Source organism: Streptomyces sp. DS1-CR2, assembly GCF_055760475.1.
In genome coordinates, this window is the sequence record NZ_CM147085.1 from 2,867,030 (window position 1) to 3,310,530 (window position 443,501).

The 443,501-nt window shown below is 70.4% G+C and carries 441 protein-coding genes, 7 tRNA genes, 3 rRNA genes, 1 other RNA gene and 5 pseudogenes (2 of these 457 running past the window's edge); 186 read left to right on the top strand and 271 right to left on the bottom strand.

Going from position 1 to position 443,501, the window contains the following annotated elements; translation table 11 throughout:
* On the bottom strand, nt 1-434 hold the 5' portion of the coding sequence (locus ACY0PA_RS14015; protein WP_473084931.1) for an AfsR/SARP family transcriptional regulator. It extends 2,962 nt beyond the left edge of the window; only the first 434 of its 3,396 coding nucleotides appear in the window; the start codon lies at nt 432-434; the stop codon falls past the left edge of the window.
* Nucleotides 435-683: 249 nt separating this feature from the next.
* On the opposite strand from ACY0PA_RS14015, the gene ACY0PA_RS14020 reads away from it, so the two are divergent.
* Nucleotides 684-1,484: a site-2 protease family protein gene (locus ACY0PA_RS14020; protein ID WP_473084932.1), complete on the top strand. Its 801-nt coding sequence runs from the start codon at nt 684-686 to the stop codon at nt 1,482-1,484.
* Here the strand turns inward: ACY0PA_RS14020 and ACY0PA_RS14025 are convergent.
* The 3 genes from ACY0PA_RS14025 to ACY0PA_RS14035 all read right to left on the bottom strand — a co-directional run bounded on the left by ACY0PA_RS14025 (nt 1,474) and on the right by ACY0PA_RS14035 (nt 3,550).
* Nucleotides 1,474-1,665 (bottom strand): hypothetical protein, encoded by a 192-nt coding sequence (locus ACY0PA_RS14025; protein WP_454404119.1) that lies wholly within the window; start codon nt 1,663-1,665, stop codon nt 1,474-1,476. The genes ACY0PA_RS14020 and ACY0PA_RS14025 overlap by 11 nt on opposite strands.
* Before the next feature lie 88 nt (nt 1,666-1,753).
* Entirely contained in the window at nt 1,754-2,458 is a 705-nt protein-coding gene (npdG, locus tag ACY0PA_RS14030) for an NADPH-dependent F420 reductase (protein ID WP_473084933.1), read from the bottom strand.
* Between the two features lie 9 nt (nt 2,459-2,467).
* A complete protein-coding gene (locus ACY0PA_RS14035; protein ID WP_473086314.1) occupies nt 2,468-3,550 on the bottom strand; it encodes a sialidase family protein in 1,083 nt (360 codons plus the stop codon).
* Between the two features lie 82 nt (nt 3,551-3,632).
* On the opposite strand from ACY0PA_RS14035, the gene ACY0PA_RS14040 reads away from it, so the two are divergent.
* Complete coding sequence (locus ACY0PA_RS14040; RefSeq protein ID WP_473084934.1) at nt 3,633-4,235, top strand: hypothetical protein; 603 nt, start codon at nt 3,633-3,635, stop codon at nt 4,233-4,235.
* 384 nt (nt 4,236-4,619) lie between these two features.
* Here ACY0PA_RS14040 and ACY0PA_RS14045 read toward each other — a convergent pair whose 3' ends face one another.
* Entirely contained in the window at nt 4,620-4,853 is a 234-nt protein-coding gene (locus ACY0PA_RS14045; protein WP_473084935.1) for a hypothetical protein, read from the bottom strand.
* A 58-nt stretch (nt 4,854-4,911) separates the two neighbouring features.
* Here ACY0PA_RS14045 and map point away from each other — a divergent pair, with 58 nt between their 5' ends.
* On the top strand, nt 4,912-5,769 hold the full coding sequence (map, locus tag ACY0PA_RS14050) for a type I methionyl aminopeptidase (protein ID WP_454404122.1): 858 nt from the start codon (nt 4,912-4,914) through the stop codon (nt 5,767-5,769).
* Nucleotides 5,770-5,917: 148 nt separating this feature from the next.
* Nucleotides 5,918-6,568, top strand: coding sequence for a biliverdin-producing heme oxygenase (locus ACY0PA_RS14055; protein WP_473084936.1), 651 nt, complete (start codon nt 5,918-5,920; stop codon nt 6,566-6,568).
* On the opposite strand, the gene ACY0PA_RS14060 is transcribed toward ACY0PA_RS14055, so the two are convergent.
* A complete protein-coding gene (locus ACY0PA_RS14060) occupies nt 6,569-7,210 on the bottom strand; it encodes a PhzF family phenazine biosynthesis protein (protein ID WP_473084937.1) in 642 nt (213 codons plus the stop codon).
* 206 nt (nt 7,211-7,416) lie between these two features.
* On the opposite strand from ACY0PA_RS14060, the gene efeO reads away from it, so the two are divergent.
* The 4 genes from efeO (at nt 7,417) to ACY0PA_RS14080 (ending at nt 11,807) form a co-directional block, all read left to right on the top strand.
* Nucleotides 7,417-8,571, top strand: a complete 1,155-nt coding sequence (gene efeO, locus ACY0PA_RS14065) for an iron uptake system protein EfeO (protein WP_473084938.1) — start codon at nt 7,417-7,419, stop codon at nt 8,569-8,571.
* A gap of 31 nt (nt 8,572-8,602) precedes the next feature.
* Nucleotides 8,603-9,886: an iron uptake transporter deferrochelatase/peroxidase subunit gene (efeB, locus tag ACY0PA_RS14070; RefSeq protein WP_473084939.1), complete on the top strand. Its 1,284-nt coding sequence runs from the start codon at nt 8,603-8,605 to the stop codon at nt 9,884-9,886.
* Nucleotides 9,887-9,893: 7 nt separating this feature from the next.
* Nucleotides 9,894-10,751: an iron uptake transporter permease EfeU gene (efeU, locus tag ACY0PA_RS14075; RefSeq protein WP_473084940.1), complete on the top strand. Its 858-nt coding sequence runs from the start codon at nt 9,894-9,896 to the stop codon at nt 10,749-10,751.
* 69 nt (nt 10,752-10,820) lie between these two features.
* Entirely contained in the window at nt 10,821-11,807 is a 987-nt protein-coding gene (locus tag ACY0PA_RS14080; protein WP_473084941.1) for an SCO2278 family lipoprotein, read from the top strand.
* 30 nt (nt 11,808-11,837) lie between these two features.
* Here ACY0PA_RS14080 and ACY0PA_RS14085 read toward each other — a convergent pair whose 3' ends face one another.
* On the bottom strand, nt 11,838-12,563 hold the full coding sequence (locus tag ACY0PA_RS14085) for a bifunctional DNA primase/polymerase (protein ID WP_473086315.1): 726 nt from the start codon (nt 12,561-12,563) through the stop codon (nt 11,838-11,840).
* A 180-nt stretch (nt 12,564-12,743) separates the two neighbouring features.
* On the opposite strand from ACY0PA_RS14085, the gene ACY0PA_RS14090 reads away from it, so the two are divergent.
* The gene (locus ACY0PA_RS14090; RefSeq protein WP_473084942.1) at nt 12,744-13,589 is read left to right on the top strand and encodes a glycerophosphodiester phosphodiesterase; all 846 of its coding nucleotides are present in this window, start codon (nt 12,744-12,746) and stop codon (nt 13,587-13,589) included.
* Here ACY0PA_RS14090 and ACY0PA_RS14095 read toward each other — a convergent pair.
* The 4 genes from ACY0PA_RS14095 to ACY0PA_RS14110 form a co-directional block, all read right to left on the bottom strand.
* Entirely contained in the window at nt 13,576-14,202 is a 627-nt protein-coding gene (locus tag ACY0PA_RS14095; protein ID WP_473084943.1) for a TetR/AcrR family transcriptional regulator, read from the bottom strand. The genes ACY0PA_RS14090 and ACY0PA_RS14095 overlap by 14 nt on opposite strands.
* 153 nt (nt 14,203-14,355) lie before the next feature.
* Nucleotides 14,356-15,372, bottom strand: coding sequence for a small ribosomal subunit Rsm22 family protein (locus ACY0PA_RS14100; RefSeq protein ID WP_473084944.1), 1,017 nt, complete (start codon nt 15,370-15,372; stop codon nt 14,356-14,358).
* Nucleotides 15,373-15,403: 31 nt separating this feature from the next.
* On the bottom strand, nt 15,404-16,594 hold the full coding sequence (locus ACY0PA_RS14105; RefSeq protein ID WP_473084945.1) for a serine hydrolase domain-containing protein: 1,191 nt from the start codon (nt 16,592-16,594) through the stop codon (nt 15,404-15,406).
* Nucleotides 16,528-17,841, bottom strand: coding sequence for a multidrug effflux MFS transporter (locus ACY0PA_RS14110; protein ID WP_473084946.1), 1,314 nt, complete (start codon nt 17,839-17,841; stop codon nt 16,528-16,530). Before ACY0PA_RS14110 ends, ACY0PA_RS14105 begins: the two co-directional genes overlap by 67 nt.
* A 124-nt stretch (nt 17,842-17,965) precedes the next feature.
* Here ACY0PA_RS14110 and ACY0PA_RS14115 point away from each other — a divergent pair, with 124 nt between their 5' ends.
* On the top strand, nt 17,966-18,964 hold the full coding sequence (locus ACY0PA_RS14115) for a Gfo/Idh/MocA family protein (RefSeq protein WP_473084947.1): 999 nt from the start codon (nt 17,966-17,968) through the stop codon (nt 18,962-18,964).
* Nucleotides 18,965-19,173: 209 nt separating this feature from the next.
* Here ACY0PA_RS14115 and ACY0PA_RS14120 read toward each other — a convergent pair whose 3' ends face one another.
* Nucleotides 19,174-20,823, bottom strand: coding sequence for an alkaline phosphatase D family protein (locus tag ACY0PA_RS14120; protein WP_473084948.1), 1,650 nt, complete (start codon nt 20,821-20,823; stop codon nt 19,174-19,176).
* A gap of 133 nt (nt 20,824-20,956) precedes the next feature.
* Between ACY0PA_RS14120 and ACY0PA_RS14125 the strand changes: the two genes are divergently transcribed.
* A complete protein-coding gene (locus tag ACY0PA_RS14125) occupies nt 20,957-21,748 on the top strand; it encodes an SDR family oxidoreductase (RefSeq protein ID WP_473084949.1) in 792 nt (263 codons plus the stop codon).
* A gap of 338 nt (nt 21,749-22,086) precedes the next feature.
* Nucleotides 22,087-22,983: a PhzF family phenazine biosynthesis protein gene (locus ACY0PA_RS14130; protein ID WP_473084950.1), complete on the top strand. Its 897-nt coding sequence runs from the start codon at nt 22,087-22,089 to the stop codon at nt 22,981-22,983.
* A gap of 96 nt (nt 22,984-23,079) precedes the next feature.
* On the opposite strand, the gene ACY0PA_RS14135 is transcribed toward ACY0PA_RS14130, so the two are convergent.
* A complete protein-coding gene (locus tag ACY0PA_RS14135; protein ID WP_399980334.1) occupies nt 23,080-23,403 on the bottom strand; it encodes a nuclear transport factor 2 family protein in 324 nt (107 codons plus the stop codon).
* A 180-nt stretch (nt 23,404-23,583) separates the two neighbouring features.
* On the opposite strand from ACY0PA_RS14135, the gene ACY0PA_RS14140 reads away from it, so the two are divergent.
* Both ACY0PA_RS14140 and ACY0PA_RS14145 read left to right on the top strand, forming a co-directional pair.
* Entirely contained in the window at nt 23,584-24,156 is a 573-nt protein-coding gene (locus ACY0PA_RS14140) for a DoxX family protein (RefSeq protein WP_473084951.1), read from the top strand.
* Nucleotides 24,157-24,179: 23 nt separating this feature from the next.
* Nucleotides 24,180-24,545, top strand: a complete 366-nt coding sequence (locus tag ACY0PA_RS14145) for a MazG-like family protein (protein ID WP_473084952.1) — start codon at nt 24,180-24,182, stop codon at nt 24,543-24,545.
* A 60-nt stretch (nt 24,546-24,605) separates the two neighbouring features.
* On the opposite strand, the gene ACY0PA_RS14150 is transcribed toward ACY0PA_RS14145, so the two are convergent.
* Complete coding sequence (locus ACY0PA_RS14150) at nt 24,606-25,001, bottom strand: NUDIX hydrolase (RefSeq protein WP_473084953.1); 396 nt, start codon at nt 24,999-25,001, stop codon at nt 24,606-24,608.
* Between the two features lie 146 nt (nt 25,002-25,147).
* Here ACY0PA_RS14150 and ACY0PA_RS14155 point away from each other — a divergent pair, with 146 nt between their 5' ends.
* The 18 genes and pseudogenes from ACY0PA_RS14155 to ACY0PA_RS14240 all read left to right on the top strand — a co-directional run bounded on the left by ACY0PA_RS14155 (nt 25,148) and on the right by ACY0PA_RS14240 (nt 45,620).
* Nucleotides 25,148-25,705 carry an MOSC domain-containing protein gene (locus ACY0PA_RS14155; RefSeq protein ID WP_473084954.1) on the top strand — a complete coding sequence of 186 codons (558 nt, stop codon included), beginning with the start codon at nt 25,148-25,150 and terminating at the stop codon, nt 25,703-25,705.
* The gene (locus ACY0PA_RS14160) at nt 25,705-26,295 is read left to right on the top strand and encodes a GrpB family protein (protein ID WP_473084955.1); all 591 of its coding nucleotides are present in this window, start codon (nt 25,705-25,707) and stop codon (nt 26,293-26,295) included. Before ACY0PA_RS14155 ends, ACY0PA_RS14160 begins: the two co-directional genes overlap by 1 nt.
* Nucleotides 26,296-26,381: 86 nt before the next feature.
* On the top strand, nt 26,382-26,657 hold the full coding sequence (locus tag ACY0PA_RS14165; RefSeq protein WP_473084956.1) for a DUF1876 domain-containing protein: 276 nt from the start codon (nt 26,382-26,384) through the stop codon (nt 26,655-26,657).
* Between the two features lie 222 nt (nt 26,658-26,879).
* Nucleotides 26,880-27,905 (top strand): RNA polymerase sigma factor, encoded by a 1,026-nt coding sequence (locus ACY0PA_RS14170; RefSeq protein ID WP_473084957.1) that lies wholly within the window; start codon nt 26,880-26,882, stop codon nt 27,903-27,905.
* Nucleotides 27,906-28,015: 110 nt separating this feature from the next.
* Nucleotides 28,016-28,960 (top strand): ABC transporter ATP-binding protein, encoded by a 945-nt coding sequence (locus ACY0PA_RS14175; RefSeq protein ID WP_266564849.1) that lies wholly within the window; start codon nt 28,016-28,018, stop codon nt 28,958-28,960.
* Nucleotides 28,957-29,727 carry an MlaE family ABC transporter permease gene (locus ACY0PA_RS14180; RefSeq protein ID WP_473084958.1) on the top strand — a complete coding sequence of 257 codons (771 nt, stop codon included), beginning with the start codon at nt 28,957-28,959 and terminating at the stop codon, nt 29,725-29,727. The genes ACY0PA_RS14175 and ACY0PA_RS14180 overlap by 4 nt, the downstream gene beginning before the upstream one ends.
* A gap of 3 nt (nt 29,728-29,730) precedes the next feature.
* On the top strand, nt 29,731-30,534 hold the full coding sequence (locus ACY0PA_RS14185) for an MlaE family ABC transporter permease (protein ID WP_355685501.1): 804 nt from the start codon (nt 29,731-29,733) through the stop codon (nt 30,532-30,534).
* A 5-nt stretch (nt 30,535-30,539) separates the two neighbouring features.
* Nucleotides 30,540-31,775 (top strand): MCE family protein, encoded by a 1,236-nt coding sequence (locus ACY0PA_RS14190; RefSeq protein WP_473084959.1) that lies wholly within the window; start codon nt 30,540-30,542, stop codon nt 31,773-31,775.
* Nucleotides 31,772-32,809 carry an MCE family protein gene (locus ACY0PA_RS14195; RefSeq protein WP_473084960.1) on the top strand — a complete coding sequence of 346 codons (1,038 nt, stop codon included), beginning with the start codon at nt 31,772-31,774 and terminating at the stop codon, nt 32,807-32,809. The genes ACY0PA_RS14190 and ACY0PA_RS14195 overlap by 4 nt, the downstream gene beginning before the upstream one ends.
* A gap of 257 nt (nt 32,810-33,066) precedes the next feature.
* Complete coding sequence (locus ACY0PA_RS14200; protein WP_473086316.1) at nt 33,067-34,047, top strand: MCE family protein; 981 nt, start codon at nt 33,067-33,069, stop codon at nt 34,045-34,047.
* Nucleotides 34,048-34,070: 23 nt separating this feature from the next.
* Entirely contained in the window at nt 34,071-35,168 is a 1,098-nt protein-coding gene (locus tag ACY0PA_RS14205; RefSeq protein ID WP_473086317.1) for an MCE family protein, read from the top strand.
* The gene (locus tag ACY0PA_RS14210; protein WP_473084961.1) at nt 35,165-36,445 is read left to right on the top strand and encodes an MCE family protein; all 1,281 of its coding nucleotides are present in this window, start codon (nt 35,165-35,167) and stop codon (nt 36,443-36,445) included. The genes ACY0PA_RS14205 and ACY0PA_RS14210 overlap by 4 nt, the downstream gene beginning before the upstream one ends.
* On the top strand, nt 36,442-37,719 hold the full coding sequence (locus tag ACY0PA_RS14215) for an MCE family protein (protein ID WP_473084962.1): 1,278 nt from the start codon (nt 36,442-36,444) through the stop codon (nt 37,717-37,719). The genes ACY0PA_RS14210 and ACY0PA_RS14215 overlap by 4 nt, the downstream gene beginning before the upstream one ends.
* Nucleotides 37,716-38,219 (top strand): hypothetical protein, encoded by a 504-nt coding sequence (locus tag ACY0PA_RS14220; RefSeq protein ID WP_473084963.1) that lies wholly within the window; start codon nt 37,716-37,718, stop codon nt 38,217-38,219. The genes ACY0PA_RS14215 and ACY0PA_RS14220 overlap by 4 nt, the downstream gene beginning before the upstream one ends.
* A 144-nt stretch (nt 38,220-38,363) precedes the next feature.
* Nucleotides 38,364-39,152: a hypothetical protein gene (locus ACY0PA_RS14225; protein ID WP_473084964.1), complete on the top strand. Its 789-nt coding sequence runs from the start codon at nt 38,364-38,366 to the stop codon at nt 39,150-39,152.
* A gap of 184 nt (nt 39,153-39,336) precedes the next feature.
* Nucleotides 39,337-40,311: pseudogene (locus ACY0PA_RS14230) on the top strand (DNA/RNA helicase domain-containing protein); the annotation flags it as partial.
* 777 nt (nt 40,312-41,088) lie between these two features.
* Entirely contained in the window at nt 41,089-42,441 is a 1,353-nt protein-coding gene (locus ACY0PA_RS14235) for a nucleotidyl transferase AbiEii/AbiGii toxin family protein (RefSeq protein WP_473084965.1), read from the top strand.
* A 371-nt stretch (nt 42,442-42,812) separates the two neighbouring features.
* Nucleotides 42,813-45,620: an N-6 DNA methylase gene (locus ACY0PA_RS14240; RefSeq protein WP_473084966.1), complete on the top strand. Its 2,808-nt coding sequence runs from the start codon at nt 42,813-42,815 to the stop codon at nt 45,618-45,620.
* A 93-nt stretch (nt 45,621-45,713) separates the two neighbouring features.
* Here ACY0PA_RS14240 and ACY0PA_RS14245 read toward each other — a convergent pair.
* The 3 genes and pseudogenes from ACY0PA_RS14245 to ACY0PA_RS14255 form a co-directional block, all read right to left on the bottom strand.
* Nucleotides 45,714-46,115: pseudogene (locus ACY0PA_RS14245) on the bottom strand (hypothetical protein); the annotation flags it as partial.
* Nucleotides 46,116-46,531: 416 nt separating this feature from the next.
* Complete coding sequence (locus ACY0PA_RS14250) at nt 46,532-46,726, bottom strand: DUF397 domain-containing protein (RefSeq protein ID WP_454404155.1); 195 nt, start codon at nt 46,724-46,726, stop codon at nt 46,532-46,534.
* Nucleotides 46,723-47,580, bottom strand: coding sequence for a helix-turn-helix domain-containing protein (locus ACY0PA_RS14255; RefSeq protein ID WP_473084967.1), 858 nt, complete (start codon nt 47,578-47,580; stop codon nt 46,723-46,725). The genes ACY0PA_RS14250 and ACY0PA_RS14255 overlap by 4 nt, the downstream gene beginning before the upstream one ends.
* A gap of 141 nt (nt 47,581-47,721) precedes the next feature.
* Between ACY0PA_RS14255 and ACY0PA_RS14260 the strand changes: the two genes are divergently transcribed.
* Entirely contained in the window at nt 47,722-48,216 is a 495-nt protein-coding gene (locus tag ACY0PA_RS14260; RefSeq protein WP_473084968.1) for an ATP-binding protein, read from the top strand.
* Nucleotides 48,217-48,665: 449 nt separating this feature from the next.
* Here ACY0PA_RS14260 and ACY0PA_RS14265 read toward each other — a convergent pair whose 3' ends face one another.
* Nucleotides 48,666-48,899, bottom strand: coding sequence for a hypothetical protein (locus ACY0PA_RS14265; RefSeq protein WP_473084969.1), 234 nt, complete (start codon nt 48,897-48,899; stop codon nt 48,666-48,668).
* A gap of 324 nt (nt 48,900-49,223) precedes the next feature.
* Here ACY0PA_RS14265 and ACY0PA_RS14270 point away from each other — a divergent pair, with 324 nt between their 5' ends.
* Nucleotides 49,224-49,460 carry a helix-turn-helix domain-containing protein gene (locus ACY0PA_RS14270; protein ID WP_473084970.1) on the top strand — a complete coding sequence of 79 codons (237 nt, stop codon included), beginning with the start codon at nt 49,224-49,226 and terminating at the stop codon, nt 49,458-49,460.
* Nucleotides 49,461-49,607: 147 nt separating this feature from the next.
* Here the strand turns inward: ACY0PA_RS14270 and ACY0PA_RS14275 are convergent, their stop codons facing one another.
* Genes ACY0PA_RS14275 through ACY0PA_RS14285 form a run of 3 tightly spaced genes read right to left on the bottom strand, consistent with a single transcriptional unit; the run spans nt 49,608 to nt 50,091 of the window.
* Nucleotides 49,608-49,739 (bottom strand): hypothetical protein, encoded by a 132-nt coding sequence (locus tag ACY0PA_RS14275; RefSeq protein ID WP_473084971.1) that lies wholly within the window; start codon nt 49,737-49,739, stop codon nt 49,608-49,610.
* Nucleotides 49,736-49,906 carry a hypothetical protein gene (locus ACY0PA_RS14280; protein ID WP_473084972.1) on the bottom strand — a complete coding sequence of 57 codons (171 nt, stop codon included), beginning with the start codon at nt 49,904-49,906 and terminating at the stop codon, nt 49,736-49,738. Before ACY0PA_RS14280 ends, ACY0PA_RS14275 begins: the two co-directional genes overlap by 4 nt.
* The gene (locus ACY0PA_RS14285) at nt 49,903-50,091 is read right to left on the bottom strand and encodes a hypothetical protein (protein ID WP_473084973.1); all 189 of its coding nucleotides are present in this window, start codon (nt 50,089-50,091) and stop codon (nt 49,903-49,905) included. The genes ACY0PA_RS14280 and ACY0PA_RS14285 overlap by 4 nt, the downstream gene beginning before the upstream one ends.
* A gap of 140 nt (nt 50,092-50,231) precedes the next feature.
* Here ACY0PA_RS14285 and ACY0PA_RS14290 point away from each other — a divergent pair, with 140 nt between their 5' ends.
* From ACY0PA_RS14290 to ACY0PA_RS14300, 3 genes are all read left to right on the top strand, one after another.
* On the top strand, nt 50,232-50,474 hold the full coding sequence (locus ACY0PA_RS14290; RefSeq protein ID WP_473084974.1) for a GntR family transcriptional regulator: 243 nt from the start codon (nt 50,232-50,234) through the stop codon (nt 50,472-50,474).
* A 62-nt stretch (nt 50,475-50,536) separates the two neighbouring features.
* Entirely contained in the window at nt 50,537-50,716 is a 180-nt protein-coding gene (locus tag ACY0PA_RS14295; protein WP_473084975.1) for a hypothetical protein, read from the top strand.
* Between the two features lie 11 nt (nt 50,717-50,727).
* The gene (locus ACY0PA_RS14300; RefSeq protein WP_473084976.1) at nt 50,728-50,937 is read left to right on the top strand and encodes a hypothetical protein; all 210 of its coding nucleotides are present in this window, start codon (nt 50,728-50,730) and stop codon (nt 50,935-50,937) included.
* A 41-nt stretch (nt 50,938-50,978) separates the two neighbouring features.
* On the opposite strand, the gene ACY0PA_RS14305 is transcribed toward ACY0PA_RS14300, so the two are convergent.
* Together ACY0PA_RS14305 and ACY0PA_RS14310 are read right to left on the bottom strand one after the other, a co-directional pair.
* The gene (locus ACY0PA_RS14305) at nt 50,979-51,362 is read right to left on the bottom strand and encodes a DUF6221 family protein (RefSeq protein WP_473084977.1); all 384 of its coding nucleotides are present in this window, start codon (nt 51,360-51,362) and stop codon (nt 50,979-50,981) included.
* Between the two features lie 119 nt (nt 51,363-51,481).
* Nucleotides 51,482-51,691, bottom strand: coding sequence for a hypothetical protein (locus ACY0PA_RS14310; RefSeq protein WP_473084978.1), 210 nt, complete (start codon nt 51,689-51,691; stop codon nt 51,482-51,484).
* Nucleotides 51,692-51,752: 61 nt separating this feature from the next.
* Here ACY0PA_RS14310 and ACY0PA_RS14315 point away from each other — a divergent pair, with 61 nt between their 5' ends.
* Entirely contained in the window at nt 51,753-52,097 is a 345-nt protein-coding gene (locus ACY0PA_RS14315) for a DUF6233 domain-containing protein (protein WP_473084979.1), read from the top strand.
* Between the two features lie 12 nt (nt 52,098-52,109).
* Here ACY0PA_RS14315 and ACY0PA_RS14320 read toward each other — a convergent pair whose 3' ends face one another.
* Both ACY0PA_RS14320 and ACY0PA_RS14325 read right to left on the bottom strand, forming a co-directional pair.
* Nucleotides 52,110-52,436 (bottom strand): hypothetical protein, encoded by a 327-nt coding sequence (locus ACY0PA_RS14320; protein WP_473084980.1) that lies wholly within the window; start codon nt 52,434-52,436, stop codon nt 52,110-52,112.
* The gene (locus ACY0PA_RS14325; protein ID WP_473084981.1) at nt 52,433-53,116 is read right to left on the bottom strand and encodes a recombinase family protein; all 684 of its coding nucleotides are present in this window, start codon (nt 53,114-53,116) and stop codon (nt 52,433-52,435) included. The genes ACY0PA_RS14320 and ACY0PA_RS14325 overlap by 4 nt, the downstream gene beginning before the upstream one ends.
* A 192-nt stretch (nt 53,117-53,308) precedes the next feature.
* Here ACY0PA_RS14325 and ACY0PA_RS14330 point away from each other — a divergent pair, with 192 nt between their 5' ends.
* A complete protein-coding gene (locus ACY0PA_RS14330; RefSeq protein ID WP_473084982.1) occupies nt 53,309-53,893 on the top strand; it encodes a hypothetical protein in 585 nt (194 codons plus the stop codon).
* Nucleotides 53,894-53,954: 61 nt separating this feature from the next.
* On the opposite strand, the gene ACY0PA_RS14335 is transcribed toward ACY0PA_RS14330, so the two are convergent.
* The 46 genes from ACY0PA_RS14335 to ACY0PA_RS14560 all read right to left on the bottom strand — a co-directional run bounded on the left by ACY0PA_RS14335 (nt 53,955) and on the right by ACY0PA_RS14560 (nt 82,718).
* Complete coding sequence (locus tag ACY0PA_RS14335; protein ID WP_473084983.1) at nt 53,955-54,119, bottom strand: hypothetical protein; 165 nt, start codon at nt 54,117-54,119, stop codon at nt 53,955-53,957.
* Nucleotides 54,120-54,127: 8 nt separating this feature from the next.
* Nucleotides 54,128-54,667: a collagen-like protein gene (locus tag ACY0PA_RS14340; protein ID WP_473084984.1), complete on the bottom strand. Its 540-nt coding sequence runs from the start codon at nt 54,665-54,667 to the stop codon at nt 54,128-54,130.
* Between the two features lie 110 nt (nt 54,668-54,777).
* Entirely contained in the window at nt 54,778-55,125 is a 348-nt protein-coding gene (locus ACY0PA_RS14345) for a hypothetical protein (RefSeq protein WP_375991617.1), read from the bottom strand.
* Nucleotides 55,126-55,140: 15 nt separating this feature from the next.
* On the bottom strand, nt 55,141-55,323 hold the full coding sequence (locus ACY0PA_RS14350) for a hypothetical protein (RefSeq protein WP_473084985.1): 183 nt from the start codon (nt 55,321-55,323) through the stop codon (nt 55,141-55,143).
* Between the two features lie 14 nt (nt 55,324-55,337).
* Nucleotides 55,338-56,138: a peptidoglycan-binding protein gene (locus ACY0PA_RS14355; RefSeq protein ID WP_473084986.1), complete on the bottom strand. Its 801-nt coding sequence runs from the start codon at nt 56,136-56,138 to the stop codon at nt 55,338-55,340.
* A 65-nt stretch (nt 56,139-56,203) separates the two neighbouring features.
* Nucleotides 56,204-56,635: a hypothetical protein gene (locus tag ACY0PA_RS14360; protein WP_473084987.1), complete on the bottom strand. Its 432-nt coding sequence runs from the start codon at nt 56,633-56,635 to the stop codon at nt 56,204-56,206.
* A gap of 68 nt (nt 56,636-56,703) precedes the next feature.
* Nucleotides 56,704-57,219, bottom strand: a complete 516-nt coding sequence (locus tag ACY0PA_RS14365) for a hypothetical protein (RefSeq protein WP_473084988.1) — start codon at nt 57,217-57,219, stop codon at nt 56,704-56,706.
* On the bottom strand, nt 57,216-57,683 hold the full coding sequence (locus tag ACY0PA_RS14370; RefSeq protein ID WP_473084989.1) for a hypothetical protein: 468 nt from the start codon (nt 57,681-57,683) through the stop codon (nt 57,216-57,218). The genes ACY0PA_RS14365 and ACY0PA_RS14370 overlap by 4 nt, the downstream gene beginning before the upstream one ends.
* A gap of 41 nt (nt 57,684-57,724) precedes the next feature.
* Nucleotides 57,725-60,175, bottom strand: a complete 2,451-nt coding sequence (locus tag ACY0PA_RS14375; protein WP_473084990.1) for a LamG domain-containing protein — start codon at nt 60,173-60,175, stop codon at nt 57,725-57,727.
* An 11-nt stretch (nt 60,176-60,186) separates the two neighbouring features.
* Nucleotides 60,187-63,405, bottom strand: a complete 3,219-nt coding sequence (locus ACY0PA_RS14380; protein ID WP_473084991.1) for a zinc ribbon domain-containing protein — start codon at nt 63,403-63,405, stop codon at nt 60,187-60,189.
* Between the two features lie 132 nt (nt 63,406-63,537).
* Nucleotides 63,538-63,975 carry a hypothetical protein gene (locus tag ACY0PA_RS14385; RefSeq protein WP_473084992.1) on the bottom strand — a complete coding sequence of 146 codons (438 nt, stop codon included), beginning with the start codon at nt 63,973-63,975 and terminating at the stop codon, nt 63,538-63,540.
* Nucleotides 63,976-63,988: 13 nt separating this feature from the next.
* Nucleotides 63,989-64,495, bottom strand: coding sequence for a hypothetical protein (locus tag ACY0PA_RS14390; RefSeq protein ID WP_473084993.1), 507 nt, complete (start codon nt 64,493-64,495; stop codon nt 63,989-63,991).
* Between the two features lie 9 nt (nt 64,496-64,504).
* Nucleotides 64,505-65,491 carry a phage tail tube protein gene (locus ACY0PA_RS14395; protein ID WP_473084994.1) on the bottom strand — a complete coding sequence of 329 codons (987 nt, stop codon included), beginning with the start codon at nt 65,489-65,491 and terminating at the stop codon, nt 64,505-64,507.
* A 3-nt stretch (nt 65,492-65,494) separates the two neighbouring features.
* On the bottom strand, nt 65,495-65,704 hold the full coding sequence (locus ACY0PA_RS14400; RefSeq protein WP_473084995.1) for a hypothetical protein: 210 nt from the start codon (nt 65,702-65,704) through the stop codon (nt 65,495-65,497).
* Between the two features lie 26 nt (nt 65,705-65,730).
* Nucleotides 65,731-66,195 (bottom strand): hypothetical protein, encoded by a 465-nt coding sequence (locus ACY0PA_RS14405; protein WP_473084996.1) that lies wholly within the window; start codon nt 66,193-66,195, stop codon nt 65,731-65,733.
* Entirely contained in the window at nt 66,195-66,743 is a 549-nt protein-coding gene (locus tag ACY0PA_RS14410) for a head-tail connector protein (protein WP_473084997.1), read from the bottom strand. Before ACY0PA_RS14410 ends, ACY0PA_RS14405 begins: the two co-directional genes overlap by 1 nt.
* Before the next feature lie 14 nt (nt 66,744-66,757).
* On the bottom strand, nt 66,758-67,012 hold the full coding sequence (locus ACY0PA_RS14415) for a hypothetical protein (RefSeq protein WP_473084998.1): 255 nt from the start codon (nt 67,010-67,012) through the stop codon (nt 66,758-66,760).
* Nucleotides 67,013-67,070: 58 nt separating this feature from the next.
* Nucleotides 67,071-68,450: a phage major capsid protein gene (locus ACY0PA_RS14420; RefSeq protein WP_473084999.1), complete on the bottom strand. Its 1,380-nt coding sequence runs from the start codon at nt 68,448-68,450 to the stop codon at nt 67,071-67,073.
* 148 nt (nt 68,451-68,598) lie between these two features.
* Entirely contained in the window at nt 68,599-69,285 is a 687-nt protein-coding gene (locus ACY0PA_RS14425; RefSeq protein ID WP_473085000.1) for an HK97 family phage prohead protease, read from the bottom strand.
* Nucleotides 69,282-70,442, bottom strand: coding sequence for a phage portal protein (locus tag ACY0PA_RS14430; RefSeq protein WP_473085001.1), 1,161 nt, complete (start codon nt 70,440-70,442; stop codon nt 69,282-69,284). The genes ACY0PA_RS14425 and ACY0PA_RS14430 overlap by 4 nt, the downstream gene beginning before the upstream one ends.
* On the bottom strand, nt 70,439-70,663 hold the full coding sequence (locus ACY0PA_RS14435) for a hypothetical protein (RefSeq protein ID WP_473085002.1): 225 nt from the start codon (nt 70,661-70,663) through the stop codon (nt 70,439-70,441). Before ACY0PA_RS14435 ends, ACY0PA_RS14430 begins: the two co-directional genes overlap by 4 nt.
* Nucleotides 70,664-70,672: 9 nt before the next feature.
* Complete coding sequence (locus ACY0PA_RS14440; RefSeq protein WP_473085003.1) at nt 70,673-72,124, bottom strand: terminase; 1,452 nt, start codon at nt 72,122-72,124, stop codon at nt 70,673-70,675.
* Between the two features lie 10 nt (nt 72,125-72,134).
* On the bottom strand, nt 72,135-72,389 hold the full coding sequence (locus ACY0PA_RS14445; protein WP_473085004.1) for a hypothetical protein: 255 nt from the start codon (nt 72,387-72,389) through the stop codon (nt 72,135-72,137).
* Nucleotides 72,390-72,414: 25 nt separating this feature from the next.
* Complete coding sequence (locus tag ACY0PA_RS14450; RefSeq protein WP_473085005.1) at nt 72,415-72,978, bottom strand: HNH endonuclease; 564 nt, start codon at nt 72,976-72,978, stop codon at nt 72,415-72,417.
* Between the two features lie 276 nt (nt 72,979-73,254).
* Nucleotides 73,255-73,692 (bottom strand): AAA family ATPase, encoded by a 438-nt coding sequence (locus tag ACY0PA_RS14455; protein WP_473085006.1) that lies wholly within the window; start codon nt 73,690-73,692, stop codon nt 73,255-73,257.
* A gap of 6 nt (nt 73,693-73,698) precedes the next feature.
* Nucleotides 73,699-73,887, bottom strand: coding sequence for a hypothetical protein (locus ACY0PA_RS14460; RefSeq protein WP_473085007.1), 189 nt, complete (start codon nt 73,885-73,887; stop codon nt 73,699-73,701).
* Nucleotides 73,888-73,889: 2 nt separating this feature from the next.
* Nucleotides 73,890-74,177: an HNH endonuclease gene (locus tag ACY0PA_RS14465; protein ID WP_473085008.1), complete on the bottom strand. Its 288-nt coding sequence runs from the start codon at nt 74,175-74,177 to the stop codon at nt 73,890-73,892.
* A 14-nt stretch (nt 74,178-74,191) separates the two neighbouring features.
* A complete protein-coding gene (locus ACY0PA_RS14470) occupies nt 74,192-74,512 on the bottom strand; it encodes a hypothetical protein (RefSeq protein WP_473085009.1) in 321 nt (106 codons plus the stop codon).
* A gap of 113 nt (nt 74,513-74,625) precedes the next feature.
* Nucleotides 74,626-74,868, bottom strand: a complete 243-nt coding sequence (locus tag ACY0PA_RS14475; protein WP_473085010.1) for a hypothetical protein — start codon at nt 74,866-74,868, stop codon at nt 74,626-74,628.
* A 182-nt stretch (nt 74,869-75,050) separates the two neighbouring features.
* The gene (locus ACY0PA_RS14480; RefSeq protein WP_473085011.1) at nt 75,051-75,281 is read right to left on the bottom strand and encodes a hypothetical protein; all 231 of its coding nucleotides are present in this window, start codon (nt 75,279-75,281) and stop codon (nt 75,051-75,053) included.
* 11 nt (nt 75,282-75,292) lie between these two features.
* Nucleotides 75,293-75,463 (bottom strand): hypothetical protein, encoded by a 171-nt coding sequence (locus tag ACY0PA_RS14485; RefSeq protein WP_473085012.1) that lies wholly within the window; start codon nt 75,461-75,463, stop codon nt 75,293-75,295.
* Complete coding sequence (locus ACY0PA_RS14490; protein ID WP_473085013.1) at nt 75,460-75,621, bottom strand: hypothetical protein; 162 nt, start codon at nt 75,619-75,621, stop codon at nt 75,460-75,462. The genes ACY0PA_RS14485 and ACY0PA_RS14490 overlap by 4 nt, the downstream gene beginning before the upstream one ends.
* A 10-nt stretch (nt 75,622-75,631) precedes the next feature.
* A complete protein-coding gene (locus ACY0PA_RS14495; RefSeq protein ID WP_473085014.1) occupies nt 75,632-75,820 on the bottom strand; it encodes a hypothetical protein in 189 nt (62 codons plus the stop codon).
* Nucleotides 75,821-75,830: 10 nt separating this feature from the next.
* Nucleotides 75,831-76,301 (bottom strand): hypothetical protein, encoded by a 471-nt coding sequence (locus ACY0PA_RS14500; RefSeq protein WP_473085015.1) that lies wholly within the window; start codon nt 76,299-76,301, stop codon nt 75,831-75,833.
* Between the two features lie 52 nt (nt 76,302-76,353).
* Entirely contained in the window at nt 76,354-76,674 is a 321-nt protein-coding gene (locus ACY0PA_RS14505) for a hypothetical protein (protein ID WP_473085016.1), read from the bottom strand.
* 2 nt (nt 76,675-76,676) lie between these two features.
* A complete protein-coding gene (locus ACY0PA_RS14510; protein WP_473085017.1) occupies nt 76,677-76,850 on the bottom strand; it encodes a hypothetical protein in 174 nt (57 codons plus the stop codon).
* Between the two features lie 215 nt (nt 76,851-77,065).
* Nucleotides 77,066-79,174 (bottom strand): FtsK/SpoIIIE domain-containing protein, encoded by a 2,109-nt coding sequence (locus ACY0PA_RS14515; RefSeq protein ID WP_473085018.1) that lies wholly within the window; start codon nt 79,172-79,174, stop codon nt 77,066-77,068.
* Nucleotides 79,171-80,256, bottom strand: coding sequence for a hypothetical protein (locus ACY0PA_RS14520; protein WP_473085019.1), 1,086 nt, complete (start codon nt 80,254-80,256; stop codon nt 79,171-79,173). Before ACY0PA_RS14520 ends, ACY0PA_RS14515 begins: the two co-directional genes overlap by 4 nt.
* Entirely contained in the window at nt 80,253-80,432 is a 180-nt protein-coding gene (locus tag ACY0PA_RS14525; RefSeq protein WP_473085020.1) for a hypothetical protein, read from the bottom strand. The genes ACY0PA_RS14520 and ACY0PA_RS14525 overlap by 4 nt, the downstream gene beginning before the upstream one ends.
* 17 nt (nt 80,433-80,449) lie before the next feature.
* The gene (locus ACY0PA_RS14530; protein WP_473085021.1) at nt 80,450-80,635 is read right to left on the bottom strand and encodes a hypothetical protein; all 186 of its coding nucleotides are present in this window, start codon (nt 80,633-80,635) and stop codon (nt 80,450-80,452) included.
* 47 nt (nt 80,636-80,682) lie between these two features.
* Nucleotides 80,683-80,949 (bottom strand): hypothetical protein, encoded by a 267-nt coding sequence (locus ACY0PA_RS14535; protein ID WP_473085022.1) that lies wholly within the window; start codon nt 80,947-80,949, stop codon nt 80,683-80,685.
* A gap of 57 nt (nt 80,950-81,006) precedes the next feature.
* Nucleotides 81,007-81,186 (bottom strand): hypothetical protein, encoded by a 180-nt coding sequence (locus tag ACY0PA_RS14540; protein WP_473085023.1) that lies wholly within the window; start codon nt 81,184-81,186, stop codon nt 81,007-81,009.
* 95 nt (nt 81,187-81,281) lie between these two features.
* A complete protein-coding gene (locus ACY0PA_RS14545) occupies nt 81,282-81,512 on the bottom strand; it encodes a hypothetical protein (protein WP_473085024.1) in 231 nt (76 codons plus the stop codon).
* Nucleotides 81,513-81,685: 173 nt separating this feature from the next.
* Nucleotides 81,686-82,072, bottom strand: a complete 387-nt coding sequence (locus ACY0PA_RS14550) for a hypothetical protein (RefSeq protein WP_473085025.1) — start codon at nt 82,070-82,072, stop codon at nt 81,686-81,688.
* Entirely contained in the window at nt 82,069-82,302 is a 234-nt protein-coding gene (locus ACY0PA_RS14555; RefSeq protein WP_473086648.1) for a hypothetical protein, read from the bottom strand. The genes ACY0PA_RS14550 and ACY0PA_RS14555 overlap by 4 nt, the downstream gene beginning before the upstream one ends.
* Entirely contained in the window at nt 82,299-82,718 is a 420-nt protein-coding gene (locus ACY0PA_RS14560; RefSeq protein ID WP_473085026.1) for a DUF6907 domain-containing protein, read from the bottom strand. The genes ACY0PA_RS14555 and ACY0PA_RS14560 overlap by 4 nt, the downstream gene beginning before the upstream one ends.
* Nucleotides 82,719-82,926: 208 nt before the next feature.
* Here ACY0PA_RS14560 and ACY0PA_RS14565 point away from each other — a divergent pair, with 208 nt between their 5' ends.
* Together ACY0PA_RS14565 and ACY0PA_RS14570 are read left to right on the top strand one after the other, a co-directional pair.
* Nucleotides 82,927-83,145 (top strand): hypothetical protein, encoded by a 219-nt coding sequence (locus ACY0PA_RS14565; RefSeq protein WP_473085027.1) that lies wholly within the window; start codon nt 82,927-82,929, stop codon nt 83,143-83,145.
* A 136-nt stretch (nt 83,146-83,281) separates the two neighbouring features.
* Nucleotides 83,282-84,031 carry a helix-turn-helix domain-containing protein gene (locus ACY0PA_RS14570; protein ID WP_473085028.1) on the top strand — a complete coding sequence of 250 codons (750 nt, stop codon included), beginning with the start codon at nt 83,282-83,284 and terminating at the stop codon, nt 84,029-84,031.
* Between the two features lie 64 nt (nt 84,032-84,095).
* On the opposite strand, the gene ACY0PA_RS14575 is transcribed toward ACY0PA_RS14570, so the two are convergent.
* The 34 genes from ACY0PA_RS14575 to ACY0PA_RS14740 all read right to left on the bottom strand — a co-directional run bounded on the left by ACY0PA_RS14575 (nt 84,096) and on the right by ACY0PA_RS14740 (nt 99,802).
* Nucleotides 84,096-84,299 carry a hypothetical protein gene (locus ACY0PA_RS14575; protein WP_473085029.1) on the bottom strand — a complete coding sequence of 68 codons (204 nt, stop codon included), beginning with the start codon at nt 84,297-84,299 and terminating at the stop codon, nt 84,096-84,098.
* Complete coding sequence (locus tag ACY0PA_RS14580) at nt 84,296-84,931, bottom strand: hypothetical protein (protein ID WP_473085030.1); 636 nt, start codon at nt 84,929-84,931, stop codon at nt 84,296-84,298. Before ACY0PA_RS14580 ends, ACY0PA_RS14575 begins: the two co-directional genes overlap by 4 nt.
* 141 nt (nt 84,932-85,072) lie before the next feature.
* Entirely contained in the window at nt 85,073-85,537 is a 465-nt protein-coding gene (locus tag ACY0PA_RS14585; RefSeq protein ID WP_473085031.1) for a response regulator transcription factor, read from the bottom strand.
* The gene (locus ACY0PA_RS14590; protein WP_473085032.1) at nt 85,534-85,734 is read right to left on the bottom strand and encodes a hypothetical protein; all 201 of its coding nucleotides are present in this window, start codon (nt 85,732-85,734) and stop codon (nt 85,534-85,536) included. Before ACY0PA_RS14590 ends, ACY0PA_RS14585 begins: the two co-directional genes overlap by 4 nt.
* Nucleotides 85,731-86,195 carry a hypothetical protein gene (locus ACY0PA_RS14595; RefSeq protein ID WP_473085033.1) on the bottom strand — a complete coding sequence of 155 codons (465 nt, stop codon included), beginning with the start codon at nt 86,193-86,195 and terminating at the stop codon, nt 85,731-85,733. Before ACY0PA_RS14595 ends, ACY0PA_RS14590 begins: the two co-directional genes overlap by 4 nt.
* A gap of 57 nt (nt 86,196-86,252) precedes the next feature.
* Complete coding sequence (locus ACY0PA_RS14600; protein ID WP_473085034.1) at nt 86,253-86,531, bottom strand: hypothetical protein; 279 nt, start codon at nt 86,529-86,531, stop codon at nt 86,253-86,255.
* Nucleotides 86,531-86,842, bottom strand: coding sequence for a hypothetical protein (locus ACY0PA_RS14605; RefSeq protein ID WP_473085035.1), 312 nt, complete (start codon nt 86,840-86,842; stop codon nt 86,531-86,533). Before ACY0PA_RS14605 ends, ACY0PA_RS14600 begins: the two co-directional genes overlap by 1 nt.
* Nucleotides 86,839-87,288, bottom strand: a complete 450-nt coding sequence (locus tag ACY0PA_RS14610) for a hypothetical protein (RefSeq protein WP_473085036.1) — start codon at nt 87,286-87,288, stop codon at nt 86,839-86,841. The genes ACY0PA_RS14605 and ACY0PA_RS14610 overlap by 4 nt, the downstream gene beginning before the upstream one ends.
* A gap of 74 nt (nt 87,289-87,362) precedes the next feature.
* Complete coding sequence (locus ACY0PA_RS14615; RefSeq protein WP_473085037.1) at nt 87,363-87,656, bottom strand: hypothetical protein; 294 nt, start codon at nt 87,654-87,656, stop codon at nt 87,363-87,365.
* Between the two features lie 28 nt (nt 87,657-87,684).
* Complete coding sequence (locus tag ACY0PA_RS14620; protein WP_473085038.1) at nt 87,685-88,059, bottom strand: DUF4326 domain-containing protein; 375 nt, start codon at nt 88,057-88,059, stop codon at nt 87,685-87,687.
* Entirely contained in the window at nt 88,059-88,382 is a 324-nt protein-coding gene (locus ACY0PA_RS14625; protein ID WP_473085039.1) for a DUF6011 domain-containing protein, read from the bottom strand. Before ACY0PA_RS14625 ends, ACY0PA_RS14620 begins: the two co-directional genes overlap by 1 nt.
* A complete protein-coding gene (locus ACY0PA_RS14630; protein WP_473085040.1) occupies nt 88,382-88,615 on the bottom strand; it encodes a helix-turn-helix domain-containing protein in 234 nt (77 codons plus the stop codon). The genes ACY0PA_RS14625 and ACY0PA_RS14630 overlap by 1 nt, the downstream gene beginning before the upstream one ends.
* The gene (locus tag ACY0PA_RS14635) at nt 88,612-88,917 is read right to left on the bottom strand and encodes a zinc finger domain-containing protein (RefSeq protein ID WP_473085041.1); all 306 of its coding nucleotides are present in this window, start codon (nt 88,915-88,917) and stop codon (nt 88,612-88,614) included. Before ACY0PA_RS14635 ends, ACY0PA_RS14630 begins: the two co-directional genes overlap by 4 nt.
* Nucleotides 88,914-89,183, bottom strand: coding sequence for a hypothetical protein (locus ACY0PA_RS14640; protein ID WP_473085042.1), 270 nt, complete (start codon nt 89,181-89,183; stop codon nt 88,914-88,916). The genes ACY0PA_RS14635 and ACY0PA_RS14640 overlap by 4 nt, the downstream gene beginning before the upstream one ends.
* Nucleotides 89,180-89,497, bottom strand: coding sequence for a hypothetical protein (locus tag ACY0PA_RS14645; protein WP_473085043.1), 318 nt, complete (start codon nt 89,495-89,497; stop codon nt 89,180-89,182). Before ACY0PA_RS14645 ends, ACY0PA_RS14640 begins: the two co-directional genes overlap by 4 nt.
* On the bottom strand, nt 89,494-90,111 hold the full coding sequence (locus ACY0PA_RS14650; RefSeq protein ID WP_473085044.1) for a zinc finger domain-containing protein: 618 nt from the start codon (nt 90,109-90,111) through the stop codon (nt 89,494-89,496). Before ACY0PA_RS14650 ends, ACY0PA_RS14645 begins: the two co-directional genes overlap by 4 nt.
* Nucleotides 90,111-91,064 (bottom strand): hypothetical protein, encoded by a 954-nt coding sequence (locus ACY0PA_RS14655; protein ID WP_473085045.1) that lies wholly within the window; start codon nt 91,062-91,064, stop codon nt 90,111-90,113. Before ACY0PA_RS14655 ends, ACY0PA_RS14650 begins: the two co-directional genes overlap by 1 nt.
* Nucleotides 91,065-91,129: 65 nt before the next feature.
* On the bottom strand, nt 91,130-91,564 hold the full coding sequence (locus ACY0PA_RS14660; RefSeq protein WP_473085046.1) for a hypothetical protein: 435 nt from the start codon (nt 91,562-91,564) through the stop codon (nt 91,130-91,132).
* Complete coding sequence (locus tag ACY0PA_RS14665; protein WP_473085047.1) at nt 91,561-92,370, bottom strand: hypothetical protein; 810 nt, start codon at nt 92,368-92,370, stop codon at nt 91,561-91,563. The genes ACY0PA_RS14660 and ACY0PA_RS14665 overlap by 4 nt, the downstream gene beginning before the upstream one ends.
* Nucleotides 92,367-92,618, bottom strand: coding sequence for a hypothetical protein (locus tag ACY0PA_RS14670; protein ID WP_473085048.1), 252 nt, complete (start codon nt 92,616-92,618; stop codon nt 92,367-92,369). Before ACY0PA_RS14670 ends, ACY0PA_RS14665 begins: the two co-directional genes overlap by 4 nt.
* A complete protein-coding gene (locus tag ACY0PA_RS14675; RefSeq protein ID WP_473085049.1) occupies nt 92,615-92,962 on the bottom strand; it encodes a hypothetical protein in 348 nt (115 codons plus the stop codon). The genes ACY0PA_RS14670 and ACY0PA_RS14675 overlap by 4 nt, the downstream gene beginning before the upstream one ends.
* A gap of 200 nt (nt 92,963-93,162) precedes the next feature.
* Nucleotides 93,163-93,945, bottom strand: coding sequence for a recombinase RecT (locus ACY0PA_RS14680; protein WP_473085050.1), 783 nt, complete (start codon nt 93,943-93,945; stop codon nt 93,163-93,165).
* Nucleotides 93,942-94,886, bottom strand: coding sequence for a YqaJ viral recombinase family nuclease (locus tag ACY0PA_RS14685; protein ID WP_473085051.1), 945 nt, complete (start codon nt 94,884-94,886; stop codon nt 93,942-93,944). The genes ACY0PA_RS14680 and ACY0PA_RS14685 overlap by 4 nt, the downstream gene beginning before the upstream one ends.
* A gap of 122 nt (nt 94,887-95,008) precedes the next feature.
* Nucleotides 95,009-96,160: a DNA polymerase III subunit beta family protein gene (locus ACY0PA_RS14690; RefSeq protein WP_473085052.1), complete on the bottom strand. Its 1,152-nt coding sequence runs from the start codon at nt 96,158-96,160 to the stop codon at nt 95,009-95,011.
* A gap of 105 nt (nt 96,161-96,265) precedes the next feature.
* Nucleotides 96,266-96,673, bottom strand: coding sequence for a hypothetical protein (locus tag ACY0PA_RS14695; protein WP_473085053.1), 408 nt, complete (start codon nt 96,671-96,673; stop codon nt 96,266-96,268).
* Nucleotides 96,670-97,104 (bottom strand): hypothetical protein, encoded by a 435-nt coding sequence (locus ACY0PA_RS14700; RefSeq protein WP_473085054.1) that lies wholly within the window; start codon nt 97,102-97,104, stop codon nt 96,670-96,672. The genes ACY0PA_RS14695 and ACY0PA_RS14700 overlap by 4 nt, the downstream gene beginning before the upstream one ends.
* The gene (locus tag ACY0PA_RS14705; protein ID WP_473085055.1) at nt 97,101-97,337 is read right to left on the bottom strand and encodes a hypothetical protein; all 237 of its coding nucleotides are present in this window, start codon (nt 97,335-97,337) and stop codon (nt 97,101-97,103) included. The genes ACY0PA_RS14700 and ACY0PA_RS14705 overlap by 4 nt, the downstream gene beginning before the upstream one ends.
* Nucleotides 97,337-97,759 carry a hypothetical protein gene (locus ACY0PA_RS14710; protein WP_473085056.1) on the bottom strand — a complete coding sequence of 141 codons (423 nt, stop codon included), beginning with the start codon at nt 97,757-97,759 and terminating at the stop codon, nt 97,337-97,339. The genes ACY0PA_RS14705 and ACY0PA_RS14710 overlap by 1 nt, the downstream gene beginning before the upstream one ends.
* Entirely contained in the window at nt 97,759-98,076 is a 318-nt protein-coding gene (locus tag ACY0PA_RS14715) for a hypothetical protein (RefSeq protein ID WP_473085057.1), read from the bottom strand. Before ACY0PA_RS14715 ends, ACY0PA_RS14710 begins: the two co-directional genes overlap by 1 nt.
* Complete coding sequence (locus ACY0PA_RS14720; RefSeq protein ID WP_473085058.1) at nt 98,073-98,300, bottom strand: hypothetical protein; 228 nt, start codon at nt 98,298-98,300, stop codon at nt 98,073-98,075. Before ACY0PA_RS14720 ends, ACY0PA_RS14715 begins: the two co-directional genes overlap by 4 nt.
* Nucleotides 98,297-98,728: a hypothetical protein gene (locus ACY0PA_RS14725; protein WP_473085059.1), complete on the bottom strand. Its 432-nt coding sequence runs from the start codon at nt 98,726-98,728 to the stop codon at nt 98,297-98,299. Before ACY0PA_RS14725 ends, ACY0PA_RS14720 begins: the two co-directional genes overlap by 4 nt.
* Nucleotides 98,725-98,973 (bottom strand): hypothetical protein, encoded by a 249-nt coding sequence (locus ACY0PA_RS14730; RefSeq protein ID WP_473085060.1) that lies wholly within the window; start codon nt 98,971-98,973, stop codon nt 98,725-98,727. The genes ACY0PA_RS14725 and ACY0PA_RS14730 overlap by 4 nt, the downstream gene beginning before the upstream one ends.
* Complete coding sequence (locus ACY0PA_RS14735; RefSeq protein WP_473085061.1) at nt 98,970-99,422, bottom strand: hypothetical protein; 453 nt, start codon at nt 99,420-99,422, stop codon at nt 98,970-98,972. The genes ACY0PA_RS14730 and ACY0PA_RS14735 overlap by 4 nt, the downstream gene beginning before the upstream one ends.
* 98 nt (nt 99,423-99,520) lie before the next feature.
* Nucleotides 99,521-99,802: a hypothetical protein gene (locus ACY0PA_RS14740; protein ID WP_473085062.1), complete on the bottom strand. Its 282-nt coding sequence runs from the start codon at nt 99,800-99,802 to the stop codon at nt 99,521-99,523.
* A 532-nt stretch (nt 99,803-100,334) separates the two neighbouring features.
* Between ACY0PA_RS14740 and ACY0PA_RS14745 the strand changes: the two genes are divergently transcribed.
* From ACY0PA_RS14745 to ACY0PA_RS14755, 3 genes are all read left to right on the top strand, one after another.
* Nucleotides 100,335-100,751, top strand: coding sequence for a hypothetical protein (locus ACY0PA_RS14745; protein WP_473085063.1), 417 nt, complete (start codon nt 100,335-100,337; stop codon nt 100,749-100,751).
* Between the two features lie 156 nt (nt 100,752-100,907).
* Nucleotides 100,908-101,336: a hypothetical protein gene (locus ACY0PA_RS14750; RefSeq protein WP_473085064.1), complete on the top strand. Its 429-nt coding sequence runs from the start codon at nt 100,908-100,910 to the stop codon at nt 101,334-101,336.
* 47 nt (nt 101,337-101,383) lie between these two features.
* Nucleotides 101,384-102,772: a tyrosine-type recombinase/integrase gene (locus ACY0PA_RS14755; RefSeq protein WP_473085065.1), complete on the top strand. Its 1,389-nt coding sequence runs from the start codon at nt 101,384-101,386 to the stop codon at nt 102,770-102,772.
* Nucleotides 102,773-102,802: 30 nt separating this feature from the next.
* Here the strand turns inward: ACY0PA_RS14755 and rnpB are convergent.
* The 3 genes from rnpB to ACY0PA_RS14770 form a co-directional block, all read right to left on the bottom strand.
* An RNA gene (gene rnpB / locus ACY0PA_RS14760) (RNase P RNA component class A) lies at nt 102,803-103,208 on the bottom strand.
* A 32-nt stretch (nt 103,209-103,240) separates the two neighbouring features.
* Nucleotides 103,241-103,819: a Uma2 family endonuclease gene (locus ACY0PA_RS14765; RefSeq protein ID WP_473085066.1), complete on the bottom strand. Its 579-nt coding sequence runs from the start codon at nt 103,817-103,819 to the stop codon at nt 103,241-103,243.
* A 111-nt stretch (nt 103,820-103,930) separates the two neighbouring features.
* Nucleotides 103,931-105,382 (bottom strand): RNB domain-containing ribonuclease, encoded by a 1,452-nt coding sequence (locus tag ACY0PA_RS14770; protein WP_473085067.1) that lies wholly within the window; start codon nt 105,380-105,382, stop codon nt 103,931-103,933.
* Between the two features lie 204 nt (nt 105,383-105,586).
* Here ACY0PA_RS14770 and yaaA point away from each other — a divergent pair, with 204 nt between their 5' ends.
* Nucleotides 105,587-106,393: a peroxide stress protein YaaA gene (gene yaaA, locus ACY0PA_RS14775; protein ID WP_473085068.1), complete on the top strand. Its 807-nt coding sequence runs from the start codon at nt 105,587-105,589 to the stop codon at nt 106,391-106,393.
* 75 nt (nt 106,394-106,468) lie between these two features.
* A complete protein-coding gene (eda, locus tag ACY0PA_RS14780) occupies nt 106,469-107,089 on the top strand; it encodes a bifunctional 4-hydroxy-2-oxoglutarate aldolase/2-dehydro-3-deoxy-phosphogluconate aldolase (RefSeq protein WP_473085069.1) in 621 nt (206 codons plus the stop codon).
* Between the two features lie 56 nt (nt 107,090-107,145).
* Here eda and ACY0PA_RS14785 read toward each other — a convergent pair whose 3' ends face one another.
* The 4 genes from ACY0PA_RS14785 to ACY0PA_RS14800 form a co-directional block, all read right to left on the bottom strand.
* Entirely contained in the window at nt 107,146-108,372 is a 1,227-nt protein-coding gene (locus tag ACY0PA_RS14785; protein ID WP_473086318.1) for a bifunctional RNase H/acid phosphatase, read from the bottom strand.
* Between the two features lie 11 nt (nt 108,373-108,383).
* Nucleotides 108,384-109,127, bottom strand: coding sequence for a zinc ribbon domain-containing protein (locus tag ACY0PA_RS14790; RefSeq protein WP_473086319.1), 744 nt, complete (start codon nt 109,125-109,127; stop codon nt 108,384-108,386).
* Nucleotides 109,124-109,981 carry a Nif3-like dinuclear metal center hexameric protein gene (locus ACY0PA_RS14795; RefSeq protein WP_473085070.1) on the bottom strand — a complete coding sequence of 286 codons (858 nt, stop codon included), beginning with the start codon at nt 109,979-109,981 and terminating at the stop codon, nt 109,124-109,126. Before ACY0PA_RS14795 ends, ACY0PA_RS14790 begins: the two co-directional genes overlap by 4 nt.
* A gap of 129 nt (nt 109,982-110,110) precedes the next feature.
* Entirely contained in the window at nt 110,111-111,160 is a 1,050-nt protein-coding gene (locus ACY0PA_RS14800) for an ABC transporter substrate-binding protein (protein WP_473085071.1), read from the bottom strand.
* A gap of 639 nt (nt 111,161-111,799) precedes the next feature.
* Between ACY0PA_RS14800 and ACY0PA_RS14805 the strand changes: the two genes are divergently transcribed.
* Both ACY0PA_RS14805 and ACY0PA_RS14810 read left to right on the top strand, forming a co-directional pair.
* On the top strand, nt 111,800-113,050 hold the full coding sequence (locus ACY0PA_RS14805) for a hypothetical protein (RefSeq protein WP_473086320.1): 1,251 nt from the start codon (nt 111,800-111,802) through the stop codon (nt 113,048-113,050).
* Between the two features lie 45 nt (nt 113,051-113,095).
* On the top strand, nt 113,096-113,254 hold the full coding sequence (locus ACY0PA_RS14810; protein ID WP_406107075.1) for a hypothetical protein: 159 nt from the start codon (nt 113,096-113,098) through the stop codon (nt 113,252-113,254).
* Nucleotides 113,255-113,319: 65 nt separating this feature from the next.
* Here the strand turns inward: ACY0PA_RS14810 and ACY0PA_RS14815 are convergent, their stop codons facing one another.
* The 3 genes from ACY0PA_RS14815 to ACY0PA_RS14825 are packed head-to-tail and all read right to left on the bottom strand — an operon-like array spanning nt 113,320 to nt 116,277.
* A complete protein-coding gene (locus ACY0PA_RS14815; protein WP_473085072.1) occupies nt 113,320-114,270 on the bottom strand; it encodes a 3-oxoacyl-ACP reductase in 951 nt (316 codons plus the stop codon).
* A 19-nt stretch (nt 114,271-114,289) separates the two neighbouring features.
* On the bottom strand, nt 114,290-115,366 hold the full coding sequence (locus ACY0PA_RS14820; RefSeq protein ID WP_473085073.1) for a Zn-dependent alcohol dehydrogenase: 1,077 nt from the start codon (nt 115,364-115,366) through the stop codon (nt 114,290-114,292).
* Nucleotides 115,367-115,422: 56 nt separating this feature from the next.
* Nucleotides 115,423-116,277 carry a MaoC/PaaZ C-terminal domain-containing protein gene (locus ACY0PA_RS14825; protein ID WP_473085074.1) on the bottom strand — a complete coding sequence of 285 codons (855 nt, stop codon included), beginning with the start codon at nt 116,275-116,277 and terminating at the stop codon, nt 115,423-115,425.
* A gap of 311 nt (nt 116,278-116,588) precedes the next feature.
* Here ACY0PA_RS14825 and ACY0PA_RS14830 point away from each other — a divergent pair, with 311 nt between their 5' ends.
* From ACY0PA_RS14830 to ACY0PA_RS14845, 4 genes are read left to right on the top strand one after another with little or no spacing between them, the layout of a single operon-like run.
* Nucleotides 116,589-117,608, top strand: a complete 1,020-nt coding sequence (locus tag ACY0PA_RS14830) for an ABC transporter ATP-binding protein (protein WP_473085075.1) — start codon at nt 116,589-116,591, stop codon at nt 117,606-117,608.
* On the top strand, nt 117,605-118,321 hold the full coding sequence (locus tag ACY0PA_RS14835; protein ID WP_473085076.1) for an ABC transporter permease: 717 nt from the start codon (nt 117,605-117,607) through the stop codon (nt 118,319-118,321). Before ACY0PA_RS14830 ends, ACY0PA_RS14835 begins: the two co-directional genes overlap by 4 nt.
* Before the next feature lie 18 nt (nt 118,322-118,339).
* Nucleotides 118,340-119,620 carry a sensor histidine kinase gene (locus tag ACY0PA_RS14840; RefSeq protein WP_473085077.1) on the top strand — a complete coding sequence of 427 codons (1,281 nt, stop codon included), beginning with the start codon at nt 118,340-118,342 and terminating at the stop codon, nt 119,618-119,620.
* 38 nt (nt 119,621-119,658) lie between these two features.
* Entirely contained in the window at nt 119,659-120,291 is a 633-nt protein-coding gene (locus ACY0PA_RS14845) for a response regulator (RefSeq protein WP_473086321.1), read from the top strand.
* 15 nt (nt 120,292-120,306) lie between these two features.
* Here the strand turns inward: ACY0PA_RS14845 and ACY0PA_RS14850 are convergent, their stop codons facing one another.
* From ACY0PA_RS14850 to ACY0PA_RS14885, 8 genes are all read right to left on the bottom strand, one after another.
* A complete protein-coding gene (locus tag ACY0PA_RS14850; protein ID WP_473085078.1) occupies nt 120,307-121,737 on the bottom strand; it encodes a DHA2 family efflux MFS transporter permease subunit in 1,431 nt (476 codons plus the stop codon).
* 73 nt (nt 121,738-121,810) lie between these two features.
* Nucleotides 121,811-123,004 (bottom strand): lipid-transfer protein, encoded by a 1,194-nt coding sequence (locus ACY0PA_RS14855; RefSeq protein WP_473085079.1) that lies wholly within the window; start codon nt 123,002-123,004, stop codon nt 121,811-121,813.
* A 98-nt stretch (nt 123,005-123,102) separates the two neighbouring features.
* Complete coding sequence (locus ACY0PA_RS14860) at nt 123,103-124,284, bottom strand: acyl-CoA dehydrogenase family protein (protein ID WP_473085080.1); 1,182 nt, start codon at nt 124,282-124,284, stop codon at nt 123,103-123,105.
* A 2-nt stretch (nt 124,285-124,286) separates the two neighbouring features.
* Nucleotides 124,287-125,495, bottom strand: coding sequence for a CaiB/BaiF CoA transferase family protein (locus tag ACY0PA_RS14865; protein ID WP_473085081.1), 1,209 nt, complete (start codon nt 125,493-125,495; stop codon nt 124,287-124,289).
* Nucleotides 125,488-127,188: an acyl-CoA dehydrogenase family protein gene (locus tag ACY0PA_RS14870; protein WP_473085082.1), complete on the bottom strand. Its 1,701-nt coding sequence runs from the start codon at nt 127,186-127,188 to the stop codon at nt 125,488-125,490. The genes ACY0PA_RS14865 and ACY0PA_RS14870 overlap by 8 nt, the downstream gene beginning before the upstream one ends.
* A gap of 17 nt (nt 127,189-127,205) precedes the next feature.
* Nucleotides 127,206-128,546 carry an MFS transporter gene (locus ACY0PA_RS14875; protein WP_473085083.1) on the bottom strand — a complete coding sequence of 447 codons (1,341 nt, stop codon included), beginning with the start codon at nt 128,544-128,546 and terminating at the stop codon, nt 127,206-127,208.
* Between the two features lie 207 nt (nt 128,547-128,753).
* Nucleotides 128,754-129,668 (bottom strand): LysR family transcriptional regulator, encoded by a 915-nt coding sequence (locus ACY0PA_RS14880; RefSeq protein WP_473085084.1) that lies wholly within the window; start codon nt 129,666-129,668, stop codon nt 128,754-128,756.
* An 82-nt stretch (nt 129,669-129,750) separates the two neighbouring features.
* Nucleotides 129,751-131,940: an acyl-CoA dehydrogenase gene (locus tag ACY0PA_RS14885; RefSeq protein ID WP_473085085.1), complete on the bottom strand. Its 2,190-nt coding sequence runs from the start codon at nt 131,938-131,940 to the stop codon at nt 129,751-129,753.
* 211 nt (nt 131,941-132,151) lie between these two features.
* Here ACY0PA_RS14885 and ACY0PA_RS14890 point away from each other — a divergent pair, with 211 nt between their 5' ends.
* The 5 genes from ACY0PA_RS14890 to ACY0PA_RS14910 all read left to right on the top strand — a co-directional run bounded on the left by ACY0PA_RS14890 (nt 132,152) and on the right by ACY0PA_RS14910 (nt 138,119).
* The gene (locus tag ACY0PA_RS14890; RefSeq protein WP_473085086.1) at nt 132,152-133,945 is read left to right on the top strand and encodes an MFS transporter; all 1,794 of its coding nucleotides are present in this window, start codon (nt 132,152-132,154) and stop codon (nt 133,943-133,945) included.
* A gap of 336 nt (nt 133,946-134,281) precedes the next feature.
* Nucleotides 134,282-134,932: a class I SAM-dependent methyltransferase gene (locus tag ACY0PA_RS14895; protein WP_473085087.1), complete on the top strand. Its 651-nt coding sequence runs from the start codon at nt 134,282-134,284 to the stop codon at nt 134,930-134,932.
* A gap of 24 nt (nt 134,933-134,956) precedes the next feature.
* Nucleotides 134,957-135,976, top strand: coding sequence for an N-acetylmuramoyl-L-alanine amidase (locus tag ACY0PA_RS14900; RefSeq protein ID WP_473085088.1), 1,020 nt, complete (start codon nt 134,957-134,959; stop codon nt 135,974-135,976).
* Nucleotides 135,977-136,125: 149 nt separating this feature from the next.
* Nucleotides 136,126-136,995, top strand: coding sequence for a hypothetical protein (locus ACY0PA_RS14905; protein ID WP_473085089.1), 870 nt, complete (start codon nt 136,126-136,128; stop codon nt 136,993-136,995).
* A gap of 113 nt (nt 136,996-137,108) precedes the next feature.
* Nucleotides 137,109-138,119, top strand: coding sequence for an LLM class F420-dependent oxidoreductase (locus tag ACY0PA_RS14910; RefSeq protein ID WP_473085090.1), 1,011 nt, complete (start codon nt 137,109-137,111; stop codon nt 138,117-138,119).
* Between the two features lie 28 nt (nt 138,120-138,147).
* On the opposite strand, the gene ACY0PA_RS14915 is transcribed toward ACY0PA_RS14910, so the two are convergent.
* On the bottom strand, nt 138,148-138,741 hold the full coding sequence (locus ACY0PA_RS14915; protein WP_473086322.1) for a hypothetical protein: 594 nt from the start codon (nt 138,739-138,741) through the stop codon (nt 138,148-138,150).
* Nucleotides 138,742-138,853: 112 nt separating this feature from the next.
* Here ACY0PA_RS14915 and ACY0PA_RS14920 point away from each other — a divergent pair, with 112 nt between their 5' ends.
* A complete protein-coding gene (locus ACY0PA_RS14920) occupies nt 138,854-139,150 on the top strand; it encodes a hypothetical protein (RefSeq protein ID WP_473085091.1) in 297 nt (98 codons plus the stop codon).
* On the opposite strand, the gene ACY0PA_RS14925 is transcribed toward ACY0PA_RS14920, so the two are convergent.
* Genes ACY0PA_RS14925 through ACY0PA_RS14935 form a run of 3 tightly spaced genes read right to left on the bottom strand, consistent with a single transcriptional unit; the run spans nt 139,144 to nt 142,345 of the window.
* Complete coding sequence (locus tag ACY0PA_RS14925) at nt 139,144-140,229, bottom strand: prenyltransferase (protein WP_473085092.1); 1,086 nt, start codon at nt 140,227-140,229, stop codon at nt 139,144-139,146. The genes ACY0PA_RS14920 and ACY0PA_RS14925 overlap by 7 nt on opposite strands.
* Nucleotides 140,226-140,957 carry a class I SAM-dependent methyltransferase gene (locus ACY0PA_RS14930; RefSeq protein ID WP_326775988.1) on the bottom strand — a complete coding sequence of 244 codons (732 nt, stop codon included), beginning with the start codon at nt 140,955-140,957 and terminating at the stop codon, nt 140,226-140,228. The genes ACY0PA_RS14925 and ACY0PA_RS14930 overlap by 4 nt, the downstream gene beginning before the upstream one ends.
* Complete coding sequence (locus ACY0PA_RS14935) at nt 140,951-142,345, bottom strand: glycosyltransferase family 4 protein (protein WP_473085093.1); 1,395 nt, start codon at nt 142,343-142,345, stop codon at nt 140,951-140,953. Before ACY0PA_RS14935 ends, ACY0PA_RS14930 begins: the two co-directional genes overlap by 7 nt.
* Nucleotides 142,346-142,581: 236 nt before the next feature.
* On the opposite strand from ACY0PA_RS14935, the gene ACY0PA_RS14940 reads away from it, so the two are divergent.
* Nucleotides 142,582-143,202 (top strand): TetR family transcriptional regulator, encoded by a 621-nt coding sequence (locus ACY0PA_RS14940; RefSeq protein WP_326713227.1) that lies wholly within the window; start codon nt 142,582-142,584, stop codon nt 143,200-143,202.
* Between the two features lie 311 nt (nt 143,203-143,513).
* Here the strand turns inward: ACY0PA_RS14940 and ACY0PA_RS14945 are convergent, their stop codons facing one another.
* Nucleotides 143,514-143,747 carry a ferredoxin gene (locus ACY0PA_RS14945; RefSeq protein WP_356272833.1) on the bottom strand — a complete coding sequence of 78 codons (234 nt, stop codon included), beginning with the start codon at nt 143,745-143,747 and terminating at the stop codon, nt 143,514-143,516.
* The gene (locus ACY0PA_RS14950) at nt 143,747-145,228 is read right to left on the bottom strand and encodes an aldehyde dehydrogenase (RefSeq protein WP_473085094.1); all 1,482 of its coding nucleotides are present in this window, start codon (nt 145,226-145,228) and stop codon (nt 143,747-143,749) included. The genes ACY0PA_RS14945 and ACY0PA_RS14950 overlap by 1 nt, the downstream gene beginning before the upstream one ends.
* A gap of 199 nt (nt 145,229-145,427) precedes the next feature.
* Here ACY0PA_RS14950 and ACY0PA_RS14955 point away from each other — a divergent pair, with 199 nt between their 5' ends.
* The 9 genes and pseudogenes from ACY0PA_RS14955 to ACY0PA_RS14995 form a co-directional block, all read left to right on the top strand.
* Entirely contained in the window at nt 145,428-146,465 is a 1,038-nt protein-coding gene (locus tag ACY0PA_RS14955; RefSeq protein WP_473085095.1) for an MBL fold metallo-hydrolase, read from the top strand.
* Between the two features lie 155 nt (nt 146,466-146,620).
* The gene (locus ACY0PA_RS14960) at nt 146,621-146,887 is read left to right on the top strand and encodes a hypothetical protein (RefSeq protein WP_473085096.1); all 267 of its coding nucleotides are present in this window, start codon (nt 146,621-146,623) and stop codon (nt 146,885-146,887) included.
* A gap of 12 nt (nt 146,888-146,899) precedes the next feature.
* Nucleotides 146,900-148,105: an SPFH domain-containing protein gene (locus ACY0PA_RS14965; RefSeq protein ID WP_473085097.1), complete on the top strand. Its 1,206-nt coding sequence runs from the start codon at nt 146,900-146,902 to the stop codon at nt 148,103-148,105.
* A gap of 337 nt (nt 148,106-148,442) precedes the next feature.
* The gene (locus tag ACY0PA_RS14970) at nt 148,443-149,663 is read left to right on the top strand and encodes a prenyltransferase/squalene oxidase repeat-containing protein (protein ID WP_473085098.1); all 1,221 of its coding nucleotides are present in this window, start codon (nt 148,443-148,445) and stop codon (nt 149,661-149,663) included.
* On the top strand, nt 149,660-150,328 hold the full coding sequence (locus tag ACY0PA_RS14975) for an SCO2322 family protein (RefSeq protein WP_473085099.1): 669 nt from the start codon (nt 149,660-149,662) through the stop codon (nt 150,326-150,328). The genes ACY0PA_RS14970 and ACY0PA_RS14975 overlap by 4 nt, the downstream gene beginning before the upstream one ends.
* A gap of 24 nt (nt 150,329-150,352) precedes the next feature.
* Entirely contained in the window at nt 150,353-151,555 is a 1,203-nt protein-coding gene (locus ACY0PA_RS14980) for an energy-coupling factor transporter transmembrane component T (protein ID WP_473085100.1), read from the top strand.
* Nucleotides 151,552-153,243, top strand: coding sequence for an ABC transporter ATP-binding protein (locus ACY0PA_RS14985; protein ID WP_473085101.1), 1,692 nt, complete (start codon nt 151,552-151,554; stop codon nt 153,241-153,243). The genes ACY0PA_RS14980 and ACY0PA_RS14985 overlap by 4 nt, the downstream gene beginning before the upstream one ends.
* Nucleotides 153,240-154,085: an ECF transporter S component gene (locus ACY0PA_RS14990; RefSeq protein WP_100591991.1), complete on the top strand. Its 846-nt coding sequence runs from the start codon at nt 153,240-153,242 to the stop codon at nt 154,083-154,085. The genes ACY0PA_RS14985 and ACY0PA_RS14990 overlap by 4 nt, the downstream gene beginning before the upstream one ends.
* A 215-nt stretch (nt 154,086-154,300) precedes the next feature.
* Nucleotides 154,301-154,513: pseudogene (locus tag ACY0PA_RS14995) on the top strand (aggregation-promoting factor C-terminal-like domain-containing protein); the annotation flags it as partial.
* Nucleotides 154,514-154,922: 409 nt separating this feature from the next.
* Here the strand turns inward: ACY0PA_RS14995 and ACY0PA_RS15000 are convergent.
* Entirely contained in the window at nt 154,923-156,092 is a 1,170-nt protein-coding gene (locus ACY0PA_RS15000; RefSeq protein ID WP_100591989.1) for a steroid 3-ketoacyl-CoA thiolase, read from the bottom strand.
* Between the two features lie 224 nt (nt 156,093-156,316).
* Between ACY0PA_RS15000 and ACY0PA_RS15005 the strand changes: the two genes are divergently transcribed.
* Nucleotides 156,317-157,561, top strand: a complete 1,245-nt coding sequence (locus tag ACY0PA_RS15005; protein ID WP_473085102.1) for a cytochrome P450 — start codon at nt 156,317-156,319, stop codon at nt 157,559-157,561.
* Between the two features lie 161 nt (nt 157,562-157,722).
* Here ACY0PA_RS15005 and ACY0PA_RS15010 read toward each other — a convergent pair whose 3' ends face one another.
* Nucleotides 157,723-159,771, bottom strand: a complete 2,049-nt coding sequence (locus ACY0PA_RS15010; RefSeq protein WP_473085103.1) for a bifunctional glycosyltransferase 87/phosphatase PAP2 family protein — start codon at nt 159,769-159,771, stop codon at nt 157,723-157,725.
* Nucleotides 159,772-160,149: 378 nt separating this feature from the next.
* Between ACY0PA_RS15010 and proP the strand changes: the two genes are divergently transcribed.
* The 3 genes from proP to ACY0PA_RS15025 all read left to right on the top strand — a co-directional run bounded on the left by proP (nt 160,150) and on the right by ACY0PA_RS15025 (nt 163,509).
* The gene (proP, locus tag ACY0PA_RS15015; protein ID WP_473085104.1) at nt 160,150-161,565 is read left to right on the top strand and encodes a glycine betaine/L-proline transporter ProP; all 1,416 of its coding nucleotides are present in this window, start codon (nt 160,150-160,152) and stop codon (nt 161,563-161,565) included.
* Between the two features lie 85 nt (nt 161,566-161,650).
* Entirely contained in the window at nt 161,651-162,784 is a 1,134-nt protein-coding gene (locus ACY0PA_RS15020) for a DUF2330 domain-containing protein (protein ID WP_473085105.1), read from the top strand.
* Between the two features lie 41 nt (nt 162,785-162,825).
* Nucleotides 162,826-163,509 carry an O-methyltransferase gene (locus ACY0PA_RS15025; RefSeq protein WP_473085106.1) on the top strand — a complete coding sequence of 228 codons (684 nt, stop codon included), beginning with the start codon at nt 162,826-162,828 and terminating at the stop codon, nt 163,507-163,509.
* A 58-nt stretch (nt 163,510-163,567) separates the two neighbouring features.
* Here the strand turns inward: ACY0PA_RS15025 and ACY0PA_RS15030 are convergent, their stop codons facing one another.
* Complete coding sequence (locus tag ACY0PA_RS15030; protein ID WP_473085107.1) at nt 163,568-163,963, bottom strand: hypothetical protein; 396 nt, start codon at nt 163,961-163,963, stop codon at nt 163,568-163,570.
* 107 nt (nt 163,964-164,070) lie between these two features.
* On the opposite strand from ACY0PA_RS15030, the gene ACY0PA_RS15035 reads away from it, so the two are divergent.
* Together ACY0PA_RS15035 and ACY0PA_RS15040 are read left to right on the top strand one after the other, a co-directional pair.
* Nucleotides 164,071-164,484: a DnaJ family domain-containing protein gene (locus ACY0PA_RS15035; protein ID WP_473085108.1), complete on the top strand. Its 414-nt coding sequence runs from the start codon at nt 164,071-164,073 to the stop codon at nt 164,482-164,484.
* A gap of 37 nt (nt 164,485-164,521) precedes the next feature.
* The gene (locus ACY0PA_RS15040; protein ID WP_473085109.1) at nt 164,522-164,836 is read left to right on the top strand and encodes an antibiotic biosynthesis monooxygenase family protein; all 315 of its coding nucleotides are present in this window, start codon (nt 164,522-164,524) and stop codon (nt 164,834-164,836) included.
* Nucleotides 164,837-165,091: 255 nt separating this feature from the next.
* On the opposite strand, the gene ACY0PA_RS15045 is transcribed toward ACY0PA_RS15040, so the two are convergent.
* A complete protein-coding gene (locus ACY0PA_RS15045; RefSeq protein ID WP_473086323.1) occupies nt 165,092-165,637 on the bottom strand; it encodes a DinB family protein in 546 nt (181 codons plus the stop codon).
* 161 nt (nt 165,638-165,798) lie between these two features.
* Between ACY0PA_RS15045 and ACY0PA_RS15050 the strand changes: the two genes are divergently transcribed.
* Entirely contained in the window at nt 165,799-166,305 is a 507-nt protein-coding gene (locus tag ACY0PA_RS15050) for a GNAT family N-acetyltransferase (RefSeq protein WP_473085110.1), read from the top strand.
* Nucleotides 166,306-166,340: 35 nt separating this feature from the next.
* On the opposite strand, the gene ACY0PA_RS15055 is transcribed toward ACY0PA_RS15050, so the two are convergent.
* The 3 genes from ACY0PA_RS15055 to ACY0PA_RS15065 all read right to left on the bottom strand — a co-directional run bounded on the left by ACY0PA_RS15055 (nt 166,341) and on the right by ACY0PA_RS15065 (nt 170,032).
* Nucleotides 166,341-168,419 (bottom strand): MDR family MFS transporter, encoded by a 2,079-nt coding sequence (locus ACY0PA_RS15055; protein ID WP_473085111.1) that lies wholly within the window; start codon nt 168,417-168,419, stop codon nt 166,341-166,343.
* Nucleotides 168,420-168,647: 228 nt separating this feature from the next.
* Nucleotides 168,648-169,319, bottom strand: a complete 672-nt coding sequence (locus ACY0PA_RS15060; protein WP_473086324.1) for an HAD-IA family hydrolase — start codon at nt 169,317-169,319, stop codon at nt 168,648-168,650.
* Nucleotides 169,320-169,453: 134 nt separating this feature from the next.
* Nucleotides 169,454-170,032, bottom strand: coding sequence for a TMEM165/GDT1 family protein (locus ACY0PA_RS15065; protein ID WP_362899566.1), 579 nt, complete (start codon nt 170,030-170,032; stop codon nt 169,454-169,456).
* Between the two features lie 471 nt (nt 170,033-170,503).
* On the opposite strand from ACY0PA_RS15065, the gene ACY0PA_RS15070 reads away from it, so the two are divergent.
* The 4 genes from ACY0PA_RS15070 to ACY0PA_RS15085 all read left to right on the top strand — a co-directional run bounded on the left by ACY0PA_RS15070 (nt 170,504) and on the right by ACY0PA_RS15085 (nt 175,567).
* Nucleotides 170,504-171,151: an HNH endonuclease family protein gene (locus ACY0PA_RS15070; protein ID WP_473085112.1), complete on the top strand. Its 648-nt coding sequence runs from the start codon at nt 170,504-170,506 to the stop codon at nt 171,149-171,151.
* 95 nt (nt 171,152-171,246) lie between these two features.
* Nucleotides 171,247-172,902, top strand: coding sequence for an alkaline phosphatase D family protein (locus ACY0PA_RS15075; protein WP_473085113.1), 1,656 nt, complete (start codon nt 171,247-171,249; stop codon nt 172,900-172,902).
* Between the two features lie 177 nt (nt 172,903-173,079).
* The gene (locus tag ACY0PA_RS15080; protein ID WP_473086325.1) at nt 173,080-175,041 is read left to right on the top strand and encodes an FAD/NAD(P)-binding protein; all 1,962 of its coding nucleotides are present in this window, start codon (nt 173,080-173,082) and stop codon (nt 175,039-175,041) included.
* Nucleotides 175,042-175,099: 58 nt separating this feature from the next.
* Nucleotides 175,100-175,567 carry a DoxX family protein gene (locus ACY0PA_RS15085; RefSeq protein ID WP_473085114.1) on the top strand — a complete coding sequence of 156 codons (468 nt, stop codon included), beginning with the start codon at nt 175,100-175,102 and terminating at the stop codon, nt 175,565-175,567.
* Between the two features lie 121 nt (nt 175,568-175,688).
* Here ACY0PA_RS15085 and ACY0PA_RS15090 read toward each other — a convergent pair whose 3' ends face one another.
* Nucleotides 175,689-176,333, bottom strand: a complete 645-nt coding sequence (locus ACY0PA_RS15090; protein ID WP_473086326.1) for a superoxide dismutase family protein — start codon at nt 176,331-176,333, stop codon at nt 175,689-175,691.
* A gap of 262 nt (nt 176,334-176,595) precedes the next feature.
* Between ACY0PA_RS15090 and ACY0PA_RS15095 the strand changes: the two genes are divergently transcribed.
* Nucleotides 176,596-177,222, top strand: a complete 627-nt coding sequence (locus ACY0PA_RS15095) for a DedA family protein (protein WP_473085115.1) — start codon at nt 176,596-176,598, stop codon at nt 177,220-177,222.
* Nucleotides 177,223-177,283: 61 nt separating this feature from the next.
* On the opposite strand, the gene ACY0PA_RS15100 is transcribed toward ACY0PA_RS15095, so the two are convergent.
* Nucleotides 177,284-177,526, bottom strand: coding sequence for a DUF2277 domain-containing protein (locus tag ACY0PA_RS15100; RefSeq protein WP_100591958.1), 243 nt, complete (start codon nt 177,524-177,526; stop codon nt 177,284-177,286).
* Nucleotides 177,527-177,656: 130 nt separating this feature from the next.
* Between ACY0PA_RS15100 and ACY0PA_RS15105 the strand changes: the two genes are divergently transcribed.
* Entirely contained in the window at nt 177,657-178,001 is a 345-nt protein-coding gene (locus ACY0PA_RS15105) for a hypothetical protein (protein WP_473085116.1), read from the top strand.
* A 24-nt stretch (nt 178,002-178,025) separates the two neighbouring features.
* On the opposite strand, the gene ACY0PA_RS15110 is transcribed toward ACY0PA_RS15105, so the two are convergent.
* From ACY0PA_RS15110 to ACY0PA_RS15135, 6 genes are all read right to left on the bottom strand, one after another.
* The gene (locus ACY0PA_RS15110) at nt 178,026-178,205 is read right to left on the bottom strand and encodes a hypothetical protein (RefSeq protein WP_473085117.1); all 180 of its coding nucleotides are present in this window, start codon (nt 178,203-178,205) and stop codon (nt 178,026-178,028) included.
* Nucleotides 178,206-178,660: 455 nt separating this feature from the next.
* Nucleotides 178,661-178,760 (bottom strand) — tRNA-Val (locus ACY0PA_RS15115).
* A gap of 403 nt (nt 178,761-179,163) precedes the next feature.
* Entirely contained in the window at nt 179,164-179,466 is a 303-nt protein-coding gene (locus tag ACY0PA_RS15120) for a hypothetical protein (RefSeq protein ID WP_473085118.1), read from the bottom strand.
* Nucleotides 179,467-181,013: 1,547 nt separating this feature from the next.
* Nucleotides 181,014-181,427: an NUDIX hydrolase gene (locus tag ACY0PA_RS15125; RefSeq protein WP_473085119.1), complete on the bottom strand. Its 414-nt coding sequence runs from the start codon at nt 181,425-181,427 to the stop codon at nt 181,014-181,016.
* A gap of 55 nt (nt 181,428-181,482) precedes the next feature.
* A complete protein-coding gene (locus ACY0PA_RS15130; RefSeq protein WP_473085120.1) occupies nt 181,483-182,148 on the bottom strand; it encodes a YdcF family protein in 666 nt (221 codons plus the stop codon).
* Nucleotides 182,145-182,939, bottom strand: coding sequence for a GntR family transcriptional regulator (locus ACY0PA_RS15135; RefSeq protein WP_473085121.1), 795 nt, complete (start codon nt 182,937-182,939; stop codon nt 182,145-182,147). Before ACY0PA_RS15135 ends, ACY0PA_RS15130 begins: the two co-directional genes overlap by 4 nt.
* A gap of 159 nt (nt 182,940-183,098) precedes the next feature.
* Here ACY0PA_RS15135 and ACY0PA_RS15140 point away from each other — a divergent pair, with 159 nt between their 5' ends.
* The 13 genes from ACY0PA_RS15140 to ACY0PA_RS15200 all read left to right on the top strand — a co-directional run bounded on the left by ACY0PA_RS15140 (nt 183,099) and on the right by ACY0PA_RS15200 (nt 189,938).
* The gene (locus ACY0PA_RS15140) at nt 183,099-183,428 is read left to right on the top strand and encodes an SCO3933 family regulatory protein (protein ID WP_473085122.1); all 330 of its coding nucleotides are present in this window, start codon (nt 183,099-183,101) and stop codon (nt 183,426-183,428) included.
* A gap of 2 nt (nt 183,429-183,430) precedes the next feature.
* Nucleotides 183,431-184,771, top strand: a complete 1,341-nt coding sequence (locus ACY0PA_RS15145; protein ID WP_473085123.1) for an FtsK/SpoIIIE domain-containing protein — start codon at nt 183,431-183,433, stop codon at nt 184,769-184,771.
* 80 nt (nt 184,772-184,851) lie between these two features.
* The gene (locus tag ACY0PA_RS15150; RefSeq protein WP_266743997.1) at nt 184,852-185,046 is read left to right on the top strand and encodes a hypothetical protein; all 195 of its coding nucleotides are present in this window, start codon (nt 184,852-184,854) and stop codon (nt 185,044-185,046) included.
* A gap of 2 nt (nt 185,047-185,048) precedes the next feature.
* Nucleotides 185,049-185,225: a hypothetical protein gene (locus ACY0PA_RS15155; RefSeq protein WP_473085124.1), complete on the top strand. Its 177-nt coding sequence runs from the start codon at nt 185,049-185,051 to the stop codon at nt 185,223-185,225.
* Nucleotides 185,226-185,301: 76 nt separating this feature from the next.
* On the top strand, nt 185,302-185,970 hold the full coding sequence (locus ACY0PA_RS15160) for a DUF2637 domain-containing protein (RefSeq protein ID WP_473085125.1): 669 nt from the start codon (nt 185,302-185,304) through the stop codon (nt 185,968-185,970).
* Nucleotides 185,971-185,985: 15 nt separating this feature from the next.
* Nucleotides 185,986-186,174 (top strand): mobile element transfer protein, encoded by a 189-nt coding sequence (locus tag ACY0PA_RS15165; protein WP_473085126.1) that lies wholly within the window; start codon nt 185,986-185,988, stop codon nt 186,172-186,174.
* An 11-nt stretch (nt 186,175-186,185) separates the two neighbouring features.
* Nucleotides 186,186-186,341 (top strand): hypothetical protein, encoded by a 156-nt coding sequence (locus ACY0PA_RS15170; RefSeq protein ID WP_266743993.1) that lies wholly within the window; start codon nt 186,186-186,188, stop codon nt 186,339-186,341.
* Between the two features lie 24 nt (nt 186,342-186,365).
* On the top strand, nt 186,366-186,671 hold the full coding sequence (locus ACY0PA_RS15175; protein WP_473085127.1) for a SpdD protein: 306 nt from the start codon (nt 186,366-186,368) through the stop codon (nt 186,669-186,671).
* 94 nt (nt 186,672-186,765) lie between these two features.
* Nucleotides 186,766-186,951, top strand: coding sequence for a hypothetical protein (locus ACY0PA_RS15180; RefSeq protein ID WP_473085128.1), 186 nt, complete (start codon nt 186,766-186,768; stop codon nt 186,949-186,951).
* A 5-nt stretch (nt 186,952-186,956) separates the two neighbouring features.
* The gene (locus ACY0PA_RS15185; protein ID WP_473085129.1) at nt 186,957-187,202 is read left to right on the top strand and encodes a hypothetical protein; all 246 of its coding nucleotides are present in this window, start codon (nt 186,957-186,959) and stop codon (nt 187,200-187,202) included.
* Nucleotides 187,199-188,596 (top strand): replication initiator protein RepSA, encoded by a 1,398-nt coding sequence (gene repSA / locus ACY0PA_RS15190; RefSeq protein ID WP_473085130.1) that lies wholly within the window; start codon nt 187,199-187,201, stop codon nt 188,594-188,596. The genes ACY0PA_RS15185 and repSA overlap by 4 nt, the downstream gene beginning before the upstream one ends.
* Nucleotides 188,593-188,805, top strand: a complete 213-nt coding sequence (locus tag ACY0PA_RS15195; protein ID WP_473085131.1) for a helix-turn-helix domain-containing protein — start codon at nt 188,593-188,595, stop codon at nt 188,803-188,805. Before repSA ends, ACY0PA_RS15195 begins: the two co-directional genes overlap by 4 nt.
* The gene (locus ACY0PA_RS15200; RefSeq protein WP_473085132.1) at nt 188,805-189,938 is read left to right on the top strand and encodes a tyrosine-type recombinase/integrase; all 1,134 of its coding nucleotides are present in this window, start codon (nt 188,805-188,807) and stop codon (nt 189,936-189,938) included. Before ACY0PA_RS15195 ends, ACY0PA_RS15200 begins: the two co-directional genes overlap by 1 nt.
* Nucleotides 189,939-190,030: 92 nt before the next feature.
* Here the strand turns inward: ACY0PA_RS15200 and ACY0PA_RS15205 are convergent.
* A tRNA-Val gene (locus tag ACY0PA_RS15205) sits at nt 190,031-190,105 on the bottom strand.
* A 185-nt stretch (nt 190,106-190,290) separates the two neighbouring features.
* On the opposite strand from ACY0PA_RS15205, the gene ACY0PA_RS15210 reads away from it, so the two are divergent.
* From ACY0PA_RS15210 to ACY0PA_RS15240, 7 genes are all read left to right on the top strand, one after another.
* Nucleotides 190,291-191,706, top strand: coding sequence for a hypothetical protein (locus tag ACY0PA_RS15210; protein WP_473085133.1), 1,416 nt, complete (start codon nt 190,291-190,293; stop codon nt 191,704-191,706).
* A 98-nt stretch (nt 191,707-191,804) separates the two neighbouring features.
* On the top strand, nt 191,805-192,476 hold the full coding sequence (locus tag ACY0PA_RS15215; protein ID WP_473085134.1) for a DUF4383 domain-containing protein: 672 nt from the start codon (nt 191,805-191,807) through the stop codon (nt 192,474-192,476).
* 36 nt (nt 192,477-192,512) lie between these two features.
* Nucleotides 192,513-193,304 carry a FadR/GntR family transcriptional regulator gene (locus tag ACY0PA_RS15220; RefSeq protein WP_473085135.1) on the top strand — a complete coding sequence of 264 codons (792 nt, stop codon included), beginning with the start codon at nt 192,513-192,515 and terminating at the stop codon, nt 193,302-193,304.
* A gap of 48 nt (nt 193,305-193,352) precedes the next feature.
* Complete coding sequence (dgoD, locus tag ACY0PA_RS15225; RefSeq protein WP_473085136.1) at nt 193,353-194,498, top strand: galactonate dehydratase; 1,146 nt, start codon at nt 193,353-193,355, stop codon at nt 194,496-194,498.
* 55 nt (nt 194,499-194,553) lie between these two features.
* Entirely contained in the window at nt 194,554-195,174 is a 621-nt protein-coding gene (locus ACY0PA_RS15230) for a bifunctional 4-hydroxy-2-oxoglutarate aldolase/2-dehydro-3-deoxy-phosphogluconate aldolase (protein WP_329573567.1), read from the top strand.
* Complete coding sequence (locus ACY0PA_RS15235; protein WP_473085137.1) at nt 195,171-196,163, top strand: sugar kinase; 993 nt, start codon at nt 195,171-195,173, stop codon at nt 196,161-196,163. Before ACY0PA_RS15230 ends, ACY0PA_RS15235 begins: the two co-directional genes overlap by 4 nt.
* 33 nt (nt 196,164-196,196) lie before the next feature.
* The gene (locus tag ACY0PA_RS15240; protein WP_100591947.1) at nt 196,197-196,424 is read left to right on the top strand and encodes an FmdB family zinc ribbon protein; all 228 of its coding nucleotides are present in this window, start codon (nt 196,197-196,199) and stop codon (nt 196,422-196,424) included.
* A 13-nt stretch (nt 196,425-196,437) separates the two neighbouring features.
* Here ACY0PA_RS15240 and ACY0PA_RS15245 read toward each other — a convergent pair whose 3' ends face one another.
* From ACY0PA_RS15245 to ACY0PA_RS15255, 3 genes are read right to left on the bottom strand one after another with little or no spacing between them, the layout of a single operon-like run.
* Nucleotides 196,438-197,271 carry an HAD family hydrolase gene (locus ACY0PA_RS15245; RefSeq protein ID WP_473085138.1) on the bottom strand — a complete coding sequence of 278 codons (834 nt, stop codon included), beginning with the start codon at nt 197,269-197,271 and terminating at the stop codon, nt 196,438-196,440.
* Complete coding sequence (locus ACY0PA_RS15250; protein WP_473085139.1) at nt 197,268-199,769, bottom strand: phosphoribosyltransferase; 2,502 nt, start codon at nt 199,767-199,769, stop codon at nt 197,268-197,270. The genes ACY0PA_RS15245 and ACY0PA_RS15250 overlap by 4 nt, the downstream gene beginning before the upstream one ends.
* A 14-nt stretch (nt 199,770-199,783) precedes the next feature.
* Complete coding sequence (locus ACY0PA_RS15255; protein WP_473085140.1) at nt 199,784-200,950, bottom strand: HpcH/HpaI aldolase/citrate lyase family protein; 1,167 nt, start codon at nt 200,948-200,950, stop codon at nt 199,784-199,786.
* A gap of 187 nt (nt 200,951-201,137) precedes the next feature.
* On the opposite strand from ACY0PA_RS15255, the gene ACY0PA_RS15260 reads away from it, so the two are divergent.
* Nucleotides 201,138-202,067, top strand: a complete 930-nt coding sequence (locus ACY0PA_RS15260; protein ID WP_473085141.1) for a TerD family protein — start codon at nt 201,138-201,140, stop codon at nt 202,065-202,067.
* Nucleotides 202,068-202,150: 83 nt separating this feature from the next.
* Here ACY0PA_RS15260 and ACY0PA_RS15265 read toward each other — a convergent pair whose 3' ends face one another.
* The 6 genes from ACY0PA_RS15265 to ACY0PA_RS15290 all read right to left on the bottom strand — a co-directional run bounded on the left by ACY0PA_RS15265 (nt 202,151) and on the right by ACY0PA_RS15290 (nt 206,709).
* Entirely contained in the window at nt 202,151-202,891 is a 741-nt protein-coding gene (locus ACY0PA_RS15265; protein ID WP_100591942.1) for a TerD family protein, read from the bottom strand.
* A gap of 99 nt (nt 202,892-202,990) precedes the next feature.
* Nucleotides 202,991-204,139, bottom strand: coding sequence for a DUF475 domain-containing protein (locus ACY0PA_RS15270; protein ID WP_473085142.1), 1,149 nt, complete (start codon nt 204,137-204,139; stop codon nt 202,991-202,993).
* A 73-nt stretch (nt 204,140-204,212) separates the two neighbouring features.
* A complete protein-coding gene (locus tag ACY0PA_RS15275; RefSeq protein WP_100591940.1) occupies nt 204,213-204,788 on the bottom strand; it encodes a TerD family protein in 576 nt (191 codons plus the stop codon).
* Between the two features lie 98 nt (nt 204,789-204,886).
* Entirely contained in the window at nt 204,887-205,462 is a 576-nt protein-coding gene (locus tag ACY0PA_RS15280) for a TerD family protein (RefSeq protein WP_473085143.1), read from the bottom strand.
* Nucleotides 205,463-205,642: 180 nt separating this feature from the next.
* The gene (locus ACY0PA_RS15285) at nt 205,643-206,101 is read right to left on the bottom strand and encodes a peroxiredoxin (protein ID WP_100591938.1); all 459 of its coding nucleotides are present in this window, start codon (nt 206,099-206,101) and stop codon (nt 205,643-205,645) included.
* A 170-nt stretch (nt 206,102-206,271) separates the two neighbouring features.
* Nucleotides 206,272-206,709, bottom strand: coding sequence for a DUF3052 domain-containing protein (locus ACY0PA_RS15290; protein ID WP_100591937.1), 438 nt, complete (start codon nt 206,707-206,709; stop codon nt 206,272-206,274).
* Between the two features lie 426 nt (nt 206,710-207,135).
* Between ACY0PA_RS15290 and aceE the strand changes: the two genes are divergently transcribed.
* Entirely contained in the window at nt 207,136-209,883 is a 2,748-nt protein-coding gene (gene aceE, locus ACY0PA_RS15295; protein ID WP_473085144.1) for a pyruvate dehydrogenase (acetyl-transferring), homodimeric type, read from the top strand.
* Nucleotides 209,884-209,962: 79 nt separating this feature from the next.
* On the opposite strand, the gene ACY0PA_RS15300 is transcribed toward aceE, so the two are convergent.
* Both ACY0PA_RS15300 and ACY0PA_RS15305 read right to left on the bottom strand, forming a co-directional pair.
* Nucleotides 209,963-210,334, bottom strand: a complete 372-nt coding sequence (locus ACY0PA_RS15300; protein ID WP_473085145.1) for a peptidase inhibitor family I36 protein — start codon at nt 210,332-210,334, stop codon at nt 209,963-209,965.
* A 235-nt stretch (nt 210,335-210,569) separates the two neighbouring features.
* Nucleotides 210,570-212,180: a DHA2 family efflux MFS transporter permease subunit gene (locus tag ACY0PA_RS15305; RefSeq protein ID WP_473085146.1), complete on the bottom strand. Its 1,611-nt coding sequence runs from the start codon at nt 212,178-212,180 to the stop codon at nt 210,570-210,572.
* 115 nt (nt 212,181-212,295) lie between these two features.
* Here ACY0PA_RS15305 and ACY0PA_RS15310 point away from each other — a divergent pair, with 115 nt between their 5' ends.
* The 7 genes from ACY0PA_RS15310 to ACY0PA_RS15340 all read left to right on the top strand — a co-directional run bounded on the left by ACY0PA_RS15310 (nt 212,296) and on the right by ACY0PA_RS15340 (nt 220,017).
* Nucleotides 212,296-212,940, top strand: a complete 645-nt coding sequence (locus ACY0PA_RS15310) for a TetR family transcriptional regulator (RefSeq protein ID WP_473085147.1) — start codon at nt 212,296-212,298, stop codon at nt 212,938-212,940.
* Nucleotides 212,941-213,099: 159 nt separating this feature from the next.
* A complete protein-coding gene (locus ACY0PA_RS15315; protein ID WP_473085148.1) occupies nt 213,100-214,308 on the top strand; it encodes an alpha/beta hydrolase in 1,209 nt (402 codons plus the stop codon).
* Between the two features lie 76 nt (nt 214,309-214,384).
* Complete coding sequence (locus ACY0PA_RS15320; RefSeq protein WP_473085149.1) at nt 214,385-215,239, top strand: DUF4429 domain-containing protein; 855 nt, start codon at nt 214,385-214,387, stop codon at nt 215,237-215,239.
* A gap of 189 nt (nt 215,240-215,428) precedes the next feature.
* Complete coding sequence (locus tag ACY0PA_RS15325) at nt 215,429-216,793, top strand: sensor histidine kinase (protein ID WP_473085150.1); 1,365 nt, start codon at nt 215,429-215,431, stop codon at nt 216,791-216,793.
* A 16-nt stretch (nt 216,794-216,809) separates the two neighbouring features.
* The gene (locus ACY0PA_RS15330; protein ID WP_384267391.1) at nt 216,810-217,487 is read left to right on the top strand and encodes a response regulator; all 678 of its coding nucleotides are present in this window, start codon (nt 216,810-216,812) and stop codon (nt 217,485-217,487) included.
* 185 nt (nt 217,488-217,672) lie between these two features.
* Nucleotides 217,673-218,803 carry an alpha/beta hydrolase gene (locus ACY0PA_RS15335; RefSeq protein ID WP_473085151.1) on the top strand — a complete coding sequence of 377 codons (1,131 nt, stop codon included), beginning with the start codon at nt 217,673-217,675 and terminating at the stop codon, nt 218,801-218,803.
* Entirely contained in the window at nt 218,800-220,017 is a 1,218-nt protein-coding gene (locus tag ACY0PA_RS15340) for an acyltransferase family protein (protein WP_473085152.1), read from the top strand. The genes ACY0PA_RS15335 and ACY0PA_RS15340 overlap by 4 nt, the downstream gene beginning before the upstream one ends.
* A gap of 75 nt (nt 220,018-220,092) precedes the next feature.
* Here the strand turns inward: ACY0PA_RS15340 and ACY0PA_RS15345 are convergent, their stop codons facing one another.
* Together ACY0PA_RS15345 and ACY0PA_RS15350 are read right to left on the bottom strand one after the other, a co-directional pair.
* Nucleotides 220,093-221,121 carry an aldo/keto reductase gene (locus ACY0PA_RS15345; RefSeq protein WP_473085153.1) on the bottom strand — a complete coding sequence of 343 codons (1,029 nt, stop codon included), beginning with the start codon at nt 221,119-221,121 and terminating at the stop codon, nt 220,093-220,095.
* A 5-nt stretch (nt 221,122-221,126) separates the two neighbouring features.
* Entirely contained in the window at nt 221,127-221,588 is a 462-nt protein-coding gene (locus ACY0PA_RS15350) for a MerR family transcriptional regulator (RefSeq protein WP_473085154.1), read from the bottom strand.
* 149 nt (nt 221,589-221,737) lie between these two features.
* On the opposite strand from ACY0PA_RS15350, the gene ACY0PA_RS15355 reads away from it, so the two are divergent.
* The gene (locus ACY0PA_RS15355; protein WP_473085155.1) at nt 221,738-222,553 is read left to right on the top strand and encodes a serine hydrolase domain-containing protein; all 816 of its coding nucleotides are present in this window, start codon (nt 221,738-221,740) and stop codon (nt 222,551-222,553) included.
* A gap of 56 nt (nt 222,554-222,609) precedes the next feature.
* Here ACY0PA_RS15355 and ACY0PA_RS15360 read toward each other — a convergent pair whose 3' ends face one another.
* On the bottom strand, nt 222,610-223,266 hold the full coding sequence (locus ACY0PA_RS15360; protein ID WP_473086327.1) for a pirin family protein: 657 nt from the start codon (nt 223,264-223,266) through the stop codon (nt 222,610-222,612).
* A 95-nt stretch (nt 223,267-223,361) separates the two neighbouring features.
* Here ACY0PA_RS15360 and ACY0PA_RS15365 point away from each other — a divergent pair, with 95 nt between their 5' ends.
* The 5 genes from ACY0PA_RS15365 to ACY0PA_RS15385 all read left to right on the top strand — a co-directional run bounded on the left by ACY0PA_RS15365 (nt 223,362) and on the right by ACY0PA_RS15385 (nt 228,361).
* Complete coding sequence (locus ACY0PA_RS15365; protein WP_473085156.1) at nt 223,362-224,573, top strand: PucR family transcriptional regulator; 1,212 nt, start codon at nt 223,362-223,364, stop codon at nt 224,571-224,573.
* A gap of 89 nt (nt 224,574-224,662) precedes the next feature.
* A complete protein-coding gene (locus ACY0PA_RS15370) occupies nt 224,663-225,601 on the top strand; it encodes an ACP S-malonyltransferase (RefSeq protein WP_473085157.1) in 939 nt (312 codons plus the stop codon).
* A 17-nt stretch (nt 225,602-225,618) separates the two neighbouring features.
* Nucleotides 225,619-226,686, top strand: a complete 1,068-nt coding sequence (locus ACY0PA_RS15375) for a beta-ketoacyl-ACP synthase 3 (RefSeq protein WP_473085158.1) — start codon at nt 225,619-225,621, stop codon at nt 226,684-226,686.
* A gap of 71 nt (nt 226,687-226,757) precedes the next feature.
* Nucleotides 226,758-227,006 (top strand): acyl carrier protein, encoded by a 249-nt coding sequence (locus ACY0PA_RS15380; protein WP_100591921.1) that lies wholly within the window; start codon nt 226,758-226,760, stop codon nt 227,004-227,006.
* An 83-nt stretch (nt 227,007-227,089) separates the two neighbouring features.
* Nucleotides 227,090-228,361, top strand: a complete 1,272-nt coding sequence (locus ACY0PA_RS15385; RefSeq protein ID WP_473085159.1) for a beta-ketoacyl-[acyl-carrier-protein] synthase family protein — start codon at nt 227,090-227,092, stop codon at nt 228,359-228,361.
* 113 nt (nt 228,362-228,474) lie between these two features.
* Here the strand turns inward: ACY0PA_RS15385 and ACY0PA_RS15390 are convergent, their stop codons facing one another.
* On the bottom strand, nt 228,475-228,969 hold the full coding sequence (locus ACY0PA_RS15390) for a DUF3145 domain-containing protein (RefSeq protein ID WP_356272725.1): 495 nt from the start codon (nt 228,967-228,969) through the stop codon (nt 228,475-228,477).
* A gap of 389 nt (nt 228,970-229,358) precedes the next feature.
* Between ACY0PA_RS15390 and ACY0PA_RS15395 the strand changes: the two genes are divergently transcribed.
* Nucleotides 229,359-230,279 (top strand): SGNH/GDSL hydrolase family protein, encoded by a 921-nt coding sequence (locus tag ACY0PA_RS15395; RefSeq protein ID WP_473085160.1) that lies wholly within the window; start codon nt 229,359-229,361, stop codon nt 230,277-230,279.
* 30 nt (nt 230,280-230,309) lie between these two features.
* Nucleotides 230,310-231,302 carry an aldose epimerase family protein gene (locus tag ACY0PA_RS15400; protein WP_473085161.1) on the top strand — a complete coding sequence of 331 codons (993 nt, stop codon included), beginning with the start codon at nt 230,310-230,312 and terminating at the stop codon, nt 231,300-231,302.
* A gap of 83 nt (nt 231,303-231,385) precedes the next feature.
* Here the strand turns inward: ACY0PA_RS15400 and ACY0PA_RS15405 are convergent, their stop codons facing one another.
* A complete protein-coding gene (locus ACY0PA_RS15405; protein WP_473085162.1) occupies nt 231,386-233,824 on the bottom strand; it encodes a glycoside hydrolase family 3 protein in 2,439 nt (812 codons plus the stop codon).
* A gap of 94 nt (nt 233,825-233,918) precedes the next feature.
* Here ACY0PA_RS15405 and ACY0PA_RS15410 point away from each other — a divergent pair, with 94 nt between their 5' ends.
* A complete protein-coding gene (locus ACY0PA_RS15410) occupies nt 233,919-234,527 on the top strand; it encodes a TetR/AcrR family transcriptional regulator (RefSeq protein WP_473085163.1) in 609 nt (202 codons plus the stop codon).
* A gap of 19 nt (nt 234,528-234,546) precedes the next feature.
* On the opposite strand, the gene ACY0PA_RS15415 is transcribed toward ACY0PA_RS15410, so the two are convergent.
* The 5 genes from ACY0PA_RS15415 to ACY0PA_RS15435 all read right to left on the bottom strand — a co-directional run bounded on the left by ACY0PA_RS15415 (nt 234,547) and on the right by ACY0PA_RS15435 (nt 238,207).
* On the bottom strand, nt 234,547-234,876 hold the full coding sequence (locus ACY0PA_RS15415) for a YrdB family protein (RefSeq protein WP_473085164.1): 330 nt from the start codon (nt 234,874-234,876) through the stop codon (nt 234,547-234,549).
* 20 nt (nt 234,877-234,896) lie between these two features.
* Complete coding sequence (locus tag ACY0PA_RS15420) at nt 234,897-235,706, bottom strand: NAD(P)-dependent oxidoreductase (protein ID WP_473085165.1); 810 nt, start codon at nt 235,704-235,706, stop codon at nt 234,897-234,899.
* 47 nt (nt 235,707-235,753) lie between these two features.
* A complete protein-coding gene (locus ACY0PA_RS15425; RefSeq protein ID WP_473085166.1) occupies nt 235,754-236,551 on the bottom strand; it encodes an EI24 domain-containing protein in 798 nt (265 codons plus the stop codon).
* A gap of 128 nt (nt 236,552-236,679) precedes the next feature.
* The gene (locus ACY0PA_RS15430; protein WP_356272711.1) at nt 236,680-237,102 is read right to left on the bottom strand and encodes an organic hydroperoxide resistance protein; all 423 of its coding nucleotides are present in this window, start codon (nt 237,100-237,102) and stop codon (nt 236,680-236,682) included.
* A gap of 73 nt (nt 237,103-237,175) precedes the next feature.
* Nucleotides 237,176-238,207, bottom strand: coding sequence for an NADP-dependent oxidoreductase (locus tag ACY0PA_RS15435; RefSeq protein ID WP_329573524.1), 1,032 nt, complete (start codon nt 238,205-238,207; stop codon nt 237,176-237,178).
* Nucleotides 238,208-238,295: 88 nt separating this feature from the next.
* Here ACY0PA_RS15435 and ACY0PA_RS15440 point away from each other — a divergent pair, with 88 nt between their 5' ends.
* Nucleotides 238,296-238,802 (top strand): MarR family winged helix-turn-helix transcriptional regulator, encoded by a 507-nt coding sequence (locus tag ACY0PA_RS15440; protein ID WP_473085167.1) that lies wholly within the window; start codon nt 238,296-238,298, stop codon nt 238,800-238,802.
* Nucleotides 238,803-238,893: 91 nt separating this feature from the next.
* Here the strand turns inward: ACY0PA_RS15440 and ACY0PA_RS15445 are convergent, their stop codons facing one another.
* Nucleotides 238,894-239,571 carry an SCO2400 family protein gene (locus tag ACY0PA_RS15445; protein ID WP_473085168.1) on the bottom strand — a complete coding sequence of 226 codons (678 nt, stop codon included), beginning with the start codon at nt 239,569-239,571 and terminating at the stop codon, nt 238,894-238,896.
* Nucleotides 239,572-239,797: 226 nt separating this feature from the next.
* Between ACY0PA_RS15445 and ACY0PA_RS15450 the strand changes: the two genes are divergently transcribed.
* The 7 genes from ACY0PA_RS15450 to ACY0PA_RS15480 all read left to right on the top strand — a co-directional run bounded on the left by ACY0PA_RS15450 (nt 239,798) and on the right by ACY0PA_RS15480 (nt 248,258).
* On the top strand, nt 239,798-240,961 hold the full coding sequence (locus tag ACY0PA_RS15450) for a mandelate racemase/muconate lactonizing enzyme family protein (protein ID WP_473085169.1): 1,164 nt from the start codon (nt 239,798-239,800) through the stop codon (nt 240,959-240,961).
* Nucleotides 240,958-241,974 (top strand): zinc-dependent alcohol dehydrogenase, encoded by a 1,017-nt coding sequence (locus ACY0PA_RS15455; protein WP_473085170.1) that lies wholly within the window; start codon nt 240,958-240,960, stop codon nt 241,972-241,974. The genes ACY0PA_RS15450 and ACY0PA_RS15455 overlap by 4 nt, the downstream gene beginning before the upstream one ends.
* Before the next feature lie 100 nt (nt 241,975-242,074).
* Nucleotides 242,075-243,052: a hypothetical protein gene (locus ACY0PA_RS15460; protein ID WP_473085171.1), complete on the top strand. Its 978-nt coding sequence runs from the start codon at nt 242,075-242,077 to the stop codon at nt 243,050-243,052.
* Nucleotides 243,053-243,071: 19 nt separating this feature from the next.
* The gene (chvE, locus tag ACY0PA_RS15465) at nt 243,072-244,181 is read left to right on the top strand and encodes a multiple monosaccharide ABC transporter substrate-binding protein (protein WP_473085172.1); all 1,110 of its coding nucleotides are present in this window, start codon (nt 243,072-243,074) and stop codon (nt 244,179-244,181) included.
* Nucleotides 244,182-244,252: 71 nt separating this feature from the next.
* Nucleotides 244,253-245,779: a multiple monosaccharide ABC transporter ATP-binding protein gene (gene mmsA, locus ACY0PA_RS15470; protein ID WP_473086328.1), complete on the top strand. Its 1,527-nt coding sequence runs from the start codon at nt 244,253-244,255 to the stop codon at nt 245,777-245,779.
* 5 nt (nt 245,780-245,784) lie between these two features.
* Nucleotides 245,785-247,026: a multiple monosaccharide ABC transporter permease gene (gene mmsB / locus ACY0PA_RS15475; RefSeq protein WP_473085173.1), complete on the top strand. Its 1,242-nt coding sequence runs from the start codon at nt 245,785-245,787 to the stop codon at nt 247,024-247,026.
* 59 nt (nt 247,027-247,085) lie between these two features.
* Nucleotides 247,086-248,258: an aldose epimerase family protein gene (locus ACY0PA_RS15480; RefSeq protein ID WP_473085174.1), complete on the top strand. Its 1,173-nt coding sequence runs from the start codon at nt 247,086-247,088 to the stop codon at nt 248,256-248,258.
* Nucleotides 248,259-248,490: 232 nt separating this feature from the next.
* Here the strand turns inward: ACY0PA_RS15480 and arfA are convergent, their stop codons facing one another.
* The 7 genes from arfA to ACY0PA_RS15515 form a co-directional block, all read right to left on the bottom strand.
* Nucleotides 248,491-250,002, bottom strand: a complete 1,512-nt coding sequence (arfA, locus tag ACY0PA_RS15485) for an arabinosylfuranosidase ArfA (protein WP_473085175.1) — start codon at nt 250,000-250,002, stop codon at nt 248,491-248,493.
* A gap of 38 nt (nt 250,003-250,040) precedes the next feature.
* A complete protein-coding gene (locus ACY0PA_RS15490; protein WP_473085176.1) occupies nt 250,041-251,012 on the bottom strand; it encodes an arabinan endo-1,5-alpha-L-arabinosidase in 972 nt (323 codons plus the stop codon).
* Nucleotides 251,009-251,878: a carbohydrate ABC transporter permease gene (locus tag ACY0PA_RS15495; protein WP_473085177.1), complete on the bottom strand. Its 870-nt coding sequence runs from the start codon at nt 251,876-251,878 to the stop codon at nt 251,009-251,011. Before ACY0PA_RS15495 ends, ACY0PA_RS15490 begins: the two co-directional genes overlap by 4 nt.
* The gene (locus ACY0PA_RS15500) at nt 251,875-252,816 is read right to left on the bottom strand and encodes a carbohydrate ABC transporter permease (RefSeq protein ID WP_473085178.1); all 942 of its coding nucleotides are present in this window, start codon (nt 252,814-252,816) and stop codon (nt 251,875-251,877) included. Before ACY0PA_RS15500 ends, ACY0PA_RS15495 begins: the two co-directional genes overlap by 4 nt.
* Nucleotides 252,813-254,171 (bottom strand): extracellular solute-binding protein, encoded by a 1,359-nt coding sequence (locus tag ACY0PA_RS15505; protein ID WP_473085179.1) that lies wholly within the window; start codon nt 254,169-254,171, stop codon nt 252,813-252,815. The genes ACY0PA_RS15500 and ACY0PA_RS15505 overlap by 4 nt, the downstream gene beginning before the upstream one ends.
* A 154-nt stretch (nt 254,172-254,325) precedes the next feature.
* Nucleotides 254,326-255,174, bottom strand: coding sequence for an SMP-30/gluconolactonase/LRE family protein (locus ACY0PA_RS15510; RefSeq protein ID WP_473085180.1), 849 nt, complete (start codon nt 255,172-255,174; stop codon nt 254,326-254,328).
* Nucleotides 255,171-255,947 carry an IclR family transcriptional regulator gene (locus tag ACY0PA_RS15515; protein ID WP_473085181.1) on the bottom strand — a complete coding sequence of 259 codons (777 nt, stop codon included), beginning with the start codon at nt 255,945-255,947 and terminating at the stop codon, nt 255,171-255,173. Before ACY0PA_RS15515 ends, ACY0PA_RS15510 begins: the two co-directional genes overlap by 4 nt.
* A 202-nt stretch (nt 255,948-256,149) precedes the next feature.
* On the opposite strand from ACY0PA_RS15515, the pseudogene ACY0PA_RS15520 reads away from it, so the two are divergent.
* A pseudogene (locus ACY0PA_RS15520) lies at nt 256,150-256,338 on the top strand (RNA polymerase subunit sigma-24); the annotation flags it as partial.
* Between the two features lie 7 nt (nt 256,339-256,345).
* Here the strand turns inward: ACY0PA_RS15520 and ACY0PA_RS15525 are convergent.
* Complete coding sequence (locus ACY0PA_RS15525; protein WP_473085182.1) at nt 256,346-257,647, bottom strand: PucR-like N-terminal domain-containing protein; 1,302 nt, start codon at nt 257,645-257,647, stop codon at nt 256,346-256,348.
* 2 nt (nt 257,648-257,649) lie between these two features.
* A complete protein-coding gene (locus ACY0PA_RS15530) occupies nt 257,650-257,802 on the bottom strand; it encodes a hypothetical protein (RefSeq protein WP_473085183.1) in 153 nt (50 codons plus the stop codon).
* Between the two features lie 189 nt (nt 257,803-257,991).
* Between ACY0PA_RS15530 and pgfA the strand changes: the two genes are divergently transcribed.
* The 9 genes from pgfA (at nt 257,992) to ACY0PA_RS15575 (ending at nt 269,113) form a co-directional block, all read left to right on the top strand.
* Nucleotides 257,992-259,002, top strand: a complete 1,011-nt coding sequence (pgfA, locus tag ACY0PA_RS15535) for a cell envelope lipid trafficking protein PgfA (protein WP_473085184.1) — start codon at nt 257,992-257,994, stop codon at nt 259,000-259,002.
* A 294-nt stretch (nt 259,003-259,296) separates the two neighbouring features.
* Nucleotides 259,297-260,448 carry a glycosyltransferase family 4 protein gene (locus ACY0PA_RS15540; protein ID WP_473085185.1) on the top strand — a complete coding sequence of 384 codons (1,152 nt, stop codon included), beginning with the start codon at nt 259,297-259,299 and terminating at the stop codon, nt 260,446-260,448.
* The gene (locus ACY0PA_RS15545) at nt 260,445-261,194 is read left to right on the top strand and encodes a class I SAM-dependent methyltransferase (protein WP_100591892.1); all 750 of its coding nucleotides are present in this window, start codon (nt 260,445-260,447) and stop codon (nt 261,192-261,194) included. The genes ACY0PA_RS15540 and ACY0PA_RS15545 overlap by 4 nt, the downstream gene beginning before the upstream one ends.
* Entirely contained in the window at nt 261,191-265,297 is a 4,107-nt protein-coding gene (locus tag ACY0PA_RS15550; protein ID WP_473085186.1) for an alpha-(1->3)-arabinofuranosyltransferase, read from the top strand. The genes ACY0PA_RS15545 and ACY0PA_RS15550 overlap by 4 nt, the downstream gene beginning before the upstream one ends.
* Nucleotides 265,294-266,592, top strand: a complete 1,299-nt coding sequence (locus ACY0PA_RS15555) for a condensation protein (protein WP_473085187.1) — start codon at nt 265,294-265,296, stop codon at nt 266,590-266,592. The genes ACY0PA_RS15550 and ACY0PA_RS15555 overlap by 4 nt, the downstream gene beginning before the upstream one ends.
* Nucleotides 266,589-267,320 carry a class I SAM-dependent methyltransferase gene (locus ACY0PA_RS15560; protein WP_473085188.1) on the top strand — a complete coding sequence of 244 codons (732 nt, stop codon included), beginning with the start codon at nt 266,589-266,591 and terminating at the stop codon, nt 267,318-267,320. Before ACY0PA_RS15555 ends, ACY0PA_RS15560 begins: the two co-directional genes overlap by 4 nt.
* 14 nt (nt 267,321-267,334) lie before the next feature.
* Nucleotides 267,335-268,264: a hypothetical protein gene (locus tag ACY0PA_RS15565; RefSeq protein ID WP_473086329.1), complete on the top strand. Its 930-nt coding sequence runs from the start codon at nt 267,335-267,337 to the stop codon at nt 268,262-268,264.
* Complete coding sequence (locus ACY0PA_RS15570) at nt 268,251-268,481, top strand: Trm112 family protein (protein WP_116502239.1); 231 nt, start codon at nt 268,251-268,253, stop codon at nt 268,479-268,481. Before ACY0PA_RS15565 ends, ACY0PA_RS15570 begins: the two co-directional genes overlap by 14 nt.
* A gap of 23 nt (nt 268,482-268,504) precedes the next feature.
* A complete protein-coding gene (locus ACY0PA_RS15575; protein WP_473085189.1) occupies nt 268,505-269,113 on the top strand; it encodes a hypothetical protein in 609 nt (202 codons plus the stop codon).
* 83 nt (nt 269,114-269,196) lie between these two features.
* Here ACY0PA_RS15575 and ACY0PA_RS15580 read toward each other — a convergent pair whose 3' ends face one another.
* Entirely contained in the window at nt 269,197-269,907 is a 711-nt protein-coding gene (locus tag ACY0PA_RS15580) for a FadR/GntR family transcriptional regulator (RefSeq protein ID WP_473085190.1), read from the bottom strand.
* A 168-nt stretch (nt 269,908-270,075) separates the two neighbouring features.
* On the opposite strand from ACY0PA_RS15580, the gene ACY0PA_RS15585 reads away from it, so the two are divergent.
* A complete protein-coding gene (locus tag ACY0PA_RS15585; RefSeq protein WP_473085191.1) occupies nt 270,076-271,524 on the top strand; it encodes an acyl-CoA synthetase in 1,449 nt (482 codons plus the stop codon).
* Nucleotides 271,517-272,869, top strand: a complete 1,353-nt coding sequence (locus ACY0PA_RS15590) for a carboxyl transferase domain-containing protein (RefSeq protein ID WP_473085192.1) — start codon at nt 271,517-271,519, stop codon at nt 272,867-272,869. Before ACY0PA_RS15585 ends, ACY0PA_RS15590 begins: the two co-directional genes overlap by 8 nt.
* Nucleotides 272,870-273,084: 215 nt before the next feature.
* On the opposite strand, the gene ACY0PA_RS15595 is transcribed toward ACY0PA_RS15590, so the two are convergent.
* From ACY0PA_RS15595 to ACY0PA_RS15605, 3 genes and pseudogenes are all read right to left on the bottom strand, one after another.
* A complete protein-coding gene (locus ACY0PA_RS15595; RefSeq protein WP_473085193.1) occupies nt 273,085-273,957 on the bottom strand; it encodes an LLM class flavin-dependent oxidoreductase in 873 nt (290 codons plus the stop codon).
* Between the two features lie 402 nt (nt 273,958-274,359).
* The gene (locus tag ACY0PA_RS15600) at nt 274,360-278,034 is read right to left on the bottom strand and encodes a S8 family serine peptidase (protein WP_473085194.1); all 3,675 of its coding nucleotides are present in this window, start codon (nt 278,032-278,034) and stop codon (nt 274,360-274,362) included.
* A 364-nt stretch (nt 278,035-278,398) separates the two neighbouring features.
* Nucleotides 278,399-279,025: pseudogene (locus ACY0PA_RS15605) on the bottom strand (MFS transporter); the annotation flags it as partial.
* A gap of 137 nt (nt 279,026-279,162) precedes the next feature.
* Between ACY0PA_RS15605 and mreB the strand changes: the two are divergent.
* Nucleotides 279,163-280,200: a rod shape-determining protein MreB gene (gene mreB, locus ACY0PA_RS15610; RefSeq protein ID WP_473085195.1), complete on the top strand. Its 1,038-nt coding sequence runs from the start codon at nt 279,163-279,165 to the stop codon at nt 280,198-280,200.
* A gap of 938 nt (nt 280,201-281,138) precedes the next feature.
* Here the strand turns inward: mreB and ACY0PA_RS15615 are convergent.
* The 5 genes from ACY0PA_RS15615 to ACY0PA_RS15635 form a co-directional block, all read right to left on the bottom strand.
* Nucleotides 281,139-282,059 carry a hypothetical protein gene (locus ACY0PA_RS15615; protein ID WP_473085196.1) on the bottom strand — a complete coding sequence of 307 codons (921 nt, stop codon included), beginning with the start codon at nt 282,057-282,059 and terminating at the stop codon, nt 281,139-281,141.
* Nucleotides 282,060-282,488: 429 nt separating this feature from the next.
* A complete protein-coding gene (locus tag ACY0PA_RS15620; RefSeq protein WP_473085197.1) occupies nt 282,489-283,100 on the bottom strand; it encodes a hypothetical protein in 612 nt (203 codons plus the stop codon).
* 830 nt (nt 283,101-283,930) lie between these two features.
* Nucleotides 283,931-284,007: transfer RNA gene (locus ACY0PA_RS15625), tRNA-Ile, on the bottom strand.
* 187 nt (nt 284,008-284,194) lie between these two features.
* Nucleotides 284,195-284,267, bottom strand: a tRNA-Asn gene (locus ACY0PA_RS15630).
* A gap of 5 nt (nt 284,268-284,272) precedes the next feature.
* A tRNA-Asn gene (locus ACY0PA_RS15635) sits at nt 284,273-284,345 on the bottom strand.
* Between the two features lie 137 nt (nt 284,346-284,482).
* On the opposite strand from ACY0PA_RS15635, the gene ACY0PA_RS15640 reads away from it, so the two are divergent.
* The 4 genes from ACY0PA_RS15640 to ACY0PA_RS15655 all read left to right on the top strand — a co-directional run bounded on the left by ACY0PA_RS15640 (nt 284,483) and on the right by ACY0PA_RS15655 (nt 290,115).
* On the top strand, nt 284,483-284,791 hold the full coding sequence (locus ACY0PA_RS15640) for a YtxH domain-containing protein (RefSeq protein WP_473085198.1): 309 nt from the start codon (nt 284,483-284,485) through the stop codon (nt 284,789-284,791).
* 85 nt (nt 284,792-284,876) lie between these two features.
* Nucleotides 284,877-286,316, top strand: a complete 1,440-nt coding sequence (locus ACY0PA_RS15645) for a xylulokinase (protein WP_473085199.1) — start codon at nt 284,877-284,879, stop codon at nt 286,314-286,316.
* Between the two features lie 137 nt (nt 286,317-286,453).
* Entirely contained in the window at nt 286,454-288,187 is a 1,734-nt protein-coding gene (locus tag ACY0PA_RS15650) for an ABC transporter ATP-binding protein (protein WP_473085200.1), read from the top strand.
* Nucleotides 288,187-290,115, top strand: a complete 1,929-nt coding sequence (locus tag ACY0PA_RS15655) for an ABC transporter ATP-binding protein (RefSeq protein WP_473085201.1) — start codon at nt 288,187-288,189, stop codon at nt 290,113-290,115. Before ACY0PA_RS15650 ends, ACY0PA_RS15655 begins: the two co-directional genes overlap by 1 nt.
* A 167-nt stretch (nt 290,116-290,282) precedes the next feature.
* On the opposite strand, the gene ACY0PA_RS15660 is transcribed toward ACY0PA_RS15655, so the two are convergent.
* The 5 genes from ACY0PA_RS15660 to ACY0PA_RS15680 all read right to left on the bottom strand — a co-directional run bounded on the left by ACY0PA_RS15660 (nt 290,283) and on the right by ACY0PA_RS15680 (nt 297,626).
* Nucleotides 290,283-291,557 carry an RNA polymerase sigma factor gene (locus ACY0PA_RS15660; RefSeq protein WP_473085202.1) on the bottom strand — a complete coding sequence of 425 codons (1,275 nt, stop codon included), beginning with the start codon at nt 291,555-291,557 and terminating at the stop codon, nt 290,283-290,285.
* Between the two features lie 346 nt (nt 291,558-291,903).
* On the bottom strand, nt 291,904-293,802 hold the full coding sequence (gene dnaG / locus ACY0PA_RS15665) for a DNA primase (protein ID WP_473085203.1): 1,899 nt from the start codon (nt 293,800-293,802) through the stop codon (nt 291,904-291,906).
* A gap of 34 nt (nt 293,803-293,836) precedes the next feature.
* Nucleotides 293,837-295,111: an NAD(P)/FAD-dependent oxidoreductase gene (locus ACY0PA_RS15670; RefSeq protein ID WP_473085204.1), complete on the bottom strand. Its 1,275-nt coding sequence runs from the start codon at nt 295,109-295,111 to the stop codon at nt 293,837-293,839.
* A gap of 223 nt (nt 295,112-295,334) precedes the next feature.
* Nucleotides 295,335-296,687: a deoxyguanosinetriphosphate triphosphohydrolase gene (locus ACY0PA_RS15675; protein WP_473085205.1), complete on the bottom strand. Its 1,353-nt coding sequence runs from the start codon at nt 296,685-296,687 to the stop codon at nt 295,335-295,337.
* A 33-nt stretch (nt 296,688-296,720) separates the two neighbouring features.
* Nucleotides 296,721-297,626, bottom strand: coding sequence for a sirohydrochlorin chelatase (locus tag ACY0PA_RS15680; protein WP_473085206.1), 906 nt, complete (start codon nt 297,624-297,626; stop codon nt 296,721-296,723).
* A 186-nt stretch (nt 297,627-297,812) separates the two neighbouring features.
* Between ACY0PA_RS15680 and ACY0PA_RS15685 the strand changes: the two genes are divergently transcribed.
* The 3 genes from ACY0PA_RS15685 (at nt 297,813) to ACY0PA_RS15695 (ending at nt 301,448) form a co-directional block, all read left to right on the top strand.
* On the top strand, nt 297,813-298,487 hold the full coding sequence (locus ACY0PA_RS15685; RefSeq protein WP_473086330.1) for a SanA/YdcF family protein: 675 nt from the start codon (nt 297,813-297,815) through the stop codon (nt 298,485-298,487).
* Between the two features lie 182 nt (nt 298,488-298,669).
* Nucleotides 298,670-300,817 carry a molybdopterin oxidoreductase family protein gene (locus ACY0PA_RS15690; RefSeq protein ID WP_473085207.1) on the top strand — a complete coding sequence of 716 codons (2,148 nt, stop codon included), beginning with the start codon at nt 298,670-298,672 and terminating at the stop codon, nt 300,815-300,817.
* A gap of 79 nt (nt 300,818-300,896) precedes the next feature.
* Complete coding sequence (locus ACY0PA_RS15695) at nt 300,897-301,448, top strand: DoxX family protein (protein WP_473085208.1); 552 nt, start codon at nt 300,897-300,899, stop codon at nt 301,446-301,448.
* A gap of 131 nt (nt 301,449-301,579) precedes the next feature.
* Here the strand turns inward: ACY0PA_RS15695 and cutA are convergent, their stop codons facing one another.
* Nucleotides 301,580-301,906 carry a divalent-cation tolerance protein CutA gene (cutA, locus tag ACY0PA_RS15700; RefSeq protein ID WP_473085209.1) on the bottom strand — a complete coding sequence of 109 codons (327 nt, stop codon included), beginning with the start codon at nt 301,904-301,906 and terminating at the stop codon, nt 301,580-301,582.
* Nucleotides 301,907-302,071: 165 nt separating this feature from the next.
* On the opposite strand from cutA, the gene ACY0PA_RS15705 reads away from it, so the two are divergent.
* A complete protein-coding gene (locus tag ACY0PA_RS15705) occupies nt 302,072-303,712 on the top strand; it encodes a M4 family metallopeptidase (protein WP_473085210.1) in 1,641 nt (546 codons plus the stop codon).
* 64 nt (nt 303,713-303,776) lie between these two features.
* On the opposite strand, the gene ACY0PA_RS15710 is transcribed toward ACY0PA_RS15705, so the two are convergent.
* Nucleotides 303,777-304,403: an NADPH-dependent FMN reductase gene (locus ACY0PA_RS15710; RefSeq protein WP_473085211.1), complete on the bottom strand. Its 627-nt coding sequence runs from the start codon at nt 304,401-304,403 to the stop codon at nt 303,777-303,779.
* Between the two features lie 291 nt (nt 304,404-304,694).
* Between ACY0PA_RS15710 and ACY0PA_RS15715 the strand changes: the two genes are divergently transcribed.
* From ACY0PA_RS15715 to nirD, 5 genes are all read left to right on the top strand, one after another.
* Nucleotides 304,695-305,216, top strand: coding sequence for a hypothetical protein (locus tag ACY0PA_RS15715; RefSeq protein WP_473085212.1), 522 nt, complete (start codon nt 304,695-304,697; stop codon nt 305,214-305,216).
* A 135-nt stretch (nt 305,217-305,351) separates the two neighbouring features.
* Entirely contained in the window at nt 305,352-305,996 is a 645-nt protein-coding gene (locus ACY0PA_RS15720) for a class F sortase (protein ID WP_473085213.1), read from the top strand.
* Nucleotides 305,997-306,094: 98 nt separating this feature from the next.
* Nucleotides 306,095-307,318, top strand: a complete 1,224-nt coding sequence (locus tag ACY0PA_RS15725; RefSeq protein WP_473085214.1) for an NAD(P)/FAD-dependent oxidoreductase — start codon at nt 306,095-306,097, stop codon at nt 307,316-307,318.
* A gap of 1 nt (nt 307,319) precedes the next feature.
* Entirely contained in the window at nt 307,320-309,866 is a 2,547-nt protein-coding gene (gene nirB / locus ACY0PA_RS15730) for a nitrite reductase large subunit NirB (protein WP_473085215.1), read from the top strand.
* Complete coding sequence (nirD, locus tag ACY0PA_RS15735; RefSeq protein WP_473085216.1) at nt 309,863-310,225, top strand: nitrite reductase small subunit NirD; 363 nt, start codon at nt 309,863-309,865, stop codon at nt 310,223-310,225. The genes nirB and nirD overlap by 4 nt, the downstream gene beginning before the upstream one ends.
* A gap of 29 nt (nt 310,226-310,254) precedes the next feature.
* Here the strand turns inward: nirD and ACY0PA_RS15740 are convergent, their stop codons facing one another.
* The 3 genes from ACY0PA_RS15740 to ACY0PA_RS15750 are packed head-to-tail and all read right to left on the bottom strand — an operon-like array spanning nt 310,255 to nt 313,318.
* On the bottom strand, nt 310,255-311,094 hold the full coding sequence (locus ACY0PA_RS15740) for a carbohydrate ABC transporter permease (RefSeq protein ID WP_473085217.1): 840 nt from the start codon (nt 311,092-311,094) through the stop codon (nt 310,255-310,257).
* The gene (locus tag ACY0PA_RS15745) at nt 311,091-312,041 is read right to left on the bottom strand and encodes a carbohydrate ABC transporter permease (RefSeq protein ID WP_473086331.1); all 951 of its coding nucleotides are present in this window, start codon (nt 312,039-312,041) and stop codon (nt 311,091-311,093) included. The genes ACY0PA_RS15740 and ACY0PA_RS15745 overlap by 4 nt, the downstream gene beginning before the upstream one ends.
* Nucleotides 312,042-312,070: 29 nt before the next feature.
* On the bottom strand, nt 312,071-313,318 hold the full coding sequence (locus ACY0PA_RS15750) for an ABC transporter substrate-binding protein (RefSeq protein WP_473085218.1): 1,248 nt from the start codon (nt 313,316-313,318) through the stop codon (nt 312,071-312,073).
* Between the two features lie 220 nt (nt 313,319-313,538).
* Here ACY0PA_RS15750 and ACY0PA_RS15755 point away from each other — a divergent pair, with 220 nt between their 5' ends.
* A complete protein-coding gene (locus ACY0PA_RS15755; RefSeq protein WP_473085219.1) occupies nt 313,539-314,096 on the top strand; it encodes a hypothetical protein in 558 nt (185 codons plus the stop codon).
* 44 nt (nt 314,097-314,140) lie between these two features.
* Here ACY0PA_RS15755 and ACY0PA_RS15760 read toward each other — a convergent pair whose 3' ends face one another.
* The 3 genes from ACY0PA_RS15760 to ACY0PA_RS15770 form a co-directional block, all read right to left on the bottom strand.
* Nucleotides 314,141-315,055: an oxidoreductase gene (locus ACY0PA_RS15760; RefSeq protein WP_473085220.1), complete on the bottom strand. Its 915-nt coding sequence runs from the start codon at nt 315,053-315,055 to the stop codon at nt 314,141-314,143.
* 308 nt (nt 315,056-315,363) lie between these two features.
* On the bottom strand, nt 315,364-318,081 hold the full coding sequence (gene ppdK, locus ACY0PA_RS15765; RefSeq protein WP_473085221.1) for a pyruvate, phosphate dikinase: 2,718 nt from the start codon (nt 318,079-318,081) through the stop codon (nt 315,364-315,366).
* A 394-nt stretch (nt 318,082-318,475) separates the two neighbouring features.
* On the bottom strand, nt 318,476-319,738 hold the full coding sequence (locus ACY0PA_RS15770) for an ROK family protein (RefSeq protein WP_473085222.1): 1,263 nt from the start codon (nt 319,736-319,738) through the stop codon (nt 318,476-318,478).
* Nucleotides 319,739-319,846: 108 nt separating this feature from the next.
* On the opposite strand from ACY0PA_RS15770, the gene ACY0PA_RS15775 reads away from it, so the two are divergent.
* Together ACY0PA_RS15775 and ACY0PA_RS15780 are read left to right on the top strand one after the other, a co-directional pair.
* Entirely contained in the window at nt 319,847-321,316 is a 1,470-nt protein-coding gene (locus ACY0PA_RS15775) for an MGH1-like glycoside hydrolase domain-containing protein (RefSeq protein WP_473085223.1), read from the top strand.
* Entirely contained in the window at nt 321,313-323,304 is a 1,992-nt protein-coding gene (locus tag ACY0PA_RS15780) for an amylo-alpha-1,6-glucosidase (RefSeq protein WP_473085224.1), read from the top strand. The genes ACY0PA_RS15775 and ACY0PA_RS15780 overlap by 4 nt, the downstream gene beginning before the upstream one ends.
* A gap of 118 nt (nt 323,305-323,422) precedes the next feature.
* On the opposite strand, the gene dusB is transcribed toward ACY0PA_RS15780, so the two are convergent.
* Entirely contained in the window at nt 323,423-324,553 is a 1,131-nt protein-coding gene (dusB, locus tag ACY0PA_RS15785) for a tRNA dihydrouridine synthase DusB (RefSeq protein ID WP_473085225.1), read from the bottom strand.
* 137 nt (nt 324,554-324,690) lie between these two features.
* Between dusB and ACY0PA_RS15790 the strand changes: the two genes are divergently transcribed.
* Nucleotides 324,691-326,160, top strand: coding sequence for an MFS transporter (locus tag ACY0PA_RS15790; RefSeq protein WP_473085226.1), 1,470 nt, complete (start codon nt 324,691-324,693; stop codon nt 326,158-326,160).
* Nucleotides 326,161-326,246: 86 nt separating this feature from the next.
* Here ACY0PA_RS15790 and ACY0PA_RS15795 read toward each other — a convergent pair whose 3' ends face one another.
* Nucleotides 326,247-327,224 (bottom strand): helix-turn-helix transcriptional regulator, encoded by a 978-nt coding sequence (locus ACY0PA_RS15795; RefSeq protein ID WP_473085227.1) that lies wholly within the window; start codon nt 327,222-327,224, stop codon nt 326,247-326,249.
* A 101-nt stretch (nt 327,225-327,325) separates the two neighbouring features.
* On the opposite strand from ACY0PA_RS15795, the gene ACY0PA_RS15800 reads away from it, so the two are divergent.
* The 3 genes from ACY0PA_RS15800 (at nt 327,326) to ACY0PA_RS15810 (ending at nt 330,678) form a co-directional block, all read left to right on the top strand.
* Complete coding sequence (locus tag ACY0PA_RS15800) at nt 327,326-328,768, top strand: MFS transporter (RefSeq protein ID WP_473085228.1); 1,443 nt, start codon at nt 327,326-327,328, stop codon at nt 328,766-328,768.
* Nucleotides 328,769-329,027: 259 nt separating this feature from the next.
* Nucleotides 329,028-330,062: an aldo/keto reductase gene (locus tag ACY0PA_RS15805; protein ID WP_473085229.1), complete on the top strand. Its 1,035-nt coding sequence runs from the start codon at nt 329,028-329,030 to the stop codon at nt 330,060-330,062.
* A 25-nt stretch (nt 330,063-330,087) separates the two neighbouring features.
* A complete protein-coding gene (locus tag ACY0PA_RS15810) occupies nt 330,088-330,678 on the top strand; it encodes a TetR/AcrR family transcriptional regulator (RefSeq protein ID WP_473085230.1) in 591 nt (196 codons plus the stop codon).
* Between the two features lie 134 nt (nt 330,679-330,812).
* Here ACY0PA_RS15810 and rrf read toward each other — a convergent pair.
* The 5 genes from rrf to ACY0PA_RS15835 all read right to left on the bottom strand — a co-directional run bounded on the left by rrf (nt 330,813) and on the right by ACY0PA_RS15835 (nt 338,504).
* Nucleotides 330,813-330,929, bottom strand: a 5S ribosomal RNA gene (gene rrf / locus ACY0PA_RS15815).
* Between the two features lie 89 nt (nt 330,930-331,018).
* Nucleotides 331,019-334,142 (bottom strand): 23S ribosomal RNA (locus ACY0PA_RS15820).
* Nucleotides 334,143-334,460: 318 nt separating this feature from the next.
* A 16S ribosomal RNA gene (locus tag ACY0PA_RS15825) occupies nt 334,461-335,988 on the bottom strand.
* Together the 16S, 23S and 5S rRNA genes form the textbook arrangement of a ribosomal RNA operon.
* Nucleotides 335,989-336,672: 684 nt before the next feature.
* On the bottom strand, nt 336,673-336,891 hold the full coding sequence (locus ACY0PA_RS15830; protein ID WP_473085231.1) for a hypothetical protein: 219 nt from the start codon (nt 336,889-336,891) through the stop codon (nt 336,673-336,675).
* A gap of 230 nt (nt 336,892-337,121) precedes the next feature.
* Nucleotides 337,122-338,504: a glycine--tRNA ligase gene (locus ACY0PA_RS15835; protein WP_100594288.1), complete on the bottom strand. Its 1,383-nt coding sequence runs from the start codon at nt 338,502-338,504 to the stop codon at nt 337,122-337,124.
* Between the two features lie 200 nt (nt 338,505-338,704).
* On the opposite strand from ACY0PA_RS15835, the gene ACY0PA_RS15840 reads away from it, so the two are divergent.
* Genes ACY0PA_RS15840 through ACY0PA_RS15855 form a run of 4 tightly spaced genes read left to right on the top strand, consistent with a single transcriptional unit; the run spans nt 338,705 to nt 341,835 of the window.
* The gene (locus ACY0PA_RS15840; RefSeq protein WP_473085232.1) at nt 338,705-339,667 is read left to right on the top strand and encodes a metal ABC transporter substrate-binding protein; all 963 of its coding nucleotides are present in this window, start codon (nt 338,705-338,707) and stop codon (nt 339,665-339,667) included.
* 17 nt (nt 339,668-339,684) lie between these two features.
* Nucleotides 339,685-340,467 (top strand): metal ABC transporter ATP-binding protein, encoded by a 783-nt coding sequence (locus ACY0PA_RS15845; protein ID WP_473085233.1) that lies wholly within the window; start codon nt 339,685-339,687, stop codon nt 340,465-340,467.
* Between the two features lies 1 nt (nt 340,468).
* Nucleotides 340,469-341,365: a metal ABC transporter permease gene (locus ACY0PA_RS15850; RefSeq protein ID WP_473085234.1), complete on the top strand. Its 897-nt coding sequence runs from the start codon at nt 340,469-340,471 to the stop codon at nt 341,363-341,365.
* Between the two features lie 59 nt (nt 341,366-341,424).
* Complete coding sequence (locus tag ACY0PA_RS15855; RefSeq protein WP_473085235.1) at nt 341,425-341,835, top strand: Fur family transcriptional regulator; 411 nt, start codon at nt 341,425-341,427, stop codon at nt 341,833-341,835.
* Nucleotides 341,836-342,048: 213 nt separating this feature from the next.
* On the opposite strand, the gene ACY0PA_RS15860 is transcribed toward ACY0PA_RS15855, so the two are convergent.
* The 4 genes from ACY0PA_RS15860 to ACY0PA_RS15875 form a co-directional block, all read right to left on the bottom strand.
* Nucleotides 342,049-342,879 carry an isoprenyl transferase gene (locus ACY0PA_RS15860; RefSeq protein WP_473085236.1) on the bottom strand — a complete coding sequence of 277 codons (831 nt, stop codon included), beginning with the start codon at nt 342,877-342,879 and terminating at the stop codon, nt 342,049-342,051.
* Nucleotides 342,880-342,902: 23 nt separating this feature from the next.
* Complete coding sequence (gene recO / locus ACY0PA_RS15865) at nt 342,903-343,652, bottom strand: DNA repair protein RecO (RefSeq protein ID WP_100594283.1); 750 nt, start codon at nt 343,650-343,652, stop codon at nt 342,903-342,905.
* A gap of 156 nt (nt 343,653-343,808) precedes the next feature.
* Nucleotides 343,809-344,024, bottom strand: coding sequence for a hypothetical protein (locus ACY0PA_RS15870; protein WP_473085237.1), 216 nt, complete (start codon nt 344,022-344,024; stop codon nt 343,809-343,811).
* 404 nt (nt 344,025-344,428) lie between these two features.
* Nucleotides 344,429-345,172, bottom strand: a complete 744-nt coding sequence (locus tag ACY0PA_RS15875) for a FadR/GntR family transcriptional regulator (protein WP_473085238.1) — start codon at nt 345,170-345,172, stop codon at nt 344,429-344,431.
* A 194-nt stretch (nt 345,173-345,366) separates the two neighbouring features.
* Here ACY0PA_RS15875 and ACY0PA_RS15880 point away from each other — a divergent pair, with 194 nt between their 5' ends.
* Genes ACY0PA_RS15880 through ACY0PA_RS15900 form a run of 5 tightly spaced genes read left to right on the top strand, consistent with a single transcriptional unit; the run spans nt 345,367 to nt 351,922 of the window.
* Complete coding sequence (locus tag ACY0PA_RS15880; protein ID WP_473085239.1) at nt 345,367-346,989, top strand: ABC transporter substrate-binding protein; 1,623 nt, start codon at nt 345,367-345,369, stop codon at nt 346,987-346,989.
* 30 nt (nt 346,990-347,019) lie between these two features.
* A complete protein-coding gene (locus ACY0PA_RS15885) occupies nt 347,020-347,982 on the top strand; it encodes an ABC transporter permease (RefSeq protein ID WP_473086332.1) in 963 nt (320 codons plus the stop codon).
* On the top strand, nt 347,983-349,989 hold the full coding sequence (locus ACY0PA_RS15890) for a dipeptide/oligopeptide/nickel ABC transporter permease/ATP-binding protein (RefSeq protein WP_473085240.1): 2,007 nt from the start codon (nt 347,983-347,985) through the stop codon (nt 349,987-349,989). It begins immediately after the preceding gene.
* Nucleotides 349,986-350,990, top strand: a complete 1,005-nt coding sequence (locus ACY0PA_RS15895) for an oligopeptide/dipeptide ABC transporter ATP-binding protein (RefSeq protein WP_473085241.1) — start codon at nt 349,986-349,988, stop codon at nt 350,988-350,990. The genes ACY0PA_RS15890 and ACY0PA_RS15895 overlap by 4 nt, the downstream gene beginning before the upstream one ends.
* Nucleotides 350,987-351,922 carry a dihydrodipicolinate synthase family protein gene (locus tag ACY0PA_RS15900; protein ID WP_473085242.1) on the top strand — a complete coding sequence of 312 codons (936 nt, stop codon included), beginning with the start codon at nt 350,987-350,989 and terminating at the stop codon, nt 351,920-351,922. The genes ACY0PA_RS15895 and ACY0PA_RS15900 overlap by 4 nt, the downstream gene beginning before the upstream one ends.
* Nucleotides 351,923-352,094: 172 nt before the next feature.
* Here ACY0PA_RS15900 and ACY0PA_RS15905 read toward each other — a convergent pair whose 3' ends face one another.
* Together ACY0PA_RS15905 and leuA are read right to left on the bottom strand one after the other, a co-directional pair.
* Nucleotides 352,095-352,826: a TerB family tellurite resistance protein gene (locus ACY0PA_RS15905; RefSeq protein ID WP_473085243.1), complete on the bottom strand. Its 732-nt coding sequence runs from the start codon at nt 352,824-352,826 to the stop codon at nt 352,095-352,097.
* Between the two features lie 166 nt (nt 352,827-352,992).
* Nucleotides 352,993-354,711 carry a 2-isopropylmalate synthase gene (gene leuA / locus ACY0PA_RS15910; RefSeq protein ID WP_473085244.1) on the bottom strand — a complete coding sequence of 573 codons (1,719 nt, stop codon included), beginning with the start codon at nt 354,709-354,711 and terminating at the stop codon, nt 352,993-352,995.
* A gap of 292 nt (nt 354,712-355,003) precedes the next feature.
* On the opposite strand from leuA, the gene ACY0PA_RS15915 reads away from it, so the two are divergent.
* From ACY0PA_RS15915 to ACY0PA_RS15930, 4 genes are all read left to right on the top strand, one after another.
* Complete coding sequence (locus ACY0PA_RS15915) at nt 355,004-356,077, top strand: M4 family metallopeptidase (RefSeq protein ID WP_473085245.1); 1,074 nt, start codon at nt 355,004-355,006, stop codon at nt 356,075-356,077.
* Nucleotides 356,078-356,148: 71 nt separating this feature from the next.
* A complete protein-coding gene (locus ACY0PA_RS15920; RefSeq protein ID WP_100594272.1) occupies nt 356,149-356,415 on the top strand; it encodes a protealysin inhibitor emfourin in 267 nt (88 codons plus the stop codon).
* Between the two features lie 65 nt (nt 356,416-356,480).
* On the top strand, nt 356,481-357,821 hold the full coding sequence (locus tag ACY0PA_RS15925) for a GH1 family beta-glucosidase (RefSeq protein WP_473085246.1): 1,341 nt from the start codon (nt 356,481-356,483) through the stop codon (nt 357,819-357,821).
* A gap of 49 nt (nt 357,822-357,870) precedes the next feature.
* The gene (locus ACY0PA_RS15930; protein ID WP_473085247.1) at nt 357,871-359,103 is read left to right on the top strand and encodes an MFS transporter; all 1,233 of its coding nucleotides are present in this window, start codon (nt 357,871-357,873) and stop codon (nt 359,101-359,103) included.
* Between the two features lie 23 nt (nt 359,104-359,126).
* Here ACY0PA_RS15930 and ACY0PA_RS15935 read toward each other — a convergent pair whose 3' ends face one another.
* Complete coding sequence (locus ACY0PA_RS15935; protein ID WP_473086333.1) at nt 359,127-359,981, bottom strand: NAD-dependent epimerase/dehydratase family protein; 855 nt, start codon at nt 359,979-359,981, stop codon at nt 359,127-359,129.
* A 128-nt stretch (nt 359,982-360,109) separates the two neighbouring features.
* Between ACY0PA_RS15935 and ACY0PA_RS15940 the strand changes: the two genes are divergently transcribed.
* Entirely contained in the window at nt 360,110-360,949 is an 840-nt protein-coding gene (locus ACY0PA_RS15940; protein ID WP_473085248.1) for a helix-turn-helix transcriptional regulator, read from the top strand.
* Nucleotides 360,950-360,972: 23 nt separating this feature from the next.
* On the opposite strand, the gene era is transcribed toward ACY0PA_RS15940, so the two are convergent.
* Entirely contained in the window at nt 360,973-361,935 is a 963-nt protein-coding gene (gene era, locus ACY0PA_RS15945) for a GTPase Era (RefSeq protein WP_473085249.1), read from the bottom strand.
* Between the two features lie 166 nt (nt 361,936-362,101).
* On the opposite strand from era, the gene ACY0PA_RS15950 reads away from it, so the two are divergent.
* Entirely contained in the window at nt 362,102-363,421 is a 1,320-nt protein-coding gene (locus ACY0PA_RS15950; protein ID WP_473085250.1) for an ammonium transporter, read from the top strand.
* A complete protein-coding gene (locus ACY0PA_RS15955) occupies nt 363,418-363,756 on the top strand; it encodes a P-II family nitrogen regulator (RefSeq protein WP_473085251.1) in 339 nt (112 codons plus the stop codon). The genes ACY0PA_RS15950 and ACY0PA_RS15955 overlap by 4 nt, the downstream gene beginning before the upstream one ends.
* A gap of 68 nt (nt 363,757-363,824) precedes the next feature.
* Here the strand turns inward: ACY0PA_RS15955 and ACY0PA_RS15960 are convergent, their stop codons facing one another.
* From ACY0PA_RS15960 to ACY0PA_RS15985, 6 genes are all read right to left on the bottom strand, one after another.
* Entirely contained in the window at nt 363,825-364,178 is a 354-nt protein-coding gene (locus ACY0PA_RS15960) for a cytidine deaminase (protein WP_473085252.1), read from the bottom strand.
* A gap of 101 nt (nt 364,179-364,279) precedes the next feature.
* The gene (locus tag ACY0PA_RS15965) at nt 364,280-364,633 is read right to left on the bottom strand and encodes an MmcQ/YjbR family DNA-binding protein (protein WP_473085253.1); all 354 of its coding nucleotides are present in this window, start codon (nt 364,631-364,633) and stop codon (nt 364,280-364,282) included.
* 4 nt (nt 364,634-364,637) lie between these two features.
* Nucleotides 364,638-365,921, bottom strand: coding sequence for a hemolysin family protein (locus tag ACY0PA_RS15970; RefSeq protein ID WP_473085254.1), 1,284 nt, complete (start codon nt 365,919-365,921; stop codon nt 364,638-364,640).
* Nucleotides 365,918-366,415, bottom strand: a complete 498-nt coding sequence (ybeY, locus tag ACY0PA_RS15975; protein ID WP_473085255.1) for an rRNA maturation RNase YbeY — start codon at nt 366,413-366,415, stop codon at nt 365,918-365,920. Before ybeY ends, ACY0PA_RS15970 begins: the two co-directional genes overlap by 4 nt.
* 10 nt (nt 366,416-366,425) lie before the next feature.
* Entirely contained in the window at nt 366,426-367,463 is a 1,038-nt protein-coding gene (locus ACY0PA_RS15980) for a PhoH family protein (protein WP_473085256.1), read from the bottom strand.
* A gap of 132 nt (nt 367,464-367,595) precedes the next feature.
* Nucleotides 367,596-368,687: a carbohydrate kinase family protein gene (locus ACY0PA_RS15985; protein ID WP_473085257.1), complete on the bottom strand. Its 1,092-nt coding sequence runs from the start codon at nt 368,685-368,687 to the stop codon at nt 367,596-367,598.
* 350 nt (nt 368,688-369,037) lie between these two features.
* Here ACY0PA_RS15985 and ACY0PA_RS15990 point away from each other — a divergent pair, with 350 nt between their 5' ends.
* Nucleotides 369,038-370,414: an MFS transporter gene (locus tag ACY0PA_RS15990; protein ID WP_473085258.1), complete on the top strand. Its 1,377-nt coding sequence runs from the start codon at nt 369,038-369,040 to the stop codon at nt 370,412-370,414.
* Here the strand turns inward: ACY0PA_RS15990 and ACY0PA_RS15995 are convergent.
* The 9 genes from ACY0PA_RS15995 to hrcA all read right to left on the bottom strand — a co-directional run bounded on the left by ACY0PA_RS15995 (nt 370,375) and on the right by hrcA (nt 380,847).
* Nucleotides 370,375-371,379, bottom strand: coding sequence for an adenosine deaminase (locus ACY0PA_RS15995; protein ID WP_473085259.1), 1,005 nt, complete (start codon nt 371,377-371,379; stop codon nt 370,375-370,377). The genes ACY0PA_RS15990 and ACY0PA_RS15995 overlap by 40 nt on opposite strands.
* 21 nt (nt 371,380-371,400) lie before the next feature.
* The gene (locus ACY0PA_RS16000) at nt 371,401-372,309 is read right to left on the bottom strand and encodes a ribonuclease Z (RefSeq protein WP_473085260.1); all 909 of its coding nucleotides are present in this window, start codon (nt 372,307-372,309) and stop codon (nt 371,401-371,403) included.
* 20 nt (nt 372,310-372,329) lie between these two features.
* The gene (locus tag ACY0PA_RS16005; protein ID WP_473085261.1) at nt 372,330-372,683 is read right to left on the bottom strand and encodes a histidine triad nucleotide-binding protein; all 354 of its coding nucleotides are present in this window, start codon (nt 372,681-372,683) and stop codon (nt 372,330-372,332) included.
* A gap of 89 nt (nt 372,684-372,772) precedes the next feature.
* Nucleotides 372,773-376,057: a S41 family peptidase gene (locus ACY0PA_RS16010; protein WP_473085262.1), complete on the bottom strand. Its 3,285-nt coding sequence runs from the start codon at nt 376,055-376,057 to the stop codon at nt 372,773-372,775.
* A 92-nt stretch (nt 376,058-376,149) separates the two neighbouring features.
* Nucleotides 376,150-376,542: a VOC family protein gene (locus tag ACY0PA_RS16015; RefSeq protein WP_356278590.1), complete on the bottom strand. Its 393-nt coding sequence runs from the start codon at nt 376,540-376,542 to the stop codon at nt 376,150-376,152.
* Between the two features lie 20 nt (nt 376,543-376,562).
* Nucleotides 376,563-377,306, bottom strand: a complete 744-nt coding sequence (locus ACY0PA_RS16020) for a 16S rRNA (uracil(1498)-N(3))-methyltransferase (RefSeq protein ID WP_473085263.1) — start codon at nt 377,304-377,306, stop codon at nt 376,563-376,565.
* On the bottom strand, nt 377,303-378,376 hold the full coding sequence (locus ACY0PA_RS16025) for a nitronate monooxygenase (protein ID WP_473085264.1): 1,074 nt from the start codon (nt 378,374-378,376) through the stop codon (nt 377,303-377,305). Before ACY0PA_RS16025 ends, ACY0PA_RS16020 begins: the two co-directional genes overlap by 4 nt.
* A 317-nt stretch (nt 378,377-378,693) precedes the next feature.
* On the bottom strand, nt 378,694-379,830 hold the full coding sequence (gene dnaJ / locus ACY0PA_RS16030; RefSeq protein ID WP_266670426.1) for a molecular chaperone DnaJ: 1,137 nt from the start codon (nt 379,828-379,830) through the stop codon (nt 378,694-378,696).
* Nucleotides 379,831-380,847, bottom strand: a complete 1,017-nt coding sequence (hrcA, locus tag ACY0PA_RS16035) for a heat-inducible transcriptional repressor HrcA (RefSeq protein ID WP_473085265.1) — start codon at nt 380,845-380,847, stop codon at nt 379,831-379,833.
* Nucleotides 380,848-380,968: 121 nt separating this feature from the next.
* Here hrcA and ACY0PA_RS16040 point away from each other — a divergent pair, with 121 nt between their 5' ends.
* A complete protein-coding gene (locus ACY0PA_RS16040) occupies nt 380,969-381,700 on the top strand; it encodes an MBL fold metallo-hydrolase (protein WP_473085266.1) in 732 nt (243 codons plus the stop codon).
* A gap of 35 nt (nt 381,701-381,735) precedes the next feature.
* Nucleotides 381,736-382,608: a DUF3097 domain-containing protein gene (locus tag ACY0PA_RS16045; protein ID WP_473085267.1), complete on the top strand. Its 873-nt coding sequence runs from the start codon at nt 381,736-381,738 to the stop codon at nt 382,606-382,608.
* A 13-nt stretch (nt 382,609-382,621) separates the two neighbouring features.
* On the opposite strand, the gene hemW is transcribed toward ACY0PA_RS16045, so the two are convergent.
* The 4 genes from hemW to lepA all read right to left on the bottom strand — a co-directional run bounded on the left by hemW (nt 382,622) and on the right by lepA (nt 390,636).
* Nucleotides 382,622-383,854, bottom strand: coding sequence for a radical SAM family heme chaperone HemW (hemW, locus tag ACY0PA_RS16050; protein ID WP_453775392.1), 1,233 nt, complete (start codon nt 383,852-383,854; stop codon nt 382,622-382,624).
* Nucleotides 383,855-383,909: 55 nt separating this feature from the next.
* Nucleotides 383,910-385,862, bottom strand: a complete 1,953-nt coding sequence (locus ACY0PA_RS16055; RefSeq protein ID WP_473085268.1) for a SpoIIE family protein phosphatase — start codon at nt 385,860-385,862, stop codon at nt 383,910-383,912.
* Nucleotides 385,863-386,624: 762 nt separating this feature from the next.
* Complete coding sequence (locus ACY0PA_RS16060) at nt 386,625-388,514, bottom strand: AMP-dependent synthetase/ligase (protein ID WP_473085269.1); 1,890 nt, start codon at nt 388,512-388,514, stop codon at nt 386,625-386,627.
* A 262-nt stretch (nt 388,515-388,776) separates the two neighbouring features.
* Nucleotides 388,777-390,636: a translation elongation factor 4 gene (gene lepA, locus ACY0PA_RS16065; protein ID WP_454400444.1), complete on the bottom strand. Its 1,860-nt coding sequence runs from the start codon at nt 390,634-390,636 to the stop codon at nt 388,777-388,779.
* Between the two features lie 220 nt (nt 390,637-390,856).
* Here lepA and rpsT point away from each other — a divergent pair, with 220 nt between their 5' ends.
* Nucleotides 390,857-391,123, top strand: coding sequence for a 30S ribosomal protein S20 (gene rpsT, locus ACY0PA_RS16070; protein WP_100594244.1), 267 nt, complete (start codon nt 390,857-390,859; stop codon nt 391,121-391,123).
* A gap of 286 nt (nt 391,124-391,409) precedes the next feature.
* Here the strand turns inward: rpsT and holA are convergent, their stop codons facing one another.
* Nucleotides 391,410-392,396: a DNA polymerase III subunit delta gene (gene holA / locus ACY0PA_RS16075; protein WP_473085270.1), complete on the bottom strand. Its 987-nt coding sequence runs from the start codon at nt 392,394-392,396 to the stop codon at nt 391,410-391,412.
* Between the two features lie 57 nt (nt 392,397-392,453).
* Between holA and ACY0PA_RS16080 the strand changes: the two genes are divergently transcribed.
* The gene (locus ACY0PA_RS16080; RefSeq protein WP_473085271.1) at nt 392,454-392,699 is read left to right on the top strand and encodes a hypothetical protein; all 246 of its coding nucleotides are present in this window, start codon (nt 392,454-392,456) and stop codon (nt 392,697-392,699) included.
* A 108-nt stretch (nt 392,700-392,807) separates the two neighbouring features.
* On the opposite strand, the gene ACY0PA_RS16085 is transcribed toward ACY0PA_RS16080, so the two are convergent.
* The 6 genes from ACY0PA_RS16085 to leuS form a co-directional block, all read right to left on the bottom strand.
* A complete protein-coding gene (locus ACY0PA_RS16085; protein ID WP_473086334.1) occupies nt 392,808-393,689 on the bottom strand; it encodes a YceI family protein in 882 nt (293 codons plus the stop codon).
* 222 nt (nt 393,690-393,911) lie between these two features.
* On the bottom strand, nt 393,912-396,566 hold the full coding sequence (locus ACY0PA_RS16090) for a ComEC/Rec2 family competence protein (protein ID WP_473085272.1): 2,655 nt from the start codon (nt 396,564-396,566) through the stop codon (nt 393,912-393,914).
* Nucleotides 396,563-397,414, bottom strand: a complete 852-nt coding sequence (locus tag ACY0PA_RS16095; RefSeq protein WP_473085273.1) for a ComEA family DNA-binding protein — start codon at nt 397,412-397,414, stop codon at nt 396,563-396,565. Before ACY0PA_RS16095 ends, ACY0PA_RS16090 begins: the two co-directional genes overlap by 4 nt.
* A 529-nt stretch (nt 397,415-397,943) precedes the next feature.
* Complete coding sequence (locus ACY0PA_RS16100) at nt 397,944-398,789, bottom strand: DegV family protein (RefSeq protein ID WP_473085274.1); 846 nt, start codon at nt 398,787-398,789, stop codon at nt 397,944-397,946.
* A gap of 63 nt (nt 398,790-398,852) precedes the next feature.
* On the bottom strand, nt 398,853-399,599 hold the full coding sequence (locus tag ACY0PA_RS16105) for a hypothetical protein (RefSeq protein WP_473085275.1): 747 nt from the start codon (nt 399,597-399,599) through the stop codon (nt 398,853-398,855).
* Nucleotides 399,600-399,736: 137 nt separating this feature from the next.
* The gene (gene leuS, locus ACY0PA_RS16110) at nt 399,737-402,637 is read right to left on the bottom strand and encodes a leucine--tRNA ligase (RefSeq protein ID WP_473085276.1); all 2,901 of its coding nucleotides are present in this window, start codon (nt 402,635-402,637) and stop codon (nt 399,737-399,739) included.
* 429 nt (nt 402,638-403,066) lie between these two features.
* Here leuS and ACY0PA_RS16115 point away from each other — a divergent pair, with 429 nt between their 5' ends.
* Together ACY0PA_RS16115 and ACY0PA_RS16120 are read left to right on the top strand one after the other, a co-directional pair.
* On the top strand, nt 403,067-404,380 hold the full coding sequence (locus tag ACY0PA_RS16115; protein ID WP_473085277.1) for a ferric reductase-like transmembrane domain-containing protein: 1,314 nt from the start codon (nt 403,067-403,069) through the stop codon (nt 404,378-404,380).
* Nucleotides 404,377-405,966 (top strand): NADH-ubiquinone oxidoreductase-F iron-sulfur binding region domain-containing protein, encoded by a 1,590-nt coding sequence (locus ACY0PA_RS16120; protein ID WP_473085278.1) that lies wholly within the window; start codon nt 404,377-404,379, stop codon nt 405,964-405,966. The genes ACY0PA_RS16115 and ACY0PA_RS16120 overlap by 4 nt, the downstream gene beginning before the upstream one ends.
* A gap of 88 nt (nt 405,967-406,054) precedes the next feature.
* Here the strand turns inward: ACY0PA_RS16120 and ACY0PA_RS16125 are convergent.
* The 10 genes from ACY0PA_RS16125 to ACY0PA_RS16170 form a co-directional block, all read right to left on the bottom strand.
* Nucleotides 406,055-406,127 (bottom strand) — tRNA-Ala (locus tag ACY0PA_RS16125).
* Between the two features lie 135 nt (nt 406,128-406,262).
* Complete coding sequence (locus ACY0PA_RS16130) at nt 406,263-406,496, bottom strand: hypothetical protein (RefSeq protein ID WP_127831505.1); 234 nt, start codon at nt 406,494-406,496, stop codon at nt 406,263-406,265.
* A 10-nt stretch (nt 406,497-406,506) separates the two neighbouring features.
* Nucleotides 406,507-406,731: a hypothetical protein gene (locus ACY0PA_RS16135; RefSeq protein WP_473085279.1), complete on the bottom strand. Its 225-nt coding sequence runs from the start codon at nt 406,729-406,731 to the stop codon at nt 406,507-406,509.
* 300 nt (nt 406,732-407,031) lie between these two features.
* Nucleotides 407,032-407,104: transfer RNA gene (locus ACY0PA_RS16140), tRNA-Ala, on the bottom strand.
* A 97-nt stretch (nt 407,105-407,201) separates the two neighbouring features.
* Nucleotides 407,202-407,879, bottom strand: coding sequence for a histidine phosphatase family protein (locus ACY0PA_RS16145; protein WP_473085280.1), 678 nt, complete (start codon nt 407,877-407,879; stop codon nt 407,202-407,204).
* Nucleotides 407,876-408,334 (bottom strand): ribosome silencing factor, encoded by a 459-nt coding sequence (gene rsfS / locus ACY0PA_RS16150; protein ID WP_473085281.1) that lies wholly within the window; start codon nt 408,332-408,334, stop codon nt 407,876-407,878. Before rsfS ends, ACY0PA_RS16145 begins: the two co-directional genes overlap by 4 nt.
* 124 nt (nt 408,335-408,458) lie before the next feature.
* Entirely contained in the window at nt 408,459-410,159 is a 1,701-nt protein-coding gene (locus ACY0PA_RS16155; protein ID WP_473085282.1) for an LCP family protein, read from the bottom strand.
* A 16-nt stretch (nt 410,160-410,175) separates the two neighbouring features.
* Nucleotides 410,176-410,838 (bottom strand): nicotinate-nucleotide adenylyltransferase, encoded by a 663-nt coding sequence (gene nadD, locus ACY0PA_RS16160; RefSeq protein ID WP_473085283.1) that lies wholly within the window; start codon nt 410,836-410,838, stop codon nt 410,176-410,178.
* A 226-nt stretch (nt 410,839-411,064) separates the two neighbouring features.
* Nucleotides 411,065-411,229, bottom strand: coding sequence for a hypothetical protein (locus tag ACY0PA_RS16165; RefSeq protein ID WP_199841792.1), 165 nt, complete (start codon nt 411,227-411,229; stop codon nt 411,065-411,067).
* Between the two features lie 153 nt (nt 411,230-411,382).
* Complete coding sequence (locus tag ACY0PA_RS16170; protein WP_473085284.1) at nt 411,383-411,547, bottom strand: hypothetical protein; 165 nt, start codon at nt 411,545-411,547, stop codon at nt 411,383-411,385.
* Between the two features lie 107 nt (nt 411,548-411,654).
* Between ACY0PA_RS16170 and ACY0PA_RS16175 the strand changes: the two genes are divergently transcribed.
* Complete coding sequence (locus ACY0PA_RS16175; protein WP_473085285.1) at nt 411,655-412,743, top strand: M48 family metallopeptidase; 1,089 nt, start codon at nt 411,655-411,657, stop codon at nt 412,741-412,743.
* 12 nt (nt 412,744-412,755) lie between these two features.
* Here ACY0PA_RS16175 and ACY0PA_RS16180 read toward each other — a convergent pair whose 3' ends face one another.
* The 5 genes from ACY0PA_RS16180 to proB form a co-directional block, all read right to left on the bottom strand.
* The gene (locus tag ACY0PA_RS16180; RefSeq protein WP_473085286.1) at nt 412,756-413,829 is read right to left on the bottom strand and encodes an SCO2583 family membrane protein; all 1,074 of its coding nucleotides are present in this window, start codon (nt 413,827-413,829) and stop codon (nt 412,756-412,758) included.
* Nucleotides 413,830-413,930: 101 nt separating this feature from the next.
* Nucleotides 413,931-414,518 carry an SCO2584 family spore wall biosynthesis protein gene (locus tag ACY0PA_RS16185; protein ID WP_473085287.1) on the bottom strand — a complete coding sequence of 196 codons (588 nt, stop codon included), beginning with the start codon at nt 414,516-414,518 and terminating at the stop codon, nt 413,931-413,933.
* Nucleotides 414,519-414,596: 78 nt separating this feature from the next.
* Nucleotides 414,597-415,880, bottom strand: a complete 1,284-nt coding sequence (locus tag ACY0PA_RS16190; protein WP_473085288.1) for a glutamate-5-semialdehyde dehydrogenase — start codon at nt 415,878-415,880, stop codon at nt 414,597-414,599.
* Nucleotides 415,881-415,942: 62 nt separating this feature from the next.
* Complete coding sequence (locus ACY0PA_RS16195) at nt 415,943-416,404, bottom strand: hypothetical protein (protein WP_454400413.1); 462 nt, start codon at nt 416,402-416,404, stop codon at nt 415,943-415,945.
* A 174-nt stretch (nt 416,405-416,578) separates the two neighbouring features.
* The gene (gene proB / locus ACY0PA_RS16200; protein ID WP_473086335.1) at nt 416,579-417,685 is read right to left on the bottom strand and encodes a glutamate 5-kinase; all 1,107 of its coding nucleotides are present in this window, start codon (nt 417,683-417,685) and stop codon (nt 416,579-416,581) included.
* A 368-nt stretch (nt 417,686-418,053) separates the two neighbouring features.
* On the opposite strand from proB, the gene ACY0PA_RS16205 reads away from it, so the two are divergent.
* Nucleotides 418,054-420,141, top strand: a complete 2,088-nt coding sequence (locus ACY0PA_RS16205) for a hypothetical protein (RefSeq protein WP_473085289.1) — start codon at nt 418,054-418,056, stop codon at nt 420,139-420,141.
* A gap of 229 nt (nt 420,142-420,370) precedes the next feature.
* Here the strand turns inward: ACY0PA_RS16205 and obgE are convergent, their stop codons facing one another.
* From obgE to ACY0PA_RS16240, 7 genes are all read right to left on the bottom strand, one after another.
* Nucleotides 420,371-421,807 (bottom strand): GTPase ObgE, encoded by a 1,437-nt coding sequence (obgE, locus tag ACY0PA_RS16210; RefSeq protein WP_473085290.1) that lies wholly within the window; start codon nt 421,805-421,807, stop codon nt 420,371-420,373.
* A 192-nt stretch (nt 421,808-421,999) separates the two neighbouring features.
* Nucleotides 422,000-422,254: a 50S ribosomal protein L27 gene (gene rpmA, locus ACY0PA_RS16215; RefSeq protein WP_100594223.1), complete on the bottom strand. Its 255-nt coding sequence runs from the start codon at nt 422,252-422,254 to the stop codon at nt 422,000-422,002.
* 14 nt (nt 422,255-422,268) lie between these two features.
* Complete coding sequence (gene rplU, locus ACY0PA_RS16220) at nt 422,269-422,589, bottom strand: 50S ribosomal protein L21 (RefSeq protein WP_116513007.1); 321 nt, start codon at nt 422,587-422,589, stop codon at nt 422,269-422,271.
* A gap of 215 nt (nt 422,590-422,804) precedes the next feature.
* Nucleotides 422,805-424,157, bottom strand: a complete 1,353-nt coding sequence (locus tag ACY0PA_RS16225; RefSeq protein WP_473085291.1) for a phospholipase D-like domain-containing protein — start codon at nt 424,155-424,157, stop codon at nt 422,805-422,807.
* Between the two features lie 218 nt (nt 424,158-424,375).
* Nucleotides 424,376-428,263, bottom strand: coding sequence for an Rne/Rng family ribonuclease (locus ACY0PA_RS16230; RefSeq protein ID WP_473085292.1), 3,888 nt, complete (start codon nt 428,261-428,263; stop codon nt 424,376-424,378).
* 237 nt (nt 428,264-428,500) lie between these two features.
* The gene (locus ACY0PA_RS16235) at nt 428,501-429,307 is read right to left on the bottom strand and encodes a TIGR03936 family radical SAM-associated protein (RefSeq protein ID WP_473085293.1); all 807 of its coding nucleotides are present in this window, start codon (nt 429,305-429,307) and stop codon (nt 428,501-428,503) included.
* Nucleotides 429,308-429,353: 46 nt separating this feature from the next.
* Nucleotides 429,354-430,829, bottom strand: a complete 1,476-nt coding sequence (locus ACY0PA_RS16240; RefSeq protein WP_473085294.1) for a hypothetical protein — start codon at nt 430,827-430,829, stop codon at nt 429,354-429,356.
* A gap of 345 nt (nt 430,830-431,174) precedes the next feature.
* Between ACY0PA_RS16240 and ACY0PA_RS16245 the strand changes: the two genes are divergently transcribed.
* Nucleotides 431,175-431,408, top strand: a complete 234-nt coding sequence (locus tag ACY0PA_RS16245) for a hypothetical protein (protein WP_473085295.1) — start codon at nt 431,175-431,177, stop codon at nt 431,406-431,408.
* A 64-nt stretch (nt 431,409-431,472) separates the two neighbouring features.
* On the opposite strand, the gene ACY0PA_RS16250 is transcribed toward ACY0PA_RS16245, so the two are convergent.
* From ACY0PA_RS16250 to folC, 10 genes are all read right to left on the bottom strand, one after another.
* On the bottom strand, nt 431,473-433,407 hold the full coding sequence (locus ACY0PA_RS16250) for a TIGR03960 family B12-binding radical SAM protein (RefSeq protein ID WP_473085296.1): 1,935 nt from the start codon (nt 433,405-433,407) through the stop codon (nt 431,473-431,475).
* Nucleotides 433,408-433,441: 34 nt separating this feature from the next.
* Nucleotides 433,442-434,953 carry a CYTH and CHAD domain-containing protein gene (locus ACY0PA_RS16255; RefSeq protein ID WP_473085297.1) on the bottom strand — a complete coding sequence of 504 codons (1,512 nt, stop codon included), beginning with the start codon at nt 434,951-434,953 and terminating at the stop codon, nt 433,442-433,444.
* Between the two features lie 258 nt (nt 434,954-435,211).
* On the bottom strand, nt 435,212-436,408 hold the full coding sequence (rodA, locus tag ACY0PA_RS16260) for a rod shape-determining protein RodA (protein WP_473085298.1): 1,197 nt from the start codon (nt 436,406-436,408) through the stop codon (nt 435,212-435,214).
* Nucleotides 436,409-436,414: 6 nt separating this feature from the next.
* Nucleotides 436,415-438,595: a penicillin-binding protein 2 gene (mrdA, locus tag ACY0PA_RS16265; RefSeq protein ID WP_473085299.1), complete on the bottom strand. Its 2,181-nt coding sequence runs from the start codon at nt 438,593-438,595 to the stop codon at nt 436,415-436,417.
* 46 nt (nt 438,596-438,641) lie between these two features.
* Complete coding sequence (gene mreD / locus ACY0PA_RS16270; protein WP_473085300.1) at nt 438,642-439,316, bottom strand: rod shape-determining protein MreD; 675 nt, start codon at nt 439,314-439,316, stop codon at nt 438,642-438,644.
* 12 nt (nt 439,317-439,328) lie between these two features.
* The gene (mreC, locus tag ACY0PA_RS16275; RefSeq protein ID WP_473085301.1) at nt 439,329-440,279 is read right to left on the bottom strand and encodes a rod shape-determining protein MreC; all 951 of its coding nucleotides are present in this window, start codon (nt 440,277-440,279) and stop codon (nt 439,329-439,331) included.
* A 145-nt stretch (nt 440,280-440,424) separates the two neighbouring features.
* Nucleotides 440,425-441,444: a rod shape-determining protein gene (locus ACY0PA_RS16280; protein ID WP_018531437.1), complete on the bottom strand. Its 1,020-nt coding sequence runs from the start codon at nt 441,442-441,444 to the stop codon at nt 440,425-440,427.
* A 315-nt stretch (nt 441,445-441,759) separates the two neighbouring features.
* Nucleotides 441,760-442,173 (bottom strand): nucleoside-diphosphate kinase, encoded by a 414-nt coding sequence (gene ndk / locus ACY0PA_RS16285; protein WP_100594213.1) that lies wholly within the window; start codon nt 442,171-442,173, stop codon nt 441,760-441,762.
* A 49-nt stretch (nt 442,174-442,222) separates the two neighbouring features.
* Nucleotides 442,223-442,576, bottom strand: coding sequence for a DUF4233 domain-containing protein (locus tag ACY0PA_RS16290; RefSeq protein ID WP_473085302.1), 354 nt, complete (start codon nt 442,574-442,576; stop codon nt 442,223-442,225).
* Nucleotides 442,577-442,582: 6 nt separating this feature from the next.
* Nucleotides 442,583-443,501, bottom strand: partial view of a bifunctional tetrahydrofolate synthase/dihydrofolate synthase gene (gene folC, locus ACY0PA_RS16295; RefSeq protein WP_473085303.1) — the 3' portion only. 593 nt of this gene lie beyond the right edge of the window; only the last 919 of its 1,512 coding nucleotides appear in the window; the start codon falls outside the window, past its right edge; its stop codon occupies nt 442,583-442,585.

The following is a 443,501-nucleotide window of genomic DNA, read 5'->3' on the forward strand; positions in this document are numbered from 1 at the left end:
GCGTCCGCCGAGCGGTCCGGCAGATCGGCCAGCGCGGGGCCGCGCCACAGGGAGAGCGCGTCGTCGAGGACGGCCGCCGACTTGCCGGGGTCGCCGTCGGCCAGCGCCTGTACGCCGTCCCTCACGAGCCGCTCGAAGCGGAACAGGTCGATGTCCTCGGAGGCGGCGGACAGCCGGTAGCCGCCGTCGAGCGAGTGCACCGCGTCGGCGCCGATCGCCCTGCGCAGCCGGCCCACGAGCGCCTGGAGCGCGCCGGGCGCGTCCGCGGGCGGATCGGCGCCCCAGACCTCGTCGGTGAGCATCTGCGGAGGGACGGTGCGGCCGGGGCGCAGCGCGAGCACGGTCAGCAGGGCACGCAGGCGCGCCCCGCCTACGGGGACGGCCGTGCCGTCGTCGCGGAGTGCCTGCGTGGAGCCGAGAATGCGGTAGCGCACCGGCCCATTGTCCCCAAACCGGCCGCCGGCCCGCGCCCGGGTTTCGGCGGGAGGGCGATCCCGGGTTGTGCAGCAGGTGTTCCGGCGGCGAGCAGACACCCGTCAGGGCAAGGGCGACCGGCGCGTTTCGCCGGTGTCGCGGAACCTGCGGCCTGCCCCGGTACGTTCCCCCCACACCGCACCACCGGTACGGTCAGCCCGTCGCCCCAGCACCGCACCAGGCCGCACGCACCCCGGGAGCCCTCCCCCATGACCACCGCAGCCACCCGTCGCAGCGATCGCAGGATCAGCCCCGTCTTCCTCGGCATCGCCGCCGTCACCGCCGTCACCGGCTGGGCGGTGTGGACGGACTTCGCCGCGCAGCCCGGCGTCGCCGTCTTCCTGTTCGTGACGGGCGCCTGGATCGTCTCGCTCTGTCTGCACGAGTACGCCCACGCGCGCACGGCCCTGCACAGCGGCGACATCTCCATCGGCGCGAAGGGCTATCTGACCCTGAACCCGCTGAAGTACACGCACGCCCTGCTCAGCATCGTGCTGCCCGTCATCTTCGTGATCATGGGCGGGATCGGTCTGCCCGGCGGTGCCGTCTTCATCGAGCGGGGCCGGATCCGGGGCCGCTGGCGGCACAGCCTCATCTCGGCGGCGGGCCCGCTGGCCAACGTCCTGTTCGCCGTCGTGTGCACGGCGCCGTTCTGGCTGGACGCGCTGAACGGGGTGCCGGACACGTTCCGCTACGCGCTCGGCTTCCTGGCCCTGCTCCAGGTGACCGCGGCGATCCTGAACTTCCTGCCGATCCCCGGTCTGGACGGCTACGGCGTCATCGAGCCGTGGCTGTCCCAGAGCTTCCGGAGGCAGGTGGAGCCGTTCGCTCCGTTCGGGCTGCTCGCCGTGTTCGGGATCCTGTGGATCCCGGAGGTGAATGTGGTGTTCTTCGACGCGATCTACTCGATCCTGCACTCCCTCGGCGTCAACCGCTGGGACGCGGACTCGGGCCAGCAGTTCTACCGCTTCTGGCAGGGCACCCCTGAGATTCCCGTCGTCACGCAGTAGGCGCGACCGCCTGCTTCTCCTCGGCCCTGGCCCGGCGCACGTAGTACCAGGCCATGTTCGAGGTGAGGCCCGCGAGCAGGACCCAGACGATGCCGAGCAGGCTGCCCTGCACGAAGGCGACCACGGCTGCGGCCGTCGAGAGGACGCAGACGACCAGGGCGTACAGAGCGAGGCGGGGCATGAGGGTCGGCTCCTGTCGGACGGAGAGTTGTACGCCGACCAGTGTCCCCCATGCCCTTCCGTGGCCGCACCGCGGTGACGCGCGCCGGTCAGACGTCGGTGATCCGCAGGCCCGCGTGTGCCTTGTAGCGGCGGTTCACCGAGATCAGGTTCGCGACCAGCGACTCCACCTGGTGTGCGCCTCGCAGCCGGCCCGCGAAGACGCCCCGCATCCCGGGGATGCGTCCGGCGAGGGCCTGCACGATGTCGGTGTCGGCGCGGGTCTCGCCGAGCACCATCACATCGGTGTCGATCTCCTCGATCTCCGGGTCCTGCAGGAGGACGGCGGAGAGGTGGTGGAAGGCAGCGGTGACCCGCGAGTCCGGCAGCAGCGCCGCGGCCTGCTCCGCCGCGCTGCCCTCCTCCGGCTTCAGCGCGTACGCGCCCTTCTTGTCGAAGCCCAGCGGGTTGACGCAGTCGACCACGAGCTTGCCCGCGAGGTCCTCGCGCAGCGATTCCAGCGTCTTGCCGTGGCCCTCCCACGGCACCGCCACGATCACGATGTCGCTGCGGCGCGCACACTCCGCGTTGGCCGCGCCCTCGACGCCCAGGCCCAGCTCATCCGCTGCCGCCTGCGCGCGCTCCGCCGCGCGGGATCCGATGATCACCTTCTGGCCGGCCCTCGCCAGCCGGTAGGCGAGCCCGCGGCCCTGGTCGCCCGTGCCGCCCAGCACGCCTACCACCAGCCCCGATACGTCGGGGAGGTCCCAGGGGTCCTTCGCGGGGGCCTTCTGCACACTGTCCGTAGAGGTCATACGGTGACCTTACTCAGACGTACGGCCCAGCAGCGCGGCGACCGGGATCCGCCTGAACGTGATCGTCTCGTACGCGCTGAAGTCTCCCGTCTCGTACAGCAGTCCGACCGTCTCGGGGTCGGCCTGCACCAGGTCGCAGTAGGCCGCCGGCAGGCCGTCCACCGTGTGGGCCACCCGCCAGGTCACGCCCTCGTCCTCGCTCGCCCGCACGCTCATCAGCGCCCTGAACCCGGGGTCCGCCGGGCCCGCGAACAGCAGCACCTTCCCCAGCCTCAGCAGGCTCCCCTCCACCACCGGGCCCACCAGGCCCGCCTGCGGGCGGAATGCCTTGACCAGGCTCTCGCCGCCGTCCTCCGACGTCGCGTCCGCCCTTGTGCCCGGCGCGGGCGAGTCGTTGCGGGCGTTGAAGTACAGCCGCCCGTCCGGCAGTTCGACCGCGGTCGTCTCGTTCACCTTCACATAGCCGTCCGGGTGGTCGTCCACGTAACCGAGCCGCCAGGTCCTGCCCCTGTCGTCGCTCAGCAGGCAATGGCCTCCGTCGTACTTCCCCTCCGTGCCGGTGTCACCTCCGGCGGGCGGGAGGGAATGGTTGGCCGGTACTACCACTCGTCCGCTCTGTGTCTGGATCGCGTGGCCCGGGCCTGTGGCGTACCAGCGCCAGTCCTTGTTCTTTGCCTGTGCTGTGATCTCCCTGGGTGCCGACCAGGTCAGGCCCTCGTCGTCGCTGTGCTGCACCCAGACCCGGCGTCCGTCCTCGGGCTCGACCTCGCCTCGTCTGATCGCCGTTTCCGTTGCCCCTGCCGCGTTCCTCACGTGGACGATCAGGACCCGTCCCGTGTCCAGGACCACCGGCGCCGGGTTTCCCGCCAGGTCGTTGCCGTTCGCCGCCACCACCTGGAGCGGGCCCCAGGTGCGGCCGCCGTCCGTGGATCTCTTCAGGACCACGTCGATGTTCCCGTAGTCCTCCCTCGATCCCACGCGTCCCTCGCAGAACGCGAGCAGCACGCCGGAGCGTGTCATGACAGCCGCGGGGATCCGGAAGCTCGCGTATCCCTCGCGCCCCGCGCGGAAGGGAACAGACGTCTCAGTCAGCACCCCCCATCCCTCCCCACCCCGAGGGAATTCCCGGTGAACTCGGCCTGACGAGTGAACTGTTGAGGCAGTATGCGCAGGCATGGACGCCGTACGGGTCGCACTGCTGCGGGAAGTACTCGCCGGAACCGAGTGGCTGGGCGCCGCGCGCCGCTTCGCGGGTGTGCTGCGGACCTCTGTCGTGCCGCATGGGGGCGGGCTGCTTCTCGTCGGCACGCCCGAGTACGAGCCGTGGCACCTCGCGGCGCATCTCGTGGACGAGGCCGCCTGGTCCGGGATGCCCGAGCTGTCGCCCACGCTCGTGCGGCACCGGGCGGGGGCCGGGGATCCGGCCCATCTTGCGGTGGGGCTCGGGCGCATCGAGGCGGCTCGGCGGGGCGAGACTCTGCTCGTCGTGGCGCCTGGCGCGCCGGGTGAGGAGTTGCTGGAGCGGGTGCATGACGCTCGGCGGGCGGGGGCCACGGTTCTGGCCATCGACTCGGGTGACCGTGATCTGCATGCCATGGCCCATGAGGCGCTCACGCCCGGGCCCGATCTCGACCTCGATACGGCGCAGCACCTGGTCAGCGCGGCCGCGGGCGAGAATCCCGTCGGCGGCCCGGCCCGGGGGCCTCGTCGGCGCTTGCGTGATCGGCTGTCCCGTCTTGCGGATCATCTGACCTCGCCGCCGCCTGCGGGGTGGTAGGGGCGGGGGTTTGCGCTTGAAGGGTGGGTGGTGGGTGCTGGTGCGCCGGCGGGTGCCGGCTGTCCTCGGCCGGTGCGTTTCGGGTGCGGGGCCGCGGGGGCATGTACGTGCTCGCTGTTCTATGGGTGCACGTCGTTTCTATGGGTGCACGTCAGCCGGCTGATTGCCCGTACGTGGTGCTGGTGGCTCCACGCGCACATGCCCCCACACGTCCCCTCCCGTTTCGTACGCGACTGCCGCCCGGTGGGCTTCCGCTCCCTGTGCCCGCCCCCGTCTCGTACGCGGCCGACCGCTCGGTGGGACCTCGCTGTCTTCGGCCATGTCTCGTGCGCGGCCGACCGCTCGGTGGGGCCCTGCGCCCTGTCTCCTACGCGGCGGGTGGCGTCAGGTCTTGTCGTCCTCTCCCTTGGCGGTGGCGTCGTGCCACTTGGGGTCCGTCTCCCATTCGAGGTTTCGTTCACGCGCCGTCTCCATCGCGTGTTCCGCCTCGGTGCGCGACGCGTACGGGCCGAAACGGTCCTTGTTGGGGCAGTCGGGCCCCTCCTCGACCTTCTGGTGCTCCAGGCAGTAGTACCACTCGCCGGGCTTCCCGACGGTCCGCCGCTTGAACAGGGCCATCTTCGGCTCCTCTCGCCATGACCATGGTCCCCCACAGCCGCTCGATACACTCGCTGTCATGTCTGGCCAGTCGCTGCTCGTACCAGGGGAGCTCTCTCCCACTCGTTCCGTACCCGGAAACATCCGGCGTCCCGAGTACGTGGGCAAGCCCGCGCCTACGCCGTACAAGGGTCCCGAGATCCAGACCCCGGAGACGGTCGAGGCCATGCGCCTCGCCGGCCGGATCGCCGCGCAGGCGATGGAGGAGGCCGCCAAGGCCATCGCGCCCGGTGTGACCACGGACGAACTCGACCGGGTCGCGCACGAGTACATGGTCGACCACGGTGCGTACCCGTCGACCCTCGGCTACCGCAACTTCCCGAAGTCGCTGTGCACCTCCGTCAACGAGGTCATCTGCCACGGGATCCCCGATTCCACCGTCCTGAACGACGGCGACATCGTCAACCTCGACGTGACCGCCTACATCGGCGGTGTTCACGGCGACAACAACGCCACCTATCTGGTCGGTGATGTCGACGAGGAGTCCCGGCTTCTTGTCGAGCGGACCCGTGAGTCCCTCAACCGCGCCATCAAGGCCGTCCGGCCGGGGCGGCAGATCAACATCATCGGCCGCGTCATCGAGTCGTACGCCAAGCGTTTCGGTTATGGCGTCGTGCGGGACTTCACCGGGCACGGGATCAACTCGTCGTTCCACTCCGGCCTGATCATTCCGCACTACGACAGCCCTCACGCCACCACCGTCATCCAGCCCGGGATGACCTTCACCATCGAGCCCATGCTCACGCTCGGCACCCATGAGTACGACATGTGGGACGACGGGTGGACCGTTGTGACCAAGGACCGCAAGCGGACCGCTCAGTTCGAGCACACCCTTGTCGTGACCGAAACCGGTGCGGAGATTCTCACTCTGCCCTGACGCCGTGGATTCGTCCGTAGGCCCGTCCCGCTGGTGGGGCGGGCCTTTTGGCGTTGCCTTGGTGGCTGACCGGGGTAGCGTTTTTACCGACAGCACGTCGGGAACCTGTTAAGTTAGGCAAGCCTAAGCTTGGCGATCTGGAGGTCTCATGGATACGCCGTTCTCCGCCCGGATCCGCACTGCCTCCCGCGAGCAGCACACAGAGGCCGAGAGCACCACGTTCATGAGCGACCTTCTCGGCGGAGCCCTCGGCGTCGACGCCTACGCCCGGTACACCGAGCAACTGTGGTTCGTCTACCGGGCGTTGGAGGAGGCCGCGGGGCGACTGGAGGGGTCCGCCGTTGCCGGGCCTTTCATACAGCCAGAGTTGTTCCGGGTTTCTGCCATCGAGCGGGATCTGGCCCATCTGCGGGGGGACGGCTGGCGCGACGGTGTTTCCGCGCTGCCGGCCACTCGGGCCTACGCCTCGCGCGTTGCCGAGTGCGCTCGGGAGTGGCCGGGGGGCTACGTCGCCCATCACTACACCCGGTATCTGGGGGATCTGTCCGGTGGGCAGATCATCCGCGGCAAGGCCGAGCAGAACTGGGGCTTCGCCCGCAAGGGTGATGGTGTGCGGTTCTATGTGTTTGAGCAGGTTCCGAACCCTGCCGCTTTCAAGCGGAGTTACCGCGCCCTGCTGGACGGGGTTCGCGTTGATGAGCTGGAGAAGCAGCTCATCGTGGCCGAGTGCAAGCGGGCGTTCGCTCTCAACACCGCCGTTTTCAAGGCTCTTGGCGAGGAATTCAGCAGCGCTGCCTGATCAGGTGAGGCGAACTCTGCCGCCGACCTCGATCAGGCCTTCCGGCTGGGGAGCCGTGAGAATTTGAGAGCCTTTGCCCTGCGTGATGTTCAGGGCTCTGTGCAGGTGCGCCGTCAGCAGTAGCGCCGCCGCTCCCGTCGCCTCGTCCTCGTCGATGCCGTCGCCCCTTCCCGGGAACCCTCGGGCCCTCACCTTTCCTGCCGCCGCGTCCTCCCACGCCCAGGCGTAGATCCACTGGCCCGGCGGGGGGACGTGGAGTTCCTCCACCTCTGACGCCGAGGCGTACTCGCGCAGCGTCCGGGGCGGCGCCCACTCCGGTCGCGCCTCGATCCAGGTGAACTCGCCGTCCAGCCGCGTGCCCACCACGCCTGCGGGCGTGACCAGTTCGGGTACGTCCAGGAGCCAGGCGGTGCCGACGCAGGGGTGTCCGGCGAAGGGGAGGCGCGTGGCCGGCGTGTAGATGTCGATGACACCGCGCTCGGGGTCGTCCACGAACACCGTCTCGCTGAAGCCGAGCTTCGCCGCCAGGGCCTGCCGCTCGCCCTCGTCGGGGGCGTCGCTTCCCTCTCGTACGACTCCGAGCTCATTGCCGTGGTCGCCATGGGGTCCGCAGAAGACTCGGAGCACGTCGTAGTCCGTCACCGGGACAGTCAATCATTCGGCGGGAGGTCGTGGGGCTTTGCCTTTTCTTTGCCGATTTCCGGGTCGCCCATGGGTCGCTTGTGGCCGGGGCGCGATCGGTGCTCTTTGGTGAGAGCTGAATCACTGGACCCCCGGGTAGCACTGAGGTAAGCCTCGGTTAAGTTAGGTCCGCCTCACTCACTGTGCCTCACCGTCTTGGAGCCCGCATGCGAGCCGTCCGACTCACTGTTGTCACCGCCGCCGCCACCGCGGCGACCCTGGCCGCCGTCACGGGCTGCACCCAGAAGAGCGACGCCAAGTCCGGTGGCGGCCGCGTCGTCGAGGTCACCGCCACGGACGACAAGTGCGACGTCTCCAAGACCGAATTCCCGGCCGGCCATGTCGAGCTCTCCATAGAGAACAAGGGCTCCAAGGTCACCGAGGTCTACGTCCTGTTCCCGGACGACCGGATCGTCAGTGAGCGCGAGAACATCGGCCCCGGAACCAAGCAGAAGCTCACCGCCGAGGTGAAGGCCGGCTCGTACGAGATCGCCTGCAAGCCCGGCATGAAGGGCGACGGCATCCGGCAGAAGGTGACCGTCACCGGCGGCAAGGCCGTCAAGCGTGACGCGCGTCTGGACAAGGCCGTCGCCGCCTACCGGACGTACGCGCAGGAGCAGGCCGACGAGACGCTGCCCAAGGTCACGACGCTCACGGACGCCGTGCGCAAGGGTGACCTGAAGGCCGCGCAGGCCGCGTACGCGCCGTCCCGTATCGGCTGGGAGCGCACCGAGCCCGTCGCCGAGTCCTTCGGTGACATCGACCCGAAGGTCGACGTCCGCGCGGACGGCCTGGAGGAGGGGCAGGACCCGAAGACGGACTGGACCGGCTGGCACCGCCTGGAGAAGGCGCTGTGGCAGGACAAGAAGATCGGCTCGCGGGAGAAGGAGCTGGCGACGCGGCTCGACAAGGACCTCAAGGACTGGCAGACCCGCGTCGGCAAGGCGGACATCACGCCGACCTCCATGGCCAACGGCGCCAAGGAGCTCCTCGACGAGGTCGCCACCGGCAAGGTCACCGGCGAGGAGGAGCGCTACTCGCACACCGACCTCGTCGACTTCAAGGCCAACGTCGAAGGTGCCGAGAAGGCGTACGACCTGCTCAAGCCCGTCGCCGCGGAGAACGACGCCACGCTGACGACGGAGCTCGACAAGCAGTTCGCCGCCCTGGACACGCTGCTCGACAAGTACCGCAAGGACAAGACCTCCTACGAGTTCACCTCCTACGACAAGGTCGGCAAGGCGGACCGCAAGGAGCTCTCGGACGCGGTGAACGCGCTCGCGGAGCCGCTGTCCAAGCTCGCCGCCGCCGTCGTCAAGTAACCCTCCGGGTACTCAGGTAAGGGGTCAGGTAATGACGGACACCACCACCGATGTCTCGGTCGGATCGGACAACTCCCGTACGCCGTCGCGTCGTTCGCTGCTCGCGGTGGGCGGGGCCGGGCTCGCGCTCGGTGCCGCCGCGGCGGGGGGCGCCGTCGCCGTGACGCGGACCGGTGACGATCCGCAGCCGGTCGCCGACTCGGGCGGCGCCGTGTCGTTTCACGGCGCGCACCAGGCCGGAATCGCCACCGCCGTGCAGGATCGTCTGCACTTCGCGTCGTTCGACGTGAAGACCGACGACCGCGACGAGTTCGTGCAGCTCCTGAAGGACTGGACGAAGGCCGCGTCCCGCATGACGGAGGGGCACGCGGTCGGCGAGGGGGCGTACGGCGGCCTGCCCGAGGCGCCGCCGGACGACACCGGCGAGGCGCTCGGCCTCAAGCCGTCCCGGCTCACGCTCACCATCGGCTTCGGCCCGTCCCTGTTCGAGAAGTTCGGGCTTGCGGACCGGCGGCCGGAGGCTCTCGTCGACCTGCCGAAGTTCCCCGGCGACAATCTCGACAAGGCCCGCAGTGACGGCGATCTGTGCATTCAGGCCTGCGCCGACGATCCTCAGATCGCCGTGCACGCCATCCGCAATCTCGCCAGGATCGGCTTCGGCAAGGTCGCCATCCGCTGGTCCCAGCTCGGCTTCGGCAAGACCTCGTCGACGACCCCGGACGCGCAGACCCCGCGCAACCTGATGGGCTTCAAGGACGGCACCCGTAACATCGCCGGCACCGAGACCGCCCGCCTGGACGATCACGTGTGGGTCGGCGCCAAGGACACGGACGCCAACTCGGCCTGGATGACCGGGGGTTCGTACCTCGTCGCCCGGCGCATCCGGATGAACATCGAGACGTGGGACCGTACGTCGCTCCAGGAGCAGGAGGACGTCTTCGGCCGCGACAAGGGCGAGGGCGCCCCGGTCGGCAAGGCCAAGGAGCGCGACGAGCCGTTCCTGAAGGCGATGAAGCCGGACGCGCACGTGCGGCTCGCGCACCCCGACTCCAACGCGGGGGCGACCATCCTGCGCCGCGGTTACTCCTTCACCGACGGCACGGACGGTCTCGGCCGTCTGGAGGCCGGCCTGTTCTTCCTGGCCTACCAGAAGGACGTGCGCAAGGGGTTCATCCGCGTGCAGCGGAACCTGTCGCGCAGTGACGCGCTCAACGAGTACATCCAGCACGTGGGTTCGGCCGTCTTCGCCGTCCCGCCGGGCGTCCGGGACTCGGGCGACTGGTGGGGCCGGGCGCTGTTCTCCAAGGAGGCATGAGGACACGATGTTCGGCAACTATCTGATCGGTCTGCGCGAGGGACTCGAGGCCAGCCTCGTCGTCTGCATCCTCATCGCGTATCTGGTGAAGACGGACCGGCGTGACGCGCTGCGCCCCATCTGGATCGGCATCGCCGTCGCCGTCGCCGTGGCACTCGGCTTCGGTTTCGCGCTGACCTTCGGCTCGCAGGAGCTGACGTTCGAGGCGCAGGAGGCGCTCGGCGGTTCGCTGTCGATCGTCGCCGTGGGCCTGGTGACGTGGATGGTCTTCTGGATGCGGCGCACGGCGCGGCATCTGAAGTCGGAGCTGCACGGCAAGCTGGACGCGGCGCTCCAGATGGGTACGGCCGCGCTGGTCGCGACCGCGTTCCTGGCGGTGGGCCGCGAGGGTCTTGAGACCGCCCTGTTCGTGTGGGCTTCGGTGCGCGCGTCGAACGACGGCACGCACGGGCCGCTGATCGGTGTTCTGCTGGGTCTGCTGACGGCGGTCGTCCTCGGCTGGCTGTTCTACCGAGGAGCCCTGCGGATCAATCTGGCGAAGTTCTTCACATGGACGGGCGGCATGCTGGTGGTCGTGGCGGCGGGCGTGCTCGCGTACGGCGTGCACGACCTTCAGGAGGCGCAGTTCCTGGGGGGTCTGTCCAGCAGGGCGTTCGACATCAGCGAGACGATCCCGCAGGACAGCTGGTACGGCACGCTCCTCAAGGGCGTGTTCAACTTCCAGCCCGATCCGACGGTCCTCCAAGTCATCGTCTGGCTGCTGTACTTGATCCCGACGCTCGCGGTGTTCCTCGCGCCCGCCGGTTTCCTGTCCCGGAAGCCGAAGTCCGAGGCGCAGTCTCCTCGTGAGTCCGCCAAAGCCTGATCCGGACGCATCCGCCGCTCCCCTCCCCGATAGGGTTCGGGCCCGGGAAGGGGAAGGTGAACAGAACCGATGAGCAAGCTCCTCCGCAGGCCTCGTGGTCTCAGGAAGCCGGTGACGGCGGTGGCCCTCGCGACCGCCGTGGCGCTGACGGCGAGCGGGTGTGTGACGGTGCACGGGGAGCGGGAGGTCCTCCCGGCGGCCACCAAGGCCGAGGCCGCCCGCGCCCTGAAGGATTTCACCGCCGCGTACAACAAGGCCGACAAGGCGTACGACGGGTCTCTCGACGAGGACCGTGTGACGGGCGCGCTCGGCGCCATCGACGCGGCCAAGCTGAAGGCCGGGCACGTCAATCACCCCGAGGGCAATCCGAACCACTCGGCGCTCGAGCTGTCCGACGCCGAGTTCACCATCCCCAAGAAGGCGGGCTGGCCCCGCTGGTTCGTCGCGAACACCAAGGCGAACCGGGGCGGCGACTTCCGGTGGATGCTGGTCTTCACCCGCGACGATGTGAACCGGCCGTGGCAGGTGTCGTATCTGACGCTCATGTCGCCCGGTGACGTCCCCGAGTTCAAGAAGGACAAGGACGGCTGGGCGCGGCCCGTGGCGGCGGACGCCTCGGGGCTCGCGGTGGCGCCGCAGGACATGAGCCGGAAGTACGCGACGTATCTGAAGGACGGCGGGGACGGTTTCGCGCCGGGTCGGCACACGTCGCTGTGGCGGACCACGCGGGAGAAGAACGCGAGCCGCCCGGGTCTCGCCCGGCAGTACGTCGACGAGCCGATGACGTCGGGCGACTACGCGCCGGTCGGTCTGCGGACCGCGGACGGCGGGGCGATGGTCTTCTTCGCCACGCACCATTACGAGAAGCAGACGGCATCCAAGGGCCTGAGCATCACGGTCGACAACGAGAACGTGAAGGCGCTCATGACGGGCGACGTCAAGCAGTCGCTGACGCTGGAGCGCATCTCGAACCAGGTCGCCGTCGACCCGGCCGAGGGCGGCGACGTCGAGATACTGACGCGGCTCGAGGGACTTACGGGCGCGAAGGGCAGCTGACGCTCTCCGTGAGCTGCCGGCCCTCGCCCGTCAGCCGCGCGAGGGCCAGGCTGCCGTGAAGTCCTTTTCCTCGCCCACGTAGCGTGCGCAGGCGTCGGTGAGGGCTTCGAGCAGGGTGAGCGGGTCCGGCAGCGGGTGTTCGAGGCCGCGCAGCCAGTCGACGGTCAGGTCACCGGGGAGCCGGGCGGGCGGCACGGGCACGTACGAGCCGCGGCAGTGCCAGCGCAGGCCGGGGTGCTCGTCCATCGTCTCGGGGTGGCAGTCCAGCTCGCAGGGCCACCACTCGTCCTCGTCCTCGGGGGTGCCGCGGGTGGCGGTGAAGAAGAGCATGCGGTCGCCGCCGGACTCGGCGACGGGGCCCACGTCGATGCCGGCCGCGAGAAGGTGTCCGAGGGCCTCCTTACCGGCCTCCAGCGGGACGTCGAGGACGTCGTGGACCATGCCGGTCGCGGTGATGAAGTTGGCCTGCGGCTGATGCCGGGCCCAGCGCTCGATCTGGCTGCGGTCCGTCGTGGACTGCGTCTGCCAGGCGAACGAGACGGGGTGCCTGCCGGGCGTGGGACAGCCGATGCGGCTGCACGAACACCGGTAGTCGGTCGGGTACGCGGCGGGTGCGAGCGGCAGTCCCGCGTCCGCGGCGGCCAGGAGAAGGGCCTCGCGGCCGTCGTCGCCCTCGGCCTCCTTGGGGCGCCTGGCGCGCAGCCACTGGGAGATCCTGCCCTGTCCGCCGGACCGGCGGCCGTACTCCGCGCCCATCAATCCCCTCACCTCGCCGTAGTACCGAGAAGCATGTCCCATGGTCGCACCATCCTGCGCCGCGGGTGGCCACAGTCCACATCCGGGGTACCCGGGGCGATGCCGAGCGATACGAGGCGGGGAAGATAATCGGGTGTCATTACCGGCTTTACGCGGATTTGCCCGCCTACCGTGGTCGGCATGGTCACACGGACTGCGCTGACGGGCCTCGGCGGGCTCCTGGTTCTCGCCCCGCTGACCCTCTCCCCCGTCGAGTGGGGCGCCGGCCCCCTGACCTTCGACAGCCTCCCCCGCATCGTCTACACGGCACACCGCGGCGGCGCCCTGGAAGTCCCGGAGAACAGCATGTCGGGCCTGACGGCCGCCTTTCGGCGCGGCACCGCGCAGGTACTCGACTTCGACACCCGAATGCTTCGCGACGGCACGATCGTGGTCCTGCACGACCCGACCCTGGACCGCACGACGAACGCGTCGGGCCCGGTGAAAAGGATCGACGCCCGGCAGTGGGCGCGCGTGCGGATGCGCCCGAAGGCCTCGCTGCCCGGCCACTGGCGCGCAGAGCCGCTGCCGACGGTCGCCGAGGTCCTCGACCGTCTCGGCGGCCGCACCGTGCTGATGCTGGAGGCGAAGGACCCTCGGAGCCTGGGCGGGATCGCCGCGATGATCCGGCGCCGGGGCCTTACCCGGTCGGTGTTCGTGAACTCCAACGACCCGGCCGTCGCCCTGCGCGCCCACGACATGGGCCTCACGTCGCAGCTGTGGCGCTCTCAGGTCCAGATGCGCACGGACCGCCCGGCGCGCTGGGCCCGGTTCGTCGACCTGCTCGACGTGGACTACAAGGCGCGCGACGCCGATCTCGTACGGGCCGTGCGGTCCGGGATCCCGCGGGTGTGGGCGCACACGGTGGACTCGCCGCGCCAGCGGGACCGCGTGCTGCGGCTCGGCTGCAACGGCGTGATCTCGGACGCGCCGGGCCTGCTGGCCCGCACCCCGTCGGCCGTGCGCGCGCGGGTCAGCGGGGGCTGAGCCCGTAGAGGGCGTACTCGACGAGGGTGTCGGCGTAGGCGTGGTTCAGGGGGCCCGTGCCCTGGAGCCAGCGCTGGGCGAGTGGAGCGGAGAACAGGTCACGGGCGATGTACGGGTCCACGTCGGCGCGGATCTGGCCGGCGTCCTGGGCGGCGCGCAGGCGGCGTACGTACAGCTCCAGCGAGGGCAGCAGGAGGCGGCCGACGAACTCCTCGCCGAAGGCCGGGTTGGCGACGCCCTCGGCGGCGAGGGCGCGGGCCGGGGCGTCGTAGCGGGGGTCGAGCAGCTCGTCGACGGTGGCGCGCAGGACCACCTTGAGGTCGGTCTCGATGTCGCCGGTGTCCGGGATGCCGTCCGCCTCCGCCCAGTCGCCCGCTCCGGCCGCCTCCGCCGCCTGGACGCCGAGGTCGATGAAGGCCTCCATGAGGACCTCCGCCTTGGAGGACCACCAGCGGTAGATCGTCTGCTTGCCGACGCCCGCGCGGGCGGCGATGCCCTCGATGGTCGTCTTGGGATAGCCGGTCTCGGCGACGAGAGTGAGGGCGGCGTCGTAGATCGCGCGGCGTGAACGCTCGCTGCGGCGGTGGGAGTCGGGAGCGGTCTTCTGGGCCATGGCTCGAATGTATCAGCGGGCGAGGCGAGACGTACCGTCTCTATTTCCTTGACTCCCCGCGCCCCTGGGGAGCGTGGGCACGTCAGGAGTGCGGGGAACTGCGCGAGCAGCCCACGACTGCCCGCAGCCCACCCCGAACACCGAGCGGCACCCCTACGGGGCCGGAGGCCAGGCGTCGCCCCAGTCGGCGTCGCGGGCCGCCCGGTACAGCGGCCCGTGCCGCTTCGTCACCGTTTCGCGGCCCAGCGCGCCCTCCGCCTCGCACAGGTCCAGGAGTACCTGGCCCTTGCGGATCTGGGGGCGACGGGTGATCCGGGCCGCGGGGCGCTCGGGGGCGAAACGGGTCGCGGCCACGTAGCTGAACTTCTCGTCCTCGTACGCGAGCGATCCGCCCTTGACCTGGCGGTGCAGCGACGACCGGCTGACCCGGGCCGAGAAGTGGCACCAGTCGGTGCCGGGCTCGATGGGGCAGGCCGCGCTGTGGGGGCAGGGCGCGGCGACGTGGAATCCGGCGTCGATCAGGCGCCGGCGTGCCTCGATGATCCGCTCGTAGCCGTCGGGGGTGCCGGGCTCGACGACGACCACGGCCCCGTCGGGGCTCGCGGCGGCGGCCGCGGCGTCGATCACGGAGCGGCGGTCGTCCGCGGTCAGTTCCTTGAGGACGTACGAGACCGTCACGAGATCGGTGCTCTCGATGGTGAGCGCCGCTCCGATACGGGAGCGCTGCCACCGCGCGGACCTCAACCGGTCGCAGGAACCGGCCAGTTCACGTCCGAGGGCGAGCGCGGGCTCGGCCCAGTCGAGGACGGTGACCGGGCGCTCACCGGCCCAGGTGTCGGCGACGGCCCAGACCGCGGCGCCCGTCCCGCCGCCCACGTCGACCTGGCTCCCGGGCGCCCAGCCCTCGGGCGCCGCGTCGGCGAGCGCGCCGAGCGCCGAGCGGACCGCCTCGAAGGTGGCCGGCATCCGGTACGCGGCGTAGGCGGCGACGTCGGCGCGGTCCCGCAGGATCGGCGCGTCCGTCGGGGTGCTCCCCCGGTAGCTCGCGATCAGCCGTTCGACGGCGCGCGCCGCCTGCGTGGGCGGCAGCCCGTCGAGCAGCCCCGCGAGGGCCGCACGCAGGGTGTCGGCCGGGGAGGCGGGCGAGTAAGGGGTCAGAGCGGCGTTCACCCAGTGATTCTACGGTCGCGGCGGGAGCCGCCTACGCGCCCACGGCCCGCGCGAGACGCGTCGCCGCCGAGGCGCGCGGCCCGTTCTGCGGGGGCCTGCGGCGCGGGTGGACCGTGTTCGCGAGGAGGATCAGGAACGTGTCCGTGGCGCGGTCGAGGACGAGCGACGTGCCGGTGAAGCCGCAGTGTCCGGCCGCGCCGCGGCCCGCGAGCTCGCCCATGAACCAGGGCTGGTCGAGCTGGAAGCCGAGACCGGGCGCCGTCAGCATCAGCTCGACGTAGTCGGGGCCGAGGATGCGGGCGGTGCCGTACGAGCCGCCGTTGAGCAGAGTGCGGCACAGGACCGCGAGGTCGTACGCCGTGGAGAAGAGGCCCGCGTGACCGGCGACGCCGCCCAGCGCCCAGGCGTTCTCGTCGTGGACGATGCCGCGCAGCAGGCCCCGGTCGGCCTTGGCCCAGGGGCGGCGCTGGTCCTCGGTGGCGGCGGCGCCGGGGTGCGGGCCGAAGCCCGTCGCCGTCATGCCGAGGGGCCGGGTGATGCCGTCGCGCACGAGGACGTCGAGGGGGCGCTGGGCGATGCGCTCCAGGACCTGCTGGAGCAGCAGCATGTTGAGGTCGGAGTACAGGTGGGCGCCGGGCGGGGACGACGGGGCCTCGGTGCGCAGGGCCGTCAGGCGGGCCGCGTCGTCCGGGCAGTCGTAGAGCGGGAGTTCGGGGCGCAGGCCCGAGGTGTGGGTGAGGAGCTGGCGGATCGTGACGTCGTGCTCGGCGGCGGCGGTGAACTCGGGGACGTAGGCGCCCACCCGCGCGTCGATGCCGAGGGTGCCGCGCTCCAGCTGCTGCACGGCGGCGACGGTGGTGAAGAGCTTGGTGAGGGAGGCGAGGTCGAAGGCCGTGTCGGGGCGCATGGGGACGCGCGACGCGGGCGGCAGCTCGACGCCCCGGTCGGCCGTCTCGTCGTAGGCGAGGTACCGCGTCGCCCAGCCCGCCGCCTCGTGCGCGGCGACGACCGGGCCGCGGCCCGCGAGGACGACGGCGCCCGCGCACCAGGGGCGCGCCCCGCGGGGCAGTTCGCGCACGTCCTGGACGAGGCGGCGCAGCCCGTCGGGGTCGAGCCCGGCGCGTTCGGGGGTGCCGGGGCGCAGTCTTGGGGTACTCAGTGCTCCGCCTCCCGCGTCGGCCCGGTCCCGCGCCGCCAGGGGCGGCACAGTCCCAAGAAGCATGCGACGGCCGCCAGGGCGCAGGCCAGCTGGACGACGGCCATCGGGACGGCGGTGCCCTCGCCCGCGATGCCCACGAGCGGTGAGGCGATGGCGCCGACCAGGAAGGAGGAGGTGCCGAGGAGCGCGGAGGCGGAGCCCGCGGCGTGCGGGGTGCGCATCAGGGCGAGGGCGTTGGTGTTGGGCATGGCGAGGCCCATCGCGGACATGAGGACGAACAGTCCCGCCGCGATCGGTACGAGTCCCACGTCGCCGAAGACGCCGGTCGCCATGAACAGGAGCGCGGCGGAGGCGAGCGCGATGGCGCAGAGGCCGACGGCGAGCGCCTTGTCGAGGCTGACGCGGCCGACGAGGAGCTTGCCGTTGATCTGGCCCACGGCGATCAGGCCGACGGAGTTGATGCCGAACAGGAGGCTGAAGGTCTGGGGCGAGGCGCCGTAGATCTCCTGGACCACGAACGGCGAGGCGCTGATGTAGGCGAAGAGGGCGGCGAAGACGAAGCCGCCCGCGATCATGTAGCCGGTGAAGACGCGGTCGGCGAGGAGGCCGCGCATGGTGCGCAGCGCCTCGGCCGTGCCGCCGCTGTGCCGCCGTTCGGGGGCGAGCGTCTCGGGCAGGCCCTTCCAGACGAGGGTGGTCAGCGCGATGCCGACGGCGGTGAGGACGACGAAGATGCCGCGCCAGTCCGTGATCCGCAGGACCTGGCCGCCGATGAGGGGCGCGACGATCGGGGCGACGCCGGAGATCAGCATGAGAGTGGAGAAGAAGCGCGCCATCTCGACGCCGTCGTACAGGTCGCGCACGACCGCCCGGGCGATCACGATGCCAGCGGCCCCGGCGAGGCCCTGCACCAGGCGGAATCCGATGAGGAGGGGGGCCGTGGGGGCGAGGGCGCAGACCGCGGTGGCGGCGATGTAGAGAAGGAGGCCGATGAGGAGGGGGCGCCTGCGGCCCCACTTGTCGCTCATCGGGCCGACCGCGAGCTGCCCGAGCGCCATGCCGGTGAGGCAGGCGGTGAGGGTGAGCTGGGCGGTGGCGGCCGAGGTGTGCAGCGCGCCGGTGACCTCCGGGAGTGCCGGAAGGTACATGTCCATGGACAGCGGCGGTACGGCGGTGAGTCCGCCGAGTACGAGGGTGACCAGGAAGCCGGTGCGGCGGCGGACAGTGAGCGTGGGGCCCGCGACGGGTGGCGCCTCGGGTATGCGCTGCGCTTCGCGCGCGGACGCGTGCTGGCGGCCGTGATCCGGCATGCGGTTCCCCTCCCGGTCGTTCATTCGATTACCTATGCTCTCAGCTCAGGTGCATGGGTTGAGACCACATTTCGTGACGTGCCGGCATGTGCAGTGGCCGGAACCTGGGAGGGGGCCTTCAGTGGTGGAACGTGAGCGTGTGCGGTGGGGCGTCCTGGCGACCGGGGGCATCGCCGCGTCCTTCACGGCGAACCTTCTCGACATGCCGGACGCGGAGGTCGTCGCCGTGGCGTCCCGCTCCGACGCCTCGGCGAAGGCGTTCGCCGAGCGGTTCGGGATCCCGCGGGCGTACGGGGACTGGTCCTCGCTCGCCGAGGACGAGGACGTGGATGTCGTGTACGTCGCGACCCCGCACTCGGCGCACCACGCGGCCGCCGGGCTGTGCCTGGAGGCGGGACGGGCGGTCCTGTGCGAGAAGGCGTTCACGCTGAACTCGCGCGAGGCGGAGGAGCTGGTGACGCTCGCCCGCAGCCGCGGCCTCTTCCTGATGGAGGCCATGTGGATGTACTGCCATCCGCTGATCAGGAAGCTGAAGGCGCTGGTCGAGGACGGTGCGGTCGGTGAAGTCCGGACGGTGCAGGCCGACTTCGGGCTCGCGGGCCCCGTCCCTCCGGCGCACCGGCTGCGCGATCCGGCGCAGGCAGGGGGCGCGCTGCTCGATCTCGGCGTGTACCCGGTGTCTTTCGCTCACCTGGTCCTCGGTGAGCCGTCGGAGGTCACTGCGAGAGCGGTGCTCTCGGACGAGGGCGTTGATCTCCGTACGGGGATGCTGCTCTCGTGGGAGAGCGGTGCTCACGCGCTGCTCAACTGCTCGATCGACGCGGGTACTCCGGTCACCGCGTCGATTACCGGCTCGCAGGGCCGTATCGACGTTCCGCACGGCTTCTTCTACCCGGACCGGTTCGTGCTGCACCGCGCCGGGCGGGAGCCGCAGGAGTTCACGGCGGAGGCGGGGGACGGGCCTCGCGACAGCTTCCGGCATGAGGCGGGTGAGGTGATGCACCGGCTGCGGGCCGGGGATACGGAGTCGCCGCTTGTGCCGCTTGCCGGTTCTTTGGCGGTGATGCGCACGCTGGACTCCGTCCGGGAGCGGATCGGGTTGCGGTATCCGTCGGAGGGGTAGCGGCATCCGGGCCGGCGCGTTGCGGTTTCGTCGCCGGGTGACGCCCGGTGGGGGCTTGTCGCGCCGTTCCCCGCGCCCCTGAAGACAGGTGCCTGCGCCCCTGAGAAGGCGACTCCCGGCGCGCCCGAAAGGCAGTCCCCGCGCGCGGTCCCACAGAAGGGATCCCCGCGCCCCCGAAAGAATCAGGGGCGCGGGGTGGCCGGCCCCCGTTATGCCGGGCGCAGGCCCTGGTTGCCCACCGTCGTGACGAACGACGCCGCCGTGGCGATCGGGGCCCCCGGCGTCGTTACCGCCGGGACCGTCTTGAAGTCGGCTCGGGCCTCGTGCTCGCCGAGCGCGACCGTCACATAGCCGCGGCGTCCGTTGTAGAACTTCAGGTGCGGGTTGGCCTGGGTGTACGTGCCCCAGTTCGCCGGCTTGTCCGCACCGTCCTTGCCGCTGCTGACGGACGTGGCGACGATCTCCGTGCCGAGGGTCTTCGACGACGGGTCGTCGAAGTTGTCCTTGATGTCGAAGGCGTAGCCGACGTGCACGTCGCCGGTGAGCACCATCAGGTTGTCGACGCGGGCCGCCCTGGCCCCGGCGAGGACCCGCTGACGCGAGGCGCGGTAGCCGTCCCACGCGTCCATGGACACCTTCGCGGCCGCGTTCAGGTCGAGCTTGCGCTGCGAGAAGGTGACCTGCTGCGGGACGACGTTCCACAGGGCGTCCGAGCGGCGCCAGCCGTCGATGAGCCACCGCTCCTGTGTGGCGCCGGTGATGGTGCGCGCCGGGTCGTCCGACTCGGGACCGGGGACGTGGGACCCGTCGCCGTACGCCTGGTTGGAGCGGTACTGACGGGTGTCGAGGATGTCGAACTGGGCCAGCTTGCCCCAGATCAGGCGCCGGTACATCTGGGCGTCGGGGCCCTGCGGGAGCTGCGGGCGGCGCAGGGGCTGGTTCTCCCAGTAGGCGCGGTACGCGGAGGCGCGGCGGAGCAGGAACTCGGCGGGCGGGCCGTCCTGTTCGTCGATGTCGTCCGCGTAGTTGTTCTCGGTCTCGTGGTCGTCCCAGGTGACGACGAAGGGGTGCGCGGCGTGCGCGGCCCGCAGGTCCGGGTCGGACTTGTAGAGCGCGTACCGCAGCCGGTAGTCCTCCAGCGTCACGGTCTCGCGGTTGAAGTGGGCGGGCAGTACAGCGCCGCCCGTGTAGGCGCGGGCGCCGCCGGCGGAGTTCACGGCGTACTCGTAGAGGTAGTCGCCGAGGTGGAAGACGACGTCCACGGAGGCGTCGGCGGCGAGGTGCTTGTAGGCCGTGAAGTAGCCGTCGTGGTAGGCCTGGCAGGAGACCGCGGCCAGGGTGAGGGCCGAGGTACGGGCCTGGGCGGAGGGCGCGGTGCGTGTCCGGCCGGTGCCGCTGACCCACGTGCCGGTGCGGAAGCGGTAGTAGTAGACGCTGCCCGGCGCGAGGTGTTCGACCTCGACGTGGACGGAGTGGTTGAACTCCGGGTGCGCGGTGGCCGTGCCGCGCCGCACGACGCGCCGGAAGCGCTCGTCGTGCGCGAGCTCCCACTCGACGGCTATGCGCTGGGCGGGCAGACCGCTGTCCGCCTCGTACGGGGACGGGGCCAGGCGCGTCCACAGCAGGACGGAGCCGGGCAGCGGGTCGCCGGACGCCACGCCGAGCGTGAACGGGTCGGCGGTGATCTTCCGCGCGTCGAACTCGGCGGCGCCTGCGGTGCCCGCGGCCGGCAGGTTCGTGGCGAAGGCGAGCGCGGCGGCGGCGCCCGTAACGGTGAGGAAGCGGCGGCGGCCCAAGTGGCCCGCCGCGGCGCGCAGTTCGGGCGAGTGCTGGCTCGGATGGCGTCCTTCGGCTGTCATGTGGCCCTCCCCTGACGGTTGTTGTCAGAGGAAATTGGAGTGCCGGGGGACGACCGTGACCTGTCATGCGCACGGCCGCCACATGGCGGATGAGTGATCTCCGTATGACCCTCCTGCCGTACGCTCCGGGGCCATGAACGCTCAGAACAACGCCCCGGAACCGCACGAACCGACCGCCGTACCCACCGCCGTGGTGACCGGCGCGGGCTCCGGCATCGGCCGGGCTGTCGCCGTCGAACTGCTGCGCGCGGGCTGGCAGGTGGCGCTCGCGGGCCGCCGCACCGAGACCCTCGACGCGACGGCGGCCCTCGCCCCCGAGGCCGCGGTCAGGTCGCTCTCCGTACGGACCGACGTCTCCAGGCCCGACGACGTGGCCGCGCTCTTCGCCGCCGCACGCGACCGGTTCGGCCGCCTCGACCTGCTCTTCAACAACGCGGGCACGTTCGGGCCCGCGGTCCCGGTCGAGGACCTGGAGTACGACGCCTGGCGCCATGTCGTCGACACGAACCTCAACGGCGCCTTCCTGTGCGCCCAGGCGGCGTTCCGTCAGATGAAGGAGCAGGACCCGCAGGGCGGCCGGATCATCAACAACGGCTCCGTCTCGGCGCACACGCCGCGGCCGCGCTCGACCGCGTACACGACGACGAAGCACGCGCTGACCGGGCTGACGAAGTCACTGTCCCTGGACGGGCGTCCGTACCGGATCGCGTGCGGCCAGATCGACATCGGCAACGCGGCGACCGACATGACGGAGCGCATGCAGACCGGGATCCTCCAGGCGAACGGAACGCTGGCGCCGGAGCCGGTGATGGATGTCGCGGACGTGGCGCGCACGGTGCGGCACATGGCCGAGCTGCCCCTGGAGGCGAACGTGCAGTTCGCGACGGTCCTGGCGACCAACATGCCGTACGTCGGGCGCGGTTGAGAACTTAATCTCCACAAGCGGAATAGGACCTACCGCCCCAATTCAGGGCAGCCTCCGCCGCCCTGGCGGCCGGCGTCCTGTCGGTCTCCCTGCCCGCCGCGCCCCCGGCCTCCGCGGCCGCCCACCAGGGCGGTCTGCACCCGGGCTACCGAACCGCGCCTCATCAAGCCGAGCGCCACCCAGCTCGACTCCTGCTCGTGGGGCGACGGGCCCGGCGGGATCGGCTGCCACTGAGCCATTTCCGAGGGGGAAGTCGGGCAGCCCTTCCGCGGCCCGGGGGCAGGGGGACCTGTCGACGGGACCGCAGGAGAACCCGGGCCGCGCTACGCTCCCCCGTCATGAACACCAATGCCGACGTGCTGCGCTACACCGCCTTCACCACGGACCCCGAGGGCGGCAACCCCGCCGGGGTCGTGCTCGACGCACGTGCGCTCGACGACGAGCAGATGCTCGCCATCGCGGCGCGGCTCGGTTACAGCGAGACGGCGTTCCTGACACCGGCGCCCGCCGGCACCCCTGCGTCCGACGGCACCCCTGCGTCCGACGGCGCGCAGCGCTCGTACACCGTGCGCTACTTCAGTCCCAAGGCCGAGGTCCCGTTCTGCGGGCACGCCACGGTGGCGACGGGCGTGGCGCTCGGCGAGATCCACGGGCCAGGCGACTACGTCTTCGCGACGCAGGCCGGCGAGGTGCCGGTGGCGGTCACTCAGGGCGCCGACGGCACCCCGCGCGCGACGCTCACGAGCGTCGCGCCCCACATCACCGAGGTGGCGCCGGACGACCTGGCCGAGGCGCTCGCCGCGCTCGACTGGCCCGCCGCCGACCTCGACCCGGCGTTCCCGCCGCGCATCGCCTACGCGGGCAACCGCCACCTCGTCCTCGCGGCCGCCACCCGCGCGCGGCTCGCGGACCTCTCCTACGACTTCGCGCGCCTCGAGGCCCTGATGCACCGCCTCGACCTCACCACGGTCCAACTGGTCTGGCGCGCCTCGGAGTTCGTCTTCCACGCCCGCGACCCGTTCCCGGTCGGCGGCGTCGTGGAGGACCCGGCGACGGGCGCCGCCGCGGCAGCGTTCGGCGCGTACGCGCGCGCACTCGGACTCGTCCCCTCCGAGGCGGTCCTCACCCTTCACCAGGGCGAGGACATGGGCCGCCCGGGCGAGCTGACGGTGACCCTGCGCGAGGGCGACCCGCGAGTCCGGGTGAGCGGCGCGGCGGTACGGATGGCCGGCTGACCGGCCGACCGGCTGACCGGCTGACCGGCTGACCGGCTGACCGGCTGACCGGCTGACCGGCTGACCGGCTGACCGGCTGACCGGCTGACCGGGGAGTTACGCCTGGCCGGTCTCGAAGCGGGTCACCTTGCCGCCCGCCACGACGAACTGCCACTTCGTCCGCATCTCGCCCCAGGCGTCGTTGCGGTAGAGGGCCGTGAGGGCGAGGCCGCCCGAGGACTCCTTCTCGATCTCCATGTGCCCGTTGGAATCGAAGATCTCGCGGCCGGTCCACTCGTCGATGTCCCGGTCGGATCCGTCGTCGGACATCGTCGCGCCGGGCGCGAGGGCGGCGCGGAAGGCCTCCCGGTCGTGGGAGTTCACCGCGGTGACGAAGGCCCGGACGGCCGGGTCACTGAGCTTCGTTGTCTGGATGGCCATGACGTCGCTTCTCCTTCCGGCGCTACGGTGCCGGACCTTCCGGTCGTTCGTCGCCGGTTCGGGACCCCGGCCGCACAGGGCCCGGGCCCCCGGCCCAGACTCACACCGCGGCCCGGGACACGCCACCCGAACGGGCCCGCGCACCGGGTGCCGGGGACCGGCTTGCCGGACCGTAGGACCATGACCTGTCACAAGCCTTGTGTGGACCGCAAAGACCTGGGACTGCTCGTGCTGCGCGTGGGCACGGGCGGTGTGCTCGCCGCGCACGGAGCGCAGAAACTGCTCGGCTGGTTCGGCGGCGGTGGCCTGGGCGCCACCACCGCCGGGATGGAGGCCATGGGCTTCGCCCCGCCGAAGGCGAGCGCCCTGGCCGCCGGCGTCGGCGAGGCGGGCGGCGGCGTCCTGCTCGCCCTCGGCCTCGCCACGCCCGTCGGCGGGGCCGCCGCCGCGGGCACGATGGCCGGTGCGACCGCGGTGCACGCGCCCCACGGCTTCTTCGCCCAGGGCGGCGGCTACGAATACCCGGCGTTCCTCGGCTTCGTCGCGGCCGGACTCGCGGTGACCGGCGCGGGCCGCTACTCCCTCGACCATGCGCTCGGCCACGTCCTGGACCGGCACTGGATGGTCCCGGCCGCCCTCGTGGGCAGTGCCGCCGCGGCGCTCGCGGTCGTGGCGTCGCGCAGAAAGCGGGTGGGCGGGCCGGGTCCGCAGCCGGGTCCGGGGGAGTATTCCCCGGACGACACGGACGAGTAGCCCGTCCGTGGCAGGCTGCGGGTATGTCCGACACCACGCGGCCCAGCGCCCGGCACGACCTCGCCCCGCCCACGTACGACAGCGTGTGGGAGACCGTCGACGGGCTGCATGCCTGGCTCGAATCGCACAACCGCCGCAGCGCGGACGAGGCCCTTCTGCTGCGGATGCTGAAGCTGTCGGAGGAGGTCGGCGAGGTCGCCCAGGCGGTCATCGGCGCGACGGGGCAGAACCCGCGCAAGGGCGAGAGCCACTCCTGGCAGGACGTCGAGTCGGAGCTCTGCGACGTGGTGGTGACGGCCCTGGTCGCCCTGCGCACCCTGACCCCGAACGCCCCGGAGGTGCTCGCGACGCATCTGCGCCGGGTGGCGCAGAGGTCGCTCGCCTCGTGATCGTCTGGCTGAACGGCAGCAGATCGCCGAGCACGCGGGCCGGGGCTGAATCCCCCGTGCTCAGCGGCCGAGCAGCCCCAACTCCCTGAGCAGTGGCATCACTTGACGGCGTACCGCCGGGGCGAGGAGGACGCCCGGGGTGTCCTCGCCGTCCGTCCAGCGCATCCCGGCGAGTTCGGCGGCGGGTTCGGGGCGGCGGTCGAGCGTGGCCGCGTACACCGTCATCCACATCGGCGCCCCTTCGAGCGCGGCGACGTCCTCGACCTCGGTGAGCAGTGCGAGGCCGTACGGGACGACGCCGAGCTCCTCGTCCAGCTCCCTCAGCAGCGTCCGCTCGGGGCTTTCCCCCGGCGCCGGTTTCCCGCCCGGCAGGTAGAACACCTCGGGAGCTGCCTTCTTGCTGACCACGAGCAGCCGCCCGTTCTCTATGACTGCGGCGGCCACGACGGTGATCACGGACTGCTCGGTCTCTTGCTGCGCCGTGCCGTGATTGTGCCGCAGGCGCGGAGTTAGGCTCGGTAGGGATCTCGGTCCGGACGGCCGGGATCGCGGAGCAGGCGGCCGGGGGCACCGATCACCGGCACGGAAACGGGGGTTCCGGCATGGGCAGGTTCGACGGCGGCACGGTCATCGCGGTCAGCAGCAACGCGACGTACTCCTTCACGAAGCCGAACCGGGAGAGCATCACGCTGCTCGCCGGGCTCGGCGTGGACGGCGACGTGCACGCGGGCGTCACGGTCAAGCACCGCTCGCGCGTCGCGAAGGACCCGACGCAGCCGAACCTGCGGCAGGTCCACCTCATGCACGAGGAGCTGTTCGCCGAGGTCGCCGAGCTGGGCCACGACGTCGCTCCGGGCGACCTCGGGGAGAACGTCACGACTACCGGCATCGACCTGCTCGCGCTGCCCGCCGGCACGCTCCTGCAGCTGGGCGAGGGCGGCGCGGTCGTCGAGGTCACGGGCCTGCGCAACCCGTGCCTGCAGATCGACCATTTCCAGGACGGGCTGCTCAAGCGGGTCGTCGGGCGCGACGAGGACGGGGCGATCGTCCGCAAGGGCGGGATCATGAGCGTGGTGCGGACCGGTGGCGTGGTGCGCCCCGGCGACGCGATCCGCGTGGCCTTGCCGGCCGAGCCGCACGTCGCGCTGGAAGCCGTCTGATGATGCCCCAGTCGGAGACCCCCCTCGTCGTCCCGTACGACGCGGCCTGGCCGGAGCGGGGCCGCGCGCTGTGCGCCGAGCTCGGCGCCGCGCTCGGCCCGGTGGCCCTGCGGGCGGAACACATCGGCAGCACGTCGATCCCGGGGATGGCGGCGAAGCCGGTCTACGACCTCCAGGTGAGCGTCGCCGGCCTGGACGAGGCGGAGGCCGCTTTCGCCGGCCCCCTTGCGGACCTCGGCTTCCGGCTCTCCCCCTACCGCCGGGACCACGTACCGGCGGGCCTGGACGACGTACCGTCCCGCTGGGCCAAGCGCTTCTGGTCCCGCCGCGGCACGGCCGCCGAGCCGGTCAACCTGCACGTGCGCCTAGCGGGCTCCCCCAACGAACGCCTGGCCCTGCTCTTCCGCGACTGGTTCCGCAGCCACCCGGAGGCGGTCCCGGCCTACGCCCACTTCAAGTACGCCCTCGCCTCCCGGGTCTCCGACACCGGCACCTACGCCGATGTGAAGGACCCGGTGGTCGACCTGGTGGTGGCGGTCGCGGAGACGTGGGCGGCCGGGACGGGGTGGACGCCGGAACCGCAGGACTGAGCGGCTCGGGCGGCCCCGGGCGGGACGTGGTGCGTCGCGGGGCCGACAGGCGCACCCTGGTAATAGCAGTCCCGGAGGTGATCGCGATGTCGGCACAGACCGCTGTCGGATGGCATGTAGAGCTGGAATTCGAGGAAGACACACATCGCACGCGTGCCGCCGCGCTCGTCCGGCTCCCCGACGGGAGCGAGGTACGGGCCCATGGCTACGCGAGCCGCCACCCCTCCGACGCGAACCAGCCGCGGGTCGGCGAAGAGGTCGCGGGAGCGAGGGCGCTCAACGAGCTGGCGATGAAGATGCTGACCAAGGCCCACGGCGAGATCGACGAGGCGTCGGGGCGTACGTCGCACCCGTTGCGCTGAGAGATCCGGGGAGCTGGGGTTCCGGAGGGCCAGGGGTCGCGTAAGTGCGTCCTCCGTCACCGCGCGCTTCCACGCGGTGACGGAGAGCTCAGGCCGAACCACTGACCTGCAACGGTGTGGACTCGATGGGCTCCTCCCCCTCCACAACTGCGGATACTGGACGGTAATGTCGCCACCCGCCGGACGGCACGAGAACCGGCGGGCGAGTGCGAAGGGGCTCTCATGGCGACGGACATGCCCGCGCAGACGCGAGCGGCCGACGACCGTTGGCAGCACATGTGGAGCCACCGCGAGCAACTGCTCAAGGTGGCCCGGCGCAGGTCGATGAGCCTGGAGGACGCCGAGGACGCGGTGCACGAGGCGATGCTGCGCGCCGCGGAGCGCCCTGATCTGGACGACGAGCGCCTCGGCGCCTGGCTGACGACCGTGACCATGCGGCTGTGCGTCGACCGGTACCGCCAGGTCAACCGCGAGGCCGAGGTGCACCGCAGCCCCACGCTCGCCGTGCCGGGCCCGGTGCCCGTCGAGGAAGCGGTGTGCGACCGGGACGAGGCCAGGTGGCTGGCCGTACGCAGCGGGGAGCTGCCCGCGCGCCAGGCCGAGGCACTCCGGCTGAAGTCCGAGGACCTCGATGTCGGCCAGGTCGCCGTACGCATGGGGCTGAGCTATCGCACCGTCGAGTCGCTGCTCGCCCGAGCTCGGCGCACCCTGCGCAACTCCCTGGCCGGAACGCTGGGCCTGGCTCTGTTCCTGTGGGGGCGCGGCAAGCTGCGTGCGGGCGGGCACGCGCAGGCCGTGGCGGTGACGTCGACGGCCGCGACGCTGGCGGTGGCGGGGTTCGTGCTGCTGCCGTACGTACACGACGGTGACGGGCAGGGCGGCGCGGCTTCCCGGCCCTCCGTGTCCCAGACGGACCGGGGGGCCACGGAGACCGTCCGGCCGGACGGCGTCGGCCGGCCGGTCACCCCGGACGACAGCCGTGATCCGCCGGCCGCCTCGCCGTCCCCGACGGCGACGCCTACGGTGTCACCCCGCGAGCAGGACCGGTCGCTGCTGCCGCTGTCGGTGCCGTCCCTGCCGGACGCCTCGCTGGCACCGGTACCGTCCGTCCCCCGTGTCCCACAAGTCCCCCAAGTCCCCGCTGTCCCGGCTGTCCCCGACGTGTCAGACCTGCCGCGCGTCCCCGCGCTCCCCCATGCACCCGCCGCCACGTCCACGGTCCCGACTCCGACGACCGCACTTCCGTAGAACCGTCGTCGCAGGACCCCCGAAAAAATCCGCTCCCGCCGCGACGGACGCCCCGCCCCTCCCCGTAGAGCAGATGTCGGGGGAGCTCCGCGGGTCGAAGGGTGGACCGGATGGGTGTCGAGATCTGTGTGGAAGGGCTGACCAAGTCCTTCGGTCACCAGGTCATCTGGCAGGACGTCTCGCTGACGCTGCCCGCCGGGGAGGTCTCGGTCATGCTCGGCCCCTCGGGCACGGGCAAGTCGGTGTTCCTCAAGACGCTCGTCGGGCTGCTGAAGCCTGAGCGGGGGTCTGTGAAGATCGCGGGCCGGGATGTCACGAAGCTGCGCGAGCACGATCTCTACGAGGTGCGGAAGTTGTTCGGCGTGCTGTTCCAGGACGGCGCGCTGTTCGGGTCGATGAGTCTGTACGACAACATCGCCTTCCCGCTGCGTGAGCACACCCGCAAGTCCGAGAGCCAGATCCGGCGGATCGTGCTGGAGAAGATGGACATGGTCGGCCTGATCGGCTCGGAGGAGAAGCTGCCCGGCGAGATCTCCGGCGGGATGCGCAAACGGGCCGGTCTCGCGCGGGCGTTGGTCCTCGATCCGGAGATCATCCTGTTCGACGAGCCGGACTCGGGCCTCGACCCGGTGCGCGTGGCGTACCTGAACCAGCTCATCGTCGACCTCAACGCGCAGATCAACGCCACCTTCCTGATCGTCACGCACGACATCGCCTCGGCCCGCCAGGTGCCCGACAACATCGGCCTGTTGTTCCGGCGCGAACTGGTCATGTTCGGGCCTCGCGAGAAGCTGCTCACCAGCGACGAGCCCGTCGTACGGCAGTTCCTGAACGGCCGCATGGAGGGGCCCATCGGGATGGCCGAGGAGAAGGACGCCGCCCAGGTGGAGCAGGAGCTGGCCCGGCTCGGCGCCGTGGACCGCAAGGCCCGCCACGTCGGCAACGACATGACGCCTCGCCTGCTGCCGGGCCCCGGCATCACCCGCCCGCCCCGCTGGGAGGCGATCGCGCGGCGCGAGGCCGAGCTGCACCGCAAGGAGGCGGCCGACGCATGAGCCTGTCACCGACCGGCGCGCTCCGGCAGTCGGGAAACCTCTTCGCGATGGCGCTGGACGTCCTGCGGACCGTTCCCCGACGTCCTTTCCAGGCGAGGGAGTTCATCCAGCAGGCGTGGTTCGTCGCGAGCGTCACGATCCTGCCGACGGCGCTGGTGTCCATCCCGTTCGGCGCGGTCATCGCGCTGCAGATCGGCAGCCTGACCCGGCAGCTCGGTGCCCAGTCCTTCTCCGGGGCCGCCTCGGTCCTCGCCGTCCTGCGGGAGGCCTCGCCGATCGTCACCGCGCTGCTGATCGCGGGCGCCGGCGGCACGGCGATCTGCGCGGACCTCGGGGCACGGAAGATCCGCGAGGAGATCGACGCGATGCAGGTCCTCGGCATCGACCCCATCCACCGCCTTGTGGTCCCGCGCGTGCTGGCCTCGATGCTGGTGGCGGTGCTGCTCAACGGTCTGGTGTCGGTGGTCGGTGTCGCGGGCGGCTACTTCTTCAACGTCGTGCTGCAGAACGGCACTCCGGGCGCCTATCTCGCCTCCTTCACCACGCTCGCCCAGCTCTCCGACCTGTGGGCGGCGGAGATCAAGGCGCTGGTGTTCGGCGCGATCGCCGCGATCGTCGCCTCGTACAAGGGACTGACCGCGAAGGGCGGCCCGAAGGGTGTGGGCGACGCGGTGAACCAGTCGGTGGTGATCACCTTCATGTTGCTGTTCGTGACGAACTTCGTGATGACCGCCGTGTACTTCCAAATCGTTCCGCAGAGGGGCTGAGGCATGGCGCTGCTGAAGAGTCTGGAGGAGCTGGGCAGTCAACTCTCCTTCTACGGCCGTTCGCTGGCGTGGACGGGCCGTACGCTGCGCCGCTACAAGAAGGAGATCCTGCGGCTGCTCGCCGAGGTGAGCTTCGGGCGCGGAGCCCTCGCCGTCGTGGGCGGCACGGTCGGCGTGATCGCCTTTCTGTCGTTCTTCACGGGCACGGAGGTGGGCCTGCAGGGGTACGCCGCGCTGAACCAGCTCGGCACGTCCAACTTCGTGGCGTTCCTGTCGGCGTACTTCAACACCCGGGAGATCGCCCCGCTGGTGGCCGGGCTCGCGCTGTCCGCGACGGTCGGCGCCGGGTTCACCGCCCAGCTCGGCGCGATGCGGATCAGCGAGGAGACGGACGCCCTCGAAGTCATGGGCGTGCCCTCGCTGCCGTTCCTGGTGACCACCCGGATGATCGCCGGTTTCGTCGCGGTGATCCCGCTGTACGTGGTCGGGCTGCTGTCCTCGTACTTCGCGGCCCGCACCATCACCACCGGCTACTACGGGCAGTCGGCGGGCACGTACGACCACTACTTCCAGCAGTACCTGCCGCCGGTCGACGTGCTGTGGTCCTTCGGGAAGGTGCTGGTCTTCGCCGTCCTGATCATCCTGGTGCACTGCTTCTACGGCTACTACGCGAGCGGCGGCCCGGCGGGCGTCGGCGTCGCCGTGGGCCGCGCCGTGCGTACCTCGATCGTCGCGATCAACGTCCTCGACTTCTTCCTGTCGCTCGCGATCTGGGGCGCCAACACCACTGTGCGGATTGCCGGGTGAGCCGTATGAGAGTGCTGAGACTGCGGTTGTACGGCGTCGTGTTCCTCGCCGTGCTCGCGCTGCTGCTGTCCCTGTCCGTCGCCGCGTACCAGCAGGTGTTCACCTCGGTCGTACGGATCACGCTGGAGGCCGACAGCCTCGGCAACCAGCTCGATCCGCGCGCCGACGTCAAGCTGCGCGGGCTGCTGGTCGGTGAGGTGCGCGCGGTGCGCGCGGACGGGACGAAGGCGACGCTCGACCTCGCGCTGAAGCCGGAGTACGTCGCGTCCATCCCGTCCGACGTGCACGCGCGACTGCTGCCCAAGACGCTGTTCGGCGAGAAGTACGTCGACCTGGTCGCGCCCGCGCGGCCCTCGGCCCGGCCCATCCGTGCCGGGGATGTCATCACCCAGGACCGCACGCGCGTCGGCATCGAGCTCCAGCAGCTGATGAACGACCTGCTGCCGCTGCTGCGGACCGTGCGGCCCGGCAAGCTCAACGCCACGCTCTCCGCGTTCGCCACCGCCCTCGAAGGGCGCGGCGACCGGATCGGCGACAACCTCACGCGCGTGGAGGACTATCTGCACCGGCTCAATCCCCATCTTCCTTCCCTCACCGAGGACTTCGCCCGCCTGGCCGACGTCGCCGAGGTGTACGGCGACGCGGCACCCGACCTGATGGGCATCCTGCGCAACACCGTCACCACCAGCCGCACCATCGTCGAGGAGCGGGACCGGCTCGCGGCCGCCCTCACCACGACGGCCACCGCCGCGGGCACCGCGGACGGCTTCCTCGACGCGAACGGCGACCGGCTGATCACCCTGGGCCGGGTCTCCCGCCCCACGCTCGGGGTCTTCGCCCGCTACTCCCCCGAGTACCCCTGCCTCCTCGCCGGCCTGGTGCGCGAGGAGCAGGCCTCCGAACAGGCCTTCAAGGGCGGAAAGATGCACATCACGCTCGAAGTCGTCCGCCAGCAGGGCGCGTACGAGCCCGGCGAGTATCCCCGCTACGCCGACAGGTCCGGGCCCAACTGCCGTGACCTGCCCCATCCTCCGGTGCCCGCACCCGGGGTCCACCTCAACGACGGTTCGAAGAAGGGGAGTCCATCCGGGCCGGCCGACGTGTCCGCCACCCGGGCCGAGCAGCGTGCCGTCGGCTCGCTCGTGGCGCCGGTCCTGGGCGTGCCCGCCGACGAGGTGCCGCCGGTCGCGACCCTGCTGTTCGGGCCGATGGCGCGCGGGACGGCGGTGAGCGTCGCATGAGGACGTCGGGAGCCAGGCAGGCCGCCGCGCCGCTGATCAAGTTCAGCCTCTTCGCGCTGGTGACGATCGTGGCGACGGCCCTGCTCGCCGCCACCATCGTCAACATCTCCTTCACCCCCGAGCACACGTACCGTGCCGTGTTCAGCGACGTCACAGGCCTGGAGAAGGGCGACGACATCCGGGTGGCCGGCGTACGGGTCGGCCAGGTCGAGGACATCCGCATCAAGGACAGGACGCTGGCAGAGGTCACGTTCACCGTCGGCGCGGACCGTCCGCTGCTGCACAGCACGGGCGCGGTCGTCCGCTACCGGAACCTCGTCGGACAGCGCTATGTCGCCCTGACCGAGGGCGCGGGAGGCGCCACCCGGCTGAGGCCCGGCGCGACGATTCCTCTGTCGCGCACGCAGCCCGCGCTTGACCTCAACGCGCTGCTGAACGGCTTCAAGCCGCTGTTCGCCGCGCTCAGTCCCGATGACGTCAACCAGCTCGCCACCGAGATCATCCGGACCCTCCAGGGCGAGGGCGGCACGGTCAACAGCCTGCTCATGCACACGGCTTCGCTCACCACGACCCTGGCCGGCCGCGACAAGCTGATCGGCTCGGTGATCGACAACCTCAACACCGTGCTTGGGACGCTCGACAAGCGCGGCGCCCGCTTCTCCGGGCTCCTCAAGCAGTTGCGGCGCCTTGTCTCTGGACTTTCCGCCGACCGCAAGCCCATCGGGCAGTCGCTGGTGAGCATCGGCGACCTGACGGACGCCACCTCGGGGCTGCTCAAGGACGCGCGTCCGCCCCTGAAAGACGACATCGCCGAGCTGACCGGTCTCACCGGAACGCTGAACAAGAACGAGAACACCGTGGAGGGCGTCCTGAAGCGGCTGCCGAACAAACTCAACGCGCTGACGGGGACGGCGTCCTACGGCTCGTGGTTCAACTTCTACCTCTGCGACTTCGACGGCCGGATCGTGCTGCCGAAGACGAAGCAGGTGCTCGATCCCCGGCTGCACGTGGCGAGGGCGAGGTGCGGCGCGTGACCCGCAAGAACCGCCCGGAGCCGCTGGTGAAGGTCCGCATCGACCCGCCCAAGCTCCCGAACATACGGCTGCTGCCGCACCGGGCACCCCGCCCGCCCCGCCCGGAGCCGATGGTCAAGGTCCGCATCGACCCGCCCAAGCTCCCGAACATACGGCTCCTGCCGCACCGCGCACCCCGCCCGCCCCGCCCGGAGCCGATGGTCAAGGTCCGCATCGACCCGCCCAAGCTGCCCCGCATCCGCATACGCCGCCCGCGCCTGATCCCGTTCCGCGAGCGCAACCCTGTCGTCATCGGAGCCATCGGCCTCACCACCCTCGCGCTGCTGGCCGTGGCCGCGTTCAACGCGGACAGCCTGCCGCTGATCGGCGACGGTGAGACGTACAGCGCGGCCTTCTCGGAGGCGGGCGGCCTCAAGCCCGGCGACGAGGTACGGATCGCCGGCGTCAAGGTCGGCAAGGTCAAGGACGTCGATCTCGACGGTGATCACGTGAAGGTCACCTTCAAGGTCAAGGGCGATCCCGGGTTCGGCAGCGGGACCGGCGCCTCGATCCGGGTCAAGACGATCCTCGGCGCGAAGTACCTCGCGCTGCACCCCAAGGGGCCGGGGCAGTTGAAGCCCGGCAGTGAGATCCCGCTGAAGCGGACCGTCCCGGCGTACGATGTCGTGCAGGCGTTCAGCGATCTCACGACCACGACGGAGAAGGTCGACACCAACCGCCTCTCGACGGCCCTCGACACCCTCTCCAGCACCTTCAAGGACTCGCCCGCCGAGGTGCGCGCGTCCATCAAGGGCCTGTCGAGGATCTCCCGGACGGTCGCGTCGCGCGACAAGGCACTGGGCGAACTCCTCGACCATGCGAACGGGGTCACGGGCGTCCTGGCCCAGCACTCGAAGGACTTCTCCGCGCTGGTCAAGGACGGCGACAAGCTGTTCAAGGAGATCAGCAAGCGGCGCACGGCGATCCACAAACTGCTGAAGAGCTCCGTCGCGCTCGGTATCGAGCTCTCCGGCCTGGTCGACGACAACGCCAAGGAGATCGGGCCCGCGCTCAGGGGCCTGAACCGTGTGGTGCGGATGCTCGAACGGAATCAGGCGAGCCTCGACCGGAGCGTCAAGCTGCTCGCGCCCTACGTACGGGTCTTCGGCAACACTCTCGGCAACGGCCGGTGGTTCGACAGCTACGTCCAGAACCTGGTCGCCGCTCCTGTGGTGCCGCGCACGGGAGGCACACGGTGAAGAACCTCAGGAAGCGCGTGGCCATGGTCACCGCACTCGGCCTCGTCGCCGCGCTCACCTACGCGGTGTGGCCGCGCCCCGGGTCCGTGCACGTCACCGCGTACTTCCCGCGCACCGTCGGTATCTATCCCGGCTCGGATGTCCGTGTCCTCGGCGTCCGGATCGGCAGGGTCGACAAGATCACGCCGGAGGGCGGACGAGTACGGGTGGAGCTCACCTACGAGGAGGGCCGGAAAATTCCGGCGGACGCGCAGGCGGCGATCATCAACTCGTCGGTGGTCAGCGACCGTTATGTGCAGCTGCTGCCCGTGTACCGCAAGGGCGCGCTGCTGCGGGACGGTGACGTCATCCCCGAGACGCGGACGGCCGTACCGGTCGAACTGGACCGTGTCTTCGACAGCCTGCACACGACGGCCGACGCGCTCGGCCCCAAGGGCGCCAACAAGGACGGCTCGCTGTCGCGGCTGCTCGGGGTGAGCGCGGACAACCTCGACGGTCAGGGCGAGAACCTCCACCGGACGGTCGACGACCTCTCGCAGGCCGTCACCACGCTGTCCGACGGCCGCTCGGACCTCTTCGGCACGGTACGGAACCTGCAGGTGTTCACTGCGGCGCTGGCCGCCGACGACAAGAGCGTGCGCTCGTTCAACACCAGCCTCTCCGAGGTGGCCGGGCAGCTCGCGGGCGAGCGCGAGGATCTCGCGGCGGCGCTCAGGAACCTGGGCACCGCGCTCGGCGACGTGTCGGACTTCGTGAAGAAGAACAAGAAGTCGCTGACCTCGGACGTGAAGGGCCTGAGCAAGGTGACCCGGGTGCTCGTCACCCAACGGGCCGCGCTGGAGGAGCTGTTGGAGGTGGCCCCCACGGGTCTGTCGAACCTGAACAACGCCTACAACCCGTCCTCAGGCACTCTCGACACCCGCAACAACGCGCAGCAGGCCCAGGATCCGGCCTCGCTGCTGTGTTCCGTACTGAGGACGACCGGCGACGAAGGCGGCAAGAACCCGGACTGCAAGGAGCTGAAAAAGCTCTTCGACTCCCTGCCGAAGGTGCCCAAGGGCCCTGCAGTGACGGGAACGGTCGACCGGACGCTCGGCGGAATCCTGGGGGCGAGCGCATGAGCGCACTGCGACGTAGAGCCGGGGCGGTCGCATGGGCCGCGGTCGGTTCGCTGCTGCTGTCCGGCTGCGAGTTCAACGGCTGGTACGACGTCCAGCTGCCCGGCGGAGCCGCCGCTGACGGTCACGCGTACCACGTCACCGTCGAGTTCCGTGACGTCCTCGATCTGGTGCCTCAGTCGGCGGTGAAGGTCGACAACGTCACCGTGGGCGCGGTCGAGAAGGTGGAGCTGGACGGCTGGCACGCGCGCGTACGGCTGCGGGTCGCCGACTCGGTGAAGCTGCCGGCCAACGCGCTCGCCGAGCTGCGGCAGACGAGCATCCTCGGCGAGAAGTACGTCGCGCTGACCGCCCCGCCCGGCAGGGAACGGGTGGGCCGGCTCGGCGACGGCGACCGCATCCCGCTGTCCCGCAGCGGCCGCAACCCGGAGATCGAGGAGGTGCTGTCCGCGCTGTCCGCGCTGCTCAACGGCGGCGGAGTGGCCCAGCTCAAGACGATCACCGTGGAGCTGAACAAGGCCCTGGACGGCCGGGAGAACCGGGTCAGATCACTGCTCAAGGAGCTGAACACGTTCATCGGCGGCCTGGATGACCAGCGTGCGGACATCGTCCGCGCCCTCAAGGCCGTCGACCGGCTCGCGGGACGGCTCGGGAAGGAGAAGAAGACGATCGCCCGGGCCGTCGTCGCGATGCCGCCCGCCCTGAAGGTACTCGCCGACCAGCGGCGCGATCTGACGACGATGCTCACCGCCCTGTCGAAGCTGGGCAAGACGGGCACCAAGGTGGTCAACGCCTCGCACGACGACACGGTCGCGAACCTCGGACAGCTGCGGCCGATCCTGCGGCAGTTGAACAAGGCGGGCGACGACCTGCCCAACTCCCTTGAGCTGCTGACCACTTACCCGTTCCCCCGCAACGCGGTGGACGCCGTCAAGGGTGACTACGTCAACCTCCACCTCACCGCCGATCTCGACCTGAGAGACCTCTACGGCAATGTGACGGGCGGCTCCGGCAAGCCCGGCAAGGGGCACGGCGGTTCCCGGGATCCCAAGACCCCCGAACTGCCCGGTCTGCCGGATGTCCCCGATCTCCCGGACCTGCCGAGCGCCCCGGCCCCCACGCCGCTGCCGAGCTCACCGAGCCTGCCGTCGGCCCCGCCGGGCGGCGGCGGTCCGCTGTGCCCGCCGGTGTGCACCAGCAGCTACACCACCCCGGGCGAGCTGCCCGAGGGGATCGATCTCGCGCTCGCCGAGCTGATGCTGATGGGGGTGCAGCCGTGATCACACGTACGGTCAAGGCCCAGTTGCTCGCCTTCGCCACCGTCACCGCCGTCGGGGTGTCGTACGTCGGCGCCGAGTACACCGGCCTGGTGGACGGCGTCCTGAGCCGCGGCTACACCGTGCGGGCGGACTTCGCCGACTCCGGGGGCATCTTCCCCGGCGCCGAGGTCACCTACCGCGGGGTGCCGGTGGGCCGCGTCGGCTCGCTGCGGCTGACCGGCTCCGACGGGGTCTCGGTGGCCCTCGACATCAAGGACGGCGCGCCGCGCATCCCCGCGGACACCCTCGCCGTGGTCGCGAACCGGTCGGCGGTGGGCGAGCAGTACGTGGATCTGCAGCCGCGTACGTCGCACGGTCCGTATCTCCTCGCGGGCAGCTCCATCCCGCGCGGCAGCACGCGCGTGCCGCTGCCCACCACGGACCTCGTCCTCAGCCTGGACCGGCTGGTGAACTCGGTCGGCAAGGACGATCTGCGGGTCACCGTCGACGAGCTGGACAAGGCGTTCTCCGGCACCGGGCCGAACCTGAGCCGCCTGGTGGACTCGGGCAACGCGCTCGTGGGCTCGGCCTCCGAGTCGCTCCCCCAGACGATCTCGCTGATCGAGGACTCGCGGAAGGTCCTCAAGACGCAGGCCGACCAGGGCTCGTCCATCAAGTCGTTCGCACACGATCTGGCAGTCCTCAGCGCGCAGTTGAAGTCGAGCGACGGGGATCTGCGCAAGCTGATCGGCAACGCGACACCGGCCGCGCAGGAGGTCAACTCGCTGCTGAAGGCCACCGGGCCACGCCTTTCGGTGCTGCTCGCCAATCTGATCAGCGGCGGCCAGGTCACGCTGGCCCGCCTGCCCGGCGTGGAGCAGTCCCTGGTCACCTTCCCGGCCCTTGTCGCGGGCAGCTACACGGTCGTCCCGGGCGACGGCACCACCCACTTCGGCCTGGTGGTGAACGCCGACGACCCGCCGCCGTGCACCCAGGGCTACGGGACGGCGCGGCGCGATCCCTCGGACACCAGCAAGCGCGAGGCGAACACCGGCGCGCGCTGCACCGCCCCGCGCGGAAGCAAGACGTCGGTGCGGGGTGCGCAGAACGCCCCCGGCGCGCAGGCCACTTCGGGCGGCGCGAACCAGTCGGCGTACGTCACGCCGTACGACCCGGAGACCGGCACCGCGACCGGCCCGGACGGCCGGCCCGTCGAGATCGGCTCGACGGGCGGCCAGCAGAGCGTGTTCGGAAAGGGGTCGTGGCAATGGCTGCTCGTAGGACCGATGGCATGAGCGGGGCCGTGCGAAACGCCCTGTCGGGCAGGGCGTGGCCGGTGGCGCTCGCCGTGGCGACCGTCCTCACGACGGCGCTGACGATCTGGCTGGGCCTCGCGCTCTACGACCGGCACGAGACGGAGCAGCGGCGCCAGGACGTGCTGACCGCGGCCCGCCAGTCGGCGCTGAACTTCACGTCGCTCGACTACCGGCACTACGACCGGGACAGCGCGCACGTGCTGGCGGGCGCCACCGGCGACTTCAGGAAGCAGTTCGCCGCCCAGACCGAGCAGTTGACCAAGCTCGTCGCCGAGAACAGGTCCGTGTCCGAGGGGCAGGTCCTCGAAGCGGGCATCGTCCGCTCCGACGAGCGCTCGGCCCGCGTCCTGGTGGTCGCCGACAGCAAGGTGACCAATACCGCCGCACCCAAGGGCGAGGCGCGCACGTATCGACTGCAGCTCGACCTGGTGCAGCGCGGCGGCCGCTGGCTGACGTCCGACGTCGAGTTCGTCGGCTGACCGACCCCTCTCTGCACCCGTACCACCTCTCCACCCGTACCACCTCTCCACCCGTACCACCTCTCCACCCGTACCACCTCTCCACCCGTACCACCTCTCCACCCGTACCACCTCTCCACCCGTACCACCCTGAGGAGCAACACCGTGGCGAAGACGACCACCCGAAGCCGCGGCACCGGTTCCGGGCCCCGGCGCACCTTGACCGCTGCCGCCCGCGCGGCGGCCAAGCGCGCGGAGCGCGGCCACGGCGAGCCGGGCCCCGCGGCCACCGACGAGGAGGCCACGGGACCGGGCGCGGCACAGGACGCCGGACGCACCCTGCTCATCGAGCCCCCGGAGGACAGCGGCTGGGACGACCCGCCCGAGCCCGCGCCGGAGTCCTTCGCCGAGCGGAAGGGGGACGAGCCCGGCTCCGGTACGCCGGCTCGGCGCGGGCGGCGACTGCTGCTCACCGCGGTCCTCTGCGTCCTGCTCGTGGCGGGCCTGGTCGCGGTCGGCGTGCTCGGGTGGCGGTACCACGAGACATCCCGGGCCGACCAGGCGCGCGGACAGGCGCTCACGGCCGCGCGCCAGGCGGCCCCGGTCGTCCTGTCGTACGACTACCAGCACCTGGACCGCGACTTCGCGGCAGCGCGCACCCGCCTCACCGGCCACTTCCGCGACGAATACGGCAAGACCACGACGACGGTGGTCGGCCCGACGGCCAGGAAGTACCACGGGGTGGTCAAGGCGACGGTGACTCAGCCGGCCGGCGGCACCCCGGCAGCCTCCGTGGTCTCGGCGACGCCGGACCGGGCGGTGATCCTGTTGTTCGTCAACCAGGTCACCAAAAGCACCCAGGTCCAGGGCTCCCGCGTGGACCTGAACCGCGTACGGATGACGCTGACGCGTACGGGCGGGGGCTGGAAGGTGAGTGGGGTCGACGCGCTCTGACTTCGGCTTCTTTCGTGGGCTCAAGGCCAGACGAGGCGGGCCCCTGGCCGAGTCCGCTCCATCCCCTCCTTGTGATCCACACACTCACCTAGGATGGCGAGAACCATCTCAGCGGCCCGACGGGCTTCCTGATCCGCCTGCGCGCGGACATCGGAGGACATGCCCCCACCCGCACGAGTCTTCTTCAGGGGCCAAGAAACGCGAAGTCCAGCAGCTGTTCAAGTACTTCAACAGCTTCATGGACGCAGAGCCGAACAACCTCGACGTACTGATCTGCGACGAGGCCCACCGCCTCCGGAAGACCTCCGCCAATCGCTACACCAAGGCGGAGCTGCGCACGGGCCGGCCCCAGGTGGCCGAGCTGATCGACGCGGCCCGGGTTCCGGTGTTCCTGCTCGACCAGCACCAGGTTGTACGGCCCGGCGAGATGGGGACCAAGGAACAGATCCAGCGGGCCGCCGCCGAACAGGGCCTCGACTGCGCGGTGGTGGAGCTGGACAGCCAGTTCCGGTGCGGCGGCAGTGACGCGTACGAGAAGTGGGTCGTCGACCTGCTCGGCCTGGAAGGCGGCACGCCCGGCCAGTGGGAGCCGGACGGCAAGTTCGAGCTGCTGACCGCCGAAATCCCCCAGGAACTGGAGGATTTCCTCGTCGCGCGCCGCGAAGAGAGCTACGGCGCCCGGATGTCGGCCGGTTACTGCTGGAAGTGGACCACCAAGGTCACCCCGGACATGGCGGCACTGCCCACCGACGTCGTCATCGGCCAGTGGGCCCGCCCCTGGAACGTGTACGGCGACCGGTCCCTGCTCGGGGCCCCACCCGCGCCCCTGTGGGCCACTGATCCGGCCGGTTTCGGCCAGGTCGGCTGTGTCTACACCGCGCAGGGCTTCGAGTACGACTGGTCCGGCGTGATCATCGGCCCCGACCTCGTGTGGCGTACGGACCGCTGGGTCGTGAACCGGTCGGCGTCAAAAGACCCGTCCTTCACAAAGGCGACGCCGGACGCGGACGTCGACCGCCTCATCCGCAACACCTACAAGGTGCTGCTGACCCGGGGCATGGTCGGCACAATCGTCTACTCGACGGACCCGGAGACCCGCGAGAAGCTGCGCTCGCTCATTCACCCGGCATCCGGGGTCGAGGCGCCCGCGCTGGTGTAAGGCCGCCGGTAGTGCCGCGTGTGCGAAGAAGCCGGTCGGGCGCTGCGTCGTTCTCGCCGGGAAAGGTGATGAGCACATCGCCGAAGACTCGCTCGCGGGCGATGCTGGCAGCAGTGATCGCGCATTCGACGTCCCTGACAGTCCAGTGCCGCTCGGAGCTCTGGGGGGGGTCGTGATCACCCTTCCGTCGAAGACCTCGACCTTGTAGCCCTCGGCAACGGCACCCCGCTCGATCAGATCGCTCATGACGCCCACGGCAGCTCACCTCCTGCGTTCAATGTGGCTGGTTGAGGTGGGGCAGATGACCAACACCTCGGCAAGCCGCCTCAGCAGGAGCAGGGCTTCGAAGGAACGGGGACAGCCCGAAGCTTCCACCGATCCCGGAGCGGTTCGCTCTGCGAGCGCAACGCAGGTCTGGTTGGCGTGGACCTTCGCTCGCGGCTCCGGAGGGCCCTTCGCTTCGCCTTGTTCTGGCTGGTCACCGACTGATAGCCAGCCAGTTGCAGGCGATCTGTCCACAGATGGTCCACAGCCCCGGAGGCTGCACCAATCGACGAACAACCAGGTCAGTAGATTCTGCGAGCAAGCAACGGGCCCGCGATGGGTAGCGTCACGCGACGGCGCCCCCGCTGTCTCTGGTCTGACTTGAATGAGTCCGAGGACGCTGGCTGTTGGCAGGTTGGCCAGAGGTCCTTGCAGAGGATGCAGGCCTACCCCAGTAGGCTGTACATGCTGAAATCGGATGACCGGCGGTGGCGTTGAGCGGACAATGGCAGGATGATCAGTCGCGACGAAGTTGACGAGATGGGTACCGCACTCGGCGTCAATGCTTCAAACGTGCAGCGTGACTATGTATTTGGCTGGCTTCTCGCAGGCCTGTACGGAGAGAGTCGGTTCGCGGACCGTTTGGTACTCAAGGGTGGAAACGCCTTTCGTAAGGGGTACTTCAGTTCGACCCGCTTCTCCAGCGACTTGGACTTTGCTGCACCTGATGCCGTTGACCCTGACCAGTTGCTTGCTGCCTTGAACGAAGTCTGCCGTCTCGTTCAAGCGCGGACCGGCGTCACCTTCGACCTAGAGCGCAATCGTCAGGCCGGTGGCCATAGTGTCGGGAATGCTCAGACGGTCTACAAGTACACGTTGTACTTCACAGACTTCTACGGCAACCGAAACAATGTCACGATCGGGTTGCGGATGGATGTCACGGAGTTCGGACGGCTATACCGCCCTCCCCAGACGCGTCGACTTATTCACCCCTACAGTGACCAGCGCGGATGCTCCGTCGATATCCGCGTCGTCAGCCTTGAGGAAGGCTTGGCAGACAAGCTCAAGTGTCTGCTCCAGCGGCAGAGTTCATTTGATCTGTTTGATCTTGTCTACTCAATCTTTGTGAACGAGGATATCGAGGTAGACAAGCGTGCCATCGTCACCACTTTTCTAAAGAAGACGATCTTCACGCCCAGTCCCAAAGCGGCACTGTCTCTCCTACTGGCTGTGCCGTTTGACGCCATGCGGCACTACTGGGAGAACAAGATCGTATGCGCAAGAGAGAGTTTGTTGGACTTCACGACAGCCGTCGACTCCTTCAAGACGGAGCTCGGGTCGTTGTTTTCCTCGTTCCGCTACGGCGACGATGGCGAGTTGGCGTTCTTCCCGGCTGAGATTCGTACACCAATCATGGCAGCTGGCGCCCAGCGCACTCTGCTTCGAATGACCTACGATGGTACTGAACGCCTCGTGGAGCCCTACTCGTTGCAGTTCAAGAGACGCAGGGACGGAGTTGGGCAAGAATACCTTTACGCCTGGGATCAGACCGGTGGGCGTTCCGGCCCAGGCCTTAAGTCTCTGTTCAACTACAAGATTAGCGACGTATCTGTTACGGACATCCCCTTCGAGCCGCGCTACGACATTGAGCTAGCCAAGGCTGGCGAGCTCGGCGAGCGTACGACCTTCGCCGGCGCCCCCCCTCTACGGGTAGTTGGTCGACGAAGTCCGGCGACACCGCGCTACCGCGTCCGGTGCGCCTACTGCGGGCAGACGTTCTCCATGAGCGTCGCTTCGACGAGGTTGAAGGCTCACAAGGACCGCTACGGCAATGCCTGTTACGGGCGCAGCGGCCATCGAGCGTGAGCTAGATCAGAACGTCGAGCGGTGACCTAGCGATTTAGGGACCGCGCAGCGGCACGTGCGAGCTTGCCCTTGCTGCCCCGCACGCTCGGTTCGGATCAAGTTGTTGCTGGCCAGACTGACTCTGATCGTCAGATCACTCGACGAGTGAAGGGCAACGCATACCCCCAGGTCACCCCAGGGGCGCCCGACCGGACCGATGGTGGCCGTTCGTCTCGACAGGGGGGCGTAGGTCCGATCCGCATCGACCCTTCGTGCAAGCACCCAGGGGACCGGCACGGCGAGTTGACCCGTGTGTCCCCAACAGCGTCTGGCGGTTAGTAGAGTGCGGTACTCGAACTTCGAAGACCTACTCCCGTCGCGTCCAAGGCGACGTGACGAAGCGGATGGTGGCTGCCTTGAGCATGGAAGAGCTTGCCCAAAAAGGATATCTGACTCCCGAAGGACTTCAGGGTAAGCGCTTCGGCGACTATGAACTCCTGGAACTCGGCGCCACTTCAGTAGCTCGCCTTGCTAAAGCTGGCCTAGATTTCACGCCCGCCAGTTCTATTCCCTTTCAGTGCGAGCGCTATAGAGCTCCCAAGAGTGCCAATCTTTGCAAGCCAGACAACGTTTACGTGGAGCGTGTGGCGGGGCGCTTGGTCCCGATCGCAGTGGCTGAGTGGAAGGATAAGTCAAAGCTAAAGAGGGATGAGGATATCCTTGCCGCCTCTGAGCAGGCTGTAGTTGGAGCGCTCGCTATGGGTGTTCGATTGGCTCTTACTACCGATGGAGAGCGGTATCTCTACATCGATGCTGCTGCTTCAGCTGATGCGGGAAAGATCGTTGAGATCCCGGAAGCTCGCGACTTTAACCCGTCAGTCCTTTCAGACCTTCACCGTGGTGAGTCTGACGTGGAACGGGATCCTCGTCCACTCTCCGAAACTGTCTGGCAAATCATCTGGCACGCGACGAAGGCTGAGCCTAAGGATTGCTTGCTCACTTTCGTTGAGATTTTTATGCTCAAGTTTCTTTCCGACAATTTGCCCCTCTCGGCCCTCCCGAAGTCTTGCCGATTTGACGTACTTCTGAAAGATCCCGACGAGTTCAAGCTCGACAGGGGTGTCAGTCAGATCGAATACTATGTCCGCACCATTCGGCCGCGAATCAAGGAGATTTTCGCCGAGCGATTGGTGGTAGATGACGAAAAAGTGCGAGAGCTGTTTGGTATGGCCACAATCACCTCGCACACTTCGATTATCAACGGATTTGCATTCCTGAAGTCATCGCCCACCACGACGATCTCTTCGTATAATCGCGTATTCTGCGAGATTTTGGAAGAGTTCCAATCGTACGGATCTCTGACCAATATTGACAAGGAATTCAAGCTTCGGCTGTATGAGACATTTCTGAAGCGGTCGGCGCGTCAGCAGCGGTTGGGGCAGTTTTTCACCCCCCGAAACATCGTGAAGCCTATGGTGAAGATGGCCCAGCTGAATTCCCTGCCTGAAGGGGCTGCGGTACTGGATCCCGCGGCTGGCGTGGGAGGATTCCTGCTGGAGCCGCTGCTGTTCCCTGATGCCCTGCCAGGGAATGTCACATTCAGCGATGGGAAGCCCCATCAGCGGGTTAAACTTGTCGGCGTTGATGTGGATGCGTCAACCAACATACTGGCCAAGGCGAACATGCTTCTGCACTTGGCGGAGTCGGTACGTGACCCGCAGACCACCTCTGAGGCCTTGAATCAGGCTTTGACTAACACGTTCATTCTGATGAACGAGAATGAGACGTTGGGTAGTCTCCTGTATCCGCCTCAGGAATCCGTAGACGTCATCCTTACCAACCCTCCCTACGTGACGCAGGGATCTGCGATTTATCGCAAGGAACTTGAGCACGTTAAAGGTAGAAAAAACGGAGCACACCTCGAAGGCTATTATGACACCGGTGGCCTTGGTGTTGAAGCACTCTTCCTCCGCTACATCTCGGGGGCATTGAAGCCTGGGGGGCGAGCCTTTGTTATCGTCCCGTTGGGGCTTTTGAATCGGACTGCTCAAAGGATGAAGAAAGAGCTTCTCCGCGAGTGCAATATCCTCGCTAGCCTGCAGCTTCCGCGAAATGCGTTCTTCAACACTGCTCAGCCGACATACATTTTGGTTCTGGAGAAGCGCAGGGTCAGAAATCAGTCTCGACCGCCCGTATTCTGTGGAATCGCCCGCAGTATTGGTGAGACCCTGGATCACGAGAGGGTTCCTACCCCTCACGACAACGATCTTTCGATACTGGCTGATCTTTTCGTCAGGTACTCAAATAGCGGGCCAGGCGGACCAGTGACTCGACCCACGAGCTATGCAGGCTGCATCTTTGCCAAGCTTGTGCCGGCGAGCGAGTTTGCCCCAGATGAACGCTGGGATGTTATTCGTCATTGGACGGACTCCGAGCATGTGGAATTGGGGGAACGCTCGGAGACGATTGACCGATCGGACTTCATTGATGTAGCGACTGAGACGCTTCAAGAGCTGATCGACGACCTTCGAGCGGCCAAGGAGGAACTGGCAGAACTGCAGACGGGGCAAACTAAGGCCTACTCGCTCTCTGATTCAAGCCGGTTCCAGGTCCGCTCCGGAGTCAGGATTCGGAATATTGATCTACGAGAGAACCCTGGCGACGTTCCGGTCTATTCGGTATTCACTCGGCCCGAAACGGTCAAGGGGTACATCAGCAAGGAGTGGCTGCTTGATCGAGGGGTTGAGCCCGAGCCGTATCCCTGCGTAACGGTAATGGCAACTGGCGCATCGGCTGTTGGCACCGTGTTTTACCGTGAAGCCGACTGTGTGATGACGGATGACGTTGTCATCGTGCAGTCCTGGCCCAGGGGAGATGATGACGATCTTCAGCTGAGCTTCGAAGATAATTCGGAGCGTGTTGCTGAGCCTGCCGTCGACGGAGTGCCGGAACATGAAATTGATCTGGCATACCTTGCCGTAGCCTTGTCGCAGACGATTGCGCAAGGCGGGTATCTGTATGAGGCGAAACTCTACACAAAGCGTGTCGCTCAGTTGACTGTTGAGGTGCCGGTAAACGCAGAGGGGAACCCGGACGTCGTTCGGCAGCGACAGATTGCCGCGGTAGCTAAACGGCTGGATCAGATCCGTTCTAAGCTTCAGGAAACAGGGGCATGGAGTAAGAGTGTTCGTCTCGCGTGATGTCCAGGAAATGAATGGACTCTACCTCTGACTTTTCCACTTAGGTCAGGTCGGTGGAGTCTCAATGAGCGAGTCAAGCCGACGGGGCGCCGCCCATCGAGAGGCATGGTCTGTCTCTCGCCACATGCACGCTGTGACGACGGGCATCCCGTCCTCGTCGCAGAACGCCGGCTCCTCGACGCACGGTCGAAAGACGTCGGGAACCTCGTCGAGCACCCCCGGCCAGGGCCCGTCTTCTGCGTAGGGGCTCATCGGTGATTCGTGCGCGAACCCGCGAACGTAGGCGCCGGCGGGGGAGAAGACGATCGAGAACTCGTCGCCCGACCCGTTCCGCATGGAGGCAAGCGACTCCGTCTCGGACCATCGGTCGTTGAAGGAGTAGTACCGGTCCTCCCACTCAGGGCTCAGGATGGCGTCCAGCACAGACAAGGAACGGCAGTGCTCGCGGAGCACGGATATCTCGGGCATCTGCCGAGCAACGTCTTGAACGGTCACTCGCTCATCCAAGCGCACGCCTCTGACATGCCCGGTTCCTGTGACGGGAGGCCGTGGGGTCCAGAATGCCGGGAAGCGCGGATAGCTGATCCCACCTGCGGAAACGCTCCAAGATCCCGTCCACAGGTCGTCCACGGACCCCGACATATGGCGGCTTTGGGCGGCGCAGAGCTGCACACGCCCGTAGACACACGAAGACCCCGTCCTCAGCGAAAGCGCTGATGGCGGGGTCTTTGGGCACCTAATCCAAGGTGCCCCCGGCAGGATTCGAACCTTCGCACGCGGCTCCGGAGGCCGTGACCGCGTCCAGTGCCGCCCGGCGGACGGTCATGGTGCGCCTCAACTGTTGGCACTCGACTGACCCGCCGGCATACGGAGGGGCTACGAACTGCTGTTTCGTAGCCCCTCGTTGTGCGTCAGAGCCCTGCCGCGAAGCCCACGAAGGCGGCCCACTCCGAGCTCCGGAAGGCGAGGTGGTCGCGGGCGGGATCCTTGGAGTCGCGGACGTGGATGGTGCCGGACGTTGCGGCGACCTCCAAGCATTCGCCGCCCTCGTTACCGCTGTAGCTGCTCTTGAACCAGGCGAGGCGCGCGGATTCCGCGGTGTTCATCGTTCCCCCAGCAAGTCCTCCATCAGGTCCAAGGACTCCCTTGGCGTGAGCGCCTGGGCCCTGATGCTGCCGTACCGTGCGGCCAGGATACGTACTTCCTCGGCTTCCGTGATCAGTCGGCTGCTGTTCTGCGCCTCCGTGTATCCCACCTGTGTCTTCCCCTTTGGGGTGAGCAGGACGAACGCGCCACCCATTCCGGCATGCTCCGCCCGACCCGTCGGCATCACCTGAAGCTCCACATTGCGCAGTCGACCGAGCTCGATCAGCCGCTCCAACTGCTCCTTGTGGACATCCGGACCACCGATGGGTCGTCGCAGTACCACTTCTTCGATGACGGCCGTCACCATGGGAAGAGGCCAACGCGTCAGAATCTCTTGCCGGTCCATCCGTGAGGCCACCCGCTGGTCGATGATGTCCTCACTCAGAAGCGGCTTACGCATCTCATAGAGGGCACGGGTCCGCCGCTGGGTCTGCAACAGGCCGGGAACGTCATGGTTGTTATAGAAGTTGATCTCAACAGTGTCCCGCTCCAACCGCGCGTAATCTCTGAACCAAGCCGGATGCCTGACCCTCGCCTTCGCCTTGGCCTTCTCCACGTCTTCGATTGTGGCCTTCAACAGCCCACCGGCATCTAGCAGTTCATCCGCCGTCTCCAGGAACTCCCGCTGCGGCGTCCGTCTCCCCCGCTCAAGCGACGAGACCAGATCCTCGCTGTAGCCAAGGCGGTCCCCCAGCTCCTTCTGCGTGAGCCCGGCACGCTCCCGAAGTACCTTGACCTGCTTGCCGATCGCACGATTCAGGTCGCTGGACTGCTCACCCTCGTCGTACGTCTCCTGCGGCTCCGTCACCGTCATCGCAACACCCGCCCTGCCGTCCCACGCCCCACCAGGTCACGGCCGACACCCCGTACAGGACACCGTCCGTACCGGTACACACACCGTGCGTACCGAAGGATTCCCTGGTCAGGGTAGAGCGAGGCGGCCACGCTCAGTGACATGAAGTCAGAAATCTCCACCCGGCACTTCAGTCAACTCCTCAGCGCCACGCCTCGCGGGGCCCGCCTTGCCCGGCTGCTGGCTGTGCAGCAGCTCGGTGAGTGGGGCTGGCCGCCCAGCTGCGCGGTGAGCGAGTCCGCAGGCCTGGTCGTCGCCGAGTTGACGGCGAACGCGGTCGCGCATGGGTGCGTGAAGGGGCGCGGGTTCCGCGTCACCCTCGCTGTCGTGGCCTCCGGCACACTCCGTATCGAAGTGGCCGACCCACGAGGCGACCGCCGACCCCTGGCCCGTCGTACCGCGAGTGGCACCGACGAGACGGGGCGCGGGCTGCTCCTCGTCAACGCCCTGACTGCCCGGTGGGGCAGTGAGCCATGGCCGCCGTCCGGGAAGGTCGTGTGGGCGGAGATCGCTCTTCCCCACCCTGTGCTCACTGCTTCCGTCTCCGCCACTCAGCTCTCGACCGGGGCCGTTCCAGCACCGGAGGCGGCAAGCTGATCATGGAAGGCGGCGATCATGATCGACAGGTTCAACGAGCGGCTCCTCACGTCTACGGAGACCTCCTCCCACCTGGAGATCCGCCTTCCTCCACCGCCCTGGTCCACGGGAATTCCCGGGAGCTCAGGTAGAGGGAGGAAGTCCACCCACACAGAAAAAGGCCCCGACCAGGCCATAAGACCTTTTCAGAGCCCTGCCGGCAGACGAGTCGGGCTGTACGCCGGGTTCTGTCGCCCGGTCTTCGCTGAGCTGCGCGTCCGCGGCGCAGGATCACTGGAACCGGCTCTCACCTGCTGGCTTTGAGTTACCGCGAGTGGCCTTGAGCGGGTTTGACTGGAGAAACTGGGACTCCCCGGATACTCCCCAGAGGGTCTCGCTCCCCAGATTCTCCCCAGATTCCCCCCGGGAGCGAGCCCTCTGATGGGGTGCCGAGCTGCAGTAATGAGCCCCTACAGGGCATCACCGGCGCGGCCCGGCACGTAGGGGATCCCCGCCCCCTCGGCCGCAGCGCGACGGGCGGCCTCCATAGCGAGGATGCAGTCGCGGCAGGCGCGGATCTGTTCCTCGGGGTCGAACTGAGGCTGGAGGGTTTTGACGACGGCGGTATCTGTCTTCTCGCCTGGATGCCTGAAGCAGACCCCCGTGTCCCAGTTGTAGAGGGCGAGGATCTGTTCGCGTTCCATGTCCCGTCTCCTGTGTGTTGGCTATGTGGCAGATGGGGGGCGACGTGCGTGATTCCCGCCCTGGCCAGAAAGAACCGCAGGCCAGCGAATGTTCACCCTTTTGGGGGAACACACGTTCGAATCTAGGACAGTACCCGTAGCCCTGCGGCATATGCCAGCACCGCAGGGCTCACACGTTGCGCAGTCGCGGTGCCACCCCTGTGAAGCGACCCCTACATCTGCTCTACGGACAGGTGTCATCCATCCGTCGCGACACTCCCATGATCCAAAAATGCCCGATATACCGGGCTGACATATGATCACGCAGGTCAGAGCGTTTGTCGAGTGCCGACCCTGCCCGATGACGACGCCTGGCTGCTCGCAGAGCGCCGCGCCATCGGCGACCGCATTCGCGCCGCACGCCTGGATCAAGACCTCACGCAGGAGCGCGTCTTCCTCGCGGTGCCGCTCAGCCGGAGCGTCTATCAAGAGATCGAATCCGGCCACGGCAACCCGACGATCTCCACGCTGCTGCGCATCGCCCGAGTCCTCAACGTGCACGTGACCGAACTACTCGCCTAACTCTGCTGAACCTGTGTCAACAGTGAAGCGTGAGGCTCGACTTGCCGAAAGAGTGCAGGCACCACGGGCTCCTGCACTCCGATCACACCCGGTGTGAAGTAGAACCCGCCCGCCGCTGCCGTCTTACCCCTGCGGCGGGCGGGGGTCTTAGGCCTGCGGCTTCGGCGGGCAGGTCTTGTGCAGGTGCATGGTCGAGCCGGCGGCCGACGGGGAGTGCACCGCGATGGCGTCGTAGTCCTCGCCGTCACGGATGGGCTGCTGGCACTTTGCGCAGATCACTGGTCGCGCCCCTTCCATGTGGTCCACAGGGCGCGGCCCTTGTCGCACAGCGGATGCGCGTTGCACGCGGGGCAGTCGGCCGTGTGCTTGATCAGGTCGACGTAGGCGCGCTGCTGGCGCGCTGCCATGGAGGCGAGGATCGCGGCGATCGGCGTGCGTTCGGTCATGAGACGGGCCCGAGGCCGTACCGGTGGGCGACCGCCTGCGGGCAGGCGTACAGGTCGCGTTCGGGGCCGCTCATCGAGACCGTGGTGCCGACGCGCAAGGGCGTATGGGTCGGGTCGCCGCAGGGGCACACGAGACGTTCTCGAGGCTCTTCGCTGACGGCGGGCGGATCCGTAGGCTGTGTCATGGCGGCGCTCCACACAGTGTCGTCCACGCCCCCGAGCCGCGGACAACGGCTGCGGGGGTCTTCTCTGCGGTAGGTCTACCGCGGTCTACCGCACCTTACTGCGGTCGCGCGGTAGACCGCAGCTACCTAGCGTCAACTACGTGAGCATTGATCTTGACCGGACGCGGCCGGTGTGGCGGCAGATCGCGGCGGTCGTCGTGGAACGGATCGAGGACAGCACCTATCCAGCTGGTGCGCGGGTCCCGTCCGTGGTGGAGCTGTCGGCGGAGTTCGAGGTGGCCGCGTCCACGGCGCAGAAGGTGCTCGCGTACCTGAAGAGCGAGGGCTGGGTGCGTGCGGAAGTCGGGCTCGGAACGTTCGTCGAGGACCGCCCCGCCGACTGATCGGACTATGCCGATCCCGCTGATCGCTGGGCCGTGTCGGACCCGGCTCATAGACTTGATCCATGTCTCCCACTCCCCCGGCCTCGGGCCCTGCGCGGCCTGCCGCTGCGGTGAATGAGGAGATCCGCGAGCTGTGGCGCGACCCGCGCGTGCGCCTCACGACTGAAGGCCGGGCGCGATACGAACTGCTCGTCGTCGAGTGGGCCGCGGCCGTGCGCGGTGAGGTCGTGGAGGCCGCTTAAGATCTCGGGACGTGGCTATCGAATTTCCCGATGAACTGATCAAGCTGGAACGTTCCGCCTGGACTGAGATCCAGGAAGGCCGGCTGACCGTACCCACGGCCCTCGCCGTGCACAAGGCCCTGGCCGCGTTCACGAAGGAGTCCGGGGAGTCCTGGGTCGACGCCGAGATGGGGCTCAAGCGGATCGTGCGCCACCCCGAACCCGCCAAAGAGCCCGCTTGATCACTTTGCGGATACCCGCAAAGTGATGCCCTGACCTGCGGCTACGGCCGCCAGTCCTCGCGATAGCCGGGCCGGTCCGAGTACGGCAGCGTGACCAGGCGCAGCGTGGGACAGGGCGGCTCATGCTCGCAATGGCCACAGAAGAGATCGCTCGCCCCTTCGCCGTGCAGGGCGAGCAGCTGCCGCTTGGCGTCGATCTCGCGCAGCACCCGCGCCGGATCGTGGGCGGCGATGTGCTCGGCGTCAGCGGGTCCCAGCTGGCGGGCTACGAGGTGACCCTTGTGATTCGTGACCTTCCAGAAGGCCTCGTCCTCGGGGAGCGCGAACCATTCCAGTTGCAGCCCGAACACGGTTCCGTCGGTCGCCCGCGCGATCCGCTCGTCCTCGTCGAGCTGCTCGCTCAGCCACTGCACCAGGTCGTCCACGGGTCCCCCTTAGTCGAGCGCCCCGCACCCGGCGCTGTTCGGGGCGGGGCGTGCGCTGCAGCCAGCAGACGCGGATATCGATGGGGCCAGCCTACGACCCACCGCTGACACCGCCGGGGCTACGCCTCGTCCGGCCAGCTCTTCACTACCTGCTCCGTCTCGTCGTCGAGCCCCGCGGCCAGCGTGATGCGGGCGCCGGGAATGCTGCCGTGGCTGCCGATCAACGACCGGAACTTGTGCTCCGCTGTCGCGCGGCTTGCCCACCAGCCGTGCATGACCGCGCCGTTCGCGGGCGTGCTGAGCGTGAGGTGATACCGCTGGTCGTTCACCCGAGCACTCTGTCACGGCCCTGGTCTGGCCGGATGCCGCGCCACGCGTAGACTCGAACACATGTCCGATCTGTCGCCAGAGCAGCGCCTCGCCAAGCTGACCGCCCTTGAGGAGTGGCTGGAGTGGCAGCTCAACGACACGCGGCGGAAGATCCGGCAGACCGAGCAGGCCATCGAGGAGGACCGGCGCCGACGCGAGCGGGCCCACGCAGAGCTGTCCTTCAAGATCGAGCCGAAGCGGGCAGGCCGTGACGCCAAGCTGCACCGCGGCGGCTGCAACCTCTACAAGAACCAGATGGGGCTCATCACCCGCAACGACGCCCTCATCGCCCTCGACGACGACGGCACACCCATCGAACCCTGCGCCATCTGCAACCCGCTGTCCGCCCTCGGGCTGTCGCCCTAGGGCCGGCACGAGCTACCTCTTCTTCTGTCCTCCGGTGGGGGTGCTGATGACCCGCACCCGAGGGCCTGGCCCTGGCTCGTTCAGGCGGCGACGCTCCGCGACGAACTCTTGATAGAACCCGTGCGCGGCCTCCTTGGCCTCGTCCGGGTTCTCAATGGTGAGGCTCCACTCCTTGCCGGTGCCCATGAGGCTCCAGACGATGACATTCCACCAGGCCGTTTCCCCTAGCGCGATGCCCTCTTCGTCGAGCTGCTCAGGATGGAGCTCGCCGATCTTGTCGTCGTTCTCGTAGAGGTCGAAGTGGTTCGGCTCTTCGGTCGGGCGTATCTCCAGGGTCACGAGGCCTCCTGAGTGGCGATGGCGTGCTCCGCGTCATGGGCCTGGAGTGCCTGGGAGATGGCTCCGACGCTGGGGTTCTTCCCCTTGTTCTTGCCTTCGGTGATCCGGAGATGCGGCTGGAGCTGCCGAATGGTGAAGCCCTGAGCGCGCAGGGCGACAGCCTGAATCACCAGAGGTTCGGTCATCACGGGCCGGCGGCCGAACGTCTTGCCCGACTTCCGGGCGGCTTCGAGGCCGTTCTTCGTCTTGCGGCTGATGTCCTTGCGCCGTTCCTCGGCGAGGAGCATGGCCAGCTTGAGCATCATGTCCGCCTGAGGGTCGTGCTTGGGGTGTTCCTCCGGGTAGTGGTCGCCGGACCCAATCCCCTTGAGGACACGAAGAGGGAAGCCCTGCTTGCCGAGGTGCCCCATCAAGAGGAGCCCGTCGAGCAGATTGCGGCCTAGGCGGTCGACCTCTTGGACGCAGAGCATGTCGCCCTGGCGCATGTAGTCGAGTGCTTTGACGAGCTCGGGACGCTTCTCGTGGCTGATCTTGCCGCTGATCTTCTCTTCGAAGATGCGGATGCATCCGGCGTCTTCGAGGTCCAGCCTCTGGCGCAAGGTGTTCTGTTCGTCGGTGCTCACGCGGCCGTACCCAACGAGGTCCAATACCCCTCCATGTTCAGGAAGTAGATGGTTCACGATTCCTGAACAGTGTCTCAGGTGAACGGGCAAATGAACAGACGGGACGTCAATTCCCCGTCATCTCAGGGGAGATCGTTCAGGATCAGTAGCCGACCGATTAATGAACGGCGCGAACCTGTAGACATGTCTACAGTGCATCTGTAGAGTTATCTACAGATGGAGCGAAGGGCGCTCCAAGAGGGGGTCACCATGCAGCAGTACGAACTCGAAGCCTGGCTCGGTGACGACCACGGACTCGACGAGAAGCAGCTCGCCGAACTCCTCGTCGAAGCCGCCGAGATTGAGGACCGCTACCCCGACGCCGACGACCAGGACGAGCGCAACGCCGCCCTCGCCGCCGCCTACCGACTCAAGACCGAGCCCGCGGAGAAAGTCGTCGCCGAGTATGGCCAGCAGCTCACGGCCGCCCGTGCTGCCGCCGCCGTCGCCTCCGCCGGACTCCAGCAGGCCGCACAGACCGCCATCGCCAACGGCGACTACACAGAGGCCGGCTTCGCCCGCGCGGGCGGCATCGACCGCATGACCGTGCGCAAGTGGACGCAGGACCAGAAGGACCGCGCCCTCTTCGACCGCGCCCTCTTCGAACTTGTCCGCAGTCACGGCATGTCGGCCGACGACCAGGACAAGCTCAGCGGGGCCATCAGCATCCGGGACACCAGCAGCCAGGCAACCACCCTCCTGGCCGCGCTTGGCACCCACAGCGTCGAGTACCTCTCCGAGGAAGGAAGGCAGCTGGTCGCCCGCGCCGAGAAGCGGGCCCGCCAGCTCACCTGACCGCAAAATGACGAAGCGCCCCCGCCCACTGCCGGTTGGCAGCGAGCGGGGGCGTCGTAGTTCACGCAGGTTCGTCGTCCACGGGCGGCGGCGGGATGTCGGGTTCGAGGAACAGCCCCTCGTAACTCGGCTGTGGTTGCGGTTCGGCGAGGCCGAGGTTCACGAGCGAGCCCATGTCGGCGCTGCTGTCGTCTCTCCGCCGGGCGACCGGTACGGCTTCGGGCATGCGTCCTCCTATACGTACTGGCGGCGGGTCGGGTCGAGGGCGCCCGCGGACAGCAGGCCGCCGTCCTTCTTCTCCGGCTGCGGTGCCCCGTCGCGTCGACAGACGAGCGCGTCCGGATCGTAGGCCGGGGCCTGGAGGCTGTAGCCGTCGGGACAGGTCTGCCCGTCGCGGCCGTCGGCTCCGTCGGCGCCGTCCTGCCCTGCGGGTCCTTCGGGTCCGGCCGGCCCTGGTTCGCCCTGGGGGCCGGCGGGTCCGGGAACTCCGTCGGATCCGGCCGCCCCGGTCGGGCCCGTGGATCCCACGCCGTCCGAACCGTTGTCGCCGTCCGTTCCCTTGGCGCCGTTCTTCCCGTCGCTACCAGGTGACCCGGAAGGGCCAGGGCTGCCGGGCTCGCCCGGATCCCCCTTGGGGCCGCGCGGCCCGGTCACGGACTTGCCCGGCTCGCCGCGGCTGCCGGGCGGGCCGGCGACCGGCTTCCCCCCGAGGCGCTGCACCTGCGCGGCCAGTTGATCCCGCGCATCGTTGGCCGCTCGAAGGTCGTGTGCCATCCCTTGCATCGTGATTACAAGGAAGGCGAATCCTGCAAGGCCGATCGCTACGACCGTTGCGAACAGTGCGTCTCCGCGGCGGCGCACGTCGGCTGCGCTCCTGTGCCGTCTCATGCACCAGCCCCCCGCGTCTGCAGGTACACGGTCAGGACAAGGAGGAGCACGGGCGCGATGAGCGCAGTGAAGATCAGTCGCCTGTCGGCGGCCCGCTTGTCGGCGATGCGCTGAGCCTCTTCGCGGCGAGTGCGCTGCTCCTGCTCGCGAGCCTCCTCGATGCCCCTCACCCTCTCGACCAGCAGCTTGAGTGCCTCGTCGCGTGCCTGCTGCTCGAGCTGGTAGCGCTCCATCGAGACTTTGCTGTCGAGCCGTGTGCCCAGCTCCCGAAAGTCCTCCTTGAGGTCCAGGCGGACGTCTTCGAGGCGACGCATCACCTCGCCGAGAGTCGGGTCGTCGGGCACGTGCTGCTCCTACGTTCAGATGCTGGTCGGGGGTGCGGGCTTGTTGGGCACGGCCCACGTGATGCCGAGCGCGGCCAGGACGGCGAGGGCTGCCGTGACGCCCTCCTGGCCGGTGATGGTGCCGTCGTCGAGTGCGGTCACGAGCGATGCGGCGCCGGCCGCGACGGCGGCGACGATGGCCTTCAGGTACCTCTGCATGAGGGTTGTTCCTCTCAGACGTTGGGGACGTGGAGCTTGGACCAGGAGGTGGGGCCGGGCGGCCACTTGGCGGCGGGGCCCGTGTAGCCGAGGGAGCGCTGGTACGCCTCGTAGCTGTCGACGTCGGCCTGGCCGAGCGTCGGGCCAGGGCCGACCTGGTACCGACCGCACCCCACAGCTACGAGCCGCTTGCCCATCGCCGTGAAGACCGCGGACTTCTTGCCCAGCGCGGGCTTGCTGCCGCTCATGAAGAAGCCGGCCCCGGGGAACGGCTCGTAGTCCGGGGTGCTCGGCGTGGCCGGCGTGGTGCCGCCCGGCCGCGGGGCGCCCTTCTGCACCCACGCGTACAGCTTGGCGCCGGGGCAGGCGGTGGCGTAGCCGTCGCGGTGGCCCTTGATCTCGCTGCCTGCGCCGTGCTTGCGCAGCAGCTCGATCCCGTCGCGGATCGCGGACAGCATGGCGTCGTTGGGCTCGGTCAGCCCTGAGGATCCGACGAGGCCGACGATGGCGTAGTGCGCGATGTTCAGCGGCTGGTTGCCGTTGGCGCCGGTGCGCTTGCCGATGCCGCGGCCTTCGAGCAGGTAGCCGTGAGGGCAGGCCCCGTAGTTGTAGGCGATGTCGGAGTAGTTCTCCTGCTTGTTCGCCAGGTGGGATCTGCGGATGGCCTTCCACTCTGCGATGCAGGCGTCGTGGTCGGTGAGGAGCTTGGCGGACACAGTCGTGCCCTCGTAGTGGACCTTCACGCCCTTGGTGCTGGTCTGGCTGGGTGCGGCGGATGCGGGCCAGCCGAGCTGGGCGCGGGTTACGAGCTTCACGTGGAGCCCCTATCTGGGCATGAAAAAGGCCCCAGTTCAGGGGCGCGGGCTTGGGTGGGGTCGGGTTAGTAGTCGCTGGTCTCGCCGACGAACTGGGCGTGCTCGAGGGCCCAGGGCTGGTCGTGGTCGTGCCAGACCTCGACACCGACGGGCATTCCGGCCTGGCCGGCGAACGCCCATGCGACGGTCTGCCAGCTGCGGCCGGGGGTGGCGACTCGGTCGTCGGCGCCGGTGTCGTCACGGATGCCGTGCGGGTCGCGGATGAAGCGGGACATGATCTGCCGCGGCCGGAGGTCGCCGGCGGGGATCTCGATCGCGGCCCAGCGCAGGTTCCGGAACCAGACGAAGTCGCCGTCGACGGGCGGGCGGATGAGGCTCAGGTCGAGCGCCATCTTCCGGTCGTTGCTGAGCGCCTGCTCGAAGGTGAGCAAAGTCCAACGGTTCGGCTGGATGACCTGCGGCTTCTTGTTGCGGTAGAGCTTGCACACGGTGGCCATGGGCGTCCCTTATCTGGGCATGAAAAAAGCCCCTACAGGGGCGCGGGGCGGCAGGGAGTTGAGGTCGGTCAGGTGGCGGTCTGGTACGTGCCGTAGCCGCGCAGGACGTAGCCGGCCGCCGGGGTGTAAGGCGAGGACTCGTTCATGACGTTCCAGTCGCCGATCGTGGACTGGTTGGGCATCCAGATGTTGTCGCTGGTCGTCGAGCCGTTCGGCAGCGGACCGGCGCCGACCATGAAGTTCGAGGCGGCGCTGGTGGAGTACGTCCAGTTGAGGACGCCGGGGCTGCCGCCGGAGACGGTCGCGGCCGGGAAGGGCAGGCTGAACCGCCAGCTGCCGGTGCCGGGCGTGGACGTGCTGCCGACGGTGAACACGATCATCACGATGCAGGTGCGGCCGATCTTCATGTACTGGCCGGTGAGCGTCCCGTTGCCGAGCGTCGGCGACGTGGTGTTCGTGGTCCACACCGGCGTGTACGAGTTCCACGCGCCGAAGAAGCTGTTGAACTGGTCGCGCAGCTCGGTGTTCATGTAGGCCGCGGTCACGGTCTCGCCGACCGCCCAGGTCTTGGGTCCGAACGTCACGGCTGCGGCTCCTCGGGTTCGGCCGGCGCTTCCGGCTCGGTGATGGGGGGTGCGGGGTTCTTTGGGTCTAGGGGGTTCCACCAGAACCGGTGGTCCAGGGCGAGCGCCTCGGCCTCGGCGGCGGCGATGTCGGCGGGCAGGATTAGCGGCACCCAGTCGCGGCGGCACATCGCGCACCCGAACCGCGGGTCGACGGGGGACACCATCCACGCCGAGCCACAGTTCGCGCACTCGGCGAGCCACCGGCCGTCATCGATCCGCGCGTAAACGCCGGGGTCGTCCAGCACGAACTCGGTGGGGACGGGGACCCGCCACCCCAGCCGGTACTCCACCCACTTGTAGACGAGCTCGGCGCCGGGGACCTGCGACCAGTCCTGTACGGGCTGGCCGCGGCGCGGGGGCGGTGGCAGGTAGTACGTCTCGGCCCGCAGGATCGAATCGGCGGGAAGGGCTGTTGTGGTCATGGCTCCTCAGCTCGGCCTCGGGAAAGTTGGGTCGGCGCCGGTCAGTACGCCAGCCGCGTGGTCTGGTCGAGTTGCGAGTAGTCCGGGTCGTCTAGGACCCAGACGGAGTCCGTGGACGAGGCGCTCGTGTGGAAGGTGATCAGGTGCGAGGTGTCCTTGATCGTCTCGGTGTAGCCCTCGACGGTGACGCGCATCGTCGGGGACGGCGCCTGTGCCGGCAGGTTGTACACGGAGAAGAACGAGCCGATCTCGGCGTCGAGGATGTCCAGGTAACTGGCCATCGTGTACGCCTCGATGGGCACCTCGCGCAGCTCGGGCGAGGGGTTGGCGTAGCGGGACACCAGCCAGGCCGCCGCGTCCAGGACGCTGTTGTCGGACGTCTTGAGAATGTTCAAGTCCTGCGGGTACTCGCCGAACGCGAGGATGGACGAGGGCGCGGACACGCGCTGCGTGGCACCGCCGGGCCGGGACGCGTCGACCTGGTTGACCATCTTCTGGTCGTCGTCGGCCAGGCTGATGCCGGGCTCGACGTCGGCGTAGTCGATGGTGAACGTCTCGGACGACGGGGATGGGTTGTAGCGCACGTCGCGGGACTGGTAGGCGAGCCCGTACCAATCACGTTCCGCCCACAGGCGGCCGCTCTCGGTCGACTCGATCTCCCGCATCCTGGCCACGACGCCCGTACCGCCTGGCCCCTGCCCGGCGACCGAATCATGCGTGGCGCCCCAGATGGTGACCGAGCCCAGGCCCGCGTACCGGGCGAGCCGGATGATCCGGTCGTCCGCTGCCTCACCCGCGAAGCCGGTGGTGCCGGCCGTGTAGTGCAGCGGGGCGAGGGTGGTGCCGAGGGGTCCCGTGGCGTGCGAGATGACCACGTGCGCGATCTGCCCGGAGAACAGGCGGGCGCCGCGGTATCCGCCCACGTGCAGGAACCGCAGCGACGACAAGGACACGGCGGCCAGCGTGGAGCCGATCTGCACGCCGTCCACGTAGATCCGCTTCGACGCGTCGTCGAAGTAGATGTGGTGCCAGTTCCCGTCGGTGAGGGTTCCGGCGATGGGCAGGACGACCGGCGGCGTTCCGTCGTTCGTCGTCTCCACGGTCAAGCTCCCGGACGAGTTGATGCCGAGGATCAGCTGATTGTCCAAGTTGGCGGAGAACAGGCCGAGGATCGCCCTGCTCGCCGTCGTGGTCTTGAACCAGCACGAGATCATCGGCAGATAGGTCGCGTCGTCGGTCTCGAACGCTGCGCCGAGATCCGCGGCCAGGTACTTGCCCGCGGTCGCGGTCGACGGCGTGAAGGTGACCGAGGTGTCGCCGGTGGCGGCCAGGCCCTCCCCACCGAAATCCAGGGTGCCGCCGCTCCCGGCCTGCGTGAGGACGAGGGCACCGCACCCCTTGCCGGACAGGTCGCCCGCGGCGAGAGCGCCGTCCGGCTCGCTGAGCGGGTAGTACGCCGACAGGAAGTCGAAGATCCCGCTGACGTCCTGCGCGAGGATCTCCTCGCCCAGCATCGACTTGAGGGCCGGTAGCCGGTTGAGGCGCTTGAACAGATCGGTGCACGTGATCTGCACCTTGCTGTAGAGGCCGTCCCATTCGACGGGGAACTCGTTGACCATGCCGTAGAAGCGGGGCCGGACGCTCGCGCCGACCAAGTCGAATTCGGCGTAGTCGCCGGTGCCGCCGGATCGGAACGCGGCGAACTCCGCCTGCACCTGGTCCGTGCCGACCCATGCCGGTGTGGCCAGGGAGCGGCGCACGGTCCAGCCGAAGCCGTCCGCGCTCGTCTCGAAGTAGACCGTGCCGCCGCTCTCCCGGATGCGTAGCCATGCGTGCTGGATCGGGTTGTACGTGAGGACGGTGGGTGATGCGTCGGCGGAACCCACCTCGTTGAGCGCACGCAGCTCGTTCGTGAGGGCGTTGTAGAGCCAGCGGAACCGGGTGCCGGTCGTCTGCGAGTAGACGTACATGCTGAGGGTCGCGGCGGAGGAACCGAGCGTGGTGGGGACGGTGCACAGCTTGCCTGTCAGCCTCGATCCGGTCAGGGTCCATTGCCGGGCACTGGTGTATCGGGAGACGACGCCGGGTACGCAGGGGAGCCGAAGCCGACCCTCGACGTCGGCCGCCCCTCCGGCCGCTGTCCACAGCGCTGGGTCGGTGGCGCCGTCGTCGAAATCGTCGCCGAGCTGGGCGAGCGGGTACGGCGACGCCCCCGACTTCGTGGGGATAGAGGCCACGCTGACCCGGATCGGCGCGTTACGCCGCACGTATGGGTAGTACGGCGAGTTCGGATTGCCGGGGGTCAGGGCGCCGTCGGCGTTGTCCAGCACGAGCGTCGCCGTCCCCGGCTGGGTCTCCGACAGTTCGTCGGCTGCCCCCCGGGTAATGGCGACGCCCTGCCCGACGTCGACGCGCTGGGTGATGTCGGTCCAGGTGATGGAGCTCGTGTTCTGCACCAGACCGCCCCAGCCCATCTCTACCAGCAGCGGCACAACCGGCCTCCCTACCTTGCGATGCGGACGGTGGTGCCCTGTGCACGCCCGTACTTGAGCAGGACCCGCTCGAACTCGCGGGCCACAGCGACAGGGTCCATCGCGTTGCCAATGGTGACGTTGACGACGAAGTCGCCTCCACCACCGCCGACCGCGACGGCAGGCCGGCCCATCACAGGACTGGTCGCTGCGACGCGCCCAGACACGGCCGACAGGGCGCGGTCGAGGACGGGCATACGGTCGACCAGGCCGACGGCCAGGCCCTCCGTGGAGTACCGGCCAACCTCGGCCATGACCGTGCTGGGGCTCTTGATGCCGAGGGCCTTCTTGATGGCCGCCTGCATCCCCTTGGCGATCTTCAGCATCTGCTTTTCAATCGCGTCCTGCTGCGAGGACAGGCCCTTGAGGAACCCCTTGCCCGCGTTCTTCCCCGAGTCGTACAGGGCGTCGGCACCGGCACGGCCCAGGGTGTCCGCCTGATCATTGATCTTGTACTGGGTGGAGTTGATCTCCTTGAAGAGCTTGGAGTTCGCGCCCGCCAGCGCGGACGCATACGCGTAGCCCTCCTCGGGCCCCATAGTGAGGATCTCGCGGAGCATGGTCTTGTTCAGGCCGCGCTTCTTGAGGGTGTAGATGTAGCTGGTGAACGTCTTCATCTTGGCGAGCCGCTGCTGCAGCTTGCTATTGATGCCGGACGCGGTGACCTGCTCCTCACCCTCGAACATGCCGCCCAGCGAAGCGGACTGCTTCGCGCCGACCCGGGTCGTTTCGGCGAACTCCTTGGCCCGCTTGATCGTCGCCGCGATCGAGTCCCGCTTCCCTGCCAGGCTGGTCAGCGTCTTGGTCTGCCGGTTGACATAGGCGACCAAGCGATTGTCCTTGCTGCCCGTGAATGCAGCCCAAATGTCCTTGGCCAGATCCTTGGACGTGGACGCGATCTTGGCCTTCGAGCCGGTCAGTCCCTTGATCAGACCCGCGCCGACGTCCTTGGCCAACGCTGTCGTCCGCTTGGACGGGGATGCGATCTGCAGCTCGCCCTTGATGCCGAGGACGACCGCACCGGCCATACGCCGCGCCGCCCCCTCGACACCGCCAGCCGAGGCGTCCATGCCCCGCACCAGGCCCTTGGCCACGTCCATGCCGGCGCCGCCCATGCCGCCGGAGGATCCGACGCTGTCCGAGTTGATCGCCTCGATCAGCGCCTTGTACTTCGCGGTACTGCGCGCGTTGACGACGTACTCGCCATTGGATGCCCACCACATGGGGATGCTGTCCGACGTGCCCGTGCCTGGACCGCTCAGCATCCCGCCTGGCATGCCGCCGCCCGCGAACCTCGGTGCCGGCCCGCCGGTACGGCGGAACGTCTTCGAGGCCGACGAGTCGACCTTCTGGTAGACGGTGCGGATGTAGGTCGTCGCAGTCTTGCCGTTCAGGCTGTTCAGCTGGCCGCGGGCCGAACCGACCTTGCTTTGCAGGTCTCGGATGTCAGCAAGCAGCTTCGCCTGGCGGGACGGCGGCGTCGACGCGAGCTTGCGCTTGGCCGCCTCGATCTGCGAGTTCCACGAGTCGATCTGTGCGAACAGCTTCGCCTTGTACTGCTTCGGCGTCCCGGCCAGCTTCGCCTTGGCCTCGACGATCTGAGCGTTCCAGTCGGTGATGTCCGCCTTCAGCTTGGTGCGCTCAGGCGCCGTGAGCGAGGGATCCTTGAGCTTCGCCTTAGCCTCGGCGATCTTGCCTTGCAGGCTGGTGATGTCGCCCTTGATGCGGATGTTCTGCGGCATCTTGTCGACCTGCGCTGAGTACGCGTCGACCTTCCCGATCGCATCGTCGAAGTACGCGCTGGTGTCGGTGCGGTACTTCTCGACCGAGGCGGCCGCGGTCTTCAGCTTCGGCCCGATCTCAGGCATCCATCCGAACGCGGACGCCAGAGTCGACGCGACGCCGCTCGCGGTCGTAATGGCCGTGTCGCTGAAGCTGCGGAGTCCGAGCAGGATCAGCCGCACCTGGCTGAGCGCCATCTGCGCCACGCCGGCGAACGCGGTGGTGGTGATCTCGCGGAAGGTCTGGCTCTTCTGCCAGGCCGTGATGAATGCCGCGCCCAGGATCACGATGGCCGCCGCTGCGATGCCGATCGGTCCGGCGCTCAGCACGCTGATCGCCGCGCCGATCCCGAGGGTGGCGAGCTTGATGGTGAGGAGCGACCCGCCGATGTACGCGAGCGTGTCGGGCGGCAGCCAGCGGATGAACTTCGCCGCCCCCTCGGCCGCGGCGACCATCGCCTGCGAGATGGGGCGCATCGCGTCATACAGATCCAGTGCCGCCACGGCGAGGGCGGCCAGGGAGCCGGACCCCTCGCCCGCGATGTCCATGAACCGCTTGAACCCTGCGCTGTCACCGAGGCCCTGGCCCCACTTGGCGAACGCGGCGGAGCCCTTCTCCAGCCCGCCGGTCAGTTTGTCGCTCGTGGGCAGGAACGCGCCGATGATGCCGCCCAGGCCCACGAACACATTGCGCCCAGTGGACAGCAGGTCAGGCAGCGTCTTCTTCGCGACGTCGTTGATGCGGGCGATGAAGCCCTTCATGCCGCTGCCGTCGAGGCCGTCCATGAAATCGGAGAGGGCCTGCGCTGTGGTCTTCACCAGCGGCGTTAGGAGCGGCAGCGCCTTACGCGCGGCGTCGAGACCCTTGGTGAAGATCGGCATGGTGTCCTTGGCCAGCGACGCCGACCACTTCTCGTGCGCGCTCTTCAGCTTCGCCAGCGACAGGGCCGCGTCTGCGGTCGCCTTGGGCATCCCCTTGGTCTGCCGGGCGTAGGCCTTCTCCGCGTCGACCGCGGCCATCCGCGCGGACGTGTAGGCGGTCTGGGCCTTCTTCGTCAGGTCGCTGCCCTTGGCTTCGAGGGCGGCCGCGACCTGCTTCTTACGTGCAGCCGTCTCCTGCGCGTCCGCAAGCTTCTTCGCTGCGGCCGCGTTGTCGGTCATGAGCTTGACCTGTGGCTGCACGGCCGCGCCGAACGCCCCGGCCGCCAGGCCCGCCGAGGCGAACGCGCCAACGAGGGCGCCGGCCCCGGCCACGAACGACGCGGCCATGGGTCCGCCGCCGAGTTGGCCGACGGCGCCCAGCTTGATCAGGTTCTTTTCCAGCCTGCCAGCCGAGTTCCCCGCGCGGTCGAAGACACGGGACAGGTTGTCCCGGGCATCCAGGATGAACGTCATGCGGGAGCTACTCACTGCGTGCCGCCTCCTCCTGCTGTCGCTGGTAGTCGTCGATCCATGCGGCGTAGCGCTCGAACTGGTCGAGCGTGAGGCGCTCGATGTCCCACGGCTTCATGTGCAGCAGGTGGGCGAACAGCGGCTCGTAGGTCAGCCGTCGGAAGGCGATGCTTCGTCGGCCGACGCTTTTGGGACCGACTCGGGGTCCTCATCGGCCAGCGTGTCCAGGGCAGCGTCCGTCTCGTCGAGCGAGGCCAGGATCGAGGCCCGCTCCTCGTCGGACAGATCGGTATCTTCCTCGATGGCGACGCGGATCGCGGCCCGCTCGTCGGCGTCGTACTCGTAGCTGAGCTCGGACGCGGCCGGGGCGAACTGGCCGTAGCGCAGGGTGGTGTCGGTGCGCTTCATCAGCACCCAGGCGACCGCGCGCAGGGCGAGCATGGAGCCCTTGACGACCTTGGCGCGGGCCGCCTCCCACTCCAGGTCTGTGACGCGCTCGACCGCCTCGGCCTCGGTCGCCAGGATCCGGACGGTCTTCAGGTCCCAGCGATGGGTCTCGCCGCCCTCGGGCGCATACACAATGATCATCGGGTTCGTTCTCTCAGTTCAGGCGACGCTTCACGTCGTCGAGGACACGGGCCACCTCACGCTCCATGCGCGGACGGTGGTTTCTGATCGGGCGGTCCCACCACAGCGGGGTGGCGTTCTGCTGTGCCCAGCGGCTCTTGTTGCCGAATACGGGGTGGCGCAGACGGCCCTCGTTCAGGCGGACCAGGACACCGTTGGGGATGTCAGGGGGCAGGGCGCCCCGGTCGACCCACACGCGGGCGCCGGGGTTGCCGGTAGTCCGGACGTTGATGCGGATAGCCGCCGCGATCGACGCCCGCAGCGGGCGCGTGGTCGGCGACGGCCCCCCGCGCTTGCCCGCCTTGCGGCCGGCCGAGGCGATGTCGAGGTGGCGGATGGAGTCCTGCAGGTCGTCACGCAGCGGCTCGGCCGCACGGCGGATCCGCCGCTGCATCGAGGACCGGATGTTCTCGTGGCCGGCCGCCCGAAGCCTGCGCTGTAGATCGAGGAGCTGACCGGTGCCGGTGATCCGTACCTGCACTGGGTCACCTCACAAAGTGATGTCCGTGGCCATGTACTCGATCTTGATGGGGTTCGTTCCGTCGTACAGGCCGGTGAATTGGAGCGTGGGCTTCACGACGTCGAAGCCGTCGACCGTGGGCGGGCCCTCGTCGAAGCGGACCGCGGGCAGGGTGATCCGGAACGTCTCCGCGTAGGTCGACGCGATGATCGGGCCGATGAACTCCCACACGAGCGACGTCGCACCGTCGCTGGTGTGCAGGTCGTCCAGCGTGGTCGCGACGTAGTCGGTCTCAAGCGAACCGGTGATCTTCACCTGGTCGTTGCTGATGGGCTCCTTCTTGAGCCCGGCCTGTCCGGCGTAGAAGCGCTCCACGTGCTGCGGCCGCTCGATCTTGCACGAGACCTTGCGGATCCCGTCGAGCGCCGCCTCCGTGCCGTAGGTGCCGGTCTTGATGCCCATCTGCCCGAAGTGGAAGACCGACATGTTCGGGTACGACGCGGTCGCGAGAGTCTGCGCCTCGTCGCACGCCTTGCCGTCGAACTCGAAGCTGCCGGTGAGCATGCCGCCCACCTCGCACGCGAACTCCGCGCTGGTGACCTTGCAGCCCAGAAAGGACTTGTCGGTGACGGCTCCGGTCGTGAGCGGCACGCCCTTCTGGATCGTGAGCGACTTGCCCGCCGTGTCCGCGAGCGTGTGCGTCTGCAGGTACGCGGCCGTGGCGACCTGCTGCACTGGCGTGACCGTTGTCCCCATCAGGGCCTGCAGCAAGAGGCCCATGCCCTTGTTGGTGATCTCCAGGTCGATCGACCCTGAGACCTCCTGCCGCGTGAGAACACGGCGCGACGACAGTGCGACCAGGCGGCCCGCCGCGATGCCGGCGCTCTGAGCCGTCGTCTTCTTCAGCACCAAGGATTCCTTGGTGAACTCGATGAACTTCGTCGGAGCGACGAACGTTCCGTAGGTCGACTCGGCCGAGATGCCGAGCTGGGCGCCGAGCCCGGATCCGATCGCCATGGATCAGCCCTCCTTCTGCAGCGCGCTCTTCGGCGCCTGCTTCCTCGCCGTCGCCTTGGCGCCCGGCTCCTCCACGGGCTCCCACGCCTGCTGGCAGACGTAGCCGTCGAACCTCTCGTCCGGCACCTCGACGACCGTGTCCGGTTCGACGGTCCTCATGCCGAGCTCGGGCACGGATACCGGCTCCGGGCCCACGTAGCGCACACGCGCCATGGCTGTACTCCTCTGGTGGTGATGAATCAGATACGGGCCCGGCAGGCGACCGTGAACGCCAGGCCGGCCAGAGACCCAGAGCTCTTGTCCTGGATGAGGCTTCCGGTAGTCAGGTGCGCCCACAGGACAGTGCCGCGGAGCGTCGGAGCCTCCGGCTCCTCGTTCGTGGCACGCAGGGCAACCTCGACCCCGGCCACCAGCTCGAAGACGCGGGAGCGAGCAAGCGCCATGTCCTTGTCGCCGAGCCTCACTTCCGCGTAGCAGACGATGGTCAGCTCCTCGTCGCGGGTGCGGGCCCCCGCCGACGCGAAGTCCTGGCTGATCTCGACAGCCTGCTCGGCTCCCGGAGACCAGCCGATGTAGATCCGGCGCGAGCCGGACAGATCAGGACCGGGCGGGCCGTCCACAATGAGCGCGTCCGCCAGGCCAGTTGCCGCACGGGTGATGGACAGCAGAGCTTCGACGGCGGCTGGTGCCGCTGACGTCGCCATCACGCGAACCCAGGCGGGGCCTTGTCCGCCTCCAGAAGTTCCAGCACCCGGTTCGGGATCGCGTACCCGAAGCCCGGAATCGGCTCCGTCACGCTGTAGTCGTCGGCGCCGCCGCCACCGCGGGCCGCCCCGTACTGGGTACGCCACAGATGTTGCAGCAGCATCCGCGCCGCGAGATTGATCGCGGGCGAGGCGCCGCCCCGGCCGGCCGAGTAGGTCACCAGCCACGGCCCGCTGTAGAACGTGCCGCCGTCCAGACGCCGCACGACGCCCGCGTCCGCGTCCAGCGTCAGACTGTCCACGTCCAAGGCGAGGCCGCCCGACAGCACCGGTATGACCGAGGTGAGCGAAACGACCGGCACTCGCGTCACGGCAAGACGGGTGCCGGTCGAGTTCAAGGTCTCGGTCACGGAACGGATTTCCACCGGGCCCACGTGCCGCTCGATCGCCACGACCACCGCATCGATATACGCCTGCAGCTCCACGTCACTGGACGTGGACTCAATGTCGAGCTGCGCCTTGGCATCTTCCAGAGTGAGGATCGCCATGCCCTCACCCCCTTCTACTTGCCGCGGGCGGCGGTACGCCTCGGCTTCGATTCGACCGCCGTCTCCCGCGGTTCGGTGGCCTCGCGCTCGGTGACGGGCTGCTTGTCGGCGCCGAGCCGCTTGAGCTCCGCGTCGACCTCGGCGACCCGCTTGCTCAGGCCTCGCACCTTGTAGCCGTCGCGCTCGCGTTCCAGAGACGCCACCAGGTCCCGGCGTCGCTCCGCCGCGACCTCGGCCTCGGTCCTCTCCCGTTCGGGCTCGATCCGCATCCTTCACTCCCCTCAAAGGTGGGGCCCCGGCCCAGGGCGGGCCGGGGCCGTGGGCGGCCTAGAAGACAGGCGCGATGAGGCCGGTGCCGGACACGACGCTGATCGACTTCGGGTACCGCTCCGAGTGCAGCGCCGCGTAGTTGTAAAACCGCAGCAGAACGGACAGTTGGTCGGCCTTGGACTCACGGAAGGTCTCCGAGCGCGGGGTGCCCTCGAAGAGGATGATGTCGCTGGACCGCGCGACGATGACCCGGTCCTCGTTCGTGCCCGCACCGAGGTTCGTCGGGATGTTCGGGTCGACGTACACCGGCAGACCCTGCAGCGTGCCGACGAAGCCCTCGGACACCACATCGCTCATGGCGGCCAGAACGTTCTGCGGCATGTTCGCCGCCGGCACCACCAGCGGGCGGCCCGCGGTGTCGAGAGACACCGTGTACCAGGCCCACCGGCGCGGGTGCATGAAGATCTTGTCAGGCGGGAGCAGGCGACCGGTGTGGATCTGCTGGATACCGTCACCCACCTTGGAGTACGCCTCGCCGACCGTCGGGGTCGCGTCGGTGTACGTCACAGCGTTCAGGCCGGACACGTTGAGGATGCCCCGCTTGTTCGCGGCGTTGTTGCTGATGACGAACGCGTCGAGCTTCGTCGAGTAGTCCGCCGCCAGGTCCGCGAGGAGGATCGTGTCCATGTTGATCGGCGACTGCTCCAGGAGCTGGAGCGGCACGACCTGCTGACCCGCGATCGTCGCCACCGACGCAGAGACCGAGGACGCCGTGGCATCCGTGTTCTGCACCCCGGTGTTCTGCGTTGCCTGCTCGGCCACCGCCGTACCCGACGCGAGGCGCGGCAGGCTGATGGTGTCCGTACCGGCCGGAAGCGGCTGGTGCTGCACCTGGTCGGCCACGACACGGCCGGCGCGGGCGAGGGTGACGTAGTCGTCGATCATCCACAGCGGCGGCACGAACTCGCCGGCCGAGCCGTCCGTGGTGGTCAGGGCGCGCTTCTCCAGGCCGTCGGCGACCTGCTCGTCGTTGCGGCGCAGGCGGTCCATGGCGTTACGGTCGCCCATGTGCTGCGAGCGGTACAGGTCGCGGAAGTACGAGGTCCGCCCGCCCTTGCGGTAGGTCTCCGGCTCAGAGGTGACCGTGATCCCGGACGCGACCGGGGCCGGCGCCTGGCCGTACTTCGAGCGGAGCTCTGCGGCCTTATTGTCGCGGGTCTCGGACTCTTCGAGCTCGGCGATCCGCTCTTCCTTCGCCTTGATCTCGACGTCCTTCGCCTTGATGGCGTCGCGCTTCTCGTCGAACGTCGACTGCTCGTCGTCAGTCAGGTTGCGCTTCTCCGTCTTGGGCGCCTCGATGACGGCATCCAGTTCGGTCTTCAGCGCGGCCCGCTGCTCGAGCAGCTCCTGCAGCTGAGTACGCAGGAATGCGAGCATGGCTCACTCCTAATCTGTGATGGGAATTGCGGTGGGGTCGCGCCTGCGGATCCGTTCGGGTGGTGGTCCAGGTGGTGGCGTTCCTGCGGGCATGCCGAGGAGCGCTCCGGCGTGGACTCCGGCGCGTCAGGTAGTGCAGGCGAGGCGGCTACAGGTCGAGTGCTGCGGCCTGAGCCAGGTAGAGGGAAAGCGGATGCCCGGCCGAAGGCTCGGGCTCCACGACAGGCGGGGTGAAACGGCGCTGGAGGCGCTCCATGAGCGCGCGCGCATCGTCCTCGCCCAGCCGGTCGAAGTCGGCGGCGCGCATGGCGCTCACCGAAGTGTTGGGGTTTGCGCCGAAGTTGACGACGCTGACGTCGCCGCGGTGGATGTCGACCTCCTGGATATCCCGCTGGTCGTAGTCCGGGGACCACAGCTGGCGGGTCACGCGGAAGGCGAAGCTCATCTCGTCGACGCTGTGCTCCTCCATGGCGAGCAGCATGTCGTTGACGTCGGACCGCTTGGTGTTGACGTCGGCCTCCATGTGGAGACCGACCGTGTCCTCGGACAGGCGCAGCGTTCCGGCCTGCGTGTACGCCATGGCGAGCCCGCCATGGTTCAGCAGCAGCTGCACCTGCGGCGTCTCAGCGAGGGTCTTCGCGAACGAGCCGGTGCGAAGCACCTCGTTGTACGACCCGAACATGTCCCACATCTCGTAGGGCTGCTCGGTCACCGAGGCGTACCCCTCGATCGTCGAGACGCCGGACGCGCCCTTCTTGGCGCGCACCTCCAACTCGACTGGGAAAGCACGGCGGACAATGCCGCCGGCCGCTCCCCGCTCACTGATGTCCGTCATGGCTGCCCTCCTGTGGGGTCATGGTTGGCCGGGGCGTCCGTGCTCGGCACGGCACCCCACGGCACGGGCAGCCAGTCCTCGTCATCCCGCACCTCGTTGATCACCTTGAACTGGTTCCGCAGCGCAATCGCGTGTGCCTTGTAGCGCGTAAGCAGGTCCGTGCGGACGAGGGCCGACCGGTTGAACTTCACCTTCTGGCCCGGCAACAGCAGGGCGGACAGGGCGCGCTCGATGCGGACCAGCCACGGGTCTACCGCGTAGGTCAGCAGGTCCAGCGAGCGCTGCTCGATGTTCGAGTACGTGAGGCTGCCGCCGGTCTCGTAGCCGTAGATCTCCGCGAAACCCGGGCCGAAGATCCGGCAGCACTCGGCTGCCGTGTAGTTGTTCGTCTCCAGGAACTGGGACTCGTTCGGCGAGATCTGAATGCTCTGGTACTTCCAGCCGTTGCCAAGTACCGCCGGCTCCCGGCGCCCGTGCACCGCGGCCATGAACCGCTCCTTCGCGGTCATCGCCTGCCGGGCGTCCAGCGCCTGCTCTGACGACAGGATCCCTGACGGGTGCGCGCCGTCCTGGAACCAGCTCGCACCGAACTGCAGCGCGCTGATCCCTGTGGCGATCGTCGTGGCCTGCAGCGCAATCGGCGACAGGCCGAGGAGACGCCCAGGCGACGGATGCACCCGGCAGTGCCACACGTCCTCGCGCGGGACGGTCTTACCGCCTACCCGCCAGTCAGGATGGCCCCCCATGTCGAGCGTGACGCCCACCATGTCCGGGTGCTGCAAGGCGATTTGCGTAGCAGTCCCCCGCACCCTGTCGCGGTCGCCGACGATGCCGTACACGTTGCCGCGGAGCATCGCCGAGAACACGAACTGGTACAGCCAGTCCGGCAGGCCATGCCCGTCGCCTGCCAGATCAGCGAGCCATGGCGGCAGCGACTGCGACTCCCGCGGTCGGGGGTAGAAGTCGAGCGGCATCGTCTCCGCCACGGTGGCCACCAGGTTCACGCACGACCACACCGCAACCTTCTGCAGCGACGCCTCCATGCGGGACAGGTCCACGCGCGCATAGCCGCCGCCCTGCGCCGAGTTCGGCGGGATTGGTGGGGGCTCCTGCGCCCACGCGCTGCGCTGCTCGCGCTGGCCGAAGAGGAAACTCACGACAGGCCGCCCCCGCTCTTACGCTGCGGCATCCGGTCCGCGATCTGATCCGCCAGCAACAGGACGCCAGCCGCGAGGAACCCGGCCGGCCGCCACGCAAGCCACGCCCCATACGAGACCAGGACGAGACCGGCCAAGCCTGGGAGCGCCCGCCACAGCGCTCCCAGGACCAGCCCCGCCGCGCCCGCCAGGCGCACCCACAACGCCTGCAAGCGACGCATCCCAACCCCTCACCAGATGTTGTCCAACGGATCGGCCCGCTCCTCGACGTCAGCACCCAAGCCCCACTTCGCCAGAGTCACCGCGACCAGCGGACTGATGTCCACCGAGACGCCACGCCGGGCCCACGCCCACGCATCGCCCAGCGGACGTTTCTGCGCACCCGCCAAAGCCGCAGCCAGCGGCGCCTCGTCCAAGTGCGAGATCGTCTGCTCAGTCACCGCGTCATAGAACTGCCCGCACGCTGCCGCCGCTTCACGCGCCTTCGGCTGCACAACCTCGACGCTGAGCTCGTCCTCCAGTTCCGCTATGAGCGACCCGGCCGGTCCGCCCGCGTCCACGACCCAGGCCCTCGGCTTCCACTTCGCGTGCAGCTGCCGAGCACGCTCCAGGATCCAGCCGGTACCCGGCCGGTGGTCGACCACCTCGATGTGCGTACCGCCCCGCCACGGGCCGGCCACGGCGATCGCCGCGTGAGAGCGCTCCGGCGTCATGTCGATGGAGAACACCACCGGCTCCCCCGGCTGCGACTCGGCGGCCGCCAGGGCCCGCCACGCGTCCTCACCGATGACCTGCCAGGTATCCGCCGTATCCGACGGATAGACGCCCACGCCGAGACGCTCACGCTCGAAGATGCCGCCTGAGCCCAGCGAGGCCCGCTCGTTGCGGACATGCTGCTCGCTGATCCGGATACCGAGCGCCGGATTCGCTCGCGCCCACGCCGCAGGGTCATCCGCGTCATCATGCTCGGTGCATCCCAGGCCGCACTCGTCCTGATGCGCGTCCACTGACCATTCGAAGTACGCGAGGCTCGGGTCTGGCTCCCCCGCCTCAACCGCAGACTCTGCCCGCCGCCTCAGGCGCCCGAGCTGCACCGACGGTGAGCCGATGCCCGCTGAACCGAGGTACCAGATCTGCGGGTTGGGCACGGCCGCCATGGTCGGCATAAGTGCGCCCATCGCGTCGTCACCGAGGATCATCGCCTCATCGAGGATGTTGCAGTCACCGGTGAAACCACGACCAGAGCCGCCCGACCGCGCCAGGAACCGCAGCACCTGACCGGTGACCAGCTCGATCGCTTCCTCACCCGTCGTCTTCCGCACCCGCAGGACGCGTTTCCGCAGGTCAGGGCAACCCATGACGAGCTGCTCGATCCGGCGGAACGCGACGATGGAAGTCTTGAACTCGTGCGCCGAGTGCAGGATCAGCTTCTCGCCCAGCAGGAACAGACCCGCCAGTTCGCGGGCCTCGATGATCCCGCCCTTGCCGTTCTGCCTCGGAACGTTGATCCCGACTTCGAACGCGGTCCAGTTCCCGTCGGCGCGCTCACGCAGGCCGACGTCGAGGATGTGCTGCTGCCACGGGTCGAGTTCCAGGCCCGCCAGCGCCGCGAGCTCGACAGCCTCCTGGCCCGACGACGAGAGGAAGCCGGGAGGGGCGGTGAAAAGCCGCGGCGTCTGCACGCCGTGCAGCTCAGGCTCCGCGGCGGCGGGCCTCTCGCTTACGAGTGAGCTCATCGAGGGCGTCCCCCTCCTCGCCAATGGGAGCCAGCTTCCGGAGGTCGCTCATGATCGAGCGGAGTTCGCGGGCTACAACAGCCTTCGCGGTGGGAGCATCCGAGCCGTCAAGCGCACGCGCGAGGTCGAGGGCGACCGCCGCCATTCCGGGCGACACGTCCTCGACATGGAGCTGCTGCAGCTCGGCACGGACCAAGTCCTCGGTAGCCACGGCAATCCCCCGCCCGCCGACTCGGTCACGAGGTCAACTCGCGCGCGCCCTTCCGGCTGTTGCAGACGAAGTGGGCAAGCTGCACGTTGACCCGCGTATCGTCGCCGCCCTTCGAGATGGGGACGATGTGGTCGATCGTCGGCGCAAGCGGCTCCGGCACCTTCACGGCCATCGGGACCGACTTGCCGCACAGACCGCAATTGAAGTCATCACGGAGCGCTATCTCCGCCAGTGTGTACGGCTCCGACACGCCGCCACGCTTCGCAGCCCGGCGACGACGGTTCTTCTCCTGCCAATACAGGCGCTGCCGCTCACGCGCCTCGGGCGACAGCCCCTGTGCGGGCACCGTTCGCTTGCCCTTGTTGCCGCACGCCATTGAGCACCAGCGTTGATCCCGGCGATGCTGCCTGTACTCCCCGCCGCACGCCTCGCACGTTCCGATCGGACGACGGACCTTCCGATCGGCATAGGTTCGACGGTCCGGCACTATCTTGCGGCACGCCTCGCAGCGAAGGCGCTTGCGGCCGCGCGACGACTGCTCGCCCTCGGTGCCGCAATCGATGCACCTGAACAGTGCGATGACTTCCATTCAGCTCTCCCGGAATTACGGAAGGCCCGAGCCGGGAGACCCGGGCCCTCCTGCCCGCCGTGATCAGCGACGGGTGATCTTGGTGAGGTGGCGAGCAAGATCGCCAGGCGGTGACGGAGCGTCACGTCACACAGAGTGATCCTACTAAATCGCCAGCCCTCGCTTCAGCGGATTAGCGGCTTTCAAAATCGTCACGCGCAAAAACGAGCGAGAAGGGCGTTTGGGTCGCTCGGGAAGGCCTCAAAGAATCGGCCGGCCTCTGCCCTCGACCGGTGATCACCAAGCCCGCGACCGTTGCGGCATCGCACCGTGTGACTGTCCGCGCCGGCTGTTGTACCAGCGACTGACGACCCGCTCCATCTCCGGCTGTCGCATCGCCCTGACTCGCGCCATGACGATCTCCCTACCGGGGTCGACGGTCACGATGCGCGCCTCAAGCCTCTTGTACTTCGCGAGCGCCTTCGCGCCAGGCTGAGTGTGGATCACGTACACATCGACCTTGTCGAGGTGCTGGTACGCCTCGTTGAGCGCTGCGAAGCGGGCACGGTGCACGACCCGCATCAGCACGTCGCCGTGGTCGTGGTGGTCAGCACCGGGGCCGGCCATGGCCAGAGCCATGAGGTCCAGGTCGATGACGATGTCGGTGGGCTTGGCGTGCGCCTTGATCCAGCTGCTCTTGCCCGCTGCGGGAGGGCCCACCACCACGATCAGCACAGCGCGTCACCTCGCGGTCGGTGGCAACCCCGTAGTGAAGCGGGCCTCGTGTCTGGCGAGGTGCTCGCGGATCGGAGCCGGGTCGATGGTGACACCGATCTTGGTCTTGCTGAGGTGGCGGACCTGGACGGGATACGTCACAGGTTCCTTGCACACGGGGCACTGCACGGCCCCTGTGGTGTTGCCGTCAGCCATGGTCACCACCTCCGTGAGGCTCGCTGTGGTGCCGCCTTCGGCCGGGTCGTCGTGCGGTTGCCCCGGCTGCTGTTGCACCGTCGGTGCGCTGAGCGGGCGTTGGCAGGGTCGAGGAGGCTGCCGCCGAGGCTGAGCGGCACGAGGTGGTCGAGAGTGAAGGCGAGCGGGTGCCGGCGGCCGTCGACGTTGGCGGGGATGTTGTGGCCGCAGATCCAGCACGGATACCCGGCCGCCTTCATCGCAGCAACGAGACGGCGGTAAGGGCGCCCGTTGCGCGGGTTGCCGGCCACGGACGCCTCCCTGGCTAGGGCTGGGCAGTGGAGCCGTCCCACGCGTCCTTGAGACCCTTGCCGAGCTCGCGCTCGGTGATCTCGCTGACGTAGCGCTGCAGAGTCTTGCTGTCGACGCCGACGCATTCGATGGGCTGGCCCTGGGGCTTGGCGTCGGGGTGGGCGCGGGCTTCGTCGAAGTTCCTCTGCATGGCGGCCTTGCAGCTGAGCGCGGTGCTCGGCTTGTCGTCGTGGAGGCTGTCGGCGAGGGCGCCTCCCCCGGCGGCGGCCGCTGCTGCAGCGGCGAGCGTCGCGGCGATGTAGAGGACGATTGTGCGGGTCCGTGGCTGGCTCATGGTTCCCCCTGGCGTGCTGATGCTGAGGCAGCATCATGCGCCGCGTGGAGGCCTTGTGATGGCCATGTGGCCTTCTCGTGACATCGAGGTCCGCGGGGGAAGTCGGGCCCGCGCTATGCCGCGCGCGGTGCGCGCTGGGGCATCGGCCGGTAGGTACGGGCGCGTTCGCGTATCTCGGGCAGCGCGTACATGGTCTTGTACTCGTGGCCTTGCCCGGAGAGTTGACCGTCGCCCTGGAAGCGCTGGACCTTGCCGCGGCGTGCCCACTGGCGGATAACAGGGCCGGGGACGCCGGTCTCGGCGACGGCTTCGTGCTCGTAGACGAGGTCGTCGGGGTACAGCTCGGCGGGTCTCATCACGCCCCCAGACATGCAGAAAGCCCCCGGCCGGAAGCTGGGGGCTCAAGTGGACTGCGGACACACGAGTATCCGGATGAGGGCACTGTGACATACGGTGATCGGCAGGTCAAGCAAGGCCCTGTACGGTCACAGCAGCGCCCCCGGCACTTGACCTGCCGGGGGCGCGCTGTGTTCGGGGGTCAGGCCGCGGTCGGCGTGATCCCCTTCTGCGCGAGTGCCAGGCGGAGGCCTTCGGCTGCTTCTTCGTCGGTGATGTCGGTTCGGAGGTAGCGGCCGTACATGGCGTTCGTCTTGGTCTTCACGTCGCCCGCTGTCGCTGTGGGCCGGTCGTTCTTCCACGACCCCCAGGTGGCAAGTTCGGATGCGGCGTGGCGGGCCATGGCTACACGCTCGGTGATCTTCTTCGGCATGGGGTTCCTTGTCAGTACGAGGCAGGGATGGGCTTGCCGGGGTGGCGGACATGGAATCCGGCGGCGAGCATGGCGTGCTGGTCGTCTTTCTGGAGTCCTTGCTTGCCGCAGCAGCACGTCCAGGTGATGCCGTCGGTGACGGCTCTGTGGCCGTTGCGACGGTTGTTGTAGACGCCGTTCACTGGGCCTTCTTCCTCCCCCACGGGCGGCGGGGCTTGTCGGGGATGGGCGTGGTGCGGGGCGCGGTCGTCGTGGTGGACATGCCGGTCGTCGGGTCGAAGACGAGCACGAGCTCCAGCTCGTCGTTCGGGTCGGTCTTCTTGGTGCGGCGCTTGGTCATGGGGTTCCTTTCAGGTGAGTTGGATGTTGGAGGCGGTCCAGGGCCGGCGGTGCCCCTTGCGGATTCCGGCCTCACGGACCGATTCCGCTACGGCCGCGCGGGCTTCGGCTTCGGAGCTGGCGCGGACGGTTCCTGCGGATTCGCCGTCGTGGTGCTTGCCGTCGCTGACGGCCGCGGTCCAGTACCAGGTTCGTTTCATGCGGTCTCCTTCACTGCTCGTTGTTGGTCTTGGCCCACACGCCGACGGTCTTGCTCTCGTGCTGGCTGTGGTCCTGGTAGACGGTGCCTTCGTAGTGGTGGTGGATCTCGGGCTCAGGCTTGGCGCGCTTCGCGAGTCGGGCGAGGGCGAGAACGAGGGCGGCGGGGGCGCCGAAGACGAGGCCACAGACGACGGGGTCGGCGTACTGCGACACGTACATGAGGACGGACGCGGTGCCGCCGACCATGACGGTCGTCGCTCCCCCGGCGAGCATGAGGACGCTCGCGTCGGTCGCGCCCTGACTCGCCGGCGGGCGACCGGGCTGGGCCACGGGCGGGGCGTCGCCGATCAGCGGTGTGGGGCTGGGGTCGCGGTAGCTGGTCGGGGCGAGCGCGTCCTCGACGGCGTTGATGAGCCTCTGCGCGTTGGCGTCGACCTTGGGGTCGTCCGCCTGATCGGGCAGCGGCTGAGGCTGGGGCATGGTCATTCCTCCTTGTCGAACTCGTGGGTGGCGGACTTGATCCGCCAGATGGTCAGAGGTACTTGCGGGCCTTGCGCTGGATCCGTTCGACGTTCCGCTCGGCGTCCTTCGCGGCGCGCTTGGCGGCAGCGCGGTCGCTGCCGGTCGCGAGGTCGGCCTGGACCTTGGCTGCGGCGGCCTTTGACCGTGCGCCGTCCAGCTCGCGGAACATCTGGTCGGCCTCGCGCTCGCCGCGCTCCTCGGCCCTGGCGCGGATTCGGTCGCCCTTGGCTTCGAGGTCGGACATGTCGGCGCCGGCGATGGCGTGGCGGATGCCACGGAACGTCAGGCCGACGCGCTTGCGGTTGTCTCGGCTGGTGTACGACTCGGGCATGGTCAGTTCTCCTGCCGGACGGTGACGGTGAGGTCGCGCGGGTCCGACTTGGCGGCCTTGAGCCGCGCGTCGAGGTCGGCCTTGCTGTAGACGGCGACACTGTCGCTGTCTGCGCCGGTGATCTGGTTGACCTTGGCGCCGGTACGCGACTTCGCGGTCAGGGTCCACTTCGGCATGGTCAGTTCTCCTTCGGGAGGGTGGGAAACGGGCGGTTAGGCGGGCTGTACAGGGGTGGTGCCGTACCCCCTCTACCGGCGCTACCTCGCAGGTCAGAGGGGTCTACCTGCCCCTCTACCGGGGTAGCGGGGCCCCTCTACTTTTGGGCCCCTGGATAGAGGGGTGTTGATGTTGGTCGGGTAGTGGGGTTGGTAGAGCCGGGGGGCTCTACCAGTCATGCCGCGGCGAGTTCGTTGAGGAGTTCGACGGGCACGGCGTCCTCGATGTCGCGACGCTGGTAGCCGGCCCGGTTCTCGCCGTCGATCTTGATCTGCTTGCTGCTGCGGCGGACGCCGGCCTTCTCCAGTTCGGAGGCGAGCTTCTCGGCGTCCCAGTCGCCGTAGGTGTCCTCGTCGATGCGCACGAGGGCGGCCAGGAGGTCGGTGGTGAACATGCGGACCGAGTGGCGCATGGCCTCAAGGACGTCCGAGATGACCTCAGGGACGGTGTAGCCCTGATCGGCGGCCGAGGACGTGACGTCTCCGAGCGCGTCCCCGGACAGCTGGCTGATGGCTTTCCGCAGCTCACGGCCCTTGCGGCAGACCTCGACGAACGCTCCGCCGTCGAGGTAGTCGCCCAGGACGGTGACGAACGAGGCCGGTCCGGTGACGAGGACGCCAACGCCCTTGTGGTCTTCGGAGAGGACGGATGCGTCTGCGCCCTGGCTGGCCTTGCCCTTGCCGAGGACCATGTCGGAGCTGGTCTGGTCGATGACCTGCGTCGAGTACCGGATGGTGACGATCTCGCGGAGCTTGGTCGGCACGCTGTCGGCGTCGGGCCGCTGGCTGGCGAAGTTGGAGATGAAGCCGGCCGCCGGGCCGCGGCGGGCGATGCGGCCAAGGTCGTTGATGACCTGCTCCTTCTCGTCCTTCTCCATCGCGGTCAGGTACTCCTGCAGCTCGTCGATGGTGACGAAGATGAACGGCAGCTTGTACTTGACCTGCAGTTCCTTCGTCAGCTTGCCCTGGGGGCACAGCGATGTGGGCACGCTGCGGAACAGGGCGAACCGCCGCTCCATCTCCGCCAGGAGCTCCTTGAGCATGGCCTTGAGGGCTTCGATGGCGTCGTCTTCGGCGCCCATGACGAGGCGGTGAGCGATGGACCGCATGGGCATCCAGTCGGCGCCGCCCTTCCCGTCGGCCATGTAGTGCCGCACCCACGGGTCGAGGACTCCCGCGCTGGTCAGGAGGCGTTGCGTGAACGTCTTGCCGCGCCGCGGGAGGCCTCCGAAGAACATCGACTGCCAGATGACGGGCACGTTGATGCGGTTGCCGCGGGCGTCGCGACCGAAGGGGATGGGCTCCCACACGGAGAACGAATCCATCTTGAGCAGCGGGGAGTTGTTCTCGGGCTCGCCGTCGATCAGGTACGGGTCTTCGTCTGCGACCCACATGGAGACGCGGCCGGCGTGCCCGCCCTTGGCGGCGCGGACGCGGGACATGATGACCTGGATCTCGTCAACGCCCAGCTCAGCGGCTATGGCGGTGCGCTTGGCGAGGACATCAGCAGCAGTCTTGCCGCCGCCGCGGGGCAGGTCGAAGACGACGGCCCAGCCGTTCCCGTCGCGGAGCGGCCCCATCACACAGTTGACCTTGGGGCCGTCGTCGTCGCCCTTGCCTTGTTTCAGCAGGCCAACGGCCCGGAGCGCGTCGTTCAGCTGCTGGGCGTCCATGGCGATCCGCAGGGGCGGCGTGCCGTGGTCGAGGATCTGCGCTTCGTCGGACCAGCCGATGACGCTGAGCCCGCCGCACACCATGCAGCCGATGGCGGTCTGGAGGCCGAGGCTGGCGAACGAGAGGGCGCCTGCACTAGCGCTGGCCAGGAGGAATGCGGTTCCCCACCTCCAGCGGCGGGCTTCGGTGCGGGCGCGGTGCGCGATCTGGTACTGCATGGCGAGGGTCGGGTCTTCGGGCTTGGCCTTCGACTGGGCGGCGAGCGCCTTCACTGCCCGGGTGTGGTCCTGAGCTGCGAGGACGGGCCACAGGCGGCGTCCGCCGCGGAACGCGCCGCGTGTCGAGTAGCCGGCGACCTTGACCGCGTACTTCGGGGTGCGGAGGCCGTGGTAGCGGGCGTGCCACCAGCCGACCTTCCACAGGGCGGCGTGATTGGCCTTGATCGTCGCCCAGTTGCGGGCCCAGGCGGGCAGGACGGGGGTGTCGGGGACGGCAAGCCAGTCGGCGAGCGGGTTGTCGGGGCGGTCGACAGCCTCGACAACTTCCTCAGCCGCGGCGATGACGGCCTCGTCGTCCTTGACGAGACGCACGGGTTCAGCGGTCGTGGTCATTCGGCATCGTCCAGTTCGGGGAGCGGAGCCCTGTCGAGGATCTCCGCGCGGATGTTTTTGGCGGTGGAGTCGGAGACCTTGCCGAGGCCTGCCTTCTGTATGGCGGTGGCGAACTCGGCGGCAGTCGGGTTACGGCGGAGCCGTGCGAACTCGTCGTGGAAGACAGGGCCCGCGTCGGCGACCCATTCGTCCATGGAGCGCCGCTTGTTGGCGGGCTTCTTGGCGGCCGGGCTGGCGCCCTTCTGTCGCGGCTGCGGAGCAGGCTTCTTGGCGACAGGAGCGGCCTTCTTGGCGGGGCTTTCTGGCGGCTTGTTGGCGGCGCCAGTTGGCGCCTCTTGGCGGTCGCTGTTGGCGGCTGGCGCGGTCGGAACTGGCGGTGCTTCTGGCGCTGGAACTGTCGCCGCTACGGGTGCGGGCTGGCGCTGCTTCTGGCGGCGTCGGCGGGCCTCCCGCGGCAGCTTGGGCGGGGCCGTCATCAGGTGCACGCGCCAGAGGATGAGCGAGGCGACGGAGGCGACAAGAGCGATCAGCCACCACGTCGGCTTGGCGGTCGGCGTCAGCCCGAACAGGCGGGCGTCAGCCAGGTGGTAGGCGACGTTCGCGGCGATCGTCAGGGTGATCGCCTGGATGATGTCGCGGTGGCGGCGGAACGCCTGGATGACGTACACGTCGATGACGAACGGCAGCAGCCAGGCGACGGTCTTGTCGAAGCCGACCATGCGGGCGAGCGCGTACTCGCCGGAAGCGGTAAGGCCGACGGTCCCGGCGATGATGGCGCGCGCCGCCCACGTGTCGAGGTTGTCGTCGCGCTTCTGCCGCTGCTCGGCTTCGGCCTTGGCCTGCTCGCGGATGCGGCCGGCCTCGCTGCTTGCTCCGGCCAGCGTCCGGGTGCGGGCGCTGTTCGCCTCGTCGACGATGTGGCGCGCCTCGGAGTGCGCCCTGTCGAGGGTCTGCTGGGCCTTGGTCGTCGCCTCGCTGTGCATGCGGTTCGCCTGCGCCAGGAGCGCTTCGGCTTCAGCCCGGTTCGCCGCGGCCTGGTCGTCGTGGAGCGGCAGGGGCTTGAACCCGTTGGGGTCTATCACTGGGCCCTCCGGAGTGCGAGCCATCCGCCGCCGGCGAGAAACAGGATGGGCGGGATCATGGCGATGAGTGCGGCGGCGCCGCGCATCGCGAGGCCGATGGTGTTCTCACCGACCGCCGGATTGGCGCCGACGAGGACGAGGAAGAGGGCGAAGAGCAGGCCTACGAGCACGCGCATGACGGGCTCCTCTCGGGTTAGTCCTGCCGCTCCTGTGCGGCCCGGAGCTGGTGCCTGACGGCCTTCTTGTAGTGCTGGCTGGCGCCTTCTTCGTCGCCGGCGCGGAGCTTCCTGTCGCCCTTGCTGAACTCGTCGGCGGCCTTCTCGTGGCACTCCCGCGCACGCATGTCGGGAGTGCGCGACCTGTCCTTGAACAAGCCCATGACGGGCTCCTCTCGGGTTGGGGTGGTGCGGGGTCAGGTGTTGCGGGTTAGGAGAACCAGCCGCGGCGCTTCGGGGGCTCAGGAACCATCTGCTCGGCCATGGCGTAGGCGGCTTCGTGGTCGGCCTGCGGGTCCCCGAGAGGACGCTTGCCGTCAAGCCACGCCTTCGTCTGCTCCTCCTTGATCGCCTCGGCGGCGTCACGGACTGCGTAGCGCCGGTCATGGCGTTCCTGGCTGCGGGAGCGGCGCTCGGGCTTGCCATTCGTGGCGCCGGGTGTGTCGGACTTCGGGTACTTGGGGGCGAACAAGCCCATGACGGGTCCTCTCGGGTTGGGGTGCCGGGGAGACGGGCGACTCCCCGGCGGGGCGGGTTAGAGCTCGCCGCGGCGCTCCAGCTCGCGGGCGATGTCGTTCTGGTCGGCGATGCTCCCCACGGTGTTGTGTCCGCCCTGCCGCTCCCGGCTGATCAGGCTGTACTCGTTCCGCAGGTCGTCGCTGGTGCGGTTCTTCGTCTCGGTGGCAGCGGGGGAAGGGCTGGTGCGGAATCGCATGTCGTTCTCCTCTTCGAGTGAGTGATGTGGGCCGAGCGCGCCCTGGCCTGCGTTCGAGGCGTAGGCCCGAGTTCGGCCCGGCCGGGGCTGACGGGTCAGGCGGCGGCCGGGTAGTCGAAGCCGTCGAGCTCGGCGAGCAGGTCCGGGTCGGCGTCCGCCCGGATCTGGCTCAGGCGGGCCACGTCACCGGCCTCGCGGGCCTTGGCGTAGTCGCCGAACAGGTCAGTGAGGGACAGGACGGCCGCCTCGGCGACGGTCGTGTTGGCGCGGGCCTTGCGGCCCAGCTCGGTGACGCCGAGATCGCCGGAGAACAGGTACGGAGACATGGGGGTGCCTTTCGCGTGGATCAAGCAGGAATGGGGGTCGTGCGGGGTGGTGCGCCGCGGGCGAGGACTGGGGGTCGACCCGCCCGCGGCAGCTAGGGGTTAGCGGGGGCGCTGCTCGCTGCGCCGGTTCGCCTCGGCGACCCTGCGGCTCAGCTCCTTGGCCTGGTCGTCGGTCACGACTCGTCACCCTCCTCGAACTCCGGAATGCCACGGGTGTCGAAGCCCATCGGGGAGACGGCGTTGTGCATCCGCTGGACGGCGGCCGTCAACGCGGCGGCAGCAGCAACGGCGTCCTCGCGGGCGGTCCGCATCTCCGCGACCTTGGCGTTCGCGCTGCCGCCGCCGTCGACCAGAACGCGGCCCGCCTTGTAGGCGTGCGTCACCGGGATGGTGGACTGCTGGACGGCCTGGCCCAGCATCTGCACCAAGTACGAGAGGGCGCCGAGCGCGGTGTAGGAGTCGCTCGGGTACTCCCAGCCATCCGAGGTTGAGCGGGACGTGTGGTTGAAGGCGCGGACCTGCTCGGCCGCAGCGGACAGGAACTCGGACTGCTCGCTCATGCCGCCACCGCCATCTGCTGGTTGCGGACGATGACGAGGAACCGGTCGCCGGCCAGGTCCATGACGACCTCGGCCGGGACGCCGGCCCGCTGCTGCTCGGCGGCGAACTCCTCCGCCGGCCACGAACCACGCGGGTCGCCAGCCGGGAACGATTCGAGGATCGTGCGGCGGACGAACGACGCCGAGTCGTGCGCGGCGCGGTCGGCCGGCGACTGGGACTCGGTGCTCATGCCGCCACCGCCTTGAGCTCGCGACCCATCGCACGGACCTTGGCCGCGAAGGCTTCGAGGTTGTCGGCGAACTGGTCAGCGTGCTCGGCGTCCATGTAGGAGCCTTCGCCACTGACGCCGTCCTCGACGAACAGGAACGGCCGACGCATGGCCTCGTCACTGGCGAACGGGTCCAGACCGAGACGGGCGTAGGCGAGCACGCTCGGCGTGCCGTTACGGTGCGGCGCCTCCAGATCCGCGAAGGGACCCGAGTGCCAGATGTCCTCAAGGAACTTCTGGCTGTCGCGGACGTGGTCGTTCGTGCACCACGCTTCGCACTGGATGTAGACGGTCTGACCGTCGACGAGCGCCGGGACGATGCTGCCGGTGGTGAGCGGTGCCGCCGGGCCGGCGGTCGGCTGTACGGTGGTCTTCATGCGTTGGTCTCCCTGTAGTGAGGGCGTCTGACCTAGGCCCCGCTTCGGTGTTGGTAGCACCGGGTGGGGCCGCTTTGTTGGCGTCTTGCCTGCCAACGAGCTCCACCATAGGAACATGATGTTCCCTACGTCAAGCGCTGGGCCTAGGAAGTTTCACCTTGTTCGCGTAACGTCATGTTCCATGCCGACGAATGGGACACTGACCTCTATGGACAAGCGATCACTGGAGCAGCTGGCGCAGCGATACACGGACTCCAAGGCGCGAACCGAGATTCTGCGCCTGGAACTGGCTGCCGCTATTCGGCTGGCCGACACGGACGGCGTCCCCCAGCGGGACATCTGCGAGGTCACCGGCTACACGCGCCAGCAGGTTCGCCGGATCGTGATGACCGTGGAACCCGAGGAAGACTCCCCCTCGGAGCTCTAAGGCGTCGCAAGACGTGCCGTGATCGCTCATGTCCACAGCGTGACCCGGCACCCCCGCTTCGCGCGGCGGCAAAGGCGGCGACATTGAGGCGTCAAACCGGTGTCATCCGTCGGCCTTAATGGCTACCGTTACTCACATGACGACACCAAACGCCACACTCCGGGCTGTCCGCATGGGCATGCTCCTGAGCCAGGAGGACTTCGCCCGCGTACTGAAGGATCAGGGGGCGCCGTCCCCCAGTAAGCGCCTCGTTCAGCGGTGGGAGTCCGGGGAGACGCGGCGCCCGCAGCCGCCGTACATCCGAGCCCTCGAGGCCGCAACTGGCATGCCGATAGAGCAGCTCGGCTTCGAGGCCTCCGCCAACTTCCCGCACGTCTCCGAAGACGGGGCCGGCGGCCACGACGTACAGGCGTCCCCCGAGGGTGTAGCTCCCCCGATGGCTGGCCCGGTGCCCCAGGGTTCGCCCCGCGCCAACTACTCGGGCGTCTGGCTGTCGCGCTACGAGTACTTCTCCAGCGGACGGAACCAGAGCCTCGTCGCCATGCACTACGTGTTCGTCCTGCATCGGGGAAACCGCCTCACCGTCCGCTCGCTCCCCGGCGCGTCTACGAACCCGGACTCGCCGCTCACCATGGATTTGACTGTCGATGGCAGCGTCGTCACAGGTACTTGGGTCGAGCAGACCGCGACTGACGGCTACTACCGGGGCGCCCGCTACCACGGGGCGATCCAGATGCTCGTCGAGCCGACCGGCACGCGCATGATCGGCAAGTGGGTCGGCTTCGGCAAGGACATGGACACGAACACCGGCCCGTGGGCGCTAAGGCTGCAGGACGCGTCCACCAATCAAGCCACGCTGGCGCAGTACAGCCGGAAGCCCGAGTAGTTGGCACGGCGCAGTCCTTCCGCACAGCGCGAAAGCCCCCACCGCCTGAGCAGTGGGGGCTTCTTCATGTTCTGACGATGTCTTCGCGCCAGCTGTATCCGCAGCGGATGCAGGTGCGGCGGAGATGCTCATCTACGGCTTCGCGGGTGCGCTGGTGGTGGTGGTTGTGCTCGGCCCGTCGATAGGGCACCCATTCCGTGTGGGCGCCGCGCAGGCCGCACTTGAGGCAGCGGGGATGGTCTCCGGAGAACGGCGGCAGCTTCATCACGCGGCGCTCCGCTCAGCCAGCGGCAGGTCGAGCAGGTCCGAGTGCCCGTGCTGCTGCTGGCAGTTGGGGCAGCGCAGGGATGGCGTGTCGAGGGTGAAGCCGAGCCGCTGCTGGCACGGGCAGATGACGTACACGCGGCGGGGCGGGCGTTCGCCGGTGACCTGCGCTTCGCACTGGCGCTTGACCTGGCCTATCTCGCGGGCGAATTCGTCGAAGGCGGGGTGCCGTTCGGCTGCCCACGGGAGCAGGGTGCGGAGCCGGTTGACGGCCTGGTCGCACTGCTGCTGCAGCCCGCCTTCCCATCGCGGGTGCTGGTAGCCGAGCAGCTCGTGCCAGTCGACGATCCACGTCTGGAGGATCGTCACGACCCCACCCCGGGCTATGAGGCTGAGCGGCTCCAGTCGGAGCGGGAGCGGGGCTGTGCGGCTCCCGGAGACCGCCGGCCCCCCGCTGCCGCTGCCGGGCATCAGTCGGCCGCTGAGGCGGGCGTACAGGCCGTCGTCTCCGGCGAGCGCCCTGAGGTCGCGGTCGATGCGGTCGGTGCAGGGCCGGCAGGCCTGGTGCCCGAGCTCGTCGGCATACAGGCCACGGCGGCAGATCGTGCAGGCGGGGGCAGTGACGTCGTCGTACATCGGCGGAGCTCCTGTCATGCGGGCGTGCGGTGGTTCAGGGGCGGGCGGTGCTGCTGGCGGGTGCGGGCTGCCAGTCGTAGGTCGGCTGCGGGGCGAGGACGAGGTAGGCGAAGAGGCAGGCCATCGCCATGGTGATCGCGGTCATGCGGCGCCCTCCTGATGCTCGCCGGGGATGAGTCCGCGGCGTCGGGCTTCGGCGACGGCTGCGGCGCGGCGTTCGGGGCGGGGCAGGTGGGTGACGCCGAGGCGGATGTAGCTCTCGGAGAGCCGTGCGGAGACTTGTTGCGGGGTGGTGTGGAGCCGGCGGGCGACGATGGAGATGGGCGCACCGTCCGATGAGGAGGTCAGGACTTCGGCTTGCCTGCCTGTCAGCGGCATCCGCTTGGGCCCTGGGCGCTTCTTGACGCGCCCCTTGAGGATTCCGGCCTGGACGCCGAGGAGGACGGCGTGCGGGGCGTTGAGGGCGCCTAGGCGCAGCATCATGCGGCTGGCTGCTCCCTTGGCTCCGCCGACACCGATGGACAGGTGCTCGGCCATCTCCTCGTAGGTGAATCCGTTAGCGATCAGGCGCAGTACCTCAACCTCGCGGGGGGTCAGCGTGGTCATGCGGACCTCCGGGTGCCGGTGATCGGGTCGAGTCGGCCGAGGTCGATGGCGCGGCGGCGGAGCGCGTCCTGGATGACGAACGAGGGGACTTCGCCGGCGAAGCAGTCGCGCAGCATGATCTCGGTCTCAGCGCTGATGTAGCGCGGCTGGCGGCGGCGCGACTTGGGCAGGTTCGCGGCCGGCTTCGCGGCGGTCACGACTGGCTCCCGGGGTTGGGCTGACGCCAGGCGGTTGGATCGTGTTTGTGGTCGCGGTCGGGCATGACGATCTTGTCGCCGCGACCGCCGTAACCGATGACCGAGCCGGGAATCATGTGCGGGTTGCCGCGTGACACGCCGCCGCAGGATCCGCAGTCGTCGCCCTGGTGGCGGCCGTGCTCGCACCGGTCGAGGTCGGTGACGAGGGCGGCCCAGACTCCGTCGGGGTCCTGGCTGTCGAGAGTGGGCGTGGCCGGCTGGTCGGTGCGCGCGAGGGCGTGGTCGATCTGGCCTATAGCGGCGGTGACCTTGGCGTGGAGCGGCGAGTACATGACGCGCTCGGCGCAGTGGAGAGCCGCGTTCATCTCCGCATGCCGGGCAAGGTGCGTCTCGGTTGCAGCGAGGGCGTCGCGGGCCTTCTCCAGCTCACGGCGAAGATCAGTAACGGTCGGGTCGGGCATGTGGTGCTCCTTGCGGTGGGGCGGGGCGGCGGCCGGAACCGCCGCCCCAGGGTCGGGTCAGGTACGTCGCGGCGGGTGGCAGACCGGGCAGTCGTCCGGGCCGGGCAGGTCGAGGAGTCCGTGGGCGGTTCGGGTGGCCGCACGCCAGGGCCGGTAGCCGCCTTCGTGGTCACGGAACGGAGCGAGCCACGCCATCTCGTTGGCGGCCTGGTCGAGCCAGTCGGCGAGCGGGCCGGTGTAGTGCTCGCGGTCGGGGTCGAGGTTCGTGTCGGGCTTGCGCATCTCGTCGACGGCCTGCTGGATGTGGGCCGCCGACGGCCACTTGGAGCGGGGCATCAGCCGGCCTCCTCGCCTTCCCAGAGCGGGCAGCCCTGGACCGGGAACTGGTAGTCGACCTCGGGCCCTTCGGGGTGGGTGCAGGCTTCGTCCCAGTCGTTGCAGGTGCAGTGCCGGCCCGGGTAGCAGTCCTCGCCGCGCTGTTGCGGCTGGTGGTGCTCGCAGGTGCCGCAGTTGCGGGCTGCCGCGTTCTTGAGGCAGCGGCCCATGTGCCACACGACGCGGGCAGGGTCGGCGCGGGTGTAGCGGCGGCAGTGCGGGCACTGGTGACGCTGGACGACGATCGGCGTGGGCAGGTCGACGGCGGTCATCGGCCCTCCCCCGCCTGCTGCGCCTCGTCGGCCATGCGACGGAGCGCGTCGGCAGCGTCAGTCAGGCCGGTGCCAGAGTCTCGGTGCTTGGGCAGCGCGGCGATGGCGTGGGCAGCCTCGCGCAGCACGGCGGCCCGGTCGGCGGGGGCGGGGAGGACGGCCAGCACCGCGTCGGCGATGGCGAGTACGTCGGGTTCCTCATCAAGGTCAGCGAGCGTCCCGCCTTCGTTCAGCCCACGGATCGCCTGGGCGATGCGGTTGCGGAGGTCCCGGCCGGCGGGCTGGGCCTGGGGCCCCCATCCGGCGGCGACCAGCGCGGCGACGTACCCGCGGCGGCACTTCTCGCAGTCGGGGCAGTTGCGGTCGCCGGGCTGGTCGCCGCAGTTGCCGCACTGGGCGCCCTCGTTGCTGAGGATCTGCACAGCCTGGTCTTCGATCTCGGTCATGGTCATCTCCTGGGGTTCGTGGAAGGCTGGGGCAAGCACCGCCCGGATTCGAGCCGGGCGGTGCGCTGCTGTGGTCACGGGGTGGGGTCGTACAGGCCGCAGTTGATGGCCTCGGCGACCTTCCGTGCAGCACGCATGTCGAGGCAGGGCCAGCCGTCGCCGTCCCGCTCGCAGTCGAGGCCGTCAGCAGTCGGGGAGTGGATCGTGGCCGTGTCACGCAGCCACCAGAACAGCGCCGACGCCACGTATCCGCGGCGGGTGCGGAGGATCAGCGATGCCGCTTGCAGCTCCTCGGCTGGCGTGTGCGGCGGAACCTCGGCTGCGGGCAGGGCAAAGAGCTCCTCTAGCAGGTCGGGTCGATTGCGCATGTGGTGCTCCTTCGGGTCGAGTTGGGGGTCACGGGGTGGGGTTGGCGAGGCGCAGCAAGACGGCTGCGTGGCAGTGGTCGGGCTGGCCGAGTTCGGGCAGCGGGCACCAGCAGGTGAGGTCGCGCCCGTGCAGCAGGGCGCGGAACAGGGAGCGGGTGTCTTCCTGTTCGGGCTTGCTGATCCATGACGCGTACAGCTCGGTTGCGTAGCGGCGGGCGTCAAGGCCGTCGGCGGGCCAGGTGCCGACCGGTTGGCCGTTGAGGTCCCATCGGACAATGAGTCGGCCGTCGTCGACGCGGATGAGCCGCGCGGGGTTGCCAAAGCGGGTGGGGCGGCCGACGTACACGGCGCCTTCGGGCTTCCGCCAGCCCTTGGTGCGGCGGCGCTGGATTCGGTTCGGCATCAGAGGCTCTCCAAGGTCGGTTGAAACGGCTGTAGCGGGAGTTCGGTTTGTCCTGGAATGTGCGGGACTGGCGTGGTGGTTGGGCTGGCGGGCGAGGCTCGGGCCGCTGTACGCCCGCCTAGGCGCCTCGCGCAGTGCGGGCCGACCCCGGCGGCCCGCGAGCCCTCCGAACGCAGCACGCGCCCGCACAGACGGCACCGCGGCACCTCCGACGGCTCCGGCAGCGCCACATCGACCACGCGCCGGCCGCGGATCACGGGCGGCAGATGCGGGTGGAACACCGGCGCCCACTCGGAGCACGGGCGGGGATCAACGTGCGGCATCAGGCGGCCTGCCTGAATCCCTCGGACCGCCAGCGGTAGACGCTGCGCGGGGTGACGCCGACGATCCGGGCGATCTCCTCGGCCGGCACGGCGCGTTCGGTGAGGCCACGGGCGACCATGAGCCGCTCGAGACGAGTCAGGCCGTCAACTGGCCGACGGTCGCGAACGATGAGGTCGACGTCGTACTCGTCGGCGTCGGTCCAGCAGGGGCGGATCTTGTGCCAGGTGCTCATGCGGCGACTTCCTCGGCTTCCTGGTAGCGGCGGTTGTGGACGGTGGTGCGGGCGCGCCCTTCGTCGTGGCAAGGCACAGTCGGCTCGACCTGGCAGTCGGGGCAGCAGGCCGACGCCTTCGCCCAGTCGGAGCGGCGCTGCGGGTGCGGCTCGATGAGGACCCGGCCGGTGGTACGCAGTCGGCACGGCTTGTGCGCTCCGGCTCCGCAGTGGCTGCACGGGACGGCGCGGGCGGGGTCGTGCTTCGCGCGCATCCAGTGGCGGAGGTTGTCGGGCATCGGGGCACCGGCGTGCAGGGTCATCGGGTCTCCTCAGTGGCGGACTGATCAGTAACTTCGCGCTCGTCGCAGGCGGACCACGGGACGGGGTCGTTGTGGTCGTAGGAGCACTCGGGGCAGTGGTCGCCCATCGGCGCGTCCAGGCAGATCACGACGTCCTGCGGGCTACCGGTGTGCCGGTCGCTCCATTCGTCCCACTCGGGGCTGGTGTCGTCCTCCGGCTCCGGCCCGTGCGGGCAGTGCTCGCTGCCCGCCTCCCAGAACCAGGGCTCCGGCTTGTGGTCCGTCATCGGTTCTCCTCAGGGCAGTTGCCGCAGTCGCAGGGCTGGTCGGGGAAGTGCTCGGTGTTGCGGTAGTGCCGGACGGCCGCGTCCCACACGTGGGCGGGGATCTGCCGTTCGGGCGGCGGGCCCGGCGGCGACGTCCCCGGCGGCCAGGCGCCAGGCTTGTGGCCGGGCGGCTTCAACACCGGCTTCGACTTGGGCTGTTCGCGGCGGGCGCGACCGTTGGCGATCTGCTGCCGCATGAACGCCCGCAGGTCCGCGCCGCCGTTCTCGGACCGCATCGCCTTGATGTCGTCGATCTCCGGCTCGAAGTCGTTCACGACGCCTCCTCGCCCTGCTCGCGGGCCAGGTGCCGGGCAGATGCTGCACGCCGCCGCTCGACCTCGGCAGCCTCGGCGGCCGGGTCGCTGGCGTCTCCGCTGCGGGCGCCGTGGGGGGCGCGCTCCTTGCCACCGGGCATCCGGCACGGGCGGCCTATCGCCGCACTGCACTTGGGGCACTCGACCCCGAGCGGGCCAGGCCGGCGGACCGGCTTCTGCTCGTCGGGGATCTCGCGTCCGACGCCGGCAAGTAGCTGGGCGATCGGCCGCGGCTTCATCTCCAGACCGTCTGCGGCGCGGGTTCGCTGGCCACGAAGCGCCGACAGGTAGGCCTGTACGTCGTCCGGGTCCGCGTCGGGGATCGCCGCGGACAGGCCAGGCCCCTGGAAGCCGTCAGCGCGATCGTCACGCTGCTTGCGAATCTCGGCGATGATCTCGGCCGGGCTGACGAACGGCTGCTTACGAGCCACAGCAGCGGCAGCAGTGCGGGCGTCAGCGAGACGGAAGTCGGCCAGGACGTCGTGCCACGCGTCGGGGGTGAACTCGTCGAACTTCTGGCCGGGACACAGGGCGCGCACGTAGCGGGCCAGGACCACGACTTCGTCGGGGGTCATCAATCCTCCTGGTTCATGCGGGACTTGGCGCGCTGCATGGCGCGGTCGAACAGGTCGTTGGTCTCCTGCTGCTGGCGGGTGGGGAAGGAGTCACCGACGGCGGCGGGGAGATAGCTGACGCCGTCCTGCTGCTCTGGGGCTTCGAGGGAGCGCCAGCCCTGAAGCCAGGCGGAGGCTCCGGCCGGCTTGCCCTTGAGGCGGGCGGAGCTGACGGCGTAGGTGACCATCGCGCTCACGCCGACGCGGTTGATGGCTTGGCGGGCGTACTCGGTGCCGGAGTCTCGGAGGTCCCAGGCGATGCCTGTGAGGCCGGCGTTGGCGATGCCGCGCTTCAGTTCGGCGAGAGGGTCCGGGAGGCCGCCTGATCGCTGCTCGCTAGCAGCACCAGTACTTCCGTAGGAAGTACTGGGGTAAGGAGTGGCACCGGCATGGATACCCGTGACGGAAGCGTCACGCCGTGACTCACCCTCCTGACCTGCATCTCCTTCTGAACTTTGAGATTTTTCAAAAGCACTTTCACTTTTTTTCGAGGAACTTTCATCGTGAAAGTTCTTTTTTTGGGCCGCGTTTTGGTCGCCGTTCTCGTCTCCGCGGGCCCCCTCGCGGTGCTTCGCTTGGCGGTCGCGGGCCTTCTTCCGCTCGGCTTCGTGACGGGCTCGTGAGGTGTTGCGGCCGTCGTCGAGGAAGTCGTGGAAGACGTAGTCGCCGGGGGCCGGGTTGGGGCAGTCGCTGCGGCAGTCGTGGCCGTGCTCGTGCCACAGGCCGGCCTTGACGAGCTTGGCCGCCTGGGGCTTGGTGCCGTACAGCTCGACCACAACGCCGGGCACGATGCCGTCGGTCAGGTGCTGCGCGGCGTAGGCACCGCAGCGCAGCCACAGACCGAGCGCAGCGTTCCCAGCCTTGATCAGCTTCGGATGGGAGTGAGCCTTGTCGTCGATCCTGAACCAGGGCATCGGAGCTTCCTTCGGGCGGCAGTACGGATAAGGCGGGTTGCGGTGCGGTCAGCCGCGGGGCACGGTCACGCCGCGGTTTCCTTCTGGCTGCCGGTGAGCCGGTAGCGGCGGTCGGCGGCTGCGTTGGCGGCGCGGCAGGCGTCGCACGGGGTCTCGCCGTTCTTGAGGTGCCGGCGGTACATGCGGGGCTCGCCGCACTTCGGCTCGGCGGGCAGGCTGTACACGCGCGGTACGGGCGAACGGCCGGGCTTCCAGTCGTTCCTCTTCCAGCCCTCGACGGTGGTGCGGTCGGAGCCGATGCGCTTTCCGATGGCGGTGAAGTCGAAGCCGCGGGCATCGAGGATCCGTGCCGCGTACCGCTTCTCATCGGCGGTGAGCTTCACCGGTTCGCCGTTGAGTGCCTTCTCGATGGCGATCAGGTCGAGGTCGCCGTCGTAGGTGGCGGTGGTGGATGCGTAGAGGCGCTCTCGCTGGGCGGCGCCGACACGGTGCCCGTTCATGCCGCCACCTGCTTGCGGTCGCGCTTCTGGCCGGTGCGCCAGTCCTGGACGATCTGCCGGACGGTGGAGATGGAGACCTCGCCGTTGAGCCGGGCGAGGATCTGCTCGGGGGTGTCGCCGTGCCAGGCGAAGTGGATGATCTCCTCGCGGCGGAGAGCGGCCCGCTCGTGAAAGTTGAGCGAGAGCGGGTCGTCGATGTCCTGCCAGGCGTCGGGCCCGCTCCAGCCCTGAGAGGCCGCGAAGCCGCGAGTCACCACCGACGGGCCTTCGGTGTGGCTCCAGCGGTCGTAGACGTCGGCGATGCGGGCGGCGAAGTCCTTGCTGGTGACTCGCCCCTGCATGCGGCTGATGCGGCGGATCGCCGAGTAGCTGATGCCGGTCTCGATGGCGACTGAGAACATCGTGTGCCCGAGAGTGGCGAGGGCCCGGATGCGCCGACCGGGGCCGATGACGTTGACCCAGTAGCCGGGGCATTCGGTGTCGAAGTCGGGGTCAAAGGCGAGGATGGTCCGCTCGACCTTGGGCGTGCAGTACTTCTGCCAGCCGCCGATCAGTCCACCGATGGTGCTGATGGGCAGGTCGGCCTCGTGGGCGATGCCGGCTCGGGTCCAGCCCTCGCCGATCAGCTTGCGGAGGTGTTCGGCCGCCTTCGTGCCGTCGATGCGCTGCGGCCCTTCGCGGTGGCGGCGTAGGTCGGCGGCCTTGCAGTAGCGCTTGTTTGCCTCGACGCATTCGGGGCGTCGGCAGCCGCGGAGGTAGCAGCGGCGTTCGCCGTGCTGCCGTGGCGTCTTGGTCGCGGTCGTCATGACTGCTGTCCCTCCTGTCGGTGCTGGTCGATGGCCTCAAGGAGCCGGTCGAGTGCGTCGGATCCGTGGTAGGCGAGGTAGGCGTCGAGGAGCAGGTCGGAGTCGCTGCCGGGCTTGGTCTCGATGAGGGGCGGGTTGGTGCGGAGGATTGCGGCGACGGTGGCCTGGGCCCGTCGGATGTGGAGGGCGAAGAAGATCGCTCCGGCGATGGCGGCGAGGCCCGCGGCGACAGCCCAGTTCGGGTTCACGCGGCTGCCCTCCTGGCCGCGGCGGTGCCCTTCCAGGTGCGGACGCCGCTGTGGTGGGCGGTGGGCCGGTTGCTGCAGGCCCAGCTGACCTTGCGGATGTAACCCTCGTCCTTGAGGAGCGTCATGAGCCGTCCCCAGTGGGCTTGCGGGTTGGGCGGGTTGGGCAGGTCGTGCTGGTCGGCGATCTCGTAGGTGGTGAAGGTGCGGCCGGTCGCCGCGGCGGCTATGAACTTGGGCCAGACTTCGGCGAGCCAGGTTTCGTAGTCCTCGGCCTGCCGCTGCGCCGCGGTCGTGCGCGGGGCGGGGATGCTGCCGTCGAGAGCGGGCTGCACGGTGATGGTCATGCGTGGTCTCCTTGGTGGGCGGGCTCCCGCCTGATTGCGGCGGGCGGGAGCCCGAACTGCGTTGCGTGGCGCGGTAGTTCTTTCTTACGGGTGGCCACTGACAAGTTGAATGTTGAACTTGGTTTCACGATCTTGTTTGGTGCCGCTCTCACAGCTCAGCGGCCACGCCAGACCACGCAGCGGACGTTTCACGCGGTCGGCTAGTCGACGAGTTCGCCCTCGATTGGGCCCTCGTCGTCGGGGTCGTGCTGCGGTGCGGGGGCGGGCTCGGGTACGGCGATGCGGGTGGCCGGCCCGTCAACGGCGGCATCGTGCTCGGCACGGAGCTGCTCGCGGCGCCACTCGGTCGAGGACGGGACCCAGGGCTCGAGGCGCTTGGCGACGGTCTTGAGGACCATCGACTCTTCCCACTTCACCCACGGCGAGTCGGATCGGCTGCTGCCCTTCGACTCCTTCTTGACCTTGTCGATGTAGGCGCGGTTGATGACGACGACCTTCGACGTGGAGCCGTCGGCGAAGACGCCGTAGGCGTAGGCGCCGACGATGGGGCCGCGGTCGCCGAAGTAGTCCGGCTTGTGCTCGGGCCGGTCCATGTCGGGGCTGTACTTGAAGTGGTCGTTCTGGTGGACGACTTCGGCCTTGACCGCCTTGACGGCGCCGGCCCGGTAGATGCGCTCGACGACGCCGCGGTAGCCCTCGATGCCCTGGACCTCGTTGCCGAACGGGACGAGGTAGAAGCTCTCGGTGCCGGGTTCGTGTCCGAGGCGGGCGCACTCCTGGAGGGCGGTCATGAGGCTGCCCGGGTTGCGGGTCGCGGTCTGCATGAGCTGCTGGTTGGAGCGGAGTGCGCCGTAGGCGAGCCGCATCCACGTCTCGCCCTTGACGTGGGAGGGGAGGACGAGGGTGAGGTCGTCTTTGTGCTGGCGCACGACGGCTTCGGCGTTGTTGTCGCGGGTGGCGATGGCGTTGCTGATCTGGCTCATGCGGCGGCGTCCTTGCTGCTGTAGGGGCTGAGGCTGTACGTCTTGCCGTCGCGGACGGTGCGGTAGGCGATGCGGCGGCCGGCGGCGACGGCCCGCTTGCCGGTGCCGATGTGGTCGAGGAGGACGCCTTTCGCGGCGGTCAGCTCGGTTTTGACGGTCGCCATCTGCTGCTGGGCGATCTCGTAGCGGGCGGCGTCTTCGAGGGGGATCTCGACGTCGACGTCCTCGAGGCCGTCGGGCTGGACGCGGATGGTCTGGTACGTGGCGTCGGCGCCGTCGATGGGCGGGCGTTCACCGCGGCGGACGGTGTCGAGGAACTTCTCGGCTGCCTCGCGCATGGCCTTGGCGTCGGCCTCGTCGTACTCGACGAGGTACTCGCGGTAGTCCCAGCCGCCGATCAGGACGGCGAGGTGCGCGGGTGCGGTGAGGCCGAGGGTGTCCTGCTGCCACAGGATCTGGCAGCGGTAGTGGACGGGGAACTCGTCGCTTCCGGACGGGCCCCAGTCGTCGCCGAACGGGGACGTCTTCACCTCGAGGAGGCCGGCCGCCTTGTCGGGAACGGTGAACGGGTCCTCGGCCGCCGGATACAGGAGGCGGTCCGGGGTGGCGCGCTGCCAGTCCCGCTCAACGTTCCGCCAGGTGCCGGCCGGACCCGCGACGTAACCGGGGTGCTCTTCCTCCCACTTGAGGGCGACGGCGTCCTCGAGGCGATTGCCCCACTCAATGGCGGGGTTCATCTCGAAGGGCGGCGTGGGGAGTCCGGCCTTCTTGTGCCAGAGGCTGAACGGGGACTGCCACGGGGACAGGCCGAGGACGGCGGCGATCTCGGTCGCGGTGATGGCGAGCCCGTTGCGGGCCTCGTCCCACGCCGCGGTGCCGGGGGTGAAGTGCCCCAGCAACACCCCGGACGGGGCGGCATAAGGGTGGTCTGTGGTGCTCATGAGTCCTCGTTTCTGGGTGTGCTGAGGGAGAGCCGCCGCCGCGCCAGGGGGTGTCAGGGCGGCGGCCCTGGTGCCGCGGAGCCCTGGGGGTGGGCTCGACGCGACGTCTGTGGGGTTGTTGGTCAGGCGGCGGTATCGGCCGGCTGCGCGGCGGAGAGGGTGCCCCAGGACTCGAGCTGGTCGTCGTAGGCCACGTACTCGTTGGGCTCGACGCGGAAGTCGACTCCGGCGCGCTTGGCTTCGTTCAGCGCCGTGGCCAGCCGCAGGCGGAACTGGGCGTTGTGGCTGGCCCGCTGCTCCTCGGCCCGCTTCTTCAGGTGGGCGTTGTACTCGTCCTGCCACGACTTCGGGTTGTGGCCGATGGCATCGGCCTCGTCCCACGCCCACTCGCCGAGCTCGCCGGACTCCAACTGCTCGTCGAGGTCGCGGACCGTCGTCTCGGCCAGGTCCGGGTCGGCCTTCTTCAGCGCCTGAAGGAGTCGGTACGCGGACCAGGCGTAGCTGCCGGAGTGGACCCAGGCGATGAAGGCTGCGCGTCCCTTGTCGGTGTCCGTGTCGGCGTCGAACATCTCGGACGTCGACTGAAGGGTGCGGCGGAGCATGGCTTCTGCCATCTCGGCGACAGCGCCCGGCTCCGGCGGAACTGCGATTGCGGCAGGCTCGCCGCCTTGGCCGAGAGTGCCGGACCAGTCGCTGTGCACCTTGGCCCGGTTCTTGCCATCGCCCGTGTAGCGGCAGGGCATCTGGAGGCCGATGAAGTCATCGCCGACGAGCAGGAGCGGCTTCTCGGGTTCGGTCTGCCACGTGCGGAGGTGGGTGTCCGCCTTCTCCCAGCGGGCGAGCATCTTGGTGTCGACGCTGACCATGTCACCTGAGGTGGCCGCGTCCTTCAGGGCGTCGCGGAACAGACCCTGCCACTTGGGGAACATGTGGTCCTTGGCGGGGACGACGAGGTTGCCGCGGTCGTCGGTGATCGTCAGGCCGTCGTCCCCGGCTGTGAGGTTGAGGATGGTGTCGCCCTCGTGGGTCTCCAGCCAGGCGGTGAACCAGCCGAGGTCACTCGCGCTGACGGTGAGGGACCAGGTGTCGGTTTCCTCGCGGACCTTGGCGCGGGCCACCGCGAAGGTGAAGCGGTCGGTGGCGAGGGCGTGGATGTGGATGCCGTCGCACTCGAAGCGGATGCCGTTGATGGCGGGCAGGGTGTCGTCGGCGCTGACGTGGGGGCGGGTCTGCTTGATGAGCCGCTGGAGCTTGTGAGCGTTGATCGTGGTCATGGGCTTCCTCCGTGGGATGCTGGGTCCATCCCCGGGCGTTACAGGCGTCCGGGGCTTTTCGTTGGGCGCCGGGCCGGACGGTCGGGTCACGGCTGGCCCGGCGAGTCAGGTGACCGTGATGGCGGGGATGTGCGCGGGGTCGGTGGCGACGAACGGCGCCTGGCCGAGAGGCAGGACCGGTATCGGCTGCGTCTTCGCGATGACGTGCTCGGCCTTGACGCCGACGTCGACCTTGCGCTTCAGGTCGTCGATCTGCTGGTCGCGGAGTCGGACGGTGCCCTCAAGCTGGGCGATCGTCCGGTCCCGGGTGGCGACGTCTTCGAGGGCGCCGGAGTAGTCGATGCCGGCCTGGTCGAGCAGCCGCTCAAGCGTGGTGTTCGCGGCGCCGAGCTGGTCGAGTGCGGCGGTCAGGCGGGTCGCCCGGTCGTCGGCGGCGTCGAGCGCTATCCGAAGCTCGAGCGGGGTCTTGCCGCGGTGCCGGCCGAGGCTCCGGGCGCGGGTGATCACGCTCACGACTCCTCCCACACGGTGACTGCGGCGCGGACGGCGTCGGCCTCGTGCCAGTACGGGGCGTGGCCCTCGGGCACCGGGTCGCCGGCGAGGAGCGCCTGGACCGTGGCGGCGACCGCGTCGGGGTGGGCGTACCGGCCAAGCGTGGGAAGGAACTCGGGCTCGGTGTTGCCGCCCTCGGCACGGGGCCGGGCGTGCTGCCACTGCTCGGCGGGGTGGTCCCAGAGCAGGAGCAGGCCGCCGGTGTCGTCATCCGTGTCGTCGTCCCAGTTGATGACGGCGTTGAGCATCGTGGTGCAGCCCGCGTCCTCGCCGGTGGCGTAGGGGTCGGTCTCGGCGTCGGAGGTCCAGTAGCTGTCGGGTTCCACGCCCCCCTCCGTGAGGGCGTCGACGACGGCGAGGATGTACGGGTCGTGCGGCAGGGCGGTGATCACGAGTCCCCTCCTTGGGGCGGGCAGGTGCAGTCGGTGGTGTCGGTGTGGCCGTCGGCGCAGCGGCAGTCGGGCCGGCCGGGGCAGTCGTCGCAGCCGGTGATGGGGCCGCGCTGGGTGAGGAGCTTGTGGACGCGGCGCCTGAGGCCGTCCCGCTCGCCGAGCAGGAGGTCGTGAGCCGCGCGCAGGCCAGCGAGCTCGTTCTCGAGGGCCGCCGTCTGGTCGCTGGCGGCCATCACGCACCGCCCAGGACTCGTGCGGCCCACTCGTCGTCGGACTCGATGAACTTGGAGTCCGCGGTGTCGCGGAAGTCGCGGCTCGCCTGGCCCCAGGTGGTGAGCCTGTTGGTGTCGTTGTGCCAGGTCTGCGGCCGGTCCCAGTCGGCGCCCGGGTAGGCGCCCTGCATGAGGGCGGCCAGGGTGCGGGAGCCGCCGGCCGGGATCTGCAGGTGCTGCTTGCTGTCGGCGGACCGGGCGGTGACGACGTACACGCGCTCGGCCGAGCCGTGCATGTCCGTCCACACCGGGGTGAGGAGGACGGTCGCCGCCTGGGGCACTATCTGGTGAACCTGGTAAGCGAGCCGCATGACCCGCCGCCTGCGGGTGGCGGCTGACGCCTTGCGCGGGCGGACCGGGAGGAACTCGGAGACAGTCGCCATCACGCAGCCACCGCCGTGAGAAGGGCCAGGTTGCGGCTGTAGCCGACGAGTTCAGCCTTGGCGTCGGCGATCTCCGTGAAGGCAGTGAGGACCGTCGTCGTGTCGCCGCTCTGCAGGTTGTGCCGCACCGACCTCGGGTCGATACCGAGCGCCTCGCGCCACGCCTCAAACGCGCTGAGGTCGTTGTGGATGGACAGGCGCAGGAAGTCCGGGGAGTGCTGCGAGATGTGCACGTCCAGGGCGGGGAGTTCCGCATGGTCGGCGGCCAGGAGGTGCAGCAGCGCGAGCGGGCGCGACAGGTCAGCGAACGTAGTCACGAGGCCCTCCCGGGCTGGTCGTTGAGGGCGGGGAAGACGGAGTCGGGGTCGGCGTCGTGGAGGAGATGCCGGTACTCGGCGAGCTCGCCCTCGGCGGCCGGCTGCGGGTGGCCGAGGAGCCACTGCAAGCGGGCGACGGAAAGGTCGACCTTCCACTTCGTGACGGCCTCGACCGTGGCGAGCGGCACGTCCAGGGCGTCGATCCGGCGGGGAGTCGTCGTCATGACGTCGCCCCCTGCTCGTAGTCGGCGGGCCATGCGACGGGCAGGCCGAGCTGCTGGGCGAGCTGGCGTCGCGACTCGGCGTGGCCCTGCCAGCGGTTGTAGTCGTGGCGGTTGTTCGGGGAGCAGTTGTTGATCGCGGTGATGTACTCGGCGCGCTTCGCAACGAACTCGGCGACGGTCGACAACTGCGCACGGGCTTCGTCGCGTTCGGCGCGGACCGCGGCCAGCTCGGTGAGGAGCGCGGGCACGTCGGTCCGGGCGTGGGTGATGAACTCGCCGTCGGCGGTGTGCCAGTAGCTGGCGAGGTGGTCGCCGTCCGCGCTGTGGATGTCGTTGTAGTCCTCGGACTGCCTCCACGACCCATCGGTGGCGGCTTCGGCGCGGGCGGCGATCTCGGCTTCGCGCTGCGGCGACAGGCGGGCCTTCATGACAGCCCCCCGAGGGTGACGATCAGCTTCGGGTTGTACGCGGCGAGGATCTTGTTCGCGGCTGCGGCGTCGGCCTGCGCCAGCTGGCGGGCCTCCTCGTAGCGCGGGCCGAGGGAGAGGCCGAACCGGTACAGGGAGGCCGTGGCCTGCTTCTCCGCCAGGAGGACGCGCGGCGGGAACTGCCGGCCGATCCGCTCCAGCACGGCGTCGGGCTTCGGAACGTTCGGGAACGTCATCGCGATCACGACGCACCGCCCTTGGTGCCGTTGATGAGGCGGGCGATGGCCAGCGCGTGGTCGCCACTGATGTCGACGGCGAGAGCTACGTCGCCGTCCTCGGCGACCCGGGTCGCGATGACGTCGGCCTCCAGGTCCAGCCAGTTGGCGAGGGCGGCGCCGACGGCGGGCTGCACGAGGGCGATGTACTCGGCGTTCCACGGCTGGCGGATGCCGCCATAGCCGGAACGGATCTTCCCGGACGCCACGACCTCGGACTCGACTGAGCCGGCCGGGTGGGCGTGGGAGTAGACGGCGCTCGTCGCGGTGCCGCGCGGCGACCAGACCGAGCTCGTCACCCAAGGGCCGTCGGTCGCGTGCTTCACGTGCTTGCGGAGCTTCGCGACAGCGTCGCGGATCTCCATGACCGGGTCGGTCTGCTGCTCGGGCTCTGAGGCGGATGAAAGAATGTGGTTCACGGGGTTCGCTTCTCTCTCTCGCAGGTGCATGCGGTGGAGGGGTGGATCTCGTAGGCCCTGGCTGCCGGTAGCCCCCGGCGGTTGGGGCCGTTTGCCGTCTAAGCGGCGGCGCGGGTGCGGCTGGCGAGGCGGGGCTCGGCGGGCCGGCTCTCGTGCAGGCGGGTCGGGCGGGTGGCCTTCTGGCGCCGCTCGTCGAGGTGAGCGTCGATCTCGGCGATGTTGTAGGCGAGCCGGCGCGGCCACGGGATGCCCTGGGGGCCCTTGCCCTGCTTCCGGTAGTTGTAGAGCGTCTGCACGGTGAGGCTCAGACGCTGAGCGGCTTCTTCGATCCAGACGTGTCCGGCGGGGGGCGGTACCTCGTTCTTGCTGGGCCTGGGCACTGGCTATTCCTTCCTATGGGGGTGGGGTTCCGGTGTCGCAGCGTCCCCGTTTGGGGACGGAGGGGGTATGAAGAGGACGAGCACGCCGACGCCGAGGGCCCCCGCGACGCGGTGGGCTTCGTTGACGCCGAGGTCGGGCTGATGACCCTTGACCAGGCGCCCTATCTGCGTGCGGGAGATTCCGGTCGCCTCAGCGAGGCCGCGAACCGTGTAGGACTGGCCCCGACCTGGGTGTTCCATGGTCTTTTTGAAGTAGTCCAGGTCTCGCAGTTCATAGCGCACAGCCAATGGATCTCCCGTGTTGCGAAGTGCCTTTCACTGGCTTTGAGTTAACTACTCCTGGGACGATCCGTCAACATTTTTGGGACGACTGGTTTGCGAGTATCGATAAAGCGCTTGGCTGGGTAGCATTGATCTCTAGACGATCCGTCCCAAATCCAGGATGGTTGTAGGGATTGACCTGCTAGTTTTCCTGCGCGACCCCACCGCGAGAGAGACAGTCGGTAAAAAAGTGACGCGAGAGGACGAGGACATGACGGCCCCGGCCACGCCCCCTGACCACGGAGCGGCCGCCCCTACCTCACTGGGGGCCCTGTCCCAGCTCGTCCAGGACGCCAACGACAGCGGCATCTCCTACCAGCAGATGGCCGAGCGCACTGGCAACACACTGCCGAAGCAGTATTTCCAGAAGCTCGTCAAGGCGCCGCCGGCCAAGGCGCCCACCCCCGCGCAGATAGAGGCCATCGCGGGCGCCATCGAAAAGTCCCCTGTCCGAGTCAAGGCTGCCGCCGCGTCGCAGTACCTGGAGTACGAGGCAACTGAACTCGCGGGCTACGACGAGGAGGTGCGCATCATCGTCGGGCACCTCGCCGGCAAGTCGAAGAAAGACTTGCTCCGTTGGCGGATGATGATCGAGGCCGACGAGCGCGCCCGGCGCGAGAGCGAGTAGCGCGGGCCAGCCCCCGCACGCAAGCGGTTGGCCACAAAAGGCCACAAGTAGACATTCCTGCAACTGATTGTGATGGTCAATCACTAGTCGTACTCTTTCACACCCGTGCACTTCTGACTGTCCCTGTCACAGGTGCACCGATCTGTGGGAGGGCACATGCTGCGCGTCGTGTACGAAGCCGCCGACGATCTGAAGCCCGGCCAGCTGGTCACGATCGGCGAGGACCGCGGGATCATCACGGTCCGGATCAGACGGACCGCTGACGCCTTCGACTACACCAGGGCCCTGACCGAGGAGCTGGACAAGTTCCTCGCGGGCGCCGAGTGGTATCAGCTGTGGAAGTCCACGATCGTCTCTCCGCAGAGCACCGACTGCCCCGTCCGCGTCGTGTACGTACTCGACCTTGACGGCGAGCTCGACGTCGACGAGTTCGTGGAGATCAAGGAGCACCAGGGCCTCGTCAAGATCATGGTCGACCCGGAAGCCACCGTGGACGCGTTCGTCGCCGTGCTCAATCCCGCCATCGAGCGGTTCCTCAGCGGGGGACAATGGTTCCAGCACTGGCAGGGCGAGATAGTGACATGACCTCACCCGAGACGGTCAACGTCGAGGTCTGACTCTCAGGGGCGCACGTGGCGGGCTACATCGAAGATCGCTGGTTCACGAAGAAGCCTGATCCTGCGACGGGCAAGAAGCGCAGGACCGACCGGTACAAGCAGGGCAAGCGGTGGCGGGTGGCCGGCATCCCGGGAGTGCGTGACCGCAGCTTCACCAATCTCAAGGGGCCGGGTAGCGCCGAGGCCTGGCTGGCGGAGGCTCAGACCGATACCGGGCGGGGCGACTTCTACGATCCGCGCGACGGCGCTATCACCCTCGACGAGTACGTGCGAAAGCACTGGTGGCCGAACCTTCGCAAGCCTCCAACCACGAAGGAGTCGATGAAGTCGAAGGTCTTCAACCACATCCTTCCTCACGTCGGCCACCTGGCGCTGAGCCGCATCGGCCACGACGAGGTCAAGGCGTGGGCGACGCTGGCCGAGAAGAACATCGACGTCGGCACCCTGTCCGTGGCGTGGCAGCACTTCTCATCCATCATGCAGGCTGCCCACAAGGCCAAGCGGATCCCCGTCAACCCGTTCCGGGACGAGGACTTGAAGGCGCCCACGGTCCCGAAGTCGAAGGCGAAGGCCTGGCCGCAGGAGACCGTCGTCGCAGTGCGGGCGGCGGTCGATGCCCGGTACCGGATCCTCGTCGACCTCGGCGTCGCGGCCGGCCTGCGGCAGGGCGAGGCGCTCGGGTTCTCGCCGGACGACATCGACGGTGAGGAGATCGCCGTGGTCCGTCAGGTCGTCCGCATCCATGGCCGCCTCGGCTTCGCTCCGCCAAAGGGGAACAAGGAGCGCATCGCTCCGTGCCCGCCGGAGTTGGCGCAAGCCGTCAAGGAGCACGCGAACTTGTTTCCCACGGTCGAGGTGACGCTGCCGTGGGTGGATCCTGACCGGCCGAACCTGGCGTGGGAGGACCGGCCGAAGGTGACGGTGCGCCTGCTGGTGACGACGCCGCGAACAACGGGCATCAGCGGTGGCGCGGTCAACCGGGTCACGTTCGACGACAAGCAGTGGAAGCCGGCGCTCGTGCGGGCCGGCGTCCTCGCCAAACCCAAGGTCGAGTACATCCAGGCCAACGGTAAGAAGCCGTGGGCGCGCAAGGCGTGGAACATGCCGCGGGAGGACGGGTTCCACGTCACGCGGCACACGTTCGCGTCGATCGTGCTGGAGGCCGGGGAGACGATCACGCAGCTGGCTGCCTGGCTGGGTCATTCGGATCCGGCGTTCACGCTGCGCACCTATGTGCACTTCATGCCGAAGTCTGGGAGCATGGGCCTTCAGGCGCTCGGTTCGTGGCTTGCCCCCGGCGCCGGCTTGGCCCCCGCTGGTGAGGCGGTTGTGGCCGCAGAGGACTCCCCTGATTCTGATTCTCCCCAGATTCTCCCCAGCGCCGATCTGGATCAAGAAATCTAGGGTGTTTCCGCAGGTCAAGGACCTGAACGGCAGACGAGTCGGGCTGTACGCCGGGTTCTGTCGCCCGGTCGCCTCGCGGCGGCCGGGGAGACGGCCATCCATCTAGGGCCGGCGTTGCCGCCGGCCTCGTGCGGTCTACCCGCGGACTCGGGCGGGCAGCCCTCGAACGTCCGCGCAGAAACACCGGGGTGTTTCCTTTTGACCTTGCTCCAGGTGGGGTTTACCTAGCCGCCTGAGTCACCTCAGGCGCTGGTGGTCTCTTACACCACCGTTTCACCCTTACCGCAGATCGAAATCTGCGGCGGTCTGTTTTCTGTGGCACTGTCCCGCGGGTCACCCCGGGTGGCCGTTAGCCACCACCTTGCCCTGTGGAGCCCGGACGTTCCTCGGGAAAACCCTGGTGAAAGGGTCCTCACGCGGCCGTCCGCCCGGCTCGTCTGCCGTGCCGACCATGGTACCCGCCGCGGCTCAGAGGAATTCCGCCGTGTCCAGGTCGAAGCCGAAGGGTTCCGGCAGCGGGAGCGGCTTGCCGAAGGGGGCCGTACGGCTCTGCAGATAGTCGCGGCCCTCTGGCTCGCTGAAGAGCGTCACCGCCGAGGCGTCCCGGTCGACGAGGAGGTAGAGGGGGATGCCTCCGTGCGCGTAGCAGCGCCGCTTCGTCTCGCGGTCCGCCTTCGGGTGGGTGGAGGTTACCTCGAGGACCATGGCCACGCCGTCACAGGGCATCCAGGAGGCGGCGCCGCGGAACAGCCGTGCCCGCGTGGGCGCGAGGGTGCCGTCTGGGATGACGTGGTTGCGCGGACTGCCGGGGACGTCCTTCAGGGTCAGCCCCTTGTTCCCGGAGAAGTCCATGTCGGTCTTCGAACGCCTGATCAACTGCTTCATGATCAGGCTGATGTAGTCCTCGTGGTCCCCGTCCGGCGGCGGCGTCACGACGATGTCCCCCTCGATCAGTTCCGCCCGGAAACCCTCCGGAGTATCCAAGGCGAGAAAGCCCTCCAGCAGGACCTCTGCCTGGGTGAGCGGCTCGTGTGCCATCGCAGTCATGTCGCGCCCCTCCTTCGGTCGCTCGCCAGATGGGGCCATCGCGTGATCTGCCGTCCGTGAGATCGGAAGTTCTTCCCTCGATCGTGGCACATGAGCGCGGAGCGAGGAGGCTTACGCGGGAGCGAACTGAACCCTCGCCGCCCCCGGGTCCGCCTGCGTCAGCCGTACCCGTAGCCACTCCCCCAGCGGCAGCGGCGTCGTGCCGCCCTCGATGCGGGCGACGACCGCCGGGTCGTTCAACTGAACGGTGCCGACGGCCGGTTCGTCGTCCTTCACATCGACGACGCACGCCTCGAAGGTCTCGCCGATCCGGTCCTTGAGGAGCGCCGCCTCGACGATGTCGACGCAGCCGCGCTCGACGGTGTTGGCCCGGCGCGTGCCGTCCGCCATCTCCTTGGGCAGGGCGGGCAGCGCGGCGAGTACCCAGTCCGGTGGCGGGCTGCCCGCCGACGCGGCCAGGCACAGTTCGGAGGCGTAGCGGTCGGCGAGGCGGCGCAGCGGGGCCGTGCAGTGGGCGTAGGGCGCGGCGACGGCGGAGTGGACGGTGAGGTCGGGGAGCGCGCCCCCGCTGAACACGGTGTAGCCGGCGCCGCGCAGCAGCGTCGTGCACTCCTGGAGGAACGCTGCGTGGTGTGGCTGCCGGGGGTCGAGGGAGCGGACGAGCTGGGCGTACGGGACGTGGTGCGGCCAGTCGATGTGCAGGGCGAGGGCCGTGCGGCGCAGGCGGCCGACGGCGCCGTCGGGGGCGGCCGGGAGGGTGCGCAGGATGCCGGTGCCCGCGGCGAGCATGAGGTCGGCGGCGGCCATGCCGGTGAGCAGGGAGATCTGGGCGTTCCAGCCGTCGGCGGGCAGGGGGGCGCGGTAGCCGAGCTCGTAGCGGCCGTCGCGTGCGGTGATCTCCTGTTCCGGGACGTTGAGGGAGATGCCGCCGCGCTCCGTCTCGAGCTGTTCGCGCAGGCGCCCGATGTCGCGCAGGAGGGCTACGGGTTCCTCGGCGGTGCCGTCGTCGATCGCCCGCTGTACGCCTTCGTAGTCGAGTTTGGCGCGGCTGCGGACGGTGGCGCGGGTGACGTCGGTGGTCTCGGTGCGTCCTTCGGCGTCGAGGTCGATGGTCCACAGGACGGCGGGGCGGGTCTGGTCGGGGAGGAGGCTGGCGGCGCCCTCGCTGAGCACGGTGGGGTGCAGCGGGACGCGCTCGTCGGGGAAGTAGAGGGTGGTGACGCGGCGGTGGGTCTCGGCGTCGAGGGGGCCGCCCGGCGTGACGTACGCGGCGACGTCGGCGATGGCGTAACGGACGCGGTAGCCGCCGCCCTCGCGGCGCGACAGGTGCATGGCCTGGTCGAGGTCGAGGGAAGTGGGCGGGTCGATCGTGAAGAAGGGGACGCCGGTGGCGTCGCCCCGGACCGGCTGTGTCGGGGGCTCGGCGGCCGCGGCCCGTTCCGCCTCGGCGAGGGCTGCGGCCGGGAAGGCCCCGGGGACGTCGAGGGACGTACGCAGTTCACGCAGTGCGGCGCGCAGCGGGGCCTCGGCTGCGCCGGTCACACGGAGATGACGGCGGGGCATGAACCGAGCGTAGGCCGGGGCGGGGGTGTCGGCACCTGGTGACGCGGGCAGCGGCGGCGGCGAACAGTGGCGGCGGACGGCCCTGCGGCTAACAGTGGCGACGGACAGCGGCGGCGCCCCGGTCCCGGGCACCCCCTTCCCTTCCGTACGCTTTCGATGGGGCCGCACCCCCTGATCCGCATCACTGTCCCGAGGAGTCCGATCGTGCTCGTGCTGCTGCCGCCGTCCGAAGGCAAGGCCCCGTCGGGGCGCGGCGCCCCGCTGAAGCCTGAGTCGCTGTCCCTGCCAGGGCTCGCCGGGGCGCGGCAGGCCGTGTTCGACGAGCTGGTCGAGCTGTGTGCCGCCGACGAGGACAAGGCGCGCGAGGTGCTCGGCCTCAGCGAGGGGCTGCGCGGCGAGATCGCGAAGAACGTGGAGCTGCGCACCGCGGGCGCGCGGCCCGCCGGTGAGATCTACACGGGTGTCCTCTACGACGCGCTCGGTCTCGCCACCCTGGACGCGGCGGCGAAGCGCCGTGCGACCCGTTCGCTGCTGGTCTTCTCCGGTCTGTGGGGCGCGGTGCGCGTGAACGACCGGATTCCTTCGTACCGCTGCTCGATGGGCGTGAAGCTGCCGGGGCTCGGGGCGCTCGGCGCGCACTGGCGCGGGCCGATGGCCGAGGCCCTTCCCGAGGCGGCCGGGGACGGGCTCGTACTCGACCTGAGGTCGTCCGCGTACACGAGTGCGTGGAAGCCGAAGGGGGAGGTCGCGGGGCGTACCGCGACGGTGCGGGTGCTGCACGCGCAGACGGATCCGGTGACCGGCGTGGAGAAGCGTTCGGTCGTGTCGCACTTCAACAAGGCGACGAAGGGCCGGATCGTGCGCACGCTCCTGGAGACCGGCACCACGCCCGCGGGCCCGGCCGAGCTGGTCGAGGCGCTGCGGGATCTCGGCCATGTCGTGGAGGCACAGGCGCCCGCGAAGTCGGGGACAGCGTGGGCACTCGACGTCGTGGTGACCCAGATCCACTGAGCACCACCCCTCAGTGCATTGCAGCATGCGCAACGCCCTTTGCGCATGCTGCACAGCGCGGGGCAGGATGGCCCCATGACTGAATCCTCCGTGCTCGATCTCGCCCCCGTCGTCCCCGTCGTCGTCGTGGAGGATGTCGCCGACGCCGTGCCGCTCGCGCGGGCACTCGTCGCGGGCGGCCTGCGGGCGATCGAGGTGACGCTGCGGACACCGGCCGCGCTCGACGCGATCCGCGCCGTCGCGGACGAGGTGCCGGACGCCGTCGTCGGCGCGGGCACGGTCATCTCGCCGCAGAACGTCGCCGACTCCGTCGCGGCCGGTGCGCGCTTCCTGGTCAGCCCCGGCTGGACGGACACGCTGCTCGACGCGATGAAGAAGTCCGGCGTGCCGTTCCTGCCGGGCGTCTCCACGACGTCGGAGGTCGTGGCGCTCCTGGAGCGCGGGGTGAGCGAGATGAAGTTCTTCCCCGCCGAGGCCGCGGGTGGTGTGCCGTATCTGAAGTCGCTGGCCGGTCCGCTGCCGCAGGCGCGGTTCTGCCCGACGGGTGGTGTCTCCCTCAGCTCGGCGCCCTCGTACCTGGCACTCAAGAACGTCGGCTGTGTGGGCGGCAGTTGGATGCTTCCCGCGGACGCGGTGGCGGCGAAGGACTGGGCGCGGATCGAGGAGCTGGCCCGCGAAGCGGCCGGCCTCAAGTAACGCGGACCTCAAGTAACGCGGACCTCAAGTAACGCAGACCTCAAGCAGCGCGGACGTCAGCGCAGGTGCGCCGTCTCGTTGAGCAGGCGCACGCTCGCGTTGCCGTCGCCGTAGTACGCGACCGCCGACAGGGACGCCGCCGAGAGTTCCATCCGGAACAGTGACTCCGGCGGCGCGCCGAGCGCGAGCCGTACGAGCGTCTTGATCGGCGTGACGTGCGTGACCAGGAGGACCGTGCGTCCCGCGTACCGCTCGACGAGCCGGTCGCGCGCCGCGGCGACCCGACGGGACACGGCCGCGAAGCTCTCGCCGCCGCCGGTCGGTTCGGCCCTCGACGAGGCCAGCCAGGCGTTCATGTCGTCCGGGTAGCGCTCGCGGACCTCCCCGAAGGTCAGCCCCTCCCACGCCCCGAAGTCCGTCTCGCGCAGGCCCTCTTCGATGTGGACGTCGAGCCCGAGACGGGCTGCGACGGTCCGCGCCGTCTCCTGGCACCGCTTGAGCGGCGACGACACGATCGCCTGGACGGTGCCGCGCGCGGCGAGCGCGGCGGCGACCCGCTCGGCCTGCGAGCGCCCGGCCGCCGACAGTTCGGGGTCACTGCCGCCGGAGCCGGAGAACCGCTTCTCGGGCGTGAGCGCGGTCTCGCCGTGCCGCAGGAGTACGAAGGTGGCGGGCGCCCCGAGATCGGGCGCCGCCGACCAGCCCTGGGACGCGGTGCCCGCGACGTTCCCCGCGGCACGCGCGTCCGCGGTGCCCCGCGTCCCCGCGAGCGCGGCCCGCGCCTTGGCTGCCCCGGCCGCCGCGTCCCCGGGCGGGCCCGAGGGCTTCGGCACGTCGAGTTCGGCGGTCGAGCGTGACGCCGACCACTGTTCGCCCCGCTTGCCCGCGTCCATCGCCTCGTTGGCGAGCCGGTCCGCGTGCTTGTTCCGCTCGCGCGGGATCCACTCGTACGTCACCTGCGACGCCGGCAGCACCGTGGCCGCCTCTGCGGCGAGGGGCCGCATGTCGGGGTGCTTGATCTTCCAGCGGCCCGACATCTGCTCGACGACGAGCTTGGAGTCCATCCGGACGTGCACCGACGCCTGCGGGTCGAGGGCGTGCGCGGCACGCAGGCCGGCGACGAGCCCCCGGTACTCGGCGACGTTGTTCGTGGCGATGCCGATGTACTCGGCGGCCTCCGCCAGGGTCTCCCCCGTCGCCGCGTCGATGACGACCGAGCCGTAGCCCGCGGGCCCCGGGTTGCCCCGGGAACCGCCGTCGGCCTCGACGATGAACTCCCGCACCACGAAGGCTCCTACAGGCCGGACTCGGACGTGCGCACCAGGATCCGGTGGCAGTTCTCGCAGCGCACCACGGAGTCGGGGGCCGCGGCCCGCACCTCGTTGAGCTCGGTGATGTTCAGCTCCATGTGGCAGCCCTCGCAGCGGCGCTGGTAGAGGCGGGCCGCACCGACGCCGCCCTCCTTCACGCGCAGCTTGTCGTAGAGCTTCAGGAGGTCCTCGGGGACGGAACCGGCGACGATCCCGCGCTCCTTCGTGGCCGTGGCCGCCTCGGCGTCGAGCTCCTCGAAGGCTGCGTCGCGGCGGGCCGTCGCGTCGTCGATCTTTGCCTGGACGGAGGCGACCCGGCCGGTCAGCTCCTCGAAGCGCTCCTGCGCGGACTCGCGGCGCTCCATGACCTCGAGGACGACGTCCTCCAGGTCACCCTGGCGCTTGGCGAGCGAGGCGATCTCGTGCTGGAGGTTCTCCAGGTCCCTGGGAGACGTGACGGCGCCGGAGTCCAGGCGCTGCTGGTCGCGGGCGGCGCGCTGGCGGACCTGGTCGACGTCCTGCTCGGCCTTGGTCTGCTCGCGGGCGCAGTCACTCTCCTCGGTCTGCGCGGCGACGTGCAGGTCGCGCAGCTGCGTGAGGTCCTTGTTCAGCGACTCGATCTCGGCGTGCTCGGGCAGCGACTTGCGCTTGTGCGCGAGCTGCGACAGTCGTACGTCCAGGGCCTGGACGTCGAGAAGTCGGATCTGGTCGGCGGGCGCGGCGTTCAGTTGGGGGCTCCAGTTGGGATCGGTGTGGCGTTGGACGCCGCGTGGGCGGTCCAGGGGTCGGTGACTGTCTTCGAGACGTGGACGCGAAGTCCCCATCCGTTGCGGTCGGAGATCTCGTCGAGCTGGGCGGCCGCCAGCTCGCACCAGGGCTGCTCGGTGGCCCAGTGGGCGGCGTCGAGGAGCGCGAGGGGGCTCTGCTCACGTGCCTCGGACGCGGGGTGGTGGCGCAGGTCCGCGGTGAGGAACGCGTCGACGCCCGCGGCGCGCACGTCGGCGAAGAGGCTGTCGCCGGAGCCGCCGCTGACGGCGATCGTGCGGATCGTCGCGTCGAGGTCCCCTGAGACGCGGATGCCCTGCGCGGTGGCGGGCAGCCGGTCGGCGGCCAGGCCCACGAGTTCGCGCAGGGTGACGGGGTGTTCGAGTTCGCAGATCCGGCCGAGTCCGCGGCGGCCCGCGGGGTCGGTCGGGTCCGGTACGAGGGGGCCGTTGACGCGGAGGTCGAGGGCGCCCGCGAGCGCGTCGGAGACGCCCGGGTCGGCGCGGTCGGCGTTGGTGTGCGCGACGTGCAGAGCGACATCGTTCTTGATCAGCGTGTGGACGACGCGGCCCTTGAAGGTGGTGGCGGCGACGGTCGTCGTGCCGCGCAGATAGAGCGGGTGGTGCGTGACCAGCAGGTCCGCGCCCAGCTTCACCGCCTCGTCGACGGTCTCCTGTACGGGGTCCACGGCGAACAGGACCCGGGAGACCTCCGCGTCGGGGTCGCCGACGACGGTGCCGACCGCGTCCCACGACTCGGCCCGCTCGGGGGGCCACAGCTTCTCGAGCGCGGCGATGACTTCAGACAGACGGGGCACGATGAAAGGCTACCTTCCCTCCATGCCCCGTCGGCCCTGGCGCACATTCGGCTGCGGCCGGGGGCGGTACGGTCTCACGCACCGCTACCGGCCACGGACAGTCGGCTACTTGGCGGGGTGAACGGCGGACTACTTGACGAGGTAACCGCGCAGATCGCCGAGGACCTGGTTCGCAGCCGTGACGCCGAGCCCCAGGTACCAGGTCTCGTCCGGGACGTCCTTGGCCTGTCCGCTCTTCACTGCGCCGAGCTTCTTCCACAGCGGGTTGCCCTCGGCGGTGGCGCGGTCGGTCTTCTTCGCGTCGCCGTAGACACCGGTGAAGATCCAGTCGGCGTCGGCCTGGTCGATCTTCTCCGGGCTGACCTCGGTGGCGAGGTCCACGACCTGCTGGTTCTTGGGGCGCGGGATGCCGGCGTCGTCGAGGATCGTGCCGATGAAGGACGCCTTCGCGTAGAGGCGGATCATGCCGGGCATGTAGCGCAGCATCGTGACGGTGGGCTTCTTCTCGCCGATGTCCTCGCCGAGCTTCTCCGCGTTCTTCTCGTACGCGGCGAGGTTCGCCTTGGCCTCGGCGGTCTTGTCGAGGGCCGACGCGTTGAGGAGGTAGTTCTCCTTCCACGTGAAGCCGGGGCGGATGGAGAAGACCGTCGGGGCGATCTTGGAGAGCTGCGGGTAGAGCTTGGCGGCGCGCAGCTCGCTGCCGAGGATCAGGTCGGGGTGGAGACCGGCGATCGCCTCCAGGTTGAGGGAGTTGATCGTGCCGACGTCCTTGGGGGTGCCCGCCGCCTTCTTCAGGTAGGAGGGGACGCCGTCGTCGCCCTCGGTGGGGGCGTAGCCGACGGGCTTGATGCCGAGGGACGCGACGTTGTCGAGCTCGCCGACGTCGAGGACGACGACCCGCTTGGGCTGCGCCTTGAGCTCGGTCTTGCCCATGGCGTGCTCGATGGTGCGCGGGAACTGGCCGGCCTTGGCGGTCGTGCCCATCTTCGCGGTCCGCGAGGCCGCCTTGGCGAAGTCCTCGCCTCCCTGGGCGACGGCCTTGGAGCCGCTGCCGTTGTCGGACTTGCCGGAGCCGGAGTCCGAGCCACCCGACCCGCAGGCCGCGAGAGACAGGGCGGCGGCCACGGCGAGGGCTACGGCGGCGGTGCCGCGGGTGCGAGGGCTTGATCGCAGGGCCATGGGGGTTCCAGCTCCGAACTTTCGTGGCGTCAGGCCGCCTAAATACGGTTAGGCAAACCTAACATCAGGCACTTCTGGACGTGCCAGCACATCTGACCCACCCCTTTCAGGCAGATACGGACATGGCCACCCTTTGGTGTGAAGCCTGAGCCGCGAGTGCCACGGCAGCGCGTGCGAAAACTAGCTTCGGCTCGGACGAACCGGAGGTGAGTGATCCCCATGACGGCCTTGGCGATCGAGCCCACGACGGAGCTGGAGAGCGGACCGGGCCCGGCGCGCGGACCGGCCCCGGACAGCGGACACCAGCCGGAGAACGGACAGGACCCGGACCCGGACCCGGAGCCGGGCGCAGCCCCGGACCGGGAGCCCGGGCGGGCACCGGAGCGCGAGCGCGCCACGGAGTACGGGCGTGCGTCGGAGCGCGGGCCCGCCACGGAGTTCGGGGACCCGCCGGAGAGCCGGCATGCCCCGGAGTACGGGGACCCGCCGGAGAGCCGGCATGCCCCGGAGTTCGGGCGAGCCCGGAACGCCGGTCCCCGACAGGACGGCACCCCAGGACCGGAGTACGGGTGGTCCCCGGACCACCCGTACTCCGGCCCAGAACCGGCGGCCGCCCAAGCCCCGACCTCGCGCCCAGGACTGGCGAACGCCCAAGCCCCGGCCCCCCGCCCAGGACCCGCGAACACCCAAGCCCCGACCCCACGCCCAGGGCCCGCGAACACCCAAGCCCCCGACAGCACCCCGCGACCCGCGAGCGCCCCCGACCCCGCGCCCCTCACCCCCCGTCCCGCCTGTGTCATCACCGCCGACGGGGCCTACGCCGCGCGGCTCGCCTGTGACGGTAAGTCCTGGTTTCCCGAGCGGTGGACGCTGGACGGGCCCGAGCCGTATGCGGTGCCGTTGCCGGGGAATCAGCCGGAGGAGCCCGGGACCGAGGTCGTGCCGATGGGCGACGGACGCGTGCTCATCCGGCGCGTGGTGGACGGCCGGCACTCCTTCTCCCTGCTGTATCCGACGGGTCCGCGAACGGGCGAGGTGCCTCTCGGGGCCGTGAGCGGTGGGGAGTTGACGCTGCTTCCGCCGGCGCCGGGCGGCAGATGCGCGTACGCCATCGCCGTCGGTGAGCGGTCGACGGGTGTGTGGATGGTCGCGGGCCAGGCGTTCGGGCCCGAGTTCGTGGCCGAGGTCCCGGGGCGCTGTTCTGGCGGGGTGTGGCTGGACCGCGCGGGCCGGATGCTGGCCCTGGACCGGTCCCTGGACGGGGGTCCCGTCAAGACGGTCGCGGTGGACCTGAGGCGGGGCGGCGAGGTCACGCCGCTGCTCCAGATCGCGGAGTCCAGCGCGGACCGCCTGGTGCTCGCCGATCCGGACAGCGGACTGCTCCTGATCCGTTCGGACGCGCCGTCGCCGGGCCAAGAACGCCTGGGTTGGGGCGTACTGGGCTCGACGCTGCCGGTTCGCTTCCCGGAGTGCCTGCGTCTGACCGACTGCGCGGTGACGCCCTTCGCGATCCAGCCGGGTCAGACGCTGATGCCGGAGAGCTGTGCGGTGGCACTGCGGATCGACGGCGCCGCGGGCACCTGGCTGGGTCTGTGGCGGCCCGCCGAGCGCCGGATGCATCACCTCGCGGCTCCGCAGGGCTGGTTGGCCGGCTCGGGCTCCTGGACACGTGACGGTGAGCTGCAACTCCCGTACGCCACCGAGTCGGTGCCCTGCGGGATCGCGCGCACGTCGGTGCCGGAACCCGTGGAGGAAGTGCGGGAACAGGTTCCGCAGACGGTGCCCGAGCCGCCCGCGGCGGCCCGTCCGGTCCCGCTGCAGCAGGCTCCTCTAGCCGGACTCATGCGACGCGCGCCGGCCGCCGGGACACGGACGGCACCCGCCGGTTAGACTCGTCCGGCTGTTTGAAGGATCTTGTTACGGGGTGAGTTTTCGATGGCCGAGACGATGAACGCGGAGATGACCACGGCGGAGTCCAGGGAGGCGGCGGACAGGTCCGCCGGTCCCGGCCGGCACCGGGGTGGCGTGTCTTCGCGCGACGAGAACGCGGCGCCGCACGGCCGGCACCGCAGAGTCCAGTCCGAACAGGGCTGAACGGCATGGCGGAGGGGCCCGGAACCGTATGGTTCCGGGCCCCTCCGCCATAGGTCGGAGGTGGGTCAGGCGTGTTTGAGGCCGAGCACCTCGGCCGCGGCGAATGTCTCGTTCGGCGGCCGGTCCGCGTAGTGCGGGGTGAGCAGCGCGTCCAGCTCCTCGTAACTGAAGGCGTCCTTCTCGGTGTCGAACTTGGCGGAGACCTTGGGGCGTTCGACGACGGCGACCATGCCGCCGTGCACGACGAGCAACTGGCCGTTGACGTTCCCGGCGGCCGGGGACGCCAGGTAGCCGACGAGCGGGGCGACGTGTTCGGGGGCCAGCGGGTCGAGTTCGCCGGCGCCGGGCTCCTCGAAGCCCGCGAAGACGTCCTCAGTCATACGCGTGCGGGCCCGGGGGCAGATGACGTTGGCCGTGACGCCGTACTTGCCGAGGGCGAGGGCCGAGGAGGTCGTCAGGCCGACGATGCCGCCCTTGGCCGCCGCGTAGTTGGGCTGTCCGGCCGAGCCGGCGAGGAACGCCTCGGACGAGGTGTTGACGATGCGGCCGTAGACCGGAGCGCCCGCCGCCTTGGAGCGTGCGCGCCAATGGACGGACGCGAAGTGGCTCGTGTTGAAGTGGCCCTTGAGGTGGACGCGGATGACCGAGTCCCACTCGTCCTCGCTCATCGAGAAGATCATGCGGTCGCGCAGGATGCCCGCGTTGTTGACCAGGATGTCGAGCTTTCCGTACGTGTCGACGGCCAACTGGACGAGTGCGCGGGCCTGTTCGTGGTCGGCGACGTCGCCGAGGTGGGCGACGGCCTGCCCGCCCGCGGCCCGGATCTCGGCGGCGACCTCCTCGGCCGGGGTGGCGTCGGCGCCGCCGGAGCCGTCACGGCCCGGCTGTCCGAAGTCGTTCACGACGACGCTCGCGCCGAGCCTGGCGAGTTCGAGCGCCTCCGCCCGGCCGAGGCCGCGGCCCGCGCCGGTGACGATCGCGGACAGGCCCTGGAGCGGCAGTGACTCTGATGCCATCGGGGATCGGGGTCCTCTCTCAGATTTCGATGCAGGTGCGCAGCGCGGTGCCCGTCCGCATCTGGTCGAGGGCTTCGTTGATCTCGGCGAGCTGCACGCGGTGCGTGATGAGGCTCTCCAGGTCGATGCGGCCGGCCCGCCACAGGGCGATGGCCCGCTCGTAGGAGGCCAGGACGTCGCCGCCGCCGTACATGGACGGCAGGATCTTCTTCTCGTCGAAGAACAGCTCGAACATGTTGAGCTGGAGGAAGTCGTCGAGGGCGCCCGCGCCGACGACGCACAGGGTGCCGCCGCGTCGCGTCGTCTCGTAGGCGGTGCGGGCCGTGGCGGACTTGCCCACGACCTCGAAGACGTAGTCGAAGCCCTCGCCCGCGGTGATGCGCTGCTTGGCGTCGCCAAGGGCGTCGGGCGCGACGGCCTCGGTGGCGCCGAACTTGAGGGCGGCCTCGCGGCGCGACTCGACGGGGTCCACGGCGACGATCTGCGCGGCGCCCTTGAGCCGGGCGCCCTGGATCGCGGAGATGCCGACGCCGCCGCAGCCGATGACGGCGACGGACGAGCCGGCGGCCACGTCCGCGGTGTTGATGGCGGCGCCGAGCCCGGTGGTGACGCCGCAGCCGATGAGGGCCGCGATGTCGAAGGGCACGTCGTCGGGGATGGGCACGGCGCAGCCCGCGTCGACGACGACCTCCTCGGTGAAGGTGCCGGTGCCCGCGAAGCCGAAGACATCTCCGCCGGGGCGCTTGAAGTTGGGAGTGCCCGCGTTCATGAACCCGGCGAGGCAGAGCTGGGTCTGGCCGCGTTTGCACGCCGGACAGGCGCCGCAGGCCGGGAGCCAGCACACCAGGACGCGGTCGCCGGGCTTGACGTGCGTGACGCCGTCGCCGACGTCGAGGATCTCGCCGGCGCCCTCGTGGCCGGGGATGAAGGGGGCGGGCTGCGGCAGCACGCCGTTCATCGCGGACACGTCGGAGTGGCACAGTCCGGTGGCCCTGACCCGGATCTTCACCCTGCCGGGCCCGAAGCCCACGGCCTCGACGTCGTCGAGTACCTCGAGTTTGTCCTGGCCTATCTCGTGCAGTACGGCTGCGCGCATGGCGTGCGGCTCCTCTCCCGAAGGGTCCCGATGGGCCGCGAAGGGCCCCGGAGGTGTCAGGCGTGTTCGACGATGGTGTCGGCGAGTACGGGCGCCTCGTCCCGCTCGACGGCGGTGACGGTGGCCTGGATCCGGCCCTCGGAGCGCCACATCCTGATCCGCAGCGTCTCGCCCGGGAAGACGACCCCGGTGAACCGCGTCGCGTAGGACCGCACGCGGGACACGTCGCCGTCGAGGAGCGTGTCGACGACGGCCTTGAGCGTCATGCCGTACGAGCACAGGCCGTGCAGGATGGGCCGGTCGAAGCCGGCGAGCTTGGCGAACTCCGGGTCGGCGTGCAGGGGGTTCCAGTCCCCGGAGAGCCGGTACAGGAGTGCCTGGTCCTCGCGGACGGGGCGGTCGACGGTGCGGTCGGGTTCGCCGGTGGGCGCCTCGACGCGGGCGGACGGTCCGCGCTCGCCCCCGAAGCCGCCCTCTCCGCGGACGAAGATCTGCGCGTCGCTGGTCCACAGCGGGCCGTCCGCGTCGGCGACCTCGGTGCGCAGGACGAGGATGGCGGCCTTGCCCTTGTCGTAGACGGCGGCGACGCGTGAGGTGGAGGTCGCGCTGCCCTTTACGGGGATGGGGCGGTGCAGTTCGACGCTCTGGCCGCCGTGCAGCACGTGGGCGAGGTTGACCTCGATGCCGGGGGCCGAGAGGCCTCCGACGACGCCCATTCCGGCGCCTGCGACGGTGGCGAAGCTGGGCAGGACGTGCAGCCGGGACTCAAGGGTGTAGCGCAGCTCGTCGGGGTCGGTGGCGGGAGTGCCCGCGCCGAGGCCGAGGTGGTAGAGCTGGATGTCCTTGTGGTCCCAGGTGATCTCGGCGGACCGGGGTTCGGCGGCTACGGCCTTGGCGGCGTCGATCGGCATCAGACAGAGACTCCTTGTGCGGGGAAGACCTCGGTGCGGCCGTCCGCACCGTCGGTCGCACCGAGGTCGTTGCTGGGCCGGAGGAACCCCCGGCTGGAGGAACCTGGTGGAACGCCACGCGCCCGTTCTAGAACGCGTTCCAGTCCGGCGATCCCATGTATAGCCAAGACCACGGCAGTTGGGAAGACTCCTGACGCCATGTCAGATCTGGTCGGCGGGCGGCCGGGCCGGGCGACCGTGACATTTGTACTGCCCGGCTCCGTACAACCGGCATCTGCCGCGCCCGGCCCCCGGCCCGTAGCGTCCTTGCCATGACGATGACAGACGGGACACCGGTGGCCGTGTCCTTCACGGGGGCGGTCAAGACATTCGGCGCGGTGCGCGCCGTCGACGGGGTCGATCTGGAGATCCGGCGCGGCGAGACCGTCGCCCTGCTCGGCCGCAACGGCGCGGGCAAGTCCTCCACGATCGCCCTCCTGCTGGGCCTCGACACCCCGGACGAGGGCACGGTCTCGCTCTTCGGCACCACGCCGGAGGAGGCGGTGCGCGCCGGGCAGGTCGGCGCGATGCTCCAGGAGGGCCGCGCGGTCCCCCGGGTCACGGTCCGTGAGCTGGTCTCCTTCGTGGCGGGCCGCTACCCGGCGCCGATGCCCGTCGCCGACGCGCTCGCGCTGGCCGGCATCGAGGAGCTCGCGCAGCGGCGCGTCGACAAGCTGTCCGGCGGCCAGACCCAGCGGGTGCGGTTCGCCGTGGCCCTGGCCGGGAACCCGGCGCTGCTCGTGCTCGACGAGCCGACGGCCGCCCTCGACGTGGAGGCGCGGCACGCCTTCTGGGCGTCGATGCGGGCCTACGCGCGGCGCGGCCACACGGTGCTCTTCTCCACGCACTACCTGGAGGAAGCGGACGCGCACGCCGACCGCATCGTGGTCATCGACCACGGCAAGGTCGTCGCGGCCGGCAGCGGCGAGGAGCTGAAGCGGGCCGCGGGCGGCAGCCTCGTCTCGTTCGATCTGGCCGGGCGCGGCACGGAGGGCCTGTCGCTGCTGCCCGGCGTGACGGCCGTGGAGGTCCGGGGGGACCGGGCCAGGCTGCGTACGGACGACTCGGACGCGACGGTGATCGCGCTGGCCGGACTGAACGCGATCCAGGGTCTTGAGGTCGCCCCGGCCTCCCTCGACGACGCGTTCATGGCGCTGACGAGCGGTTCCGACGGCCGCTCGGGCAGCGGTAGCGACGGCAGTTCGGACAGCGGTTCGGACAGCCGTCCCGGCAGCGGTTCGGACAGCCGTCCCGGCAGCGGTTCCGACACGGATCTGGAGACGGTTCGATGATCGACTACATCAGGCTCGAAGTGCGCAGGACCCTGCGCGACACCATGTTCGTGATCTTCGGTGTCGGGATGCCGGTGCTGATGTACCTGCTGTTCACCAACCTCGGTGAGAACGACCCCCGGTGGAGGACGGTCTCCATGGTCGGCATGGCCGCCTACGGCGCGGTGGGCTCGGCCCTCAACACCGGCGGCGGGGTCGCCGAGGACAAGGCGATCGGGTGGCTGCGGCAGCTGCGGGTCACCCCGATGACGCCGCGCCAGGTGGTGGCGGGCCGGGCCCTGACGGGGTCGGTGACGGTGCTGCCGTCGATCGCGGCGGTGCTCCTCGCGGGCGGCCTGGTCAACGGGGTGCGGCTGGACGTGTGGCAGTGGGCCGTCATCGCGCTGCTGCTGTGGCTCGGCTCGATCCCCTTCACCCTGCTCGGACTCGGCAACGGCTACCGGCTGACCGCGCAGACCACGGGGGTCGCGAACATGGTGTGCAATCTGGGGCTCTCGGTCCTCGGCGGCCTGTGGTTCCCGGTCGCGCTCTTCCCCGGGTGGCTACAGTCCGTGTCGTCGTACACGCCGACGAACCGGTTCGCGCAGCTCGGCACCGCCGTCGCCGACGGTCACGCGCCGTCCGCCGCCGCGGTCGCGGTGCTCTCCGCCTGGCTGCTGGCCTTCGGTTCGTACGCTGTGGTGTCGTACCGCAGGGCAGCGCGGACCGTCTGAACGGGGAGCTGGGGAACCATGTCCTTCAAGCACCGAGTCACCTGCCGGATGTTCGAACTGCGGGACGCCCGCCGGGAGTGCAAGGCGGACCGGGACCTCTGGAAGGCGCAGTGGCGGGCCCGGGACGAGGACGCGAAGAACAGCGGGGCGCCGGAAGGCGGGCCCATCGGTCCGCCGCCGAACGGATTCACGCTGCTGCCCTGGCTCCTGATGGGGCTCGGCGCCTTCTCGAACCTCCTCCAGGGCAAGACGGCCAACCCCTGGATCGGCGGCATCGGCCTGTTCGCCTTCAACAGCCTGTACATCTCGGTCGTGTTCCAGGCATTCGACAAGAGGCGGCGCGAGGCCCGGTACACGCTCCTGGCACTGATCGCGATGGGCCTGCTCACCTGCGGGCTCGCGATCACCTACGGCGGCAGCTGGCTGATGTTCTTCCCGCTGCTCGGCCTGGCGGCGGGCGCGGTCGTCAGGGGCCGCCGCCTCGGCCAGGTCGGCCTCGGCCTGAGCGTGCTGGCCGGGACCATCGGCGGTCTCAAGGAGGGCTGGGACGCGATCAACATCGCGTACGGCACCTTCCTGTCCACGATGGTGACCGCCGCGATCCTCTCCCTGTCCGAGGCGGTACGCGAACTGCGCGCCGCCCGCGAGGAGTTGGCGCACCGCGCGGTGGAGCAGGAGCGGCTGCGGTTCTCGCGCGACCTGCACGACCTGCTCGGGCACACGCTCTCCGTGATCGTCGTGAAGTCGGAGGCGGCCCGCCGGCTCGCGCATCGCGACCTCGACGCGGCGCTCACGCAGGTGTCCGACATCGAGTCCGTCGGCCGGCAGGCGCTGACCGAGATCCGCGAGGCCGTCACCGGCTACCGCGACGGCAGTCTCACCACCGAGCTCGACCGGGCCCGCTCGGCGCTCATGGCGGCCGGGATCGAGCCCGTCGTGCGCCAGTCGGGTCCGCCGCTCGCCGCGCAGACGGAGACGCTGCTCGGCTGGGTGGTGCGGGAGGCGGTCACGAACGCGGTGCGCCACAGCGGGGCGTCACGCTGCGAGATCTCCGTGGACGGCACCCCGGAGCGCGTGCGGCTCAGGGTCCACGACAACGGGCGCGGCGCCGCCGCCGAGCCGCCGGAGCCGGGCATCGGCGGCACGGGCCTGCGGGGCCTGGCCGAGCGGCTCGGCGCTGCGGGCGGCTCGCTGGAGGCGGGTCCGGCCGCGCGCGGCTTCACGGTGACTGCACAGCTCCCCGTCCTGTCGGACGGAGCGGAAGCGGACGCGATGCTGGAGCCGGAACGCGCCGGGTGACGGCGTGCGGGGCGCTCTACCCTGGGCCCGTGAACGAGATGCCCCGGGATCACCGGCCCGCGAAGTCCGTACGAGTACTCCTCGCCGAGGACCAGGGCATGATGCGGGGCGCTCTCGCGCTGCTGCTCGGTCTGGAGGAGGACATCGAGGTCGTCGCGCAGGTCGCGACGGGTGACGCGATCGTCGGCAGGGCGCTGGAGACGCGGCCCGATGTGGCACTGCTCGACATCGAACTGCCGGGCCGCAGCGGCCTGGACGCGGCGGCGGACCTGCGTGAGGAATGCCCGGACTGCCGGGTCCTGATCCTGACGACGTTCGGCAGGCCGGGCTATCTGCGCCGGGCGATGGAGGCGGGCGCGGCCGGATTCCTGGTCAAGGACGGGCCGGTGGAGGATCTCGCGGAGGCCGTCCGGCGGGTCCTGCGTGGCGAGACGGTCATCGACCCGGCGCTCGCTGCGGCGGCGCTGAGCGCGGGCCCGAACCCGCTGACAGCGCGCGAGTGCGACGTCCTGAAGGCGTCGGTGGACGGTGCGACGGTCTCCGACATCGCGGGCAGACTGCATCTGTCGGAGTCGACGGTGCGCAACTATCTGTCCTCGGCCATCGGCAAGACAGGGACCCGTAACCGCATGGAGGCGTTGCGGGAGGCGCGTCAGCAGGGGTGGCTGTGACGGCCTCCGGCCCGCTCAACTCGCGGGCTGCCGGGCCTCCTTCGCGTGCGGCATCCACGTCAGCAGGACCAGCACGGCCACCAGCAGGATGCCCGCACCCCACCGGAACGCGGCCGCGTACCCGTTGGTGAGGTCCTCGGGCCCGGTTCCCCCGGCGGAGTGGCCGGCCGCCACGGTGGACAGGATCGCGAGGCCCAGCGAACCGCCCAGCGTCCGCGAGGTGTTGATGAGTCCGGACACCAGACCGGCGTCCCCGGGCGCGGCGCCCGAGGTGGCGAGCGAGGCCAGGGGCGTCATCGCGAGTCCGGCGCCCGCCATCATCACCATGCCCGGCAGCATGATCCCGGTGACGTAACTGCCGTGCGGGCCCATCGTCGACTGCCAGGCGAACCCGGCGGCCGTGATGAGGACGCCGGACACGGCGACGGCCCGTGCGCCGGCGCGGCGCATCAGGCGCGGGGCGGTCTTGGATCCGGCGACGACGGCGAGCGAGCTGGGCACGAGGGCGAGGCCGGCCTCGATCGGGGTGTAGCCGAGGACGTTCTGCGCGTACAGGGTCATGAAGAACCACATCGCGAAGCTGCCCATGCCGCACACGAACATCGCCGCGTTGGCCGCCGCGACCGCGCGGACCCGGAACAGGCCGAGCGGCATCAGCGGCAGGCGGGTGCGCGCCTCGACGGCGAGGAACGTCACGATCAGCGCCAGGGCGACGCCGAGCGGCACCAGGGTCGCGGCGGCGCCCCAGCCCTCGGCCTCGGTCTGCACGACCCCGTACGCGAGGGTCGCGGTGCCCGCCGTGACGAGGACGGCGCCCGGCAGGTCGAGGCGCCGCTCGCCGCCGGCCTTCGACTCCCGGATCCAGCGGGCTGCGGCCGTGAGCACCAGGGCGCCCAGGGGGACGTTGATCAGCAGCACCCAGCGCCAGTCGAGGCCCTCGGTGAGCACGCCGCCGACGAGCCCGCCGGCCGCGCCGCCGCCCGCCCCGACGGCGGTCCAGGTCGCGATGGCCCGGGCGCGGGCAGCGCCCTCGGGGACGGCGGACGTCAGGATGGTGAGCGTCGACGGCGCGAGGACCGCGGCGCCGAGTCCCTGGACGGCGCGGGCGGCGAGCAGCTGCCAGCCCTCCTGCGCAAGGCCGCCCGCGAGGGAGGCGAGCGTGAAGAGCCCGAGCCCCACGAGGAACATCCGCTTGCGCCCGAACAGGTCGCCGGCCCGCCCGCCGAGCAGCATGAACCCGGCGAACGCGATCGAGTAGGCGTTGACCACCCATTGCAGCCCGGTGGCGCTGAGCCCCAGGTCCGCGCGCATGGACGGCAGGGCGACGTTGACGACGGAGACGTCGAGGACGACGAGGAACTGTCCGGCGGAGGCGGCCGCCACAATGAGCCAGGTGGGCGGCGCGGCCTTGCGGGACATCGCGATGTCGGCAGGGGCTTCAAGCATGAGTGTCATGGTCTCAGCCAGCTGTCGGTCCGTACATCAGGATTTCGGCGCACCCGGTACTGGTCCCCTGGGACTACGACCTGCGCAGCATGGTCACGACGGCGGCGCCGCCCAGTCCGATGTTGTGGGCGAGCCCCACGCGGGCGTCCGCGACCTGGCGCGCACCGGCCTGGCCCCTCAGCTGCCAGGTCAGTTCGGCCGCCTGCGCGATGCCGGTCGCGCCGAGCGGGTGGCCCTTGGAGATGAGGCCGCCCGACGGGTTCACGACCCAGCGTCCGCCGTACGTCGTCGCGCCCTCCTCGACGAGCTTGCCGGAGGCTCCCGGAGCACACATGCCGAGCGCCTCGTAGGTGAGCAGTTCGTTGACGGAGAAGCAGTCGTGCAGCTCGATCACGTCGACGTCCTCGATGCCGAGCCCGGAGTCCTCGTAGACGCGGGTGGCGGCGGCCTGTGACATGGGCCGGCCGACGACGTCGATGCAGGAGCCGGAGGCGAAGGACTCCCCCGTGTCGGTCGTCATGGCCTGCGCGGCGATCTCCACGGCCTTGTCGCCCAGGTCGTGGAGTTCGACGAACCGCTCCGACACGACGACGGCCGCCGCCGCGCCGTCCGAGGTGGGTGAGCACTGGAGCTTGGTGAGCGGCGCGTGGATGGTCTTCGCGGCGAGGATCTCGTCGACGGTGTACGGGTCCTGGAACTGGGCGTACGGGTTGTTCACGGAGTGCCGGTGGTTCTTGGCCCCGACGGCGGCGAGCTGGGCCTCGGTCGTGCCGTACTTCTCCATGTGCTCGCGGGCCGCGTCGCCGAAGATCTGGGCGGTGGGCGGGGACATCTCGAAGCCGTGCTTCGCGGCCATGATGCCGTAGTGCCTGGCTACGGGTGACGTCTTGAAGTCGCCCCCGTCGGCCCCTCCGCCGAGCGCGCCGCGCTGCATCTTCTCGAAGCCGAGCGCCAGGACGCAGTCGTTGAGGCCGCCCTCGACGAACTGGCGGGCGAGCATCAGCGCGCTCGAACCCGTCGCGCAGTTGTTGTTGACGTTGTAGACGGGGACGCCGGTCAGGCCGAGTTCGTAGACCGCGCGCTGCCCGGCGGTCGAGGCCTGGAAGCAGTAGCCGACGGGGACCTGCTCCACGTCCTCGTAAGAGATCCCGGCGTCGTCGAGGGCCTTCGTCCCGGCCTCTTTCGCCATGTCCCAGTACTGCCAGTCGCGGCTCTCGGGCTTCTCGAACCTGGTCATCCCGACGCCGACTATGTACGCCTTGCCCATGGAAACGGCCTCCTGCCAGTATCTGACGAGTCGTCAGATAGTGGCAGGGGCGGGCCGCCGAGGGAAGGGCTTCCCCGGCTTCCGGCGGCAGGCGGCTTCTAGCGGAAGGCCGCGTGTCCCGTGAGCGCCTGGCCGAGCGCCAGCGTGTGCATCTCCGTCGTGCCCTCGTAAGTGAGCACGGACTCAAGGTTGTTGGCGTGGCGGATCACCGGGTACTCCAGCGAGATGCCGTTGGCGCCGAGGATCGTGCGGGCGGTGCGGCAGATCTCGATGGCCTCGCGGACGTTGTTCAGCTTGCCGAAGCTGATCTGTGCCGGGTGGACACCGGCGGGCGAGTCCTTCAGGTCGGCCAGGCGCAGCGCCGTCAGCGTCGCCTTGTGGAGTTCGAGCGCCATGTCGACGAGCTTCTGCTGCGTGAGCTGGAACGCGGCGATCGGCTTGCCGAACTGCTCGCGCTGGCCCGCGTAGTCGGCGGCCGCCTGCCAGGCCGAGCGCGCGGCGCCGATGACGCCCCACACGATGCCGTAGCGCGCCTCGTTCAGACAGGTCAGAGGCGCGCCCACGCCGCGCGCCTCGGGCAGCAGGGCGGACGCGGGCAGGCGTACGCCGTCGAGGACCAGCTCACTGGTCACGCTCGCCCGCAGCGACATCTTGTGCTTGATGAGCGGCGCCGAGAAGCCGGGCGTTTCGGTGGGCACGACGAAGCCGCGCACCCCGTCCTCGGTCTGCGCCCACACGACGGCGACGGCCGCGACCGAGCCGTTCGTGATCCACATCTTGCGGCCGTCGAGAACCCAGTCCCCGCCGTCACGCCGGGCCCGCGTCGTCATGGACGACGGGTCGGAGCCGTGGTCGGGCTCGGTCAGGCCGAAGCAGCCGATGGCCTCGCCCGACGCCATGCGCGGCAGCCACTCCTGCTTCTGCTCCTCGGAGCCGAAGCGGTGGATCGCGAACATGGCCAGGGAGCCCTGCACGGACACGAAGGAGCGCAGGCCCGAGTCCGTCGCCTCCAGCTCGCGGCACGCGATGCCGTAGGCGCGGGCGGACATGCCGGCGCACCCGTAGCCCTCCAGGTGCATGCCGAGCAGGCCCATCTTGCCGAATTCGCGGGCGAGTTCGCGCAGGGCGGGCAGCTCCCCGCTCTCGAACCACTCGGCGATGTGGGGCTCGACCTTGTCGTCGAGGTACTGACGGACCGTGTCGCGCACAGCCCGCTCCTCGTCGGTGAGGAGCGCTTCGAGGTTCAGCGGGTCGACGGGGTCGAGGGCGGCGAACGGCATGATCAGGCTCCTTGAGGGTGGTCGAGCAGGCGGTCGATGGCGGACTCGTCGTAGCCGAGTTCGGTGAGTATGTCCCGGCTGTGCAGGCCGAGGGTGGGCGGGGCGGTGCGCACCGCCGGGCGCTCGCCGCGGAAGGTGACGGGGAAGGCGACCTGCTGGAGCGGGCCCACGTCCGGGTGGTCGACCTTCTGGACCATGCCGAGCGCCTCGGTCTGCGGGCAGTCGTAGACCTCGTCGAGGGTGCGGATCGGCGCGACGGGGACGCCGCGCGGCTTCAGCAGAGCGCACCAGTTGGCCACGGTGTCGTCGACGAGGACGGACTCCAGCTTGGCGTTGAGGGCCGTGCGGTGCGTGACGCGGGCCCGGTTGGTCGAGAATCGCGGGTCGTCGGCCCACTCCGGGTGGCCCAGCGCCTCACTCAGCCTGCGGAAGAGGCCGTCGCTGCCGACGGCGATCACGAAGTGCCCGTCGGACGCCGGGTAGGCCTGGTACGGGACGAGGCTCGGGTGGCCGGAGCCGAGGCGGGTGGGGCGCTCCCCGGTGGCGAAGTAGCCGGTCGCCCAGTTGATGTGCAGGGCGAGCTGGGACTCGTACAGGGAGGTCGTGACGTACTGGCCGTGGCCCGTGCGCTCGCGTTCGACGAGTGCGGCGTTGACGCCGATGAGGCCGAAGAGCGCGGCGCCGAGGTCGCCCATCGCGTAACCGGCCTTGACGGGCGGGCCGTCGGGTTCGCCGGTCAGGGACATCAGGCCGGCCGACGCCTGGGCCACCATGTCGTAGCCGGGCTCGTCGCGCAGCGGGCCCGTGTCGCCGAACGCGGAGATGTGCAGGATGACCAGCCGCGGGTAGCGCTCGCTGAGTTCGCGGTAGTCGAAGACGCGGGCGAGTGAGCTGCCGGGCCGGAAGTTCTCCACCATCACGTCCGCGTCGGCGAGCATGCGGTGGACGGCCTCCTGCCCCTCGGGGGACTTGAGGTCGAGGGTGACGGAGCGCTTGTTGCGGTTGGCGGCCAGGTAGTAGGTCGCGTCGGGGCCGTTGAAGGGCGGGCCCCAGGCGCGCGTCGGGTCGCCGCCGTCGGGGTGCTCGACCTTGATGACGTAGGCGCCGAGGTCGGCGAGCGACATGGTGACGTAGGGCCCGGCGAGGATCTTGGACAGGTCCACGACCTTCATTCCGGCCAGCGGGGCGGCGGGGCGGGGCTGCTCAGGCATGTGCGGCGGGCTCCTTCACCGTGTTCTCCATCGCCGGGGTCTCCTGTGCCGTGCTGGGCGCGACCTGTCCACCCTCGGCCAGTTCGGCCAGGTGGTCCAGTGCGACGCGGGGCGAGGTGTCCGGGTCGTCGAGGAGCACGGTGCAGGTGCGGGCGACGAGGAGGGCGCGGCCGTTGCCGCTGGTCTGCGTCTCGTGGGCGGCCTGGTCGTACAGGAGGGTCTCCATGACGGCGCGCGTGAGCTCGTCGGCGTACTGGCCGATCCGCATCTCCTGCTCATCGGCGGGGAGTTCGAGGAGCGCGTCGCCCTTCTTGCGCAGCAGCTCCCAGCGCTCCCGCGTCTCTGCGCGGTCGCCGTAGGTGTCGGCGAGGGTGCGGTGGGCATCCTGGCGGCGCATGCAGCGCAGCACGTCGAGCGCGATGACGTTCGAGGAGCCCTCCCAGATGGAGCCGAGGTGCGCGTCGCGCACGAGCCGGGGGTTGACCCAGTCCTCGATGTAGCCGTTGCCGCCGCGGATCTCCATGGCCTCGCCGGTGACGGTCCGGGCGCGCTTGCACAGGGTGTGCTTGGCGAGCGGAGTGAGGACGCGGACGAGCTCGCGAGCCACCCCTTCTTCACCGCGGGCGGCCTCTTCGTCGGCGGCCGTCAGGCGGGCAGCCGCCTCCAGGACGAGCGCGAGCGCCCCCTCCGTGTCGATGATCATCGGCAGGAGCGTGGCCCGCATCAGGGGCTGCTCGAAGAGCGGCTTGCCGAAGACGTGGCGTACGCGGGTGTGGTCGACGGACTCGCGGACAGCGCGGCGCATCAGGGCCGTGGCGCGCATGGCGTTGGACAGACGGGAGACGTTGAGCATCTCGGCCATCTGCCGGAATCCGTTGGTGAGTTGGCCGACGGGCGTCGCGTATGCCTCTTCGAGGGTGACCTCGCCGCTCGCGATGGACTTCGAGCCGAGCTTGTCCTTGAGGCGGTCGATGCGGATCGCGTTGCGGGTGCCGTCGGGGCGCAGCCGCGGGACGAGGAACATGCCGAGGCCGCGGGTGCCCTCGCCCTGGCCGGGGACGCGGGCGAGGGTGAGGATCACGTCGGCGCCCGGGTTGGACGCGAACCACTTCTTGCCGGTGAGCGTCCAGTGCGCGCCCTGGTCGCAGGCGACGGTCTCCGTCAGACCGACGTCGGTGCCGCCCTGCTTCTCCGTCATGAACATCGCGCCCGTGGCCCGCAGTCCGGGGTCGGTGGAGGAGAGCGCGGCGATCTCGGCCGCGTACCGCTCGGGGTCGAACAGGCGCAGGATGCGGGCGGCCGAGTCCGTCATGGACAGCGGGCAGGCCATGCCGAACTCGGACTGCACATAGAGGTAGGACAGGGCGTACTTGACGGTGTGCGGGACCTTGGACGGCCAGCCGTGGACGCCGGGGCGGTGCGACATCGCGGCGAGCCCGAACTCCTCGTAGGCGATGGCGGCGGCGCGGTCGTGGGCGGGGTGGTACTCGATCTCGTCGACGCGTTCACCGCCGGGCGCGTACTGGACCAGGCGGGGCGGGTTGGCGTCGGCGAGCGCGGCCTGCCGGTCGAGGTCGCCGGCCGCGAGCGCGCCGAGTCCGGTCAGGAGCGGCTCGACGCGGGCGCGGTCGTCGGCGGACAGGACACGGTCGAGGAAGGGGCGCAGCGCGGGGTCGCGGTCGGCGTAGTTCATCGGGGGATCACTCCGGGTCAGGCGTGGGAGGCGGTGCGGGTGGTGACGGCGGCCGGCTCCGGCGCGGCGGCGATACGGGCGAGCAGCGGCAGGACACCGACGAGGGTCACGAGGGTGTAGCCGAGGCCGAGCGCGACGACGGGCCAGATAGAGCCGGTGGCGTTGAGGAGGTACTGGGAGACGATCGGCGCGGTCCCGGCGAACAGCGTCGTGCACAGCTGGTACGAGAGGGACATGCCGGTGTAGCGGACCTCGACGGGGAAGACCCGGGCGAGGATGCCGGCGAGCGCCGCGTAGTACATGGCGTGCGGGAAGGTGGCGAGGCCCATGCCGAGAACGGCCAGCCAGAAGTTGCCGGTCCCGACGAGGACGAACATCAGCGGCAGGACGACGAATTCGGGCAGCAGCATCCACAACACGGCTTTGCGTACGGGCCACTTGCTCGCGAGCACCGCGCCGAAGGGCTGCACGATGACCTGGACGACCAGCGCGAGCGAGATGACGGTCAGGAACGACGTGCGGTCGAAGCCGAGGTCGGAGGTGGCCCAGGACAGGGCGAAGGTCGTCTTGACGTAGGTGATCGCGACCCCGGCCGTGCCGGCGAGGACACCGAGCAGGACCAGCATCGGCGAGCGGGTCAGGACGTCCTTGATGGGCAGCTTGGACGTCTGCTTGCGCTCCAGGGCCGCGGCCATCTCGGGGGTCTCGGCGAGCCGCAGGCGTATGAACAGGCCGACGGCGACGAGTACGGCGGAGAAGAGGAACGGGACGCGCCAGCCCCAGGACTCGAAGGCGGCGTCCGGGAGCTGGGCGATGCCGAGGAAGGCGAGCGTGGCGAGGAGGTTGCCGACCGGGGAGCCCTGCTGGGCGAACGCCCCGTACAGGAGCTTGCGCTTGGGCGGCGCGTACTCGGTGGCGATGAGGACGGCGCCGCCCCACTCGCCGCCCATCGCGACGCCCTGGACCATGCGCAGCAGGACGAGGAGGACGGGCGCGGCGGCGCCGATCTGGGCGTATCCCGGGAGCAGGCCGACGCAGAAGGTGGCGGCGCCCATCATGGTGAGCGTGGTGACGAGGGCCTTCTTGCGGCCGTAGCGGTCGCCGAAGTGGCCGAAGATCACGCCGCCGAGCGGGCGGGCCAGGAAGCCGACCCAGAAGGTGGCGAAGGCGGCGAGGGTGCCCACGGCCGGCGAGGCCCCGGCGAAGAAGATCTTGCCGAGGACCAGAGCGGACGCGGAGCCGTAGATGTAGAAGTCGAACCACTCGATGGTGGTCCCGACGAAGGCGGTGACACCGGCGCGGCGGGCATCACGGGCCTGTGTTGCGCTGACCCCGGGGACTGGGGCGTCGTGCGACATGACGAGCGTCCTCTCGTAGCGGTATCCCGCTGGGAGGGGACGGGCCGGAGGGTGCGGGGCCACCGAGCGGCCGGTGCCCGTCCACGCTCCACGCCCGGCGCTCATCGCTCCGTCGCGAGACGTGGATCACTCTGCACCCGCCCATTAGGATGTGTCCAAGACCAATACCGGCCTCCAGTCAGACGTCTTCCGTCAAAATGTGGGGGATCATCCGCGGGCGTCGGGCGCGTCCGGGGGCGTCGGCAGGACTTCCTCCGCCACGCGCAGGACCGCCTGGAGGGGCGCCGAGCGGTTTCCGGTGCGCCAGCCGAGGGCGATGGGGAGCACCGGCACGTCGTCCCCCGCCAGCGGCCTGAACACCACGTGTTCCAGATGGATGGCGCGCGCGGACGCCACGACGACGGCGAGCCCGACACCCGCCCCGACGAGGGCGAGCATGTTGTACGAGTCCGGCGCCTCCTGCGCGATCCGGGGCGCGAACCCGGCCTCGTGGCAGGCCTGCACCATGGCCTCCCGCACGGCCGAGCCGCGGGCGACGGGGAACGTCACGAACGGCTCGTGCGCCAGCTCGGCGAAGTGGACCTCGTCCTGCCGGGCCAGCGGGTGACTGTCGGGCAGCGCGAGCACGAGCCGCTCCATCCGCACGACGCGCGCGGTGATCCCGCGCCGCACCGGGAGCGCCACGAACCCCACGTCGAGGGACCCGTCCGCGAGCCTGCCGAGCGCCTCGCCGGTATAGGTCTGCCCCTCCAACACCAGCTCGATACCCGGGAGTTCGGACGTGACGGCGCGGGTGAGCAGCGGCAGCGCGGAGTAGCTGCTCGCCCCGGCGAACCCGACGGTGACCCGCCCCACCTCCCCTAGGTGCGCGGCCTGCACGGTCCTGCGCACCGCCGAGGCCTCGGCGAGCAGATGCCGGGCGGGCCCGAGCAGCGCGTGCCCGGCCGCGGTGAGCCGCACGGTCCGGGTGGTCCGGTCGAACAGCTTGACGCCCAGATCCCGCTCGAGCAGCTTGATCTGCTGGCTGAGCGGCGACTGCGCGATGTGCAGCCGCTCGGCGGCCCGCCCGAAGTGCAGTTCCTCGGCGACGGCGACGAATCCTGAGAGGTGTCTGAGCTCCACGCGGCGACGATACGGCCCAGGCGCGGCCCGGACGCCGGCGAGCCCGGACCCGCGCGAGCCCGGGCCCGCGCGAGCCCGGGCCTCAGTCGCGAGGCAGACCCAGGATCCGTTCCGCCACGACGTTCAGCTGCACCTGCGTCGTGCCGCCGGCGATCGTCAGGCAGCGCGACATCAGGAATCCGTGCAGCGCCCGCTCCCCCGTCCCCTCCCTCAGGGCGCCCTCGGGACCGAGCAGCTCCAGGGCGAGTTCGGCGACCTTCTGCTGGTGCGGCGTCTGCACGAGTTTCCGTACGGACGCCCCCGGGCCCGGCTCCGCGCCGGCCACCTGCCGCATCGTCGTGCGCAGCCCTATGCAGGCCAGGGCGTGCGCCTCCGTGGCGAGCGCGCCGATCCGCGCCCGGTACGCGCCGTCGAGCGTTCCGGCGCGGGCGATCAGCGCCTCCAGGCCCGTGTCGAAGGTCAACTGGTCGGCCATGTGGACCCGTTCGTTGCCGAGCGTGTTCCGGGCGACGCGCCAGCCGTCGTCCACCTGCCCCACCACGGCGTCCTCGGGAAGCAGCACGTCGTCGAAGTACACCTCGTTGAAGAGCGAGTCCCCGGTGATCTCCTTCAGGGGCCGTACGGCGATGCCCTCGGTCCGCTTCATGTCGACGACGAAGTAGGTGAGGCCCTTGTGCTTGGGGGCGTCCGGGTTGGTGCGCGCGAGCAGGATCCCGTGGTCGGCCCACTGGGCGGCGCTCGTCCACACCTTCTGCCCGTTGACGCGCCAGCGCCCGTCCTCGGTGCGCTCGGCCTTCGTCCGCAGCGAGGCCAGGTCGGAGCCGGCGCCGGGTTCGGAGAACAGCTGGCACCACATGACCTCGCCCAGGAGGGTGGGCAGGAGGTAGCGGTCCCGCTGCTCCTCGGTGCCATAGGCGAGGAGCGAGGGGACGACCCAGGTCCCGATGCCGAGGTCACTGACGCGGACTCCCGCGGCGGCGAGTTCCTGCTGTACGGCGAGCTGCTGGACGGGGCCCGCGCCGAGGCCGTACGGCTCGGGCAGGTGCGGCGCCGCGTAACCGGTGGGGGCGAGAGCGCGGCGGGCGGCGGCCGGGTCGAGGCCGGACATCCCCTCGACGGCCTCGCGGGCCCGCGCCCGGAACACCTCTGCCTCCGCGGGCAGTTCGAGGCGCAGCTCGCGCCGCGCCCCGCCTTCCGCGAGCCGCACCGCCCGCAGCCGGTGTGCGTCTCCCGCGCCGAGCAGCTGCCGCGCGACGACGGCCCGCCGCAGATAGAGATGCGCGTCGTGCTCCCAGGTGAACCCGATCCCGCCGAGGATCTGCACACAGTCCTTGGCGCAGGAGTACGCGGCATCGAGCGCGGCCCCCGCGGCGAGCGCGACGACCAGCTCACGCGCCGCGCCACCGTCCGATGCCTGAACACCCTCGCCCGCCGCCCGTGCCGCGTCCCACACCAGCGCCCGCGCCTGCTCGACCCGGACCAGCATGTCCGCGCACAGGTGCTTGACGCCCTGGAACTGCCCGATCGGCCGCCCGAACTGCTCCCGCACCTTCGCGTACTCGGCAGCCGTGTGCAGTGCCCACGCCGCGACCCCGCACGCGTCGGCCGCGAGGACGACGGAGGCCAGGTCGCGCACGGTGGCCGTGTCGACGGCGAGGATCCGGGCGGCGGGCACCAGGGCGCCCCGGGCGGTGATCTCCGCGGTGGGGCGCGTGGGGTCGGCGCTCTCGTGGACGCGGCTACTGAGTCCGGCGGTGTCCGCGTCGACGGCGACCCAGACGGTCCCGGTCGCGGACTCGGCGGCCAGGAGGAGCAGGTCGGCGTCGCCCCCGGACAGGACGGGCGGCGCCACCCCGTCGAGGACGAGCCCGTCGGACACGGTGACGGCGGTCAGCGTTCCCGTACCGAGGGCGGCGGCGCCGATGCGGTCGCCGGACGCAAGGGACGCGGCGAGGCCGGCGGCGCCCGCGTGGCGCAGGACCAGTGAGGCGACGGCGTCGGCCGCGAAGGGGCCGGGCAGCGCGGCCCGCCCCGCCTCTTCGAGGACGACCGCGAGGTCGACGAGGTCGCCGCCCCCGCCGCCGTACTCCTCGGGCAGATGGAGGCCGAGCAGCCCCTGTCCGGCGAGTCCGTCCCAGTGGGCGGGGCGGCCCCCGGGAACTGCGGGGGCGTCCAGCAGTTTGCGCACTTCCTCGGGTGGTACGGCGCGTGCGAGCCAGCCGCGCACGGCGTCCGCCAGCTCCTCTTGCTCCTGCGTGATCGCGATGCCCATGCGGCGCACGGTAGAACACGTTCCAATCTGACGGAAGGTCAGTTACCGAGCGAGGCATGTAATCAAAAGGTAAAGACCTTCAAGACTTCCCCTTGTACGACGGCCGTCGGAATAGTCGCCCCAGGTAACGGGTTCAGCTTGCATGTACCCGACGCGCGAAACCCGCCGCCCGCGCGACGCCTGAACTCTCTGCCTCCGGAGGCACTACGTAATGACGCAGACGACCCAACGGCCGACCGCGCAACGCGGAATACGCGGAGTCGTCCCCGTACTCGCCTTCGCCGGCATCACCGTCGCGGTGATGCAGACGCTTCTCGTACCGGTCATCAAGGACCTCCCGGTCCTGCTCGGCACCGCCCCCTCCAACGCGACCTGGGTCCTGACGTCGACCCTCCTCGCGGGCGCCGTCTCCACTCCGATCATGGGCCGACTCGGCGACCTCTACGGCAAGCGCCGGATGCTCCTCACGAGCCTCGCGATCATGGTCGTCGGCTCGCTCGTCGCGGGCTTCACCAGCGATCTCCTCGTGATGATCGTGGGCCGCGCCCTCCAGGGCTTCGCCATGGGCGCCATCCCCCTCGGCATCGGCCTGATGCGCGACGAGCTGCCGCGCGAGAAGCTCGGGTCCGCGATGGCCCTGATGAGCTCCTCCATCGGCGTCGGCGGCGGACTCGCACTCCCGCTCGCGGCCCTCGTGGCGCAGCACGCCGACTGGCACGCCCTCTTCTTCGGCGCGGCGGGCCTCGGCGTCGTCGCGATCCTGCTCACCCTGGTCTTCGTCCCGGAGAGCTCCGTCAAGGCCGGGGGCAGCTTCGACGTCCTCGGCGCGCTCGGCCTGTCGGCCGGGCTCGTCCTCCTCCTGCTGCCGATCACCAAGGGCAGCGACTGGGGCTGGACCGACCCCATGACGCTCGGCCTGTTCGGCGCGGCCCTCGTCGTGCTCGTGCTGTGGGGCGTGATGGAGCTGAAGGTCAAGGCCCCGCTCGTCGACCTGCGCACCACCGCGCGGCGCGAGGTGCTCCTCACCAACCTCGCCTCGATCATGGTCGGTGTCGCGTTCTACGCGATCTCGCTCGTCCTGCCGCAGCTCCTCCAGCTGCCGAAGGCCACCGGCTACGGACTCGGCCAGTCGATGGTCGTCGCGGGCCTGTGCGTGGCGCCGCTCGGCCTCACGATGATGTTCACGGCCCCCGTGTACGCCCGCCTGTCGGCGAAGTACGGCCCGAAGACCACCCTGATCCTCGGCATGCTGATCATCGCGATCGGCTACGGCGCCGGACTCGGCCTGATGAGCGCCGCCTGGCAGACCATCGTCATCTCGGTGGTCGTGGGCGCCGGCATCGGACTCGCCTACTCCTCGCTGCCCGCCCTGATCATCGGCGCCGTCGACGCGTCCGAGACGGGCGCGGCCAACGGTCTCAACACCCTGATGCGGTCCATCGGCACCTCGGTGTCGAGCGCCGTGATCGGCATGGTCCTCGCCAACACGGCGCACCACGTCGGCGGCGCCGCCGTGCCCACCATGCACGGCTTCCGCGTCTCGTTCCTGATCGCCACCGCCGCGGTCGCCATGGGCGTCCTGCTCGCGGTCTTCCTGCCGAAGCAGCGGCAGGCGACCCAGCCGCAGCTGCGCGCCAGCAGCGAGGAGGACGCCGCGCTGGAGCGCGCCGAGGAGGTCGAGTGGGGGTCCCCCCTGCTCGAGCGAAGCCGAGAGCTTGGGGGATTCCGCGGCCAGGTGCTCGACGCGGCGGGCCTGCCCGTCTCCCGGGCCAAGGTCACGCTCATCGACCGGCGAGGCCGCCAGGCGGGCGCCGCGCTGACCGACCACACGGGCCGTTACGCCCTGGAGGTCCCGGCCGGCGGCTCCTACGTACTGGCCGCCACCGCCGCCGGGCACGCGCCGCGGGCCTCCGCGGCGACGCACCACGGCGAGGACCGGCCGGTCGACGTCGACCTGGCCCTTGAGCTCATCGCGCCGCAGAGTCGAACCGCGGCTCACAGCTGAGCAGTTCGGAGACATCGGAGCCGACCGGGCAGCTCCTTCGGGGACGCGTCGCGGGTGAAGAGGCGGGCAGCACGCTCGCCCTGCACCGCGGCGCGTTCGCCGTTCACCCGCAGCCAGGACCCCTCTCGCCCTCGCCGACGAGAAGGCGGGCGGCACGTTCGGCGCGCACCGGCTCGTCGAGCACCACCCGCCTCCGGCAGAGCTGCTGACACCTCCGGCACTCCCCCTGATCGCCCCTTGCCCCGGGCTCACCCCCCGTACGCCCCCGATGCAGCCGGCATCGGGGGCGTACGGCAGCATGGGCGGACCCAACACGTACCGATGACAGGGGAACCCATGAGCGCGGCGCCCAAGCCGGAGATCCTCGCCGCCTTCGAGGCCGCCAAGGGGTTCATGCCTCTCGGCGAAGGGCTGGCGCTCTACGCGGCCGCCGCCGAGGCCGCCGCGCTCGGGCTCCCGCTCCTGGAGGTCGGCACATACTGCGGGCGCTCCACGATCCTGCTCGCCGACGCGGCCCGCCAGGCCGGCGTGAGCGCGCTCACCGTGGACCACCATCGCGGCAGCGAGGAGCAGCAGCCGGGCTGGGACTACCACGACCCGGAGACCGTGGACCCGGTCGTCGGCCGCATGGACACCCTCCCCACGTTCCGGCGCACGCTGCACGCGGCCGGTCTCGAGGACCACGTCATCGCCCTGGTGGGCCGCTCCCCGCAGGTCGCCGCCGTCTGGGGCGGCAAGCTCGGCCTCGTCTTCATCGACGGCGGCCACACCGACGAGCACGCCACAGCCGACTACGAGGGCTGGGCCCCGCACGTCGCCGAGGGCGGCCTGCTCCTCATCCACGACGTGTTCCCGGTCAAGACCGACGAGTGGACGGGCCAGGCCCCGTACCGCGTCTACCTCAGGGCTCTGGAATCCGGCGCGTTTTCCGAGGTCTCGGCGACGGAATCCCTGCGCGTCCTGCGCCGAACGGGCACCGGGATCTGAAGAAGGACCGTTAGGCTCACCCACGTGTCATACGTAGGCCCGGACAGCGACGGCTTCTTCGACGGCGACGGCGACGGGGACGGCCCCCGGCGGCCGCGCCGGTTCAGCGGGGGTCCGCTGACCGTGGCGCTCGCCGCGCTCGTGCCCACGGCTCTCGCCGGGTGGCTGATCTGGCAGGTGGTGGGCGGCCCGGGCGAGAACGAGCCCGCGAAGACGCTGCCCGCCGCGAGCCAGTCGTCGACGGCCGAGACGGACACGACGTCGCCCTCCCCGTCGAAGTCCGACGACGGCAAGAAGGGCGACGGGTCGCCCAGCGCCACCCCGTCGAAGTCGAAGCCACCCGCCTCCTCGGCCGAGCCCGCCGGGTCCGGCCCCCTCAAGGGCAAGGTCGTCGTCATCGACCCGGGTCACAATCCGGGTAACTTCCAGCACACCGCCGAGATCAACCGGCTCGTCGATATCGGGACGAACCGCAAGGAATGCGATACGACCGGCACATCGACCAACGCCGGTTACACCGAGGCCCAGTTCACCCTCGACGTCTCGCGCCGACTGCGCACTCTGCTCCAACAGCAGGGCGCCACCGTCGAGTTGACCCAGAACGGCGACCGCTCCTGGGGCCCGTGCGTGGACGAGCGCGCCCGGATCGGCAACAAGGCGCACGCGGACGCGGTGATCTCCGTGCACGCCGACGGTTCCGCGGCGGGCAACCGCGGCTTCCATGTGATCCTTCCCGCATCCGTGAAGGCCGGTTCCGCGGACACGACGGCGATCGCGGCACCCTCACGCGACCTCGGCGAGCGCGTCGCGGGCAACTTCCTGCGCGCCACCGGCTCGGCCCCCTCGAACTACGTCGGCGACGGCACCGGACTCGACGTGCGCAGGGACCTGGGAGGCCTCAACCTCTCGACGCAGCCAAAGGTGTTCATCGAGTGCGGCAACATGCGTGACGCCAAGGACGCGGCTCTGCTGACGAGCGGCGCGTGGCGGCAGAAGGCGGCGCAGGGGATGTCTGACGGAATCGTGAGTTTCCTGCGCGGGTAGTTCTCACCCTGCGGATCTCGGCAGACACCCCCGCCGCGCGGACGATAGTGTCTCCCTACGATGTGGGGCCACCCCCGCGCTTCGCACGGCACAGCAGCGACAGCGACGCCTCCGCCTATGACCTGACGACAGACGAAGGACCTCCTGAAGTGAATATCCGCTCCCTCACTCGAGGCGACGGCGTGGTGATCGGAGCAGCGGTGTTGCTCTTCATCGCCTCGTTCCTCGATATCTATTCGGTCGACGGGAACTCCAGCGGCGAAAGCCTCCCGAACGCGTGGGAGAGCGCACCGCTCCTGATGAGCGTCTTCCTCGCGGGCATCATCGCCGCCGCGCTGATCGTCGTCGCCCGGGGGCTGCCCAGCGTGCCGAAGGTCGCCGGTCTCGACCTCGGCCAGTTCGGCATCGCGCTCGCCGTGTTCTCGGCGTGGAGCGCGCTCGGGAACATCTTCGACCCGGCGGGTGGCTGGAACAACATCGGCTCGTTCCCGGACAGCGCGTTCGGTGCCGGCACCGGCGCCATCCTCGGCCTGATCGCCGCCCTCGTGCTCGCGGGTGCCGCTGTCGCGACGCCGCTCGTGCCCGCGCTGAAGGGTGCCCTCGTCGGCGCCCCGCGTCCGCAGGCCCCGCAGCCGTACGGCGCGCAGCCCGCCGGTGCTTACGGCTACCCGGGCGCCCAGCAGCCGGGCCAGCCCTACGGCGCACAGCCTGGTCAGCCCGGTCAGCCGGGTCAGCCCGGTCAGCCCGGTCAGCCCTACGGTGCCGCCCAGCCGCAGCAGCAGGCGGCGCCCGCGCCGCAGGCCGCGCAGGCCCCGGCCGGTGACTTCTCGCCGTTCTGGTTCGCGGTACCGGTGCCGCGTCCGCTGTACGCCGAGGACGGCTCCCCGACGCCGATCGCCGAGCTGGCGCCCGGCACGTGGTACCTGGCCGTCGAGCAGCGCGGCCCGGGCCTGGTGGCCCAGACGCAGGACGGCCGTCGCGGCGTCCTCCAGGACACGACCGGGATCCAGCGCGGCTGACATCGCCCCGGCTTCCGCGTCACGGCCCCTCACCCGTCTTCCGGGTGGGGGGCCGTTGTCGTACAGTCGCCCCGGAACCACGAACTGACAGTGCGTCAGAAAGGGGAGCGGCCATGCGACTCGGACTCGCGCTCGGCTACTGGGGCCGCGGTCCCGACCCGCGCCACCTCGAACTCGCCCAGGAGGCCGAGCGGTTGGGCTACGACTCGGTGTGGACCGCCGAGTCCTGGGGCAGCGACGCGTTCACGCCGCTGACGTGGATCGCGGCGCACACCTCGCGTATCCGCCTGGGCACGGCGATCGCACAGATGGCGGCCCGCTCCCCCACGACGACGGCGATGCACGCGCTCACCCTCGACCATCTGTCCGGCGGCCGCATGATGCTGGGGCTCGGCCTGTCGGGGCCGCAGGTGGTGGAGGGCTGGTACGGGCGGCCGTTCCCGAGGTCGCCGCTCACGGCGACCCGCGAGTACGTCGACGTGGTGCGGCAGGTCCTGCGGCGCGAGGGCCCTGTCGAGGTGGCCGGCCGCTTCCACGCCCACCCGTACCGCGGCGAGGACGCCACCGGCCTCGGCAAGCCGCTGAAGCCGATCACGCATCCCCTGCGCTCCGAACTCCCCATCGTCCTTGGCGCCGAGGGGCCGAAGAACATCGCGCAGACGACCCGCATCGCGGACGGCTGGCTCCCGCTGTACTGGTCGCCGACGCGCACGGACGCGTACGAGGCCTCCCTCACCGACCTCCCCGAGGGCTTCGTGATCGCGCCCATGGCCCGGGTCACGGTCTGCGACGACGTCGCGGAGGGGCTGCTGCCGGTGAAGGCGATGCTGGGCTTCTACATCGGCGGCATGGGCCACGCCAAGCGCAACTTCCACGCGGACCTGATGGCGCGCATGGGGTACGCGGACGAGGCCCGCCGGGTCCAGGAGCTCTTCCTCGCGGGACGGCGCGAGGAAGCCGTGCTGGCCGTGCCGGACGCCTTCGCCGACGAGATCTCGCTGGTCGGCCCGCGGGGGCGCATCGCCGAACGTCTTGAGCTGTGGCGCAAGGGCCCGGTCACCGACCTTCTCGTCCTGGCCCCGGACCCGCACACACTGCGAGTCCTGGCCGAGCTCAACTCGTAGCCTTGCAAGCCCGGTTGGAGAGTCGGCGCTACGAGCCCGAGGACAGCTCCTTCGCCGACGGCACCTTGTCCTTCACCTCGGCGCCCGCCCCCTTGCCCGCGTCCTTCACCGAGTTGATGACATCGTCGAAGGAGTTGACGGCGGCATCCGTGCCGTCGCCCTTGCGCAGCTTGGACGGCAGGTCCTTGAGCTTGTCGATGCCCGCCGTGAGCGGCGCGACGGCCTTGGAGAGCAGCGGGTCGCCCTTCGCGTTCTTCACGGCCGCCTTCAGCCTGTTGTACGTGAACGCGCCCGCGACACCCGCCTTGACGAGGGCGAGCTTCCGCCCGTGGGCACCCTTCTTGAACTTGCCCTTGCGGTACGGCTTGATGATCCACTGGTAGGTCGCGCCGGCCGCGAGCCCCGCGTTGGCGACGAAGCGCGTCTTGGCGAACTTCTGCTTCTCGGCGGAGGTGCTGGCGGTCGGTTCCGCCACCTCCGCGGCCACGGTGGCCGACGCCTTGGCCTTGGCCTTCGTCGTGTCGTTGTTGCTGCACGCCGTCCCGCCCACGAGGAGCGCGGAGCTGACGGTGAGCGCCACGACGGCGCGGCGTATGGGCAGGGTGGAACCGGTCACGACCAACCTCCAGGGCACGGTGCTGCTGCTCCTGGCAGCGTCCCCCGGGCCCCATGGCCGTGCCACTCGGGCGGGCCCGTACGGGTTTCACCCGCTGTGGAGCGGTAACCCGTGCTTCATGTCTCCCAGCCAAGCAACGCGAGGCACCAACCAAGCCGCGACGATCGTGATGGTCGTCGCAGACATCCTGGCCGCCATCCTCGGCCTGTGGATCCTGATGTACCTGCTGGAAGCCAACCGAGCCAACTCCCTGGTGCAGTTCATCCACGACGCGGCCCTGTGGCTCGCCGGCTGGTCGCACGACATGTTCACGTTCGACGACGCATGGGCGCGGGTGGTCGCGGGCTACGGCCTGGCGGCCCTGGTGTACCTGGTCGTCGGTCACCTCGTCGCGGGCCGCCTGCGCCGCTACTGAGCCGGGCTTCCCTCGCAGCAGTCCGGTTCGAAGCCCGCCGGGAGGCGGCCGCCGAACACCGAGCAGGTGGCCTCGTCGCCGCCGAGCGCGGCGACGGCGAGCAGCACCGAACCGGCCGTCCACGCGGTCAGTTCCCTAGGCCAGACCGCCCGGTCGTCGAAGACGTAGCCGGTCCAGTACAGGCCCGACTCCGGGTCGCGCAGGTGCTGGATCGACTGGAGGATGTCCAGAGCTCGGTCCGACTCGCCCACCGCCCACAGGGCGAGGGCGAGTTCGGCGCTCTCACCGCCGGTGACCCACGGGTTGGGGACGACGCAGCGCACGCCGAGCCCGGGGACGACGAAGCGGTCCCAGGACGCCTGGATGCGCTCCTCGGCCTCGACGCCGGTGAGGGCGCCGCCGAGGACGGGGTAGTACCAGTCCATGGAGTAGCGGTCCTTGTCGAGGAACCGCTCGGGGTGGCGGCGGATCGCGTGCCGCAGGCTGCCGGCCGCCAACTCCCAGTCGGGCTGGGGCTCTTCGCGCTCTTGGGCGATGGCGAGGGCGCACCGCAGCGCGTGGTGCACGGACGAACTGCCTGTAAGAAGCGCCTCGTTGACGGGTGTCCCGTCCGGCTCGCGCTTCCAGCCGATCTGCCCGCCGGGCTGCTGGAGCCGCAGGACGAACTCCATGGCCGCGTACACGGTGGGCCAGATGCGGTCGAGGAAGGCGTCGTCGCCGGTGGAGAGGTAGTGGTGCCAGGCGCCCACGGCGACGTAGGCGACGAAGTTCGTCTCGCGGCCGTGGTCGGTGACGTCACCGGCGTCGCCGTCGGCGTAGGCCGCGTACCAGGAGCCGTCCTCGTTCTGGTGGCGGGCGAGCCAGTCGTAGGCGCGCTCGGCGGCGTCGTGCTCGCCGGCCGCGTCGAGGGCCATGGCGGCCTCGGTGTGGTCCCACGGGTCGAGGTGGTGGCCGCGGAACCACGGTATGGCGCCGTCCTCGCGCTGCACGGCGAGGAGCCCGCGGACGGTCGCGGCGGCCTGCTCGGCGGTCAGTACGCCGGGCAGGACGAGGTGTTCGGTCTTCTCCGGGCTCGTCACGCCTCGGCCTTGGGCAGGTGCGGCTTGGTGGCGTACGCGACGAAGCTCTTGCCGACGACCGGGTTGAGGAGCTGCTCGGTCACCCGGGTGAGCGCCGGCTTCTTCATGATGTCCCAGACCAGGAGCTTGTGGTACGCCCGCACGGGCAGCGCCTTGTCGTTGTCGACGCCGAAGGCGCACTTCAGCCACCAGTACGGCGAGTGCAGGGCGTGCGCGTGGTGGGTGCCGTACGGCTTGAGGCCCGCCTCGCGCATCTTGCCGAGGAGTTCGTCCGCCTTGTAGATGCGGATGTGGCCGCCCTCGACCTCGTGGTAGGCGTCGCTGAGGGTCCAGCAGACCTTCTCGGGGCCGTAGCGGGGCACGGTCACGGCTATGCGTCCGCCCGGCTTGAGGACGCGGACCATCTCGGCGAGCACGCCCTTGTCGTCGGGGATGTGCTCCATCACCTCGGAGATGATGACGACGTCGAACGAGGCGTCCGGGAAGGGGAGGTTGAGGGCGTCGCCCTCCATGGCGGTGGCCGTGGCCCCGGCGGGGGCCTCACCGGCCTCCTTCATCGCGGCGAACCACTTGGCGACCTCGCGGATCTCCTCGCCGTTCTGGTCGAGGGCGACCACCTGGGCCCCGCGCCGGTAGCACTCGAACGCGTGCCGCCCGGCTCCGCAGCCGAGGTCGAGGACGCGGTCGCCTGCGGCGAGCGGGAAGCGGGTGAAGTCGACGGTCAGCACGTGGCCCTGCTTTCGCGGTCGGATCCTGCACGTTCGAGAGGGGTGGTGGCCGCGGCGCCGGTGGTCCGGCCGGCCGAGCGGGCGATGGACTCGCGGTAGAGCTCGGCGGTGCCGAGCGCCGCGCGGGCCCAGGTGAAGTTCCCGAGGACGCGTTCGCGTCCGGCGGCGCCGAGCCGCGCCCGCAGCCGCGGGTCGTCCAGGAGTCTGCCGAGCGCGATGGCCAGCGCTCCCGCGTCGCCGGTGGGCACCGCGAGGCAGGTCTCCCCGTCGCGCCCGGCGACCTCGGGGATCGCTCCGCCGGTGGTGGCGACCAGGGGGGTGCCGGTGGCCATGGCCTCCGCCGCGGGCAGCGAGAAGCCCTCGTACAGGGAGGGCACGCAGGCGACCTCCGCCGACCGTACGAGGTCGACGAGTTCGGCGTCGGTGATGCCCTTGACGAAGGACACGGCGCCTTCGAGGCCGTACTTCTCGATGGCCGCGGCGACGGGCCCGTCCTCGGCGCGCTTGCCGACGACGACGAGGTGGGCGGCCGGGTTCTCGGTGCGGACCTTGGCGAGCGCCTCGACGAGGAAGACGAGTCCCTTGAGGGGGACGTCGGCGCTGGACGTCGTCACGATGCGGCCCGGCACCTCGGCGACCGAGGGGTCCGGCGAGAACAGGTCGGTGTCGGCGCCGATGTGGACGACGCGGATCCGGTCCTGGCGCACGCCGAGGTGGTCGACGATCTCCTGGCGCGAGGTCCCGGAGACGGTGAGCACGGACGGCAGGCGGCGGGCGACGCGCTTCTGCATCCGCGTGAACGCGTACCAGCGCCGTACGGAGGCGCGCCGCTTCCAGTCGGGCGCGGCGTCGATCTCCAGCTGCCGGTCGACGGTGATGGGGTGGTGGATCGTGGTGACGAGGGGCGCGCCGAGCGCGGCGGGCCCGCCCAACAGGCCGTACCCCAGCGTCTGGTTGTCGTGCACGATGTCGAACTCGCCGCGCCGCGCCCGCAGATGCCGCCGGGCGCGCAGCGAGAACGTGAGGGGTTCGGGGAAGCCGCCGGTCCACATGGTGCCGACCTCGAGCGCGTCCACCCAGTCGCGGTACTCGTCGCGCCCCGGGGTGCGGAACGGGTCGGGGCTGCGGTACAGGTCGAGGCTGGGCAGCTCGGTGAGCCGGAGCCCCTTCAGATCCTCACCCTCGTCGAGCACGGGGTACGGCTGGGAGCCGATGACCTCGACCTGGTGCCCGAGCCGGGCGAGTTCGCGGGACAGATGGCGTACGTAGACGCCCTGTCCGCCGCAGAACGGGTTCCCCTTGTACGTAAGGAGAGCGATGCGCAACGGACGGTCACCGTCGGCGGAGGACCCGGCCCGGGGGCCCGCCTCCATGGCCTCAGCGGTCACTCGTGGCCCCCTTCTCGCGGCACGTTCACGCGAGACTACGCGTGGGCGGTAATCTAGAACAAGTTTCAGAGTTGCCGGCTCCTTGATCCTTCAAGGAGCACAGAATCTACCGGCAGGTAGCCTCGCTGTAACGCTCGGATCAGGTGATTCGCGCCACGACGGAGCCCCCGCTCCCCTGCCATGATGAGCCTCTCGAAAGCACCGGATTACGGCGTGACAGCCACGGAACGGGACACATGACAGCGGAAGCGAAGACAGCACATCCGGCGTCGCCACCCCTCACCGAGCGCCAGGAGGCGCGCCGCCGCCGCATCCTGCACGCGAGCGCCCAGCTGGCCAGCCGCGGCGGGTTCGACGCGGTGCAGATGCGTGAGGTCGCCGAGTCCTCGCAGGTCGCGCTCGGCACGCTGTACCGGTACTTCCCGTCCAAGGTGCATCTCCTCGTGGCCACGATGCAGGACCAGCTCCAGCACATGCACGCGACGGTCCGCAAGCGCCCGCCCTCGTCCGACCTGCCCTCGGAGCGGGTCGCGGAGACCCTGATGCGGGCGTTCCGCGCGCTCCAGCGCGAGCCGCACCTCGCCGACGCGATGGTGCGCGCCCTGACCTTTGCCGACCGCAGCGTGAGCCCCGAGGTCGACCAGGTCTCCCGCCAGACGACGGCGATCATCCTGGACGCCATGGAGCTCGACGACCCGACGCCGCAGCAGCTCTCCGCGGTCCGCGTCATCGAACACACCTGGCACTCGGCGCTCATCACCTGGCTGTCGGGGCGCGCCTCGATCGCGCAGGTGAAGATAGACATCGAGACGGTCTGCCGGCTGATCGACCTCACCACGCCGGACGCCCAGAAGTAGGCGGCACCGCGCAATACCGGGCCCCGGGGCGCGAGCCGCACCGGGGCACAGAAAAGACCTACGAGACGGGTTCCCTGCGCCGGCATTACCCGGATCAGGTGTTAGGGGTCGCCTTCCGGCTCTGCTACTGCCTTCCGGCCTCTCAGCCCTACCGTCGACGTCGGCCACGGCGGATGCAGTTTGCGTCACGCCTCAGTCGGCTACTCCGGTGGGACTCCCTCACTCGCCTCATAGGCCAATACCAGAATATACCGCCCATTACATGATGCAACCCCCCAAAGGCAACTTTTCTTCATTCTTCCGGCGAGTCTTCAGTCTTCCGGCGGGAAAACCGGCTCCCCGCTGCCAAGGAGCGTGATCATGACGGCTTCCACGGGGCAGCCCTCCGCCGCCGCCAGGATCTTCTCGTTGGCGTCGGTCTCCGCCTCGACCGGGCGGGACTGCATGCCGGAGTCGAGACGGAAGGCGTCCGGGGCGTGGTGGACGCACTGGGCCGAGCCGATGCACACACCCCGGTCGACCTCGACGTGCCAGCGGTCACCCATCACGCCTCCCAGCCGGCCGGCAGATGGATCATCTTGTGCTCCAGGTAGGCGCTGTACCCCTCGGGTCCGAACTCCCTGCCGAGACCGGAGTTCTTGTAGCCGCCGAAGGGGCCGAGCATGTCGAGGCTGAAGGTGTTCACGCTGTACGTGCCGGTGCGCACCTGCCGTGCGACGTCGATGCCGTGTGCGACGTCGGCCGTCCACACACTGCCGCTGAGCCCGTAGTCGGAGTCGTTGGCGATCTTCACCGCCTCGGCCTCGTCGCCGTACGGGAGCAGGCAGATGACGGGGCCGAAGATCTCCTCGCGGGCGATGCGCATCGAGTTGTCGACGCCGCCGAACAGGGTCGGCTCCACGTACCAGCCCCGGTCGAGCCCGGCGGGACGGCCGCCGCCGGTGAGGATCTTGGCGCCCTCCTCCTGGCCGATGCGGATGTAGTCGAGCGAGCGGCGCTGCTGGCGCTCGGCGACCAGCGGGCCGACCTGGGTCGCCGGGTCGAGCGGGTCGCCGACGACGAGCGCAGCCGCCGCCTCCGTGAGCGCTCCGGCGAACTCGTCGTAGCGCGAGCGGGGCAGGAGGATGCGGGTCTGGGCGACGCAGGCCTGGCCGTTGTTCATCCAGGCGGACTGGACGAGGCCGGGGACGGTCGTCGCGAGGTCGGCGTCCGGCAGGACGACGGCCGCGGACTTGCCGCCGAGCTCGAGGGTGACGTGGGTGAGATTGCGCGAGGCGACCTCCATGACGCGCCTGCCCGCGGCCACCGATCCGGTGAAGGAGACCTTGTCGACGCCTGGGTGCCCGACGAGGTACTCACTGACCTCGCGATCCGCGGGAAGGATGGACAGGACCCCCTCCGGAAGGCCCGCCTCCGTCGCGATCTCGCCGAGCAGATACGCGTCGAGCGGCGACTCCGGCGACGGCTTGAGGACGACGGTGCAGCCGGCGAGCAGCGCGGGCGCCAGCTTGGCGGCGGCCACGAACTGCGGGACGTTCCACGGGACCACGGCCGCCACGACGCCGACCGGCTCGCGCCGCACGAGGATCTTCCCGAGCGCGCCGTCGCGCGTCTCCTCGTAACGGAAGTTCTTCGCGACGGTGATCGCGGAGTCCCACACCATCATCGCGCCGAGGGCCTGCGCGAGGACGCTCCATGAGTACGGGGAGCCGTTCTCGCAGGAGATGAGGCGGGCGATCTCCTCGTGCCGTACGGCGATCGCGTCCTTGATGCGGGTGACGACTGCGATCCGCTCATCGAGCGGGAGCCGCGGCCAGGGTCCTTCGTCGAACGCCCGGCGGGCGGCGGCGACCGCGCGGTCGACATCGGCGGGCGCCGCGTGCGGCACGCGCCCGAAGACCTCGCCGCTGTGCGGGGAGATCACCTCGATGACGTCCGTGCCGGACGGCTTCGTCAACTCCCCGCCGATATAGAGCTGTCCGTGCTCCACGAACTCGTGCTCAAGTCGTTCCCCATGCCCGGTCATGACCGACCGCCTCTCGCGGGACGTTTTCTGACACTGCATCAGAACCTCTGGAAACTGATACCAGTTCCAGTTCCAGGAGTCCACGGGTCCACGGCCCGGTAAGGCGACCGTCGCGCAACAAGTCGACCCGGGCGACCATTGGAACAAGTTCTATTACAGTGGCGGGAGTTCGAGGTCGTCGTACGAGAGGTGGGGCCCGATGACGCAGGTGACCGACCACGGCGGAGGCGTCTGGTCCCTTCGGGTGCCGATCCCCGACAACCCGCTCGGCTACACCCTGGTCCACCTCCTCGACACCGACCACGGGCCCGTCCTCATCGACACCGGCTGGGACGACCCCGAGTCGTGGGACGCGCTCACCGAGGGCCTCGCCGCCTGCGGCACGGGCGTCGGTGCGGTGACGGGGGTCCTGATCACCCATCACCACCCCGACCACCACGGCTTGTCGGCCAAGGTGCGCGAGGCGTCCGGCGCCTGGATCGCCATGCACGAGGCGGATGTCTCCGTGGTGCGCCGCACCCGGGAGAACCCGCCGGAGCGCTGGTACGCGTTCATGGCCGCGAAGCTCGCCGCGGCCGGCGCCCCCGAGGAGCACATGGCGCCGCTGATCGCCGCCCGCGACTCGGGCCGGGCCCGCAGCCTCCCTGGCCTCGCCCCCGCACTCCCCGACCGCACCATCACCCCGGGCGATCTGCTCGACCTGCCGGGCCGCCGCCTGCGCGCGATCTGGACGCCCGGCCACACCCCGGGCCATGTCTGCCTGCACCTGGAGGAGGACCACCCCGCCGGGCTCGCGGGCAACGGCCGCCTCTTCTCCGGCGACCATCTGCTCCCCGGTATCACCCCGCACATCGGCCTCTACGAGGACCCCGACGACGCCACGGTCACCGACCCGCTCGGCGACTACCTGGACTCGCTGGAACGCGTCGGGCGCCTGGCCCCCGCCGAGGTGCTCCCGGCCCACCAGCACACGTTCACCGACGCCCCCGCCCGCGTAAGGGAGCTGCTCGACCACCATGAGGAGCGCCTCACCGGCCTGCTCACCCTGCTCGCCACCCCGCTCACCCCCTGGCAGCTCGCCGAGCGGATGGTGTGGAACCGGCCGTGGGAACAGATCCCTTACGGGTCGCGCACCATCGCGGTCTCGGAGGCCGAGGCCCATCTGCGCCGGCTGGTGAAACTCGGCCGCGCGGAGGCGGTCGCCGGAAGCGACCCGGTGACGTATGCGCCGGTCTGACCTACGCACTTGACCTGCGCTTGACCAGCATTGCGCGATCTTTACCGGGTGTGCGAAACAGCCGGGCCGGCGGGCCTTCCGGCACATGGTCGGCGGGTGGCAACAGGCGTAATGTCTGGCATCTCAGAACTGGACCGACAAGGGGGCGGCCACCGATGGCGCCGGACGAGGCCGTGGTCGGCTGTACGGGGAAGCTGGTCATCGCCACGCGCGGAGCCGATGGCCCGGGCGAGGTACTGGTGCGGGTGCGGGGCGGCAGCGAGACGTTTCTCGCGTGGTCCGACGAACCCATGGAGCGCGGGTCGACGGTCCTGGTGATCGAGTCCCGCGGCACCCGCCAGGTTGTCGTCATGGCCTGGAGCGATCCGTCGCTCGACGACGAGCGGACCGACGGCTCCGGCGACTCGGGTGACGCCCGCTAAGGAGAATGAAGGATGTTCGGATATCGCGTTCCCGCTCCCGATGAGGCAATGCTGATCTCGGGTGGCAGGCGGGGACTTGGGGGAGCGCCGTTCCGGGTCGTGACGGGCCACGGAAAATTCGTCCTGCCTATCTTCCGCAAGACCCGCTTTCTGTCCTTGGCCATGTCCGAGGCCGAGGTCGTCGAGAAGTGCGTGACCCGGCAGGGCATCGCCCTGACCGTGCGCGCCGTCATCGCGTTCAAGGTCGGCAACGACACGGAGTCCATCGTCAACGCCGGCCAGCGCTTCCTGTCGGACCAGGACCAGATGTCGGTCCTGACCGGCCGGATCTTCGCCGGTCACCTGCGCTCCATCATCGGCTCGATGACGGTCGAGGAGATCGTCACGGAGCGGCAGAAGCTCGCCGCCGAGGTGCTCGACACCTCGAAGGCCGAGATGGCCAAGATCGGGCTGATCGTGGACTCGCTCCAGATCCAGTCCATCGACGACGGCGACACCGGCTACATCGACGCGATGTCCGCCCCGCACAAGGCGGCCATCCAGCGGCAGGCCCAGATCGCCCAGGCGCAGGCCACCCAGGCCTCGACCCAGGCGCAGCAGGAGGCCCAGCGCAACCAGGCCGAGTACGCCCGGCAGACCGCCGTCGTCCAGGCCGAGTACAAGGCCGAGGTGGACCGCGCGCAGGCGGCGGCCGCCCAGGCCGGGCCGCTGGCCCAGGCGCACGCCGAGCAGGAGGTCCTCACGGCGCGCACCGAACTGGCCGAGCGGGCCGCCGAACTGCGCCAGCAGCAGCTGGTGGCCGAGGTCGTGAAGCCCGCGGAGGCGGACGCCGAGCGGATCCGCGTCATGGCCATCGCCGAGGCCGAGCGGATGAAGATCCAGGCCGCGGCCGCGGCGTCGTACGACCGGGTCGCGCTCGACCGGATGCTGATCGACCAGCTGCCGCAGATCGTGAAGGAGGCGGCCGGCGGTCTCAAGGGCGCCAACGTGAACGTGCTCAACGGCGCGGACGGCCTCGGTGAGATCGCGGCCGGACTCGTCGGCCAGGGGCTGACCATCCTCGACTCGGTCCGCCGCAACCTGGGCGCGCCGGACGGCGACGCCAAGAAGAGCGGCGGCGAGACGGAGATCCAGCGGTACCTGGGGGCGGCGTCGAGCCCGGTGGACGGTCGCGACGGCCGTGACAGCGGCGACGACGGGCCGGTCGACATCCGCTGAGCCCTGTCGTCATCGGCAGGCGCGTCCCCGAGGGCCGGGGCAGGCTTCGGTCTGCCCCGGCCCTTCGGGCGCCCCGGGGGAGGTCCCCTACGGGCCGGTACAGTGGGCGGGTCGTCATCATGCCCGCACGGGGGGAAGCCGGTGCGAATCCGGCGCTGACCCGCAACCGTGAACCACGTAGGTGGTGAGCCGGACTGCCCCGTGCGGCGCGTGACCGGCTCGTGTCACCGGCCTTTGCCGGTGGCCGGCACCGTCGAGGCATACGGAGCCGGAGCCGCCCGGTGCCCGCGTGTGCCGTGCCGCCCGGCTCCCCGCAGGGAGAGGCACCCGCCCCACCATGAACATTCGCCGCAGCGCCGCGCTCGTGGCGGCCACCGCCGTCATCGGCATGGCCACCGCCCCGGCCGCCCTCGCGGACGGCTCCGCGCCCTCCGCGTCCCCCTCGGTGGCGATCCCCTCCGGGCTCTACGGGAAGACCGACCCGACGTACGACGGTGTCTGGCGGCAGTCGCTCGCGCTGCTCGCGCAGGACACCGTCGGTGTGAAGCCCGCCGGCAAGGCCGTGGCCTGGCTCGCGGGACAGCAGTGCGAGAACGGCGGGTTCGCCGCGTTCCGCGCCGAGCCGGGCAGCGAGTGCGACAAGAAGACGCTCGTCGACAGCAACAGCACTGCCGCCGCGGTACAGGCCCTCGTCGCGGTCGGCGGCCGCCAGGGCGAGGTCACCCGCGGTGTGGACTGGCTGAAGAAGGCGCAGAACGGCGACGGCGGCTGGGGCTACAACGTCGGCATGGACAGCGACGCCAACTCGACCGCCGTCGTGACCGGCGCGCTCGTCGCCGCCGGTGAGAAGCCCGCCGGCGTGAAGTCGGGCCGCGGCAGGACCGGCCAGGACGCCCTGGCCGATCTCGCCCTCCCCTGCTCGGACGGCAAGGACGGCGGCGCGCTCGCCTACCAGCCCGACAAGAAGGGCAAGCTCGCCGCCAACGCGGACGCCACCGCCGCGGGCGTGCTCGGCGCGCTCGGGACCGGCATGGCGCCCGGCAAGGGCAAGGCCCCGGACAGCTATGTCTGCAAGGACGGCAAGACGGCCGGGGACCTCGCGCACAACGCGGCCGTCTACCTCCGGACCCAGCTCAGCACCCACCTGTATCTGAAGGCCGTCACCCCGGGCAGCACCAAGTCGCAGCCCGACTACGGCAACACCGCCGACGCGGTCACCTCGATCGCGGCCGCCGAGGGCGTCAAGTACACGAAGGACCCGTACGACTGGCTGGAGAAGAACGCCGGTGACTGGGCCGGGCAGTCCGGTCCGGCCGCCTACGCCCAGCTGATCTTCGCCGCGCACGCGACGGGCAACGACCCCCGTGACTTCGGCGGCACCGACCTCGTGAAGGCCCTGAACGCGACCGGTCCCGCGCCCGCCTCCACGAAGGCCGCCACGGCCGACGAGAAGAAGGACGACGGCGACATCAGCGTCTGGTACATCGTCGCCGTCGCGGCCGTCGCCGGTATCGGCATCGGCTTCCTGTTCAGCGGCCGCAAGAAGCAGCAGCTGTGACCACGTACCGCCGCCGAAGCCTGGCCGTTCTCATATCGGGCGTGCTGTGTGCGCTCGTCGCGGGGACGGGTCAGGCGCAGGCGACCGGCTATCGCTACTGGTCGTTCTGGGACCGCGACGGCTCCGCTTGGGTGTACGCGTCGCAGGGCCCGTCGACGGCCCGCCCGTCGGACGGCGATGTGCAGGGGTTCCGGTTCTCCGTGAGCGAGGACTCGCAGGACTCGGCGAAGCCGCGCGGGGCTGCTTCCTTCGACGCCATCTGCGCGGACACTCCGGCGAAGGGCGGCGAGAAGCGGGTGGCGCTCGTCGTCGACTTCGGCACGGCGCAGGACGCGCCGTCCGGTGAGACGCCGCCGAAGCCGCGTACGGCGTGTGCGCGCGTCACGGACGACGCGACCAGCGCGGAGGCGCTCGCCGCCGTCGCGAAGCCGCTGCGCTACAGCGACCAGGCGCTGCTGTGCGCGATCTCCGGCTACCCGAAGACGGGGTGCGGTGAGCAGGTGGCCACCTCCGGGGAGAGGGGCGCGGCAAAGGCTGAGAAGCCGCATGCGACCGTGGCGGAGACCGGCGGTAGCGGTCCCACCGTCGGTCTGATCGCCGGCGGCACCGCCGTCGTCGTGCTCGGCGCGGCCGCGGCCTGGCAGGCCCGCCGCCGGCGCGGCTGACGCAGGCACGGACACGGCGATTCGATGAGCAGCACCGGCGCAGGTTCACCGCACCCCGCCCCGCGTACGCGCCTCGCACGCGACCCGGGGACGGGGCCGTCCGCGCGCCGTCGTCCGCTCGCCGCGCCCCGGGCCCACCGCTCGAACGCGCTGCACCCGGGCGCCTGGTGGCTCTGGGCGCTCGGGCTCGGCACGGCGGCGTCCCGGACGACGAATCCGCTGCTGCTCGCGCTGCTCATCGGGGTGGCCGGGTATGTGGTGGCCGCGCGGCGCACGTCGGCGCCGTGGGCGCGCTCGTACGGGGCGTTCGTGAAGCTGGGGCTCGCGGTGATCGGGATCCGGCTGGTGTTCGCGGTGCTCCTGGGGTCGCCGATCCCGGGCACGCACCTGCTCGTCACGCTGCCGGAGGTGCCGCTGCCCGCGTGGGCGCAGGGGGTGCGGATCGGGGGCCGGGTCACGGTCGAGGGCCTGGTGTTCGCGCTGTACGACGGCCTGAAGCTGGCCGCGCTGCTGATCTGCGTGGGCGCGGCCAACGCCCTCGCGAGCCCGGCCCGCCTCCTCAAGTCCCTGCCGGGCGCGCTGTACGAGGCCGGGGTCGCCGTCGTCGTCGCGATGACGTTCGCGCCGCACCTGATCGCCGATGTGCGGCGGCTGCGCGCCGCACGCCGGCTGCGCGGCCGGCCCGACAAGGGGCTGCGGGGCCTGGCGCAGGTCGGTCTTCCCGTCCTCGAGGGCGCACTTGAGCGGTCGGTGGCGCTGGCCGCCGCGATGGACGCGCGCGGGTACGGGCGCACGGCCGAGGTCCCGGCCGCCGTGCGCCGGGCCACCGCGGTCCTGACGCCGGGCGGCCTGATCGGGGTGTGCGCGGGTACGTACGGGCTGCTGACCGCGGACGGCGCGCGGTACGGGCTGCCCGTGCTGCTCGCCGGGGTGGCGGCCGCGCTCGGCGGGCTCTGGCTCGGCGGGCGCCGCTCGGTGCGCACCCGGTACCGGCCCGACGTGTGGGGCGTGCGGGCGTGGCTCGTCGCCGCGTCGGGGGCGGGCGTCGCCGCCGTGATGATCCGGGCCGGTTCCTACGATCCCTCGGCCCTGGCGCCCGGCGTCGTGCCGCTGGCCGCGCCGACGCTGCCGCTGTGGCCCGCGGCCGGGGTGCTGCTCGGGCTGCTCCCCGCGTTCGTGGCACCCGCGCCGCCGCTCGCCGAAACGCCCTCGAAGGAGGCTTCATGATCCGGTTCGAGGATGTCTCGGTGACGTACGACGGGGCCGCGACACCCACGGTCCGTAACATTCGACTCGACGTACCCGAGGGCGAGTTGGTTCTGCTCGTGGGCCCTTCGGGCGTCGGCAAGTCCACGCTGCTCGGCGCGGTGAGCGGGCTCGTGCCGCACTTCACCGGGGGCACACTGAGCGGGCGCATCACGGTGGCGGGGCGCGACACCCGTACGCACAAGCCGCGCGAACTCGCCGACGTGGTGGGCACGGTGGGGCAGGACCCGCTCTCCCACTTCGTCACCGACACGGTCGAGGACGAACTCGCGTACGGCATGGAGTCGCTCGGGCTCGCGCCCGACGTGATGCGCCGCCGCGTCGAGGAGACCCTCGACCTGCTCGGCCTCGCCGATCTGCGCGACCGTCCCATCGCGACGCTGTCCGGCGGGCAGCAGCAGCGCGTCGCCATCGGCTCCGTCCTCACCCCGCACCCGCGGGTCCTGGTCCTCGACGAGCCGACGTCCGCGCTCGACCCGGCCGCCGCGGAGGAGGTCCTCGCGGTGGTGCAGCGCCTCGTGCACGACCTCGGCACGACGGTCCTGATGGCCGAGCACCGGCTTGAGCGGGTCGTGCAGTACGCGGACCAGGTCGCGCTCCTCGCAGGACCCGGCGAGCCTCTGCTGCTCGGCGCGCCCGCCGAGATCATGGCCGTATCGCCCGTGTTCCCGCCGGTCGTGGACCTGGGCCGCCTCGCGGGCTGGTCACCGCTGCCGCTGACGGTGCGGGACGCGCGGCGCAGGTCAGGGGAGCTGCGGGAGCGCCTGGCGGGGCTCGAACCGCGCGAGCCTCATGAGCAGCCGCAGGCCACTGCCTCCCCCGACTCCCGCCGGGCCCCGCTGCGCCGCGCCCGCAAGCAGCCCGAGGTGGCCGCCGTCGCCGAGGTCGCGGGGCTCGCGGTGCGGCGGGGGCACGTCGAGGCGCTGCGCCACGTCGACCTCACGGTCGGGCCCGGCGAGATCGTCGCCCTGATGGGCCGCAACGGCGCCGGGAAGTCCACTCTCCTGTCCACCCTGGTCGGCCTGGTCCGCCCGTCGACCGGCAGGGCCCTGGTGGGCGGCGCGGTCCCGCACCGCACGGGCCCGCGCGAGCTGATCCGCCGCGTCGGCCTGGTCCCGCAGGAACCACGGGACCTCCTGTACGCGGACACGGTGGCCGCCGAGTGCGCCGCCGCCGACCATGACGCGGGCGCGGGTCCGGGCACCTGCCGCGCCCTGGTCTCGCGGCTGTTGCCCGGCATCGCGGACGACACCCACCCCCGTGACCTCTCGGAAGGCCAGCGCCTCACCCTCGCCCTGGCGATCGTGCTGACGGCCCGCCCTCCGCTGCTCCTGCTCGACGAGCCGACGCGCGGCCTCGACTACGCGGCGAAGGCCCGCCTGGTCACGGTCCTGCGCGGGCTCGCGGCCGAGGGGCACGCCGTCGTCCTGGCCACGCACGACGTGGAACTGGCCGCCGAGCTGTCCCACCGCGTCGCCGTCCTCGCCGACGGTGAGATCGTGGCGAACGGACCCACGCCCGAGGTGGTCGTGGCCTCCCCCGCCTTCTCCCCCCAGGTCGCCAAGGTCCTGGCCCCGGGCAAGTGGCTCACGGTGGCCCAGGTCCGCGAGGCCCTGGAGTCCGCGGGCGGGCCGGAGGAAAGGGCATGAAGACCGCACCCGGGACCGGGCGCCCCGACCGCCAGGCCCGCGCCGTACGTCTCGGCCCCCGCTCCGTGGTGGCCCTGCTCCTCGTGAGTGCCGTGGGGGTGGCCGCCTTCGGGTGGCCGCTGCTCGCGGGCCCTTCGTCGCAGGTCAGCGCGCATGCGCAGGACGCGCCCTGGCTGTTCGCGGGGCTGCTCGTCCTCCTGGTGGGCGTGGTGGCGGCCGCCGTGTCCGAGGGCGGGGTCGGGCCCAAGGCGGTGGCGATGCTCGGGGTGCTCGCCGCGACGGGCGCGGCGCTGCGGCCGATCGGGGCGGGGACCGCCGGGATCGAGCCGATGTTCTTCCTGATGGTGCTGAGCGGGCGGGTGCTCGGGCCGGGCTTCGGGTTCGTACTCGGGTCGGTGACGATGTTCGCGTCCGCGCTGCTCACCGGCGGGGTCGGTCCGTGGATGCCGTTCCAGATGCTGTCGATGGGCTGGTTCACGATGGGCGCCGGGCTGCTCCCCGGCCCGGACCGGCTGCGCGGCCGCGCCGAGGTGCTGATGCTGGCGGCGTACGGGTTCCTCGCCGCGTTCGCGTACGGCACCGTCATGAACCTGGCCGGCTGGCCGTTCCTGGACTCGCTGTCGTCGAGCGTCGCGTTCCAGGCGGGCGCCCCGCTGCACGAGAACCTGGTCCGCTTCCTCGCCTACTGCCTGGCCACGTCGCTGGGCTGGGACCTGGGCCGGGCGGCCCTGACCGTCGTCCTCACCGTCACGGTCGGCCCGGCGCTCCTGAGGGCGCTGCGGCGGGCCACGCGCCGGGCCGCGTTCGAGGCCCCGGTCACCTTCGAGGGCACGGAACCGTAGGGCTTCACGCGCGCTGCGTCACCGAACCGCGCCCGCGCCGTGAAGCACCCCACATGACCCACGTCACCTACGAGGCGCGGCCGTAGACGCGATCGCTTGACACGTCCCCACCAAAACACTCTCCGACCTGGGTAATGAGAGCCAGATCACGCGGCGGACATTTCGACCACATGCGACCTCAACTAGTAAAAGGGGTCATTGCCGCCAAGATGAGCGCCGCACAGTTCGCGTGCTTCGACAAGATCGTGCCCCACGAGAGCGGCTGGAACCCCCACGCGACGAACGCGTCGTCCGGCGCCTACGGCCTGGTCCAGGCCCCGCCCGCCAACAAGATGGCCTCGGCCGGCGGCGACTGGAAGTCCAACCCTGAGACCCAGATCAAGTGGGGCCTCAACTACATGAACGAGCGCTACCGAACACTTGCCCAGTGCTCCACCCTTCAGGGTGGAGGTGTAGGGCATCCTGCCCGTAGCGGCCCGGAGGGGCGCAGCGGCATGGCTAGGATCGCCTTGTCCGACAACGGAGTTGTCGGACCTACCGCCGGACGGGCGGGAAGTCAGGCCTGCGGAGGCCACGTAAGACCGACCTTCACCGGTCGGCAGAGGCCCGTGAAACAGGAACCCAAGGTGGTACCGCGTAGCGGTACGGACCGGAATCTCCTGCCCTCGGGCAGGAGAGGGCGTCAAGGCAGCCCCTGCGCCGCTTGGACCCACTGGCAGTCCGCCGGCTCGTACTGAGCCCGGCCGGCCCACAGCTGACCCGAGAAGGCGGCATCCTCCCCCGTGGGAGGGTGCCGCCTTCGTCGTGCGTTCCCACCCGCCCCGGCGCGGGCCCCCGCTAAAGCCGCTGGATGATCGTGCCCGTCGCAAGACCGCCGCCCGCGCACATCGTGATCAGCGCGAACTCCTTGTCCTGGCGCTCCAGCTCATGCAGGGCCGTGGTGATGAGCCGGGCGCCGGTCGCGCCGACGGGGTGGCCGAGGGCGATGGCCCCGCCGTTCACGTTGACCTTCGCCAGGTCCTGCTCGAAGACCTGCGCCCAGCTGAGCACGACGGACGCGAACGCCTCGTTGATCTCGACGAGGTCGATGTCCTTGAGCGACATGCCCGACTTGCCGAGCACGGCGCGCGTCGCGTCGATCGGCCCGTCCAAGTGGAAGTGCGGGTCGGCGCCGACGAGAGCCTGGGCGACGATCCGGGCACGCGGCTTGAGCTTCAGGGCCCGCGCCATCCGCTTGGACGCCCACATGATCGCCGAGGCGCCGTCGGATATCTGCGAGGAGTTGCCCGCGGTGTGCACGGCGGTCGGCATGACCGGCTTGAGCCCGCCAAGGCCCTCCATGGTCGTGTCGCGCAGACCCTCGTCCCGGTCCACGAGCCGCCACATGCCCTGCCCGGCGGCCTGCTCGTCCTCGTTCGTGGGCACCTGCACGGCGAACGTCTCGCGCTTGAAGCGCTCCTCGGCCCACGCGGTCGCGGCGCGTTCCTGGGAGATGAGCCCCAGCGAGTCGACGTTCTCGCGGGTCAGTCCGCGGTGGCGCGCGATGCGCTCGGCCGCCTCGAACTGGTTGGGCAGGTCGACGTTCCACTCCTCGGGGAACGGCTTGCCGGGACCGTGCTTGGAGCCGGAGCCGAGCGGCACCCGCGACATCGCCTCGACCCCGCAGCTGATGCCGATGTCGATGACACCGGCGGCGATCATGTTGGCGGTCATGTGCGAGGCCTGCTGCGAGGAGCCGCACTGACAGTCGACGGTCGTGGCCGCCGTTTCGTAGGGCAGGCCCATGGTGAGCCAGGCCGTGCGCGCCGGATTCATTGACTGTTCGCCCGCGTGGGTCACCGTGCCGCCCACGATCTGCTCGACGCAGTCGGCGTGGATGCCGGTCCTGCCGAGCAGTTCCCGGTACGTCTCGCCGAGGAGATACGCGGGATGAAGATTGGCGAGCGCGCCTCCGCGCTTGCCGATCGGGGTACGTACGGCTTCGACGATGACGGGTTCCGCGGCCATGAGCTGTCGTCCTCTCCACACATTCCCGGACCGAACCAGAAGACGTAAGAACTAGAACGCGTACCAGTTCTCCGTGCAGTCTCGACGGTGCTACTCCCGGTACGCAAGGGTCGTGCACGTACCGCGCGCGTAATCGGGCGCATCACGGGTCTTGCCACTTGTAGAACCCGTTACTACGGTGCCGACAAGCTGACGCCCCGTCAGACCGTCACCGGGAGTTGCCCATGCCGTGCCCAGCGCTGCCCGAAGGGTTCGACTTCACCGACCCCGACCTCCTCCAACACCGTGTCCCCTTCCCCGAGTTCGCCCAGCTGCGGCAGACGGAACCGGTCCGGTGGATAGCCCAGCCGACCGGCATCTCCGGCTTCCAAGACTCGGGCTACTGGGCCGTGACCCGGCACGCGGACGTCAAGTACGTCTCCACGCGCCCCGAGCTGTTCTCCTCGAACCTCAACACGGCCGTCATTCGCTTCAACGAGTCGATCAGCCGCGACCAGATCGACGTCCAGAAGCTGATCATGCTCAACATGGACCCGCCGGAGCACACCCGGGTGAGGCAGATCATCCAGCGCGGCTTCACGCCCCGCGCCATCCGCTCGCTCGAGGACGCCCTGCGCCACCGTGCGGGCTCCATCGTCGAGACGGCGCTCGCGAACGCCGCGCCCGACGGCTCCTTCGACTTCGTCACGAACGTCGCCGTCGAACTCCCGCTCCAGGCCATCGCCGAGCTGATCGGCGTCCCCCAGGACGACCGCACCAAGATCTTCGACTGGTCCAACAAGATGGCCGCGTACGACGACCCGGAGTACGCGATCACCGAGGAGGTCGCCGCCGAGGCCGCCATGGAGATCGTCAGCTACGCCATGAACCTGGCCGCCGCCCGCAAGGAGTGCCCGGCCAAGGACATCGTGAGCCAGCTGGTGGCGGCGGAGGACGAGGGGAACCTCTCCTCGGACGAGTTCGGATTCTTCGTGATCCTGCTCGCGGTGGCCGGAAACGAGACGACGCGCAACGCCATCACGCACGGCATGCACGCCTTCCTCACCAACCCGGACCAGTGGGAGCTGTTCAAGCGGGAGCGCCCGGAGACGACGGCGGAGGAGATCGTCCGCTGGGCGACCCCTGTGGTCTCCTTCCAGCGCACCGCGACCCAGGACACCGAGCTCGGCGGCGCGCAGATCAAGAAGGGCGACCGGGTCGGCATCTTCTACTCGTCGGCCAACCACGACCCCGAAGTCTTCGACCGCCCCGACGAGTTCGACATCACCCGCGACCCGAACCCGCACCTCGGATTCGGCGGCGGAGGCCCGCACTTCTGCCTCGGCAAGTCGCTGGCCACGCTCGAGATCAACCTCATCTTCAACGCCGTGGCCGACGCCATGCCGGACCTGCGTCTGGCCGGCGACCCGCGCAGGCTCCGCTCTGCCTGGCTCAACGGCATCAAGGAACTCCAGGTCAGCACCGGCTGACCGCGGGCGGCCGCACGCCGACCCAGGGAGGCAGGGTCCATCCCCTACGCCACGCCCCTGCCTCCCTGTCTCCCTGCCTCCCTGCCTCCCTGCGAGGCGGCGCTGCGGGCCCGGCAACTTCAGGGTCTCCGGCACCAGTCGGAAGACGCCTGACCCTCTCTTCAGGGCCGGTGGTGTTCGGCCGGCAGCCGCACGTGGCCGGCCTCGCCCTTCGACTGCTCCGGGACGGTCCCGCTCGTGAGACGGGCGCGCGGGCCGCACAGCAGGTAGGTGAGCCCGAAGCCCGCGCCGACGACCGTCGCGCCGCCCACGGCGTCGAGCACCCAGTGGTTACCGGTCGCGACGATCGCGGAGATGGTGAACAGGGGGTGCAGCAGGGCGATCGCCTTCATCCACCACTTCGGGGCGAGGATCGCGATGACGAGCCCGCACCACAGGGACCAGCCGAAATGCAGTGAGGGCATGGCCGCGTACTGGTTGGTGAGCGCGGTCAGCGTGCCGTAGTCCGGCTTGGAGAAGTCCTGGACGCCGTGCACCGTGTCGATGAAGCCGAGCGAGGGCATCAGGCGCGGCGGGGCCAGCGGGTAGAACCAGAAGCCGATCAGGGCGAGCACCGTGGCGAAGCCGAGCGCCGAGCGGGCCCAGCGGTACTGGGCGGGCCTGCGGACGTAGAGGATGCCGAGGACGCACAGCGGCACGATGAAGTGGAACGACTCGTAGTAGAAGTTGAAGAACGACTTGAGCCACGGGACGTGCACCACCGCGTGGTTGACCCAGTGCTCGATGTCGATGTGGAGGAACTTCTCCAGGGAGTGGACCTGCGTGCCGTGCGCCTCGGCGGTGGACCGGCCCCCGGTGGTCGTGCCGCCCGTGGCGGCGAGCCTGACCTGCTGGTACGCGTAGTAGCCGACGCGGATCAGAAGCAGTTCGAGCAGCAGGTTCGGGCGGGTCAGGACCCGGCGCCAGAACGGCATGAGGGGGACCCGTGACCAGCGCGACGGGACGGGCTTCGCGTACTCGGTGGGGATGGGCGCGCGGTACTCGGGCGCGGTGCGGGACAGGAACGGGACGAGCGTGGCCGCGGCGACCGCGGCGATCAGCACAACGTTGTCGCGCAGCGGATCCGCGAGCGCCGTGCCCGGCAGCAGCATCCTCGCGGGGAGCGTCATCACGAGAATGACCGCGACCGGCCACACGTACCGGTCGGACGCCTTCTTGCCGACGCGGCCGACCATGGCGAGCAGCACCCACAGGAGCTGGTGCTGCCAGGTCGTCGGCGACACGGCGACGGCGACGCAGCCGGTGAGGGCGACGGCGAGGAGGAGCTGTCCGTCCTGCGCATAGCGCACCGCGCGCCGCAGTCCGACGACCGCGACGGCGGCGCCGAGGAGCAGGAAGAGCCCGATCTCGAGGGGGCCCTCCAGGCCGAAGCGCAGGAGTGCGCCGTGCAGCGACTGGTTGGCGAGCCCGTCGGGGCTCGAACCGAGGCCCGCTCCCGCCAGGTGGTGCACCCAGTACGTCCACGAGTCGTGCGGCATCGCGGCCCACGCGAGGAGCGTGCACGCCGCGAACGTGACGCCCGAGGACATGGCGGCGCGCCGCCGCCCGGTGAACCACAGGAGCGGCGCGAAGAGGAGGACGGTCGGCTGGAGGGCGGCGCCGATGCCGATGAGCAGCCCCGAGCTCTTCTCGCCGCGGGCGGCGAAGCAGCCGAGCAGGACAAGGAGGACCGGGATGATGCTGGTCTGGCCGAGATGCAGGGTGTTGCGCACCGGCAGCGACAGCATCAGGAGGCTGACCGCGACCGGGGCGGCGAGGAGCGAGGTGCGCCGGGTGACGGGCTTGGGCAGGGCGCGCGCGGCGACGAGCCCGAGGACGACGACGAGGCCGAGCGTCCCGAAGGTCCAGGCCCAGCCCAGCGCCTGCTCGGCGCCCCGCGCGAGCGGCTTCAGCACCAGCCCCCCGAACGGGGTACCGGTGAACCGGTCGGCATCGTAGAGGGAGTCCTTCACGTGGAGGACGCCTTCAGGACCGATCCAGGTCTCCAGGTCCGTGAGCCGCTCCCCGCTCGGGGTGTTCAGGACGGCCACGACCTGCCGCACCGCGAGCACCGCGGCGATCAGCCAGAGGCCCGCCCGGACCATGCCCAACCGCGCTGTCGCGGCCCCCGCCACCAAGGCTTTGCCCGGTCCATGCTCCACGTTTGCCACGCGCCGTCGGCCCTCCCGCCATGCGTACTGTCCCCAGAGGCTCGCACTACCCCCGGGGTGAGACGCAGGCAATCCCCGCTTCACCTGAGCGTCCACCGGTTTTTGACCGGAAGACGTTGATGCGGAGCTTGCCGGGTCTGCGTGGTTGCGGTCGAGGGCCGCGACAAAGCTCACAGATTTGTCCGTTTGCGCCGCGCCGGGGCCGGGACGTCATGCCTGGCCGGACCCACTTTTGCCACGGTGCGCGACGGCTCGAACACTACCCGTAATGATCGCGAATGCCCCTATGGTCGATTTCTGGCCGCCCCGCCGTGGTCGGCTTCGTCCGTCCCCACGCGGACATGTCCCTGTCCCCGTCGAAAGCAGGCGAGCAGACCCTTGTCGAGTGCTCTCACCGTCGCATCCAGGACCACCGCCCCCGCGAAGGGCGCCTCCCCCGACGTCACCGTCACCGATCCAGCGCTGGTCAAGCGCGCGGTCAAGGCGGCGGCGCTCGGCAATGCGATGGAGTGGTTCGACTTCGGTGTCTACAGCTACATCGCCGTCACCCTCGGCAAGGTCTTCTTCCCGTCGGGCAACCCCACGGCCCAGCTCCTGTCGACCTTCGGCGCCTTCGCCGCGGCGTTCCTCGTCCGTCCGATCGGCGGCATGGTCTTCGGACCGCTCGGCGACCGCGTCGGCCGGCAGAAGGTCCTCGCCGTCACCATGATCATGATGGCGGCGGGCACGTTCGCGATCGGCCTGATCCCGTCGTACGCGACGATCGGCGTCTGGGCGCCGATCCTGCTGCTCCTGGCCCGTCTGGTGCAGGGCTTCTCGACCGGCGGTGAGTACGGCGGCGCGTCCACCTTCATCGCCGAGTACGCGCCCGACAAGAAGCGCGGCTTCTTCGGAAGCTGGCTGGAATTCGGCACCCTCGCCGGATACATCGGCGGCGCGGGCCTCGTGACCCTGATGACGGCGCTGCTCTCCTCGGACGACCTGCTCTCCTGGGGCTGGCGCATCCCGTTCCTGATCGCGGGCCCGATGGGCATCATCGGCCTCTATCTGCGCATGCGGCTCGAAGAGACCCCGGCGTTCGCGGCCGAGCTGAAGAACGCGCACGAGTCGGAGAAGGCCCGGTCCAAGGTCAAGGTGCGCGACATGATCACCGGCCAGTGGAAGGCGCTGCTCCTGTGCGTCGGCCTGGTCCTCGTCTTCAACGTCACCGACTACATGCTCCTGTCGTACATGCCGAGCTACCTCACCAGTGAGCTCCACTACGACGAGACGCACGGCCTCCTCGTGGTCCTCGCCGTGATGGCGCTGATGATGATCGTCCAGCCGTTCGCGGGCGCGCTCTCCGACCGTGTCGGCCGCCGCCCGGTGATCGCCGCGGGCTGCGTCGGGTTCCTCGCGCTGTCCGTCCCGGCCCTGCTCCTGATCCGCGAGGGCTCCCTGTGGGCCATCGCCCTCGGCATGGGCGCGCTCGGCCTGCTCCTGGTCTGCTTCACGTCGGCGATGCCGTCCGCGCTGCCCGCGCTCTTCCCGACCCGGGTGCGCTACGGCTCGCTGTCGATCGGCTTCAACGTCTCCGTCTCGCTCTTCGGCGGCACGACCCCGCTGGTCGTCACCGCTCTCATCGGGGCGACCGGGAACATGATGATGCCCGCGTACTACATGATGGCCGCGGCCGTCATCGGCGGTATCGCGGTGTGGTTCATGACCGAGTCGGCGCGCCGCCCGCTGCCGGGCTCGCTGCCCGCGGTCGAGCCCTGCGACCTGCCGCGGCCCGCGACCGCTACAGCCGCGTAACACCCGCAACCGCGCTCCCCCGCGCGCCGTCTGCTCCTTCGCCGCACACGGCACGCAGACACAGGGCGCGACATCGGGGGCCGGCATGAGAACCGCACAACCACTGACCATGAGGGCCAGGGCGCTGCTGACAGCCCTGGCCCTCATGGCGTTCCAGATCGCCGCGCTCGCGTCACCGGCGTACGCGTGCGGATGCGGCGCGATGGTGCCGCCCGCGGGCACGGACCTCACCGTGTACGACGAGACGTCCGCGGTGCGCTGGGACGGGCACAGCGAGCAGATCGTGATGAGCCTGTCGGTGAGCGGCAACGTGCGCGACGCCGCCTGGATCATGCCCGTACCGCACCGCGCGTCGGTCGAACTCGGCGACCCGGGGCTCTTCTCGCAGCTGAGCGACGTGACGGCACCGGTCGAGCGGACCCGGCACCACTTCTGGCCCGGCGCCGAGGACTGGCCGTTCGACGGCGGGCGCGGCGACGGCGCCACGGCCGGCGCCCCCGCACCCGGCGGCCCCGTCGAGGTGGTCGGCCGCGAGCACCTCGGACCGTTCGACGTCGCCCGCCTCACCGCGACCGACCCCGGCGCACTCGCCGGCTGGCTCGGCGAGAACGGTTTCCAGCTCCCCGACCGCCTCGACAACGCGCTGCGCCCGTACGTCGACCAGGGCTGGGAGTACGTGGCGATCCGCCTCGCGCCCGCCGACGGCGACAGTGTGCTCGGCGGCGCCCTCGACCCGCTCCACCTCACCTTCGCCAGCGACCGCCTCGTCTACCCGATGCGGCTGTCGAAGCTCGCCCGCACCGAACAGCATCTGCGCCTGTACGTGCTCTCCGCCCACCGCATGGAGCCGCGCTCCACGATCGGCGGCGACGCCCCGGAGGTCACGTACGCGGGCCGGATCCCGGCCAAGTCCGGTGAGCCACTGCCCGAATTCGCGGGCGGCGAAAGGTACTTGACCGCGCTCACCCAGGATTTCCCGCAGCCGTCACGCATTGACGACGACCACGAACTGCGGCGCACAGCGAGCGACGCCACGTACCGCAGCGTCGTCTGGGACGACGAACTCCTCACCGCCGGGGGCGTCCCGGTGTGGCTGCTCACCGTTCCGCTGCCCCTGGCCCTGCTCCTGATGGCGGCCGCCGTCCTGTGGTTCCGCCGGCGCTCCCGTCGGCCGGTGCCGCCACCGCCGCCCGTGCACGCCCCGCCGCCGTTGGGCTGAATCGCGCGCGGCCCACCCGCCCGTTCGCCCATGATGGGGCCATGGCTGAGCACGCATCCGAAGAGCAGTGGACCGCCGTCGACGACTACCTGAACGGGCTTCTCGCCCCCGACGACGAGGCCCTGACGGCGGCCCTCGCCGACAGCGAGGCGGCGGGCCTCCCGCACATCGCCGTCGCCCCGAACCAGGGCAAGTTCCTCCACCTGATCGCACAGATCCAGGGCGCGCGCCGCGTCCTGGAGATCGGCACGCTCGGCGGGTACAGCACAATCTGGCTGGCCCGCGCCCTGCCCGCCGACGGCGTCCTCGTCACCCTCGAGTACGACCCCCGGCACGCCGAGGTGGCCCGCGGCAACCTCGCCCGCGCCGGCCTCGACAAGATCGCCGAGGTACGGGTCGGCCCCGCCCTCGACTCGCTGCCCGGCGTCGCGGCCGACCACCCCGACCCCTTCGACCTCGTCTTCATCGACGCCGACAAGGCCAACAACCCGCATTACGTCGAGTGGGCGCTGCGCCTGACCCGCCCCGGCAGCGTGATCATCGTCGACAACGTGGTGCGCGGCGGCCGCGTGACGGACGACTCCGGTGCGGCGGCCCCCGACATCCGCGGCACCCGCGCCGCGCTCCAGATGATCGCCGACCACCCGAGGCTGGACGGCACGGCGGTCCAGACGGTGGGCAGCAAGGGCTACGACGGCTTCGCGCTGGCCCGCGTACTGCCGTAGTGCCGTGGTGCCGTTCCTGACAGCCCGACAGCCCGACAGCCCGACAGCCCGACGGTTATCAAATCTCGTGGTAGAAGCCCACGTTGACGCTGCGGGGCTCGTTGCGGTCCAGGACCACGACCTCACCGGACGCACCCGGCGCGAGAGCCGCGGCCCCTCCGTACACGAGGGGCCGCGGCTCCCCGCCCGTCAGCGTGAGGCGCACCTCGGACGAGGGCTCGTGGTGCGAGCCGCGCAGCCAGAGCACGGACCAGGCGCCGTCCTGCCCGCAGCGGAACTCCAGATGGACGCGCGAGACGAACAGCCAGTCGTCGGGCGTCGCGAGCCGGCACACGTTCCGGTCACGCCCCACGCGCAGCACGGCTCCCGGCTCGCTCGGCGCGTCGGCCATCATCATCCCGGCCGTCGCACCCGCGTCCGCCCCCGCGACGGAGGCCATGGTCAGCTCCAGCACCCGCACAGCTCCTTCGGTCTTTCGCGGCCCGTCGGTACCGGGTCCGCCGACGCCGCATCCTAAGTTGTCCCCTGCCCCTACGGGATGCCCTCTGGGACAATGGGCCCATGACCGAACGCAAGCCGCTCGACGTCAGCTTCGAGTCATGGGTCGACAAGCAGATCCGCGACGCGGAGCGCGCAGAAGACTTCTCCCACCTCGCCGGAGCCGGCAAGCCGCTGCCGAGTACGTCCGACACGACGTACGACGAGAACTGGTGGATCAAGCAGAAGATGGCCCGCGAGGGCTTCTCCGTGCTGCCCCCGTCGCTCGCCCTGCGCAAGGAGGCCGAGGACGCACTCGCCGAGGCGGCGCAGGCCCCCTCCGAACGGATCGTCCGCAAAATCATCACGGACATCAACGACAAGATCCGCGACATGATGTTCAAGCCCCCGCCGGGCCCGCCGCTCGGCCTGAAGCCGTACGACGTCGAGGAGATCCTCCGCGACTGGCGCGAGCGACGCGGGGCGCACGGGGCCTGACGCCGATCTCACGTGCCGGTGCGCGAGGATGGGCGCCATGAGCATCGTGAAGATCAACGTCCTGTCCGTCCCGGCTGAACAGCGGGAAACCCTGGAGAAGCGCTTCGCCTCGCGCGCGGGCGCGGTGGAGAACTCGGACGGGTTCGAGTGGTTCGAGCTGCTGCGCCCGATCGAGGGCACGGACGACTACCTGGTGTACACGCGGTGGCGCGACGAGGAGTCGTTCACCGCGTGGATGGAGGGCTCCATGAAGGAGGCCCACCAGGGCGGCGCGGACCGCCCGAAGCCTGCGGCCAGCGGGTCCCAGGTGTGGTCGTTCGAGGTGGCGCAGCAGGCTTCGCCCAAGTCGTAGCGGTCCAGGGCCTGTCTTCACATTCCCGTCGTCCGCCCGGAGGGCGGGCCCCGCGGCGTCTGGTGCGTGCAGCTGCAAGGCGGAGGAGGGCGTCGACGCGATGGGGGTACCCCTGCTCGAGCGAAGCCGAGAGCTTGGGGGAGTCGGCAACCGACGACAACGCCGATGGGGGTCCCCCCTGCTCGAGCGAAGCCGAGAGCCTGGGGGAGTGCGTGCCAGACGCCGCGGGGCAGGCGGGAATGTGAAGACAGGCCCTTAGGAGCGGTCCGCCTCGCCCTCCTCCGTAAGCACCAACCAGCGCCGCCCGTCGATGAGTTCGCGGGCGGCGTCCAGGTGGCCGGCGTGGCAGGCGGTCTCGGTGATGACGTGCAGCAGGACGTCCCGGTGGCTGTGCAGGTGCGGGGGTCCGAAGAGGTGGTGCGGCCACCAGGCGAGGGGCGCGTCCGCGGGTGTGGCGGTGATGATCGCGTCCGCGCGGTCCGTCTCGCGGCGGTACCGCTCGAGGACGTCGGCCGCCGGCACGTCCGGGGCGACCTGCCAGGCGTCCTCGGTGGTGTCGAGGCTGTCGATGACGGGTTGATCACCCGTCAGAACTGCCTGGAACCAGAAACGTTCGACGTCGAGCGCCAGGTGCTGCACCAGTCCCAGACACGACCAGCCGGACGGCAGCACCGGCCGCCGCAGCGCCTCGGGGCCGAGTCCGTCGATGATGCCCAGGATGTGGCGGCGCTGTCCGCGCAGAGCGTTGAGCAGCGCCTTGATCTCGTCGGCGCCCGCGTCGTCGTAGGTCGCGCCGGTCATTGCCACGTCGGTCACAGGTACATCCGTCGCAGGTACGTCGGTCACAGGTACATCCGTCACAGGTACGTCGGTCACAGCAACAGAGCATGTCCGAACCCCGGGTACCTGTACAGGTCAAAACCGCTTGCGTCCGGCGCCGTCCCTTCGCCGACAATGCCCGCATGAACTCGCCGTGGACCGTCACCCCTGAGCCGTTCGACTCCGCCGTCGCCGCGGAGCTGTGGCGCGCGTACTACACGGAGGTCAGCGACCGCTGGTACCTGCTGCACGAGGGGCACACGACCGACCCCGACGAGCTGGAGCGCGAGGTCGCCGCCGACACGGGTGCCTATCTCGCGGCGCCGGGCGGAGTGTTGCTGGTCGCGCGCTACCGGGGCGAGCCCACAGGGACCGCGGGCGTGCGGATGATCGACGCCTCGACCGGCGATCTGAAGCGCGTCTTCGTGCGGCCGGAGTTGCGCGGGAAGGGCGGCGGCTCCGTGCTGCTCACGCAGGTGGAGAGCGCCGCGCGGGGTCTCGGCGCCGAGCGGGTCGTCCTCGACACGCGGGGCGACCTGGTGGAGGCCCGCATGCTGTACGCGCGCCACGGCTACCAGGAGACGGCCCCGCACAACGACGAGGAGTTCGCCGAGCACTGGTTCACCAAGAAGCTCCTCCGACGAGCCTGATGACGAGCCGAGACCGAAGCGCCTGAGCAGTGGCGTCAGGGGCCGGCCGTCAGGCCGTCGTGCGGGCGCTCCGCGTCCGACCCGCACAGCTCCGCGTTGAGCTCCTCCACCAGTTTCACCAGGTCCGTCGGGCGGTCCGGGCCCCACCAGTCGCCCAGCAGTTCGGCGAGCGACTCCTCGCGGGACGCGGACAGCCGCGCGGCGACCTCGCGGCCCTCGTCGGTGAGGACGAGGTCGACGCCCAGACGTGTGGCGAGGCGCCGTTCCTCCACCTGCCGGGCCGCCGCGATGATCACGGGCAGCGGTACGGCGCTGTGTTCGGCGAGCGCCGCCGGCTCCGCCCACCCGTACCGCTTGATGCGCAGCAGGAGCCAGCTCGCGCCGGGCAGCAGGTCGTAACCCGCCCGTTCGGTGATCTTCTCGTAGATCTCGCGGCGCCCCTCCCGGGTGCCGAGCACCGACAGGGCCCGCGCCACCTCGTCGTGCGACGAGCGCTGTACGGGGTTGCTGGCCAGGGTCTCCGTCCCGTCCGGCGCGGTGACCGAGCCGCGCAGCTTGTCCTCACGCAGGAACCAGGCCAGTACGAAAGCGACGAGGGCGACCGGGGCGGCGTAGAGGAAGACGTCCGTGATGGACGACGCGAAGGCGTGCAGGACCGGTCCGCGTACGGCGGGCGGCAGGCCGCCGATGCCTCGCGGGTCCGACTGGAGCGCGTTCACGTCGACGCCGGGCGGCAGGCCGCGGCCTGCGAGGGCGTCCGCGAGTTTGTCGCCGAGGCGGCTCGAGAAGATCGTGCCGAAGATGGCGACGCCGAAGGAGGCGCCGATGGAGCGGAAGAACGTCGCGCCGGAGGTGGCGACGCCCAGGTCCTCGTACGAGACGGCGTTCTGCACGATCAGGACGAGGACCTGCATGACGAGGCCGAGGCCCAGGCCGAAGACGAAGAAGTAGGCGCTCATCTCGCCCGTCGAGCTGTTCTCGTCGAGCTGGTGCAGGAGGAGCAGACCGATGGTGGTGACGCCGGTGCCGACCACGGGGAAGACCTTCCAGCGGCCCGTACGGCTGACGATCTGGCCGGACGCCGTCGAGGAGAGCAGCAGTCCGATGACCATCGGCAGCATGTGCACGCCCGACAGCGTCGGCGAGATGCCCTGGACGACCTGGAGGAACGTCGGCAGATACGTCATCGCGCCGAACATGGCGAAGCCGATGACGAAGCTGATCACCGCGGAGAGCGTGAACGTGCGGATGCGGAACAGCTTCAGCGGCAGGACCGGCTCGGCGGCCCGCCGCTCGACCTGGACGAACACCACCGCGAGGACCACACCGAGTACAGCGAGGCCGATGATCTGCGCCGAGTCCCAGGCCCAGGTCGTTCCGCCGAGCGAGGCGACCAGGACCAGGCAGGTCGCCACGGCGGCGATCAGGAAGGTGCCGAGGTAGTCGATCGTGTGCTTGGCGGAGCGTACGGGGATGTGGAGCGTGGTCGCGATGACGACGAGCGCCACGACGCCGATGGGCAGGTTGACGTAGAAGACCCAGCGCCAGCTGAGGTGTTCGGTGAAGAGCCCGCCGAGCAGCGGGCCCAGAACGCTCGTCGCGCCGAAGACGGCCCCGAACAGGCCCTGGTACCTGCCACGGTCACGGGGCGGGACGATGTCGCCGACGATCGCCATGGACAGGACCATCAGTCCGCCGCCGCCCAGTCCCTGGAGGGCGCGGAATCCGATCAGCTGCGGCATGTTCTGCGCCATGCCGCACAGCGCCGAGCTGATCAGGAAGATCACGATGGCGATCTGGAAGAGCTTCTTGCGGCCGTACTGGTCGCCGAGCTTGCCCCACAGGGGCGTGGCGGCCGTCGACGCCAGCAGGTACGCGGTCACGACCCAGGACAGGTGTTCAAGGCCACCGAGGTCGCTCACGATGGTCGGCAGCGCCGTCGAGACGATGGTCTGGTCGAGCGCCGCAAGAAGCATGCCGAGCAGCAGCGCACCGATCGAGACCATCACGCTGCGGGGGGCTTGGCCGCCGCCGATCGTGGAGCCGGTGCGGTCAAGGCCGGGGCCTGCCGTCAGGTCCGTGCGGGGAAGGCCCCCGCTAGCGTCCTGGGTCATGGACACCTCCTGAGACACCGCGCCGGACACTGCCGGCGGGGGCTCTGCCATGTACCAGGATGGTGGGTGAGTCCCGTTTTGGCCTGTTGAGGCCCGGGCGCTCAGGAGGGGGTGCGGCGGCGCGGGCCGGTGGACGGTGCTCCGCGGGCCCGCGGATGCAGATACGCCGATGCAGATATAGGCGATACAGATATAGGGGTGCGGGGCTCGCAGCTCCAGGGGTGCGGGTCAGCCGATGTGGAGCAGGATCTCTCCGGCGGCGCCCGCCTCGACCCGTACCTGCGTCAGGTCGTCCACGACCACCGTGGGGCCGTGCGCGCCCGCGCGGGGGCCGACGCCGACGACGCGCATCCCTGCGGCGCGGCCGGCCGCGATCCCGGCCTCCGAGTCCTCGAAGACGACGCAGTCGGCCGGGTCGATGCCCAGCTCGGCGGCGCCCTTGAGGAACCCCTCGGGGTCGGGCTTGCTGGCGCCGACGCTCTCGGCGGTGATGCGCAGGTCGGGCTGGGTGAGGCCGGCGGCGGCCATGCGGCGGGTGGACAGGGCCACGTCGGCCGAGGTCACCAGGGCGTGCGCGAGACCGCCCTCGCGCAGGGAGGCCATGAACGGTGCGGCGCCCGGCACGGGGACGACCCCGTCGACGTCGGCGGTCTCCTCGGCGAGCATGCGCGCGTTCTCGACGTGGTTCTCGGCCATGGGACGGTCGGGCAGGAGGAGCGCCATGGACGCGTAGCCCTGGCGGCCGTGGACCACCTTCATGACCTCGACGAAGTCGAGCCCGTGGAGGGCCGCCCAGCGGTGCCAGCAGCGCTCGACCACCGCGTCGGAGTTGACCAGCGTGCCGTCCATGTCGAGCAGAAGGGCGCGGGCGGACAGAACAGTGGTGGCCGTCATCGGCAGGGTCCTCCAGGCGTAGGAACAAGGTGACCCCGCCCACCGGTCAGGGTGAATGGGCGGGAGCCACTTTGTTCCTCGACTGTACAAAACGGGGTGGCGACTGCGCCAGCGGCCCTGGTCAGGGCCGGATCCACGGCTTACGCCACCGCTTCGTAGAGGCTCCACACACCCATGCCGAGCATCAGGACCGCGGCGATCTTCGTGATGAGCGCGAGCGGCACCCGCTTCATCAGCGCCTTGCCGCCGACGATGCCGAGACCCGCGACGGCCCACAGGGCGAGGACGGCGCCGAGGCCGACGGAGAGCGGGTTGTCGTAGCGGGCGGCGAGGTTCGCGGTCATGATCTGCGTCAGGTCACCGAACTCCGCGACCAGGATGAGCATGAAGCCCGCGCCGGAGACCTTCCAGAAGCTCTGGTCCTTGGGCTTGCGGACCTCTTCCTCCTCCTCGTCCTTCTTCATCAGGAGGACGGCCGCACCGCCGAGGAACAGCACACCGGTCAGGGCGTGCACGAGCTGCTGCGGCAGCAGGGTCAGGACGCTGCCCGCCGCGACGGCGAGCGCGACATGGACGGCGAAGGCGGCGGCGACACCGGCGAAGACGTACGAGGCGCGGTAGCGCGTACCGAGGACGAGTCCGGCGAGCGCGGTCTTGTCGGGGAGTTCGGCCAGGAAGACGATGCCGAAGACGACCGCCATCACGCTGATGCTGATCAAGATTCCTCAATCGGTCGGGCTGCCCCGCCGAGAGTTGCGTAGTCCTTTGCGACACCTCGGCACGGCAGCGCTCAGGTGCGTACACAGGTGTGCACGCGGATGAATCACTGCTTTGCCGAAGGTCTCGCTGGCCGGACCGGGTGTACGGGTCCTGCCTCCGGGCGCCGGCTCAGAACGAGCTGAGCAGTATGTCGACGGTCCGGCGAAGAGCTACTCCCCTTCTGCGCCGTCCATCGTACGCGAACTGCTGAGCGAATCGGCATGACCCGCGTCACACCCGTACGCGCCGCCCCGGTACCACCGGCCCGCACCCCACGTCACGCCCGCTCCCCCGGAAGTCACGTCCGCCCCCTTGATGTGTACGCGTCTTTGACGCGACCCTGTCACTCGGCGCACATCTCCCGGAAACCCCGGGGCGCCAGCATGGCCGGGCCCGCTCGGTCAACTTCCCCCCACTTCAAGGGAGTTCACATGCGCATGTTCTACGCGCGTCGACGCGCCGCCGCACTCGGCGCCGTCACCGCCGTCGTCTCCGCCCTCACTCTGCTGAACGGCCCGGCCGCGCAGGCCTCTCCCCCCACCCCGGTCAGCGGGGCCACCGCCCGCACGTACCTCTCCGAGCTCACGGTCAAGGCCGAGGGCTCCTCCGACGGCTACAGCCGCGACCTCTTCCCGCACTGGATCACCCAGTCCGGCGCCTGCAACACCCGCGAGGTCGTCCTCAAGCGCGACGGCACGAACGTCTCGCAGGACTCCAGCTGCGCGGCCACGTCCGGCAGTTGGTACTCCGAGTACGACGGCGCGACCTGGAGCGCGGCGGCCGATGTCGACATCGACCACATCGTTCCGCTCTCCGAGGCCTGGAAGTCCGGCGCCAACGCCTGGACGACCGCCCAGCGCCAGGGATTCGCCAACGACCTCACGCGGCCCCAGCTCATCGCCGTCACGGACAACGTCAACCAGTCCAAGGGCGACCAGGACCCGGCCAAGTGGATGCCGTCGCGCACCGCGTACAAGTGCACCTATGTCCGCATGTGGGTGCAGGTGAAGCACTACTACAACCTCTCGGTGGACTCCGCCGAGAAGAGCGCGCTGACCTCGTACCTCAGCGGCTGCTGACCCCTGGCGCGAAGATCTGGATCCCGGCTCCCCGGAACCACCCCGCCGGCCTCCGTCGTTCCGTACCGTACGGGGCGACTGAGGAGGCTGATCACGTGGCACGGCTACGACTTGGACCGCTGCTGAGATACGTGGACGAGTCGTCGGCGACCGTCTGGGTCGAGGCGAGCCGTCCGTGCACCGCCGAAGTGCGCTGCGCGGACGGCTCGTCCGGCCGTGCCCGCACGTTCCAGATCTGCGGCCACCACTACGCGCTGATCCCGGTGACCGGCCTCACGCCGGGAAGTGCCACGGCCTACGAGGTGGTGCTCGACGGCGTCCAGGTCTGGCCGCTCGCCGACTCGCCCTTTCCGCCGAGCACGATCCGCACGCCCGCGTACGACGACGCGGCCCGCCCCGTCCGTATCGCGTTCGGCTCGTGCCGCTGGGCCGCGCCGCCCGCCGACGACCACGACCCCGTCGGCCCGGACGCCCTGGACACGCTGGCCACCGAACTCGCCGCCGCGCCCGACGCCGAGCGCCGCCCCGATGTACTGCTCCTGCTGGGCGACCAGGTCTACGCGGACGAGACCTCACCGGCGACCCGGCGCTATCTCGCGGCCCGCCGCGACCTGCGCGACGCCCCGGGCAACCAGGTCGCGGACTACGAGGAGTACACCCGGCTCTATGACGAGTCCTGGCTCGCCCCCGATGTGCGCTGGCTGCTGTCCACCGTCCCCTCCTGCATGATCTTCGACGACCACGACGTCATAGACGACTGGAACACCAGCGCCTCCTGGCTCGCGGAGATACGGGCCACCGACTGGTGGAACGAGCGGATCCTCAGCGGCCTCATGTCGTACTGGGTCCATCAGCACCTGGGCAATCTGGCGCCCTGCGAACTGGCCGCCGACCCCGTATACGCGGCGGTGCGCGCGGACCCCGACGGGACGGACGCGCTCAGGGAGTTCGCCGCCCGCGCCGACGCCGACCCGACCTCCGTGCGATGGAGCTACCGGCGCGACTTCGGCCGCGTACGGCTCCTGATGGTCGACACGCGGGCCGCCCGCGTGCTGGCCGAGACCGACCGGTCGATGCTCGATCCGACGCAGGCGGCGTGGCTGCGGGAGCAGGCGCTGGAGTCCCCCGGCGCGTACGACCATCTCCTGATCGGAACGTCACTTCCCTGGCTGCTGCCGCATCTCGTGCACGACGCCGAGGGGTGGAACGCCGCGCTGTGCCGGGGCGAGCGCGGCGCGCGGTGGGCCAGGTTCGGCGAAAAGCTGCGCAGGCGGGCCGACTTGGAGCACTGGGCCGCGTTCCCCGCGTCGTTCGACGCGCTGACGGCGCTGATCGCCGAGGCGGGCAGCGGCGAGGGCGCGCCCGCGACCGTGTGCGTGCTCTCCGGCGACGTCCACCACGCGTACGTCGCCGAACCCGCCTGGCCCGACGACACACCGGCCCCGGCCGCGCGCGTCCTCCAGCTGACCTGCTCGCCGCTGCACAACTCCATCCCCGGCTCGATAAAGCTCGGATTCCGCTTCGGCTGGAGCCGCTTCGGCCGCGCCCTCGGACGGCGCTTCGCCCGGCACGGCCGGCTCACCACTCCCCCGGTCTCCTGGCGCAAGACGGGCGGTCCCTGGTTCGGCAACCAGCTGATGACACTGACGCTGCGAGGCCGCGCGGCGCGACTACGGCTCCAGGAGGCACAGCCGGTGCCGGGCGGAAGGCCCAGGCTGCGGGAGGCGGCGGACATCGTGATGAGTGAATGACCGTACCGAGGGAGTGAGTGACCGTACCGTCTCAGTGACCGTACCGAGTCGGTGACCGTACGGAGTGAATGTCGTGAATGACCGTGCGTGACCAGGCCTGTCGCCCACGGGGCCGCCCGGTGAAGATACGGCGCACACCCGGACTCCGCTCTTCCCTTGACAGGGCGACCCGGCATGATGAGCGGACGTTCCGCTTCCAGCAGCCCCACATGCCCCTGGAGTCCCTCTTTGTCCGCAGTGTGCTCGGCGCCGGCCGCAGCCATAGTCGGCGCGGGCCCGCGCGGCACCAGCGTCCTCGAACGACTCTGTGCCTCCGCCTGCGAGCTCCTGCCGCCCGGCGCCCGCCTCACCGTCCATGTCGTCGATCCGGCGCCGCCGGGAGCGGGCAGCGTCTGGCGGACATCACAGGCACCCGAACTCCTGATGAACACCGTCGCCTCACAGGTCACGCTGTTCACCGACGACAGCGTGGACTGCTCGGGTCCGATACGCCGGGGGCCGAGCCTGCACGAGTGGGCCCAGCGCCAGGGACTCCCCCTCGGCCCCGACGACTACCCGTCCCGTGCCCTCTACGGCGAGTACCTGGAATGGGTGTTCGCCGACACCGTGGGCCGCGCGCCCGACGCCCTACGCGTTCAGGTGCACCGGGCGCGAGCCGTGCGCCTCGACGATGCGGACGACGGCCGCCAGACCCTCGTACTCGACAACGGGCAGGAACTGACCGGCCTGTCCGCCGTCGTCCTCGCCCAGGGCCATCTGCCCGCGGCGGCGAGCCCCGCGCAGACGCGCCTCACCGAGTACGCGCTCCACCACGGCCTGCGCCACGTGCCGCCCGCCAACCCGGCCGACCTGGATCTCTCCGCCCTCGCCCCGGGTGAAGCCGTCGTGCTGAGGGGCCTCGGCCTCAACTTCTTCGACCACATGGCGCTGCTCACCGAGGGCCGCGGCGGACGCTACCGCCGCACGTCCGCAGGGGAGTTGCGGTACAAGCCCTCGGGCCGCGAGCCGCGTTTGTACGCCGGTTCGCGCCGCGGCATCCCGTACCAGGCGCGCGGCGACAACGCCAAGGGCGCGTACGGGCGTCACGAACCGGCCGTCCTCACCGCCGAGGCCATCGCGCGCTTCCGCAAGCGCGCGGACTCGGGGGACGCGCCGGACTTCCTCGGCGAGATCTGGCCGCTCGTCGCGAAGGAGGTGGAGACCGTCTATTACGAGACACTGCTGCGCCGCGCGGGCGCGGGGGACGCCGGTTTCCGCGAAGGCTTCCTCGCCGCGCCGCACCAGAGCTCCGAAGAGGCCGACGTCCTGTACGAGTTCGGGATTCCGGAGGGTGTCCGCTGGTCCTGGGATCGCATCTCCCGGCCGCACGCGGAGTTGCACTTCGACTCGCCCGACGCGTGGCGGACCTGGCTCCTGGCCCATCTGCGCGAGGACGCGGCGCACGCCGCACTCGGCAACGTGGACGGCCCCGTGAAGGCCGCCCTGGACGTGCTGCGCGACCTGCGCAACGAACTGCGCCAGGCCGTCGACCACGGCGGGATCGGCGGCGGCTCGCGCCGCGACCACCTCGACCGCTGGTACACCCCGCTCAACGCCTTCCTGTCGATCGGCCCGCCCCGGCGGCGCATCGAGGAGATGACCGCGCTCGTCGAGTCCGGCGTCCTGACGGTGATCGGGCCGCGCCTCGACGTGCGGAGCGAAGACGGCGCTTTCGTCGCGCACTCGCCCGATGTGCCCGGATCATCCGTGAGAGCCACCACACTCGTCGAGGCGCGACTGCCGGGGACGGACGTGGCGCGCACCGGCGACCAACTGCTCGCCGGGCTCCTGAAGACGGGCCACGTCCGGCCGCACACACTCGACGGTTACGTAACGGGCGGGGTGGACGTGACACCGCGCCCGTACCGCCTGATCGACCGTCAGGGCAGGCCACACGCACGGAGGTTCGCGGTCGGCGTGCCCACGGAGGGGGTGCACTGGGTGACCGCGGCGGGGGCCCGCCCGGGGGTGGATTCGGTGACCCTGTCGGACGCGGACGCGGTCGCGCGAGCGGCCCTGCGGACGGCCGCCGAGGACCGCACAGAACCCGGCACGGAGTGCCAATCTTGGCCGAAAGTTGAACTTGCAAGCGTTGATTAGGGTCCCCTAACCTGTGGCCTCCATCGGTTCGTCCCCGACCGACACAAGGAGTCCCCCTATGACTGGACGTCTCAACAGCGCCCAGCCCTACGCCCTCGGCCTGTTCCGCATCATCGTGGGCCTGCTCTTCGCCTGCCACGGCGCCGCCTCGCTCTTCGGCGTCCTCGGCGGAGCGATGGGCGGCGGCACCGTCCCCACCGGCACCTGGCCCGGCTGGTACGCGGCCGTCATCCAGCTCGTCGGCGGCGCCCTCGTCGCCCTCGGCCTCGGCACCCGCGCCGCGGCCTTCATAGCCTCCGGCTCGATGGCCTACGCATACTTCAAGGTCCACCAGCCGGAGGCCCTGTGGCCGCTCCAGAACGGCGGCGAACCGTCCGCGATGTTCTGCTGGGCCATGCTGCTCCTGGTCTTCACCGGCTCCGGGGCGCTCGGCTTCGACCGGCTCTTCACGGCACGCGGCGAGAGCAAGGCCCAGACGCCGGCCGCTTCGGCTTCGACGTCTGAGCGGGAGCCTGCGGCGGCTTGATGCACTGCCTGTCTGATGCACTGCCTCTGTCTGATGCACTGCCTGCTTGTGTCTGATGCACTGCCTGCTTGATGGCTTGACCGCTTGATGGGGGTGCCGGCGCGCGAGTGCCGGCACCCCCTCACCTCCCCCGGTGACCCGGCTCAGCCGACACCGGCTCGAACGACGCCGGCTCGAACGGCACCGTGAAGCACGCGATCCGGGCGCCCGCTCCGCCCGGCATCCCGTGCAGCACCACGGACCGCGCCCCGCCAGGCCTGAACTCCCAGCCCTGCCGCGCGGTCGCCGCCCCCGCACCGTGCGCGTCCGTGGTGAAGTCGAGCCAGACCTCGTTCTCCGGGTTCGCATAGGCCGGGTCCTTCGACGGCCGCACCGGATCCTCGCGGTGCTGGTAGTGCCCGCCCGCCGCGGCCGGATCCCCGCCGCACTCATCCTGGTGCACATGCGCGCCGTACACGCGCCCCGCGGCGAGCCCCTCGACCCGCACGCTCACGCTCATACGACCGTGCCCGCCGCGCTGAACGACCTCGATCCGCGCCCCGGCGGGCACGAGCTTCATGTCGTACGTGACCGCGGGCGACGCCACGAAGGCGTTCGGCGGCGAGAACCGCGCCGCCTCCCGCACCCCGTAACGAGCCGGCTCCGCCGCCCCACGGCCCGCCGACCAGCCGCCCGCAGTCCCGTGGCCCGCAATTCCGCTGCCGGCCGCGAGCACGGCCGCCGCCACCGCTCCCACCACCGCTCCCACCACGATTCCTGCCGCCATCATGCGCTCCTCCTGCTCACACTCTCCCGCTCACGGGTCCTCCCGCTCCGTAGTTCGTACGGGGTTACCGGGGCGTACCGCGCCTGCGACGCGGCACCCGGGTGAACGCGACGTGGAGAACACCTGAGCCCCTGGTGACCCTCCAGCCACAACCGAGGCGTACGCTGTACAGCTGTCATCAGCCGCCCCTGCCGCTCCCCGCGACATCGCGGCGTCAGTCGCCGACCGGGGAATTCACGAACACGGATCACGGGGGGTCGCGTTGCTGGAGAGTGTGGGGTCGCTGACCGGCGGTCCGTGGATCTACGCGGTGGTGGCCCTCTCGGTACTGCTCGACGTTTTCCTGCCCGTCCTGCCGAGCGGCGTCCTGATCATCACCGCGGCCACCGCCGCGGCGGCCGGCACGGGGACGGCGGCCGGGCAGGTGACGCCCGAGGTGCCGTCCATCCTGGCGCTAGTCCTCTCGGCGGCCACGGCGTCGGTACTGGGCGACCTGGTCGCGTACCGCATCGCCTGGCGCGGCGGCGAACGTCTCGACCGCGCGATCTCCCGCTCCCGCCGCCTGACCAGCGCGCAGGAACGTCTGGGCGGGGCGCTGGCGCGCTCCAGCGGAGGCATCCTCGTGGTCATCGCCCGCTTCGCCCCGGCGGGCCGATCGATCGTCTCGTTCGCGGCGGGCACGGCTCATCGCCGGGTCCGCGAGTTCCTGCCGTGGTCCGCCCTCGCGGGCGTGGCCTGGGCGGGCTACAGCGTGGCCCTCGGCTACTTCGGCGGCCAGTGGCTCGGCGCGAGCTGGCTGGCCACGGGGGTGTCACTGCTGGCGCTGTTCGCGGCAGGGGCGGGGGCCGCGTTCCTGATGCGGCGACCGGCGGCGGAACGGGCGAGCTGACCCACCCGAGGCCCACCCAGGCCCACCCGGGCCCGCCCCGGGACCTGGCTCGACCCCTCGCCTAGGCGGCCGGCTCCTGGGCCAACTGGCGTCCCTGGCCACGGATTTCGAGCCCGTCGAGCAGCTCGGCGGTCGCCTGGGCGACGACATCGACGGCCCGGTCGAACACCTCCTTGTTGTGCGCGGCGGGCGCCCGGAAGCCGGACACCTTGCGCACATACTGCAGGGCTGCGGCCCGGATCTCCTCCTCGGTGGCCTCTTCGGGGAGGACGGGCGGGCGAAGGGTCTTGATGCTGCGGCACATGCCTCCAGTCTCGCGCGCTCCCCCGCCCTCGCGCACGCCTTCGCAAAGAACCCGTGTTCGAAACACACGTACGAATGAACACGCCCCTCATCGCTCGCCTCAAGAAATCGAACAGGCGTAGCATTGCCGCGTGGCAGCGACCTATGACTTCCCGAGTGACCTCCTGGCAGGCCAGGAGGAGCTGCACCAGGTCAGGGCGGAGCTCCTGACCCTCCTGAAGCGGCTTCCCTGGTCGGTGGACCCCCTCGACGGGTTCAACGACGACCACGGCTGGCGCAAGCGCGAGCGCCCCGCATCCCCTGGCTGGTCCCCGGACGAACAGGCCGAGGTCGAAAAGCTGCGGCAGCGGGAGCGCGAGCTGGCGGTCTTCGTGACGTGCCACCGCTACTGGAAGGACGTATCGGGCCCGGACAAGGTGGACGCCCGCATGTACCTCAAGCACGCCCGCGAGGACCGCGCCCCGGAACCGGAGTAACCAGACGCCGCCTGCGGCAACACCTCAGGCGGCGTTGTTCACGCCACCCTCACGCATGGCGGCGGCCCACTCGACCACGAGCGCCTCGTACGCCACCCGTTCCTCCGCACTCAACCGCCCCCCGGCGCGCAGCCAAAGGGCACGTATCTGCTCGTTCACCTCGGCGGCAGGCCGCACGGTCGCGGGTTCGGAAGTCGTGGCCATAACGTGAAGCCTACGTCCACACACGTGAAGGCCGCGTGAAACCCCCGCGGAGTGACGGAAGTTACGACGTCACGCGCACCGCGCGACGACAACACACCCACCCCACGCAGACATTCCACCCTCCTCCGAGCCCACATAACGGAAGACCCCTTTGCAACTCCTTCACATGACGCATAATGCCCCTTCTGCATACGCACCATCTCAGGGGGACACAACCGTTGCGCACGCAGGCGTGTGCCCGTCGAGGGACACGAGCGCTGCGGGGCATGAGAGGAGACGACTCGTCCGTACGCGGTATCGACGCCGACTGCGATCGGCTCAGGACCCCTCTTCCGCGTTGATCACTCCGCCCGATTGACGCGTTCGCCTCGAGTCGATCTCCCCAAAAGCCCCTGACGAACCACGAAGGGCCCCGCACCGTGATCGGTGCGGGGCCCTTCGCAGGTCAAACCCGGTGGGCGCGGACGGTTTCGAACCGCCGACATCTGCCTTGTAAGGGCGGACGTGGTGGGCAGCGAGGACGCCCAGGTCACTCCAGCTTTGGAGGACGCGCACGTCACTAGCGCATCTCGGCTGATTCGAACCGTCGTTGACCGTGGTTGACCGCGTTATGTGGCACGGCTGTGGCACGCGGGCCCCGGGTGCTGAGTCACGTGATGAGAAGCGCCCCATCTTGCCTGACCGCCACCCCATGGGGGAAACCACTATGGCCAGGGGTCCATGACCTGGCCGTTCTCGGCTCGTCTAGGTAGCTGACCTGCCACTGGTTGTCGACGTCGGTCACCATTGAGCCCCTTCGCACGGCCCACAGACGGCCCAAGAACGGAGCGCTGCCGCGCTGCCGCAGGGCACCTGGGGCTCGGTCACCAGCAGTGCCCCACGCTCCCGCGCTCATGCTCCGAGAACGGAGAAACCCCTGCCCATCGAGCAGGGGTTTCGTTTGCCAAGATGCACTCAGCTACTCGGCTCGCCCGTCGGCTCGCTCGTCGGCCCGCTCGTCGGCTCGCTCGTCGGCCCGCTCGTCGGCCCGCTCGTCGGCTCGCCCGTCGGCCCGCCCGTCGGCCCGCCCGTCGGCCCGCTCGTCGGCCCGCTCGTCGGCCCGCCCGTCGGCCCGCCCGTCGGCTCGCCCGTCGGCCCGCCCGTCGGCTCGCCCGTCGGCCCGCCCGTCGGCCCGCTCGTCGGCTCGCCCGTCGGCCCGCCCGTCGGCCCGCCCGTCGGCCCGCCCGTCGGCCCGCCCGTCGGCCCGCCCGTCGGCCCGCACGTCTGGTTGCCGCCACCCTGCTGATTGCCCTGACAGACTGGCCCGGTGATTGTTGAATCAATTATTTGATTGATTTGGTTGAATACCTGGTTGACCACCGTTGTCGGCAGACCGAGGCTCTGCGCCTTGGCCTGTGCAGCCGCTGTGGCCTGCGCCCTCGCCTGCGCCGGGGAGGCGCCTCCACTTATGGCCGCTTTTGCTGCGCTCGTTCCGGCTGCTGCGACAGCCGACGCCCCAGCTGCACTTCCTGTGGAATCCCCTCCCGCACTTCCCGTGCAGGACGCGGAACCTACGGAGAAAGGCCCTGCGCCTGTGACAGCCGTCGGTCCGATACGGCCGTCAGAAGAGGAAGGCACACTCATCCCTCCGGGCGAAACGGTGAATGTTCCGTTGGGAGGGAAACTCTCGCCTGTCAGGGTCCCTCCGGCGACCCGGCATGTTTGATTCGGGACAGCGGAGGCCCACTCCACCGAGCTGAAGGGAATTCCTCCGATGAGTGCGGCTATTGCGGCGGCGCTGAGTACTGCTTTCCTTCGCATGAAACTCTCCTTTGCCTGCGCTTCAACTCTCGGCGACTGGAGAAGTGTCAGTCCGGACAACAGCAGGCTAACTCGGCTACTCCACGGGCGCACCTAGGGTTGCAAGCACCAGTGGAGCGCATTATCCTTTGGCGCATTGCTGAGCAACTCGTGGGTTGGTTGATGAAGCGGGCAGGGCATTTCCGTGACTGCAACCAGCCCTCTCTGACCCCTCTGACCTGCTGTGGATGGGTGGTGAGCCGACCCTCCACAGCAACTTCAATTTCCTATGGGGTACGCACTCATTGGAAAATCCGGTTACCGTGAGGCTTGAAATTTCGGAGCTGTGGCCGTTGCCGGACGGAACACATCAATGTGCGCCTAAATGCATGGAGCTCGACCGTGGTTGCGGTCCGTATGGGCCCGGAAACAACACGCCGCCAAAATCGGATCAGAATACCAACCGGCCCGATAGCGGATTTGGCACGACTGCCGGGGACGGCACCGAGTGACTACGCGGTCTGACTGAGGGCCAAGCCCGCAGCCACGTCGTACAGCCAGATCGTCGAATTTTCGCGGGAGGGCAAACGCGGGCGTTTTCCCCTCCCGCTCCACCACCGCTCCCCAGCTCCCATCCCGTCCGCCGTCGACCCACACACCGTGGAGCGGACGTGGTTCATGGCGTCCAGGTGGAGCGCGCCACCGTACGAACGACCTGGACGCCATGGGCCGCGTCTGCTCGGCTCTGCCTGGGTCGACGGCGGACGGGATGGGAGTCCACCACGCTCACCCACGAACCGGCCGGCACTCGCGCACGGCGCTGCCTCCATCCCAGAGTCTGAGCGCCCCCGCCGGAGGCATGTCTTTGGCCCGCGGATGACGTTCTCGCTTCCGCCCGCATGCACGCAGCGCGCCGCCGGGCGCGGCCAGCCGGGGCGCAGACAGGAGGCAGGCCGCGCCGCAGAGGCGGCGCGCGCCCGCGCCGTGCGCGGGCCTTGATGAGGTAGAGAAACCTGTAACAGCTCGGCCTTAGAAGGCTGTGGCCGTGACCTTCCGGCCGTCGTGGGAGCGCACGTGAACTGCGGATTCTTCGAGGGCGTCCAGGACCCGGATCGCGAAGACCTCGCCCATTCGGTCGGCGATCTCGTCACGGGTGAGCCACTCGACCGCCGCGGATTCATCGGACAGCCGCTCGTGCCCGCCTTCGACGTGGCACAGGAAGACCAGGGCGACGATGCCTCGCGTGGTGTTCTTGTAGACACCGGTCAGCCGCTCGGCCTGGACCTTCAGTCCCGTTTCCTCGAAGACCTCTCGGCGTACCCCGTCCTCCGGGGCCTCCGTCAGTTCGAGCACCCCTCCCGGCGGTTCCCACATCCCGTTATCGGCACGCCGGATGGTCAGCACCCTCCCGTCCTCACGCACCACCACGCCGGCTACAGACACTGAGTGGAGCGGCGTTGACGACTTCTGCGAGAGCTCGCTGTTGATAGACAAGGGCTCAACCAGAAGGCTTGTCGGTGGTGAGAAGTCGACTCGTGAAGCCTTCTCGGCACAACCGCTGGTATGCCTCCAGCACGTCATTCGGTACCGGCTGCCTGATCATGAATCCTTGGTCCGGGTAGATCAGCAGGCGCTGTAGTGCGCCCACGAGCATGTCGATTACCAAGCGCGCGTCTTGGATGGAGTCGACGTACTCGTCGAGCGTCATCGGCGTGGAGGCGCTGACGATCTCCACCTCGGGCCACAACCTACGAGCCGTGGCATACGCCCGCCGCTCCTCGTATGGCTTGCTGATCAGGAGGACCGAGGACACCTCGATCCCAGCCTCTTCGAGCAAGTCCCTGGAGAAGCGGATGTTCTCACCGGTATTGCGAGCACGCGGCTCAACGAGCACGGCCGAGGATGGGACGCCAAGCTCAAGCGCCCGCTCTCGGTAGTGGACGGCTTCACCGCGTGGCATGCGTTCGCGTGTCGTGGGGCTAGTGGCACCGGTGAACACAAGCAGGGGAGCCATGCCACGCTTGTACAGGGCTACCGCCGCGTCGGCCACGCCAAGGTCATGGCTGCCCAGACCGATTGCAACCGAGCACGGCCGGACCGCGTGGCCCATCTGGTGGTAGTCCCACAAGCGTTGCGTGTCTGCCCATGCCTGCGTCGAGATCATTGCTGCTCTTCCCTCTCCTTCGCCGTGTCCGGGACCTTGAAGTCGTATTCCCAGGCAAAGCGCGAGGCTGCATGCACGCCGATGGCGAATTCGACCACTGTGCCCGCGGCTGTGTAGGTCGTCCGGTGCAGCTCGACGACAGGTTCACCTGCGGGTAGCTGCAAGAGCTTCACCTCGTCCGGCGTTGCGGCACGGGCGAAGATCGCTTCCTTCATGTGGTCGATCTCGTAACCCGCGTCGTAGAGCACGCGGAATCCGCCGCCGCGCCCTGCTGGCCCTGGTGTGGGGTCCACAATGCGGGTTCCCTCAACGTGCTCAGGCCGGTAGTAGCTGGTCAGCGTGTGCGTCGGCTGCTCGCCCTCCTTCACCAGTCGCGCGCGGGCGTACACCTCAGCTCCCGCAGGTAGTCCGTGCGCGGCCGCTACCGAGGGTGGGGCTTCAACGAGATTGACGGTCTGGGTCTGCTCGTTGCGCTGATAGCTACGCCCGGAGGCCACTCGGTCCGCGATGAACGCGACCTCGTCACCGTCCCGCCACTTGGCCTTGTCGTACCGGGCAATGCCAAGCCGCTTGAGCGGTACCTGTTGCCGTACAACGGTGCCGTGTCCTCGCGATGAGGTGACCAGGCCTTCGGTTTCAAGAGCCTTGTAAGCGGCGTGGACTGTGGACTTGGAGCCCTCTCCCGCTTCGACGAGCTCTCTGATGTGCGGTAGCTGCTGGCCCGGAGCGTAGTCACCCCGCTTGATCTGCTCGGCCAGCTTGTCTGCCAGCTCTCGCCACTTGGGCGCCATTACGAACCCCTCTCGACAGGTCAAGTCAAACACAGTCCCAGGACTGTTGACAGTCCCAGGACTGCGCGCGACTGTCTTCCCAGGCGCTTCGCAGTCCTAGGACAGCGGATCGCAAGGGCCCTTCTTTGGGCTGCTCCGACGTCAACTCAGGGAGTACTGATGCCGTCCTTCAAGATCGACCTTTCGACCGCTGTCGTCTTCGTGGCCACGCCGGCTGTGCCGAAGGTGCTCAGCAAGCAGACTGGCGAGCGTGCCGTGGACCGTGAGACGAAGGCGCCTCTGTCGACGGTGGGCCTTCTGGTCTCGGATGAGGGGGAGGGGAACCTCTACCAGGTGACGGTGCCGGAGACGGGTATCCCGGAGAGCCTCGTGCCGGGTACGCCGGTCTCGGTGATCGGACTCAAGGCCCGTGACTGGGAGAACGAGTTCAACGGGCAGAAGCGTCACGGCATCTCGTTCCGCGCGATCGCGATCACGGCGGGGGCCTGATCATGGCTGACCTGTCCACGTGGCTGGAGGCGTCCGGGGCCATAGCCGGTGCCGGCGGCGTCGCCTACATGAAGGTTCGCGCGCCGCGTGCGTACTGGAGGGTGATCGGTCTTCCCGTCACGTGGGGTCGGTTCGCCTCGAAGTACCGGACCACGATGGACGTGTGCGGCCTGACGGTCCAGCCGTCCGGGTTCCGGGCGTTCATGGTTCGCAACGTCGCCCGCAGTCAGGTTCAGCCGGTGGCGCCCAAGGTTCGCCGGGTGCGTGGTACCTCGACCGGTCTTCGGGTCACTCTGCGACTGCCTGCCGGCCTGGAGCCTGCGGACATTGCGGCTGCTTCCGAGCGTCTTCGCCATGCCTGGGGCGTGCACGCGGTGAACGTGATCCTGACCAAGCCCGGATATGTGGAACTGCGCATGACCGGGTTCGACGTGCTGGAGCGGGTTCGGATGCCGCGCAAGGCGATGCCGCATGACCTGGTGGTGCCGGTCGCGCTGCGCGATGACGGGACCGCGTACGAGCGGGACTACCGCAAGGTCCCGCAGGCCCTGACCCTCGGCGCCACGCTGTCGGGTAAGTCGATGTACCAGCGCAATCTGATCAAGGGGCTGGCTCAACTGCCGGTCGCCCTGGTGGGGATCGACTGCAAGCGCGGTGTCGAGCAGTCCCGCTACGCGGCCCGTCTGTCGGCGTTGGCGACCAACCCGAACGATGCCGCGTCCCTGGTTGATGTGCTGGTGGCGGAGATGGAGGACCGATTCGACCTGCTGGCCAAGCACGGGGCGTCGGACCTGTGGTCTCTGCCGGAGCGTTTGCGGCCGGCGCCGGTTGTGGTCCTGGTCGATGAGATCGCGGAACTGTTCCTGATCGCCTCCAAATCCGATGAGGCCCGCCGTGAGCGGATCGTCACGGGCCTGATCCGGCTGGCTCAGCTCTCCCGCTCGGTCGGCATCTATCTGGAGATCTGCGGGCAGCGCTTCGGCTCCGAACTGGGCAAGGGCGCCACCATGCTCCGTGCTCAGCTCACCGGCCGTGTCGTGCACCGGGTCAACGACAAGCAGACCGCCGAAATGGGCCTGAGCGATGTGGCCCCCGAAGCTGTACCGGCCGCTTCTCTCATCCCTGCGGATCGTCCTGGTCTCGCGGTGGCGGCGGACTCGTCCGGCGGCTGGTCCCGTATCCGCACCCCGCAGATCAGCGAGGCCGAAACCGTGGCCGTCTGCCGGGAGTTCGCCCATCTGATCCCGGATCTTCCGGCTCTGGACCCGTTCCGCCCGGCCGTGCCGCTGGATCCGACGCTGATCATCCCGCCCATGCCCACTGAGGCCCCGGCGACTTCCTGACACTCCTGTTCCACCCGGTTGGCGTGACCGCCTTCGCGCCAGGTCCCTACCCGAGCCATGCCCGAAACAGGAGGAAACCCGTGTACGAGCAGTCCGACTTCATCCGCACCCTGCGCCTGCTCAGCGACCTGATCGGCTACTCCCACGGCCGCGACGCCGACCGGGACTTCCTCAAGGCCGTGGGCCCCTCGCTCGCCGCCTCGATGCCCGCCGGCTGGTTCCCGCCCGGCTTCGACCCCACCGACGGCCCCCAGTACCCCGGTTCGGAGCGGTGACCGTGGCCGCGAAGAAGCAGACCCCGCCCCGCCCGCCGGCCGCGACGCAGTGCGACCCGTGCAAGGGCACCGGAGAGGTCCCCGTCTCGGTCCGCGTCGGCCGCAAACGCCGCGTCGTCGGCCAACAGAACGGCCTGTGCCTGAACTGCCTCGGCACTGGCGACGCCGCCACCGACTGAACACCGCCGGGACCGGGCGGCCGGACAAGATCCCCGCCCCGCCCCGGCCCCAACCCCCTTGAAGGAGGTGAAGACCGTGAACCGCTCGATCCGCCCCGACGCCGTACTCGTACAGGCCGTGATCGCCGGCGCCTTGTCCTTCGCTCACCTGCACGACATCGCGGCCGCCGCCGGACAGGACGGGTGGAAGGCGTGGGCCTACCCGATCTCGGTCGACTTGCTGCTGGTGGCTGCCTGGCGCCGGCTGCGGACCGCGCGCCGTGACCGCGCCGCATGGACCTGGTTCGTGATCGCCCTGTTCGCCTCGCTCGGCGCGAACATCGCCACCGCCGGACTCCTCGACCTCACCCAAGTACCGGCCTGGCTACGGATCCTCGTGGCCGGCTGGCCCGCCCTCGCGTTTCTCGGCGGAACGCTCCTCGTGCATTCACCGGCCATCCCGGCACCGGCTCCGGAATCGCTCGTCTCGGCTCCGGTCGCGGCTGAACCAGCGGCTACCGAGACCGAGATGAGCCGCGAGGACGAAGCGCCCCCGCCCCCTGCTCCCGAACTGCCTGCCGCAGAGCCGGTTCCCGTCGCGAGTGCGCCGAACGTGCCGCCCGCGCTCCTCGACCACGCCCGCAAGATCGCCGACACGCACCGCGTCACAACCGGCACCCCGATGGCACCGGACGCGCTGCGGGCCCGCCTCGGCCTGCCCGCCCCGATGGCCGACGCCATCGCCACGGAACTCCAACTCACCTGATCAGAAAGGACAGCCATGCCCGCCTACCGGCAGTTTCGCAACGTGCGCCAGTTCGGCCCGGTGAAGGTCGCCAGCTTCCACGACGGACGCGGACGCGACAGGCACGCCGCTGCTTGCACCGCTCCCCGCTGCGACTTCTCCGCCGAATACGACAACCGCTCCGCCGCCGAACTCGCCGCGCGTACCCACCGCTGCACCGCCTAGGAGGCCCCGCCATGGACGTCCCGCTCTGGCTCGCACTGATCGCCGTCGGCGCCCTCGGCGTCAAGCTCGTCCGCCCGCCGTGGTGGCTCGTGGCCGTGCTCCTGCTCGGCGGCTACCTCCTCGCCGGCAGCTTCCTCGGCCCTGCCATCGGCACGGCCGTCAAGTAACCCCACAGGCAAGGGAGAAGACCCGTGTTCACTCCGAAGTACCCGCCCCTGGACACCGCCCCCCAGACGCCGACCGTGGTCCCCACGAGCGCCCACCCGGCCCCGGTCGTCCACACGCCGACCCCGATGGCCCCGGCTCCCGTGCGGCCCACGATCCAGCTCACCCCCGGCGCCGTCGTCGGAGTCGTCGCCGGCGGAACCGCCGTGGTCCTCGTCGTCGGCGCGGTCCTGGTCTCGATGCTCCTCGCGGTCGCCGTCACCGGCGTCTCCGTCGCACTGGTCGCCGTCGTGCTCCGCCTGCTCCTCAAGGACCTGCACAAGACCCGCTGAACGGCCCCCGGGGCGGCCTCGGTCGCCAAACTTCCGCCGCCCCGGGCGCCTACCCACCTTCCAGATCCAACGGACCCGAAAGGGAAGCCTCATCATGCCCCAGCACACCCAGACCACGCCCGTTTGCCCGGCCTGCGACGGCTTCGCCTCCGCCGCGATCACCCTCGGCGGACGCGACCGGCACGGCCACCTGCGCACCATCACCGCCCACTGCCCTGCCTGCCACGGCACCGGCACCCGCACAGCCCGCCGCCCGCTCCTCGTTCCGGCGAGGAGCTGAGCGCGATGGGACTCCTGAACTGGTCCTCCAACGAGCACTTCGACCACTCCGGCGACTGCGCCTGCTCCCAGTGCGGCAAGCCCACCCCGATGCGCTCACACGCAGGTGAGCCCGTCCACAAGGTGTGCGCGGAGGACTGGAACGACCGCAACCCGAACTCCCCGCGCCACCAGCACGAGGGCCGCGACCTCGGAACCAGCCGCTACCACTCCGACCCGCCGCGCAAGAGCCGCAAGGACGGTGCTCAATGACCTTGACCGCCACTGCGGCGGGCCTCGACCCGATCACCCTGGGGGACCTCCTCAGGGTGGCCGGATCGGACGGCTTCGACCGCTGGCAAGACCAGATCCGCCGCACCGGAGGCTGCTCCGACCCGATCCGCCTCAGCGGCGGGACCAAGACCCTCGACCCGGCCACCGGCACCGTCCTGCACTCGTACACGACCGACAACGAACCGGGCGGCACACTCCGCCTCGCCTGCGGAAACCGCCGGGCCTCGCGCTGCCCCTCCTGCGCCTGGACCTACGCCGGCGACACCTACCACCTGATCCGCGCCGGACTGACCGGCGACCCCGACAAGGGCACCCCGCACACCGTCCGCGATCACCCCCGCGTCTTCGCCACCCTCACCGCGCCCTCGTTCGGACCCGTCCACAACCGGCCCAGCTCCGGCCGCTGCCGCTGCGGCATCCAGCACCCCGAGAATGCGCCGGAACTCGGCACCGCACTCGACCCGGCCACGTACGACTACGCCGGCGCCGTGCTGTGGAACAACCACGCCGGGCCCCTGTGGCGGTACCTGACGATCTACCTTCCGCGCGAACTTGCCGCTCGCGTCGGGATCACTCAGCGAGAGCTGAAAGATCAACTGCGCATCTCCTACGGCAAGGTGGCCGAGTACCAAAAGCGCGGCGCGATCCACTTTCACGCCGTGATCCGCTTCGACGGACCCGACGGGCCGGACACTCCGCCCCCGGCGTGGGCCAGCCTCGACGTGCTTGAGGATGCGCTTAAGGCTGCCGCCGCCCGTACCCGCATCGAGATCCCTGCCGCCGGCGACCAACCCGCCCGTGTCCTGCGCTGGGGCACACAGCTCGACGTACGGCCCATCGTCGCGCTTGGCGCCGGTGAAGACCTCACCGAACAGGCCGTGGCCTCCTACGTCGCCAAGTACGCCACGAAAGCGGCCGAAGCGACCGGCACCCTCGACCGGCGCATCGGGGAGATGGCCGAACTCGACAAGGCCCCGGACCTGCCCGACCACACGCGCCGACTCATTCGCGCGTGCCGAGACCTCGACGACCTGTACCCGGACCGCAAGCTCTGGGCCTGGGCTCACATGCTCGGCTTCCGCGGCCACTTCTCCACCAAGTCCCGCCGCTACTCCACCACTCTCGGCGCCTTACGGCAGGTCCGCGCCGACTACCGCGCAGCCCAGCAACGCGCCGCCCTCGGCCTCCCCGACCCCGACGGCGACCCGGAGGCGACCACGCTCACCCTCGCCCACTGGACCTATGCCGGCCACGGCCACACCCCCGGCGAATCCTGGCTCGCCGCCAACATCTGCCGCGACATCGCGCAGAACCGCGAGACCGCACGCGAAGCCCTACGCGACCAGCTCGCCACGGAAGGAGCCGCAGCATGAAGGACCGTTACCTCAGCGTTGACCAGGTCGCCGAAGTGCTTGGGACCTCGTCGCGTTTCCCCCGCCGCCTGGTAGCCGAGCGGCGCATCACCTTCGTGAAAGTCGGCCGTCATGTCCGCATCCCGGAGAGTGCTGTGGACGCGTACATCACGGAGCACACCGTGGAGCCGATTAATGGCCGTACTTCGCGCCTCAAGGCGGTGGCCTGATGCCTAACGCCAAGGGACGCCGTCGCCGCTTCGGCTCCGTGCGCAAGCTTGCCTCGGGACGCTTTCAGGCCCGCTACCGAGGTCCGGACGGTCTGACGCACACAGGTGACACGACCTTCGCCACGCAGACCGACGCGGACCGCTGGCTCGTCAAGCAAGAGGCAAAGATCCTTGATGGCGACTGGAAGAACCCTGACGTCAAGATCGCGTTCGGGGACTTCGCGGAGGCATGGTTCAAGGACCGCGACTATGCGGCCACCACGCGGGAGCGCAACGCTGTCGTACTCAACCGATTCATCCTGCCGACGTTCTGCGTGGTCCCTCTGCGGGAGATCACCACCCCGCAGGTACGACGGTGGCGTACGGATCTCCTCGACGCGGGCGTCGGCGCGGCCTCCATCGCCAAGGCGTACCAAGTCCTCCGCGCGATCCTGCACACGGCCGTGGACGACGGGCTGATCGAGCGCAACCCGTGCCGGATCAAGGGCGCCGGATCAGTCACGCACACCGAGCGGCCGTTCCTCTCCGTTCCGGAGGTGTACCGCCTGGCCGACGCTGTTCCGCCCCACTGCCGCGCGCTGATCCTCCTCGCGGCGTTCTGCGCTCTCCGCTTCGGCGAGCTGGCGGCTCTCCAGCGCCGTGACATCGACCTGGAGGCCCGTACCGTCTCCGTCCGCCGCGCCTATGCCGAGACGCGCGCCGAAGGCCTCACCGTCAAGGCTCCCAAGAGCGCGGCCGGTGTCCGTACCGTCGCCTTTCCGGCCTCCCTTGCCGAGGAGTTGGCGCACCACTTGGCTGAGTACGCGAGTGCCGGCCGAACTGGGCTCGTTTTCGTCGGGGCCCGCGGTGGGGTCCTGCGCCGGAACAACTTCCGGCGGATCTGGCTCCGCGCGCTCACCGCGACCGGCCTGGGCGACGTCCACTTTCACGACCTCCGGCACACCGGCAACACGCTCGCTGCGACGGGCGGCGCCTCCACGCGGGAGTTGATGCACCGCATGGGGCACTCGTCCGTGCGGGCAGCGCTGATCTATCAGCACCTCGTCAACGGTCGTGACCACGCGATCGCCGACTACGTGGACGGCCAGATCAGGAAGGTGAAGCGGCCACCTCACGGCCCATCTGGCACGTAAGTGGCACGGCGCCGAAGAGCGGCCGCGAACGACTAAGGCCCAGGTCCCCGGATTCATACCGGTTGACCTGGGCCTTACTCATGTCCCGAGACTGGTGGGCGCGGACGGTTTCGAACCGCCGACATCTGCCTTGTAAGGGCAGCGCTCTACCACTGAGCTACGCGCCCGGGATGATTCGACAGCCTACCTTGCCCGTGGTGGTGCCCCGCAAACCCGTATCGGCGGGGGTGCCCGGCAAAGTCCCAGGGCCGAGAGCGAACTATCCGGCCCGTGTGTTCGTCATTAACCGGTGGGAGAATGACAGCGGGCAGGGCGGATGAGTGCACGGGCGAGGGCAGCACGGGAGAGGGTAGTGACGGCGACACCACCGATGCGGCCGTATGTGTCGTCGATTCGACCGCACGCGAATGCGTCGTCCATGCGACCACGCGCCGCGCTACGCGCTCTGCGCGATCTGCTCGGGCTCGTTCTGCTGCCGCTGCCTCTCGTCGCCGTAGCCGTCGCTGCGGCGCCGGCCGCGTTCGCCGGGGGCGGCACCCGGCGCTGGTTCGGGCGCGGGGAGGGCCAGCGGGCGGAGGCGCAGGCCGCCAAGGACGCCGCCGCGGCCGCGTTCTACGAACTCGACACCGCCCAGCGCGATCTGCGGATCTCCATCGAGACCATCACGGCCGTCGACGACTCGCCCGCCGCGCGCCGCACCGTCTCCGACTTCGAGGCCCTCGGCCGGCGCATCGACGAGGCCAGCCTGCAGTACATCACCGCGGTGGACGCGCACGACCTCGACCGGGACGACCTGGAGGCATCGGTCGCCTCGCGGGCACGCGCCGAGCTGAGCCGGGCCAAGGACGAGCTGAGCAAGGTGAAGCTGGACCTCGACCGGTTCTCGCAGGGCCTCGGGCCGCTGCTCGGGAAGGCGGAGACGCAGCTGGCGCGGCTGGCCCCCGCGGTCGAGCGGGCCCGGCAGGCGCTGCTCGCAGCGAGCAACTCACTGGACGCCGTGCGCGGCGTCGGGCTCAAGGCCGACGATCTCGCCGCCCGCCTCGCCTCCCTCGGACCCGAGCTCACCCGGCTCAACCAGGGCGCGGGCCGGCACGGCGTGCCGGAGACCCTGGAGCGCGCCGAGCGGGTCGCGCGGGATGCGGAAGCCGTGCGGGCCGAGGCCCAGCGGCTGCCGGAGCGCGCCGCCGAGATCGACCGCCGCCTCGTCTCGCTGCGGACGCGCGCGCAGGCCCTGACCACACGGGCCCGGCAGGTCGAGCCCGTCCTGAGCGAGCTGCGCAGACGGTTCTCGGCCCAGTGCTGGCAGGACCTCCAGCATGTGCCGGAGCGCGCCACGGAGAACGTACGGCAGGCGGAGCGGAAGCTGGCCGAGGCGCGTGCGGCGCGGGACGAGCAGCGCTGGCCGGACGCGACGTCGCTCCTGTCGACGGTGCGGGCCCTGCTGAACACGACGGACGAGGACGTGTCCGCCGCCTCCGACCGGCTGCACCGGCTGAACGCCGTGGCGAAGGACCCGCAGCAGGAGATCGACCGGACGCGGTTCGCCATCCGCGACGCGCAGCGGCTCGCCATGTCGGGGCGCAGCACGCCCGAGCCGCGGCACGCCCGCCCCCTCGACGACTCCGTGGCCCGCCTCGAGCGCGCCGTCGCCGCTCTCGAGGGCCGCCATCCTGATTACTGGCACTTCCTCACGGAGACGGAGGCCGTCCGGCAGACGGTCGCCCGCGTCGTCGCGCAGATCAGGGAGGACCGCGGCGCCCCCTCCTGAGCTGCCGCGCTCCTGCCCGACCTGCGGGCCCCGTCCCTGGTGGCGCCCTCGGGGCTACGGGCGGATCCTTGAGATACGTACGTGCAAGGGAGGCGATCATGGCCACGCATGTACCCGAATTCCGCCCAGCCCCCCGGTTCCAGCATCCGCGGGTCGTTCTCGACGATCATCTGCCCGTCGACCACGGCCTCAGCAAGGTCTACCGGATCGGCGCGGGCCTGATGGGGCTCGTGCTGGTCGCCTTCGGCATCCTGGGCCTCATCGACCAGATCGGATTCTTCGACATCGGCGGTGACAAGGTCGCCGGCCTGAACACCAACGGTGCCCTCAGCGTCCTGTCGATCCTTATCGGCGCACTGCTGTTCGCCGGCATGGTCATCGGACGGAACGTCGCCTCGACGATCAACATGACCGTCGGCGTCCTGTTCATCCTCAGCGGCTTCGTGAACCTCGCCCTGCTCCAGACCGACTACAACTTCCTCGCGTTCCGGATCCAGAACGTGCTGTTCAGCTTCGTGGTCGGCGTGATGCTCATGGCCTTCGGGATGTACGGGCGCGTCAGCGGAACGCTGCCGCACGACAACCCGTACTGGCGCGCGCGCCACCCGGAAGCCGCCGCCCGCGAGGACCGCGCCCGCGCCGCCCGGCAGCCGCACCCCACCCTCGAGGCGTCGAAAGCCCCCGGAGTCGCCACAGCCCCCGGCGCCACCGAGGCCTCCAGCGCCACGAGACCACCAAAATCACCGATGGTTCCGGGCCGCCGAGAATAATTGATAAATAACCCGCCCACGTGCGAGGCTGCCCCCATGACGCGCAAGGACAGGGGCAGCTCCCGTACGGAGAGCCCGCGCACGGACATGGCGAGCCGGGGCGGCACGCCAGGGGTCTCGTACACCGGGCGCGGCGTCCACCGGATCGTCGTGGAGGCGCTCGCCCGGCGGATCTTCGACGGGACGTACGCGGAGGGGGATCTCCTCGATCTGCCGGGGCTGATGGCCGAGCTGGACGTCAGCCAGACCGTGCTGCGCGAGGCGATCAAGGTGCTGACCACCAAGGGTCTCCTGGACGCCCGGCAGAAGCGGGGGACGTTCATACGCCAGCGCGAGGACTGGAACCTTCTCGACAGCGATGTGCTGCGCTGGACGATCGACTCCGGCGCGCCCGGCGCCTTCTTCACCGATCTCCTCGAGCTGCGCCGAGCCGTCGAGCCCGCCGCGGCCGCGCTCGCCGCGCTGCACCGCACGGACGCGGATCTCGCCGCCCTCGACGCCGCACTCAGCGCGATGGCCGCCGCCGAGCAGACACCCGTGACCGCCGATCCCGTCATGACCGACAGCGACCCCGTTCTCGCCGTGCGCGCCGACGCCTCCTTCCACACGGCGCTCCTCAACGCCTCCGGCAACCCCTTCTTCGCGCAGATGCGGCGCGTCATCGTCCCGGCCCTGGTCGTACGGGACCGGCTCGTGCACGCCGGACGGCACGAACACCCGCTGCCCGCCCACGTCCTGGTCGCCGACCGCGTCCGCGCGCGGGACCAGGACGGCGCGTTCGCGGCGATGCTCGACGTGATCGAACTGTCCCGGCGCGGCCACCCCTGACACCTCGCCGCCGCCCCACCCCCGTAACACCCCGAGAGGAACCCCTACGTGAAGATCGCCCGCATCGAGACCTTCCTCGCCCCGCCCCGCTGGATGTTCGTCCGCGTGGAGACCGACGAAGGGGTCGTCGGCTGGGGTGAGCCCGTCGTCGAGGGGCGTGCGGAGCCCGTGCGGGCAGCCGTCGAGGTGCTCGCCGAGTACCTGGTCGGCCAGGACCCGCTGCGCATCGAGGACCACTGGCAGGTCATGACCAAGGGCGGTTTCTACCGGGGCGGGCCGGTTCTGTCGTCCGCCGTCGCCGGGCTCGACCAGGCCCTGTGGGACATCAAGGGCAAGACGTACGGGCAGCCGGTGCACCAGTTGCTCGGCGGGCCGGTGCGTGAGCGGATCCGGGCGTACGCCTGGGTGGGCGGTGACGAGCCGAGCGAGGTCAGGGACGCGGTGAGCGCCCAGGCCGAGGCCGGGTTCACGGCGGTGAAGATGAACGCCGGCGGGCGCATGACGCCGCTCGCCACCCGCGAGGAGGTCCGCGCGTGCCTGCTGCGCGCGGAGACCGCCCGTGAAGTCCTGGGTGACGAACGGGATTTCGCGCTCGACTTCCACGGCCGCGTCTCCCCCGCGAACGCCCGCCGGCTGCTCCCTCTGCTCGCCGAGTACGCGCCCCTGTTCGTCGAGGAGCCCGTCCTCTCCGACCACATGCAGGCCGTCCCCGATCTGGTGAACGCCTCCAACATCCCGATCGCGCTCGGCGAACGGCTCTTCACCCGGCGGGAGTTCCTCGCACCGCTCCAGGCGGGCGTCGCCGTGGTGCAGCCCGACATCTCGCACGCCGGCGGCATCTCCGAGCTGCGCCGCATCGCCGCGCTCGCCGAGATGTACGGGGCCCACATCGCGCCGCACTGCCCGCTCGGTCCCGTGGCCCTCGCCGCGAGCCTCCAAGTCGCCTTCACCACACCGAACTTCCTCATCCAGGAGCAGTCGATCGGCATCCACTACAACAAGGACGCCGAGCTCCTCGACTACGTCTCCGACCGCGAGCCGTTCCGCTTCGTCGCGGGCTCGCTGCTGCGCACGGAACGGCCCGGCCTCGGCGTGGACATCGACGAGGCGGCCGTACGCACGGCCGACGCCAAGGGCCACGCCTGGCGCAACCCCGTGTGGCGCTACGAGGACGGCTCGTTCGCCGAGTGGTGACCCATGAAACGCCCTGCGAAACGCCCACCCATGAAAGGAACCGAGGAGGAGCACCATGGACTTCACTACCGCACTGCGCGCCGAACGCCTCGTGGCGATCGTCCGGGGAAGCGACGCCGACGCTTCGTTCCGTACGGTCATGGCCCTGGCGGAGGCCGGAATCCCGCTGGTGGAGGTGTCCCTCAGCGGCCGTGACGCCCTAGACGTGATCCGCAGGGCGCGGGCCGAGCTCGGCGACGACGTGTGGCTCGGTGCCGGCACGGTGCTGACCGCCGAGGACGCCCGCGAGGCGGCCGCCGCCGGGGCGAACCTCATTGTGACCCCCGGCCTTGGCGCCGGGGTCGACGAGTCGCTGCGGCAGGGCCTGCCCGTGCTCGCCGGGGTGCTCACGCCGACCGACGTCATCGCGGCCGAGGCGTCCAGGGCGACGGCCCTGAAGATCTTCCCGGCGTCGGCGATGGGCGGCCCGTCGTATCTGAAGGCGCTGCGGGGGCCGTTCCCCCGAACGCCGTTCGTGCCGGTGGGCGGGGTCGACGCGGCGGCGGCGACCGCCTATCTGGAGGGCGGCGCCATCGCGGTCGGGGTCGGCTCGCCCCTCATCGGCGACGCGGCGGACGGCGGGGACCTGGGTCAGCTGCGCAAGCGGGCGGCCGAGTTCAAGGCGGTGTGCGGATGACGGCGTCGGGTTCGGCAAGCCCCGCTTCAGCCGGGGCCCCCGCCTCCCTCTTCGACGTACTCACCTTCGGCGAGACCATGGTCGCGCTGCGCGGCCACGGTCCGTTCAAGCTGGGCGGCTCGATGGACCTGTCCGTCGCGGGCGCCGAGTCGAACGTCGCCATCGGTCTCACCCGGCTCGGCCACAGCGTCCGCTGGGCGGGCGCGGTCGGCGCCGACGAGGCGGGCGAACTGGTTCTGCGCACGCTGCGCGCCGAGGGCGTCGACACGTCCTGCGTCACCCGTGACACCGGCGCCCCTACGGGTCTGATCCTGTTCGAGCCGCGGCTGCCCGAGGTGACACGGGTGCAGTACTACCGTGCGGGCTCGGCAGGTTCGCGGCTCGACGCCGACCACGTCGAGCGGGCCTTCGCGGCCGGTCCGCCGCCCCGCGTCCTGCATCTGACGGGGATCACGCCCGCGCTCAGCGCCTCCGCGCGCGACGCGTGCCGGCGCGCCCTGCGGCTCGCCCGCGAACACGGCGTTCCGGTCAGCCTGGACGCCAACTACCGCTCCCGGCTGTGGAATTCGGAGGCGGCTGCAGCGGAACTGCGCGACTGGATCCCGTACGTCGACGTCCTCATCGCCTCCGACGACGAGCTGCCGCTGTGCGCGCCGCCCGGGCCCGACCCGGTCAAGGCCCTCCTCGATCTCGGGGTGCGCGAGGTCGTCGTCAAGCTCGGCGCCGACGGGGCGATCGCCCACTCGGCCGACGGTGAGCTACGTGTCCCGGCGCGGCCGGTGCGCGCCGTGGACGCGGTCGGGGCCGGTGACGCCTTCGTCGCCGGCTATCTCTCCGCGCTCCTCGACGGCGAGGACACCGCCGGGCGCCTCGACCGGGCGGTGACGACGGGCGCCTTCGCGGTCGCGCAGCCGGGCGACTGGGAGGGGGCACCCACACGGGCGGAACTCGCGCTGCTCGGGGCGGGTCAAGGCACGGTCGTACGCTGACGCCCGCGAGGCACGGCCAGCTAACCTGTGCCCATGCCACGCTACGAGTACCGCTGCCGGACCTGCGGCGACACGTTCGAACTGAGCCGCCCCATGGCCGAGTCCTCGGCCCCCGCGGACTGCCCCGCCGGCCACGACGACACGGTGAAGCTGCTGTCGACGGTCGCCGTGGGCGGCACGACATCCGCCGCCGCACCGGCCCGCCCCGCCGGCGGCGGAGGCGGGGGCGGAGGTTGCTGCGGCGGGGGTTGCTGCGGGTGAACGTACAGATCCCTTAGGGGTACGGACGCGGCTGCCGGACCCTCTCGACCAGCTCCCGCAGGATCGTCTCGCCCGCCGCGACGCCCCGGTCCTCCAGGGCCGTGACGTGCGGCGCCGTCCAGCCCGCGTCCGCCAGCTCGCCGTGGCCGGGGCGCCAGGCGTGGTCGGCCGCGAGGAGCAGGTCCGCGTCGAGCAGGGAGTCGCCGGCCGCGAGCATGAGGTCGGCGCCGGAGCGGCGGGCCACCTCGTGCATGGCCGCACTCTTGGTGAGCGGCTTCGGGACGGCGTAGATCTTGCGGCCCTGGAGGGAGACCGTCCAGCCGCGGGGCTCCGCCCAGACGGCGAGTTCCTTGACCCAGCCCTCCGGGAGCAGGGACCGCTCGACCACGAGATACGCGAAGAGGTCCTCGGCGACGCGCTCCTTCAGGAGCCACGCCGGATCGGCCGTCCGCACCAGATGCGCCCTCACCTCGTCGAGCGGCGCGCACTCCGCGGCCAGCCGCTCGTCGACAGCGGCCCGCCAGTCCGGGTCGGAGACGCCGTCCACCAGCAGGTGCCCGCCGTTGGCGCAGATCGCGAACTGCGCTGCGGGGCCCGGGAGATGGATGCGCCCGTACTGCTCACGGGTGCGGGTCGTGGTCGGGACGAAGAGAGCGCTGCGGCCGAGTTCGCCGAGCAGCTCGGCCGCGTCCTCGGTGACGTAGGAGAGGGGCTTGCCCTCGTAGACCTCGACGCACAGCAGGCGCGGCGCCTGCGCGTCGGGCATGGACAGGCCGAGGGCTGCGGCGGAGTAGATCAGGGTGCGGTCGAGGTCACTGGCGACCAGGGTGACGGGCGTGGCGCTCACTTCGCGGCCACCGCCTTGCCGTCCGCGCCGGTTGCGCCCCGGGTGTACTTCGGGTGGATCAACCCGACGCAGGTGTAAGGGAGTTCGGCGACCTCCTCGACCGGTACCCCGCGCTGCTCGGCGAGCAGGCGTACGTGGTCGAGGTCGGCGCCGGCGCCCGTGCGGGCGAGTATCTTCCACGGGACACGGCGCAGCAGCACGCGGGTCGTCTCGCCGACGCCGGGCTTCACCAGGTTCACGTCGTGGATCTCGTACTCCTCACTGATCCGCTCGACGGCCGCCCAGCCCTCCCAGGTGGGCGTGCGGTCGGCGGAGAGCATCTCCTTGACCTGGGTGTCCACGGCGTCGGCGACCTCGTCGAAGCAGGCTTCAATGGTGTCGAGGAAGTGTGTCGAGACATCCGCCTGCGCGAGCTCGCGGTAGAACTTGCCGCCGTGGAAGTCGTTCGGCCCGACGAGGTCGGCGCGCAGCACCGTACGCGATATCAGCCCGGAGACCGTCGAGTTGAGGCACGCGGACGGGATGAGGAAGTCCTCGCGGGTGCCGTAGGTGCGCACGCAGGACCCGGGGTCGGCGAGCACCGCGATCTCCGGGTCGAACCCGGGGCCGCCCTCATGTCGCTGATGGGTCTTGAGTGCTTCGGCCAGTTCGCGGGTGATCGCGCCCTTGCCGGTCCAGCCGTCGACGAAGACGACATCGGCCGGGTCGTGGTGGGCGGCGAGCCAGCGCAGCGCGTTCGCGTCGATGCCGCGGCCGCGGACGATCGAAACGGCGTAGTGCGGCAGGTCGAGGCCGCGCCGCGCCTGCGCCCAGCGGCGCATCAGCACGCCGACGGGCGTCCCGGCGCGGGCGAGCGAGACGAGCACGGGACGCGGGGACCGTTCCGCGAGCACGGTCTCGGTCACGACGCCGACCGCCTGCGCGATCCGCGGGGCCGAGACGTCGAGGGCGGACTGGAACAGCGCCTGGTACTCGGCGCTCGGCTGGTACTCGACGGGCAGCGACTCGGCGTAGTGCGCGCCACCGCCCTGTATCGCCTCCTCGCGCTCCTCGGTCGGCGCCTCCAGTTCGACGTCCGAGAGGTCCTGGAGCAGCCAGCCGACCTCGTCGGGCGCGTACGAGGAGAAGGCGGGGCCGCGCAGGGGCTCGGGGAGCGTGGGGGACACGGGGGGCCTTTCGGGGGCAGTCCCCTGGGGGACGTAGGAAGGCACGACGGCGAGCAGCACGCGCGGGGCGTGCTCGGCGAGGCGCGCCAACAGGCCATCGGGGGCGTGCAGTTGGGGTGTGTCCGCGGTGGAGTCGACGACGGCGACGATCGCGTCGAAGTCACCGCCCGCGACGTTGTACGCGTAGCGCTCGCCCGGCCCGTCGGCCGGGTCGTCGTGGGCGGGGAAGACGAGTCGGGTACGGATCGCGTAGCCGGGGTCGTCGACGGCGAGGACCGGCGAACGGGTCGTGGTGGAGTAGCGCACCTGCGCCCGCGTGCCCTTCTCGACCTCGCGGGCCAGGGCGAGCGGCGCGTACATCAGCTCCTCGAAACCGAGGACGAGTACGCGGCGGGCGTCCCCTAGGGGCGCGCTCAGGCGGGCGGCCATCGCGGGGAGCGCCGCGTCGAGCGCCGCGCGGTGCTCCGGCGTGAAGCCGTGCCGGCCTCCGTCGGGCACGGACGCGGGCCAGCCGAGGTCCACGCGGGTCACGCTGCCCGGCTCGCTGCCCGGCCCTGTGGGCGGCTCGCTGCCCGGCCCTGTGCGCTCCGCCTGGGTCTCGGCGAGGGACTCGTGGTGGGCGACGAGCGCCTGCCCCTTGGCGAGGACGCCGTCGGGGAGCTTCACGGTGCCGGACGCCGACGCGACCAGGTCGACGCGGGCGCCGATCTCACGGGCGAAGTCGGCCAGGCGGCCCCGGTCGCCGGGCGAACGCATGTCGACGAGGGCGACGATGACGTAGTGCCGGCGCGGGTAGCGCTCGTGCAGGGCGCGGATCGTGTTGAGGACCGTATTGCCCGTGGAGAACTCGTCGTCGACGAGGACGAGCGCCCCGTCGCCCGCGAGGAGCCGGGGGTCCTCCGGCAGCAGCAGATGCGAGGTGGCGTGCGAGTGGGACTCCTCGAAGCCGCCCGCGCGCGCCACCCCGTCGACGGGGCGCCGCGTCGAGTGCAGATAGGGCGCGAGGCCCAGGCCGTCGGCGACGGAGTGCCCGAGACCCGTCGCCGTCTCGGCGTATCCGAGCACGACCGCCTGCCGCGCCGCGTCGTCGCCGAGCAGCTCGCGCACCCGCAGACCGAGGTCGTACCCGGCGCGCCAGACCACGGCCGGCGACTGGGGCACGTGCTTGCCTAGGACGTTCGACACGAGCAGATGGGCCCGCTTGGGATTGCGGCGCAGGGCAAGGCCCAGCAGCCCGGATATCTCCTCGTCACCGACGAGCTCGACCCCGAGCCGCTGTGCGACCCATGTCCCCGACCAGACCACTTCGCCCCTTTTCGTTGCTTTCATCATGACTCGCGCGCTCGTCACGCGGGCAGGCCGGCGTTGAGCAGCTCCACGAAGCCGACGTCCTCACGGGCGACGCCGAAGACCTCCGCCCGCTGGAGGGTCCGCTCGGCCCAGGCCCGGTGCGGCTTCACTTCATTCATCTTGTTCGTGTACGCGGATCTGAGGACGCCACCGCCGCCGCGCTCGGGCCGCAGGATGTCCTGGGCATCGCCGTACTCCTCGTGACTGACCACGGACAGCGCGTGCACGGGCATCACGTGCGACGGGTGGATACAGGTCTTGCCGAGCAGGCCGTTGGCCCGGTCCAGCTCGATCTCGCGCAGCAGGCCGTCCATGTCGTGCTCGATGAGGGCCTGGCGCAGCTCGACGGCCCGGCTCTCCTGGAAGGGACTGCGGCGCAGCTGCGGCTTGAACATCCGCTCCTGGTGACGGAAGTACTCCCAGACGGGCCCGGTCACGGTGAAGCCGGTGCCGTCGGCCCGGCCGAGCAGATTGACCACGTCCCCGATCACGGAGGCCACGATCTGGACGTCGTACGCGGTCATGTCCGGCGGCCTGCGCAGCCCGTACGCGGAGCAGAAGTCGGTCACGCCGAGGCGCAGGGCCAGGACGCGGTTGCGGTACTTGTCGACGGTGCGGGCGATCCCGGCGAGGGTGTCGCCCCGCGTCTCCAGGTGCAGGAGCTCGGGCGACTCCAGGACGGGCATCGCGAAGAGGCGCCGCCCGGTGGCCGCCTCGGCGGCGGAGAGCGCCTCCAGGAACGGCACGCCCCGCTCCTCGGTGAATTTCGGCAGTACGAATCCGGACAGCAGCCGCACGGCGGGGCCGAGGCGGCGGACGAGCTCGGTGATCTGTCCGGCGGCGCGGACGCGGACGAACAGCAGCGGAGGCCGCACGTCCGGCCGGGCCGCGAGGTCGGTGAACTGCGCGACCAGGTTCTCCTCGGCGTCCGCAACCTCGGCGTCGTCGATCGAGTCCTCCAGGCACAGCACCATCGAGACGACACCCCGGCCCGCCTGCTTGAGGACGTCGTCGGCGAGGCGCGGCCGCGTGGCCGGGCTGTAGAGCGTGGCCCCGAGGGCCGCCGCGAGCCTGCGGGGCGACGAGTCCGCGGTGAAGTCACCGGGCTCCCGGTGGAAAAGATGCTGCCGCACCTCAGGGGCGATATGCCCGAAATGACGCATGAGACTCCCCCGTCGTGCCGCTCTGGCCCGAATTTAAGTGGCCGGTAATAGTACGTAGGGACCCATGTCAAGGGTTCCCACCGGGCATGAAATTCAGGTAACCCACCCATGTCGAGTATGTCCCTCGGTTCCACAGTCTCGGGCCCCCGCGTTGTCCTGGCCAGGTCAGGGAAGGCAGGATGACCGCATGACGCACGCGATGCTGAAGGGGTCGAACGTCCCGCTCGAGGCCACGGCGGTCCGCGCCGTGCTGCGCTGGGCCACCGGCCAGGGCGTGCCCGACGTCGACGCCTCGGCGCTGCTCCTCGGCCCCGACGGTCGCGTACGGTCCGACGAGGACTTCGTCTTCTACAACCAGCCCCGGCACCCCTCGGGCAAGGTCTGGCGGCTCGGCAAAAAGCGTGTCGCCGACGGACTCACCGACACGATCCAGTCGGACCTGGCGGGCCTCGGCCCCGAGGTCGGCCGCGTCCTCCTCGTCGCCTCGGCGGACGACGTCCCCTTCGACCGTGTACCCGCCCTGCGGATCCTGATCTACGACGCCGCGGCCGCGGAGGGCGAGCCCCTCGCCCTCTTCGACGTGAAGCCGGAGACGGGCGCCGAGACGGCGCTGATCTGCGGCGAGCTGTACCGGCGCGGTGAGGGCTGGAAGTTCCGGGCCCTGGGCGAGGGCTACTCGAACGGTCTGGTCGGCCTGGCGACCGATTTCGGCATCTCGGTGGACGAGTCGGAGCCGGCGCCGGATCTTCAGGCGTCGTCGCCTCCGGGCCCGATGCCGGCCGCCGAGCCGTCGTTCCCGCCTCCGGCCCCCGACACCTCGTTCATGGGGCCGGGGTCGGATTGGGGATCAGGCTCGGGGTCGGATGCGGGTTCGGGCTACGGGTATCCGCAGGCGCCCACGCAGCAGCCCATCGCCGCGTCGCTCCCTCAGCCCGCGCCCCAGCCCGTCTCCCAGCCCTCGTACGGGTACCCGCCCGCGGCGCCCACGCAGCCCGCGCCGCTGGTCATGCCGGTACCGACGACGCAGCCCGCGTACGGCTATCCGCAGCCGGTGCAGCCACTGCCCGACCCGAACTTCGCCCTGCCGCCGCAGGGCCCCCAGTTCATCTCACACTGAGCCCGCGACCGGCCCCGGGCGACTCGGAGCCGGATCGGGCGACGGAACAGGGCCTCGGCCCCTGATCCGCCGAAAATGCCTACCTAGCGCTCCCCGACCTTGGACTTGTACCCCCGGCCCCACTGAAGGCCCCACCCGTACAGCCGGTCCAGCTCGGCCTGGAACCCGTACACGAACTTCACCTCGCGTCGCACGATCAGCTCACCCTTGACGTTCTCGATCGTGACGACGGCGCAGGAGCGGGCCTGCGGGGCGCGCTCGTCGAGGCTGATCTCGACGCGCGGGCCGTTGCTCGGGTAGAGCGTGACGTGGGCGTGCGTACGGTCGAACGCCGGTGTCTGGTCGTAGATGTAGACGAAGACAAGCAGTCGCTTGATGGACTCGCGATGGTCGAGATTGACGTAGATCGTCTCACCCGACGCCGAGCCGAAGCGGTCGTCCCCGCTGAGCTTCACGTACGGCGGCGCGTTGAGCGCGCCGAAGAAGCTGCCGAGCGGCTGGACCACGCCCTTCTCCCCGTCGGTCAGCTCATACAGACAGCCGAGGTCGAGGTCCACATTGACCATGCTCTGCGTATGGGCCTGCACCACATCGGGCTTGAACAGCTTGAAGGGGTGCCGCAGCAGGCTCTCGCGCTCCGGGCCGCCGATGTCCGAAGTCCGCATCCGCCAGGACAGGTTGATCCGCAGATTTCCGGTGGCCGCTCCCTGTTTGGTGAGCGAGACGACCGGGTGCCGCTTGGTGAGTTCGATGGAGTTCGACGCGGCGCTGCCCGACTCGAAATCCGCCGCACGCCCGCGCCACAGTCCGTCCCAGAAGGACATTTCGCCCCCAAGTGCCCATGTTTCATGGTCCAGTTACGCCGACGGGGCGGCCGGTGAGGAGTTCTCCTCGCAGACCGCCCCGCTCACAGCGTTCCAGGATCAGAGCCCGGACGAAACCTCAGCCTTCTCGCCCGGGGCCGTTGCTTTTCCCTCGGCGGCCGCGAGTTTCTTGTTGCGGCGCACGGATGAGAAGAACGACCAGGCGATCAGCACGACGCCGACGAGGCCGGTAATGACCTCGTTGATCTCGTACTGGATCGTGACCAGGAGGATCACGGCAAGGGCGCCGATCGCGTAGTGCGCGCCGTGCTCCAGGTACACGTAGTCGTCCAGGGTGCCCTGGCGGACCAGGTAGACCGTGAGCGAACGGACGTACATGGCGCCGATACCGAGGCCGAGCGCCATCAGCACGATGTCGTTGGTGATGGCGAAGGCGCCGATGACACCGTCGAAGGAGAACGACGCGTCCAGGACCTCGAGGTACAGGAACATGAAGAACGCGGCCTTGCCCGCCAGGACGACGGCCGTGGGCTTCTTGCCGGACCGCTTGGCCTCTTCCTCAGCCTCGTGCTCGCGCTCCTCCTCTTCCTCGAGACGGTTCTCGAAGAAGCCCGAGAGGCCGCCGACGATCAAGTACGTGATCAGGCCGGCGACTCCGGAGAGCAGAACGGTCGCCGCCTTGTCGACGTGCACACCACCGTGCTGGTGGGCTTGCGTCGCGACGGTCACCGAAGCGATCAGCAGCGCGATGAGGGCGACGCAGACCGAGAGCATGTCGACCTTGCCGAGCTTGGCCAGCGGCCGCTCGATCCAGCGCAGCCACTGGACGTCGCGCTCCTCGAAGACGAAGTCGAGGAAGATCATCAGCAGGAACATGCCACCGAAGGAGGCGATCGAGGGATGCGCGTCCGTGACCAGCTGCTGGTAACGGTCGGGCTGGTTGAACGCGAGGTCCACCGCCTCGATGGGACCGAGCTTCGCGCTGATCGCGACGATGACGACGGGGAAGACCAGCCGCATACCGAAGACGGCGATCAGCACACCGACCGTGAGGAAGATCTTCTGCCAGAAGGCATTCATCTTCTTCAGGATTCCGGCGTTGACCACCGCGTTGTCGAAGGACAGCGAGATCTCGAGGACGGCAAGGATCGCGACGACCCCGAATGCTGTCCATCCGTCGTAGAACACCGCCGCGACCAGGCCGAGCGCAGTTATTGCGAACGACCAGCCGAAGGTTTTCAAAACCACTGGCTACCCCATCAGATATGTACGGGTCTCCCCCGCGCCGGTAGGACGGGGCTCCCCCGCTCCGCGCACGGCTTTACGAAACATTGACCCCGAAGTCTAGAGCGATACCGCGAAGGCCCGACGCGTACCCCTGCCCAACGGCGCGGAACTTCCATTCGCCGCCGTACCGGTACACCTCGCCGAAGATCATCGCGGTCTCCGTGGACGCGTCCTCGCTCAGGTCGTAGCGGGCGAGTTCCTGGCCGTCCGCCTGATTGACCACGCGGATGAACGCGTTGCTGACCTGGCCGAACGTCTGCCCTCGGTTGTCCGCGTCATGGATCGAGACCGGGAAGACGATCTTGTCGCAGAACGCCGGCACCTTGGACAGGTCGATCAGGATCGACTCGTCGTCGCCCTCGCCCTCACCCGTGAGGTTGTCGCCGGTGTGCTCTACGGAGCCGTCCGGACTGGTGAGCTGGTTGTAGAAGATGAACCACTCGTCGCCGAGCACTCGTCCGTCCTTGCACAGCAGTGCGCTGGCGTCGAGGTCGAAGTCGGCTCCGGTGGTGGATCGCGCGTCCCAGCCGAGTCCGATCAGCACCTGTGTGAGGTTCGGTGCGGCCTTGGAGAGGGAGACATTGCCCCCCTTGGCGAGCGTGACACCCATGATCGTGGTCCTCCCCGGTGTGATGTCGCTTGAGATATCCAGCGCGTCCGGCGCCGCACTCGCGTGCGACGCCGGACGGTCATACGGTCGTGCTCGGCTCAGACGTTGACGCCGAAGTCCTGCGCGATGCCGCGCAGACCCGAGGCGTAACCCTGGCCGATGGCGCGGAACTTCCACTCCGCGCCGTTCCTGTACAGCTCGCCGAAGACCATGGCGGTCTCCGTCGAGGCGTCCTCGGAGAGGTCGTACCGGGCGATTTCCGCCCCGCCCGCCTGGTTCACGACGCGGATGAACGCGTTGCGCACCTGGCCGAACGACTGCTGGCGGTTCTCGGCGTCGTAGATCGAGACCGGGAACACGATCTTGTCCACATCGGCCGGGACGCCGGCGAGGTTGACCTTGAGCTGCTCGTCGTCACCCTCGCCTTCACCCGTGATGTTGTCGCCGGTGTGCTCGACCGAGCCGTCCGGGCTCTTCAGGTTGTTGAAGAACACGAAGTTGGCGTCACTGCTGACCTTGCCCTCCGTGTTCGTCAGGATGGCGCTGGCGTCAAGGTCGAAGTCCGTGCCCGTGGTGGTACGAACGTCCCACCCGAGGCCGATGATGACCGCGGTCAGGCCAGGAGCCTCCTTGGTCAGCGATACGTTGCCGCCCTTGCTGAGGCTGACTCCCACGAGTCCTCCCATTGGTGTCGGGGGCGGGGAGCCCCGTCGTGCATTGGTATCGGATCAACGTCTGGATCCTAGTGACCGGTTCCCGGCAGCCACAGGTTCCGCACCCGAAGAATCCCAGGGTGTCATCCCCGGGACATCCTCGAGAGATGCGCGGAGCACGCCGTTGTGACCCCTGTGGGGTCAGAGGGTGTCGATCGCCTTGACGTATTCGTTGAGGTCGCGGGCGTCCGGCAGGCCGTTGACGACGGTCCAGCGGACCACGCCCTCCTTGTCGATGATGAAGGTGCCGCGCACCGCGCAGCCCTTCTCCTCGTCGAAGACGCCGTACGCGCGCGAGGCCTCGCCGTGCGGCCAGAAGTCCGACAGAAGCGGGTACTCGAGGCCCTCCTGCTCGGCGAAGACGCGCAGGCTGAACGGCGAGTCGTTGGACACGGCGAGCAGCTGGACGTCGTCGTTGACGAACTTCGGCAGCTCGTCGCGCAGGGCGCACAGCTCGCCGGTGCAGACGCCGGTGAAGGCGAACGGGTAGAAGAGCAGCACCACGTTCTTCTCACCCCGGAAGTCCGAGAGCCGGACGGTCTCGCCGTGCTGAGTCTTGAGCTCGAAATCCGGTGCCTTCGTGCCGACCTCGATCGTCATGGTCAAGCTTTCCTTCCGTGGAGCCGTTCGGGTGAGGCCCAGCCTAGGCGCCGAAGGCGGTCCTCCCTCGTGGGGGCTCGCGTGTGGCCCGGACAAAGCGTGCGGCCCCCGTCGACGCGTCATGGCGTCGGCGGGGGCCGCACGGAGTGTCTGCTGGGGTCTTTCGTCGGCTAGCGCTTCTTGGCGGCCGCCTTCGGCGTGACGAGGCGACTGCCCGCCCAGTCCTTGCCCGCGTTGATGCTCTTGGTCTGCGAGAGACCCGCGGTCTGCGCGGCTTCGTTGATGTCGCTCGGCTCGACATAGCCGTCGCGGCCGGTCTTCGGGGTCAGCAGCCAGACAGGGGCACCGTCGTCGACCAGCTGGCTGGCGTCTACCAACGCGTCCGTCAGATCGCCGTCGTCCTCGCGGAACCACAGCACCACCGCGTCAGCGACGTCGTCGTAGTCCTCGTCGACGAGCTCGCTGCCGATGACTTCCTCAATGGACTCGCGGAGCTCCTGGTCGACGTCGTCGTCGAAGCCGATCTCCTGGACCACCTGCTCGGGCTGGAAACCCAGCCTCGCGGCAGGGTTGGTCCGCTCCTCCGCGTGGTCCGCGGTCGCGCTCACGGTTTGCCTCCTGATCATGTTTACGAAGTTGTCTGCGGCTTCGCGCGTGCGCGAAGCGTTGGCGGTAGTCCACACGGGCGGGACGGATCGCGCAAGTACCCGGCCCCCGAGACCGCCGAAACGGTGACGTTCCAGGCGGTGTCACCGCATCTTCAGTCAAGGATCCCCGCAGGCCGGTGATGTATGCCACACCGATCTGTCGGATTTGCCCACCCCGTGGATGACAGTCGTCCACCTCGGCCGAACGGCCTCACGAAACTGGTGAACCACATGAGCGTATCGTTCTGATTTGGCCGCACCCGTCCGGGGAACCCCAGGGAATCACTCCGTTTACCCCGCGGTAGAGATGACGATTGTGCCCCCGAGGTACACGATGGGGAGCGGCGCAGCCCCATTGCACATCTCGACCGACAGTGAAGGAACACCGTGGTTTCCGGATCCGATCGCAATCCGATCATCATTGGCGGCCTCCCCAGCCAGGTCCCGGACTTCGATCCCGAAGAGACCCAGGAATGGCTCGACTCCCTCGACGCCGCCGTCGACGAGCGCGGGCGCGAGCGGGCCCGCTTCCTGATGCTCCGGCTGATCGAGCGCGCCCGGGAGAAGCGCGTGGCCGTGCCCGAGATGCGCAGCACGGACTACATCAACACGATCGCGACCAAGGACGAGCCCTTCTTCCCCGGCAACGAGGAGATCGAGCGCAAGGTCCTCAACGCGACCCGCTGGAACGCCGCGGTGATGGTCTCCCGCGCCCAGCGCCCCGGCATCGGAGTCGGCGGCCACATCGCCACCTTCGCCTCCTCCGCCTCGCTCTACGACGTGGGCTTCAACCACTTCTTCCGCGGCAAGGACGACGGCACGGGCGGCGACCAGATCTTCTTCCAGGGCCATGCTTCGCCGGGCATCTATGCCCGCGCTTACCTCCTGGACCGCCTCACCGAGGGCCAGCTCGACTCGTTCCGCCAGGAGAAGTCGAAGGCTCCGTACGGCCTGTCGTCGTATCCGCACCCCCGACTGATGCCGGACTTCTGGGAGTTCCCCACCGTCTCCATGGGCCTCGGCCCGCTGGGCGCGATCTTCCAGGCGCGGATGAACCGCTACATGCAGGCCCGCGACATCGCCGACACCTCCGCGTCGCACGTCTGGGCGTTCCTCGGCGACGGCGAGATGGACGAGCCGGAGTCGCTCGGCCAGCTGTCGATCGCGGCTCGCGAGGGCCTCGACAACCTGACCTTCGTGGTGAACTGCAACCTGCAGCGCCTCGACGGCCCGGTCCGCGGCAACGGCAAGATCATCCAGGAGCTCGAGTCGCAGTTCCGCGGCGCCGGCTGGAACGTCATCAAGCTGGTCTGGGACCGCAGTTGGGACCCGCTGCTCGCGCAGGACCGCGACGGCGTCCTGGTGAACAAGCTGAACACCACGCCCGACGGCCAGTTCCAGACGTATGCCACCGAGCCCGGCTCGTACATTCGCGACCACTTCTTCGGTGGCGACCACCGGCTGCGCGCGATGGTCGAGAACATGACCGACGACCAGATCCTGCACCTGGGGCGCGGCGGGCACGACCACAAGAAGATCTTCGCGGCCTTCCAGGCGGCCAAGGAGCACAAGGGCCAGCCGACGGTCATCCTGGCGCAGACGGTCAAGGGCTGGACCCTCGGCCCCAACTTCGAGGGCCGCAACGCGACCCACCAGATGAAGAAGCTGACGGTCGACGACCTCAAGGGCTTCCGCGACCGTCTGCACCTGCCGATCACCGACAAGCAGCTCGAGGACGGCGCCCCGCCGTACTACCACCCGGGCCGCGACTCGGAGGAGATCCAGTACATGCACGACCGCCGGCACGCGCTCGGCGGCTATGTGCCGACCCGCGTCGTGCGGTCCAAGCCGCTTCCGCTCCCCGAGGACAAGACGTACGCGAGCGTGAAGAAGGGCTCCGGCCAGCAGTCGATCGCCACCACCATGGCGTTCGTCCGGCTGCTCAAGGACCTCATGCGGGACAAGGAGATCGGTCGGCGCTTCGTCCTGATCGCGCCGGACGAGTACCGCACGTTCGGCATGGACTCGTTCTTCCCGAGCGCGAAGATCTACAACCCGCTCGGCCAGCAGTACGAGTCCGTGGACCGCGATCTGCTGCTCGCGTACAAGGAGTCGCCGACGGGCCAGATGCTGCACGACGGCATCTCCGAGGCGGGCTGCACGGCCTCGCTGATCGCCGCGGGATCGGCGTACGCGACGCACGGCGAGCCGCTGATCCCGGTCTACGTCTTCTACTCGATGTTCGGTTTCCAGCGCACCGGTGACCAGTTCTGGCAGATGGCCGACCAGCTGGCGCGCGGTTTCGTCCTGGGGGCGACCGCCGGCCGGACGACCCTGACCGGTGAGGGGCTGCAGCACGCCGACGGTCACTCGCAGCTGCTCGCCTCGACCAACCCGGCCTGCGTCGCCTACGACCCGGCCTTCGGCTTCGAGATCGCGCACATCGTGCAGGACGGTCTGCGACGCATGTACGGCGCCACCGCCGAGCACCCGCACGGCGAGGACATCTTCTACTACCTCACTGTCTACAACGAGCCGCTGCAGCACCCGGCCGAGCCCGCCGATGTCGACGTGGAGGGCATCCTCAAGGGCATCCACCGCTTCAGCCCGGGCACTTCGGGCGCCACCCCGGCGCAGATCCTCGCCTCGGGTGTCGCGGTGCCGTGGGCTGTGGAGGCACAGCAGATCCTCGCCGCGGAGTGGAACGTCAGGGCGGACGTCTGGTCGGCGACCTCCTGGAACGAACTGCGCCGCGAGGCCGTCGAGGTGGAGCAGCACAACCTGCTGCACCCCGACGAGGAGCAGCGCGTCCCCTATGTCACGCGGAAGCTGTCCGGCTCGGAGGGTCCGTTCGTCGCGGTCTCCGACTGGATGCGGTCCGTGCCCGACCAGATCTCCCGCTGGGTGCCGGGCACGTACCAGTCGCTCGGCGCGGACGGCTTCGGCTTCGCGGACACGCGCGGCGCGGCCCGTCGTTTCTTCCACATCGACGCCCAGTCGATCGTGGTGGGCGTGCTCACGGAGCTGGCCCGCGAGGGCAAGATCGACCGCTCGGTCCTGAAGCAGGCGATCGACCGCTACCAGCTCCTCGACGTCTCGGCGGCCGACCCCGGCCCGGCGGGCGGCGACGCGTAGGGGCCTGGTCCCGACTGTCGTAGAGGTTCGAGGTGCGGTGCGGCCACGGGGGCCTCACCGCACCTCGCCTTCTTTCATCTCAGCGCTCCCAGACCTTGAACGCCCGCACCCGGTAAGGGGATTGGGGCGCCCATGTGCCGCTGCCGGGATAGGTCTGGAACTCCCCCGTCTCGGCGCACTCGGCGGACTGGTAGGCCGTGACCGGCCGTCCGGTGCGATTGGCGAGAGCCTGCGCGCTGCCCCCCTCCGGCAGCGCGACGCAGCTCTCGATGTCGATCCCGGACAGCTCGTACGTCTGCCGGTGCCCCTTGAACGCCGGCTTCTCCCACAGGCACAGCTCCCCCGCCGCGCAGTCCCCCAATGTCGGCGGGGCGGCGGCCCCGGCATGGACCGGTGTCAGCAGGACGGCCGCCAGAGCGGCCGCGGCCGTCATCGGCAGCGTCGTACCCATCGCGGCGCGCATCCTCGTACCCATATCGTTCAACCCCCGTGTCGTGCTGGTCACTTGTCTGCACTCTGGACCGGTGGGCGATCAGACGGGAAGAGCTGACGGATCAGATCACTCGGATAAGCGAAATGCCCCCAGGATTTCCCTGAGGGCATTTCGGGGTAGGTGCGGGGGCGCTTCGGGGGTGGTCTACGGGTTTCCCCCGAGGGGGCCCGATGAGCGCATCCCCTGAGAGGCGCTAGATGTGTGCCGCCCCCGCGCCCGCCTCAGCGTTCGTTCCCCGCTTGGTCAGGAGCGCGACGAAGATCGCCACGACGGCGACGCCCGCGGCGACCAGGCAGGCCAGGCTCATGCCGGAGATGAAAGTGTCGTGCGCGACCGAGGTGATCTTCTCGGCAAGCTCGGGCGGGGTGCCCTTCGGGACCGGGCCCACGCCGACCTGGACCGCCTCGGACGCCTGGTCCAGCTGGGCGGACGTGAGCAGCGGAAGCTTGGCGTCGGTCCAGTTGCCCGCGAGGTCGTTGTCCACCTTCGAGGCCATCACGGCGCCGAGCACGGCGGTGCCGAGGCTTCCTCCGATCTGCATGGCGGCCTGCTGGAGGCCACCCGCGACGCCGGAGAGCTCCATCGGGGCGTTGCCCACGATGACCTCGGTGGCGCCCACCATGACGGGAGCGAGGCCCAGACCGAGGAGGGCGAACCACAGCGACATGGCGCCGCTGCCCGTGCTCGACTCCAGCGTGGACATGCCGTACATGGCGACGGCGGTGAGCAGCATGCCGCCCGCGAGCGGGATGCGCGGACCCACCTTCGTGATCATCGCGCCCGCCAGCGGCGAGCCCACGATCATCATTCCGGTCAGCGGCAGGAGGTGCAGACCGGAGTCGACGGGGCTCATGCCGTGCACGTTCTGCAGGTAGAAGGTGACGAAGAAGAGGCCGCCCATGAAGGCGATGGCCATGAGCACCATCAGGACCACACCGGCCGACAACGGCACCGACCGGAACAGGGCCAGCGGGATCAGCGGCTCCTTGACGCGCGTCTCCCAGATCGCGAAGAGCGCGAAGCACAGCACGGAGGCCGCCAGGAACGTCCAGGTCAGGCCGTCGCCCCAGCCCCACGCCGGAGCCTTGATGAGCGCCCAGACCAGGCTGAACATCGCGGCGGAGAGCAGCACGATGCCGAGGACGTCGAAGGATCGCGGCGCGTTCTCTGCGCGGTGGTCCTTGAGGATCAGGAGCCCGAGAACGAGCGCGATGATGCCGACGGGGACGTTGATGAAGAAGACGGACTGCCAGCTGACGTGCTGGACGAGCAGCCCACCGAGGATCGGGCCGCCCGCCGTCGAGGCGCCGATCACCATGCCCCAGATGCCGATCGCCATGTTCAGCTTCTCGGCGGGGAAGGTGGCCCGCAGGAGGCCGAGCGCGGCCGGCATGAGGAGCGCGCCGAACAGGCCCTGGAACACCCGGAAGGTAACGACCAGAGCGATGCTGTCCGACAGGCCGATGGCCCCCGAGGCCGCAGCGAACCCGATCACGCCGATGAGGAAGGTCTGCCGGTGACCGAAACGGTCGCCGAGCTTGCCCGCGGTGATCAACGTGACCGCGAGGGCGAGGAAGTAGCCGTTGGTGATCCATTGGACGTCGGCGAAGCTCGCGCCGAGGTCCTTCTGGATGGCCGGGTTGGCGATGGCCACGATGGTGCCGTCGAGGGCGACCATCATCACGCCGATCGCGACGGAGAACAGCGTCAGCCAGGGGTGGCCGCGAAGCCCCTTGGCCGGGGCCGGAACGGACACGGGCTCCGGAGCCTTGTCCGCCTTGTCGACGGTGGTCTGACTAGTCATGCGTTCGAGGCTAATGACAGCCGCTGACAGTTGACAAACCAATTCACAAGTCGGTAACTGTCATGTCGCTCACAGGTAAGCTGAGCTGCGCAAACAGGCGAAAAAAGGGGCGCGAGTGAAGACGCAGGAAGCGCGTTCAGGGCTGCGGGAACGCAAGAAGCAGCGCACCCGCGACGCCCTGCTGCGCTCCGCGCTGGAACTCTTCACCACAAAGGGGTACGACCGCACGACGGTTGACGAAATCGCGGAGGCCGTCGACGTCTCGCAGCGCACGTTCTTCCGGTACTTCACCAGCAAGGAGGAGACCGCGTTCGCGGTCCAGGACATGGTGGAGTCCCGCTTCATCACCCTCCTGCGCGAACGCCCCGCGGGCGACAGCCCGTTCGAGGCCCTGCGTGGTGCCGTGCTCGACGCCTGGGACACCCTCGGCGAGCCCATCGAGGAGGTCGTTCCGGTCGAACTCCACATGCGCACCTACCAGATGATCGAATCCACCCCCTCCCTGATCGCCGTCCACCTGCGTCGCTCCACTGAGCTGGAGGAGGAGATCGCACGCGTGATCGCCGAGCGCGAGGGCCTCGACGTGGAGGCGGATCTGCGCCCCCGCGTGACGGTGGCCGCGTTCAGCGGCGTGATGCGCATGGCCGGGCGGCTGTGGGGCGCCGGCGAGGACATCAGCGTCGAGTCGATCCGCGAGGTCACGGAGTCCTATCTCGACCAACTGGGGCCGGTGTTGGCGGGCAAGTGGCGCGCAGAGTGACCGACCGTGCACTCCCGCGCGCGTGGCGCGCAATCGGCACCTACGGACTGTGACGACACACCTAAGCTAGGCCCGGTTTGCCCTAATTACCCCGCCAGAAACGTGATCTGCCTCACCGATTTCGCGGGTTGGTCCGCGGTTCTCCTAGGGTGTCCCGCAGTGACTTCCTTCGACTCATCCCCGCAACTCAGCGTCTGGCGCGCACTGCTCGCACTGGCCGTCGTGTTCGTCATGCTGGCGACCACCGGCTGGACCGCCGTGCGCCACAAGGGCGTCACCTCGCCACTCAACACCGCCGTCACGGCGTGGGAGCACGGCCACCTCAACGGGCGCGCTCTGCCGAACCCGGACGGCTCGCCCGCCCGCATCGCGCAGTTCTTCGCCTCACTCACCAGCCAGCAGCGCACCCGGCTCGCCGCTCACTACCCGCTCGCCGTCGGCAATATGAACGGCGCGCCGGTGGAGCTGCGCTACCGCGCCAACCGCATCGCCCTCGACCAGGCACGCAAAGTGGCGCGGAAGAGCACGCACGACAACCGGCTCTCCGCCGCGGGACAGCACGACGCCGGCCAGCGCATGAACCGGTACGCGTCGCTGATGCGCCCCGACCGCAAGATCCTCGCCTTCGACCCCCTGGGCACCGGCCGCGTCGCCGAGGTCTTCGGGGACCTCGACAAGGCCCAGCGCGTCTCGGTCGTGGTCCCCGGCGTCGACACCAACCTCCTCACGTTCCAACGGACCGTCCGCCAGTACTCGGCGCCGGTCGGCATGGCCCGCTCCCTGTACCGCGCCGAGCGCGCCGCGGGACCCGGCACACGCACCGCCGTGATCGCCTGGGCCGACTACACGACGCCCGCGGGCCTCGGCGTCGACGCGGCCACCGCGATGCGCGCGGAAGAGGGCGCCACCCGGCTCAACGCCCTGGTACGCGCACTGCCGGGCCGCACTCCGGTGGCCCTGTACTGCCACAGTTACGGCTCCGTGGTGTGCGGTGTCGCCGCCCACAAGCTGCCCTCCCGGGTGAGCGACATAGCGGTGGCCGGCAGCCCCGGAATGCGTGCCCAGAAGGCCGCGAAACTGGGCACCCACGCGCGCGTGTGGGCGATGCGGGACAGCGACGACTGGATCCAGGACGTGCCGTACCTGGAGGTCGGCGGGATCGGTCACGGCGCCGACCCCGTCTCCCGTGGATTCGGCGCCCGGGTCCTGTCGGCAGCGGGCGCGCGCGGGCACACCGGCTATTTCGAGCCGGGTACGGAGAGCCTCAGCAACTTCGCCGACATCGGCATCGGTTCGTACCGCACCCTGCGATGTGCGAGCGGGCATGACACCTGTCGTGACGGATCTTCCGGCACAACATCGGCCTGACGCGCGTAGAAATCGGTGAAACAGGGGCACGACGCAACAGGGGACGGAGGCGCGCGTGCCGCATACGATGAGCCGCATGGGTGACGTACTGGCCGGATTTCATGCCGCCTGGGAGTTCGGGTCGGACTCCGTGCTCATCCGCTTCGAACGGGGAATCCGCACGCCGAAGCTGCTCCAGGCACTCGGTGAGCGCCGCATCCCCTATGAGGCGATCGCGGCGGTGACACTCACTCCCGGCAAGCGCGGGACCGTCATCCTGCGCGCCGTGCCGAGACCGGGCGCCGATCCGCTGATGGACGCGGCCGCGGGACAGCTCAAGGAGGGGTGCGACCCCTACCGGCTCGTCCTGCCCGCCGAGCGCGAGACACTCGCCGAGTACTACGCGGACGAGCTGCGCGACGTGCTGGCCCTGGACGACGGCGCACCGGCGGGCCACTACCTGGTGGCGGCGCCCGAGGCGCCACTGCACTTCAAGGCCTACGACGGCAAGGCGTCTTTCGACGGTAAGTCCGTGGCGTTCCGATGGTTCTGGACCGGGGCGTCGTCCGCGAAGTGGAAGGCCGGCGACAAGAGCTTTCCCGTCTCGGATCTGAGCGGCGTCGAATGGCGTTCGCCCGAGGTCTTCGAGGGCCACCTGCGGCTGTTGCGCCGCGACGCGTCCGAGCAGCCCGCTCAGGCCGACCAGGACCCGGCCGCTGTGATCTTCGGTCTCGGGTACGGGCCCGTGCACGAGTCACTGCCCTTCGCCGCGTCCATCCTCGCGGCCGTAAGGGCCGGCTCGGCCGTGCCCGCGTCCGGCGTCTCCCCTGCCCGGCGTGACCCCGCGGACATCGCCGACCGCATCCGTCACCTGGGCGAGCTGCACCAAGCGGGCCTCGTCACGGACGCCGAGTTCTCCACGAAGAAGGCCGAGCTGCTGGCTGAGTTGTAGGGCGCCCCCGGAGTGCGAGCCCGGCATGGGGGCGAGCGACGCCGGCACGGGGTGCGGCTCCAGCGCACGTGACTTCGTCGAGGTTCGGCGTCCGCCGGTCGGCCCCTCATGTCATACCTGGGTACGGGGTCCGGTGAGCTCCTCGGTATGACGGCACCGCGGGTGTTTGTTGCCTACGCTGAGCAGGCCATGAGCCCCACATCGACTGCACCTGACCATGAGCCCCGCCCGCCGGACGGCAAGGCCGCACCGCCGGGGGGCCCGCGCCGCGTGCTCGCCGCCGTCCTCGGCGGGCTGCGGGCGGCCGGGGCCTCGCTCGCCGCTCCCGCCGGACCGGCCGAGCCTCTGCTCGGCCGGTCGTCGAGCCGCTGGGTGCAGCTGGTCCCCTATGTGCTCGCGCTGGGCTTCGTCGCCACACTGATCCCGGTCACCACCCAGGTCCTGTCGAACGACTACGGGTTCCCCGGCGGTCTCGCCGGCGCCCTGGGGGTCGCACAGGCCGCTCCTTTGCTGCTCGCCGTCAGCCGGCCGCTGCTCGCGTGGGGCATCGTGATCGTCGCGGACATCGTCGGGGCGATGGTCATCCAGGGATCGGCCTCCCAGCACGCCGCGCCCTGGACCCCCATGGTCATCGTGGGATATCTGGCCCTGTGCTTCGTGCTGTCGCTGCGAGAGGGCAGACGCACCGTCCTGGGGGTCTGGCTGGTCACGGTGGTGTCCGGACTCGTCCTCGACATGTTCCGCCCCTCGGGCAGCCAGGCCACGAGCGTGCTGATGATCGTGCTCAGCGGCGGGGTGCTGCTGCTCGGGACGCTGCTGCGCGAGCGGGGGGAAGCACAGCGCAGACTCGTCGAGCAGGAGACGATCAACGAGGCCGAGCGTTCCCAGCGCACCCTTCTTGAGGAACGGGCGCGTATCGCACGGGAGTTGCACGACGTCGTGGCTCATCACATGTCGGTCATCACGGTGCAGGCGGACTCCGCGCCGTACCGGCTCCAGGGCCTGACCCCCGAGGCGTGCGAGGAGTTCGGTTCGATAGCGGCGGGCGCCAGGGAGTCGCTCGGTGAGATGCGGCGGCTTCTCGCGGTGCTGCGCAGCGAGGACGCCCCGGGCGGCGAGCGCGCGCCTCAGCCGGGTCTCGGCCGACTTCAGCAACTGGTGGAGGCCACGGTACGCGGCGGTGTGCCGGCGGAGCTGTCGATGCCCGAGCTGACGCTCGTCGGGGAGCTGACCGATGTGCCGCCCGCGGTGGACCTCTCCGCGTACCGCATCGTGCAGGAGGCCCTGGCCAATGTCGTGCGGCATGCTCCCGGTGCCCGGACTCAGATCTCCGTCTCCAAGGTCGAGGACGCCCTGCTGGTGATCGTGGTCAACGGCCCGGCGGGCGAGCACGCTTCACCCGTGGAGACGACCGGCACAGGACACGGTCTCATCGGGATGCACGAGCGCGTACGGTTGGTCGGCGGCACACTCGACGTGGGCCCACTGCCCGGGGGAGGCTTCCGCGTCGCGGCCCGACTCCCGCTCACCGAGCCCGGCTCCCCCTCGTCGTAAAGGAATTCGGCACCGCATGACCATCCGCGTGATCATCGTCGACGACCAGGCCATGGTGCGAGCGGGGTTCGCCGCGCTGCTGGCCGCGCAGAGCGACATCGACGTCGTGGGCGAGGCTCCGGACGGCAAGCAGGGTGTCGAGGTCAGCCGGACCACCCATCCGGATGTCGTCCTCATGGACGTGCGGATGCCCGAGATGGACGGGATCGCGGCGACCCGTGCGCTCCTCGACCCTCCGCCGGGCGTGATCCACCGTCCCAAGGTCCTGATGCTGACCACGTTCGACGTGGATGACTATGTGTACGAGGCGCTGCGCGCGGGCGCTTCGGGTTTCCTCCTCAAGGACGCACCGCCGGCCGACCTCATCACGGCGGTGCGTGTGGTGGCCGCCGGAGAGGCGCTGCTCGCCCCGACGGTCACGCGCCGGCTCATCGAGGACATCGCGAGGCAGCGCCCGTCCGGTCGCAGGGACCGCTCGCCGGAGTTGAACTGTCTGACGCCACGCGAGACAGAGGTCCTCGAACTCATCGCCCGGGGCCTGTCCAACCAGGAGATCGCGCAGAAGCTGGTGCTCGCGGAGCAGACCGTGAAAACCCATATTGGCCGTGTGCTCGCGAAGTTGGGGCTGCGGGACCGGGCGCAGGCCGTGATTTTCGCCTACGAGACCGGCCTCGTCACGCCCGGCGACCAGTAGGCCCAGGCTCGGTATCACGCGTCGCGCCCAGGTCAGCGCGGGTCTTCCCGGCGCACCCCCTACCTGAGTAGCACCTCCGAATACCCGGGTATCACCCGAGAGTTGGCTCCCCGGTGTGACGTGGAGCCGAGCGTCGTCTTCCTACCTTCCCCTCGTCACGCCACCGGACAGAGGGGAGACAGGCGATGCGCCTGCGCTCATGGAAGCAACGCGGCCGTAGGACACTGGCCGCCGCCGCGCTCACGACGACTGTCGTGGCGGGCACGACGGGCTGGGCCGTCGGCAGCGAGCAGAGCCCTCTCACGGGTCCGCCGCCCGGCGCGGCATCCTGGCGTGCGGATCATGCCCTCGGCGTCGGGCTGCCCGATCCGGCGACCGCAAGGCCGGCCCAGGTGGCGGCGTTCTTCCGCGGGTTGGACGACGCCGAGCGGCGGGATCTGGTCGCGCGGCATCCGACCGTGGTCGGCAACCTGGACGGCGTTCCTGCGGATCTTCGCTACGAGGCCAACACCCGTGCGTTGAAAGCCGAGCGTGACCGGGCCCGGGCGCGCGCGATGGACCCTTCGCTCACATCCCAGGACCACACGCAGGTCCGCTTCCTCGCCACCCGATACGCCGAACTCCTGAAGTCCGGGCGGCAGATACTGGCCTTCGACCCGCGAGGCCGCGGCCAGGTGGCCGAGGTATTCGGGGACTTGGCGGGCGCCGAGCATGTGTCCGTCGTCGTGCCCGGCTCGGACATCGACCTGAGCTCGTTCGACCGGGCCAAGGATCCGTACGGCACCCCTGCGGGGATGGCCCGCTCGCTGTACAAGGCCTCGGGCGGCCGCACGGCGGTCGTGGCGTGGGTGGGATACACGACGCCTGTCGGCCTGGGGCCGGACGCCGCCACCGGCCGGCTCGCCGAGGCGGGCGCACCGAGACTGACCCGCTTCGTCCAGGGCCTGACGGCGTCGGGCGCGCCGCGTCCCTCCGTTTTCTGCCACAGCTACGGATCGGTGGTGTGCGGACTCTCCGCCGCCCGGCTGCCCGCGTCCGACCTCGTGGTGCTCGGCTCCCCGGGCCTGCGCGCGGACAAGGTGGCCGAACTGCGCACCAAGGCCCGGGTCTGGGCCGCGCGCGACGACAGCGACTGGATCGGCCGCGTGCCGAACGTCGAGTTGTTCGGCCTGGGCCACGGCACCGACCCGACCGACCCCTCCTTCGGCGCCCGCCGCATCCCGGCCCACGACGCCGAGGGCCACACCGGCTACTTCGCGCCCGGCACGGACTCGCTGCGCGCTTTCACCCGTATCGCGACTGGAGCGACGTCATGAGTATCGCGACTCTGCGCAGGACCGCGTCCGCCATCGACGCGAAGACACCGGCCCACCGGGACCGGGCGATAGACGGACTGCGCGCACTCGCGCTGCTCGCCGTGCCCATGGGCCACTGGCTCCTTGGCGGTTTCTCCCTCGACGGCCAGGGCGCGCTGCACAACACGAGCCCGCTGTCCTCCTTCGGATTCCTCGCCCCGATCAGTTGGGTGCTGCAGATGCTCGGCATCTTCTTCCTGGTGGGGGGCTACGCATCCGTGCTGTCGTACCGGCGGACACTGGAGGCGGGCGGGTCGACGAGCGCCTGGCTGCGCGGACGGCTGGCACGTCTGGGCCGCCCGGTCCTCGGGGTGACGGCGGTATGCGCCGCACTGATCCCCGCGTTGTACGCGCTCGGGGTGCCGGAGAAGACCCTGCACACGGGCTCGACGCTGGTGATACAGCCGCTGTGGTTCGTGGGCGTCTACACGGTGATCACCGCGCTCACGCCGTACTGCGTACGCGCCGCCCGGAAGCTGGGGGCGTGGGCGGCGGCACCGCTGCTCGGGTTCGTAGCCGTGATCGACTTCCTGCGCTACGGGCCGTATGCGGATGCCATGCCGTCCTGGCTGAGCCTGCTCAACCTGCTCCCCGGCTGGATGTTCGCCTACCAACTGGGCGTCTGCTGGAGCGAGAAGAGGATCGGAAGGCGTGGTGCGTGGGCGCTGCTGATCGGCGGCGCCGCCCTGTTCGCGACGCTGCTCCTCGCGTTCCACTACCCGGAGTCGATGGTGGGCGTGCCGGGCGAGGCGCGGACGAACTCCCATCCGCCGTCGTTGCTGGTGCTCGCGCTTGCGGCCGCGCAGTGCGGTGCTGCGATGCTCCTGCGGGACCGGATCGGCCGGCTGCTGCGACGGCCCGCACTGTGGGCGCCGGTCGTCGTCATCAACCTCTCGGCGATGACGATCCTTTGCTGGCACCAGACGGCGCTGCTGACAGCGGCGATACCGGGTTCCTTCGGCGGTGCGATACCCGGCCTGACGACAAGTCCGGACTCGCTGGGCTGGATAGCGGCGAGGATCGCGTGGCTTCCGGTCTTCGCCGGGCTGCTCGTGCTGATCGGCAGGTACACGCGGGGCTTCGAGGCTCCCTGGAAGCGGGCGACGCATGCGCGGCGGGCGCTGGCCGGGCTGCTGGCCGCGGGGTTCGCGGTGTTCGCGCTGGGGCTCGCGTGAGGTGCCGGCCGGCCGCCACCGGGGCAGGAGATGCCTCACGGCGGCGGACCGGGCTGGTGTGGTGGCACCGGGGTGTTACTCGCGCCCCGCCGAGGTGAAGGTCATGTCGGCGTAGCGGTCGCCCGCGACCTGGGAGGCGATGGGGGCGATCTGGGCGAGTTCGGCGTCGGTGAGGGTGATGCGGGTGGCCGCGGCGTTCTCCTCGATGCGGCTGCGCTTGCGGGTGCCGGGGATCGGGACGACGGGGAGTCCGAAGGCCCCCGACTGCTGCTGCACCCAGGCCAGGGCGATCTGGCCGAGGGAGGCGCCATGGGCCTCGGCGACCTGGCGCACCGGCTCGAGCAGGGCCGCGTTGGCGGCGGCGTTGTCGCCGGTGAAGCGGGGCTGCTGGCGGCGGAAGTCGTCCGCGCCGAGCTCCTTGTCGGCGCTGACGAAGGAGCCGGTGAGGAAGCCGCGCCCGAGCGGCGAGTACGGCACGAGGGCCACACCCAGTTCGGCGGCGGTCGGCACGACCTCCTTCTCGATGTCGCGGCTGAACAGCGACCACTCGGACTGGAGGGCGGCGATCGGGTGCACGGCCTGGGCGGCGCGCAGTTCGCCGCCGGTGACCTCGCTGAGGCCGAGGTGCTTGACCTTGCCGGCGGCGACGAGTTCGGCCATCACGCCGACGGTCTCCTCGATCGGCACGTTCACGTCGCGACGGTGCATGTAGTAGAGGTCGATCGTGTCGACGCCGAGACGCTGGAGGCTGGCGTCGATGCAGGCGCGGATGTACTCGGGATCGTTGTTGATGACGCGCTTCGTGGGGTCGCTCGGGTCCACGCCCAGGGCGAACTTGGTGGCCAGCACCACCTCGTCACGGTGCGCCTTGAGGAAGGGAGCAAGGAACTTCTCGTTCTCGCCGGCGGCATAGGCGTCGGCGGTGTCGTACAAGGTGACGCCGAGTTCCAGGCCCCGCTCCAGGGTGGCCCGCGCCTCGTCGGCGTCCGTCGGACCGTAGGCCCAGCTCATGCCCATGCAGCCGAGGCCCTGCACGCCCACCAAGGGCCCGTTGTTTCCCAACTCCACAGTGGAAATCCGCTGCGGCTGCTCCGTGTTGCTCATTCGGTTCAGGCCCTCTCCGACGCCCGCCGGGCGCCCGCATAGAAGTCAATCTTGAGGTCGAGTACGGACAAGGTGTCCTGGAGTTCGGCGATCCGGGACAGCACGTCCCTGCGCGTCGATTCGAGGAGCTCGCGGCGCTCTTCGAAGGTGTCCTCACCGACCCGCACGAGTTCGGCGTAGCGCACCATGTGTGCCACCGGCATCCCGGTCAGCCGCAGCTTGCCCACGAAGGTGAGCCAGTCGAGGTCCCGGTTGCTGTAGCGGCGCTGGCCCGTGTGCGAGCGGTCGATGTGGGGCATGAGCCCGATCCGCTCGTACCAGCGCAGCGTGTGGGCGGTCAGTCCGGTGAAGGCCACGACCTCGCTGATCGTGTAGTGGTCCTGGCCCTCCGGGCGCGGGTGAGCGGTGGGGGCCGATGCGCAGGCGTCGGCCTTTCTGGGTGCGGGGGTGGTCTCCATCACCGTCATACCCCCCACGCTAGAACGTTGAAGTGCACTCCAAGCAAGCACATTGGGGAGGAATTCCGGACGGCGTCCGTCGACGCGACTCGGCCCGCGCGACGGCCCGGCCCGGCTCGTGGGCGTAGGAGGGTGTCCTCGCGGGGCCCGTTAGGCTCGTGGCCATGCAGAGCCTTGCGATGATCGAGAACTGGCCGGTACCGACCGCCGCCGCAGCCGTCGTCCGCGCGGACGGCACGGTCCTCGGGGCGCACGGTCCGACGGCCCACCGTTTCCCGCTGGCCTCGGTCACCAAGCCGCTCGCCGCCTACGCCGCCCTCGTCGCCTACGAAGAGGGCGCGATCGAGTTCGACGACCCGGCCGGCCCCGAGGGTTCCACGGTGCGCCACCTCCTCGCGCACACCTCCGGGCTCGCCTTCGACGAGCACCGGGCGACGTCGGCGCCCGGTACACGGCGGCTGTACTCGAATGCGGGGTTCGAGGTGCTCGGCGACCACATCGCGAAGGCGACGGAGATCCCGTTCGCGGAGTATCTGCACCAGGCGGTATGCGAGCCGCTCGGGATGACCTCGACCTCGCTGGAGGGCTCGCCCGCCAAGGACGGGGTGTCGACCGTGGACGACCTGGCGCGGTTCGCCGCCGAGGTGCAGGCTCCCCGGCTGCTCGATCCGCGGACCGTCGCCGAGGCGATGACCGTTCAGTATCCGGGCCTCAAGGGCGTGCTGCCGGGGTACGGGCACCAGAACCCGAACGACTGGGGGCTCGGGTTCGAGATCAGGGACTCCAAGTCGCCGCACTGGACGGGCAGTTCGTCGTCGCCGCGGACGTTCGGCCACTTCGGACAGTCGGGCACTTTCCTGTGGGTCGACCCCGACGCGGGTGTCGCGTGTGTGGCGCTGACCGATCGGGCCTTCGGGCCGTGGGCGGCCGAGGTGTGGCCCCCCTTCACGGACGCGGTGCTCGCCGAAGTGTGACGGGTCGGTCTTGAGCGGTTACGTGTGAGGGCGCGCGGCCGTTCGCAAGGGAGGCCTCAGCGGGCGGTCATCTCCCACAGCAGCAGTTCCGCGGGTCCTGACGCCACGGCTTCGAGGCCGGATTCCCCGGCGATCCTGACCGAGTCGCCCGCACCCAACTCCTCACCGCCGAGCACCACTTCACCGCGGACGACATGAACGTACACCTGGGCCGCGTCCGGGACGGCGGCGCGCTCTCCCGGTCCGAGGCGGCGCACATGCAGGAGGGAGCCGGCCTCGGGCACGTCGTAGGGCGTGGAGTCGGCGATGCCGTGCACGACCTCGTAGACCGGGTCGCCGCCCGGTGCCACAGGAGCGAGCCACATCTGGACGAAGACGAGCGGGTCGGGGCCGTCATTGCGCTCGACATGACGCACTCCGCCGCCCGCGCTGAGGCGCTGCACATCGCCCGGGGCGACCACGGACTCGTGTCCCGTCGAATCGCGGTGGGTGAGCCGGCCCGAGACGACCCAGGTGACGATCTCGGTGTGGCTGTGCGGATGCTCGTCGAAGCCCGCGCCCGGCGCGAGGCGTTCCTCGTTGCAGGCCAGGATCGATCCGAAGCGCAGGTTGTCGGGGTCGTAGTGGGGCCCGAAGGAGAAGGCGTGGAACGACTCGATTCCGGCGTCCGGCTCGCCGCCGGGGTACCGGTCGCCGGAGCGACGTACTTCCATCACGCCGTACACGGTAGACCCGGACGGGGACGCCCACGCGGCCACCTTGCACCCTCCACTCCGTTGAGCCGTCCCGATAAGGCAGTCTTGTCCCCGTGCCCGAACCCTCAGCGAACGCCCCGGACCATCGCGACCGCCGCGCGAACCCCCACCCGCACTCCGCGACCCTGAAGCGCCTGGAGAAGTCGTCCGGGAGCCTCGCCGCGCAGGCCATTACGCGCATGGACGAGACGCTGCCGTGGTACCGGGCGATGCCACCGGAGAACCGCTCCTGGATCGGGCTGGTCGCGCAGGCAGGTATCGCGGCCTTCACCGAGTGGTTCCGGCACCCGGACGCCCCCCAGGCGATCTCGACCGACGTCTTCGGCACCGCGCCTCGAGAGCTGACCCGGGCCATCACGCTGCGCCAGACCGTGGAGATGGTCCGCACGACCATCGAGGTCATGGAGTCCGCGATCGACGAGGTCGCGGCGCCCGGCGACGAGTCGATCCTGCGTGAGGCACTGCTCGTCTACGCACGGGAGATCGCCTTCGCGACCGCCCAGGTCTACGCGCAGGCGGCCGAGGCGCGCGGTGCGTGGGACGCCCGACTCGAGTCCCTGGTGGTCAACGCGGTTCTCTCGGGCGAGGCCGACGAGGGTGCGGTCAGCAGGGCCGCGGCGCTCGGGTGGAACTCGCCGGAGCACGTGTGCGTGGTGCTCGGCACCGCCCCCGACGGGGACAGCGAGCTGACCGTCGAGGCGATCCGCCGGGCCGCCCGGCACGCCAAGCTCCAGGTCCTGACCGGGGTACTCGGCGACCGCCTCGTCGTCATCGCCGGCGGCAACAACAATCCACTCCAGGTCGCGAAGTCGCTGATCGGCCCGTACGCGGCGGGTCCCGTGGTGGCCGGCCCCGTGGTTCCCGACCTGCTCGCCGCGACCAGGTCGGCGCAGGCCGCGGCCGCCGGACTCAAGGCGTGCGGGGCGTGGCAGGACGCTCCGCGCCCCGTTCTGGCGGATGATCTCCTTCCGGAGCGGGCGATCGCGAGCGACCCTGCCGCGCGCGAGCAGTTGGTGGAGGAGATCTACAGACCACTCGAGGAGGCCGGTTCGGCTCTCCTGGAGACGCTCAGCGTCTATCTGGAACAGGCGAGCAGTCTCGAAGGGGCCGCCCGGATGCTCTTCGTCCACCCGAACACCGTCCGCTACCGGCTCCGACGTGTGACAGACGTCACCGGCTGGTCACCCTCCGATGTCAGGTCGGCGTTCACGCTGCGGATCGCGCTGATCCTGGGGCGCCTGGCCGACGCGGATCCTCAGTCATAGCCCTTTGTCGGGGGTCTACAATTCCCCCTTCGGTTCTTCGTCCCTGTCCCCACGGGCGGCCGTGGCCGTCCACAAGAGAGAGTGTGAGAGTGCTCGTACTCGTCGCTCCCGGCCAAGGCGCTCAGACGCCCGGCTTCCTGACTCCCTGGCTAGACCTCCCCGGTGCCGCAGACCGCGTCGCAGCGTGGTCGGACGCCATCGGGCTCGACCTTGCCCACTACGGCACGCAGGCCGACGCGGACGCGATCCGTGACACGGCCGTCGCTCAGCCTCTGCTCGTCGCGGCCGGACTCCTGTCGGCCGCTGCACTTGGCGACCTCGCTCCTGACGCCGTCGCGGGCCACAGCGTCGGCGAGATCACCGCGGCGGCCTTCGCCGGGGTTCTCGACGACAGCGCCGCCCTCCAGCTCGTGCGCAAGCGCGGCCTGGCCATGGCCGAGGCGGCCGCCGTGACCAAGACCGGTATGTCCGCCCTGCTCGGCGGCGACCCGGAGATCACCGTCGCGCACCTGGAGAAGCTGGGTCTGACCCCGGCGAACGTGAACGGCGCCGGCCAGATCGTGGCCGCGGGCACTCTCGAGGAGCTCGCCGCACTTGAGGCCGACAAGCCCGAGGGCGTACGCCGGGTCGTGCCGCTGACGGTGGCCGGCGCGTTCCACACCCGCCACATGGCTCCCGCGGTGACGACGCTGGAAGAGGCCGCCCAGGCCCTCACCCCGGCCGACCCCACGGTCACGTACGTGTCGAACAAGGACGGCCGGACGGTCGCCACCGGCGCCGAGGTCGTCTCGCGTCTTGTCGGCCAGGTGGCCAACCCGGTGCGCTGGGACCTGTGCATGGAGACCTTCAAGAAGCTCGGCGTGACCGCGCTCGTCGAGGTGTGCCCGGGCGGCACCCTCACCGGCCTCGCCAAGCGCGCCCTGCCCGGCGTGCAGACCCTCGCCCTCAAGACCCCCGACGACCTCGACGCAGCCCGCGCCCTGATCGCCGAGCACACCTCCGCCGCGGCGGAGCCGCAGACGGCCTGACAAGGAGCCCCGAGAGCATGTCGAAGATCAAGCCCAGTCAGGGCGCCCCGTACGCGCGCATCATGGGCGTCGGCGGTTACCGGCCGACGCGGGTCGTGCCGAACGAGGTGATCCTCGAGAAGATCGACTCGTCCGACGAGTGGATCCGCTCCCGTTCGGGCATCGCGACGCGCCACTGGGCCTCCGACGCGGAGACCGTGGCCGCGATGTCGATCGAGGCTTCCGGCAAGGCCATCGCGGACGCCGGGATCAGCGCGGAGCAGATCGGCGCCGTGGTCGTGTCGACCGTGTCGCACTTCAAGCAGACCCCGGCCATCGCGACCGAGATCGCGGACAAGCTCGGCACCGCCAAGGCTGCCGCGTTCGACATCTCCGCCGGGTGCGCGGGCTTCGGCTACGGCCTGACCCTCGCCAAGGGCATGATCGTCGAGGGCAGCGCCGAGTACGTGCTGGTGATCGGCGTGGAGCGGCTGAGCGACCTGACCGACCTGGAGGACCGCGCGACGGCCTTCCTGTTCGGTGACGGCGCCGGCGCCGTCGTCGTGGGCCCCTCGCAGGAGCCGCACATCGGTCCCACCGTCTGGGGTTCCGAGGGCGACAAGTCCGAGACGATCAAGCAGACGGTGCCGTGGGACGAGTTCCTCCCCCACTCTCGGCTTCGCTCGAGCGGGGGGACCCCCACCGGCGATGTGTCGAAGCTGCCGCTCGACAGCAAGGGCGACATCAAGTTCCCTGCGATCACGCAGGAGGGCCAGGCGGTGTTCCGCTGGGCCGTGTTCGAGATGGCGAAGGTTGCCCAGCAGGCGCTGGACGCGGCCGGGATCAGCGCGGACGACCTGGACGTCTTCATTCCGCACCAGGCAAACATGCGGATCATCGACTCGATGGTGAAGACTCTGAAACTGCCGGAGCATGTCACGGTCGCCCGTGACATCGAGACCACCGGCAACACCTCGGCCGCCTCGATTCCGCTCGCGATGGAGCGGCTTCTGGCGACCGGGAAGGCGAAGAGCGGCGACACCGCCCTCGTCATCGGCTTCGGGGCGGGTCTCGTCTACGCCGCCACGGTCGTTACCCTCCCCTAGGCAGACCGTCCCGGATCACTCCGGGCACAAACGCCGCCACACCCTCTGGATACGTAAGAAGGAGCGCCACCATGGCCGCCACTCAGGAAGAGATCGTCGCCGGTCTCGCGGAGATCGTGAACGAGATCGCCGGCATCCCGGTCGAGGACGTCCAGCTGGACAAGTCCTTCACCGACGACCTGGACGTCGACTCGCTGTCCATGGTCGAGGTCGTCGTCGCCGCCGAAGAGCGCTTCGACGTCAAGATCCCGGACGACGACGTCAAGAACCTCAAGACCGTCGGTGACGCCACCGACTACATCGTCAAGCACCAGGCCTGATCAACCGCTCGCCTAGTGCTGCCGCTCCGCCACCCGGCGGTGGCGCCGCTGAATCCCTCGCATCCGTTGGAGAAAGAATTCCTGTGAGCCCGACCAATCGCACCGTGGTCGTCACCGGTATCGGCGCAACCACACCGCTGGGTGGCGACGCGACGTCTACCTGGGAGGGTCTGGTCGCCGGTCGTTCCGGTGTCCGTCCCCTCGAACAGGAGTGGGCCGCCGACCAAGCGGTCCGTATCGCGGCGCAGATCGCCGTGGAACCGGGCGAGGTCATCCCGCGCCCGCAGGCCCGCCGTCTGGACCGCTCGGCGCAGTTCGCGCTGATCGCGGCCAAGGAGGCCTGGGCCGACGCCGGTTACACCGACAAGGCCGGTGAGGACCCCGCCGTCGCCCCCGACCGGCTCGGCGCGGTCATCGCCTCCGGCATCGGCGGCGTGACGACGCTCCTCGACCAGTACGACGTGCTGAAGGAGAAGGGCGTACGCCGCGTCTCCCCGCACACCGTCCCGATGCTCATGCCGAACGGCCCCTCGGCCAACGTCGGCCTGGCCGTGAACGCCCGCGCGGGTGTGCACACCCCGGTCTCCGCCTGCGCGTCCGGCGCCGAGGCCATCGGCTATGCGATCGAGATGATCCGCACGGGCCGTGCGGACGTCGTGGTCGCCGGTGGCACCGAGGCGGCCATCCACCCGCTGCCCATCGCCGCCTTCGGCAACATGATGGCGATGTCCAAGAACAACGACGACCCGCAGGGCGCCTCGCGTCCCTACGACGTCGGCCGGGACGGCTTCGTCCTCGGTGAGGGCGCCGGTGTCCTGATCCTCGAGTCCGCGGAGCACGCCGCCAAGCGCGGTGCCCGCGTCTACGCGGAGGCGGTCGGCCAGGGCATCTCCGCCGACAGCCACGACATCGTCCAGCCGGAGCCGGGCGGCCGCGGCATCTCGCAGGCCCTGCAGAACCTGCTCGACAACACCGACCTGGACCCGGCCGAGATCGTGCACGTGAACGCGCACGCGACCTCGACGCCGGCCGGTGACGTGGCCGAGCTCAAGGCGCTGCGCAAGGTCTTCGGCGACGACACCGACCACATGGCGGTCTCCGCCACCAAGTCGATGACGGGCCACCTCCTCGGCGGCGCCGGCGGTATCGAGTCGGTCGCGTCGGTGCTCGCCCTGTACCACCGGGTGGCTCCGCCGACGATCAACGTCGAGAACCTCGACCCGGAGGCGGAGGCTGCCGCCGACATCGTCCGCGGTGAGGCCCGCAAGCTGCCCGTCGAGGGCCGCATCGCCGCGCTGAACGACTCGTTCGGCTTCGGCGGACACAACGTCGTGCTGGCGTTCCGCTCGGTCTGACCCCCACGTACACGTACGTTGCCGAAGGGGCCCCCACCATCACGGTGGGGGCCCCTTCGGCAACTGCGAACCAACTACCTCTCAGAACGCCTGCAGAAAGCCTGCGGAGCGCCTCACACCACCTGGTGCAGCCACCGCACCGGGGCGCCCTCGCCCGCGTAGCGGAAGGGTTCCAGTTCGTCGTCCCAGGGCTTGCCGAGGAGCTTGGCGAGTTCGGCTTCAAGGTCCGTCTCGCCGCCCTTGGAACGGGTGAGCGCGGCGCGCAGCCGGTCCTCGGGGATGAGGATGTCGCCGTGGATTCCGGTGACGGCGTGGAAGATGCCCAGTTCGGGCGTGGCGCTGTAGCGCTCGCCCTCGGCCGTCGCGCAGGGTTCCGCGGTCACCTCGAAGCGCAGGAGCTGCCAGCCGCGCAGCGCGGACGCCAGTTTGGAGGCGGTGCCCGCCTCACCGCGCCAGGAGAACTCGGATCTCCAGGTGCCCGGCGCCGCCGGCTGCCGGATCCAGTCGAGGTTGATACGCGCGCCGAGCACGCCCGCGACTGCCCATTCGACGTGCGGGCACAGCGCGCGCGGTGCGGAGTGCACGTACAGGACTCCACGTGTCGTCACCGGGACCTCCAGTGTGGGACGAGGTTCGCCTTCCTCGGCGGCCTCGCGCCCGTGCCGAGCAGTTTTCCCCAAAGACCAGTTGAACCAGTTGAACCAGGGGAACCAGGAAAAAAGGGACAGATGTGACGTGATGTAATTTAGCGGAAGCTGTGCTGCGGGGCTTCACCGGGTCGGCCGACCGCCCTGTCGCTGCCGTGACATCAGTGGCCGGGCCGCCTCGGGGCGAGGCTACCGTGTGGCGGCGCAAGGAGTGTGACGTACCGTCGGTCCCGGCGCCCTCAAACACCCACGTTTCACCCGCGGGGACTCAACCGCGGAAGGGTGCGCGGCTTCACGTTCGACGACAGAGCCGCCGGCGACGGCCGGAAGCGGTGAGAGAGGACAACGGGATGCGGATCCGAAGCCACCGGTCAGCTGCCGTCCGGGCCGCCGTCGCCGGTGTGACGGCGGTTCTGCTCGGTGCTGCGGGCCTCGCCGCATGCGACGCGATCGGCGACAACTCCCCAGGGCCGAAGGGCAGTACGGCCGGTACGAAGCCGTCCCCGAAGCCCACCCCCAGGTGGGACACGAGCCCGCGCTCGGTTGCCGCCGTGGGCGACTCCATCACGCGGGGCTTCGACGCCTGCTCGGTCCTCACGGACTGCCCGGAGGTGTCGTGGGCGACCGGTTCCGACACCGCGGTGCGCAGCCTCGCCGTCCGGCTCCTGGGGAAGGACCGGGCGGCCACGCACAGTTGGAATTACGCGCGCACCGGTGCACGGATGGCTGACCTTCCCGCGCAGATGGAGCAGGCGGCCGCGGTGTCGCCGGGCCTGGTGACGGTGATGGCGGGGGCCAACGACGCCTGCCGGCCGACGCCTGCCTCGATGACGCCGGTCGACACGTTCCGCGCCGACTTCGAGGAAGCGATGCGCACGCTGCGGCGCGAGGTGCCCAAGGCGCAGGTGTATGTGTCGAGCGTGCCGGACCTCATGCGCCTGTGGTCGGCGGGCCGGACGAATCCGCTGGGCAAACAGGTGTGGAAGCTCGGCATCTGCTCGTCGATGCTGGCCGACCCGGACGACCTCGCGGCAGCGGCGACGCAGCGCCGCGCCTCGGTGCAGGACCGGGTGGTGGCGTACAACGAGGTGCTCGCGGATGTGTGCGCGAAGGACCGGTGGTGCCGGTACGACGGCGGGGCGGTCTTCGACTACCGGTTCGACGGGAGGCAGCTGAGTCACTGGGACTGGTTCCACCCCAGCAAGGACGGCCAGTCGCGGCTCGCGGCGATGGCGTACCGACGGGTGACGGCCAAGGAGCCGATCACCTGAGCCGGGGGCTTCCGGCGTAAGGTCTCGATCATGCGCAGCGAACTCTTCGGCACGCTCCCCGACAGCACGCCCGTCCACCGCTGGACTCTCGAACGCGGCGGGGTGCGGGTGCGCGTCCTGACGTACGGCGGAATCGTGCAGTCGGCGGAGGTTCCCGACCGGGGCGGTGCCACGGCGGACGTGGCGCTCGGTTTTCCCTCTCTGGACGGGTATCTCGCCCATCCGGGGCCGTTCCTGGGCGCGCTGGTCGGCCGGTACGCGAACCGGATCGCGGGTGGCCGCTTCCCGCTCGACGGCCGGACCTACCACCTGGCGCAGAACGACGGGACGAACACGCTGCACGGCGGCGAGTGCGGCTTCGACAAGCGCGTGTGGGACGCGGACCCGCTGGAGCACGGTGTACGGCTGCACCGGGTGAGCCCGCACGGCGAGGAGGGCTTCCCGGGGCGCATGGAGGTCTCGGCGACGTACACGCTCGACGAGGGCGGGGCGCTGCGGATCGCGTACGAGGCGGTGACCGACGCGCCGACCGTCGTGAACCTGACGAACCACTCGTACTGGAATCTGGGCGGCGCGGGCTCCGGTGACGCGGCGGGCGGGCACGAGGTGCGCATCGCGGCCTCGCGGTTCACCGCGGCGGACGGGGATCTGATCCCGACCGGTGAGTTCACCGAGGTGGCGGGGACGGCCTTCGACTTCCGGGAGCCGCGGAAGCCGGGGCTCGGCCACGACCGCAACTACGTGCTCGACAAAGGGGTCACCGAGGGGCCGGCGGGGGTCGCCGAGCTGCACGACCCGGTGTCGGGGCGGACGCTGACCGTCGCGACGACCGAGCCGGGGCTCCAGCTGTACACGGGCGACCACTTCGACGAGACGCTGCCGTTCGCGCCCGGCTCCGGGATCGCCCTGGAGACCCAGCACTTCCCGGACTCCCCCAACCGGCCCCAGTTCCCGTCGACGGAACTGAGGCCGGGTCAAGTGTTCCGTTCGGAGACGGTGTACGGGTTCGGCACCCGCGCCTGATCCCCCGGAACCGAACCCGTACCACCAACACCCCCCGGCCCCGGGCCCGCACCCAGACCCGGGCCCGCACCCTGCGAATCCGCTCAGACCTCGATCCGCGTGCTCACGCGCCGGTCCATGACCGAGCGGCCCGCTTCCACCTCGTACGCGCCCGCCTGGTGCGCCCACGCGTTGGCGTTTTCGTCCCAGATCTCGAAGGTTCGGGGCGGCAGCGGGACGGTGACCTCGACGCTCTCGCCCGGTGCCGCCTCGACGCCCGCGAAGCCGGCCAGCCAGCGGGCCGGGCGGGCGGGGTCGGCCTGTTCGGGCGCCAGATAGACCTGGACCACCTCACGACCGGACCGCTCACCGGAGTTGCGCACCCGGACCACGGCGGTCGCGCCCGCGTCCCGCACCTCGATCGACTCGTACGTCCAGTCGGTGTAGCCGAGGCCGTGGCCGAAGGCGTACGACGGGGTGGCGCCCGACCTCTCCCAGGCGCGGTAGCCGATGAACACGCCCTCGGTGTAGGCGAGGCGGCCGTCGGTGGGGGTGACCTCGGTGACGGGTGCGTCCTCGAACGCGCCCCAGGTGGTGGGCAGCCGGCCACCCGGTTCCTCGGCCCCGGTGAGGACGTCGGCGAGGGCGTCGCCGCCCTCCTGGCCGGGGAACCAGCTCAGGAGCAGGGCCGCGACGTCCTCGCGCCAGGGGAGTTCCACCGGGGAGCCGGAGTTCACGACCACGACGGTGTTCGGGTTGGCGGCGGCGACGGCGCGGACGAGGTCGTCCTGACGGCCCGGCAGGCGCAGGTCCTTGCGGTCGAAGCCCTCGGACTCGACGCGCTCGGTGGTGGCCACCACGACGACCGCGGTGTCGGCGGCTCGCGCGGCCCGGGCGGCCTCGGCGATCAGCTCGTCGGGGTCGCGCTGCGGCTCGCGGTGGACCAGCGAGAACGCGATGGCCTGGAGCGGGGCGCCCTCGGGCTTGAAGACGACGTGGCGCAGGGATACGTCGACGGGCTCGCCGGCGACGAGGTCGACGTCTCCGCGGCCGACGGGGCTGCCGAAGAACGCCGCGAACGGGTCGGCGGCGGAGGCGAGCGGCTGCTCCCCGTCGAAGACGGTCTGTCCGGCGACGGTGAGGGTGAAGCCGCCGATGCCCTGGGTGCCGAAGGTGTGCGGCCCGGAGGCGCGCGGGGTGAAGGTGCCGGTGATCTCGACGGTGTGCAGGGTGTCGTGGGTGACGCCGTCGGGCAGGTCGGCGCCGATCCACTGGATGCGGCCGCCGGGCACGGACGCGGTGCCGATGACGTCGCCGGCGGCGTCCAGGCAGCGGGCGCGCAGCTCGAACCCGGCGCCCGCGGCGGCGAGTTCCTCGTTCGGGTCGGCGCCCATGGCGTACGTGAGCGTGCCCTCGGGGAGCGCGGCGGTCAGCCCGTCGAGCGGGGAGATTACATGGGCGGGGAAGACGGTGGCGGAGCCGCCGCCGAGGACGCGGGCGTCGCGTGCGGCGGCGCCGATGAGGGCGACGCTGCCGCCTGAACGGAGGGGTAGCGCACCGCAGTTGCGTACGAGGACGAAGGCGCGGCGGGCGATCTCGCGGGCGAGTGCCTCGCCGTCGATCTCCTCCGGGGCCTCGGTGACCACGGGCTCGGCGCCTTCGAGGATGCCGACGCGGGCGGCGAGGCGCAGCACGTTGCGCACGGCCTCGTCGACGGTGGACTCCTCGACCTCACCGGCGCGGACTGCGGCGGCGAGCGCAGGGCCGTAGACCGTGCGCGGGCCGGGCATCGCGACGTCGAGGCCGCCCTCGATGTCGCCGGTGGTGGAGCGGGCGGCCGTCCAGTCGGAGACGTTGAAGCCGTCGAAGCCCCATTCGCCGCGCAGCACCTCGTTCACGAGGTAGCGGTGTTCGGTCATCGTCGTGCCGTTGACCCCGTTGTAGGCGGTCATGATGCCCCAGGGGTGGGCGTTCTCGACGATGCCCTCGAAGGGGGCGAGGTAGAGCTCGCGCAGGGCGCGGGCGGAGACGGTGTTGTCGACGGTGAAGCGGTCGGTCTCGGCGTCGTTGCCGACGAAGTGCTTGACGGTGGTACCGACGCCGCCGGACTGCACGCCGCGCACGTACCCGGTGCCGATCGCGCCGGTCAGGTACGGGTCTTCGCTGTACGCCTCGAAGTGCCGGCCGCCCAGCGGCGAGCGGTGCAGGTTGACGGTCGGGGCGAGCAGCACGTGGACGCCCTTGCGGCGGGACTCCTGGGCGAGCAACTGACCGGCCTTGCAGGCGAGTTCGGGGTCCCAGGTGGCGGCGAGCGCCGTCGGTGACGGAAGGGCGATCGAGGGGTCGTCGGCGGTCCAGCGGATACCGCGGACACCGATCGGGCCGTCCGACATCACCAGCGAACCGAGGCCGATGCCGGGGACGGCGGGCAGGGACCACATGTCCTGCCCGGCGAGGAGATCCGCCTTGGTGTCGAGGTCGAGCTTGCCGAGCGCCGCCTCGATGACAGCCTCACGTGCCTGGTCCTGCTGGGTCTCCGCCACGGCGGCGCCTCCTCGTTGAAGTCCGGCCCTTGGCCGCCATCCTGCACCCGCCACCTGTAGATCGGTAGGTTTCGTAATGTCGTCGTTATATACGATGTCGTACGGTGACGGCATGGGTACGAGAACCGCCAGGAGCGAGGAACGGCGCGCGGAGATCCTCCGTGCCGCCCTGGAGGTGATCGCCGAGCGCGGGTACCGCGGCGCCACGCTTGGGGCGGTGGCCGAGCGGGTCGGGCTGACGCAGCAGGGGCTGCTGCACTACTTCCGCACCAAGGAGGCCCTGCTCGTCGCGGTCCTGGAGGAGCGCGACCAGTGGGACGCGGTGCCGGACGGCCGGTGGCGGATCGATCTGCTGGCCTCGCTGGTCGAGTACAACGCGATGCGGCCCGGCATCGTGCAGACGTTCTCCGCACTGCTCGGCGAGAGCGTCACGGAGGACCATCCGGCGCGGCCCTACTTCACCGAGCGGTACGGGAGCGTGCGGGAGAGCATGGCCGCGGTGCTGCGCACCGAGTACGGGGAGCGACTGCCGGGCGGCCTCACGCCCGAGCGGGCGGCGCCGCTGCTCGTGGCGGTGATGGACGGGCTGCAGTACCAGTGGCTGCTGGACCCCGAGTCGGTGGACATGCCGGGCGCGTTCCGCGACTTCCTGGCGCTCATCGAGGACGGAGAAGGCGACGCGGGGGACGCGGGCCCCGGGTGAACTCCCGTATACGCGGCGGCTACTGGCGCCAGACGACCGCGAGCGTCTTGCTCACCGCGCACACCAGGACGTAGGCGACGGCCCAGCCGACGGCCCCGGCCAGCAGGAGCGCGGCCGCGCCCGCCCCGAACCACACCAGCTCGAAGGCGACCCAGCCCGCGCCCCGCGTCTTGTACGACGCCTTCCGGGACCCGAACAGCGCCCACAAAGTGATCATCACGGCGATGACCCCGAGGCCGAGCAGCCAGGCGAGCGGGGCCGGGACGTCGCGGGTGAAACCCCAGTGTCCGACGGCCGCGAGGGCCGCCAGTTCGATCAGGAAGAGCACACCCAGGTTCGCCGTCTTCATGGGCGCAGTATTGACCCGGACTACCGCTCGCGGATACGGGTCACGGCCCGCGCGATGTCCTCGTGGACGAGGGACGGGTCCGCCGCGGCTTGCTTGAAGTGCCCCAACACGGCTTCCATGGCCGGGAGTTCGGTGGTCTCGGTGGCCAGGGCGATGTCCTTGACGGCGAGGTCCGAGCCGAAGTGCACGTCCTGCGCGAAGGCGCGGGCGACGGCTCCGCCGAGGGGGCCCGAGGCGAGGGCGCCCTTCGCGACGTCCTCGGGCAGGCCGAGCGCGTCCGCGAGCGCCATGGCCTCGGCGACCAGGCCGACGCCGCCGATGACCGCGGTGTTGACGACGAGTTTGAGAGCGGCGCCGGAGCCGGGCGCGCCGGTGCGGGTGACCGTGCCGAGGCGGGCGAGTACGCCTTCGATCCGGTCCGCGTCGCCGCCCGCGAGAATGCCGAGCTCGCCCGCCTCGGCCTTGTCCGTGCTGCCCATGACCGGGGCGTCGACGAGGGTCACCCCGTCACCGAGTCGCACCGCCAGCTGCCGTACGGCGTCGGGGCCGATGGTCGACATCTCCGCCCAGTACGTGCCGGGCCGCAGTTCGGGCGCGATGGCGTCGGCGACCTCGGACACGGCGTCCGGGGTGGCGAGCATCGTGATGACCACGTCGGCGTCGCGCACGGCGTCGGCGGGGGTGTCGGCGAGGTCGGCGCCCCGTTCGACGAGCGGGGCGGCTTTGGCCGGGGTGCGGTTCCAGACGGTCAGCGGGTGTCCGGCGTCGAGGAGATGGCGGGCCATGGGCGCGCCCATGTGACCGAGGCCGAGGAAGGCGATCTTTTCCATGCCCCGACGCTAGCGCGTCCCGCCCGGATCGGACCGGGCTCTCGGGGTCAGTGCGTGGCCGGGTCGCCGGTGGGGTGCGGGGCGGGCTCGGGCGCCGGTTCCGGGGTCGCCTCGCCGAGCAGGTCCCGGGCCATCAGGGTCGCGCCGGCCACCGCTCCCGGCATCAGGAACACCGCCACGAACGGCACCAGGAACGCGACCGCGAGCGGGGTGCCGAAGCCCCAGGCGAGGCCCTTGCGGGAGTGCAACAGGGCGAGGCGTTCGCGCAGTTCGACGCTACGGCGCTGGAGCGCGACCGCGGCGAGCTCCTCCGTGAGGAAGAAGCCGGTGACGAAGAAGCCGATCACCGGGACGACGGTCTGGCCGACGAACGGGACGAACCCGAGGGCGAAGAGCAGGACGCCCCAGAGCGCGGCGCGCACCAGGACCCGCAGGCTGTCGCGGGCGGAGATCCACAGTTCGCGCCAGAGCGGGAGGCCCGACTCGGGGGCGTGGCCACCCTCGGCGAGGTCGACCTTCTCCGACAGGGACTCGTAGAAGGGCTGGCCGATCAGGAGGGTGACGGCGGTGAAGGCGACGACGGCGAGCAGCAGGACGAGGGCGAAGAGCACGGCCGTCAGGAAGCCGCGGAACAGGCCGGCCCACGGGGACGTCCAGTCGTCGGCGAAGGGCGTCGCCCAGGTGACGAAGTCGTCGCCCCACAGGGCCAGGCAGACCAGCGCGGCCGCGTACAGGACCAGGGTGATCAGGCCGGGCAGGAGCCCCATGCCGAACTGCTTGCCGTGCTGGGAGACCCAGCGCTGGCCCTTCATCAAGTAGCCGAAGCCCGCCCCGAGATCACGCATGGGCACCAGCCTAGGGCCTGTCTTCACATTCCCGCCCTCCGGGCGGACGACGGGAATTTGAAGACAGGCCCTATGGGACCGGCCCGCACCCCTTGCGCGGGGTGCGGGCCGGGGGCGGGTCGCGCCGCTCAGACGGAGAGCGTGACCGTGATGTTGCCGCGGGTGGCCTTGGAGTACGGGCACACCTGGTGGGCCTTCTCGACCAGGGACTTGGCGGTGGCCTCGTCCACGTTCGGGATCTTGGCGGCGATCTCGACGATGAGGCCGAAGCCGTCGTCGTTCTTGCCGATGCCCACGTGCGCGGTGACGGTCGAGCCGGAGATGTCGGCGTTCTCCTGGCGGGCGACCACGGCGAGCGCGCCCTGGAAGCAGGCGCTGTAGCCCGCGGCGAACAGCTGCTCCGGGTTGGTGCCGGCGCCGCTGCCGCCCTGCTCCTTGGGCGGGTTCACGACGACGTCGAGCTTGCCGTCGTCCGTGGAGACGCGGCCGTCACGGCCGTTCTCCGCGGTGGCCACGGCGGTGTAGACGACGTCCGACTGCTGGATGGGCATCCCGTACTCCCTCATTCGATCCGGTAGGCGGAAAGAGATTACCGAATCCCGGAAGGATCGAGCGTGACTGGGGTCACTCCCCCAGCTTGACGATCATCTTTCCGATGTTGTCGCCGCGCAGAACCCCGAGGAACGCCTCCAGGTTGTTCTCGATGCCCTCGACGACGGTCTCGCGGTACTTGAGCTCGCCGGAGCGGATCCAGGCGCCGACCTGCTGCACGAACTGCGGCTGGAGGTCGTAGTGGTCGCCGACGAGGAAGCCCTCGATCCGGCCGCGGGTCTGGATCAGGCGGGACAGGTTGCGCGGACCGGGGGCGGCCTCGGTGTTGTTGTAGACCGAGATCGCGCCGCAGATCGCGATGCGTCCGTCGCGGTTGAGCCGGCCGATCGCCGCTTCGAGGTGGTCGCCGCCGACATTGTCGAAGTAGACGTCGATGCCGTCGGGGGCCGCCTCCTTGAGCTGCTCGAAGACGGAGCCGTCCTTGTAGTTGAAAGCGGCGTCGAAGCCGTACTCCTCGACGAGGAGCTTGACCTTCTCGGCCGAGCCCGCCGAGCCGACGACGCGGCCCGCACCGAGGAGCTTGGCGATCTGGCCGACCTGGCTGCCGACGGCACCGGCCGCGCCGGAGACGAAGACCGTGTCGCCCTCCTTGAAGGAGAGGGTGCGCAGGAGACCCGCGTACGCCGTCAGGCCCGTCATGCCGAGGACACCGAGGTACGTCGACAGGGGCGCGGCCTCCGGGTCGACCTTCACGGCCTGCTTGGCGTCGAAGGTGGCGTACTCGCGCCAGCCGTTGAAGTGCAGCACGTGGTCACCGACGGCCACGCCCTCGTCGTTCGAGGCGACGACCACGCCGACCGCGCCGCCCTGCATCGCCTTGCCGAGCTCGTACGGGGCGACGTACGACTTGGCGGCGCTCATGCGGCCGCGCATGTACGGGTCCACGGATACGTACAGGTTCTTGACGAGCACCTGGCCGGGGCCGGGCTGGGCGATCTCCACCTCGCTGAGCTGGAAGTCCTCGGGCTTGGGCCAGCCGACCGGGCGGCTGGTCAGCTGCCACTCGCGGCTCGTGGCGGGGATCTGAGGGGTGTCGACAGACATGGCGGGAGCCTCCTGATTGCTTCACTTACTGAAACAACCATGCTCCTCGATATTTCATAGTGTCAAGTAAATGGGTACTCTGGAGTACATGGCCGCCAGCAGCTCCGCCCGGAAACCCGTGACAGACGACCTCGTGACAGACGACCTCGTGACCGCCGATCCCGTGACCGCCGACCCGGTGACAGCCGACGTGGTCGAGCTGATCGGCGCGCTGGTCTCGCGTCACTACAAGGAGTACGAGCAGGCCGCCTCGGGCCAGGGCCTCACCGCGGCGCAGGCGCGGGTTCTCGATCTACTCTCGCGCGAGCCGATGCCCATGCGGCGCATAGCCCAGCAGGTGAACTGTGAGCCGTCGAACATCACCGGGCTCATCGACCGGCTGGAAGCGCGCGGCCTCGTCGAGCGCCGCCCCGACCCGGCCGACCGGCGCGTGAAGCTGGCCGCGCCGACGGCAGAGGGTGTACGGATGGCGCGCGGCGTGCAGGGGAACCTGCGCTTCGCGCGCGGGGCCATCACCTCGCTGACCGACGACGAGCGGGTGGCGCTGCGCGGGCTCCTCGCCAAGATGATGCTGGACGGCGACGCCAGGGCCTGACGCCGGCCACGAGAGACGACCCTCAGGTGAACGACATGACGGTCTGACGTCGGCCGCACCTTCCCGCCGGACACCCCTAGGTGCACCACGACTAGGTGCACCACCACAGGAAGCGGTCGCACGTCTTCGTCGGGGTGGGCTGCGGCGGGGGCGGCGGTGTCGTGGTGGGACCGGGGGCGGGCGTGCCGGGGCCGGTCGGGGTGTGCGGCGTCGGGGTGGCGGCTGGCACGGAGGCGGCGCGGCCCTCGGTCCCCTCCTTCACCCCCTCCGTCTCCTTGCCCTTCTTCGCGTCCTTGGACTCCGACGCGGACGCGGAGGGGGACGCCGAGGCACTCGACGCCTGCGGGTCCGCCTCGTCCGCGGCGGCGCCGGTCGGGGTGGCGGCCGCCGAGGACGCGGCAGCCTCGGCCTCCTGGTCGGCGGCCTCCTCGGCCGACGTGGACGAGCCCCGCCCGTCCCCGTCCGCCGACGACTCGGTGCCGAGTTCCGCGAAGCTGAGGCCGCCCGCGGCGAGCGCGAGCCCCGCGGCGGCGATCACGATCTTGTTGCGCCGGCGCCGATGGGCCCTGCGGGCGCCGCGCTCACGGCGTTCCCTGCGGGAGCGGCGGGTGTGCGTGGGTTCGTCGGCGTAGGAGGCGCCGGCGTTCTCGGCCGACTCCTGCGCCGCGAGCGCCTCCGCGTGCTCGCGGCAGGCTTCGGCGGGCGTGCCGCACCCAGGGCAGGCGAGGGCGCCGTTGAGGTGCCTTCGGCACGGGTGGCAGTAATCCATGACGCATGGAGGCTAGGCGCCGCGCCGGTAACGGAAAAAGCCGGGGCTGTGAATGTTCTGTGCGGAACTGCGTGTTCCGAAGAATTGACCCTCCATACGGCTTCTGTGCACGGCGTACCGGGCAACCTGGTGCGCAAACCATTGACACCCCGCGCGCACCTCCTTACTGTCACGCCAGGATTTCGAACGCATGACGAAATATCGAACGTCGCAGGGGGCAACTGCCGTGCGCATCACTGGAATCAGCACACACGTGGTCGGGACGCCTTGGCGCAACCTGACCTACGTCCAGGTGCACACCGACGAGGGGATCACCGGGGTCGGCGAGACCCGGATGCTCGGCCACACCGACGCGCTCGTCGGCTATCTGAAGGAGGCCCAGGCCAACCACATCGTCGGCTCGGACCCCTTCGCGACCGAGGACCTCGTACGGCGCATGAAGTACGGGGACTACGGGCGGGCCGGAGAGATCGTGATGTCCGGCATCGCGGTCATCGAGATGGCCTGCTGGGACATCAAGGGCAAGGCGCTCGGTGTGCCGGTGTGGCAGTTGCTCGGCGGCAAGGTGACGGACCGGGTCAAGGCGTACGCGAACGGCTGGTACACCACCGAGCGCACCCCGGAGGCGTACCACAAGGCGGCGCAGGCCGTGATCGAGCGCGGGTACAAGGCGCTGAAGATCGACCCCTTCGGGACCGGGCACTACGAGCTCGACCACGAACAGAGCCTGTACGCCGTGTCGTTGATCGAGGCGGTGCGCGACGCGATCGGGCCCGACGCCGAGCTGATGCTGGAGATGCACGGCCGGTTCTCGCCCTCCACCGCCATCCGGCTGGCGCGCGATCTCGCTCCCTTCAAGCCCGCGTGGCTGGAGGAGCCGGTGCCGCCGGAGAACCTCAAGGCGCTGGAGAAGGTGGCCGCGAGGGTGGACATCCCGGTCGCCACGGGTGAGCGGATCCATGACCGGATCGAGTTCCGTGAACTGTTCGAGAGCCAGGCCGCGGACATCATCCAGCCGGACGTCGGCCACATCGGCGGCATCTGGGAGACGCGGAAGCTGGCGGCGACGGCGGAGTCCCACTATGTGCTGGTCGCGCCGCACAACGTGGGCGGTCCCGTGCTGACCGCAGCCTCGCTCCAGGTCGGCTTCTCCACACCGAACTTCAAGGTTCTGGAGCACTTCAACGACTTCGCGGACGCGGCCATCAAGAAGGTCGTGAAGGGCGCGCCGCAGGTCGATCCGGAGACCGGGTGCTTCGAGCTGTCGCACGCACCGGGCCTCGGGGTCGAGCTCGACGTGGACGCGGCGGCCGAATTCCCGCAGCAGCAGGCGCGGTTCGACCTGTGGGCGGAGGGCTGGGAGCAGCGCCGCCCGGAGGGGACGTCATGAGCGTCGCGGTCGTCGTCGAGGCGCCGGGCGCGTACCGGATCGTCCCTCACGAGCCGACGCCGCCGGGCGCCGGTGAGGCGCTGGTCCGCGTCCACGCCGTGGGAATCTGCGGCAGCGACCGCGAGGTGTACCAGGGCAACCGGCCCGAGGGGTACGTGCGGTACCCGCTCACTCCGGGGCACGAGTGGTCCGGCACCGTCGAGGCCGTCGGGCCGGGCACGCCGCAGTCGCTCGTCGGCAGGAAGGTCGTCGGCGAGGGCTTTCGCAACTGCCAGGTCTGCGACCGGTGCCACGCGGGCGAGACCACACTGTGCACGGCCGGGTACGAGGAGACCGGGTTCACGCAGCCCGGCGCCATGGCCGCCACCCTCACCCTGCCCGCCCGGCTCCTGCACGTCCTGCCGGACGACGCCGACCTGACGGCGGCCGCGTTGCTCGAACCCGCGGCCTGCGTCGCCGCCGCCGCGCTCAAGGCGGACGCACGGCCGGGCGAACGCGTCGCGGTCGTCGGCGCGGGGACCCTCGGCATGCTCGCCGTGCAGCTCCTCGCGGCGGGCTCCCCCGCCGAACTCCTCACCGTCGACACACGGCCCGAACGGGCCCCCCTTGCAGAACAGCTCGGTGCGACGGACTTCCGTACGCCCGGCCAGGAGCTGCCCGGCGACTTCGACGTGGTGATCGAGACCGCCGGGTCCGCGGACTCGGCCCGTACCGCGGCGTCGCTGCTGCGGCGCGGGGGACGGCTCGTCCTCACCGGGCTCCCGGCGCCCGGTGCGGCGGGGCTCGATCCGACCGGCCTCGTCGTGCGGCAGCTGGAGGTGCGGACCGTGTTCGGGGCGCCGCCGGCCGCCTGGGCGCATGCCGTGCGGGTCTTCGGCGCGGGGCTGCTCGATCCGTTGCCGCTGGTGACGCACGAGCTGCCGCTGGATCAATTCCCGTACGGCATCGAGCTGGTGGGATCCGGTGACCGCAAGGTGGGCAAGGTGCTGCTGCTTCCCCAGGGCCTCTCGTAAGCCCTGGCTCCTGCCTCCCGGCACGTTCCGGGCGGGCCCGCACCCACCGATCCGAACTTGGTTCGAAATACCGAACAACATCGAACATGAAGGACTGCCCGTGACCGACTCCCCCTCTCCCCGCCGCCCCGGCGAACCCGCCCTCGCGGCCCTGGGCCTGTCCGCCCCCTCCACCGCCGACGCCGACACCTCCCCGCACGCCTTCCCCGACGGCGGCACCTGGCGCACCGAGATCCCGTCCGTCGAGGGGCCCGAGGCGCTGGCCGTCGTACTCAAGGAGGCCTCGCGCCTCGACGTGCCGGTCCACCGGATAAGCCAGGGCAGCGGCGTGTGGATGCTCACCGACGCCGAGATCACCGAGATGGTCGAGTCGGCCGCCGAGCGGGACATCGAGCTGTGCCTGTTCACCGGGCCGCGCGGCACCTGGGACACCGGCGCCTCCGTGCGCACCGACTCGCGCGGCGCCGGCCTGCGTGCCCGTGGCCACGACGCCGTCGCCGGATGCGTGGAAGACGCCGTCCGGGCAACGGAGCTGGGCGTGAAGTGCCTGCTCGTCGCCGACGAGGGCGTGCTGTGGACCCTGCACCGGGCCCGCGAGCAGGGGGTGATTCCCCGTGACACCACGCTCAAGGTCTCCGCGCTCATCGGGCCGGTCAACCCGGCCTCCTACGCCGTGTTCGAGCGGCTCGGTGCCGACTCGCTCAATGTGCCGAGCGACCTGACGCTGGCTCACCTCACCGAGATCCGCCGGGTCTCCGCCGCACCCATGGACCTGTACGTCGAGGCGCCGGACGACCTCGGCGGCTATGTGCGGATGTACGAGATCGCGGAGCTGATCCGCCGCGGGGCGCCGCTGTATCTGAAGTTCGGGCTCGCGAAGGCCCCCGCCATCTACCCGTACGGCGCCCATCTGCGCGACGTCACTCTCGACACCGCCCGTGAGCGCGTGCGCCGCGGCCGGCTCGCGCTCGACCTGCTGGCCCGGCACGGCGCGAACGGCGGCATGTCGCCGCTCGGCTCGCGGCTGCCGGGTGCTCTCGACCGTTTCCCGCTGACCGTTTCCGCTCCCACGACGTGACCGACAAGGACTGATGACCATGCGCAACCGCAGAAGTGCCGTGACCGCCGTGGCGGGAGCCGCCGCTCTCGCCCTCGCCCTGACCGCCTGCGGGCAGAGCGGTGAAGGCGGCAGCAAGGAGTCGAAGGACAAGAAGGAGATGACTGTCGGCATCGCCATGCCGACCAAGTCGTCCGAGCGCTGGATAGCCGACGGCAAGAACATGGTCACCACGCTGCACAACGCCGGCTACAAGACGACCCTCCAGTACGGCGAGGACGACGTCGACCAGCAGGTCCAGCAGCTCGAAGGCATGATCACGCAGGGCGTGGACGCGCTGGTCATCGCCGCGATCAACGGCGACGCGCTCTCCAACGTCCTCAAGGAGGCCCATGACGCGAACATTCCCGTCATCTCCTACGACCGCCTCCTGCTCAACTCCCCCTACGTCGACTACTACGCCTCCTTCGACAACGAGAAGGTCGGCCGGCTCCAGGGCACGTACATCGTCGAGAAGCTGGGCCTGAAGGACGGCTCGAAGAAGGGCCCCTTCAACATCGAGCTGTTCGCGGGCTCGAACGACGACAACAACACCAAGTACTTCTTCAACGGCGCGATGAAGGTGCTCAAGCCCTACATCGACAAGAAGCAGCTCGTGGTCAAGTCCGGCCAGACGGCGCTCAACAAGGTCACCACGCTGCGCTGGGACGGCGGCACCGCTCAGAAGCGCATGGACGACCTGCTCACGTCGTCGTACTCCTCGGCCAAGGTGGACGCCGTCCTCTCCCCGTACGACGGCATCTCGATCGGCATCCTGTCCGCCCTCAAGTCCGACGACTACGGCTCCGCGAGCAAGCCGCTGCCCGTCGTCACCGGGCAGGACGCCGAGGTCGCCTCGGTGAAGTCGATCGTCGCGGGCCAGCAGACCCAGACCGTCTACAAGGACACCCGGCAGCTGGCCAAGGTCGCCTCCAGCATGGTCGACGCCGTGCTGAAGGGGAAGAAGCCGCAGGTCAACGACACCACGTCGTACAACAACGGCAAGAAGGTCGTGCCGTCCTATCTGCTCCAGCCGGTGAGCGTCGACAAGAGCAACTACCAGAAGGAGCTCATCGACACCGGCTACATCAAGGCGAGCGACCTCAAGTAGCCCGCCCACACCACCGGTTCACATCCGGTTCCACAACGGAGCAGAAAGGCACGACCATGGCGGGACCCGTCCTGGAAATGCGCTCGATCGTCAAGACCTTTCCCGGCGTCAAGGCGCTCGCGGACGTCTCTCTGAGCGTCCGCGCGGGCGAGGTCCACGCCGTCTGCGGGGAGAACGGCGCCGGGAAGTCGACGCTGATGAAGGTCCTCAGCGGCGTTCACCCGCACGGCAGTTACGAGGGGGAGATCCTCTTCGAGGGCGAACCCTGCCGGTTCAAGGACATCGGGGCGAGCGAGAAGCGCGGCATCGTGATCATCCACCAGGAGCTCGCCCTGGTGCCCTACCTCTCGCTCGCCGAGAACATCTTCCTCGGCAACGAGCACGCCACGCGGGGCGTGATCAGCTGGGGCGAGACCCTCAAGCACGCCACGGAGCTGCTGCGGCGGGTCGGTCTGAACGAGCACCCGCAGACCCGTGTCGCCGACATCGGCGTCGGGAAGCAGCAGCTGGTCGAGATCGCCAAGGCCCTGTCGAAGGAGGTGAAGCTGCTCATCCTCGACGAGCCGACGGCCGCGCTCAACGACGAGGACAGCGGCAAACTCCTCGATCTGATCCTGGAGTTGAAGGGTCAGGGCATCACCTCGATCATCATCTCGCACAAGCTGAACGAGATCGCCCGGGTCGCGGACTCGGTGACGGTCATCCGCGACGGGCACTCCATCGAGACGCTCGACGTGAAGGCCGCCGAGACGACCGAGGAGCGGATCATCCGCGCCATGGTCGGCCGCGACCTCGACCACCGCTTCCCGGAGCGCACCCCGCACCCGCAGGACCTCACCGCGGCGCCGGCCCTCGAGATCCGCGACTGGACCGTCTTCCACCCCATCGACCAGCAGCGCAAGGTCGTCGACTCGGTGTCCCTGAACGTGCGCCGCGGGGAGATCGTCGGCATCGCGGGGCTGATGGGCGCGGGCCGCACGGAACTCGCGATGAGTGTGTTCGGCCGGGCCTACGGGAAGTACGCGGGCGGCAGTGTCCTCAAGGACGGCGCCGAGATCCGCACCCGCACGGTCCCCGAGGCGGTCGGGCACGGCATCGCGTACGTCACCGAGGACCGCAAGCACTACGGCCTGAACCTCATCGAGTCGATCAACCGCAACATCTCGCTGAGCGCACTGCGCAAGGTCACCCGGCGCGGGGTCGTCGACGAGCACGAGGAGCGCAAGGTCTCCGAGGGCTTCCGCAAGTCCATGAACATCAAGGCGCCCAACGTCTCCGAGCCGGTGGGCCGGCTCTCGGGCGGCAACCAGCAGAAGGTCGTCCTCAGCAAGTGGATCTTCGCGGGGCCCGATGTGCTGATCCTCGACGAGCCGACCCGCGGCATCGACGTGGGCGCGAAGTACGAGATCTACACGGTGATCGACCAACTGGCCGCCGAGGGCAAGGCCGTTGTCTTCATCTCCTCCGAACTGCCCGAGCTGCTCGGCATGTGCGACCGGATCTACACGATGTCGGCCGGACGGCTCACCGGTGAGGTCCCGCGAGCGGAGGCCACCCAGGAAGTGCTGATGCGGCACATGACCAAGGACAAGAGGTAGGCACGATGAGTACGAACCTGAAGGCCGAGTCGCCGGCCGGCGTCCCGGCCCCGAAGGACTCCGGGGGCGAGGGCGGCCTCGGCGGGCTGATCATCGACGGCATGCGCCGCAACATGCGGCAGTACGGGATGCTCTTCGCCCTCGGCCTGATCGTGATCCTCTTCGAGGTGTGGACGGGCGGCGACCTGCTGCTGCCGCGCAACGTCTCGAACCTGGTGCTGCAGAACAGCTACATCCTGATCCTGGCGATCGGCATGATGATCGTCATCATCGCGGGCCACATCGACCTGTCGGTCGGCTCCATCACCGCGTTCACGGGCGCACTCGCCGCGGTGCTCATGGTCACGCACCACTGGTCGTGGCCGGTCGCCGCGGTCGCGGTCCTCGTCATCGGCGCGCTGGCGGGCGCCATGCAGGGCTTCTTCATCGCCTATCTCGGCATACCGTCGTTCATCGTGACCCTCGCGGGCATGCTGCTCTTCCGCGGTCTGACGGAGATCTTCCTCAAGGGGCAGACGCTCGGCCCGTTCCCCGAAGGGCTGCAGAAGGTCGCCAACGGCTTCCTGCCCGAGGTAGGCCCCGACACCAACTACCACAACCTCACCCTGCTCCTCGGCCTCGCGCTCATCGCCCTCGTCGTGTGGCAGGAGGTGCGCGACCGCCGGCGTCAGCAGGAGTACGCGCTCGACGTGCTGCCCGCGAAGATGTTCGCGCTGAAGCTCACCGCGCTGGTCGCCGCCGTCCTCGTCTTCACGCTGCTGCTCGCCAGCTACAAGGGCGCGCCCGTGGTCCTCATCGTCCTGGCCGCGCTCCTCGTCGCCTTCGGCTATGTGATGCGCAACGCGGTGATCGGCCGCCATGTGTACGCGATCGGCGGCAACCTGCCGGCGGCGAAGCTCTCCGGCGTCCGGGACAAGAAGGTCACCTTCGCGGTCTTCCTCAACATGGGAATGATGGCGGCGCTCGCCGGCCTCGTCTTCGCGGCTCGCTTCAACGCCGCGTCGCCGAAGGCGGGCGTCAACTTCGAACTCGAGGCGATCGCCGCCTCGTTCATCGGCGGCGCGTCGATGAGCGGCGGCGTCGGCACGGTGCTCGGCGCGATCATCGGCGGCACGGTCCTCGGCGTCCTCAACAACGGCATGAACCTCGTCGGCGTCGGCACCGACTGGCAGCAGGTCATCAAGGGCCTGGTGCTGCTCGCGGCGGTCGGCTTCGACGTGTGGAACAAGCGCAAGGTCGGTTCGTAAGTCAGCTCGGCCCCGCCGGCAAAAGCCCGGCGGGGCCCCACCCTTTCAGGGAGCCGCACATGGAACTGAGCAGACGCACTCTCCTCGCATCGGCCGCCGCGGCCGGTGCAGCAGCCACCGCGCTGGGCGGAACAGCCCACGCCTCAACCTCCGCCTCCGCCTCCGCCTCGGGAAGCAGGAGGCCCGTGAAGGAGCTCTTCGGCAAGCTCGCCGACGGCACAAGGATCTACCGCTGGTCCCTGGAGAACGGCGGCACCCGCCTGAAGGTCCTCTCCTACGGCGGCATCATCCAGTCTCTGGAGATACCGGACCGCCACGGCCGGTACGCGAACGTCTCCCTCGGCTACGACACCATCGAGGCCTACGTCGCCGGGACCACGTTCTTCGGTGCCACGATCGGCCGCTATGGCAACCGCATCGCGAACGGCCGGTTCACCCTCGACGGCACGACGTACCAGCTCTCCGTGAACGACGGGGTCAACTCCCTGCACGGCGGGGCGAAGGGCTTCAACACGCGGGTGTGGGACGTGGAGGACTTCACCTCCGGCTCCGACGTCGGCCTGAAGCTGCACTACACGTCGGCCGACGGCGAGATGGGCTACCCGGGCACGCTCAGGGTGACGGTCACGTACACCCTCGGGGCGAGCGGCGACTGGCGCATCGACTACGAGGCTACGACGGACAAGGCGACCGTCGTGAACCTGACGAACCACACGTACTACAACCTCGCGGGTGAGGGCAGCGGCGGCATCTACGACCACGAACTCACCCTCGCCGCCTCCCGTTACACGCCCACCGACTCGGGGCTCATCCCGACCGGTGAGCGAGCGAAGGTCGCGGGCTCTCCGTTCGACTTCCGCTCCGCGAAGCCGATCGGCCGTGACATCCGCACCGCGCACCCGCAGCTGGTCACGGCCAAGGGCTTCGACCACAACTGGGTCCTCGACAAGGGGATCACGGCGCGGCCCGTGCACTTCGCGACGCTGCGCGACCCGTCCTCCGGCCGCACTCTGAAGATCGCCACGGATCAGCCGGGCGTTCAGTTCTACTCCGGCAACTTCCTCGACGGCACACTCACCGGCCCCTCCGGGCGCACCTACCGGCAGGGCGACGGCCTGTGCCTGGAGACGCAGCACTTCCCGGACTCGCCGAACCAACCGGCGTTCCCGTCGACGGTGCTGCGCCCGGGCGAGACGTACCGGACGACGACGGTGCACTCGTTCTGCGCCTGACCGCCCTCACCCAAATCCCCCGGCCCCGCCCGTGACAACCACGGGCGAGGCCGGTGTTTTTCCTCCACCCCTTCGCATTGACTTCACCGAGCCCTATGGGGACGTCAGTTGCAGCTCAGCAGACGTACGTTCACGGGCGGTTCTGTCGCCGGGCGTGTAACCATCCCCTGAATGGCACTGAGTGGCCGGAGGGGGACATCCCCTCCGGCCACTCAGCGTCCGACGCCGTGGATCAGCCGAGCCGGATCACATTCCACGACAGCGGCTCGAGGGTCGCCTTGAGCGTGCCGTCCTCGACCGTCGTGCCCGGTGCCGCCGCATGCGGCGCCACCCGCTCAGGCTCCGCGAGCGTGTTGCGGGCGTCCGGGTCGGCGTCGGCGAGCACCGAGTGTTCGACGACTTCAGTCAACTCCATGCCGTGGAGGGCCACTTCGAGTGGCATGGGCTCCGTCTGACTGCGGTTGACCGCGAAGACGGTGACGGTGCCGTCCTCCGCGCGGACCGCCGTCGCGTGCAGCAGGTCCGCGGTGCCGTGGCGCTTCGTGTCGTACGTCGGTCCTGACACGCGTACGTCGAGGACCTCGCCGCGCCCGTACCGCGACGCCGCCGCGAACGGGAAGAACGTCGTCTGGCGCCAGGCCGGGCCGCCGGGCTCGGTCATGATCGGGGCGATGACGTTGACGAGTTGGGCCAGGCAGGCCACCGTGACGCGGTCCGCGTGGCGGAGCAGGGCGATCAGGAGCGAACCGAAGACGACCGCGTCGGTGACCGAGTAGACGTCCTCCAGGAGGCGGGGGGCCTCGGGCCAGTCGAGGGCGGAGACCTCGGCGTTCGTGCGCGACATGTACCAGACGTTCCACTCGTCGAAGGAGAGGTTGATCTTCTTCTTCGACTTGAGGCGCGCGCCCACGTGGTCGCACGTCGCGACGACGTTCTCGATGAACGACTCCATGTCCACCGCCGACGCGAGGAAGGAGTCCCGGTCGCCGTCGTGCTCCTCGTAGTACGCGTGCAGCGAGATGTAGTCGACCAGGTCGTAGGTCTCCTGGAGGACCTTCGCCTCCCACTCGGCGAACGTGTCCATGCCCTGGCCCGAGCTGCCGCAGGCGACCAGCTCGACGTCCTTGTCGATCTGGCGCATCGCGCGCGCCGTCTCGGCGGCGAGCCGCCCGTACTCCTCGGCCGTCTTGTGGCCGGTCTGCCACGGCCCGTCCATCTCGTTGCCCAGGCACCAGAGCCTGATGCCGAAGGGGTCCTTGTCGCCGTGGGCGATGCGGCGGTCCGACAGCTCCGTGCCCGCCGGGTGATTGGCGTACTCCTGGAGTTCGATGGCCTCCGCGACGCCGCGCGTGCCGAGGTTCACCGCCATCATCGGCTCGGCCTGCGGGCCGACCTTCTTCAGGAACGCGATGTACTCGGACAGGCCGAAGCGGTTCGACTCCGTCGTGCGCCAGGCCAGGTCGAGGCGGCGCGGGCGCTCCTCGGCGGGGCCGACCGAGTCCTCCCACTTGTAGCCCGACACGAAGTTGCCGCCCGGGTAGCGGATGGCGGTGGCGCCCAGCTCCCGTACGAGATCGAGGACATCGGTGCGCAGGCCCGCCTCGTCGGCGGTGGGGTGGTCCGGCTCGAAGATGCCGGTGTAGACACAGCGGCCCAGGTGCTCCACGAAGGAGCCGAAGAGCCGGGGGTCGACCGTGCCGACCGTGAAGGCGGGGTCGAGAGCGAAGCGTGCGGTGCGGGTCATGTCTTCCTCAGGGTTCCGGATTACGTACGTTGATCGAGTCAGCGGACGGCCGGCCAGCCGTCCTTGCCCCAGCTCAGCTCGTTGAGGCCGAGCTTGGGGGTGCCGGAGTCGCCGGCGTCGTAGTAGTGGTATGCGAGTACGTCACGCCCCTTGTCGCGGAAGACGGATTCGCCCCCCGTGCCGACGAACCGGCCGTGCCCGGCGAGGAGCAGGGTGCCGCCGCCCTCCAGGAGCGGGGTGCCGGCCTCGTCCACGTACGGACCCGTGACCGACGTCGAGCGGCCGACCCGGATCTTGTAGGTGGAGTTCACGCCGGAGCAGCACGCGTCGTACGAGGCGAGGAGGTAGTAGTAGCGGTCGTGGTGGACGACGGCCGGGCCCTCGACCGCGTACGGGGCGTCGGGGCGGGTCGCCAGGTGGTGGACGGTCGCGCCCTCGATCGCCTTGCCGGTCCGCGAGTCCAGCTCGACCATGCGGATGCCGGACCAGTACGAGCCGAAGCTCATCCAGAGTCTCCCGTCGGCCCGGACGACCGCCGGGTCGATGGCGTTCCAGGTGTCGGTGGTCCCGGAGCTGAACACCTTGCCGTGGTCCGTCCACGTACCGGGGAGGCCAGAGGCGGAGGTGGCGACGCCGATCGCCGAGTGGTTCGTGCCCCAGGACGAGACGGCGTAGTAGAGCCAGTACGTGCCGTCGCGGTAGGAGATGTCGGGGGCCCAGGGGTCGCCGGTGTCGTTGTACTCGTACCACCAGCTCGGCGGTGCGGCGAAGGCGTTGCCCTCGTCGGTCCAGTGGACGCGGTCCTTCGAGAGGCGGGCTCCGATGACGCCGCCGGTCGAATAGGCGACGTACTGGCCGGACGTGAGCTTGATGACCGTCGGGTCATGGATGATCTGCTGGCCGGTGATCGGCTGCGGGTCCGGGTAGCTCTCCGCTGCCTGGGCCGTGTGGGGCAGCAGCGCGAGGAAGGCGGCCGTCGCCGTCGCCGCGAGACTTCTGCGCAGTGTCACTGTCCCGCCAATCCCGTGTGGGCCACGCCCGCCACGATCTGCCGCTGGAAGAAGACGAAGACGACGATCAGGGGCAGGCCCGCCATCAGGCCGCCGGCCATCAGCTGGGCCCACTGGATGCCGTACGAGTTCATGACGGTCGCGATGCCGTTCGGCATGGTCATCAGGTCGGGGTTGTTGGTGACCATGTACGGCCACAGGAAGTTGTTCCACGACGCGATGAAGGTGAAGATGCCCACCGCCGCGAGCGAGGGCCGGGCGAGTGGCACGACGATGGTGAAGAAGACCCGCCACCGTCCGGCGCCGTCGATGAACGCGGCCTCCTCCAGCTCCCTGGGGATGCCCTGGAAGAACTTGTAGAGGATGTAGACCATCGCGGCCGGGGCGCACTGCGGCAGGATCATGCCCCAGTACGTGTCGACCATCCCCATCTGCTGGACCGTGGTGAACAGCGGCACGCCGAGGACGGCGGGCGAGACCATCAGGCCCGCCATCACCACGCCCATCAGGACCGGCTTGCCCTTGAACTCGGTGCGGGCGAGGCCGTATCCGGCGAGCGCGCTCACCAGCAGCACCACGGCGGTCACACACACCGAGACGACGAGCGAGTTCACGAACCAGTTGGTGATGTTGCCGGTCTCGAAGAGGGCCTTCCAGGCCTGGCCCGTCCAGTGCTTCGGCAGCCAGTGCGTCGGCACCTCGACGGCCTCGGTCTCCGACTTGAGGGAGGTGAACAGGGCCCAGGCGAGCGGCGCCAGGAAGACGGCGGAGACGGCGACACCGATGAGGGTGAGCACGATCTGGCTCGGCGACCAGGGCGTGCGCGTACGGGACTTGATACGGATCTGCGCGGCGTCGGTGGTCATCGGCCGCCCTCCTCACGGTTGCGCAGCAGCCACATCCGCGCGAGGGCGACGGCCGCGATGATCACGAAGAAGATGATGGAGATGGCGGAGGCGTAGCCCACGCGGTAGCTGGTGAAGCCCTCTTCGAGGGTGTACTGCACGAAGGTGCGGGTCGATCCCTCCGGCCCCGGGCCGAAGTCCTGCATCACGACGGCCTGGTCGAAGACCTGGAGCGAGGCGAGGATCTGGAGCGCGATCACGAGCCCTGTGATGTTGCGCAGCATGGGCAGGGTGATGTGGACCATGCGGTGCCAGGCGTTCGCGCCGTCCAGCTTGGCGGCCTCGTAGAGGTGCGCGGGGATGCCCTGGAGGGCGGCGAGGTAGAGCAGGAAGCTGAAGCCGACCGTCCACCACAGGGTGGTGATGACGACGGCGAGCATCGCGTACGACTTGTCGGTCAGCCACGGCGTCTCAAGGCCGAAGAGGTAATTGACCATGCCCGTACCGGGGTTGAACAGCCACTGCCACAGGTTGCCCGCGACGGTGGAGGGCAGCAGGAACGGCATGAAGAAGCACAGCCGCCACAGCCACTTGCCGCGCTCGATGTGGTGGGCGAGCATCGCGAGGAGGAAGGCGAGGACCGTGATGCACGGCACGACGAGCAGCGTGAAGTAGGCGCTGTGGCCGAGCGAGTCCCACATCAACTGGTCGTGCAGGGCCTCGCGGTAGTTGTCGAGGCCGATGAAGCCCGCGCTGTCGCCGGAGATGTTGGCGTCCGTGAAGCTGAGGTAGACGCCGCGCAGCAGCGGCCAGATCACGAAGAGCGCGAACAGGACGAGGAACGGGGCGACGAACCAGCCCCCATGCTGGAAGCCCTGCTTGCGGCGGGCCGTGGCGCTGTCGGCGGCGGTTCTCGCGCGGGCGGGCGCGAGGACGGTCTGTGGGCTGGTCGTCGTCATGCGACCGCACCTCCCTGCGCTGCGGTCTTGCCGTCCATGGGGTTCTTCGAGGCGAGCAGCTCGGTGAGCATGCCCTTCATGCGGCGGGCGGCGGCCTCCGGCTTGGCGGAGCCCAGCATCGAGGACACGACGATCGGGCCGACACGCTGGGCAAGGATGCCGGTGGAGCCCGCGAACCACACCTTCGGCTCGGTCGCCTGGTGGTCCATGGCGGAGACGTACTCGTTCTGCGGGCTGAGCTTCTTGTACGCGGCCGTGGACAGCGTCGGCGTGTACGCGGGGATGTGTCCGCCGGCAGCCCACTGCCGGGCGTGCTTGACGACGTACGCGGCGAGCTGGTGGGCGCCCTCGTTCGCGGCGCCGCCACGCTCCGCCTGGTGCGGCAGCACGAAGGAGTGCGACTCGGCGTGCGTGGCCTGCTTGCCGAAGACGGGCGGCAGCGGGGTCGCGCCGTACTCGATCTTCGCCCCGGAGAACACCGGCACCGACCAGTTGCCCTCCCAGCAGAACGGGGAGCCGTTGATGAACTGTTCGGCTCCGGCGCCGCCCGCGAAGCCCGGGTTGGAGTAACCATCGGTGATGTGCCGGCGCATGAACTCCAGGACCTGGGTGGCCTTGTCGGTGTCGAAGGTGACCTCGGTGTCGTCGGCGTTGAACCAGGTGCCGCCGAGCTGGGTGTAGAAGGCGACGAAGAACCACCACTGGAAGTTCTGGTCGCTGGCCCACATCCCGATGGTCTGCAGGCCCTTCTTGGTGGCCTTCTTCGCCTTCTTGAGCACGTCGAACCACTCGTCGGTGGACGTGACCGGCACGATCCGCCCGTCGTCGCCGAGCAGGCCGGCCTTCTTGAGTACGTCCTTGCGGTAGAAGCAGAGCTGGACGTGGATGTCGAGCGGGAGGGCGTAGAGCTGGCCGTCGATGACGGCGCGCTTCCACAGCGCGGGGTTGAAGTCGGCTTCCTTCACGCCGTACTTGGCGAGCAGGCCGACGTCCCAGGGGTCCAGGAGGCGGCCGGGAGAGAACCCGGTGACGCGGCCCAGGTGCATGACGCCGAGGTCCGGTGCGCGGTTGCCCGCCGCCGCCATGGCGAGCTTGGTGTAAAAGGGGCTGCCCCACTGGAGGGTCGAGTCCTTCACGTCGATGCCGGGGTGCTCCTTACGGAAGGAGTCCAGCATCGCGATCATGTTGTAGCCGTCGCCGCCGCTGAAGAGGTTCCAGTAGCGCACGCGTGTGCTCGCGCTGGAGGCGAGCGCGTCGGCGCCCGTGCCCAGTGCCGCAAAGCCGAAGCTGCCCGCCACCGTCAACCCGCCGATTCCGGCCAGGAGTTGCCTGCGGTTCAGGCCAGGTCGTCCCATTCCCTGCCCTACTGTTCGATATACCGAATGGTGCTCGTAACTTCGAACGGACCGTAGGTTCGGGACGCGGCCGCGTCAATGGGTTGCGCAACACAAAGGTGCGGGACCCTCACCCGCGTGGGGGTCCCGCACCTTCGCAACGCTCGCTCCGGGCTCAGCCCTCGAACGCGGGTTGCGCCAGACCGCGGCCCATGTCGCGCAGGACCAGCAGCGAACCGGCGTACGGGGACGGGGTGTCGAGACCTACGCGTGCCGACGTGACGTACAGGTCGGTGAGGTCCGCGCCGCCGAAGGCGCAGGCGGTGGGGCGCTGCACCGGCAGCTCCACGACGCGGTCGAGCACGCCGGACGGGGTGTAGCGGCGCAGCGCCGAGCCATCCCAGAGGGCGACCCACACACAGCCGTCGGCGTCGACGGTGAGCCCGTCGGGGTGCCCCGCCCCCTCCTCGACGACCGCGAACTCCCGTCGGCGCACGGCGTGCGGAGCGTCCACATCGAAGACGTCGATGCGCCGCGTCGGGGTGTCGACGTAGTACATGAGGGTGCCGTCGGGGCTCCAGCCGGTGCCGTTGCTGACCGTGACGTCGCCGAGGATCTCGGTGGTGGTCCCGTCGGGCGCGATCCGCAGGAGGTTGCCGCCGCCCGGCGTCTCGTCGTACGCCATGCTGCCCGCCCAGAGCGAGCCGTCGGGGGCGACGGCGGCGTCGTTGCCGCGCCGGCCCGGCACGGGGTCCCGGTGCAGCCAGCGGAAGTCCTTGCCGCCGGGCCCGTACAGGCCGATGCCGTCACGGAGGTTGACGACGAGTCCCGCGCCGCCGGCCCGCGGCTTGGCGGCGCCCACGTGCTGCTCGGTGGCCATGACCGTGCGGCGGCCGGTCGTGGGTTCGTACGTGTGGACCCGGCTGCCGAGGATGTCGACCCAGATCAGCCGGCCGGCCTCTGCGTCCCAGGTGGGCCCCTCCCCGAGCGTGGCCTCCGCACGGACGGCCACCTCCGGCCTCATCGGTCGGCCCCCCGGTACCCGAGCCGCTCCGACAGGTCGGCGGCGCCCTTCACGGCGAGCTGCGCCAGCTCGCCCTCGCGCGGCGCGCTCCACCGGATCATCGGCACCGACACGGAGAGCGCGGCGACGACCCGTCCGGAGCGGTCGCGCACGGGGGCGGCGACACAGCTGACGTCCGGATTGGACTCGCGGCTCTCGACGGCGACACCGCGCTCCCGGATACCGGCGAGGGCCTCGCGCAGGACGGCCGGGTCGGTGATGCTGTTCTCCGTCATCGCCACCAGCTCGGCATCGTCGGGGACGCGGGCCGCCAGCTGGGGCTGCGGCAGCGAGGCGAGGAGCATCTTGCCGACGGAGGTGCAGTGCGCCGGCAGGCGGCGCCCCGCGGCGGAGACCATCCGCACGGCGTGGGTGCTGTCGACCTTCGCGATGTAGATGACGTCGGTGCCCTCGAGGATCGCCACGTGCACGGTCTCGTCGCAGGTCTCGGCGACCTCGCGGGCGACCTGCAGGCCCTCGGCGGCGAGGTCGAGCTGCTCCGCGTACCGGCTACCGAGCTGGTACGGGCGCACACCGAGGCGGTACCGGCCGGGCTCGCCCGGCACCGTCACGATGTAGGAGCGGGCAGCCAGCGTCGTGACCAGCTCGTGCACCGTGGTGCGGGGCAGCTGGAGCTTGCGGACGATGTCCGGGGCGGACAGGGTGCCGTCCCCGTCCAGGAACAGCTCGAGTATGTCGAGAGCCCGGGTCACGGCGGGTACGAGACGCCCCACGGCCGGCCCCCTCTCTATGTTCGAAATTTCAACAGTCGATCGGTATCGCGAACATAGGCTACTCACAGCGGCATTGAGGGGGCAATGGCCCGGGGGCGACCCCGCGCACCGGTCCGCGGCTCTGTGACGGCGCTCACACGCCCCGTACGCGTGTCACAGCCGAGAGGGCCTGATCGTCTCAGGGGGTCTTAGGGGGATGACGGACGGGGTGCGGGGCGCCATCCCGCGCGACCGGGACGGCAGGGTCCTCAGCACCGTCACGCTCGACGTGCAGATCCAGATTTTCCGCTTGGTCATCAACCCCGACAAGCTCGGGCACCTGGGCCCGGTGTCGGACCCATGGGCGGTCGACCGCGAGGTGCGGCAGGCCCGCCGACGCCCGAAGGACTGACGGCCGGTCACGGTCCGCCGGGCAGATCCCTCAACCGACGTGCCCGCAACACCAGTTCCAGCTCGAAGCGGCGGTCCGGGTCGTCGATCTCGTCGCCCCACAGCTCACGGATCTGGCGCAGCCGGTAGCGGACGGTCTGTGGGTGGACGCCGAGGCGGGCGGCCACCTCGGGGGCGCCGCCGCGTGTCTCCAGCCAGGCGAGGAGGGTGTCGGCCATGCGGCGGGCGTGGGTGGGGCCGCAGTGGGCGAGGGGTGCGAGCGCGCGGCGCGACAGGTCGTCGATGAGCTCCTCGGGCTGGAGGAGCACGAGGGCCTGGGTGTGTTCGGTGCAGTGGAGCACCTCGCCCGCCGGGAGCAGCCCGCGCTCCACGAGCCGGACCGCGGCCTCGGCCCAGCGCAGGGACTTCGCCGCGTCCGACAGCGGCACGGGCGGGCCGATAGCGCCCGACCAGCCGGCCATGGCGCGGCGCAGGAGTTCGGGGCGGCCCGCCGCGTCGGGGTCGGGCACGACCATGCGGGGCTGCTCGGTCTCCATGTCGAGGAGCACGCCCTGCCCGACGGCGGGTGCGACCGCCTCGCGCGCGGGGCGCAGGAGCACTCCGACGGAGACCCGGCCGGGCAGGGGCCAGCCGATCCGGGAGGCCCGTTCGGCGAGGGCCCGCGCGGGGTCGGGCGGAGCGGCGGCGCCGCGTTCGGGGTGGCCGGGGTGGTCGGGGTGTTCGGTCTGCTCGGTGAGGAGCAGGTCGATGAGTTTGCGCTGGAGGCGCAGGCGTTCGCCGGCCTGCCGGGCGGCGGCCTCGGCGTAGCCGCGTACGGACTGGTCGACGAGTCCGTCGAGGTACTCGAATCCCGACTCGGCGAGTTCGTACATGGCGGGCGGCGGGATGAGGGCCCGCTGGCCGAGTTCGGCGAGGCGGCGCCAGGCCAGGCGGACGCCGAGGCGGTACATGGCCTGGAGGGAGTCGAGGCTGCGGCCGTGCAGGCTCTGGCCGCGGCCGAACTCCTGGAAGACGGCCGGGTGGGAGCGCGGCCGGTCCTCCGCGTCGGCGAGCTGGAGCTGCACGAAGCCCTCGATGGCTCTGCGGATGCCGACGAGCGCCATGGGCTCGCCGGACTCGTCGAGCACGAGGGGTAAGTGGGGGTATTCGCGGCGGATCTCCCGCAGGATGTCCTCCGCGAGGGCGGGCGCCTCGGCCATGGCGAGCCCGGCGAACCGTTTCACCTGGAGCCGGGGCACATCGCGCCAGGCCGAGCGCTCGGGCCGCACGGCGCTGTGGGTCGCGGGTCCGACGGACGGAACGGGGGGCACCCTCAATGCTCCCGGCCGGCCGTCTCGTACGTCACGAGCGGCACGTTCGGCTGGTCCGGGGTGGCGTTCAGGAGGGCGACGACGCCCAGACAGGCGCCGAGGGCGAGCACGGCGCCTGCCGCGACGGTCAGGGCGGCGGCGAGCAGTCGGTTCATCGCAGGGTCAGCCTCTCGTTCGGAGGTCGAATCCCCACCCTTTGCGCGATCTTCTGCCGGGGCCCCGTTCCGGCAAGTGCCCAGTGTCCGCAATGCATTGACACTCCGTCAAGGGTGCGCCTACGGTTCCCGGCCCAAAGCCGCGTTGCGCCCGCACCAGACCTCCCTCCCCCACCCCAGGAGTGCCGGATGCGTCGTACAGCTTCACCTTTCTCCCTGCTCACACTGGGTCTCGGCGCGTTCCTCCTCGCCCTGGCCCCGCTGCTCGCGTGGTACGTCGAGCCGCGCGCCGAACGCACCCCCGTCGACGTCGACACGACGACCGTGTTCACCGGAACCGGAAGCTATTTCGACACCGGCGCGGTGAAGACCGTGCACGGCAAGCGGATCACCGTCACGCGCCAGGTGCGCGGCGATGTGGCCGCGTCCGAGAAGAGCGGCCGGGCGGTGTGGGACGTGTCCACGTCCGTCGACACCGACGCGTCGCTGCCCGCGGCCGACCCGCACGACGCGCTCCAGTGGACCCTGGAGCGCTGGGTCACCGACCGCAGGACCAACGCACCCGTGCACTGCTGCGGCGAGCAGCCGTCCTTCGAGGGTGAGGCCTACCTCAAGTTCCCCTTCGACGTACACAAGCGCGCCTACCGCTGGTGGGACAACACGCTCGGCGCGACGGTCACGCTCTCCTACCGGGGCACGAAGAAGGTCCAGGGCTACGAGGGCTACCGCTTCACCGGCACCGTCCCGGCCACGAAGACCGGTTCGCGCCTGGTGCCCGGGACGATCGTGGGACAGCCGAAGCGGAATCAGGTCCTGGCCGAGGAGTGGTACGCGAACCACGGCATCGAGCTGGTCGTGGACCAGAAGACGGGCCGGATCGTCTACGCGGCGATCGGCCCGCGCAAGACGCTGCGCGCCCCCGGTTCGGCGAGGGACGCGGTGGTGCTTCTGGACAGCGAACGCATCGCGTTCACCCCGGCCACGCAGCGCCGGCAGGTCGCTCTCGCTGACGACGACAGCGGCCGGCTCCACCTCCTCGGCACGACGCTCCCGCTCACGGCCGGCGCGGCCGGCCTGGTGCTCGCGGCACTGGGTGCCGTGTTCGTCGTGCGGGGCAGGGGTGAGCGGGGCGGTACGGGCGGGAGGGGGCCGTCGAATCCCGATTCGTCCCCAACAGTGCTGGAACCCTCCACGATGTGATGTGACGTCAGCTCCGGAAAGCTGAGAATTTGTCACCTCGGTGAGTAGCCGCATCGAACAGCTCGGCGAAAACTGTCCCACCCCACCCCCCGCACAGTTCAGGCACGGCCCCCGCACAGCCCCGGCACAGCTCCCCCGTAACCGCCACCCCGGCACCCCGTTCCGCAGCCTGAGCCAGCCCCGTCAGGCATCCCCAACGGCATCCGTAAAAAAGGCATCCGTACAGGCATTCCTGAAACGCACCGCGCAAGTCCCCCCACACAGTTCCGCACCCCGAGACGAGTTGGAGCACCCATGCCCCAGCACGTGCCCACCCCCCTGCGCACGCCCCACCCCGGCGACGCGCGTCCCCACCCGGCGCTTCCCCCACCGCCGCGCCGGATCGTCTTCCTCGCCCACCGCGACCTCGGCAATCCGGCCGCGGGCGGCTCCGAACTCCTCGTCGACCGGCTGGCCGACGGGCTGACCCGTCTGGGACACGAGGTGACGCTCCTGTGCGGCGGACCCGCCGCGTTCCGCGACTACCGCGTCGTGTCGGCGGGCGGCGACCTCGGCCACTATCTGCGGGCGCGCTCCGCCTTCGCCCGCCAGGTCGGCGACTGCGACCTGCTCGTGGAAGTGTGCAACGGCATGCCGTACCTGGCACCGCTGTGGCACCGCGGCCCGACGCTGCGCCTGGTCAACCACGTCCACACCGATCTGTGGCGCATGCGCTTCGGCGGGCCTCTCGCGCCGGCCGCGCGGCTCGGGCGGAGACTGGAGCACTGGGCGCTGTCCGGCGCCGAGCGCCGCGGTCTGCTGGTGGCCGTCTCGCCGTCGACGGCGGCTGCGCTGCGGGCGCTCGGCGTCGAGCGGGAGCGCATCCGCGTCGTCCACAACGGCGTCGAGGAGCCGGGTCCGCGCGCGGACCGCTCCCGTGAGCCGCTCTTCCTCGCGATGGGCCGGCTCGTCGAGTACAAGCGGATCGATCTGCTGCTGCGGCTGTGGGAGCGGGTGCGGCCGGTCACCGGCGGCCGGCTCCTGATCGTCGGCGACGGGCCCGAGCGGGAACAGCTCGAACAACTCGCGGGCCCCGGCGTCGAGTTCAGAGGCCATGTCTCGGAGGCCGAGAAGAACCGGCTCCTGGGCGAGGCATGGCTGCTGCTGCACCCCTCCGCCGTGGAGGGCTGGGGCCTGGTCGTCACGGAGGCCGCCGCGCGCGGGACCCCGGCGATCGGCTTCGACGTGCCGGGCCTGCGCGACTCCGTGGAGGACGGCGTCACGGGTCTCCTCGCGCGCGGCGAGTCGTCGTTCGCGGCGGCCTGGTGCGCGCTGGCCCTGTCGGGACAGCGGCGGAGGCTGATGGGCAAGGCCGCTGAGGAACGTGCCGCGACCTTCCGCTGGGCGCACACGGTGCGGCAGTTCAGAGCCGTGGCCGCCGAGGCGGTGAGGAGCCCCGCGCCATGACGCACTCGACACGGACGTCCCCGCCCGACCCGTCACTGCGCCGCTCACTCGCCCTGTTCCGCGCGTTCCTGCGCGAACAGCAGGACCCCGAGGCCTGCTACTCCCTGCTGGCCCGCGACGCCGCCGACCAGGTCGAGGCGGTCTGCGGCGACGTACGCGGAAAAGTCGTCGTCGATGTGGGCGGCGGGTCCGGCTACTTCACGCGGGAGTTCCGGCGGCGCGGCGCGCACGGCTTCCTCTTCGAGCCCGACGCAAGGGAGCTGGGCGAGCGGCCCTCCGCTCCCGCAGTCGTCGCGGACGGCTATCTGCTGCCGCTCGCGGAGGGCGCGGCCGACGTCACGTTCTCCTCGAACGTCCTGGAGCACGTGGACGACCCGCAGACATTTCTCAGCGAGCTGGTCCGCGTGACGCGGCCCGGCGGAATCGTCTATCTCTCGTTCACCAACTGGCTGTCCCCGTGGGGCGGTCACGAGTGGGCGCCCTGGCACTACCTGGGCGCCGACCGGGCCGGCGCCCGCTATCAGCGGCGCACGGGCAGGCCGCCCAAGCACACGCTCGGCGAGAACCTCTTCGCGCATCACATCGGCCCGACGCTGCGCCAGGTCAGGGCCCGTGACGACATCACCGTCGTCTCCGCGCGCTCCCGCTACTGGCCGTTCCTCGCGGCGACCGTCGCGAAGGTGCCGGGGGTGCGCGAGTTCGCCACCTGGAACCTCCTCCTCATCCTCCGGCGGTGTTCTCCATGACGAGCACGGTCCAGGCGCCGCCCCCGGCAGCGGCCCGCCCCGCCCACTCCCGGCCGGGACACGGGCGGGGGCCGCGCTCGCGGCGCTGGCTGCTCGCCTTCTGGGCCACGGTGTTCGTGCTGTTCGTGGCGGTGTCGCCCGGGCGCATGACGTTCGACACGAAGCTGGGCGTCGCGCTCGACCCGTGGAAGTTCCTCACGGACCTGGGCGACCTGTGGCACGACCGGGCGGGCTTCGGCGGGATCTTCGACCAGTACGTGGGCTACTCGTTCCCGATGCTGCCCTACTACGGGCTCGCGCGCCTGACGCATCTGCCGGTGTGGCTGGCCGAGCGGCTGTGGCTGTCGATCATCGTGACCGTCGCGTTCTGGGGTGCCCTGCGCCTCGCGGAGCGCCTGCGGATCGGCAGCCCGCGCACCCGGCTGCTCGGCGCGGTGGCGTACGCGCTGTGGCCGGCGTTCACGATCGTCGTCGGCTCGACGTCGGCCGCCGCCCTGCCGGGCGCGTTCCTTCCGTGGGTACTGCTGCCGCTCACGAACGACCGCACGAGCGCACGCCTCGCGGCGACGCGCTCGGCACTCCTCATCCCGTTCATGGGCGGGGTGAACGCGGCGGCCACGCTCGCCTCCCTCCTCCCGGTGGGCCTCTATCTCCTCTCCCGCCCGGCGGGCCCGCGCCGCCGCAAGCTGATCGCGTGGTGGACCCCGTCGGTGATCCTCGCGACGGCCTGGTGGATCCTGCCGCTGCTCCTCCTGGGCATCTACGGCGAGAACTTCCTTCCGTACGTGGAGACTTCGCAGACCACGACGGGCACCATGTCGGCCGCCGAGTCCCTGCGCGGCGCCGGGAACTGGGTGGCGTATCTGCACTTCGGCGAGGCCTGGCTGCCGGCCGGATGGACGGTCGCGACGGCGGCCGTGACCGTCGTCGGCTCGGCGCTCGCGGCGGCCTTCGGGCTCGCGGGGCTCGCCCGCCGCGATCTGCCGGAACGCCGCTGGCTCGTCCTGACGGTCCTCACGGTCGCGCTGATCACGCTCGCGGGCTACGGCGGCGCGCTCGGCGCACCCTTCCACTCCACGGTGCAGTCCTGGCTGAACGGCGGCCTGGTCCCGTTCCGCAACATCTACAAGTTCCAGACCGGCCTGGGGCTCGCCCTCGCCTTCGGGCTGATGCATGTGACGGCGGTCGCGGCCGAGCCGCGCGGCGCCCGCCCCCTGCGCCACCGCCGGTACGCGCCCCTCGTGGCGGCGGTGCTGATCCTGCCGGGACTCGCCTGGCCCTACCTCAACGGCTCGATCCTGCAACCGGGTTCGTTCCGCTCCCTGCCCGCGTACTGGGACACGACCGCGCACTGGCTGAAGAAGAACTCGCCCGACTCGCGCGCCCTCGTCGTGCCCGCCACCGCGCACGGCATCTACACCTGGGGCTCCCCCATCGACCAGCCCCTCGACGTCCTCGCCGACTCGCGCTGGGCGCAGCGCGACTACGTCCCGTTCGGCACACCCGGCAACCGCCGCGCCCTCGACGCCGTCGAGCAGGCCCTGACCACCGGAGGCGAAGTCCCGGGCCTCCAGGACTACTTGAGCAGGGCGGGCCTGCACTACGTCGTCGTACGGGGCGACCTCGACCCCGACCAGCTGGGCTACGTACCGACCGCGACCGTCAAGCGCACTCTGGAGCAGTCCGGGTACCGGCGCGTCACCGGGTTCGGGCCCGTCACGACCGGCGGGCGCATCGCCGAGGGCACCCCGCTCCAGGTCGAGGGGCTCTATCCGCGCCGGCGCGCGGTGGAGATCTACGCGCCCGGCTCCGCGCGGCGCCCCGGGCAGGCCGCCCTGCTGCCGGTCTCCGGCACGGCTGAGGTCAGCGGCGGTCCCGAGGCGCTCCTGCCGCTGTCCGCCGACCCCGGGATGCGCGGCCGGCCCACCGTCCTGGCCGGCGACAACCACCCGGGCATCGGCACGCCCGCGCTGCGCACGGCCGGTGACGGCCTCCGCCGCGCGGACACCCGCTTCGGTCTGGTCGGCTCCAACACCTCGTACACGTACACGCCGACCGAGCGGAACTCCCCGGGCAGCACGCAGGACCCGGGGGCGAAGCCGCGGCAGATCCTGCCGGGCGGGGGGATCCGCCATCAGACGACCGCCGTGCTGCGCGGCGCCGCGCAGGTCACGGCGTCGTCGAGCGGGAACTGGCTGTTCCACCTGCCGCAGTACGACCCGGTGAACGCGTTCGACGGGGACCCGGACACGGCGTGGGCGGAGGGCACACCGGGCACGCCCGACGGGCAGTGGCTGCGGATCGCGTTCTCCTCGAAGACACCCGTGCCCGGCACACTTCATGTGACTCCCCTGCCTGCGGAGGGAGTCCGGGCCGCACCGACCCGGATCCGCGTACGGACGGAAACCGGCTCGGCCACCTCGGCCCTTCAGGCGAACGGCAGACGCCAGACCGTCAAGGCGCCTGAGGGAAACAGCAGTTGGCTGCGGATCACGATCCTGGACGCGCAGGCCGGGCACACGGGGCTCGCGGGCGCGGGCTTCTCCGACGTCGGCATCCCCGGCGTCCAGGTGACCCGGCTGCTGCGGCTGCCCCAGGACTCCGCGGACGCACAGCAGTTCAGCTTCCACGCGACCACCGAGGAGCCGGAACTCGGGCGCCGGTTCACGACCGCCGAAGGCGGCACGTACACCCTCAAGGCGAGCGCGCGGCCCGCTCCGGGCGACGCGTTCGACAAGCTCCTCTACGACGTGGCGCCCGATCAGCGCCGCCGCATCACGGCCACCGCGGACTCCACGTCCGCGCTCGGCGGCGATCTGTCGCCGCGCAATCTCACGGACGGCGACCTGACCACGGCGTGGATCGCGGGCGACCGGCCCACCATCCATCTGCGCTGGCCGGACAAGCAGCCGGTGGGAGAAGTCGTACTCGCCGCCGCCGGTGGCCTCTCCACCCGCCCCGAGAAGATCGAGATCAGCTCTCCGGACGGGGCGGCGGTGGCGGGCGTCGACGAGAACGGCGCGGCCCGCTTCGACCCGATCACCACGGACCGACTGGACATCACCGTCACCGCGACGGCGCCCCTCACCGTTCACAACCCGGTGGCGGACGCCGATCTGCAACTGCCGGTGGGGCTGACGGAGGCGTACCTCCCGGCGCTCGACCAGTACCGCACCCCGCAGCCGTCCCCGACCCGCACGTTCAGCCTGTCCTGCGGCAAGGGACCCGTGGTCACCGTCGACGGGACGCGGTACGCGACGCGCGCGCAGGGATCGGTCAGGGACCTGGTGGAGCGCCGCCCGATCACCGTCACCCTGTGCGGGAAAGCCCCCGCATCGCTCGGACTCCCGGCCGGCACCCACACCCTGGAGACACCGCAGAACAAGAGCCCCCTCCGTCTCACCGACGCCACCCTCACCCGCACCGACGCACCCTCCACCACCCCGCGCGCCGACCGCGATCTGCGTGTCCGCGACTGGCTCGGCGACCGCAAGGAGGTGACCGTCGGCTCCGGCCCCGCCACCTATCTGACGACGTACGAGAACGTGAACGACGGCTGGAAGGCGACCCTCGACGGCAAGGAGCTGACGCCATTGCGCCTGGACGGCTGGCAGCAGGGCTTCCTCGTCCCCCAGGGCGCAGGCGGCACCGTAAAGCTGAGGTACGAGCCGGCGCGGACGTACGAGGCCGGGCTGTTCGGCGGGGCCGCGGGCGTGCTCGCGCTGGCCGGGATCGCCCTGTTCCGGCGGCGCGCCGCGTCTGCAGAGGTGACGCCGCCCGCCCCGCCGCCCGGGCTGCTGCTCGGCACGGTGGCGCTCACCCTCGTCGGCGCGGTGATCGCGGGCCCGCTCGCGCTGCTCGTCCCGGCGCTCGCGCTCGTGGCGTGGCGGCGGCACGCGCTCCTCGTCCCGATCGCGTTCCTGGCGATGGCGGGCGCGGGGGTCGCCGCCGCGGTGGGGGCCGGGGAGCCGTCCCGGTCGTCCGCGGGCGCGTTCGGCCCGGTGGCCCAACTCCTCGCGCTGGTCGCCCTGTTCGCGGCGCTGGCGACCACCCGCAGGCCGCCGGGCAGCGCGGCCGGCCCGTCGCAGGAAGGCGAAGCATGAGCGTTCCGGCCCCGCCCGCGCCGCGGCGCGTCCCGTTCCCCGTGGTCGACGAGGTCGCCCGGCACTGTCTCCAGGACGAGGAGCCGGAGACCGTCCACATCGAGGTCCACCTGCCGGGCGCTCCGGACCCCGCACGCCTGAAGGCCGCGTTCGCCGAGGCGCTGCGCCGCCATCCGCGCATCCTGATGCGGGAGGCGGCGGGCCCCTGGTACCGGCGGCGCTACGAGTGGGAGCTGACCCGTGGCCCCGATGTGGACGTGGTCGCCTTCCCGCCGCCGGGGCCGGACGCGCTCAAGGACGCGAGGACGCGGGCGTTGACGCACGCCCCGCCGCTGACCGCGTCGCCGCCGGTCCGTCTGGAGGTCGTGCGGGAGCGGGAGGACGGCGCCGCGGTCCTCTTCCTCACCATCAACCACACCGCGCTGGACGGCCCGGCCTGTCTGCGCGTTCTCGCGACGGCGGCCGAGATCTACGGGGGTCACGACGACGCCCCCGGCGCGCCGTCGCCCCACAGGGCGCCGCCCGGGGCGCCGGGGCCCGCCCTGCGCGGGCCCTCGCCGTGGGCCCCGCCCGCCCGCGTCGCCCCCGGCACCCCCGACCCCTCACCGGCCCTCTCGCCCGGCAACGGCCTCCTCGTCGCGGACCTGCCCGTGCCGCACCGGCCCGCCGGCGCTCCGTACACCGTCAACGACCAGCTCATGGCCGCCACCGCCCTGATGATCACGCACTGGAACAGGGAGCGCGGCGCGCGCCCGCGCCCCCTGCGCATCACGATGCCGGTGGACGACCGGCCCCGGGGCGCGGACATGCCGATCGGCAACGGCACCCGGCTCGTCGAAGTCACCTTCGAACCACAGGAGTTGGCACCTACGGGCATCCCGCTCCTGCTGCACCGCACCTCGGTCCGCACCCGCGCGCTCAAGGCCCTCGACCGGCCCCAGCTCGGCCACGGCGCCGCCCTCCTCACCGCTCCGCTCGCCCCGGTCGCCTGGCGTGCCGCGATCACCCGCGGGCTGCGCAGGGCCGCCGCACCCTGGACGTCGACCACGCTGCTCAGCAACATCGGCCGCGTCCCCTACCCGCTCGACTTCGGCGACGCGGGCCGCGCCCACGCCGTCTGGTTCTCGGCGCCCGCGCGCATGCCACGCGGCCTGACCGTGACGACCGCGTCCACGGCGGGCCGGCTGCACCTCGCGCTGCGCTGGTCGCGCGCCCTGCTCGGACCGGGCGACGGCGACCGGCTGCGGGACCTGTTCGAGCACTACCTGCACGCGACGCAGGAGGCGACGCCATGACCACCACGTCCGCCCCGCCGGGGCTGCGGGACTTCTACGAGGACCCGGCGACCCCGGTCGCCTCCGGCGAACAGCGCTCCCACCGCCAGGCCCGCGCGCTCGCCACCGCCCTCGGCAGGCCCGCGCCCTTCCCCGCCACGGTCGTCGACATCGGCTGCGGCGACGGACAGGCCGCGGCCACCGCGGCGCCACTCCTCGCGGGCCACCGCATCGTCGGCGTCGACTGGTCGCAGGACGCCCTCAAGCGGGCCAGAGCCCGGATCCCGGACGTGGTGCGCGGTGAACTCACCGCGAGCGGGCTGCCGTTCGCGTCGGGATCCGCCGACGCCGTCCTGTTCAGCGAGGTGATCGAGCACCTCGTCGACCCCGATGCCGCGCTCGACGAGATCCGCCGGATCCTGCGCCCCGGCGGCCATCTCATGCTGTCCACGCCGAACCTCGCCGCCTGGTACAACCGCGCCCTGCTCCTCGCCGGTGTGCAGCCCGTCTTCTCCGAGGTCAGTCTGCGCGCGGTGCACGGCCGCCCGGGCAGCGAGGTCGTGGGCCACCTGCGGCTGTACACGGCCCGCGCGCTGCGCTCGTTCGTGGCCGCTGCGGGCTTCGACGTCGTACGGGTCACGGGCGCGCCCTTCCACGGGGTCCCACGCCCGCTGCGTCCCCTGGACCGGCTCGCCTGCGCGGCCCCTTCCCTCTCGTCGATCCTCCTGCTGCACGCCAGGAAGACGTGAGCGGGATGACCGCCATGTGGTGGGGCGTCGGCGCGGCGCTCCTCGCGAACGTCCTCTACAGCACCGGGTTCGTCCTGGAGAAGCGGGCGCTCGCCGCGCTGCCGCAGATCAGCGTGCGCCGCCCGGCCCACCTGGTGCGCCTCGTCGCCGGCAGTCCCCTGTGGCTCGGCGGCTCGCTGGCCCTGGCCGCCGGGTTCGGGGCACAGCTCGCCGTCTACAGAACGCTTCCCATCGCCGCCGCGCAGGCCATCTTCGTCTCCGGCCTCGTCCTCCTGCTGCTCCTGTCCTCGGCGCTCCTCGGGGAGCGGACGACGGGCCGGGAGCGGTACGCGATCGGGGCGATCCTCACCGCACTCCTCATGGTCGTACTGTCCCTGCGCCAGGGCAGCGACACGGTCAGCAAGGGCGCGCCCGCCGCGCTGATCCTCGGGGTGTGCGTGCCGACGCTCGCGGCGGGGCTCCTCCTGTACGGCCTCGCCGAGCGCAGGACGCGCCACCGGCACCGCCTCCCGACGACCGGCGTCTCCTACGGGGTCGCGATGGGCCTGCTCTACGGCGTGAGCTCACTGGCCATCAAGGGGCTGGCCGGGTATCTGACCACGGACCGGCTCGGCGCTGCCGCGCTGCACCTGCTGACCTCGCCCTACCCCTATCTCCTGCTGTGCACGGGCGGGTTCGGGCTCGTCATGTCGCAGGCGGCGCTCCAGCGGTGCCGCGCCTCGCTGATCGTGCCGGTGTGCTCGACGGTGACGTGCCTGTTCACGGCCGTGCTCGGCACGTTCGCGTTCGGCGAGTCCCTGCCGCGCGAACCGGTGGCGCTCGCGCTGCGCCTGACCGGCACGCTCCTCGCCGTGTCCGTACTGCTCCTCATGCCGAAGCACGACGACCCGCCGCCCCGAACACCCTCGCCCGCCAAGGAGTTGGCCCGCCGTGAAGCCCGATGACCCGCTGCTGAGGATCCTGGCCTGCCCGCTCGACAAGGGCCCGCTGCACCTCCTCCCGCCCGAGGAGGACGCCCTCCTGCCGGGCGAGGCGCTCTACAACCCCCGGCTGCGGCGCCGCTACCCGATCGTCGACGGCATCCCCCAGCTCCTGCCCTCGTCGGGCGAGCAGGTCCCGGAGGACGAGCACGAGCGGCTGCTCGACCGGATGTCGCCCTGACGGCGCGGCCGCCGTGCGCGACCATGGACCGTATGTCAGCGCGACGCACGCCCGCCCCCACCGGCGAGCCCTTCACGGTCACCGACTTCCAGCTGGTCCTGCTGCGCCGCATGGCGGACCACAACCCGGACCTTGTGGAAGAAGCCCGCCGGGAACTCGGCGCGACGGTGGCGCAGATGCGGGAGGCGAACCGCCGCTACCAGGCCAGGCACCATGTGAGAGGCCCGCTCACCACACGGTCCATGTACCGCTCGCTCCTCGGCGCCCCCGAGCACACCGTCACCCGGCACATCGGCGACCTGACGTGCGAGGCCCTGCAATGGAGCGTGCCGCTCTGGCCCGGTCTGCTCTTCGAGGCGCTGGCCGGCCCGAACGGCGCGGTGTGGAACGAGTGGCTGGTGCGGGCCCCCGGCGCACCCGCGCCCGCGCTCCGCACCCTCGACGACCTCGTGCCCTGGTCCTGCACCGTGGACGAGGTGTCCGAGGCGTTCCCTCCGGCCCGCCCGCTGGAGGGCTCGGCGCCCACGCGCTGGGGCCTCGCCTTCACGGCGCCGGACACTGAGGGGACGACTCGAGAGGTCAAAGCGGAGTTCACCTACGGACTCCTCCAGCGCTGGACACTCACCGGCTGACGCCGGCTGGTCAGCAACCCTGTTGCGGGAGTCTTTACGGGCGTCTTCACGGGTGTCTTTACGGGGGTCCTTGCCGGGGCCGGCTACTCGCCCTCGTCCGGGTCCCAGTCCAGGAGCCGTACCTTCGCCACCGTCCGTACGTGGCGGCGCATCGCCGCCGCGGCCTGTGCCGGGCGGCCCGTCTCGATCGCTTCGAGGATCGCCCGGTGCTGGGCGAGGGAGCGGGCGGGGCGGCGCGGCTGACGCAGGGACTCGGTGCGTGACTCGGTGACCTGGTCGGCGACGGACCGCATGAACTCGGCGAGGAGCGCGCTGTGGGCGGCCGCGGTGACGGCCGCGTGGAAGAGCCGGTCGCCCTCGACGCCGTGCCCGCCGTCCTCGATGTCGGCCGCCATGCGGTCGAGCGCCGAGCGCAGGGCGGCGAGGTCCTCGTCGGTGCGGCGTTCGGCGGCCAGCTCGGCGAGCTTGGTCTCCAGCGCCTCGCGCGCCTCCAGGACGTCGGGCAGCCTGCGTCTGCGCTCCACCATCCGCTCGACGGGCTCCGCGTCGAGGCTGTCGCGCATGAGGTACGTGCCGCCGCCGTGCCGGGCCTCCACCAGGCCCTGGACCTCCAGGACGGTGATGGCCTGCTTCACGGAGGCGCGGCTCACGCCGAGGCGGGCGGCCAGGTCGCGCTCGGGCGGGAGGCGGTCACCGGCGCGCAGGCCGCCCTCGGCGACGTAGGCGCGCAGCCGGTCGAGGACCTGCTCGTACAGGCGCGGCCTGGCCGTCATCGGCCGCAGTGCGTCGGTCATGGGGCCCTCCTCCCTGGGGTTCCGCAGCGTAACAGCGGGCCGGACAAATGGCCCAGTGGCTGAACCAATCTTCCGGCGCATCCTTGACGTACGGGCGACGCCGCCCCCACATTGGTTCAGCCACTTGGCCACTGCCGTCACTGTCGACCGCCGCTAGGAGCGCCACCCGTGTCCCTGCTCTTCCCCGCCCTGGCCCACGACCCCGACCGCCGCGCCCTGCGCTTCGGCGACCGCTCCCTCACCTACGGGCAGCTGGCCTCGGCGGCCGGAGCCCTGGCCGCGCGCCTCGACGGCGCGAGCCGGGCCGCTGTGTGGGCGACGCCCACCCTGGAGACCGCCGTCGGCGTTGTCGCGGCGCTGCTCGCGGGCGTGCCCGCCGTACCGCTCAACCCGAAGTCGGGCGGCGGCGAGCTGGCGCACATCGTGGCCGACAGCGCCCCGGACGTCGTGCTCGCCGCGCCGGGGACCGAACTCCCGGACGCGCTCGGCGACCTGAGGTTCGTCGGCATCGATGTGGATGCGTCGGGTCCGGCCCGCGAACGGCCCGAGCCGGACGCCTCCGCCCCTGCGTTCGTCGTCTACACCTCCGGCACCACGGGCCCGCCCAAGGGCGCGGTCCTGCCGCGCCGCGCGGTCACCTCGACCCTGGACGCGCTCCAGGACGCCTGGGAGTGGACCGGCGACGACGTCCTCGTACACGGCCTGCCCCTGTTCCATGTGCACGGCCTCATCCTGGGCATCCTCGGCCCGCTGCGCCGCGGCGGATCGGTGCGCCACCTGGGCCGGTTCAGCACGGAGGGCGTGGCGCGCGAGCTCGGCAGCGGGGCGACCATGCTGTTCGGGGTGCCGACGATGTACCACCGCATCGCCGAGGCGCTGCCCGCCGAGCCGGAGCTGGCGAAGGCCCTTTCGGGGGCGCGGCTCCTGGTGTCCGGTTCCGCGGCGCTGCCCGTGCACGACCACGAGCGGATCGCCGCCGCGACGGGCCGCCGCGTCATCGAGCGGTACGGGATGACGGAGACCCTGATGAACACGAGCGTGCGCGCGGACGGCGAGGCGCGGGCGGGCACGGTCGGCGTGCCGCTGCCGGGTGTCTCGGTGCGGCTGGTGGAGGACGACGGCGTCACGGAGATCCCGGCCGGCGACCCCGAGGCGGTCGGCGAGATCCAGGTCAGGGGCCCCAACCTCTTCACGGAGTACCTGAACCGGCCCGACGCGACGGCCGGCGCGTTCGCCGAGGGCGGCTGGTTCCGCACCGGCGACATGGCGGTCCGCGACCCGGACGGCTATGTCCGCATCGTGGGCCGCAAGGCCACCGACCTCATCAAGAGCGGCGGCTACAAGATCGGCGCGGGCGAGATCGAGAACGCGCTGCTCGAGCACCCCGGGGTGAGCGAGGCCGCCGTCACCGGCGAACCCGACGACGACCTCGGCGAGCGCATCGTGGCCTGGATCGTCCCGGCCGACGCCGAACAGCCCCCGTCCGCCGACGAGCTGGCCTCCCATGTCGCCGACCGGCTCGCCCCGCACAAGCGCCCGCGCGTGGTGCGCTACCTGGAGGCACTGCCCCGCAACGACATGGGCAAGATCGTGAAGCGGGCGCTCCCCCGTGGCTGACGCCGTGCGGCTCTCCGCCCGCGAGGCGCTCGCCGCCGTCACCGACCCCGGCACCTTCACCGAACTGCCCGCCCCCGACGGCACGTACGCGCCCGACGGGCCGCTCTCCTGGGAGGGCTACGACGCGGCGCGGGCCCGGGCCACCGCCCGCACCGGCGAGGCCGAGTCCGTGGTGTGCGGGACCGCGTCGGTCGGCGGGACCGAGGCCGTACTGGTCTCCTTCGAGTTCGGCTTCCTCGGGGGCTCGCTCGGCGAGCGCACCGGCGACCGCATAGAGGCCGCGTACGCCTTCGCCCGCGCGCACCGGCTCCCTGTCGTGCCGCTGGTCGCGACGGGCGGCAGCCGGATGCAGGAGGGCATGCGGGCGCTGACCCAACTCCAGCGCGTGGCACGGCAGTCGGCGCTCACGCGGGAGGCCGGGCTTGCGCAGGTGGCGGTCCTGCGCGACCCGACGACGGGCGGCGGCTGGGCGACGCTCGGCGCGGGCGCCGATGTGATCCTGGCGCTCGACTCGGCGCAGGTGGGCTTCGCGGGCTCGCGGGTCAGACCGGCGGACGCGGACCCGGCGGCGTACTCGGCACGCGGCCAGTTCGCCGCAGGCGCGGTCGACGCGGTGGTGCGCCCCGACGACCTGGCGGGGACCCTCGCCGGGTGGCTGCGCCTGCTCACGCGCCCGTCCGACGACCCCGCCCCGGTCCCGTACGCCCTCGGCCACGGCGGCCTGCCCGCCACGGGCCGCGACGCGGTGCGCCGCGCCCGCGCTCCCGAACGCCCCCGCGCCGACGCGTACTTGGACGCGTACTTCACGTCCCGCGTCACGGTCAGCGGCGACCGCTGCGGCGGCACCGACGACGGTGTGCTGTGCGGGTTCGGGGAGAGCGCGCGGGACGGCAGGACGGTCGCGTACGCCGCCCAGCTCGGTACGGCGACACGGCCGGCCGGCTACCGGACGGCGGCGCGACTGGTGCGGCTGGCCGGGCGGCTCGGTGTGCCCGTGCTGACGCTGGTGGACACGCCAGGTGCGGCCAACGACGCGGAGGCGGAGCGGTCGGGGGCGGGCGCCGCCATCGCGGACCTGTTCACGGCGCTCGCCGCGTCGCCGGTCCCGGTCACCACGCTGGTCGTGGGCGAGGGCGGCTCGGGCGGGGCACTCGCCCTGGCAGCACCGGAGAACACCTGGGCGACGCCGGACAGCTACTTCTCCGTGATCGCGCCCGAACTCGCCGCCGCGATCCTCAAGCGCGCCCCGGACGAGACGGACGCGACGGCCGACCAACTCCATCTCAGGCCACAGGATTTGGTGGAGCTGGGCGTGGTGCGCGGGATCGCGGGGGCGGCGTCGTGAGCGGCCCGTCGAGTGACCCCTTGAGCGACCCGCGCGGCCTCACGGAGCAACACCGCCAGGAGAACGCGCCACCATGAAACCTGATCACCGACATCCTCGCCGGCCTCGTCCACTTCGTCGGCCGGCTCGTCTGACGCCGACTCGCGCAGGTCACGCGGAGTCAACGCGGCGGCGCCGTCTCCCCCCACCCCACGGGGAGGCGGCGCCGCCGCGCGTCACGCTCCGCAGACCGCGGCCGCGTCCGTGAGGGCACGCAGCCGCGGAAGGATCTCGCCGGCGACGCGGGCCGGCTCGCCGGGAGACGGACAGCCGTAGAGGACGAACTCGTCGATGCCGAGCTGCCGGTAGGCGAACAGCCGCCGCGCCACCTCGTCGTACGTACCGATGACCGCGTCCTGCGCCGGCCCGCTCCGGTCGTCGTCCAGGATCCGGTCCGCCGCGTCCCGCGCCTCGGACGCCTCGCTTCGACCCACCAGGCGCAGGCGGAGCCCGTACCGCAGCCGCGGATTCCTGTCCCGCGATCGGGCGACGCGCTCCGCGACGACAGCGGGCGGCGCGCCCCTCACCAGCCGCACATCGGCCCGCCGGGCCGCGATGCCGTCGGCGTCCGGGGACTCGCCCCCGAAGTAGAGCGGCACCGGATGCTCGACGGCCGGGTCGCTCAACTGGGCGCCCTCGACCTGCACATGCTCCCCCTCGAAGTCGATGCGCCGGCCGTCGAGCAGGTCGCGCACGACGGCCATCACCTCGTCGGTGCGCCCGTAGCGCTGGTCGTGGGTCAGCCCGGCGCCGTGCGCGCCGACATCGAGCCTCAGGCGGCCGCCCGCGAACCGGCGGAAGGCGTCGGCCTGTTGGGCGATGACTGTGGGGCCCGCGCTCCCGGTGGGCAGGGCGACGAGGAAGCCGATCCGCTCGGTGTGGCGACAGAGCCCGGACGCGAGCGCCCACGGGTCGGGGCCGCCGGCCGGGATCGAGAGCGAGTCGAACCCGGCGCGCTCCGCGGCCAGGGCCGTGGGAGCCAGCGAGTCGATGTCGGCCGGCCGGCGGGCCGGCAGGTACCAGTGCAGCAGAGGATGGTTCTCGGGCATGACGACACCTCGGGAATCGCGCGGGGGCGTGGACTACTGCGGGAACGAACCGGCCTTCAGGACACGGAACGCGGGCGGGCCGGGCGAGGGGATGCCTCCCCGGCGCGGCCTCAGGAAAGGGCGTCGGTGCCGGGCGCGGCCGGACAGAGCATCGTCGACACACGCAGAAGATCCACGTGGCGGCGCGAGACGAGCACGCGCGAGACGAGTACCGGAGCCATGCACGCATCCTGCCCGTGGCCACCGCGCGCCCACAAGAGCGTTCCCGCATGGCGGACAGGACGTATCACAGGGTGGACGCCTGGACCACTGAGACGCACGCGGAGGCCCGGTGCGGCAGGCTGCCGCACCGGGCCTTCGATCACTACATCCCTACAGGTCAGAACCCCCGTACAGACCGGGCTACTTGACCCCCACCGCCCGGATGATCTCCTGGGTGACCTTGCCGCCCCGGTCGTCGCTCGCCGAGGCGCGCAGGGACACGTACTGCGCGTCGCCCGGCACCTTCAGCGTGCCCTTCCAGGACGCGCCGTGCCTGTCGAGCGTGACCTTCGTCCAGGTCTTGCCGTCGTCGTACGAGACCTCGAGGGCGCCGCCGCCGATCTTCCCGGTGTCCGGGGCGCCCTTGACGTACTCGGAGCTGATCCCGACGGGGACCCGGTGTCCGCCGCGGACATTGCCCGCGAGGTCGGTGTCGACGTCGAAGCCGAGGTTGAGCAGCGGCAGGAACGTCCACCGGTCGTCGGGGGTCTCGGCGGACTTGAACGTCCACTCGGAGTGGCCCTTCGTGGCCAGCTTCCAGCGCGCGGCATCGAGCGTCGTGTCGGTGACGACCTTGTAGGTGTGCTCGGCCGGGTCGGCGTCCCACACGTGCACGCCCGAACTCTGCTTCTTGTCCGCCAGCACCCCGTCGACGTACACCGAGGAGAACTGCGTCTGGGTGCTGTCGCTCCACACGTCACCGAAGCCGGTGTGGTCGGGGCCGGAGTCGCCCCAGCCGGGCACGTTGAACTGGAGGGTGTTACCGGCGCGCTGCTGGCCCCAGCCGAGACCGGTGCCGAGCCACGGGTGCCAGACCGGCTTGAACCAGTCGAGCTCGGAGTGCTTGCCGCCCTTGTAGGTGACGAGGCCGCTGCGCTGCTCCAGGTCGGTCGGGCCCGTCTGGACGGACTCGTGCCACTTCTGGCCGGTGCCGGTGGAGACGTAGTCGGTGCGCTCGGCCGGGTAGTCGATCTTCTGCAGGAAGCCGATGCCTATGGGGAAGGTGTCGGTGATCGAGTAGCGGAACTCGCCGCCCGCCTGAGGCTTCACGGCGTGGAACTTGGCGTCCAGGACGGCCAGTTCGGACGTGCCGGGCCGATAGGTCAGGTCGCCGCTCGGGACGGCGCCCTTGTGCTCGTCGGTGACGTCGAACACCCAGGGCGTGTTGCGGGTGCCGGTCATCGTGACGCTACGGCCCGCCGTCGCGTCCGCGGCGAGCTTCGCGCCGTCGGCGGAGTCGACCGTGGCGATCTGAAGCGCCTGGTCAGCGCCGTCGTCCGTGCCGAACCAGGCGTTGAGCCTGCCTGCCGCGTCGTCGGTGACGAACAGCGCCTTGGCGCCCGCGTCCTGGGCGGCCTGAGCGAGCTCGGCCGGGGAGAGCGCGTCGGTGCGCCGCACGAGGACGGCCTTGCCGCGCACGTTCTTGCCCGCGTAGTCGGCGGGCGCGCCGGCCCCGGCGTCCACGACCGCGAGGCTGCTGCGGCCCTCGGTCAGGGTGCCGCCGGGCTGGACGACGGCCTCACGGAGGCCGTCCACCTGGAGCGCGGGCTTTCCGAGGCGCCACACGGTGCGGTACTCGAAGGACCCGTCGGTGACCTCGTGGGTGGGCGCCGCGAAGATGCTGTCGTACTTCACGGGCACCTGGACCGCGCTCATGTAGTCGGCGCCGCCCGCCTTCCGGTCGGCCTCCATGAGAAGGTGGCGGGTCTCGGTGGTCCGGCCGACGTCGGCCTTGACCTCCTTCAACTGCCGCCCGTCGAGGGTGATCTCCCGGTCCCGGTCGAGCTTGACCGTCGGGTCGGCGAGGTAGCCGATTCCGAGGGAGTCCTTGCCGTGGCTGCCGTGCACGTCGAGGTAGGACTCGACGTAGTACGAGCCGGGCTTCAGGCGCAGCTGGAGCGTGCCGGAGTCACCGACCGTGGCGGGGAACGGATCGGTGTTGGCGACGAGCTGCTGCACGCCGAGATACGCGGCTGTCGGGGCGCCGTCCCGGTCCTTCACATGGACGGTGAGCGTGTACCGCTCCTCCTCCTTGACCAGGCCGAACGCCGTGTGCGCGACGGGCTTTCCGGCCACGGACGCGACGATCCGGCCGCTGGTGTTCCCGACGGCGGCCTCGGCGCCGTCACCGGTCACGGTCGTGGAGGCGGTGCCGTGCGCGGGCACGGTCAGCTTGCTGTCAGCGAGCGAGACGACGCCGTCGGGGGCGCCCTGCGCGGTCAGCGTCAGCTCCACCGCACTGTCGGAGGAGTTGCTGTAGGTGACCGTCTTCGTGACCGGCTTGTTGCTGTCGTACGGCCACTTGTAGTAGCCGAGGTCGGCGCTGCCGGTCGCGGTGACGTCCGCGGTCACGGCGTCGGGCACGCTGACGCGCCCCGAGCCCAGGTCGTAGGCGGAGTCGGCGAGTTCCTCGGACGTCGACATCAGCCCGTCCTTGAGCTGCGCGCCCGTCCAGTCGGGGTGTTTCTCGGCGAGCAGGGCCGCGACACCGGCGACGTGCGGCGTCGCCATCGACGTACCGCTCATGGTGGTGTACGGGCCGCTGCCGGAGACCAGCGAGGAGCGGGCGGCCAGGATGCCGACGCCGGGCGCGGACAGGTCGGGCTTGAGCCCGTTGTCCCCGAAGCGGGGGCCCTTGCTGGTGAAGTAGGCGGCCTCGTCGGCGGAGTCGACGGCGCCGATGGTGAGGGCGGAGTCGGCGGCGCCGGGCGAGCCGATGGAGCCGGGGGCGCCGGAGTTGCCCGCGGCGATGACGAAGAGGGCGCCGGTCTCCTTGGACAGCGAGTTCACGGCGGCGGCCATCGGGTCGGTGCCGTCGCTCGCCTCCTGGGAGCCGAGGCTCATCGAGACGACCTTGGCGTGGATGTCCTTGGCGGCCCACTCCATGCCGGCGATGATCTGCGACTCGCTGCCCGAGCCCTCATTACTGAGGACCTTGCCGACGGCGAGGGTCGCGTCGGGGGCGACGCCCTTCTCCTTGCCGTCGGAGGCGGCGCCGCTGCCGCCCACGGTCGAGGTGACGTGGGTGCCGTGGCCGTTGCGGTCCGCGACCTCCTGGCCCTCGATGAAGGACTTGGACTCGGTGACGCGGGACGCGAGGTCGGGGTGCGTGGTGTCGTAGCCGGTGTCGAGGACGGCGACCTTGACACCCTTGCCGGTGAGCCCGGCCTCCCAGGCCTTCGGGGTGCCGATCTGCTCGTTGCTCTCGGCCATGTCGGCCTTGACGCGGCCGTCGAGCCAGATCTTGCCGATGCCGTCGGCGAAGTCCTTGCCCTCGGGGGCGGTCACGGCGTTCCAGAACGTGCGGCCCTTGCCGGCGTCCAGGGCGGCGCCGCCGATGCTGGCGAGAGCGCGGGTCCGGTCGGCGCCCTTCGGGGTGCGCGCCGCGGAGCGGGCGCTCTTGCCTGCGTACGACACGATGACCGGCGTCGCATCGGCCTTGCTGTCGGCAAGCCCCTGACGTATCAGCTCACTCACGTCGAAGAGCCGCGCGTCCAGCGTTCCGGCCGCGAGGTAGGGGCGCGCCTCGTCCGGTACGACGCTGATCTTCCCGTCGTTCACCTGGGTCCTGACGGCGCCGGTCGCGCCCTTCGCGCGGTCGACGGTGACGGCCTTCTTCTCGCCGCCGAGGTCGGTGACGGTCACCTTGTCGCCGGTCACCAGGGTCACTGTGTGGGCGGCGCGGGCGGCGGGCGTGGTGGCGCGGGCCGCCGGGGCGGTGGTGTCACCGGCGACGGCCTGCCCGCCCGGAAGCAGCGCTAGCGCGAGCCCGGCCGACAGCAGTGCCGCGCCCCGTCTCGCTGGTCCTCTGGTCATCGTTGCCTCTCTTCGTAACCTCGGGTCGGGGTGTTACCCGAGCACTGCGAAGAGTGTGAAGTGCCCACTGTTACGGCGACATTGACGGGACCTGGCGGGAAGCTGCCCTGGCGCCTTCCCGCCAGGGAGCGATCCGGCTGCGATCCGACCGCGATCCGGCCGCCCTCCCGATGCCGGCGTCCGCGTGCGGCAGACAGCCCCAACACCCCTCGGCCACAACGGCGTTAGGCGTGTGTCCAGATCAGGGCCGGTTTACTGGTGACCGGCCGCAAGGCCGTGACCTGCGGCCCATGTGACCGCGGACAGCGGCGCCGCGCCCATCCCGGTCGCGTTCCCGCGCCAGGCGGCGCGGGCCTGCACTGCTCGCCGGAGGGTAGCCCCACAGGCCGACCACGACGCCGCCCAGCATGGGGCCGATGAGGCTGCCCGCTGTGGTCGTCATGGAGCCGAGCGCGTTCGCCACCGGCAGGTGCTCGGGCGGCAGGAGGCGCGGGATCATCGAGGTGCGCGCCGGGGAGTTGAGCGCCCCGCACATCGCCTGGAGGGCCACGACCGCGTAGGGCAGCCAGACGCGGTGGTAGCCGGCGAGCGCCGCGACGGCAGTGCCACGGACAGCGCGCACGAGCCGGTCGCGCTGTACAGGCCGAGCTTGCGCCGGTCCATCGTGTCCGCGATGGCACCCCCGTAGAGGCCGAAGACGACCAGCGAGAACAGCGAGAACAGGCCGACCAGGCCCACGGAGAAGCTGGAGTGCGTGATGTCGTACGCCTGGAGGGACACCGCGAGCGCGGTCATCGCCTGGCCCGTCCAGGACGCCGTGTTGCCGACCCACAGGCGCCGGTAGTCGACCGAGATACGCAGCGGGGTGAGATCGGCGAGAATCCGGCGGCGACCACCCGGCGCGGGGCCCTTCACCGGTGCGGGAGCGGGTCTCGCAGGCGTCTGCCTGGTCCGGCGAGGACGGGGTGCTGGTCACACGGGATGCTGACAACGCCCGGCAGGACCACCCGTCCGGCGGAACCCCGCCCGGCTCATTCCAGCGCGCGCCCGGCGCCACCCCGCCGCAGGATTTCAGAAGGGCCGTTATTTGACGACCCGTCACGGTCTGCGCTCTCGGGAGGATCTGCCATGACCGTCAGTCTGGAGCAGTTGCGCCGCTGCCATCTCGCCGTCGACCTGGGGGCCGCGCGGACCCGGGTGTATGTGAAGGGCGCGGGCCTCGTCGTCGACGAGCCGAGCGCCGCCGCCGTCAACACCCGCACCGGCGCCCTGATCGCGGTCGGTGAGCTCGCCGAGAAGATGACGGGCCGCACCCCCGACTACATCCGCGTCATGCGCCCCGTCTCCGGCGGCACTGTCGTCGACATCGACATGGCCCAGCGCATGCTGCGCCACCTCATCGGCGAGAAGCTGCGCCGCACGCTGCGCCGCAAGCCCCGGCTGCGCGCCGCCGCCTGCACCCCGCACGACGCCGACCCGCTCGCGCAGCGCGCCGCCGTCGAGACCATGGTCGGGCTCGGGGCGCGCCGAGTCGAACTCGTCGACACCCTCATCGCCGCCGCCGTCGGATGCGACCTGCCCGTGGAGCGCCCGGAAGGCACGATGATCATCGTGTGCGGCGCGGCCACGACGCAGATCGCCGTCCTGTCCCTGGGCTCGATCGTGACCGCCGAGCGCATCCCGGTCGGCGGCGACGCCATCGACCACGCGGTGGTCCAGCACCTGCGCCAGCACCACGAACTGATGCTCCCGTCCCAGTCCGTACGTCCCCTGCAGATCGCCCTCAGCGGCAATGGCCTCACCCCGTACGGCCCGGAGTCGACGGAGATCCACGGCCGGGACGTGGCGACGGGCCTGGCCCGCTCGGTGCTGGTCGACACGGCGGCCGTGCGCCACGCGATCCACACCCCGCTGACCGCCGTCCTCGACGGCATCGGCAAGGTCCTGCGGGACTGCCCGCCCGACCTGGTGGCCGACCTCGCCGACCGCGGCATCATGATGGTCGGCGGCAGCGCGCTGCTGCCCGGTTTCGACCAGATGCTGCGCGACGCCACGGGCGTACCGGTCCATATCGCCGAACGCCCGGACGTCTGCGCGGTCCTCGGCCTCGGCGCGATGCTGGAGGGCAAGGTCCAGCCCCTCACCCTCACCCCGGTAGCGGGCTGATTCCGGCGACCGGGATCAGGGCGAGCCCGCCCGCCCGCGCACCGAGCCCCAGGGCCGGTGCGCAGGCGGGCGGGCTCGGGCAGTCCACGGATGCGTCGCGACGCACGGGCATAGGGACCGGCCGGGTGGCCACAGATCATCAAAAAGTCCGGGACCCACGCACAGGACCAGCGCCACACACCCATCCCCTGCTCGGCACGGGGCGGCTCACGTCCGCACGCGCGGAGAGTCGTGACTGAGGAGGCTGGGGAGACTCGCTTGCCCTCGGCGAGGCCACGGTGTTCATCGTGACGCGTAGTGGTGGGCTCGCCCTCCCCGCCACTTCACCCATGTCTCGTCATCGAGGAGAGCGCTGTGAACCGTCACGCCGGCCTGACAGAGGAGTTCGACGAGGTCGGCATCACTCCGGGCGATCCCGGCGACGTGCCCCTGGATTGCTACCTGTCGGCCCCCGGTGGGGGTGGGCGGGTGCACGACTATCGGCGTGGAGTCCATACGGCGAACGGTGCTACAGGCCGGCCGAATCCGCGCGCCAGCTCCGGCGGGGAACGTTGCGCTGTTCGCGTGACTGGACACATCAACAGTGACGCGAGGCCGGGCCGCGACCGGTGTCGGGGAACGGCCTGTCCGGGAGCCTGGCGGCGTGCGGCGGCGTCCGGCCGTCCCGGCCGCACGCCGCCAAGTACTTTGCGCCCCCCCGCTGGTTCGCCTACGGATACAGCTCCCGGGGCCGCCTCATCACCGGGTGGCTCGCCAGGCCGTTCGCGCCGCTCGGTTCAGCCGGGCCGAGCCTCTGCGTGTGACGGACGCAAGGGCTCGCCGGGCACGTCCGCTCAGCCGATCGGCTGACGTCTTTGGCGCCTGATCCGGCGATGGGCCCTCCGTGGCCGGCAGTACGCGGGCCCCGCACCACGCGTCGTTCGTGCCCGGACACACCGTCAGGAACGGCTGAATCGTCGCAGCGGCCCCGCCGGACCGGACAGGTTCGTGAGAAGTGCTCGAGACGTTGCCGCGAGGCGGTTTTCGTCACGCCTTCCCGGGTCCGAACTTCGTGAGGAGTCGAAGGGCAAGGCGGGCTGCCAATGCTGTTCGAGGCGCCCCGTCGAACCCTGCCCGCAGATATCGGGATGAAACGAAGACGGGCGGCGAGCGAACTCCGCTGTCGAAGCCTGATTCTGCGACACCAACTGATTCGCCACGAGATAGATGAGCGTGGCGACCGCATCCCGATCCACGACCACTGTACGACCGCTGCCCACCGGCGCCTCGGGTGCCGAACTCTTTGAGCACCTTCTCGGCGCGATCGGAACGGCCCGTTCCCGCCGCCCGACCTCACCGGCCGGCGGAACACCGGACGCGCTGACCCTTGAGGGAATGGGCCGAATTCCGAGGGAGTCTCTGCGTTCCTCGATGTAGTCGAACTGTTGGTAGAACCCAGGCAGTTGAGACGTAGTCTCCGCGGATCCCGCGGCGATCTGCTCTCTGCCGCGCAGGAGTTCGCGATGCATTTCCCCGTACGCGCTGCCGAGCTTGACGGAGTCCTCGCCGCGATCACTCAGGCCGCTCGCGTAGGGGGCGGCAATGGCCAGCGCTGCCAGGCCCGACAGCCCGGAGATGAGAACCTGCGCCGTGAGCACGGAGGACTCGGCGACCACAGGCCAGGCCAGCAGGCCGGTGAGGAGGCTGACTCCTCCTGCGGCGACGCCGTAGAGGCGCTCCTTGCGTACCAGGCGGACGGCTTCGCGCGGCATCCTTCTTGCCCAGTACTCGGAGCTTTCGATGGTCTCTTCGAGTCTTTGCGAGATTGGTGCGGCGGCCGGCTTCTTCGTTTCTGTGAGCGATCTGTGCGGCATTTTCATGCATCCCTCAAGACCAAAGGGGCGGATTCGGCATCACGGATCGACGGAGCAAGCGGGCCGCTGCCTGGTGAACGCTCAACCCGCGCACAGTCGGCATCCCACCCCTTGCGATTTTCGGCTGGTCGGCCATGGCGCCGTTTCGTATACCCCCGTCCGTATGCGAAATGTGCAACATGGCCGACGGCAGCCGACGTGACTTTGAGGGCTCGATCGAGCCCGAGGAACCGGGCATACCTCGGCACGCCTACGACGAAGCGCGACATGCCCATGGGTGCGCCCGAGATCACCTTGTTGCAGGTACGGACGTGAGGTGATCCGTACGAGCATTCAGCCATCTCGGGCGCGGCGTGCCCGGCTGGGTTAACCTTTCGTTGATTGCCCCGGCCCGATTCCGGCGGGCCGGGGCCTCAACTATTCCAGCGGCCGGTGTTACCAGCTGCCCTTGCCGCCGCCGTAGCCACCGCCGTAGCCACCGTGGTGGTTGTCGACCACACGGAAGCTGCCCACAACGCCGTTCTTGACGAACACGCCGCCGCGGATGTGGTGGGGAGGCAGGATGCTGTTGCTGGTGCTCCACGGTCCGACGGTGGCAATGGGAGACCCGTTGTCGCAGGTCGCACCACGGAAGACCTCAACAGTCTTCTTGCTGTCGTTGCGGACGTTGAAGCTGCGCGAGCCCAGACCGCTGACTACGGTGATGCAGCCATCCGACCAGGGCGAGTAGGACCGCTCGTTGAAGAAGATCCGACCCTCGTGCTTGTAGTTGTTGTCGTGGTCGTTGTCGTCCCTCTCCTTGCCCTGGCCGGAGTCGCCACCGAGGGGCGCCGCCGCGGGAGCAGCCGCCTGACGAACAGCCGGAGCAGCCGGGGCGGCCTCCGTGCCGGCAGCAGCGGCGTAGTTGATGCCGGTGGCGGCGAGGGCTGCAGCGCCGGCAATGGCGGCGGTGACAGCAATGGAGCGCTTGCTCATGTCAGTTTCTTCCTTCTCGGAGAGATCGGCCGGACAGCCGCTCTGTGAAAGAAGATACAGAAATCGCCCCATTCGTCACTTATAAGACGTGCTGAAAATGCGAGAAATAATCCGAGTGGCCGTATGCCCGCGGAGGCGCCCGTCGGCCGCGGCGCCCGAACCGCCTCTCAATTGACGTGATTTACAGGCCAGTTGACGCCTCGTTAGCCCTATCAGGTGAACTCGCTGACGGCTGCTCAAAATTCCGACGGCGTGTCGCAGATTCCCGCGTGGCGCGCAGTCGCTCGCGTCCCTTGCCGGTCGGGGCGAGGCTCGTCGACGCCATGCAGACCGCGCTCGAGGGCGGCGGCCTCGCGATCCCCGGCATGCCCCGGGTGTCACGGGCGCCTTCGGCGGTCACGGCCATGGCCACGCAGACCGGGCCGGTTCGCGACCCGACCGTCCGCGATCTCGACGTCGATGGTGTCCCTCTTCGCAGATGAGGGAGAGCGCCATCCCGTCCGGTCCGCCGTTCCTCCGGACACTCCCCTGCCGCGCGCGGCGCCCAGTCCAGGCAGGTGCAGCGCCTCGGCGGCGAACCCGTTGCGGGGGGCCGCCGGGAAGCCGCAGCGAAACGCGCGGGCCGAAGAGGCGGAAGAGGTCGAAGGGGCGGGATCGATCAGATCACCGAGCGCACACCTGCCCGGCCCCTGAGGCGCCGGCGGCCGTCGTCATCGATGGCCCGCTCGACCGGCTCGCACCCCCCCCGACCCAGGTGACGGAGGTTGCGCCCAACGGCTTGCTCGTCAGCCCTTCGGGCCGGCAGCGGGCGGCCGACGGTCAACCTGACGGGTAATCACGTCCGCCGAACGACGGACGCTCCGGTGTGTCGCAGGTTAAAACGTTCCTGCATCGGAAACCCTTGGTGGGGCGGGTGGGACTCGAACCCACGGCCGACGGATTATGAGTCCGCTGCTCTAACCGGCTGAGCTACCGCCCCGTCACGGCGTGGCGCGTACATGTGTGCGCGCCGTCTGCCGCAGCATAGCCGCTCATACGATCTCCTGCTCCGGATGCCCGGCCTTGCTCGACGTAGAGGACTTCGCCGCGCCCGCAGACGGTTCCACCTGGTGGAGAAGACGACACGAAAAGGCCCCCGGGGGTTCCCCGGGGGACTTGTCCGTCAGCTCTCCCGACTGGACTCGAACCAGTAACCTGCCGGTTAACAGCCGGCTGCTCTGCCAATTGAGCTACAGGAGATCGAGCTCCCCCGACTGGACTCGAACCAGTAACCTGCCGGTTAACAGCCGGCTGCTCTGCCAATTGAGCTACAGGGGAATGTCTCGTTGCATCGAACGCATCTACCTGGGCACTCGCCAGGGGGCGTGCGCTCGCTGCGACACATACATTAGCGCAAGCAGGGGGGTGCTCCGCCAATCGGTTCCCCCGGTGATCACAAGGGAAGGGTGGCAGTCATGCGCTACCGGCTCACATTCGTCGCCGGTCTGGCCCTGGGATACGTGCTCGGGACCCGGGCCGGACGCGAGCGGTACGAGCAGCTCAAGAAGTCCGCCCGCGAGTTCGCGCAGAACCCCGCCGTCCGGAACTCGGCGGAGTCGGCGGCCCAGCAGACGCGTCAGTTCGCGGGCAGGGCGCTGCACTCGGTGAGCGAGAAGGTCGAGAGCCGGGTCCCCGACTCGGTGGCCGGCCGGGTGCGCTCGCTGCGGGAGCGCGGCCAGGGCGGCGACGGCTTCGAGGACGACTGGGGCACCAGCAACACCTGAGCCCCGCGGCCCCGCCGCAAGCGGGTCTTCGGCCGGGCCCCGGCCCGCGGGACGGGGCCGCCGCGGAGTGCGGCAGAATTCAGTCATGGGGATAGTCGCTGGGCTGGACAGTTCGCCCGATTTCACTCGGATCGTGGTCTGTGACGCGGACTCCGGTGCCGTGCTCAAGCAGGGCTATGCCCCGCACCCGCTCGAATCCGTCGAAGGCGGCGGCCGTCCCGCCGATGTCGATCCACAGGCGTGGCTCCTCTCACTCGGCGAGGCCGCGGGCGGCGGGCTGCTCGAAGGCGTGCAGGCCATCGGGGTCTCCACGCAGCAGAATGCCCTGGTGCCGCTGGACGCCCAGGGCAACACCGTGCGCCCCGCGATGCCAGGGGGCGACAAGCGGACGCAGGCCTCGGCCGCGGATCTCATCGACCGGCTCGGCGGGCGCGAGGCGTGGGCGCAGGCCGTCGGGTGTGTGCCGCAGGCCGCGCATCCGGTGACAAAGCTGCGGTGGCTGGCGAAGCACGAGCCGGAGGCCGCACAGCGGGTCGCGCTCGTGCTCCAGGCCCACGACTGGCTGGTGTGGCAGCTCCTCGGCCGGCCCTCGCGGCGGACCACCGACCGGGGCGGCGCCTCGGGCACCGGCTACTGGTCGGCGGCGAGCGGTTCGTACCGGCCTGACCTGGTCGAGCTGGCGCTCGGGCGCCAGGCGATGCTGCCGGAGGTGCTCGGCCCCGGGGATGCGGCGGGCACCACTCCGGAGGGGCTGATCATCTCTGCCGGTACGGGCGAGACGATGGCCGCGGCGTTCGGGCTCGGGGTGCGGCAGGGCGACGCCGTGGTGTCACTCGGCGCCTCGGGGTCGGTCATGGCGGTGCACCACGAGGCGCTCGTCGATCCGTCCGGGACGATCACCTCGCTCGCCGACGCGACCGGCATGCATCTGCCCGTCGTCCATACGCTCAATGCGGTGCGGACCCTGCGCGGTACGGCCGACATGCTCGGGCTCTCGGGGATCGAGGAGCTGTCCGACCTGGCGATGAAGTCGACCCCCGGTTCGCACGGGCTGGTCATGCTGCCGTATCTGGAGGGCGAGAAGACGCCGAATCTGCCGCACACCGCGGGCACCCTGAGCGGGCTGCGGCGGGAGTCGATGAAGCCGGAGCACCTCGCGCGGGCCGCGTTCGAGGGCATGCTGTGCGGGCTCGGGGACGCCATGGACGTACTGCAGGCGCGTGGGGTCGAGGTGCGGCGGGTGTTCCTGCTCGGGGCGGCGGCCGAGCTGCCGGCGGTGCAGGCCGCGGCGCCGATGCTGTTCGGGACGCAGGTCGTGGTGCCGCAGCCCGCGGACTACGCGGCGCTCGGTGCGGCGCGGCAGGCGGCGTGGGCGCTGAGCGGGCAGCTGCCGCAGTGGCAGGGCGCGGCCGCGCAGGTTCTGGAGCCGGGCGAGGAGCTGCCCGTCGGGCAGGCGGTGCGCCAGCAGTTCACCGCCGTACGGGAGCAGACGCACCCCGGAGCCTTCGATTCCGTGGGGGGATGAGCGTTTCGTCCCGCTCCACGTGGGTTTTTTGGCGGGCTCTTGGCTAAATCGGTTGAGGTAACGCGGGTGGAGTGTCGGACGATGGGGGTCGTGCATCACTGACCCCCACCATGTCGGCCGACTTCGAGAGACCGAGCGTGCTCATACGACTCCTTCGGACGTACCTCAGTCCGTACAAGAAACCCATCGGCGTGCTGGTGCTGCTGCAGTTTCTGCAGACCTGCGCCTCGCTCTATCTGCCCACCCTCAACGCGGACATCATTGACAACGGTGTCGTGAAGGGGGACACGGGCTACATCCTGGCCTTCGGCGCCATCATGATCGCGATCACCGTGGTCCAGATGGTCTGCAACATCGGCGCCGTGTACTACGGCGCGCGCACCGCGTCCGCGCTCGGGCGGGACGTCCGGGCCTCCGTGTTCGACCGCGTGCAGTCCTTCTCGGCACGCGAGATGGGCCAGTTCGGGGCGCCGTCCCTGATCACCCGCACGACGAACGACGTGCAGCAGATCCAGATGCTCACGCTCATGACGTTCACGCTGATGGTGTCGGCGCCGATCATGTGCGTCGGCGGCATCGTCATGGCGCTGGGCCAGGACGTGCCCCTGTCGGGCGTGCTGCTCGCCGTGGTCCCGGTCCTCGGGATCAGCGTCAGCCTGATCGTGCGCCGCCTGCGCCCGCTGTTCCGCACCATGCAGGTGCGGCTCGACACGGTGAACCGGGTGCTGCGCGAGCAGATCACCGGTAACCGCGTCATCCGTGCCTTCGTACGCGACGACTACGAGAAGGAGCGCTTCCGCGAGGCCAACGCCGATCTGACCGCGGTCTCCCTCGGCACCGGCAAGCTCCTCGCGCTGATGTTCCCGATCGTCATGACCGTGGTGAACATCTCGTCGATCGCCGTCGTCTGGTTCGGCGCGCACCGCATCGACAGCGGGGGCATGCAGATCGGCGCGCTCACCGCGTTCCTCGCCTATCTGATGCAGATCGTGATGAGCGTCATGATGGCCACCTTCATGTTCATGATGGTGCCGCGCGCCGAGGTCTGTGCCGAGCGCATCCAGGAGGTCCTCTCCACCGAGTCCAGCGTCGTGCCGCCGTCCGCGCCGGTGCGGGAGCTGCGCAGCCACGGTCATCTGGAGATCCGGGACGCGGGCTTCCGCTACCCGGGTGCCGAGGAACCCGTGCTCAAGGCCATCCAGGTCACCGCGCGCCCCGGTGAGACGACCGCCGTCATCGGCTCGACCGGCAGCGGCAAGTCCACCCTCCTCGGCCTGGTGCCGCGGCTGTTCGACGCGACCGACGGCGAGGTCCTGGTGGACGGCGTCGACGTGCGCACCATCGAGCCGGCGCTCCTCGCCAGGACCGTCGGGCTCGTGCCGCAGAAGCCGTACCTCTTCGCGGGGACCGTCGCGACGAATCTGCGGTACGGCAATCCGGACGCGAGTGACGAAGAGCTGTGGCACGCCCTGGAGGTGGCGCAGGCCAAGGACTTCGTGGAGAAGCTGGAGAACGGGCTCGACTCCCCGATCGCGCAGGGCGGCACCAATGTGTCCGGCGGTCAGCGCCAGCGGCTCGCGATCGCGCGGACGCTGGTGCAGCGGCCCGAGATCTATCTCTTCGACGACTCGTTCTCCGCGCTCGACTACGCGACGGACGCCGCGCTGCGGGCCGCGCTGGGGCACGAGACCGCCGAGGCGACCGTGGTGATCGTGGCCCAGCGGGTCTCCACCATCCGCGACGCTGACCGCATCGTGGTCCTCGACGAGGGCCATGTCGTGGGCACGGGCACCCATCACGAGCTGATGGACGGCAATGAGACGTACCGGGAGATCGTTCTCTCCCAGCTGACGGAAGCGGAGGCGGCCTGATGGCGGGGCCAGGCGGGCGGATGATGGCCGGGGGCGGCCCCGACCAGCGTTCGATGGACTTCAAGGGCTCGGGCAAGCGGCTCATCAGGCAGTTCAAGCCCGAGAAGACGACGATGTACGCGATGGTCGCGTGTGTCGTCCTGAGTGTGGGCCTGTCGGTGCTGGGCCCGAAGATCCTGGGCCGGGCGACCGACCTGGTCTTCGCGGGCATCATCGGGCGTGAGATGCCGTCCGGGAGCAGCAAGGCGCAGGTCATCGCGGGGATGCGGGCCAAGGGTGACTCCGGGGTCGCCGACATGCTCTCCGGGATCGACTTCACGCCCGGCCAGGGCATCGACTTCGACGCCGTGGGCTCCGTGCTGGGACTCGCCCTCTGTACGTTCCTGGGGGCCGGTCTCCTGATGGCCGTGGCGACGCGGCTGTCGAACCGGGCGCTCAACAAGACCGTCTTCCGGATGCGCGAGGACATCCAGGCGAAGCTGTCGCGCCTTCCGCTGTCGTACTTCGACAAGCGGCAGCGCGGTGAGGTCCTCAGCCGCGCCACGAACGACATCGACAACATCGGCCAGACGCTCCAGCAGACGATGGGCCAGCTCATCAACTCGCTGCTCACCATCATCGGCGTGCTGGTGATGATGTTCTGGATCTCGCCGCTGCTCGCGCTGGTCGCGCTGGTGACGGTGCCGCTGTCGTTCCTGATCGCGACGCGGGTCGGCAAGCGGTCGCAGCCGCAGTTCGTGCAGCAGTGGAAGACCACCGGCAAGCTGAACGCGCATATCGAGGAGATGTACACCGGCCACACCCTGGTGAAGGTGTTCGGGCGTCAGGAGGAGTCGGCGAAGGCGTTCGCCGAGCAGAACGACGCGCTCTACGAGGCCGGGTTCAAGGCGCAGTTCAACAGCGGGATGATGCAGCCGCTGATGTTCTTCGTGTCGAACCTGAACTACGTGCTCGTCGCCGTGGTGGGTGGCCTGCGGGTCGCCTCGGGTTCGCTGTCGATCGGTGACGTCCAGGCGTTCATCCAGTACTCGCGGCAGTTCTCCATGCCGCTGACCCAGGTCGCCTCGATGGCGAACCTGGTGCAGTCGGGCGTCGCGTCGGCCGAGCGGATCTTCGAACTGCTCGACGCGGACGAGCAGGAGGCCGACCCGGCGCCGAGCGCGAAGCCCGATCTGCTGCGCGGACTCGTCGAGTTCGAGAACGTGTCGTTCCGCTACGAGCAGGACAAGCCGCTCATCGAGGACCTGTCGCTCGCCGTGGAGCCGGGTCACACCGTCGCCATCGTGGGCCCGACCGGTGCCGGCAAGACGACGCTGGTCAACCTGCTGCTGCGGTTCTACGAGGTGACCGGCGGGCGCATCACCCTCGACGGGGTCGACGTGGCGAAGATGTCGCGCGACGAACTCCGTTCCGGGATCGGCATGGTGCTCCAGGACACGTGGCTGTTCGGCGGCACGATCGCGGACAACATCGCGTACGGCGCCACGAAGGACGTCACGCGGGAGCAGATAGAGGAGGCGGCACGGGCCGCCCACGCGGACCGGTTCATCCGGACGCTGCCCGAGGGCTACGACACCGTGATCGACGACGAGGGGGCGGGGGTCAGCGCCGGTGAGAAGCAGCTCATCACCATCGCGCGCGCGTTCCTGTCGGACCCGGTGATACTCGTCCTCGACGAGGCGACGAGCTCGGTCGACACCCGTACCGAGGTGCTCATCCAGAAGGCGATGGCGCGGCTCGCGCACGGGCGGACCAGCTTTGTCATCGCCCACCGGCTGTCCACTATCCGCGATGCCGACACCATCCTGGTGATGGAGAACGGGGACATCGTGGAGCAGGGCACGCACGATGCGCTGCGCGCCGCGGGTGGGGCGTACGAGCGGCTGTACGAGGCTCAGTTCGCGCAGGCTGTGGTGGAGGTGGAGTAGGCGCGTCACAGGGGGGCGGGGTTCTGTGTGCGGGTCGTTCGTGGCTTGTTTGCGCAGTTCCCCGCGCCCCTGATGGTTCTCTCTGCGGGTCGTGGGGGTTGAGCGCGCCCACGCGGCGCAGCCGCACATGTCAGAGCCCCGCGCCCCTTATGGGGCTCTGCCCCGCGTCAGTCCAAGTAGCCCCTCAACTGGTCCGCGAACGCGTGGTCCCTGAGTTTGTTCAGGGTCTTGGACTCGATCTGGCGGATGCGTTCGCGGGTCACCCCGAATATGCGGCCGATCTCCTCCAGCGTGCGGGGGCGGCCGTCCGCCAGGCCGTAGCGGAGCTGGACCACCTTGCGTTCGCGTTCGCCGAGGGTCGACAGGACCGCCTCCAGGTGTTCGCGCAGGAGGAGGAACGCGGCCGATTCGACGGGGGACGTGGCGTCGCCGTCCTCGATCAGGTCGCCCAGCGCGACGTCGTCCTCCTCGCCCACCGGCGCGTGCAGCGACACCGGTTCCTGGGCCAGGCGCAGGACTTCGCTGACCCGCTCGGGCGCGAGTTCTAGGTGGGCGGCGACCTCTTCGGGGGTGGGTTCGTAGCCGCGTTCCTGGAGCATGCGGCGCTGGACGCGGACGACCCGGTTGATCAGCTCGACGACGTGCACCGGGACGCGGATCGTGCGGGCCTGGTCGGCGAGGGCCCGCGACATGGCCTGCCGGATCCACCAGGTCGCGTACGTCGAGAACTTGTAACCGCGGGCGTAGTCGAACTTCTCGACCGCCCTGATCAGTCCGAGGTTTCCCTCCTGGACCAGGTCCAGCATGGTCAGGCCGCGGCCCACGTAGCGCTTGGCGACCGAGACGACCAGGCGGAGGTTGGCCTCGATGAGGCGGCGCTTGGCCATCCGGCCCATGACGACGAGTCTGTCGAGGTCGATGGCGAGCTGGGAGTCGGGGTCGGGGGTGCCCGTCAGCTTCTCCTCGGCGAAGAGTCCGGCCTCGACCCTGCGGGCCAGGTCGACCTCCTCCGCGGCCGTGAGCAGCGGGATCCGTCCGATCTCGCGCAGGTACTGGCGGAACAGGTCCGAGGAGGGGCCGCCGGTGTCGGTGCGGCCGCGGGTGACCGGGGGCTCGGGAGTCTCGGCTTCCACGATGTCGAGGAGGAGGGCGACGGGCGGGCGGGGCCCGGCCTCCCGCGACTGAGTCTCCGCCTCGGACCCTGGCTCTGACTCCGAATCCGGCTCTGACTCCGGATCCGGATCCGGCGGTTCGGCGGTTCCGGACGCCTGAGGGGCGTCGGCGGGAGCGTCGGGCGGGTCGGAGTCCGGGTGGTTCTCCGGCCCCCTCTGCTGGGGGACGGCCGGGAGTGCCTCTCCGTCCGTGTCCGGCGCGGGGGCGCCGTGGGCGCCGTGGGCGCTCTGACGCGCGGCACCGGTCTGGCTGAGGGTCTGGGTCTGCACGGGGCGACCTCCAAGGTGATCGCTGCTGAGGCGTGCGGCAGGGGTACACCGGGATCGGCGACGGCGGCCACACCGCTGTCCGTCCCGTACGCGATAGGCGGAACCGCGGGGGTGTCGGACCCGTTGTCGGGGTTCCGGCCGCGCTCCGAGGACTCAGGCACCGGACCCAGTGTGCTGTACGACACAACGCCGCCACGAGGGGCGTGCGGGGACTTTTTGAGTCCGGTGCGTGACCGCCCGATTACCGTGCACGACGCCTGCCCCTGCCGGGCGGGCCGAAACCGGCCGGGCGGCCCTCGTCACGGGCCCGCGGGGCAGGCGGGAGTCTGACGACAGGCCCTGACGGTCAGAGCGCCTGCGCGCCGAGGTCCTGTAGTGCCCTGTCGTAGCGCTGGAGGACCATCAGCTCCTCCTGGACGGCGGACAGGCGCGCCGGGTCGCCGTGCGTGCCCAGGCGGGTCAGGGAGCCCTGTACATCGCGGATGCGCCGGTCGACGGCGCGGCGGCGCACGGCGACGAGCTGCTGGCCTGCGTACACCTCGTCGACGGATCTGCGCAGGATCGCCTCGACGGCGAGCTCGGTGACCATGGCGCGCACCGCGTCGTCGGGCGCCACCTCCCGGACCCGTACGAGATACGCCTGCGGGTCCTGCGTGCCGAGGTCGGCGCCGCCCGCCTCCATGATCGCCTCGCGCACCGCGGCGTACGGGGCGGCGGTGAACTCGTCCACGCCGTACGCGTCGAAGGCCGGGGAGACCAACTCGGGCCGCTGGAGGGCGAGTTTGAGCAGCTCGCGCTCGGTGGCGTACACGGGGTTGCGCAGGGTGAGGGCGGGGCCGGCGGCAAAGGCGCGCGTCGCCGCGGCCTCGTAGGACTGCTGCGGGCGGGCCGGGGCGGGGCCGCGGCCGCCACGGTCGCGGGCCCAGCGGGCGAGCTGCGAGACGCGCTTGACGACGAACTGGGTGTCGAGGATGCCGAGCATGCCGGCGAGCTGGACGGCTACCTCGTGCTGCGCGCCGCTGTTCTTGATGCGGGCGACGACGGGGGCGGCCTCGTCCAGCGCGGAGGCGCGGCCGGCGGGGGTCTCCAGGTCGTACCGGGAGACGATGTGGCGCAGGGCGAACTCGAAGAGCGGGGTGCGGGGTTCGACGAGGTCGGCGACCGCCTCGTCGCCCTTGGCCAGGCGCAGGTCGCAGGGGTCCATGCCGTCGGGGGCCACGGCGATGTACGTCTCGGCGGCGAACTTCTGGTCGTCCTCGAAGGCGCGCAGGGCGGCCTTCTGGCCCGCCGAGTCGCCGTCGAAGGTGAAGATCACACGGGCGCTTCCGTTGTCCATGAGGAGGCGGCGCAGGATCTTGATGTGGTCGCCGCCGAAGGCGGTGCCGCAGGTCGCGATGGCGGTGGTGATGCCGGCGAGATGGCAGGCCATCACGTCCGTGTACCCCTCGACGACGACCGCGCGGCTCGACTTGGCGATGTCCTTCTTCGCGAGGTCGATGCCGTAGAGCACCTGGGACTTCTTGTAGATCGACGTCTCGGGCGTGTTCAGGTACTTCGGGCCGTTGTCGTCGTCGCGCAGCCGGCGGGCGCCGAAGCCGACGACCTCGCCGCCGATGTCGCGGATGGGCCACATGAGGCGGCCGCGGAAGCGGTCGATGGGGCCGCGGCGGCCCTCCTGGGCGATCCCGGAGGTGATGAGCTCCTTGTCGGTGAACCCCTTGCCGCGCAGGAAGCGCGTGAGGTGGTCCCAGCCGGCCGGGCTGTAGCCGACGCCGAAGTGCGCGGCGGCGGCCTGGTCGAAGCCGCGCTCGGCGAGGAACTTGCGGCCGATCTCCGCCTCGGCGCTCTCCAGCTGGTCCATGTAGAACTGGGCGGCCGCCTTGTGCGCCTCGACCAGGCGGATGCGCTCACCGCGCTGGTGCGAGGGGTTGTAGCCGCCCTCCTCGTACCGCAGGGTGATGCCCGCCTGGCCGGCGAGGCGCTCCACGGCCTCGGAGAAGGAGAGGTGGTCGACCTTCATCACGAACGTGATGGTGTCGCCGCCCTCCTGGCAGCCGAAGCAGTGGAAGAAGCCCTTGCTCGGGCTGACCTGGAAGGACGGCGACTTCTCGTCGTGGAAGGGGCACAGGCCCTTGAGGTTCCCGCCGCCCGCGTTGCGCAGTTGCAGGTACTCGGACACCACGGCGTCGATCGGGACCGCGTCCCGGACCGCCTTCACGTCCTCGTCATTGATCCTGCCTGCCACGCAAGAATTCTACGGTGACCCGCCGACACTCACGTCACCCGTCCTCCCCCTCGAGCAGCGCCGTGAGCGCGACGGACGGATCCGCCAGGCGTTCCGTCCCGGGCCTGGCACCGGAGCGGATGAGGGCCTGGATGGTCTCCGTGACGTCCCACACGTTCACGTTCATCCCGGCGAGCACCCTCCCGTCCCCCAGCCAGAACGCGATGAACTGCCGCTTGCCCGCGTCCCCCCGGATGACCACCTGGTCGTAACTGCCCGGGGGCGCCCAGCCCGAGTACTCGAGGCCGACGTCGTACTGGTCGGAGAAGAAGTACGGCACCCGGTCGTACGTCACCTCCTGGCCCAGCATGGCGCGGGCGGCAGCCGGGCCGCCGTTGAGCGCGTTGGCCCAGTGCTCGACGCGCAGCCGGGTCCCGAAGAGGGGGTGCTGCACGGCCGCCACGTCACCGGCCGCGTAGATGTCCGGGTCGGAGGTGCGCAGCGAGGCGTCGACGGCGATGCCGCCGCCGTGCGAACGGTCCACGAGTTCGATCCCGGCGGACTCGGCGAGCGAGACGCGTGGGGCGGCGCCGATCGCGGCCAGCACGTCATGGGCCAGGTGCTCCTCACCGTCGTCGGTGAGGGCGGCGAGGACCATGCCGTCCTGGCCGGTGATGCCGGTGAGGCGGGTCCCGAAGTGGAAGCGGACGCCGTGCTCGGCGTGCAGGTCGGCGAAGATCTGGCCGATTTCGGGGCCGAGGACCGCGTGCAGCGGGGTTGCCTCGGGCTCGACGACGGTGACCTCGGCGCCGTACTCGCGGGCCGCCGCGGCGACCTCGAGGCCGATCCAGCCCGCGCCCGCGATCACGATGTGGCCGTTGTCCCGGCCGAGGGAGGCGAGGACACCCTTCAGGCGCTCCGCGTGGGCGAGGCGGCGCAGATGGTGCACGCCGGCCAGCTCGGTCCCCGGGATGTCCATGCGGCGCGGCTCGGCGCCGGTGACCAGGAGCAGCTTGTCGTACTGGACGACCGTGCCGTCGCCGAGCCGGACGTTCTTCACGGCCGGGTCGACCGCTACGACGGTCTGGCCGAGGTGCAGCTCGATGTCGTTCTGCGCGTACCAGGCCGGTTCGTGGACGAAGACGCTGTCCCGTTCCTCCTTGCCCTGGAGATAGCCCTTGGACAGGGGTGGGCGTTCGTACGGGTGATCCCTCTCGTCCCCGATGAGGATCACTCTGCCGTTGAAGCCCTCGGAGCGCAGCGTCTCGGCCGCTTTCGCTCCGGCGAGCCCGCCTCCGACAATGACGAACGTCTGATCCGCGTCGACCACGTGATGCCTCCTCTTTGCCATGGCGCCATATGGAGCCTCCCGCACGGAGCGTGATGCGGGAAGGGGGCATGGTCCGAACAGGGCATCTTTTCGTCACGCCCAGTGGTCGGTGGCCAGTTTCGCGACGAGGACGACGACCGAGCTCAGGACGACCGTGCACAGGAGCGCGATCCCCAGGACCCCGCTCCGCGGCGCAGCGCGGTGCGGGCGCTGGGCGACGCCCTCATGGACGGGGCCCTGTGAGCCGCGCGTGCAACTCGCGGGCCGAGGAGTCGGTGAGGGAGGAGATCTGGTCGACGATCACGCGCTTGCGGGAGCGGTCGTCGCCCGCCGTGTCGAACAGGGCGCGGAACTGCGGGTCGAGGCCGTCGGGGGCGCGCCGGGTGAGGGCCTCGGCCAGCTCCGCCACGACGATGCGCTGGTCGGCGCGGAGCCGCTCCTGCTGCGGGCGCTGCATCACGTACCGGTCGGCGACCGCCTTGAGGACCGCGCACTCGTACCGTGCCTCGCGCGGCACCACCAGCTCGGCCTCGTAGCGCGTGAGGCGGCCCGAGCCGTACCGGGCGCGCGTGGCGCCCTCCGCCGCGAGGCAGAAGCGGCCGATGAGCTGGCTCGTCGCATCCTTGAGGCGGGCCTGCGCGACCGCCGTGCCGTCGTAGCCGTGCGGCCACCACTCCTGGTCGAGGAGCCGGTCGAGTGCCGCCGCGAGCTCTTCGGGGCCGGTGTCCGCCGGTACGTAACGGCCGATCGCGACCGCGTAGATGTCACGGCGCTCCGGCTCGGCGTGCAGCATGTTCGGGTCCAGGTGGCCGGCGTGCAGGCCGTCCTCCAGGTCGTGCACCGAGTACGCGACGTCGTCCGACCAGTCCATGACCTGCGCCTCGAAGCAGGTGCGTCGCTCGGGTGACTCCTTGCGGATCCAGTCGAAGACCGGGCGGTCGTCCTCGTAGACGCCGAACTTGGGCGAGGCCGGGTCGGTGGGGTGGCCGCCGCGGGGCCACGGGTACTTCGTCGCGGCGTCCAGCGCGGCGCGCGTGAGGTTCAGGCCTACGCTGACCAGCTCGTCCGTGTCGGCGCTGTGGACGAAGCGCTTGGGTTCGATACGGGTCAGCAGGCGCAGCGACTGCGCGTTCCCCTCGAAGCCGCCGCAGTCCTGCGCCACCTCGTTCAGCGCCTGTTCGCCGTTGTGGCCGAAGGGCGGGTGGCCCATGTCGTGCGAGAGGCAGGCCGTCTCCACGAGGTCCGGGTCGCAGCCGAGCGCCGCGCCGAGCTCCCGGCCCACCTGCGCGCATTCCAGGGAGTGCGTCAGACGGGTGCGGGGGCTGGCGTCCCAGGCCCGGTTCATCGTGCCGGGGGTGACTACCTGGGTCTTGCCCGCGAGGCGGCGCAGCGCCGAGGAGTGCAGGACGCGGGCGCGGTCGCGCTGGAAGGCGGTGCGGCCGGGGCGTTTGTCGGGCTCGGCGGCCCAGCGCTCCGCCGCCGCTGCGTCGTAGCCGGACCGGTCGACGGGGTGGGACGGGGTGGTCGGGACGGATGGGGCCGGTTTCGCTGCGGGGGTCTCGTGCGTGCCTTCCATGGACTGACAGTAAAGGCACGCGGTGACAAACGGTCAGGCCGACGTGAGCTGCCGCTGTACGGGGGCGGGGCGCGCCGGGGATGCGAGCGTCGTGTCGTAGCGGTGGAGCAGGAGGCGCGCCATCGCCGTGTGCGCGCCGAGCGGGGCGGTGGCTATCCAGGGGGCGGCCTGCGCGCACTGCGTGGCGAAGCGGCCCGGCGCCGTGAAGTACGCGGCGACGGCGGCCCGGTGCCTGCCTCTCGCGGCCAGCGCACGCAGCGCGGCCGGGACGGTGGGCGCGGCGGCACTCGCGTAGGCGGGCACCACCGGGACGCCGAGCCGGTTCGCCAGGAGCGCGGCCGTGCGGGCCGTGTCGACGGCCGAGTCGGGGTCGCGGGAGCCGGCCGCCGCGAGGACCACACCGCTGGTCCTGCGCGTACGGGCGTCGGGGCGCGGGTCCCAGCCGGCCTCCACCAGGCGGGCGTGCAGCGTTTCCACGAGGAGCGGGTGGGGGCCCAGCGGCGGGGCGACGCGGGCCGTCAGGTGCGGGGCCGCGGCCAGGGCTGCCGGGATGTCCTGCTTTACGTGGTAGCCGCGGGACAGGAGCAGCGGGGCGAGGACGGCGCGGCCGGGGGCGAGGCCCGCGAGGGTGTCGGTCAGGAGCGGTTCGTTCAGCTCGATGTGGCCGAGGTGGACGGGGAGTCCCGGGCGTTCCTCGCGCACCTTGTCCAGCAGGGCGTGGACCGTGGCGAGCGCCCTCGGGTCGCGGCTGCCGTGCGCCACGACTACCAGGGCCGGCTGGGTGGGCGGGGCCTGCGGGGGTGTGCGGCGGCTGCCGTCGGGCCGGACGTGGCTCAGCTGGGAGCCGAGCTGACTGGTGATCCTGGTCATGAGTTGCGCCGTACTGTCGAGGTGGGCCGTGCCGGTGAGCTCGTCGCGCTGATGATTCGACGCCGTCATGAATTGATCCTGGACGCGGGAGGTTGCGGCGTCGTTGCGGGGCGGTGACGGGTCGCTTCCCCTGGGCTCACCAGGTGTTCGGGCGGATGTGAGGTGGCCCGGGTCTCCGCCTTTCGCTTGAACCGGCCGGCGGGAACGTGCGTCCAGTCGTGCGACGACGTTTTCGGAGGGGTGGGGGTGGGGGCAGTGGTGCGGATCCGGTTGCCGCGTACGCGACGGGGGTGGCGGCTGTTCGTACAGGGCGCTGTGGCCGTGTGTGTGCTGGCGCTGTTGCCGGCTACGTGGATGTTTGCGGTGACCGGGGACCGGCTGCGTACGGTCGATGATGCGCCGCGTACGGATGTCGCGGTGGTGTTCGGGGCCGGGCTCTGGGAGGGCGAGCCTTCGCCGTATCTCGCTCACCGGCTCGACGCCGCGGCCCGGCTCTACCGTGACGGGCGGATCCGGGTCGTTCTGGTGACCGGCGACAACAGCCGCGAGGACTACGACGAGCCCGACGCCATGCGCGCCTATCTGACCCGGCACGGGGTGCCCGGCAAGGCTGTCGTCAGCGACTACGCCGGGTTCGACACCTGGGACTCGTGCGTGCGGGCCAAGAAGATCTTCGGGGTCGACCGGGCCGTGCTGATCAGCCAGGGGTTCCACATTCGGCGCGCGGTCACCCTGTGCGAGGCGGCGGGCGTCTCGTCGTACGGCGTCGGCGTCGACGACCGGCACGACGTGACCTGGTATTACGGCGGGGCCCGTGAGGTGTTCGCTGCGGGGAAGGCCGTCATCGACTCCGTGTTCCGGCCCGATCCCCGGTTTCTCGGCCAACGGGAGCCTGGGGTTCGGGAGGCTCTTGAGGTGGGGCGTCGCTGATGCGGGATCCGGGAGCCTTGGGTTCGGAAGGCCTCCGTGCTCCGGGCGGACACGACGCGATGGATTCGCGGCCGATCCGCCGTTGTTCTCACCGTCCCTCCGGTGCCGCTAAGAGGGCGTCGTGCCTTGTGTGTAATCGGGAGTGGGCTGTCGCGTAACAGCGTGCGCGCAGTGTGGGCGACATGCGCACTGTTACGCCCACCCACTGCCCCTACTGCTCCCTTCAGTGCGGGATGAATCTCGTCCCGACTGCCTCTGGTGCTGTCGAGGTCGAGGAGCGTGCCGGGTTTCCCGTCAATCGGGGCGCCCTGTGCGGGAAGGGGCGTACAGCCGCCGCCGTGCTGGAGCCGGGGGCGCGGTTGAGTGGGCCGCTCGTTCGCAAAGGGGGCGCGCTCGAGGCCGCTTCTTGGGGTGAGGCGCTTGATCGTGTCGCCGAGGGGCTCTCCCGTACGCGTTCGGCTCATGGCCCGGACGCGTGCGGGGTCTTCGGCGGGGGCGGGCTCACCAACGAGAAGGCGTACGGGCTCGGGAAGTTCGCCCGGGTCGTGCTCGGGACCTCCCAGATCGACTACAACGGCCGGTTCTGCATGTCGTCCGCCGCGGCGGGGCAGCTCGCCGCGTTCGGGCTCGACCGCGGGCTGCCGTTCCCCCTGGAGGACATTCCGCGTACGGGATGTGTGGTCCTGGTCGGGTCGAACATGGCCGATACCATGCCCCCTGCTGTCCGCTATCTGAACGAACTGCGGGAGAACGGCGGCACCCTGGTCGTCATCGACCCCCGCCGCACGCGCACCGCCGAGCTCGCCGACCTCCATCTCGCGCCCCGGCCCGGGACCGATCTCGCCCTGGCCCTCGGCATGCTGCATCTCGTGGTGACCGAGGGGCGGGTCGACGAGGAGTTCGTGCGGACGCGGACACGCGGCTGGGAGGACGCGCGGGCCGCCGTGATGGCGCACTGGCCCGAGTACGTGGAGCGTGTGACCGGCGTTCCGGTGCCTCAACTGCGCGAGGCCGTACGGATGTTCTGCGAGCCCGAGGCCGCCATGGTCCTCACCGCGCGCGGGCCCGAGCAGCAGTCCAAAGGCACCGATACTGTGGGCGCCTGGATCAACCTGTGTCTCGCGACCGGGCGCGCCGGGCGGCCCCTTTCCGGGTACGGGTGCCTGACCGGGCAGGGCAACGGGCAGGGCGGGCGCGAGCACGGGCAGAAGGCCGACCAGCTGCCCGGGTACCGCAAGCTCACCGACCCGGCGGCGCGTGCGCACGTGGCCGGCGTGTGGGGCGTCGACCCCGCCTCCCTTCCCGGGCCCGGCCGTTCCGCGTACGAGCTGCTCGACGCGCTGGGGCGTGACGTACGGGCCCTGCTGGTCATGGGGTCGAATCCGGTGGTGTCCGCGCCGCGCGCCGCGCATGTGGAGGAGCGGTTGCGGTCGCTCGACTTTCTGGCCGTGGCCGATGTGGTGCTTTCCGAGACCGCCGCTCTTGCCGATGTGGTGCTTCCCGTTACCCAGTGGGCCGAGGAGACGGGGACCATGACCAGTCTGGAGGGGCGCGTGCTGCTGCGGCGCCGGGCGCTCTCGCCCCCGGAAGGGGTGAGGAGCGATCTGGAAGTGCTGCATGAGCTGGCCGGGCGACTGGGGGTGGAGAAGGGGTTTCCGGCCGATCCCGAGGAGGTTTTCGAGGAGTTGCGGCTGGCTTCGGGAGGAGGGCCTGCCGACTATGCGGGGATCTCTTACCGGCGGCTCGTCGAGGAGGACGGGGTGTTCTGGCCCTGCCCTGAAGAGGAACATCCCGGGACGCCCCGGCTCTTTCTGGAACGGTTCGCCACCGAGGACGGGCGGGCCCGGTTCGTCGCCGTCTCGCACCGGGCCGCCGCCGAGGAGCCGGACGCCGAGTTCCCGGTCCATCTGACGACCGGGCGCGTCGTGTCGCAGTACCAGTCGGGTGCGCAGACCCGGCGCGTGGCCGAGCTGAACGCCGCCGCGCCCGGCCCCTTCGTGGAGCTGCATCCGCGGCTCGCCGCGCGGATCGGGGTGGCGGAGGGCGAGCCGGTCGCCGTCGTCTCCCGGCGAGGGCGGGCCGAGGCGCCCGCCCGGATCACGGCGGGCATCCGGCCCGACACGGTGTTCATGCCGTTCCACTGGCCAGGCGCCGGGCGCGCCAATAACCTGACCAACCCCGCGCTCGATCCGACATCCCGGATGCCGGAGTTCAAGGTGTGCGCGGTACGGGTCGAGGCGGCCGGTATCGACTCCGGATCCGGTTCCGGTATCGACTCCGGCTTCGTCTCCGGCTCCGGTGACCGCTCGGACGGTGTCGTTCACATTTGAAACATCGCGGGCGGGCGGTTAGCTTGGTCATAGCTTGAAAGTTCAAGCATGTTTCCCTTCCGAGTCAGGAGACCCCCACGTGACCTCTCTCGCGAACCAGCTCGGCCCGCTCCGCGCGCCCGGCACCCCCACCCCTGCCGCGCCCGCCCACGCCTATGACCTCGGCCTTCTCGTACTGCGCCTCGCCCTCGGCCTGACCATGGCCGCGCATGGTGCGCAGAAGCTCTTCGGCTGGTTCGGCGGAGGCGGGATCGACGGCACCGGGCAGTTCTTCGCCGCGTCCGGCTACCCGTCACCGAAGACGTTCGCCGCGGTCGCCGGGCTCAGCGAGACCCTCGGCGGGCTCGGCCTCGCGCTCGGCCTGCTCACCCCGCTGGCCGCCGCGGCCGTGGCCGGCACCCTGGTCAACGCCATCGCCGTGAAGTGGGGCGGCGGATTCTTCGCGCCGCAGGGCATCGAGTACGAGCTCCTGATCGCACTCGGCGCGGTGGCGCTCGCGCTGACCGGCCCCGGCCGCATCGCCGTCGACCGCTTCCTGCCGGGGCTTCGGTCCCACCGCCTCGGATACGGGGTCGCGGCCGTGGCCCTCGGCTTGGTCGTGGCGGGAATCACGCTGGTCTTGCGTAAGTGAGGCCGGTCGTGAATCGGTGACGTCGTGCATCGGTGAGTCGGTGACGGTCCGGGTGCTGGAGCGCTCGGGCCGTCGGCTTTTCCGGCTTCCGCGACCCCGGATTCCGGCCACGCACCACTCGGCTCCCGCGCTCAGACTCCGCCCGTCTCCCCCTCGATCCACGCGAGGTACGCGGCGCTCCCCCGCACCACCGGTGTCGCGATGATCTCCGGGGTCTCGTAGTCGTGGGCCTCCAACAGCCATGACTCCAGGGCCTCGTACCCGTCGGCCGTGGTCTTGAGGAGCACCTGCCACTCCTGGGCGGTCTCCGTGTTGCCCTGCCAGCGGTAGACCGAGGTGACCGGGCCCGCGATCTGGGCGCAGGCCGCCAGGCGTGCTTCGACCGCTCCCGCGGCCAGGGCGCGGGCCTTGGCCTCGTCGTCGGTCGTGGTGAGGACCGTCATGGCCAGTGCGTTCATGTCCGTTCCTTTCACAGGCCGTGCGCTCCTGATTGTGCACGTGAACACCTATTCACAGCTCCACCACGGGGGCGCTATGGACATGACATGTCATGGACCCTTAAATCTGAGGCGACATCAGTGTGACCGCCCTCAGCGCGCCCGCGCGCCGTCACTAGGAGCCCGATGAGACCTGCCCGGACCACATCGCGACTCACCACCGCCGGCATAGCCACGGCGGCCGCCACCCTGGTGGCCGCCGCCCTCGCCCCCACCGCGGGCGCCGACACCGCCCCGCCCACCCGGGCCGACGCCGTCCGGAACGCCGCGGCCGCGCTGCACGCGGCGGCCGCCGACCTCGGGCTCACCTCGGCTCAGGGCACCTCCGTGCGGGACGTCGTCGTCGACTCCGACGGCACCCAGCACGTGCGCTACAACCGCACCTACCGTCAATTGCCTGTTCTCGGCGGTGACTTCGTCGTCCATCTGAACCGCGACGGCGGCTACCGCTCAGCGAACCGCGCGGTCCTCGGCGACCTCTCCGTGCCGAGCGTGACGCCTGGGCTCCCCGCCCCGAAGGCCGCCGACATCGCCACCGCCGCACTGCGCGCCGCCAATCCGGGCGAGCTCCTGCGCAAGGTCGTCGCCAAGCCCGCGCTCGTCGTGGACGCGCTGCACGGCGCGCCGAAGCTGGCGTGGCGCACAGACACCGCGGGCAAGGACTCGCTCGGCAACCCGGTCGCCCGCGTCGTCCTCACCGACGCCACCACCGGCAGGCAGATCGACGCCTGGGACAGCATCGAGACCGCGACCGGCGACGGAAAGTCCCTCTACTCGGGCACGGTCCCGCTGGAGACGACGCAGTCCGGGTCGACGTACCAGCTCAAGGACGCGACGCGGGGCGGCACCTACTCGGGTGACGCGCAGAACAAGACCGACGGCTGCGTCCTGACCATCTGCTGGAGCCGCGCTCCCGCGGTGGTGTTCACCGACGCCGACAACCACTGGGGCACCGGCGCGAACTCCGACCGTTCGTCGGCCGCCGTGGACGCCCAGTACGGGACCGACACAACCTGGGACTACTACAAGAACGTCCACGGCCGTAACGGCATCGGCGGCGACGGCAAGGGCTCGTACAACCGCGTCCACTACGGCAGCAACTACAACAACGCCTTCTGGGACGACACCTGCTTCTGCATGACGTACGGCGACGGTGACGGCTCGACGTTCGGGCCGCTCGTGGCGCTCGACGTCGCCGGGCACGAGATGTCGCACGGCGTCACGTCGAAGACCGCGGGGCTCACCTACTCGGGCGAGTCCGGCGGCCTGAACGAGGCGACGTCCGACATCTTCGGCACGCTCGTCGAGTTCTACGCGAACAACGCGTCCGACCCGGGCGACTGGCTCATCGGCGAGAAGATCGTGAAGCCCGGCTTCGGCCAGCCGGCGCTGCGCTTCATGGACAAGCCCAGCAAGGACGGCAACTCCGCCGACTGCTGGAGCTCGTCGGTCGGCAACCTCGACGTGCACTACTCGTCCGGGGTCGCCAACCACTTCGCGTACCTGCTCGCCGAGGGCAGCGGGCCGAAGGTCATCGGCGGCGTCCAGCACAACAGCCCGACGTGCAACGGCTCGACGCTGACCGGCATCGGCAAGGACAAGCTCGGCAAGATCTGGTACCGGGCCCTGACCGTCTACATGACGTCCTCGACGAACTACGCGGGCGCCCGCACGGCGACCCTCAGCGCGGCGAAGGACCTGTACGGCGCCGGCAGCGCGGAGTACGCCGCCGTGGCCGCGACCTGGTCCGCCGTGTCCGTGGGCTGACATCGCGTATGGGTATGGGGAGGCCCCCGCAGTCGCCGCTGCGGGGGCCTTCGGCTGTCCGGTCTCAACTGCCGTACGGGCGTACCTCCTTCGCCTCCCGCAGCGCCTTCGCCCACCACGCCAGCTGGTCGAGCATCGCCTTCGCCGCGGCGGCCGGCGCCTCGGGGTCGCGGTGGGCGCCGGATTCGTCGAAGTGGCTGCCCGCATGGGTGAAGGAGACGGTGTCCCTGACCGTGACGGCGTGCAGCTCGGCGAAGACGGTGCGCAGGTGCTCGACCGCGCGCAGGCCACCGGAGATGCCGCCGTAGGAGACGAAGCCGACCGGCTTGGCCTGCCATTCGGCGTGGTGCCAGTCGATGACGTTCTTGAGGGACGCCGGGTAGGAGTGGTTGTACTCGGGGGTGAGGACGATGAAGGCGTCGGCCGCGGCCAGCTTCGGGGTGACCTTGGCCAGCTCGGCCCGTACCTCGGCGGACGGGTCGTAGGAGAGCGCGGTGGGCAGGTCGGTGGCGGCCACGTCGATCACGTCGGCGGCGAGGTCGGGGCGCTCCCCGAGCAGGGACATGAGCCAGTCGGCGACGACCGGGCCGAAGCGGCCCTCGCGGTTGCTGCCGATGACGACCGCGACCCGTACGGGGGTCTCGGTGGGGGCGGAAACAGGGGCGCCGGACGGTGCGGCTGTGGTGTTCATGGGGCAAGCCTCATACCTGAAGCTTGGTTGAGGTCAAGCGGACGCCGCGCGGGTCCGGTCACCCGTTCACCGGTGTCCGCTCCCCCTTCGGCTTCTTTTCTGCGGCGCGCCGGTGACCTGCTGGAATGTTCCTGCCGGGGTGTCAGATGACGCTCTCTCACCGGATTTCTGATGGTGCATCAGGAGGCGTTCCGGGGCGAGTGCCACTTACCTCGGTAGGGCAGGGGCGTGACCGACGCAGCGGCACTTGGGGGTGCCGCGGGCCGTGCCCCCTCGGAGGAGCACGACACGATGCGCACATCTCGCCTGCTGACCGCCGCCGCGCTCGCCGCGGCCGCCGCGGCACTGACCACTGCGCCCTCGTACGCCGGCAAGGTCGGCTCGGGCGGTCTCGAGGTGTATCCGGCGAACGCCACCGCCGGCGCCACGGTCACCGTCAACACCACCGCGTGCGGTGCGAGCCGCGCCGCCGCCGGGGACGCGAGCGCGGTCGGCGCGGGCACCTTCACGCTCGCCCCGGGCTCGCAGGAAAAGGACGCCGTGGGGCGGTTCCAGGTGCCTCCGTCGGCGCAGCCCGGGACGTACGAGATCGTCGCGAAGTGCTCCGGCGGCGGGCAGGTGACGGGCGATCTGATGGTCGCGCTCGCCTCCTCGCCTGACCAGGTTCATCCGAAGGGCCATGTGAAGACGGGGGTCGGCGGCGCGCTCGGCACCGACCCCGTGAAGACGGCGGCGGGAGTGGCGGCGCTTGCCGTCGCCGCCGCGGGCGGTACCTGGCTCCTGCATCGCCGGGCGAGAGGCGAAGGGATCTGACGGGCGCCGGACGGACGACCTCCGCTGTCCCTCCGGCCCCCTGGTACCGCATGTCCTCTCCTCTCCCGGCCGCCCACCCCCCTCGCGCGGCCGGGAGAGGAAGGTGCCCCCACCGATTTCGACCTGGAGAAGCCGATGCCTCAGGCGCGCCGCCGCATAGTCAGCAGCGGACTCATAGCCGCGGTCACCGCTCTCGCCCTGTGTCTGGGCGCCTGGCTGCTGCTCCAGGGCACCGAGATACACGGACCGCCGCAGCCGTCCACAGCACAGGCCGGGTCCGCGCTCCCCGGCACCGGCCACGAGCCTCCCGGCGCGGCCCCCCTCTCCTCCTCGCCCCCCGACCGCATCCGCATCCCCTCGATCCGGGTCGACGCACCTCTCATGGGGCTCGCCCTGACCCCGCAGGGCAGCCTGGGCGTCCCGCCGCCGCAGCAGAAGAACCTGGCCGGCTGGTACGAGGCCGGGACCGCGCCCGGCGTCCGCGGCACAGCGGTCGTGGCCGGCCACGTCGACAACGCCGAGGGGCCCGCCGTCTTCTACGACCTGGGCGCGCTGACCAGGGGCCGCACCATCGAGGTCGACCGCCGCGACGGCTCCGTCGCCGTGTTCACCGTCGACGCCGTCGAGGTCTACGACGCCCGCGCCTTCCCCGACGAGAAGGTGTACGGTGCGGCCGACCGGCCCGAGCTGCGCGTCATCACCTGCGGGGGCGGCTACTCGAAGCAGACCGGCTACCGGGGGAACGTCGTGGTGTTCGCGCATCTGACGGGCAGCCGCTGAGCCCTCACACTCCCTCCTCGTGCGCGCTGAGCGCAGCGTTCCCCGTGGGAAACGGGAGGGATGCGGCCGGGTAACACCGGCCCCGCAGGCTGCCGTGCATGACCTATTCGACGGACCCCGGGCGCGTGGTGGTGATCGGCACCGGCCTCGCCGGTACCCGGCTCGCCCGGCGCCTGGGCGGTGCCGCCGTACTCATCGGCGAGGAGGCGCACGCCCCGTACAACAGGGTGCTGCTCGCCGAGGTCCTCGCGGGCAGTTACGGCGCCGACGTCATCGCGCTGCCCCGCCACACCGGAACCCACCTGCGGACCCGCGCCGTCCGTATCGACCGCGACGAGCAGGTGGTGCGCTGCGAGGACGGCTCCGACGTCCCGTACGACACCCTCGTGCTCGCCACCGGGTCGAACCCGGTCCTGCCTCCTCTGCGCGGCCTGTTCGCGCCCGGCGCGGCTGAGCTGCCGGGCGGGGTGCATGCCTTCCGCACCATGGACGACTGCCTGGCGCTGTCGCGGGCGGTGGTTCCCGGGGTGCGCGCGGTCGTCGTCGGCGGCGGGCTCCTCGGAGTGTCCGCGGCCCGTGCGCTCGCCCGGCGCGGCGCCCAGGTGGTGCTCACGCAGCAGTCCGAGCGCCTGATGGAGCGCCAGCTCGACCCGGGGTCCTCGCGTCTCGTGCACGAGCACCTCACCGCGCTCGGCGTCGAGGTGCACACGCAGTGCCGCGTACGGGGCGTGGGCGTCGTCGACGGGGCGGTCCGCAGGGTCGAGCTCGCCGACGGCTATGTGCTCGGCACGGATCTGACGGTCCTCGCGTGCGGGGTGCGTCCCCGTACGGGGCTCGCACTGGCCGCGGGGCTCGACGTACGCGAAGGGATCGTCGTCGACGACGATCTGCGCACCTCGGACCCCCGCGTCCGCGCGGTCGGGGACTGCGCCCAGCACGCGGGCCGCGTCTACGGGCTCGCGACCCCCGCCGTGGAACAGGCCGACGCGCTCGCCGAGAACCTGCTCTCCGGGCGGCGGAGCCCCTACGCGGGCACCCGCACCCTCACCCGGCTGACCCTGCCGCACGAGGCCGGGCCGCTCGACCTCGCGGCGTTCGGGGAGCCGGAGGCGCTGCCCGGTGACGACGTCGTGCAGCTCGCCGACGCGACCCGCGGCACGTACCGCAAGGTCGTCGTCCGCGGTGACCGGCTCGTCGGCGGGGTGCTGGTCGGCGAGCTCGGCACGGTCGGGGCGCTCGCCCGGGCCTGGGAGGCCGACGACCCGCTGCCCGACGACGGCGAACCCCTGCTCCACCTGCTCACTCACGACGGAGGCCTCTGAGATGCCCACCATGCCCACACTCGTCCTCGTCGGCCACGGCATGGTCGGCCAGCGCTTCCTCGAGGCCCTGGCCGAGCGCGGGCTCACGGACACGCACCGCGTCGTCGTGCTGTGCGAGGAGCCGCGCCCCGCCTACGACCGGGTCCAGCTCACCTCGTACTTCTCGGGCCGCACACCGGACGAACTCTCGCTCACGGACGCGGAGTTCATCGCCCGGCACGGCATCGAGCTGCACCTCGGGGACCCCGCCGAGCACATCGACCGCGATACGCGGACGGTCACGGCGCGCTCCGGTCTCCAGGTCACGTACGACACCCTCGTCCTCGCGACCGGCTCCTACCCGTTCGTGCCGCCCGTGCCCGGCAAGGACGCGACGGGCTGTTTCGTGTACCGCACGATCGAGGACCTGCTCGCGATCGAGGAGTACGCGAAGAAGCACGCCACGACCGGGGCCGTGGTGGGCGGCGGGCTGCTCGGCCTGGAGGCGGCGGGCGCCCTGCGCGGCCTCGGCCTCGACACGCACGTCGTGGAGTTCGCGCCGCGCCTCATGCCGGTGCAGGTCGACGAGGGCGGCGGCGCGGCCCTCCTGCGCACCATCACGGGCATGGGCCTGAGCGTCCACACGGGCGTCGGCACGCAGGAGATCCTGACCGGCGGCGAGGACGGCGCGGTGCGCGCCATGAAGCTGTCGGACGGCTCGGAACTGGCGACCGACCTGGTGGTGTTCTCGGCGGGCGTACGGCCGCGCGACCAGCTCGCCCGCGACATGGGGCTCACCGTCGGCGAACGCGGCGGCATCACCGTCGACGAGCGCTGCCGCACCAGCGACCCGGCGGTGTACGCGATCGGCGAGTGCGCGCAGGCCGTGGACGGCCGCGTGTACGGCCTGGTCGCGCCGGGCTACGAGATGGCGCAGACGGTGGCCGCCACGATCGCGTCGGAGGACGGGCAGTTCACCGGTGCCGACTTGTCGACGAAGCTGAAGCTGCTCGGCGTGGACGTGGCGTCGTTCGGCGACGCGCACGGCGCGGCCGACGGCTGCCTCGACGTCGTCTACTCGGACTCGCGCTCGGGCACGTACAAGAAGCTGGTCGTGGGCCCGGAGGGCGAGCTGCTCGGCGGGATCCTGGTCGGGGACGCGGACGCGTACGCGACGCTGCGCGCGCTGACCGGTTCGGTGCCGCCCGTGGCGCCCGAGCAGCTGGTGCTGCCCGCGGGGGCGGGGGCGCCGGCCGCGCTCGGCCCGGAGGCGCTGCCCGGCGACGCGGTGATCTGCTCCTGCCACAACGTCACCAAGGAGGCGGTCCAGGCGCACGCCACGCTGCCCGAGGTGAAGAAGTGCACCAAGGCCGGTACGGGCTGCGGCAGTTGCGTGAAGCTCATCGGCCAGCTCCTGCCCCAGAGCGGCGACAAGGGCCTGTGCGGCTGCTTCCCGCACACCCGCGCCGAGCTGTACGAGATCGTCCGGGTCAAGCGGATCGCGTCGTACGCGGAGCTGCTCGACGCGCACGGGCGTGACGGCGCGCGCGGCGGTGAGGGGTGCGAGGTGTGCAAGCCGGCGGTCGGCTCGATCATCGCCTCGCTCGCCCCGACGATCGGCGCCGACGGCCATGTCCTCGACGGCGAGCAGGCGGCCCTCCAGGACACGAACGACCACTTCCTCGCCAACCTCCAGAAGAACGGCTCCTATTCGGTCGTGCCCCGCATCCCCGGCGGCGAGGTCACCCCGGAGAAGCTCATCGTGATCGGCGAGGTGGCGCGCGACTTCGGCCTCTACACAAAGATCACCGGAGGTCAGCGGATCGACCTTTTCGGCGCCCGGGTCGAGCAACTGCCGCTGATCTGGGCACGGTTGGTGGACGCAGGCTTCGAGTCGGGCCACGCGTACGGCAAGGCGCTGCGGACGGTGAAGTCGTGCGTGGGGCAGACGTGGTGCCGTTACGGCGTCCAGGACTCCGTGCGCATGGCGATCGACCTGGAGCTGCGCTACCGGGGTCTGCGGGCGCCGCACAAGCTGAAGTCGGCCGTGTCGGGCTGCGGGCGCGAGTGCGCGGAGGCCCAGTCGAAGGACTTCGGGGTGATCGCCACGGCCAACGGCTGGAACCTGTACGTGGGCGGCAACGGGGGCGCGACCCCGCGCCACGCCGACCTCCTCGCGCAGGACCTCTCCGACGCCGAGCTGATCCGGCTGATCGACCGGTTCCTGATGTTCTACATCCGCACGGCCGACCGTCTGGAGCGCACGGCGGGCTGGCTGGAGCGGATCGAGGGCGGCCTCGACCACGTACGGGACGTCGTCGTGCACGACTCCCTCGGCCTCTGCGACGAGCTGGAGGCCCTGATGGCCGACCACGTCGCGCACTACCGCGACGAGTGGGCCGACACCATCAACGACCCGGAGCGCCTGGAGCGCTTCGTGTCCTTCGTGAACGCGCCCGACGCGCCGGACCCGCTGGTGCGGTTCGTCCCGGAGCGCGACCAGATCAAGCCCGACCTGCCCCTGCTCTCCATCGGCTCCCGCCCCCTGGAAGGATCGGTGACGTCATGACCGTCGCTCCCGAGAAGACCGCCGTGATGGTGCAACTCCGCCTGGACGACGCCTGGTTCACGGTATGCGAGCTGGCCCGGCTGACCCCGGGCCGCGGGGTCGCGGCGCTGCTGCCCGACGGCCGGCAGGCCGCCGTGTTCCTGGACCGCTCGGGCCGCCTGTACGCGGTCGGCAACCGTGACCCGTTCACGGGCGCCGCGGTCCTCTCCCGCGGCCTGATCGGCTCGGCGCAGGGCCGCCCGTTCGTCGCGTCACCGCTGCTCAAGCAGCGCTTCGACCTGGAGAGCGGCACGTGCCTCGACGACGAGGAGTACGCGGTCGACACGTACGACGTGCAGACCGCGCCCCTGGGCGCCTGACGGCCCCTCGGGGGTGGGGCCGGGCCGCGTCAGTCGTCGATGCCCGAGCGTTCCACCCCCGCCACGATCCACCGCTGGAAGAACAGGAACACCACGAGCAGCGGCACGACCGACACGGCCGCCGCGATGAACAGCTCGTGGAGCCGCACCACTTGGGCCGTGGTGAAGGACGACAGTGCCACCTGGACGGTCCACGCGTTGCGGTCCTGGCCGATGACCAGAGGCCACAGGAACGAGTTCCACGCGCCGATGAAGACGATCGTGCCGACGGCCGCGAAGACGGGCCGGGAGTTGGGCACGACCACCCGCCAGTACGTACGCCAGTAGCCGAGCCCGTCGACGCGCGCCGCGTCCTCCAGCTCCCCCGGAAAACCGAGGAAGTACTGGCGGAAGACGAAGCACGCGAACGCGGAGAACAGGGTCGGGACGATCAGGCCGCGCAGCGTCGAGATCCAGCCCAGTGACGAGACGAGCACGAAGCTCGGCACGAAGGTGACCGCGGCCGGGACCATCAGGGTGCCGAGGACCGCGTAGAAGACCTTGTTCGCGTGCCGGTACGGGATGCGGGCCAGGCCGTAGCCGGCGAGCGAGGCGAGGAGCAGGGTGCCGAGCGTCGTCGCCACCGCGATGAGCGCGGAGTTGAGCAGGGAGCGGGCGTAGGGGACGGACGTGTCGGCGAAGAGTTCCCGCACGTTTGCCCAGCGCAGCGAGGACGGGAAGAACGTCCACTCGGGCGAGGTGATGTCGCTCTCTGCCGCGAGCCCGTTGCGTACCAGGAGGTAGAACGGGATCAGGAACAGGAGCGCCAGCGCGATCAGCAGGGCGAGGCGCAGGGCGCGGCCGGCCCTGACCCGGGATTCGTCCCTCACTGTGCCTCCTTGCGGCCGAGGCCGAACCACTTGGCCTGCCCCACCGTCACCACCGCGATGATCAGGGCGAGCAGCACGGCGCCCGCGCTGCCGAGGCCGAGGTTCTGCCCCTGGCCGAGGGCCGTGTAGTAGAGGTAGACGAGCGGGGGCCTGGCGTACGGCGGATAGCCGCGTGCGTCCGAGAGCAGGTTGTAGAACTCGTCGAAGGCCTGGAAGGCGTTGATGACGAGGAGCAGGACGACGGCCACGGAGGTGGCCCGCAGCTGCGGGAACGTGATGTGCCTGAAGACCTGCCAGCCGGGCCGCGCCCCGTCGACGGCCGCCGCCTCGTACAGGGTGGGGCTGATGCGCTGGAGCCCCGCGAGGAACAGCACCATGTAGAAGCCGGCTTGGAGCCAGAGCCGTACGGTGACGATGACGGCCCAGTACCAGGGCGGGTCGGTCGTCGACAGCCAGGCGATCTGATCACCGCCGAACCAGCCGAGGACGGTGTTGGCGAGCCCGAACCGCACCCCGTTGAAGATCGACATCTTCCAGATCAGGGCCGCCACCACGTAGGAGCAGGCGGCGGGCAGGAAGAAGACCGAGCGGAAGAACGCCTGGGCGCGGCGCTGCCGGTTCACCATCAGGGCGAGGGCGAGCGAGAGCGCGTAGGTCGCGGGCACGATGAAGAGCGAGAAGACGAGGAAGGTCCACAGGCTGTCGGTGAAGGCCTCGTTCTTCAGCATCGCCGTGTAGTTGCCGAGGCCGACGAAGTCGCTCGGGGTGACGGTGTTGTGCGCGTCGAAGAAGCTGAGGTAGACGCTCCAGCCGAGCGGGATGTACGTGAAGACGCCGAGGCCGAGGAGGAAGGGCCCGACGAAGACCCAGAACCAGAGGGTGCGGTTCTGGACGCCGGCCCACTTCCGTGCCGTGTCGCCCTGCCCGCGGCCTCTCTGCCGAGGGATCGCCTGGCGGCGGCCCTCCTGCCGCAGGCTCACTTCTTCTTCACGCGGTCGAGCTCGGCCGACACCTTCCGCACGACTCTCCTGAGCTCGCTGTCCGGGTTCGCGCCGCCCTTGATGATGCGGCTCAGGGCGTCCTGGTACGCGGTCTGGCCGGCGGGTGTCCACCTCAAGGGCTGGGCGAAGCCGTGGTCGGTCGTGAAGCGGACGGCGTCGGCCGCCGCGCCCTTCCGCAGCTTCGCGGCCTTCTTCGCCAGCGAGATGCGGGCCGGGATGTGGAAGCCGTACGAGAGGGCGAAGTCCTCCTGGTACTCGGTGCGGTCGATCCACAGCCACCTGAGGTAGTCCTTCGCGGCCTGCTGGTGCTTGCCACGGGTGGAGACCGCCGCGCCGTACGCGCCGACCGGCACCGACGGCCTGCCCGCGCCGTCCTTCGGGAAGGGCAGGACGCCGAAGTCGTCGCCGAGTTCCTTCTGCACGGTGGGCAGCGCCCACAGGCCCGACCACTGCATGGCGGTCAGGCCCTGGACGAACGCCGACGGGTCGGACCAGTCGGACGGCGCGCCCAGGAGCAGCGACTTGTCGGCGTACAGCTGATGGATCTTGCCGAGGGCTCGCGCGGCGGCCGGGTCGTCGAAGCCGACCTTGCCGTCCTCGGTGACGAGTTCGAGGCCGGCCGCGTACAGAGGCGTACCGCCGAGGACGCCCGCGCCGCCGTCGTTGCCGAGGAAGAGGCCCTTCGTCTTCTTCGAGGTGAGCTTCTTCGCGGCGTCCACGAGCTCGTCGAGCGTCTTGGGCGGCTCGACGCCCGCGTCGGCGAGCAGGCTCTTGCGGTAGTAGAGCATCTGCATGTCGATGACCTGCGGGATCGCCCAGATCCTGCCGTCGTACGTCTTCGGGGCGAGGACCGCCGGGTTGAAGTCGTCCTTGACCCCCTCGAACAGGCCGGTGAGGTCGGCGATCTGCCGGCCCTGGATCTGGTCGAGGGTGGGCCCGTTGACCTCGAAGACGTCGGGGCCCGAGTCGGTGAGGAGCGCGGCGGCGGTCTGCTCGTCGTAGTTGCCGGGCCGCCACTGGACGGTGATGTGCGCCTTCTCGTACGCGGCGGCGTACTTCTTCACGGCCTGCTCGGTGCCCTGCTCGCCGTACTGGTGGTACCACTGCGCCAGCTCCGGCTCGCCGCCCGAACCGCCGTCGTCCCGGCCCGTGTTGGAGCCGCACGCGGTGAGCAGCCCCAGTGCGGCGCCGGTCCCGAGCAGTCCCCTGCGGCTGATGGTCATTGATCGTCCCCCTGCTTTTCGCTGCTCTTGGACGCCGGCTTCTTTCGGCGTCCACGGATTCCGACGGCCCAACGATCAACCATGCGGCCGGATTACGACAGAGGGACTACAGCCGTATGTCGGCGCTCCCGTCAGCACGGCGTCAACGTGCGCGGCCGCTGGATCAGCGACACGTCAAGAGTGCTGACCTGGGGCGCCGCACGGGCTTACGGTGCGCTGCATGGGACGAGACACGGGGGCGGGATCCCGCGGGCGGGCGGCGGCGCCGGCCTCGCGGGACATGGTGGTGCGGGACCGGCGGTGGGCCGCCGATCTGCGGGCGGCGGTGTTCTGCGCGCTCACGCTGTTCTGCCTGATCCTGGTGATCGACACGGCCAACGGCACGCTCAGCCCGGCGCGGGCCGGGCTCTGGGCGGGGCTCTCGGCGCTGCTGCACGCCGTGCTGCATCCGCCGCTGGTCAGCGCGGGTCCCGGCTGGCTCGCCGTGCGCGGCGTCTGGGGCACACGGCGGGTCTGCACGGATCTGCTCACGTCGGTGCGCCACAGCGACGGGGTGACGCCGCGGCTCGTGCTGCGGGACGCGCTCGGCGGGCGGGTCGAGCTGGACCCGAAGGTACTCACCGACAACCCCGTCGTCTGGCACCGCCTGGAGACGGGCGCACGCCGGGCCCGCGCGAACGGGCTGCTCCGCTGCGGCACCCCGGTTGTCGACCGCCTCGCGGCCCGCATCGACGGCGACGCGGCCCGCGCGGTGTTCGAGGCCTCTGAACTCGACTAGCCGGCCGGCCGTCCGGCGGCTTGAAATACCCCCTGGAACGTCTTCTAGAACGTCACGCCCGTCAGCTGTTCCGACGCCGCCCACAGCCGCTCCCCCGCCACGTCGTCGAGGGTCCGCCCGGCCCGCCATGACCTCGCGGGCGCCCCGCGCCACATCATCAGGGACGGCCCGGTGAACGAGTCCGGGCGCACACTGGGTGCCGTCGCCGCGTACAGCGTGGGCAGCGCGCCTGCCTCTGCGGGCTGGGCGATGACCCGGTTGCCCAGCTCGACGACCCGCTCGACGGCCTTGCGGCCCTCCATGCGCACGCCCTGCGTCGCGAGGTTCGTGGACGCGTACCCCGGGTGCGCGGACGCCGCGACGACGTCGGACCCGCGCGCCGCCAGCTTGCGCGCCAGCTCGTGGATGAACAGCAGATTCGCCGTCTTGGAACGGCCGTACGCGATCCAGCGCCGGTAGCGGCGCTCGCTGTTGAGGTCCGCGATGTCGATGTCCGAGAGGACATGGAACATGCTGGAGACGCTGACGACGCGGGCGCCGGGTGTGTCGAGGAGCCGGGGCAGGAGCAGCCCGGTCAGCGCGAAGTGGCCGAGGTGGTTGACGCCGAACTGCGTCTCGAAGCCGTCGGCGGTCCGCCCGAGGGGCAGCGCCATCACGCCCGCGTTGTTGATCAGCAGGTCGAGCCGCTCCCCGCTGCCGTGCGCTGCGGCGAACTTCCGTACGGACGACAGGTCACCCAGGTCGAGCTGCTCGAACTCGGCCTGCGCGCCCGGCACTTCGGAGCGCAGCCGGTCGAGGGCGGCCGTGCCCCGCGCCTCGCTGCGGCAGGCGAGGACGACGTGGGCGCCCTTGCGGGCCAGCTCGCGTGCCGTGATGTAGCCGATGCCGCTGTTGGCGCCGGTCACCACGGCCGTGCGGCCGCTCTGGTCGGGGATGTCGCTCGCGTTCCAGCCGGTCATGGCTGTGGCTCCCTGGACGAGGGGATACGGGGGTGCCCGACTGTACTTACCGGCCAGTAGATGCGGAACCCCGCACCCCCGTTTCCCCTCTCGGAGTGCTCAGCCCTGCACTGCGAACCGGTAGAGCGAGTACCGTACGTCGTCCGCCGCTTCACCCCGACCATCCAAGAGCGCCGGCCCCCGCCCACACGAAAGGGCGGCACCCCCCGCACAAGGGGTACCGCCCTCTCTTTCGGTGCACCGGAGCCGCCGCCTTTCGTGAGGGTCGGGCACCCAGACAACGGCTCCGGAGTTTCGCGGACCGGTTCCTACCGGTGGTCGCTGCCCGTCGACGTCGACGCGGCACGGCCGGCCTCGAGGCGGGCGACCGGGATACGGAACGGCGAGCAGGAGACGTAGTCCAGGCCGACCTCGTGGAAGAAGTGGACCGACTCCGGGTCACCGCCGTGCTCGCCGCAGACGCCGAGCTTGAGGTCGGGCCGCGTGGCGCGGCCGGCCTCCACGGCGTTGCGTACGAGGCTGCCGACGCCGTCCTTGTCGATGGTCTCGAACGGCGAGACCCCGAAGATGCCCTTCTCCAGGTACGCCGTGAAGAACGAGGCCTCCACGTCGTCGCGGGAGAAGCCCCAGACGGTCTGCGTCAGGTCGTTCGTGCCGAAGGAGAAGAACTCCGCGGCCTCGGCGATCTGCCCGGCCGTCAGCGCGGCGCGCGGCAGCTCGATCATCGTGCCGAGCGCCAGCTTCAGCTCGACGCCGGTCTGCTCCTGCACCTCGGCGATGACCTGCTCGGCCTCCTCGCGGACGATCTCCAGCTCCTGGACGGTGCCCACGAGCGGAATCATGATCTCGGCGCGCGGGTCGCCCTTGGCGTTCTTGCGCTCCGCGGCGGCCTCGGCGATGGCCCGTACCTGCATGGCGAACAGGCCCGGGATCACGAGGCCGAGACGGACACCGCGCAGGCCCAGCATCGGGTTCTGCTCGTGCAGGCGGTGCACGGCCTGGAGGAGGCGCAGGTCGTTCTCGTTGGCGTCCTGGCGGGACTCGGCGAGGGCGACGCGCACCGACAGCTCGGTGATGTCGGGCAGGAACTCGTGCAGCGGCGGGTCGAGCAGGCGCACCGTCACCGGGAGCCCGTCCATCGCCTCGAACAGCTCGACGAAGTCCTTCTTCTGGAGCGGCAGGAGCTCCTTGAGGGCGTCCTCGCGCTCCGTGTCCGTGTCGGCGAGGATCAGGTGCTCGACCATCTCGCGGCGCTCACCGAGGAACATGTGCTCGGTGCGGCACAGGCCGATGCCCTGCGCACCGAAGCGGCGGGCGCGCAGCGCGTCCTCGGCGTTGTCCGCGTTGGCGCGCACCCGCAGCCGGCGGACGCGGTCCGCGTACGCCATGATCCGGTGCACGGCGCCGACGAGCTCGTCGGCGTCGTCGGCGCCGGCGTGCATGCGGCCCTCGAAGTACTCGACGACCGGGGACGGGACGACCGGCACCTCACCGAGGTAGACCTTGCCGGTGGAGCCGTCGATGGAGACGACGTCGCCCTCCTCGATGACCTGCCCGCCGACCGTCATCCGGCGGCGCTTGGTGTCGACCTCGAGGTCCTCGGCGCCGCAGACACAGGTCTTGCCCATGCCGCGGGCGACGACGGCGGCGTGCGACGTCTTGCCGCCGCGCGAGGTGAGGATGCCCTCGGCGGCGATCATGCCGTCGAGGTCGTCGGGGTTGGTCTCGCGGCGGATCAGGATGACCTTCTCGCCCGAACGCGACCACTTGACGGCGGTGTACGAGTCGAAGACGGCCTTGCCGACCGCGGCGCCCGGCGAGGCGGCGATGCCGCGGCCGATCCTCTCCACCTTCGCGTTCTCGTCGAAGCGCGGGAACATCAGCTGCGCGAGCTGGGCGCCCGTGACACGCTGGAGCGCCTCGGCCTCGTCGATGAGGCCCTGGTCGACGAGCTGCGTCGCGATACGGAAGGCGGCACCGGCGGTGCGCTTGCCGACGCGGGTCTGCAGCATCCACAGCTGGCCGCGCTCGATCGTGAACTCGATGTCGCAGAGATCCCTGTAGTGGGTCTCGAGCGTCTCCATGATCTGCATGAGCTGGTCGTACGACTTCTTGTCGATCGACTCGAGCTCGGCGAGCGCCACGGTGTTGCGGATACCCGCGACGACGTCCTCGCCCTGCGCGTTCTGGAGGTAGTCGCCGTACACACCCTGGTGGCCGGAGGCGGGGTCGCGGGTGAAGGCGACGCCGGTGCCGGAGTCGGGGCCGAGGTTGCCGAAGACCATGGAACAGATGTTGACCGCGGTGCCGAGGTTGCCGGGGATGCGCTCCTGGCGGCGGTAGAGCTTGGCGCGGTCGGTGTTCCAGGAGTCGAAGACCGCGTGGATGGCGAGGTCCATCTGCTCGCGCGGGTCCTGCGGGAAGTCCCGGCCGGCCTCGGTCTTCACGATCTTCTTGAAGCGGGTGACCAGCTTCTTGAGGTCGGAGGCGTCGAGGTCGGTGTCGACCGTGACCTTCTTGGCGGCCTTGGCCTTGTCGAGGGCGTCCTCGAAGAGCTCTCCGTCGACGTCCAGGACGGTCTTGCCGAACATCTGGATGAGGCGGCGGTAGGAGTCCCACGCGAACCGCTCGTCGCCGGACTGCTTGACCAGGCCGAGGACGGACTTGTCGGAGAGTCCGATGTTGAGGACGGTGTCCATCATGCCGGGCATGGAGAACTTCGCGCCCGAACGGACCGACACCAGAAGGGGGTTGTCGGCCTGGCCGAGCTTCTTGCCCATCTTCTGCTCAAGGGCGTCGAGGTGCGCACTCACCTCGTCACGCAGTGCCACCGGTTCATCGCCACTGTCGAGGTAGACCTTGCAGGCCTCCGTGGTGATGACGAAGCCGGGAGGAACCGGCAGACCGAGATTGGTCATCTCCGCGAGGTTCGCCCCCTTCCCGCCGAGGAGGTCCTTGAGGTCCTTGTTTCCCTCGGTGAAGTCGTAAACGAACTTCACTACGTGGGGATCCTTGTTTTCCGACACGGGTCTCGACTCCTCGATGACTCGGTGGCTGCCCTGACGGCGAGGAACATACCCAGATCGAAGGCATCTGGGTACGTCCACTTGTGCGTCATACGGCCGTAACCACCCGTCCGCCGCTAGATCGAAAGTAACTCACGGGGGGCGGCGCCCGGAGCTTTGTATTCATTTCTTGAAGTCACAACCCCCGTAGACCCCCAATGTCGCTCACGTGAGCACGCTCCACACTCAGGTGAGTTCAAGTTGTAAATGATCGAACAGTGGCACTCAGTGCCATGCCTTAGAAATGTACAGCCGCCTTCAAGGTGCTCATCTGAGCGCTACCCCTATCAGGGGTGGCGAGAATCACGCCGTATCCGGGCCCCACGATGTCAGCATCCGGACGCGAAGCGGGCGTTCACAGGCCGAGCGCCGCGAGCCGTTCCTCCGCCCGGTCCGGCGCGTAGAGGTGCTCCACGACCAGTGCACCCGCCCCCACCAGGGCAGACCGCTCGCCCAGCCGCGCGGTGACCACGTCCAGATGAGCGGTGGAGCGCGGCAGGGCCCGCTGGTAGAGCAGTTCGCGTACGCCCGTGAGGAAGGGGGTTCCGGCCAGATCCCCCGCGATCATCAGGACCCCCGGGTTGAGCAGGGTCACCACCGTCGCCAGGACCTCGCCCACGCTGCGCCCGGCCTCCCGTGCCAGGCGCACCGCTTCGGGGTGCCCCTCGGCGAGCAGCTCCCGCACATCCGATCCCGACTCCGCCGACACCCCGGCCTCGGTGAGCCGCCGCGCAAGGGCGCGCCCGCTGGCCACCGCGGCCAGGCACCCGTACGAGCCGCACCGGCACAGCGTGCCCGCGCCCTCGGGCACCCGGATATGCCCTATGTCGCCCGCTCCTCCATCGATGCCCCGGTAGATCCGGCCGCCGACGACGACGCCGGCGCCGATGCCGGTGGACACCTTGACGAGGACGAAGGCCGCGCAGTCCGGGTGTCCGGTGCGCTGCTCTCCGTAGGCCATCAGGTTGGCGTCGTTGTCCACGAGAACGGGGACGCCGCCTGCGCCATCCGCATCACCCGCGTCACGTACATCACCCCCGCCGCCCGTCTGCTCGGCGAAGGCGCGGCCCAGTCGGCCCCTGATGTCGTAGCCGTCCCAGCCCGGCATGATCGGCGGCTGTACGACGCGGCCCGTGGCGCTGTCCACGGGGCCCGGGACCCCGAGCCCGATGCCGCACACCGCGTCCGCGGTCCGCCCCGCCTCCTTCAGCAGCCCGGCGAACCAGCCGCCGAGCGCGCCGAGTACCCGCTCCGGCCCCTCGTCGACGGACAGCGCGCCGGAACGCTCGGCGAGCAGTTCGCCGGTGAGGGTGAGGACGGCGGCGCGCGCGTGCCGGGTGTCGAGGGAGACGGCGAGCACGACCGCGTGGGCGTCGTCGAACTCCAGGCGCAGGGAGGGCCGCCCGCCCGTCGGTGACCCGGCCGGCCCGCCCGCGCCCTCACGCAGCCAGCCCGCCCGGAAGAGCCGGTCGAGGCGCTGGCCGACGGTGGCCCTGGAGAGCCCGGTGGCCTCCTGGAGCGCGCCGCGCGTGGTTGCCCGGCCGCTGCGCACGAGGTGCAGCAGATCCCCGGCGCTCGCCTGGCTCCGCGGCCGCTCTCTCGTCCGGTCCCCGGCCATTCGCACCCCTTGCGTTCATCAACTGCGCGTTACATATTGGGTTTTGCTGGTTAAGTAGACGTAACTCTATGCTGGATACGGCTTAACTGACAGACCGTGGGAGTTCGTGTGGACCGCACAACCCGGCGGACCGGTGCGGCGGTGCGCCGCGCCTCCGATGCCGTCGCCGCGCCCTCGCTCGAGCGGGCCGCGCTGCGCGAGCGGGCGGCACGGGTCCTGGAGACGAACTGGACGGGCACGTCCACGGTCCCCTCCCGCACCCTCTATCCGCACCAGTGGTCATGGGACTCCGCGTTCGTCGCCATCGGGTCACGTCATGTGTCGCCGCTGCGCGCCCAGTTGGAGCTGGAGACGCTGTTCGACGCGCAGTGGGGCGACGGCCGGGTGCCGCACATCGTGTTCAATCCCTCCGTCCCTCTCGACGCCTACTTTCCCAGCCCCGACTTCTGGCGCTCCTCCACTTCGGGCCGGGCGGCCGGAGCGCCGCGCTCCGTGCAGACCTCCGGCATCGTGCAGCCGCCGGTGCACGCCCTGGCGGCCTGGCTCGTGCACCGCGCCGACCCGGGCCTGTCCCGGTCCCGCTCGTTCCTGGCCCGCGTCTATCCGAAGCTCGCGGCCTGGCACCGCTACCTCCTGCACCGCAGGGACCTGGGCGGCGGCGGCCTCGCCTGCGTGATCCATCCCTGGGAGCAGGGCATGGACAACAGCCCGTACTGGGACGCCCCGCTGAGCCGGATCGCCCCGGCGCCCGCGCGCGCGTTCCGCCGCGCCGACCTGGAGCACGGCGCGCCCGACGACCGCCCCACCGACCTCGACTACGGCCGGTACGTGCGCCTGGCGACGGACTACCGGAACGGCCGATACGCCGACGGACAGGGCGAGTTCGCCGTGGAAGACCCCTCCTTCAACGCCCTCCTGATCGCCTCCGAACACGCCCTCGCCCGTATCGCCTGCGAGCTCGGCGCCGCGGGCACGGCCCGCCACGCCCGCGCCGAACGCCTCACGGCAGCGCTGGTCGAGCGCCTCTGGGACCCGGCGACGGGCATGTTCTTCTGCCGCGACCTGCGCGGCGCGACCGACGGCCACGACGCGCCCCGCACACCGGGACACGACACCCCCCGAACCGCCGGGCGGTCCTCACCCTCCGCCCTGATCCCCGAGTACGGCGTCTCGGGCCTGATCCCGCTCATCCTGCCGACGCTCCCCCGGCATGTGACCGCCGGACTGCTGCGCACCGCCCGCGGCCCGCGCTTCGGCCTCGGCACCGCGGTGCGGCTCGTGCCGAGTTACGACCTGACGGGACCGGCCTTCGACCCGCACCGCTACTGGCGCGGACCGGCCTGGTTCAACACGAACTGGCTGATCGAGCGCGGCCTGCGCCTCCACGGCGAGCACGCGGAGGCCGAACGCCTGCGCGCCGCGCTCCTTGGCACGGCGCTCGACACGGCCTTCGCCGAATACGTGGATCCGTACACGGGACGCGGCTGCGGCGCGCGCGGCTTCGCCTGGAGCGCCGCGCTCGCCCTGGATCTGCTGCAGGAGCCGCGGGAGCGGCACGAGGGAGGGACCTGGGGATGACGGACCGACAGCATCAACTGCTCGTGCGGGGAGCCACCTTCGCGGCGATCGGCCCCGGCGGCGACATCAGCGGCGTACGCGGATCCGGCTCGCCCGACGGCCTGTTCGTGCGCGACGGCCGGCACCTCAGCCGCTGGCAGCTCACGGCGGACGGCGCCGCACCCGAGGTGCTCACGCCCGCCGGACGGCCGGTCGGGGACGCGGGCGGGGGGACCGGCGGGGACGCGGCCGGGCGGTCCGGCGCCGGTGAAGGCGTGGCGCGCTGTGTGCTGGTGCCGCGCGGCGGCCGCCAGGAGCCGCCCGCGTACACGCTCTTCCGCGAACAGGCCGTGGCGGACGGCGCGTTCGTCGAGACCTTGCGGGTCGTCTCCAACCGCGCGGTGCCGACGACGGTACGGCTCGCGTTGACCGTCGACGCCGACTTCACCGACCAGTTCGAGCTGCGCGCCGACCACCGCACGTACACGAAGACCGGCGCGGTCCGCTCCCGGTCGGTCCTGGAGGACGGCGTCCGGTTCGGCTACCGGCGGGGCGAGTGGCGCTCGTCGACCACGGTGACCGCGGAGCCCGCGCCCGACGCCGTCGAGGAGACCGGCACCGGCGCCCGCCGCCTCGTCTGGTCCCTCGAACTGGCCGGGCACGGCACGGCCGACCTGAACCTGCGCGTCGCGGCCCGCCCGCACGGCGCCCCCCGCACCCCGGTGCCCGCGTCCCCCGCCGACGCGGCGGCCGAACTCGCCGCGCGCACCGAGGAGTTCACCCGGGACATCACCCTGCCCGCCGCCTGGCCCGGACTCGCAGCGGCGTGCGCGAGGGGCCTGGCCGACCTGGCCGTGCTCCAGGTCCCGGCCACCGGCCCGGACGGCGAGCGGCTGAGCGTGCCGGGCGCGGGCGTCCCCTGGTTCCTCACGCTCCTCGGCCGTGACGCGCTCCTGACCTCCCTGTTCGCCCTCCCCTACCGGCCGGGGCTGGCCGCCGCGACGCTCCCGGTGCTCGCCGCGACGCAGGCCACGGAGTCCACCGAGGGCGCCGTGGCCCAGCCCGGCAAGATCGTCCACGAGGTGCGGCACGGCGAGTTGGCGCACTTCGGCCAGGTCCCCTTCGCCCGTTACTACGGCTCCGTCGACGCGACGCCCCTCTTCCTCGTCCTTCTCGGCGCGTACACGGACCGGACCGGCGACGTGGCCACGGCCCGCCGCCTCGAACCGCACGCGCGGGCCGCCGTCAGCTGGATGCTCGACCACGGCGGCCTCACCTCACGCGGCTATCTCGTCTACCGCGCCGACCGGGGCGGCCTCGCCAACCAGAACTGGAAGGACTCGCCGGGCGCCATCTGCTCGGCCGACGGCAGCCGCCCCACGGGACCCGTGACGGCGGCAGGCGCCCAGGGCTACGCGTACGACGCCCTGCGCCGCACCGCCGCGCTCGCCCGCACGGCCTGGGACGACCCGGTGTACGCGGACCTTCTGGAACAGGCGGCGACGGATCTGCGGGACCGGTTCCAGCGGGACTTCTGGATGGCGGACCGCGCGTTCCCCGCGCTCGCCCTGGACGGCGAGGGGCGGCACGTCGACGCGCTGGCGTCCGACGCGGGCCATCTCCTGTGGTCGGGCCTGCTCGACAAGGAGTACGGGGAACTGGTCGGCCGACGTCTCCTGGAGCCCGACTTCTTCTCCGGCTGGGGGGTGCGCACGCTCGCTGCCGGTCAGGCCGCGTACCACCCGCTCTCCTACCACCGGGGCTCCGTGTGGCCGCACGACAACGCGCTGATCGCGCTCGGGCTCGCCCGCTACGGACTGCACGACGAGGCGCGGACGGTGGCGAACGCGCTGGTGGAGGCCGCAGCCGCCTCCGGCCACCGGCTGCCCGAGGTGCTCGCCGGGTACGCGCGGGAGTCGTACCCGGCGCCCGTCCCCTACCCGCACGCGTGCGAACGCGAGTCACGGTCGGCGGCGGCGCCACTGGCGTTGCTCACGGCGGTCTTCTAGCCGGTCGCGGTGACGCTTCCAGCCGGTTGCGGCGTTTGAGCGACCGGGGGTCCGGGGGCAGAGCCCCCCAGTTTCGGGAAAGGGGCGGGGTGGGGGAGAACAACTCCCCCACGACCAGTCACCCCCCGGACGTGTCCAGCTCCGCGTCCTCGCTGACGCCCGCGCAGTCCCACGGGTCCTTGAGCCAGCCGTCCGGCAGCACCACCCGGTTGTTGCCGGAGGTCCGGCCGCGGGGACCGTCCGCGCCCACGGGCCACGCCTGATCGAGGTCCAGCTCGTCGAGCCCCGCGCGCAGCTCGGCGAGCGACGACGTGACGGCGAGCCGCTTGCGCATCTCGGAACCGACCGAGAAGCCCTTCAGATACCAGGCCACGTGCTTACGGAAGTCGATGACACCGCGTGCCTCGTCGCCGATCCACTCGCCGAGCAGCCCGGCGTGCCGCACCATCGCGTCGGCGACCTTGCGCAGACCGGGCGCGGCGGGCGCGCCCGTGCCCTCGAAGGCGGCGACGAGATCACCGAACAGCCACGGCCGCCCCAGGCAGCCGCGCCCCACCACGACACCGTCGCAGCCGGTCTCGCGCATCATCCGCACCGCGTCGTCGGCGGACCAGATGTCGCCGTTGCCGAGGACGGGAATCTCCGGGACGTGCTCCTTCAGACGGGCGATGGCGTCCCAGTCGGCCGTGCCGCCGTAGTGCTGCGCCGCGGTCCGCCCGTGCAGGGCGATCGCGGTGACGCCCTCCTCGACGGCGATCCGGCCCGCGTCGAGGAAGGTGATGTGGTCGTCGTCGATGCCCTTGCGCATCTTCATCGTGACCGGCAGGTCCCCGGCCCCGCTGACGGCCTCCTTCAGGATGGCCCGCAGCAGATTCCGCTTGTACGGAAGCGCGGAGCCGCCGCCCTTGCGCGTCACCTTGGGGACAGGGCAGCCGAAGTTCAGGTCGATGTGATCGGCGAGATCCTCTTCGGCGATCATGCGGACGGCCTTGCCGACGGTCGCCGGATCGACGCCGTACAGCTGGATCGACCGGGGCTGCTCACTCGCGTCGAAGCGAATCAGCTGCATGGTCTTCTCGTTGCGCTCGACCAGCGCCCGCGTCGTGATCATCTCGCTCACGAACAGGCCCTTGCCGCCGGAGTACTCCCGGCACAGGGTGCGGAAGGGCGCGTTTGTGATCCCGGCCATGGGCGCGAGGACCACGGGCGGCTGCACGAGGTGCGGACCGATGGTGAGCTGCTGGGACATCGGGCGGGCTCTCCGAAATCGTGGGGCAGTGGGCAGGGGGCAGTTCTCCATTGTCCCCCACCTGGCGGACGGCCCCGCCCAGGGTTGTCCCCGACTTGGCGGGCGCCCCCGCCCACGGTCGGGCTACCGTCTGATACATGCCTGCCCCACTGACTGCCCGCCGGCGGATGCTCGTCCTCGCGATCTGCTGCATGAGCCTGCTGATCGTCAGCCTCGACAACACCGTCCTGAACGTCGCACTGCCGAGCATGCAGAAGGAGTTCGGCGCGAGCGTCTCCGGCATGCAGTGGACCATCGACGCGTACACGCTGGTCCTCGCCTCGCTCCTGATGCTGGCGGGCTCGACGGCCGACCGGATCGGGCGCCGCCGGATCTTCAAGGCCGGCCTGGTGATCTTCACCGTGGGCTCGGTGCTGTGCTCGGTGGCGCCGAACCTGGAGTCCCTCATCGTGTTCCGCATGGTCCAGGCGGTCGGCGGCTCGATGCTCAACCCCGTCGCCATGTCGATCATCACCAACACGTTCACCGAGCCCCGCGAACGCGCCCGGGCCATCGGCGTCTGGGGCGGCGTCGTCGGCATCTCCATGGCCGCGGGCCCCATCGTGGGCGGCGTCCTCGTCGACTCGGTCGGCTGGCGCTCCATCTTCTGGATCAACCTGCCGGTGGGCCTCGCCGCCCTCCTGCTGACCATGCGCTACGTCCCCGAGTCCCGCGCCCCCAAGCCGCGCCGCACGGACCCGATCGGGCAGCTCCTCGTCATCGCGCTCCTCGGCTCACTCACGTACGCGATCATCGAGGCCCCCGGAGCGGGGTGGACGTCTCCCACCATCGTGACGTTCGCGCTGCTCGCCCTCGCGGCCCTCATCGGACTGATCGCCTACGAGCCGCGCCGCGCCGAACCCCTCATCGACCTGCGTTTCTTCCGCTCGGCACCCTTCAGCGGCGCCACGGTGATAGCGATCAGCGCGTTCGCCTCGCTCGGCGGCTTCCTGTTCCTGTCGACGCTCTACCTGCAGAACGTACTCGGCCTCAACGCCCTGGACGCAGGCCTGTGGATGCTGCCGATGGCGGCCATGACCCTGGTGTGCGCTCCGGTCTCCGGCCGCATCGTCGGCAGCCGCGGCCCGAGGATCCCGCTGCTCGTCGCGGGCATCGCGATGACGGCGAGCGGCCTCCTGTTCGCCGTGTTCGAGGCGGAGACGTCGAACGTGCCCCGCTTCATCGGCTACGTCCTGTTCGGCCTCGGCTTCGGTTTCGTCAACGCCCCCATCACGAACACCGCTGTCTCCGGCATGCCCCGCGCCCAGGCGGGCGTCGCCGCCGCGGTGGCCTCCACCAGCCGGCAGATCGGCCAGACCCTCGGCGTCGCCGTCATCGGCGCGGTCCTCGCGTCGGGCGTCGCGGGGGCCGTCGGCGCATCGGCGTACGCGACCACGTTCGTCGACGCGAGCCGCGGGGGCTGGTGGATCATCGTGGGCTGCGGCCTCGCCGTACTCCTGGTCGGCCTCCTCACCAGCGGCCGCTGGGCACGCTCCACAGCACAGCGCACCGCCCGCTGCCTGGAACAGCCGGAAATCCAGGAGGCCACGGCCGCCGCCAGATCCTGAAGCGACCGCCGCCGGCCACGGCGCGGCCGTTCCCCACGCCGGCCTCCTCACCAGCCGCCCGGTGCCTTGCCGGAGCAGCCGGAGGCTCAGGAGGCCACGGCGGGCGCCAGCTCCTGCAGCCGGTCGAGCCGCTCCCTGGACTCCTCGTCGGCGGGCGTGTACGTCACCAGACGGGCCCCCTGATCCGGGCCGAGCCACAGATCGGTGTGGACCAGGGACAGCGGCCCGACGTGCGCGTTGCGGAAGTACTTCGTCTTGCTGCGCGTGCCCACCACCTCGTGCAGCTGCCACGCCTCACGGAACTCGGGCGACTCGTCCTCCAGCCGCTTGAGCAGCAACTCCCAGGCGGGCTCGCCCAGATGACCGGCCATCGACCCGCGGAACTTGGCCGCCATCAGCCGGATCGTGTCCTCCAGGAACACGAACGACTTCCGCCACTGCTCGTTCGTGCAGATCAGCACCATGCAGTTGCGGTCCTCGGGCGCCACCGTGTCCAGATCGCACAGCAGCCGCCCGTACGTGCGGTTGTACGCGAGGATGTCGTACCGGCTGTTCTGGATGCACGCAGGAAGCGGCTCCAGCTTCTCCAGCATCAGTCGCAGCGCCGGCGTGACGGTCTGACAGCTCGCCGCGGGCGACGGATCGATGGCCCCCGCGAGCTGGAAGAGATGCGCGCGCTCACTCGCGTCGAGGAGCAGGGTGCGGGCCAGCGCGTCCAGGACCTGCACCGACACCTGGATGTCCCTCGCCTGCTCGAGCCACGTGTACCAGGTGACCCCGACCGCGGACAGCTGCGCGATCTCCTCACGCCGCAGCCCGGGAGTACGCCGACGCCGGCCGCGCGGCAGCCCGACCTGCTCGGGGGTGATGCGGGCGCGACGGCTGCGCAGAAAGTCGGCGAGCTCATGCCGCCGGATCTCGGCCTCGCGCTTGGGCGACTCGAGCGGGGGCGCCACCTGCCCGGGCCCTCCAGCCTTCACCTGAGCCGGGGCCGCCGCCTCCGCCTCGGCCCGCGCCCGTCCCTCTGCCACAGTCGTCGTAGTGATCCGCGCCATCGTGGTCATGCCTCCAGCCTGCCGCGCCACGGAGCCTGTTGCCAGGTAGTCCTTCTACCAGGATAAGGACACTCTGGTACCAGTCTGAGCGCCGGACGACGCTGGTATCCATGACCGGAACCGGGACCCGTTCCCTCTCTGTCGCCACCACCGCCCGCTCCGCCACGGCCCCACCGGCACTCGGCGGACTAGGGCTCTTCACCGTGCTCGTAGGCGCGGCCCTCCCTCTCATCGACTTCTTCATCGTGAACGTCGCCCTGCCCACCATCGGCCACGACCTGGCCGCGGGCGAGGCGCTCCTCGAACTCGTCGTCGCGGGCTACGGACTCGCGTACGCCGTCCTGCTCGTCCTCGGCGGACGGCTCGGCGATCTCTTCGGCCGGCGCAGGCTGTTCCTCGGCGGCATGACCGCCTTCGGCCTGACCTCGCTGGCCTGCGGCCTCGCCCCCGACGCCTGGACCCTAGTGGCCGCGCGCGTCGCGCAGGGCGCCGCGTCGGCCGCGATGCTCCCGCAGGTCCTCGCCACCATCCAGTCGACGACGACGGGCCGGCGCCGGGCGAAGGCCATGGGCCTGTACGGGGCGACGGCGGGCCTGTCCATGGTCACCGGCCAGATCCTGGGCGGCGTCCTCGTCGCAGCGGACGTGTTCGGGACCGGCTGGCGGTCCGTGTTCCTGGTGAACGTCCCCGTAGTCCTCGTCGGCCTCTTCCTGGCCGCCCGCGCCGTCCCCGAGACGCGCTCCCCGCACCCCGAGCCGGTCGACGGCCCCGGCACGGTACTCCTCGCCGCGTCCCTGCTCACGCTCCTCGCACCCCTGACCGAGGGCAGGGCGGCGGGCTGGCCTCTGTGGACGTGGCTCTCGCTCGCGGTCTTCCCCTTCGTCGCGTACGCCTTCTACCAGGTGGAACGCCGTGCGGACCGGCATGGCCGCACCCCACTGGTCCCGCCCAGCCTCTTCGCGCTGGTCTCACTGCGCCGCGGCCTGATCATGGTCGTGCCGTTCTCCATCGGATTCAGCGGCTTCATGTTCGTGATCGCGGTGGCGCTCCAGCAGGGCGAACACCTCGGCCCCGTACCGGCGGGCCTGGCCCTCGCGCCCATGGCCGTCGTCTTCTTCGCAGTGTCCCTCGCGGGCCCGCGCCTCGTCGCCCGCTACGGCACCCGGGTCGTCACCGCGGGCGGCATGATCCAGGGGGCCGGCGTCGCCCTGATCGCCCTCGCGGCCTGGCGAACCTGGCCCGACCTCGGCGTCCTGGAACTGATGCCGGGAGCCGCACTCGCGGGCGCGGGCCAGGCACTCCAACTCCCCATACTCTTCCGGCTCATCCTGTCCGAGGTACCGGCGTCGCGGGCGGGAGTAGGCAGCGGCGTCATGATCACCACCCAGCAGTCGGCCCTGGCCCTCGGCGTAGCCACACTCGGCTCCCTGTTCCTCACCCTGACCCCAAGCCTGGGCACACGAGACGCACTGGTGACGACGCTGCTGGTGCAACTGACAGGCATCGCCCTGACAACGGCACTGAGCTTGAGGCTGCCACGGGCGGTGAGCTGAGGACCTGCGCGACGCTGCGCTGCCCGGGGCTGGCCTAGCACCCCGAGCACCCCGGGCGTGCCCAGCGCTGCCCGGCGCTCGTTCCCACGCCTCGCATGACAGATGACGCTTGACGGATGACGGATGACGGATGACGGATGACAGGGAGCAGGTAACAGATAACAGCTGACAGATATTGAAATCTGTCAGCTGTCATGCCATCGTGGACAGGGAGACATCCGAACTGTCGAACTGGCGGCACCGATCCAAGGAGCGCCCTATGTCCCCCACCACTCCCGCCTCTCCCACCCTCCACCCCCGCTCCCTAGGCTCCACCGGTCCTCAGGTCTCCGCCATCGGGCTCGGCTGCATGGGGATGTCCGCGCTCTACGGCGAGGCCGACCGGGGCGAGTCCATCGCCACCATCCACGCGGCCCTCGACGCCGGCATCACCCTGCTCGACACCGGGGACTTCTACGCGATGGGGCACAACGAGATGCTCATCGGGGAGGCTCTGCGGACCGCCCCCGCCGCGCACCGCGAGAAGGCGCTGACCAGCGTGAAGTTCGGCGCTCTCCGGGACCCGGACGGTGGCTGGTCCAGCTACGACGGCCGGCCGGCCGCCGTGAAGAACTTCGCGGCGTACTCGCTCCAGCGCCTCGGCGTCGACCACATCGACGTATACCGGATCGCCCGCGTCGACCCCGACGTACCGATCGAGGAGACCGTCGGGGCCATCTCCGAGCTCGTCGAGAAGGGACACGTCAGGCACATCGGCCTGAGCGAGGTCGGCGCCGACACGATCCGGCGGGCCGCGGCCACCGCCCCCATCTCCGATCTGCAGATCGAGTACTCGTTGATCTCCCGCGGCATCGAGGACGCGATCCTGCCGGTCGTCCGCGAACTCGGCATCGGCGTCACGGCGTACGGGGTTCTGTCGCGCGGTCTGATCTCCGGGCACTTCGGCCGGGACCGCAAGCTCGCCGCGAACGACTTCCGCGGAATGAGCCCGCGCTTCCAGGGCGAGAACCTCCAGCACAACCTTGACCTCGTCGAGTCGCTGCGCAAGATCGCCGAGCAGAAGGGCGCCAGCGTCGCACAGGTCGCCATCGCCTGGGTCCTCAGCCGCGGCGACGACATCGTGCCCCTGGTCGGCGCCCGTCGCAGGGACCGGCTGACGGAGGCGCTCGGCGCTCTCGACGTCACCCTGGACTCGGCGGACCTCGCCGCTATCGAGAAGGCCGTCCCGGCCGGTGCCGCCGCGGGTGACCGCTATCCCGAGGCACAGATGGCACACCTCGACAGCGAGCGCTGATCGGCGCCCCGGTACGGTCGGCATCATGGCAACCGAGACCCTGACCACCGAGCGCATCCTCGAGGCGACCGAGGAGGTGCTGCGCCGGCATGGTCCCGCCAAGGCGAACGTCGTCGACGTGGCCCGCGCGCTCGGCGTCAGTCACGGCAGCGTCTACCGGCATTTCGGCACGAAGGCACAGTTGCGCGAGGCGGTCACGAAGCGCTGGCTCGACCGCACTACGAACGAACTGCAACTGCTCATGACGGACGGCTCGCTGACGGCGCCCGCCATGTTGCGCCAATGGCTCGCGACGCTGTTCGCGGCCAAGCGCCGCAAGGCGGGCGACGATCCGCAGCTTTTCGCCACCTACCAAGTACTGATCAGCGAGAACAGCCGGGTGGTCGAACTCCACGTCGGTGAGCTGATCATGCAGCTCGACCACATCATTCAGGACGGCATCACCAGGGGAGAGTTCAGCCTCCCTCACCCTGACCCCGCTCTGACCGCCCGCGCGGTATTCGACGCTACGAATCGCTTCCACGATCCGGCGTACGCGGGTGAGTGGCAGAAGGCCGGCATCGACGAGGAGTTCGGGGCCCTCACAGATCTCGTCCTCCGCGGCCTGAATTCCTGACCGCACCGCCCCTCCGCACAGCATTCGGCCGGACTTTGAAAAAGGAGTCCGGCAGAAAAGGGGACCAACCCCTTAAACGCAGAAAACCCCCGTAACAGGATTCTCATCCGTTACGGGGGTTTTCTTCAAAATTAGTTCGGCGGCGTCCTACTCTCCCACAGGGTCCCCCCTGCAGTACCATCGGCGCTGTGAGGCTTAGCTTCCGGGTTCGGAATGTAACCGGGCGTTTCCCTCACGCTATGACCACCGAAACACTATGAAACTGTCAACCGCACCACGCTCTGTGACAAACGTGGGGTTGTTCGTGGTTTCAGAACCAACACAGTGGACGCGAGCAACTGAGGACAAGCCCTCGGCCTATTAGTACCAGTCACCTCCACCCGTTACCGGGCTTCCAGATCTGGCCTATCAACCCAGTCGTCTACTGGGAGCCTTAACCCCTCAAAGGGGGTGGGAGTCCTCATCTCGAAGCAGGCTTCCCGCTTAGATGCTTTCAGCGGTTATCCTTTCCGAACGTAGCCAACCAGCCATGCCCTTGGCAGGACAACTGGCACACCAGAGGTTCGTCCGTCCCGGTCCTCTCGTACTAGGGACAGCCCTTCTCAAGACTCCTACGCGCACAGCGGATAGGGACCGAACTGTCTCACGACGTTCTAAACCCAGCTCGCGTACCGCTTTAATGGGCGAACAGCCCAACCCTTGGGACCGACTCCAGCCCCAGGATGCGACGAGCCGACATCGAGGTGCCAAACCATCCCGTCGATATGGACTCTTGGGGAAGATCAGCCTGTTATCCCCGGGGTACCTTTTATCCGTTGAGCGACGGCGCTTCCACAAGCCACCGCCGGATCACTAGTCCCGACTTTCGTCCCTGCTCGACCCGTCGGTCTCACAGTCAAGCTCCCTTGTGCACTTACACTCAACACCTGATTACCAACCAGGCTGAGGGAACCTTTGGGCGCCTCCGTTACTCTTTAGGAGGCAACCGCCCCAGTTAAACTACCCATCAGACACTGTCCCTGATCCGGATCACGGACCCAGGTTAGACATCCAGCACGACCAGAGTGGTATTTCAACGACGACTCCCCCTGAACTGGCGTCCAGAGTTCACAGTCTCCCACCTATCCTACACAAGCCGAACCGAACACCAATATCAAACTGTAGTAAAGGTCCCGGGGTCTTTCCGTCCTGCTGCGCGAAACGAGCATCTTTACTCGTAGTGCAATTTCACCGGGCCTATGGTTGAGACAGTCGAGAAGTCGTTACGCCATTCGTGCAGGTCGGAACTTACCCGACAAGGAATTTCGCTACCTTAGGATGGTTATAGTTACCACCGCCGTTTACTGGCGCTTAAGTTCTCAGCTTCGCACACCCGAAAGTGCACTAACCGGTCCCCTTAACGTTCCAGCACCGGGCAGGCGTCAGTCCGTATACATCGCCTTACGGCTTCGCACGGACCTGTGTTTTTAGTAAACAGTCGCTTCTCGCTGGTCTCTGCGGCCACCCCCAGCTCATGAAGTAAATCCAATCACCGGTGATGGCCCCCCTTCTCCCGAAGTTACGGGGGCATTTTGCCGAGTTCCTTAACCATAGTTCACCCGAACGCCTCGGTATTCTCTACCTGACCACCTGAGTCGGTTTAGGGTACGGGCCGCCATGAAACTCGCTAGAGGCTTTTCTCGACAGCATAGGATCATCCACTTCACCACAATCGGCTCGGCATCAGGTCTCAGCCTTAATGTGTGACGGATTTACCTGCCACACGGCCTACACCCTTACCCCGGGACAACCACCGCCCGGGCTGGACTACCTTCCTGCGTCACCCCATCACTCACCTACTACAAGTCTGGTCCGTCGGCTCCACCACTTTCCTTTCCCCGAAGGGTCCGGAACGGCTTCACGGACTTAGCATCGCCTGATTCAATGTTTGACGCTTCACAGCGGGTACCGGAATATCAACCGGTTATCCATCGACTACGCCTGTCGGCCTCGCCTTAGGTCCCGACTTACCCTGGGCAGATCAGCTTGACCCAGGAACCCTTAGTCAATCGGCGCACACGTTTCTCACGTGTGTATCGCTACTCATGCCTGCATTCTCACTCGTGAACCGTCCACAACTCGCTTCCGCGGCTGCTTCACCCGGCACACGACGCTCCCCTACCCATCCCAGCAGGCGTTGGCCCTCACGCTGGAATGACACGACTTCGGCGGTACGCTTGAGCCCCGCTACATTGTCGGCGCGGAATCACTAGACCAGTGAGCTATTACGCACTCTTTCAAGGGTGGCTGCTTCTAAGCCAACCTCCTGGTTGTCTGTGCGACTCCACATCCTTTCCCACTTAGCGTACGCTTAGGGGCCTTAGTCGATGCTCTGGGCTGTTTCCCTCTCGACCATGGAGCTTATCCCCCACAGTCTCACTGCCGCGCTCTCACTTACCGGCATTCGGAGTTTGGCTAAGGTCAGTAACCCGGTAGGGCCCATCGCCTATCCAGTGCTCTACCTCCGGCAAGAAACACACGACGCTGCACCTAAATGCATTTCGGGGAGAACCAGCTATCACGGAGTTTGATTGGCCTTTCACCCCTAACCACAGGTCATCCCCCAGGTTTTCAACCCTGGTGGGTTCGGTCCTCCACGAAGTCTTACCTCCGCTTCAACCTGCCCATGGCTAGATCACTCCGCTTCGGGTCTTGAGCGCGCTACTAAACCGCCCTATTCGGACTCGCTTTCGCTACGGCTTCCCCACACGGGTTAACCTCGCAACGCACCGCAAACTCGCAGGCTCATTCTTCAAAAGGCACGCAGTCACGACTGCATGTGCAAGCACATACAGCGACGCTCCCACGGCTTGTAGGCACACGGTTTCAGGTACTATTTCACTCCGCTCCCGCGGTACTTTTCACCATTCCCTCACGGTACTATCCGCTATCGGTCACCAGGGAATATTTAGGCTTAGCGGGTGGTCCCGCCAGATTCACACGGGATTTCTCGGGCCCCGTGCTACTTGGGTGTCTCTCAAACGAGCCGCTGATGTTTCGACTACGGGGGTCTTACCCTCTACGCCGGACCTTTCGCATGTCCTTCGCCTACATCAACGGTTTCTGACTCGTCCTGTCGCCGGCAGACGACAGAAGAGAGATCCCACAACCCCACATGCGCAACCCCTGCCGGGTATCACACGCATATGGTTTGGCCTCATCCAGTTTCGCTCGCCACTACTCCCGGAATCACGGTTGTTTTCTCTTCCTGCGGGTACTGAGATGTTTCACTTCCCCGCGTTCCCTCCACACTGCCTATGTGTTCAGCAGCGGGTGACAGCCCATGACGACTGCCGGGTTTCCCCATTCGGAAACCCCCGGATCAAAGCCTGGTTGACGACTCCCCGGGGACTATCGTGGCCTCCCACGTCCTTCATCGGTTCCTGGTGCCAAGGCATCCACCGTGCGCCCTTAAAAACTTGGCCACAGATGCTCGCGTCCACTGTGCAGTTCTCAAACAACGACCAACCACCCGTCACAACCCACCGAAGCAGATCTTTACCGGGGCCGGCACTGAAGGCGACCGTTTCGGCCGTACCTTCAGACACCCAACAGCGTGCCCGACCCGGTGACGCCCGGAGATCATGCTTTCCACGCCCCGAAGGGGCAGTACTCACAGCCTCCGACCCGTGAACCCGGTCGAATAGTCAACGTTCCACCCTTGAGCAACCACCGCCGGACGTTTGCCGACGAAATGGCTCTTGGACCACCAGGTGAAACCCGGCAGCCAAAGTGCTCCTTAGAAAGGAGGTGATCCAGCCGCACCTTCCGGTACGGCTACCTTGTTACGACTTCGTCCCAATCGCCAGTCCCACCTTCGACAGCTCCCTCCCCACAAGGGGGTTGGGCCACCGGCTTCGGGTGTTACCGACTTTCGTGACGTGACGGGCGGTGTGTACAAGGCCCGGGAACGTATTCACCGCAGCAATGCTGATCTGCGATTACTAGCAACTCCGACTTCATGGGGTCGAGTTGCAGACCCCAATCCGAACTGAGACAGGCTTTTTGAGATTCGCTCCGCCTCGCGGCATCGCAGCTCATTGTACCTGCCATTGTAGCACGTGTGCAGCCCAAGACATAAGGGGCATGATGACTTGACGTCGTCCCCACCTTCCTCCGAGTTGACCCCGGCAGTCTCCTGTGAGTCCCCATCACCCCGAAGGGCATGCTGGCAACACAGAACAAGGGTTGCGCTCGTTGCGGGACTTAACCCAACATCTCACGACACGAGCTGACGACAGCCATGCACCACCTGTATACCGACCACAAGGGGGGCACCATCTCTGATGCTTTCCGGTATATGTCAAGCCTTGGTAAGGTTCTTCGCGTTGCGTCGAATTAAGCCACATGCTCCGCTGCTTGTGCGGGCCCCCGTCAATTCCTTTGAGTTTTAGCCTTGCGGCCGTACTCCCCAGGCGGGGAACTTAATGCGTTAGCTGCGGCACCGACGACGTGGAATGTCGCCAACACCTAGTTCCCACCGTTTACGGCGTGGACTACCAGGGTATCTAATCCTGTTCGCTCCCCACGCTTTCGCTCCTCAGCGTCAGTAATGGCCCAGAGATCCGCCTTCGCCACCGGTGTTCCTCCTGATATCTGCGCATTTCACCGCTACACCAGGAATTCCGATCTCCCCTACCACACTCTAGCCTGCCCGTATCGACTGCAGACCCGGGGTTAAGCCCCGGGCTTTCACAACCGACGTGACAAGCCGCCTACGAGCTCTTTACGCCCAATAATTCCGGACAACGCTTGCGCCCTACGTATTACCGCGGCTGCTGGCACGTAGTTAGCCGGCGCTTCTTCTGCAGGTACCGTCACTTTCGCTTCTTCCCTGCTGAAAGAGGTTTACAACCCGAAGGCCGTCATCCCTCACGCGGCGTCGCTGCATCAGGCTTTCGCCCATTGTGCAATATTCCCCACTGCTGCCTCCCGTAGGAGTCTGGGCCGTGTCTCAGTCCCAGTGTGGCCGGTCGCCCTCTCAGGCCGGCTACCCGTCGTCGCCTTGGTGAGCTTCTACCTCACCAACAAGCTGATAGGCCGCGGGCTCATCCTGCACCGCCGGAGCTTTCAACCCCCTCCCATGCGAGAGGGGGTGTCATCCGGTATTAGACCCCGTTTCCAGGGCTTGTCCCAGAGTGCAGGGCAGATTGCCCACGTGTTACTCACCCGTTCGCCACTAATCCACCCCGAAGGGCTTCATCGTTCGACTTGCATGTGTTAAGCACGCCGCCAGCGTTCGTCCTGAGCCAGGATCAAACTCTCCGTGAATGTTTTCCCGTAATCGGGACCACACCACGAGAGCGGAACCGCCGGGAGGAATAATCCCCACGATTCACTGCGTCCTCGCTAGTGTTGCCCCACCCCGGTGTCGGAGTGAGGACTTTTTCAAAGGAACCTCCAACCCACCAAAGATGGGCCGGGGTTGTCAATCTGGCGTTGACTTTTGGCACGCTGTTGAGTTCTCAAGGAACGGACGCTTCCTTTGTACTCACCCAAGAGACTCTCTCAGGCTTTCCTCCGGGCAGTTTCCCTTCGGTCCTGCGTTTCCGACTCTATCAGACTCTTTCGTGTCCGATTTCCTCAGTGCCTTTCAGGTTTCCGCTCCGGCCTTTCGGCTTCCGCGTTTCCCTTTCCGGCGGTTCCGACTCTATCAGATCCTTTCGGGCCTGATTTCCAGTCAGTGGCCACCCGGCGGAGCCGGATGTTAATGCCGTGCCTTCCCGGCTGTTCGGCCGTTCCGACGTCCCAGACTTTAGCGGATTCCCCCGGCGGCTCCTAATCGGGCCACCGAATCCACCGTGAATTGAATTCGGGCGTGCCGAATTCGCTCCCGGTGGGAGATCGCGCTTGTTTGGGTGCCGCTTGAGCGGCGGAGGTGCCGCCACGGGGCCGACCGGCCGGGTGACAACTCGGAGGACTCTAGAGATCTCCGGGCCCTGTGTCAATTCGGTCCTACTGAGGCCCCTGAACCGAGGGGTCCACTGTCGCCTGGTGCTCCTGGGCGAGGTGCTCCTCGGCCTTGAGCCAGGGCAGGAACTGGGCCGGTTTTCGCCAGCCGCAGGTGTCGCATCTGATGGTGCGTCGCGGGCCCGAGCGCTGTACCCGCACCGTGTGCTCCCGGCCGTGCTGGTCCCAGCGGCTGACCTTGCTCGTGGTGGTGTTCGGCAGCATGACGCCTCCTCCGCGGCCCCTGTGGGCGCGCGTTCCGCAAGGAGTGTGCAGCAAGAGCAATATCAACAGGGGGTTTCTGTGGTGCGTTGTGTGTCTCGCCGGCGTCCGCGGCCGCCCGGGAACGACGGAAGCGGCCCAGGAGCGCGATGTGCACGCTCCTGGGCCGCTTCTGTGGTGCGGGACCCCTTAGGGGTTCAGGCCTGGGCGCAGGCCTGGGCGCAGCCCTGGGTTCAGCAGCCGACGAGGCGCGTCGCCAGGTAGCCCTCGATCTGGTCGAGGGAGACGCGCTCCTGCTTCATGGTGTCGCGCTCGCGGACCGTGACGGCGTTGTCGTCGAGGGTGTCGAAGTCGACGGTGACGCAGTACGGCGTACCGATCTCGTCCTGGCGGCGGTAGCGGCGGCCGATGGCGCCCGCGTCGTCGAAGTCGATGTTCCAGTTCTGGCGCAGCGCGGTGGCAAGCCCCTTGGCCTTCGGGGACAGCTCCGGGTTGCGGGAGAGCGGGAGGACCGCGACCTTCACCGGCGCGAGGCGGTGGTCGAAGCGCATGACGGTGCGCTTCTCCATCTTGCCCTTGGCGTTGGGCGCCTCGTCCTCGACGTAGGCGTCGAGCATGAAGGCGAGCATGGAGCGGCCGACACCGGCGGCGGGCTCGATGACGTACGGGGTGTAGCGCTCGCCGGCTTCCTGGTCGAAGTAGGAGAGGTCCTGGCCGGAGGCCTTGGAGTGCGCGGAGAGGTCGTAGTCCGTGCGGTTGGCGACGCCCTCGAGCTCGCCCCACTCGTTGCCGCCGAAGCGGAAGCGGTACTCGATGTCAGCGGTGCGCTTGGAGTAGTGGGAGAGCTTCTCCGCCGGGTGCTCGAACCAGCGCATGTTCTCCTCGCGCATGCCGAGGCCGGTGTACCAGTTCCAGCGCTGCTCCATCCAGTACTCCTGCCACTTCTCGTCCTCGCCCGGCTTGACGAAGAATTCCATCTCCATCTGCTCGAACTCGCGGGTGCGGAAGATGAAGTTGCCGGGCGTGATCTCGTTGCGGAAGCTCTTGCCCATCTGGGCGATGCCGAACGGCGGCTTGCGGCGCGAGGTCTGCTGGACGCTGGCGAAGTTGGTGAAGATGCCCTGGGCGGTCTCGGGGCGCAGGTAGGCGATGGAGCCGCTGTCCTGCGTGGGGCCGAGGTGCGTGGAGAGCAGGCCCGAGAACTGCTTGGGCTCGGTGAAGGTGCCCTTGTTGCCGCAGTTGGGGCAGTTGAGGTCGGTAAGGCCGTTCTCCGGCAGCTTGCCGTGCTTGGCCTCGTACGCCTCCTCCAGGTGGTCCGCGCGGTACCGCTTGTGGCAGGAGGTGCACTCGGTGAGCGGGTCGGTGAACGTGGCGACGTGACCGGAGGCCTGCCAGACCTCGGTCGCCAGGATCACGGACGAGTCGATACCGACGACGTCCTCGCGCGAAGTGACCATGTAGCGCCACCACTGGCGCTTGAGGTTTTCCTTCAGCTCGACGCCCAGCGGCCCGTAGTCCCAGGCGGCACGCTGGCCGCCGTAGATCTCGCTGCACGGGTAGACGAAGCCACGGCGCTTGCTGAGGCTGACGATGGTGTCGATCTTGTCGGCGGCCACGGTGCTCTCTTCATTACGACGACGACGAAGCGATTGCTGCTTCAGAGCGAATGCGAATGCTTCAGGTTACCGGCGGCGTGGGGCTCCGGATCAAATCGGTTGTGGGTCCGGGGTCCGGGCTGGGGTGGGATGCCCGTTTCGGTGTGATCACGGCGACAGCTTGTTGACAATCGTTTCCAGATTTGTTGAAAATGAGTGTCATGAACGTACGACGCCTCATCCCCACCGCCGCTGTCGCCTCCGTCACCGTGCTCGGCCTCACGGCCCTGTCGGCCTGCTCCGCCTCCTCGGGTGACGGCAAGAACAGTGACGGCAAGCTCGCGGTGGTGGCGTCCTTCTATCCGATGCAGTACCTCGCGGAGCAGATCGGCGGGGACCACGTCGCCGTCACCAATCTGACCAAGCCCGGCCAGGAGCCGCACGACCTGGAGATCAGCGCGAAGCAGACCGCGCAGCTCCAGGACGCGGGTGTCGCCCTCTATCTCAAGGGCCTCCAGCCGGCCGTCGACGACGCGATACAGCAGTCCGGGATCAAGACCAAGGTCGACGCCGCCTCTCTGACGCATCTGGAGAAGCACGGCACCGAGGTCGGCGGGCACGCCGAGGAGCACGACCATGACCACGAGCACGGCTCGGAGGGCGGCAGCGACCCGCACATCTGGCTGGACCCGGTGAAGTACGCCGAGGTCGCCGAGGGTGTGGGCAAGGCCTTCGAGAAGGCCGACCCGGATCACGCGGCGGCGTACAAGAAGAACACCGCGGCGCTGGTCGGCAAGCTCGACGGGCTGAACACTCGGTTCAAGGACGGGCTGAAGAACACCGGCTCGAAGGTGTTCATCACGACCCATGCGGCCTTCGGCTATCTGGCCGAGCGGTACGGGCTCACCGAGGAGGCCATCAGCGGTCTCGACCCGGAGAGCGAGCCCAGCGCGGCGCGCGTGAAGGATCTCCAGAGCATGGCGAAGGCCGACGGGGTGACCACGATCTTCTACGAGACGCTCGTCAGCGACAGGACGGCGAAGACCCTCGCGGGCGACGCGCATCTCAAGACCGATGTGCTCGACCCGCTCGAGGGCATCACGGACAAGTCCAGGGGCGACGACTACATCCAGGTGATGGATTCGAATCTGAAGGCCCTGCAGACGGCGCTCGGCGCCAAGTGACCACGGAGGACAGCGGCATGGACGCATCGGTGAAGGCCGGCGAGCCCGTCATAGCCCTGCGCAGCGTGACGGCCGAGCTCGGCTCGCGTCCCGTGCTGCGCGGCATCGATCTGACCGTGCGCCGCGGTGAGGTCGTGGCCCTGCTCGGCGCCAATGGTTCGGGCAAGTCGACGGCCGTCCGTACGGTGATCGGACAGGTGCAGGTCAGCGGCGGCGAGGTCGAGATCTTCGGTACGCCACGGCGGCGGTTCCGGGACTGGGCGAGGGTCGGGTACGTGCCGCAGCGGACGACCGCCGCGGGCGGTGTGCCGGCCACGGTCACCGAGGTCGTGTCCTCGGGGCGGCTGTCGCGGGCCCGGTTCGGGCTGCTGCGCAAGGCCGACCGTGAGGCGGTGCGCCGGGCGCTGGACCTGGTCGGGATGGCCGACCGTGCCAAGGACTCGGTGGACGCGCTCTCCGGCGGCCAGCACCAGCGCGTGCTGATCGCGCGTGCCCTGGTCTCCGAGCCCGAGCTGCTGATCATGGACGAGCCCATGGCGGGCGTCGACCTGGCGAGCCAGGAGATCCTCGCTCAGACGCTGCGGGCGCAGGTCGCGGCCGGTGTCTCCGTGCTGCTCGTCCTGCACGAGCTGGGTCCCCTGGAGCCGCTGATCGACCGCGCGGTCGTGCTGCGCGACGGCTGTGTCCTGCACGACGGGCCGCCGCCCGAGGCGGTGGGCCAGCACGCGCTGCCGGGCCACGACCACGTCCACCCGCACACCTCGGATCTCACCCCCGTACGCACAGGACTGCTGAGCTGACATGGAATTCCTCGACTCCGCTTTCATGCAGCGGGCCCTGCTCGCCGCGGTCCTGGTGGGCATCACCGCCCCCGCGATCGGCATCTATCTCGTCCAGCGCAGGCAGGCCCTGATGGGCGACGGCATCGGGCATGTCGCGATGACGGGCGTCGGCCTCGGCTTCCTGCTCTCCACGTCGCCCGTGTGGATGGCGATGGCCGTCTCCGTGGTCGGTGTGGTGATCATGGAGCTGATCCGCTGGTACGGGAAGACGCGCGGCGACATCGCGCTCGCGATGCTCTTCTACGGGGGTATGGCGGGCGGCGTGATGCTGATCAACCTCGCCCCCGGCGGCTCCACGGCGAATCTGCAGAGCTATCTCTTCGGTTCGCTGTCGACCGTCTCGCAGAGCGACCTCGTGGCGATCTGTGTCCTCGCCGGGTTCGTCGCCCTGGTCACGATCGGTCTGCGCCGGCAGCTGTTCGCGGTCAGCCAGGACGAGGAGTTCGCCCGGGTCACCGGCCTGCCGGTGCGCGTCCTGAACCTGCTCGTCGCGGTGACCGCGGCGGCGACCGTCACCGTCGCGATGCGCGTCGTGGGCCTGCTCCTGGTGTCGGCGCTGATGGTGGTCCCGGTGGCGGCGGCGCAGCAGCTGACGCGGAGCTTCGCGGCGACGTTCGCGATCGCCGTCGCCATCGGCGTCACCACCACGCTGGGCGGCACCATTACCAACTACTACGTCGAGATCCCGCCCGGCGCGACGATCGTGCTGCTGACCATCGCGGCGTTCATCGTCTTCAGCCTGATCGCCACGCCGCTGGCCAGGCGCAGGGCGCGGGCGGCGGCGAGCGCGACCGGCGACCCGGCGGAGTGCACGATTCCAGGCCGGATCCCCGGTCAGGCCGGGGCCAAGGTCTGACCCGGGCACCGCGCGGCCTGGCACAATGGGCCGCCGGCAGTAAATCCGAGGAGGCAACAGTGGGAGCCCCGGTTCGAGGCAGGTCGACCCGCCAGCGTGCGGCCGTGGCGGCGGCGCTCGACGAGGTGGACGAGTTCCGCAGTGCCCAGGATCTCCACGACGTCCTCAAGCACAAGGGTGACTCGGTGGGTCTGACGACCGTCTACCGCACCCTGCAGTCCCTCGCCGACGCGGGCGAGGTCGATGTCCTGCGCACGTCGGACGGCGAGGCCGTCTACCGGCGCTGCTCCAGCGGCGAGCACCACCATCACCTGGTGTGCCGGGTGTGCGGCAAGGCGGTCGAGGTCGAGGGACCGGCCGTGGAGAAGTGGGCCGAGGCGATCGCCGCGGAGCACGGGTACGTGAACGTGGCGCACACGGTGGAGATTTTTGGTACGTGCGCGGAGTGCGCTGCCGCTGCCGCTGAGTAGCGGGTTTTCGGGGGCAGGCTGCGCCTGCGTCCGCCGTTTCGTCTGCCTGATCCTGTGCGCTCGCGGCTGCGGGTTTCGTCGTGGCTGGTCGCGCAGTTCCCCGCGCCCCTGGAGATGCGCACTGTGTGCGCCATCTCCAGGGGGAAAGCGCGGCGAAGCCGCAGCTTTTCAGGGGCGCGGGGAACTGCGCGACCAGCCCCCGCCGGCCCGCGGCTAGCTGTCGGCCTCCAGTTGGGCGAGGACCTCGTTCGGCGTCGCGCCGCCGAAGCGGCGGTCGCGCGAGGCGTATTCCACGCATGCGCGCCACAGGTCGCGGCGGTCGAAGTCGGGCCACAGGACGTCCTGGAAGACCATTTCGGCGTAGGCGCTCTGCCACAGCAGGTAGTTGGAGGTGCGCTGCTCGCCGCTGGGGCGCAGGAACAGGTCGACGTCCGGCATGTCCGGGTAGTAGAGGTACTTCGCGAAGGTCTTCTCGCTGACCTTCGACGGGTCGAGGCGGCCCGCCTTCACGTCCTCGGCGATGGCCTGCGCGGCGTCGGCGATCTCGGCGCGGCCGCCGTAGTTCATGCAGAAGTACAGGGTCAGCCTGTCGTTGCCCTTGGTCTGCTCCTGGGAGATCTCCAGCTCCTGGGCGACCGATTTCCACAGCTTGGGCATGCGGCCCACCCAGCGCACCCGTACGCCCAGCTCGTCGAGCTGGTCGCGGGTCTTGCGGATGAAGTCGCGGTTGAAGTTCATGAGGAAGCGGACCTCGTCGGGTGAGCGCTTCCAGTTCTCCGTGGAGAAGGCGTAGAGCGAGATCGCGCCGACGCCCATCTCGATCGCGCCCTGGAGGACGTCCATGACGCGCTCGGCGCCGACCTTGTGGCCCTCGGTGCGCGGCAGTCCGCGCTCCTTCGCCCACCGGCCGTTGCCGTCCATGACGATGGCGACGTGCTCCGGCACCAGCTCGCCGGGGATCTTCGGCGGCCGCGCGCCCGTCGGGTGCGGTTCGGGCGTCTTGTACTCACGGCGGGACCGTCCGAGGATTCCGCGACGTGCCATGTGGGCTCTCCCCTAGCTCAGTTCTAGCTTTTCTCTACGTAACGCAGGGAGCGCAGTCCGCGCTCCAGGTGCCAGTGCAGATACGCCGACACCAGTCCGCTGCCCTCTCTGACGAAGCGTGCCTCGCACGCGTCCGCCGTCTCCCAGTCGCCGGTCAGGAGCGCGCCGAGGAGGATGAGGGCCTGCGGTGAGGGTACGACGCTGCCCGGTACCCGGCAGTCGACGCAAACCGAGCCGCCCGCGCCGACGGAGAAGAACCGGTTGGGGCCCGGGAGGCCGCACTTCGCGCAGTCGCCGAAACTCGGGGCATAGCCGTTCACGGCGAGGGAGCGCAGCAGGAAGGCGTCGAGGACGAGGTGGGGTTCGTGCTCTCCCCTGGAGAGGGTCCGCAGTCCGCCGACCAGGAGGAGGTACTGCTGGACGGCCGGCTCGCCCTCGTGGTCGGTGAAGCGTTCCGCGGTCTCCAGCATGGCGGTGCCGGCGGTGTAGCGGGCGTAGTCGCTGACGATGCCGCCGCCGTAGGGGGCGATGGTCTCGCTCTGGGTGCACAGCGGCAGCCCGCGCCCGATCAGCTCGCTGCCCCGGGCGAAGAACTGCACATCGACGTGCGAGAAGGGCTCGAGCCGCGCCCCGAACTTGGACTTGGTCCGCCGCACACCACGCGCCACGGCGCGCACGCGCCCGTGATTGCGAGTGAGCAGCGTGATGATGCGGTCCGCTTCACCCAGCTTCTGGGTGCGCAGCACGATGCCGTCGTCGCGGAACAGGCTCATGCGCCTATTCTCGCCTACGCCGAAGGGGTGGGGGCCGGGGACCTACGAAGCGGTGGGGGCCCGGGACCTACGAAGCGGTGGAGGCCCGGGACCTACGAAGCGGTGGAGGCCCGGGACCTACGAAGGGGTGCGGTCAAGGGACCTCCCAAGGTGGAGTCAGGAGACCTCGCCGCGGCTCCTCGCGTTCGCATAGGCCGTTGCCGCCCGCAGCCGCTCGGAAGTCGTCGCCACTCGCACCGTGTCCGGGGGACAGTCCCATTCGCGGCCGCCTCCGAAGGGCCGGAGCTGTACGTACGGACCCTCGTGCCCCATGACCCGGCCCACCTGTCCGGTGCTGATGTCGACGGCGTAAGAACCGATTGGCGGCTTCATCGGCGTTGGCTCCTGTCCATACGTTCCGTGCGTGTCTGGCGGGCGGCGGCGTCAACCGAAACAACGGCCCCATTCCACGAGCAGACACGGGACGTGGCGCTGAATCGTCAGCGGGGTGACGCGAGAGGCAATTCCCGGCCTCCGGCGCGGGTATTCGCCCAGCCCTTCCCGCACCTCCGATCGCGTGCCCGGGCCGCCGTTCCCACCACGTCAGGTGGCTCCCCGCCGCCGTCGGATTTCACGCTTCCCGCCCCGGCGGGTACGCGCGCCAATTAGAGTGGGAACGACCTCTGGGCTCTATGTAGCGAGGGCGAATTCGAACACCCTATTCGGAAACGAGGATGCTCGATGCTGTGTGAAGCCGGGGGAATGTGCGCGCGCAACTCCACAGATATCCAGCGCGCTCACTCGACGCCTCTCGTCTCCTGTTCCGCGCGTGCCTCGATGCCCCGGAAGTGATGGGCCATGGCCCGCTGCGCGCCGACGGCGTCCTGGGCGCGCAGGGCGGTGACGATGTCGCGGTGGCGGCTGACGGTGACGTCGGGGGCGGGGTCGCTGGACCAGGAGCGCGCGCCGGCGACGCGGTCGAAGACGTTCCAGAACGCGCCGAGCAGCTGCGGGATCAGCTCGTTGCCCAGCGAGCCGTAGAGGGTCTCGTGGAAGTCCCTGTCGAGGTCGGCAAAGGGCTCGTCGACCTGGCCCGCGGCGGCCATTTTCCGGACGATCCCGTCGAGCCGGTCGAGGATCTCCGGTGGGAGCGGGGCCGCGGCGACCCTGCGGATCAGGCCTTCCTCGAGGATCTCGCGGACCTGGAGGATCTCGGCGAGGGCGTGCGCGTCGGCGGCGGGACGCAGCAGGGTGCGGAAGGTGAGGCCGTCGGCGAGCGGGGTGAGGGAGGCCTGGCCGACGTAGGTGCCGTAGCCGTGTCTGATCTCGACGATGTCGAGTGCCTGGAGTGCCTTGAGGGACTCGCGTACGGAGTTTCTGCTGACGCCGAGCGATTCCATCAACTCGGCCTCGGTGGGCAGCAGTTCGCCGGGCCGCAGCCCTCTGTCCAGGATGAGCTGTGTGACCGCGCGCTGGACCTGCTGGCTGACGCGGCGGTGCCGGATCGCCGGGTTCCTGGGCTCCTCAGACATGCGCCGCATCGTAGGCGCAGCGGACGTCCCACGTCCCATGTCGGGCCCAAACTTCTTCCCGCCCGGCACCCGGAGCTCTCCGGCCTTCCCTCCGGGCTTCTCTGCGCGATCTCTTGACCGGCCCTCCCGGCGCTCTTATGGTCACGTCGCTACCAAGACGTAGGACGTTGGATCTCCCGCGCATCTTCCTCTCTGGAGGCACCATGAGCGACCACGAGCCGACCGGCCGCCGATCTTTCCTCAAGTACACCGGCGCCCTCGGTGCGGCCGCTGCCATCTCCACCTCCCTGTCGGCCTGTTCGTCCGGGCCGAAGTCCACCAACGACACGGGCGGCGGCAAGGGCGGCGGATCCTCACTGACCGCGGTCATCGGGTACGGCAACGACGGAAGCTGGGACCCGACGCAGACGGCGTCGGCCTTCGCCATGGCCGGCAACCAGCACATCTACGAGGGCCTCCTCGACACCGACCCGATCACGCGCGAGCCCTACGCGGCGCTCGCCACGAAGGTGCCGACGGACGCCGAACTGGCCACCACCTCCTGGAAGTTCACCCTGCGCGCGGGCGCCAAGTGGCACGACGGCAAGCCCGTCACGGCGGACGACGTCGTGTTCGTCTTCGACCGGATCCTCGACCCGGGCACGCAGTCGCTGGCCAAGGGGTTCTTCGAGAGCTGGCTCAAGGAGGTCAGGAAGACGGGCGACGACTCCGTCGAGCTCGTCCTCAAGTTCCCGTTCCCCGACGGGGCCGCGCGGCTGACCCTCGCCAAGATCATGCCGAAGCACGTGTTCTCGAAGCCGGGTGCGTGGGACGACGCGACCAAGGGCAAGGCGGTGGGCTCGGGCCCGTACCGGCAGACCTCGCACCAGCCGAAGACGAACACCACCTTCGAGGCGTATCCGGACTACAACGGGCCGCTCAAGGCGTCGTTCAAGAAGATGAACTGGCTGACCATCGTGGACGCGGCACCCCGCGTCGCGAAGATCTCCGGCGCCGGCGCGGACGCGCAGATCGCCGACAACATCCCGTACGCGAACATCGGCCAGCTGAAGAAGGGCGGCCTCACCGTCGAGGGCGGGGCCGGGATGAACAACCTCTTCCTGATGTTCAACACCGCGCACAAGCCGTTCGACGACGTGCGGGTGCGTCAGGCGCTGCACTACGCCATCGACAAGCAGAAGATGATCGAGGTGGCGCTCAAGGGGCACGGCAAGGGCGCGAGTTCGTTCCTGAACGAGGGCAACCCCGACCACCGGCCGGCGAAGACGGTGTACGACTACGACCCCGAGAAGGCGAAGAAGCTCCTCAAGGACGCCGGGGTCAGCGGACTCACCGTCAGCCTCATGTCCGTCAACGTGTCGTGGATCATGGACTGTCTGCCGACGATCAAGGCGTCGTGGGACGCGATCGGCGTGAAGACGACGCTCGACCCGCAGGAGACCACGGCCGTCTTCACGAAGATGGACCAGAAGAAGGACTACCAGATCGTGGCGGCCGCCTCGAACCCCAACCAGTTCGGGCTCGACGCCGACCTGATCATGCATTACAACTACGGCCCCTCGAACCTGTGGATGGGCTACGCGCGCTGGGCCGGCAGCTCCGACGCCAAGAACCTCTTCAAGCTGATGGACCAGGCCACCCGCGAGCCGGACCCGGCGAAGAAGAAGACGATGATCCAGGAGTACATCGACATCGTCGCCGAGCAGGCCGTGCTCTACCCGGTCGTGCACAACGAGCTGATGACGGCCTGGGACCCGAAGAAGATCACCGGCGTGCAGGCACAGCCCTATCCCGGGATCAACGTGCTCAAGGCCAAGCCCGCGTAACGCGGCTTTCTCGCAAGGGAGTTCGTGCCCGTGGTCGTGATCGCCAGAATTCTGGCCCGCCGCCTGGTCCTGCTCGTGCCGCTGCTGCTCGGCATCGTCCTGTTCGTGTTTCTCGTGATGCGGTTCTCGGACAGCGATCCGGCGTCGGCGTTCTTCCAGGGCGCCAATCCGACGCCTCAGCAGCTGCACGACTTCCGGGAGCGCAACGGGCTGCTCGATCCGCTGCCCGTGCGCTACTTCCACTTCGTGGGCGATCTCGTCCGGGGCGACATGGGCGTCAGCGCCCTGACCCGGCAGCCGGTGGTCGACCAGGTGACCACCGCGCTGCCGCTGACCCTCCAGCTGACGTTCCTCGGCCTCGCGGTCGCGGTCGTCGTGTCCCTGGTGCTCGGTGTCACGGCGGCCATCCACCGCGACCGGCTCCTCGACCAGGTCATCCGTGTCGTGTCGCTGACGGGGGTCGCGGCGCCCGGGTTCTGGCTGGCGCTGCTGATGATCCAGTATCTGGCGGTCGGGCAAGGCTGGTTCCCGACCGGCGGCTACATCAACCCGGCGGACTCCTTCACCGGCTGGCTGCGCTCCATGACCCTCCCCGCCCTCTCCCTGTCCCTGCCGGTCGCGGCGCAGCTGACGCGCATCGTGCGTACGGCGGTGGTCGAGGAGCTGGACAAGGACTACGTCCGTACGGCGATCGGCAGCGGTCTTCCGCCGGTCGTCGTGGTGGGGCGCAACGTGCTGCGCAACGCCCTGATCAATCCGCTGACCGTGCTCGGACTGCGGGTCGGCTATCTGCTGGGCGGGGCCGTCGTCACGGAGACGATCTTCTCCCTGCCGGGGATGGGGAAGCTGATGATCGACGCGGTGAAGAACGGTGACCCGGCGGTCGTCCAGGGCGTCGTCCTGACGACGGCCGTCGGGTTCGTCGTCGTGAACCTCGCCATCGACATCCTGTATCTGATGGTCAACCCGCGGCTCAGGGGGGCGCAGAGCTAGATGGTCACCTCCCGCAAAACGGTCACCTCCCGTAAAGCGCTCGCCGAGGCGCTGTCCCGGCCGGGCATCCGGCTGCGGTCCCTGCGCCGGCTGCCGGTCCTGTCCCGGATCGCAGTCGCCGTCGTCGCCGTCGTCGTCCTCATGGCGCTGTTCGCGCCGCTGCTCGCACCGCACGACCCGCTCGACCAGCAGTCGCAGACCGGCGGCACCGGGCATCCGTCGGGCAGCCACTGGATGGGCCAGGACAGCCTGGGCCGCGACATCCTCAGCCGGCTGATGTACGGGGCGCGCTGGTCGCTCGCCATCGGGCTCGGCGCGACGCTGCTCGCGCTCGTGGTGGGCGCGGTGCTCGGCGCGATCGCGGCGACGTCGCGCAAGGCGGTCGACGAGACGCTGATGCGCTGTCTCGATGTCGTGATGGCGTTCCCCGGGATCGCCCTGGCGGCGGTCCTCGTCGCCGTGTTCGGCGGCGGCATCCCCGTACTGATCTGCGCGATCGCGTTCCTGTTCACCCCGCCCGTCGCCCGGGTCGTACGGGCCAACGTGCTCGACCAGTACGGCGAGGACTATGTGACGGCGGAGCGGGTGATCGGGGCGCGGACGCCGCATATCGTGCTGCGGCACGTCGCGGTCAACTGCGCGGCGCCCGTGCTGGTGTTCTGCACGGTGCAGGTCGCGGAGGCCATCGTCTTCGAGGCGTCGCTGTCGTTCATCGGGGCGGGGGTCCGGCCGCCCGACCCGTCGTGGGGCAGTGTCATCGCCGACGGCAAGAACATGGTCCTGATCGGGGGCTGGTGGGCGACCGTCTTCCCCGGTCTGCTGATGCTGCTCACCGTTCTGGCGCTCAACATCCTGTCCGAGGGCGTGTCCGACGCGTGGGCCGCGCCCGCCGCGCGTGACGTGTCCGGCGCGGAGGCGGACCGCCTCGAAGCGCCGAAGCCCGGCAGCGGCACCGTCCTCGAACTGCCCGGACTCACCGAGGCCGCCGCCCGGCTGAGGTCCCGCGCCCGGCCCCTGCCCGAGGGCGACCCCGTCCTCCAGGTCACCGATCTCGCCATCGGCTTCGACGCGCGGCACGGCGGCGTGGACATCGTCGACGGCATCACCTTCGACGTACGCCCCGGTGAAGTGCTCGGCCTGGTCGGCGAGTCGGGGTGCGGCAAGTCGCTGACCGCGCTGACCGTGATGGGGCTCGAACCCAAGGGCGCGCGGATCCGCGGCCGGGTCACCTTCGACGGCCAGGAACTGATCGGCCGCTCGATGGGGGCCAGGCGCCGCCTCCTCGGCCACGACATGGCGATGATCTACCAGGACGCCCTGTCCTCGCTGAACCCGGCGATGACCGTGCGCTCCCAGCTCAAGCAGGTCGTACGCCGCGGTGGCCGGCGCACCCCGGCCGAGCTGCTCTCCCTCGTCGGCCTCGACCCCGAGCGGACCCTGCGCAGCTACCCGCACGAGCTGTCGGGCGGCCAGCGCCAGCGCGTCCTGATCGCGATGGCCCTGTCGCGCAGCCCGAAGCTGATCGTCGCCGACGAGCCCACGACCGCGCTCGACGTGACCGTGCAGGCGCAGGTCATCGAGCTCCTGCTGCGGCTGCGCGAGGAGCTGGGCTTCGCGCTGATCCTCGTCTCGCACGACCTGGCGCTCGTCGCCGACGTCACGGACCGGGTGGTCGTGATGTACGGCGGGCAGATCGTGGAGACGGGCGTGACGGCGGACCTCGTCGAGGCGCCCACCCACCACTACACGCGCGGGCTGCTCGGCTCGGTCCTCTCGCTGGAGACGGCGGCGGACCGGCTGACGCAGATCCGGGGTGTCGTGCCGTCGCCCGCCGACTTCCCGGCGGGCTGCCGGTTCGCCGACCGGTGCCCGATGGCGAGCGAGGTGTGCCGGACGACGGCGCCCGATCTGCTCGGCGGCCGGCGGCACGCGTCGGCCTGTCACCATCCGGCGGTGGTCCCGCCGCCCACGGTTCCGGCTCCCCGGGGAAGCGAGGCTCTCAAGTGACGGATCCCGTAGTCGAGTTGAGGGATGCCCACGTGGTGCACCGGGCCCGCTCCGGCGGCCTGTTCGCCCGCGACCGGGTGTACGCCCTCACCGGCGCCGACCTGTCCGTGGCGCCCGGCGAGACGGTCGGCGTGGTCGGCGAGTCCGGCTGCGGCAAGTCGACGCTCGCCAAGGTCCTCGTGGGGGTGCAGCGCCCGACGTCCGGCACCGTCGTCGTGGACGGCCGCGACCTGTGGACCATGAAGCCGGGCGAGCGGCGCGCCGCCGTCGGCGAAGGCGTCGGCATGATCTTCCAGGACCCGTCGACCGCCCTGAACCGGCGCCTGACCGTCCGCCAGATCCTGCGCGACCCCCTCGACGTCCACCGCCGTGGCGCGCCCGCCTCTCGCTCGGGGCGCGTACGGGAGCTGATGTCCCTGGTCGGTCTGCCGGGCGCGCTCGCGGAGGCGCTGCCGGGGCAGTTGTCGGGCGGTCAGCGCCAGCGCGTGGCGATCGCCCGTGCCCTCGCCCTCGAACCCGCCCTGGTCGTGGCGGACGAGCCGACGAGCGCGCTCGACGTGTCGGTGCGGGCGCAGATCCTGAATCTGCTGCTCGACCTGAAGGAACGCCTCGGTCTCGCGCTCGTGTTCGTCTCGCACGACATCCAGACCGTGCGGCGCATGAGCGACCGTGTGATCACGATGTATCTGGGCCGGATCGTGGAGGAGTCGCCGTCCGAGGACGTGCTCGACCGGGCCAGGCACCCGTACACCCGCGCGCTGTTCTCGGCGACACCCGGGCTGCTCGACCCGATCGACCCGATTCCGCTGGTCGGCCCGGTACCGTCGGCGACGCATCCGCCGAGCGGCTGCCCGTTCCGTACGCGGTGCTGGAAGGCCGACGCGGTGTGCGCGGAGGCGATGCCGGAGTTCGAGGCAGGCCGTGACGGACACCGGTTCCGCTGCCACCATCCCGTGCGCGAGGACCAGTCCACGCAGGAACTCGTCCAGGAGGTCTCATGACACCACCTACCCCGCTGACCGGAGTCGTCCCGCCCGTCTGCACGCCCCTGACCCCGGACAACGAGGTGGACGTCGCTTCCCTCGTACGCCTTGTCGACCACCTCGTCACGGGTGGTGTCGACGGGCTCTTCGTGCTCGGCTCGACGAGCGAGGCGGCCTTCCTGCCCGACCGGCACCGCAAAGTGGTCATCGACACCGTCGTCGGTCATGTCGCCGGCCAGCTGCCCGTCCTGGCCGGGGCGATCGACATGGCGACGCTGCGCGTCCTCGACCACGCCCGCACGGCGGCGGAGGCCGGCGCGGACGGAATCGTCGCGACGGCGCCGTTCTACACGCGCACCCACCCGGCGGAGATCGCCCGCCACTTCCGGCTCCTGGCCCAGCGCTGCGGCCGGCCGGTCTTCGCCTACGACCTCCCGGCGTCGGTGCACTCCAAGCTGGGCGCCGACCTCGTCCTCGACCTGGCCGCCGACGGGACGCTCGCCGGCCTGAAGGACTCCAGCGGTGACGAGGGCGCCTTCCGCGAGGTTCTCATCGGGGCGCGCTCCCGCGCCGACATCACGGGGTTCAGCGTCCTGACCGGGTCGGAGCTGACCGTGGACTCGGCGCTCGCGATGGGCGCGGACGGGGTGGTGCCGGGTCTCGGGAACGTCGACCCGGCCGGGTACGCGCGGCTGTACGCGTACTGCCGGGCCGGTGACCGGGAGCGGGCGCGGGTCGAGCAGGAGCGGCTGTGTGCGCTGTTCCGGATGGTGCGGGTGGGAGATCCGGCGCGGATGGGCGGGAGTTCGTCCGCCCTCGGGGCGTTCAAGGCGGCCCTGTATCTGCGGGGCGTGATCGACTGCCCGGTGACGGCGGAACCGCAGATCCCGCTGTCCGCGGAGGAGATCGAGCGGGTGGGGAAGTTTCTCGCGACGGCCGGTCTGCTGTAACGCGACGGCCGGTCCGCTGTAGCGCTGCGGCGGTCCGCCGCAGCGCGGACGGTCAGGCGCTGCCCGGCTCGATGAGGCCCGACTCGTAGGCCACGATGACGAGTTGGGCCACCGCCGGGGGTGCGTGCGGCGGTTCGTTACTCCCCGGGGAGTACGGGAGCGCCGTACGGCGTCACGACGGAGTGCGGGCCGCTTCCAGAAGCTGGGACACCTCGTCGGTGCACATGGTGAGGGCGGCGCCCGCCGTGCTGAGCACGTCGCGTTCGGCGGGCGTGTAGGGCCCGTCGGCGAGCGCGATTCTGGCGCCCTGGAGGAGGATCGACTCGCGGCCGGCGGGGGCGAGGTGCGGGGCGAGCGGGTCGAGGGCCTCGTGGAGTTCGATGGCGAGTCCGGCGCCGGGCCCGCAGTGCTCTGGGACGCGGCCCGCGTCGGTGAGCAACGCCTCGACGAGCGCGGCGAGCTGGACGTCCGTGCAGTCGTCGAACCCGGCGCCGCGCAGCGTCGTGACAGCGGTCTCGAGGGCCGTACGGGAGGAGACTCCGCCCGCGGAGAGGACCGCGAGGACGACGGTGTGGACGGCGTCGCGGAGCATCGCGGAGAAGCGGTGCGTGGTGGGGTGGTCGAGGACGTCGGCGGCGAACCGGTCCTCGCAGGCGGCGCATTCGACGACGGGGCCGGTGGCGCCGCGCGGGACGATCGGGATGCCTAGGAGTACGAAGCGGCTACGGCCCGTGCGGCGGCGGTAGTTGCGGTCGCCTCCGCAGCCGGGACAGAAGAACTCGCCGTCGCCGACGGTGGTCCACGCGGTGCGGACGCCGATGAGGCCCGACAGGGGGCGGGCCCCGGCGCGCGCCACTGGAACACCGGGACCGTTACGACTGGTTCGTCCCCAATTCGGCAGCACGTCGCACACCTCCGTCCACCCCCAGGCCCCATCGCCTGGTTGGGCGTGATGTTAGCCACATTGTTGATACGGCGTCATCACCTTGTACGGGACCGTGGCCGGTATACGACGCGGCCCCGCCCGCCACGAGGGCGGACGGGGCCGGGGAACGTGCCGGTGACCTGGGTCAGCGTGCGGAGCGGTTGACCGCGGAGACCACGGCCTTCAGGGACGCGCGTGTCGTATTCGCGTCGATGCCGATGCCCCACAGGACCTTGTCGCCGATCGCGCACTCGATGTACGAGGCGGCCTGTGCGGAGGCGCCCTCGCTCATCGTGTGCTCCTGGTAGTCCAGCAGGCGGGCGTCGATGCCGACGGCCTGCAGGGCGTCGAAGAACGCCGAGATCGGGCCGTTGCCCGTACCGGTCAGGACGGTGGCCTCACCGTCGACGTCGGCCGAGACGGTCAGCGTGTCGACGCCGTCCGTGTCGGTCGTGCTCTGCCCGGCCTTGACCTGGATGCGGCCCCACGGGTTCTCCGCGTTGGGCAGGTACTCGTCCTGGAAGACCGACCAGATCTCGTTCGGCGTGACCTCGCCGCCCTCGGCGTCCGTCTTCGCCTGGATGATCTTCGAGAACTCGATCTGCATGCGGCGCGGCAGGTCCAGCTTGTGGTCGTTCTTCAGGACGTACGCGATACCGCCCTTGCCGGACTGCGAGTTGACGCGGATGACGGCCTCGTAGGAGCGGCCGACGTCCTTCGGGTCGATGGGCAGGTACGGGACCGCCCACTCGATGTCGTCGACGGACTTGCCCGCGGCAGCGGCCCGCGCGTCCATCGCCTCGAAGCCCTTCTTGATGGCGTCCTGGTGGGAGCCGGAGAAGGACGTGTAGACCAGGTCCCCCGCGTAGGGGTGGCGCGGGTGGACCTCCATCTGGTTGCAGTACTCGGCGGTGCGGCGGATCTCGTCGATGTCGGAGAAGTCGATCTGCGGGTCGACACCCTGCGAGAACAGGTTCATGCCCAGCGTGACCAGGTCGACGTTGCCGGTGCGCTCGCCCTGGCCGAACAGGCAGCCCTCGATGCGGTCGGCGCCGGCCATCAGGGCCAGCTCGGCGGCGGCGACGGCCGTGCCGCGGTCGTTGTGCGGGTGCACGGACAGGCAGACGTACTCGCGGTTCGACAGGTTGCGGTGCATCCACTCGAAGCGGTCCGCGTGCGTGGAGGGGGTCGAACGCTCCACCGTGGCGGGCAGGTTGAGGATGATCTCGCGGCCGGGGCCCGGCTTGTAGACCTCCATGACCGCCTCGCAGACCTCCAGGGCGAAGTCCAGCTCGGTGTCGGTGAAGATCTCCGGGCTGTACTGGTATCCGAAGGTCGTCTCCGGGCCGAGGATCTTCTCCGCGTAGTCCATGACGTGCTGCGTGCCGTCGATGGCGATCTGCTTGATCTGTTCCTTGGTGCCGCGGAAGACGATCTCGCGGAAGGTCGGCGCGGTCGCGTTGTACAGGTGCACCGTGGCGCGCTTGGCGCCCTTCAGGGACTCGACCGTGCGCTCGATGAGCTCCTCGCGCGCCTGCGTCAGCACGGAGATCGTCACGTCGTCCGGGATCGCGCCCTCTTCGATGATCGACCGTACGAACGCGAAGTCGGTCTCGCCGGAGGCGGGGAAGCCGACCTCGATCTCCTTGTAGCCCATGCGGACCAGGAGGTCGAACATCTCGCGCTTGCGAGCCGGGGACATCGGGTCGATCAGCGCCTGGTTGCCGTCGCGCAGGTCGGTGGAGAGCCAGCGGGGGGCGACGGTGACGCGCTTGCCGGGCCACGTGCGGTCGGGGATGTCGACCTGCTCGTACTGTCCGTACTTGTGGACCGGCATGGAAGTGGGGCGCTGGAAATTCGACATGTGCGGGGGCTCCTCGGGTGTGTCCGGAAGGACGGCCGACGGTCTGAGCGCAACACCGAACTCCGCGGGGAGGGGGTCGGCCTCGACTACAGGCCCTCGCCGCGGCAGCTAAGGAGAAGCAGCCCGTAACGCATGATGCGTCGAAGCCTAGCCCAGCCGTGCGAGGGGCGCGGGTCTGTATCAGTATGCGGGATCGCCGTCAGGTAACGGGCAAGAGGTGATCAATACCTCTATTTCATTAATCCTGGCTGCAGGTAGTGACAGTGAGGTCACGCAATGCCACATTGCCGCCATGACCGCGAACCGCTCGGGCTTCGAGCCCGTCTTCTGCACCATCGTGCCGCCCCACATCCTCGACAAGGCTGCCCGCTCCGGCGACCCCGCCCTCTCCGCCCCGGCCCGCCGCACCCTGGAGCGCGACGCTCTTGAGCGCACACGCCGCCGCCTGACCACCGTGATCGGCGCCCCCTCGGTGACCGCGCCCACGGGCGCCGTCGAGCACAAGCCGCACCGCACGCTCTACGACGCGGGCCACCGCACCGAGCTGCCGGGCACGAAGGTCCGCGGTGAGGGGGACGAGGCCGGCAAGGACGCGACCGTCAACCGCGCGTACGCGGGCCTCGGCGCCACCTTCGAGCTGTACCTGGAGAAGTACGCCCGCGACTCCATCGACGGCAGCGGTCTGCCGCTGAAGGCGTCCGTGCACTTCGACAAGGACTACAACAACGCGTTCTGGAACGGCGAGCAGATGGTGTTCGGCGACGGGGACGGCGAGATCTTCCTCGACTTCACCATCCCGGTCGACGTGATCGGCCACGAGCTGACGCACGGCGTCACCCAGTACACGGCGAACCTCACGTACTTCGGGCAGCCGGGCGCCCTGAACGAGTCCGTCTCGGACGTCTTCGGCTCCCTGATCAAGCAGTACTCGCTCGGCCAGGGCGCCGCCGACGCCGACTGGCTGATCGGCGCGGGCCTGCTCGCGCCGCGCGTCACCGGCAAGGCGCTGCGCTCCATGAAGGCGCCCGGCACGGCGTACGACGACGACGTGCTCGGCAAGGACCCGCAGCCCGCCGACATGGACCACTTCGTGCAGACGAGCAGTGACAACGGCGGTGTGCACATCAACTCCGGCATCCCGAACCACGCCTTCTATCTGCTGGCCGTGGCGCTCGGCGGAAACGCGTGGGAGCGGGCCGGGCAGATCTGGTACGACGTCCTGACCGGCGGGGAGCTGGCGCAGGACGCGTCCTTCGCGGACTTCGCGCAGCTGACGGTGAAGGCGGCGCGCACCCGCTACAAGGACGGCGAGGAGCTGGAGTCCGTCCAGAAGGCCTGGTCGCAGGTGGGCGTGCCCACGGAGTAGGGCCGGCTCAGGCACAGGGCTCGGCGGCCGCCCGGCTGGGCAGCGGGCGGCCACTGGAGTAGACAGGTCTCATGCGTATTCAGGTCATCCGTACCGGAGGGTTCGCCGGGATCGAGCGGCGGGCCGAGGTCGACACCTCGGGCCGTGCCGACGCCCACGAGTGGCACGCCCTGGCCGAGCAGGCGCTGGCCGGGGGCCGGGGCACGCCGCCGGTGGGGGTGCCGGACGGGTTCAGCTACACGATCACGGTGGACGGGAAGACCGTGTACTGCGCGGATCCGCGGCTCACGGACGAGCAGCGGGGGCTGATCTCGCGGGTGCTGAAGGAAGGGGCGTAGCGGCGCTTCGGGGGTGTAACGACCTTTTGCCGCAAGGGCGTTGACTTCCATTACCGCCGGTACGGATGATCGCGCGCATGGCAGCGAGCGAACCGGTACCTCAGTTCCCGCACGACTTCCTGTGGGGCGTGTCCACCTCGGCCCACCAGATCGAGGGCGCCGCCGACACGCGCCTGCCCTCGGTGTGGGACGCGTTCACGGCAGAGCCGGGGCGGGTGAAGGACGGCTCGACGGCCGCCGTCGCCTGCGACCACTACCACCGCTACGGCGAGGACGTGGCGCTGATCGCCGGCCTCGGGGCGGGGGCGTACCGCTTCTCCGTCTCCTGGCCGCGGGTCCTGTCGCCGGGCGGCCTCGACTTCTACGACCGGCTCGTCGACGCGCTGTGCGCGGCGGGCGTACAGCCCGTGCCGACGCTCTTCCACTGGGACACCCCGCTGTCCGTGGAGGAGACGGGCGGCTGGCTGAAGCGGGACACGGCGTCGCTCTTCGCGGATTACGCGTCCCAGGTCGCGCACCGTATCGGCGACCGCGTACAGAAGTGGATCACGCTCAACGAGCCCGCCGAGCACACCCTCCTCGGCCACGCGCTCGGCCAGCACGCGCCCGGCAGGCAGCTCCTGTTCGACGCGCTGCCGGCGGCCCACCACCAGCTCCTCGCCCACGGCCTCGCCGTGCGGGCGCTGCGCGCGGCCGGCGCCACGGACATTGGGATCGCGAACTCGCACGGCCCGACCTGGCCCGCCTCCGACGACCCGGCCGACCGCGAGGCCGCGGACTTCTACGACGTGCTCCTCAACCGGCTCTTCGCCGATCCGCTGCTGCTCGGCGCCTACCCGGAGGGCATCGGGGACCTGATGCCGGGCGATGTGGACGCCGATCTGTTGGTGATCACGGAGCCCGTCGACTGGTACGGGATCAACTTCTACCAGCCGACCAAAGTGGGCGCGCCGCTCGCGTCGGGGACGGCGACGGAGTTCTCCGGCCTCGCCCTGCCGCCCGAACTCCCCTTCTCCCCAAGGGAGATCGAGGGATATCCCGTCACGGACTTCGGCTGGCCGGTGGTCCCCGAAGCGCTCACCGAGCTCCTCCTCGCCTTCCGCGACCGCTACGACGACCGGCTCCCGCCCCTCGTCATCACCGAGAACGGCTGCAGTTACGAGGGAATCGACGACCAGGAGCGGATCGCGTACCTGGACGGGCATCTGCGGGCCCTGCACCGGGCCCTTGAGGCCGGGGTCGACGTGCGCGGCTATTTCGTGTGGTCGCTCATGGACAACTTCGAGTGGGCGGAGGGCTACGCGCGCCGCTTCGGCCTCGTCCACGTCGACTACGCGACCCTGGAGCGCACGCCCAAGGCGTCGTACCACTGGCTGCGGGACGTGCTGCGGGCGCAGCGCGCATGACGGTCGCCGCCACGGCGCTCGACGAGCCCGTCATGGGGGTCCCCCCGGTTTGAGCGAAGCCGAGAACTGGGGGAGGGTCGGGCGCGGCTGGACGGCCGCGCTGTCGCTGGCCAACGGGGCGATCTGGGTCGGCTGGTACGGGCCCCTGCAGATCCTGCTCGCCCTCCAGGCCGAGGACTTCGCGCCCGGCACCGGCATGTCCAAGGAGACGCTGCTCGCGTGGGTGACCGGGGTGGGCGCCGTGGTGTCCCTCGCCGCGAACCCGTTCTTCGGCGCGCTCTCGGACCGTACGGTGTCGCGGTTCGGGCGGCGTACGCCGTGGATCGTGGCGGGCGCGGGCGGCGGCGCGTGTGCGCTGCTCCTGTTGGCGGGCGCCGGGTCGGTGTGGACGATGGCGGCCGGCTGGTGCCTGGTGCAGCTGGCGTTGAACGCGGCGTTCGCGGCGGTGACGGCGGCCGTGCCCGACCGGGTGCCGCGGCTCCAGCGGGGCGCGGTGGGCGGCTGGCTGGGGGCCGCGCAGATCCTGGGCGTGGTCGTGGGCACGGGGCTCGCGACGGTCGTGGGCGGGGTCGGCGCCGGGTACACGGCGTGCGCGGTGTTCGCGCTGGTGGGCGTCCTGCCGTACGTGCTGCGCCATCCGGACCTGCGGCTCGCCGCGGCGGACCGGCCGCCGTGGGCCTGGCGGACCTTCCTGGCCGGGTTCTGGCTGAGCCCCCGCCGCCACCCCGACCTCGGCTGGGCCTGGCTGACCCGCTTCCTGATCAACCTCAGCAACGCGCTGGTGCTCCTGTACCTCCTCTACTACCTGCGCGACCGCCTGCACTACGGCGACCCCGGCCAGGGCGTACTGATCCTGACCGCCGTCAACGGCGTGACCCTGCTGTGCACCGTCGTCGTGGCCGGGGTCGCCTCCGACCGGCTGGGGCGCCGCAAGCCCTTCGTGATCTGGTCGGGCGTCCTGATGGCGGTGGCGACGGCCGCGCTGGCCGGCTGGCAGACCTGGCCGGGCGCGATCGTCGCGGCGGCGATCCTCGGCATCGGCTTCGGCGTCTTCACCTCGGTCGACTTCGCGCTGATGACGGACGTCCTGCCCAAGGCCATGGACCGGGGCAAGGACCTGGGCGTCATCAACGTCGCCAACTCGCTGCCCCAGGTCGCCGCGCCCGCGCTCGCCGCGCCGATCGTGACGTACCTCGGCGGCTACCGCGTCCTGTACCTGGTCGCGGCGGTGACCGGGCTCGTGGGGGCGCTCCTGGTGCGGCGGATACGGTCGGTGGCCTGACCGGTGGGCTCTACCGGTGGGCTCTACAGCGCGCCGGCGTCCAGGGCCGTCCAGACGGACGGGAAGAACGGGCGGAAGCCCAGTTCGCGGCGGATGCGGGCCGTCGACATGACGCCGGCCCAGGGATCCGGATCCACCTTGTCGTACGCCTCCGGCGGCACCGGCACGCCGTTGACCTGGTACACGTCGACCATCGTGACCGGGGCGTCGTCGGCGATGTTGTAGACGCCGTGCGCTCCCGGCGCGTACAGCAGCCGTTGCAGACCCTGGGCGACATCCGCGTGATGGCCCATGTGCAGGCGCTGCATGGCCGGCCAGTTCTGCGCGTACTGCGTCACGTCGGCCAGGTGCGAGTCCCCGTCGCCGTACACGAAGGGCAGCCGGGCGATGCGCAGGTCGTCGAGGCCGTCCATCGCCCGCAGCGCGCGCTCCGCCTCCCACTTCGACTCGGGGTAGGTGCCCCACAGGGGGCCGCCCGGCACCGTCTCGTCGTCCTCGACCAGCGGCCTGCCGCGCCCGGAGCCGTACACCAGACCCGTGCTGACCTGCACGAACCGCCGCACGCCCGAGGCCACGGAGGCCCGGCCCAGCTCGATGGCGGCGTCCCTGTTGACCGCCCGCGCCTCCTCGTCCGGCACTCCGCGAAAGGCCGCGGCGACGTTCACCACGGCGTCCGCCCCGGCCGTCGCCTTGCCCAGCACGTCCGCGTCCCGCAGGTCGCCGACCACCACGTCCGCGCCCAGTGCGGCGAACCGCTCACCGCGTGCCGCGTCCCGTACGAGCACCCGCACCTGGTCGCCCGGCGCCGTGCTCTGCAGCAGCCGCGGCACGAACCGCTGTCCGACCTTGCCCGTCGCACCTGTCACCAGTGTCAGCATGGCCGCCTCCTCGTGTTTCGTAGCCATGCCTGAAGCCTGCGCGAGTGGCGGGCGCGGCGGGAGAGACGCGGTTATCCGGGGACTGGCGCTCCCTGGTTACGAGGACGCTTCCGAGCGATCCTGAAGAGGTGAACCGAGCCGAACTCGCCGACTTCCTGCGCCGCTCCCGCGCCCGCCTGGCGCCCTCCGACGTGGGCCTGACCGCGGGCCCGCGGCGCCGCACGCCGGGGCTGCGCCGCGAGGAGGTGGCGCAGCTCGCCGGGATGTCCACGGACTACTACTCGCGCCTGGAGCAGCGCCGCGGCTCCCATCCGTCGCGGCAGATGCTGACCGCGCTGGCCCGCGCGCTGCGGCTCAACGACGCCGAGCGGGACCATCTGTTCCATCTCGCGGGCGAGGAGCCGCCCCGTCCTGGCCGTTCCTCCGGGCATGTGCGGCCGGGGCTGCTGATGATCCTTGACCGGCTGCACGATCTGCCGGCGTCGGTGATCAGCGACTGGGGCGAGATGCTCGCGCAGAACACGATGTCGGTGGCCCTGACCGGCGACCACACCGGCAGGAACGTGATCCGCGACTGGTTCACGAACCCGGCGACCCGGCCCATGTTCCCGCCCGAGAACCACGAGGCGCACGCCCGCGCCCACGTGGCGAGCCTGCGGGCGGTCGCCGCGGCCCGCCCCGACGATCCGGGCCCGGCCGCGCTCGTGGCCGAACTGCGCGCCGGATCATGCGAGTTCGAGGAGCTGTGGCAGTCACACGACGTCGTCGTACGCCGCCCGTCACCGAAGCGCTTCGTCCACCCCGTGGTCGGCGTCCTCGACCTCGACTGCGAGGTACTGCTCAGCGACGGCCACGACCAGCAGCTCGTCGTGCACTCGGCCCAGCCGGGCACCGAGACGTACGAACGCCTGGAACTGCTGCGGGTCGTGGGCCTCCAGGACCTGACCCCTAGCTCGTACGAGGGCTAGGACTGGGCCAGGACCTTTCGGACCTAGAACCCCAGTTTGCGCAGCTGCCGCGGGTCGCGCTGCCAGTCCTTCGCGACCTTCACATGCAGGTCCAGGAAGACGGGAGTGCCTAGGAGCGCTTCGATCTGCTTGCGGGACTTGATGCCGACGTCCTTGAGGCGCTTGCCCTTCGGGCCGATGATGATGCCCTTCTGGCTGGGGCGCTCGATGTAGACGAAGGCGTGGATGTCGAGCAGCGGCCGGTCCGCCGGGCGGTCCTCGCGCGGCAGCATCTCCTCGACGACGACGGCGATGGAGTGCGGCAGCTCGTCACGCACACCTTCCAGCGCGGCCTCGCGGATCAGCTCCGCCACCATGACCTGCTCGGGCTCGTCCGTGAGGTCGCCCTCCGGGTAGAGCGCGGGGCCCTCCGGCAGCAGCGGGACGAGCAGGTCGGCGAGCAGGCCGACCTGCTTGTCGCCGACGGCCGAGACGGGCACGATCTCCGCCCACTCGAAGCCGAGCTCCTTGCCGAGCTGGTCGATGGCGATGAGCTGCTCGGCGAGCTGCTTGCTGTCGACCAGGTCGGTCTTGGTGACGACCGCGACCTTCGGCGTCTTCTTGATGGAGGCGAGCTCCTTGGCGATGAAGCGGTCGCCGGGGCCGAGCTTCTCGTTCGCGGGCAGGCAGAAGCCGATGACGTCGACCTCGGCCCACGTCGTGCGCACGACGTCGTTGAGCCGCTGGCCCAGCAGCGTGCGCGGCTTGTGCAGGCCCGGGGTGTCGACCAGGATCAGCTGGGCGTCGGGCCGGTGCACGATGCCGCGCACCGTGTGCCGCGTGGTCTGCGGCTGGTCCGCGGTGATCGCGACCTTCTTGCCGACCAGAGCATTCGTGAGGGTGGACTTGCCCGCGTTGGGGCGGCCGACGAAGCAGGCGAAGCCGGCCCGGTGGGACGCTTCCCCGGACGGCTCGGATGACTGGGTACGAACGCTCATGGCGCCCATTGTCCCTGATCCATCGCGCCCTGCCGCACCTGCGGGGCAAGCCGGTCCGCCGTGAGGCCCCGGAAACCCCCGCGCAACACGAAACACCACGGAAACGCGCGGGTCAGCGAACGGAAACGCGCGACGGTGAGGCTCGTCGTCCACCCCCACGCCCAAGGAGACCTCCGTGCAGACCGAGAACGCGCCGCTGGCCGCCGCCGGCCTCGACACCGGCGACACCGCGTGGCTGCTGGCCGCGACCGCGCTCGTCCTCCTGATGACACCCGGCCTGGCCCTCTTCTACGGCGGCATGGTCCGCACGAAGAGCGTCCTGAACATGCTGATGATGTCGTTCGTGTCGATCGCGCTGGTCACCGTCGTCTGGCTGGTCGCCGGCTACTCGCTCGCGTTCGGCGACGACGCGTTCGCGGGCCTCATCGGCGGTCTGGAGCACGCGGGCATGGCGGGCATCGGCCCCGGCAGCCTGACCGGCACGGTCCCCACGTTCCTGTTCTCCACCTTCGAGCTCACCTTCGCGTTCCTGACGGCCGCGCTGATCAGCGGCGCGGTCGCGGACCGCACGAAGTTCGCGGCCTGGCTGGTGTTCGTACCGGTGTGGACGCTGCTCGTATACGTTCCCGTGGCGCACTGGGTGTGGGGTCCCGGCGGCTGGATCTCGCAGTCGCTCGGCGGGCTCGACTTCGCGGGCGGCCTCGTCGTGGAGATCGCCTCGGGCGCGTCCGGTCTGGCCCTGTGCCTGGTCCTGGGCCCGCGACTCGGCTTCAAGAAGGAGGCGATGCGCCCGCACAACCTGCCGATGGTGATGACGGGCGCGGGTCTGCTCTGGTTCGGCTGGCTCGGCTTCAACGGCGGCTCGGCGCTCGCCGCGAACGGCCTGGCGGCCGCGTCCGTCCTCAACACGCTGATCGCGGGCTGCACCGGCCTGCTCGGCTGGCTCTTCGTGGAGCACAAGCGCGACGGTCACCCCACGACGTTCGGCGCGGCGTCCGGCGCGGTCGCCGGCCTGGTCGCGATCACCCCGGCGTGCGGCGTGGTCGGCGTGCTGGGCGCCTGCGTGGTGGGCCTTGCGGCGGGCGTCGTCTGCTCGTACGCCGTCGCGTGGAAGTTCCGCTTCGACTACGACGACTCGCTGGACGTCGTCGGTGTGCACTTCGTCGGCGGAGTCGTCGGCACCCTGCTGATCGGCCTGTTCGCGACAGCCACGATGACCGGCGGCAAGGAGGGCCTGTTCTACGGGGGCGGGTTCGGACAGCTCGGCAGGCAGGCGGTCGCCGTGCTCACCGTCGCGGCGTACACGTTCCTGGTGACGTACGGGATCGGCAAGGCGATCGACCGGGCGATGGGCTTGCGGGCCTCCGCCGACGAGGAGCTGACGGGCCTCGACCAGACGGTGCACGCGGAGACCGCCTACGATCACGGCGTCCACGCCGGACACACTGCCCCGCACACCGCCCACTCCGCCCCGCCGAAGGAGCCCTCCGCATGAAACTCGTGACCGCGATCGTCAAGCCGTTCCGCCTGGACGAGGTGAAGACCGCGCTCCAGGAGCTCGGCGTGCAGGGCCTGACCGTCACGGAGGCCAGCGGGTACGGGCGCCAGCGCGGCCACACCGAGGTGTACCGCGGGGCCGAGTACCGGATCGACCTCGTCCCCAAGATCCGGATCGAGGTCGTCATCGAGGACGCGGACCTCGACCCGGTCGTCGACACGATCGTGCGCGCGGCGCGGACCGGGAAGATCGGCGACGGCAAGGTGTGGGCGGTCCCGGTGGAGACCGTCGTGCGCGTACGGACGGGCGAGCGGGGGCCGGACGCGGTGTAGGCAAGGGCTGGGCAACTCCGGGGCTCCGCCCCGGACCCCGGTCCTCAGACGCCGACGGGCTGAATGTCTCAGTCCGCGGCCACGGCCCCATGCACCACTCCGTCGGGCCCCGCGAGGAACACCGGCGTACCCGCGCCCCCCAGATCCCGTACCGCCGCCAGATCCTCCCCGTCGACCTCCGGACCGTCGGAGACAACGGCGGCGGCCTCCAGCGACTGCGCCCCCGACGCCACGGCCATCGCGACAGCGGTACGCAGGGCGGAAAGCTTCAGGGAGTCCAGCGAGACGGTCCCCGCCACATACGTACGCCCCGTCTCGTCCCGCACAGCGGCCCCCTCGGGCACACCGTTGCGGGCCCGGGCGCTGCGGGCCAGCGTGACGATCTTGCGGTCCTCGGCGGTGAGGTCGTTGCTCTCAGTCATGGGGTGAGCATAGGGAACGCCGCCACGCTCACCCGGCAACGGGGTACATGGCCCCACGCCGACCCTCGCGCGGCTCCCGCCGGCGGTACGCGTCGGCGTCGTCAGCCACGGTCGAGCTTGAGGCGCTCGGCACTCGGCAGGCCGGCGACCACGAGGTCGTACGAGTCCTCCACGAGCTCCCGGACCATCCTGTCCGGGAGTTCGGCGACGGTCACGGTGTTCCAGTGCCGCTTGTTCATGTGCCAGCCGGGCACGATCGCCTGGTGGTCGGCGCGCAGGCGCACCGCGTCCTCGGGGTCGCACTTGAGGTTGACGGTGAGGGGCCGCGCGTCCAGGTTCGTCAGGGCGAAAAGCTTGCCAAGGACCTTGAAGACGGACGTGTCGGGGTTGAACGGGAACTCCTCGACGGCCGCGTTGAACGACAGACACAAGGCGCGCAGCTCCTGCGGCGTCACGACGTCACTTCCCCTCTTCGCCCACCGGCTCCACGAGCACGGTCACGATCTTGTTGCGCCGGCCCGCGGCGGACTCCGCGGTGAGCCGCAGCTCGCGCCCGTCGGGCAGTTCGACGACGGACGAGGCCTCCGCGATCGGCACCCGGCCGAGCGCCTTGGCGAGGAGCCCGCCGACGGTCTCCACGTCCTCGTCGTCGTACTCCTCGATGCCGTACAGCTCGCCGAGGTCGCCGATGTCGAGGCGGGCGGTCACCCGGAAGCGTCCGTCGCCGAGGTCCTGCACGGGCGGGAGTTCACGGTCGTACTCGTCGGTGATCTCGCCGACGATCTCCTCGAGGATGTCCTCGATGGTGACGATGCCCGCGGTGCCGCCGTACTCGTCGATCACGACGGCCACGTGGTTGCGCAGCTGCTGCATCTCGCGGAGCAGGTCGCCGGCGTTCTTCGTGTCGGGCACGAACGTGGCGGGCCGCATCGCGGTCGAGACGAGCTCGCTCTCGGCGTCCCGGCTGATGTGCGTCTTGCGGGCGAGGTCCTTGAGATACACGATGCCGACGACGTCGTCCTCGCTCTCGCCGGTGACCGGGATGCGGGAGAACCCGGACCGCAGGGCCAGCGTGAGCGCCTGCCGGATCGTCTTGTACCGCTCGATGGCGACCAAGTCGGTGCGGGGGACCATGACTTCGCGGACCAGGGTGTCGCCCAGCTCGAAGACGGAGTGCACCATGCGGCGCTCCTCGTCCTCGATGAGGGACTCCTTCTCGGCGAGGTCGACCATGGCGCGCAGCTCGGCCTCGGAGGCGAAGGGCCCGCGCCGGAACCCCTTGCCGGGGGTCAGGGCGTTGCCGATGAGGATGAGCAGCGGCGGAATGGGTCCCATGATCCGGGCCAGCGGCAGCAGCACGTAGGCGGCGGCCGTGGCCGTGTTCAGCGGATGCTGGCGCCCGATGGTGCGGGGCGAGACACCGACCGCGACGTACGAGACGAGGACCATCACGCCGATGGCGACGGCCAGCGCCTGCCAGGTCGCGTCGAACTCCTGGAGGCAGGCGTAGGTGACCAGGGCGGCGGCGGCCATCTCGCAGGCGACCCTGACCAGCAGGGCGACGTTCAGATAGCGCGTGGGGTCGGCGGCGACCTGGACGAGCCGGTCGCTGCCGCGCCGCCCGGACCGGACGGCCTCCTCGGCGCGGAAGCTGGAGGTGCGGGCGATGCCGGCCTCGGCGCAGGCCGCCAGCCAGGCGACCACGACGAGGGCGACGGCGCCCGCGACGAGCGAAAGACTCATGACACGGTGGGCGCGGGGGACGGACCGGTCAGGCCCTTGTCACCCCGCCACCCGTCCACGATGGCCGCCTGAAGCCCGAACATCTCGGCCTTCTCGTCGGGCTCCTCGTGGTCGTAACCGAGCAGGTGCAGCACCCCGTGCACGGTGAGCAGCTGGAGCTCCTCGTCCATGGAGTGCCGCGTGTCGGCGTCCTCGCCCTGCTTCTTCGCCACCTCCGGGCACAGCACGATGTCGCCGAGCAGGCCCTGCGGGGGCTCCTCCTCGTCCTTCGACGGCGGCCGCAACTCATCCATCGGGAACGACATGACATCGGTGGGCCCCGGCAGGTCCATCCACTGGATGTGCAACTGCTCCATGGCGGCGGCGTCCACGACGATCACCGAGAGCTCGGAGAGCGGGTGAATGCGCATCCGCGCGAGCGCGTAGCGGGCGATGTCGAGGATCGCCTGCTCGTCGACCTCGGTTCCGGACTCGTTGTTGACGTCGATCGACATGCGGTGCTTGCTACTTCCCTCTGCCGCGGCCCTGGTGCGAGCCGTTCTCGGTGCCGTTCTGGATGTCGTACTTCTCGTACGCGTCGACGATACGGCCGACCAGCTTGTGCCGGACGACATCCTGGGAGGTGAGCCTCGAGAAGTGGACGTCGTCGAGGCCCTCCAGGATGTCCTGGACCTGCCGCAGCCCGCTCTTCGTCCCGCTCGGCAGGTCGACCTGCGTCACATCACCCGTGACCACGATCTTCGAGTCGAACCCGAGCCGGGTGAGGAACATCTTCATCTGCTCGGCGCTGGTGTTCTGCGCCTCGTCGAGAATGATGAAGGCGTCATTCAGCGTGCGTCCCCTCATATACGCCAGCGGCGCCACCTCGATCGTGCCCGCGGCCATCAGGCGGGGGATGGAGTCGGGGTCGAGCATGTCGTGCAGGGCGTCGTACAGGGGGCGCAGATACGGGTCGATCTTCTCGTAGAGCGTGCCCGGCAGGAAGCCGAGGCGCTCCCCCGCCTCCACGGCCGGCCGCGTCAGGATGATGCGGTTGACCTGCTTGGACTGCAGTGCCTGCACGGCCTTGGCCATGGCGAGATACGTCTTGCCCGTACCGGCGGGGCCGATTCCGAAGACGACGGTGTGCTTGTCGATGGCGTCGACATAGCGCTTCTGGTTCAGGGTCTTGGGGCGGATGGTCCGGCCCCGCGACGAGAGAATGTTCTGGGTGAGAACCTCGGCCGGGGTCTCCTGGCCGTCGCCCTCCCCGTTCTCGCTCGCCTTGAGCATGGCGATCGAGCGTTCCACTGCGTCCTCCGTCATCGGCTGTCCGGTGCGGAGCACCAGCATCATCTCGTCGAACACGCGCTGGATGAGGGCGACTTCCGTCGCGTCGCCCACAGCGCTGATCTCATTGCCCCGGACATGAATGTCGGCCGCCGGGAAGGCCTTCTCGATCACGCGAAGGAGCGCGTCGCCGGATCCGAGGACGGTCACCATGGGATGGTTCGCCGGGACCGTGAAATGCGCTCGCGCCTGAGCGGTGGGTGTCTGAGTCATGGGCCGGCACTGAAGGCCTGCTCATCCTCCTCGTGCGGGGGCTCGCGCCCGCGTCGACAGCCTTGCACTGACCAGGGTACGACGGTGCACCGACAACGCTGTAGGCCTTTTCCGCGGGCCTGAGGCCTCTCGCTAGACGCCCCGCCCGAAGCCGATCGTCGGCACCGCCCGCCGCAAGGGCCACGGCCGGCCCACCTCGGGCAGCAGCGCCTCCAGGAAGGCGTACCGGCGCAGGGCCGCGGGCTCCTGGTCGTCGTAGGCCTGCACATGGCGCCACCAGGCCGCTATTTCCGACCAGCCGGGCGCGGACAGCGAGCCGCCGAACTCCTGCACGGACAGGGCGGCGGTCAGTCCGGCGAAGGCGAGCCGGTCGGCCAGCGGCCAGCCCGCGAGCGTCCCGGTCACGAACCCGGCGACGAAGACGTCCCCGGCGCCGGTGGGGTCGAGGGCGGCGACTTCGATGGCAGGCACGGAGGCGGTCTCCCCGCTGCGGGCGTCCACGGCGTAGGCGCCCTCGGCACCCAGGGTGACCACCGCCAGCGGCACGTATTCGGCCAGGGCGTGCGCGGCGGCCCGGGGGCAGGACGTACGGGTGTAGCGCATCGCCTCCTCGGCGTTGGGCAGGAAGGCCTCGCAGCGCGACAGGTCGTCGAGGGAGCTCAGGTCCCAGCGGCCCGTGTCGTCCCAGCCCACGTCGCCGAAGATCCGCGTCCCGCGGCCCGCGGCCGTGGCGATCCAGGGCTCGTTCAGCCCGGGGGCCAGCGAGGCGACGGCGGCGCGTGCCTGCGGGGGGCACTCGGGGGCGGGCTCCCCGGGCGGCGGCTCGTGACCGTGGCTGACCATGGTCCGCTCGCCCTCGTAGGCCATGGAGACGGTGACGGGCGAGTGCCAGCCGGCGACGGTCCGCGACGACGTCAGGTCGATGCCCTCGCCCTGCTCCAGGCTGTCCCAGCAGTACTCGCCGTAGTGGTCGTCCCCGAAGGCGGCGGCCAGCGACGTCCGCAGCCCGAGCCGCGCCAGGGCGGTGGCCATGTTGGCGACTCCGCCGGGGCTGGACCCCATGCCGCGCGCCCACGACTCGGTCCCCCGCACGGGGGCGCTGTCCAGGCCCGTGAAGATGATGTCGAGGAAGACGGTCCCCGTCAGATAGACGTCGCAGGGCGGATCGTCGGGGGTGCGCAGCCGGGCGAGCGGATCCACGTGCGCCGGGTCGTTGGAGTTCAAGGTGGGCTCCCCAGAGTCGTGAGGGTCCGCACAGTGTGCCTGATACCCCACGGGCAACGCGCGTAGCACGGTGTACGGAACGGGAGTCGGCGCCCCCGGAGTGGGGTCGCTGTCGCTGCCTGTTTCCTCGAAAAAACGGCCTCGTGTACCCCCACTCCTACCCCCCAAACAGAACGTGGCCCAGATCACACCGGCCCAGCTGTTTTCACCCTCCCCGCGCTTGATACAAATTGGCCGCGCCCCCTCGTATCGCGAGCCCCGGCGCACCCCCCCAATCCCCTTGCCTGTTCAGGCATCCCCGTAGTTCCGCATGCCCTGATCCCCGTACACCGCCACGCTTTGGAACGCCCGTGTCCCGCCGCACTCCCCGGCCCCTTGTCGCCCTCTTCACGGCCGGTTATCTCGCCCCGTATCTGCTGCCCACCGTCGTGGGCCGCCTCGGCGACAGCCTCCATCTCCCCCCGGCGCAGGCGGGCCTCATCGGCAGTGCGCTGCTGATGAGTTCGGCCGCGGCGGGCTTCACCTTCGCCGGCCGTGTGGACCGCATGGGCCCCCGCACCCTCGCCAGAGCGGGCCTGCTGCTCGCGGCGCTCGGATACGGCGCGGCCGCGGCGACGTCCTTCGTACCGCTGGTGGTCATCGGCGCGATGGCCGGCGGCTTCGGCTCGGGCACGGCGACGACGGTCGCCGCGACGGGAATCGCCGGGCAGCGCGACCCGCACCGGGCGTCGACGCTGGGCCTGCTCAGCGTCTCGGCGCTGGCGGGTGCGCTGTATCTGACGATGCCGCATCTGGGTACGGGGCATGCGCTCCCGTTCGCGGCGATCGCACTGACGGCGCTGGCGATGTGGCCGGCGACCTCCGGCCTGGAGAGCGGCACCGACCGACTCCCCATCCCTGGCGGGCAGCACAGGCCCGCAAGCCCTCTCCCCTTCCGCCGCTCGGGCCTGGTCCTGGCCGCCGCGATGCTCTGCTGGTCGATGGCGCAGAACTCCTTGTGGGGCGTCAGCAGCCGCATCGGCACGGACCAGGCGGGCCTGACGGAGATCACCGTCGGCGCGGTCTTCGCGGTGGCGCTCGGCACGGCGCTCGTGGGCGTGCTCGGCGCGGGAGCGCTCGGGTCCCGGCTCGGCCGCGCCGCCCCGATCGGCGCGGGCACGGCCCTGATCGCGGGTTGCATCGTGGTGAGCGCCCGCGCGGACGACCTCGCGTCGTTCGCGACCGGTGAGATCGCGTGGAACACGCTGTACCCGGTGGTCCTGTCGTATCTGATCGGCCTGGCCGCGTCCCTGGACCCGCGCGGCCGCTGGGCGGTCCTCGTCGGCTCGGCGGCGTCGCTCGGGACGGCCTGCGGGCCGCTCACCGGCAGCGTCCTGTCGCAGACGGCGGGCTATCCGGCGATGGGCACGACACTCGCCGTGGCGCTGCTCGTCCTGGCGATGCCGCTCACGGCGGTGGCGCTGCACACGAGTGGCAGCCCGCTGCTGCGGCCCGGCACGGTCCGCAGGAGGGGCGGCGCCCCCGCCGCTCTGGTGGCCGGCGTGACGGGAGCCCCGGCGGGCGCGGTCCCGCAGATGGGCGCGGCCGAGCAGCCGGTCGTGGAGATCACGGTGAGCACGCCCCAACCGGCCCCGACACAGGAGGAGTTCTCCACGGCGGGACCGCGGGGCGGCCCGGCGGCGCTCGGTCAGTCGTCGAACGCGAACGCGTCGACCTCGGCGAGGTAGCGCGAGCGCAGCTCCTCGTCGTCGTCGAGGAACGACGCGACGAACGAGTTACGGGCGAGCTCGCGCAGCCGCTCGTGGTCGAGCGCGAGCGCCTCGTGGACCGCGTGGAAGGTGTCTCCGACGTATCCGCCGAAGTAGGACGGGTCGTCGGAGTTCACCGTGCAGAGCAGACCGGCGTCCATCATCCGCGGCAGCGGGTGGTCTTCTAGTACGTCGACGGCGCGCAGCCGCACGTTCGACAGTGGGCACAGCGTCAGGGGCACCCGGTCCCGCACGAGCCGTTCGACGAGCGCCGGGTCCTCGACGCAGCGGAGCCCGTGGTCGATGCGTTCGACGCCGAGCACGTCGAGCGCCTCCCATACGTACGAGGGGTCGCCCTCCTCGCCCGCGTGGGCGACCTTGCGCAGCCCGAGCGCGCCCGCGGCCTCGTACACCTCGCGGAACTTGGAGGCGGGGTTGCCGACCTCGGCGGAGTCGAGGCCGACGCCGACGATCCGGTCGAGGTAGGGCTTCGCGGACTCCAGTGTCTGCATCGCGGACTCGGCGGACTGGTCGCGCAGGAAGCACATGATGAGCCGGGTGGAGACGCCGTGGCGCTCCACGCTCTTCGACAGGGCGGCGCTCAGGCCCTCGACGACGGTCCCGATCGGCACGCCGCGGGCGGTGTGGGCCTGCGGGTCGAAGAAGATCTCGGCGTGCCGCACGCCCTGCGCGGCGGCGCGCGCGAGGTAGGCGTCGGCGAGCTGCTCGAAGTCCTCCTCGGTGCGCAGGACGGCCATCAGGCCGTAGTACAGGTCGAGGAAGGACTGCAGGTCTTCGAAGAGGTAGGCCTTGCGGAGGGCCTCGGTGTCGGCGAAGGGCAGGTCGACGCCGTTGCGGGCCGCGAGTTCGAAGGCGAGCTCGGGTTCGAGGGTGCCTTCGATGTGCAGGTGGAGTTCGGCTTTGGGGAGCGAGGCGAGGGGCATCAGAGCATGGTACGCCCGGGATTAGATGCGTTTGGGCACCTGGATCCGGTCCAGGTCGCGTGCCACCGTCAGCTCTCCGGTGAAGCCGGCGGCGCGGGCCTGGCGCTCGAATTCCTCGGGGTCGGAGTAGCGCTGGCTGAAGTGGGTGAGCACGAGGTGCCGCACCCCGCCCTCGGCCGCGACGCGCGCGGCCTGCCCGGCGGTCAAGTGGCCGTGATCGGAGGCCAGTCGATGGTCCCCGTCGAGGAACGTCGACTCGATGACGAGCATGTCGCACCCGTCGGCGAGTGCGTTCACCCCGTCGCAGAGCCGGGTGTCCATGACGAACGCGAACCGCTGCCCGCGCCGCACCTCGCTCACATCGTCGAGGGTGACGCCGCGCAGGGACCCGTCGCGCTGGATGAGTCCCACGTCGGGCCCGGAGATGCCGTGCTCGGCGAGCAGTTCGGGCAGCATGCGGCGCCCGTCGGGCTCCACGAGCCGGTAGCCGTAGGACTCGACGGGGTGGGAGAGGCGGCGCGCGTCCAGTGTGTACGACGGCGTCTCGGCGAGCACGCCGCCCCCGCCGGACACCGGCTCCTCGGCGAGCGCGACGCTCTCGCGGTACGCGGTGGCGTACCGCAGCCGGTCGAAGAACCGCTGACCGGAGCGCGGGTAGTGCGCCGTGACGGGGTGCGGCACCCGGTCCAGGTTGATGCGCTGGATGACCCCGGCGAGGCCGAGGGAGTGGTCGCCGTGGAAGTGGGTGACGCACAGCCGGTTGAGGTCGTGCGCGGCGACGCCGGCGCGGAGCATCTGGCGCTGCGTGCCCTCGCCGGGATCGAAGAGGATGCCCTCCCCGTCCCAGCGAAGCAGGTAGCCGTTGTGGTTGCGGTGCCTTGTGGGCACCTGGCTCGCGGTGCCGAGCACCACCAATTCCCTTACGGACACGGTGCGTTACCCGGCGCCCGCTAGCCCGGGGGCCACTGGAGGCCGCGGCCCCCGAGGACATGGGCGTGGGCGTGGAAGACGGTCTGGCCCGCGCCGCCGCCGGTGTTGAACACGACGCGGTAGCTGTCGAGCTTCTCCTCGGCGGCGACCTCGCCCGCCTCGCGCAGCACGTCGGCGGCGATCTGCGGCTCGGCGGCGGCCAGCGCCGCGGCGTCGTGGTGGTGGACGCGCGGGATGACGAGGACGTGCGTCGGCGCCTGCGGGTTGATGTCCCGGAAGGCGACGGTGGTCTCGGTCTCCCGTACCAGCGTGGCCGGGACCTCCCCCGCGACGATCTTGCAGAACAGGCAGTCGGCCTGCGGCTCTCCGGCCACGATCACGTCTCCTCACACCGTCCGGTCACTACGCCGGGAATGCTATCCGGCCCGCCGCCACCCGCGACGCCTGCCTCCAGCGACAGGCCTCACTCCCGTACGCGCGGTTCCGGAAGTTCGGGTGCCGTGCGCGCCGGGTTCTCGGCGAGCGCCGCCAGCGCGATGCGCACGGCCTCGTCGAGCTGCGGGTCGCGCCCGGCCGCGTAGTCCTGCGGGGCGGCGACCACTTCGACGTCGGGGTCGACGCCGTGGTTCTCGAGCCCCCACTCGTATCCCTCCAGCCAGGTCGCGTACTTCGGCTGGGTCACCAGCGTCCCGTCGACGAGCCGGTAGCGGCTGTCGATGCCGATGACTCCGCCCCAGGTGCGTACGCCGACCACGGGGCCGATCCCGAGCGCCTTGACCGCCGCGTTGACGATGTCGCCGTCGGAGCCGGAGAACTCGTTGGCGACGGCCACCACGGGTCCGCGGGACGCGTCGCTCGGGTAGCTGTAGGGGCGGGAGCCGCGCGGCAGGGCCCAGCCGACGACCCGGCGGGCCAGCTTCTCGACAACGAGCTGCGAGGTGTGGCCGCCTCGGTTCTCGCGCACGTCGACGATGAGCCCGTCGCGCGCGACCTCGACGCGCAGATCGCGGTGGATCTGAGCCCAGCCCGGGGCCTGCATGTCGGGCACGTGGAGATAGCCGAGGCGGCCGCCCGACTGCTCGTGGACGTAGGCGCGCCGGTCGACGACCCACGCGTGGTAGCGCAGGGGCTCCTCGTCGGCGACGGGGACGACGACCGCGTGGCGCGGGTCGCCGCCGCCGGCCGGTGAGACGGTCAGCTCGACGGGCTTGCCCGCCGTGCCCACGAGAAGCGGTCCCGGACCGGTGACGGGGTCCACGGGGCGTCCGGCCACCGCGACGATCGCGTCACCCGCGCGGACGGCGACCCCGGGCGCGGCGAGCGGCGCGTGGGCGCGCGGGTCGGACGTCTCGGTGGGCAGGACGCGGTCGATGCGCCAACTGCCGTCTTCGTGGCGGGAGATGTCCGCGCCGAGGAGGCCCTGGCGCCGGTCACCGCCGCTCCAGCCGCCGCCCGGCGTGACGTAGGCGTGCGAGGTGCCGAGTTCGCCCTGGACCTCCCACAGGAGGTCGACGAGGTCGTCGTGGGTGGCGACCCGGTCGAGGACGGGCCGGTAGCGCTCCAGGACGCCGTCCCAGTCGACGCCGTCCATGTCCGCGCGCCAGAAGTTGTCCCGCATGAGGCGGCCCGCCTCGTCGTACATCTGCCGCCACTCGGCGACGGGGTCGACGTCCTGGCGGACCCGGCTCAGGTCGACGGTGATGTTGGTGTCGCTGTCGTCGTCGGAGGAGGCACGCCGGTCGCTGGGTACGACCTTGAGCTTGCCGTCGGTCCACAGCAGGACGCGCTTGCCGTCGCCGCTGACGGCCAGGTGGTCGGCGTCGGAGGCGAGGTGTTCGATGCGCTGCTGGGCGAGGTCGTAGCGTTCGAGTTCGCTCTTGGGGTCGGGGTCGTCGGGGGTGGCCCGGGACGCGCCGAGCACGCCCTGGACCGGGTGCCGCAGCCACAGGACGCCGTCCTTCGCGGCACGCAGGGTCGTGTAGCGGGCGGCCTCGACGGGGAACGCGACGATGCGGTCGGCGAGCCCTTCGAGGTCGATACGGGTGGTGGGGGTGCCCTCGCTGTCGGGGGTCTCGGCGGCGGGGCTGTCCGGGGTCTCGAAGGGCCGTCCGTGGCGCTGGGGGCCGAACGGGGACGGCGTGGCCGCGGCGAGCGTGATCAGGTGCGGCCGCGAGCCCCCGACGAACGCGAGGTCGAAGACGTGCTCGTCGTAGACCGGGTCGAAGGAGCGCGCGGAGAGGAACGCGAGGTGTTTGCCGTCCAGGGTGAACGCGGGCGCGTAGTCCCTGAACCGCAGCGGTGTCGCCTCCGTCACCGACAGGTCGGCGGTGTTGGCGAGCTTGAGGTGGCGCAGGGGCGAGGGGCCGGGGTGCGACCAGGCGAGCCACGCCGAGTCCGGCGAGAAGACGAGATCGGTCACGTCGCCGTCCTCGCTGCGGTCGACCTCCCTGACCTCGCCGCTCTCACGCTCGACGAGCAGGACGCGCCCGTCGTGCGAGGCGACGGCGGCCCGGCTGCCGTCGGGCGCCATCGCGAGGCTCAGTACGCGGCCGAGCTGCCCGGCGGCGAGCCTGCGCGCAGTGGCGCCGGGCGAGATGCCGGTGGCGGGCGCGAACTCCAGGGCGTCGTCGCCCTCGGCGTCCGTCACCCACACCACATGTTCCTCGCCCTCGACGCGGAACGTGCGCGGGAGGCGGGCCCGTACGCCTTGTCCGGCAGCCAGCGCGCGGGCCGGACCCGAGCGGTGGGTGACCCAATGGACGGCGCCGCGCACGCAGACGGCGCTGCCGCGCGCGGTGTGGTCGGGTGTCGCGTCCCCGAACCAGCGGGCGGCGCTCACGGGGTGGGGCTGGAGGTCGACGCGCTGCCCGCCGAGGCGGATGTCGAGGCGGCGCGGCACGGCGTCCTGGGCGCCGGCCGCACTGTCGAGGGCATCCACGATCCACAGCTCACCGGCCGAGGAGTACACGACGCGCGTGCCGTCGCTCGCCGCGTGGCGGGCGTAGAAGCCTCCCCCACTCTCGGCTTCGCCCGAGCGGGAGGTGCCCCCATGCGGGGTGTGCCGGCGCAGTGAACTGCCGTCCGCGAGGGACGAGTACAGGGCGCCGACGCCTTCGTGGTCGGACAGGAAAGCCACCCGGTCGCCGACCCACATCGGGTACTCGATGTTCCCGTCGAGCTCCTCGTGGAGGCGGACGAACTCGCCGTCGCCCGCCCGGTCGATCCACAGCTTCCCGGCGGTGCCGCCCCGGTAGCGCTTCCACCAGGCGGCCTCGCGGCCCATCGGCGCGGACAGCAGGACGACCTGCCCGCCCGGCCCGGTCACGAGGTCGCCCACGGGCCCGTACGGGAGCGTGGTGGCGGGTCCGCCGTCGAGGGGTACGGCCCTCGCCCAGCTGCGGCGCAGGGACGCCTGGCCCTGGGTACTGAGCGCGAGGACCCGCCCGTCGGGGGTCCAGCCGCGCACCGTTGTCCTCGAACTGCCCCAGTACGTAAGGCGTTTGGAGGGTCCGCCCTCGACCGGGGCGATGTGCACCTCGGGGGCGCCGTCGCGGGTGGACGTCCAGGCGACGGTGGTGCCGTCGGGCGAGATCCGGGGATGGCTGACGGGGACGTTGTCGGCGCTGACACGCCAGGCGCGCCCGCCGTCGAGAGGGGCGACCCAGACGTCGTCCTCGGCGGTGAAAGCGGCCAACTCGCCGTGCAGATGCGGGAACCGGAGATATCCAGAGTGCGCTGTCCGTGTCACCCGATCACCCTAGGCACGCGCGCACGGCCAGGTCAGGGGGTTTGGTCACTTGCCCCGGGACCGCTGCGCGACGCCGGCGCCGGCGAGGGGGGTCAGCCGCGCATCAGCAGCCACTCCTGGAGCTCCACGATGTTGTCCTCGGGGTCCTTGAGGTGGGCGACCCGCATCCGGTCGGTCATCGGCGCGGGCCCGTGGAGGATCTCGGCGCCGCGCGCGACGATCTGCTCGCAGTACTCGTCCAGGTCGTCGACCCGCAGCACGACGAGGGACCGGTGCCCGTCCGGGGCGTCACTCAGATCGCCGATGACCTGCGCCATCAGAGCCCGGTCCTCGAGCGCGATGCCCGCGGAGCCCGTCGTGGGGCTGAACTTCTCGTACGGGCCGTCCTGAGCGCCCGACTGCGGCTTGAGGCCGAGCACGTCCGCGTAGAAGTGGTAACAGGCACGGAAGTCGGTGACGAGGAGTCTGACCTGGGCGAGTTCCACACGTTCCCCTCGGGGGTTGATCAGGACCAGCGGCCGGTGCGGCCGAGGAGCAGCGCCGTCGCGGCGGTCCCCGCGGTCGACGTACGCAGAACGCTACGCCCGAGCCGGTACGGGCGCGCGCCCGCCTCGGCGAACGCGGCGAGCTCGTCGGGCGAGACGCCGCCCTCCGGGCCGACCACGAGGACGATGTCCCCGGCCGTGGGCAGCTCCACCGTGGCGAGGGCGCCGCTGTCGCAGTCGCGGTCCTCGTGCAGTACGGCCGCGAAGTCCGCCGCGGCGAGCAGTGCCGCGACCTGCTTGGTCGACGCGGCGTCCGCGACGTCCGGGAAGCGCACCCGGCGGGACTGCTTGCCCGCCTCGCGCGCGGTGGCCCGCCACTTGCCGAGCGCCTTGGCGCCGCGGTCGCCCTTCCACTGCGTGATGCAGCGGGCGGCCTGCCACGGCACGATCGCGTCGACGCCGGTCTCCGTCATGGTCTCGACGGCGAGCTCGCCCCGGTCGCCCTTGGGCAGGGCCTGGACGACGGTGATCCTGGGTGCCTGCGCGGGCTCCTCCTGGGCGGGGCCCGCCGTGACGACGAGCCGGTCCTTGCCCTCGGCGGCCTCCACGACCGCCTCGGTCCAGCGCCCGCGGCCGTCGGTCAGGACGACGTCCTCACCGGCGCGCAGCCGCTTCACGGACACCGCGTGCCGTCCCTCGGCCCCGTCGAGCACGAACGTTTTGGCGGACGGCACCTCGTCGACGACGAACACCGGCGCCGTCATGCGGCACCCCGCGCGCCCAACGCGTCCTTCGCCTCCGCGAGTTCCGCCGCGAGCACCTCGACGAGCTGGCCGGCGGGCAGCTCACGGGCGAGCCGGTGGCCCTGCCCGGCCCACAGCGCCATCCCCTGCGGGTCCCCCGACTTGGCGGCGGCCTTGCGCAGCGTCGACGTCATGTGGTGGATCTGAGGGTAGGCGGCGGGCGCGTACGGGCCGTGCTCACGCATGAACCGGTTCACGAGGCCGCGCGCGGGGCGGCCCGAGAAGGCCCGGGTCAGCTCGGTCCGCACGAACAGCGGGTTCGTCATGGCCTGCTTGTGCAGGACGTTGGCGCCGGACTCGGGGCAGACCAGGAAGGCCGTGCCGAACTGTCCGGCGTCGGCGCCCGCGGCGAGCACGGCGGCGAGCTGTCCGCCGCGCATGAGTCCGCCGGTGGCGATGATCGGGATCTGTACGGCCTCGCGGACCTGGGCGATCAGCGCGATGAGTCCGATGCCGGATCCGTCGGCCTCCGGGTTGTCCCGGTGGGTTCCCTGGTGGCCGCCCGCCTCGATGCCCTGGACACACAGCGCGTCGGCGCCGGCCCGCTGGGCGGCCCGCGCCTCCTCCGCGGTGGTCACGGTGACGGCGGTGAGGGTGCCGACGCGGGCGAGGGAGTCGAGGACGTCGCGGCTCGGGCAGCCGAAGGTGAAGGTGACGACCGGTACCGGGTCGTCGAGGAGGATCGCGAGCTTCGCGTCGAAGCCGTCGTCGAGGCCGCAGTCCGGGTCCCCCAGCTGTGTCTCGTACCAGGCGGCCTCACCGGCGAGCTGGCTGGCGTAGACGGCGACGGCCGCGGGGTCCGCGTACTCGGACTGCGGCATGAAGAGATTGACGCCGAACGGCTGGTTGGTCAGCCCCCGTACCTGCTTGATCTCCTGGTACATCCCGTCGGCGGTCTTGTACCCGGCGGCGAGGAATCCGAGCCCGCCGGCCTCCGACACGGCGGCGGCGAGCTGCGGACAGGAGGCACCGCCCGCCATGGGTGCCTGCACGATCGGATAGTGACAGAGACCGGTCAGCGTGGGGGACATGACCGCATCGTGCCACGTCCCCCGCATCGGACCGAATCGGCCCTTCCGCGTGGCATGTGCCACGCGTGACGCGGGGGACCTGGTCCCTGCTTCTTGCTTACGCCGGCTCGGTCAGCGCCCGTTGAACGCATCCTTCAACCGCGAGAACAACCCCTGCTGCCCCGGCTGACTGTGCCTGCCCGGGAGACAACCCCCGGACCCCCGGCCGCCGGTCTCAGCGCCCGTTGAACGCATCCTTCAACCGCGAGAACAACCCCTGCTGCCCCGGCTGACTGTGCCTGCCCGGGAGACAACCCCCGGACCCCCGGCCGCCGGTCTCAGCGCCCGTTGAACGCATCCTTGAGCCGCGAGAACAACCCCTGCTGCCCCGGCTGGAACTGCCCGGTGGGCCGTTCCTCGCCGCGCAGCTTCGACAGCTCACGCAGTACCCGCTCCTGCTCCGGGTCCAGCTTGGTCGGCGTCAGGACCTCGACGTGCACGATGAGGTCACCGCGGCCGCCGCCGCGCAGGTGCGTGATGCCGCGCCCGTGCAGCGGGACCGACTGGCCGGACTGCGTGCCCGGCCGGATGTCGATCTCCTCCAGGCCGTCGAGCGTCTCCAGCGGCACCTTGGTGCCGAGCGCCGCGGCCGTCATCGGGATGGTGACGGTGCAGTGCAGATCGTCGCCGCGCCGCTGGAAGACGGGGTGCGGCAGCTCGTGGATCTCGACGTACAGGTCACCGGCGGGGCCACCGCCGGGGCCGACCTCGCCCTCGCCCGCGAGCTGGATCCGCGTCCCGTTGTCGACGCCCGCCGGGATCTTCACCGTGAGCGTGCGCCGCGAGCGGATGCGGCCGTCACCGGCGCACTCCGGGCACGGCGTCGGCACGACGGTGCCGAAGCCCTGGCACTGCGGGCACGGCCGCGACGTCATGACCTGGCCGAGGAAGGACCGCGTGACCTGGGACACCTCGCCGCGTCCGCGGCACATGTCGCAGGTCTGCGCGGACGTACCCGGCGCGGCACCCTCGCCGCTGCAGGTCGTACAGACGATGGCCGTGTCGACCTGAATGTCCTTGGTGGTCCCGAAGGCGGCCTCGTCCAGCTCGATCTCGAGCCGGATCATGGCGTCCTGGCCGCGGCGCGTGCGCGACCGGGGACCACGCTGGGACGCCGTTCCGAAGAACGCGTCCATGATGTCGGAGAAGTTCCCGAAGCCACCGGCGCCGAAGCCGCCGGCCCCGCCTCCGCCCGCCTGCGAGAGGGGGTCGCCGCCGAGGTCGTAGACCTGCTTCTTCTGCGGGTCCGACAACACCTCGTAGGCGGCGTTGATCTCCTTGAACCGCTCCTGTGTCTTCGGGTCCGGATTCACATCCGGGTGAAGCTCACGGGCCAGCCTGCGGAAGGCCTTCTTGATCTCGTCCTGGGAGGCGTCGCGGCGCACGCCGAGTACGGCGTAGTAGTCCGTGGCCACTTACGACTCCGCCAGGATCTGTCCGACGTAACGTGCCACTGCGCGTACTGCTCCCATCGTTCCCGGGTAATCCATGCGGGTCGGTCCGACCACGCCGAGTTTGGCGACTGCCTCGCTGCCCGAACCGTAGCCGACCGAGACCACGGAGGTGGAGCTGAGTCCCTCATGGGCGTTCTCGTGACCGATCCGTACGGCCATGCCCGAATCGTTAACCTCACCAAGGAGCTTGAGGAGCACGACCTGCTCCTCAAGGGCCTCGAGGACGGGCCGGATGGTGAGGGGAAAGTCATGTCCGAAGCGGGTGAGATTGGCGGTGCCGCCGATCATCAGCCGCTCCTCGGTCTCCTCGACGAGCGTCTCCAGGAGAGTGGAGAGCACCGTCGCGACCGTGCCGCGGTCCTCCGCGTCGAAGGACTCCGGCAGGTCCTGCACCAGCTGCGGGACGTCCGCGAAGCGGCGTCCCGCGACCCGGCTGTTGAGCCGGGCCCGCAGATCGGCGAGAGAGGTCTCGCCGAACGGCGCCGGGCAGTCGATCATCCGCTGCTCGACGCGGCCCGTGTCCGTGATCAGTACGAGCATCAGACGGGCGGCGGCGAGCGAGAGCAGCTCCACATGGCGCACGGTGGACCGCGTCAGGGACGGGTACTGCACCACGGCGACCTGCCGCGTCAGCTGCGCGAGCAGCCGCACGGTCCGGCCGACGACGTCGTCGAGGTCGACGGCGCCGTCGAGGAAGTTCTGGATGGCGCGGCGCTCGGGCCCCGTCATCGGCTTGACCGCCGTCAGCTTGTCCACGAACAGGCGGTACCCCTTGTCGGTGGGGATCCGCCCGGCGCTCGTGTGGGGCTGGGCGATGAAGCCCTCCTCCTCGAGCGCCGCCATGTCGTTGCGCACCGTCGCCGGTGAGACGCCGAGCCTGTGCCGCTCGGTGAGCGCCTTGGAGCCGACCGGCTCCTCGGTCCCCACGTAGTCCTGGACGATGGCGCGCAGCACTTCGAGCCTGCGTTCACTGAGCATTCGCGCGCACCTCCAGCTGTGTCGTCCGCGGCTGGCACTCGGTGCGGCCGAGTGCCAATGGTCTCCGGGTCAGTGTACGGCCGGTGGGTACGGGCCCGGCAAGGGCGCTAGCGTCGGACCCATGGACGACCTGGACTGGAATGAGGCGGGCTGGGAGGAGCTGTCCGCTCGGGCGGGGCGGATCCGGCTGCCGGGCTGGGACTGCACGACGGGCCTTGTGGTGGGCGACGGGGCGGCCTTGCTGATCGACACGGGTTCCTCACTTCGTGAGGGTGCGGCGCTGCGGGCGGACACCCGGCGCCTCATCGGGCCGCACGCGCGCGTGACGCATATCGCGCTGACGCACCCCCATTTCGACCATGTTCTGGGCACGGCGGCGTTCGCCGGGGTCGAGGTGTACGGCGCCGCGGGCATCGACACGGTGTTGATGCGGGGCCGCGACGAACTGCGGGCGTCCGCCGTCGCGCACGGCGTGCCGCACGAGGAGGCGGCCGATGCGGTGGACGTACTCGTCGTGCCGCACCACCGGGTGTGCGGGGAGTGGACGCTCGATCTGGGCGGCGGGCTCCAGGTGCTGCTCGCGAACGTGGGCCCGGCGCACAGCGGGCACGACCTGGCGGTCCTGGTGCCGGGCACGCCCGAGGTCGTCTTCTGCGGCGACCTGGTCGAGGAGTCGGGCGAGCCGCAGGCGGGCCGTGACGCGGTGCCGTCCCGTTGGCCGGCCGCTCTCGACCGGCTGCTGGAACTGGGCGGTGAAGACGCCGTGTACGTCCCCGGGCACGGAGCCGCGGTGAATGCGGAGTTTGTCCGTGCGCAGCGTGCCGCGCTGGCGGCGCGTTTCGGCGTGTCGTAACCGCACGGCCGTTCGCACTTCCTATCGTCTGCAGAATGCTCCCACCCGTCTCCCGCCACCACCCTTCCAACGAGGGCCCTTCGGTCCCGCAGCACCGCCTGTACTCCCCCGACTTCACCCCGCCCTGGAAGAAGCAGCAGGCCGCGCCCGAGGTGGCGGCGGACGTGGATCTCGTGGTCGAGGAGGTCACGACCGGGTTCTGCGGGGCGGTCGTCCGCTGCGAGAAGACGGCCCAGGGCCCGACGGTGACCCTGGAGGACCGCTTCGGCAAGCATCGGGTGTTCCCCATGGACCCGCGCGGCTTCCTGCTCGAAGGCCGGGTCGTCACCCTCGTACGTCCCGTGGCCGCAGCGCCCGCACGTCCCACGCGCACGGCCTCCGGGTCGGTCGCGGTCCCCGGGGCGCGGGCGCGGGTCGCGCGGGCCGGGCGCATCTATGTGGAGGGCCGGCACGACGCGGAGCTGGTGGAGCGGGTCTGGGGCGACGACCTGCGCATCGAGGGCGTGGTCGTGGAGTACCTGGAGGGCGTCGACGACCTGCCCGCGATCGTCGCCGAATTCGCTCCGGGGCCGGACGCGCGGCTCGGCGTCCTCGTCGACCATCTGGTGCCCGGCTCGAAGGAGTCACGGATCGCGGCGCAGGTCACCGGCGAGCACGCGCTGGTCGTCGGCCACCCCTACATCGACGTGTGGGAGGCCGTGAAGCCGTCGGCCGTGGGCATCCGGGCGTGGCCCCGGGTGCCGCGCGGCCAGGACTGGAAGACGGGCGTGTGCCGGGCGCTCGGCTGGCCCGAGAACACCGGCGCGGCCTGGCAGCACATCCTGTCGCGGGTGCACAGCTACCGCGACCTGGAGCCCGAACTCCTGGGCAGGGTCGAGGAGTTGATCGACTTCGTGACGCTGCCCTGACGGCTGTGCGGGCTCAGTCGACGAGGTCGCGGACGACCGCGTCGGCGAGGAGTCGGCCGCGCAGGGTGAGGACGGCGCGCCCGGACTCGTACGGGGCCGCTTCGAGCAGGCCGTCGGACAGGGCCCGGCCGGCGGCGGCGCGGCCCGCGGGCTTCAGGAGCGACAGCGGGCAGCCCTCCAGGAGGCGCAGCTCCAGCAGAATGCGCTCGACGCGCCGGTCCTCGTCCGAGAGGAGCTCGCGGCCGGCGCCGGGCGAACGTCCCTCGGCGAGGCGTCCGGCGTAGGCGCCCGGGTGCTTCACGTTCCACCAGCGCACCCCGCCGACGTGGCTGTGCGCGCCGGGGCCCGCGCCCCACCAGTCGGCGCCGCGCCAGTACAGCTCGTTGTGCAGGCAGCGCCCGGCGTCGGTGGTGGCCCAGTTCGACACCTCGTACCAGTCGAAGCCCGCCCCGCCGAGGACCTCGTCCGCGATCAGGTAGCGGTCCGCGTGGACGTCGTCGTCCGTCATCGGGACCTCGCCGCGGCGGATGCGCCGGGCGAGCTGGGTGCCCTCCTCGACGATCAGCGCGTACGCCGACACATGGTCGGGCCCGGCGCCGATGGCCGCCTCCAGCGAGGCCCGCCAGTCGTCGTCGCTCTCGCCGGGGGTGCCGTAGATCAGGTCGAGGTTGACGTGGTCGAAGCCCGCGGCGCGCGCCTCGGCGACGCAGGCCTCGGGGCGGCCGGGGGTGTGGGTGCGGTCGAGGATCTTCAGGACGTGCTGCCTGGCGCTCTGCATGCCGAAGGAGATCCGGTTGAAGCCGCCCTCGCGGAGGGTCTCCAGGTAGGCGGGGCCGACGGACTCGGGGTTGGCCTCCGTCGTCACCTCGGCGTCGGGCGCGAGCCCGAACTCGTCACGGATCGCCCCGAGCATGCGCACGAGGTCGTCGGCCGCGAGGAGCGTCGGAGTCCCGCCGCCGACGAACACGGTCCGCACCTGGCGCGGGTCGTCGCCGAGAACTTTGCGGGCGAGACGGACCTCGTCGACGAGGGTGTCTGCGTAGTTGTCACGCGAGGCGAGCACACCACCGGAGCCGCGCAGCTCGGTCGCGGTGTACGTGTTGAAGTCGCAGTAGCCGCAGCGCGTGGCGCAGTACGGGACATGCAGATAGAACCCGAGGGGCCGCTCCGCCGCCCCGGCCAGGGCGGAGGCGGGCAACGCGCCGTCATCGGGGACGGGCTCACCGTCGGGAAGTGCGGAAGGCATGGACCCATTGTCCCGCAGCCGCGAGGTGGTCCCCGCCGGTCGCGGCCGTGAGGTCTTACCGGGCCTGCAGTACCAGCAGTGCCAGGTCGTCGTCCGGTGGGCTTCCGGAGAATTCGTGGACCAGGCGTCTGATCCGTTCGGCGAGCAGAGGTGCGGTGAGGCCCGTGCAGCCGGCGAGGGCGTGGGAGAGGCCGTCGCCGTCGTCGAACTGGCGGTGCCCGTCCCGGCGCTCCGTCACCCCGTCCGTGACGCACAGGAGGGTGTCGCCGTCGTGGAGGACGAGGCTCTCGCTGGCATAGCCGGGATCGTCGACGACGCCGAGGAGCACCTGGGGCTCGGCGGCGCACTCGATCAGGCCGTCGGGCCGCAGCAGGAGCGGCAGCGGGTGTCCGGCACAGGCCAGCGTGCAGCGCATCCCGTCCTCGGTGGGCACCAGCTCCCCGTAGAGCAAGGAGAGGAAGCGGGGCGCGCCCTCGGGTGTGAGGCCCTGGCCGCCCGCAGCGGCGAGCGCGCGGGCCGCCGCGTCGGCCGCCTCCGTGGCGTCGTCGAGGAGAAGCCGGTTGAGCCGGTCGAGGACCTCGGCGACCTGGTAACCCTCGCGGGCGAGCAGCCGCAGCCAGGGCCGGGCGAGGCCGATGACGACGGCTGCCTCGGGGCCCTTTCCCTGGACGTCGCCGAGCGCGAAGCACCAGCGGCCGTCGCCGGCGGGGAACACGTCGTAGAAATCGCCGCCGGGGCCGCCCGCGTCGTGCGGCTCGTACACGAGCGCGGACTCGATGCCGGGGATCTGCGCCACGGCGGAAGGCAGCAGCCCGCGCTGGAGGATGCGGCTGATGGTGGCCTGCCGGGTGTAGCGGCGCGCCGCGCTGACGGCGAGGGCGACGCGGCGGGCGAAGTCCTCGACGAGGCCGGTGACCTCGTCGGGGAAGCGCGTCAGGCCGGCCCGTCCGATGAGGAGGGTGCCCACCGCGCGACCGCCCGTGCTGAGGCGGTAGGCGAGCGCGGCGCCGGCCGGGTCGCCGCCGAGGCTCTCGAAGGGCCACGGCACAGGGACGGCCGCGCTGCGCGCCGCGTCGGTGAGCTGCGGCGGGTCCTTCTCAAGGATCTTGCGGAGCTCCTCCATGCGGTTCTCGCTGGTGTGCCAGACGCGGGCGAGGCGGGGCGTGGCGAGGGCGCCGGTGCCGCGGCCCGCGCGGTCGGCGGCGCCCCGGTCGGGCCTGCCGTCCTCGTCGTCGAGCCAGACGGCGCACCAGTCGGCCATGCGCGGCACCAGCATCTGTCCGGCGAGTGAGGCGACCTGGTCCTCGTCGAGCTGTCCGGCGAGCAGGTCGGAGGCCTCGGCGAGGAAGGAGAGCGCGCCGCGGTTGACCCAGTCCTGGTCGTGGGGGAAGCGGCGCGGCGTGGGAGCCAGTATGTCCGCGGCGCGCAGCCCGCGCTGAAAGGTTCTTGCGCCGGGGTACGCCTCGGGGTCGTCACCGCGCCGCTCGGCTTCGTCGACGGGGAGGCGGGCCCAGACGGTCTTGGTGCCGGGCTGGTACGTGATGCCCCAGGCGTCGCAGAGCGAGGCCACGAGGCGCAGCCCACGCCCGCACTCGGGAGTGTCGGGGCCCGTGTCGATGCGGTCGCTGCGGACGGCGCGGGCGGGGTGATGGTCGGAGACCTCGATGACGAGGGCGGCGGGCTCGCACGCGCCGTCCGGGTCGTCGGTGTGCCCGGTTTCGAGGCGGCACAGCAGCTCGACATTGGTGCCGGCGTGGACCACGGCGTTCGTGACGAGTTCGCTGAGTACGACCACGGCGTCGTCGGTGAGCCGGTCGCCGCCGCCGGACGCGGCGGTCAGGCCGAGCTCGGCCCAGTCGGCGAGAGCACCCCGTACGAAGCGGCGCGCCGCAGCCGGGGCCAGCGGGTTTCCGGGCAGCGAGGTCCGCACGACGGCCGGTGCTCCCGGGGGACGGGAGGGCTCGTCGGTGGCGTACGTGGTCTCCCGTTGCATCGGAATGGACCCCACGGTGCGGCTCCTGAGCAGTTCGGGCAAAGACGCCTCAGGCGACACGGACAGAGTGACAGACCGGCCCCATCCATAAGCACCGAGTTACCGAAGTGGGCCACCTTGAGCGCGAACAGTGCTACGTGTGTTCAGGATCCGGGCCGCATCGAGGCCACCGAACTGCGTGCGCTTCTCGCCGCGATGACGTCGGCGCGGGACGGCGACTTCACCAAGGCCGCATGGCGCTGCGGGCGGGAATGCCCGGCTTCAAGGCCGGGCGTGAGGCGAGCCCGAGCCTGGACTGCACCAGGCGTGGCTTCGGTCTCAAAGGCGGCCGCCTGCACCTGGGGGGCGGCCTCGCGCTGAGCGTGGTGCGGTCGCCCTCGCGCCGAGCGTGGCGTGGTCGCCGGCGGCCCCCCGTTAATGTTTTCGGCGGTCTCCTGCAAGAGGGCCGCTGGCCTCCGGGCCCGGCATGACTGTGTCCCCCTGCACCGCAGGACCCAGCAGCTGGAACGCACGCCGGCCCGCGGGCAGCGCCAGTTCGATGCGCCGACTTCACGAAGGGAGTCGCTCGAGCGCCACTTGGCTCAGGACGCCCACCCCGACGCGAGCGACCTGAGCCACCACATCCACATCACAGAGATGAAGGAGACGCCGCGCAACATGAGGCGCCCCTGACGGGGCGCGGGGCTGTGTCTGTATGCGGCTCCGCCGAGCGGGCGCGATCAGTCACAGACTCCCCGCACCCGCCCCACCGAGCCAAGACCGGCAGACGAAAGGCGCTCACGCCTCGCGAGAGCCGGCGTACATCTCGTCGATCAGGTGCCCGTACTCACGCTCGACGACCGGCCGCTTCAGCTTCAGGCTCGGGGTCAGCTCGCCGTGCTCGATGTCGAGGTCGCGCGGCAGGAGCTTGAACTTCTTGATGGTCTGCCACTTCTGGAGGCTCAGGTTGAGCTCCTTGACGTAGCCCTCGACCAGTTCGACCGTGGCGGGGGCCGCGACCACATCGGCGTACGACGTGCCCTCCAGGCCGTTTTCCTTGGCCCACGCCAGGATGGACGGCTCGTCGAGAGCGATGAGAGCCGTGCAGAAGTTCCGGTCGGCGCCGTGCACCAGGATGTTCGAGACGTACGGGCAGACGGCCTTGAACTGACCCTCGACCTCGGCGGGCGCGATGTACTTGCCGCCCGACGTCTTGATCAAGTCCTTCTTGCGGTCGGTGATCTTGAGGTAGCCGTCGGGCGACAGCTCACCGATGTCGCCGGTGTGGAACCAGCCGTCGGACTCCAGGACCTCGGTCGTCTTCTCGGGCAGCCCGTGGTAGCCCTGCATGACGCCGGGGCCGCGCAGCAGGATCTCGCCGTCGTCCGCGATCCGCACCTCCGTGCCGGGGAGCGGCTTGCCGACCGTGCCGGTGCGGTACGCCTCACCGGGGTTGACGAAGGACGCGGCGGAGGTCTCCGTGAGGCCGTAGCCCTCCAGGATGTGCACGCCCGCGCCGGCGAAGAAGTAGCCGATGTCGGGGGCGAGCGCGGCGGAGCCGGAGACACAGGCGCGCAGCCGGCCGCCGAACGCCTCACGCAGCTTGGAGTAGACGAGCGCGTCGGCGACCTTGTGCTTGGCGCCGAGCGAGAACGGCACGCTGGCCGTGCCGGTCCTGCGGAAGTTGTCCTGGCTGACCTTCGCGTACTCGCGCGCGACCTCGGCCGCCCACTGGAAGATCTTGTACTTGGCGCCGCCGCCGGCCCGCGCCTTGGCCGCGACCCCGTTGTAGACCTTCTCGAAGATGCGCGGCACCGCGGCCATGTAGGTCGGCTGCACGACGGGCAGGTTCTCGATGATCTTGTCCACGCGGCCGTCGACGGCGGTGACGTGCCCGACCTCGATCTGCCCGGATGTGAGGACCTTGCCGAAGACGTGCGCGAGGGGCAGCCACAGGTACTGCACGTCGTCCGGGCCGAGCAGGCCGGTCGAGGCGATGGCCTTCGCCATGTACGACCAGTTGTCCTGCGGGAGGCGCACGCCCTTGGGCCGGCCGGTGGTGCCGGAGGTGTAGATCAGGGTCGCGAGCTGGTCCGCGGTGATCGCGCCGACCTTTTCCTTGATCAGGTCCGGGTTCTTCTCCAGGTGGGCGGCGCCGCGCTTCTCCAGGTCGGCGAGCGTGAGCACCCAGCCCTCGGGGTCCGCGGCGTCCGGCTCGACCCCGGCCTCGTCGATGACGACGACATGCGCGAGGTCGGGCAGGTCGGCCCGGCGCTCGCGGGCCTTGGCCAGCTGGGCCGCGTCCTCGGCGATCAGGATCTTGCTGTCCGAGTCCGCGAGGATGAACCCCGACTCCTCGGCGTTGGTCTGCGGGTACACGGTGGTCGTGGCGGCGCCCGCGCACAGGATGCCGAGGTCGGCCAGGATCCACTCGACCCGCGTGGAGGAGGCGAGCGCGACCCGCTCCTCCGGCTGGACGCCGAGCTCGATGAGGCCGGCCGCGATGGCGTAGACCCGCGTCGAGGCCTGCGCCCAGCTCAGCGACTTCCACTCCTCGGGGCCCTCACCGGAGGCCGATGGCACCGGATAGCGGTAGGCCTCGGTATCGGGCGTGGCCGCCACGCGCTCCAGGAAGAGGGCCGCCACGGACGGCGGACGGTTCTCGATCAGGGTCTGTGTGTCGCTCACGACGTCCTCCGGGGGCACGCGACAGTGCGGCGAGACTGGGCGCGGCTGGCTGTTGGCGGCTGTTGTTTAACTGGCGAGTAACTACCGAGCAGTGATCAGAGTAGAGCGCAGTCGCCCGGTGCGTAAGGGGCCGCAGCCTGTCACTTCTTGTCGACAGCCGCTGTACACACAGCCCCCACAAAAGGCCCGCACAACACTGCCGGGAAATCAAGAGGCCCGCCGCACTGACGCGCGACGGGCCCCGGGACTGCTATGACGCAGCCTACTTCTTCTTCGAGCCGCTGTCGTCGCTGGAGAGCACGGCGATGAAGGCTTCCTGCGGCACCTCGACGGAGCCGACCATCTTCATGCGCTTCTTGCCCTCCTTCTGCTTCTCGAGCAGCTTGCGCTTACGGGAGATGTCACCGCCGTAGCACTTGGCGAGGACATCCTTGCGGATGGCGCGGATCGTCTCCCGGGCGATGACCCGGGAGCCGATGGCGGCCTGGATCGGCACCTCGAAGGCCTGCCGCGGGATGAGCTCGCGCAGCTTGGCGACCAGCCGCACGCCGTACGCGTACGCCGCGTCCTTGTGCGTGACCGCGGAGAAGGCGTCGACCTTGTCGCCGTGCAGCAGGATGTCGACCTTGACCAGGCTGGAGTCCTGCTCGCCGGTGGGCTCGTAGTCCAGGGACGCGTAGCCGCGCGTCTTGGACTTCAGCTGGTCGAAGAAGTCGAAGACGATCTCCGCGAGCGGCAGCGTGTAGCGGATCTCGACGCGGTCCTCGGAGAGGTAGTCCATGCCGAGCAGCGTGCCGCGGCGGGTCTGGCAGAGCTCCATGATCGAGCCGATGAACTCGCTGGGGGCGAGGATCGTGGCCCGTACGACGGGCTCGAAGACCTTGTCGATCTTGCCTTCGGGGAACTCGCTCGGGTTGGTGACCGTGTGCTCGGTGCCGTCCTCCATGGCCACGCGGTAGACCACGTTGGGCGCGGTGGCGATGAGGTCGAGCCCGAACTCGCGCTCCAGGCGCTCACGGATCACGTCGAGGTGGAGCAGGCCGAGGAAGCCGACGCGGAAGCCGAAGCCGAGGGCGGCCGAGGTCTCCGGCTCGTAGACGAGCGCGGCGTCGTTGAGCTGCAGCTTGTCGAGGGCCTCGCGCAGGTCCGGGTACTCCGAGCCGTCCAGCGGATAAAGGCCCGAGAAGACCATCGGCTTCGGGTCCTTGTAGCCGCCGAGCGCCACGGTGGCGCCGTTGTGCAGGGAGGTGATCGTGTCACCGACCTTGGACTGACGGACGTCCTTCACGCCGGTGATGATGTAGCCCACCTCACCGACGCCGATGCCGTCGGCCGAGGTCATCTCCGGCGAGGAGACCCCGATCTCCAGGAGCTCGTGGGTGGCGCCGGTGGACATCATCCGGATCCGCTCACGCTTGTTGAGCTGGCCGTCGACGACTCGTACGTACGTCACGACGCCGCGGTAGGAGTCGTACACGGAGTCGAAGATCATCGCTCGCGCGGGCGCGTCGGCGACGCCGACCGGGGCCGGGATCTCGGCGACGACCTTGTCGAGCAGCGCCTCGACGCCCATGCCGGTCTTCGCGGAGACCTTCAGCACGTCCTCCGGCTCGCAGCCGATGAGGTTCGCGAGCTCCTCGGAGAACTTCTCGGGCTGGGCGGCCGGCAGGTCGATCTTGTTGAGAACCGGGATGATCTTGAGGTCGTTCTCCATCGCCAGATAGAGGTTGGCGAGAGTCTGCGCCTCGATGCCCTGGGCCGCGTCGACGAGCAGGACCGTGCCCTCACAGGCCGCGAGCGACCGCGAGACCTCGTATGTGAAGTCCACGTGCCCCGGGGTGTCGATCATGTTGAGGATGTGGGTTTTGCCCGGGTCCTCGCTCGGGGCCCAGGGCAGCCGCACCGCCTGGGACTTGATCGTGATGCCGCGCTCGCGCTCGATGTCCATCCGGTCGAGGTACTGAGCACGCATCTGCCGCTGCTCGACCACACCGGTCAGCTGGAGCATCCGGTCGGCGAGCGTGGACTTGCCGTGGTCGATGTGCGCGATGATGCAGAAATTGCGGATCAGAGCCGGGGCAGTACGGCTCGGCTCGGGCACATTGTTAGGGGTCGCGGGCACGCAGGGTCCTGTCTCTTGAGGCGCCTGTCGCCTCGGGTCGGATCTATACGTAGGTTCCATGGTCCCACGGACGCGGGACTGCGCCCGGTTTGGGCCGCTCGGAGCACGGCTGGTACCGTTGACAGCTGTGTCTCATGCCCTCTCGGCACGAGGCACCTCAAGAGAAATCACCGGCACGTGGGCGTGAGCTCGCGTGCCTGAACCTGAAAAGGCTCATTTCGTGGCGAACATCAAGTCCCAGATCAAGCGGATCAAGACCAACGAGAAGGCTCGTCAGCGCAACAAGGCTGTCAAGTCCTCCCTCAAGACCGCGATCCGCAAGGCCCGCGAGGCCGTTGCCGCGGGTGACACCCAGAAGGCCGAGGAGCTGACGCGCGAGGCTTCGCGCAAGCTCGACAAGGCCGTCTCCAAGGGCGTCATCCACAAGAACCAGGCCGCCAACAAGAAGTCGGCGCTTGCTTCCAAGGCTTCCTCCCTCAAGGGCTGAGTACCCACTCCCTCACGGGACGGGCACTCCTTTGATGTGAACGCCGGACGGACCCGAGCGGGCCCTCTCTCTCCGCTCCCGGCCGGCACCCCGGATCTGCACGCGACTGCGTTCGCCACGCGGGTGCGGATCCATCGAGCTTGAACCTGAGACCCCGCACGGCTGTCCTTCCCCAGGATGGCCAGGCGGGGTTTTGGCGTGTGTGGGGGGCTTACGCCGCATGGCATGGCGGCGCAGGCCCCGCGTGGGCCGGGGGCTTACGGGTGCAGGGGTGGGGGCGTGTGGTTCAGCCGCGGCGGGAGCGGGCGGCCCTTGCGATGGTGACCACGGCCTTCTCGAGGGCGTACTCGGGATCGTCCCCGCCGCCCTTGACGCCCGCGTCTGCCTCGGCGACGGCCCGCAGCGCGACTGCCACACCGTCCGGCGTCCAGCCGCGCATCTGCTGGCGCACCCGGTCGATCTTCCAGGGCGGCATCCCCAGCTCGCGGGCGAGATCGGCGGGCCGGCCGCCGCGTGCCGACGAGAGCTTGCCGATGGCGCGGACCCCCTGGGCGAGCGCGCTGGTGATCAGCACGGGCGCCACCCCGGTCGACAACGACCACCGCAGCGCCTCCAGCGCCTCCGCGGCGCGGCCCTCGACGGCCCGGTCGGCGACGGTGAAGCTGGAGGCCTCCGCCCGGCCCGTGTAGTACCGGGCGACGACCGCCTCGTCGATGGTGCCCTCGACGTCCGCGGCGAGCTGCGTCACGGCAGACGCCAGCTCCCGCAGGTCACTGCCGATCGAGTCGACCAGGGCCTGGCACGCCTCCGGCGTCGCGGAACGGCCGATCGCCCGGAACTCGCTGCGCACGAACGCCAGCCGGTCCGCGGGCTTGGTCATCTTGGGGCAGGCGACCTCGCGGGCCCCCGCCTTGCGGGCCGCGTCGAGCAACCCCTTGCCCTTGGCGCCGCCGGCGTGCAGCAGCACCAGCGTGATCTCCTCGGCGGGCGCCGCGAAGTAGCCCTTCACGTCCTTGATCGTGTCGGCCGAGAGGTCCTGCGCATTGCGTACGACCACGACCTTGCGCTCGGCGAAGAGCGACGGGCTGGTCAGCTCGGCGAGCGTGCCGGGCTGAAGCTGGTCGGACGTGAGGTCACGCACATCCGTGTCCGCGTCGGCGGCGCGAGCGGCAGCCACCACCTGCTGCACGGCGCGGTCGAGCAGCAGGTCCTCCTGCCCCACGGCGAGGGTGACAGGAGCGAGCACGTCGTCTGTTGCAGTCTTCCTGGCCATCGCGGTCAAGCATCCCACGCGGCACTGACAACGCCCGCCGTGCCGGAGAATGGCCGGGTGACCGACGCTCGACATGTACTGGTGCTGCCCGACCGCGACGCCGCGGAGGAGGTGGCCGAGGAGCTTTCCGACCGGTTCGGCGTCACCGAGGAGCCCCAGCTCGTACGCGACGCGCTGGCCGGTGAGGACGACGCCGAGGACGCCCAGTGGCTCGTGGTGATCGAGGACCCCACCGGCCGCCTCGACCCCGCCTCGCTCGACGCATTCGCCGCGGAGCACGAGGGCTGGCTCGAGGCGCCTTAGCCGCGGCGGCATCGGTGCGGCGGCTCGGGTCGGCGGCGTCGGGCGGCGGCATCGAATCGGCGATTGAGGGCTGACCTTCGAGGGCTGACCGTTGAGGATGCCGCGGGGTCAGCCCTTCGGGACGATCTGGATGTCGAGCTCGATCTTCACGCTGGAGCCGACCGCCGCGATCCCGCGGGCCAGCATCGTCTGCCAGTTGACCGTGAAGTCGTCGCGGTGCAGCTCCGTGGTGGCGCGGCAGGCGGCGCGGGTCTCCCCCTCCATGCCGTTGCCCAGGCCCAGATACTCCGCGTCGAGCGTGACCGTGCGGGTCACACCGTGCAGCGAGAGCGCGCCGGTGATCGCCCAGCGGCTCCCGCCCTTGTGCACGAACCGTTCGCTGTAGAACTCGAGCGTCGGGAACTGGTCCACGTCGAGAAAGTCGGCCGACCTGAGATGGTCGTCGCGCATCTTCACGTTCGTGTCGATGGACGACGCATCGATGACCACATGCATCGCCGACCGCTCGACCCGCTCGGCGATGCGCAGCGCGCCCGCGAACGTGTTGAACCGGCCGTGGATCCGCGCCAGTCCGATGTGCCGCGCCGTGAACCCGACCGACGAGTGCATCGCCTCGATCTCCCAGTCCCCGGCGTCGGGCAGGGCCGGCGGCCGGGCGACCTGGAGCATGACGTCGCCGAGTGAGGAGTGCGCGCTCTCGCCGACCGAAGCGTTTCCCCGGTACGGCGTGTAGCCCTCCGCCGTGACCGCGAGCCGGTAGTCACCGGCGGGCACGGCCGCGACGAACGAGCCGAACGGGTCGGCCCCACCACGCACGACCGTGCGCCCCATGGCGTCGCTCACCGCGAACTCGGCGCCGCGCACCGGCTCGTTGACGGGGTCGAGCACCCGGCAGCTGACGAATCCCGCGCCGGGCGGCACGCTCACCCCCACGAGGGGACTTGTTCGTTGAGCCCGGTTCGTACGGTTTCCCAGCCAGCGGCCGACCATGTGCGAGACACCCCAGTGAAGCTTGACACCACCATCAACGAAGATGCATTCGACCATCGTTGTGGCATTCGGGGCAACACAGGCCCACATCGCGGGAATGCCAGAGACTGTTACCGCCTGTACAGAGATGCCTGAATTAGTCATTCCGCTTACCGTTTCGCCAGCTCAGAGGCATTTCTACCGGCCGGTAATGCCACGGGAGCCGCAGGGGCGCGGCACCTGTCATGACCCACCCGTCACCACACCGAGCCCCGCCCCCTCCCCCGACGCCTCCCCGGAGCGGACCGAACCGGATCTGTCCTGCCCCGATCCGGTGACCGCCAACGCCCCGTCCCGGTCCGTCCGGAGGACCGCCGCTCCACCGGCCCGCAACGCCGCGACCGTGCGCGCCGACGGATGCCCGTACGGGTTGTCCTCGCCGCACGAAATCAGGGCAAGACGCGGCGCGGCCCGCCGCAGGAGTACCGGATCCTGGTAGGCCGAGCCGTGGTGGGCGACCTTGAGAACGTCCACGGGTGGCAGGGCCGCCGCCAGGGGGGATCTCAACAGGGTGCGCTGGGCCGGTGGTTCGAGGTCACCCAGGAGCAGCAGGGTGAGGCCCGCAGTGCGGACCAGCAGGGTGACGCTCGCGTCGTTCGGGCCGTCCGGGTCGGGAGCGGGTCGCGGCGGCGGCCACAGCACCTGCCACGCGAGCCGGCCCGTCCGCCGCTGCTCCCCCGCGACGGCCCGGGTCATCGTGATGTGCCGAGCGTCCGCCAACCCCCGGACGAAACGCGCCTGTTCCGGCGGCTCGTCGAACCCTGTCGTCTCGATCGCCCCCACCTCGCGCCCTCGCAGCACCCCGGGCAGACCCGCGACATGGTCCGCGTGAAAGTGGGTCAGCAGGACGAGCGGGACCCGGGTGATCCCGAGCGAGCGCAGACAACGGTCGACCAGCACCGGATCCGGCCCCGCGTCGACCACCACCCCGGCCCCCGCGCCCGCCGCGAGCACCAGCGCGTCCCCCTGCCCCACATCGCACATCACCATCCGCCATCCCGGCGGGGGCCACCCCGTGATCACCCGGGTCAGGGGCCTCGGCTGCATGACCACGAGGATCAGGAGCAGCACACATATCCCCGTGATCCACGGGGACTTGAGCACTCGGCGGCCCACGAGGACCACGCCCAGGGTGACCACGGCGAGCAGCAGCCCGCCGCTCGGGCCCCCGGGCCAGTCCACGCCTCCGCCGGGCAGTGCGGCCCCCGCGCGTGCGATGTCCGCGATCCATCCGGCGGGCCAGCTCGCGCACCAGGCGAAGACTTTCGCGACCGGTATCGCCAGCGGCGCGGCGGCCAGGGCGGCGAACCCCAGCACCGTCGCCGGCGCGACCGCGAACTCCGCGAGCAGATTGCACGGCACCGCCACCAGGCTCACCCGGGACGCGATGACCACGACCACCGGCGCACACGCGGCCTGCGCCGCCCCGGCCGCCGCGAGCGCCTCCGCCAGGCGCGGCGGACATCTCCGACGCCGCAGTGCCGCACTCCAGCGCGGGGCGAGAGTCAGCAGCGCGCCGGTGGCCAGGACGGACAGCAGGAACCCGTAACTCCGGGCCAGCCAGGGGTCGTACAGCACCAGCAGCAGTACGACCGTGGCCAGTGCCGGGATCAGGGACCTGCGTCGCCCGGTGCCAATGGCGAGCAGGGCGACGAGCCCGCAGGCCGCCGCCCTGAGCACGCTCGGCTCCGGCCTGCACACGATCACGAAGCCGAGCGTGAGCGCGCCGCCGAGCAGAGCGGTCGCCCGCAACGGGATCCCGAGCCTCGGGGCGAGGCCACGGCGCTCCGCCCGATGCGCGGTGCCGGGCGGCCCGATCAGCAGAGCGAGCAGGATCGTGAAGTTCGCCCCGCTGACCGCCGTCAGGTGCAAGAGGTCAGTGGCCTCGAACGCGTCGTGCAGCTCGGGCGGGACACGCGACGTGTCCCCGACTACGAGCCCGGGAAGCAACGCGCGGGCATCCGCCGGCAGCCCCTCGGTCGCTTCCCGCAGCCCGCCCCTCAGCTTCCCCGCGAACCGCTGAGCCGTGGAGGGTGCGGCGACGATCCGAGGGCTCTCGTCGCGTCCGACCCGGAGCAGGGCCGCGACCCGGCCGCCACCGGCCGACGCCGGCGCCAGCCCTCCGTGCACGACCAGCCGCGTGCTGGGCAGGAGCGACAGCCACGGCGTCCTCCCCGGGGCGGCGCGGTCCACGTCGACGAGGACCAGAACCGGCGTACGCACCCGCGTCCCGACGCCCGAGGGCCCGCCCCGCCCCGCGCCGCCGACTCTCAGCACATCGGCGGCGATGACGACGGACGAGGGAGCCGCGTGGTCCCCCTGCACGCGGGGGCGCGTCAGCCGCGGGTCGGCCGTCACTTCCAACTCGACCGTCACCCGCGCGAATTGCCGGGCAAGCCCGGGAACGGGACCGCGCGTCAGATCCGCACCGTGCAGCGCGGCCGAGGCCCCGGACGCCGCGACGCAGAGCAGCACGGCGGCCACGGACAGACGAGGCCAGAGCGAGAACACTCTGCGGGGAGGGCGGGGTGGCGGGGGCCGTAACTCCGGGGACGGGGGCGCTGGCGGTAGTGGCACTGGGGATCGCGGGTGGGACGGTGGCTCCGTCCTCCCCTGCCGCCCCCGTGCCGCCCCTCCCAGTAACAACACTCCCGCCACCGCCGCGCAGGTCAGCGCCGCGGCCGTCACCCACGCCGCCGGAGCGTCCAGCGCCACCGCTGCCGTGGCCCATGCCGCGACCGCCGGAGGGACGAGACGGAGATCCGCCGGGCCCTCCTGCCGGGGGTTGGCGTCATCCGAAGCGGGATCCGAGGGCGGTGCAACTCCCGTGCCGTTCATGGCCGTACGAGGTTCTGGAGGTCGGAGAAACGACGATCGCCGATGCCGTTGACCTCGCGCAGTTCATCGACGGAACGGAAACCCCCGTGCTCGGTGCGGTAGTCGATGATGTGCTGGGCCAGCACGGGTCCGACGCCCGGCAGCGTGTCCAGCTGCTCTGCGGTGGCGGTGTTGAGGCCGATCGGCCCCGCCGCCGCGGCCCCGGTTCCGGAACCCGTCCCGGCGGAACTCGCCGAACCCGCAGAACCGCCCGAGCCGGTCCCTCCGGGTGCCGCCGGTGCGCCCACGACCACCTGCTCGCCGTCCGCCAGCAGTCGCGCCCGGTTGATTCCCGTGGGGTCCACCCCCGGACGGATCCCTCCGGCGGCGCGCAACGCGTCGGCGACCCTGGATCCGGCCGGCAGCCGATGGATCCCGGGACTGCGCACCTTCCCGCTGACGTCCACGACGATCCCCGCCGCAGCCGCCCCGGCCGGCCCGTCCGTCCCGCCCGCGGCCGACGCCCCGGCCGGGGTGGGTGCCGACGGCCCGGCGCCCGGCTCCTGACCCGCGTCGAGCTGCCCCGCCGCCCCCTCGGGCGCCGCCGATCGCACCACCTCGGGCGCGCTCACCGGCTGAGCCCGTCCGGTCCAGAAGTGGTGCACGGCGAAGCCCGCCGCCGCGACCAGGACCACGACCAGAGCGATCACGCTCCGCCGCTCTAGCCCGCACCGCGTCTGCATCCACAGCGGCAGCCGCTCTCGCACGGCAAACCCAGCCCGCTCCCGCCACGAGGGCGTATCCCTCTCGGCCTCGCCCGCCGGTTCGTCCCGCTCCTCCGTGAACTCCCCCGGCGCCGCACCCACCACCCGGACCCCGCCGTCGTCGGAATCGGCATCGGCATCGACATCCGCCCGAGCCCACCGAGGAGGACGTGAAGACACCGTCCCGGCCCACCGTGGAAGAGGCGGCCGCACCCACCCAGGCGGATCCGGCGAACTCGGGACACCCGGTGGACCGGACGACAGACTCGGCGCGCCGGACCAACCCGGCGGCCCACCCGGCCCCTGGGCGAATAACGCCTCCGCCCGCAGCCTCAACGCCTCGGCCGACGCCTGCCGATAGCGTCGCCGCGCACGCCTACGCCGCTGCCACGTCCCCGACGCTCCCCCCGGCGCCACATGTCCGGCAGCCGCCTCAAGCGTCTCCGAACGTACTGCTGTCTCTGAAAGTGCTGCTGTCTCTGAAAGTGCTGATCCAAGTGCCATGCCACGAACGCTAGGCACTCCGCCGCATCCGCGGTGATCTTGCTCAATTCCCGGGGACAACCCGCCAGTTGTGGATAACTCCGTCACCCACAAGAACCCCCAGGCTCAGAGCACCGCACCGCAAGGCACCTCACCGAGGCGAAACGACCGCCCCCAGCAACCCCGGCCCCGTGTGCGCCCCGATGACCGCGCCGACCTCGCTGACATGCAGGTCCAAGAGCCCCGGCACCCGCTCCCGGAGCTTGTCCGCGAACGTCGCCGCCTTGTCCGGCGCGGCGAGATGGTGCACCGCGATGTCGACCTCGCTCGTGCCCGCGCGCTCGGCGACGATCTCCTGAAGACGGGCGATCGCCTTCGACGAGGTACGCACCTTCTCGAGCAGCTCGATACGACCACCTTCGAGCTGCAACAGCGGTTTTACGGCCAGCGCCGAGCCGAGGAGGGCCTGGGCGGCGCCGATACGGCCACCGCGGCGGAGGTAGTCCAGGGTGTCGACGTAGAAGTACGCGGACGTGGCGGCGGCCCGCTTCTCCGCCGCGGTCACCGCCTCGTCGACCGTGCCGCCGCCGTCGGCCACCTCGGCGGCGGTGAGCGCGCAGAAACCGAGGGCCATCGCGACCATGCCGGTGTCCACGACTCTGACCGGCACCGGCGCCTCGCGCGCGGCGAGTACCGCGGCGTCGTAGGTCCCGGAGAGTTCGGACGACAGATGGAGCGAGACAACGCAGGTCGCGCCCTCTTCGGCCAGCTTGCGATAAGTGGCGGCGAAGATCTCGGGGCTCGGCCGGGACGTGGTCACCGGCCGGCGCTTCTGCAGGGCTTCGGCGAGTGAGCGGGTGGAGATCTCGGCGCCCTCTTCGAGGGCCCGGTCGCCAAGGACCACGGTCAGGGGGACCGCGGTGATGCCGTGGCGCTCCATCGTCCGCTGCGGCAGGTAGGCCGTTGAATCCGTGACGATCGCGACATGGCGGGACATGAGCTGGAGATTACCTGCCCGGGCCGGTGGACGGCAGCCCGGCCCCGGTGGCCCGGGCGCGCGTCAAGTCGTGCTCTCCGGGCGGGCTTTCTTCTGCCAAGGATAGGCGGGGCGCGGGTCGGTGGGGGAGAGCGCGGGCCGGTCGGGCTCCTCGGCCTGTCCGTCCTGCGGAGTCCCTGGCCAGGTCTGATGCGCGGCGGGACGCTCCGGGACCGGGGCCTCGGGCCATGGGGGCGGCGTCTGCGCGGGCTCGGGCGACGGTTCGGTCGTCCAGTGCCGCAGGGCTCCCGCCTCGATGTCGATCTGGGCACTGAGGGATTCCAGGTCGTCGTCGGCGATCCGGTGGGCGCGGTCCCTGGCCGCCCGGCGCAGGGAGTCGGCCGACGCGGTGATCTGCTCCGTCCGCTTGCGCAGATCGGGCAGGAGCTCGGCGAGACGCGCCTTGTCCGGCTCGGTCTCAAGGCGCTTGAGGTCGTCGTCCAGCTCGTGGCCGTACACGCTGAGCCGGCCGAAGAGGTCCAGCGACTCCTTGAGCGAGGCGTCCTCGGCCACGCGCGCGTGGAGCGTGTCCTGAGTGGACCTCATCGACGTACGCAGTTTGAGCCGCAGTTGCGCGAGCTCGCCGGCCGCGCCCGGCTGCACGAACGTCCGCGCCTTGAGCGTCGTGTCCTCGACGGACCGGCGGGCCTGCGCGACCGTGCGGTCCACTCCCCGCTTGGCGGCGCCGACGACCTTCACCGTCACGTACGCGCCCAGGGCCAGGAACAGTACGAACATGAGCGCCACGATCGCGATCACGGCCTCTCCCATGACGCTCCTCCCGACAAGGTCGGCGGTCCGTCCGCCTCTTCCACGGTAAACGGAAAAGGCAGGTTGGAGGTTCCAGCGGAACCCCCAACCTGCCCGTAGGGAACAACCCTGATCCGGCTGAACGGAGTGGCTGTCGCTCACGCAGGAACGATGTTCACCAGCTTCGGCGCCCGCACGATGACCTTGCGGATACCGGCGCCGTCCAGCGCGGCGACGACCCGCTCGTCGGCCAGGGCCACCTTCTCCAGGTCCTCGTCGGAGATCGACGGGGACACCTCCAGGCGCGCCTTGACCTTGCCCTTGATCTGCACGACGCAGGTCACGGACTCGTCCACGACGTACGCGGGGTCGGCGACGGGGAAGTCCTGGTGGACGACGGAGTCGGTGTGGCCCAGCTTGCGCCACAGCTCCTCGGCGATGTGCGGGGCCAGCGGCGCGACCAGCAGCACCAGGCGCTCGGCCACGCTGCGCGACAGCGGGCCGCCCACCTTGGTCAGGTGGTTGTTCAGCTCGGTGACCTTGGCGATGGCGGTGTTGAACCGCATGCCCTCCAGGTCCTGGCGGACGCCGTCGATCGCCTTGTGCAGGGCGCGCAGCGTGGTCCCGTCGATGGCGGAGTCCTCGGTGTCGACGACGGTGACCTCGCCGCTCGCCTCGTCGACGATGTTGCGCCACAGTCGCTGCAGCAGACGGAACTGGCCCACCACCGCGCGCGTGTCCCACGGCCGCGAGACGTCCAGGGGGCCCATCGCCATCTCGTACAGGCGCAGGGTGTCCGCGCCGTACTCGGCGCAGATCTCGTCCGGCGTGACGGCGTTCTTCAGGGACTTGCCCATCTTGCCCAGCAGGCGGGAGACCTTCTCGCCCTCGAAGTAGTACGCGCCGTCGCGCTCCTCGACCTCGGCGGCGGGCACCGCGATGCCGCGGCTGTCGCGGTACACGTAGGCCTGGATCATGCCCTGGTTGTACAGCTTGTGGAACGGCTCGGCCGACGAGATGTGGCCCAGGTCGAACAGCATCTTCGACCAGAAGCGGGCGTACAGCAGGTGCAGCACGGCGTGTTCGGCGCCGCCCACGTACAGGTCGACGCCACCGGTCGGCTGACCCTCACGGGGGCCCATCCAGTACTGCTCGATGGCCGGGTCGACCAGCTTCTCGCTGTTGTGCGGGTCCAGGTAGCGCAGCTCGTACCAGCACGAACCCGCCCAGTTGGGCATGGTGTTGGTCTCGCGGCGGTACTTTCGCGGACCAGCGCCGTCGCCCAGGTCCAGCGTGACGTGGACCCAGTCGTCGTTGCGGGACAGCGGGGTCTCGGGCTGAGTGTCGGCGTCGTCCGCGTCGAACGTGCGGGGGCTGTAGTCGTCGACCTCCGGCAGCTCCAGCGGCAGCATCGACTCGGGCAGCGAGTGGGCGACGCCGTCCTCGTCGTAGACGATCGGGAAGGGCTCGCCCCAGTAGCGCTGGCGGCTGAACAGCCAGTCGCGCAGGCGGAAGTTGACGGTGCCGCGGCCGATGCCGGTGCGCTCCAGCCACTCCGTCATGCGCGCCTTGGCGTCGGTGACGCCCATGCCGTCCACGGAGATCTGGTCGCTCGCGGAGTTGACCAGCCGCGCGTCGTAGGAGGCGAACGCGTCGTCCCACGTGGAGGTGTCGGTGCCGCGGTCGTCCGAGGGCTCCACGACGCAGCGCATCGGCAGCTCGAAGGCGCGCGCGAACGCGAAGTCGCGGGTGTCGTGCGCGGGGACGGCCATGATCGCGCCGGTGCCGTAGCCCATCAGGACGTAGTCGGCGATGAAGACGGGGACCTGCTCGCCGCTGACCGGGTTGGCCGCGTACGCGCCGGTGAAGACGCCGGTCTTGTCCTTGGCCTCGGCCTGGCGCTCGACGTCGGACTTCGAGGCGGCCTGCTTGCGGTAGGCGGCGACGGCCTCGGCGGGGGACGCGTGGCCGCCCGTCCAGACGTCGTGCGTGCCCTCGGGCCATGCGGCGGGGACGATCCGGTCCACCAGGTCGTGCTCGGGCGCCAGGACCATGTACGTGGCGCCGAACAGGGTGTCCTGACGGGTGGTGAAGACGGTGATGGCCTCGTCGCCGACGGGGAAGTCGACGCGGGCGCCCTCGGAGCGGCCGATCCAGTTCCGCTGCTGCAGCTTGATCGCCTCGGGCCAGTCCAGGGCGTCCAGGTCATCCAGCAGGCGGTCCGCGTAGGCGGTGATGCGCATGTTCCACTGGCGCAGCTTGGCCTTGAAGACGGGGTAGTTGCCGCGCTCGGAGCGGCCGTCGGCGGTGACCTCCTCGTTGGCCAGGACGGTGCCCAGGCCGGGGCACCAGTTGACGGGCGCCTCGGAGGCGTACGCCAGCCGGTACTCACTCAGCACGTCGGCCCGCTCGGCCGCGTTCAGCTCGTGCCACGCGCGCGTGGAGTCCGGTACGGCGCGCTCACCGCTCTCGAACTGCGCGATCAGCTGGTCGATCGGACGGGCCTTCTTCGCCTCGTCGTCGTACCAGGAGTTGAAGATCTGGACGAAGATCCACTGGGTCCACTTGTAGTACTCGGGGTCGATCGTGGCGAACGACCGGCGCTTGTCGTGGCCCAGGCCCAGCCGGCGCAGCTGGGACTTCATGTTGACCATGTTGGCTTCGGTGGACGTGCGCGGGTGGGTGCCCGTCTGCACGGCGTACTGCTCGGCGGGCAGGCCGAAGGCGTCGAAGCCCAGGGTGTGCAGGACGTTGTGCCCGTTCATGCGCTGGAAGCGCGCGAAGACGTCCGTGGCGATGTAGCCCAGCGGGTGGCCGACGTGCAGGCCCGCGCCCGAGGGGTAGGGGAACATGTCCATGACGAACTTCTTGGGCCGGGCGGCCATCGCCTGGTCCGCCTCGGTGTCTCCCACCAGGTCACCGCTCGGGTTCGGCGCCTCGTACGTGCCGTCGGCGTCCCAGAAGTCCTGCCAGCGTGCCTCGATGTCGGCGGCCATCGCCGCCGTGTAGCGGTGCGGCGCGGCCACCTCGGAAGCGGCAGCGGAATTCGTCTCGCTCATGATCCTCAAAGCTCCATCGATCGTCTCTGCTTACGGAACTGACCGCGCTGGCCAAACAAAAATGCCCCCCGCACAGGAGGGGGCGCCGCGCCGATTCCGATCCGCGATTCGTCAGCGGTCGGGACTGATCAGCGCGGCTCGCTAAGCAGAAGGCGTACGGCACGCATGGCGTCAGGGTACCGCAGGGCCCACACGGGCCGCGACGGGCTTCCCGGGGAGCCCCTCGCAGGGCTGCGGGCGGGCCACGGGAGGCCTTCGGAAGGTGCATGGGCCAAGGGTTACTCCGCGTACCGACCCCTATCGGGGCAACACAAAGTCCACACCTCCGATAGATAACAACGAGATAACTCAAACCCCGTACTGGCCGGTATGGGTCGACCTAGAGTGCGGCAGCGGGACCACTTTGCCGAACCATTCGGAGTCGCCCCCATGAACCCTCCACTGAACTCCCCGTTGAACTCCCCGACGAACGGGCAGCCGCTGAATCCGTTCCCCCAGCGAGGAAACACCCAGCGCCCCCGGCGCAGGATCCGCCCGTCCCCCGCGCCCAGCCGGGCGACCCGAGGGGCCCTGTGCGCGGCGGCACTGCTGCTGATACCCCTCGTGGTCCTCGTCGGGAGCGACGCCTTCCGCGCCGCGCTCGACTTCACCACCGGGGTGCTGTCCCTGGTCTCCCTGACGGCATCCGTCGTCTGGGGCCTGGTCGCCTCCGACCGGCTGTTCCTGACCACGCGCCAGCGCCTGCTCTCCCAGGGGGTGCACCGGGCCACGGCGGTCGCCTCGATCGCCTTCCTGCTCCTGCACGTCACCGTCAAGCTGGCCCTCGACCATGTGTCCGTGGTCGGCGCGCTGATCCCCTTCGGGCTCGGCGTGACCGGCAGCGCGGGCCTGATCGGCCTCGGCTCGCTCGCCGGGCTCCTGATGGTCACCACCGGCGTCACCGGCGCCCTGCGCAAGGCCTTCGCGTCCCCCGCCCAGATCGCCTCCCGCTGGCGCGCCCTGCACATGCTGGCCTACCCCGCCTGGTGCTCCGCGCTGATCCACGGTCTGTACGCGGGCCGGCAGCCGAAGACCTACGTGGTGGTCCTGTACTGCCTGTGCCTGGTCGCGGTGGGCGGTGCGGTCGCCCTGCGCGCGGCGCCGGGACCGGTCAAGCGCAAGGTCGCCGCCCGCGTCCTCGCGCTCCTCGACGGCGACGGCAGAACGCAGGGCACCCGCCGCAGGGACGTCACCCCATCCCCGCTGCCCGGCGGCGCCGGCCGCCCCGCACCGTCCGACGCCCGCTTCGACATGAACCGCGAGCCGCCGCCGCGGCCGCGCGAAAATCCGCTCCCCATGCCGTCCCCCGACATTCCACCGCGCTACGAGGCCCCGGCGCGCCCCGCGTTCGAACCACGACCCGCCACCGCGGGCATCGGCTTCTCGGCCGCCTACCGCGCGGTCTCGGCCCCGGTGGACCCGCTCTTCGGCACCCCGCCTCCCGGGGAGCCCCTGACCCTCCTGGACCTCCAGCCCACCGAGTCCTTCCCGTTCGTCGCCCCCGAGCCCCCCGAGCGCTGGCCGGCCCCGTCCCCGCCGCCCCCCGCCCCGGCACCCCCCTCGGCGTACGACCCCACTCTCGACACCCCCTACGGCGGCATCCCGAGCTTCGAGGAAGAGTCCGCCACCGAAACGCTGCCCGGCCCGTTCCAGGCCCCCGCCGCGGGTGAGCCCTGGAACACGCCGCCCGGAGGCATTCAGTGAACACCGCGCTGCCCGACGTCCCCGAAGTCCGCGTCGTCGGTCTCCCCCAGCTCACCTCGGGCTTCGACCTGGTCGAGCGACTCGACCTCGACATGCATCTGAAAGTGCACGGCCCGCTCGAACCGATGGGCGGCGAGCAACTGGCCACGCTGGCCGGGCAGATATCCCTGCGCGGCCGCGGCGGCGCCGGCTTCCCCTTCGCCGAGAAGCTGCGCGCCGTCGCCCAGTCCGCGATACGCCGCGGGGTGCGCCCCGTCGTCGTGGTCAACGGCAGCGAGGACGAACCCGCCTGCCGCAAGGACACGGTCCTGATCAACCGCGCCCCGCACCTCATCCTCGACGGCGCGCTCCTGGTCGCCGAGGCACTCGGCGCCCGCACCCTCGTGGTGGGCGTGACCCGCGACTCCACCGAGGCGTCCATGCAGGCCGCGCTCCTCGAAAGGGGCCTGTCCAACCGCCGTGGCGCCCCGCTACGCGCGCGCGTGCAGCGCAACCCCGTACGCATGGTCACCGGGGAGTCCTCCGCACTGATCCGCTCGGCGGACGGCGGGCCCCCGGTGCCTGCGGGCCGCAAGGTACGCGCCTCCGACTCCGGGGTGGGCGGCGCGCCCACGCTGCTGTCGAACGCCGAGACGTTCGCCCAGCTCGCCGTAGCGGCCCGCACCGGACCCGAGCGCTACTGCCGCACGGGCCTGCGCGACGAGCCCGGCACGATCCTGCTGACCCTCTCCGGAGCCGTCGCCCGCCCGATGGTCCTCGAAGTCCCTGCGGGGGTTCCCCTGCGGTACGTGCTCCAGCTTGCGGGCGCCCCGTCGATGCCCCAGGGCGTACTCACGGGCGGGTACCACGGCAAGTGGCTCGACGCCTTCACGGCGCAGGAGGCGGTGGTCTCCCGCGTCTCCCTGGAGGCCGCCGGGGGCGCGCTCGGCGCGGGCGCGATCCTGCCGATCGGCCCGGACACCTGCCCGCTCGGCGAGGCGCTCCGGGTGGCGCAGTGGCTGGCCTCGGAGAGCGCGGGCCAGTGCGGTCCCTGCTATCTGGGTCTGCCGGCGGCGGCGCGCGGCCTGGAAGACGTACTGAACGGCGGCGGCCCCACCGCCCTCGAAGCCCTCCAGCAGGTCACCAGGGCGGTGAAGCGGCGCGGCGCGTGCAAGCACCCGGACGGTTCGGCGGCGTTCCTGGAGTCGACGATCTCGGCGTTCACGGACGATCTCGCCGCGCACGTCCTGGGCGGCGGCTGCGGGCGCCCGGTGCAGGGCGTGCTGCCGCTGCACACGGAGGCGCCGCAGGGCGAGTCCCCCAGCGGCCGGCGGCTCGCGGTGGACTGGACGCTGTGCGAGGGCCACGGCCTGTGCGCGGACATCGTCCCGGAGCTGATCCAGCTGGGCCCGGACGGCTATCCCTCGGTGGCGGAGGCCCCGGTGGCGCGCTATTCGGAGGCGCGCGCCGTACGGGCCGTGCGCCGGTGCCCCGCGCTGGCGCTGCGTATCGAGGAGGACCCGGCGGCGGCTCCGGCCCGCCCGGCCCTGCCGCCCGCGCTCCCGCCGGGCCGCGGGCGCAGGGCCCTGGGCAGCGGGCGCGGCTGACGCCAGCGGGCGCGCCCCGCGGGACTGCGTGACGGCATACGAAAGCGGGCCACCCTGTTCGGGTGGCCCTCTTCATGTCCATCTACTGTGGAGCTAAGGAGAATTGAACTCCTGACCTCCTGCATGCCATGCAGGCGCTCTACCAACTGAGCTATAGCCCCTCGCGTCCATGCGGCCGAGCCGCATGTTCACCGTGTCGCCGGGTTTCCCCGGCGGCGACGCCAACATTACCGGGCACCCGGTGCATCACCAAATCGTTTCCACCTTGGTCCGATTTGCCCGAATTCAAGGCATCCTCAGGCCGTGGCGAACGAATAGAACCGCTTGAGCGTGCAGTGCTCGTCGAGCAGCCGGCCGTAGATCGGCTCGCCCTCCAGTTCCCGATACGTCTCGATCGGGTCGCCTTTTATGATCAGCGCCCGCGCACACTCCTCGCACCAGTACTGGTAGTCGGGGTTGACCGGCTCCATGTCCCTGACGATGGGCGTGCCGCTGCCGCACCAGTCGCACTTCCTCCTGTGTGACCCCATGTCGATCCGCTCAGCTCCAGCTGTGGCCGCAGGCCGTGCACACGTACGAGATCCCGCCGTTGTCGCCGAGCATCTGCGCGACGTGGAAGGAGCCGCAGGACGGACAGTCGAGAAAAGAGAAAGAAGACGGAGAAGAGGAGGGGGAAGGAACGTGCTGCTCGGAATGGGCTGCTTCGGCCGGTCTCACTGTCACGCCGAGGGGGCGGTCGGCCGCCTCGGTGATGCGCGCGGGCATCGCGTTCTCCCTCCCGTCGGACCGTCTTCGTCGATCGGACGCGGCCCTCTACCGGCCGTCCGATTCTGCCACGGCCGGAGCGTCACGGTCAGCGACGCATGGGTACCGGTCCGGACACGGCGCCGAGTTCGCCCGCTCCGGCCAGCACTTACGCACACACCGACACACGAGGACCACATCCGCAGACCTATACGCCCCCGGGACACCAAGCGCCTCAAGGGAGTTGGGAAGAGTGCGCCGGGTAACAAAAAATCCCGCCCTTACCCGGACGGGATCTTTGCGAAGCGGACGCTTCGACTGTGGAGCTAAGGAGAATTGAACTCCTGACCTCCTGCATGCCATGCAGGCGCTCTACCAACTGAGCTATAGCCCCTTGCGTTCTCCCCGCTCTGCGCGGCTGCGAACAAGAAGAACTTTAGCCTGCGACCTGCCGGAAAGTGAAATCCGGCCGTCGAACCCCCGTCGGGGGCTCAGTCGTCGTCGCCGAGCACCGGCTCCGGGAGCGTGCCCGCGTTGTGCTCGAGCAGCCGCCAGCCGCGTGCGCCCTGGCCGAGGACGGACCAGCAGCAGTTGGAGAGGCCGCCGAGGCTTTCCCAGTGGGGGGACTCGAGACCGAGGAGGCGCCCGATCGTGGTGCGGATCGTGCCGCCGTGGCTGACCACGACGAGTGTGCCGTCCTGCGGCAGCTTCTCCGCGTGAGCGAGCACGACGGGAGCGGCCCGGTCGGCGACCTCCGTCTCGAGCTCGCCGCCGCCGCGGCGCACCGGCTCGCCGCGCTTCCACGCGGCGTACTGGTCCCCGTAGCGGGCGATGATCTCGTCGTGCGTGAGGCCCTGCCACTCACCGGCGTAGGTCTCGCGCAGGCCCTCGTCGTGCGTGACGTCGAGGCCCGTGAGCGCGGCCAGCTCGGCGGCCGTGGCGGAGGCCCTGCTGAGGTCGGACGCGACGATGACGTCCGGCTTCAGCGAGGCGAGCAGCCGGGCGGCCCGGCGGGCCTGGGCGACGCCGGTCTCGGTCAGGCCGATGTCCGTGGAGCCCTGGAAGCGGCGCTCCAGGTTCCAGGCGGTCTGGCCGTGGCGCCACAGGATGACGCGCCGTCCCTGGGCCCGTCCCCCGGCCCGTCCGGCGCCGGCCCCCGCGGCGGTCAACGCAGCTCTCCGCCCAGCTCGCGAAGCTCCTCGGCCTCCTCCGCGGCCTGCGTCGCCTGGGCGTGCTCCGCCGCCTTGCCGCGGGTGGCCTTGGCGTCCGCGGGAAGCTCCAGCTCGGGGCAGTCCTTCCACAGGCGCTCGAGGGCGTAGAAGACGCGCTCCTCGCTGTGCTGGACGTGGACGACGATGTCGACGTAGTCGAGGAGGATCCAGCGGGCGTCGCGGTCGCCCTCGCGGCGGACCGGCTTGGTGCCGAGCTCCTTGTTCAGGCGCTCCTCGATCTCGTCGACGATCGACTTGACCTGACGGTCGCTGGGCGCGGAGGCCAGCAGGAAGGCGTCGGTGATCGACAGCACATCGCTGACGTCGTACGCGATGATGTCGTGCGCGAGCTTGTCGGCAGCCGCCTGTGCGGCGGCGGTGATGAGCTCGATGGAGCGGTCAGTGGCGGTCACTACATGGCTTTCCGTCGGCGGGCAGTAATCCCTTGAAGGGATACCCCAAGGGTCTCACGGACCGCCGACGGCCCTTACTGGATTGCCCGGCCGGACAGACGCGCCCCCGCGACCGGGCGCGCGCCTACTGTCCGCCCGTGTAGTTCTGTCCGAGGACCACCGACACGACCGCGTTCGCCACGGTCTTCCCCTTGCGCACCGCGCTCGTCGGCAGGCCCAGGGTCTTGGCGACCTCGACGGCGTCCTGCTTGCGGTCGTCGTCCTGGTACGTGACCTGCGACGCGGCCTGGGCCGGGGTGCCCGTCCCGGCGTCGACGAAGGTGTAGCCGCCGTTCACCAGCGCGACCCTGGCCTTCTCCGTGCGGGTCTTCACGCCTGTGGCGTTCTTGATGCCGACGCGTACGGAGGCGTCCTTGCCGGGGTTCTTCACCGTGCCGCCGAGGACGTCCTTGACGACGCTGCCGGTGGCCTGCTCGGAGAGGGTGCCGTCCTGCTGCACGGGCAGGAGCGCGGTCTTGTAGTCGCCGCCCTTGGCCCGGTCGGCGAGCTTGGCGAGGAACGCGCCGAGGTCCTTCTCGCCCAGCGAGGGGTCGAGGATCTGGGCGAGGGACTGGACGGTGACGGTGGCGGCGTGCGGGTCGGACGACAGCTTGCGCAGCACGCCCTGCATGACCTGGCCGAACCGCATGAGCTGCGCGGTGTCGGACTCGCCGGGCGCGCGGTAGGTGGCGTACGCGACGGCCATGGGGCCGCTCAGCGTCTGCTGCTTCCCCTTCTTGACCAGCGGGGACGTCGCCTTCTTCCCGTCCTTCCCGGACTTGGCGGCCGGGTCGGGGACGTCGGCGTTCGTGTCGATATCGATGTTGCCGACGAGTTCGACGAGGTTGTTGAGGTACGGGGTGTCAAGCCGCCACGTGCCCTCGACGTCCGTGCCGAGGACCGTGTCGATGGCGTCGCGCGTGCCGGAGGACCCGTCGCCGCCGACGGACTTGCCGAGCGTCGTCGCGCTGCCCTCGTCGTCCGTCAGAGCAAGGGAGTTGGGGAGCAGGACGGTGGTGCCCTGCTTGGTGGTGGTGTTGTTGACGAGCAGCGCGGTGGAGGTGCCGCCGCCCTTGGTGTTGTGCAGGTGGACGACGATCACGTCGCGGTTCTGCGGGCCCGCGGTGTCGGCGGCACCCTTGCCGGAGTCCTTGGAGCCGAAGCCGGGCAGCTTGCCCGCGTACCAGAGGTAGCCGACGCCGCCGGTCACGCAGAGCACGAGGACGACGACGAGGGCGACGATCCGGCTGCGCCCGCGGCGGCGGGCCTCCTCGCGGCGCTCGGTGCGCGACTCGGTGAACTTCAGCCAGTCGATGACGTCTTCGGAGTTCTCGTCCGGCTCCTCGACGAAGGAGAACTGCTCGGTCCGGTACTCGGGCGCCCCGTCACGTCGATCGCGCGCGGCGGGCTCGGTCCGGGGAGCGGCCTGCGCCGGGATGTGGGCGGTCGCGGTCTGCTCCTCGACCCGCTGCTGCTGCCCTGTTCCCGCGGCGGTCCCGTAGGGGTCGTAGGAAGGGGGCGGTCCCTGCTGCGCGGACGCACCCGCCCCGTAGGGGTCGTACGTGTCGTACGAGGGCACCGGCGGCTGCTGGCCGGTGGCGTACGGGTCGTAGCCGTAGCCCTGGTCCTGGGTCGCTTGCGGATACTCGTACTGCGCAGGCTGCTGGGGCACCTGCCGGTACACGGGCTGCCCGTACTCGTCGTAGCCGACGAGCGCGTACTGGTCGGACGTGTTGGACGCGTCCCCCGAGTAACTGCCCGAGTAACCGTCGTATCGGTCGTTCACCGGTGCCCCTCTCGGCTCACTCGCCGCGGTACAGCTCGCGCTTGTCGATGTAGCGCACCACACCGTCCGGGACCATGTACCAGACGGGGTCGCCCTTGGCGACCCTCGCACGGCAGTCCGTGGACGAGATGGCGAGGGCCGGCACCTCGACGAGCGAGACACCGCCTTCCGGCAGACCGGGGTCGGTCAGCGGGTGGCCCGGCCGGGTGACCCCGATGAAGTGCGCCAGGGAGAACAGTTCTTCCGTGTACCGCCAGGTGAGGATCTGGCCCAGGGCGTCGGCGCCCGTGATGAAGAAGAGGTCCGTGTCCGGATTGAGCGCGCGCAGATCGCGCAGTGTGTCCGTGGTGTATGTCGGCCCGCCGCGGTCGATGTCGATGCGGCTCACCGAGAACTGCGGGTTCTCGGCGGTCGCGATGACCGTCATCAGATAGCGGTCCTCGGCCGGAGTGACCGTGCGGTCCGTCTTCTGCCACGGCTGCCCGGTGGGCACGAACACGACCTCGTCGAGGTGGAACTGCGCGGCGACCTCGCTGGCCGCCACGAGGTGTCCGTGGTGGATCGGGTCAAACGTTCCGCCCATGACGCCGAGACGCCGCTTGGCGGTGCTGATCCGGGCCCGGTCCGGGCCGCCGGCCGGGCCGTTCACCGGGCTTGTCGCCATGTCGTGCTGTCCCATTCCGAAATTCCCTCCCCGTGCGCCGGACAGGGTAGTAGAGATTGAGCTTGCGCCTTCGGGCAACGGTCAGGGCTTGGCCGTCATGAGGCTCTTCCCGAGCCGAGTGACAAGCCGCTCCCCAAAGGAGTGGAGGTCACGCGTGCAGAGCCTACTGGGCAGCACGAACAGCGCCGTCTGTGGGGATGAAGCCCCGGGGCTTCATCCCCACAGACAGCGCTTTTGCACGTCAGCGGTCCCGGTTGAAGCGGGTGACGATCCACAGCATCAGCAGCAGGAGGAACAGGGCGCCGCCGCCGGTGAGGTAGGGGCTGAGGCTCGGGTGGTTGCCGCCGTGCTCGCCGCCCTCGGCGGCGAGGGTGGCCAGCTGGGCAGCGGTGCTGTGGAGGCTCATCGTCAGCAGGACCTATCCGGGTGAGACGGGATGGGGAGTCGGGATCTGGGTGGTGACATGAGGTCTGGATAAAGACTTCCCGCTCATCGTATGCGGGGGTGTCCTCGGCGATCACGCCGACTCTGCCGTACGCGCGTCCGTCCCGCAGCCGTGTCAGTCGTCGCGCTTGTAGCCGCGCAGCAGGAACCAGCCCAGGAACACGCTGCCGAGGAAGCCCACGACGATGACGATGCGCAGCAGATTGCCCGCGCCCTGCTGGTCGGAGGCTGCGGCGCTGACCGCCTGGGTGAGCCAGGCTGCGTCGGATGTCTGCTCCATGGCGTTTCGCTCCTTCAGTGTGCTGCCCCGCCACGGTATCTCCGCCTACTGTGGAGACCTCCTCGGGGGCACAACCGAACACGACGGCACACGAACATGGGGGACGCATGCCCGACGTCAACGACGGCAACGACGACCAGCGCGAGCACGTACCGAGCAGGCAGCGGCGGCGCTTCGAGGGGATCTCCTCGCGGGCATACGAGCACCCGGCGGACCGTTCGGCCCTGGTGGCGCTGCGCAAGCTCACCGGTTTCGACACGGTGTTCAAGGCGCTCAGCGGGCTGCTGCCCGAGCGCAGTCTGCGCCTGCTGTTCCTGTCGGACTCGGTCCGGGTCTCCGACGACCAGTTCGCGCACCTCAACGACATGCTGCGGGACGCCTGTTACATCCTGGACCTGGAGAAGGTCCCGCCGATGTACGTCAACCAGGACCCCCAGCCGAACGCGATGTGCATCGGCCTGGACGAGCCGATCATCGTCGTCACGACCGGCCTGGTGGAGCTGCTCGACGAGGAGGAGATGCGGGCGGTCGTCGGCCACGAGGTGGGCCACGCGCTGTCCGGCCACTCGGTCTACCGGACGATACTGCTGTTCCTGACCAGCCTGGCGCTCCGCGTCGCGTGGATCCCGCTCGGCAACCTCGCGATCATGACGATCGTCACCGCGCTGCGCGAGTGGTTCCGCAAGTCGGAGCTGTCGGCGGACCGCGCCGGCCTGCTGGTCGGCCAGGACATCAACGCGTCGATGCGCGGCCTGATGAAGATCGCGGGCGGCAACCATCTGCACGAGATGAACGTGGACGCGTTCCTCAAGCAGGCCGAGGAGTACGAGGCCGGGGGCGACCTGCGCGACTCCGTGCTGAAGATCCTCAATGTGCTGCCGCGTACGCACCCCTTCACCACGGTCCGCGCGGCCGAGCTGAAGAAGTGGGCCGCGACCCGCGACTACCAGCGGATCATGGACGGCCACTACCCGCGCCGCACCGAGGACAAGGACACCTCGGTCACCGACTCGTTCCGCCAGTCGGCCTCGCACTACGCGGACAACGTGCGCAGCTCCAAGGATCCGCTGATGAAGCTGGTCACGGACATCGCGGGCGGCGCAGGCGACCTGGGCGGCAAGCTGCGCGGGAAGTTCGGCGGCGGCAGCGGCGGCGCGAACACGGGCAACCACGGGACGCCGGAGGGCGGCGAGTAGGTCCCGCGGGGCTCAGAGCGAAGGCTGGGCGCCCGGCGCGAGGGCACCGCACAGCGAGGCGGTGCCGCCCGTGGCGTACGGGTCGGTGCCGGCCGGGCCGCCCTCCTTCGGTGCCTGCCCCGCGAGCAGCGGGTGCAGATGGGCGGCCGAGTCGACGGAGCAGGACAGCGGCCCGGCCTGCGTATAGCTGACGAGCACCTCGGCCTGGTGCATGCGCAGGTCGTCACGGTCGAAGCGGAAGTGCAGCTCACGGCGGACGGTGAACAGGGACGCCTTCGCGTCGGAACCGGCGCCGGCCGGGCGCAGCGCGTAGACGAAGGTGTGGTCGGAGACGACCTCGAGGGTGTCCGTGTCGGACTCCGTGGCGCGCAGGGTGCCCTGGACGCGGATCCCGGTGTCGGCGAGCTCGGCCTGCTTCGGGTCGAAGCGGACGAGCCAGCCGGTGGCCTCGTGCCGTCCGTCGGCGGCGGGCCGGTCGAAGCTCCGGTCGAACTGGTCGAGCTGCTGCGGGTCGAGCAGGATCCGCACGGGCCGCACGGCCTTCCCGGTGAGCACGTCGGGGTCGAGCGAGGACTCGACGAGATAGTCCTTGACGGTGGTCAGGGCGGCGTAGACCTGACTCTCGGAGAAGTGCGAAGTGTGCTGCTCCGGGGGCAGGTTGATGCCTTCGGCGGCCGTCCTGAACTCGGCGGCGGGGCTGCGCTTGTAGAGCTGGGACACCGAGGCGGCGCCGGGCACCTTGCCCTGCGGCGAGAGCGGGATGACGGTCATGCGCAGCGGTTCGGGCCGGCGGGCGGTGGCGGGGCTCTGGTACGGGTTGCGTACGCCCATGTAGATCGCGGTGCCGAACGCGACAACGATCAGGATGACGAGGATGACGGCCTGCCGGGTGAAGCCGCGGCGCAGTCCGGGGCGCCGGCGTACGGCGGGCGCGTGGTCGGTGATGCGCTCCTGCGCGGAGAACTCCTGGAGCCGGGCAGCGCGGATGAACGACTCGTCGAAGACGACGGATCGGTACTCGTCCTCGCCACCACCGCCGGGAGCGCTCTCGGGGGTCCCCTCCGGTGGGTCTCCTGGCTCGCCCATACCTTCAGGGTAGGTCTGCCGGGGGTCCGGTAAACGCCCTGGTACACGACAACTTCCGACAGGTTCTCAACCCTGTGCTCACGGGGTGTACCCGTCCGTGGTCAGGGGGTTCGCGGGGTCGCGGGGACCGGTGGCCGGGAGTAGTCGGCCGAGGCGCTGGGGGCGGTCGGGAAGCCCCTCTCCAGCTCGGTCGTCGCGGGCGGCGGGACCCGGTCCTGGCGGCCGCCCGACGAGGCGCCGCGGTAGACGGCGGTGAAGGCGAGCGCGACCATGCCGATGCCCATGACAAGGGCGAGCAGCCAGGCGACGGGGCGACGCCAGCGCACCTTCGAGGCGCCGGGGCGCGGGTAGCCGTCCTCGTCGACATCGGGGTCGTAGAGGTCGTCCACGTCCGGGCCGTGGGCGTAGCCGCCTCCCGGCTCGGGGCCGTACCCGTCGTCGTAGAGGTCGTCGTCGACCGCGGAGCCACGCGTGCGGGCCCTTCGTGCCTCGGCTTCCTGGGCCTCGGCGCGCGCCTGCGCCGCGGCGAGCAGCCGCTCGACCGCGGTGGGTTCATGGACCTCGGCGGCCTTCACGAAGTCCTCGTCGAAGACCACGGAGGCGAACTCTTCGTCCGCACCCCCGCGGTCGCGGTCGTCGTCGGGCTCCCAGCCGTCAGGGAACGGCGTGCCCCCCACGTCCTCCGGCACGCGTCCAGAGTAGACCTGGGGGGTCGTTTTGGGCAGTCGGTGCGGGAATTCCCCTTGTTCCCGTCCGCGTGCCCGCGGCTACCGGGTGTGGCCGTCGCCGGTGACGATGTACTTGGTGCTCGTGAGCTCCGGAAGGCCCATGGGGCCCCGGGCGTGGAGCTTCTGGGTGGAGATGCCGATCTCGGCGCCGAAGCCGAACTGGCCGCCGTCGGTGAAGCGCGTCGAGGCGTTCACGGCGACCGTGGTGGAGTCGACCAGTTGGGTGAAGCGGCGGGCCGCCTGCTGCGAGGTGGTGACGATGGCCTCGGTGTGGCCGGAGGACCAGAGGCGGATGTGCTCCACGGCGGCGTCCAGGGAGTGCACGACGGCGGCCGCGATGTCGTACGAGAGGTATTCGGTCTCCCAGTCCTCGGGGGTCGCCTCGACGACGGTGGCCTTGGAGCCCTCGGCGTACGCGAGGACGCGCTCGTCGGCGTGCACGGTGACGCCGGCCTCGGCGAGGGCCACGAGGGCGCGGGGCACGAAGGCGTCGGCGATGTCCTGGTGGACGAGCAGGGTCTCGGCGGAGTTGCAGACGCTGGGGCGCTGCGCCTTGGAGTTGATCAGGATGTCGACGGCCATGTCGAGGTCCGCGTGGGCGTCGACGTAGACGTGGCAGTTGCCGGTGCCGGTCTCGATGACGGGGACGATCGAGTTCTCGACGACGTTCTTGATGAGGGAGGCGCCGCCGCGCGGGATGAGGACGTCGACCAGGCCGCGCGCCCGCATCAGCTCGTTGACGGAGTCGCGGCTCTCCCCGGGCACCAGCTGGATGGCGTCGGCGGGCAGCCCGGAGCCGCCGACCGCGTCGCGCAGCACCCGCACGAGGGCGGTGTTGGACTCGTGCGCGGACGAACTTCCGCGCAGGAGAACGGCGTTGCCCGACTTGAGGCAGAGAGCGGCGGCGTCCACGGTCACGTTCGGGCGGGCCTCGTAGATGATGCCGACGACGCCGAGCGGGACGCGGACCTGGCGCAGGTCGATGCCGTTCGGGAGGGTGTTGCCGCGCACGACCGTGCCGACCGGGTCGGGCAGGGCGACGACGTCGCGCACGTCGGCGGCGATGGCGCGGACCCGCTCGGGCGTGAGCGTGAGGCGGTCGATGACCGACTCGCCGGTGCCGGCCTCGCGGGCGCGGGCGACGTCCTTGGCGTTCGCCTCGACGATCTCCGCCGTGCGCACCTCGAGGGCGTCGGCGATCGCGGCGAGAGCGTCGTCCTTCGCGGCCCGCGGCAGCGGGGCGATCACGCCGGCCGCGGACCGGGCACGGTAGGCGGCCTGGGTGACGGGGGTCATCGAGTCGTACGGCGAGAGCGAGGTCATATCGGCAGGGTAATGGGCGCGCGAGGGCTGTCCGGCGGCTGTCCCGAACCCTGAGATGTGACCTAAAACGGGTGTACACCGACCGGGGTGGCCGGCAGGGGCCCGTAGCCCTCGGCTATGCGCTGGTGGTACGTGTCGCGGTCGATGACCTCGAGGCCGACGATCTCCCACGGCGGGAGCTGGGAACTCTGGCGGTGCTCGCCCCACAGGCGCAGCGCCACGGCGGCCGCGTCGTGCAGGTCGCGGGCCTCTTCCCAGTAGCGGATCTCGGCGTGGTCGACGGCGTACCGGCTCGTCAGCAGAAAGGGATGGTCGTGCGCCAGTTGTTCGAGTCCCCGCCGCAGCTCGGCGAGGGGCGCGTCGGCGCCGGAGACACTGAGAGTGACATGCCAGAGACGGGGGCCTTCCTCCGTCACGGCGCTCTCCTCCTGCCCGCTGCCCTGGTACGACTCGCCGGCCGCGACGCTGGTCAGTGCCCGCTCCGCCGACCCTCGGGACGTCGCCCCCGGGCGCGCTCTTCTCACGACGGCCTCCTTTGCGCAATGGTCGTGCGGAACTTCCTGAAGCAAAGTTGAGCAGGCCAAGCGCCCTCGTGGGGCGGTTTTGGGGAAGGTCCCCCGCGGGAGGCCCGGCTTTCGGCCGTTTACACGGTTTACGCCCGGTGCGGACGCCGGATCTTCACGAGTGCGCCGGGGTGGTCAGGGGTGCAGCAGCACCAGATCGTCCCGGTGGACGACCTCACGCTCGTACGCGGGCCCGAGCTCGCGCGCCAGCTCGCGGGTGGAGCGGCCGATGAGCTGCGGGATCTCCTTGGCGTCGAAGTTCACCAGGCCGCGCGCGATCGCCCGCCCCGTGGCGTCGCGCAGCTCGACGGGGTCGCCCGCGCCGAACTCGCCCTCGACGGTCGCGATGCCCGCGGGAAGGAGCGACTTGCGGCCCTCGACGACGGCCTTCACCGCCCCGTCGTCGAGCGTGAGCGCGCCCTGCGGGGTGGAAGCGTGCTGGAGCCACAGGAGGCGGTCGGCGCTGCGCCGGCCCGTGCGGTGGAAGTACGTGCCGGTGTCGCGGGCGGCGAGCGCGTCGGCGGCGTGCACCGCGCTGGTGAGGACGACGGGGATGCCCGCGGCGGCGGCGATCCCGGCCGCCTCGACCTTGGTGACCATGCCGCCGGTGCCGACGCCCGCCTTGCCCGCGCTGCCGATCTTGACGTGCGCGATGTCGGCGGGGCCGCGGACCTCGGAGATCCGCGAGCTGCCGGGCTTGGCGGGGTCGCCGTCGTAGAGGCCGTCGACGTCCGAGAGGAGGACGAGGAGGTCGGCGTGGACGAGGTGGGCGACGAGGGCGGCGAGCCGGTCGTTGTCGCCGAAGCGGATCTCGTCCGTCGCCACGGTGTCGTTCTCGTTCACGACGGGCAGAGCGCCCATCGCGAGGAGCTGGTCGAGGGTGCGCGACGCGTTGCGGTGGTGGGCGCGGCGGGCCATGTCGTCGCTGGTGAGCAGGACCTGGCCGACGCGGACGCCGTAGCGCGCGAAGGAGGCGGTGTAGCGGGCCACCAGGAGGCCCTGGCCGACGCTGGCGGCCGCCTGCTGGCGGGCGAGGCCCTTGGGGCGGCGGCGCAGGCCGAGCGGCGCGAGCCCGGCGGCGATGGCGCCGGACGAGACGAGCACGATCTCCTTCTCGCCGCCGCTGCGGGACTTGGCGAGCACGTCGACGAGGGCGTCGACCCGGTCGGCGTCGAGACCGCCCTCGGCGGTGGTGAGCGAGGAGGATCCGACCTTGACCACGATCCTGCGGGCTTCCGCCACGCCCTGCCTCATGTCCTGCCCTGCCGCTGACACGTGCGTTCCCCATCAGTGCTGACCGGCCGTGGGCCTCGTCCCGGCCACGGCCCTGGTCCTGCAATCTACGTGAGCGGCACGGCGCGGCGCCTCCGGGTTCCGAGGGGCGGACGGCAGGCTCACGCCAGAGGAATTCCGCCGGAGGCCGCGGAAGGAATCGTTACCCAGAGCCCTTGGGGGCTTTGCCCCTTTATCCGGTGATTGCTGTCACCAAGGATTGCTAGCGAGGGCGCGAAAGTCATACGGTCAGTGGTCGGCCTTCGTCGATGAATGCCGCGCACCCCCGCACATCTTTCCCCCCGCCATCCGATCCCCCCTGCCAGGAGCCCCGCCCAGTGCCCTCCGCCGGCCTTGCCTCCCGCCGCGTCGTGCAGCTCTCAGCGCTCTTCGCGATGTTCGCGCTCTACACGGCCCAGCTCGTCAGCGCGCTGATCCCGTACGTCCCGGTGTTCGTCGCCGCGAGCGCCGCGGGTCTCGCGCTCGACACGTATCTCCAGTACAAGCAGCCCGGCCTGCTCTCCCTCCTCGGCAAGATCCGCTTCGATGTCACCGTCCGGCAGCTGCTGCGCGACATGCTGATCCTGGTCGGTCTCCTGCGCATCGACGGCATCGAGCCGCTGGCCGAGCAGTCCCCCCTCACCATCGCGCTGCTCGCCTTCTACGCCCTGCACTTCGTGTGCCAGGCCGTGGCCGTCCTGGTGCGCCGCACGCGCGCGCTGCCCATCGTGACGCGGAACATCGACGCGTCGGAGCTGCGGCTGTCCGCGGCCCCGCCGCGCATCCTGGCCCGCCGCCAGGGTCACCGCCTGCTCGGCTTCGCCGTCCCCGGCACCATCGGCCTGCTGACCACGGCGGCCACCACCGACGCGCTCTGGGGCCTCATCGGCCTCGGTGTCTCGATCGTGCTGCTCGGCGGCGGCACGGCCTATCTCGCGACCTGGCTGCTCCCGAAGAAGCGCGCCTTGAGCGAGCAGAAGGTCATGGACTGGCTCGACCGCTGGCTGGCCGACTACAAGCCGACCGTCGCGATGTACTTCTCGGGCGGCACGTCGTCCGCGTACCAGGCGAACATGTGGCTCTCCACGCTCTCCGAGGTCGACGGCAAGCCGCTGATCGTGCTGCGCGAGCGGTTCATGGTCCAGAAGATCGACGCGACCGACGTGCCGGTCATCTGCTTCCCTAAGGTCGCCACGATGTTCTCCCTGGAGAACTCGACGCTGAAGATGGTGCTGCACCCGGCGAACGCCGCGAAGACCTCCCAGGTCCTGCGCATCCCGACGATCAAGCACGCGTTCATCAACCACGGCGAGAGCGACAAGCTGTCCTCCTGCAACCCGTACGCGAAGGCGTACGACGAGGTGTGGGTGGCCGGGCCCGCGGCCCGCGAGCGCTACCAGCTCGCCGACATCGGCGTCGAGGACAAGGACGTCGTGGAGGTGGGCCGCCCGCAGCTGTCGCCCATCAAGCGCTCCACCGGCGCGCCGCAGGGCACGTACACGACGGTCCTCTACGCCCCCACGTGGGAGGGCTGGGACGGCAACCCGGGCAATACGTCGGTGGTTCTCGCCGGCGAGAACATCGTCAAGCACCTGCTCGCCGACGACTCCGTGCGCCTCCTCTACAAGCCGCACCCGATGACCGGCTCGGTCGACCCGCGCGCGGGCGCCGCGAACGAGCGCATCAAGGCGATGGTCCGCGAGGCGGCCGCGAAGCGCTCCGGCGCGCGGCCCGGCCCCGAGGCCGCCGCCGAGCTGGTCCGCCGCGCGGCGGAGCTGGACGAGCTGACGTCGACCGCGTTCCGCTCCAGCGCGGACGAGATGGAGCGCATGCTGCTCCAGGGCACGCCCGACGGGGGCCGGCAGGCCGCCGTCGCCGAGGCGACCGCCGCGTGGGAGGCCGCGTACTGGGCGTCCTTCCCGGAGTGGGAGCACCTGGTCATCACGGACGCCCGCCCGGCGATCTTCACCTGCTTCAATCAGGCCGACGTCCTCATCAGCGACGTCTCCTCGGTCGTCTCGGACTGGCTGACGAGCGAGAAGCCGTACGCCGTCGCGAACACCTCCGGCATGACCGAGGGCGATTTCCGTGCCGGATTCCCGACGGTCAGCGCGGCGACGATCCTGACGCCCGCGGCAACGGAGGTACCCGCCCTTCTCGCGGCCGTACGCGCCCCGGAGACGGATTCCCACGCGGAGGCCCGCGCGGAGCTCAAGGAGCACCTTCTGGGCCCCTCGGACCCGCCGTCCCTGGACCGCTTCAACGACGCGGTGCGCGCGCTGTGCGCCCGGGCCGACGAGCGACGCGTGCGCATGGAGTCCCGCCTCGCGGCGGAGATCCCCGGCCAGCGCGACACGGACTCGGCCGACGAGTTCGCCGAGACCCTGGAATCGGAGCCGGAGCCGGGCGACACGGTCACTGCGTAGTGCTCCGCGCGCAGGCTGAGCATGGGGAAGGCCCCCGGGAGATTCTCCCGGGGGCCTTCCCCATGCTCAGCTGTTCAGAACGAGGCGCTGGGCGGCGGGGCGGGCTCCTCCGTGCGGTGCGCTGAACCTCCCAGCGGCAGCCCTCGCACCGCTCGGCCGCAAGCGGCCTCCCGGGCTTCGGGACAGCCGCGCCGGACTCCGCCCGTCGGCCCGAACACCACCCGACGACCTAGAACGGCTTGAACTCGTCGTACTCCTGCTCCGCGTCATCCCGCTCCGCCTGCTTGTCGCGGCGGCGCTGGGCGGCCGGGCGGGGCTCCTCCATGCGGTGGTCCTCGCCTCGGCGGCCGAGCATCTCGGCGCCTGCCATGACCGTGGGCTCCCAGTCGAAGACGACCGCGTTGTCCTCGGGGCCGATGGCCACGCCGTCGCCCGCGACGGCGCCGGCCTTCATCAGGGAGTCCTCGACGCCGAGGCGGTTGAGGCGGTCGGCGAGGTAGCCGACGGCCTCGTCGTTGTTGAAGTCGGTCTGGCGCACCCAGCGCTCCGGCTTCTCGCCGCGCACGCGGTAGAGGCCGTCCTCCTCCTGCACGACCGTGAAGCCCGAGTCGTCGACCGCCTTCGGACGGATGACGATGCGGGTCGCCTCCTCCTTGGGCTTGGCGGCGCGCGCCGCGGCGACCATCTCGGCGAGTGCGAAGGACAGCTCCTTGAGGCCCTTGTGGGCCACGGCCGACACCTCGAAGACGCGGTAGCCGCGGGCCTCCAGGTCGGGGCGGACCAGGTCCGCGAGGTCCTGGCCGTCCGGTACGTCGACCTTGTTGAGGACGACGACGCGCGGACGGTTGTCGAGGCCGCCGTACTGCTTGAGCTCCTCCTCGATGATGTCCAGGTCGGAGACCGGGTCACGGTCCGATTCGAGGGTGGCCGTGTCGAGTACGTGGACCAGGACCGAGCAGCGCTCGACATGGCGCAGGAACTCCAGGCCGAGGCCCTTGCCCTGGCTGGCGCCCGGGATGAGGCCCGGCACGTCGGCGATGGTGTAGACGGTCGAGCCGGCCGTCACCACGCCGAGGTTCGGGACGAGCGTCGTGAACGGGTAGTCGGCGATCTTCGGCTTCGCGGCCGACAGGACCGAGATGAGGGACGACTTTCCGGCGCTCGGGTAGCCGACGAGCGCGATGTCCGCGACCGTCTTGAGCTCGAGGACGATGTCCTGGAGGTCGCCGGCCACACCGAGGAGCGCGAAGCCGGGCGCCTTGCGGCGGGCCGAGGCCAGCGCCGCGTTGCCGAGGCCCCCGCGGCCGCCCTGGGCGGCGACGTACGTCGTGCCCTGGCCGACGAGGTCGGCCAGCACGTTGCCCGCCTTGTCGAGGATGACGGTGCCGTCCGGCACGGGCAGGACGAGGTCCTGGCCGTCCTTGCCGGAGCGGTTGCCGCCCTCGCCGGGCTTGCCGTTCGTGGCCTTGCGGTGGGGCGAGTGGTGGTAGTCGAGAAGCGTCGTCACCGCCTGGTCGACGACCAGGATGACATCGCCGCCACGGCCGCCGTTGCCGCCGTCCGGGCCGCCGAGCGGCTTGAACTTCTCACGGTGAACGGAGGCACAGCCGTGGCCTCCGCTACCCGCGGCGACATGCAGTTCGACGCGGTCCACGAAGGTGGTCATGGTTCGGTGCCTCCTGGGGGTTCCCCCGGCGAGAGGCCGGAGGAGTACGAAATGTCTTTGCTCTGCGTTTATGGGAAACACGCGAAGGGCGGACCTGCTTCCCGATCCGGAAGCCGAAGCTTCTGGCCGGGCAAGCAAGGTCCGCCCTCGCGAAAACGCTCTACGGAGCCTGAGTCCTAGGAACTAGGGGTTTCAGGCGACCGGAACGATGTTCACGACCTTGCGGCCGCGGTGCGTACCGAACTCCACCGCACCGGCGTTCAGCGCGAACAGGGTGTCGTCGCCACCGCGACCGACGCCCGTGCCGGGGTGGAAGTGGGTGCCGCGCTGGCGGACCAGGATCTCACCGGCGTTGACGGTCTGACCGCCGAAGCGCTTCACGCCGAGCCGCTGAGCATTGGAATCGCGCCCGTTCCGAGTGGACGATGCGCCCTTCTTGTGTGCCATCTTGTCTCAGTCCCTTACTTCGCAGCCGCGGGGATGCCCGTGATCTTGATCGCCGTGTACTGCTGACGGTGACCCTGACGACGGCGGTAGCCGGTCTTGTTCTTGTACCGAAGGATGTCGATCTTGGCACCCTTGTGGTGGTCCACGACCTCGGCCTGCACCTTGATGCCGGCCAGCACCCACGGGTCGCTGGTCACAGCGTCGCCGTCGACAACGAGCAGCGTAGAGAGCTCTACGGTGTCGCCAACCTTGGCAGTGGAAATCTTGTCAACCTCAACGATGTCGTCGACAGCAACCTTGTGCTGGCGACCACCGCTGCGCACGATGGCGTACACGCGGATCTCTCTTTCGCTCGGAACGAAACCCCTGAAGCCAGCCGCTCACACGTGCCCGAGGGCCCATGATGTTCCGGATTGGACGAGCGGCCTCCCCCGGCGGACCGGGAGGTGAGGTGCTCAGGGGTGCGGCGCTCAACAGACGCCGACGGTCAAGGTTACGGGTCACCCGCCGAAAGGGTCAAACCAGCCCCCTTCCGCCGGGCGCGCGCGGGCTACGCGGGCGGCTTCTCACCGTCCTGCGGCAGCGGCTTCACGCCCTTGCACAGGTCCGTGGCGTCGGCCGTGCCGGGCCAGGCGACGTTCCACACGCGGTTGAAGTGGTCGCGGTAGGCGTCGTGCACGGAGTCGTCGTCGACCTTGACGATCGCCTCGTCGTTCTCGCGCAGCGCGGGGCCCGTGTAGTTCTGCGACCCGGTGAAGGTGATCTTGTTCCGCTTGCCGTCGTACATGCCGTCCACCAGCAGGTACTTCGAGTGGATGATGTACGGCGTCGTGAGCTTCGTGCCGGGGTTCAGCGGGTCCCGGTCGTCGTTGAGGCAGCGCAGCGAGGGCCCGCCGGTGGTGTGCAGCCCCTCCCAGGTTCCCTTGGTGCCGCCCAGGCTCTTGGCGCTGTCGGTCTCCGCGTACATGAGGCTGACGGAGCAGCCCTGCTTCTTCAGCGAGACCAGCTTGTCGGCGATCTGCTTGCGGGTGACCTTGAAGATCGCGGCCCGGATGACGGTCTGCTTCGCCGCGCCGGTCACCGGGTCCTTGTAGGAGCAGGCGACGTTGTTGAGGACCGAGTACATCGTGTCGGACTCGTTGACCGTGCCGGCCCGCGGGAAGAAATACGCCTTGTACAGGCCGTTGCTGACCGTGCGGTAGTCCCACGTCGACCAGCTCTTGCCGGTCATGTCCGTGAAGTAGTCCGAGTACGCCTCGTACGTGACGCCGTTGTTCGGCAGCAGCAGCGCGTCGTTGTAGAACTTCGTGTGCGCCGACGGCGTCGAGTTGGACGTGGTCTGCACGACGACGTTCGTGGCGCCCTCGACCGCGGAGAACAGCCAGAACTTGTTGTGCATGATCGACTGGCCGTACTTGGGGTCGCCCAGGCAGGACTTGTGCGCCGGGCAGAGCGTCACGAAGGACGAGCTCGTCCGGCTGGTGCCCAGGGCGGCCTTCAGTGAGGCGTACGACGTGTTGGTGGGGCGGTCGCTGACGCTGGACTCGTCGAGCAGTATCTGCACGTTCACGCCGCGGTTCTTGGCCGCGACGAGCGCGTCGACGACCGACTGCTCCCACACGTGGTAGACCGCGACCTTGATCACCGAACCGGGCAGCGCCGCGTTCGTCAGCTGGATCAGCCTGGTGCGGATCGCGTACTGCTGGTCCGTCGTGCCGTGCGGGTCGTTGAAGATCGGCCCCTCGGTCCACGTCGGGGTGTCCGCCGCGGCGGTTCCCGTGGACGCGGTGGCCTGGATCCCGGCCGCCGAGAGGACCGTGGCGAGCGCCACGGCCTGTCTGGCGCCCTTGACCGGCTTCACGGCACGGTGACGGCCCGTGCCTCTCAGGCGCGCGTGCGCCATTGGTACCCCTCCCCTGTTCCACGGGCCGCGTGTTCTCCCCAACGCGCGGTCACGTGATCATTCTTGTTCAGTCGTACGACTCCATGAGTTTTACAGGTAGTTGGCCGGCCTCCAAGAGGCAGGGGGCGGCTCAGTGGTGTGACGTGACCCGTGACACGCCGACGCCCCCGTGCCGCATGTGCGGAACGGGGGCGTCGGATCCGGATCTACCGCGTCGCTCAGGCCTCGTCGGCCGCGGCGGAGACGGACGGCTGAGCCTGCTGCTCGGCCGCCACGGTCTTCTTCGCGGTCGCCTTCTTGGCGGCGGTCTTGGTCGCCGCCTTCTTGGCCGTCGTCTTCTTCGCGGCCGTCTTCTTGGCCGCGGTCTTCTTGGTGGCGGCCTTCTTCGCCGTCGCCTTCTTGGCCGTCTTACGGGCCGCCTTCTTGGCGGCGGGCGCCTCCTCGGCGGCCTCGGACTCGGCCTGCACCGGCTCGGCCTGCACCGGCTCGGCCTCCGCCTCCGTGGCCGACGGGACGACCATGACGGCCGCCTCCTCGGACGCGGTCGGCGCGGTGGCCTTGCGGACGGCGCGGCGACGCGGGCGGGCCGGAGCCGCGCTCTCGACGGGCGCCTCGGCCTCAGCGGCCTTGGGCTCGGCCTTCTCCTCGGCCACGACGGGCTCCGGCTCGGGCTTGGCGGGCGCCGTGACGGTCACCTCGGCCTCGGCGGCGGCGTTCGGCGAACCGGCCGGGGCCGTCGCCTTACGGGTCGCCCGACGGCGCGTACGGCCCTTGGGAGCGGCTTCCACGACCGGGGCGGGCTCCGCCACGACCGGCTCGGCCACGACGGGCTCGGCCTCGACCTGCGGGGCCTCCACCTTGGGAGCCTCCGCCTTGGCGGTCTCCTTCGGGGCGGCCTCGCCCTTGGGCGCGCCGGCCGGAGCCGACGCCCTGCGGGTCGCACGACGGCGCGAACGGCCACCACGGGCCGCGGCCTCCGCCTCGGCGGGGCTGCTGTACAGCTCCTCGTCGGGCACGAACTCGGGCTCGGCCAGGGCGAGGGGCGCCGCGACCTCGGCGGCGACCTCTTCCTCGGTCTCCACCTCCGTCTCGAGCGCCGCCTGCTCGTGGTCGTGCTCGTGCGTGGGCTCCGCGCCGTTGCCGCCACGCCCGCGCTTCTTGCGCTTGCCGCCGCCACCGGCGGAGGTGGGCTGCTCCATGTGGACGATGACGCCACGGCCGTTGCAGTGGACGCAGGTCTCGGAGAAGGACTCCAGGAGGCCCTGGCCCACGCGCTTACGGGTCATCTGGACGAGGCCCAGCGAGGTGACCTCGGCCACCTGGTGCTTGGTCCGGTCACGGCCCAGGCACTCGAGGAGCCGGCGCAGGACCAGGTCCCGGTTGGACTCCAGGACCATGTCGATGAAGTCGATGACGACGATGCCGCCGAGGTCGCGCAGGCGCAACTGGCGCACGATCTCCTCGGCCGCTTCGAGGTTGTTCCTCGTCACGGTCTCTTCGAGGTTGCCGCCCTGGCCGGTGAACTTGCCGGTGTTGACGTCGACGACGATCATCGCCTCGGTCTTGTCGATCACCAGCGAGCCGCCGCTGGGCAGCCAGACCTTGCGGTCGAGCGCCTTGGCGAGCTGCTCGTCGATCCGGTACGTCGCGAAGACGTCGACCTCGGAGGTCCACTTCGAGAGGCGGTCGGACAGGTCGGGCGCCACGTGGTTGACGTAGCCGTGGATGGTCTCCCACCCCTCGTCACCGCTGACGATGACCTTGGAGAAGTCCTCGTTGAAGATGTCGCGCACAACGCGGACGGTCATGTCCGGCTCGCCGTACAGCAGGCTCGGCGAGCTCGTCGAGATCTGCTTCGACTTCTTCTGGATCTCCTCCCACTGGGCCTGCAGACGCTCGACGTCGCGGCTCAGCTCCTCCTCGCTCGCGCCCTCGGCGGCGGTGCGCACGATGACGCCCGCGTCCTCGGGGACGATCTTCTTGAGGATGGTCTTCAGACGCGCGCGCTCGGTGTCGGGCAGCTTGCGGCTGATGCCGGTCATCGACCCCTCGGGGACGTAGACCAGGTAGCGGCCGGGCAGCGAGACCTGGCTGGTCAGGCGGGCGCCCTTGTGGCCGATCGGGTCCTTCGTGACCTGCACGAGGACGGACTGGCCGGACTTGAGGGCGGTCTCGATGCGGCGCGGCCCGTTGGCCATGCCGAGCGCCTCGAAGTTGACCTCACCGGCGTACAGCACCGCGTTACGGCCCTTGCCGATGTCGATGAAGGCGGCCTCCATGGACGGCAGCACGTTCTGGACCTTGCCCAGATACACGTTGCCGACGTACGAGGTCGACTGCTCCTTGTTCACGTAGTGCTCGACGAGGATGTCGTCCTCGAGCACGCCGATCTGGGTGCGCTCGCCGTGCTGGCGGACGACCATCACACGCTCGACGGCCTCGCGGCGGGCCAGGAACTCGGCCTCGGTGATGATCGGCACACGACGGCGGCCCTGCTCGCGGCCCTCGCGGCGGCGCTGCTTCTTCGCCTCGAGACGCGTCGAGCCCTTGATGGACTGCACCTCGTCGGCGCCGGTGCCGCGCTCCTCCTGCTTGCGGGGCTCGCGGACCTTCACGACCGTGCGCTCGGGGTCGCTGTCGCCCGCTTCGCTGTCGGTGGAGGAGTCACCCGCGCGACGGCGACGGCGACGGCGGCGACGGCTGCTGCTGGAGCCTGACGGGCCGGACTCCTCGCGCTCGTCGGCCTCGTCGGCCTCCTCGCCCTCGTCGGCGTGCTCGGCGCCCTCGTCGGTGTGCTCGGCCTCTTCGTCGGTGTGCTCGTCGGACTCGGCGTCCGCGGAGTCACCACGACGGCGACGGCGGCCACCGCGGCGCCGACGGCGCGTGGGGCGGTCGCCCTGCTCGTCGTGGTCCTCGTGGTCCTGGTCACCCTCGTCGGCGCCCTCGGCGTCCTCGGCCTCGGCGGGCTCCTCGACGGCGGCGGGCCGCTGCGGCTCGGCGGCCTGGGCGGCGGGCTGCTCCTCGGCGGCGCGGCCACGGCGACGGCGACGGCGCGGCGTCTCCTCCGCGACCACGTCGGCCACGGTCACGGCCTCGACGGGAGCCTCGGCCTCGACCGGCTCCTCCTCCACCACGGCCTCGGCTGCCGCCGCGGCGGCAGCGCGCTCCGGGGTCTGGAACATCGGCTCGGCGAAGACCGGCGCCTGGAAGACGGCGACGGACGGCCGCGCGGGACGGCGCGAACCCTTCGTGCCCTTGGTCTCGTCGGCGGCGGGCTCGGCGGCGGCGCGCGTGGCGGCCTTCCTGGCGGCGCGCTGCGCGGGCTCGGAGAAACCGACCGCGGCCTTGCGGGTGGCGCGGCGACGGGGGCGGCGCCCGCCTTCGGCGTCCTCCTCGGCTGCGGCGGGGACCTCCGTCTTGGGAGCCTCGGCCTTGACGGGGGTCTCCGCCTCGGGAGTCTCAGCCGCGGCGGGCTCGGCGGCAGCCGCGGGCTCGGCCTGCTCGGGCGCCCCGGCGGGGGCGGTGGAGCGGCGCGTGGCGCGGCGACGGCTGCGCCCGGCGGGCGCGGCCTCCGGCTCGGCGGGGGTCTCTTCCGCGGCCACGGCGGGCGCGGCGGCGGGCTCGGTCACGGCGGGAGCCTCGGCCTGCTCGGGGGTACCGGCGGGGGCGGAGACGCGGCGCGTGGCGCGGCGACGGGTGCGCCCGGCGGGCGCGGCCTCCGGCTCTGGGGCGGTCTCTTCTGCGGCGACGGCGGGCGCGGCGGCGGCAGCGGGCTCGGCCTCGGCGCTCTCGGCTGCGTCGGAAGTCTTGGGTGCGCCGGCAGGCGCGGAGGCGCGGCGGGTGGCGCGCCGGCGCGGGCGCCCGGCGGGTGCGGCGTCCTGCGCGGGGGCCTCGGCGGCCGCGCTTGCCTCGGTCTCTTCGGCCTCGTCGGCGACGGGGTCGGCGGCCGTCACGGCCTGGGTGGTGTCGGCGGCGGCACCCGTGGGCGGGCCCGCGGGGCGCGAGGCCGCACGGCGCCGGCGGCGCGGCGGCAGGGTGTCGCTGGGGCTGTTGTTGTCGGTTACCCCGGACGACGACGTCTCAGTGGGTTCGGTCGGCTCAAGCATGCGGGTGGATCTCCCGTCAGGCTCCCGGGCGCCGCGCCTGGTCCGGTGACGTCCGCGGCTCGCGCGTTCATGCGCGGTGCCGCCGTCCGGGGCGCGGGCGCCGCACGGGAGCTCTCTGTCTGTTCTCGCCGGTTCCGTACGCCATGTGTGCGTACGGCCTGGCGAAAGTCCTTGGGTTCGTGCGCTGCCCGACCCAGGTGGCTCCCGAGTACGAGGGCGGCGCTTCGACGACCGTCCTTACGCGGAACCTGGCACCGGCGCCGTCGCGGCGGCAGCTGCGGTGCTCCCCCCGCTTGCGGGAGGTGCGGCCTCGACTGCCTCGCGGTCGGGCGCGAGCGGGTCGGTCACCGTGCCGGTCTCTTCATCGAAAAGCCCCTGCGCCAGCCTGGTCACCGCTGCGGGGACCGGCGGCGCCAGGTCGGCCACAGCTCGGAGACCGGACAGGACGTCGTCGGGTCGAACGGCAGGCGTCACGTGCCGAACAACCAGGCGCAGTATCGCACAGGCCTTGTCGGTCGGCCTATCAGCCCGGTCCTCGTGCGCCTGCGGGGCCTCGGCGGCCTCGAGGCTCACGACGGCGGCGCGGGCGTCGAACGTCCGCATCCCGTTCTTGGTCCTTCGCTGGACCTCGACGGCCTCCGCCGCGACGAACGCGTCCGCGGCGGCCTTGGCCTCAGCGGCCTCGACGCCGTCGAGCCGCAGTTCCCAGACGGATGCGGTGAGCCGGTCGGCGAGGCCCGAGGTGCGGGACTCGACGGCCTCGATGATGTCGAGCCCGGTGGGGAGCGACTCGTCGAGAAGCTCGCGCAGCTTTTCCGGATCGCGCGCTTCGGTGAGCGCGATCTCCAGATACTCGGCTTCGCTGCCCGTGCCGGTGGGTGCGGCATTGGCGTACGACACCTTCGGGTGCGGCGTGAACCCCGCCGAGTACGCCATGGGCACCTCGGCGCGGCGCAGCGCACGCTCGAAGGCGCGCTGGAAGTCACGGTGGCTGGTGAACCGGAGGCGGCCGCGCTTGGTGTAGCGCAGTCGGATGCGCTGCACCGCGGGTGCGGGCGGCGGGCCTTCGGGCTGTCGCTTGCCCAGTGTTCTAGTCCTTCGTGAGTGCGGTCGTACTGCTACCAAGAGTACGTGCCTGAGGCGCGTCAGGTTCCCGCCGGTCCTTGACCAGCGCTTGAGGCTCCGCCCGTTTCGCTCCGAAGAGCGCCCTGCGGACGTCGGCCCTGGCCTGGCGCACGCTCTCCCGCGCCGCCGCGAGGGCCTGGCGCGCGGCGGCTCCCGCGTCCTTGACCGCCCGGGCCGCGGGCCGCCATACGGAGTCCCGTACGAGGTGTCCCAGCGGGGTGCACACCGTGCGGTACGCCCAGCGCACCGGGTCGAGGAAGATCCACCGCAGGAGCCGGCCGAGGAGCCGCCCGACGGCCCGGGAGACGTGTCCGGCCACACGCCACGCGTGCCCGAGCGCGTCACCGGTCTCCCGTACGAGGACGACGACGGCGCGCCCGACGGGCACGAGAACCCAGCGCCAGAGAGCGACGGCGGGCACGACGAAGATCCACCGTACGAGGGTGACGACGACGGACCAGACCCCGCGCCCGAACCATGCGACGCCGGCCCACACCCCGCGCCCGAGCCACGCGAGCCCGGACCACACGCCCCGGCCGAGCCACGTCAGTCCCGCGCCGAGCGCGCGGCCGGCGAAGGCGAGATGGGCCCCAACCAGCTTGAAAAGAAAGACAGTTGCGCGTCCGGCGGGTGCGAGTACGCGGGTGTGGAACCAGACCCAGGGCCAGACGAAGAGGGCCTTGGAGAGCCAGCGCACGGCGGCCGCCGTCCCGCGCCCGAGTGGGGTCAGGGCGTGTGCGGAGAACCACACCGCGGGGACGACGACGAGGGCGCGCAGCAGGGCGGCGAGGCCCGCTCCCAGGACGCGGACAGCCGCGGCGAGGCCCCGCCCCAGCCAGGCGATCCCCCGCCCGGCCGGTGTCATCACCCGGAGGTACCACCAGGCGACCGAGGCGACGACGCCCTTCCACCACACCCACAGCGCGACGGCCCGCACCCCGCGGCCGACCGGCGCGAGGGCATAGCGCCACAGCGCGACCCACGGCCACACGAAGACCGCCTTGCCGGTCCATGTCAGCGCGACGGCGACCGCCCGGCCGACCGGAGCCAGCACGTATTTCCACAGCGCCACCCACGGCCACACGAACAGCGCCTCGCCGAGCCACGTCAGCGCGGCGCCCACACCCCGTGCCGCCGGGGCGAGTACGCGTCGCCACAGCCACACCCACGGGATCACGAACAACCCGCGGGCCAGTGGGGCGAGGCCGCGACGCCAGACGACACGACCGCCGGCGGCGACCGCGTCCCAAGCCAGGCGGATCGGTACGACGAGGACCAGGACGACGATGCGCAGCGGGATGCGGATCGCGGCCACGAGGCAGCCCTCGGGCGGGCGTTCAGCCGTCGGGCGTTCGGCGGTCGCGTGCTCGGCGGGCGTCGGGTGCTTCTCCCAGTCCATGCCTACACAGACGCCGGAGCGCGGCATACGGATCCGCGTCATGGGAACTTCACGCACACCTCTGGCCGCGGCCACTTCTGTCTCGTATTCATCATGGGTCTGGGCCAAACATGCGGGTGTTCATCGAGTCCCCGGACCCGAAGGCGGCGGCGCCCCGCTGGTACGCGAAGACGTCCGGGTTGTCGGCGAGCGCGGACAGCAGACGCACCGTCAGACCCTCGCCAGTGCGGCGGCGCGTACGACTGGGACGACACGGGATCGCCGTCGGCAAAGGGCACGTTCGACTCGACGCTGGTCTCCCCCGCGGTCCCGGTCCCGTCCGGCACGTCGAAGCTGTACGTCGCCTTCGACTCGCACTACCGCCAGGAGGCCCCGCAGAAGGCGGCGGTGACGGCGGTCTTCGACACGGGCGAGGAGACGCGCATCCTCTACTACAGCGCCGACGCGACGGGCAACGACAACGCGGGCCACGACGCCGAGAACACCTTCGCGGCAAAGGAGTTGACGGTCCCGGCGAACGCGAAGAGCGTCACGCTCCAGTTCCGCATGTACGACGCGGCCAACAACTGGTACTGGGCGGTCGACCACGTCCGTGTGGACAGCAAGCCGATCACGGCGTGACATGAGTGAGGGGCCGGGACACCGCCATCGGCGTCCCGGCCCCTCAACTCCCGCTGGTCGAAAGCTACTTGACCACGGTCAGCGGCAGCAGCTTCTTGCCCGTCGGGCCGACCTGGATGTGCGTGTCCATCTGCGGACACACCCCGCAGTCGAAGCAAGGCGTCCAGCGGCAGTCCTCGACCTCGGTCTCGTCGAGCGAGTCCTGCCAGTCCTCCCAGAGCCAGTCCTTGTCGAGGCCCGAGTCCAGGTGGTCCCAGGGCAAGACCTCCTCGTACGTGCGCTCACGCGTCGTGTACCAGTCGACGTCCACGCCGAACTCGGGCAGCGTCTTCTCGGCGCAGGCCATCCAGCGGTCGTAACTGAAGTGCTCGCGCCAGCCGTCGAAGCGGCCGCCGTCCTCGTAGACGGCGCGGATGACGGAGCCGATGCGGCGGTCACCGCGGGAGAGCAGGCCCTCGACGATGCCGGGCTTGCCGTCGTGGTAGCGGAAGCCGATGGAACGGCCGTACTTCTTGTCGCCGCGGATCTTGTCGCGGAGCTTCTCCAGGCGGGCGTCCGTCTCGGCGGACGACAGCTGCGGGGCCCACTGGAACGGCGTGTGCGGCTTGGGCACGAAGCCGCCGATGGAGACCGTGCAGCGGATGTCGTTCTGGCCGGAGACCTCGCGGCCCTTCTGGATCACGTTCATCGCCATGTCGGCGATCTGGAGGACGTCGTCGTCGGTCTCGGTGGGCAGGCCGCACATGAAGTACAGCTTCACCTGGCGCCAGCCGTTGCCGTACGCCGTCGCGACGGTCCGGATGAGGTCCTCTTCCGAGACCATCTTGTTGATGACCTTGCGCATGCGCTCGGAGCCGCCCTCGGGGGCGAAGGTCAGGCCGGAGCGGCGGCCGTTGCGGGTGAGTTCGTTCGCCAGGTCGACGTTGAACGCGTCCACGCGGGTCGACGGCAGCGACAGGCCGATCTTGTCCTCGGTGTACCGGTCGGCGAGGCCCTTCGCGATGTCACCGATCTCGGAGTGGTCCGCGGAGGAGAGCGAGAGCAGGCCGACCTCCTCGAAGCCGGTCGCCTTGAGACCCTTCTCGACCATGTCGCCGATGCCGGTGATGCTTCGCTCCCGCACGGGGCGCGTGATCATGCCGGCCTGGCAGAAACGGCAGCCGCGGGTGCAGCCGCGGAAGATCTCGACGGACATCCGCTCGTGGACGGTCTCGGCGAGCGGGACGAGGGGCTGCTTCGGGTACGGCCACTCGTCGAGGTCCATGACGGTGTGCTTGCTGACGCGCCACGGCACGCCGGACCTGTTCGGCACGACGCGGCCGATGCGGCCGTCCGGCAGGTACTCGACGTCGTAGAACCCGGGGACGTAGACACCGCCCGTCCTCGCGAGGCGGAACAGCACCTCCTCGCGGCCGCCGGGGCATCCCTCGGCCTTCCAGGCGCGGATGATCTCCGTCATGTCGAGGACGGCCTGCTCGCCGTCACCAATGACGGCGCAGTCGATGAACTCGGCGATCGGCTCGGGGTTGAAGGCCGCGTGGCCGCCCGCGAGGACGATCGGGTCGTCGATCGTGCGGTCCTTGGCCGCCAGCGGGATGCCGGCGAGATCCAGGGCCGTGAGCATGTTCGTGTAGCCGAGCTCGGTGGAGAAGGAGAGCCCGAACACGTCGAACGCCTTGAGCGGCCGGTGCGAGTCCACGGTGAACTGCGGCACCTTGTGCTCGCGCATCAGCGCTTCCATGTCCGGCCACACGCTGTACGTGCGCTCGGCGAGGACGCCCTCGCGCTCGTTCAGCACCTCGTAGAGGATCATGACGCCCTGGTTCGGGAGCCCGACCTCGTAGGCGTCCGGGTACATCAGCGCCCAGCGGACGTCGGAGCTCTCCCACGGCTTGACGGTGGAGTTGAGCTCACCGCCCACGTACTGGATCGGCTTCTGCACATGCGGGAGCAAAGCTTCGAGCTGTGGAAAAACCGACTCTGCGGCTTCGGCAGGCATACCCGGGACCTTCGTGAGCTGACAAGGATGACTGTCAAGCGTAACTCGACCAGGAGACAGCCTTCGCCCACAGCGGCACAAGCTCCGCCTCGGCCCGCTCGGCGCCTGCCTCCTCGCGCCCGAACAGCAGCCCGTAGGTGAAGGCGCTCTCCCCTGCTGCGTGGGCCTGCGCCGCCAGGTCGCGCAGCGCCTCGCGCGCCATCACGCTGTCCTGGTGCTCGCCGAGCAGGGACTGGAGCGCCTTCGCGTGCTTGCCGACATCCTTCGCCCGGCTGCCGAGCGCGGGCGCCGCGACCTCGGCCGCGTACCGGGTGCGCTTGGCGGCCTTGCGGGCCGCGTGCAGGGCGAGGTCACGCGCCGGGCCGGGGTCCTCGGCGAGCGCCTCGTCGACGCGTCCCGCGAGCCGCTTGTAGTCCCGCAGCACGGCCTTGGCCAGGGCCTTCTTCGGCTGCTTGCTCCGCAGTGGGGGCGCGTCCACGAGTGCGTCGAGAACGGCGAGGAGAGCGAGATAGCGCTTGCCGTCGAGTACGGCGATCAGATGGCGGCGCGATCCGGAGCGCCGGGCCCTCGACCAGGTGCGCAGCCGGGTGCGGACGGGGCCGGTGGACAGCTCGCGCGGCAGTTCGTCGAGGGCCGCGGTCAGCCGCTCGGTCAGGACCTCCTGGTCGCGGTCGACACCGAGCTCACCGGCGAGCCACTTCAGCTCGTCGCCGATCGGATCCGTCACGGCCCGGTCGAGGATCTTGCCGTACGAGCGCAGCGCGCTGCGCAGCCGGCGCGTGGCTACGCGCATCTGGTGCACCGAATCGGGCAGGTCGCGCCGGACGGCGGGGTCGAGGTCGACGATCGCGTCGCGCTGGGCCCTGAGGTAGGCGAGGACGTGGTCGGCGGGGGTCTCGGGGTCGCCTGCGGGCCGGAGCGGGCGCGGGCCGACGCCGGTCTCCGTGAGGGCCCGCGCGAGCTTCGACGAAGAGGCCGAGCGGCTCGCCCCGGCCTTGCGGAGCTTCTTCTCGACCTTGCCGAGGAACGCCGGGTCGCCGTCGTCCGCCAGCTCGACCTCGATCTCGGTCCAGGCGGTGGCGCCTGCCCCGCCGGTGAGCCGCTCGGCCCGTACGCCGTCGACGCTGACCTCGGCGAGGAGCGCGCCGTCGGCGTCGGTGAGTTCGTGGACGTCGCGCGAGGAGCGCAGCCGCATCAGGGGTACGAGATCGGCCTCGCGCACCCGGGAGCGCACGAGGCCGGTGAGGTCGCGGGGCACGTCGTCGGAGAGCGGGGCCCGGATCTCGTCCCGTACACCCTCGGCGAGGGAGACGGGGAGTTTGAGGTGCCAGCCCGCGTCGGCGCCGCCGGTGCGGCGCCGCAGGGTGATCGCGGCGGCCGCGAGGCGCTGGTCGGCCGTGTCGTAGTAGACAGCGTCGAGGTCGACGACGCCTTTGTCGACGACGGCCGCGACCCCGGCGACACCGCTGAGATCAGGCAGCCCGAAACCTTCGCCGGCTCCGGCCGCCTCGTACTTCCGCTCGATCTCGCGCTTCGTCTCCGCCATCGGCCCTCCCTTCGAGTGAACCACCAGTCCGAGTCAGTGGCGTCGACGCCGATGCGTTCTACGTTGTGCACCTGCCCTCGGGCGGCGGTCAGGGCTTGGCCGTCATGAAGCTCGGTGGAGCTGAGTGAGAAGCCGCCCCGTCGCGGGGTGGAGGAGTCACGAACCGAATTTAGTCTCCATTCGGTTGCATGGGCAGCCCTCTGCCGGAGCCAGGTTCCCGTCCGGCTCCGGCAGAGGGCTGCGCCGTCCCGGGTTTCCCTACGCCGACATGGGCCGTTGGACGCGGATCGACTGGAGGAGCCCGATCGCCACCCAGACGGCGAACATGGACGATCCTCCGTACGACACGAACGGCAGGGGCAGGCCCGCCACCGGCATGATGCCGAGCGTCATGCCGATGTTCTCGAAGGACTGGAAGGCGAACCAGGCGATGATCCCGGCGGCGACGATCGTGCCGTAGAGCTCGGTCGTCTCGCGGGCGATGCGGCAGGCGCGCCACAGGACGACGGCGAGCAGGATCAGGATCAGGCCGGCTCCGGCGAAGCCGAGCTCCTCGCCGGCGACGGTGAAGACGAAGTCGGTCTGCTGCTCGGGGACGAACTGGCCGGTGGTCTGGGAGCCGTGGAAGAGGCCGGTGCCGGTCAGGCCGCCCGAGCCGATCGCGATACGGGCCTGGTTGGTGTTGTAGCCGACGCCGGCGGGGTCGAGCGCCGGGTTGGCGAAGGCGGCGAAGCGGTTGATCTGGTACTCGTCGAGGATGTGCAGCCGCCAGACGGAGATCGCGCCGAGCACACCAGCGCCGAGCAGGCCGAACACCCATCGGTTGGAGGCGCCGGAGGCGAGCAGCACACCGAGCACGATGATGACCGCAACCATGATCGTGCCGAGGTCGGGCATGAGAAGCACGACGAGCATCGGGACGGCAGCGAGGCCCAGCGCCTGCAGTACCGTGCGGTGGTCGGGGTACTGCTTGTCGCCCGCGTCGACCCGTGAGGCCAGCAGCATCGCCATGCCCAGGATGATCGTGATCTTGGCGAACTCGGCGGGCTGGAGCGACACTGCGCCCGCGGACAGCCAGTTGCGCTGTCCGTTGATCGTGTCGCCGAGCGGGGTCAGCACCAGCAGCATCAGGAAGACCGAGGCGCCGTAGAGGATCGGCACGGCCGTGCGCAGGGTGCGGTGGCCGAGCCAGATCGTGCCGATCATCAGGGCCAAGCCGATGCCGGTGTTCATGAGGTGCCGGATCAGGAAGTAGTACGGGTCGCCCTGGTTGATCGCGGTGCGGTTGCGGGTCGCCGAGTAGACGAGCGCCGAGCCGATGAGGGACAGGACGAGCGCCGACAGGAGGATCGGCCAGTCTAGGCGGCGCAGCATCGAGTCCCTGGCCATGAGCCGGGCGAGGGTGGAGCGCTCGGGGCCGTAGCCGGAGACGGAGAAGCCGTTGGTGCCAGCCATGGTGCGTCAGTCCCGCCTTCCGGTGACCGGGGTGCCGATGACCGCCGCCAGTTCCTGCTCGGGGGACGGGCTCGGCTCGGCGGGCTTGTAGGGCTTGATGGTCGGTGCGTCGATCGAGCCGTCCCGCTGGATCTTCGGCAGGCTCTTCTCGGGCTCGGGCAGCAGGGCCTTCTTCTTGTCGATCTTGCCGTCGGCGGAGACGCCGTACAGCGCGTTGTAGATCTTGCGGACGGCCTCACCGGAGGCTCCGGAGCCCGTACCGGCCTGAGAGATCGTCATGATGACCGAGTAGTCCTTGGAGTACGTGGCCAGCCATGACGTGGTCTGCTTGCCGTAGACCTCGGCGGTGCCGGTCTTGGCGTGCAGCGGGATCTTGTCCTGGGGCCAGCCACCGAACTTCCAGGCGGCGGTACCGCGGGTGACGACGCCGGCGAGGGCGGCGTCCATGCCCTTGTGGGTCGCCTTGGTGATCGGGAGCTTGGCCTTGACCTGGGGCTTGACCTCCCTGACCGTCTTGCCGTCGGCGCTGATGATCGCCTTGCCGATGGTCGGGACGTACTCGGTGCCGCCGTTGGCGAGGGCCCCGTAGATCATGGCCTGCTGGATCGGCGTGACGAGGGTGTCGCCCTGGCCGATGGAGTAGTTGATCGAGTCGCCCTCGCGCATCTTGTTGCCCTCGAGGCAGTTCTCGTAGGCGATCTTCTCGACGTAGCTGCCGTCCTTCTTGCCGGTCTTGCACCAGCTGTCCTTGTTGGCCTCCCAGAAGGCTTTCTTCCACCGGCGGTCGGGGACGCGGCCCGTGACCTCGTTGGGAAGGTCGACGCCGGTGGTCTTGCCGAGGCCGAACTGGTGGGCGGCCTTGTAGAAGTAGTCCTTGGGGGTCCCCTTCGGGTTGATGCCGCCGTCCTTCTTCCATTCCCGGTCGGCGAGGCCGTAGAAGACGGTGTCGCAGGAGACTTCCAGCGCGCGGCCGAGAGAGATGGGGCCGAAGCTCTCCCCCTCGAAGTTCTTGAAAACCTGGCCGCCGACCGAGTAGGAGCTGGTGCAGGGGTAGCCGCCGTTCCACTTGTAGCCGGCTTCGGCCGCGGCGGCCGTGGAGACCACCTTGAACGTCGAACCGGGCGCGGACTGACCCTGAATGGCCCTGTTGAGCAGCGGGTAGTCGGAGCCCTTGCCGGTGAGCTGCTTGTAGTCCTTGGCGGAGATGCCGCCGACCCAGACGTTCGGGTCGTACGACGGTGCGGACGCCATGGAGACGATCCGGCCGGTCTTGGCCTCCATGACGATGACCGCGCCGGAGTCGGCCTTGTACTTCTCGCCGGTGATCTTGTCGAACTGCTGGCGGGCCGCCTTCATCGCCTCGTTCAGCTCGTACTCGGCGACGCCCTGCACGCGCGAGTCGATCGAGGTGACGACGCTCGCCCCGGTCTCGGCCTTGTCGCTGTTCGCGCGCCCGATGACGCGGCCGAGGTTGTCGACCTCGTAGCGGGTGACGCCGGCCTTGCCGCGCAACTCCTTGTCGTAGGTGCGCTCGAGGCCGGAGCGGCCGACCTGGTCGGAGCGCAGATACGGCGACGTGGAGTCCTTGGCCTTCTCGATCTCGGCGTCGGTGACGGGCGAGAGGTAGCCGAGGACCTGCGCGGTGTTGGAGCCGCCCGGTCCCGCGTAGCGGCGTACGGCCTCGGGCTCGGCGGTGATGCCGGGGAAGTCCTCGGAGCGCTCGCGGATCTGGAGGGCCTGCTTGGGCGTGGCCTCGTCCGTGATCGGGATGGGCTGGTAGGGCGAGCCGTTCCAGCAGGGCTGCGGCGTCTTGGCGTCGCAGAGGCGGACCTTCTCCGCGACGTCCTTGGACTTCATCCCCAGCACGTCGGCGAGCTTGGCCAGTACGGCCTTGCCGTCGTCGGGCATCTTCATCAGGTCCGTGCGGGACGCGGAGACGACCAGGCGGGTCTCGTTGTCAGCGAGCGGCACACCGCGGGCGTCCAGGATCGAGCCGCGCACGGCGGGGCTGACGACCTGCTGGACGTGGTTGCCGGAGGCCTCCTTGGCGTACTCGGCGCCGTTGCGGATCTGGAGGTACCAGAGACGGCCGCCGAGGGTGAGCAGGAGGGACAGGACCAGGATCTGGAGGATGACGAGCCGGATCTGGACGCGTGGGGTCCGCCCGGTCTCGGGAATGTTGGTCATGCGGCCTCCCCCTCTCAGTGCGTGTACACGGTGATGTGCGCGGCGCTCACAGGCGCTTGACCCCCTTGATGCGGCCGGCCCGCGCGGTGCGCGCCCTGGCTGTCTTCAGGCGGATTCCGCCGCGCTGGTTGCCGATGCGCAGGCCCGTGCCGGAGGAGAGCCAGCTGGCGGTGACGTCGGTGGCCTTGCCGGCACCGGGCGAGGAATCGACGAGCGGATCGTTCTCGGCGCGTCTGGCCAGGGCGATGATGAGCGGGACGGTGAACGGCGCGAGGAGCAGATCGTAGAGCGCGGCCGTGAACAGCAGGCTGCCGATGCCGACATGGCGGGCGGCGGTGTCACCGACGAGGGCTCCGACGCCCGCGTAGAGCAGGGTCGAGCCGATGGCCGCGGCGACGACCACGACCATGGGGCCGAAGGCCGACCTGAGCTGGCCGTTGTCCGGCTTGGCGAGGCCGACGAGGTAGCCGACGACGCACAGGACGAGGGCGTAGCGCCCCGCCGCGTGGTCGGCGGGCGGTGCGAAGTCGGAGAGCAGACCCGCGCCGAACCCGATGAACGCGCCGCCGACGTGGCCGTACACGAGGGCGAGGGCGACGACGGTCAGGAGCACGAGGTCCGGTACGGCGCCGGGCAGTTGGAGACGGGCGAGTACGCACACCTGGACCACCAGGGCGACGATCACCAGGGGGGTGGCGAGCAGCAACCGGTTGAAGCGCATGGGATCCAGCTCCTACTGCTCGTCGTCGATGCCGTTGGCGTCGGCCGGGGGCCCGGACGGTGTGGCCGTGACGGTGACGGTGGGCGTCGGCTTGGGCTTGGCCGGCTTGGACGGCAGCACCTCGTCGCGCGGATCGGTGCGCGGGGCCTGCACGACCACGCCGACGACGTCGAGCTTGGTGAATCCGACGTACGGCTTCACATAGATCGTCCGGGTCAGGTCGCCGCCGGACGGATCGACGCGCACCACCTGTCCCACCGGCACGCCGGGCACGAACGGCTTGTCGGCCTGGGACCCGAAGGTCACCAGACGGTCGCCCTTCTTGATCTTGGCCTTGCCGTTGAGGAGCTGTACGCGCAGCGGCCGGTCGCCCTGTCCGGAGGCGAAGCCGAGCTCGTCGGTGCGCTCCATGCGGGTGCCGACGGTGAAGTCGGGGTCGTTGGCGAGCAGAACGGTCGCGGTGTTCGGTCCGACGGTGGTGACGCGCCCCACGAGCCCGTCCCCGTTCAGGACGGTCATGTCGCGCTTGAGGCCGTCGTTGGCGCCGGCGTCGATGGTGACGGTCCAGGAGAAACCCTGGGCCGCTCCTATGGCGATGACCTGGGCCCCCTTGATGCCGTACTGCCCTGCGCCGGCCGTCTTCAGCATGGAGTCGAGCTGGCGGACCTTGCTTCGGTTGCGGTCGTCGCTGCCGAGCTTCGCCTTCAACGCGGCGTTCTCGCGCTCCAGTTCGCTGACGCGGTTGTGCCGCTCACCGGAGTCCTTGACGGCAGCTATGGCGTTGCCGATCGGGTCGACTGCGCTGGAGACGCCGTTCTCCACGGGGCCGAAGACCGTGGCGGCGGCCCGGCGGGCACCGTCGACCGGCGAGTCCTCCCCACCGCGGATGTCCACCGTGATCAGTGCGAACGCAATGGCGATCAGCAGCACCAGGAGCAGCCGGCTCTCTCGTGTGTCCCTCACGTGCGGCGGCCGTGCCTTCCTCAATCGGATTCTGCGGAAGCCCTGAGGTACCGCAGGTTATGGGGAATTCTTACGCCTTGCCTCTATATCAACGATCCGCCGTACGAAGTGGCAGGCACTCGTACGGCGGACGTTTCGCGTCAGGTCATCTGCGCGGCGAGGCGTCCAGCACCTGCTGGAGCGCCTCGAACTCCTCGACGCACTTGCCGGAGCCGAGCGCCACGCTGTCGAGGGGGTCCTCGGCGATGTGGATCGGCATGCCGGTCTCACGGCGCAGCCGCTCGTCGAGGCCGCGCAGCAGGGCGCCGCCGCCGGTGAGCACGATGCCCCGGTCCATGACGTCGCCCGACAGCTCGGGCGGGCACTTGTCCAGCGTTGTCTTGACGGCGTCGACGATCGCGTTGACCGGTTCCTCGATCGCCTTGCGTACCTCGGCGGCCGAGATGACGACGGTCTTCGGCAGTCCGGACACGAGGTCGCGCCCGCGGATTTCGGTGTGTTCGTCGGAGTCGAGGTCGTACGCGGAGCCAATCGTGATCTTGATCTGCTCGGCAGTCCGCTCACCAAGAAGCAGCGAGTACTCCTTCTTGATGTGCTGGATGATCGCGTTGTCCAGCTCGTCCCCGGCGACCCGGATGGACTGTGCTGTGACGATTCCGCCGAGCGAGATCACCGCGACCTCGGTGGTACCGCCGCCGATGTCGACCACCATGTTGCCCGTGGCCTCGTGGACCGGGAGGCCGGAGCCGATGGCCGCGGCCATGGGCTCCTCGATGATGTGCACCTGGCGGGCACCGGCCTGCGAGGAGGCCTCGATGACCGCGCGGCGCTCGACACCGGTGATACCGGAGGGCACACACACCACGACACGGGGACGAGCGAGGTAGCGCCGCTTGTGGATCTTCAGGATGAAGTAGCGGAGCATGCGCTCGGTGATCTCGAAGTCGGCGATCACGCCGTCCTTCAGCGGTCGCACGGCGACGATGTTGCCCGGCGTGCGGCCGATCATCTTCTTGGCTTCGGCACCGACGGCGAGGATGCCGCCGGTGTTGGTGTTGATCGCGACGACGGACGGCTCGTTGAGTACGATCCCGCGACCCCTGACGTACACCAGCGTGTTGGCGGTCCCGAGGTCGACAGCCATGTCACGGCCGATGAACGACATTGAGTTCCCCATCAGGATTCGTCTGGCCTTCCCAAGTGGAGCGTTTGATGGCTTGTTAGGTAGGCGAGGTGGGTGCGAGTGGCGTGGAGGCTTACATCGTAGTCTCGCCTGCACGAACACGGCGCGAGGGTCTTCGCCATTGTCAGCAGATGAATCCCCGCTCCGCTAATGGGGACGTGCCGACGGAGTGTCGCGTTCCCCCAACGGGGGCGCATATGCCAAAAGGCGGCCGAATTTCTCCGGCCGCCCCTGTTCGGCGGCGCTCCTTGACTGACGGAGTATCAGAAAAAGAACTTTCCGGTCTCACGGACCGGACTACACCTGCCCGGGGAAGAAGATCTTCAGCTCGCGCTCGGCCGACTCCTCCGAGTCCGAGGCGTGGATCAGGTTCTCGCGGACGATGGTGCCGAAGTCGCCACGGATGGAGCCGGGCGCGGCGGCGATCGGGTCGGTCGGGCCGGCCAGCTGACGCACACCCTCGATGACCCGCTCGCCCTCGACGACGAGAGCGACCACGGGCCCGGACGCCATGAAGGCGACCAGCGGCTCGTAGAAGGGCTTGCCCTTGTGCTCGCCGTAGTGCTGCTCCAGGGTGTCCTGGTCCAGGTTCCGCAGCTCCAGCGCGCTGATCGTCCAGCCGGCCTTGCGCTCGATGCGGCCGATGATCTCGCCGACGAGTCCGCGCCGGACGGCGTCGGGCTTGAGAAGGACAAGGGTGCGCTGACTCATGGTGCGGCTCCAAAATCTTCGTGGGATGCCCGCACGATACCGGGCACGGCTACGCGGGGTTACTTCCGGCCTCGGCCTGGGCGGCCCACCGCGCCTTGGCCTCGTCGATCTTGCGCCCGAAGTGAACGGAGGCCCACCACAGCCCGGCGAAGCAGAGACCCAGGATGAACATCATCGGCACGACGAACCCGCTGGCGACGAGCGCCGCTTGAAGCACCCACCCCAGCTCGATACCGCCGCGCCGCCCGATCGCCCCGCACAGCAGCACGGACAGCAGCATGGCGACCCCGCACACGCCCCACACGACCCCGCCCGAGAGATCGCGGTCCTTCATGGCGACGAGCCCGGCGAAGCCGATGACGAAGAACTCACCGATCAGGGTCGATGAACACAGCACACGCACAGCGGATCAGCCCTTCCCCAACAGCAGCCGGGCCTCGCCGACAGTGATCACGGAGCCGGTGACGAGCACGCCGCCGCCGGAGAACTCGCCCTCTTCCTCGGCCAGCGTGATGGCGGCCTCGAGAGCGTCGTCGAGGCGGGGCTCGACCTGCACGCGCTCGTCCCCGAAGACCTCGACCGCGATGGCGGCGAGCTCGTCGGCGTCCATCGCGCGGTGGCTGGAGTTCTGGGTGACGACGACCTCGGCGAAGATCGGCTCGAAGGCCTCGAGCACCCCGCGCACGTTCTTGTCGCCGCTCGCTCCCACGACACCCACCAGCCGGCTGAAGTCGAAGACCTCGCTGATGGCTTCGGCGGTGACGCGGGCGCCGGAGGGGTTGTGCGCGGCGTCGAGCACCACGGTGGGCGAACGCCTCACGACCTCCAGCCGGCCCGGCGAGGTGGCGCCGGCGAAGGCCCGGCGGACGGTGTCCAGGTCGAGGAGCCGGGCCTGCTCGGCCCCGATCCCGAAGAAGGCCTCGACGGCGGCCAGCGCGACGGCCGCGTTGTGCGCCTGGTGAGCACCGTGCAGCGGAAGGAAGATCCCGTCGTACTCGCCGCCGAGCCCGCGCAGGGTCAGCAGCTGCCCGCCCACGGCGACCTGACGGGAGACGACGCCGAACTCGAGCCCTTCGCGGGCCACAGTCGCGTCCACGTCGACGGCCTTCTTCAGGAGCACCTGAGCGGCGTCGACGGGCTGCTGCGCCATGATCACCGTGGCGCCCTGCTTGATGATCCCGGCCTTCTCCTGGGCGATCTCACCCGAGGTGGAGCCCAGCCGGTCCGTGTGATCCAGATCGATGGGCGTCACGACGGCCACCGCCGCGTCGATCACATTGGTGGCATCCCAGCTGCCGCCCATCCCGACCTCGACGACGGCGGCATCG

Excerpts from the sequence above, each read along its gene's own strand:
- ACY0PA_RS14835 (WP_473085076.1), top strand. The coding sequence starts at position 117,605 with ATGATCGACTACATCAGGCTCGAAGTGCGCAGGACCCTGCGCGACACC.
- ACY0PA_RS14815 (WP_473085072.1), bottom strand. The coding sequence starts at position 114,270 with ATGGCATCAGAGTCACTGCCGCTCCAGGGCCTGTCCGCGATCGTCACC.
- ACY0PA_RS14945 (WP_356272833.1), bottom strand. The coding sequence starts at position 143,747 with ATGGGTGACCGCTGGCACGTCGAGGTCGACCGGGGTGTGTGCATCGGC.
- ACY0PA_RS14550 (WP_473085025.1), bottom strand. The coding sequence starts at position 82,072 with ATGAGCGAGCAGTCCGAGTTCCTGTCCGCTGCGGCCGAGCAGGTCCGC.
- ACY0PA_RS15000 (WP_100591989.1), bottom strand. The coding sequence starts at position 156,092 with ATGGCCGCGGAACCCGTCATCGTCGAAGCCGTACGTACCCCGATCGGC.
- ACY0PA_RS14820 (WP_473085073.1), bottom strand. The coding sequence starts at position 115,366 with ATGCGCGCAGCCGTACTGCACGAGATAGGCCAGGACAAACTCGAGGTA.
- ACY0PA_RS14545 (WP_473085024.1), bottom strand. The coding sequence starts at position 81,512 with ATGTCTCCGTACCTGTTCTCCGGCGATCTCGGCGTCACCGAGCTGGGC.
- ACY0PA_RS14410 (WP_473084997.1), bottom strand. The coding sequence starts at position 66,743 with ATGGCGATCCTCACTCTGGAAGATGCCAAGGCGCAGCTCGACATTGAG.
- ACY0PA_RS14875 (WP_473085083.1), bottom strand. The coding sequence starts at position 128,546 with ATGTCGCACGACGCCCCAGTCCCCGGGGTCAGCGCAACACAGGCCCGT.
- ACY0PA_RS16090 (WP_473085272.1), bottom strand. The coding sequence starts at position 396,566 with ATGAACGGCACGGGAGTTGCACCGCCCTCGGATCCCGCTTCGGATGAC.
- ndk (WP_100594213.1), bottom strand. The coding sequence starts at position 442,173 with ATGAGTCAGCGCACCCTTGTCCTTCTCAAGCCCGACGCCGTCCGGCGC.
- ACY0PA_RS14650 (WP_473085044.1), bottom strand. The coding sequence starts at position 90,111 with ATGACCCCCGACGAAGTCGTGGTCCTGGCCCGCTACGTGCGCGCCCTG.
- ACY0PA_RS14860 (WP_473085080.1), bottom strand. The coding sequence starts at position 124,284 with ATGCCGTTCGCCGCCCTCGACCCCGTCGACCCGCTGAACCTCGAAGCG.
- ACY0PA_RS15710 (WP_473085211.1), bottom strand. The coding sequence starts at position 304,403 with ATGAACACCACAGCCGCACCGTCCGGCGCCCCTGTTTCCGCCCCCACC.
- ACY0PA_RS14960 (WP_473085096.1), top strand. The coding sequence starts at position 146,621 with ATGGCGCCGGACGAGGCCGTGGTCGGCTGTACGGGGAAGCTGGTCATC.
- ACY0PA_RS15560 (WP_473085188.1), top strand. The coding sequence starts at position 266,589 with ATGACCACCACGTCCGCCCCGCCGGGGCTGCGGGACTTCTACGAGGAC.
- ACY0PA_RS14630 (WP_473085040.1), bottom strand. The coding sequence starts at position 88,615 with ATGAGCACCTGGCACAAGATCCGCCCCTGCTGGACCGACGCCGACGAG.
- ACY0PA_RS15145 (WP_473085123.1), top strand. The coding sequence starts at position 183,431 with ATGGCTGACCTGTCCACGTGGCTGGAGGCGTCCGGGGCCATAGCCGGT.
- ACY0PA_RS15880 (WP_473085239.1), top strand. The coding sequence starts at position 345,367 with ATGAGCGACCACGAGCCGACCGGCCGCCGATCTTTCCTCAAGTACACC.
- ACY0PA_RS15680 (WP_473085206.1), bottom strand. The coding sequence starts at position 297,626 with ATGACGGCGTCGAATCATCAGCGCGACGAGCTCACCGGCACGGCCCAC.
- ACY0PA_RS14990 (WP_100591991.1), top strand. The coding sequence starts at position 153,240 with ATGAAGACCGCACCCGGGACCGGGCGCCCCGACCGCCAGGCCCGCGCC.
- ACY0PA_RS14640 (WP_473085042.1), bottom strand. The coding sequence starts at position 89,183 with ATGACGGACCACAAGCCGGAGCCCTGGTTCTGGGAGGCGGGCAGCGAG.
- ACY0PA_RS15285 (WP_100591938.1), bottom strand. The coding sequence starts at position 206,101 with ATGACGATCGAGGTCGGCACGAAGGCACCGGATTTCGAGCTCAAGACT.
- ACY0PA_RS14295 (WP_473084975.1), top strand. The coding sequence starts at position 50,537 with ATGTCTCCCACTCCCCCGGCCTCGGGCCCTGCGCGGCCTGCCGCTGCG.
- dusB (WP_473085225.1), bottom strand. The coding sequence starts at position 324,553 with ATGTCCCAGCAGCTCACCATCGGTCCGCACCTCGTGCAGCCGCCCGTG.
- ACY0PA_RS15035 (WP_473085108.1), top strand. The coding sequence starts at position 164,071 with ATGACCGAACGCAAGCCGCTCGACGTCAGCTTCGAGTCATGGGTCGAC.
- ACY0PA_RS16105 (WP_473085275.1), bottom strand. The coding sequence starts at position 399,599 with ATGGGAGAGGCCGTGATCGCGATCGTGGCGCTCATGTTCGTACTGTTC.
- ACY0PA_RS14635 (WP_473085041.1), bottom strand. The coding sequence starts at position 88,917 with ATGACCCTGCACGCCGGTGCCCCGATGCCCGACAACCTCCGCCACTGG.
- ACY0PA_RS15170 (WP_266743993.1), top strand. The coding sequence starts at position 186,186 with ATGGACGTCCCGCTCTGGCTCGCACTGATCGCCGTCGGCGCCCTCGGC.
- ACY0PA_RS14565 (WP_473085027.1), top strand. The coding sequence starts at position 82,927 with ATGGACAAGCGATCACTGGAGCAGCTGGCGCAGCGATACACGGACTCC.
- ACY0PA_RS15040 (WP_473085109.1), top strand. The coding sequence starts at position 164,522 with ATGAGCATCGTGAAGATCAACGTCCTGTCCGTCCCGGCTGAACAGCGG.
- ACY0PA_RS14890 (WP_473085086.1), top strand. The coding sequence starts at position 132,152 with ATGACGCAGACGACCCAACGGCCGACCGCGCAACGCGGAATACGCGGA.
- ACY0PA_RS15480 (WP_473085174.1), top strand. The coding sequence starts at position 247,086 with ATGGAACTGAGCAGACGCACTCTCCTCGCATCGGCCGCCGCGGCCGGT.
- efeU (WP_473084940.1), top strand. The coding sequence starts at position 9,894 with ATGTTCGGCAACTATCTGATCGGTCTGCGCGAGGGACTCGAGGCCAGC.
- ACY0PA_RS14285 (WP_473084973.1), bottom strand. The coding sequence starts at position 50,091 with ATGACACAGCCTACGGATCCGCCCGCCGTCAGCGAAGAGCCTCGAGAA.
- ACY0PA_RS14625 (WP_473085039.1), bottom strand. The coding sequence starts at position 88,382 with ATGCCGCACGTTGATCCCCGCCCGTGCTCCGAGTGGGCGCCGGTGTTC.
- ACY0PA_RS14540 (WP_473085023.1), bottom strand. The coding sequence starts at position 81,186 with ATGCGATTCCGCACCAGCCCTTCCCCCGCTGCCACCGAGACGAAGAAC.
- ACY0PA_RS14195 (WP_473084960.1), top strand. The coding sequence starts at position 31,772 with ATGAGGACGTCGGGAGCCAGGCAGGCCGCCGCGCCGCTGATCAAGTTC.
- ACY0PA_RS15440 (WP_473085167.1), top strand. The coding sequence starts at position 238,296 with ATGGCCGCCAGCAGCTCCGCCCGGAAACCCGTGACAGACGACCTCGTG.
- ACY0PA_RS16175 (WP_473085285.1), top strand. The coding sequence starts at position 411,655 with ATGCCCGACGTCAACGACGGCAACGACGACCAGCGCGAGCACGTACCG.
- ACY0PA_RS15750 (WP_473085218.1), bottom strand. The coding sequence starts at position 313,318 with ATGACCATCAGCCGCAGGGGACTGCTCGGGACCGGCGCCGCACTGGGG.
- ACY0PA_RS14385 (WP_473084992.1), bottom strand. The coding sequence starts at position 63,975 with ATGATCATTGTGTATGCGCCCGAGGGCGGCGAGACCCATCGCTGGGAC.
- ACY0PA_RS16025 (WP_473085264.1), bottom strand. The coding sequence starts at position 378,376 with ATGTCCCCCACGCTGACCGGTCTCTGTCACTATCCGATCGTGCAGGCA.
- holA (WP_473085270.1), bottom strand. The coding sequence starts at position 392,396 with ATGGCCAGGAAGACTGCAACAGACGACGTGCTCGCTCCTGTCACCCTC.
- ACY0PA_RS15020 (WP_473085105.1), top strand. The coding sequence starts at position 161,651 with ATGAGAACCGCACAACCACTGACCATGAGGGCCAGGGCGCTGCTGACA.
- ACY0PA_RS14255 (WP_473084967.1), bottom strand. The coding sequence starts at position 47,580 with ATGACGGTGACGGAGCCGCAGGAGACGTACGACGAGGGTGAGCAGTCC.
- ACY0PA_RS14180 (WP_473084958.1), top strand. The coding sequence starts at position 28,957 with ATGAGCCTGTCACCGACCGGCGCGCTCCGGCAGTCGGGAAACCTCTTC.
- recO (WP_100594283.1), bottom strand. The coding sequence starts at position 343,652 with ATGAGCCTGTTCCGCGACGACGGCATCGTGCTGCGCACCCAGAAGCTG.
- ACY0PA_RS15445 (WP_473085168.1), bottom strand. The coding sequence starts at position 239,571 with ATGGATTACTGCCACCCGTGCCGAAGGCACCTCAACGGCGCCCTCGCC.
- ACY0PA_RS15555 (WP_473085187.1), top strand. The coding sequence starts at position 265,294 with ATGAGCGTTCCGGCCCCGCCCGCGCCGCGGCGCGTCCCGTTCCCCGTG.
- ACY0PA_RS16250 (WP_473085296.1), bottom strand. The coding sequence starts at position 433,407 with ATGCCTGCCGAAGCCGCAGAGTCGGTTTTTCCACAGCTCGAAGCTTTG.
- rodA (WP_473085298.1), bottom strand. The coding sequence starts at position 436,408 with ATGGCTGGCACCAACGGCTTCTCCGTCTCCGGCTACGGCCCCGAGCGC.
- ACY0PA_RS14885 (WP_473085085.1), bottom strand. The coding sequence starts at position 131,940 with ATGGGCATCGCGATCACGCAGGAGCAAGAGGAGCTGGCGGACGCCGTG.
- ACY0PA_RS15180 (WP_473085128.1), top strand. The coding sequence starts at position 186,766 with ATGCCCCAGCACACCCAGACCACGCCCGTTTGCCCGGCCTGCGACGGC.
- ACY0PA_RS16225 (WP_473085291.1), bottom strand. The coding sequence starts at position 424,157 with ATGGCGCACGCGCGCCTGAGAGGCACGGGCCGTCACCGTGCCGTGAAG.
- ybeY (WP_473085255.1), bottom strand. The coding sequence starts at position 366,415 with ATGTCGATCGACGTCAACAACGAGTCCGGAACCGAGGTCGACGAGCAG.
- ACY0PA_RS15970 (WP_473085254.1), bottom strand. The coding sequence starts at position 365,921 with ATGAGTCTTTCGCTCGTCGCGGGCGCCGTCGCCCTCGTCGTGGTCGCC.
- ACY0PA_RS14435 (WP_473085002.1), bottom strand. The coding sequence starts at position 70,663 with ATGCGTCGCTTGCAGGCGTTGTGGGTGCGCCTGGCGGGCGCGGCGGGG.
- ACY0PA_RS14710 (WP_473085056.1), bottom strand. The coding sequence starts at position 97,759 with ATGGCGACTGTCTCCGAGTTCCTCCCGGTCCGCCCGCGCAAGGCGTCA.
- ACY0PA_RS15215 (WP_473085134.1), top strand. The coding sequence starts at position 191,805 with ATGGCCACGCATGTACCCGAATTCCGCCCAGCCCCCCGGTTCCAGCAT.
- leuA (WP_473085244.1), bottom strand. The coding sequence starts at position 354,711 with ATGTCGAATTTCCAGCGCCCCACTTCCATGCCGGTCCACAAGTACGGA.
- ACY0PA_RS15130 (WP_473085120.1), bottom strand. The coding sequence starts at position 182,148 with ATGATCTCGACGCAGGCATGGGCAGACACGCAACGCTTGTGGGACTAC.
- ACY0PA_RS15505 (WP_473085179.1), bottom strand. The coding sequence starts at position 254,171 with ATGGGACGACCTGGCCTGAACCGCAGGCAACTCCTGGCCGGAATCGGC.
- ACY0PA_RS14705 (WP_473085055.1), bottom strand. The coding sequence starts at position 97,337 with ATGGCCGCCAGCGACCAGACGGCGGCCCTCGAGAACGAGCTCGCTGGC.
- ACY0PA_RS14400 (WP_473084995.1), bottom strand. The coding sequence starts at position 65,704 with ATGGCGCGTGTGCGCTACGTGGGCCCGGAGCCGGTATCCGTGCCCGAG.
- ACY0PA_RS15085 (WP_473085114.1), top strand. The coding sequence starts at position 175,100 with ATGACTGGACGTCTCAACAGCGCCCAGCCCTACGCCCTCGGCCTGTTC.
- obgE (WP_473085290.1), bottom strand. The coding sequence starts at position 421,807 with ATGACCACCTTCGTGGACCGCGTCGAACTGCATGTCGCCGCGGGTAGC.
- ACY0PA_RS14610 (WP_473085036.1), bottom strand. The coding sequence starts at position 87,288 with ATGACCGAGATCGAAGACCAGGCTGTGCAGATCCTCAGCAACGAGGGC.
- ACY0PA_RS14810 (WP_406107075.1), top strand. The coding sequence starts at position 113,096 with ATGGCCGAGACGATGAACGCGGAGATGACCACGGCGGAGTCCAGGGAG.
- ACY0PA_RS15620 (WP_473085197.1), bottom strand. The coding sequence starts at position 283,100 with ATGGGGCGATTTCTGTATCTTCTTTCACAGAGCGGCTGTCCGGCCGAT.
- repSA (WP_473085130.1), top strand. The coding sequence starts at position 187,199 with ATGACCTTGACCGCCACTGCGGCGGGCCTCGACCCGATCACCCTGGGG.
- ACY0PA_RS14185 (WP_355685501.1), top strand. The coding sequence starts at position 29,731 with ATGGCGCTGCTGAAGAGTCTGGAGGAGCTGGGCAGTCAACTCTCCTTC.
- ACY0PA_RS15275 (WP_100591940.1), bottom strand. The coding sequence starts at position 204,788 with ATGGGTGTCACGCTCGCCAAGGGGGGCAATGTCTCCCTCTCCAAGGCC.
- ACY0PA_RS14135 (WP_399980334.1), bottom strand. The coding sequence starts at position 23,403 with ATGGCCATCCAGACAACGAAGCTCAGTGACCCGGCCGTCCGGGCCTTC.
- ACY0PA_RS14490 (WP_473085013.1), bottom strand. The coding sequence starts at position 75,621 with ATGACCAAGCGCCGCACCAAGAAGACCGACCCGAACGACGAGCTGGAG.
- ACY0PA_RS14235 (WP_473084965.1), top strand. The coding sequence starts at position 41,089 with ATGATCAGTCGCGACGAAGTTGACGAGATGGGTACCGCACTCGGCGTC.
- ACY0PA_RS15495 (WP_473085177.1), bottom strand. The coding sequence starts at position 251,878 with ATGACCACCGACGCCGCGCAGATCCGTATCAAGTCCCGTACGCGCACG.
- ACY0PA_RS15915 (WP_473085245.1), top strand. The coding sequence starts at position 355,004 with ATGACCGCGAACCGCTCGGGCTTCGAGCCCGTCTTCTGCACCATCGTG.
- ACY0PA_RS16100 (WP_473085274.1), bottom strand. The coding sequence starts at position 398,789 with ATGTCCCGCCATGTCGCGATCGTCACGGATTCAACGGCCTACCTGCCG.
- ACY0PA_RS14095 (WP_473084943.1), bottom strand. The coding sequence starts at position 14,202 with ATGGCCCAGAAGACCGCTCCCGACTCCCACCGCCGCAGCGAGCGTTCA.
- ACY0PA_RS14745 (WP_473085063.1), top strand. The coding sequence starts at position 100,335 with ATGACGGCCCCGGCCACGCCCCCTGACCACGGAGCGGCCGCCCCTACC.
- ACY0PA_RS14340 (WP_473084984.1), bottom strand. The coding sequence starts at position 54,667 with ATGGCACACGACCTTCGAGCGGCCAACGATGCGCGGGATCAACTGGCC.
- ACY0PA_RS15870 (WP_473085237.1), bottom strand. The coding sequence starts at position 344,024 with ATGAAGCCGCCAATCGGTTCTTACGCCGTCGACATCAGCACCGGACAG.
- ACY0PA_RS14175 (WP_266564849.1), top strand. The coding sequence starts at position 28,016 with ATGGGTGTCGAGATCTGTGTGGAAGGGCTGACCAAGTCCTTCGGTCAC.
- ACY0PA_RS14415 (WP_473084998.1), bottom strand. The coding sequence starts at position 67,012 with ATGCGGATCGAGCCCGAACGGGAGAGGACCGAGGCCGAGGTCGCGGCG.
- ACY0PA_RS15715 (WP_473085212.1), top strand. The coding sequence starts at position 304,695 with ATGCGCACATCTCGCCTGCTGACCGCCGCCGCGCTCGCCGCGGCCGCC.
- ACY0PA_RS14895 (WP_473085087.1), top strand. The coding sequence starts at position 134,282 with ATGAGCGCGGCGCCCAAGCCGGAGATCCTCGCCGCCTTCGAGGCCGCC.
- ACY0PA_RS15615 (WP_473085196.1), bottom strand. The coding sequence starts at position 282,059 with ATGAAAATGCCGCACAGATCGCTCACAGAAACGAAGAAGCCGGCCGCC.
- ACY0PA_RS15845 (WP_473085233.1), top strand. The coding sequence starts at position 339,685 with ATGGACGCATCGGTGAAGGCCGGCGAGCCCGTCATAGCCCTGCGCAGC.
- ACY0PA_RS15600 (WP_473085194.1), bottom strand. The coding sequence starts at position 278,034 with ATGACCAGAGGACCAGCGAGACGGGGCGCGGCACTGCTGTCGGCCGGG.
- ACY0PA_RS15070 (WP_473085112.1), top strand. The coding sequence starts at position 170,504 with ATGCGCATGTTCTACGCGCGTCGACGCGCCGCCGCACTCGGCGCCGTC.
- ACY0PA_RS15340 (WP_473085152.1), top strand. The coding sequence starts at position 218,800 with ATGAGTATCGCGACTCTGCGCAGGACCGCGTCCGCCATCGACGCGAAG.
- ACY0PA_RS14280 (WP_473084972.1), bottom strand. The coding sequence starts at position 49,906 with ATGACCGAACGCACGCCGATCGCCGCGATCCTCGCCTCCATGGCAGCG.
- ACY0PA_RS14335 (WP_473084983.1), bottom strand. The coding sequence starts at position 54,119 with ATGCCCGAAGCCGTACCGGTCGCCCGGCGGAGAGACGACAGCAGCGCC.
- ACY0PA_RS15530 (WP_473085183.1), bottom strand. The coding sequence starts at position 257,802 with ATGAACCGACTGCTCGCCGCCGCCCTGACCGTCGCGGCAGGCGCCGTG.
- ACY0PA_RS16130 (WP_127831505.1), bottom strand. The coding sequence starts at position 406,496 with ATGGGGTCACACAGGAGGAAGTGCGACTGGTGCGGCAGCGGCACGCCC.
- ACY0PA_RS14870 (WP_473085082.1), bottom strand. The coding sequence starts at position 127,188 with ATGAACTACGCCGACCGCGACCCCGCGCTGCGCCCCTTCCTCGACCGT.
- ACY0PA_RS15090 (WP_473086326.1), bottom strand. The coding sequence starts at position 176,333 with ATGGCGGCAGGAATCGTGGTGGGAGCGGTGGTGGGAGCGGTGGCGGCG.
- ACY0PA_RS14475 (WP_473085010.1), bottom strand. The coding sequence starts at position 74,868 with ATGAGACCCGCCGAGCTGTACCCCGACGACCTCGTCTACGAGCACGAA.
- ACY0PA_RS16135 (WP_473085279.1), bottom strand. The coding sequence starts at position 406,731 with ATGCCCGCGCGCATCACCGAGGCGGCCGACCGCCCCCTCGGCGTGACA.
- ACY0PA_RS15595 (WP_473085193.1), bottom strand. The coding sequence starts at position 273,957 with ATGCCCGAGAACCATCCTCTGCTGCACTGGTACCTGCCGGCCCGCCGG.
- ACY0PA_RS14370 (WP_473084989.1), bottom strand. The coding sequence starts at position 57,683 with ATGACCACAACAGCCCTTCCCGCCGATTCGATCCTGCGGGCCGAGACG.
- ACY0PA_RS14020 (WP_473084932.1), top strand. The coding sequence starts at position 684 with ATGACCACCGCAGCCACCCGTCGCAGCGATCGCAGGATCAGCCCCGTC.
- ACY0PA_RS15995 (WP_473085259.1), bottom strand. The coding sequence starts at position 371,379 with ATGCCCCTCGCCTCGCTCCCCAAAGCCGAACTCCACCTGCACATCGAA.
- ACY0PA_RS14155 (WP_473084954.1), top strand. The coding sequence starts at position 25,148 with ATGGGCAGGTTCGACGGCGGCACGGTCATCGCGGTCAGCAGCAACGCG.
- ACY0PA_RS14315 (WP_473084979.1), top strand. The coding sequence starts at position 51,753 with ATGTCCGATCTGTCGCCAGAGCAGCGCCTCGCCAAGCTGACCGCCCTT.
- ACY0PA_RS16040 (WP_473085266.1), top strand. The coding sequence starts at position 380,969 with ATGGACGACCTGGACTGGAATGAGGCGGGCTGGGAGGAGCTGTCCGCT.
- ACY0PA_RS14395 (WP_473084994.1), bottom strand. The coding sequence starts at position 65,491 with ATGGCGATCGGATCCGGGCTCGGCGCCCAGCTCGGCATCTCGGCCGAG.
- ACY0PA_RS14495 (WP_473085014.1), bottom strand. The coding sequence starts at position 75,820 with ATGAAACGAACCTGGTACTGGACCGCGGCCGTCAGCGACGGCAAGCAC.
- ACY0PA_RS14825 (WP_473085074.1), bottom strand. The coding sequence starts at position 116,277 with ATGCCGATCGACGCCGCCAAGGCCGTAGCCGCCGAACCCCGGTCCGCC.
- ACY0PA_RS14525 (WP_473085020.1), bottom strand. The coding sequence starts at position 80,432 with ATGCGCGTGCTCGTAGGCCTGCTCTTCGCCCTCTTCCTCGTCCTCGTC.
- ACY0PA_RS16165 (WP_199841792.1), bottom strand. The coding sequence starts at position 411,229 with ATGAGCCTCCACAGCACCGCTGCCCAGCTGGCCACCCTCGCCGCCGAG.
- ACY0PA_RS15840 (WP_473085232.1), top strand. The coding sequence starts at position 338,705 with ATGAACGTACGACGCCTCATCCCCACCGCCGCTGTCGCCTCCGTCACC.
- ACY0PA_RS15575 (WP_473085189.1), top strand. The coding sequence starts at position 268,505 with ATGGACCGTATGTCAGCGCGACGCACGCCCGCCCCCACCGGCGAGCCC.
- chvE (WP_473085172.1), top strand. The coding sequence starts at position 243,072 with ATGCGCAACCGCAGAAGTGCCGTGACCGCCGTGGCGGGAGCCGCCGCT.
- ACY0PA_RS14690 (WP_473085052.1), bottom strand. The coding sequence starts at position 96,160 with ATGACCACGATCAACGCTCACAAGCTCCAGCGGCTCATCAAGCAGACC.
- ACY0PA_RS14725 (WP_473085059.1), bottom strand. The coding sequence starts at position 98,728 with ATGAAGGCCCGCCTGTCGCCGCAGCGCGAAGCCGAGATCGCCGCCCGC.
- ACY0PA_RS15395 (WP_473085160.1), top strand. The coding sequence starts at position 229,359 with ATGCGGATCCGAAGCCACCGGTCAGCTGCCGTCCGGGCCGCCGTCGCC.
- ACY0PA_RS14965 (WP_473085097.1), top strand. The coding sequence starts at position 146,900 with ATGTTCGGATATCGCGTTCCCGCTCCCGATGAGGCAATGCTGATCTCG.
- nirD (WP_473085216.1), top strand. The coding sequence starts at position 309,863 with ATGACCGTCGCTCCCGAGAAGACCGCCGTGATGGTGCAACTCCGCCTG.
- ACY0PA_RS15055 (WP_473085111.1), bottom strand. The coding sequence starts at position 168,419 with ATGACCCAGGACGCTAGCGGGGGCCTTCCCCGCACGGACCTGACGGCA.
- ACY0PA_RS14425 (WP_473085000.1), bottom strand. The coding sequence starts at position 69,285 with ATGACGGACATCAGTGAGCGGGGAGCGGCCGGCGGCATTGTCCGCCGT.
- efeO (WP_473084938.1), top strand. The coding sequence starts at position 7,417 with ATGCGAGCCGTCCGACTCACTGTTGTCACCGCCGCCGCCACCGCGGCG.
- ACY0PA_RS14140 (WP_473084951.1), top strand. The coding sequence starts at position 23,584 with ATGACCTGTCACAAGCCTTGTGTGGACCGCAAAGACCTGGGACTGCTC.
- ACY0PA_RS14105 (WP_473084945.1), bottom strand. The coding sequence starts at position 16,594 with ATGCTTCTTGGGACTGTGCCGCCCCTGGCGGCGCGGGACCGGGCCGAC.
- ACY0PA_RS15810 (WP_473085230.1), top strand. The coding sequence starts at position 330,088 with ATGGCAACCGAGACCCTGACCACCGAGCGCATCCTCGAGGCGACCGAG.
- ACY0PA_RS15980 (WP_473085256.1), bottom strand. The coding sequence starts at position 367,463 with ATGACTCAGACACCCACCGCTCAGGCGCGAGCGCATTTCACGGTCCCG.
- mmsB (WP_473085173.1), top strand. The coding sequence starts at position 245,785 with ATGAGTACGAACCTGAAGGCCGAGTCGCCGGCCGGCGTCCCGGCCCCG.
- ACY0PA_RS15415 (WP_473085164.1), bottom strand. The coding sequence starts at position 234,876 with ATGAAGACGGCGAACCTGGGTGTGCTCTTCCTGATCGAACTGGCGGCC.
- mreB (WP_473085195.1), top strand. The coding sequence starts at position 279,163 with ATGACCGTCAGTCTGGAGCAGTTGCGCCGCTGCCATCTCGCCGTCGAC.
- ACY0PA_RS15955 (WP_473085251.1), top strand. The coding sequence starts at position 363,418 with ATGAAACTCGTGACCGCGATCGTCAAGCCGTTCCGCCTGGACGAGGTG.
- ACY0PA_RS14985 (WP_473085101.1), top strand. The coding sequence starts at position 151,552 with ATGATCCGGTTCGAGGATGTCTCGGTGACGTACGACGGGGCCGCGACA.
- ACY0PA_RS15400 (WP_473085161.1), top strand. The coding sequence starts at position 230,310 with ATGCGCAGCGAACTCTTCGGCACGCTCCCCGACAGCACGCCCGTCCAC.
- ACY0PA_RS15795 (WP_473085227.1), bottom strand. The coding sequence starts at position 327,224 with ATGACCACGATGGCGCGGATCACTACGACGACTGTGGCAGAGGGACGG.
- ACY0PA_RS16045 (WP_473085267.1), top strand. The coding sequence starts at position 381,736 with ATGCTCCCACCCGTCTCCCGCCACCACCCTTCCAACGAGGGCCCTTCG.
- ACY0PA_RS14980 (WP_473085100.1), top strand. The coding sequence starts at position 150,353 with ATGAGCAGCACCGGCGCAGGTTCACCGCACCCCGCCCCGCGTACGCGC.
- ACY0PA_RS14025 (WP_454404119.1), bottom strand. The coding sequence starts at position 1,665 with ATGCCCCGCCTCGCTCTGTACGCCCTGGTCGTCTGCGTCCTCTCGACG.
- ACY0PA_RS15435 (WP_329573524.1), bottom strand. The coding sequence starts at position 238,207 with ATGTCTGTCGACACCCCTCAGATCCCCGCCACGAGCCGCGAGTGGCAG.
- ACY0PA_RS15920 (WP_100594272.1), top strand. The coding sequence starts at position 356,149 with ATGCGTATTCAGGTCATCCGTACCGGAGGGTTCGCCGGGATCGAGCGG.
- npdG (WP_473084933.1), bottom strand. The coding sequence starts at position 2,458 with ATGACCTCTACGGACAGTGTGCAGAAGGCCCCCGCGAAGGACCCCTGG.
- ACY0PA_RS14555 (WP_473086648.1), bottom strand. The coding sequence starts at position 82,302 with ATGAGCACCGAGTCCCAGTCGCCGGCCGACCGCGCCGCGCACGACTCG.
- ACY0PA_RS14910 (WP_473085090.1), top strand. The coding sequence starts at position 137,109 with ATGCGACTCGGACTCGCGCTCGGCTACTGGGGCCGCGGTCCCGACCCG.
- ACY0PA_RS14955 (WP_473085095.1), top strand. The coding sequence starts at position 145,428 with ATGACGCAGGTGACCGACCACGGCGGAGGCGTCTGGTCCCTTCGGGTG.
- ACY0PA_RS14500 (WP_473085015.1), bottom strand. The coding sequence starts at position 76,301 with ATGCCCCAGCCTCAGCCGCTGCCCGATCAGGCGGACGACCCCAAGGTC.
- mrdA (WP_473085299.1), bottom strand. The coding sequence starts at position 438,595 with ATGACCAACATTCCCGAGACCGGGCGGACCCCACGCGTCCAGATCCGG.
- ACY0PA_RS14090 (WP_473084942.1), top strand. The coding sequence starts at position 12,744 with ATGGTCACACGGACTGCGCTGACGGGCCTCGGCGGGCTCCTGGTTCTC.
- ACY0PA_RS14460 (WP_473085007.1), bottom strand. The coding sequence starts at position 73,887 with ATGGCTGACGGCAACACCACAGGGGCCGTGCAGTGCCCCGTGTGCAAG.
- ACY0PA_RS14045 (WP_473084935.1), bottom strand. The coding sequence starts at position 4,853 with ATGGCCCTGTTCAAGCGGCGGACCGTCGGGAAGCCCGGCGAGTGGTAC.
- ACY0PA_RS14615 (WP_473085037.1), bottom strand. The coding sequence starts at position 87,656 with ATGCGCAATCGACCCGACCTGCTAGAGGAGCTCTTTGCCCTGCCCGCA.
- ACY0PA_RS16180 (WP_473085286.1), bottom strand. The coding sequence starts at position 413,829 with ATGGGCGAGCCAGGAGACCCACCGGAGGGGACCCCCGAGAGCGCTCCC.
- ACY0PA_RS14110 (WP_473084946.1), bottom strand. The coding sequence starts at position 17,841 with ATGCCGGATCACGGCCGCCAGCACGCGTCCGCGCGCGAAGCGCAGCGC.
- eda (WP_473085069.1), top strand. The coding sequence starts at position 106,469 with ATGACTGAATCCTCCGTGCTCGATCTCGCCCCCGTCGTCCCCGTCGTC.
- ACY0PA_RS15545 (WP_100591892.1), top strand. The coding sequence starts at position 260,445 with ATGACGCACTCGACACGGACGTCCCCGCCCGACCCGTCACTGCGCCGC.
- ACY0PA_RS15320 (WP_473085149.1), top strand. The coding sequence starts at position 214,385 with ATGGGTGACGTACTGGCCGGATTTCATGCCGCCTGGGAGTTCGGGTCG.
- ACY0PA_RS14360 (WP_473084987.1), bottom strand. The coding sequence starts at position 56,635 with ATGGCCACCGTGTGCAAGCTCTACCGCAACAAGAAGCCGCAGGTCATC.
- ACY0PA_RS15455 (WP_473085170.1), top strand. The coding sequence starts at position 240,958 with ATGAGCGTCGCGGTCGTCGTCGAGGCGCCGGGCGCGTACCGGATCGTC.
- ACY0PA_RS14470 (WP_473085009.1), bottom strand. The coding sequence starts at position 74,512 with ATGAGCCAGCCACGGACCCGCACAATCGTCCTCTACATCGCCGCGACG.
- ACY0PA_RS14055 (WP_473084936.1), top strand. The coding sequence starts at position 5,918 with ATGGATACGCCGTTCTCCGCCCGGATCCGCACTGCCTCCCGCGAGCAG.
- ACY0PA_RS15640 (WP_473085198.1), top strand. The coding sequence starts at position 284,483 with ATGCGCTACCGGCTCACATTCGTCGCCGGTCTGGCCCTGGGATACGTG.
- ACY0PA_RS14845 (WP_473086321.1), top strand. The coding sequence starts at position 119,659 with ATGCCCCGGGATCACCGGCCCGCGAAGTCCGTACGAGTACTCCTCGCC.
- ACY0PA_RS15140 (WP_473085122.1), top strand. The coding sequence starts at position 183,099 with ATGCCGTCCTTCAAGATCGACCTTTCGACCGCTGTCGTCTTCGTGGCC.
- ACY0PA_RS14205 (WP_473086317.1), top strand. The coding sequence starts at position 34,071 with ATGGTCACCGCACTCGGCCTCGTCGCCGCGCTCACCTACGCGGTGTGG.
- era (WP_473085249.1), bottom strand. The coding sequence starts at position 361,935 with ATGGGCGCCATGAGCGTTCGTACCCAGTCATCCGAGCCGTCCGGGGAA.
- ACY0PA_RS15935 (WP_473086333.1), bottom strand. The coding sequence starts at position 359,981 with ATGCTGACACTGGTGACAGGTGCGACGGGCAAGGTCGGACAGCGGTTC.
- nirB (WP_473085215.1), top strand. The coding sequence starts at position 307,320 with ATGCCCACCATGCCCACACTCGTCCTCGTCGGCCACGGCATGGTCGGC.
- ACY0PA_RS14130 (WP_473084950.1), top strand. The coding sequence starts at position 22,087 with ATGAACACCAATGCCGACGTGCTGCGCTACACCGCCTTCACCACGGAC.
- ACY0PA_RS14920 (WP_473085091.1), top strand. The coding sequence starts at position 138,854 with ATGTCTCCCAGCCAAGCAACGCGAGGCACCAACCAAGCCGCGACGATC.
- ACY0PA_RS14595 (WP_473085033.1), bottom strand. The coding sequence starts at position 86,195 with ATGCCCGACCCGACCGTTACTGATCTTCGCCGTGAGCTGGAGAAGGCC.
- ACY0PA_RS14505 (WP_473085016.1), bottom strand. The coding sequence starts at position 76,674 with ATGCCCGAGTCGTACACCAGCCGAGACAACCGCAAGCGCGTCGGCCTG.
- ACY0PA_RS15420 (WP_473085165.1), bottom strand. The coding sequence starts at position 235,706 with ATGGAAAAGATCGCCTTCCTCGGCCTCGGTCACATGGGCGCGCCCATG.
- ACY0PA_RS14560 (WP_473085026.1), bottom strand. The coding sequence starts at position 82,718 with ATGAAGACCACCGTACAGCCGACCGCCGGCCCGGCGGCACCGCTCACC.
- ACY0PA_RS15755 (WP_473085219.1), top strand. The coding sequence starts at position 313,539 with ATGGGACGAGACACGGGGGCGGGATCCCGCGGGCGGGCGGCGGCGCCG.
- ACY0PA_RS14865 (WP_473085081.1), bottom strand. The coding sequence starts at position 125,495 with ATGCCTGAGCAGCCCCGCCCCGCCGCCCCGCTGGCCGGAATGAAGGTC.
- ACY0PA_RS14950 (WP_473085094.1), bottom strand. The coding sequence starts at position 145,228 with ATGACCGGGCATGGGGAACGACTTGAGCACGAGTTCGTGGAGCACGGA.
- ACY0PA_RS15500 (WP_473085178.1), bottom strand. The coding sequence starts at position 252,816 with ATGACGACGACCAGCCCACAGACCGTCCTCGCGCCCGCCCGCGCGAGA.
- ACY0PA_RS14800 (WP_473085071.1), bottom strand. The coding sequence starts at position 111,160 with ATGGCCCTGCGATCAAGCCCTCGCACCCGCGGCACCGCCGCCGTAGCC.
- ACY0PA_RS14840 (WP_473085077.1), top strand. The coding sequence starts at position 118,340 with ATGTCCTTCAAGCACCGAGTCACCTGCCGGATGTTCGAACTGCGGGAC.
- ACY0PA_RS14750 (WP_473085064.1), top strand. The coding sequence starts at position 100,908 with ATGCTGCGCGTCGTGTACGAAGCCGCCGACGATCTGAAGCCCGGCCAG.
- ACY0PA_RS14510 (WP_473085017.1), bottom strand. The coding sequence starts at position 76,850 with ATGCCGAAGTGGACCCTGACCGCGAAGTCGCGTACCGGCGCCAAGGTC.
- ACY0PA_RS14350 (WP_473084985.1), bottom strand. The coding sequence starts at position 55,323 with ATGCAGAGGTACCTGAAGGCCATCGTCGCCGCCGTCGCGGCCGGCGCC.
- ACY0PA_RS15655 (WP_473085201.1), top strand. The coding sequence starts at position 288,187 with ATGGCGGGGCCAGGCGGGCGGATGATGGCCGGGGGCGGCCCCGACCAG.
- ACY0PA_RS15705 (WP_473085210.1), top strand. The coding sequence starts at position 302,072 with ATGAGACCTGCCCGGACCACATCGCGACTCACCACCGCCGGCATAGCC.
- ACY0PA_RS14120 (WP_473084948.1), bottom strand. The coding sequence starts at position 20,823 with ATGACAGCCGAAGGACGCCATCCGAGCCAGCACTCGCCCGAACTGCGC.
- ACY0PA_RS15250 (WP_473085139.1), bottom strand. The coding sequence starts at position 199,769 with ATGATGAAAGCAACGAAAAGGGGCGAAGTGGTCTGGTCGGGGACATGG.
- ACY0PA_RS15100 (WP_100591958.1), bottom strand. The coding sequence starts at position 177,526 with ATGTGCCGCAGCATCAAGACCCTTCGCCCGCCCGTCCTCCCCGAAGAG.
- rpmA (WP_100594223.1), bottom strand. The coding sequence starts at position 422,254 with ATGGCACACAAGAAGGGCGCATCGTCCACTCGGAACGGGCGCGATTCC.
- ACY0PA_RS15425 (WP_473085166.1), bottom strand. The coding sequence starts at position 236,551 with ATGCGTGATCTCGGGGCGGGCTTCGGCTACTTGATGAAGGGCCAGCGC.
- ACY0PA_RS14535 (WP_473085022.1), bottom strand. The coding sequence starts at position 80,949 with ATGGGCTTGTTCGCCCCCAAGTACCCGAAGTCCGACACACCCGGCGCC.
- ACY0PA_RS14480 (WP_473085011.1), bottom strand. The coding sequence starts at position 75,281 with ATGCCGAAGAAGATCACCGAGCGTGTAGCCATGGCCCGCCACGCCGCA.
- ACY0PA_RS14655 (WP_473085045.1), bottom strand. The coding sequence starts at position 91,064 with ATGCCCTGGTTCAGGATCGACGACAAGGCTCACTCCCATCCGAAGCTG.
- ACY0PA_RS16230 (WP_473085292.1), bottom strand. The coding sequence starts at position 428,263 with ATGCTTGAGCCGACCGAACCCACTGAGACGTCGTCGTCCGGGGTAACC.
- ACY0PA_RS14170 (WP_473084957.1), top strand. The coding sequence starts at position 26,880 with ATGGCGACGGACATGCCCGCGCAGACGCGAGCGGCCGACGACCGTTGG.
- ACY0PA_RS14940 (WP_326713227.1), top strand. The coding sequence starts at position 142,582 with ATGACAGCGGAAGCGAAGACAGCACATCCGGCGTCGCCACCCCTCACC.
- ACY0PA_RS14855 (WP_473085079.1), bottom strand. The coding sequence starts at position 123,004 with ATGGGCAAGGCGTACATAGTCGGCGTCGGGATGACCAGGTTCGAGAAG.
- ACY0PA_RS15260 (WP_473085141.1), top strand. The coding sequence starts at position 201,138 with ATGACGCACGCGATGCTGAAGGGGTCGAACGTCCCGCTCGAGGCCACG.
- arfA (WP_473085175.1), bottom strand. The coding sequence starts at position 250,002 with ATGACCCGCACCGCACGCTTCGCTCTCGACCCCGCCTTCACGGTCGGC.
- ACY0PA_RS16170 (WP_473085284.1), bottom strand. The coding sequence starts at position 411,547 with ATGGAGCAGACATCCGACGCAGCCTGGCTCACCCAGGCGGTCAGCGCC.
- ACY0PA_RS15265 (WP_100591942.1), bottom strand. The coding sequence starts at position 202,891 with ATGTCCTTCTGGGACGGACTGTGGCGCGGGCGTGCGGCGGATTTCGAG.
- mreD (WP_473085300.1), bottom strand. The coding sequence starts at position 439,316 with ATGCGCTTCAACCGGTTGCTGCTCGCCACCCCCCTGGTGATCGTCGCC.
- ACY0PA_RS14665 (WP_473085047.1), bottom strand. The coding sequence starts at position 92,370 with ATGACGACCGCGACCAAGACGCCACGGCAGCACGGCGAACGCCGCTGC.
- ACY0PA_RS15220 (WP_473085135.1), top strand. The coding sequence starts at position 192,513 with ATGACGCGCAAGGACAGGGGCAGCTCCCGTACGGAGAGCCCGCGCACG.
- ACY0PA_RS14165 (WP_473084956.1), top strand. The coding sequence starts at position 26,382 with ATGTCGGCACAGACCGCTGTCGGATGGCATGTAGAGCTGGAATTCGAG.
- ACY0PA_RS15330 (WP_384267391.1), top strand. The coding sequence starts at position 216,810 with ATGACCATCCGCGTGATCATCGTCGACGACCAGGCCATGGTGCGAGCG.
- ACY0PA_RS15335 (WP_473085151.1), top strand. The coding sequence starts at position 217,673 with ATGCGCCTGCGCTCATGGAAGCAACGCGGCCGTAGGACACTGGCCGCC.
- ACY0PA_RS14660 (WP_473085046.1), bottom strand. The coding sequence starts at position 91,564 with ATGAACGGGCACCGTGTCGGCGCCGCCCAGCGAGAGCGCCTCTACGCA.
- ACY0PA_RS15830 (WP_473085231.1), bottom strand. The coding sequence starts at position 336,891 with ATGCTGCCGAACACCACCACGAGCAAGGTCAGCCGCTGGGACCAGCAC.
- ACY0PA_RS14420 (WP_473084999.1), bottom strand. The coding sequence starts at position 68,450 with ATGCTCGCATTCCTGCGTACTCAGCTGCAGGAGCTGCTCGAGCAGCGG.
- ACY0PA_RS15805 (WP_473085229.1), top strand. The coding sequence starts at position 329,028 with ATGTCCCCCACCACTCCCGCCTCTCCCACCCTCCACCCCCGCTCCCTA.
- ACY0PA_RS15185 (WP_473085129.1), top strand. The coding sequence starts at position 186,957 with ATGGGACTCCTGAACTGGTCCTCCAACGAGCACTTCGACCACTCCGGC.
- ACY0PA_RS14145 (WP_473084952.1), top strand. The coding sequence starts at position 24,180 with ATGTCCGACACCACGCGGCCCAGCGCCCGGCACGACCTCGCCCCGCCC.
- ACY0PA_RS15360 (WP_473086327.1), bottom strand. The coding sequence starts at position 223,266 with ATGGAAGTACGTCGCTCCGGCGACCGGTACCCCGGCGGCGAGCCGGAC.
- ACY0PA_RS16280 (WP_018531437.1), bottom strand. The coding sequence starts at position 441,444 with ATGTCGTTCATCGGCCGTGACATGGCTGTCGACCTCGGGACCGCCAAC.
- ACY0PA_RS14970 (WP_473085098.1), top strand. The coding sequence starts at position 148,443 with ATGAACATTCGCCGCAGCGCCGCGCTCGTGGCGGCCACCGCCGTCATC.
- ACY0PA_RS14220 (WP_473084963.1), top strand. The coding sequence starts at position 37,716 with ATGAGCGGGGCCGTGCGAAACGCCCTGTCGGGCAGGGCGTGGCCGGTG.
- ACY0PA_RS14515 (WP_473085018.1), bottom strand. The coding sequence starts at position 79,174 with ATGACCACGACCGCTGAACCCGTGCGTCTCGTCAAGGACGACGAGGCC.
- ACY0PA_RS14330 (WP_473084982.1), top strand. The coding sequence starts at position 53,309 with ATGCAGCAGTACGAACTCGAAGCCTGGCTCGGTGACGACCACGGACTC.
- ACY0PA_RS15770 (WP_473085222.1), bottom strand. The coding sequence starts at position 319,738 with ATGGCCGGGGACCGGACGAGAGAGCGGCCGCGGAGCCAGGCGAGCGCC.
- ACY0PA_RS15780 (WP_473085224.1), top strand. The coding sequence starts at position 321,313 with ATGACGGACCGACAGCATCAACTGCTCGTGCGGGGAGCCACCTTCGCG.
- ACY0PA_RS14250 (WP_454404155.1), bottom strand. The coding sequence starts at position 46,726 with ATGAACACCGCGGAATCCGCGCGCCTCGCCTGGTTCAAGAGCAGCTAC.
- ACY0PA_RS15645 (WP_473085199.1), top strand. The coding sequence starts at position 284,877 with ATGGGGATAGTCGCTGGGCTGGACAGTTCGCCCGATTTCACTCGGATC.
- ACY0PA_RS14585 (WP_473085031.1), bottom strand. The coding sequence starts at position 85,537 with ATGACCACGCTGACCCCCCGCGAGGTTGAGGTACTGCGCCTGATCGCT.
- ACY0PA_RS15050 (WP_473085110.1), top strand. The coding sequence starts at position 165,799 with ATGAACTCGCCGTGGACCGTCACCCCTGAGCCGTTCGACTCCGCCGTC.
- ACY0PA_RS15410 (WP_473085163.1), top strand. The coding sequence starts at position 233,919 with ATGTCGTACGGTGACGGCATGGGTACGAGAACCGCCAGGAGCGAGGAA.
- ACY0PA_RS14085 (WP_473086315.1), bottom strand. The coding sequence starts at position 12,563 with ATGGGCGCGGAGTACGGCCGCCGGTCCGGCGGACAGGGCAGGATCTCC.
- ACY0PA_RS16190 (WP_473085288.1), bottom strand. The coding sequence starts at position 415,880 with ATGACCTCGCTCTCGCCGTACGACTCGATGACCCCCGTCACCCAGGCC.
- ACY0PA_RS15045 (WP_473086323.1), bottom strand. The coding sequence starts at position 165,637 with ATGACCGGCGCGACCTACGACGACGCGGGCGCCGACGAGATCAAGGCG.
- ACY0PA_RS14080 (WP_473084941.1), top strand. The coding sequence starts at position 10,821 with ATGAGCAAGCTCCTCCGCAGGCCTCGTGGTCTCAGGAAGCCGGTGACG.
- ACY0PA_RS16115 (WP_473085277.1), top strand. The coding sequence starts at position 403,067 with ATGAACCCTCCACTGAACTCCCCGTTGAACTCCCCGACGAACGGGCAG.
- ACY0PA_RS15165 (WP_473085126.1), top strand. The coding sequence starts at position 185,986 with ATGCCCGCCTACCGGCAGTTTCGCAACGTGCGCCAGTTCGGCCCGGTG.
- nadD (WP_473085283.1), bottom strand. The coding sequence starts at position 410,838 with ATGGGACAGCACGACATGGCGACAAGCCCGGTGAACGGCCCGGCCGGC.
- ACY0PA_RS14720 (WP_473085058.1), bottom strand. The coding sequence starts at position 98,300 with ATGACGACGACTCCCCGCCGGATCGACGCCCTGGACGTGCCGCTCGCC.
- ACY0PA_RS15300 (WP_473085145.1), bottom strand. The coding sequence starts at position 210,334 with ATGGGTACGACGCTGCCGATGACGGCCGCGGCCGCTCTGGCGGCCGTC.
- ACY0PA_RS15790 (WP_473085226.1), top strand. The coding sequence starts at position 324,691 with ATGCCTGCCCCACTGACTGCCCGCCGGCGGATGCTCGTCCTCGCGATC.
- ACY0PA_RS14850 (WP_473085078.1), bottom strand. The coding sequence starts at position 121,737 with ATGCTTGAAGCCCCTGCCGACATCGCGATGTCCCGCAAGGCCGCGCCG.
- ACY0PA_RS15720 (WP_473085213.1), top strand. The coding sequence starts at position 305,352 with ATGCCTCAGGCGCGCCGCCGCATAGTCAGCAGCGGACTCATAGCCGCG.
- ACY0PA_RS14600 (WP_473085034.1), bottom strand. The coding sequence starts at position 86,531 with ATGCCCCGCTCCAAGTGGCCGTCGGCGGCCCACATCCAGCAGGCCGTC.
- efeB (WP_473084939.1), top strand. The coding sequence starts at position 8,603 with ATGACGGACACCACCACCGATGTCTCGGTCGGATCGGACAACTCCCGT.
- ACY0PA_RS15350 (WP_473085154.1), bottom strand. The coding sequence starts at position 221,588 with ATGACGGTGATGGAGACCACCCCCGCACCCAGAAAGGCCGACGCCTGC.
- ACY0PA_RS15195 (WP_473085131.1), top strand. The coding sequence starts at position 188,593 with ATGAAGGACCGTTACCTCAGCGTTGACCAGGTCGCCGAAGTGCTTGGG.
- ACY0PA_RS15135 (WP_473085121.1), bottom strand. The coding sequence starts at position 182,939 with ATGGCGCCCAAGTGGCGAGAGCTGGCAGACAAGCTGGCCGAGCAGATC.
- ACY0PA_RS15255 (WP_473085140.1), bottom strand. The coding sequence starts at position 200,950 with ATGCGTCATTTCGGGCATATCGCCCCTGAGGTGCGGCAGCATCTTTTC.
- ACY0PA_RS15080 (WP_473086325.1), top strand. The coding sequence starts at position 173,080 with ATGAGCGGACGTTCCGCTTCCAGCAGCCCCACATGCCCCTGGAGTCCC.
- ACY0PA_RS16085 (WP_473086334.1), bottom strand. The coding sequence starts at position 393,689 with ATGGTCGGCCGCTGGCTGGGAAACCGTACGAACCGGGCTCAACGAACA.
- ACY0PA_RS14620 (WP_473085038.1), bottom strand. The coding sequence starts at position 88,059 with ATGCCGAACCGAATCCAGCGCCGCCGCACCAAGGGCTGGCGGAAGCCC.
- ACY0PA_RS14125 (WP_473084949.1), top strand. The coding sequence starts at position 20,957 with ATGAACGCTCAGAACAACGCCCCGGAACCGCACGAACCGACCGCCGTA.
- ACY0PA_RS15875 (WP_473085238.1), bottom strand. The coding sequence starts at position 345,172 with ATGCGGCGCATGTCTGAGGAGCCCAGGAACCCGGCGATCCGGCACCGC.
- ACY0PA_RS14405 (WP_473084996.1), bottom strand. The coding sequence starts at position 66,195 with ATGGCGACGTCAGCGGCACCAGCCGCCGTCGAAGCTCTGCTGTCCATC.
- map (WP_454404122.1), top strand. The coding sequence starts at position 4,912 with ATGTCTGGCCAGTCGCTGCTCGTACCAGGGGAGCTCTCTCCCACTCGT.
- ACY0PA_RS14265 (WP_473084969.1), bottom strand. The coding sequence starts at position 48,899 with ATGGAACGCGAACAGATCCTCGCCCTCTACAACTGGGACACGGGGGTC.
- ACY0PA_RS14830 (WP_473085075.1), top strand. The coding sequence starts at position 116,589 with ATGACGATGACAGACGGGACACCGGTGGCCGTGTCCTTCACGGGGGCG.
- ACY0PA_RS14765 (WP_473085066.1), bottom strand. The coding sequence starts at position 103,819 with ATGACTGCGATGGCACACGAGCCGCTCACCCAGGCAGAGGTCCTGCTG.
- ACY0PA_RS15240 (WP_100591947.1), top strand. The coding sequence starts at position 196,197 with ATGCCACGCTACGAGTACCGCTGCCGGACCTGCGGCGACACGTTCGAA.
- hrcA (WP_473085265.1), bottom strand. The coding sequence starts at position 380,847 with ATGCTCAGTGAACGCAGGCTCGAAGTGCTGCGCGCCATCGTCCAGGAC.
- ACY0PA_RS14260 (WP_473084968.1), top strand. The coding sequence starts at position 47,722 with ATGAAGTCAGAAATCTCCACCCGGCACTTCAGTCAACTCCTCAGCGCC.
- ACY0PA_RS15580 (WP_473085190.1), bottom strand. The coding sequence starts at position 269,907 with ATGACCGACGCACTGCGGCCGATGACGGCCAGGCCGCGCCTGTACGAG.
- ACY0PA_RS15675 (WP_473085205.1), bottom strand. The coding sequence starts at position 296,687 with ATGGAAGGCACGCACGAGACCCCCGCAGCGAAACCGGCCCCATCCGTC.
- ACY0PA_RS15510 (WP_473085180.1), bottom strand. The coding sequence starts at position 255,174 with ATGAGGCCGGAGGTGGCCGTCCGTGCGGAGGCCACGCTCGGGGAGGGG.
- ACY0PA_RS14450 (WP_473085005.1), bottom strand. The coding sequence starts at position 72,978 with ATGGAAGTCATCGCACTGTTCAGGTGCATCGATTGCGGCACCGAGGGC.
- ACY0PA_RS14770 (WP_473085067.1), bottom strand. The coding sequence starts at position 105,382 with ATGCCCCGCCGTCATCTCCGTGTGACCGGCGCAGCCGAGGCCCCGCTG.
- ACY0PA_RS14570 (WP_473085028.1), top strand. The coding sequence starts at position 83,282 with ATGACGACACCAAACGCCACACTCCGGGCTGTCCGCATGGGCATGCTC.
- ACY0PA_RS15325 (WP_473085150.1), top strand. The coding sequence starts at position 215,429 with ATGAGCCCCACATCGACTGCACCTGACCATGAGCCCCGCCCGCCGGAC.
- ACY0PA_RS15025 (WP_473085106.1), top strand. The coding sequence starts at position 162,826 with ATGGCTGAGCACGCATCCGAAGAGCAGTGGACCGCCGTCGACGACTAC.
- cutA (WP_473085209.1), bottom strand. The coding sequence starts at position 301,906 with ATGAACGCACTGGCCATGACGGTCCTCACCACGACCGACGACGAGGCC.
- ACY0PA_RS14685 (WP_473085051.1), bottom strand. The coding sequence starts at position 94,886 with ATGAGCACCACAGACCACCCTTATGCCGCCCCGTCCGGGGTGTTGCTG.
- ACY0PA_RS15345 (WP_473085153.1), bottom strand. The coding sequence starts at position 221,121 with ATGAGCAACACGGAGCAGCCGCAGCGGATTTCCACTGTGGAGTTGGGA.
- ACY0PA_RS14530 (WP_473085021.1), bottom strand. The coding sequence starts at position 80,635 with ATGGGCTTGTTCAAGGACAGGTCGCGCACTCCCGACATGCGTGCGCGG.
- leuS (WP_473085276.1), bottom strand. The coding sequence starts at position 402,637 with ATGAGCGAGACGAATTCCGCTGCCGCTTCCGAGGTGGCCGCGCCGCAC.
- ACY0PA_RS15430 (WP_356272711.1), bottom strand. The coding sequence starts at position 237,102 with ATGCCCATCCAGCAGTCGGACGTCGTCTACACCGCCGTGGCCACCGCG.
- hemW (WP_453775392.1), bottom strand. The coding sequence starts at position 383,854 with ATGCCTTCCGCACTTCCCGACGGTGAGCCCGTCCCCGATGACGGCGCG.
- ACY0PA_RS15800 (WP_473085228.1), top strand. The coding sequence starts at position 327,326 with ATGACCGGAACCGGGACCCGTTCCCTCTCTGTCGCCACCACCGCCCGC.
- ACY0PA_RS15375 (WP_473085158.1), top strand. The coding sequence starts at position 225,619 with ATGTCGAAGATCAAGCCCAGTCAGGGCGCCCCGTACGCGCGCATCATG.
- ACY0PA_RS14040 (WP_473084934.1), top strand. The coding sequence starts at position 3,633 with ATGGACGCCGTACGGGTCGCACTGCTGCGGGAAGTACTCGCCGGAACC.
- ACY0PA_RS14210 (WP_473084961.1), top strand. The coding sequence starts at position 35,165 with ATGAGCGCACTGCGACGTAGAGCCGGGGCGGTCGCATGGGCCGCGGTC.
- ACY0PA_RS16240 (WP_473085294.1), bottom strand. The coding sequence starts at position 430,829 with ATGACGCGGATCCGTATGCCGCGCTCCGGCGTCTGTGTAGGCATGGAC.
- ACY0PA_RS15305 (WP_473085146.1), bottom strand. The coding sequence starts at position 212,180 with ATGACTAGTCAGACCACCGTCGACAAGGCGGACAAGGCTCCGGAGCCC.
- ACY0PA_RS15005 (WP_473085102.1), top strand. The coding sequence starts at position 156,317 with ATGCCGTGCCCAGCGCTGCCCGAAGGGTTCGACTTCACCGACCCCGAC.
- ACY0PA_RS15235 (WP_473085137.1), top strand. The coding sequence starts at position 195,171 with ATGACGGCGTCGGGTTCGGCAAGCCCCGCTTCAGCCGGGGCCCCCGCC.
- ACY0PA_RS15850 (WP_473085234.1), top strand. The coding sequence starts at position 340,469 with ATGGAATTCCTCGACTCCGCTTTCATGCAGCGGGCCCTGCTCGCCGCG.
- ACY0PA_RS15690 (WP_473085207.1), top strand. The coding sequence starts at position 298,670 with ATGCGCACTGTTACGCCCACCCACTGCCCCTACTGCTCCCTTCAGTGC.
- ACY0PA_RS15890 (WP_473085240.1), top strand. The coding sequence starts at position 347,983 with ATGGTCACCTCCCGCAAAACGGTCACCTCCCGTAAAGCGCTCGCCGAG.
- ACY0PA_RS15725 (WP_473085214.1), top strand. The coding sequence starts at position 306,095 with ATGACCTATTCGACGGACCCCGGGCGCGTGGTGGTGATCGGCACCGGC.
- ACY0PA_RS15900 (WP_473085242.1), top strand. The coding sequence starts at position 350,987 with ATGACACCACCTACCCCGCTGACCGGAGTCGTCCCGCCCGTCTGCACG.
- ACY0PA_RS14675 (WP_473085049.1), bottom strand. The coding sequence starts at position 92,962 with ATGACCATCACCGTGCAGCCCGCTCTCGACGGCAGCATCCCCGCCCCG.
- ACY0PA_RS15960 (WP_473085252.1), bottom strand. The coding sequence starts at position 364,178 with ATGACTGAGAGCAACGACCTCACCGCCGAGGACCGCAAGATCGTCACG.
- ACY0PA_RS15565 (WP_473086329.1), top strand. The coding sequence starts at position 267,335 with ATGTGGTGGGGCGTCGGCGCGGCGCTCCTCGCGAACGTCCTCTACAGC.
- ACY0PA_RS16255 (WP_473085297.1), bottom strand. The coding sequence starts at position 434,953 with ATGGCGGAGACGAAGCGCGAGATCGAGCGGAAGTACGAGGCGGCCGGA.
- ACY0PA_RS14190 (WP_473084959.1), top strand. The coding sequence starts at position 30,540 with ATGAGAGTGCTGAGACTGCGGTTGTACGGCGTCGTGTTCCTCGCCGTG.
- ACY0PA_RS14580 (WP_473085030.1), bottom strand. The coding sequence starts at position 84,931 with ATGTACGACGACGTCACTGCCCCCGCCTGCACGATCTGCCGCCGTGGC.
- ACY0PA_RS15540 (WP_473085185.1), top strand. The coding sequence starts at position 259,297 with ATGCCCCAGCACGTGCCCACCCCCCTGCGCACGCCCCACCCCGGCGAC.
- ACY0PA_RS15230 (WP_329573567.1), top strand. The coding sequence starts at position 194,554 with ATGGACTTCACTACCGCACTGCGCGCCGAACGCCTCGTGGCGATCGTC.
- ACY0PA_RS15110 (WP_473085117.1), bottom strand. The coding sequence starts at position 178,205 with ATGGCCACGACTTCCGAACCCGCGACCGTGCGGCCTGCCGCCGAGGTG.
- ACY0PA_RS15380 (WP_100591921.1), top strand. The coding sequence starts at position 226,758 with ATGGCCGCCACTCAGGAAGAGATCGTCGCCGGTCTCGCGGAGATCGTG.
- ACY0PA_RS15760 (WP_473085220.1), bottom strand. The coding sequence starts at position 315,055 with ATGACCGGCTGGAACGCGAGCGACATCCCCGACCAGAGCGGCCGCACG.
- ACY0PA_RS16020 (WP_473085263.1), bottom strand. The coding sequence starts at position 377,306 with ATGACGGCGCCGGTGTTCGTCGTCGACGAGGTGCCGTCCGCCAAAACG.
- ACY0PA_RS15200 (WP_473085132.1), top strand. The coding sequence starts at position 188,805 with ATGCCTAACGCCAAGGGACGCCGTCGCCGCTTCGGCTCCGTGCGCAAG.
- pgfA (WP_473085184.1), top strand. The coding sequence starts at position 257,992 with ATGCGTCGTACAGCTTCACCTTTCTCCCTGCTCACACTGGGTCTCGGC.
- ACY0PA_RS15860 (WP_473085236.1), bottom strand. The coding sequence starts at position 342,879 with ATGGCACGTCGCGGAATCCTCGGACGGTCCCGCCGTGAGTACAAGACG.
- ACY0PA_RS14160 (WP_473084955.1), top strand. The coding sequence starts at position 25,705 with ATGATGCCCCAGTCGGAGACCCCCCTCGTCGTCCCGTACGACGCGGCC.
- ACY0PA_RS15925 (WP_473085246.1), top strand. The coding sequence starts at position 356,481 with ATGATCGCGCGCATGGCAGCGAGCGAACCGGTACCTCAGTTCCCGCAC.
- ACY0PA_RS14605 (WP_473085035.1), bottom strand. The coding sequence starts at position 86,842 with ATGACCGCCGTCGACCTGCCCACGCCGATCGTCGTCCAGCGTCACCAG.
- ACY0PA_RS14680 (WP_473085050.1), bottom strand. The coding sequence starts at position 93,945 with ATGAGCCAGATCAGCAACGCCATCGCCACCCGCGACAACAACGCCGAA.
- ACY0PA_RS15550 (WP_473085186.1), top strand. The coding sequence starts at position 261,191 with ATGACGAGCACGGTCCAGGCGCCGCCCCCGGCAGCGGCCCGCCCCGCC.